This window comes from Pseudomonas sp. LBUM1662 (assembly GCF_059695915.1).
This window is the reverse complement of record NZ_CP166793.1, coordinates 5113417-5574789: the sequence shown is the minus strand read 5'-3', so window position 1 is coordinate 5574789 and position 461373 is coordinate 5113417. Positions and strand designations below refer to the sequence as shown.

The 461373-nt window shown below is 59.0% G+C and carries 417 protein-coding genes, 2 tRNA genes, 11 pseudogenes and 1 riboswitch (1 of these 431 only partly in view); of the genes and pseudogenes, 225 read left to right on the top strand and 205 right to left on the bottom strand.

Annotation, left to right across the window (positions count from 1 at the left end; genetic code table 11):
• Positions 1-962, bottom strand: partial view of an efflux RND transporter periplasmic adaptor subunit gene (locus ACA049_RS25290; RefSeq protein WP_497330741.1) — the 5' portion only. Its footprint begins 199 nt before the window's first position; only the first 962 of its 1161 coding nucleotides appear in the window; its start codon is at positions 960-962; its stop codon lies beyond the left edge, outside the window.
• Between the two features lie 937 nt (positions 963-1899).
• Between ACA049_RS25290 and ACA049_RS25285 the strand changes: the two genes are divergently transcribed.
• Both ACA049_RS25285 and ACA049_RS25280 read left to right on the top strand, forming a co-directional pair.
• On the top strand, positions 1900-2271 hold the full coding sequence (locus ACA049_RS25285; RefSeq protein ID WP_497330739.1) for a DUF6124 family protein: 372 nt from the start codon (positions 1900-1902) through the stop codon (positions 2269-2271).
• A gap of 195 nt (positions 2272-2466) precedes the next feature.
• Entirely contained in the window at positions 2467-2724 is a 258-nt protein-coding gene (locus ACA049_RS25280; protein ID WP_109634687.1) for a hypothetical protein, read from the top strand.
• A 137-nt stretch (positions 2725-2861) separates the two neighbouring features.
• Here ACA049_RS25280 and ACA049_RS25275 read toward each other — a convergent pair whose 3' ends face one another.
• From ACA049_RS25275 to norR, 5 genes are all read right to left on the bottom strand, one after another.
• Positions 2862-3611, bottom strand: a complete 750-nt coding sequence (locus ACA049_RS25275) for a YkgJ family cysteine cluster protein (RefSeq protein WP_497330737.1) — start codon at positions 3609-3611, stop codon at positions 2862-2864.
• Between the two features lie 83 nt (positions 3612-3694).
• Positions 3695-4021: a hypothetical protein gene (locus ACA049_RS25270; RefSeq protein WP_497330735.1), complete on the bottom strand. Its 327-nt coding sequence runs from the start codon at positions 4019-4021 to the stop codon at positions 3695-3697.
• Between the two features lie 152 nt (positions 4022-4173).
• Positions 4174-4632, bottom strand: coding sequence for a GNAT family N-acetyltransferase (locus tag ACA049_RS25265; protein WP_497336972.1), 459 nt, complete (start codon positions 4630-4632; stop codon positions 4174-4176).
• A gap of 27 nt (positions 4633-4659) precedes the next feature.
• Positions 4660-5562: a chemotaxis protein CheV gene (locus ACA049_RS25260; RefSeq protein WP_461955629.1), complete on the bottom strand. Its 903-nt coding sequence runs from the start codon at positions 5560-5562 to the stop codon at positions 4660-4662.
• A 269-nt stretch (positions 5563-5831) separates the two neighbouring features.
• The gene (gene norR, locus ACA049_RS25255) at positions 5832-7385 is read right to left on the bottom strand and encodes a nitric oxide reductase transcriptional regulator NorR (RefSeq protein ID WP_497330733.1); all 1554 of its coding nucleotides are present in this window, start codon (positions 7383-7385) and stop codon (positions 5832-5834) included.
• Positions 7386-7541: 156 nt separating this feature from the next.
• Here norR and hmpA point away from each other — a divergent pair, with 156 nt between their 5' ends.
• The 7 genes from hmpA (at position 7542) to cyoE (ending at position 15162) form a co-directional block, all read left to right on the top strand.
• A complete protein-coding gene (gene hmpA / locus ACA049_RS25250) occupies positions 7542-8723 on the top strand; it encodes an NO-inducible flavohemoprotein (RefSeq protein ID WP_497330731.1) in 1182 nt (393 codons plus the stop codon).
• 269 nt (positions 8724-8992) lie between these two features.
• A complete protein-coding gene (locus ACA049_RS25245) occupies positions 8993-9502 on the top strand; it encodes a disulfide bond formation protein B (RefSeq protein WP_219094452.1) in 510 nt (169 codons plus the stop codon).
• 816 nt (positions 9503-10318) lie between these two features.
• Entirely contained in the window at positions 10319-11263 is a 945-nt protein-coding gene (gene cyoA / locus ACA049_RS25240; RefSeq protein ID WP_497330729.1) for a ubiquinol oxidase subunit II, read from the top strand.
• A gap of 3 nt (positions 11264-11266) precedes the next feature.
• Positions 11267-13297 (top strand): cytochrome o ubiquinol oxidase subunit I, encoded by a 2031-nt coding sequence (cyoB, locus tag ACA049_RS25235; RefSeq protein ID WP_497330727.1) that lies wholly within the window; start codon positions 11267-11269, stop codon positions 13295-13297.
• A gap of 3 nt (positions 13298-13300) precedes the next feature.
• Entirely contained in the window at positions 13301-13927 is a 627-nt protein-coding gene (locus tag ACA049_RS25230) for a cytochrome o ubiquinol oxidase subunit III (RefSeq protein ID WP_497330725.1), read from the top strand.
• The gene (cyoD, locus tag ACA049_RS25225; RefSeq protein ID WP_497330723.1) at positions 13928-14263 is read left to right on the top strand and encodes a cytochrome o ubiquinol oxidase subunit IV; all 336 of its coding nucleotides are present in this window, start codon (positions 13928-13930) and stop codon (positions 14261-14263) included.
• 11 nt (positions 14264-14274) lie between these two features.
• Positions 14275-15162 carry a heme o synthase gene (gene cyoE / locus ACA049_RS25220; RefSeq protein ID WP_438657783.1) on the top strand — a complete coding sequence of 296 codons (888 nt, stop codon included), beginning with the start codon at positions 14275-14277 and terminating at the stop codon, positions 15160-15162.
• Positions 15163-15349: 187 nt separating this feature from the next.
• Here the strand turns inward: cyoE and ACA049_RS25215 are convergent, their stop codons facing one another.
• Positions 15350-16753: an aminotransferase-like domain-containing protein gene (locus ACA049_RS25215; RefSeq protein ID WP_497330721.1), complete on the bottom strand. Its 1404-nt coding sequence runs from the start codon at positions 16751-16753 to the stop codon at positions 15350-15352.
• A gap of 133 nt (positions 16754-16886) precedes the next feature.
• Here ACA049_RS25215 and ACA049_RS25210 point away from each other — a divergent pair, with 133 nt between their 5' ends.
• Positions 16887-17369, top strand: coding sequence for a RidA family protein (locus ACA049_RS25210; protein ID WP_497330719.1), 483 nt, complete (start codon positions 16887-16889; stop codon positions 17367-17369).
• A 58-nt stretch (positions 17370-17427) separates the two neighbouring features.
• Here ACA049_RS25210 and ACA049_RS25205 read toward each other — a convergent pair whose 3' ends face one another.
• The 4 genes from ACA049_RS25205 to ACA049_RS25190 form a co-directional block, all read right to left on the bottom strand.
• Positions 17428-18132 (bottom strand): hypothetical protein, encoded by a 705-nt coding sequence (locus ACA049_RS25205; RefSeq protein WP_497330717.1) that lies wholly within the window; start codon positions 18130-18132, stop codon positions 17428-17430.
• 116 nt (positions 18133-18248) lie between these two features.
• Positions 18249-18992, bottom strand: a complete 744-nt coding sequence (locus ACA049_RS25200; RefSeq protein ID WP_497330715.1) for a DUF72 domain-containing protein — start codon at positions 18990-18992, stop codon at positions 18249-18251.
• A gap of 53 nt (positions 18993-19045) precedes the next feature.
• Positions 19046-20563, bottom strand: a complete 1518-nt coding sequence (locus ACA049_RS25195) for a sensor histidine kinase (RefSeq protein ID WP_497330713.1) — start codon at positions 20561-20563, stop codon at positions 19046-19048.
• On the bottom strand, positions 20560-21276 hold the full coding sequence (locus ACA049_RS25190; protein WP_497330711.1) for a response regulator transcription factor: 717 nt from the start codon (positions 21274-21276) through the stop codon (positions 20560-20562). The genes ACA049_RS25195 and ACA049_RS25190 overlap by 4 nt, the downstream gene beginning before the upstream one ends.
• A 152-nt stretch (positions 21277-21428) precedes the next feature.
• Here ACA049_RS25190 and msrB point away from each other — a divergent pair, with 152 nt between their 5' ends.
• From msrB to msrA, 3 genes are read left to right on the top strand one after another with little or no spacing between them, the layout of a single operon-like run.
• Positions 21429-21947, top strand: a complete 519-nt coding sequence (gene msrB / locus ACA049_RS25185; protein WP_497330709.1) for a peptide-methionine (R)-S-oxide reductase MsrB — start codon at positions 21429-21431, stop codon at positions 21945-21947.
• A gap of 43 nt (positions 21948-21990) precedes the next feature.
• On the top strand, positions 21991-23754 hold the full coding sequence (locus tag ACA049_RS25180) for a cytochrome c biogenesis protein DipZ (protein WP_497330707.1): 1764 nt from the start codon (positions 21991-21993) through the stop codon (positions 23752-23754).
• Between the two features lie 31 nt (positions 23755-23785).
• Entirely contained in the window at positions 23786-24493 is a 708-nt protein-coding gene (gene msrA, locus ACA049_RS25175; RefSeq protein WP_497330705.1) for a peptide-methionine (S)-S-oxide reductase MsrA, read from the top strand.
• A gap of 31 nt (positions 24494-24524) precedes the next feature.
• On the opposite strand, the gene ACA049_RS25170 is transcribed toward msrA, so the two are convergent.
• Together ACA049_RS25170 and ACA049_RS25165 are read right to left on the bottom strand one after the other, a co-directional pair.
• The gene (locus tag ACA049_RS25170) at positions 24525-25538 is read right to left on the bottom strand and encodes a sensor domain-containing diguanylate cyclase (protein ID WP_497330703.1); all 1014 of its coding nucleotides are present in this window, start codon (positions 25536-25538) and stop codon (positions 24525-24527) included.
• Positions 25539-25610: 72 nt separating this feature from the next.
• A complete protein-coding gene (locus tag ACA049_RS25165) occupies positions 25611-26516 on the bottom strand; it encodes a LysR family transcriptional regulator (RefSeq protein ID WP_497330701.1) in 906 nt (301 codons plus the stop codon).
• 102 nt (positions 26517-26618) lie between these two features.
• Between ACA049_RS25165 and ACA049_RS25160 the strand changes: the two genes are divergently transcribed.
• Positions 26619-27794 (top strand): aspartate aminotransferase family protein, encoded by a 1176-nt coding sequence (locus tag ACA049_RS25160; RefSeq protein ID WP_497330699.1) that lies wholly within the window; start codon positions 26619-26621, stop codon positions 27792-27794.
• A gap of 141 nt (positions 27795-27935) precedes the next feature.
• Here ACA049_RS25160 and ACA049_RS25155 read toward each other — a convergent pair whose 3' ends face one another.
• From ACA049_RS25155 to ACA049_RS25140, 4 genes are all read right to left on the bottom strand, one after another.
• Entirely contained in the window at positions 27936-28424 is a 489-nt protein-coding gene (locus tag ACA049_RS25155; RefSeq protein ID WP_497330697.1) for a P-loop NTPase family protein, read from the bottom strand.
• A gap of 14 nt (positions 28425-28438) precedes the next feature.
• Positions 28439-30361 carry an alkaline phosphatase D family protein gene (locus ACA049_RS25150; RefSeq protein ID WP_497330695.1) on the bottom strand — a complete coding sequence of 641 codons (1923 nt, stop codon included), beginning with the start codon at positions 30359-30361 and terminating at the stop codon, positions 28439-28441.
• Positions 30362-30513: 152 nt separating this feature from the next.
• Positions 30514-30777 (bottom strand): hypothetical protein, encoded by a 264-nt coding sequence (locus tag ACA049_RS25145; RefSeq protein WP_497330693.1) that lies wholly within the window; start codon positions 30775-30777, stop codon positions 30514-30516.
• Positions 30767-31558, bottom strand: coding sequence for an MlaA family lipoprotein (locus ACA049_RS25140; RefSeq protein WP_497330691.1), 792 nt, complete (start codon positions 31556-31558; stop codon positions 30767-30769). Before ACA049_RS25140 ends, ACA049_RS25145 begins: the two co-directional genes overlap by 11 nt.
• A gap of 167 nt (positions 31559-31725) precedes the next feature.
• Between ACA049_RS25140 and ACA049_RS25135 the strand changes: the two genes are divergently transcribed.
• From ACA049_RS25135 to ACA049_RS25125, 3 genes are read left to right on the top strand one after another with little or no spacing between them, the layout of a single operon-like run.
• Positions 31726-32436 (top strand): response regulator, encoded by a 711-nt coding sequence (locus ACA049_RS25135; protein ID WP_497330689.1) that lies wholly within the window; start codon positions 31726-31728, stop codon positions 32434-32436.
• Entirely contained in the window at positions 32433-33773 is a 1341-nt protein-coding gene (locus ACA049_RS25130) for an ATP-binding protein (RefSeq protein ID WP_497330687.1), read from the top strand. Before ACA049_RS25135 ends, ACA049_RS25130 begins: the two co-directional genes overlap by 4 nt.
• Positions 33774-33801: 28 nt before the next feature.
• Complete coding sequence (locus ACA049_RS25125) at positions 33802-34170, top strand: PH domain-containing protein (protein WP_497330685.1); 369 nt, start codon at positions 33802-33804, stop codon at positions 34168-34170.
• Between the two features lie 137 nt (positions 34171-34307).
• On the opposite strand, the gene ACA049_RS25120 is transcribed toward ACA049_RS25125, so the two are convergent.
• The 5 genes from ACA049_RS25120 to ACA049_RS25100 form a co-directional block, all read right to left on the bottom strand.
• A complete protein-coding gene (locus ACA049_RS25120) occupies positions 34308-34529 on the bottom strand; it encodes a formate dehydrogenase subunit delta (protein ID WP_497330683.1) in 222 nt (73 codons plus the stop codon).
• On the bottom strand, positions 34526-37408 hold the full coding sequence (gene fdhF / locus ACA049_RS25115) for a formate dehydrogenase subunit alpha (protein ID WP_497330681.1): 2883 nt from the start codon (positions 37406-37408) through the stop codon (positions 34526-34528). Before fdhF ends, ACA049_RS25120 begins: the two co-directional genes overlap by 4 nt.
• Positions 37405-38967: a formate dehydrogenase beta subunit gene (locus ACA049_RS25110; RefSeq protein WP_497330679.1), complete on the bottom strand. Its 1563-nt coding sequence runs from the start codon at positions 38965-38967 to the stop codon at positions 37405-37407. Before ACA049_RS25110 ends, fdhF begins: the two co-directional genes overlap by 4 nt.
• Positions 38964-39440 carry a formate dehydrogenase subunit gamma gene (locus tag ACA049_RS25105; protein WP_497330677.1) on the bottom strand — a complete coding sequence of 159 codons (477 nt, stop codon included), beginning with the start codon at positions 39438-39440 and terminating at the stop codon, positions 38964-38966. Before ACA049_RS25105 ends, ACA049_RS25110 begins: the two co-directional genes overlap by 4 nt.
• Positions 39441-40158: 718 nt before the next feature.
• Entirely contained in the window at positions 40159-40470 is a 312-nt protein-coding gene (locus ACA049_RS25100; RefSeq protein WP_497330675.1) for a DUF3077 domain-containing protein, read from the bottom strand.
• Between the two features lie 160 nt (positions 40471-40630).
• On the opposite strand from ACA049_RS25100, the gene ACA049_RS25095 reads away from it, so the two are divergent.
• Complete coding sequence (locus ACA049_RS25095; protein WP_497330673.1) at positions 40631-41014, top strand: hypothetical protein; 384 nt, start codon at positions 40631-40633, stop codon at positions 41012-41014.
• 85 nt (positions 41015-41099) lie between these two features.
• Here the strand turns inward: ACA049_RS25095 and ACA049_RS25090 are convergent, their stop codons facing one another.
• From ACA049_RS25090 to ACA049_RS25045, 10 genes are all read right to left on the bottom strand, one after another.
• Complete coding sequence (locus tag ACA049_RS25090) at positions 41100-42053, bottom strand: hypothetical protein (RefSeq protein WP_497330671.1); 954 nt, start codon at positions 42051-42053, stop codon at positions 41100-41102.
• A 152-nt stretch (positions 42054-42205) separates the two neighbouring features.
• A complete protein-coding gene (locus ACA049_RS25085) occupies positions 42206-42790 on the bottom strand; it encodes a hypothetical protein (RefSeq protein ID WP_497330669.1) in 585 nt (194 codons plus the stop codon).
• A gap of 47 nt (positions 42791-42837) precedes the next feature.
• A complete protein-coding gene (locus tag ACA049_RS25080; RefSeq protein WP_497330667.1) occupies positions 42838-43080 on the bottom strand; it encodes a hypothetical protein in 243 nt (80 codons plus the stop codon).
• A gap of 41 nt (positions 43081-43121) precedes the next feature.
• Positions 43122-43691, bottom strand: a complete 570-nt coding sequence (locus ACA049_RS25075) for a hypothetical protein (protein ID WP_497330665.1) — start codon at positions 43689-43691, stop codon at positions 43122-43124.
• A gap of 507 nt (positions 43692-44198) precedes the next feature.
• Positions 44199-45602 carry a CD-NTase-associated endodeoxyribonuclease Cap4 gene (gene cap4, locus ACA049_RS25070; protein WP_497330663.1) on the bottom strand — a complete coding sequence of 468 codons (1404 nt, stop codon included), beginning with the start codon at positions 45600-45602 and terminating at the stop codon, positions 44199-44201.
• Complete coding sequence (locus tag ACA049_RS25065) at positions 45583-46068, bottom strand: M67 family metallopeptidase (RefSeq protein ID WP_497330661.1); 486 nt, start codon at positions 46066-46068, stop codon at positions 45583-45585. The genes cap4 and ACA049_RS25065 overlap by 20 nt, the downstream gene beginning before the upstream one ends.
• On the bottom strand, positions 46055-47797 hold the full coding sequence (locus tag ACA049_RS25060; RefSeq protein ID WP_497330659.1) for a ThiF family adenylyltransferase: 1743 nt from the start codon (positions 47795-47797) through the stop codon (positions 46055-46057). Before ACA049_RS25060 ends, ACA049_RS25065 begins: the two co-directional genes overlap by 14 nt.
• The gene (locus ACA049_RS25055) at positions 47797-48801 is read right to left on the bottom strand and encodes an SMODS domain-containing nucleotidyltransferase (RefSeq protein ID WP_497330657.1); all 1005 of its coding nucleotides are present in this window, start codon (positions 48799-48801) and stop codon (positions 47797-47799) included. The genes ACA049_RS25060 and ACA049_RS25055 overlap by 1 nt, the downstream gene beginning before the upstream one ends.
• Before the next feature lie 261 nt (positions 48802-49062).
• Positions 49063-49392, bottom strand: coding sequence for a hypothetical protein (locus ACA049_RS25050; RefSeq protein ID WP_497330655.1), 330 nt, complete (start codon positions 49390-49392; stop codon positions 49063-49065).
• Positions 49393-49541: 149 nt separating this feature from the next.
• Positions 49542-49626, bottom strand: a tRNA-Leu gene (locus ACA049_RS25045).
• Positions 49627-49733: 107 nt separating this feature from the next.
• Here ACA049_RS25045 and queA point away from each other — a divergent pair.
• The 6 genes from queA (at position 49734) to ACA049_RS25015 (ending at position 55820) form a co-directional block, all read left to right on the top strand.
• Positions 49734-50783, top strand: a complete 1050-nt coding sequence (gene queA, locus ACA049_RS25040) for a tRNA preQ1(34) S-adenosylmethionine ribosyltransferase-isomerase QueA (RefSeq protein WP_497313528.1) — start codon at positions 49734-49736, stop codon at positions 50781-50783.
• A 14-nt stretch (positions 50784-50797) separates the two neighbouring features.
• Positions 50798-51913, top strand: coding sequence for a tRNA guanosine(34) transglycosylase Tgt (gene tgt / locus ACA049_RS25035; RefSeq protein WP_162130724.1), 1116 nt, complete (start codon positions 50798-50800; stop codon positions 51911-51913).
• 43 nt (positions 51914-51956) lie between these two features.
• On the top strand, positions 51957-52295 hold the full coding sequence (yajC, locus tag ACA049_RS25030; RefSeq protein WP_007916913.1) for a preprotein translocase subunit YajC: 339 nt from the start codon (positions 51957-51959) through the stop codon (positions 52293-52295).
• A 63-nt stretch (positions 52296-52358) separates the two neighbouring features.
• A complete protein-coding gene (gene secD / locus ACA049_RS25025; RefSeq protein WP_497330653.1) occupies positions 52359-54227 on the top strand; it encodes a protein translocase subunit SecD in 1869 nt (622 codons plus the stop codon).
• Between the two features lie 9 nt (positions 54228-54236).
• Positions 54237-55151 carry a protein translocase subunit SecF gene (gene secF / locus ACA049_RS25020; RefSeq protein WP_253436913.1) on the top strand — a complete coding sequence of 305 codons (915 nt, stop codon included), beginning with the start codon at positions 54237-54239 and terminating at the stop codon, positions 55149-55151.
• Between the two features lie 120 nt (positions 55152-55271).
• On the top strand, positions 55272-55820 hold the full coding sequence (locus ACA049_RS25015) for a glycine zipper 2TM domain-containing protein (protein WP_497330651.1): 549 nt from the start codon (positions 55272-55274) through the stop codon (positions 55818-55820).
• A gap of 254 nt (positions 55821-56074) precedes the next feature.
• Here the strand turns inward: ACA049_RS25015 and suhB are convergent, their stop codons facing one another.
• Positions 56075-56893: a type III secretion system regulator SuhB gene (gene suhB / locus ACA049_RS25010; RefSeq protein ID WP_497330649.1), complete on the bottom strand. Its 819-nt coding sequence runs from the start codon at positions 56891-56893 to the stop codon at positions 56075-56077.
• 146 nt (positions 56894-57039) lie between these two features.
• Between suhB and trmJ the strand changes: the two genes are divergently transcribed.
• From trmJ to ACA049_RS24905, 21 genes are all read left to right on the top strand, one after another.
• Positions 57040-57810 (top strand): tRNA (cytosine(32)/uridine(32)-2'-O)-methyltransferase TrmJ, encoded by a 771-nt coding sequence (gene trmJ, locus ACA049_RS25005; RefSeq protein ID WP_497330647.1) that lies wholly within the window; start codon positions 57040-57042, stop codon positions 57808-57810.
• Positions 57811-57812: 2 nt separating this feature from the next.
• Positions 57813-58589 carry a serine O-acetyltransferase gene (gene cysE / locus ACA049_RS25000; protein WP_008147732.1) on the top strand — a complete coding sequence of 259 codons (777 nt, stop codon included), beginning with the start codon at positions 57813-57815 and terminating at the stop codon, positions 58587-58589.
• Positions 58590-58828: 239 nt separating this feature from the next.
• Positions 58829-59320: a Fe-S cluster assembly transcriptional regulator IscR gene (gene iscR / locus ACA049_RS24995; protein WP_007903581.1), complete on the top strand. Its 492-nt coding sequence runs from the start codon at positions 58829-58831 to the stop codon at positions 59318-59320.
• A 51-nt stretch (positions 59321-59371) separates the two neighbouring features.
• Positions 59372-60586 carry an IscS subfamily cysteine desulfurase gene (locus tag ACA049_RS24990; protein WP_497330645.1) on the top strand — a complete coding sequence of 405 codons (1215 nt, stop codon included), beginning with the start codon at positions 59372-59374 and terminating at the stop codon, positions 60584-60586.
• Positions 60587-60669: 83 nt separating this feature from the next.
• Complete coding sequence (gene iscU / locus ACA049_RS24985; RefSeq protein ID WP_003443374.1) at positions 60670-61056, top strand: Fe-S cluster assembly scaffold IscU; 387 nt, start codon at positions 60670-60672, stop codon at positions 61054-61056.
• Between the two features lie 28 nt (positions 61057-61084).
• Complete coding sequence (gene iscA, locus ACA049_RS24980; RefSeq protein WP_007903589.1) at positions 61085-61408, top strand: iron-sulfur cluster assembly protein IscA; 324 nt, start codon at positions 61085-61087, stop codon at positions 61406-61408.
• A gap of 8 nt (positions 61409-61416) precedes the next feature.
• The gene (hscB, locus tag ACA049_RS24975) at positions 61417-61938 is read left to right on the top strand and encodes a co-chaperone HscB (RefSeq protein WP_497336970.1); all 522 of its coding nucleotides are present in this window, start codon (positions 61417-61419) and stop codon (positions 61936-61938) included.
• Between the two features lie 51 nt (positions 61939-61989).
• Entirely contained in the window at positions 61990-63852 is a 1863-nt protein-coding gene (gene hscA, locus ACA049_RS24970; RefSeq protein ID WP_497330643.1) for a Fe-S protein assembly chaperone HscA, read from the top strand.
• Between the two features lie 2 nt (positions 63853-63854).
• A complete protein-coding gene (fdx, locus tag ACA049_RS24965; RefSeq protein ID WP_131059381.1) occupies positions 63855-64196 on the top strand; it encodes an ISC system 2Fe-2S type ferredoxin in 342 nt (113 codons plus the stop codon).
• A gap of 14 nt (positions 64197-64210) precedes the next feature.
• Positions 64211-64411 (top strand): Fe-S cluster assembly protein IscX, encoded by a 201-nt coding sequence (iscX, locus tag ACA049_RS24960; protein ID WP_008147746.1) that lies wholly within the window; start codon positions 64211-64213, stop codon positions 64409-64411.
• 92 nt (positions 64412-64503) lie between these two features.
• Positions 64504-64929 carry a nucleoside-diphosphate kinase gene (gene ndk, locus ACA049_RS24955; protein ID WP_007916882.1) on the top strand — a complete coding sequence of 142 codons (426 nt, stop codon included), beginning with the start codon at positions 64504-64506 and terminating at the stop codon, positions 64927-64929.
• Positions 64930-64957: 28 nt separating this feature from the next.
• Positions 64958-66100, top strand: coding sequence for a dual-specificity RNA methyltransferase RlmN (gene rlmN / locus ACA049_RS24950; protein WP_007948172.1), 1143 nt, complete (start codon positions 64958-64960; stop codon positions 66098-66100).
• 17 nt (positions 66101-66117) lie between these two features.
• The gene (pilW, locus tag ACA049_RS24945; RefSeq protein WP_403100083.1) at positions 66118-66876 is read left to right on the top strand and encodes a type IV pilus biogenesis/stability protein PilW; all 759 of its coding nucleotides are present in this window, start codon (positions 66118-66120) and stop codon (positions 66874-66876) included.
• Complete coding sequence (locus ACA049_RS24940) at positions 66876-67907, top strand: RodZ domain-containing protein (protein ID WP_497330640.1); 1032 nt, start codon at positions 66876-66878, stop codon at positions 67905-67907. Before pilW ends, ACA049_RS24940 begins: the two co-directional genes overlap by 1 nt.
• 3 nt (positions 67908-67910) lie before the next feature.
• Positions 67911-69020 (top strand): flavodoxin-dependent (E)-4-hydroxy-3-methylbut-2-enyl-diphosphate synthase, encoded by a 1110-nt coding sequence (gene ispG, locus ACA049_RS24935; protein WP_007903603.1) that lies wholly within the window; start codon positions 67911-67913, stop codon positions 69018-69020.
• 37 nt (positions 69021-69057) lie between these two features.
• Positions 69058-70347 (top strand): histidine--tRNA ligase, encoded by a 1290-nt coding sequence (hisS, locus tag ACA049_RS24930; RefSeq protein ID WP_497330638.1) that lies wholly within the window; start codon positions 69058-69060, stop codon positions 70345-70347.
• Between the two features lie 42 nt (positions 70348-70389).
• Positions 70390-71031: a tetratricopeptide repeat protein gene (locus ACA049_RS24925; protein WP_497330636.1), complete on the top strand. Its 642-nt coding sequence runs from the start codon at positions 70390-70392 to the stop codon at positions 71029-71031.
• Complete coding sequence (gene bamB, locus ACA049_RS24920; RefSeq protein ID WP_497330634.1) at positions 71024-72175, top strand: outer membrane protein assembly factor BamB; 1152 nt, start codon at positions 71024-71026, stop codon at positions 72173-72175. The genes ACA049_RS24925 and bamB overlap by 8 nt, the downstream gene beginning before the upstream one ends.
• Before the next feature lie 139 nt (positions 72176-72314).
• The gene (gene der, locus ACA049_RS24915; RefSeq protein WP_008147761.1) at positions 72315-73784 is read left to right on the top strand and encodes a ribosome biogenesis GTPase Der; all 1470 of its coding nucleotides are present in this window, start codon (positions 72315-72317) and stop codon (positions 73782-73784) included.
• Positions 73785-74009: 225 nt separating this feature from the next.
• Positions 74010-75158: a pyridoxal phosphate-dependent aminotransferase gene (locus ACA049_RS24910; RefSeq protein WP_497330632.1), complete on the top strand. Its 1149-nt coding sequence runs from the start codon at positions 74010-74012 to the stop codon at positions 75156-75158.
• Complete coding sequence (locus tag ACA049_RS24905; RefSeq protein WP_403100093.1) at positions 75146-75937, top strand: amidohydrolase; 792 nt, start codon at positions 75146-75148, stop codon at positions 75935-75937. The genes ACA049_RS24910 and ACA049_RS24905 overlap by 13 nt, the downstream gene beginning before the upstream one ends.
• A 176-nt stretch (positions 75938-76113) precedes the next feature.
• Here ACA049_RS24905 and leuA read toward each other — a convergent pair whose 3' ends face one another.
• The 4 genes from leuA to ACA049_RS24885 all read right to left on the bottom strand — a co-directional run bounded on the left by leuA (position 76114) and on the right by ACA049_RS24885 (position 81473).
• Positions 76114-77793, bottom strand: coding sequence for a 2-isopropylmalate synthase (gene leuA, locus ACA049_RS24900; RefSeq protein WP_497330630.1), 1680 nt, complete (start codon positions 77791-77793; stop codon positions 76114-76116).
• 438 nt (positions 77794-78231) lie between these two features.
• Positions 78232-79053 (bottom strand): peptidoglycan DD-metalloendopeptidase family protein, encoded by an 822-nt coding sequence (locus tag ACA049_RS24895; protein WP_497330628.1) that lies wholly within the window; start codon positions 79051-79053, stop codon positions 78232-78234.
• Between the two features lie 3 nt (positions 79054-79056).
• On the bottom strand, positions 79057-80436 hold the full coding sequence (gene xseA / locus ACA049_RS24890; protein ID WP_109634594.1) for an exodeoxyribonuclease VII large subunit: 1380 nt from the start codon (positions 80434-80436) through the stop codon (positions 79057-79059).
• A gap of 89 nt (positions 80437-80525) precedes the next feature.
• On the bottom strand, positions 80526-81473 hold the full coding sequence (locus ACA049_RS24885; protein ID WP_497330626.1) for a LysR family transcriptional regulator: 948 nt from the start codon (positions 81471-81473) through the stop codon (positions 80526-80528).
• Positions 81474-81573: 100 nt separating this feature from the next.
• On the opposite strand from ACA049_RS24885, the gene ACA049_RS24880 reads away from it, so the two are divergent.
• The 4 genes from ACA049_RS24880 (at position 81574) to guaA (ending at position 86446) form a co-directional block, all read left to right on the top strand.
• Positions 81574-82341, top strand: a complete 768-nt coding sequence (locus ACA049_RS24880; RefSeq protein ID WP_497330624.1) for a sulfite exporter TauE/SafE family protein — start codon at positions 81574-81576, stop codon at positions 82339-82341.
• A gap of 186 nt (positions 82342-82527) precedes the next feature.
• Positions 82528-83076 carry a sugar ABC transporter ATPase gene (locus ACA049_RS24875; RefSeq protein WP_074873962.1) on the top strand — a complete coding sequence of 183 codons (549 nt, stop codon included), beginning with the start codon at positions 82528-82530 and terminating at the stop codon, positions 83074-83076.
• A gap of 223 nt (positions 83077-83299) precedes the next feature.
• The gene (gene guaB / locus ACA049_RS24870; protein ID WP_109634587.1) at positions 83300-84769 is read left to right on the top strand and encodes an IMP dehydrogenase; all 1470 of its coding nucleotides are present in this window, start codon (positions 83300-83302) and stop codon (positions 84767-84769) included.
• Positions 84770-84868: 99 nt separating this feature from the next.
• Positions 84869-86446, top strand: a complete 1578-nt coding sequence (guaA, locus tag ACA049_RS24865) for a glutamine-hydrolyzing GMP synthase (protein ID WP_497330622.1) — start codon at positions 84869-84871, stop codon at positions 86444-86446.
• 89 nt (positions 86447-86535) lie between these two features.
• On the opposite strand, the gene ACA049_RS24860 is transcribed toward guaA, so the two are convergent.
• Positions 86536-89583, bottom strand: a complete 3048-nt coding sequence (locus ACA049_RS24860; RefSeq protein ID WP_497330620.1) for a membrane-targeted effector domain-containing toxin — start codon at positions 89581-89583, stop codon at positions 86536-86538.
• Positions 89584-89682: 99 nt separating this feature from the next.
• Positions 89683-90387: a trehalose operon repressor gene (treR, locus tag ACA049_RS24855; protein WP_084320795.1), complete on the bottom strand. Its 705-nt coding sequence runs from the start codon at positions 90385-90387 to the stop codon at positions 89683-89685.
• 236 nt (positions 90388-90623) lie between these two features.
• Here treR and treP point away from each other — a divergent pair, with 236 nt between their 5' ends.
• The 7 genes from treP (at position 90624) to tadA (ending at position 100076) form a co-directional block, all read left to right on the top strand.
• Positions 90624-92066, top strand: a complete 1443-nt coding sequence (gene treP, locus ACA049_RS24850) for a PTS system trehalose-specific EIIBC component (protein ID WP_497330618.1) — start codon at positions 90624-90626, stop codon at positions 92064-92066.
• A gap of 118 nt (positions 92067-92184) precedes the next feature.
• Positions 92185-93831 (top strand): alpha,alpha-phosphotrehalase, encoded by a 1647-nt coding sequence (treC, locus tag ACA049_RS24845; protein WP_497330616.1) that lies wholly within the window; start codon positions 92185-92187, stop codon positions 93829-93831.
• A 107-nt stretch (positions 93832-93938) separates the two neighbouring features.
• A complete protein-coding gene (locus ACA049_RS24840; protein WP_497330614.1) occupies positions 93939-95162 on the top strand; it encodes a maltoporin in 1224 nt (407 codons plus the stop codon).
• 62 nt (positions 95163-95224) lie between these two features.
• Positions 95225-97759 carry a phosphoenolpyruvate--protein phosphotransferase gene (gene ptsP, locus ACA049_RS24835; RefSeq protein WP_497330612.1) on the top strand — a complete coding sequence of 845 codons (2535 nt, stop codon included), beginning with the start codon at positions 95225-95227 and terminating at the stop codon, positions 97757-97759.
• 2 nt (positions 97760-97761) lie between these two features.
• The gene (locus tag ACA049_RS24830) at positions 97762-98049 is read left to right on the top strand and encodes a PTS sugar transporter subunit IIB (protein WP_497330610.1); all 288 of its coding nucleotides are present in this window, start codon (positions 97762-97764) and stop codon (positions 98047-98049) included.
• A gap of 153 nt (positions 98050-98202) precedes the next feature.
• Positions 98203-99579, top strand: a complete 1377-nt coding sequence (locus ACA049_RS24825) for a multicopper oxidase family protein (RefSeq protein ID WP_497330608.1) — start codon at positions 98203-98205, stop codon at positions 99577-99579.
• On the top strand, positions 99579-100076 hold the full coding sequence (gene tadA, locus ACA049_RS24820; RefSeq protein WP_201206415.1) for a tRNA adenosine(34) deaminase TadA: 498 nt from the start codon (positions 99579-99581) through the stop codon (positions 100074-100076). Before ACA049_RS24825 ends, tadA begins: the two co-directional genes overlap by 1 nt.
• Before the next feature lie 131 nt (positions 100077-100207).
• Here the strand turns inward: tadA and cmoB are convergent, their stop codons facing one another.
• From cmoB to ACA049_RS24760, 12 genes and pseudogenes are all read right to left on the bottom strand, one after another.
• Entirely contained in the window at positions 100208-101164 is a 957-nt protein-coding gene (gene cmoB / locus ACA049_RS24815) for a tRNA 5-methoxyuridine(34)/uridine 5-oxyacetic acid(34) synthase CmoB (protein ID WP_497330606.1), read from the bottom strand.
• Positions 101161-101940: a carboxy-S-adenosyl-L-methionine synthase CmoA gene (cmoA, locus tag ACA049_RS24810; RefSeq protein ID WP_497330604.1), complete on the bottom strand. Its 780-nt coding sequence runs from the start codon at positions 101938-101940 to the stop codon at positions 101161-101163. Before cmoA ends, cmoB begins: the two co-directional genes overlap by 4 nt.
• Before the next feature lie 181 nt (positions 101941-102121).
• Positions 102122-102757, bottom strand: coding sequence for a lysoplasmalogenase (locus ACA049_RS24805; protein WP_497330602.1), 636 nt, complete (start codon positions 102755-102757; stop codon positions 102122-102124).
• A 2-nt stretch (positions 102758-102759) separates the two neighbouring features.
• Positions 102760-103152, bottom strand: coding sequence for a protease inhibitor I42 family protein (locus ACA049_RS24800; protein WP_497330600.1), 393 nt, complete (start codon positions 103150-103152; stop codon positions 102760-102762).
• Positions 103153-103297: 145 nt separating this feature from the next.
• Entirely contained in the window at positions 103298-103723 is a 426-nt protein-coding gene (locus ACA049_RS24795; RefSeq protein WP_497330598.1) for a hypothetical protein, read from the bottom strand.
• 309 nt (positions 103724-104032) lie between these two features.
• Positions 104033-104494, bottom strand: coding sequence for a hypothetical protein (locus tag ACA049_RS24790; RefSeq protein ID WP_497330596.1), 462 nt, complete (start codon positions 104492-104494; stop codon positions 104033-104035).
• Between the two features lie 203 nt (positions 104495-104697).
• Complete coding sequence (locus tag ACA049_RS24785) at positions 104698-105102, bottom strand: hypothetical protein (protein WP_497330594.1); 405 nt, start codon at positions 105100-105102, stop codon at positions 104698-104700.
• 164 nt (positions 105103-105266) lie between these two features.
• Positions 105267-107684 carry an endopeptidase La gene (lon, locus tag ACA049_RS24780; protein WP_497330592.1) on the bottom strand — a complete coding sequence of 806 codons (2418 nt, stop codon included), beginning with the start codon at positions 107682-107684 and terminating at the stop codon, positions 105267-105269.
• Positions 107685-107954: 270 nt separating this feature from the next.
• Positions 107955-108332, bottom strand: coding sequence for a DUF6124 family protein (locus tag ACA049_RS24775; protein ID WP_497330590.1), 378 nt, complete (start codon positions 108330-108332; stop codon positions 107955-107957).
• A gap of 469 nt (positions 108333-108801) precedes the next feature.
• Positions 108802-110055: pseudogene (locus ACA049_RS24770) on the bottom strand (IS3 family transposase).
• A 114-nt stretch (positions 110056-110169) separates the two neighbouring features.
• On the bottom strand, positions 110170-112581 hold the full coding sequence (locus ACA049_RS24765; RefSeq protein ID WP_497330588.1) for a glucose/quinate/shikimate family membrane-bound PQQ-dependent dehydrogenase: 2412 nt from the start codon (positions 112579-112581) through the stop codon (positions 110170-110172).
• Positions 112582-112796: 215 nt separating this feature from the next.
• The gene (locus tag ACA049_RS24760) at positions 112797-114179 is read right to left on the bottom strand and encodes a carbohydrate porin (RefSeq protein WP_497330586.1); all 1383 of its coding nucleotides are present in this window, start codon (positions 114177-114179) and stop codon (positions 112797-112799) included.
• A 363-nt stretch (positions 114180-114542) separates the two neighbouring features.
• Here ACA049_RS24760 and ACA049_RS24755 point away from each other — a divergent pair, with 363 nt between their 5' ends.
• Together ACA049_RS24755 and ACA049_RS24750 are read left to right on the top strand one after the other, a co-directional pair.
• Positions 114543-114773 (top strand): VF530 family protein, encoded by a 231-nt coding sequence (locus tag ACA049_RS24755; RefSeq protein ID WP_007903672.1) that lies wholly within the window; start codon positions 114543-114545, stop codon positions 114771-114773.
• A 2-nt stretch (positions 114774-114775) separates the two neighbouring features.
• Positions 114776-115432 carry a Pr6Pr family membrane protein gene (locus tag ACA049_RS24750; RefSeq protein ID WP_497330584.1) on the top strand — a complete coding sequence of 219 codons (657 nt, stop codon included), beginning with the start codon at positions 114776-114778 and terminating at the stop codon, positions 115430-115432.
• Positions 115433-115447: 15 nt separating this feature from the next.
• On the opposite strand, the gene ACA049_RS24745 is transcribed toward ACA049_RS24750, so the two are convergent.
• Positions 115448-116233 (bottom strand): siderophore-interacting protein, encoded by a 786-nt coding sequence (locus tag ACA049_RS24745; protein WP_497330582.1) that lies wholly within the window; start codon positions 116231-116233, stop codon positions 115448-115450.
• A complete protein-coding gene (locus tag ACA049_RS24740; protein ID WP_497330580.1) occupies positions 116230-116808 on the bottom strand; it encodes a PadR family transcriptional regulator in 579 nt (192 codons plus the stop codon). Before ACA049_RS24740 ends, ACA049_RS24745 begins: the two co-directional genes overlap by 4 nt.
• Before the next feature lie 509 nt (positions 116809-117317).
• Between ACA049_RS24740 and ACA049_RS24735 the strand changes: the two genes are divergently transcribed.
• From ACA049_RS24735 to ACA049_RS24710, 6 genes are all read left to right on the top strand, one after another.
• A complete protein-coding gene (locus ACA049_RS24735; protein ID WP_497330578.1) occupies positions 117318-117803 on the top strand; it encodes a CS1 type fimbrial major subunit in 486 nt (161 codons plus the stop codon).
• Positions 117804-117912: 109 nt separating this feature from the next.
• Positions 117913-120435 carry a TcfC E-set like domain-containing protein gene (locus ACA049_RS24730; protein WP_497330576.1) on the top strand — a complete coding sequence of 841 codons (2523 nt, stop codon included), beginning with the start codon at positions 117913-117915 and terminating at the stop codon, positions 120433-120435.
• A 34-nt stretch (positions 120436-120469) separates the two neighbouring features.
• Positions 120470-121726 (top strand): hypothetical protein, encoded by a 1257-nt coding sequence (locus ACA049_RS24725; RefSeq protein ID WP_497330574.1) that lies wholly within the window; start codon positions 120470-120472, stop codon positions 121724-121726.
• A 43-nt stretch (positions 121727-121769) separates the two neighbouring features.
• Positions 121770-122510: a molecular chaperone gene (locus tag ACA049_RS24720; protein ID WP_497330572.1), complete on the top strand. Its 741-nt coding sequence runs from the start codon at positions 121770-121772 to the stop codon at positions 122508-122510.
• Between the two features lie 15 nt (positions 122511-122525).
• Entirely contained in the window at positions 122526-123026 is a 501-nt protein-coding gene (locus ACA049_RS24715) for a CS1 type fimbrial major subunit (RefSeq protein ID WP_497330570.1), read from the top strand.
• 50 nt (positions 123027-123076) lie between these two features.
• The gene (locus tag ACA049_RS24710; protein ID WP_497330568.1) at positions 123077-124294 is read left to right on the top strand and encodes a hypothetical protein; all 1218 of its coding nucleotides are present in this window, start codon (positions 123077-123079) and stop codon (positions 124292-124294) included.
• 49 nt (positions 124295-124343) lie between these two features.
• On the opposite strand, the gene ACA049_RS24705 is transcribed toward ACA049_RS24710, so the two are convergent.
• Positions 124344-129278: an NEL-type E3 ubiquitin ligase domain-containing protein gene (locus ACA049_RS24705; protein ID WP_497336968.1), complete on the bottom strand. Its 4935-nt coding sequence runs from the start codon at positions 129276-129278 to the stop codon at positions 124344-124346.
• 274 nt (positions 129279-129552) lie between these two features.
• Positions 129553-132669, bottom strand: a complete 3117-nt coding sequence (locus tag ACA049_RS24700) for a transglycosylase domain-containing protein (protein WP_497336966.1) — start codon at positions 132667-132669, stop codon at positions 129553-129555.
• 593 nt (positions 132670-133262) lie between these two features.
• Here ACA049_RS24700 and ACA049_RS24695 point away from each other — a divergent pair.
• The gene (locus ACA049_RS24695) at positions 133263-134684 is read left to right on the top strand and encodes an amino acid permease (RefSeq protein WP_497330566.1); all 1422 of its coding nucleotides are present in this window, start codon (positions 133263-133265) and stop codon (positions 134682-134684) included.
• Between the two features lie 1518 nt (positions 134685-136202).
• Here ACA049_RS24695 and ACA049_RS24690 read toward each other — a convergent pair.
• Positions 136203-137327 carry an OpgC family protein gene (locus ACA049_RS24690; RefSeq protein WP_497330564.1) on the bottom strand — a complete coding sequence of 375 codons (1125 nt, stop codon included), beginning with the start codon at positions 137325-137327 and terminating at the stop codon, positions 136203-136205.
• 248 nt (positions 137328-137575) lie between these two features.
• On the opposite strand from ACA049_RS24690, the gene ACA049_RS24685 reads away from it, so the two are divergent.
• From ACA049_RS24685 to ACA049_RS24675, 3 genes are all read left to right on the top strand, one after another.
• A complete protein-coding gene (locus ACA049_RS24685) occupies positions 137576-139081 on the top strand; it encodes a glucosyltransferase domain-containing protein (protein ID WP_497330562.1) in 1506 nt (501 codons plus the stop codon).
• Between the two features lie 119 nt (positions 139082-139200).
• A complete protein-coding gene (locus ACA049_RS24680; RefSeq protein WP_497330560.1) occupies positions 139201-139575 on the top strand; it encodes a GtrA family protein in 375 nt (124 codons plus the stop codon).
• Entirely contained in the window at positions 139572-141083 is a 1512-nt protein-coding gene (locus ACA049_RS24675) for a glucosyltransferase domain-containing protein (RefSeq protein ID WP_497330558.1), read from the top strand. The genes ACA049_RS24680 and ACA049_RS24675 overlap by 4 nt, the downstream gene beginning before the upstream one ends.
• A 24-nt stretch (positions 141084-141107) precedes the next feature.
• Here ACA049_RS24675 and ACA049_RS24670 read toward each other — a convergent pair whose 3' ends face one another.
• Together ACA049_RS24670 and ACA049_RS24665 are read right to left on the bottom strand one after the other, a co-directional pair.
• Positions 141108-142727, bottom strand: a complete 1620-nt coding sequence (locus ACA049_RS24670) for an FMN-binding glutamate synthase family protein (protein WP_497330556.1) — start codon at positions 142725-142727, stop codon at positions 141108-141110.
• 151 nt (positions 142728-142878) lie between these two features.
• Entirely contained in the window at positions 142879-143679 is an 801-nt protein-coding gene (locus ACA049_RS24665) for a helix-turn-helix transcriptional regulator (RefSeq protein WP_497330554.1), read from the bottom strand.
• A 124-nt stretch (positions 143680-143803) separates the two neighbouring features.
• Between ACA049_RS24665 and ACA049_RS24660 the strand changes: the two genes are divergently transcribed.
• Both ACA049_RS24660 and ACA049_RS24655 read left to right on the top strand, forming a co-directional pair.
• Complete coding sequence (locus ACA049_RS24660; protein ID WP_497330552.1) at positions 143804-144625, top strand: carbon-nitrogen hydrolase family protein; 822 nt, start codon at positions 143804-143806, stop codon at positions 144623-144625.
• Positions 144626-144856: 231 nt separating this feature from the next.
• The gene (locus ACA049_RS24655) at positions 144857-146182 is read left to right on the top strand and encodes an APC family permease (RefSeq protein ID WP_077749822.1); all 1326 of its coding nucleotides are present in this window, start codon (positions 144857-144859) and stop codon (positions 146180-146182) included.
• Between the two features lie 159 nt (positions 146183-146341).
• On the opposite strand, the gene ACA049_RS24650 is transcribed toward ACA049_RS24655, so the two are convergent.
• The 5 genes from ACA049_RS24650 to ACA049_RS24630 are packed head-to-tail and all read right to left on the bottom strand — an operon-like array spanning position 146342 to position 154731.
• On the bottom strand, positions 146342-147748 hold the full coding sequence (locus tag ACA049_RS24650) for an ATP-binding protein (protein ID WP_497330550.1): 1407 nt from the start codon (positions 147746-147748) through the stop codon (positions 146342-146344).
• The gene (locus tag ACA049_RS24645; RefSeq protein ID WP_497330548.1) at positions 147745-149556 is read right to left on the bottom strand and encodes a DAHL domain-containing sensor histidine kinase; all 1812 of its coding nucleotides are present in this window, start codon (positions 149554-149556) and stop codon (positions 147745-147747) included. Before ACA049_RS24645 ends, ACA049_RS24650 begins: the two co-directional genes overlap by 4 nt.
• The gene (locus ACA049_RS24640; protein ID WP_497330546.1) at positions 149553-150512 is read right to left on the bottom strand and encodes a cytochrome-c peroxidase; all 960 of its coding nucleotides are present in this window, start codon (positions 150510-150512) and stop codon (positions 149553-149555) included. The genes ACA049_RS24645 and ACA049_RS24640 overlap by 4 nt, the downstream gene beginning before the upstream one ends.
• A 44-nt stretch (positions 150513-150556) precedes the next feature.
• The gene (locus ACA049_RS24635; protein ID WP_497330544.1) at positions 150557-152431 is read right to left on the bottom strand and encodes a putative bifunctional diguanylate cyclase/phosphodiesterase; all 1875 of its coding nucleotides are present in this window, start codon (positions 152429-152431) and stop codon (positions 150557-150559) included.
• Positions 152428-154731, bottom strand: coding sequence for an EAL domain-containing protein (locus ACA049_RS24630; RefSeq protein WP_497330542.1), 2304 nt, complete (start codon positions 154729-154731; stop codon positions 152428-152430). Before ACA049_RS24630 ends, ACA049_RS24635 begins: the two co-directional genes overlap by 4 nt.
• A gap of 257 nt (positions 154732-154988) precedes the next feature.
• Between ACA049_RS24630 and nosR the strand changes: the two genes are divergently transcribed.
• The 5 genes from nosR to ACA049_RS24605 all read left to right on the top strand — a co-directional run bounded on the left by nosR (position 154989) and on the right by ACA049_RS24605 (position 159509).
• A complete protein-coding gene (gene nosR / locus ACA049_RS24625) occupies positions 154989-156347 on the top strand; it encodes a response regulator c-di-GMP phosphodiesterase, NosR family (protein WP_497330540.1) in 1359 nt (452 codons plus the stop codon).
• A gap of 164 nt (positions 156348-156511) precedes the next feature.
• Positions 156512-156946 (top strand): NUDIX hydrolase, encoded by a 435-nt coding sequence (locus ACA049_RS24620; RefSeq protein ID WP_497330538.1) that lies wholly within the window; start codon positions 156512-156514, stop codon positions 156944-156946.
• 408 nt (positions 156947-157354) lie between these two features.
• The gene (locus tag ACA049_RS24615; protein ID WP_497330536.1) at positions 157355-158176 is read left to right on the top strand and encodes a hypothetical protein; all 822 of its coding nucleotides are present in this window, start codon (positions 157355-157357) and stop codon (positions 158174-158176) included.
• A gap of 194 nt (positions 158177-158370) precedes the next feature.
• Positions 158371-159009 carry a LysE family translocator gene (locus ACA049_RS24610; protein WP_497330534.1) on the top strand — a complete coding sequence of 213 codons (639 nt, stop codon included), beginning with the start codon at positions 158371-158373 and terminating at the stop codon, positions 159007-159009.
• A gap of 2 nt (positions 159010-159011) precedes the next feature.
• Positions 159012-159509: a GNAT family N-acetyltransferase gene (locus ACA049_RS24605; RefSeq protein ID WP_497330532.1), complete on the top strand. Its 498-nt coding sequence runs from the start codon at positions 159012-159014 to the stop codon at positions 159507-159509.
• A gap of 120 nt (positions 159510-159629) precedes the next feature.
• On the opposite strand, the gene metR is transcribed toward ACA049_RS24605, so the two are convergent.
• Positions 159630-160547, bottom strand: a complete 918-nt coding sequence (gene metR / locus ACA049_RS24600; RefSeq protein WP_008155262.1) for a transcriptional regulator MetR — start codon at positions 160545-160547, stop codon at positions 159630-159632.
• A 120-nt stretch (positions 160548-160667) separates the two neighbouring features.
• On the opposite strand from metR, the gene metE reads away from it, so the two are divergent.
• A complete protein-coding gene (gene metE, locus ACA049_RS24595) occupies positions 160668-162980 on the top strand; it encodes a 5-methyltetrahydropteroyltriglutamate--homocysteine S-methyltransferase (RefSeq protein WP_497330530.1) in 2313 nt (770 codons plus the stop codon).
• Between the two features lie 245 nt (positions 162981-163225).
• The gene (locus ACA049_RS24590; RefSeq protein ID WP_497330528.1) at positions 163226-164245 is read left to right on the top strand and encodes an alpha/beta fold hydrolase; all 1020 of its coding nucleotides are present in this window, start codon (positions 163226-163228) and stop codon (positions 164243-164245) included.
• A gap of 138 nt (positions 164246-164383) precedes the next feature.
• On the opposite strand, the gene ACA049_RS24585 is transcribed toward ACA049_RS24590, so the two are convergent.
• Positions 164384-164752: a DUF6124 family protein gene (locus ACA049_RS24585; protein WP_497330526.1), complete on the bottom strand. Its 369-nt coding sequence runs from the start codon at positions 164750-164752 to the stop codon at positions 164384-164386.
• Positions 164753-165322: 570 nt separating this feature from the next.
• On the opposite strand from ACA049_RS24585, the gene ACA049_RS24580 reads away from it, so the two are divergent.
• Positions 165323-165991, top strand: coding sequence for a DsbA family oxidoreductase (locus ACA049_RS24580; RefSeq protein ID WP_497330524.1), 669 nt, complete (start codon positions 165323-165325; stop codon positions 165989-165991).
• 165 nt (positions 165992-166156) lie between these two features.
• On the opposite strand, the pseudogene ACA049_RS24575 reads toward ACA049_RS24580, so the two are convergent.
• The 9 genes and pseudogenes from ACA049_RS24575 to ACA049_RS24535 form a co-directional block, all read right to left on the bottom strand.
• Positions 166157-166443 (bottom strand): annotated as a pseudogene (locus ACA049_RS24575) (helix-turn-helix domain-containing protein); the annotation flags it as partial.
• A gap of 75 nt (positions 166444-166518) precedes the next feature.
• Positions 166519-166806 (bottom strand): annotated as a pseudogene (locus tag ACA049_RS24570) (helix-turn-helix domain-containing protein); the annotation flags it as partial.
• A 75-nt stretch (positions 166807-166881) separates the two neighbouring features.
• Positions 166882-167169, bottom strand: a pseudogene (locus ACA049_RS24565) (helix-turn-helix domain-containing protein); the annotation flags it as partial.
• Between the two features lie 75 nt (positions 167170-167244).
• Positions 167245-168633, bottom strand: a complete 1389-nt coding sequence (locus ACA049_RS24560; RefSeq protein WP_497330522.1) for a sigma-54-dependent transcriptional regulator — start codon at positions 168631-168633, stop codon at positions 167245-167247.
• The gene (locus ACA049_RS24555) at positions 168623-170395 is read right to left on the bottom strand and encodes a sensor histidine kinase (protein WP_497330520.1); all 1773 of its coding nucleotides are present in this window, start codon (positions 170393-170395) and stop codon (positions 168623-168625) included. The genes ACA049_RS24560 and ACA049_RS24555 overlap by 11 nt, the downstream gene beginning before the upstream one ends.
• Positions 170392-171519, bottom strand: coding sequence for a GNAT family N-acetyltransferase (locus ACA049_RS24550; protein ID WP_497330518.1), 1128 nt, complete (start codon positions 171517-171519; stop codon positions 170392-170394). The genes ACA049_RS24555 and ACA049_RS24550 overlap by 4 nt, the downstream gene beginning before the upstream one ends.
• 188 nt (positions 171520-171707) lie before the next feature.
• Positions 171708-172586, bottom strand: a complete 879-nt coding sequence (locus ACA049_RS24545; RefSeq protein ID WP_497330516.1) for an alpha/beta hydrolase — start codon at positions 172584-172586, stop codon at positions 171708-171710.
• On the bottom strand, positions 172583-173977 hold the full coding sequence (locus ACA049_RS24540; protein WP_497330514.1) for an aspartate aminotransferase family protein: 1395 nt from the start codon (positions 173975-173977) through the stop codon (positions 172583-172585). Before ACA049_RS24540 ends, ACA049_RS24545 begins: the two co-directional genes overlap by 4 nt.
• Positions 173970-174683 carry an MtnX-like HAD-IB family phosphatase gene (locus ACA049_RS24535; RefSeq protein ID WP_497330512.1) on the bottom strand — a complete coding sequence of 238 codons (714 nt, stop codon included), beginning with the start codon at positions 174681-174683 and terminating at the stop codon, positions 173970-173972. The genes ACA049_RS24540 and ACA049_RS24535 overlap by 8 nt, the downstream gene beginning before the upstream one ends.
• Before the next feature lie 219 nt (positions 174684-174902).
• Between ACA049_RS24535 and ACA049_RS24530 the strand changes: the two genes are divergently transcribed.
• The gene (locus ACA049_RS24530; protein ID WP_497330510.1) at positions 174903-175664 is read left to right on the top strand and encodes a MipA/OmpV family protein; all 762 of its coding nucleotides are present in this window, start codon (positions 174903-174905) and stop codon (positions 175662-175664) included.
• A gap of 160 nt (positions 175665-175824) precedes the next feature.
• Here the strand turns inward: ACA049_RS24530 and ACA049_RS24525 are convergent, their stop codons facing one another.
• From ACA049_RS24525 to ACA049_RS24460, 14 genes are all read right to left on the bottom strand, one after another.
• The gene (locus ACA049_RS24525) at positions 175825-176220 is read right to left on the bottom strand and encodes a DMT family transporter (RefSeq protein ID WP_497336964.1); all 396 of its coding nucleotides are present in this window, start codon (positions 176218-176220) and stop codon (positions 175825-175827) included.
• Positions 176221-176230: 10 nt separating this feature from the next.
• Positions 176231-176605 carry a DMT family transporter gene (locus tag ACA049_RS24520; RefSeq protein WP_497330508.1) on the bottom strand — a complete coding sequence of 125 codons (375 nt, stop codon included), beginning with the start codon at positions 176603-176605 and terminating at the stop codon, positions 176231-176233.
• Positions 176602-177522 (bottom strand): arginase family protein, encoded by a 921-nt coding sequence (locus tag ACA049_RS24515; protein WP_497330506.1) that lies wholly within the window; start codon positions 177520-177522, stop codon positions 176602-176604. The genes ACA049_RS24520 and ACA049_RS24515 overlap by 4 nt, the downstream gene beginning before the upstream one ends.
• A gap of 233 nt (positions 177523-177755) precedes the next feature.
• Positions 177756-178085: a GlpM family protein gene (locus ACA049_RS24510; protein WP_497336962.1), complete on the bottom strand. Its 330-nt coding sequence runs from the start codon at positions 178083-178085 to the stop codon at positions 177756-177758.
• 8 nt (positions 178086-178093) lie between these two features.
• The gene (gene aauR, locus ACA049_RS24505; protein WP_497330504.1) at positions 178094-179422 is read right to left on the bottom strand and encodes a two-component response regulator AauR; all 1329 of its coding nucleotides are present in this window, start codon (positions 179420-179422) and stop codon (positions 178094-178096) included.
• Complete coding sequence (gene aauS / locus ACA049_RS24500) at positions 179419-181320, bottom strand: two-component sensor histidine kinase AauS (protein WP_497330502.1); 1902 nt, start codon at positions 181318-181320, stop codon at positions 179419-179421. Before aauS ends, aauR begins: the two co-directional genes overlap by 4 nt.
• A gap of 164 nt (positions 181321-181484) precedes the next feature.
• A complete protein-coding gene (locus ACA049_RS24495) occupies positions 181485-182219 on the bottom strand; it encodes an amino acid ABC transporter ATP-binding protein (protein WP_497330500.1) in 735 nt (244 codons plus the stop codon).
• Positions 182216-182887: an amino acid ABC transporter permease gene (locus tag ACA049_RS24490; protein WP_497330498.1), complete on the bottom strand. Its 672-nt coding sequence runs from the start codon at positions 182885-182887 to the stop codon at positions 182216-182218. Before ACA049_RS24490 ends, ACA049_RS24495 begins: the two co-directional genes overlap by 4 nt.
• A complete protein-coding gene (locus ACA049_RS24485) occupies positions 182887-183633 on the bottom strand; it encodes an amino acid ABC transporter permease (RefSeq protein ID WP_497330496.1) in 747 nt (248 codons plus the stop codon). The genes ACA049_RS24490 and ACA049_RS24485 overlap by 1 nt, the downstream gene beginning before the upstream one ends.
• A gap of 192 nt (positions 183634-183825) precedes the next feature.
• Positions 183826-184740 (bottom strand): glutamate/aspartate ABC transporter substrate-binding protein, encoded by a 915-nt coding sequence (locus ACA049_RS24480; RefSeq protein WP_497330494.1) that lies wholly within the window; start codon positions 184738-184740, stop codon positions 183826-183828.
• A 447-nt stretch (positions 184741-185187) separates the two neighbouring features.
• The gene (glpD, locus tag ACA049_RS24475) at positions 185188-186726 is read right to left on the bottom strand and encodes a glycerol-3-phosphate dehydrogenase (protein WP_497330492.1); all 1539 of its coding nucleotides are present in this window, start codon (positions 186724-186726) and stop codon (positions 185188-185190) included.
• 276 nt (positions 186727-187002) lie between these two features.
• The gene (locus tag ACA049_RS24470) at positions 187003-187758 is read right to left on the bottom strand and encodes a DeoR/GlpR family transcriptional regulator (protein WP_027922833.1); all 756 of its coding nucleotides are present in this window, start codon (positions 187756-187758) and stop codon (positions 187003-187005) included.
• 83 nt (positions 187759-187841) lie between these two features.
• The gene (glpK, locus tag ACA049_RS24465; protein ID WP_109634455.1) at positions 187842-189347 is read right to left on the bottom strand and encodes a glycerol kinase GlpK; all 1506 of its coding nucleotides are present in this window, start codon (positions 189345-189347) and stop codon (positions 187842-187844) included.
• A gap of 74 nt (positions 189348-189421) precedes the next feature.
• Positions 189422-190273, bottom strand: coding sequence for an MIP/aquaporin family protein (locus ACA049_RS24460; RefSeq protein ID WP_497330490.1), 852 nt, complete (start codon positions 190271-190273; stop codon positions 189422-189424).
• Positions 190274-190644: 371 nt separating this feature from the next.
• Between ACA049_RS24460 and ybaK the strand changes: the two genes are divergently transcribed.
• Together ybaK and ACA049_RS24450 are read left to right on the top strand one after the other, a co-directional pair.
• Positions 190645-191115 carry a Cys-tRNA(Pro) deacylase gene (ybaK, locus tag ACA049_RS24455; protein ID WP_497330488.1) on the top strand — a complete coding sequence of 157 codons (471 nt, stop codon included), beginning with the start codon at positions 190645-190647 and terminating at the stop codon, positions 191113-191115.
• Between the two features lie 15 nt (positions 191116-191130).
• Positions 191131-191913, top strand: coding sequence for a PhzF family phenazine biosynthesis protein (locus ACA049_RS24450; protein WP_497330486.1), 783 nt, complete (start codon positions 191131-191133; stop codon positions 191911-191913).
• A 125-nt stretch (positions 191914-192038) separates the two neighbouring features.
• Here the strand turns inward: ACA049_RS24450 and ACA049_RS24445 are convergent, their stop codons facing one another.
• Together ACA049_RS24445 and argF are read right to left on the bottom strand one after the other, a co-directional pair.
• Positions 192039-193148: an ABC transporter ATP-binding protein gene (locus ACA049_RS24445; RefSeq protein ID WP_497330484.1), complete on the bottom strand. Its 1110-nt coding sequence runs from the start codon at positions 193146-193148 to the stop codon at positions 192039-192041.
• A complete protein-coding gene (gene argF, locus ACA049_RS24440) occupies positions 193145-194065 on the bottom strand; it encodes an ornithine carbamoyltransferase (protein WP_497330482.1) in 921 nt (306 codons plus the stop codon). Before argF ends, ACA049_RS24445 begins: the two co-directional genes overlap by 4 nt.
• Before the next feature lie 493 nt (positions 194066-194558).
• On the opposite strand from argF, the gene ACA049_RS24435 reads away from it, so the two are divergent.
• From ACA049_RS24435 to ACA049_RS24405, 7 genes and pseudogenes are all read left to right on the top strand, one after another.
• Positions 194559-194765, top strand: a complete 207-nt coding sequence (locus ACA049_RS24435) for a hypothetical protein (RefSeq protein ID WP_497330480.1) — start codon at positions 194559-194561, stop codon at positions 194763-194765.
• The gene (locus ACA049_RS24430) at positions 194755-195081 is read left to right on the top strand and encodes a hypothetical protein (protein ID WP_497330478.1); all 327 of its coding nucleotides are present in this window, start codon (positions 194755-194757) and stop codon (positions 195079-195081) included. The genes ACA049_RS24435 and ACA049_RS24430 overlap by 11 nt, the downstream gene beginning before the upstream one ends.
• A 164-nt stretch (positions 195082-195245) precedes the next feature.
• The gene (plzR, locus tag ACA049_RS24425; RefSeq protein WP_497330476.1) at positions 195246-195536 is read left to right on the top strand and encodes a PlzR type 4 pili assembly inhibitor; all 291 of its coding nucleotides are present in this window, start codon (positions 195246-195248) and stop codon (positions 195534-195536) included.
• 134 nt (positions 195537-195670) lie between these two features.
• Entirely contained in the window at positions 195671-197779 is a 2109-nt protein-coding gene (locus tag ACA049_RS24420) for a molybdopterin oxidoreductase family protein (protein WP_497330474.1), read from the top strand.
• Positions 197780-197876: 97 nt separating this feature from the next.
• On the top strand, positions 197877-198215 hold the full coding sequence (gene grxD / locus ACA049_RS24415) for a Grx4 family monothiol glutaredoxin (protein WP_149419066.1): 339 nt from the start codon (positions 197877-197879) through the stop codon (positions 198213-198215).
• Positions 198216-198394: 179 nt separating this feature from the next.
• Positions 198395-198499 (top strand): annotated as a pseudogene (locus ACA049_RS24410) (Grx4 family monothiol glutaredoxin); the annotation flags it as partial.
• 177 nt (positions 198500-198676) lie between these two features.
• Positions 198677-198781, top strand: a pseudogene (locus tag ACA049_RS24405) (Grx4 family monothiol glutaredoxin); the annotation flags it as partial.
• Between the two features lie 181 nt (positions 198782-198962).
• On the opposite strand, the gene bfr reads toward ACA049_RS24405, so the two are convergent.
• Together bfr and ACA049_RS24395 are read right to left on the bottom strand one after the other, a co-directional pair.
• Positions 198963-199439 (bottom strand): bacterioferritin, encoded by a 477-nt coding sequence (bfr, locus tag ACA049_RS24400; RefSeq protein ID WP_461976357.1) that lies wholly within the window; start codon positions 199437-199439, stop codon positions 198963-198965.
• A 199-nt stretch (positions 199440-199638) separates the two neighbouring features.
• On the bottom strand, positions 199639-199857 hold the full coding sequence (locus tag ACA049_RS24395) for a bacterioferritin-associated ferredoxin (protein ID WP_007943567.1): 219 nt from the start codon (positions 199855-199857) through the stop codon (positions 199639-199641).
• A gap of 314 nt (positions 199858-200171) precedes the next feature.
• On the opposite strand from ACA049_RS24395, the gene ACA049_RS24390 reads away from it, so the two are divergent.
• Positions 200172-200774 (top strand): peroxiredoxin, encoded by a 603-nt coding sequence (locus ACA049_RS24390; protein WP_128605461.1) that lies wholly within the window; start codon positions 200172-200174, stop codon positions 200772-200774.
• A 158-nt stretch (positions 200775-200932) separates the two neighbouring features.
• On the opposite strand, the gene rnt is transcribed toward ACA049_RS24390, so the two are convergent.
• Positions 200933-201610, bottom strand: coding sequence for a ribonuclease T (gene rnt / locus ACA049_RS24385; protein ID WP_064679478.1), 678 nt, complete (start codon positions 201608-201610; stop codon positions 200933-200935).
• Positions 201607-202653 carry a dihydroorotase gene (gene pyrC / locus ACA049_RS24380; protein ID WP_497330471.1) on the bottom strand — a complete coding sequence of 349 codons (1047 nt, stop codon included), beginning with the start codon at positions 202651-202653 and terminating at the stop codon, positions 201607-201609. Before pyrC ends, rnt begins: the two co-directional genes overlap by 4 nt.
• 157 nt (positions 202654-202810) lie before the next feature.
• Here pyrC and ACA049_RS24375 point away from each other — a divergent pair, with 157 nt between their 5' ends.
• Both ACA049_RS24375 and ACA049_RS24370 read left to right on the top strand, forming a co-directional pair.
• A complete protein-coding gene (locus ACA049_RS24375; RefSeq protein ID WP_497330469.1) occupies positions 202811-203716 on the top strand; it encodes a flagellar protein MotY in 906 nt (301 codons plus the stop codon).
• A 129-nt stretch (positions 203717-203845) separates the two neighbouring features.
• Positions 203846-205063: an argininosuccinate synthase gene (locus tag ACA049_RS24370; protein WP_007898502.1), complete on the top strand. Its 1218-nt coding sequence runs from the start codon at positions 203846-203848 to the stop codon at positions 205061-205063.
• Positions 205064-205247: 184 nt separating this feature from the next.
• Here the strand turns inward: ACA049_RS24370 and ACA049_RS24365 are convergent, their stop codons facing one another.
• Complete coding sequence (locus tag ACA049_RS24365) at positions 205248-205817, bottom strand: hypothetical protein (RefSeq protein WP_497330467.1); 570 nt, start codon at positions 205815-205817, stop codon at positions 205248-205250.
• 600 nt (positions 205818-206417) lie between these two features.
• Between ACA049_RS24365 and ACA049_RS24360 the strand changes: the two genes are divergently transcribed.
• A complete protein-coding gene (locus tag ACA049_RS24360) occupies positions 206418-207044 on the top strand; it encodes a response regulator transcription factor (RefSeq protein WP_007943575.1) in 627 nt (208 codons plus the stop codon).
• Between the two features lie 91 nt (positions 207045-207135).
• Here the strand turns inward: ACA049_RS24360 and ACA049_RS24355 are convergent, their stop codons facing one another.
• From ACA049_RS24355 to metG, 8 genes and pseudogenes are all read right to left on the bottom strand, one after another.
• Positions 207136-207315: a PA3496 family putative envelope integrity protein gene (locus tag ACA049_RS24355; protein ID WP_007898493.1), complete on the bottom strand. Its 180-nt coding sequence runs from the start codon at positions 207313-207315 to the stop codon at positions 207136-207138.
• Positions 207316-207422: 107 nt separating this feature from the next.
• The gene (gene nth, locus ACA049_RS24350; protein ID WP_497330465.1) at positions 207423-208061 is read right to left on the bottom strand and encodes an endonuclease III; all 639 of its coding nucleotides are present in this window, start codon (positions 208059-208061) and stop codon (positions 207423-207425) included.
• Between the two features lie 25 nt (positions 208062-208086).
• Positions 208087-208596 carry an Rnf-Nqr domain containing protein gene (locus ACA049_RS24345; protein ID WP_497330463.1) on the bottom strand — a complete coding sequence of 170 codons (510 nt, stop codon included), beginning with the start codon at positions 208594-208596 and terminating at the stop codon, positions 208087-208089.
• Positions 208589-209200 (bottom strand): RnfABCDGE type electron transport complex subunit G, encoded by a 612-nt coding sequence (locus ACA049_RS24340; protein WP_497330461.1) that lies wholly within the window; start codon positions 209198-209200, stop codon positions 208589-208591. The genes ACA049_RS24345 and ACA049_RS24340 overlap by 8 nt, the downstream gene beginning before the upstream one ends.
• Positions 209197-210180: an RnfABCDGE type electron transport complex subunit D gene (locus tag ACA049_RS24335; protein WP_497330459.1), complete on the bottom strand. Its 984-nt coding sequence runs from the start codon at positions 210178-210180 to the stop codon at positions 209197-209199. Before ACA049_RS24335 ends, ACA049_RS24340 begins: the two co-directional genes overlap by 4 nt.
• Positions 210181-210784: 604 nt before the next feature.
• Positions 210785-211159: pseudogene (gene rsxB / locus ACA049_RS24330) on the bottom strand (electron transport complex subunit RsxB); the annotation flags it as partial.
• Between the two features lie 17 nt (positions 211160-211176).
• Positions 211177-211746: an Rnf-Nqr domain containing protein gene (locus ACA049_RS24325; RefSeq protein WP_497330457.1), complete on the bottom strand. Its 570-nt coding sequence runs from the start codon at positions 211744-211746 to the stop codon at positions 211177-211179.
• Positions 211747-211995: 249 nt separating this feature from the next.
• A complete protein-coding gene (gene metG / locus ACA049_RS24320; protein WP_497330455.1) occupies positions 211996-214047 on the bottom strand; it encodes a methionine--tRNA ligase in 2052 nt (683 codons plus the stop codon).
• Positions 214048-214378: 331 nt separating this feature from the next.
• On the opposite strand from metG, the gene apbC reads away from it, so the two are divergent.
• Positions 214379-215473, top strand: coding sequence for an iron-sulfur cluster carrier protein ApbC (gene apbC, locus ACA049_RS24315; protein ID WP_497330453.1), 1095 nt, complete (start codon positions 214379-214381; stop codon positions 215471-215473).
• Between the two features lie 122 nt (positions 215474-215595).
• Here apbC and ACA049_RS24310 read toward each other — a convergent pair whose 3' ends face one another.
• Entirely contained in the window at positions 215596-216354 is a 759-nt protein-coding gene (locus tag ACA049_RS24310; protein WP_077749886.1) for an SDR family oxidoreductase, read from the bottom strand.
• 166 nt (positions 216355-216520) lie between these two features.
• Between ACA049_RS24310 and ACA049_RS24305 the strand changes: the two genes are divergently transcribed.
• From ACA049_RS24305 to groL, 4 genes are all read left to right on the top strand, one after another.
• Complete coding sequence (locus tag ACA049_RS24305) at positions 216521-217252, top strand: HugZ family pyridoxamine 5'-phosphate oxidase (RefSeq protein ID WP_497330451.1); 732 nt, start codon at positions 216521-216523, stop codon at positions 217250-217252.
• A gap of 66 nt (positions 217253-217318) precedes the next feature.
• Complete coding sequence (locus tag ACA049_RS24300) at positions 217319-217795, top strand: FxsA family protein (protein ID WP_497330449.1); 477 nt, start codon at positions 217319-217321, stop codon at positions 217793-217795.
• A gap of 247 nt (positions 217796-218042) precedes the next feature.
• Positions 218043-218336, top strand: coding sequence for a co-chaperone GroES (locus ACA049_RS24295; RefSeq protein WP_007948593.1), 294 nt, complete (start codon positions 218043-218045; stop codon positions 218334-218336).
• A 49-nt stretch (positions 218337-218385) separates the two neighbouring features.
• Positions 218386-220029: a chaperonin GroEL gene (groL, locus tag ACA049_RS24290; RefSeq protein ID WP_074874047.1), complete on the top strand. Its 1644-nt coding sequence runs from the start codon at positions 218386-218388 to the stop codon at positions 220027-220029.
• A gap of 173 nt (positions 220030-220202) precedes the next feature.
• Here groL and ACA049_RS24285 read toward each other — a convergent pair whose 3' ends face one another.
• Complete coding sequence (locus ACA049_RS24285; protein WP_497330447.1) at positions 220203-220946, bottom strand: phosphatase PAP2 family protein; 744 nt, start codon at positions 220944-220946, stop codon at positions 220203-220205.
• A gap of 218 nt (positions 220947-221164) precedes the next feature.
• Here ACA049_RS24285 and colR point away from each other — a divergent pair, with 218 nt between their 5' ends.
• The 5 genes from colR to ACA049_RS24260 all read left to right on the top strand — a co-directional run bounded on the left by colR (position 221165) and on the right by ACA049_RS24260 (position 224887).
• On the top strand, positions 221165-221848 hold the full coding sequence (gene colR / locus ACA049_RS24280) for a two-component system response regulator ColR (RefSeq protein ID WP_497330445.1): 684 nt from the start codon (positions 221165-221167) through the stop codon (positions 221846-221848).
• Entirely contained in the window at positions 221838-223112 is a 1275-nt protein-coding gene (locus tag ACA049_RS24275) for a sensor histidine kinase (RefSeq protein ID WP_497330443.1), read from the top strand. Before colR ends, ACA049_RS24275 begins: the two co-directional genes overlap by 11 nt.
• Before the next feature lie 158 nt (positions 223113-223270).
• On the top strand, positions 223271-223939 hold the full coding sequence (locus ACA049_RS24270) for a class I SAM-dependent methyltransferase (RefSeq protein WP_497336960.1): 669 nt from the start codon (positions 223271-223273) through the stop codon (positions 223937-223939).
• 4 nt (positions 223940-223943) lie between these two features.
• Complete coding sequence (locus ACA049_RS24265) at positions 223944-224657, top strand: lipopolysaccharide kinase InaA family protein (protein ID WP_497330441.1); 714 nt, start codon at positions 223944-223946, stop codon at positions 224655-224657.
• Between the two features lie 2 nt (positions 224658-224659).
• A complete protein-coding gene (locus ACA049_RS24260) occupies positions 224660-224887 on the top strand; it encodes a hypothetical protein (RefSeq protein ID WP_461955462.1) in 228 nt (75 codons plus the stop codon).
• A gap of 171 nt (positions 224888-225058) precedes the next feature.
• Here ACA049_RS24260 and ACA049_RS24255 read toward each other — a convergent pair whose 3' ends face one another.
• The 7 genes from ACA049_RS24255 to ACA049_RS24225 form a co-directional block, all read right to left on the bottom strand.
• On the bottom strand, positions 225059-228094 hold the full coding sequence (locus ACA049_RS24255; RefSeq protein ID WP_497330439.1) for a multidrug efflux RND transporter permease subunit: 3036 nt from the start codon (positions 228092-228094) through the stop codon (positions 225059-225061).
• 13 nt (positions 228095-228107) lie between these two features.
• Positions 228108-229256, bottom strand: coding sequence for an efflux RND transporter periplasmic adaptor subunit (locus tag ACA049_RS24250; RefSeq protein WP_497330437.1), 1149 nt, complete (start codon positions 229254-229256; stop codon positions 228108-228110).
• 204 nt (positions 229257-229460) lie between these two features.
• Positions 229461-230558, bottom strand: a complete 1098-nt coding sequence (locus ACA049_RS24245) for a DUF1513 domain-containing protein (RefSeq protein ID WP_497330435.1) — start codon at positions 230556-230558, stop codon at positions 229461-229463.
• Positions 230559-230572: 14 nt separating this feature from the next.
• Positions 230573-231637, bottom strand: coding sequence for an imelysin family protein (locus ACA049_RS24240; protein WP_497330433.1), 1065 nt, complete (start codon positions 231635-231637; stop codon positions 230573-230575).
• Between the two features lie 26 nt (positions 231638-231663).
• Positions 231664-233091: a di-heme oxidoreductase family protein gene (locus tag ACA049_RS24235; RefSeq protein WP_497330431.1), complete on the bottom strand. Its 1428-nt coding sequence runs from the start codon at positions 233089-233091 to the stop codon at positions 231664-231666.
• A 321-nt stretch (positions 233092-233412) separates the two neighbouring features.
• Complete coding sequence (locus ACA049_RS24230) at positions 233413-234762, bottom strand: imelysin family protein (RefSeq protein ID WP_219094608.1); 1350 nt, start codon at positions 234760-234762, stop codon at positions 233413-233415.
• 246 nt (positions 234763-235008) lie between these two features.
• Positions 235009-237060, bottom strand: a complete 2052-nt coding sequence (locus tag ACA049_RS24225) for a putative bifunctional diguanylate cyclase/phosphodiesterase (protein ID WP_497330429.1) — start codon at positions 237058-237060, stop codon at positions 235009-235011.
• 1966 nt (positions 237061-239026) lie between these two features.
• Here ACA049_RS24225 and ACA049_RS24220 point away from each other — a divergent pair.
• Complete coding sequence (locus tag ACA049_RS24220; protein ID WP_497330427.1) at positions 239027-239389, top strand: DUF6124 family protein; 363 nt, start codon at positions 239027-239029, stop codon at positions 239387-239389.
• Between the two features lie 60 nt (positions 239390-239449).
• Here the strand turns inward: ACA049_RS24220 and ACA049_RS24215 are convergent, their stop codons facing one another.
• From ACA049_RS24215 to ACA049_RS24205, 3 genes are all read right to left on the bottom strand, one after another.
• Positions 239450-240046, bottom strand: coding sequence for a superoxide dismutase (locus ACA049_RS24215; RefSeq protein WP_010457614.1), 597 nt, complete (start codon positions 240044-240046; stop codon positions 239450-239452).
• A 176-nt stretch (positions 240047-240222) separates the two neighbouring features.
• On the bottom strand, positions 240223-240825 hold the full coding sequence (locus tag ACA049_RS24210; protein ID WP_109634398.1) for a LysE/ArgO family amino acid transporter: 603 nt from the start codon (positions 240823-240825) through the stop codon (positions 240223-240225).
• A 6-nt stretch (positions 240826-240831) separates the two neighbouring features.
• The gene (locus tag ACA049_RS24205; RefSeq protein ID WP_497330425.1) at positions 240832-241233 is read right to left on the bottom strand and encodes an ACT domain-containing protein; all 402 of its coding nucleotides are present in this window, start codon (positions 241231-241233) and stop codon (positions 240832-240834) included.
• A 96-nt stretch (positions 241234-241329) separates the two neighbouring features.
• On the opposite strand from ACA049_RS24205, the gene ACA049_RS24200 reads away from it, so the two are divergent.
• From ACA049_RS24200 to ACA049_RS24185, 4 genes are all read left to right on the top strand, one after another.
• On the top strand, positions 241330-242223 hold the full coding sequence (locus ACA049_RS24200) for a LysR family transcriptional regulator ArgP (protein ID WP_497330423.1): 894 nt from the start codon (positions 241330-241332) through the stop codon (positions 242221-242223).
• A gap of 54 nt (positions 242224-242277) precedes the next feature.
• Positions 242278-243270, top strand: a complete 993-nt coding sequence (locus ACA049_RS24195) for an NAD-dependent epimerase/dehydratase family protein (RefSeq protein ID WP_497330421.1) — start codon at positions 242278-242280, stop codon at positions 243268-243270.
• A 120-nt stretch (positions 243271-243390) separates the two neighbouring features.
• Positions 243391-244266 carry an ATPase gene (locus ACA049_RS24190; RefSeq protein WP_497330419.1) on the top strand — a complete coding sequence of 292 codons (876 nt, stop codon included), beginning with the start codon at positions 243391-243393 and terminating at the stop codon, positions 244264-244266.
• 242 nt (positions 244267-244508) lie between these two features.
• On the top strand, positions 244509-245357 hold the full coding sequence (locus ACA049_RS24185) for a cache domain-containing protein (protein ID WP_497330417.1): 849 nt from the start codon (positions 244509-244511) through the stop codon (positions 245355-245357).
• Between the two features lie 108 nt (positions 245358-245465).
• Here the strand turns inward: ACA049_RS24185 and ACA049_RS24180 are convergent, their stop codons facing one another.
• Both ACA049_RS24180 and pobA read right to left on the bottom strand, forming a co-directional pair.
• A complete protein-coding gene (locus tag ACA049_RS24180) occupies positions 245466-246983 on the bottom strand; it encodes an MDR family MFS transporter (protein WP_497330415.1) in 1518 nt (505 codons plus the stop codon).
• A 79-nt stretch (positions 246984-247062) separates the two neighbouring features.
• Entirely contained in the window at positions 247063-248247 is a 1185-nt protein-coding gene (gene pobA / locus ACA049_RS24175; RefSeq protein ID WP_497336958.1) for a 4-hydroxybenzoate 3-monooxygenase, read from the bottom strand.
• 188 nt (positions 248248-248435) lie between these two features.
• On the opposite strand from pobA, the gene ACA049_RS24170 reads away from it, so the two are divergent.
• Positions 248436-249332, top strand: coding sequence for a helix-turn-helix domain-containing protein (locus ACA049_RS24170; protein ID WP_497330413.1), 897 nt, complete (start codon positions 248436-248438; stop codon positions 249330-249332).
• Between the two features lie 9 nt (positions 249333-249341).
• Here the strand turns inward: ACA049_RS24170 and ACA049_RS24165 are convergent, their stop codons facing one another.
• Positions 249342-249518 (bottom strand): hypothetical protein, encoded by a 177-nt coding sequence (locus ACA049_RS24165; protein WP_176457761.1) that lies wholly within the window; start codon positions 249516-249518, stop codon positions 249342-249344.
• A 220-nt stretch (positions 249519-249738) separates the two neighbouring features.
• The gene (locus ACA049_RS24160; protein ID WP_497330411.1) at positions 249739-250644 is read right to left on the bottom strand and encodes a LysR family transcriptional regulator; all 906 of its coding nucleotides are present in this window, start codon (positions 250642-250644) and stop codon (positions 249739-249741) included.
• Positions 250645-250889: 245 nt separating this feature from the next.
• On the opposite strand from ACA049_RS24160, the gene ACA049_RS24155 reads away from it, so the two are divergent.
• Complete coding sequence (locus tag ACA049_RS24155) at positions 250890-251771, top strand: MBL fold metallo-hydrolase (protein ID WP_497330409.1); 882 nt, start codon at positions 250890-250892, stop codon at positions 251769-251771.
• 199 nt (positions 251772-251970) lie between these two features.
• Complete coding sequence (locus tag ACA049_RS24150; RefSeq protein ID WP_497330407.1) at positions 251971-252585, top strand: NAD(P)-dependent oxidoreductase; 615 nt, start codon at positions 251971-251973, stop codon at positions 252583-252585.
• A gap of 239 nt (positions 252586-252824) precedes the next feature.
• Here the strand turns inward: ACA049_RS24150 and ACA049_RS24145 are convergent, their stop codons facing one another.
• Positions 252825-253706, bottom strand: coding sequence for a LysR substrate-binding domain-containing protein (locus ACA049_RS24145; protein ID WP_497330405.1), 882 nt, complete (start codon positions 253704-253706; stop codon positions 252825-252827).
• A 159-nt stretch (positions 253707-253865) separates the two neighbouring features.
• Here ACA049_RS24145 and ACA049_RS24140 point away from each other — a divergent pair, with 159 nt between their 5' ends.
• The 6 genes from ACA049_RS24140 (at position 253866) to ACA049_RS24115 (ending at position 261300) form a co-directional block, all read left to right on the top strand.
• Positions 253866-255503 carry a 5-guanidino-2-oxopentanoate decarboxylase gene (locus tag ACA049_RS24140; protein WP_497330403.1) on the top strand — a complete coding sequence of 546 codons (1638 nt, stop codon included), beginning with the start codon at positions 253866-253868 and terminating at the stop codon, positions 255501-255503.
• Positions 255504-255511: 8 nt separating this feature from the next.
• Complete coding sequence (locus tag ACA049_RS24135) at positions 255512-256960, top strand: aldehyde dehydrogenase family protein (protein WP_497330401.1); 1449 nt, start codon at positions 255512-255514, stop codon at positions 256958-256960.
• 217 nt (positions 256961-257177) lie between these two features.
• Positions 257178-258281 (top strand): extracellular solute-binding protein, encoded by a 1104-nt coding sequence (locus ACA049_RS24130; protein ID WP_497330399.1) that lies wholly within the window; start codon positions 257178-257180, stop codon positions 258279-258281.
• Between the two features lie 193 nt (positions 258282-258474).
• Positions 258475-259383, top strand: coding sequence for an ABC transporter permease (locus ACA049_RS24125; protein WP_497330397.1), 909 nt, complete (start codon positions 258475-258477; stop codon positions 259381-259383).
• Positions 259380-260228 (top strand): ABC transporter permease, encoded by an 849-nt coding sequence (locus ACA049_RS24120; protein ID WP_497330395.1) that lies wholly within the window; start codon positions 259380-259382, stop codon positions 260226-260228. Before ACA049_RS24125 ends, ACA049_RS24120 begins: the two co-directional genes overlap by 4 nt.
• 16 nt (positions 260229-260244) lie before the next feature.
• Positions 260245-261300: an ABC transporter ATP-binding protein gene (locus ACA049_RS24115; protein ID WP_497330393.1), complete on the top strand. Its 1056-nt coding sequence runs from the start codon at positions 260245-260247 to the stop codon at positions 261298-261300.
• A 125-nt stretch (positions 261301-261425) separates the two neighbouring features.
• On the opposite strand, the gene ACA049_RS24110 is transcribed toward ACA049_RS24115, so the two are convergent.
• Positions 261426-262355: an AraC family transcriptional regulator gene (locus ACA049_RS24110; RefSeq protein WP_497330391.1), complete on the bottom strand. Its 930-nt coding sequence runs from the start codon at positions 262353-262355 to the stop codon at positions 261426-261428.
• A 335-nt stretch (positions 262356-262690) separates the two neighbouring features.
• Here ACA049_RS24110 and ACA049_RS24105 point away from each other — a divergent pair, with 335 nt between their 5' ends.
• Both ACA049_RS24105 and ACA049_RS24100 read left to right on the top strand, forming a co-directional pair.
• The gene (locus tag ACA049_RS24105) at positions 262691-263044 is read left to right on the top strand and encodes a putative quinol monooxygenase (protein ID WP_497330389.1); all 354 of its coding nucleotides are present in this window, start codon (positions 262691-262693) and stop codon (positions 263042-263044) included.
• A 41-nt stretch (positions 263045-263085) separates the two neighbouring features.
• Positions 263086-263316 carry a hypothetical protein gene (locus ACA049_RS24100; protein WP_109634362.1) on the top strand — a complete coding sequence of 77 codons (231 nt, stop codon included), beginning with the start codon at positions 263086-263088 and terminating at the stop codon, positions 263314-263316.
• On the opposite strand, the gene ACA049_RS24095 is transcribed toward ACA049_RS24100, so the two are convergent.
• The 5 genes from ACA049_RS24095 to ACA049_RS24075 all read right to left on the bottom strand — a co-directional run bounded on the left by ACA049_RS24095 (position 263317) and on the right by ACA049_RS24075 (position 270586).
• Complete coding sequence (locus ACA049_RS24095; RefSeq protein WP_497330387.1) at positions 263317-263946, bottom strand: flavin reductase family protein; 630 nt, start codon at positions 263944-263946, stop codon at positions 263317-263319.
• 241 nt (positions 263947-264187) lie between these two features.
• Positions 264188-265507, bottom strand: coding sequence for an MFS transporter (locus ACA049_RS24090; RefSeq protein WP_497330385.1), 1320 nt, complete (start codon positions 265505-265507; stop codon positions 264188-264190).
• 297 nt (positions 265508-265804) lie between these two features.
• Positions 265805-267139, bottom strand: a complete 1335-nt coding sequence (locus ACA049_RS24085) for a sigma-54-dependent transcriptional regulator (protein WP_497330383.1) — start codon at positions 267137-267139, stop codon at positions 265805-265807.
• A complete protein-coding gene (locus ACA049_RS24080; RefSeq protein WP_497330381.1) occupies positions 267133-268899 on the bottom strand; it encodes a sensor histidine kinase in 1767 nt (588 codons plus the stop codon). Before ACA049_RS24080 ends, ACA049_RS24085 begins: the two co-directional genes overlap by 7 nt.
• 163 nt (positions 268900-269062) lie before the next feature.
• Complete coding sequence (locus ACA049_RS24075; protein WP_131062231.1) at positions 269063-270586, bottom strand: fumarate hydratase; 1524 nt, start codon at positions 270584-270586, stop codon at positions 269063-269065.
• Between the two features lie 472 nt (positions 270587-271058).
• Between ACA049_RS24075 and ACA049_RS24070 the strand changes: the two genes are divergently transcribed.
• Genes ACA049_RS24070 through ACA049_RS24060 form a run of 3 tightly spaced genes read left to right on the top strand, consistent with a single transcriptional unit; the run spans position 271059 to position 273874 of the window.
• Positions 271059-272165, top strand: coding sequence for a GGDEF domain-containing protein (locus tag ACA049_RS24070; protein ID WP_497330379.1), 1107 nt, complete (start codon positions 271059-271061; stop codon positions 272163-272165).
• On the top strand, positions 272158-273093 hold the full coding sequence (locus ACA049_RS24065; RefSeq protein WP_497330377.1) for an iron-sulfur-binding ferredoxin reductase: 936 nt from the start codon (positions 272158-272160) through the stop codon (positions 273091-273093). Before ACA049_RS24070 ends, ACA049_RS24065 begins: the two co-directional genes overlap by 8 nt.
• 31 nt (positions 273094-273124) lie before the next feature.
• Positions 273125-273874, top strand: a complete 750-nt coding sequence (locus tag ACA049_RS24060; protein ID WP_497330375.1) for an enoyl-CoA hydratase-related protein — start codon at positions 273125-273127, stop codon at positions 273872-273874.
• Between the two features lie 193 nt (positions 273875-274067).
• Here the strand turns inward: ACA049_RS24060 and pyk are convergent, their stop codons facing one another.
• Positions 274068-275519: a pyruvate kinase gene (pyk, locus tag ACA049_RS24055; protein ID WP_497330373.1), complete on the bottom strand. Its 1452-nt coding sequence runs from the start codon at positions 275517-275519 to the stop codon at positions 274068-274070.
• A 157-nt stretch (positions 275520-275676) separates the two neighbouring features.
• Between pyk and ACA049_RS24050 the strand changes: the two genes are divergently transcribed.
• On the top strand, positions 275677-276051 hold the full coding sequence (locus ACA049_RS24050; RefSeq protein ID WP_109634345.1) for a tetratricopeptide repeat protein: 375 nt from the start codon (positions 275677-275679) through the stop codon (positions 276049-276051).
• Between the two features lie 237 nt (positions 276052-276288).
• Complete coding sequence (locus tag ACA049_RS24045) at positions 276289-276648, top strand: PilZ domain-containing protein (RefSeq protein ID WP_497330371.1); 360 nt, start codon at positions 276289-276291, stop codon at positions 276646-276648.
• 109 nt (positions 276649-276757) lie between these two features.
• On the opposite strand, the gene ACA049_RS24040 is transcribed toward ACA049_RS24045, so the two are convergent.
• From ACA049_RS24040 to ACA049_RS24005, 8 genes are all read right to left on the bottom strand, one after another.
• Entirely contained in the window at positions 276758-277141 is a 384-nt protein-coding gene (locus ACA049_RS24040) for a DUF6124 family protein (protein WP_497330369.1), read from the bottom strand.
• A gap of 258 nt (positions 277142-277399) precedes the next feature.
• Positions 277400-277618, bottom strand: coding sequence for a hypothetical protein (locus ACA049_RS24035; protein ID WP_497330367.1), 219 nt, complete (start codon positions 277616-277618; stop codon positions 277400-277402).
• Between the two features lie 133 nt (positions 277619-277751).
• The gene (locus tag ACA049_RS24030) at positions 277752-279083 is read right to left on the bottom strand and encodes a DUF58 domain-containing protein (protein WP_497330365.1); all 1332 of its coding nucleotides are present in this window, start codon (positions 279081-279083) and stop codon (positions 277752-277754) included.
• The gene (locus ACA049_RS24025) at positions 279080-280081 is read right to left on the bottom strand and encodes an AAA family ATPase (RefSeq protein WP_497330363.1); all 1002 of its coding nucleotides are present in this window, start codon (positions 280079-280081) and stop codon (positions 279080-279082) included. The genes ACA049_RS24030 and ACA049_RS24025 overlap by 4 nt, the downstream gene beginning before the upstream one ends.
• A complete protein-coding gene (locus tag ACA049_RS24020; protein ID WP_497330361.1) occupies positions 280078-281241 on the bottom strand; it encodes a DUF4350 domain-containing protein in 1164 nt (387 codons plus the stop codon). Before ACA049_RS24020 ends, ACA049_RS24025 begins: the two co-directional genes overlap by 4 nt.
• A complete protein-coding gene (locus ACA049_RS24015) occupies positions 281238-282782 on the bottom strand; it encodes a DUF4129 domain-containing protein (RefSeq protein WP_497330359.1) in 1545 nt (514 codons plus the stop codon). The genes ACA049_RS24020 and ACA049_RS24015 overlap by 4 nt, the downstream gene beginning before the upstream one ends.
• Positions 282769-283746 (bottom strand): stage II sporulation protein M, encoded by a 978-nt coding sequence (locus ACA049_RS24010; RefSeq protein WP_497330357.1) that lies wholly within the window; start codon positions 283744-283746, stop codon positions 282769-282771. Before ACA049_RS24010 ends, ACA049_RS24015 begins: the two co-directional genes overlap by 14 nt.
• Complete coding sequence (locus ACA049_RS24005; RefSeq protein ID WP_497330355.1) at positions 283743-284468, bottom strand: RDD family protein; 726 nt, start codon at positions 284466-284468, stop codon at positions 283743-283745. Before ACA049_RS24005 ends, ACA049_RS24010 begins: the two co-directional genes overlap by 4 nt.
• 182 nt (positions 284469-284650) lie before the next feature.
• Between ACA049_RS24005 and sbcB the strand changes: the two genes are divergently transcribed.
• The gene (sbcB, locus tag ACA049_RS24000; RefSeq protein WP_497330353.1) at positions 284651-286081 is read left to right on the top strand and encodes an exodeoxyribonuclease I; all 1431 of its coding nucleotides are present in this window, start codon (positions 284651-284653) and stop codon (positions 286079-286081) included.
• 99 nt (positions 286082-286180) lie between these two features.
• Here the strand turns inward: sbcB and mvaT are convergent, their stop codons facing one another.
• A complete protein-coding gene (mvaT, locus tag ACA049_RS23995) occupies positions 286181-286558 on the bottom strand; it encodes a histone-like nucleoid-structuring protein MvaT (protein ID WP_007933316.1) in 378 nt (125 codons plus the stop codon).
• A 340-nt stretch (positions 286559-286898) separates the two neighbouring features.
• Here mvaT and purU point away from each other — a divergent pair, with 340 nt between their 5' ends.
• Complete coding sequence (gene purU, locus ACA049_RS23990; protein WP_497330351.1) at positions 286899-287747, top strand: formyltetrahydrofolate deformylase; 849 nt, start codon at positions 286899-286901, stop codon at positions 287745-287747.
• Between the two features lie 86 nt (positions 287748-287833).
• Positions 287834-288010 (top strand): hypothetical protein, encoded by a 177-nt coding sequence (locus ACA049_RS23985; protein WP_497330349.1) that lies wholly within the window; start codon positions 287834-287836, stop codon positions 288008-288010.
• On the opposite strand, the gene gpgF is transcribed toward ACA049_RS23985, so the two are convergent.
• The 5 genes and pseudogenes from gpgF to ACA049_RS23960 form a co-directional block, all read right to left on the bottom strand.
• A complete protein-coding gene (gene gpgF, locus ACA049_RS23980) occupies positions 287997-288992 on the bottom strand; it encodes a glucosaminyl phosphatidylglycerol flippase (protein WP_497330347.1) in 996 nt (331 codons plus the stop codon). The genes ACA049_RS23985 and gpgF overlap by 14 nt on opposite strands.
• Positions 288989-289765 carry an N-acetylglucosaminyl phosphatidylglycerol deacetylase gene (gene gpgD, locus ACA049_RS23975; RefSeq protein WP_497330345.1) on the bottom strand — a complete coding sequence of 259 codons (777 nt, stop codon included), beginning with the start codon at positions 289763-289765 and terminating at the stop codon, positions 288989-288991. Before gpgD ends, gpgF begins: the two co-directional genes overlap by 4 nt.
• The gene (gene gpgS, locus ACA049_RS23970) at positions 289758-290879 is read right to left on the bottom strand and encodes an N-acetylglucosaminyl phosphatidylglycerol synthase (RefSeq protein ID WP_497330343.1); all 1122 of its coding nucleotides are present in this window, start codon (positions 290877-290879) and stop codon (positions 289758-289760) included. The genes gpgD and gpgS overlap by 8 nt, the downstream gene beginning before the upstream one ends.
• A 195-nt stretch (positions 290880-291074) precedes the next feature.
• Positions 291075-291839 (bottom strand): methyl-accepting chemotaxis protein, encoded by a 765-nt coding sequence (locus ACA049_RS23965; RefSeq protein ID WP_427701491.1) that lies wholly within the window; start codon positions 291837-291839, stop codon positions 291075-291077.
• 93 nt (positions 291840-291932) lie between these two features.
• Positions 291933-292964, bottom strand: a pseudogene (locus ACA049_RS23960) (HAMP domain-containing protein); the annotation flags it as partial.
• A gap of 188 nt (positions 292965-293152) precedes the next feature.
• Between ACA049_RS23960 and ACA049_RS23955 the strand changes: the two are divergent.
• Positions 293153-294640 (top strand): helicase HerA-like domain-containing protein, encoded by a 1488-nt coding sequence (locus tag ACA049_RS23955; RefSeq protein ID WP_497330341.1) that lies wholly within the window; start codon positions 293153-293155, stop codon positions 294638-294640.
• 130 nt (positions 294641-294770) lie between these two features.
• Here the strand turns inward: ACA049_RS23955 and ACA049_RS23950 are convergent, their stop codons facing one another.
• Positions 294771-295226, bottom strand: coding sequence for a DUF721 domain-containing protein (locus ACA049_RS23950; protein WP_008147416.1), 456 nt, complete (start codon positions 295224-295226; stop codon positions 294771-294773).
• A 307-nt stretch (positions 295227-295533) separates the two neighbouring features.
• On the opposite strand from ACA049_RS23950, the gene secA reads away from it, so the two are divergent.
• From secA to ACA049_RS23930, 4 genes are all read left to right on the top strand, one after another.
• Positions 295534-298269 carry a preprotein translocase subunit SecA gene (gene secA / locus ACA049_RS23945; RefSeq protein ID WP_497330339.1) on the top strand — a complete coding sequence of 912 codons (2736 nt, stop codon included), beginning with the start codon at positions 295534-295536 and terminating at the stop codon, positions 298267-298269.
• A gap of 122 nt (positions 298270-298391) precedes the next feature.
• Positions 298392-299609 (top strand): bifunctional glutamate N-acetyltransferase/amino-acid acetyltransferase ArgJ, encoded by a 1218-nt coding sequence (gene argJ, locus ACA049_RS23940; protein WP_497330337.1) that lies wholly within the window; start codon positions 298392-298394, stop codon positions 299607-299609.
• Positions 299610-299744: 135 nt separating this feature from the next.
• On the top strand, positions 299745-300377 hold the full coding sequence (locus ACA049_RS23935) for a glutathione S-transferase family protein (protein WP_497330335.1): 633 nt from the start codon (positions 299745-299747) through the stop codon (positions 300375-300377).
• Positions 300374-301324 (top strand): Nudix family hydrolase, encoded by a 951-nt coding sequence (locus ACA049_RS23930; protein ID WP_497330333.1) that lies wholly within the window; start codon positions 300374-300376, stop codon positions 301322-301324. The genes ACA049_RS23935 and ACA049_RS23930 overlap by 4 nt, the downstream gene beginning before the upstream one ends.
• A 96-nt stretch (positions 301325-301420) precedes the next feature.
• On the opposite strand, the gene ACA049_RS23925 is transcribed toward ACA049_RS23930, so the two are convergent.
• The 3 genes from ACA049_RS23925 to ACA049_RS23915 are packed head-to-tail and all read right to left on the bottom strand — an operon-like array spanning position 301421 to position 305005.
• Positions 301421-302002, bottom strand: a complete 582-nt coding sequence (locus tag ACA049_RS23925; RefSeq protein ID WP_497330331.1) for a cob(I)yrinic acid a,c-diamide adenosyltransferase — start codon at positions 302000-302002, stop codon at positions 301421-301423.
• Positions 302003-302005: 3 nt separating this feature from the next.
• The gene (locus tag ACA049_RS23920) at positions 302006-304042 is read right to left on the bottom strand and encodes a sensor histidine kinase (RefSeq protein ID WP_497330329.1); all 2037 of its coding nucleotides are present in this window, start codon (positions 304040-304042) and stop codon (positions 302006-302008) included.
• 45 nt (positions 304043-304087) lie between these two features.
• Positions 304088-305005 carry a putative 2-dehydropantoate 2-reductase gene (locus ACA049_RS23915; RefSeq protein WP_497330327.1) on the bottom strand — a complete coding sequence of 306 codons (918 nt, stop codon included), beginning with the start codon at positions 305003-305005 and terminating at the stop codon, positions 304088-304090.
• Positions 305006-305145: 140 nt separating this feature from the next.
• Here ACA049_RS23915 and ACA049_RS23910 point away from each other — a divergent pair, with 140 nt between their 5' ends.
• Positions 305146-305631: a YajQ family cyclic di-GMP-binding protein gene (locus ACA049_RS23910; protein WP_007906601.1), complete on the top strand. Its 486-nt coding sequence runs from the start codon at positions 305146-305148 to the stop codon at positions 305629-305631.
• A 138-nt stretch (positions 305632-305769) separates the two neighbouring features.
• Entirely contained in the window at positions 305770-306612 is an 843-nt protein-coding gene (locus tag ACA049_RS23905) for a mechanosensitive ion channel family protein (protein ID WP_497330325.1), read from the top strand.
• A 240-nt stretch (positions 306613-306852) separates the two neighbouring features.
• Here the strand turns inward: ACA049_RS23905 and ACA049_RS23900 are convergent, their stop codons facing one another.
• A complete protein-coding gene (locus ACA049_RS23900) occupies positions 306853-308175 on the bottom strand; it encodes an OprD family porin (RefSeq protein ID WP_497330323.1) in 1323 nt (440 codons plus the stop codon).
• Between the two features lie 873 nt (positions 308176-309048).
• Here ACA049_RS23900 and ACA049_RS23895 point away from each other — a divergent pair.
• Together ACA049_RS23895 and ACA049_RS23890 are read left to right on the top strand one after the other, a co-directional pair.
• On the top strand, positions 309049-309474 hold the full coding sequence (locus tag ACA049_RS23895; RefSeq protein ID WP_497330321.1) for an HIT domain-containing protein: 426 nt from the start codon (positions 309049-309051) through the stop codon (positions 309472-309474).
• A 3-nt stretch (positions 309475-309477) separates the two neighbouring features.
• On the top strand, positions 309478-309684 hold the full coding sequence (locus ACA049_RS23890) for a SlyX family protein (protein ID WP_010457497.1): 207 nt from the start codon (positions 309478-309480) through the stop codon (positions 309682-309684).
• A gap of 75 nt (positions 309685-309759) precedes the next feature.
• Here ACA049_RS23890 and ACA049_RS23885 read toward each other — a convergent pair whose 3' ends face one another.
• A complete protein-coding gene (locus ACA049_RS23885; protein WP_074879478.1) occupies positions 309760-310362 on the bottom strand; it encodes a cold-shock protein in 603 nt (200 codons plus the stop codon).
• 307 nt (positions 310363-310669) lie between these two features.
• Between ACA049_RS23885 and ACA049_RS23880 the strand changes: the two genes are divergently transcribed.
• The 19 genes from ACA049_RS23880 (at position 310670) to nadA (ending at position 325807) form a co-directional block, all read left to right on the top strand.
• Positions 310670-311140, top strand: coding sequence for a Dps family protein (locus tag ACA049_RS23880; RefSeq protein WP_094470990.1), 471 nt, complete (start codon positions 310670-310672; stop codon positions 311138-311140).
• A gap of 263 nt (positions 311141-311403) precedes the next feature.
• On the top strand, positions 311404-311742 hold the full coding sequence (locus tag ACA049_RS23875; protein ID WP_497330319.1) for a ribbon-helix-helix domain-containing protein: 339 nt from the start codon (positions 311404-311406) through the stop codon (positions 311740-311742).
• Between the two features lie 134 nt (positions 311743-311876).
• Positions 311877-312098, top strand: a complete 222-nt coding sequence (locus tag ACA049_RS23870) for an FmdB family zinc ribbon protein (protein WP_010457489.1) — start codon at positions 311877-311879, stop codon at positions 312096-312098.
• Between the two features lie 94 nt (positions 312099-312192).
• Positions 312193-313968 carry an aspartate--tRNA ligase gene (aspS, locus tag ACA049_RS23865; RefSeq protein WP_497330317.1) on the top strand — a complete coding sequence of 592 codons (1776 nt, stop codon included), beginning with the start codon at positions 312193-312195 and terminating at the stop codon, positions 313966-313968.
• A gap of 120 nt (positions 313969-314088) precedes the next feature.
• Positions 314089-314835, top strand: a complete 747-nt coding sequence (locus tag ACA049_RS23860) for a YebC/PmpR family DNA-binding transcriptional regulator (protein ID WP_497330315.1) — start codon at positions 314089-314091, stop codon at positions 314833-314835.
• 156 nt (positions 314836-314991) lie between these two features.
• On the top strand, positions 314992-315516 hold the full coding sequence (gene ruvC, locus ACA049_RS23855; protein ID WP_008147379.1) for a crossover junction endodeoxyribonuclease RuvC: 525 nt from the start codon (positions 314992-314994) through the stop codon (positions 315514-315516).
• Positions 315517-315630: 114 nt separating this feature from the next.
• On the top strand, positions 315631-316245 hold the full coding sequence (gene ruvA / locus ACA049_RS23850) for a Holliday junction branch migration protein RuvA (protein WP_064679388.1): 615 nt from the start codon (positions 315631-315633) through the stop codon (positions 316243-316245).
• Complete coding sequence (ruvB, locus tag ACA049_RS23845) at positions 316246-317307, top strand: Holliday junction branch migration DNA helicase RuvB (RefSeq protein ID WP_008147374.1); 1062 nt, start codon at positions 316246-316248, stop codon at positions 317305-317307. It begins immediately after the preceding gene.
• Positions 317308-317434: 127 nt separating this feature from the next.
• Positions 317435-317902: a tol-pal system-associated acyl-CoA thioesterase gene (gene ybgC, locus ACA049_RS23840; protein WP_010457477.1), complete on the top strand. Its 468-nt coding sequence runs from the start codon at positions 317435-317437 to the stop codon at positions 317900-317902.
• Positions 317892-318587 (top strand): protein TolQ, encoded by a 696-nt coding sequence (gene tolQ, locus ACA049_RS23835; protein WP_008147369.1) that lies wholly within the window; start codon positions 317892-317894, stop codon positions 318585-318587. Before ybgC ends, tolQ begins: the two co-directional genes overlap by 11 nt.
• A 23-nt stretch (positions 318588-318610) precedes the next feature.
• Complete coding sequence (gene tolR / locus ACA049_RS23830; protein ID WP_162556275.1) at positions 318611-319063, top strand: protein TolR; 453 nt, start codon at positions 318611-318613, stop codon at positions 319061-319063.
• Entirely contained in the window at positions 319063-320142 is a 1080-nt protein-coding gene (gene tolA / locus ACA049_RS23825; protein ID WP_497330313.1) for a cell envelope integrity protein TolA, read from the top strand. The genes tolR and tolA overlap by 1 nt, the downstream gene beginning before the upstream one ends.
• 29 nt (positions 320143-320171) lie before the next feature.
• Positions 320172-321440, top strand: coding sequence for a Tol-Pal system beta propeller repeat protein TolB (gene tolB / locus ACA049_RS23820; protein ID WP_461976189.1), 1269 nt, complete (start codon positions 320172-320174; stop codon positions 321438-321440).
• A gap of 52 nt (positions 321441-321492) precedes the next feature.
• On the top strand, positions 321493-321990 hold the full coding sequence (gene pal, locus ACA049_RS23815) for a peptidoglycan-associated lipoprotein Pal (protein ID WP_003178634.1): 498 nt from the start codon (positions 321493-321495) through the stop codon (positions 321988-321990).
• A gap of 6 nt (positions 321991-321996) precedes the next feature.
• Complete coding sequence (ybgF, locus tag ACA049_RS23810; protein ID WP_497330311.1) at positions 321997-322830, top strand: tol-pal system protein YbgF; 834 nt, start codon at positions 321997-321999, stop codon at positions 322828-322830.
• 165 nt (positions 322831-322995) lie between these two features.
• On the top strand, positions 322996-323643 hold the full coding sequence (queE, locus tag ACA049_RS23805; protein ID WP_497313233.1) for a 7-carboxy-7-deazaguanine synthase QueE: 648 nt from the start codon (positions 322996-322998) through the stop codon (positions 323641-323643).
• A gap of 1 nt (position 323644) precedes the next feature.
• Positions 323645-324337 carry a 7-cyano-7-deazaguanine synthase QueC gene (queC, locus tag ACA049_RS23800; RefSeq protein WP_497330309.1) on the top strand — a complete coding sequence of 231 codons (693 nt, stop codon included), beginning with the start codon at positions 323645-323647 and terminating at the stop codon, positions 324335-324337.
• Between the two features lie 63 nt (positions 324338-324400).
• Positions 324401-324476, top strand: a tRNA-Lys gene (locus tag ACA049_RS23795).
• A gap of 272 nt (positions 324477-324748) precedes the next feature.
• A complete protein-coding gene (nadA, locus tag ACA049_RS23790; protein WP_077748706.1) occupies positions 324749-325807 on the top strand; it encodes a quinolinate synthase NadA in 1059 nt (352 codons plus the stop codon).
• 125 nt (positions 325808-325932) lie between these two features.
• Here the strand turns inward: nadA and ACA049_RS23785 are convergent, their stop codons facing one another.
• The 12 genes from ACA049_RS23785 to arcD (ACA049_RS23730) all read right to left on the bottom strand — a co-directional run bounded on the left by ACA049_RS23785 (position 325933) and on the right by arcD (ACA049_RS23730) (position 340482).
• On the bottom strand, positions 325933-326421 hold the full coding sequence (locus tag ACA049_RS23785) for an RDD family protein (protein WP_253431151.1): 489 nt from the start codon (positions 326419-326421) through the stop codon (positions 325933-325935).
• 96 nt (positions 326422-326517) lie between these two features.
• Positions 326518-326730 carry a cold-shock protein gene (locus tag ACA049_RS23780; protein WP_003175786.1) on the bottom strand — a complete coding sequence of 71 codons (213 nt, stop codon included), beginning with the start codon at positions 326728-326730 and terminating at the stop codon, positions 326518-326520.
• A gap of 404 nt (positions 326731-327134) precedes the next feature.
• Positions 327135-328259 (bottom strand): glycine cleavage system aminomethyltransferase GcvT, encoded by a 1125-nt coding sequence (gcvT, locus tag ACA049_RS23775; RefSeq protein WP_497330306.1) that lies wholly within the window; start codon positions 328257-328259, stop codon positions 327135-327137.
• Between the two features lie 38 nt (positions 328260-328297).
• Entirely contained in the window at positions 328298-329674 is a 1377-nt protein-coding gene (locus tag ACA049_RS23770; protein ID WP_497330304.1) for an L-serine ammonia-lyase, read from the bottom strand.
• A gap of 163 nt (positions 329675-329837) precedes the next feature.
• On the bottom strand, positions 329838-332690 hold the full coding sequence (gcvP, locus tag ACA049_RS23765) for an aminomethyl-transferring glycine dehydrogenase (protein ID WP_497330302.1): 2853 nt from the start codon (positions 332688-332690) through the stop codon (positions 329838-329840).
• 11 nt (positions 332691-332701) lie between these two features.
• Complete coding sequence (gene gcvH, locus ACA049_RS23760; protein ID WP_008027813.1) at positions 332702-333085, bottom strand: glycine cleavage system protein GcvH; 384 nt, start codon at positions 333083-333085, stop codon at positions 332702-332704.
• Positions 333086-333515: 430 nt separating this feature from the next.
• Positions 333516-335024: a transcriptional regulator GcsR gene (gene gcsR, locus ACA049_RS23755; protein ID WP_497330300.1), complete on the bottom strand. Its 1509-nt coding sequence runs from the start codon at positions 335022-335024 to the stop codon at positions 333516-333518.
• Positions 335025-335208: 184 nt separating this feature from the next.
• The gene (locus ACA049_RS23750) at positions 335209-335571 is read right to left on the bottom strand and encodes a DUF5064 family protein (protein ID WP_497330298.1); all 363 of its coding nucleotides are present in this window, start codon (positions 335569-335571) and stop codon (positions 335209-335211) included.
• Between the two features lie 12 nt (positions 335572-335583).
• Positions 335584-336513 carry a carbamate kinase gene (arcC, locus tag ACA049_RS23745; protein WP_497330296.1) on the bottom strand — a complete coding sequence of 310 codons (930 nt, stop codon included), beginning with the start codon at positions 336511-336513 and terminating at the stop codon, positions 335584-335586.
• A 171-nt stretch (positions 336514-336684) separates the two neighbouring features.
• Complete coding sequence (locus tag ACA049_RS23740; RefSeq protein WP_497330294.1) at positions 336685-337695, bottom strand: ornithine carbamoyltransferase; 1011 nt, start codon at positions 337693-337695, stop codon at positions 336685-336687.
• Between the two features lie 69 nt (positions 337696-337764).
• Positions 337765-339021, bottom strand: a complete 1257-nt coding sequence (arcA, locus tag ACA049_RS23735; RefSeq protein WP_497330292.1) for an arginine deiminase — start codon at positions 339019-339021, stop codon at positions 337765-337767.
• 33 nt (positions 339022-339054) lie between these two features.
• Positions 339055-340482 carry an arginine-ornithine antiporter gene (arcD, locus tag ACA049_RS23730; protein WP_497330290.1) on the bottom strand — a complete coding sequence of 476 codons (1428 nt, stop codon included), beginning with the start codon at positions 340480-340482 and terminating at the stop codon, positions 339055-339057.
• A 447-nt stretch (positions 340483-340929) separates the two neighbouring features.
• Here arcD (ACA049_RS23730) and arcD (ACA049_RS23725) point away from each other — a divergent pair, with 447 nt between their 5' ends.
• Together arcD (ACA049_RS23725) and ACA049_RS23720 are read left to right on the top strand one after the other, a co-directional pair.
• Positions 340930-342357, top strand: coding sequence for an arginine-ornithine antiporter (arcD, locus tag ACA049_RS23725; RefSeq protein WP_497330288.1), 1428 nt, complete (start codon positions 340930-340932; stop codon positions 342355-342357).
• Positions 342354-343217: a DNA-3-methyladenine glycosylase family protein gene (locus ACA049_RS23720; RefSeq protein WP_497330286.1), complete on the top strand. Its 864-nt coding sequence runs from the start codon at positions 342354-342356 to the stop codon at positions 343215-343217. Before arcD (ACA049_RS23725) ends, ACA049_RS23720 begins: the two co-directional genes overlap by 4 nt.
• A gap of 121 nt (positions 343218-343338) precedes the next feature.
• On the opposite strand, the gene ACA049_RS23715 is transcribed toward ACA049_RS23720, so the two are convergent.
• From ACA049_RS23715 to gap, 10 genes and pseudogenes are all read right to left on the bottom strand, one after another.
• The gene (locus ACA049_RS23715; protein ID WP_497330284.1) at positions 343339-344670 is read right to left on the bottom strand and encodes a CoA transferase; all 1332 of its coding nucleotides are present in this window, start codon (positions 344668-344670) and stop codon (positions 343339-343341) included.
• A 164-nt stretch (positions 344671-344834) separates the two neighbouring features.
• Positions 344835-345590, bottom strand: a complete 756-nt coding sequence (locus tag ACA049_RS23710; protein ID WP_438662261.1) for a methyl-accepting chemotaxis protein — start codon at positions 345588-345590, stop codon at positions 344835-344837.
• Between the two features lie 102 nt (positions 345591-345692).
• Positions 345693-346700 (bottom strand): annotated as a pseudogene (locus ACA049_RS23705) (methyl-accepting chemotaxis protein); the annotation flags it as partial.
• 475 nt (positions 346701-347175) lie between these two features.
• The gene (locus ACA049_RS23700) at positions 347176-347571 is read right to left on the bottom strand and encodes a YbaN family protein (RefSeq protein ID WP_497330282.1); all 396 of its coding nucleotides are present in this window, start codon (positions 347569-347571) and stop codon (positions 347176-347178) included.
• 226 nt (positions 347572-347797) lie between these two features.
• Positions 347798-348400, bottom strand: coding sequence for a biliverdin-producing heme oxygenase (locus tag ACA049_RS23695; protein WP_497330280.1), 603 nt, complete (start codon positions 348398-348400; stop codon positions 347798-347800).
• A 114-nt stretch (positions 348401-348514) separates the two neighbouring features.
• Positions 348515-351106, bottom strand: a complete 2592-nt coding sequence (locus tag ACA049_RS23690) for a TonB-dependent receptor (protein ID WP_497330278.1) — start codon at positions 351104-351106, stop codon at positions 348515-348517.
• A 122-nt stretch (positions 351107-351228) separates the two neighbouring features.
• Complete coding sequence (locus tag ACA049_RS23685; RefSeq protein ID WP_497330276.1) at positions 351229-352194, bottom strand: FecR family protein; 966 nt, start codon at positions 352192-352194, stop codon at positions 351229-351231.
• Positions 352195-352317: 123 nt separating this feature from the next.
• Positions 352318-352836: an RNA polymerase sigma factor gene (locus ACA049_RS23680; protein WP_497330274.1), complete on the bottom strand. Its 519-nt coding sequence runs from the start codon at positions 352834-352836 to the stop codon at positions 352318-352320.
• 90 nt (positions 352837-352926) lie between these two features.
• Positions 352927-353391, bottom strand: a complete 465-nt coding sequence (locus ACA049_RS23675; protein ID WP_497330272.1) for a methylglyoxal synthase — start codon at positions 353389-353391, stop codon at positions 352927-352929.
• A 199-nt stretch (positions 353392-353590) separates the two neighbouring features.
• On the bottom strand, positions 353591-354592 hold the full coding sequence (gene gap / locus ACA049_RS23670; RefSeq protein WP_461976146.1) for a type I glyceraldehyde-3-phosphate dehydrogenase: 1002 nt from the start codon (positions 354590-354592) through the stop codon (positions 353591-353593).
• Between the two features lie 220 nt (positions 354593-354812).
• Between gap and edd the strand changes: the two genes are divergently transcribed.
• The 11 genes from edd (at position 354813) to ACA049_RS23615 (ending at position 368407) form a co-directional block, all read left to right on the top strand.
• Entirely contained in the window at positions 354813-356639 is a 1827-nt protein-coding gene (gene edd / locus ACA049_RS23665) for a phosphogluconate dehydratase (protein WP_497330270.1), read from the top strand.
• Positions 356636-357586 carry a glucokinase gene (locus tag ACA049_RS23660; protein WP_497330268.1) on the top strand — a complete coding sequence of 317 codons (951 nt, stop codon included), beginning with the start codon at positions 356636-356638 and terminating at the stop codon, positions 357584-357586. The genes edd and ACA049_RS23660 overlap by 4 nt, the downstream gene beginning before the upstream one ends.
• A gap of 177 nt (positions 357587-357763) precedes the next feature.
• Positions 357764-358495: a response regulator gene (locus ACA049_RS23655; protein ID WP_010457397.1), complete on the top strand. Its 732-nt coding sequence runs from the start codon at positions 357764-357766 to the stop codon at positions 358493-358495.
• Complete coding sequence (locus tag ACA049_RS23650) at positions 358485-359954, top strand: ATP-binding protein (protein WP_497330266.1); 1470 nt, start codon at positions 358485-358487, stop codon at positions 359952-359954. The genes ACA049_RS23655 and ACA049_RS23650 overlap by 11 nt, the downstream gene beginning before the upstream one ends.
• Before the next feature lie 225 nt (positions 359955-360179).
• On the top strand, positions 360180-361439 hold the full coding sequence (locus ACA049_RS23645; protein ID WP_497330264.1) for a D-mannose isomerase: 1260 nt from the start codon (positions 360180-360182) through the stop codon (positions 361437-361439).
• A 116-nt stretch (positions 361440-361555) separates the two neighbouring features.
• Positions 361556-362857, top strand: coding sequence for an ABC transporter substrate-binding protein (locus ACA049_RS23640; protein ID WP_497330262.1), 1302 nt, complete (start codon positions 361556-361558; stop codon positions 362855-362857).
• A 157-nt stretch (positions 362858-363014) separates the two neighbouring features.
• Complete coding sequence (locus tag ACA049_RS23635; RefSeq protein ID WP_010457390.1) at positions 363015-363923, top strand: carbohydrate ABC transporter permease; 909 nt, start codon at positions 363015-363017, stop codon at positions 363921-363923.
• Positions 363916-364761, top strand: a complete 846-nt coding sequence (locus tag ACA049_RS23630) for a carbohydrate ABC transporter permease (protein WP_497330260.1) — start codon at positions 363916-363918, stop codon at positions 364759-364761. The genes ACA049_RS23635 and ACA049_RS23630 overlap by 8 nt, the downstream gene beginning before the upstream one ends.
• Before the next feature lie 2 nt (positions 364762-364763).
• On the top strand, positions 364764-365924 hold the full coding sequence (locus ACA049_RS23625; RefSeq protein ID WP_497330258.1) for an ABC transporter ATP-binding protein: 1161 nt from the start codon (positions 364764-364766) through the stop codon (positions 365922-365924).
• A gap of 174 nt (positions 365925-366098) precedes the next feature.
• Entirely contained in the window at positions 366099-367445 is a 1347-nt protein-coding gene (locus ACA049_RS23620; RefSeq protein ID WP_497330256.1) for a carbohydrate porin, read from the top strand.
• Positions 367446-367552: 107 nt separating this feature from the next.
• Positions 367553-368407 (top strand): D-hexose-6-phosphate mutarotase, encoded by an 855-nt coding sequence (locus tag ACA049_RS23615; RefSeq protein ID WP_497330254.1) that lies wholly within the window; start codon positions 367553-367555, stop codon positions 368405-368407.
• Between the two features lie 129 nt (positions 368408-368536).
• Here ACA049_RS23615 and ACA049_RS23610 read toward each other — a convergent pair whose 3' ends face one another.
• Positions 368537-369397, bottom strand: a complete 861-nt coding sequence (locus ACA049_RS23610) for a MurR/RpiR family transcriptional regulator (protein ID WP_497299316.1) — start codon at positions 369395-369397, stop codon at positions 368537-368539.
• 227 nt (positions 369398-369624) lie between these two features.
• Between ACA049_RS23610 and zwf the strand changes: the two genes are divergently transcribed.
• The 4 genes from zwf (at position 369625) to ACA049_RS23590 (ending at position 373469) form a co-directional block, all read left to right on the top strand.
• A complete protein-coding gene (gene zwf, locus ACA049_RS23605; protein WP_497330252.1) occupies positions 369625-371094 on the top strand; it encodes a glucose-6-phosphate dehydrogenase in 1470 nt (489 codons plus the stop codon).
• Complete coding sequence (gene pgl, locus ACA049_RS23600; RefSeq protein WP_497330250.1) at positions 371081-371794, top strand: 6-phosphogluconolactonase; 714 nt, start codon at positions 371081-371083, stop codon at positions 371792-371794. The genes zwf and pgl overlap by 14 nt, the downstream gene beginning before the upstream one ends.
• Positions 371795-371811: 17 nt before the next feature.
• Positions 371812-372477 (top strand): bifunctional 4-hydroxy-2-oxoglutarate aldolase/2-dehydro-3-deoxy-phosphogluconate aldolase, encoded by a 666-nt coding sequence (locus ACA049_RS23595; RefSeq protein WP_497330248.1) that lies wholly within the window; start codon positions 371812-371814, stop codon positions 372475-372477.
• 266 nt (positions 372478-372743) lie between these two features.
• Complete coding sequence (locus ACA049_RS23590) at positions 372744-373469, top strand: intradiol ring-cleavage dioxygenase (RefSeq protein ID WP_497330246.1); 726 nt, start codon at positions 372744-372746, stop codon at positions 373467-373469.
• A gap of 2 nt (positions 373470-373471) precedes the next feature.
• On the opposite strand, the gene ACA049_RS23585 is transcribed toward ACA049_RS23590, so the two are convergent.
• Both ACA049_RS23585 and ACA049_RS23580 read right to left on the bottom strand, forming a co-directional pair.
• On the bottom strand, positions 373472-374653 hold the full coding sequence (locus tag ACA049_RS23585) for an aminotransferase class V-fold PLP-dependent enzyme (RefSeq protein ID WP_497330244.1): 1182 nt from the start codon (positions 374651-374653) through the stop codon (positions 373472-373474).
• Between the two features lie 24 nt (positions 374654-374677).
• A complete protein-coding gene (locus ACA049_RS23580) occupies positions 374678-374914 on the bottom strand; it encodes a DUF3820 family protein (RefSeq protein WP_010457368.1) in 237 nt (78 codons plus the stop codon).
• Between the two features lie 204 nt (positions 374915-375118).
• On the opposite strand from ACA049_RS23580, the gene ACA049_RS23575 reads away from it, so the two are divergent.
• The 4 genes from ACA049_RS23575 to ACA049_RS23560 all read left to right on the top strand — a co-directional run bounded on the left by ACA049_RS23575 (position 375119) and on the right by ACA049_RS23560 (position 378889).
• Positions 375119-375586 carry a ferritin-like domain-containing protein gene (locus ACA049_RS23575; RefSeq protein ID WP_497330242.1) on the top strand — a complete coding sequence of 156 codons (468 nt, stop codon included), beginning with the start codon at positions 375119-375121 and terminating at the stop codon, positions 375584-375586.
• Between the two features lie 250 nt (positions 375587-375836).
• Positions 375837-377825 (top strand): FUSC family protein, encoded by a 1989-nt coding sequence (locus ACA049_RS23570; protein WP_497330240.1) that lies wholly within the window; start codon positions 375837-375839, stop codon positions 377823-377825.
• On the top strand, positions 377812-378018 hold the full coding sequence (locus ACA049_RS23565) for a DUF1656 domain-containing protein (RefSeq protein ID WP_008151119.1): 207 nt from the start codon (positions 377812-377814) through the stop codon (positions 378016-378018). Before ACA049_RS23570 ends, ACA049_RS23565 begins: the two co-directional genes overlap by 14 nt.
• A gap of 10 nt (positions 378019-378028) precedes the next feature.
• The gene (locus ACA049_RS23560) at positions 378029-378889 is read left to right on the top strand and encodes an efflux RND transporter periplasmic adaptor subunit (RefSeq protein WP_497330238.1); all 861 of its coding nucleotides are present in this window, start codon (positions 378029-378031) and stop codon (positions 378887-378889) included.
• Positions 378890-378993: 104 nt separating this feature from the next.
• Here the strand turns inward: ACA049_RS23560 and ACA049_RS23555 are convergent, their stop codons facing one another.
• Positions 378994-379464 (bottom strand): MaoC family dehydratase, encoded by a 471-nt coding sequence (locus ACA049_RS23555; RefSeq protein ID WP_497330236.1) that lies wholly within the window; start codon positions 379462-379464, stop codon positions 378994-378996.
• A gap of 41 nt (positions 379465-379505) precedes the next feature.
• Positions 379506-380450 (bottom strand): alpha/beta hydrolase, encoded by a 945-nt coding sequence (locus tag ACA049_RS23550; protein WP_497330235.1) that lies wholly within the window; start codon positions 380448-380450, stop codon positions 379506-379508.
• Between the two features lie 236 nt (positions 380451-380686).
• Here ACA049_RS23550 and fadD2 point away from each other — a divergent pair, with 236 nt between their 5' ends.
• Complete coding sequence (fadD2, locus tag ACA049_RS23545) at positions 380687-382375, top strand: long-chain-fatty-acid--CoA ligase FadD2 (protein WP_497330233.1); 1689 nt, start codon at positions 380687-380689, stop codon at positions 382373-382375.
• A 380-nt stretch (positions 382376-382755) separates the two neighbouring features.
• On the top strand, positions 382756-384456 hold the full coding sequence (gene fadD1 / locus ACA049_RS23540; protein ID WP_497330231.1) for a long-chain-fatty-acid--CoA ligase FadD1: 1701 nt from the start codon (positions 382756-382758) through the stop codon (positions 384454-384456).
• Positions 384457-384634: 178 nt separating this feature from the next.
• On the opposite strand, the gene ACA049_RS23535 is transcribed toward fadD1, so the two are convergent.
• Entirely contained in the window at positions 384635-385012 is a 378-nt protein-coding gene (locus tag ACA049_RS23535) for a hypothetical protein (protein ID WP_109634211.1), read from the bottom strand.
• A gap of 200 nt (positions 385013-385212) precedes the next feature.
• On the opposite strand from ACA049_RS23535, the gene ACA049_RS23530 reads away from it, so the two are divergent.
• The 3 genes from ACA049_RS23530 (at position 385213) to def (ending at position 387072) form a co-directional block, all read left to right on the top strand.
• Positions 385213-385404, top strand: a complete 192-nt coding sequence (locus tag ACA049_RS23530; RefSeq protein WP_010457349.1) for a CsbD family protein — start codon at positions 385213-385215, stop codon at positions 385402-385404.
• Between the two features lie 172 nt (positions 385405-385576).
• Complete coding sequence (locus tag ACA049_RS23525) at positions 385577-386536, top strand: YihY/virulence factor BrkB family protein (protein WP_497330229.1); 960 nt, start codon at positions 385577-385579, stop codon at positions 386534-386536.
• Positions 386533-387072, top strand: a complete 540-nt coding sequence (def, locus tag ACA049_RS23520; RefSeq protein ID WP_497313176.1) for a peptide deformylase — start codon at positions 386533-386535, stop codon at positions 387070-387072. The genes ACA049_RS23525 and def overlap by 4 nt, the downstream gene beginning before the upstream one ends.
• Before the next feature lie 23 nt (positions 387073-387095).
• On the opposite strand, the pseudogene ACA049_RS23515 reads toward def, so the two are convergent.
• Both ACA049_RS23515 and ACA049_RS23510 read right to left on the bottom strand, forming a co-directional pair.
• Positions 387096-387182, bottom strand: a pseudogene (locus ACA049_RS23515) (metal ABC transporter ATP-binding protein); the annotation flags it as partial.
• 24 nt (positions 387183-387206) lie between these two features.
• On the bottom strand, positions 387207-387620 hold the full coding sequence (locus ACA049_RS23510) for a GNAT family N-acetyltransferase (protein ID WP_497330227.1): 414 nt from the start codon (positions 387618-387620) through the stop codon (positions 387207-387209).
• Positions 387621-388070: 450 nt separating this feature from the next.
• On the opposite strand from ACA049_RS23510, the gene ACA049_RS23505 reads away from it, so the two are divergent.
• The 4 genes from ACA049_RS23505 to ACA049_RS23490 all read left to right on the top strand — a co-directional run bounded on the left by ACA049_RS23505 (position 388071) and on the right by ACA049_RS23490 (position 391703).
• Positions 388071-389012, top strand: coding sequence for a fatty acid desaturase (locus ACA049_RS23505; protein WP_497330225.1), 942 nt, complete (start codon positions 388071-388073; stop codon positions 389010-389012).
• Positions 389013-389148: 136 nt separating this feature from the next.
• Positions 389149-389940, top strand: a complete 792-nt coding sequence (locus ACA049_RS23500) for a phosphate/phosphite/phosphonate ABC transporter substrate-binding protein (protein WP_497330223.1) — start codon at positions 389149-389151, stop codon at positions 389938-389940.
• 219 nt (positions 389941-390159) lie between these two features.
• Positions 390160-390693, top strand: a complete 534-nt coding sequence (locus tag ACA049_RS23495; protein ID WP_497330221.1) for a sigma-70 family RNA polymerase sigma factor — start codon at positions 390160-390162, stop codon at positions 390691-390693.
• Positions 390690-391703: an ABC transporter substrate-binding protein gene (locus ACA049_RS23490; protein ID WP_497330219.1), complete on the top strand. Its 1014-nt coding sequence runs from the start codon at positions 390690-390692 to the stop codon at positions 391701-391703. Before ACA049_RS23495 ends, ACA049_RS23490 begins: the two co-directional genes overlap by 4 nt.
• A gap of 135 nt (positions 391704-391838) precedes the next feature.
• Here ACA049_RS23490 and gstA read toward each other — a convergent pair whose 3' ends face one another.
• Complete coding sequence (gene gstA, locus ACA049_RS23485) at positions 391839-392444, bottom strand: glutathione transferase GstA (protein ID WP_497330217.1); 606 nt, start codon at positions 392442-392444, stop codon at positions 391839-391841.
• A 99-nt stretch (positions 392445-392543) separates the two neighbouring features.
• Between gstA and ACA049_RS23480 the strand changes: the two genes are divergently transcribed.
• The 3 genes and pseudogenes from ACA049_RS23480 (at position 392544) to ACA049_RS23470 (ending at position 395120) form a co-directional block, all read left to right on the top strand.
• The gene (locus tag ACA049_RS23480; protein ID WP_497330215.1) at positions 392544-393440 is read left to right on the top strand and encodes a LysR family transcriptional regulator; all 897 of its coding nucleotides are present in this window, start codon (positions 392544-392546) and stop codon (positions 393438-393440) included.
• Positions 393441-393800: 360 nt separating this feature from the next.
• A pseudogene (locus ACA049_RS23475) lies at positions 393801-394577 on the top strand (PAS domain-containing protein); the annotation flags it as partial.
• Positions 394551-395120, top strand: coding sequence for a methyl-accepting chemotaxis protein (locus ACA049_RS23470; protein ID WP_497336956.1), 570 nt, complete (start codon positions 394551-394553; stop codon positions 395118-395120). The pseudogene ACA049_RS23475 and the gene ACA049_RS23470, both read left to right, overlap by 27 nt.
• A 138-nt stretch (positions 395121-395258) precedes the next feature.
• On the opposite strand, the gene ACA049_RS23465 is transcribed toward ACA049_RS23470, so the two are convergent.
• The 3 genes from ACA049_RS23465 to ACA049_RS23455 form a co-directional block, all read right to left on the bottom strand.
• Positions 395259-395792: a hypothetical protein gene (locus ACA049_RS23465; RefSeq protein WP_497330213.1), complete on the bottom strand. Its 534-nt coding sequence runs from the start codon at positions 395790-395792 to the stop codon at positions 395259-395261.
• A gap of 161 nt (positions 395793-395953) precedes the next feature.
• Positions 395954-396586, bottom strand: a complete 633-nt coding sequence (locus ACA049_RS23460; protein WP_497330211.1) for a glutathione S-transferase family protein — start codon at positions 396584-396586, stop codon at positions 395954-395956.
• A 56-nt stretch (positions 396587-396642) separates the two neighbouring features.
• Positions 396643-397074, bottom strand: a complete 432-nt coding sequence (locus ACA049_RS23455) for a PACE efflux transporter (RefSeq protein ID WP_497330209.1) — start codon at positions 397072-397074, stop codon at positions 396643-396645.
• Between the two features lie 120 nt (positions 397075-397194).
• Here ACA049_RS23455 and ACA049_RS23450 point away from each other — a divergent pair, with 120 nt between their 5' ends.
• Entirely contained in the window at positions 397195-398067 is an 873-nt protein-coding gene (locus ACA049_RS23450) for a LysR family transcriptional regulator (RefSeq protein ID WP_497330207.1), read from the top strand.
• A 167-nt stretch (positions 398068-398234) separates the two neighbouring features.
• Here the strand turns inward: ACA049_RS23450 and gntR are convergent, their stop codons facing one another.
• Positions 398235-399266 (bottom strand): HTH-type transcriptional regulator GntR, encoded by a 1032-nt coding sequence (gntR, locus tag ACA049_RS23445; protein WP_497330205.1) that lies wholly within the window; start codon positions 399264-399266, stop codon positions 398235-398237.
• A gap of 215 nt (positions 399267-399481) precedes the next feature.
• Here gntR and ACA049_RS23440 point away from each other — a divergent pair, with 215 nt between their 5' ends.
• Complete coding sequence (locus tag ACA049_RS23440; RefSeq protein WP_497330203.1) at positions 399482-400015, top strand: gluconokinase; 534 nt, start codon at positions 399482-399484, stop codon at positions 400013-400015.
• 82 nt (positions 400016-400097) lie between these two features.
• A complete protein-coding gene (locus tag ACA049_RS23435; protein WP_497313162.1) occupies positions 400098-401450 on the top strand; it encodes a GntP family permease in 1353 nt (450 codons plus the stop codon).
• Positions 401451-401525: 75 nt separating this feature from the next.
• Here ACA049_RS23435 and alaC read toward each other — a convergent pair whose 3' ends face one another.
• A complete protein-coding gene (gene alaC / locus ACA049_RS23430; RefSeq protein ID WP_497330201.1) occupies positions 401526-402743 on the bottom strand; it encodes an alanine transaminase in 1218 nt (405 codons plus the stop codon).
• 139 nt (positions 402744-402882) lie between these two features.
• Between alaC and ACA049_RS23425 the strand changes: the two genes are divergently transcribed.
• The 3 genes from ACA049_RS23425 to ACA049_RS23415 all read left to right on the top strand — a co-directional run bounded on the left by ACA049_RS23425 (position 402883) and on the right by ACA049_RS23415 (position 404903).
• Positions 402883-403545 carry a LysE family translocator gene (locus ACA049_RS23425; RefSeq protein WP_497330199.1) on the top strand — a complete coding sequence of 221 codons (663 nt, stop codon included), beginning with the start codon at positions 402883-402885 and terminating at the stop codon, positions 403543-403545.
• 67 nt (positions 403546-403612) lie between these two features.
• A complete protein-coding gene (locus ACA049_RS23420) occupies positions 403613-404101 on the top strand; it encodes a GyrI-like domain-containing protein (RefSeq protein ID WP_497330197.1) in 489 nt (162 codons plus the stop codon).
• A 313-nt stretch (positions 404102-404414) separates the two neighbouring features.
• On the top strand, positions 404415-404903 hold the full coding sequence (locus ACA049_RS23415) for a GNAT family N-acetyltransferase (protein WP_497330195.1): 489 nt from the start codon (positions 404415-404417) through the stop codon (positions 404901-404903).
• A gap of 132 nt (positions 404904-405035) precedes the next feature.
• Here the strand turns inward: ACA049_RS23415 and ACA049_RS23410 are convergent, their stop codons facing one another.
• Positions 405036-405641 (bottom strand): pyridoxamine 5'-phosphate oxidase family protein, encoded by a 606-nt coding sequence (locus ACA049_RS23410; protein ID WP_497330193.1) that lies wholly within the window; start codon positions 405639-405641, stop codon positions 405036-405038.
• Positions 405642-405648: 7 nt separating this feature from the next.
• Positions 405649-406134, bottom strand: a complete 486-nt coding sequence (locus ACA049_RS23405) for a GNAT family N-acetyltransferase (RefSeq protein WP_497330191.1) — start codon at positions 406132-406134, stop codon at positions 405649-405651.
• Between the two features lie 141 nt (positions 406135-406275).
• Between ACA049_RS23405 and ACA049_RS23400 the strand changes: the two genes are divergently transcribed.
• The 4 genes from ACA049_RS23400 (at position 406276) to ACA049_RS23385 (ending at position 408881) form a co-directional block, all read left to right on the top strand.
• Positions 406276-406701 carry a YybH family protein gene (locus ACA049_RS23400; protein ID WP_497330189.1) on the top strand — a complete coding sequence of 142 codons (426 nt, stop codon included), beginning with the start codon at positions 406276-406278 and terminating at the stop codon, positions 406699-406701.
• Positions 406702-406782: 81 nt separating this feature from the next.
• On the top strand, positions 406783-407127 hold the full coding sequence (locus tag ACA049_RS23395; protein WP_497330187.1) for a YciI family protein: 345 nt from the start codon (positions 406783-406785) through the stop codon (positions 407125-407127).
• Between the two features lie 27 nt (positions 407128-407154).
• Entirely contained in the window at positions 407155-407646 is a 492-nt protein-coding gene (locus ACA049_RS23390) for an SRPBCC family protein (protein ID WP_497313145.1), read from the top strand.
• A complete protein-coding gene (locus ACA049_RS23385) occupies positions 407646-408881 on the top strand; it encodes an RNA polymerase sigma factor (protein ID WP_497330185.1) in 1236 nt (411 codons plus the stop codon). Before ACA049_RS23390 ends, ACA049_RS23385 begins: the two co-directional genes overlap by 1 nt.
• A 249-nt stretch (positions 408882-409130) precedes the next feature.
• Here ACA049_RS23385 and ACA049_RS23380 read toward each other — a convergent pair whose 3' ends face one another.
• A complete protein-coding gene (locus ACA049_RS23380; RefSeq protein ID WP_497330183.1) occupies positions 409131-409985 on the bottom strand; it encodes a LysR family transcriptional regulator in 855 nt (284 codons plus the stop codon).
• 90 nt (positions 409986-410075) lie between these two features.
• Here ACA049_RS23380 and ACA049_RS23375 point away from each other — a divergent pair, with 90 nt between their 5' ends.
• A complete protein-coding gene (locus tag ACA049_RS23375; protein WP_497330181.1) occupies positions 410076-410513 on the top strand; it encodes a multidrug/biocide efflux PACE transporter in 438 nt (145 codons plus the stop codon).
• 111 nt (positions 410514-410624) lie between these two features.
• On the opposite strand, the gene ACA049_RS23370 is transcribed toward ACA049_RS23375, so the two are convergent.
• Entirely contained in the window at positions 410625-411383 is a 759-nt protein-coding gene (locus ACA049_RS23370) for an SDR family NAD(P)-dependent oxidoreductase (protein ID WP_497330179.1), read from the bottom strand.
• Positions 411384-411504: 121 nt separating this feature from the next.
• Between ACA049_RS23370 and ACA049_RS23365 the strand changes: the two genes are divergently transcribed.
• Entirely contained in the window at positions 411505-412401 is an 897-nt protein-coding gene (locus tag ACA049_RS23365) for a LysR family transcriptional regulator (RefSeq protein ID WP_497330177.1), read from the top strand.
• 136 nt (positions 412402-412537) lie between these two features.
• Here ACA049_RS23365 and ACA049_RS23360 read toward each other — a convergent pair whose 3' ends face one another.
• The 6 genes from ACA049_RS23360 to ACA049_RS23335 all read right to left on the bottom strand — a co-directional run bounded on the left by ACA049_RS23360 (position 412538) and on the right by ACA049_RS23335 (position 419196).
• A complete protein-coding gene (locus ACA049_RS23360; protein WP_046031989.1) occupies positions 412538-413260 on the bottom strand; it encodes a TylF/MycF/NovP-related O-methyltransferase in 723 nt (240 codons plus the stop codon).
• A complete protein-coding gene (locus tag ACA049_RS23355) occupies positions 413257-414123 on the bottom strand; it encodes a hypothetical protein (protein WP_497330175.1) in 867 nt (288 codons plus the stop codon). Before ACA049_RS23355 ends, ACA049_RS23360 begins: the two co-directional genes overlap by 4 nt.
• A 261-nt stretch (positions 414124-414384) precedes the next feature.
• Positions 414385-416001, bottom strand: a complete 1617-nt coding sequence (locus tag ACA049_RS23350) for an inorganic phosphate transporter (protein WP_497330173.1) — start codon at positions 415999-416001, stop codon at positions 414385-414387.
• Between the two features lie 199 nt (positions 416002-416200).
• The gene (locus ACA049_RS23345; RefSeq protein WP_461976044.1) at positions 416201-417223 is read right to left on the bottom strand and encodes a transporter; all 1023 of its coding nucleotides are present in this window, start codon (positions 417221-417223) and stop codon (positions 416201-416203) included.
• Between the two features lie 321 nt (positions 417224-417544).
• Positions 417545-417850, bottom strand: a complete 306-nt coding sequence (locus tag ACA049_RS23340) for a PepSY domain-containing protein (protein ID WP_010457288.1) — start codon at positions 417848-417850, stop codon at positions 417545-417547.
• Between the two features lie 218 nt (positions 417851-418068).
• A complete protein-coding gene (locus ACA049_RS23335) occupies positions 418069-419196 on the bottom strand; it encodes a glycerophosphodiester phosphodiesterase (RefSeq protein WP_497330171.1) in 1128 nt (375 codons plus the stop codon).
• Positions 419197-419432: 236 nt separating this feature from the next.
• Between ACA049_RS23335 and ACA049_RS23330 the strand changes: the two genes are divergently transcribed.
• Complete coding sequence (locus ACA049_RS23330; protein ID WP_497330169.1) at positions 419433-419759, top strand: DUF2025 family protein; 327 nt, start codon at positions 419433-419435, stop codon at positions 419757-419759.
• Positions 419760-419887: 128 nt separating this feature from the next.
• Here the strand turns inward: ACA049_RS23330 and ACA049_RS23325 are convergent, their stop codons facing one another.
• Both ACA049_RS23325 and ACA049_RS23320 read right to left on the bottom strand, forming a co-directional pair.
• Complete coding sequence (locus ACA049_RS23325; RefSeq protein WP_497330167.1) at positions 419888-420211, bottom strand: antibiotic biosynthesis monooxygenase family protein; 324 nt, start codon at positions 420209-420211, stop codon at positions 419888-419890.
• On the bottom strand, positions 420208-420915 hold the full coding sequence (locus ACA049_RS23320; RefSeq protein ID WP_497330165.1) for a CTP synthase C-terminal region-related (seleno)protein: 708 nt from the start codon (positions 420913-420915) through the stop codon (positions 420208-420210). The genes ACA049_RS23325 and ACA049_RS23320 overlap by 4 nt, the downstream gene beginning before the upstream one ends.
• A gap of 15 nt (positions 420916-420930) precedes the next feature.
• On the opposite strand from ACA049_RS23320, the gene ACA049_RS23315 reads away from it, so the two are divergent.
• Positions 420931-421872, top strand: coding sequence for a LysR family transcriptional regulator (locus ACA049_RS23315; RefSeq protein ID WP_497330163.1), 942 nt, complete (start codon positions 420931-420933; stop codon positions 421870-421872).
• A gap of 6 nt (positions 421873-421878) precedes the next feature.
• Here the strand turns inward: ACA049_RS23315 and ACA049_RS23310 are convergent, their stop codons facing one another.
• Positions 421879-422418: a DUF1003 domain-containing protein gene (locus ACA049_RS23310; protein WP_497330161.1), complete on the bottom strand. Its 540-nt coding sequence runs from the start codon at positions 422416-422418 to the stop codon at positions 421879-421881.
• Between the two features lie 139 nt (positions 422419-422557).
• Positions 422558-423166 carry a TetR/AcrR family transcriptional regulator gene (locus tag ACA049_RS23305; protein WP_497330159.1) on the bottom strand — a complete coding sequence of 203 codons (609 nt, stop codon included), beginning with the start codon at positions 423164-423166 and terminating at the stop codon, positions 422558-422560.
• Positions 423167-423380: 214 nt separating this feature from the next.
• On the opposite strand from ACA049_RS23305, the gene ACA049_RS23300 reads away from it, so the two are divergent.
• Positions 423381-424439 carry an MBL fold metallo-hydrolase gene (locus ACA049_RS23300; protein WP_497330157.1) on the top strand — a complete coding sequence of 353 codons (1059 nt, stop codon included), beginning with the start codon at positions 423381-423383 and terminating at the stop codon, positions 424437-424439.
• Here ACA049_RS23300 and ACA049_RS23295 read toward each other — a convergent pair.
• Positions 424427-424699 (bottom strand): XRE family transcriptional regulator, encoded by a 273-nt coding sequence (locus ACA049_RS23295; protein ID WP_497330155.1) that lies wholly within the window; start codon positions 424697-424699, stop codon positions 424427-424429. The two genes, ACA049_RS23300 and ACA049_RS23295, sit on opposite strands and share 13 nt — an antisense overlap.
• 11 nt (positions 424700-424710) lie before the next feature.
• Positions 424711-425028 carry a helix-turn-helix domain-containing protein gene (locus ACA049_RS23290; RefSeq protein ID WP_497330153.1) on the bottom strand — a complete coding sequence of 106 codons (318 nt, stop codon included), beginning with the start codon at positions 425026-425028 and terminating at the stop codon, positions 424711-424713.
• Between the two features lie 221 nt (positions 425029-425249).
• Here ACA049_RS23290 and ACA049_RS23285 point away from each other — a divergent pair, with 221 nt between their 5' ends.
• On the top strand, positions 425250-425618 hold the full coding sequence (locus tag ACA049_RS23285; RefSeq protein WP_497330151.1) for a hypothetical protein: 369 nt from the start codon (positions 425250-425252) through the stop codon (positions 425616-425618).
• Between the two features lie 29 nt (positions 425619-425647).
• The gene (locus tag ACA049_RS23280; protein ID WP_497330149.1) at positions 425648-426343 is read left to right on the top strand and encodes a DUF6933 domain-containing protein; all 696 of its coding nucleotides are present in this window, start codon (positions 425648-425650) and stop codon (positions 426341-426343) included.
• Positions 426344-426373: 30 nt separating this feature from the next.
• Here the strand turns inward: ACA049_RS23280 and ACA049_RS23275 are convergent, their stop codons facing one another.
• Positions 426374-427360 carry a hypothetical protein gene (locus tag ACA049_RS23275; RefSeq protein ID WP_497330147.1) on the bottom strand — a complete coding sequence of 329 codons (987 nt, stop codon included), beginning with the start codon at positions 427358-427360 and terminating at the stop codon, positions 426374-426376.
• A 254-nt stretch (positions 427361-427614) separates the two neighbouring features.
• Between ACA049_RS23275 and ACA049_RS23270 the strand changes: the two genes are divergently transcribed.
• The gene (locus ACA049_RS23270; protein WP_497330145.1) at positions 427615-428979 is read left to right on the top strand and encodes an McrB family protein; all 1365 of its coding nucleotides are present in this window, start codon (positions 427615-427617) and stop codon (positions 428977-428979) included.
• Positions 428976-430265 (top strand): McrC family protein, encoded by a 1290-nt coding sequence (locus ACA049_RS23265; RefSeq protein ID WP_497330143.1) that lies wholly within the window; start codon positions 428976-428978, stop codon positions 430263-430265. Before ACA049_RS23270 ends, ACA049_RS23265 begins: the two co-directional genes overlap by 4 nt.
• 57 nt (positions 430266-430322) lie before the next feature.
• Here ACA049_RS23265 and ACA049_RS23260 read toward each other — a convergent pair whose 3' ends face one another.
• Both ACA049_RS23260 and ACA049_RS23255 read right to left on the bottom strand, forming a co-directional pair.
• Entirely contained in the window at positions 430323-430829 is a 507-nt protein-coding gene (locus tag ACA049_RS23260; RefSeq protein ID WP_497336954.1) for a BRO-N domain-containing protein, read from the bottom strand.
• Between the two features lie 405 nt (positions 430830-431234).
• Positions 431235-432485, bottom strand: coding sequence for a ribonucleotide-diphosphate reductase subunit beta (locus ACA049_RS23255; protein WP_084322765.1), 1251 nt, complete (start codon positions 432483-432485; stop codon positions 431235-431237).
• Between the two features lie 154 nt (positions 432486-432639).
• Here ACA049_RS23255 and ACA049_RS23250 point away from each other — a divergent pair, with 154 nt between their 5' ends.
• Positions 432640-432990, top strand: a complete 351-nt coding sequence (locus ACA049_RS23250) for a hypothetical protein (RefSeq protein ID WP_497330141.1) — start codon at positions 432640-432642, stop codon at positions 432988-432990.
• A gap of 37 nt (positions 432991-433027) precedes the next feature.
• On the opposite strand, the gene ACA049_RS23245 is transcribed toward ACA049_RS23250, so the two are convergent.
• Positions 433028-433291: a DUF2790 domain-containing protein gene (locus ACA049_RS23245; RefSeq protein ID WP_094471096.1), complete on the bottom strand. Its 264-nt coding sequence runs from the start codon at positions 433289-433291 to the stop codon at positions 433028-433030.
• A gap of 460 nt (positions 433292-433751) precedes the next feature.
• Between ACA049_RS23245 and acs the strand changes: the two genes are divergently transcribed.
• The 7 genes from acs to ACA049_RS23210 all read left to right on the top strand — a co-directional run bounded on the left by acs (position 433752) and on the right by ACA049_RS23210 (position 441788).
• Positions 433752-435707: an acetate--CoA ligase gene (gene acs, locus ACA049_RS23240; RefSeq protein ID WP_497330139.1), complete on the top strand. Its 1956-nt coding sequence runs from the start codon at positions 433752-433754 to the stop codon at positions 435705-435707.
• A 658-nt stretch (positions 435708-436365) separates the two neighbouring features.
• A complete protein-coding gene (locus ACA049_RS23235) occupies positions 436366-437139 on the top strand; it encodes an ABC transporter substrate-binding protein (RefSeq protein WP_219097190.1) in 774 nt (257 codons plus the stop codon).
• A gap of 91 nt (positions 437140-437230) precedes the next feature.
• Positions 437231-437920 carry an ABC transporter permease gene (locus ACA049_RS23230; RefSeq protein ID WP_010457254.1) on the top strand — a complete coding sequence of 230 codons (690 nt, stop codon included), beginning with the start codon at positions 437231-437233 and terminating at the stop codon, positions 437918-437920.
• Positions 437917-438615 carry an ABC transporter permease gene (locus ACA049_RS23225; RefSeq protein WP_438661118.1) on the top strand — a complete coding sequence of 233 codons (699 nt, stop codon included), beginning with the start codon at positions 437917-437919 and terminating at the stop codon, positions 438613-438615. The genes ACA049_RS23230 and ACA049_RS23225 overlap by 4 nt, the downstream gene beginning before the upstream one ends.
• Before the next feature lies 1 nt (position 438616).
• Positions 438617-439729, top strand: a complete 1113-nt coding sequence (locus ACA049_RS23220; RefSeq protein WP_497330137.1) for a M14 family metallopeptidase — start codon at positions 438617-438619, stop codon at positions 439727-439729.
• Between the two features lie 27 nt (positions 439730-439756).
• A complete protein-coding gene (locus ACA049_RS23215; RefSeq protein WP_109634103.1) occupies positions 439757-440521 on the top strand; it encodes an ABC transporter ATP-binding protein in 765 nt (254 codons plus the stop codon).
• Between the two features lie 286 nt (positions 440522-440807).
• Positions 440808-441788, top strand: coding sequence for a GlxA family transcriptional regulator (locus ACA049_RS23210; protein ID WP_010457247.1), 981 nt, complete (start codon positions 440808-440810; stop codon positions 441786-441788).
• A gap of 1 nt (position 441789) precedes the next feature.
• Here the strand turns inward: ACA049_RS23210 and ACA049_RS23205 are convergent, their stop codons facing one another.
• The gene (locus tag ACA049_RS23205) at positions 441790-446655 is read right to left on the bottom strand and encodes a dermonecrotic toxin domain-containing protein (protein ID WP_497330135.1); all 4866 of its coding nucleotides are present in this window, start codon (positions 446653-446655) and stop codon (positions 441790-441792) included.
• A gap of 286 nt (positions 446656-446941) precedes the next feature.
• On the opposite strand from ACA049_RS23205, the gene ACA049_RS23200 reads away from it, so the two are divergent.
• The 7 genes from ACA049_RS23200 (at position 446942) to astE (ending at position 454780) form a co-directional block, all read left to right on the top strand.
• Positions 446942-448162: an aspartate aminotransferase family protein gene (locus ACA049_RS23200; protein WP_497330133.1), complete on the top strand. Its 1221-nt coding sequence runs from the start codon at positions 446942-446944 to the stop codon at positions 448160-448162.
• A gap of 204 nt (positions 448163-448366) precedes the next feature.
• Positions 448367-449386, top strand: coding sequence for an arginine/ornithine succinyltransferase subunit alpha (aruF, locus tag ACA049_RS23195; RefSeq protein WP_403106437.1), 1020 nt, complete (start codon positions 448367-448369; stop codon positions 449384-449386).
• Between the two features lie 59 nt (positions 449387-449445).
• Positions 449446-450471, top strand: coding sequence for an arginine N-succinyltransferase (gene astA, locus ACA049_RS23190; protein WP_497330131.1), 1026 nt, complete (start codon positions 449446-449448; stop codon positions 450469-450471).
• Positions 450468-451937 (top strand): succinylglutamate-semialdehyde dehydrogenase, encoded by a 1470-nt coding sequence (gene astD / locus ACA049_RS23185; RefSeq protein ID WP_497336952.1) that lies wholly within the window; start codon positions 450468-450470, stop codon positions 451935-451937. Before astA ends, astD begins: the two co-directional genes overlap by 4 nt.
• A 165-nt stretch (positions 451938-452102) precedes the next feature.
• On the top strand, positions 452103-453449 hold the full coding sequence (astB, locus tag ACA049_RS23180; RefSeq protein ID WP_497330129.1) for an N-succinylarginine dihydrolase: 1347 nt from the start codon (positions 452103-452105) through the stop codon (positions 453447-453449).
• Positions 453450-453469: 20 nt separating this feature from the next.
• Complete coding sequence (locus tag ACA049_RS23175) at positions 453470-453757, top strand: hypothetical protein (RefSeq protein ID WP_033056735.1); 288 nt, start codon at positions 453470-453472, stop codon at positions 453755-453757.
• Between the two features lie 12 nt (positions 453758-453769).
• Positions 453770-454780, top strand: coding sequence for a succinylglutamate desuccinylase (gene astE, locus ACA049_RS23170; RefSeq protein WP_497330127.1), 1011 nt, complete (start codon positions 453770-453772; stop codon positions 454778-454780).
• Between the two features lie 125 nt (positions 454781-454905).
• On the opposite strand, the gene ACA049_RS23165 is transcribed toward astE, so the two are convergent.
• On the bottom strand, positions 454906-455415 hold the full coding sequence (locus tag ACA049_RS23165; protein WP_497330125.1) for a 6,7-dimethyl-8-ribityllumazine synthase: 510 nt from the start codon (positions 455413-455415) through the stop codon (positions 454906-454908).
• A 102-nt stretch (positions 455416-455517) separates the two neighbouring features.
• Positions 455518-455688, bottom strand: a riboswitch (FMN riboswitch).
• Positions 455689-455883: 195 nt separating this feature from the next.
• Between ACA049_RS23165 and ltaE the strand changes: the two genes are divergently transcribed.
• The 4 genes from ltaE (at position 455884) to csrA (ending at position 461369) form a co-directional block, all read left to right on the top strand.
• A complete protein-coding gene (gene ltaE, locus ACA049_RS23160; RefSeq protein WP_497330123.1) occupies positions 455884-456888 on the top strand; it encodes a low-specificity L-threonine aldolase in 1005 nt (334 codons plus the stop codon).
• Positions 456889-457034: 146 nt separating this feature from the next.
• Positions 457035-459659: an alanine--tRNA ligase gene (gene alaS / locus ACA049_RS23155; RefSeq protein ID WP_497330121.1), complete on the top strand. Its 2625-nt coding sequence runs from the start codon at positions 457035-457037 to the stop codon at positions 459657-459659.
• Between the two features lie 91 nt (positions 459660-459750).
• On the top strand, positions 459751-460992 hold the full coding sequence (locus ACA049_RS23150; protein ID WP_008033100.1) for an aspartate kinase: 1242 nt from the start codon (positions 459751-459753) through the stop codon (positions 460990-460992).
• 188 nt (positions 460993-461180) lie between these two features.
• Complete coding sequence (gene csrA / locus ACA049_RS23145; RefSeq protein WP_003178872.1) at positions 461181-461369, top strand: carbon storage regulator CsrA; 189 nt, start codon at positions 461181-461183, stop codon at positions 461367-461369.
• Positions 461370-461373 lie beyond the last annotated feature (4 nt).

Here is a 461373-nt window from a genome sequence, read left to right as displayed (position 1 = left end):
AAATGTTGATCGAGGCCGCGCTGTACGACGGTAGGCGGGACCACCAGCGCATCTTTATCCAGCGCTGTCTGAATTTTTACCGTCACCAGCAGGCCCGGCCAGAGTTTCTGCCCGGGATTGCTGAATTCGGCCTTGGCGCGGATGGTCCCGGTGTTGGCGTTGATCTGGTTATCGATCAGCGTCAGGTGGCCTTCGCCCAGCAGGTTGCCGGTTTCGCCGTCGGTGTCGGCACCGATGTAGGCCTTCACTTGTGCGCGCTCGGGGTCGCCGATCAGGCCTTGCAGGGTTGGCAGCATTTGCTGCGGCAGGGAGAACTCGACGGCGATCGGGTCGATCTGGGTCACGGTGAACAGGCCCAGGGTGTCGGTCATGCGCAGGAAATTGCCTTCGTCCACCGTGCGAATACCGACGCGGCCGGTGACCGGGGAGCGAATCTGCGTGTAGGACAGCTGCACCTGGGCGGCGTCGATTGACGCTTGATTGCCTTGGGCGGTGGCTTTGAGCTGGTTGACCAGGGCTTGTTGCTGGTCATAGGTCTGTTTCGATACGCCGTCGTCGACGCTCAGCAGTTTGTAGCGCTTGAGGTTGACCAGTGCCACTTGCAGTTGCGCCTGGCTTTCGCCCAATTGGGCCCGGGCCTGGTCGAGGCTGGCGCGGATCGAGCGGTCGTCGATGGTGGCGAGCAGGTCGCCTTGTTTCACCAGTTGGCCTTCCTTGACCAGGATTTTGGTGAGGATACCGTCGATTTGCGGGCGAACCACCACGCTGTGCAGGGACAGCACCGAGCCGATGCCGCTGACGTAGCGGGGGACGTCTTTTTCGGTGACGCTGACCACCCGGACCGGAATCGCCGTGGGCGCGGCGAGTTTGGCGGTGGCGGGTTTGGTGGCGTACCACGCGCCTCCCGCTGCCAGGGCAATCAGCAGACCTGCGATCAAGGCGTTTTTTTTCTGAATTCGCATGCGAGTGGGGCGCCGGGCTGGGTGGTCGGGAGTCGGGTCAGGTTTATACCTTCCTTTATAAACCTGTTCGCCGGTCAGGAAGGTGACTGCTAACTGACGGCGCTGTCAGTTTGGGCTTGGCGGCCTGTGGGCCGACCATGTTGGGGTTGACCGGGTACATATCCATTTCTGCGGTAACGGCCACTTAGGGTTTCGCCCTTACGGCGACTCACTTTTTTTTCAAACGCCAAAAAAAAGTAAGCAAAAAAAGGCTCGCCCCGAACGTCCGGCCCCTCGCTTAGGCTCGGCGTTCCTTCGCTCCGGTATCCATCCGGGGACACTGCCCTACGGTCTGCTTCGCGACGACCTACATGCAGCGTGTTCGACTGCGTCGAACGGCGCTGCGCGCCACTCCCCGGATGAACACCTCCACTCAGCCTCCCGAGGGGGCGGGTGGATCAAGATCAAGAGCTGCAGGCGAGCTAACGCTCGGCCTGTTGAGTGGTGAGGAGCTTCGGGTGTACACCGCCACCCTGTAGGAGCTGTCGAGTGCAACGAGGCTGCGATCTTTTGATCTTGCTCTTGGCGACCTAAAAGCCGACCAACTTCATTCTGCTGCCACCGATTTTTCGTGTTGAACGATGTGTAAAAAACACAGCGTTTTCCCACGCATTTTTCAGGTTGCCGGGTAGGAAGCACTCTCTCTAACCTTTGGCTGTCGCTGCAAATTCAGCGACCGGGCGTGAGATCCCCGGCAACTAGTATGCATCTAGCGCCAATGTCACCATAATTGGCGCCAGCTTATCCGCTGCCTGTAAATGCGTTATGGCGGCTGTGTGCGGGCAGACTTCGGTCTGGCCGGGTGCCTACTACCGGTGATCTCACACTGCACATAGCTGCCACCTTTTCGCCGCGTGAGATCCGGCGAATGGTGGCACCCATTTCAGTAGGAGTTTGCATGGATAAGTTAATCCCCGATCCACCCATCGACACCACCACTTCCAGCGACGAGCCCACCCAGGCCGAAGCGCTCATCAAGGACCGCGAAGCGATAAAACGCGCGCTCGATTACTACCTCGATCCCCCCGACCCATACACCGCTAAACCGCGTCGTCCGAGCACGATGTTCACGGTCGCCCCTGATGTTGATTCTGAAAGTCTGCTGGCCCATGCCTGTGAGTCCTTGGCGTCGGCGAGTGTGATGAGCAGTGATTTTGCGACGAGTTTGGAGGGGCCGCAGCGGCATACGCTGATGGCGATTCAGCAGGTCATCATGCTGGCGGAGTTGGCGGTGAATCGGGTGCTGGACAGGGTTGAGGTTCCGGCGTAGGTAGCGATTGGTCAGGTTGACCGCGTTATCGTTCTTCGCGGGCAAGCCTCGCTCCTACAGGTGCGGGGGTTGCTCGCGAACAAAACCCGACAGACTCACCTGCGGCGTGAAGCTTGCGGCTCTGGACACAGGTATACTGCCGCCTTTCGCGGCTCGCTGACCGGGCCCGACTTTTTGCATCACCCCGGAGCTTTCATGACTTCCCCGACACAACCGCCGGTTGCCGACGCTTTGAGCGACGACCAGGCAGACCTGCCAGACAGCGTCGACTCCAGCGCAGACAGCGAATCCAAAGCCGCGATCCCGGCGTTCAAGTTCCCGTTCAAACCGGGTGATCTGGCCGCCGCAAAGAACGCCAGCCAGCCTTGGTACAAGAATGGCGCGAAGAATGGCCATACCAAGACGCCTGGGGCTGCGCCTCCCGGGACTCGTCGGTCGATGGGTAAGCGCTGAGTTTCTATTTCTGCGGTGCCTGATCTACCGTCTTCGCGAGCAAGCCCGCTCCCACATTTGATCTGTGTACGACACGGACCCAATGTGGGAGCGGGCTTGCTCGCGAAGGGGTCATCAAAGGCAATACACCTTCTGAATCAAGCCGCCCGCAACGAAATAAACGCATAGTTCACCGGCGCTTCAGTCGCCACTTGCGCCCCAGCCGCCTGCACTTGCCCGGCGATGTCCTCCCCCGACACATGGAACAGCCAATCACTGCCAGAGCCCTCTAGCGGCTGTCCGGCAAGCTGATCGATAACCCTGGCAAACGCATTCATATCCGGTAGATACGCCGTGAACCCATCCCCCTTCAACGCTGTAGTCCGAATCCCCAGCAACCCGCAAATCGCATCCTTGGTCTGAACGTCATCGCGATCCGCCTGACGTGAGCGCTGGATCAATCCTGCCAGCTCCTGATCCACCAGCTCACCGCCGATGATCAAGTCCGGCCCCTGTTCCCACGACTCGGGCGGGCATTCCTTGATCGCAGTGTTCAGTGGAATGTGCGGATTGATTTCCATCGGGTAGATGCGGCACACCAGCGGGCGGCGTTCGTAGATGCGGCAGAGGTTGTCTTCGTCAAGATTCCGGCAGGGACCGACGTTGTAGGCGGCAAAGGTGATCGCCACGTACGCCTCGGACGTGCCGCTTCGGACCACCACCGAACGGCGTTCGGCGTGGTCCCGTTGCTGCACGGGCAGGCCCAGGCCGTTGCCCAGGAAACCTTCCACCAACACGATCACCTGACCGCCGTCGGCCGCCCACATGCGGGCTTCGGCCAGGGTCAGGGGCACGTGGTGGTCGTTGCAGCATTTGCCGCAGCCTACGCAGGAAAATCTCGTATTCATTGAACGGCCGGTCGCTTTCGAAGGCATGAAACGGCGCCAGAAAGACACCGCGAAGGTGCGTTTCGAAGCAAGTTATGCGCCAGTCACTGGGCTTTTGCGGCGGGGCGGATGGAGTCCCATTCGGTCACGTAGGCGGTTTTGGTCTTTTTGTTGTAGAGGCACAGCTCGGTACCTTGCTGGCCTTTCATGTGTTTTTGCGGGTATTGGCCTTGCAGCAGAAGTGCGGTGTAGCCGACACGGTCGTCGAACTGCGCGGCGGTGCCGACGGGTTTGGCGTTTTTCAGGCCGCTGGCTTTGGTGCAACTGGCGAGCACGGCTTTGTCGTAGGCGGCCCAGGCGTCGGGGCTGGAGGCGTGGGCCTGGGTGGCGAGGGCGTTGAGGCAGAGGAAGGTCAGTGTTGCGGCTTTCATGGGGCAGGCATCCTTGGGCAGTGAGTGGGCCGAGGGGGGAGTATGCCTGATGGTGTTGGGTTGAATGTGTCGGCCTCATCGCGGGCAAGCCTCGCTCCTACAGGTCATGCGCGATCCGTGTAGGAGCGAGGCTTGCCCGCGATGGCGGTGTATCAGACGGGAACCGGCTCCCGGCGGACCACATACATCCCGGCACTTTCATACAGCCGCTGCGCCCGAAGGTTGTCTTCCAATACCTTCAAATCCACAAACCCTTCCCGGCGATCCTGAAACACCTTGAATGCGTGCAGCAGCAACGCACGACCCAATCCGAGGCCTTGAGCCTGCGGATGCACCACCAGATTCTTGATGTAAGCGCTGGTCCAGCACTGGCAAACGCCGACGATCCGTTCACCATCCAGGGCCACGAAACACAGGCTCGGATCGTATTCCGGATCGGTTTCAAACCGCTGTTGCCAGGCATCCAGTGCCGGCACACGACCGCCACCTTCCTGGAACCCCAGTTCCATCAAACGATGCACGGCCTCAGCCAGTTCGGGGCGATATTCGACGAGGACTATTCCCTGCGGCCAAGTGATCGCGGGCACCACCTCGGCGAGGTTGCGCCGCATCAAGAAGCAGAATTGCTCGGCCAAGACTCAGTGACCTTGTTCGGCGACGGCTTTGGCCGCCTCGATCAGGCATCGGGTCAATTCCGGCGAGGAGAATTTGGTCAGCACCGCGTTGGCCCCGGCCAGGCGCGCTTTTTCGCTGTTCATCGCGCTGTCCAGCGACGTGTGCAGGAGCACGTAAAGGTGCGAAAAATCCGGGGTTTCGCGCAGGGTGCGGGTGAAGGCATAGCCGTCCATCTCCGACATTTCGATGTCCGAGACGATCAGGTTGATCTGCTGCGCCGTGCCTTGCAGGTCCAGCAGGCAGTCGATGGCTTCCTTGGCGCTGCGGGCGGTGTGGCATTGCAGGCCGAGGTTGCGCAGGGTGTGCACCGATTGCTGCAGCGCGACCTGGCTGTCGTCGACCACCAGAATCCGCGCGTTGCCCAGCACTTCAGCGTCTTCCATGCTGAGTTCGGTCGGCGCCGTTTCGATCTGCGCCGGGGCGATGCCGTGGATGACTTTTTCGATGTCCAGCACCTGCACCAGGGTGCCGTCGACCGAGGTCACGCCGGTGATGTACGAACGCACGCCGCCGGAGCCGAAGGGCGGCGGGCGGATGTCGGTGGTCAGGCAATGGACGATCTTGCTCACGGCCTGAACGTGCAGGCCCTGCTTGGAGCGGCTGACGTCAGTGACGATCAGGCAGCCGCCGTTCGGGTCTTCCAGCGGTCGCTCGCCGATGGCGCGGCTGAGGTCGATCACCGACAGCGAGGCGCCGCGCAGGGTGGCGATGCCTTTGACGTGGGGGTGCGACTCCGGCAGCTTGGTCAGCGGCGGGCAGGGGATGATTTCGCTGACTTTCAGCAGGTTGATTGCCATCAGCTTGCCGCTGCGCAAGGTAAACAGCAGAAGCGAAAGTGAGTCTGCGCGGGCTTTGGTGGTGGACATAAAAACCTTCTGTGGAAAAAGGTGATCGGCGAGTAAAAAGTCGCCAAAAGCTATTGATGCCGGGTTATCGACTTGTTAACGGTAGGCTTTAGGGGCATTCCGTCGCCATGTCGGCGAACGCTGTCCTTGTAGCAGCTGCCGAAGGCTGCGTTCAAGGACGCAGTCCTCGCCAATTCATTCACCGCGTTGTATCTGACATACCGAGGATTCTGGGTTTACGACTGCTTCGCAGCCGGACGCAGCCTTCGGCAGCTGCTACAGGAATCGCGTCACTTCATGCCCAACCGCTTGGCCATCCGCCCGAGATTCGCCCGGTCCAGGCCCAGCTCGCGCGCCGCGCTCGCCCAGTTGTCGTGATGCCGTTCCAGACAAGCGCTGATCAATTGTCGCTGATAATTTTCGGTGGCCTCACGCAAATCTCCCGCGACCAAAACAGCGGGGCTGGCCGCCGGTTGCTCGGTGGCGGCGATTTCAACGCTGCCGGAGGGCAAATCCAGATCCGCCGCACTCAAACTCAGAATCTTCGGCCGTTCCTTGCAGTTACCCAGCGCCTTCAACGCGCTGCGACCAATCAAATGCTCCAGCTCCCGCACGTTCCCCGGCCAGCCATACGCCAGCAATGCCGCCTGCGCGTCGCTGGTCAGGCGCAGGCTGTTAAGGCCCATCCGCGAGCGGTTCTGTTCCAGGAAATAACCGCTGAGCAGCAATACATCCCGCCCGCGATCCCGCAGGGCCGGCACCAGCAGCGGGTACACACTCAGGCGATGATAAAAGTCGGCACGGTAACGACCGCTGCGCACTTCTTCGGCCAGGTCGCGGTTGGTTGCCGCGATCAGGCGCACATCCACTTGATGCTCTTTATCCGAACCCAGGCGCTGCAACTGACCGCTTTGCAGCACCCGCAACAGCTTCGCCTGCACAGTCAGCGAAAGTTCGCCCACTTCATCGAGAAACAGCGTGCCGCCATTGGCCAGTTCGAACTTGCCGCGCCGATCGCTCGTGGCGCCGGTGAAGGCGCCGCGCACATGGCCGAACAATTCGCTTTCCACCAGCGTGTCCGGCAGGGCAGCGCAGTTGAGGCTGATGATCGGTTTATCCGCCCGAGGCGAGGCGGCGTGAATCGCCTGCGCCACCAATTCCTTGCCGACCCCGGTTTCGCCGGTGATCAGCACCGTCAGGTCGCTGCCGCCCACCAGGCTGATCTCTTCCACCAGGCGTTTATGCGCCTTGCTCTGGCCGATCATTTCGCGGTTCTGCTGGCCGCTGGCCTGACGGTAGACCTCGGCGCGCTGGTGTTCGTCTTCGGCGCGATTGGCCAGGCGTTCGATGCGCTCGGCAGCGTTGACGGTGGCCGCGGCGAGGCTGGCGAAGGCTTGCAGGGCATCCAGTTCGATGGGTTCGAATTGTTCCGGGTCGAGGGCGTCGAGGGTCAGCAAGCCCCACGGGCGCTCGTCGATAAACAGCGGGCAGCCCATGCAGTCGTGGACTTCCAGATGATCGTCGAGACCCTCGACCAGTCCGTCGTAAGGGTCGGGCAAGTCGCTGTCAGCGGCGAACCGTGTCGGGCCGGGGCTGCTGAGCAACGCTTCGAAACGCGGGTGTTCGCTGACTTTGAAGCGCCGGCCCAAAGTGTCAGTGCTCAACCCGTCGACGGCCAGCGGTACCAGCCATTCGCCATCAAGGCGCAGCAGGGCGGCGGCATCGCAGGGGAGCAGGGCGCGCATGGCTTCGAGCAGGCGTCGATAGCGCTCGCCTTCGGGCAGTTCGCGGGACAGGTCGGAGACCAGCGGCAGCAGGGCGGTGAGCAGAGATTTTGCAGTCATAGTGACTCCGTGTAGTCCGTATGACTATAAGTCAGTCTGTGTCGATATGACTACTGTGTTTATAAGTTGTTGATTTTAAAGGTTTAAATACTTGGCATAGAAAGTGATACGTATTGGGCAATCAGTTAGTAATCAAAGTAGCCCAGGAGTCACTTTATGCTTAGCGTTCAAGACCGTGCCATCGTCAAATCCACCGTGCCGCTGCTGGAAAGCGGTGGCGAAGCGCTGATCACTCACTTCTACCGCATGATGCTCTCCGAATACCCGGAAGTCCGCCCGCTGTTCAACCAGGCCCACCAGGCCAGCGGTGATCAGCCTCGCGCCCTGGCCAACGGCGTATTGATGTACGCGCGCCACATCGACCAACTCGACCAGTTGGGCGACCTCGTTGCCAAGATCATCAACAAGCACGTGGCCCTGCAAATCCTGCCTGAACACTACCCGATTGTCGGCACGTGCCTGCTGCGTGCAATCTCCGAAGTGCTGGGCGATGAAATCGCCACCCCGGAAGTGATGAGTGCCTGGGGCGCGGCCTACGGTCAATTGGCCGAGATCCTGATCGGCGCCGAAACCAGCATCTACGATCAAAAAGAGCAGGCACCCGGCGGCTGGCGCGGGGCGCGTGAATTCATCGTCGCGGCCAAAGTCGAGGAAAGCGCGGAAATCACCTCGTTCTACTTCGAACCTGCTGACAAAGGCGCGATTCTGGCGGCTGAGCCAGGCCAGTACATCGGCATGAAACTGATCCTCGACGGCGAAGAGATCCGTCGTAACTACTCACTGTCGGCCTTGGCCAACAAGGGCCAGTACCGTATCAGCGTCAAGCGTGAAACCGGTGGTCGCGCCTCTAACCACTTGCACGATCAACTGCATGTCGGCTCGAGCATTCAGCTGTTCCCGCCATCGGGCGAGTTCACCCTGACCGCCAGCGACAAACCGCTGGTGCTGATCAGCGGCGGCGTCGGCATCACGCCGACGCTGGCGATGCTGGAAGCGGCGCTGGCGACCGAGCGGCCGGTGCACTTTATCCACTGCGCGCGCAACGGCAGCGTTCACGCGTTCCGCGACTGGATCGATGGCTTGGCCGCGCGTCACCCGCAACTCAAGCGCTTCTATTGCTACGCCGAAGATGACGGCGTCAGCCCGGCGGCGGACAAGGTCGGGCTGTTGAGTCAGGAACAGCTGGGCGAATGGTTGCCTGAGCAGCGTGATGTGGATGCTTACTTCCTGGGGCCGAAAGGGTTTATGGCAGCGATCAAGCGTCACCTCAAGGCCTTGGGTGTGCCGGAGAAGCAGAGCCGTTACGAGTTCTTCGGGCCGGCTTCGGCGTTGGAATAAGCTATGCGGCGACTCGGGGGACCGAGTCGCCTTCTTCGCGGGCAAGCCCGCTCCCACATTGGATTTGCGTACGACGCGGTCAAGTGTGGGAGCGGGCTTGCTCGCGAATGGCCACACCTCGGTCTCGATTTATAAAAATCTCTTAAGGTTAATCCGTTCTTAACCGCTTTATCGTCTATTCCCCGATCACCACCGGAACGCACCAGGCTCTCAAAGGTTGGAGCCTGCGTGTAGACTTCCGGGCAATCGATCTTTACAAGGGAAACGCGATGAGCGAGGAAACGATGCGGTTGGGACGTGAACGGCGCTATCTGGTGTTGCTGGGCATCATCTGCCTGGCGCTGATCGGCGGCGCGCTGTACATGCAAATTGTGCTGGGCGAGGCACCGTGCCCGTTGTGCATCCTGCAACGTTATGCGCTGTTGCTGATTGCGCTGTTTGCCTTCATTGGCGCGGCGATGCGCACCCGGCGCAGCATCACGGTGTTTGAAACCCTGGTGGTGATTTGTGCACTGGCCGGCGTCGCCGTGGCCGGGCATCACGTCTACACCCAGTTCTACCCGGCGGTCAGCTGCGGCATCGATGTGCTGCAACCGATTGTCGATGGCCTGCCGCTGGCGAAGATCTTCCCGCTGGGCTTCCAGGTCGACGGTTTCTGCTCCACGCCGTACCCGCCGATCCTCGGTTTGTCGCTGGCGCAGTGGGCGCTGGTGGCGTTCGTGCTGATCGTGGTGCTGGTGCCGCTGCTCACTTCGCGTAACCGCAAAGCGCTGCGCTGAGGTCATCCGCCACTCGCGCGGCAGTCGACTGAAAACGCCCCGGTCCTCATCAAGAGGACCGGGGCGTTTTGCATTTCAGGGCCTGCGTAAAAAGTTCGTGATGTGCGGCAGCGAAGGGGGCGACCCATGTGCGACATGTTGTCACAGCGAGGCTGTCGCAAGGCATTTCAAGACGCCTGATCGGTGTATGGCAAGGCAACGAAATTGGTCTACTCGGGCGCCTTCCTGTTTATAGGCTATCGCGCGCGAGCAGGCAGTTTTAACAGGGCCTGGCGAATCGCCAGAGCCCTTGTCTCATAGGGGCTAGGGCATCGTCGAAGTGTCTGCGTCAGCACCGATAGCTGTCTGAACTGCGCGCTGTAGACCTACAAATTTTGGTGTTTTTGTTGAGAATGAATTTCGATAAGATGCCGCACTTTTGCAAAAACCGTTAATGATTGTTGCTGGAATGGATAAAAATTATTTCGGGATGAGACATGGTTTATGAATCGTTACATATCTACAATCGCCCGCACTGAATTCCGGCACTGCTCACCTTGAGCAGGAAAACAGGGCGTCGAGGGGCTTGAACGCTTCATGCGACTCCCAGGTGTCGGAGCCTTCCAACTATCCGCACCAAATGGAATTGGTCTGTAACAAGGCCTTTGACCACGAATTCGAATAAGAACTTACCGCTAGCCCAGGATTTGTCGAACAGCGTCTGACGCGCGACGGGCAGCCCTTATTCAATCCAAGAAAAATGCCAACCCTTGGCAGGGTGAAGTGTTGGCGATCAAAACCCAACTGCATTGCGCAAGCTGCTTTAGAGGTCGTGAGATGAGTAAAAACAGGTACCCCAGACTACTAGGCTTATTGCCGCTGCTCGGCACGTTGTTGCTGTCAGGCTGCAACATGACCTTGCTCGATCCCAAGGGCCAGGTTGGCCTGGATGAGCGAAACCTGATCATCACCGCAACGCTGCTGATGCTTCTGGTCGTGGTACCGGTCATCGTCATGACCTTCCTGTTCGCCTGGAAATATCGCGCGTCCAACCAGGACGCCGTCTACACGCCGAAGTGGTCGCACTCCACCAAGATCGAAGTCGCGGTGTGGGCTATTCCAGTGCTGATCATCATTGCCCTGGGTTATGTCACCTACAAGTCGACCCACGCGCTGGATCCTTACAAGCCGCTGGAGTCCGACGTCAAGCCAATCACCATTGAAGTGGTCGCGCTGGACTGGAAGTGGATGTTCATCTATCCGGAGCAAGGCATCGCCACCGTCAACAAGATCGTGTTCCCGGCGCACACGCCGATCAACTTCAAGGTGACTTCGGACTCCGTGATGAACTCGTTCTTCATCCCGGCGCTGGGCGGCCAGATCTACGCGATGGCCGGCATGCAGACCAAACTGCACCTGATCGCCAACCAGAACGCTGAAATGGACGGTATCTCCGCCAACTACAGCGGCGCTGGTTTCACCGGCATGAAATTCAAGGCTATCGCAACTTCCCAGGAAGATTTCGACGCCTGGGTAAGTGAAGTCAAAAAGGCACCTAAACAGCTTGAAGAAGCTGAATACGCAGCCCTTTCCAAGCCGAGCCAGAACAACCCAGTCGAGCTCTACTCCTCGGTCACTCCGAACCTGTTCCAGATCATCGTCGACAAGTACGAAGGCATGAAACCGGGTCCGAAGGTCAAGCACGAGAAGAAAGAGAAAGAAGTGGCCGCTACGCAAGGAATGGACATGAACTCGCATTCAGCTGCCGGGGCAGAGGAGTAAACGATGTTTGGTAAATTAAGTTGGGAAGCGGTCCCGTTCCACGAACCGATCGTGATGATAACCATCGCCATGATCGCGCTCGGTGGTCTGGCGCTGTTCGCTGCAATCACTTATTTCAAGAAGTGGACCTACCTGTGGACCGAGTGGCTGACCTCGGTTGACCACAAGAAAATCGGCGTGATGTACATCATCGTCGCCATGGTCATGCTGCTGCGCGGTTTTGCCGACGCCATCATGATGCGTACCCAGCTGGCCATGGCCACCGAGGGTTCGCCTGGCTACCTGCCGCCTGAACACTATGACCAGATCTTCACCGCTCACGGTGTGATCATGATCATCTTCATGGCGATGCCATTCTTCACCGGCCTGATGAACCTTGCAGTGCCACTGCAGATCGGCGCGCGTGACGTTGCCTATCCGTTCCTGAACTCCCTGAGCTTCTGGCTGCTGGTGTCCGGCGTGGTGCTGATCAACCTGTCCCTGGGCGTCGGCGAATTCGCCAAGACCGGTTGGGTTGCCTATCCGCCGCTGTCGGGCCTGCAATACAGCCCTGGCGTGGGGATGGATTACTACATCTGGGCGCTACAGCTATCCGGGTTAGGTACGACGCTGACGGGGGTCAACTTCCTGGCCACCGTGCTGAAAATGCGTACCCCTGGCATGAAGCTGATGGACATGCCGATCTTCACCTGGACCTGCACCTGGGCCAACGTCCTGATCGTGGCTTCGTTCCCGATCCTGACCGCTACCCTGGCACTGCTGACGCTTGACCGTTACATGGATTTCCACATTTTCACCAATGAACTTGGTGGCAATCCAATGATGTACGTCAACCTGTTCTGGGCCTGGGGTCACCCCGAGGTGTACATCCTGATTCTGCCGGCGTTCGGGATCTTCTCCGAAGTCATCTCGACCTTCACCGGCAAGCGTCTGTTCGGCCACCACTCGATGGTCTACGCATCGGGTGCGATCTCGATCCTGGGCTTCATGGTCTGGCTGCACCACTTCTTCACCATGGGTTCGGGTGCGAGCGTCAACGCCTTCTTCGGTCTGGCGACGATGCTGATTTCGATCCCGACGGGGGTGAAGCTATTCAACTGGCTGTTCACCATTTACCAAGGCCGTCTGCGTTTCACCAGCCAGGTTCTGTGGACCCTGGGCTTCATGGTGACCTTCGCCATCGGCGGCATGACCGGCGTATTGCTGGCCATCCCGGGTGCTGACTTCGTCCTGCACAACAGCCTGTTCGTGATCGCTCACTTCCACAACGTGATCATCGGCGGCGCGGTATTCGGCTACATCGCCGGCTTCGGCTTCTACTTCCCTAAAGCGTTCGGCTTCAAGCTGCACGAAGGTTGGGGCAAGGCAGCGTTCTGGTTCTGGATCTCGGGCTTCTTCGTCGCATTCATGCCGCTCTATGCACTGGGCTTCATGGGCATGACCCGTCGTCTGAACGCCACCACCAACCCTGAGTGGGTGCCGTACCTGTACGTCGCCATGTTCGGTGCGGTGATGATCGCTGTCGGTATCGCTTGCCAGCTGATCCAGCTCTACGTGAGTGTGCGTGATCGCAACAAGCCAGAAAACATGTGCGAACACGGCGACCCGTGGAATGCCCACACGCTGGAATGGTCGACCTCGTCGCCACCACCGTTCTACAACTTCGCTGTGCTGCCAAAAGCCGAAACCATCGACCCGTTCACCGAAGCCAAGGAAAACGGTACCGCGTACCAGGCTCCGGCCAAGTACGAACCGATCCACATGCCAAACAACACCGCGACCGGTGTGGTCATGGGCGCTCTGTTGACCGTGTTCGGTTTCGCGATGATCTGGCACATCTGGTGGCTGGCCATCGTTGGCCTGGTTGGCACCGTGGTCTACTTCGTGATCCACGCTGCACGTGATGACCAAGGCTACATGGTGCCGGTCGAGACAATCGAACGCATCGAAGCCGAGCAGCACAAGCGTCTGGTAGCGGCCGGGAAAGTCCCAGCCACCGCCACCCGTGTTGAAACCTCGTTGGAACAGGCTTAAACCATGTCGAACTTAGTGACCAATGCTGGACACACCCATGTCGATGGACATGGGCACGATGACCATCACCACGACTCGGGCGAGATGACCGTATTCGGTTTCTGGCTCTACCTGATGACCGACTGCATCCTGTTTGCGTCGATCTTCGCGGCCTACGCGGTACTGGTTAACAACGTAGCGGGTGGCCCGTCGGGCCACGACATCTTCGAACTGCCATACGTGCTGGGCGAAACCGCTCTGCTGCTGTTCAGTTCGATCACCTACGGCTTCGCCATGCTGGCGTTGTTCAAGGGCAAGAAGAACCAGGTGCTGGGCTGGCTGGCCCTGACCTTCATGTTCGGTGCCGGCTTCATCGGCATGGAGATCAACGAGTTCCACATGCTGATCTCCGAGGGCTACGGCCCTAGCCGCAGCGGCTTCCTGTCCGGGTTCTTCACCCTGGTCGGCACCCACGGTCTGCACGTGACCAGCGGTCTGATCTGGATGGCGATCATGATGTACCAGGTGCAGAAAAACGGCCTGACGGCGACCAACAAGACGCGTCTGAGCTGCCTGAGCCTGTTCTGGCACTTCCTGGACGTGGTGTGGATCTGCGTATTCACCGTTGTTTATCTGATGGGGACTATGTAAATGGCTAACGCTCATTCCCACGATAGCCACGACGCCGGCCACGGCAGCGTCAAGTCCTACGCTATCGGTTTCATTCTGTCGGTGATCCTGACCGTCATTCCTTTCGGCCTGGTGATGTACCCATCGCTGCCGAAAGCCATGACCCTGTGGATCGTACTGATCTTCGCAGTGATCCAGGTGCTGGTGCACCTGGTGTACTTCCTCCACCTGGACCGTTCGGCTGCGCAGCGTAACAACGTGATTGCGTTTGTTTTCGCCGCCATCGTGATCGTCCTGCTGGTTGGCCTGTCGCTGTGGATCATGTTCAGCATCCACACCAACATGATGGCGCACTGAGGTAAATCCGGATGTCCTTGAAGCACTTTATCCAAATCACCAAACCGGGGATCATTTTCGGTAACGTGCTTTCTGTGGCAGGCGGATTTTTCCTGGCCTCGAAAGGGCATGTCGATCTGGCCATTTTCCTGGCCGCCATGATCGGCACCTCCCTGGTAGTGGCTTCCGGTTGCGTGTTCAACAACTGCATCGACCGCGACATCGACCTGAAGATGGAACGCACCAAGAATCGTGTGCTGGTCCAGGGCCTGATCTCCCTGAAACTGGCGCTGATCTTCGCGACCGTCCTCGGTGTGGCCGGCGTTGCGTTGTTGTACAAGGTGGCGAATCCGTTGGCGGCGTTGTTCGCGGTCATCGGTTTCGTCATCTACGTCGGCTTCTACAGCCTGTACCTCAAGCGCAAGTCGGTTCACGGCACGCTGGTGGGCAGTCTGTCGGGCGCCATGCCGCCGGTGATCGGCTACGTCGCTGTGACCAACAGCTTCGACATGGCCGCACTGACGTTGCTGGTGATGTTCAGCCTGTGGCAGATGCCGCATTCCTACGCCATCGCGATCTTCCGCTTCAACGATTACCTGGCCGCATCGATTCCGGTGTTGCCAGTGAAACGCGGAATCCAGGTCGCCAAGAAGCACATCCTGATCTACATCCTGGCGTTCCTCGTGGCGACCTTGATGCTGACCTTCAGCGGTTACGCCGGCATGAGCTACCTCGCCGTCGCCGCGGCCATGGGCATGTACTGGTTGTACATGGCCTGGACCGGCTACAAGGCAGTGGATGACACGGTCTGGGCACGCAAGCTGTTCGTGTTCTCGATCTTCACCATTACCGCGTTGAGCGTGATGATGTCTTTGGACTTCAAAGTGCCAAGCGAGCTGTTGCTGACGTACGCGCCTTAAGCGTCGGATGCTGTAAAGAAAAGCCCCGCCCTTCGAGAGAAGGGCGGGGCTTTTTGTTGGAACAGCAAAAGATCGCAGCCTCGTTTCACTCGACAGCTCCTACATTGGAATGCGTACCCCCTGTAGGAGCTGTCGAGTGAAACGAGGCTGCGATCTTTTGATCCTGGGCTAATGGCCTCAGTAAACCTCAGCGATCAAGCAGCCGGAAAAACCGCTCGCGCACCTGCGGGCTATCACTGTGCGCCACGTTGAAGCGCAGGAAGCTGCTGGCATCGGCGGCTTTGCTCAACAGTGTGCCGGGCGCGAGGACGAGGTCGTTTTCGAGGCCTTTGCCGGCCAGCGTTTCGGCATGCAATCCTTCGGGCAATCTCGTCCAGATGAACAGCCCTTCACCCGGTATCGATGACACCGAGCATCCAGCCTCTATCAGCCATTTCGTCACGCGACTGCTCGATTCATACAGGCGATCAACCGTGCGCCGCGTGTGTTTGGTATAGCTGCCGTTGCTGAGCATGGTGCAGGTGATCTGCTCCGCCAGTTCCGAAGTCACACCGCCGCAGGCTATCTTCAAGTTGATCAGCCGTGCGGCCAGTTGCGGCGATAACGCGGTATAGCTGACCCGGCTGTTGGCGGTCAGGGTTTTGGAAAAACCGGACACGTAACTGACATTGTCCAGACCGCTCGCGGCCAGGCGCGGGGTGCGTCTTTGCTGGATGTCGCCATACAAGTCATCTTCGAGGATGTGGACGCCATAACGGTGACTGAGCTCCAGCAGGCGATACACCTGGGCGGCGGAGAACGAGTGCCCGGTCGGGTTGTGCAGCGTGCTGTTGGTCATGTACAGCACGGGGCGATGGGCGATCAGCAATTGCTCGAACGCTTCCAGATCCAGACCGTCGCAATCGCGGGCGATGGTGATGACCTTGGCGCCGTGCAACGCCAGGTTGGTGTGCATGTTGAAGTAGCACGGGTCGTCGAGGAGCACGGTGTCGCCGGGTTTTATCAAAAGGCGCATCAGCAGGTCGATGGCCTGCACGGTGTTGGCGGTAGTGATGATCTGCGCCACCGGCACCTCGATGCCGACGGTCGACAGCTTCACGCGCAACGCTTCGCGCAATGGGAGGTAACCACCGACTTCACCGTATTCGCCCATGCGCAGCGCGGTCGCGCGAAGGGTACTGCGCACGGCTTTGAGCAATTCGTCGGCGGGCAGCCACGAGGCCGGCAGAAATCCGCAGCCGGGGCGTAGCGCGCCGTTGTCCAGCAGCAAGGCGCGGCGGACCCGGCTGAGCGTGTCCTGGGGTTGCAGGTCCGGGCCAGTTGCATGTTGGGGTTGAATGCTCGGGCGGTGAATGTAATGCCCCGAACCTTGGCGGGAGACCACCAGCCCCTTGGCCCGCAAGCGGTCGAGGGCGTCGACCACCGTGGATTTGCCGACGTTCATCAACTCGGAGAGTTCGCGAATCGGCGGCAACTTGGCCCCGTGAGGCAGGCCGCCCTGGTTGATGGCCGCAGACAGCTGATCGACGATCTGCTGCACCAGCGGCACTCCTGGCTGGAACTCGATGGCGGCGATGACGGCGCGCTGCATTTTACTGGTCTCCCTGGCAGTAAAGTTTGTTGGATCTTATACGAAGTTGCCCTGATCAAGACACGCATCTCTCTCTACCATCATCTGCGCGTATGCATGATTGATTAAGAGGGTTCGGTTAATGAGTAATCAAATGAGTCGCGACGAACGCTTCCTCGCGATGGCAAAAGAACTCGGCTTTGATATCTACGACGAGAACTCTGCCGGTGGGCATTACTCGCCGCTGATCCGGCACGATGATGAGCTGTATGTCAGCGGCCTGGTGCCGCGAATGAACGGCAAAATCCAGTACCCCGGCCGTGTGGGGCTGGAACTCAACCTGGCCGATGCCCAAGAGGCTGCCGGTATCAGCGCGATACGCGGACTTGCCCTGATCCGTGAGGCCATCGGTTCGCTGGATAACCTCAAGGCGCTGCTGCGCATCACGGTCTATGTGAAATCGACGTTCGACTTTGTGGACCTCAGCGAGGTGGCCAACGGCGCATCGGACGTTTTTACGCATGTGTTGGGTGACGCCGGGAAACATACCCGAACGACCGTCGGTGTTTACCAGTTGCCAAAAAACGCGCCGATAGAAGTGGATATGATCGCGGCGCTGTATTCGTCGGCGCGGTAAATCTTTTGGGCAATAAAAAGCCCCGCTTCAATGGCGGGGCTTTTCAACTCGATCCGGGTTACTGCGCGGCGATGCTGTAGCCGTCGAACGCGGTCTGCTGCTGAAGTGCGGTGATGATGTTCTTGCGGTTGACCGCTTGTTCGGCCCCGGTGTTGTCCAGGAACGACTCGCTTTCAATCTGCGCATCCTCGCCTTCGCCGACGAAGGTGAAACCGAGGAACTCCAACGCTTTGCGATCAACGTTCAGGCTCGAACGTGGCGTGCGCAGCGGCAGCGTGACGCTCACGCCGTCCTTGCTGATGGTGAACACTTCGAGGTCTTTCTTGGCGCGGGCTGCTTTGCTCTTGCCGCTGCTCGGGTTGCTGATGGCCTGGTGAGTCTGGTTCAACACTTTCAAGGCCAGGCCATAAACGATTTCCTGAAACGCCGGGTCGTCCTTGAAGCTGGAGAGAATACGGCTGATCGGGAACTTGCTGCTCAGGTCTTCCAGCGCGGCAATGTCGGACGCTTCAGCGTCTTTCAGTTGTTTGAGTTCGCCCATCAGCTCATAGGCTTTATCGTCGTCGAAGCTGTCGTGCGCCTGGCGAATCGCGGCGCGCAGCTCGCGGATCTGGTCGCTTTCCCGGGTGGATTGAAAAGCGTCCAGGACCATCTCGCTGATGGTCTTGGCCTGTGGCACATGCTGTGAAAGATTGATGGAGTTTTCGTATTCCGCTTTGGACGACAAGGTGACTACGGATTCAGCGGTATTGGAATCGGACATTGAAATTTCACTACTTCTTTTAACTTGGGTTTAGGCGAGAAAGCACAGGGCCTTTTCAGGCCGACTAATCTATTGGACCTGACCTGAGTTGTCACGGATGAACAGGTGGTTGGTCATCATTTTTGGCGCGGGGGTGTTATCCGCTGAAGCTCCAGCGCATTGGCCGTCGCCGCACCACTGGCGGTGTTGTCGAAGATGCACCAGGCGGGAACGCCGTCGGTAGGGGGTTGTAGCTGTTGAGCCAGGTCTTCAAGCCATCGCCTCTCGTAGCTTGAGTAGTAGATTCGCGGTGACCCGTGCAATCGGTAGTAGCGAATGCCCGGCCAGGCTCCGGGCACATCACCATCGGGCAGTGGCGAAGGATCGGCTGCCACTTGGCCGATTCGATGCTCAATCAGCAGCGCTTGCGCCTCAGGTGTTTGCCAGCTGACATGCCTTGGCTCAAGCACTGCAAATCCTTCGTATCGCTCACGGAGTGTGGATAAGAAAGTTTGAGCCGTTTGTCTTTCAAAGGACAACGAAGGGGGGAGCTGGATAAGTAGACAACCAAGCTTCTGACCCAGATGGGAGCATTGCTCGATAAAGTCATCGATCAACTTTTCACAATCCAGCAAGCGAGCTTCGTGGGTGATCTGTTTCGGGACTTTGACTGAAAACCGAAAACCCTCCGGCACACTCTCGGCCCATCGTGCATAGGTTACCGGGCGGTGAGGCCGATAAAACGAGCTGTTGATTTCCACGCACGTCAACTGTGCGGCGTACCGCTGCAGGTGAGTGCCTGTGGTGGGAAATGCCTCCCACTGTTCGCGGGGCAGGCTCCATCCGGCGCAGCCGATATACAGGGGCGTGGTGGCAGTCATCAGCGTTTTTTCGCCTCAGTATCCGGTTCAAAGCTGTGACCGCTGAAACCTGGCTATTTCCCCATCGAATTCAGGTTCATGGACCGTACGGCCCATTTTTCTGCCGTTTGTTCATCCACCGGCAAGGAAAAACGGAAGGTCGCACCACGTCCCTGGACGTCGATCAACTGGATCTCGCGACCGTGCAATTGCAGGATCCGATGCACGATGCGCAGCCCCAGTCCACCATCGCGCCGGGCACCGCCAATGTTGAAAGGACGCAGGAACAAACCTTCACGCAGTTCGGGGGCGATGCCGGGGCCGGTGTCGCTGACCGTGACTTCGATAAAAGGCCCTTGAGGGCGCAGGCTCAGTTCAATTTCGCCACCCTGAGGCGTATCGCGCAGGGCATTGTCGAAAAGGTTGGTCAGCACTCTTTCGATCAGCCCCAGGTCAGCGCAGGCGGCCGAAACGTTGGGCGCGAAGGTGGCCTTGAGTTCGATCTGCCGTGCTTCGGCGGTGAGTTCAAATTTCTGGAAGATGTCCTGCACCAGATCGGTCAGGGAAAAACGCTCCAGCACAGGTTGCACGAAACCGTGTTCCAGTCGCACCAGTTCCAGCAGCGATTGCGCCAGGCCGCCCACCTTGCGGCTTTGATCCAGGGCGATGCCCAGGTAGCGGCGGCGGTCGGCGGGGGACAGCGTGGCATCTTTGAGTGACAGGGTTTCCAGATAACCGTGCAGCGAGGCCAGCGGTGTGCGCAGGTCGTGGGAAATGTTCGCCACCAGTTCGCGGCGCTCTTGATCCTGGCGAGTCAGCGAGCGCCATTGTTCGCTGAGGCGGGTTTGCATCTGGCGGAAGGCGGCATCGAGTACGGCAATCTCGTCATGACTGGAGGTTTTTTCTACCGGGTCCGAGGCGGGTGGGGTAGAGGGGACGCCGTCGATGTCGAACTGGCTGACTCGTTCGGTCAATCGACGCAACGGTCGAGTGATCAGGGCAAATGCCGCGAGGCCGGCGATCAGGCACAACAGCGCCACCAGACCGATGGACAGCAGCGCGGTATTGAGCGCGGCGCTGGTGGCACCGCGTTCGGCGAAGCGGTCGTGTTCTTCGCTGAGCAACACCACATAGAGGTAACCCTCCTGTTTGCCGTTGACCTGCAACGGCGCGGCGCTGAACACCTTGCGTCCGTCGACGCTGCGCGGGTCGTCGCCGAGAATCGGCAGCGCATCGCCTTTGAGCAACCGCTGGATCGGTGCCAGATCGACCCGGTCCCGATGCATCCGGCCTTCGGGAGCGGCGCTGCCGACAATGTGGCCCTCAGTGTTGAGCAGATAGACCTCGACACTGGGATTGACCAGCATGAGTTTGCTGAACAATTCGCGTATGGCGTTCGGCATCAGGCCGTTGGTGTCCATCAACACAGTATCGCGGGCAATGTGTTGGGCAAGATCGCGCGACAGCCCTTGAACCACTTCCAGTTCGTGCATCTTGTTGGAGCGCACTTGCATCCAGGCCGAGGTGCCACAACACACCAGCAACAGAACGGCAAACACCAGGGACAGGCGCTGTGTCAGGGTCAGCCTCATGGCTGCTCCTCCTTGACCGCGAACTTGTAGCCGCGCCCCCATACCGTGAGGATGCGCGCAGGTTGTGCCGGATCGGCCTCGATCTTGGCCCGCAGGCGGTTGATATGGGTGTTGACCGTGTGTTCGTAGCCTTCGTGGCTGTAGCCCCAGACCGAATTCAGCAGGTCCATCCGCGAGAACACCTTGCCAGGCTGGCGGACGAAGAAATACAGCAGGTCGAACTCCCGCGGCGTCAGGTCCAGGCGACGGCCGTCGAGCGAGACGTCGCGGGTGATCGGGTCGATGGACAGGCCATCCGTCATCAGGCTGCCGGCGTCCATTTTCAGGTTGCGGGCCATGGCGTCGACCCGTCGCAGCAGGGCTTTGACCCGGGCGACCAGTTCAAGCATGGAAAAAGGCTTGGCGAGGTAATCGTCGGCACCGAGTTCCAGCCCCAGGATCCGGTGCATTTCACTGGAGCGGGCGCTGGTGATGATGATTGGTGTGTAGCGCGCCATGGCCCGGGCCCGACGGCAGATTTCCAGGCCGTCGACGCCGGGCAACATCAGGTCGAGGATCAGTGCGTCCCAGCTTCCTTGCTGCAGCAGTCGCATGCCTTCATCACCGTCGGCGCAGTGCACCACCTCGAACTGCTCATCGCGCAGATGCAGGCAGATAAGGTCGGCGATGTGCAGGTCGTCCTCGACCACCAGGACACGTTTGGTCTGTTCCATAAAGCTCAATCCTTTGTAGCGCAATGGGCACATTGTGCGGGTTTTCCTCGGGGCGAGTTATCACGAATTGTTTAACTGCCCGTGAGGATTTGGCGATCAACCCAAGCCTAGGCTGTGTTCCCTATCAGGCATCTGGAATTTTGGAGAAGGCCATGTTTTCACGGCGACAGTTTCTTGTAGCGAGCGGCGGGCTGGGCGCTGCAGCCCTGGTGGTCGGTGTGTTGCCAAAATTTGCCGCCCGTACTGCGCTGGTCAGCGACGCCAGTGCGTCGGAGGTGTTCGAGGTCACTCACACCGACAGCGAATGGCGCGCCCTGCTCAGCGCCGAGCAATACGACATCCTGCGGGAAGAGGGCACCGAGCGGGCCTACAGCAGCCCGCTGAACAATGAGCATCGCGAAGGGATTTTTGCCTGTGCCGGTTGTGACTTGCCGCTGTTCTCTTCCGACACCAAGTTCGATAGCCGCACCGGTTGGCCCAGTTTCTGGGCACCGCTGGACAAGGCAGTAGCGACTCGCCAGGACCGGTCCTTCGGCGTGCTGCGCGAAGAAGTCCACTGCCGGCGTTGCGGTGGTCATCTGGGTCATGTCTTCGACGATGGGCCCAAACCCACCGGCCTGCGTTACTGCATGAACGGTCTGGCGATGACTTTCGAGCCCCAGGCGGCGTGACCCATGGGCACTTCCTTTCACTCATTTAATGCAGGTCGATGCTATGTGGCTTCTGGTTCTCGCTTATCTCGGTGGTGTGCTGACGATTGTCAGCCCGTGCATTCTGCCGGTATTGCCCTTTGTCTTCGCTCGCACCGGGCAGCCGTTCATGAAAAGTGGCTTGCCACTGTTGGCGGGGATGGCGCTGACCTTCGCGCTCGTCGCCTCGTTGGCGGCGGTGGGCGGCGGCTGGGTGGTGCAAGTCAATCAGTACGGTCGCTGGCTCGCGTTGCTGTTCGTGGCACTGTTCGGGCTGACGCTGTTGCTGCCTCGACTGGCCGAGCGCCTGACACGTCCACTGGTGGCGGCCGGCAGCCGACTGTCGGAAGCGGCGGGCGCCGATGCGCGTCCGCGTCCCGGCGCTTCGTTCCTGATCGGCGTCGCCACGGGCCTGCTCTGGGCGCCGTGTGCCGGGCCGATTCTCGGCCTGTTGCTGACCGGCGCGGCGCTGCAAGGGGCAAGCATCGCCACCACGTTGCTGCTGCTGGCCTACGCCGCGGGTGCCGCCACTTCCCTCGCCGTGGCGTTGTTGCTGGGCGGTAAAGTCTTTGCGGCGATGAAGCGCTCGATCGGCGCGGGTGAATGGTTACGCCGAGGTTTGGGCGCAGCGATGTTGGCCGGTGTCGCGGCCATTGCCCTCGGGCTGGACACCGGGATTCTGGCGCGGGTTTCGACGGCTTCCACCGGCGGCATCGAGCAGGCCTTGGTGGGGCGGTTGGCCGGTAAGTCACCGAACAACAGCGGGGCGATGATGGCCGCTGGCGGGGCGATGAAAATGGCGGCGAAAGCGCCGGGCGCATTGCCGATTGAAGGCAACCTCCCGCCGCTGGACGGCGCCGTGCAATGGCTCAATTCACCCCCCCTTACTGTGCAGGCGTTGAAGGGCAAAGTCGTGCTGGTGGATTTCTGGACTTACTCCTGCATCAACTGCCTGCGCACCTTGCCGTATGTGAAAGCCTGGGCCGAGAAGTACCGCGATCAGGGCCTGGTGGTGATCGGTGTGCATGCGCCTGAATTCGCGTTCGAGCGTGATGTGGGCAATGTCACCAAAGCCATGAAAGACCTGGGCATCAACTACCCGGTGGCGATCGATAACGACTACAAGATCTGGCGTGCATTCAACAACGAATACTGGCCGGCCCATTATTTTGCTGATGCACAGGGGCGCATTCGTTATCACCACTTTGGTGAAGGCGATTACGCCGAATCGGAACGCGTCATCCAGCAGTTGCTGCGTGAAGCGGGCGCCTCAAAAGTCGCCGATGGGCTGATCAAAGCCGACGCCACCGGGGTTCAACTTGCCCCCGACATGAATGAAGTCCAGTCACCGGAAACCTATGTCGGCTACCAGCGTGCGGAGCACTTCGTACCTGAGACCGGTCTGGTGCCAGACAAGGTGTCGGCGTACAACACGCCACCGCAATTGGCACTCAACGATTGGGGCCTGGACGGGCAATGGAACGTCGGTTCGGAACGCGCGACCTCAAGTGCGCCGGCCAGCCGCATCGTCTACCGCTTCCACGCTCGTGATTTGCACCTCGTACTGGGCCCCGGCACAGACGGCAAACCGGTGCGCTTCAAAGTGCTGATCGACGGAAAAGCCCCTGGCGATGCCCACGGGACCGACGTGGCGCCCGATGGCAGCGGCAGTGTCACCGAGCAACGGTTGTATCAATTGGTGCGCCAGAACGGCGGTGTGACGGACCGGACCTTCAGCATCGAGTTTCTCGATCCGGGTGTGTCGGCGTATGCCTTTACGTTCGGTTGATAGCCCTATCATTTGTTCAGGAGTCAGACTCATGAAGATCCCAGTTACCTGGCGCCGTACCTTGTTGGGTTTGGCCGCTGCCGGTGTCATCGGCCAATGCTCGGCGTTCTCTTTCGGTGCCGCCGAAGAGGCTGTCATCATCCCGCCGCCTGCCCTGGACGAAATCACTCAGGCCCACAGTGAAACCGCGGTCTTTGCTGGCGGTTGCTTCTGGGGCGTCCAAGGGGTGTTCCAGCACGTCAAAGGCGTGAAACAAGCCGTCTCCGGGTACGCTGGCGGTGAAGCGAACACCGCCCGTTATGAGCGCGTCAGCGATGGCGATACCGGTCATGCGGAGTCGGTCGAGGTCACTTTCGATCCGTCGCAGGTCAGTTACGGCACTTTGCTGCAGATCTATTTCTCAGTGGCGCACAACCCCACCGAGTTGAACCGTCAGGGCCCCGACAGCGGCACGCAGTATCGGTCGGCGATTTTCCCGGCGAACACTGAGCAGCAGCGTGTCGCCCAGGCCTACATTGCCCAGCTCGACGCCGCCCATTCGTTCAACAAACCCATTGCGACCAAGGTGGAAACCTACAACGGTTTCTACCCGGCGGAGGAGGAGCATCAGGACTTTCTGACCGAGCACCCGACGTATCCCTACATCGTGATCAACGACCTGCCGAAAGTGGCACAGCTGAAGCAGCTGTACCCGGATCGGTATCAGGAGAAACCGGTGCTGGTGAAGGCGGGGATGTGATCATGTGGAAGACAGCCGTCGGGAGGCACCGTCATCCGGAAATCACATTCTTGCCCGCAATCTTTGACCGATACAGCGCCTGATCGGCCCTGGCGAGAAGACCGGTCTGTTGCTCTTCTTCAAAGCGCTGGACGACGCCAAAACTCATGGTCACCTGAAACTCTCCCACAGGCGGAAGGCTCGACAGGCCATGGCGGATGTTCTCGGCGAAGGACCGGGCGTCGGCCAGCGACGTATTGGGCAGGATCATGATGAACTCGTCGCCGCCCCAGCGCGCCAATAGGTCGCCGTAACGCACGCAGCGTTTCACGCTTTTGACGACCTGCACTAACGCCGCATCGCCCAGGGCATGGCCGTAGTGATCGTTGATGTTCTTGAAGTCGTCGATGTCCATGGCAATGAGTGACAGCGGCTGCCGAAAGCGCTGGGCACGGTCACATTCCTGGGGCAAGGTTTTTTCCAGGCGATAGCGATTGGCGATCGATGTCAGCGCATCGGTTTCCGCCAGTTTGCGGTTTTCTTCCAGTTGAATTTGCAGCTGCTGATTGACCCGCGACAACTCCCGGGTGCGTTCTTCGACGATGGCTTCCAGGGATTGATTGCGCCGTTCCATCTCTTCGAAGAGACGTTTCTTGTCTTCGATACTGCGGTGCGCACCGACCATCCGCGCGACCGATCCGTCGGCATTGCGTGCCAGCACGTAGCCGCGATCTTCGATCCAGATATAACTGCCGTCCTGCTTGCGGCAGCGATACTCGGCTTGGTAGCCCGGTACGCGTTGATTCAGGTAATCATCAAACACCGTCATCACCCGCGGATAGTCATCGGGGTGCATCACGTTTTCCCAGGTAAACACGGTGTTGTCCAGGGAGTGAGGAGCGTAGCCGAGCATTTCGTACCACCCGGGATTGCGGTAGACGAACCCGGTGTTGGCGTTCCAGTCCCAGATGCCGTCACTGACCAGTTCCAGAATGGTGTGCAACATGTCTTCGTTCAAATCCGACACATTGAATTTCAACGGCTCGATATTTGATGCCTCACCCATCACCGCTCTCCCTGCACTGATATCAAAGTGACCCGTCAGTGGGGGAGATTAGTGCATGGCGTAATACTCCGGCTAGTGCTTGGCCCACAACTGCATGGCGAAGTCGACGAAGCGACGTAATTTCGGCAAGCGGTAGCGATCCTGGGCATACACCAAGTGCATCGGCCGACTCGGCAGTTGATAGTTCTGCATCAACGCCACCAGGTTTCCGTTCAGCAAATCCTGCTCGACCAACGCATCGGGCAACATCACGATGCCCATCCCGGTTCGAGCCGCCTGATGCAGCCCGGCCGAACTGTTGATCAGCATCGGGCCTTTGACGGCCACCATGACTTCGCCTTCCGGCCCGCTCAGGCGCCACTGCTTTTCCACGGATTGCCAGTCATCGCCGACCGGATAGGCAAAGGACAAGCAGTCGTGATGTTGCAGGTCTTCGGGTTTTTCCGGTGTGCCCCGGCGTGCCAGATAGTCCTTCGAGGCGCACATGGTCAGCGTGTAATCGATGAGCGGGCGGGCGATCAGGTTGGACGGTTCGATTGCGCCCAGGCGAAACGCCACGTCGAGACCATTTTCCAGAAGGTCGGGTCGCCCGTTGGTGAGCACCACGTCCAGTTTGACTTGCGGGTAACGCAGGGCGAATTCGCTAAGCGCCGGCGCCAGCTTCTCAGTGCCGAAGGTCAGTGGGGCGGTGATGCGCAAGGTCCCGCTCGGCGCGTCCTGGCTCTGTTCGGCCAGCCGCTCGGAATCCTCCACCAACCCCAGCACTTCCAGGCAGCGCTGGTAATAAGCGGAACCGAATTCCGTCAGTCGCTGACGCCGTGTCGTCCGGTTCAACAAACGCACACCCAGACGTTGCTCCAGCGCGCGAAGGTGATTGCCGACCATGGTTGTCGACATTTCGCACTGCTGGGCGGCGGCGGTCATGCTGCCGGCTTCTACAACCCTGACGTAAACCGTCATTGCCTGGAATAAATCCATTATCAAGCTCAGCTTTAAGATGATTGAAGTGTTGCAGCGTTTATCCAGCTCAGGTGGCTAACCATACTGCAAAAACACCGACAATTGATGGAGCTTGATGTCATGACCGCCGCCTGCCTGATGACCACTTACCAACCTCTGGCCCTGAGTTTCAGCAAAGGCTTGGGCACCCGACTGTGGGATCAGGCGGGTCGTGAGTATCTGGACGCGGTGGCAGGTGTGGCGGTGACCAATGTTGGCCACTCTCATCCCAAAATCGTGTCGGCGATCACCGAGCAGGCCGGGCTGCTGTTGCACACTTCCAATCTCTACAGCATCGACTGGCAGCAACGGTTGGCGCAGAAACTGACGAAGCTGTCCGGCATGGAGCGGGCGTTCTTCAACAATTCCGGTGCCGAAGCCAATGAAACCGCGCTGAAACTCGCACGGCTTTACGGCTGGCACAAAGGCATCGAGCAGCCGCTGGTGGTGGTCATGGAAAACGCATTCCATGGCCGGACGCTGGGCACGTTATCCGCCAGCGACGGCCCGGCTGTGCGCCTGGGATTCAATGAGTTGCCTGGCGACTTCATCAAAGTGCCCTTCGGCGACCTCATCGCACTGGAAAAGGTGCAGCAAGCCCACGGCTCGCGCATCGTGGCCATTCTGATGGAACCGATTCAGGGCGAAAGCGGCGTGCAGTTGGCACCACCCGGTTACCTGAAAGCCGTGCGCGAACGGTGCAACCGGCGCGGCTGGCTGATGATGCTCGACGAAATCCAGACCGGTATCGGTCGTACCGGCCAATGGTTCGCCTTCCAGCACGAAGGCATCGTCCCGGACGTCATGACCCTGGCCAAAGGCCTTGGCAACGGCATCCCCATCGGCGTCTGCCTGGCCCGGGGTAAAGCCGCCGAGTTGTTCACCCCCGGCAGCCATGGCAGCACCTTCGGCGGCAATCCGCTGGCGTGCCGCGTCGGCTGCACGGTGTTGGACATCATCGAAGAACAAGGCCTGCTGGAAAACGCCAGGCTTCAGGGCGATCGCCTGCTGACCAGGCTGCGCGCCGAACTGGCAGACGACCCTAACGTCCTGGCGATTCGTGGCCAAGGCCTGATGATCGGCATCGAACTCAAGCAACCGATCCGCGACCTGACCCTGATCGCCGCACGCGACCACGGCTTGCTGATCAACGTGACACGGGGCAAGACCATTCGCCTGCTGCCACCGTTGACGATTGATGAGCGGGAAGTGGAGATGATTGTCAGAGGGGTTTGTCGGGCGCTAACCACCGCCTGAAATGCTTACCCTGTAGGAGCTGTCGAGTGAAACGAGGCTGCGATCTTTTGATCTTGTTTTTTAAGATCAAAGTCAAAAGATCGCAGCCTCGTTTCACTCGACAGCTCCTACACATAGTGTCTGACCCGTCGAGATTGCTGTTCAACAACCGTTGGCGAAGGCCGTGATTTCACTTCTATCCACGAGCTTGATCTTCGAACCGCTGAACCCTTCAAACAGTTGCCGGTGTGCGGAAAACCCACTGGAATCTTCGCGAACACGGTAACTGCCGGCCCATTCCAGCAACGCTATCAGCAACTCGTCGTTGTCCGGTCGGTTTTCTCGCTGGCGAATATTGGCGACGCAGCGTTCGTCGTCAACACACAGCCAGACAAGCGCAGTGGCGCGGTGGATAAGTTCGCTGATGATCCAGCCGTACACCCCTTCAATCACCCACCGTGGTTGATCCGCCGCGATGCGCGCCATGGCGAGGGCTTCGGGGCGAGGGCGGGCGATGCTGCATTCATCTGACACCCAATGAACCTGATCAAGATCGGTCCAAGGCGCATGAAGTTTTTCGGCCAGTCGTTTAGCCAGCCAACTTTTGCCAGAACCAGAGTTGCCGATGATCAGGGTTCGGGTGAGGTCCATGGTGGCTCACATTTTCAGTCTTCGTTGTCAGGCGCAATCATCCGCGTCTTCGGCGCGCCGTTTGAGTTGTGCTGATAGATTTCCTGCGGCTGTCCTTTCTCATTGAAGAACACTTGGCCGATTCCCGCCGAATTCCACAACCGTTCACCTGCTTCCGCATGTTCAGGGACATGCGGGATGATGCGCATGCGGCGGCGTTTGGTCAGCCAGTTGAGCGGCGAACGCGGCGAGTAGAGCCAGCGATTGAGGCGGTCGAACCATTCGAGCAGCGCGGGCGGGAATTCGTTCTTGATGCCGCTGCTGGTGATCTGCCAGATCCTCGGCCCCGCCTTGCGGTGTCGGATCAGCACTTCGTAGACGAAGGAATAATGCACATCGCCCGACAGCACCACGTAGTTACCGGGCGTACGCGAGTGTCGGAAAATGTTCAGGATCACCTGGGCCGCGCCGCGATGAGCCATCCAGTTTTCCGCATCGACCAGCAGCGGATAACCGCACCAGCTGAACACGCGTTGCACGGTTTCGATGAGTTTGACGCCGAAGATCGGCGCCGGCGAAACGATGATCGCCGACGGGTGATCGAGCAGTTCCTGTTGCAGTTCGCTGAGGGCTTCCCAGTCCAGCAGACCCGAAGGTTGCTTGAGGTTCATCTCGCTGCGCCAGCGTCGGGTGCGGGTGTCGATGACCACGAGCGCCGGGCTGGTCGGCAGCACGTAATGCCAGTGTTGAAAATCGAGCAGCTCATCGATCAGAGCGTCCTGGACGTCGCTGTCGAGATAATGGTCGTGCCCGGTGGCACTCAGCAATCGGGCTTTTTCCAGTACACCGGCGAACGCATCCGGATTGTTGCCCCAGCCCTGGCATAGCATGTAGGCGATCAGCGCATTACCGATGATGCGCTTGGAGAACGGGTGGCCGTAGGCCGTCTCCTCCCATTGCGCGGACAGGTTCCAGTCATCGGTAATGTCATGGTCGTCGAAAATCATCAGGCACGGCAGATGCGCCATCGCCCGCGCGACACCGCCCAGCCCAGCCTTGAAATCATCGATGCGGGTTTGTTCAACGGCGTAACGTTTGCGTCTTTCGGGCGTGAGCGCTGGTGGTTGTGGCGCGATCAGCGTCCAGGGTGTCGGCGACCAGACCAGCAGGTACATGGCCATGACTTCGGCGAACGTCACCAGGTGGTTGTCGGCACTGCTGCTGGTGAAAATCGGCTTACGCGCCCCTCCGAAAAATCGCTCGCGCAGGGTTTTGTTGCTCTCAAGCGCCGGTAACAAATCCGCACGATGGTAGTAACTGGCAGGGTGTTCGTAGAGCTTGGCGCTGTCGCTGACCACCGCCCCTTCGAGGTGTTCTTCGAACAGCCCCAATTGCTCGATCAGGGCATGAATCGCCCGCAACATCGGGCCGGCGACATCGTCGGCGTACACTTGGTCGCCGCTCATCATCAGCAGGGCCGGGCGCTCCGTCGCGGCATGTTCCGTCGCCAGAAAACGGTCGACGCACAGTAAACCGTCGGCTGCCGGGTGATGAGGTTTACGGCAGGAACCGTGCATTAACTGATCGATGCGCGAACGCAAAACGAAATTCGGGCAACGGGCTTCGCCGTACAGCAGATGAGGCGCCCAGTCGGCAATGCCTTCCAATGCGTCATCAATCAGCAGGTCATAATCGATCCGGGTGTCGCAGGGCAGGGCGGTTGTCAGCGGGACATCGATCAGGTGAACGAACGCATGCTTGCCAATCGGAATGATCGTGCATTGCCCGGCGTCGAGGCGAATATCGCCGACACCTTGCAGGCGCAAGGTCGCCGACAAGGCCCGGGTTCCCACCAGCCAGAGCACCAGGCGCGTGGGCTCCAGACGCCGCAACAGCGGGCCGGCGAGGACCGGTGGCAGAGAGCGATGGCTGTCGGGGAATGGCGAAGACATGGGCATGCAGGTTCAAGACTCTTGGTGCACAGAGCGCGCGATGATAGCGCAGCCAGCGGCCGGGGTTATCTGATGGCCACTGGCTTGTTGCTGAATCTGTAACAAGTGATGATCGCTTCGGCATCAGCCACACCCATAAAAGGATTGATGGCGATTCATCACGGCAGCGAAAGGCTGTCCCCTCTCATGACACTGGTTTCCCCATTGGCCACCAGCCAACGAAACAGTTCGCTCAGCGACACCGTATGACTGCGCTCGATCCAGCGCACCACCGCCGGGCCGTAGTGTTCGGTGTAGCGGCTGAGCACCAGTTGGCGGCAGTCCGGTGACAGGCGCAGGGTGATTTCCCGGCAGTGCAGATTGGCTGCGTCGTGGCGGGTCACTCGCTGTTGCAGCGTCAGAAGATTGTTTTCAGAAACCATCGGCCGGTGCTCCTTCGCATTGAGGTTTGGTTGCTTGCGCTGAACCTTGTTTGCCATCCGCCACATAAGCGGCTCGATGCTCGGCGACCACGTTGCGCAAGGCGCTGTAGTAATCCGGCAGTTTTTGCAGGCTGTCGGTCAGCGGTAACGCTTCTGCTCGACCATCCACGATGCCGCCGACCGTGTTGATGGTGGACAGCGTGGCGACGGTATCGCTGTTGCTGCCGAACGGATCGACCACAAAACTCAGCACTCGCCCGGCCGCGTCGCGGCTGTTCGAGGTGCCGAACAATGGCAACTCGACAATCGGACCGCCGCCAATGCCCCACACGCCGAACGTCTGACCAAAGTCCGCGTCGTGACGCGGGATGCCGGCCATGCCGGACACATCGATCAAGCCCACCACTCCGACCGTGGTATTGAGCGCGAAACGCCCCAACGTGTTGACCGAGCGCATCGGGTTGCCTTGCATCAGATCATTGATAAAGACCTTGGGCTCACCAAAGTTCGCGACGAAGTTATGCACACCCGCCTGGAAAAAATCCGGCAAGTAGCGATAGCCACGAGCGACTGGCGCCAGGGCATAGTCATCGGCCACCCGATTGAAGGCGAAGACGCCGCGGTTGAACGGCTCGACCGGGTCGTACACCGAATAGCTGATTTCGGCGCAGGTCACGGTGGTGGACGCCGGCGGTTGGCTGCTGCAACCCGCCAGCCCTGCAGCGAACACGGCAATCGAAGTGTTGCGGGCCAGCCAGGGAGCACATTTGAAAGGCAACATGGACGCAAGTCTCGGGAGGAATTCGCCGAGATGCTGAACCCCAAGCCTTGCGCAAAGATGTCTGGTTTATTGCAGCGCCGACGTTTTATTGCAGGATTGAAATATATGACGCGCTGCCGTGAATGGTTTTAGATGGCGGCTCCATTCGGCCCCTTAAGTGACCTTCGGTGAACAGCCTTTTAATTGTGGACGACGACCTTGAAGTCCTCGATCTGCTGAAAAAATTCTTCGTGCAGCACGGCTACAGCGTCGAGGTCGCCACCGACGGCGCGTCGCTGTGGGCGGCTATCGAGCGGCAGCCGCCGGACCTGATCATTCTTGACGTGATGTTGCCGGGGGACAGTGGACTGATCCTGTGCCAGCAACTGCGGATTCGCTACGCCATGCCGGTGATCATGCTCACGGCCATGGGCGAACTCAGTGACCGGGTCGTCGGCCTCGAACTCGGCGCTGATGATTACCTGACCAAACCCTTCGACGCCCGCGAACTGCTGGCCCGAGTGCGCGCCGTGCTGCGTCGCGTGGACGAGCGCCGCCCAGTCGTGCAGGAGCGCCCACGGCCGTTGATCGACTTCGCCGACTGGCACCTCGACGTCACCCGCCGTGAACTGCGCTCGCCGGACAACGTGATGATTCCGCTCTCGGCCGGTGAATTCGATTTGCTGCTGGTCTTCGTCGAACACCCCCAGCGCATCCTCACCCGCGAGCAGTTGCTGGACCTGGCACGCGGGCATTGCCATGACGCGTTCGATCGCAGCATCGATGTGCAAGTCAGTCGCCTGCGACGCAAACTCGAGACCGACACCAAGCGCCCGGCGATGATTCGCACGGTGCGCAATGGCGGTTACCTGTTCACCCCCAGCGTGACGCGGCGATGAGCTGGTTGAAGCGGATTCGCCGGGACACGGTGGCGCGCTGGATCGCCTTGACCATCATTCTGGCGATGCTCATTTCGCTGGCGCTCAACGGGCTGTTTATCCAATTGGCCGGCGTGTGGGCGCGTCCGCCGCTGACCGAAACCGGGCTGCTGGATAAGATGGCCGCCATCACCCGCGTCATTCAGGCCGCCCCGGCGCCATTGCGCAGCCAACTGGCGCAAGCCATCAGCGATGACGGCCTCACCGTCAGCTGGCACCTTGGTCGGCGTGAACTCAATCTGCCGCCGGTGGAGGATCTGGACTCCGAAGTCGGCTCGACCGTCCTGCAGCCGCTGCTTAAATTCGGCGGGCGTATCCAAGTCTATGAGCCGGCTGACTGGGCGGATAACTCGCCGGACGCACATTACGCGCTGCTGATCGAGCTGCCGGACGCCTCCTGGCTGATGTTCGCTGCACATTCGCGCAATTGGGGGCTCGACGACACGCCACGCTACCTGATCGTCATCCTGCTGGTGCTGATCTCCACCACTCTCGTCACACTGATCGCCACCCGCCGCCTCGCCACACCGTTGCAACACTTCGCCGAAGGCGCCCGACGTTTCGGCGTGGACTTCCGCGCCCCCCCGATCGAGCCCCTCGGGCCCCAGGAAATCCGCCAGGCGATCCTCGCCTTCAACGCCATGCAAGCCCAACTGCAACACTTCATCCGCGACCGCACGCAAATGCTCGCCGCGATCTCCCACGACCTGCGCGCGCCCCTGACGCGGATGCGCTTGCGCGGGGAATTCATCGAAGACAGCGAGCAACAGCAGCGGCTGTTTCGTGACGTGGATGAAATGCAGGCGATGATCAATTCGGCGCTGGATTTCTTCCGGGATGATGCGCGGCTTGAACCGGCGACCCAGTTTGATCTGGCTGAACTGCTGCAAACGTTGCTGGATGATTATCGGGACCAGGGTGTTGAGATTGCCTTCAGCGGGCCGCTGCGGCTTGTGTATTTCGGCAGGCCCTTGGGGCTTAAGCGGGTGATGACCAATCTGCTGGATAACGCGATCAAGTATGGAAGCGAGCCGGTGATCGAGCTGATTGCTGATGCCGGGGAAGTGCGGATCAAAGTACTGGATCGTGGGCCGGGGATTCCGGAGGCCAGCCTTGAGCAAGTGTTTGCACCGTTCTTTCGCATGGAAGGATCGCGAAACAAAAGCACTGGCGGTGTGGGGTTGGGATTATCGGCGGCGCGGGCGATAGTGTTGGAGCATGGCGGGGAACTGAAGCTGCGTAATCGGTCGAAGGGCGGGTTGGAGGCGTTGGTGGTGTTGCCGGTGCATCCGGTTTAGAGGTTCATTTGAAAACAGGGAATGACAGATGATTGATTTCAACAACAAAGGCTTCTTCAAACTCAAGCAGAACGACGAATACGCCGAACGCGTCACCGCGCTGCTACTGGACGGGGAGCAGGTCGTCGACTCCTACAAATCCATGCGCGATGGGGTCGTGTTTACCAACAAGCGGATCATCGCGGTCAACGTGCAGGGCCTCACCGGCAGCAAGAAGGACTTCACCTCGTTGCCGTACAAAAACATCGTGGCGTATTCGGTGGAAACGTCAGGGACGTTTGACCTGGATTCCGAGTTGGAGATTTATTTTTCGTCGCTGGGGAAGGTGAAGTTCGAGTTCACCGGGAAGACATCGATGGTGGAAATTTCGAAGCTGATTTCCAAGCATCTACTCTGAACACACACACAATCCATGTGGGAGCGGGCTTGCTCGCGAATGCGGTGCGTCAGTCACTGCAATTTCGCCTGACACTCCGCATTCGCGAGCAAGCCCGCTCCCACAGGTTTTTCGGTCAATCTTGAGTTTGTGTGAACCTAAGCCTCCCACCCCGCGCCACTAACCGCCGCCTGCGCCAGCGGGTGCAAATCTGCCCCTTGATGCTCCGTCTGCCAGGCCAGCAATTCCTTGCGCATACCCGGCGTCCAGTACATCTGCAGATGATTACGCACGCCGAGCACGGCCGTTTGCGGGTCCGGTTCGGTGGCGAAATACAGGGCGATCTGGTTGACCATCTTGATCAGGTTCTCGGTACTCATCGGCGCACCTCTGCTTTAGCGCCACGGGCCTGACGGCGTTCCTTGAGCAAACGGTCCTGTTCGTCGCTGAAGGCCTGATAGCGTTTCTGCCACTCGGAAGGGTGGTAGACGCGGCTGACTTCGACGGCGGTGACTTTGTACTCAGGACAGTTGGTGGCCCAGTCCGAGTTATCAGTGGTGATGACGTTGGCCCCCGATTCCGGGAAGTGGAACGTGGTGTACACCACGCCCGGGGCGACCCGTTCGGTGACCCGCGCACGCAGTACGGTCTGGCCGGCGCGGCTGCCGATACCGACCCAGTCACCTTCGTTGATGCCACGGCTCTCGGCGTCGGTCGGGTGGATTTCCAGACGGTCTTCATCATGCCAGGCGACGTTTTCGGTGCGCCGTGTCTGTGCGCCAACGTTGTACTGGCTGAGGATGCGCCCGGTGGTCAGCAGCAGCGGATAGCGATTGTTGACCTTCTCCTCGGTGGGCACGTAACCGGTGAGCATGAAGCGTCCCTTGCCGCGCACGAATTGCTCGATGTGCATGGTCGGCGTGCCGTCCGGTGCGGCGGCGTTGCACGGCCATTGCAGGCTGCCATGGCTGTCCAGCGCGGCGTAGCTGACGTTGGTGAAGGTCGGCGTCAGGCTGGCGATTTCATCCATGATTTGCGATGGATGCGTGTAGTTCATCGGGTAGCCCAAGGCGTTGGCCAGGGCGACCGTGCCTTCCCAGTCGGCCTTGCCGCCCAGGGGCTCCATGACCTTGCGCACCCGGGAGATGCGGCGCTCGGCGTTGGTGAAGGTGCCGTCCTTTTCCAGGAACGAACTGCCCGGCAGGAACACGTGGGCGAACCGGGCGGTTTCGTTGAGGAAAATGTCCTGCACCACCACGCATTCCATGGCCGACAGGGCCGCAGTGACGTGCTGGGTATTCGGGTCGCTCTGGGCGATGTCTTCGCCTTGGCAATACAAGCCCTTGAAACTGCCGGCCAGCGCAGACTCGAACATGTTGGGAATGCGCAGGCCCGGATCGGGTTGCAAGGTCACGTTCCACGCTTGTTCGAATTGCGCCCGTACCACCTCATTGGAAATGTGCCGGTAACCGGGCAGCTCGTGGGGGAAGGAACCCATGTCGCAGGAGCCCTGAACGTTGTTCTGTCCACGCAGCGGATTCACACCGACGCCTTCACGGCCGATGTTGCCGGTGGCCATGGCGAGGTTGGCGATGCCCATGACCGCGGTGCTGCCCTGGCTGTGTTCGGTGATGCCCAGGCCGTAGTAGATCGCCGCATTGCCGGCGCCCGCGTACAGACGGGCGGCGGCACGGATGTCGGCAGCGTTTACGCCGCAAATGTCGCCCAGCACTTCCGGCGCATTTTCCGCACGGCTGACGAACTCGCTCCAGCGAGCGAAATCGCTGCCCTCGCAACGTTCGTCGATAAAGGCCTGGTTGAGCAGGCCTTCGGTGACGATGGTGTGGGCCAGGGCGTTGAGCATGGCGACGTTGGTGCCCGGACGCAGGGCCAGGTGCAGTTCGGCGCGGGCATGCACAGAGTCCACCAGATCAATGCGCCGTGGGTCGATGACGATCAGCTTCGCGCCTTCCCGCAAGCGGCGTTTGAGCTGCGAGGCGAACACCGGGTGGGCGTCGCTGGGGTTGGCGCCCATCACCAGAATCACGTCGGCTTGCATCACTGAGTCGAAACTCTGAGTGCCGGCAGACTCGCCCAAAGTTTGCTTCAGTCCATAGCCGGTCGGCGAATGGCAAACCCGCGCACAGGTGTCGACGTTGTTATTGCCGAACGCGGCGCGCACCAGTTTTTGCACCAGATAGGTTTCTTCGTTGGTGCAGCGGCTGGAGGTGATGCCACCAATGGAATCGCGGCCGTATTTTTGCTGCAACCGACGGAATTCACTGGCGGCATAAGTCACCGCTTCATCCCAGCTGACTTCCTGCCAAGGGTCGTTGATGTGTTTGCGGATCATCGGCTTGGTGATGCGATCCGGGTGAGTCGCATAACCCCAAGCAAAGCGTCCTTTGACGCAAGAGTGACCGTGGTTGGCCTGACCGTTCTTGTCAGGGACCATGCGCACCAGCTTGTCGCCTTTCATCTCGGCGCGGAACGAGCAGCCCACGCCGCAATAGGCACACGTGGTGATCACGCTGCGTTCCGGCTGACCCAGTTCGACCACGCTTTTTTCCATCAGCGTCGCGGTAGGGCAGGCTTGCACACAGGCGCCGCAGGACACGCATTCCGACTCAAGAAAGTTATCGCCGCCAGCAGCGGCTACCCGGGATTCAAAACCACGCCCGGTAATGGTCAAGGCAAAGGTGCCCTGGGTTTCTTCGCAGGCACGCACGCAGCGGTTGCAGACGATGCACTTGCTCGGGTCGTAGTCGAAATAAGGGTTGGAGGTGTCTTTCACGTCGGCCAGATGGTTGTCGCCTTCGTAGCCGTAACGCACTTCCCGCAGGCCGACCTGACCGGCCACGGTTTGCAGCTCGCAGTTGCCGTTGGCCGAGCAGGTCAGGCAGTCCAGCGGGTGATCGGAGATGTACAACTCCATGACGTTGCGCCGTAGGGTCGCAAGCTTCGGCGTCTGGGTGTGCACGGTCATGCCTTCAGTGACCGGCGTGGTGCAGGACGCCGGGTAGCCACGCATGCCGTCGATCTCCACCAGACACATGCGGCAAGAGCCGAAGGCTTCCAGGCTGTCGGTGGCGCAGAGTTTGGGAATGGTGGTGCCCAGCAGCGCGGCGGCGCGCATCACCGAAGTGCCTTCAGGCACGCTGATGCTGCGACCGTCGATGTTCAGCGTGACGTGCACGTCGCTGTCGCGGGCCGGTGTGCCCAGATCGATATCGGTTTTCGGGTCGAAGAGAGTAATCATTGCTCGGCCTCCGAGGCTTGCAGACCGAAGTCGGCGGGGAAGTGCTTGAGGGCGCTGGCCACAGGAAAGGAGACCATGCCGCCCAACGCACAGAGCGAACCGTATTGCAGAGTGTCGCACAGGTCCTTGAGGACGATTGCCTGCTCATCGCGACCGTTTTGGTCCGGCGCGGCGAGCAGGCGGTCGATCACCTCAACACCCCGGGTCGAGCCGATGCGGCAGGGCGTGCATTTGCCACAGGATTCCTCGGCGCAGAACTGCATGGCGAAACGCGCCATGTGCGCCATGTCCAGGCTGTCGTCAGCCACCACCACACCACCATGACCGAGCATCGCACCGATGGCGGCAAACGCTTCGTAATCCAGCGGCGTGTCGAATTGCGACGGCGGCACCCACGCACCGAGCGGACCGCCCACCTGCGCAGCCTTCAGCGGCCGGCCACTGGCGGTCCCGCCACCGTAGCCGTCCACCAGTTCCCGCAGAGTCAGGCCAAACGCCCGTTCCACCAGGCCGCCGTGACGAATATTGCCCGCCAACTGGAAGGGCATGGTGCCCAGGGAACGGCCCATGCCGTAGTCGCGATAAAACTGCGCACCCTTGGCCAGAATCAGCGGCACCGAGGCCAGGGTCAGCACGTTGTGCACCAGCGTCGGTAGACCGAACAAGCCCTGCAACGCCGGGATCGGCGGCTTGGCGCGGACAATCCCGCGCTTGCCTTCGAGGGAGTCCAGCAGCGCGGTTTCCTCACCGCAGATATAAGCGCCGGCACCGACCCGCACTTCCATATCGAAAGCCTGGCCACTGCCGCCAACATTGGCGCCAAGGTAACCGGCAGCCCGAGCCAGATTCAGCGCCTGACGCAGCGTGGCCACGGCGTCTGGATATTCCGAGCGCACATAGATGTAGCCGTAAGTGGCACCGACGGTGATGCCGGCAATGGCCATGCCTTCGATCAGCAGGAAGGGATCGCCTTCCATCAACATGCGGTCGGCGAAGGTGCCGGAGTCGCCTTCGTCGGCGTTGCACACGATGTATTTCTGCGCCGCCTGGGTGGCGCGCACCGTGCGCCATTTGATCCCGGCCGGAAACGCCGCACCGCCACGGCCACGCAGGCCTGAATCGAACACCTCCGTCGCGGTTTGCTCACCGCCAACGGCCACGGCCCTCGTTAAACCCTCGAAACCACCATGGGCCCGATAATCATCCAGCGACAGCGGTCGGGTAATACCGGCGCGGGCAAACAGCAGACGTTGTTGAGTCTTCAGATAAGGCAGCTCTTCCACCAGGCCCAAGGCCAGTGGATGCGCGGACGGCTCGCCTTGCAGCGCTTCGAGCACGGACGGCACATCCGCAGCGGTCAGCGGACCGAAGCCAATCCGGCCTTGCGGACTGTCCACTTCAAGCAGCGGCTCCAGCCAATAGAGGCCGCGCGAACTGGTGCGCTGCAGCTCCAGAGGCAAATTACGTTCCCGAGCCTGAGTGATAAGGGCCACCGCCACCTCATCGGCCCCCACCGCACGGGCCAGCGAATCACTGGGCAAATAGAGCGACGGCATCATGCGTCCTCCCGGCAAGCGTCGAGCAAGGCATCGAGCCGCTCAGCGCTCAGCCGCGCATGCACCCGACCATCCAGCTCCAGAGCAGGCGAGCAGGCACAGGCGCCGAGGCAATACACCGGCCGCAAACTGATGCTGCCATCGGCGCTGCTGCCGTGATCGTCCAGTTGCAGACGTTCGCGCAACTGCGCCGCAAGCTGCTCGGCACCGCGACTCTTGCACGACTCTGCGCGGCACAAACGCAGAATGTGTCGGGCCGGAGGCGCAGTACGGAAGTCATGGTAAAAGCTGATCACCCCGCGAATCTCGGCCTGACTCTGGTTGAGGGCGTGGGCAATCTCGGGGACGGCGGCATCGGGGATGTAACCGATGCGTTCCTGAATATCATGAAGAATGGGCAACAGTGCACCCGGAGAGCCCTTGTGGCGCTCCAGCAGGCTGTTGACCAAAGGCACGTGCAACGTCTCATCAGGCATTCAGCAATCCTCACGGTCACGGACAAACCAGATGGTCGTCGGTCGTCCGAAAGTGTCGGCTGCGGCACTCACACCACGTCACGGTATCGTGGCAATTTCAGGCCGTTGGCCAGGGCACCCTTGGCGGGCATCTTGTTGTGCCCGACGCGGTCTTCGCCGCACCTCTACTGGGCATAAAGGGCAGCTTGCCACGCCGCTATTGATCGAACTGCACCAAAGCGACGTGTTCGGTTCTGCCTACGACTTTCCATTAAGTCTAGATGAGAGCCGCGCGGGGTGTTTACTCACCGGCCTAATGCCCTGAGGGCTTGTCGATGGGGGATGTATAGCAAGCATTACCGGGAAGAAACAGCATCAGATCCGTGGGCAATTCAGGGTGCAGATGCGTTGATCAATCCCGCTATAAACCGAAACCCATCCACCCCGAGCCAAACAATAAAAAGCCCCGAAATCCCTCGAGGCAAATCCAATATCCCAGCCACCCCACAAAACCCCTGTGGGAGCCAGCCTGCTAGCGATAGCGCCAGCCCAGCCACCATCAATGCGGAAGATGCACCGCAATGACAACCCAGCCGCCTAGTCGGGCAAAACAATGCCCGTCAGCTAACCACAATCCCTGTGGGAGCGGGCTTGCCCGCGAAGGCGTCAGCCCAGCCAACATAAATGCTGAATCAACTACCACCATCACAAGCCACCCACACCCCACAGGCCTCAACCACTAAACGTCAGCCTTCGCCCCCGCCCGCTTAGACGCCAGCTCATTATCCCGATCTCGATTCAGCACCTTCGCCACATCATCAACCACCGCCTTACCCATCGCCGTCAAATAATGCGCAGCCCAGGCGTGGCGGTCGGTATCTGTGGCATACGCAGCATCTTCATTCAGCTTCTTGGCGAGAAACAGAAAGTCAGAAGCCATGGATAACGCATCGCCGAGGGGAACGCCGCGAGTGACGTGGAACAGTGGTTGATCCGCGCAGTAGATGGCGGGTGTCAGGCCAATGGTTTGGAGTTCTGGCTGATCGGTCATTGGCCACCTCCGCTCACGGAGAGGCGGTGGGAGAGGGTGGACAGTGGGGCGATACGCAACTGGGAGTCGCGTGGAGGGGAAAGCCAAATTTTGTACGGATTGATGCTGCGCATTATCAGACTCCTTGATATGTGAAGCTGCCGCATCCGTTTCCACACGAATGGGTGACAGCTGTGCGCAGGGTGGAAAACCGGGAATCAAGGAAACCGGCACGCCCGAAGACGTCCCACGCACAGCCGCCATAACTCACGCCGCAGGCATAAAAAAAGCGCCGGCAGACGTGATGGGGGCGCTGTTGCGCCTTGAATTACACGGGTTTCCACACCCGGTCGCTGAATTGGCAGCGACGGTTGGAGGGTATCGCGCGGATCTCTTTGCTGCAACCTCCGACATACACCTAAGCAAGATCTTTTCGCCTGAAATGACTAACTTGAGCGACAGGAAACTACCAAGTCGACAAGACTCCCTGCAGCAGTTTCAAGGAGATTGTTTTGTAAACTTAGAGCGGGAGCGCAAGTTTTCTTTCATGAAAATTGATCCGTAAACATTTTTTCCTTCCTTTCAAAGTCCGTAGAGGACACAAAGTGTTCTCCGCTTTTTGTCCGGCTCGTCCGATATTGGAAAAGGTGTTAGACGCCTTTCACGAGTTTTCGAACATCGCGGAGAGTATAAAGCCAACTGAAATCCTTCCGTTTTTTTGCCTCTTTGTAAGTGTCTCGAATACCAAAGAATACGCCAAATGGGTTGACACCAGGTATTCCGGGTATGTTTGCAAGTATTGACTCTATGGCAACTTTTTTAAGCTTTGGACGGTAGCGCTCTATAATGTCTTCAGCAGCTTGGTCCTCAAGCTGGGTCAGTTCCGCTTGAGCTGTATATTTATCTATATTAGGTGTGTTGGCGATCTCACTCAGCTTTGATCTTAACTTTTCAAATCGGCCAGATTTTTTGATGTTTATGATCTCAGTCCACGGCACTGATGAAAGGCTCGGGATGCTCGCTTCGAATAAACTAAATGGTTCGACCTGGTTCTGGGGGGTTGAGTTAAATATGCGTGCAGCACTCATTGCCACGCGCTCGTCATAACTCGCCTCCAGCATGCATTGAGCCTCTTGTTGGATGCATTCCCATAGGCCAACAGTGTTGATCGCTGCTCGAGCTCTGCCTTCAGCATGCTCCACGTCTCCGCCACTAAATTCGTCTAACTTCCAATCGCGCTTGATGTGCGCCAATAGAATATTGTGTGCATATTGCTCAGGGTTTTTTGGTTCAGAGTATGTGAAATTCTCATAGTCTTTCCCCCATCGTGGATATCCTGTAGGTCTTGATTCGTTATAGGCTTCCAGTAGATCGCTAGAGACCCGATCTTGCAGTGGAATAAATATATCTGTAAGTAATGAGGCTTGCTCTTTTGTTAATGTTTCGTTTCCTGATATTTGAGTTGCGTAGTTATTTCGTCGGTAATCGTTTGATATGTCTAGCATTACTTCGTCGTGCCACAAAAAACAAATTTTCATGTGGTCATTTCTGAAGTCATCTTTAAGTTCAGCAAAAGAGCTTACAAATGATCTGCTGGTGCCCATTTTATAAGATGTCCTATTCTGTGGCTTTATTGTTGCGAAGGTATGGAGGAAAATTGGCGTATTGGAGAAGTCTCGAAAATATATCCATCCCCCTTTTCTCTCTTCTCTTTTCCCTTTTTTTCGTCCGGAGAGGTTTTAGCTGCCTGACATTGTTAAGATGTTGCACGGATCTCTGCGATATAGTCATCAACTGATTTTGGCAATATTGCGTCATTAATTCGTAACACAGCTCTTAGCAGATACTCCCTTATTCCGGAGCGGACCTTTTTATCTCCCGATTTCTCAACAGACATTTTTACGTCCTGAAGGATATGAGCAATACTCTCGCAATCCTTCGCGTTGAATTTCCTGTCGTAAACTATGTCGTCAATTACCCAGTTTTTGTGAGGCTTGTTTTTTGTGGAACAAGGGCACGTAGAAAGTCTGTGGCCCTGGTATAACTGCTCTCCGACCCATACGAAGTTTTCGTCTCGGTAAGGGATCGAAATCCCATAACGGTTTGTTGTGGGGTAGTCTTCGTGTTTTGGGTTGTCACAATTTGCGTACCTTGTGACGATATATACCCCCAGGCCTCTGGCGAGTTGAATGTGTTTTTCCAGCAGTGAGTTCAAACGGCTTTTGGTAAGCCAATTCGGGCTGGTGTCGTCCCAGCTGTAGTATCCATTGGAGTTTTCAACGCCGGAAATACTCTTCAGTATTTCATCTCTAAGGGCTAGATAGAACTCAATCGTCGTCATTGTGCGCGTACCTTATTGAATTAGCGAGTTGGGATATTTAGCGCTCGCTAGAAGTCAGTAAGAAGACTAATTATGACGTGTTTTTGAGTATAGCCTTCGGTGCCGATTTTTAAAGTGGGGACTCCGTCATCGCCACGATGCTTTTCCCCTTCGAGAATACTGACGCTTTCAATATCGATCAGTCGAAACAAATGGTTCTCAGGGGTAATTGTTTCGTCTTCTGTGTAGCAGAGTATCTCCAGCTCTGGGTCCTGTTTGCCGAGTTCTGCAATGAGTTCTTTAACCTTCATGTTCGCTCCTTGTTCTGATGGTCGCTGTTAGTATTATTGCGTTAGTGCTTTTTGTATTCGCCTATCCGGATTCGCCTGTCAATCTCGCGCTCTACTGCTCCTAGTGCATAAGCTTTATTGCCGCCAGGAATAGAGGTGACGACTGAGTGGCCACAGTTTTCACATATGAAATTTGTTTTCTTTTCTTCGTAGGAAAACCTATGGCAAGAACTATCATCATAAACAAGAGTGGCTTCGCATCGCGGGCAATAGCACCAAGGATCAGATATTCGATTAGAAATCCATTGCCAACGCCATTTTGCCCCGTACATGGTGTCTTCAACATAGGAGTGATGTTCGGATTTTGTTGGTTCGCCTTTAAGCCTGAAAAAAATGCTGGCCACGCCTGTGAGCGCTAATAAAAAAACGATAATCCATATCCAGCCTGGCAAACCATAAGAGGACATGAGCCCGCCCCAACACCATGTCACGCCAGACCACACCCAAGAAAAAAATCTTACGATAGATGTTCTTGCATCTGGTACGACCAACATAGCAACACCAGCAATCACAGAAGCAATCACAGAAGCAATTGTGCCATTCCGAATTGACCTGAAAGAACTTTCGCTCATGTTTCTCCCCGAGCTGGGCGTTAATGATGTCGTGCGACCTCCTTCACCCTGCAAGCACACCTATCTAGCTTGGAAGGCGGCGCAGCAAAATCGGCTAACCTCTGAGGAGCGCAAAATGTGGATGTACGTCTGACGCTACCAATTCGCCATCAACCCGTCCAGTAACGGCTTAGTGTTTTATCCGAGAGGGCATGGTAAGCCCTAAGGGAAAAGAAGGAAAAAGGGGGGGCGGATTTATTATAAGACGTGCTCCAGCGGCAGGCGACTATCAGAGGTTCCAGTAGGTCATCGTTACCGCAGCGGTAACGATGACCTTTTACCCGTCAAACGATAAGGCCAATGCACAGGTGAACCACTGTTCACTAAGCTGTACAACTTCTCAATTTAACTTTTTGAATTAATTAGATAAATTGACGTTACACCTTCTTTTGTGAGGCGTTGCTCCGCGTGTAATAAGGCTGCACGGTGTAACAACGGAGCCTACTGGTTTGGCGTCGCCTATAGGCCTCAGCCTAGGAGGGCGGTTGGTTGATATTCCACATCAACCCAGTCATACAGTTGAACTGGACCAACGCCGTTGAGGCGGTGGCCAAGTCCCATGGCGAACAGGGATGGCGCCTTAATAAATAGGTGGAGTTTGCTGAGCCGATTCCTGCTTCTGAACTCAACGAGCGCTGCTTTTGTTTCACTCACAGCATTGTTGAGTACAGAGAGATCGGATATCGGCCTCTTGCTGGTCAGAAACAGCTTTGGCGAGAGTGACAGACCAAAGCTTTCGCAAGCCGTCAGTACATCTGTCTCGCCTGGTGTCGGGAAGCTGATGCAGATTACGCCTTCGGCCTCATCACCTTTTGTAGGCTGTATTCGCTGATCGAAGAAAACGTTGGCATCACGATTGTGCAACGATGTGTCGAATACCGTTCCGTTGTGTTCCATCTGCAGTACGAAATTTCGAGTGGCTGAGTAGCAATATCCAAGCACGCAGGCGAGGGACATACGCTGCTTAGCGGATAAACGGACTGATCGCCTAACTCGGCTGGCCAAAAGGAATGACCCTAGGTCTTCGGCTTCACTAAGTAGATTTGCCCAGGTACTGATTCCGAGTTGTCCTCGGTCTGGGCCGTTGAAGCGGCCGATATCCAATGCAAGATTGAGGAAGTCAGGAGGTGTGGCTGCTAAGAGCTTTATTTCGGATGGAGCTGCGAGCCACTCGCCAGCTGAGCTTTTCGCAACAGATACCAGGACATCCTCGAGAGCTCTCCGACTTATGTACCCCTTCATTGATGCGGCGACTAGCTGCTTGCACTCTTTCAAAAACGCCTGGGTCTCTGAGTTGCGCAAATCTTTCAGCACCGGCAAGCATTCACTTAGTAGATTTGAAAATCCGCCCTCCATTTGGGAGTCGTCGTATTTGATGAAATCGACGCGCTCCAGCACAAATTGTCCAAATTCTACGCTCTGGCCAAAGCTCGTGATCGTGCTGACGATGTCGGCCTCTGCTGAAGCGCGAATGGCGGAGTCTTCGTTTAGCGACGCTGCGGGGCCTCGAAGACGTTCGAGCTTGCGTAGAAGTGGCTGCAACTCATTGACGAAGTCACCGCAAACCAGCACAAAATGTACGTACTCAGTTGGCGCCTTTACATGCAGCTCGTGAAATCGAGCCACTTCCTGCCACAGATCGGTCTTAGTCAGCTGATTTCGTTTTGCTTCATAAAGCACGCAGTACGTCCCGCCTACTGGTCGGTGATATCGAATTTCGATGTCTCCAAGTACTTCGCTAACCACATGGCTAAATGCGCTCTGTGAGAGTAGCAAGGGCAAGTGCTGAAGGAGGTAGGCATCTTGGTAACCGAAGCCATCGCGGGCGACTACACCACCGGTGGCCTGACGTTCATAAAGTGGAGATGTCATGTTGTTCCTCAAAGACGAGATGGCTCTCGAACACCGTGCCATTGGGCAAGTATGTGTGCGCACTTCCTTCGAGCTGACCATGCCTGGCTTGTCGAAAAATGAGGAGGACGACAAAGTTCGCACCGATATCTGGAGCTGTCGCAATTGCCTTCATCGACTGATGGTCCGTTTGGCTTGGCTGGACAGAAAAACTAGGGTGTGAGTGCCATTCGCCTAAGTAGTTGAAGCGGGCGTAGTCATGGTTCGAGAGCCGGAAATACTCCGTTAACGCTCGGAACGCTGAGCGTGTTCCACGGATAAAGCTGGCAAATGAACCTCCTCCTTGAACTGTGAGGCTTCTAACGATGAAGCTGTTCAGGCCTATATGTTCACCCATTAGCACGCCACCGCACTCGTTGGCTCCAGATTGGCGCAAGGCATTTTGGAGAGTGCGCTGGATGTCAGGTGGGACGCTAACTGTCAGCATTTGTATTTGTACCAAAGGCGGCTAGGAGCTCCTGAAACTCTGCTGCATGGGCGGCGGCATCTTCGGCTTCTGGCGGTTCACTGGGAGCAGAGGGGCACTGAATTGCGCGTGTATCGAACGGCGACTCGAATATCCACGCCCTCTGATAGCCCAAGAGGTAAGCAGCTACCGGAAATCGGCGTCTCTCGTTCGGAATCATGGCGTCGATGGCAAATTGAGTTAATGATGCCGCGAGATGGCTGACTTCTGCGTCGCCCGCAATCAGGACTTGGTCATCGGCTTCGACATCGTAACCTTCAGCCTGTTTATGGGGCGCCTCTGGAAGCGTTTCCAAGAACTCATGGATGGCCGCACGGACTATCAATGGTTCAGCGTCTACCCCAGGAATGCTTCGTGCCATCAGCGCTCCGATGCCACCAGCGAAAACCTCGCCCCAAATTAGGCTGATCTTTCTCCGAGTGCAAATGGCTGCAACTGAAGAGAAAACCTTGCTGTTAGCAGTGGCGTCTATAACAAGGTCGCAAGCAGCGATTTGTTCAAGCGCTGTAGTATTCGATGCGGAGCTTTCTTGACCGGCGAATCTGAATGTACGAGTCCGGATTTCTGCGTCGGGGCAGACCAAGCGAATGGCTCCTCGGACGCCATCGACTTTGTCATAACCGACTGACAGCCAATCGAGTTGATTGCGACTTAGGTTGCTCGGTTGAAGAATATCGTCATCTATCAGCAGAAACTGCTTCACTCCGGACCGCGCGAGCGAAACGGCAATCTTGCTGCCTACTGACCCCACCCCAATGATGGCGACCCGCTTGTCTGATAAGCTCTGGTACTGTTCAGGTTGCCGGTTGGACTCATCGATTGAGCAATCGATGGCTTTGTACTCATAGGCAACATCCCCCTCGACATTACTTAGCGCTATAGGCCGTAAGTGAGCGTTGTCGTCGACAAGGAGTAGAAAACCTGACCTTTGCTCATCATTTTCCCAGGGCCAACAATCTTTTGCCTGAAGGAATGAACGGACGTCGGTTTGAGATGTGACAGGCGAAGTAAGACTCGCCCACTCATCACACCGTACCATCCAGCCCGTCCGGATGAAGACAACGCCAGCACCTGGGTCCTTCAACTCAGATGGAAGTCCTCCTATCGCGACCTCATCGTCATCGCCTAATTTCGTAGCGAGACTTACCAGCATTGATAGGCGGGTATTCGTTGCAACGGTTAGTTGGGCTCTTGGCGCGGAGAAAGCATCCTTCACCGCTTTTGCGAACTCGTGAGTCACGACAAAGCGTAGGCTCGTAGCGCGAAGCTGTTGGCCCAATGTCGTCTTGTGCCGGGATGGAGCGCTGACGCCATAAGTAGGGCCGACTTTTTCAAAGGTCAGCAGTCGATACGTACTGCGAACTAAGTCGGCTCCAGTTACGTCGGGGCGCCAGTTATCTGGCCCCCACTCCAAGCACAAAGTCCACGAGTCAGGATACTGGTGTGTACTCCAGGCTTCATCTGCTTTGCGCGGGCGTACATAGGCAGGTGCTTGTGGAAACAGATTGGGGTAAATGAGAACGGCCTCATAAACCTTTGATTGAACGACAATATCAAATTCGACACACACCTCTGCCTCAGATGTGAGGGTCCAAATTAATCTAGTCAGCCAGTCGGATTCGGCTGCAAGTGCATCCAGCACACGTGTTTCCGAAAGCATGCGGGCAGTTTGTTCGAGTAGTAATCGCATCAAGCAAACCCGGATGGTTTGTTAGGCGGCAGCACCGCGTGCGCCGGAAACGTAAGACCGGCAGTAGAGGCAACTGCAGTCTGAAGCAGATTTCCAGACTTGCTTACGGATTTTCGGAAGCGGTCACCAAAGATACGCTGCCATAAGACGAGCTCCTTATCAGGGTCCTGTTCCTTTTGAGCTCGGCGAGCGATTAAGGCATGCTCGGCTGCCAGGTCGTAAAAACGTTTGAACTCTTCGGGTTTTACCTGCGAGAACACATTGTTGCCGGGTACGCTTGGGTCTTCTAGGTACGGCACCTGTCCCATAGTGGCCTGCCACTGATACTCGGTGGCGATGCTTTCGAGCAGTTTGCAAAACAGTTCTTCGTAGCTGTTTTCGCGATAGTCCAATAACTGAGCGACTATAGTTTCAAGAATGAAGCCTTTAGGCCGTTTCAGGTTAGGAAGGTTCTCGCGGCGCCACCACTTGAGCAGCTTCACCATAGGCTTAAAATTGCCGTTAGCGGCCTTGTTTACTGCGCCGGCCCACGCGTTATGGCCATTGGGATTTGTGCTAAGCCATTGCTCATCGCCTTTATCTGCGATAAGCCAGCTGCCTTCTTTATGCGGGTCATTTATGATGGGGACAACATCCATTTCGACAGACCCTAGCTTTACGCATACTGAACGACGATTGGACTCAATTTCTTCATATCCTGCCCGCGTCAAAGCTTTTCGCAACGTAGCTATGACATCGCTTGGCAGGTCGTCAGGTGTGTAGTTAGTGATCACAATGATGTCGACATCTGGTCGACGCAAAATGCCATCGGAAGTCCGTGGACGGAGCGCAGTGTTCCGGGCGTAGGAACCAGAAAGGTATGTGCTCAAATGGATATCACAGTAAATCACGTCGCTGGCAAGTCTTTCTCTAAGAGTTTGGTGCGCACTCGAGCAAGCTGCCTTTGTGGACTCGCTCGGTTCGACTTCTGACAAAAAGTCGACAAATTGTTGCTGAGTAGCCATTTCATGCACTCCAGAGTGAGAATTGCCACTCCAGTGTGCAGAGGGCTCCAAGCACTGTATTTACGGTTTTTGCTCCCGTCAATGGACCGAAAATACGAGGAAATCTGGAAGTGAATATCGCTCAGAACGACGTCGCTCTGGCGGGGAAAAGGGGACCGGGGAAAAGGGGGGGAAAGGGGACAGAATTATTATTGGTAGACGTGGCTATCAGCGTCGGCCCAGCTACCCAGAGTCCCAGCTTTTGAGGGCTCTCGCATTCATTCACTGAATGTCTTTCAGATAATCCTTGAGCGCGATGATCGGGACATCAAGCTGCGCCATCGTCTGAATACTGGAAAAATCAGCAGCCAATCTCTGCAACTCACCCCCCAGCGGTTTATCCACACCGCCGATGGCTTCCAGTGCTAACCCCACACACTCACTCACTTTCGCCTGAATCCCCTCAACATCCCCCCTCCTTACCAACAACCCAAAAACCTCCCGCTCATAATCACTCATCAGCAGATCATCCCGAAGAATCGGACTCGAATCTTCAGTCTCATAAGCCAGCTTGAGGCAGAACAAAGCAACAGTTTCCAGCAGCAGTTCCATGGGGTGAATCCTTGAGAATTGTCGTACCAGTCGAGAGCGCGAAGATCAAAAGCATCGCCAGCAAGCCGGCTCCTACAGGTCGGCGGGTTGTCCGCCACTTTATCGCAGGCGAAAAAAAAGGCCTTGCTAAGCAAGACCTTTCTTAATTTTGGTGCCCCGAGGGAGACTCGAACTCCCACTCCTTTCGAAAACGGATTTTGAATCCGCCGCGTCTACCAATTCCGCCATCAGGGCTCAATGGCGGCGAAGTATAGAGATGAGATTACCGTCGGTCAATCAGGTACATAGAGAATTTTCACTATTTCGGCTAGACTTCCGGCCCCTGCTAGACGAACCCCATCATGCGCGTTGCTGACTTTACTTTCGAACTCCCTGATTCGCTGATTGCTCGCCACCCTTTGGCCGAGCGTCGCAACAGTCGCCTGTTGACCCTTGATGGGGTCAGCGGCGCCCTGGCGCACCGTCAATTCACTGATTTGCTTGAGCATTTGCGCCCGGGCGATTTGATGGTGTTCAACAATACCCGGGTGATTCCGGCGCGGCTGTTTGGCCAGAAGGCTTCCGGCGGCAAGCTGGAAATCCTGGTCGAGCGCGTACTCGACAGTCATCGCGTGCTGGCCCATGTGCGGTCCAGCAAGTCGCCGAAGCCGGGTTCGAAGATCCTGATCGATGGCGGTGGCGAAGCTGAAATGCTGGCGCGTCACGATGCGTTGTTCGAGCTGGGGTTTGCCGAAGAGGTGTTGCCGCTGCTCGACCGCGTCGGGCACATGCCGTTGCCTCCTTATATAGACCGCCCGGATGAAGGCTCGGACCGCGAGCGTTATCAGACGGTGTACGCCCAGCGCCTGGGCGCGGTGGCGGCGCCGACCGCGGGGCTGCATTTCGATCAGCCGCTGATGGAGGCGATTGCCGCCAAGGGCGTTGAGACGGCGTTCGTGACCTTGCACGTGGGGGCGGGTACGTTCCAGCCGGTGCGTGTCGAGAAGATCGAAGATCACCACATGCACAGCGAATGGCTGGAAGTCGGCCAGGACGTGGTCGATGCCGTGGCGGCTTGCCGCGCTCGCGGTGGTCGGGTGATTGCCGTGGGGACCACCAGCGTGCGTTCCCTGGAAAGCGCCGCGCGCGATGGCGTGCTCAAGCCGTTCAGTGGCGACACTGACATCTTTATCTACCCGGGCCGGCCGTTTCATGTGGTCGATGCCCTGGTCACCAACTTCCATTTGCCCGAATCCACGCTGTTGATGCTGGTTTCGGCGTTCGCCGGTTATCCCGAAGCCATGGCCGCCTATAAAGCCGCCGTGGAGCATGAATACCGCTTTTTCAGCTACGGTGATGCGATGTTTATCACCCGTAACCCCGCACCACGTGGCCCTGAGGACAAAGAATGAGTCGCCAAAGTCGTATGTCGTTTGAGTTGCTTGCTACTGACGGCAAGGCTCGTCGCGGTCGTTTGACCTTCCCGCGCGGTACCGTCGAGACCCCGGCCTTCATGCCGGTGGGCACGTACGGCACCGTGAAGGGCATGCTGCCGCGGGATATCACCGCGACTGGCGCGGAAATCATTCTGGGCAACACCTTCCACTTGTGGCTGCGTCCAGGCACCGAAGTGATCAAGAAGCACGGCGACCTGCACGATTTCATGCAGTGGAAAGGCCCGATTCTGACTGATTCCGGCGGTTTTCAGGTGTTCAGCCTCGGCGCGATGCGCAAGATCAAGGAGGAGGGCGTGACCTTCGCCTCTCCGGTCGACGGCGCCAAAGTGTTCATGGGGCCGGAAGAGTCGATGCAGGTCCAGCGTGACCTGGGCTCGGACATCGTGATGATTTTCGACGAATGCACGCCGTACCCGGCCGACGAAGACGTCGCGCGGATTTCCATGGAGCTGTCGTTGCGTTGGGCCAAGCGTTCGAAAGAAGCCCATGGCGACAACACGGCGGCGCTGTTTGGCATCGTTCAGGGCGGCATGCACCAGGATCTGCGAATGCGCTCCCTGGAAGGCCTCGACAAGATCGGTTTTGATGGTCTGGCCATCGGCGGTCTGTCGGTGGGCGAGCCCAAGCACGAGATGATCAAGGTGCTGGATTACCTGCCAGGCCAGATGCCGGCTGACAAACCTCGTTACCTTATGGGCGTTGGCAAACCGGAAGATCTGGTTGAGGGTGTGCGCCGCGGTGTGGACATGTTCGATTGCGTGATGCCAACCCGTAATGCCCGCAATGGGCATCTGTTCATTGATACCGGCGTGCTGAAGATCCGTAACGCGTTCCATCGCCATGATGATTCGCCGCTCGATCCGACCTGCGATTGCTATACCTGCCAGAACTTCTCCCGCGCTTATCTGCATCACCTGGACAAGTGCGGCGAAATGCTGGGGAGCATGCTCAATACCATCCATAACTTGCGTCATTATCAAGTGCTTATGGCTGGTTTGCGCGAGGCTATTCAACAGGGTACATTGGCCGCCTTTGTCGATGCCTTCTACGCCAAACGCGGGTTACCTGTTCCGCCTTTGGACTGAGTTTTCTGACCCCAAGATTCAACATTTGCAACTGGAGTGCTAAATGAGCTTTTTTATCTCTAATGCCATGGCCGACGCTGCTGCACCGGCAGCTGCAGGCCCAATGGGTGGCGGTTTCGAGTGGATTTTCCTGGTCGGTTTCCTGGTCATCTTCTACCTGATGATCTGGCGTCCACAGGCCAAGCGCGCCAAAGAGCAGAAGAACCTGCTGAGCAGCCTGCAAAAAGGCGACGAAGTTGTGACCACCGGTGGTATCGCCGGCAAGATCACTAAAGTGGCTGATGATTTCGTGGTTCTGGAAGTTTCCGACACCGTCGAAATGAAGTTCCAGAAAGGCGCCATTGCCGCCACGCTGCCAAAAGGCACGCTGAAAGCGATCTAAGTTTCAACTTCTACTCAATCGACGGGGCGCGCAAGGCGCCCCGCGTCATAAGCGGGCGGCGTGATGCTGAACAAATACCCTCTGTGGAAATACATTCTGATCCTGGCGGTGCTGGCGGTCGGTCTGATTTATTCCGCTCCCAATTTATATCCTGATGACCCGGCCATTCAGGTCAGCGGCGCAAGCACTGCGCTGCAAGTCAATCAGGCTGATCTGGACCGTGTGAGCACTGCGCTCAAGGAGTCCGGGATCAACGTCAAGGCGGCCACGCTGGCTGCGAATGGCAAGGGCGGTCTGATTCGTCTGACCAAGGCTGAAGATCAGCTGCCGGCCAAAGACGTCGTGCGCAAGGCACTGGGTGATGACTACGTCGTCGCGCTGAACCTGGCACAAACCACCCCGCAATGGCTGCGCAGCCTGGGCGCGCACCCGATGAAGCTGGGTCTGGACTTGTCCGGTGGTGTGCACTTCCTGCTCGAAGTGGACATGGACAAAGCCCTCGACGCACGCTTGAAAGTGTACGAAGGCGATGTAAAGAGCCTGTTGCGTAAAGAGAAACTGCGCTATCGCAGCCTGCCGCAACTCAACGGTGCCATTCAGCTGGGTTTCAGTGATGAAGCTTCCCGCGAACAGGCCCGTGCACTGATCCGCAAGAACTTCAACGATTTCGACATTGTTCCGGCCGACCTCAATGGTCAGGCGGTACTGCGTCTGGCGATGACCCCGGCCAAGCTGGCGGAAATCCGCGAATACTCCATCAAGCAGAACTTGACCACGGTACGTAACCGCGTCAACGAGCTGGGTGTTGCCGAACCGATCGTTCAGCGTCAAGGCGCCAACCGCATCGTGGTTGAGCTGCCGGGCGTGCAGGACACCGCAGAAGCCAAGCGTATCCTCGGCAAGACGGCCAACCTTGAGTTCCGTCTGGCCGCTGAGCCGGGCGCTTCGAAAGCCACTTCCGAAAGCTTCGAGTTCCGTGAGGGCAATCGTCCGCCGGCACAGATCGAGCGTGGCCTGATCATCACCGGTGACCAGGTAACTGACGCCAAGGCTGGCTTCGGCGAGCACGGCACGCCAGAAGTGAACATCCGTCTGGATGGCCACGGTGGCGAGCTGATGAGTCGTGCGACCCGCAGCAACGTCGGTCGCAGCATGGCGGTAATCTTCATCGAGCAGCGTCCGATCACCACGTACACCAAGCAAATGGTGAACGGTGTCGAGAAAGACGTCGCGGTTCAAACGTTTAAAGAAGAGAAGAAGATCATCAGCCTGGCGACCATCCAGTCGCCGCTGGGTGCTCAATTCCGCATCACTGGCCTGAACGGTCAGGGCGAGTCGTCCGAACTGGCGCTGCTGTTGCGTGCCGGTGGTCTGGCTGCTCCGATGTACTTCGCTGAAGAGCGCACAATTGGCCCGAGCCTGGGTGCGGACAACATCACCAAGGGTATCGATGCATCGCTGTGGGGCATGCTGTTTGTCTCGCTGTTCATCATCGCCATCTACCGCTTCTTCGGCATCATCGCCACCGTCGCGCTGGCGGTGAACATGGTGTTGCTGCTGGCCCTGATGTCGCTGCTGGGTGCAACGCTGACCCTGCCGGGTATCGCCGGTATCGTATTGACCATGGGTATGGCGGTCGACGCCAACGTACTGATCTTCTCGCGGATTCGTGAAGAGATCGCGGCGGGCATGACCGTACAACGGGCAATCAACGAAGGCTTCGGCCGGGCATTTACTGCGATTCTCGACGCCAACCTGACCACATTGCTGGTCGGCGGGATTCTCTTTGCGATGGGCACCGGTCCAGTCAAAGGTTTCGCAGTGACCATGTCCCTCGGGATCTTTACCTCGATGTTCACGGCCATCATGGTGACCCGCGCGATGGTCAACCTGATCTTCGGCGGTCGTGACTTCAAGAAGTTGTGGATTTAAGGGGCTGCCATGTTACGTACAATCAACTTCATGGGCGTTCGCAACTTTGCGTTCGGCGTCACATTGTTCCTTACCGTGCTGGCTTTGTTCAGCGTCGCCACCAAGGGCATGAACTGGGGCCTGGACTTCACCGGCGGTACGCTCATCGAGCTGACCTACGAGCGTCCGGCCGATGTCACCAAGGTGCGTGAGCAACTGGCCACTTCGGGTTATCACGAGGCAATCGTGCAGAGCTTCGGTGCGACTACCGATTTGCTGGTGCGCATGCCGGGTGAAGACCCGCAGCTGGGCCATCAAGTGGCAGAAGCGCTGCTGAAAGTCGGCGGCGACAACCCGGCGACGGTCAAGCGCGTCGAGTTCGTCGGCCCACAGGTGGGTGAAGAGCTGCGCGACCAGGGCGGCCTCGGCATGCTGATGGCGCTGGGCGGCATCCTGATCTACCTGGCGTTCCGCTTTCAGTGGAAGTTCGCGGTCGGTGCCATCGTTTCGCTGATCCACGACGTGATCGTGACCATCGGTATCCTGTCGTTCTTCCAGATCACCTTCGACCTGACGGTGCTGGCGGCGGTATTGGCGATCATTGGTTACTCGCTCAACGATACCATCGTGGTATTCGACCGGGTTCGTGAGAACTTCCGTGTGCTGCGCAAGGCCAGCCTGATCGAGAACATCAACATCTCGACCACGCAAACCCTGCTGCGGACCATGGCGACGTCGATCTCCACCTTGCTGGCGATCGCGGCCCTGTTGTTCTTCGGCGGCGACAACCTGTTCGGCTTCTCCATCGCCCTGTTCATCGGTGTTCTGGCGGGTACTTACTCGTCGATCTACATCGCGAACGTGGTGCTGATCTGGCTGAACCTGAGCAGCGAAGATCTGATTGCTCCTGTGGCCACTGACAAGGAAGTCGACGACCGTCCATAACGGCCATCGCTTTTCCAGCTGTCAGCCGAAAAAGGCGCGAGTTGAACTCGCGCCTTTTTTTATGCTCCAAGGCTGGGAGAAGCGCGGACATGTTCCGCGGGTGATGGTCAGGAGGTTCATGTGAACAAGTCGTTGCTGGTTGGTGCGGTATTGGGTGCTGTCGGTGTGACTGCCGGGGGTGCTGTTGCCACCTACAGCCTGGTTAAAAGCGGCCCTGAGTATGCGCAAGTGCTAGCCGTTGAACCGGTCAAGACACAAATCAAGACGCCACGTGAAGTGTGCAAGGATGTAGCGGTCACCCGGCAAGCGCCGGTGAAAGATCAACACCAGATTCTCGGTACGGCCATCGGTGCCGTAGCGGGTGGTTTGCTGGGTAATCAGATTGGCGGCGGCACGGGCAAGAAGATTGCCACGGTGGCCGGTGCGGTCGGCGGCGGTTATGCCGGCAACAAGGTTCAGGAAGGCATGCAGAACCGTGACACCTACACCACGACGCAGACTCGCTGTAACACAGTGAATGACATCAGCGACAAGGTTGTAGGTTACGACGTTCGTTATTCGCTGGACGGCAAGGAAGGCAAGGTGCGGATGGATCGTGATCCGGGCAACCAGATTCCGGTCGACAAGGAAGGCAAGCTGGTCCTGTCGCAGAACGAACAGGCTCACTAAAAAAGCTGAAATTCAGATTAAAAAAGAAGCACCCGGAAGGGTGCTTTTTTTGTGCCTACAACTTCTGCATCCCCACAGATCCCCTTGTGGGAGCGGGCTTGCTCGCGAAGGCGGCTTCACATTCCACATTAATGGTGGCTGATACACCGCTTTCGCGAGCAAGCCCGCTCCCACCTTTGATCGGTGGTGTTTTTGGGGGCAAATTCCAGGCATAAAAAAAGCACCCCGAAGGGTGCTTTTTTGTGGGCGTTCGCTTAGCGCTTCAGCGAAGCCGGCAGGTGCGGCTGGATCGCCGTCAGCACTGCTTTGAAGCATTTGGTGTTACCGGCAACGATGTGGCCTTTATCAAGGAAATCGTGACCGCCGGTAAAGTCGCTCACCAAACCGCCAGCTTCCTGGATCAGCAGGGCGCCTGCAGCCATGTCCCACTCGGACAGGCCCGATTCCCAGAATGCGTCGAAACGGCCGGCAGCCACGTAGGCCAGGTCCAGGCTCGCCGAACCTGCGCGGCGGATGCCGGCGGTCTGGCCTACCAGGGCGCGGAACATGCCCAGGTAGTTTTCGAGGTTGTCCATCTGGTCGTCACGGAACGGGAAGCCGGTACCCAGCAGGGCGCCGTCCAGGCTGGTGCGACCGCTGACGCGCAGGCGACGACCGTTCAGTTGAGCGCCGCGACCACGGCTGGCGGTGAATTCTTCCTGGCGAACCGGGTCCAGAACAACAGCGTGTTCCAGGCGACCGCGGTATTTGCAGGCGATGCTGACAGCGAAGTGAGGAATGCCGCGCAGGAAGTTGGTGGTGCCGTCCAGCGGATCGATGATCCACAGATATTCTTCGCCTTCGATCCCGGTGCCGGCGTGCATGCCGGTTTCTTCACCCCTGATCGAGTGGTTCGGGTAAGCCTTGCGCAGCGCGTCGATGATTTTCTGTTCAGCGGCGCGATCCACCTCGGATACGTAATCCTTGGCGTCTTTTTCGTCGACCTTGATGGTATCCAGGCGCTCGATGGAGCGGAAGATCAATTCACTGGCGCTGCGGGCGGCGCGCAGCGCGATATTCAGCATGGGCTGCATGGATGTGTCACCTAAGGTTGTTAAAGAAAGCCGAGCATTCTATCAGAACTTTTCTACAGGTGAAGGTTGGTGTTCGCTTTCATAGCTTAACGGTAGGATGAACTGTAAGATTCCGCTCCCCAATTCTGTGTTCGAGAACGCCTCCCGTGCTGCATAACATTCGTGTCGTCCTGGTCAATACCAGCCACCCCGGCAACATCGGCGGGGCTGCGCGTGCCATGAAGAACATGGGCCTGTCGCGGCTGGTGCTGGTCGAACCGCGGCTGTTCCCGCACCACGAGGCCGATGCTCGCGCTTCCGGCGCCGGGGACATCCTTGAAAACGCGCAAGTCGTCGCCACCTTGGAAGATGCCTTGGTCGGCTGCAATCTGGTACTCGGCACCAGCGCCCGTGATCGCCGTATTCCATGGCCGCTGCTCGATCCCCGCGAATGCGGCGTGAAAGTGGTCGAGGAAGCCGCGTCGGGTGCCGAGATTGCCTTGGTCTTTGGTCGTGAAGATTCCGGCCTGACCAATGAAGAGCTGCAGCGATGTCATTATCACGTGCACATCCCATCAGACCCTGAGTTCAGTTCGCTGAACCTTGGGGCAGCGGTGCAGGTGTTGAGCTATGAAGTGCGCATGTCCTGGCTTGCGGCCAAAGGCCAGCCGAGCAAGGTCGAGAAGGATGAAGTGGCGTCCATCAAAAGTGGCGAGCTGGCGACCATGGATGAGCTGGAGCGATTCTATGAACACCTGGAGCAAACCCTGGTGGCCATCGAATTCCTCGACCCGGAAAAACCACGGCACTTGATGGCGCGCCTGCGCCGGTTGTACGGACGCAGCTCGGTCAGCCGGGCGGAAATGAATATATTGCGTGGCATCCTCACGGAAACCCAGAAAGCGGCCCGTGGCGAGCTTCTAAAGCGGAAGGATTAAAAATGTTCGAGCGTTTGCGTGAAGATATCCAGAGTGTTTTCCATCGTGACCCGGCAGCGCGCAACGCCTTTGAAGTTCTGACCTGCTACCCCGGCATGCACGCCATCTGGATCCATCGCCTGTCATCGGCCTTGTGGGGCATGGGCTGGAAGTGGTTGGCGCGGCTGGTCTCGAACTTCGGTCGCTGGTTGACCGGGATCGAGATTCATCCGGGTGCCAAAGTTGGTCGTCGCTTCTTTATTGACCATGGCATGGGCATTGTCATCGGTGAGACCGCCGAGATCGGCAACGATGTGACCCTTTATCAGGGTGTGACACTCGGTGGTACCAGCTGGAACAAGGGCAAGCGTCACCCGACACTGGAAGATGGCGTGGTGGTAGGGGCGGGCGCCAAGGTGCTCGGTCCGTTCACGGTGGGCGCTGGTGCCAAGGTTGGTTCCAACGCTGTCGTCACCAAGGCTGTTCCGCCGGGTGCGACCGTGGTCGGGATCCCGGGGCGGATCATAGTCAAGTCCGACGAAGAGACAGACGCCAAGCGCAAGGCCATGGCCGAGAAGATCGGCTTCGATGCCTACGGTGTCGGCGAAGACATGCCCGACCCGGTGGCTCGAGCCATTAACCAGTTGCTTGATCATCTGCAGGCAGTCGATGGTCGTCTGGAGGGGATGTGCGGGGCGTTGAAGGATCTGGGCAGTAATTACTGTGCGAAAGATCTGCCTGAGCTGCGCGAAGAAGACTTCGCCTGTGTGAAGGACAAGGATCAGAGTCAGGCCAGCTAGACCGCGCGGGCCCCTTCGCGGGCAAGCCTCGCTCCTACAAGGGTTGCGCTAATCCTGTAGGAGCGAGGCTTGCCCGCGAAGAACGATAACGCGCAATTGCTGGCTGTAATCGGCCAGCCTTTGCTATGATGCGCGCGCTCTTTTGCGGGTAATCCTGACTAAAGTACTAGGTCTTATAGTTGACTTAAATACTCGGGAATTGCATACTCGCCCCATTCCGAACTCCGTGGTAATTGTCCATGCGACTGACTACAAAAGGCCGATACGCCGTAACCGCCATGCTTGACCTGGCGTTGCACGCGCAGCACGGGCCGGTGTCCCTGGCCGATATCTCCGAGCGCCAAGGCATCTCCCTGTCCTACCTCGAACAGCTCTTCGCCAAATTGCGCCGCAGCAATCTGGTTTCCAGCGTTCGTGGTCCGGGCGGCGGCTACCAACTGTCCCGCGACATGCAGGGCATCCAGGTCGCCCAGGTGATCGATGCGGTGAACGAATCGGTCGATGCGACCAAATGCCAGGGCCAGGGTGATTGCCATCAAGGCGACACCTGCCTGACCCACCACTTGTGGTGCGATCTGAGCCTGCAGATTCACGAATTTCTGAGCGGTATCAGCTTGGCTGACCTTGTAACTCGCCGTGAGGTGCAAGAAGTAGCCCAGCGTCAGGACCAGCGCCGTTGCAACAGCAAGGCGCCACGCCTGGACAAGATTGAAGCGTCCGCCGTCGAATGACAGCCACAGAGCGAAGCGGTACGCCAGCCAGCCTGATTTAGGAGATAGTCCATGAAATTGCCGATTTACCTTGATTACTCTGCGACCACCCCGGTTGATCCGCGTGTCGCGCAAAAAATGAGTGAATGCCTGCTGGTCGACGGAAACTTCGGTAACCCGGCGTCCCGTTCCCACGTGTTCGGCTGGAAAGCTGAAGAGTCCGTCGAAAACGCTCGTCGTCAGGTCGCAGACCTGGTCAACGCCGATCCGCGTGAAATCGTCTGGACCTCTGGCGCCACCGAGTCCGACAACCTGGCAATCAAGGGTGCGGCGCATTTCTACGCGACCAAAGGCAAACACCTGATCACCACCAAGATTGAGCACAAGGCTGTCCTCGACACCATGCGCCAACTGGAACGTGAAGGTTTCGAAGTAACCTACCTCGAGCCTCAGACTGATGGCCTGGTTACGCCAGCGATGATCGAAGCCGCCCTGCGCGACGACACCATCCTGGTTTCGGTCATGCACGTGAACAACGAAATCGGCACCATCAACGACATCGCAGCCATCGGCGAACTGACCCGCTCCAAGGGCATTCTGTTCCACGTTGACGCTGCTCAGTCCACTGGCAAGGTCGAGATCGACCTGCAGAAGCTGAAAGTCGACCTGATGTCGTTCTCTGCCCACAAAACCTACGGCCCTAAAGGCATCGGCGCACTGTACGTCAGCCGCAAGCCGCGTGTTCGCATCGAAGCGACCATGCACGGCGGCGGTCACGAGCGTGGCATGCGTTCCGGCACCCTGGCGACCCACCAGATCGTCGGTATGGGCGAAGCGTTCCGTGTAGCCAAGGAAGACATGACTGCCGAGAACGTGCGCATCAAAGCCTTGAGCGACCGCTTCTTCAAACAGGTCGAAGGCCTGGAAGAGCTGTACATCAACGGCAGCATGACCGCCCGCGTACCGCACAACCTGAACCTGAGCTTCAACTACGTTGAAGGCGAGTCGCTGATCATGGCGCTCAAGGACCTGGCGGTTTCGTCCGGTTCGGCCTGCACTTCGGCGTCCCTTGAGCCTTCGTACGTACTGCGCGCCCTGGGCCGCAACGACGAACTGGCACACAGCTCGATTCGCTTCACCTTCGGCCGTTTCACCACCGAAGAAGAAATCGACTACGCCGCGCAGAAAGTCTGCGAGGCCGTTACCAAGCTGCGCACCTTGTCGCCGCTGTGGGACATGTACAAAGACGGTGTCGACATTTCGAAAATCGAGTGGGCGGCACACTGATTTCAAGTCGCCGCAAACCGGCCCTGTGAACCCTCGGGTGCAGGGCTCAAGAGCGACTCTCTGATGAGTGAGGATTAAGAACCATGGCTTACAGCGAAAAGGTCATCGACCACTACGAAAACCCGCGCAACGTCGGCAAGATGGACGCGGAAGACCCTGATGTCGGCACCGGCATGGTCGGCGCTCCGGCGTGCGGCGATGTGATGCGCCTGCAGATCAAGGTCAACGAGCAAGGCATCATCGAAGATGCCAAGTTCAAGACCTATGGTTGCGGTTCGGCGATCGCCTCCAGCTCCCTGGCTACCGAGTGGATGAAGGGCAAGACTCTGGATGAAGCAGAGACCATCAAGAACACTCAGCTAGCCGAAGAACTGGCCCTGCCGCCAGTAAAAATTCACTGCTCCGTACTTGCTGAAGACGCTATCAAAGCGGCCGTTCGTGATTACAAGCAGAAGAAAGGCTTGATCTAAGCATTAAGCGACGAGTAAGGAGTCAACGATGGCTATCAGCATGACAGAAGCGGCTGCTCAACACGTGCGACGCTCCCTCAACGGGCGCGGCAAAGGTGAAGGGATTCGTCTGGGTGTTCGCACCACGGGCTGTTCCGGCCTTGCCTACGTGCTGGAGTTTGTCGACGAGGTGGTTGCAGAGGATCAGGTGTTCGAAAGTCACGGCGAGAAAGTGATCATCGACCCGAAAAGCCTGGCCTACCTGGACGGCACCGAACTCGATTTCGTCAAGGAAGGGTTGAACGAAGGCTTCAAGTTCAACAACCCCAACGTACGCGGTGAATGTGGCTGCGGCGAAAGCTTCAATATCTGAGGCTGCTCGTGGGTACTCCTTGTCATTTCGCTTTATTTGAACTGCAGCCGAGCTTCCGTCTGGATCTCGATCAGTTGGCCACGCGCTATCGTGAGTTGGCGCGCAGTGTTCATCCAGACCGCTTTGCAGACGCTTCCGAGCGCGAGCAACGGCTGGCGCTTGAGCAATCCGCGAGCCTCAACGAGGCCTACCAGACGCTCAAAAGTCCCCCGAAGCGCGCGCGATACCTGCTCGCCATGGGCGGGCGCGAGCTGCCGCTGGAGGTCACGGTGCATGATCCGGAGTTCCTTCTGCAGCAGATGGAATTGCGTGAAGAACTCGAAGACCTGCAAGACAGCGCCGACCTGGCGGGTGTTGCAGTGTTCAAGCGTCGCCTGAAGACCGCTCAGGATGAACTGAACGAAAGCTTCGCAGCCTGTTGGGATGATGCAGCGCAACGTGAACAGGCTGAACGCCTGATGCGGCGCATGCAGTTCCTCGACAAGCTCACCTACGAAGTGCGCCAGTTAGAAGAGCGCCTCGACGATTAACCCAGTGCCGCTCCGGTCGCACGCCTGATATACAGATAAGTCCTGATAACGATGGCCCTACTGCAGATCGCCGAACCCGGCCAAAGTCCTCAACCGCACCAGCGTCGTCTGGCTGTGGGGATCGACTTGGGCACTACCAATTCGCTGGTCGCTGCATTGCGCAGTGGTCTTTCCGAGCCTCTGGCTGACGCCGAAGGGCAGGTCATCCTGCCGTCTGCCGTGCGCTACCACGCCGATCGCGTCGAAGTCGGCGAGTCTGCCAAACTGGCGGCCGCTACCGATCCTTTGAACACTGTGCTGTCGGTCAAGCGCTTGATGGGTCGTGGTCTGTCCGACGTCAAGCAATTGGGCGATCAACTGCCGTACCGCTTTGTCGGCGGCGAGTCGCACATGCCGTTCATCGACACGATTCAGGGCCCGAAAAGCCCGGTCGAAGTTTCCGCCGATATCCTGAAAGTGCTGCGTCAGCGCGCTGAAGAGGCATTGGGCGGCGAACTGGTGGGGGCGGTCATCACCGTTCCGGCTTATTTCGACGATGCTCAGCGTCAAGCCACCAAGGATGCGGCCAAGCTGGCCGGTCTGAACGTGCTGCGTTTGCTCAATGAGCCGACCGCTGCCGCTGTGGCTTACGGTCTGGATCAACACGCCGAAGGCCTGGTTGCGATTTACGACCTAGGCGGCGGTACCTTTGATATTTCGATCCTGCGCCTGACCGGCGGTGTCTTTGAAGTGCTCGCTACCGGTGGCGACAGCGCCCTGGGTGGCGATGACTTTGACCACGCCATCGCTGGCTGGATCATTGAGAGCGCCGGTTTGTCGGCTGACCTCGATCCGGGTGCGCAGCGCCATCTGCTGCAAACTGCTTGTGCAGCCAAAGAAGCCCTGACCAGCGCCTCGTCGGTTGAAGTCGCTTACGGTGACTGGAAAGCGCAACTGACTCGCGAAGCCTTTGATGCGCTGATCGAGCCGATGGTTGCTCGCAGCCTGAAAGCCTGCCGCCGTGCGGTGCGTGATTCCGGCATCGAGCTGGACGAAGTGCACGCCGTGGTCATGGTCGGTGGTTCGACTCGCGTGCCTCGCGTTCGCGAAGCCGTCGCTGAAGCCTTCGGTCGCCAACCGCTGACTGAAATCGATCCGGATCAAGTGGTGGCCATTGGTGCTGCGATCCAGGCCGATACATTGGCTGGCAACAAGCGCGATGGCGGCGAATTGCTCTTGCTCGACGTCATTCCGTTGTCTCTGGGGCTGGAAACCATGGGCGGCCTGATGGAGAAGGTGATTCCACGCAACACCACCATCCCCGTCGCCCGCGCCCAGGACTTCACCACTTACAAAGACGGCCAGTCGGCCATGGCGATTCACGTATTGCAGGGCGAGCGTGAGTTGATCAGCGACTGCCGCTCCCTGGCGCGCTTCGAATTGCGCGGCATTCCGGCAATGGTCGCCGGCGCCGCGAAAATCCGCGTGACGTTCCAGGTCGATGCCGACGGTCTGCTCAGTGTCTCCGCTCGCGAGTTGGGTTCGGGCGTCGAGGCCAGCATCCAGGTCAAGCCGTCCTACGGCCTGACCGACGGCGAAATCGCCAAGATGCTCAAGGAATCGTTCCAGCACGCCAACGACGACAAGGTCGCGCGTGTATTGCGTGAGCAGCAGGTCGATGCCCAGCGCCTGATCGAAGCGGTGCAAGCCGCCCTTGATGTCGACGGTGAGCGCTTGCTCGACGCCGAAGAGCGCATGGTCATCGAGTTGCAGATGCAGGAACTGACCGAACTGATGAAAGGCACCGATGGTTTCGCCATCGAGCAGCAGACCAAGCGTCTGTCGCAAGTGACCGATGCCTTTGCTGCCCGCCGCCTGGATTCGACGGTGAAAGCCGCGCTGGCGGGGCGCAACCTGAATGAGATTGAGGAATAACGATGCCGCAGGTCATTTTTCTGCCACACGAAAAGTTTTGCCCGGACGGCATGGTCGTGGAGGCTGAGACTGGTACGTCCATCCTCGAACTGGCGCATGAGCACCATATCGAGATGGAAAGTGCCTGTGGCGGCGTCTGCGCCTGCACCACTTGTCATTGCCTGATTCGCGAGGGCTTTGACTCGCTGGAAGAGGCTGACGAGCTGGAAGAAGACTATCTTGATAAGGCTTGGGGGCTGGAAGCCCAGTCGCGCCTGGCCTGTCAGGCAAAAGTCGGGACTGAAGACCTGACCGTTGAAATTCCGAAATATTCGCTCAACCATGCGGCCGAAGCGCCGCACTGATTCAAGGAAGCGTCATGAGTCTGAAATGGGTTGATGTGCTGGAAATCGCGATCCAACTGGCTGAATCCAAGCCGGATGTGGACCCGCGTTACGTGAACTTCGTCGATCTGCACAAATGGGTGCTGGCATTGCCGGAGTTCAGTGATGATCCGACCCGCGGTGGCGAGAAGGTGCTTGAAGCCATTCAGGCCGCCTGGATCGAAGAAGCAGACTGAGTCTGCGCCGTACGCAGTTAGGCAATACCAAAGAACCCGCGTATAATTCGCGGGTTTAATTTTTCGCAAATTACCGTTTCTGGAGTTACACCATGGCTGTTCAACGTACTTTCTCCATCATCAAGCCTGACGCTGTTGCAAAAAACGTCATCGGCGAGATCACCACTCGTTTCGAAAAAGCAGGCCTGCGCGTTGTAGCTTCGAAACTGAAGCAACTGTCCAAAGCTGAAGCTGAAGGCTTCTACGCTGAGCACAGCGCTCGTGGTTTCTTCGGCGACCTGGTTGCTTTCATGATCTCCGGTCCGGTTGTCGTTCAGGTTCTGGAAGGCGAAAACGCTATCGCTCTGAACCGTGAGCTGATGGGCGCTACCAACCCTAAAGAAGCTGCTGCCGGCACCATCCGCGCTGACTTCGCTGATTCCATCGATGCCAACGCTGTACACGGTTCGGACTCCGAAGCCGCTGCTGCTCGCGAAATCTCGTACTTCTTCGCAGCTACTGAAGTAACCACTCGCTAAGCATTGGCTTATGAGTGAAGGTGAATCCATGACTACATCGACTGTAAAAACTAACCTGCTGGGTCTGACCCAGCAGGAAATGGAAAAATTCTTCGACTCAATCGGGGAGAAGCGTTTCCGTGCCGGTCAGGTAATGAAATGGATTCACCACCTTGGCGTCGATGATTTCGACGCCATGACGAACGTCAGCAAAGCCTTGCGCGACAAGCTCAAGGCTATTGCTGAAGTTCGCGGTCCTGAAGTCGTCAGCGAGGACATTTCCACCGACGGCACCCGTAAGTGGGTGGTGCGCGTGGCGTCCGGCAGCTGCGTCGAGACCGTCTACATTCCCCAGGGCAAGCGCGGCACTCTGTGCGTTTCGTCCCAGGCAGGCTGTGCCCTGGATTGCAGTTTCTGCTCCACCGGCAAGCAAGGTTTCAACAGCAACCTCACCGCCGCCGAAGTCATCGGTCAGGTGTGGATTGCCAATAAATCGTTCGGCAGCATCCCGGCGACCGCCGACCGTGCCATCACCAACGTGGTGATGATGGGCATGGGCGAGCCGCTGCTGAACTTCGACAACGTCGTGGCCGCCATGCATCTGATGATGGATGACCTGGGCTACGGGATCTCCAAGCGCCGCGTGACCCTGTCCACTTCGGGCGTGGTGCCGATGATCGATGAGCTGTCCAAGCACATCGACGTCTCCCTGGCGTTGTCGCTGCACGCACCAAACGACGCATTGCGTAACCAATTGGTGCCGATCAACAAGAAATATCCGCTTAAGATGCTGCTCGAGTCGTGCCAGCGCTACATGTCGTCCCTGGGCGAAAAGCGCGTGCTGACCATCGAGTACACCTTGTTGAAAGATATCAACGACAAGGTCGAGCATGCTGTCGAGATGATCGAGCTGCTCAAGAACATCCCGTGCAAGATCAACCTGATTCCGTTCAACCCGTTCCCGCATTCCGGTTACGAGCGCCCGAGCAACAACGCGATTCGCCGGTTCCAGGATCAGCTTCACCATGCAGGCTTCAATGTCACCGTACGCACCACCCGCGGTGAAGACATCGACGCCGCGTGTGGCCAATTGGTAGGGCAGGTGCTGGATCGCACCCGTCGCAGCGAACGTTATATCGCCGTGCGCGAATTGAGCGCCGAGAACGATATGGCGCAAAACGCCGCGAAATAAATCAAGAGAGGATCTCTATGTCCCTGCGCTTCGCGCTGCTTTTGCTATTGGCCAGCCTCTGTGCTGGCTGCGTTCTGTCGGGCGATTTCAACCCGATGAAGACCAGCAAAGGGCGCGATGAAGCGCGTACGGCCTACGTGCAACTGGGCTTGGGATATTTGCAGCAAGGCATGACCGAACGGGCGAAAGTGCCGTTGAAGAAGGCTTTGGATCTGGATGATTCGGATCCGGACGCCAATGCCGCGCTGGGGCTGGTATTCCAGGCCGAGATGGAACCTGAGCTGGCCGACCAGCACTTTCGCAAGGCGCTGTCTTCCCGTCCCAACGATGCACGAATCCTGAATAACTACGGCAGCTTTCTCTTCGAAGAAAAACGCTACAAAGAAGCCTACGAGCGCTTTGAACAGGCCGCCGCCGATACCCTGTATCCTGAGCGCTCGCGGGTGTTCGAGAACCTGGGCATGACTGCTTCGAAGCTGGGCCAGCGTGATCTGGCGCAGCAGCAACTGGAAAAAGCCCTGCGTTTGAACCGCCAACAACCGCGTGCATTGCTGGAAATGGCTGAGTTGTCCTTCGAAGACAGGCATTATGTGCCCGCGCGTGACTACTACGATCGTTTTAGCCTGCTCACCGAGCAAAATGCACGTAGTCTATTGCTCGGCGTTCGGCTGGCAAAAGTGTTTGAAGATCGCGACAAGGCCGCCAGTTTTGGCCTGCAACTAAAACGACTCTATCCCGGTACGCCGGAATATCAGCAATACCTGTCGGAGCAATGATGAAAGCGGCGCATCCCGAAGTTGTAGCAGCGAATCGCGTTAACCCCGGTGAGACTTTGCGCCAGGCCCGCGAAAGCAATGGCTGGTCGCTGGCCGAAGTGGCCCTCAAGCTCAACCTCACCGTTAATTCCTTGAGCAATCTTGAAGCCGGCGCGTTCGACAAGCTGCCGGGGCACACCTTTGCCCGCGGTTATATTCGCGCGTACGCCAAGTTGCTGGGCATGGACCAGACCGTTCTGGTTCAGCAGTTCGACCAATCCACCGGCACCGACTCCCAGGGCAGCAGCGTCCATAGCCTGGGTCGTATCGAAGAACCGGTTCGGGTTTCCCACACTATTTTGCGCATTGTCAGCCTGCTGTTGCTGATTGCAGTGATTGGTGGTGGTTTTGTCTGGTGGCAGGATCAGACCTCCCTGCGCACCAAGGACCTGATCACCCCGAGTCCGGAGCACGTCGAAGTCGAAGGTGCCGATGGCACCACCCAGATCCATCCGCTGGACGAGCCGGAAGACCAAGCTGTCGCGGAAGGTCAGGCTGAAGGCGCCACTGCGCTTGCGTTGCCGCAAGCCGAGAACTCCACTGAAGCACCGGTCGAGGCTGAAGCTACTGCGCCTGCCGCCGCTCCAACTGCGCCGGTTACCCCGGCGCCTGCTGCACCAGCGCACAGTGCTGCGCCAGTTGTCGCGACTCCCGTAGCGCCGGCTCCGACTGCCCCTGTTGTGTCGACGCCGCCTGCAAGCGCTTCAGTTACTCCGACCATTCCTGCTCCAGCCGCTGCTCCGGTAGCCGGCCAAGGCCAGGTTCAGTTGCAGTTCACCGCTGATTGCTGGACCCAAGTGACCGATGGCGCCGGCAAGGTGCTGTTGAGCGGTCTAAAGCGTAAAGGCGAAAACGTTTCCGTTAGCGGCAAGCCGCCATTTTCCGTGCGTCTGGGCTTCGCCCGTGGCGCGCAGGTCAGCTACAACGGACAGGCGGTCGATGTCGCTCCGTTCACCAGTGGCGAGACTGCTCGCCTGAAGTTGGGTCAATAAGTCATGCACGGCGAATCTCCAATCAAACGTCGCGAATCCCGCAAGATCTGGGTCGGTAACGTGCCCGTTGGCGGCGATGCGCCCATCGCTGTTCAGAGCATGACCAACAGCGACACCAATGACGTGGCCGCCACCGTGGCCCAGATCAATCGTCTGGAAGCGGCGGGCGTCGATATCGTGCGGGTTTCCGTGCCGGATATGGATGCCGCCGAAGCCTTCGGCAAGATCAAGCAATTGGTCAAAGTGCCGTTGGTGGCCGACATCCACTTCGACTACAAGATCGCGCTGCGCGTCGCCGAACTGGGCGTTGACTGTCTGCGGATCAACCCGGGCAACATCGGTCGTGAAGATCGCGTGCGTGCGGTGGTCGATGCCGCCCGTGATCGTGGGATCCCGATCCGCATCGGCGTCAACGCCGGTTCCCTGGAAAAAGACCTGCAAAAGAAATACGGCGAACCGACCCCGGCAGCACTGGTCGAGTCGGCCTTGCGTCATGTCGAGCACCTTGAACGCCTGAATTTCCAGGACTTCAAGGTCAGCGTGAAGGCCTCCGACGTGTTCATGGCCGTCGCCGCCTACCGCCTGCTGGCCAAGGAAATCGTCCAGCCGCTGCACCTGGGCATCACCGAAGCCGGTGGTTTGCGTTCAGGCACAGTGAAATCCGCCGTGGGCCTCGGTATGCTGCTCGCCGAAGGGATTGGCGATACTATTCGCATCTCGTTGGCGGCTGACCCGGTCGAGGAAGTGAAAGTCGGCTACGACATTCTCAAATCCCTGCACCTGCGTTCCCGTGGTATCAACTTCATCGCCTGCCCGAGCTGCTCGCGGCAGAACTTCGATGTGGTCAAGACCATGAACGAGCTGGAAGGGCGCCTCGAAGACCTGCTGGTGCCGCTGGATGTCGCAGTCATCGGTTGCGTGGTCAACGGGCCGGGCGAAGCCAAGGAAGCCCATATCGGCTTGACCGGCGGCACGCCAAACCTGATTTACATCGACGGCAAGCCGTCGCAGAAACTGACGAATGACAATCTGGTGGATGAGCTTGAACGCTTGATCCGCCAGAAAGCGGCCGAAAAAGTCGAAGCCGACGCGGCAGTAATCGCCCGCGGCTGAGCCCGACTGAAGAGCCGAACGAATTTAAGGATTTAAAGTGAGCAAGTCTCTGCAAGCCATACGTGGCATGAACGACATCCTGCCCGAACAGACCCCCCTGTGGCGTCATTTCGAGGGCACCGTCTCGCGTCTGCTGGATAACTACGGTTACAAGCAGATCCGCATGCCGATCGTCGAGTTCACCGAGCTGTTCAAGCGCTCCATCGGTGAAGTGACCGACATCGTCGAAAAAGAGATGTACACCTTCGACGACCGCAACGGCGATTCCCTGACCCTGCGCCCTGAAGGCACGGCGGCCTGCGTGCGTGCGGTGCTCGAACACGGCATCACCGGCGGTGGGCAGGTGCAGAAACTCTGGTACATCGGCCCGATGTTCCGTCACGAACGTCCGCAGAAAGGTCGTTATCGCCAGTTCCACCAGATCGGTGTCGAGGTGTTCAACCTCGACGGTCCGGACATCGACGCCGAGCTGATTATCCTGACGTGGCGCCTGTGGGGCGAGTTGGGCATCCGTGATGCGGTCAAGCTCGAGCTCAACAGCCTGGGCACCAGCGAATCTCGTGGTCGTTACCGCGAAGCGCTGGTCGAGTTCCTGTCTGCTCACCTGGACAAGCTGGACGAAGACAGCCAGCGCCGTCTGAAGACCAACCCGTTGCGCGTGCTTGATACCAAGAACGCCGACACCCAAGCCGTCCTGGTCGACGCGCCGAAAATGGCCGATTACCTGGACGAAGAATCCCGCGTGCACTTCGAGGGCCTGAAGGCTCGTCTGGACGCCGCCGGCATTCCTTACATGATCAACCCGAAGCTGGTTCGCGGGCTGGATTACTACAGCAAGACCGTTTTCGAATGGGTCACCGACAAGTTGGGCGCCCAGGGCACCGTATGTGCTGGCGGTCGTTACGACGGTCTGGTGGAGCAGATGGGCGGCAAGCCGACCCCGGGCGTTGGTTTCGCCATGGGTATCGAGCGCCTGGTGCTGTTGCTTGAAACCCTGGAGCAGATCCCGCAAGAGATCTCCCGTCAGGTCGACGTCTACCTCTGCGCGTTCGGTGAAGCTGCCGAGCTGGCCGGTCTGGCCCTGAGTGAACGTGTTCGTGATCAATTGCCCAACCTGCGCCTGCAAGTCAATGCTGGCGCCGGCAGCTTCAAAAGCCAGTTCAAGAAGGCCGACAAGAGCGGTGCGCTGTATGCGCTGATCCTCGGTGACGACGAAATGGCCCAGCAAGTGGTAGGTTTCAAACCCCTGCGTGGCCAGGGCGAACAACAAAGCATTGCCTGGGATGCGCTTGCTGCACACCTGGCCACCTGCGTCGTGCAGGGTTGAAGCTGTCATAAACAGCCGATTTAGCGATTAAGGAGTATTGGGGTGTCGAGTACCGAAGACGAAAACCTGGCGGATTTGAAGGACTGGTGGACACGCAACGGCAAGCCCCTGGTCACTGGCGGCCTGTTGGCGCTGGTCATCGTGTTCGGCTGGCAGGCCTTTCACAAGTATCAGAGCAATCAGTCGCAAGGCGCCTCGATTCTCTATCAGCAATTGCTCGAAACCACGCTGACGCCTGACGGCAAGCCTGATGCCGCCCGTGTTTCGGACCTGGCCGGCAAGCTCAACAGTGAGTTCGGCGGTAGCGCCTATGCACAGTACGGCAGCCTGTTCGTGGCGAAAGTCGCGGTCGACAGCGGCAAGCTGGACGATGCAGCCAGCGAGCTGAAAGCCATTACCGACAAACCGGCCAACCCGGCGCTGGGCGAAATCGCCCGTCAGCGTCTGGCGCAGGTGCTGGCCGCGCAGAACAAGGTCGATGAAGCCCTGAAACTGCTCGAAGGTGATGCCGACAAGGCATTCCTGGCCACCCGCGAAGAACTCAAGGGTGACCTGCTGGTGCAGCTGGGTCGTACCGACGAAGCAAACGCGGCGTATCAAAAAGCCAAGGCGGCACTGTCGGATGAAGCGGCGGTCGGTGGCCTACAAATCAAGCTGGACGATCTGGCCAAAGGGGATGCGTGACGTGATCCGTTGGAAACATGCAGCATTGCTGGCTCTGGCCATTTTGGCCGCGGGTTGCAGCAGCAACAGCAAAAAAGAATTGCCACCGGCCGAGTTGACCGACTTCAAAGAAGAAGTGGTTCTGCAAAAGCAGTGGAGTCGTTCGATCGGTGACGGTCAGGGCGAAACCTACAACATGCTGGTTCCGGCGATCGAAGGCGATACCATTTATGCCGCCGACGTCACTGGCGTGGTGATGGCGCTGGATCGCAGCAACGGCGACGTCAAATGGAAGAAGGACCTTGAACTGCCTGTTTCCGGCGCCGTTGGCGTGGGTTACGGTCTGGTCATGTTCGGTACCATCAAGGGCGAAATCGTTGCCCTGGACGCGATCAACGGTGAAGAGAAATGGCGCGCTCGCGTGTCCAGCGAAGTCCTCGCACCGCCGGCCAACAACGGTGACGTTGTGGTGGTTCAGACTCAGGACGACCGTCTGATCGGTCTGGATGCCAGCACCGGCAACCAGCGCTGGTTGTATGACAGCACCCCTGCGGTCCTGACTTTGCGCGGTACCAGTGCGCCGATCGTCACCAACCGCCTTGCGGTGGCTGGCCTGTCGACCGGTAAAGTGGTCGCTCTCGATATTTCCAACGGCGTGCCGGTATGGGAACAACGGGTTGCGATTCCACAAGGTCGTTCGGAACTGGAACGCGTGGTCGATATCGACGGCGGCTTGTTGCTGTCCGGCGGTACGCTGTATGTCGCCAGCTACCAGGGTCGCGTTGCGGCGCTGGACCTGGAAAGCGGTCGTCAGCTCTGGCAGCGTGATGCTTCCAGCTATGCTGGCGTCGCCCAGGGTTTCGGCAGCGTATACGTGAGCCTGTCTTCGGGCACCGTTGAAGGCGTCGACGAACGTTCCACCACAGCTTTGTGGAGCAACGATTCGCTGGCCCGTCGTCAACTGTCGGCTCCGGAAGTGTTCTCCAGCTATGTTGCAGTCGGTGATATGGAAGGCTACCTGCACCTGCTGAGCCAGGTGGACGGTCGTTTCGTCGGCCGCGAGCGCATCGACAGCGACGGCCTGCGTGCCCGTCCGCTGGTGGTGGGTGACACGATTTATGTTTATGGCAACAGCGGCAAACTGGAAGCCCTGACCATTAAGTAAAGGTTTGACTATGCTTGGGGTTAACCCCCAGGCAGCCCCGTCTCACGGGGTTCGCAGCGCCCTCAAGCGCTGCCCCGAGCACCAGCCGCTGCCTCGCAGCGGCTTTTGTATTTTCTGAAATAACGAAGTGGAGAGCCGCATGGTTCCCGTAATCGCCCTGGTGGGCCGACCGAACGTCGGCAAGTCCACCTTGTTCAACCGCCTGACCAGGACTCGTGACGCCATCGTCGGCGACTTGTCCGGTCTGACCCGTGATCGCCAATACGGTGAGGCCAAGTGGCAAGGGCGTTCCTACATTCTGGTCGACACCGGCGGTATCTCCGGTGACGAGCACGGTATGGACGAAAAAATGGCCGAGCAGTCGCTGCTGGCCATTGAAGAAGCGGATGTCGTTCTGTTCCTGGTAGATGCCAAGGCCGGTTTCACCGCCGCCGACCAGATGATCGCCGAGCATTTGCGCAAACGTAACAAACGTTCCTACGTGGTTGCCAACAAGGTCGACAACATCGACCCTGAAATGGCCCGCGCCGAATTCGCCCCGTTGGGCATGGGCCACGCGATTCCGATCGCCGGTGCTCATGGTCGTGGCATCACCCAGATGCTGGAAATCGCCCTCAGCGACTTCCCGAAGGACGATGACGAGCTGGAAGAAGGCGAGGAAGAGATCGTTGCCGAAGGCGAGGAAGCCAAGCGCATTCCTGGCCCAAGCGAAAAAGACGGGATCAAGATCGCGATCATCGGCCGCCCGAACGTCGGCAAGTCGACCCTGGTCAACCGCATGCTCGGTGAAGACCGGGTAATCGTCTATGACGAGCCCGGCACCACCCGCGACAGTATCTACATCCCGTTCGAGCGTAACGACGAGAAGTACACGCTGATCGACACCGCCGGTGTGCGCAAGCGCGGCAAGATCCACGAAGAAGTCGAAAAATTCTCCGTGGTCAAAACCCTGCAAGCGATCAAAGACGCCAACGTGGTGATCTTTGTGATGGACGCCCGCGAAGGCGTGGTCGATCACGATCTCAACCTGCTGGGCTTCGCCATTGAGTCGGGTCGTGCGCTGGTGATCGCGATCAACAAGTGGGACGGCATGACGCCGAGCGAGCGCGACTTCGTGAAGGTCGAGCTGCAACGTCGACTGTTCTTCGTCGACTACGCCGACATCCACTTCATCTCGGCCCTGCACGGCACGGGCGTGGGTAACCTCTACGCCTCCGTACAGAACTCGTTCAAGTCTGCGGTCACCCGCTGGCCGACCAACCGCCTGACCACGATTCTGGAAGATGCGGTTGGCGAGCACGCGCCACCGATGGTCAATAACCGTCGGATCAAGCTGCGTTATGCCCACTTGGGTGGTGCTAACCCGCCGATCATCGTGATTCACGGTAACCAGATCGAGAAGGTGCCGAAGTCGTACGTCCGTTATCTGGAAAACACTTACCGTCGTGTCTTGAAGCTGGTCGGTACGCCGATCCGCATCGAGTTCAAGGGCGGCGAGAACCCGTACGAAGGCAACAAGACATCGCTCACCGACCGTCAGGTCAACAAGAAGCGCCGCATGATGTCGCACCACAAAAAGGCCGACAAAAAGCGCCGCGACAAGCGTTGATTGTTGTACACGCGACCCCTCTGGGAGCGTGGCTTGCCCGCGAAGAACGATAACGCGGTGTACCTGATACACCGCGGTGTGGCTTTCGCAGGCAAGCCTCGCTCCCACAAGGACCGGGTTCGAAAAAGGGCGCTTTATGCGCCCTTTTTTTATGGGCGCCGGATGGGCTATCCTCGGGCTCTCCCGCGCCGCCGTTAGAGCCGGGTGTAGAGCAGGGAATCACCGATGATCACCAGTAAGCTGCCGAATGTCGGCATCACTATCTTCACTCAGATGTCTCAGCTCGCGGCGCAAACCGGGGCGATCAACCTGTCCCAGGGTTTTCCCGATTTCGATGCCCCGCAAGCCCTGTGCGATGCGGTCGGCCGGCACATCGCCAATGGCCACAACCAATATTCACCGATGACCGGCCTGCCGGCGCTGCGCCAGCAGATTTCGGCGAAGATCGCCCGCAGCTATGGCGTCAACGTGGATGCCGACCATGAAGTGACGGTCACTCCCGGCGCCACTCAAGCGATCTTCTGCGCGATTCAGGCGGTTATCCACAGCGGCGACGAAGTGATCGTATTCGATCCGTGCTACGACAGTTACGAGCCGTCGGTTGAGCTGGCCGGTGGTCGTTGCGTGCATGTGCAGTTGGGGCTGAACGATTTTGCCATCGACTTTGAAAAACTCGCCGAAGCGATTACCCCTCGCACACGGATGATCGTTCTCAACTCGCCACATAACCCAAGTGGCGCACTGATCAGTCGTGCCGAGCTGGATCAGTTGGCAGCGTTGATTCGCGATCGCGACATCTACATTGTCAGTGACGAAGTCTACGAACACCTGGTCTTCGATGGCGTGCCTCACGTCAGCGTGCTGAATCACGAAGAGCTGTATCAACGCGCCTTCGTGGTCAGTTCCTTCGGCAAGACCTATCACGTCACCGGCTGGAAAACCGGCTACGTGGTCGCTCCGCCAGCGCTTACTGCCGAACTGCGCAAGGTGCACCAGTACGTCAGTTTCTGCGGCGTGACCCCGCTGCAATACGCCTTGGCCGACTTCATGGCCGAACACCCTGAACACGTCGAAGAACTGCCGGCTTTCTACCAGGCCAAGCGCGATCTGTTCTGCGATCTGCTAGCGCCGTCGCGTTTCAGCTTCAAGCGGGTGACCGGCACCTATTTCCAGTTGGTCGATTACTCGCAGATTCGCCCGGACCTCAATGACGTCGAGATGGCGCTGTGGATGACCCGTGAACATGGCGTGGCAAGCATCCCGATTTCTGTGTTCTACCAGACGCCACCCGAGGGCCAGCGTCTGGTGCGCCTGTGCTTCGCCAAACGTGAGGAGACGTTGCGTGAAGCAGCGGCAAAACTATGCGTGATCTGAGTGAACTGCCCAATCTGAACGTCGCGCTGATCCAGACCACCCTGGCCTGGCACGACCGTCAGGCCAATCTCGAGCATTTCGAGCAATTGCTTGAGCAGGCTCGCGGGGCGGATCTGATTATCCTGCCGGAGATGTTTACCACCGGTTTCTCCATGGAGTCGGAAACCCTCGCCGAAGCGGAAAACGGTCCGACCAGCAAATGGCTGCGCGTCCAGGCGGCGAAACTCGACGCGGTGATTACCGGCAGCGTCATCGTTCAGGCCGCCGACGGCAGCCATCGCAATCGTCTGCTGTGGGCGCGGCCGGACGGGGAAGTCTGGCACTACGACAAGCGCCACCTGTTCCGCATGGCCGGCGAGCACAACCACTACACGCCGGGCGAGCGCCAGGTGCAGTTCGAACTCAAGGGCTGGCGAGTGCGGCCACTGATTTGCTACGACCTGCGTTTCCCGGTGTGGAGCCGCGATGCCCAAGACACCGACTTGCTGCTCTACACGGCTAACTGGCCGGGTGCACGCCGCCAGCACTGGAACCGTTTACTGCCGGCGCGGGCGATTGAAAACCTCTGCTACGTGGCGGCGGTGAATCGCATTGGTACCGACGGTAAAGGGTTTGCCTACACCGGAGACAGTCAGGTGCTGGATTTTCAGGGGGAGACGTTGCTCAGTGCAGGGGAGGCTGATGGCGTGTTCCAGGTCGTGTTGAATGCGGCGGATCTGCAAGCCTACCGAACACGCTTCCCGGCCAATCTGGATGCTGACACGTTCGAGTTCACTTGAGATCTCGGTAGCCTGAGCCGGCCCCTTCGCGAGCAAGCCCGCTCCCACATTGAATGCGGTCAAATGTGGGAGCGGGCTTGCTCGCGAAGAGGCCATGACAGGCACCACAAAAATGCCAGGCAAACAAAAAGGCCCCAAGGTTCGCACCTCGGGGCCTTTTGCATTTCAGCGAAGACTTACGCCGCTTTCGCTTCCGGCTGGCTCAGGGAGCGGTTCAGCGCGCTGAACAGGGCCTTGAAGCTCGCGGTGGTGATGTTTTCATCAATGCCGACGCCATGCACCGCACGTTCACCGTTCACACGCAGTTCAATGTAGGCCGCGGCCTTGGCATTGGTGCCCGCGCCGATCGCGTGTTCGTTGTAGTCCATGATCTCCACGGGAATCGGCAGACCGGCCACCAGCGCTTCCAGCGCGCCGTTGCCCTTGCCGCGCCAGTGCAGGTTGGTTTCGCCCTGGCCTTTGCCCGAGACTTCCACTTCTACGGCGCTGTGACCGTTTTCTTCCTGCAAGCGATGGCTGACCAGCGCATACGGGGTGTTGGCCTGCAAATACTCGCTGTGCAGCAAGGCGTGGATCTGTTGAGCGGTCATCTCAAGGCCCAGGCGATCGGTTTCACGCTGCACGACCTGGCTGAACTCGATCTGCATGCGACGCGGCAAGCTGATGCCGTATTCCTGCTCCAGCAAGTAAGCGATACCGCCCTTGCCCGACTGGCTGTTGACGCGGATCACCGCCTCGTAGCTGCGGCCGATGTCGGCCGGGTCGATCGGCAAGTACGGCACTTCCCACAGGGTGTCCGGTTTCTGCTGGGCGAAGCCCTTGCGGATCGCATCCTGGTGAGAGCCGGAGAACGCGGTGTGAACCAGGTCGCCGACGTACGGGTGACGCGGGTGCACCTGGATCTGGTTGCACTCTTCGACGACTTTGCGCACGCCGTCGATGTCGGAGAAGTCCAGCTCAGGGTGAATGCCCTGGGTGTAGAGGTTCAGTGCCACGGTCACGAGGTCGACGTTACCGGTACGCTCGCCGTTGCCGAACAGGCAGCCTTCAACACGGTCCGCACCAGCCATCAGGCCCAGTTCGGTGGCCGCAACGCCTGTGCCACGGTCGTTGTGGGTGTGCAGGCTGATGATCACGCTGTCACGACGGTTGATGTGACGGCCGAACCATTCGATCTGGTCGGCATAAATGTTCGGGGTCGCGCATTCGACGGTGGCCGGCAGGTTGAGGATCACCTTGTGCTCAGGCGTCGGGTTCCAGACTTCGATCACTGCGTCGCAGACTTCCTTGGCGAATTCCAGTTCGGTCGCGCTGAAGGTTTCCGGCGAGTACTCGAAAGTCCACTCGGTGTCTGGCTGCTGGGCGGCGTATTTGACGAACAGCTTGGCCGCGCTCACCGCGATTTCCTTGATTCCGTCCTTGTCCTGGTTGAAGACAATGCGGCGGAAGGAAGGGGAGGTTGCGTTGTACAAGTGAACGATGGCTTTCTTCGCCCCGCGCAGGGATTCGAAGGTGCGCTCGATCAAGTCTTCACGGCCCTGGGTCAGCACCTGAATGGTGGTGTCGTCCGGGATGTGGTTGCCTTCGATCAAGGTACGCACGAAGTCAAAATCGGTTTGCGATGCGGCCGGGAACGAGGCTTCGATTTCTTTAACGCCAACCTGCACCAGGGTTTTCCAGAAACGCAGCTTCTTGACCGCGTCCATTGGCTCGATCAGCGACTGGTTGCCGTCACGAAGGTCGGAGCTGCACCAGATCGGCGCTGCGGTGATGGTCTTCGATGGCCAAGTGCGGTCCGGGATATCGATGGTCGGGAACGCGCGGTATTTCGAAGACGGGTCTTTGAGCATGCTCATCGGGAAATCCTTATTGTGTGGGCCGAAAAAAGGCGGCCTGCCGGTGGATCAATTGTTCTTGGGGAAAGGCATGGGGCGAGGCACCGCGATTCAGCCTGGCAGTCGTGCGCTGACAAGGCACAGGCTGCGGTGCTGGCGAAGCTGAATGAGGGTGTGAGAGGTTTTCATGCCTTCAACCCTAACCTCGGGGGTGGAGGATGGCAAGCAGTCGAAAAAAATTGAGAGGAATACCCGAAAAAGCGATTTCGTCGCGATTTTATTGCTTCGAATGGGTGTGATCGTTTTGATTTTTGCGCGAGGTTTGAGGGATGCGCAATTGGGCAGGATTGGTTGGCGCCGGTGATGTCGCCTTCGCGGGCAAGCCTCGCTCCTACAGAAAATCACGCAACTGTAGGAGCGAGGCTTGCCCGCGAAGAGGCCGGTAGCCTCACCAATACCTTATGGTTGAAACGCCCCGATAAAAATCGCCGGATCCACCCGCGCATCGTTCAGGCTGACATTCCAGTGCATATGCGGCCCGGTCGCCCGGCCGGTGGCACCGACTTTCCCGACCACTCCACCGCGAGCCAGTTGCTGCCCGACCTTCACATCAATCTTCGACATATGGCAGAACATGCTGATAAAGCCCTGCCCATGGTCGACAAACACCGTGTTGCCATTGAAGAAGTAGTTGCCGATCAGGATCACCTTGCCTGCCGCCGGGGTCTTGATCGGTGTGCCGGCGCCCACGGCGAAATCCAGCCCCGAATGCGGATTGCGCTCTTCACCATTAAAGAACCGGCGCACACCGAATTTGCTCGACAGCGGCCCGTTGACCGGTTTGTCCAGCAGCAGGTTGCTCGGGGTGTTCGGACTGAACGTGCGGTAGGCAGTGATTTGCTCGGCCAGTTCGCGCTCGATGCGCTTGAGATTGTCCGGGTCCGGATTGACCTGTTGGGTGTTTTTCAAGGTGATGCGCTGTTCCGGGTACTTCTTGTTGCCAACGGTGAAGCTCAGGTTACGACCGCCGCTGCTGATGGACTGCGCCCCCGGCTTGACGGTCAATGGCACGCCGACAATCGCCAGCCAATTGCTCTGTTCCTTGACCACCAGCACCGGTTTGCCTTGATAGCTGGCTTTCGGCGCCTGGGCAGAAGCGCCCAGATCCACCACGGCCACGCCGCCCGGCACCGGTTTGTTCAACAGGCGGGTGATGTAACTGTCGGCGTGGGCATTGAAGGTCAGGCACAGCAACAGCAGCGGAGCTAAAAAACGCGGCATGGATCAATCCAGTAAAGAAAGGGTGACAGGCGTCAGGTGATTGTCTTCGACCCGGACTTGCAGCTCGCCGTCGCCCAGTTTGGCTTTCAGGCGCTGGCCGGTATGAGTTTGCTCGGCGCTGCGGATTGCGTTGCCGCGTTCATCCAGCAGAATGCTGTAGCCACGGGCGAGGGTGGCCAAAGGGCTGACCACCTGCAACGTCTGCACCTGACTTTGCAATTGCAGTCGACGGGCCTTGAGCCCTTCGCGCATGGCGCGTGGCAGGCGTTCGGCAAAGCTGTCGAGGCGCTGACGAAGCATCGCCAGTTGCCGTCCCGGGTGTTGCCCGGCGAGGCGGGTTTCCAGGCGAATCAGCCGTTCACGACGGGTGTTGAGGCTGCGTTCGAAGGCGCGGCGCATGCGCATGTCCAGGTCATCCAGGCGTTGCGCTTGTTGGCGCAGGCGTTCGCCGGGATGACGCAGACGGCGAGACATGCCTTCCAGGCGCAGCCGATCACGCATCAAGCGGTCGCGGATGCGCATCACCAGGCGTCGATGCAAACTTTCGACCCGGCGCACCAGGTCGCTGGAATCCGGTGCGAGCAGTTCGGCGGCAGCGGATGGCGTAGGGGCGCGAACGTCAGCCACGAAGTCACTGATCGAGACATCGGTTTCATGGCCGACGGCGCTGACAATCGGCGTCACGCAGGCATCCACGGCGCGGGCTACAGCTTCTTCGTTGAAACACCAGAGGTCTTCCAGCGAGCCGCCACCACGGGCGAGGATCAGCGCATCGAAACCGCGAGCGTCTGCCAGCTTCAGCGCGCGGACGATCTGCGCGGTCGCTTCACGGCCCTGCACGGCGGTCGGGATCAGCGTCAGCTGGACCTGCGGCGCGCGACGGCGAAAGACACTGATGATGTCGCGAATCACCGCGCCAGTCGGTGAACTGATAATGCCGATACGCTGCGGATGCGCCGGCAGCGGCACTTTGCGTTCGGCGCTGAACAGGCCTTCGGCACTGAGCTTTTCCTTCAGCGCATCGAAGGCCAGACGCAACGCACCGTCACCGGCTGGCTCGACGGTGTCGAGGATCAGCTGATAGTCGCCACGGCCCTCGAACAGCGAAACCTTGCCGCGCACCTTGACCGCCAGACCGTCTTTCAACGCCTGACGAACCCGCGCCGCGTTCTGCCGAAACAGCGCGCAACGCACTTGGGCGCCACTGTCTTTCAGCGTGAAATACACATGGCCGGACGCCGGACGGGCGAGGTTGGAGATTTCGCCTTCGACCCAGATATTGCTGAACACGTCTTCAAGCAACACCCGCGCGCGGCCGTTGAGCTGGCTGACAGTCAGGACTTCACGGTCCAGGCCGAGTCTTGCAAAGGGATCTTTAATCATGGGGCGCAGTTTAAAGGCATTCGTCGATGAATCTCCATGAGTCAACACAAATCCCTTGTGGGAGCGGGCTTGCTCGCGAAGGCGGTGTGTCAGTCGACATCAATGTTGAATGTTAATCCGCCTTCGCGAGCAAGCCCGCTCCCACAGGGGGTTGCGCAGGTTTTGATGAAGTGTTGAACCAGCGCTATGGGATTCTGCCGGCAGGCGAGGGCGACGGTGCTGTGGCAATCCGGATCGGCCAAGGGCAGAAAGTGGATGTCTTTCGGTGCAATGTCCTGCATCGATTCCGGCAGCAGGGCGATGCCGAATCCGGCCTGAATCAATTGCAGTTGCGTGGTTTTGCGCGACACCACCCGCGCCGCTTTCGGGAAGAATCCCTGGCGCATGCACAACTCGGCAGAGAGATAACTCAACCCGCCACGCTGCGGATGAGGAATGGAGATAAACGCTTCATCCTTCAGCTGCGCCAGGTCGATGCCTTGCGCGGACTTATCCACAGCCAGCCTATGATTGGGCGGCACGGCCAGCAGCAAGCGCTCGTTATATAAAGGAACAATCCGCACGCCTTCACGTTGGCGCAACACCGGCAGACGCAGCAGTCCGACATCCAGTCGATTGTCAGCCAAGGCTTCGAGTTGCGCTTCGGAAGACAGCTTGACGATGTCCATGGACACGCCGACATGCTGATCCAGATAGTCGCTGATGTTTCGCAGCAAGCGGCCACTCATGGGCACGGTGCTGGAATGGCTGAGGCGCAAGGTGCCCAGTTCTCCATTACCAACCTGGGTGGCCATTTCGCTGGCTTTTGTCAGCTCGTTGAGCAGGTTTCTGGCCCGGGGCAAGAAGGCTTCACCCGCTGCCGTCAGCCGGGGCTGGCGGGCGGTGCGTTGGAACAAGGGCGTTTGCAGCCGGGTTTCCATGTCTTTTATTTGCCGACTCAGGGCTGACTGAGCAATGAACAGCCGTTCGGCCGCAGCGCTGAAACTCCCGCTGTCGGCGATTTCCACGAAGTAACGCAATTGGCGGGTTGAAAGCACCAGGCATGCCTTTTTGAGATGGGTGGGTGGCTTTGAAGATATTAGTCGCAAGACTCGGCGCTGGCTAAAGTCATCACAGGTATTCAAGGAAGCCGTGCAGATGAATGTGCTTGAGATGTTGCACCAATGGCCATTCGGCGCCACGGATTGGCTGGTGATCGGGTTGGGCATCGCCCTGGCCTATATCGTGTTCGGTATCGCCGGGTTTGGCACCGCGTTGGTGGCGGGGCCGATTCTGATTCTGTTCATGCCGCTGTCGAAGATTGTGCCGTTGCTGGTGCTGCTGGATTTCGTTGCAGCCTTCGGCAATCTGCTGCCATCGCGGCGGGACGTGGCGAAGCCTGAGTTGCTGCGGCTGCTGCCGTGCATGGCGGTGGGTTGCACGCTGGGGGTGATCTTTCTGCTGAACCTCAAATCCGATGTGTTGTTGCTGCTGATGGGGCTGTTTATCAGCGCCTATGCGATTTACAGCTTGTGGGTCAAAACCCGGCCGACGCAATTGTCCGCCGGTTGGGCTGTGCCGATGGGCACGGTCGGCGGGATGTTCGGGGCTTTGTTTGGCAGTGGCGGCTTTTTATATGCGATCTATTTGAACAGTCGGTTGCCAAAAGAGGCGGCGCGGGCGACCCAGAGTGCGCTGATCAGTTGCAGCACCGTGGTGCGCTTGAGCCTGTTTGCCGTCGCCGGTGTCTATGCCGAGCTACCCTTGTTGGTATTGGCGTTGTGTTTGTTGCCGGCCATGGCGTTGGGGCTGTGGATCGGTCGGCGGTTGACCATGAGGTTGTCCCGCGAGGCGTTCGTGCGGCTGGTGACCTGGTTGGTGCTGGCCAGCGGGATTGCCTTGATCGGGCGTTATTTGAGTACTTGACCGGATTTCGTCAGGGATTAAGCTGCCGGCCGTTTCGACGCCTTCGCGGGCGAGCCTCGCTCCTACAGGATGTATGTCGTTCGTACATTCATCGAACAACACAAATCCTGTAGGAGCGAGGCTTGCCCGCGAAGACGTCAGTACGAACACCGCAGAAACATCCATTTGACGCAGTAGGCTTGCACCATGAATTCGCAAAGCATCATCGTCCCGAAAATCTCCACGCTGCCGGTGCACGAACCCCGGGCACGGGCGGTCGTGCGCTGGCTGGTGCGCAAGAACATCGTCAAAGAAGAACTGACCACTTGCGGTCGCACCGGCAACCGCATGGCCCACGCCATCGCCGACGGTGCCCGTGCCGTGGTGTTGCACCCGGAAGCCCTGCCGTTTGGCGAGCCGATCAATGGCCTGGAAATCATCACCAAGCGCTGCATCTACACGCCGGCCAAGGGTTTCCTGGAAGAGGCGGGTTGCGCTGAGTGCCGCAAGGAAGTCGGCGAAGCGCTGTTCGAAAGCCTGGAGGACTGGATGCCGGGGCGCACCGATAACTTTACTTGCCCGGAATGTGGGCATGAAGACGACATCAACGGTTTTCTTTTCCTGCAGGAATGCGGCTTTTCCAACCTGGGGTTCATCTTCAACAACTGGGCCGAGGCCGGGTTCAAGCAGAGCTTTATTGATGAGTTTGCCGATTGGCTGGATCAGCCCGTCAGTTGGGTGAAGGTCGAGCTGTAAGCAAAACCAAAACCAAAACCAAAACCGTAGGAGCGAGGCTTGCCCGCGAAGCTTTTATCGCCAGTGATGATGCCTTCGCGGGCAAGCCTCGCTCCTACAGGGTTTGTGTGCCAAAACCCCCGTCGATCGACCGTGTCGATAATAGACAGAGTTTTACATTGAACCCGAGGGGGTGTCTGACTATAATGGCGCGCTTCCATTTTCCCGCTCGGGAGCCCCCGCGATGCTGCGTATCAGCCAAGAAGCTCTGACATTCGACGACATTCTCCTAGTGCCTGGTTATTCCGAGGTGCTTCCTAACGAAGTCAGTCTCAAGACCCGCCTAACCCGTGGCATCGAGCTGAATATTCCTCTGGTTTCTGCCGCCATGGACACCGTCACTGAAGCCCGTCTGGCAATTGCCATGGCTCAGGAAGGTGGCATCGGCATCATCCACAAGAACATGACCATCGAGCAGCAAGCTGCCGAAGTTCGCAAGGTCAAGCGTTACGAAGCCGGTGTGGTCAAGGACCCGATCACGATCGAGGCCGACGCCACGGTTCGTGAACTGTTCGAACTGACCCGCCAGCACAACATCTCCGGCGTTCCGGTTTTGCACAATGGCGACCTGGTCGGCATCGTCACTTCCCGTGACGTGCGTTTCGAAAATCGTCTGGAAGCCACTGTCCGCGAAGTGATGACGCCTAAAGAGCGTCTGGTCACGGTCAAGGAAGGCGCCGACAAGAACGACGTTCGCGAGCTGTTGCACAAACACCGCATCGAACGCGTCCTGATCGTCGACGACAAATTTGCCCTCAAAGGCATGATGACCGTCAACGACATCGAAAAAGCCAAGGCTTACCCGCTGGCCAGCAAGGACGATCAAGGTCGTCTGCGCGTTGGCGCTGCCGTCGGCACCGGTAAAGACACCGGTGATCGCGTCGCCGCCCTGGTCAATGCCGGCGTTGACGTTGTGGTGGTCGACACCGCACACGGTCACTCCAAAGGTGTGATCGACCGCGTTCGCTGGGTCAAACAGAATTTCCCTGAAGTGCAGGTCATCGGCGGCAACATCGCCACCGGCGCTGCTGCCAAGGCTCTGGCCGAAGCCGGCGCTGACGCAGTCAAGGTCGGTATCGGCCCTGGCTCGATCTGCACCACCCGTATCGTCGCCGGTGTCGGCGTCCCGCAAATCAGTGCCATCGCCAACGTCGCCGCTGCCCTTGAAGGCACTGGCGTTCCGTTGATCGCCGACGGCGGCATCCGTTTCTCCGGTGACCTGTCCAAGGCCATCGTAGCCGGTGCTTCCTGCGTGATGATGGGCTCGATGTTCGCCGGTACTGAAGAAGCGCCAGGCGAGATCGAACTGTTCCAGGGTCGTTCGTACAAGGCTTACCGCGGCATGGGTTCGCTGGGCGCCATGTCCCAGGCTCAAGGTTCTTCCGACCGTTACTTCCAGGACTCCTCCGCGGGTGCCGAGAAACTGGTTCCGGAAGGCATCGAAGGGCGTGTTCCGTACAAGGGCAGCCTGAGCGCCATCATCCATCAACTGATGGGCGGCCTGCGTTCCTCGATGGGCTACACCGGCAGTGCCGACATCGAAGAAATGCGCACCAAGCCTGAGTTCGTGCGGATCACCGGCGCCGGTATGGCCGAGTCCCACGTCCACGACGTACAGATCACCAAAGAAGCGCCAAACTACCGCGTAGGTTGAGGCTTCCAGCAAAAAGTTAAGTAACCGGGGCTGTTTTATTCAGCCCCGAGTTGTTTCTGAATCACGACTGTTTCTGAATTACTTAGACGAGACTGAATCATGGCCCTCGACATTCACGCTCACCGCATCCTGATCCTCGACTTCGGTTCCCAGTACACCCAGCTGATTGCCCGCCGCGTGCGTGAAATCGGCGTGTACTGCGAACTGCATCCGTTCGATATGGATGAAGACGCGATTCGCGAATTCGCTCCAAAAGGCGTCATTCTCGCCGGCGGCCCCGAGTCCGTGCACGAAGCCAACAGCCCTCGCTGCCCGCAAGCGGTATTTGACCTGGGCGTACCGGTTTTCGGTATCTGCTACGGCATGCAGACCATGGCTGAACAGCTGGGTGGCAAGGTTGAAGGTTCCGAGCTGCGTGAGTTCGGTTACGCCCGTGTTGACGTAGTCGGCAAGAGCCGCCTGCTCGACGGCATCGAAGACCACATCGACGCCGACGGCCTGTTTGGCCTCGACGTGTGGATGAGCCACGGTGACAAAGTCACCAAGATGCCGCAGGAATTCCACATCCTGGCCAGCACCCCGAGCTGCCCGATTGCCGGCATGTTCGACGATGCTCGTGGCTACTACGGCGTGCAGTTCCACCCGGAAGTGACCCACACCAAGCAGGGCGGTCGCATCCTGTCGCGCTTCATCCTCGAGATCTGCGGCTGTGAAGCCCTGTGGACGCCGTCGAAGATCGCGGAAGACGCCATCGCTCAGGTTCGCGCCCAGGTCGGCACCGACAACGTCTTGCTCGGCCTGTCCGGCGGCGTTGACTCCTCGGTGGTTGCCGCGCTGCTGCACAAAGCCATTGGCGACCAGCTGACCTGCGTCTTCGTCGACAACGGTCTGCTGCGTCTGCACGAAGGCGAGCAAGTGATGGCCATGTTCGCCGAGAACATGGGCGTCAAGGTGATCCGCGCCAACGCTGAAGACCAGTTCCTCGACAATCTGGCTGGCGAAAGCGACCCAGAGAAAAAGCGCAAAATCATTGGTCGTACCTTCATCGACGTCTTTGATGCCCAGTCCAACAAACTGGACAACATCAAGTACCTCGCCCAGGGCACCATCTACCCGGACGTGATCGAGTCGGCTGGCGCGAAAAGCGGCAAGGCTCATGTGATCAAGTCGCACCACAACGTGGGTGGCCTGCCGGAAGAAATGAACCTCAAGCTGGTTGAACCCCTGCGCGAGCTGTTCAAGGACGAAGTCCGTCGTCTGGGCCTGGAACTCGGCCTGCCGTACGACATGGTCTACCGTCACCCGTTCCCGGGTCCGGGCCTGGGCGTGCGGATCCTCGGTGAAGTGAAGAAGGAATACGCCGACCTGCTGCGTCGTGCCGACCACATCTTCATCGAAGAACTGCGCAAGGCCGACTGGTACCACAAGGTCAGCCAGGCGTTCGTGGTGTTCCAGCCGGTGAAATCGGTTGGCGTGGTTGGCGATGGCCGTCGTTACGCCTGGGTCGTGGCCCTGCGTGCGGTGGAAACCATCGACTTCATGACCGCGCGTTGGGCACACCTGCCTTACGAACTGCTGGAAACCGTCAGCGGCCGCATCATCAATGAAATCGAAGGCATCTCCCGCGTCACTTACGACGTGTCGAGCAAGCCGCCAGCGACGATCGAGTGGGAGTGATCCCGGTCTGACTGATCGTCCGTGACAACCGAAAGGCCCCGTGAATGTGAGTTCACGGGGCCTTTTGCGTATCGCGGTACGGTGTTTTCCTAAACGGGCAGGCGTCCTTCGAGTTTCATGCCCATGCGGGTGAAAGCGTGCGAGAGGTCGACCAGGCGAGGGTAAGGTTTTTGATGGATATCGGCCCAGGCGGGACGATTGACCAGGTATTGTCCATCGGCCGTTCGTTCAACCAGGGTTTCGGTGATCAGACCGGTTCTGCTGCGATGGATCAGTGTCCAGGTTCCATCCGATTCCTTGAAGGTGAACATTCCCTGACGGAACAGGATGCGATCCATTTCAGCCGGGGTTCGCTGCAGCATGGACATGGGGACCTGCAGGTTGATATCGGCATACAAGGTGTCGAATTCTCCCTCAAAGTTAACGGGTAGCGGGCTGGCATTACGGCCCACCTCTACGCCGTGGTCGATCTCTATTTTCAGGCTGTGTTCGGGAAGTACCTCCTCAATACGCAAACCGATACCGCCATTCATTTCACTGATGCCGGCCATGCCTCTAAAGGTATTGGTGTTTTCCTGGCCTGTCAGCACCACCCATTTACCTGACCTGCCAAGCGCTTCATTGGCACGCATGATCGTAGTGGTGAGGTAGTTTTTAATGGATTGTTCCTGAACGTCAATGAAGGACGATGCTGGATATCGGTAACTTGCGAGACAGTCAGTCGCCTGGATCCGGATACCGTTCTCACGAGCTACCTTGACGACTTCAAGAGGGGTGAACTTCCCGGCAGGATCGCTTTGGAGCTGTTTCAGATACTTTTCGAGCATGCCGTCCATCTGTGCACTTCTGGCGAAAGTATTCAGGTCGATTTGATTGAAGTCGTTGAGCAAGCGATGCATATAGATCGTCTTGACGCCTTGCCGTGCCAATGTCTGCATGTTCTCGATCAGGAACTGCATGCTGGCAATTCGATCCTGGCTTTCACCAATCACTAACCCGGGCGCGGCATCGAATATCTTCTCGATGAGTTCCGACACGGTCATGGATGGCGTGATGACGGGCTGTACCGGACGTGCTGGTAATGAGGAAAAAAAGTTCTTTTTCGAAAGGGCGGTGCGAGTATCCCTCAACAGGGTTGCGCGACGTTCAGCGACGAACTCTTCATACGGAGTCATCCCTTTCAGGCGTCCGTCGGGAAGGTTGATTATTCTTATGTGCGTTTCTCTTTTACCTAACGCCAGGACGTTAAGTGACCGCCCATTGGGGGTGTCGTATTTCGTCGAGGGCGCGCGAAGTTCTTCCGGTGGAAGGACAGGGGCGGGAATTCGGGAAGGTCCCGGAACAGCGACGAGGTCGTCGTTGCCGCCACCCTTTAAACCGGATGTCGGCTTCAGCTCCCACTCGCCCTCGCCATTCAAGCGGACGGGTATCGATCCTGAGGAGGCGTGAGGGTTTGCGGGGTCGATGATGGCCCAGTTGCCGCCACCATTGATGTCAGCTTCGTAGCGCACGTAATAGGCTGCATCGTTCATCATGATGGCAGACGCGGGGTTGGAGTTGAGTGAGTAGATGCCCTGGAACTTGCCATGGGTGGCGAGTGGCGTCTCACTTTCCAGAATCTCGTTACTTTGCCAGTACTCCGGTACTTCAAGGTGCTGTACCGGTGCCGGTTTCAGGGGGATGAACTCTTGAAGTTGAGTGGTTGCACTCTCTGCACCGTCGGATACCTCCGGTTCTTGTGCACCGATCGGCTCAGCAGGGGTGTTGGCCTCTCGCAGCCTGGCCATTTCGGCGGCTTCGGCGGCCTCGGCTGAAGCGCCGACCTCCTCCAGAACGTCCACCTCCTTGAGCAGCGGAAGATTGAACAGGAGGTTGATGCCATCCAGCACGGCGCCTTTGACGCCGGCCTTGCGCTCCGCCACGGTTTTGCCGTTGACGGCCTTGTCGATGTTCAAGCCCATTGAAGCGATGCTGGCGCCAATCACCGGCAGCGCAATCGGCCAACCGAGCAGTGCCAGCGGTCCGAATACGTGCAGCCCGGCAGTCAGGTAGCCGAGCCACATGCCTTTGCGCAGTTGTCCATTGGTGACCAGAGACAGATCCGCTTCTTGCGACATCGCGCTCCGGACATTGCCGCTCAGCCAGGTGAACGCGTCGCCGCCGAGGGTGATGTTTTTCTGATTGATCAAATGGTGGTCGTATTTGCCCCATGTGCCCACCAGCTGGTTCATCAGGGGCGTGATGTTGTCGTGGATCTCTTGACGCACCGACAGCGGGAAATGGGTCATGAATTCGGCATAACGCGCGTCATCGTTCATTTGCAGCAAGATCCACCAGTGCATGTCCGTCAGCGTCGGATGCACATGGAAGGCTTTTGCTGCGCCGGGAACGTAGGTGATTTGCCGGCCACTGCTGTCAACGATGCGCAGAATATCCGTGGCGACATGCCCGGCAACATCCAGGGCGCACACCTGTAGATCCTCAGGCGCCGAGGTCTGTGCCCGCAAGGTTTCCAGAGTGATTGGCCAGGCCTTGTCAGCCGAGACCGCCCTGATGACGGTCTGAAACTCCTCCTCTTGCAGCGTACCGTTTTCCCGGGCTTCGACGGCTTTGCTCAGATAGTTGCATTTGGCCAAGGCCCGATAATCATCGAAATGAACGCTCCAGTAGGCGTTCAGTTTGTTCAGGTAACGGTCGCTGAAGGTCTCGTGCCAGAAGTCCTTGAGCACTTCGCTCGGGTACATCCGGACTTCATTGGTTTCGTTGAAAATGCTGGCGGTGGCGTCAGCGGTGTAAAACCCGCCGTAAGCGTCCAGCTGGTCGGCGTAGTCCTGGTCAGTGACGTAATACCGATGAATGACCAGTTGTGTCAGGGTCATTGATTGACTGGGTTCAGGGCTGTGTTCCCAGCCGAGGAAGGCCTTGGTGCTGCTGGCTGACACATTGTTGAACCGATGCCACCAGACCTTATCCGGGTCCAGGCCGGTAATGCCTTGCTTTGCGAGGATTTCGCCGGCCATCGCACGGGCTTCTTCCTGCAAATCCGGACAGGCCGTGACGATGACGGGCGCGATGACTTTTAGCTGATCCTTGTCGGCGGCATTGGGGGACACTTCAATTTGTTGATCAACAGGCATGCTCTCGCTCCTTGAGAAATGGGCCGTGAGGATTACCCATTTGCTCAAGGCAAGTGCACTACATAGTTATGCCCACATGCATTGCGTGACCGTGTAGGGTCAGCGCCGTGCCACATCCGAAAAGTAGAACTTGTCGAGGGTATGCCGTGATTCGGTGTACTCGAACTGGCGGCCGTCCTGCAGGAAGGTCTGGTTGCTCACCACAATCACATGGCTCTGGCCGTCGAGGTCGAGGTGATGCTGGTCGTCCTTGCTCCGCGGCACCGCTTCGATGGTGCGCTGGGCGTAGGCGATTTGCAGTTGCAGGGTCTGTTCGATGAAGGCGTAGATCGACTGCTCGGCGATGTCGCGGGACAGGCCGGGAATCACATCACTGACGAAATGGTTGATGTCGAGGATCACGCGTTTGCCGTCGATCCGCCGCACGCGCTTGATCCGCGTGATCAGGCTGCCTTCTTCAGCCTTGATGTGTTCGAGCAGCGGGCCTTCGAGGGGGATCTGGGTGAACTCGACCACCTCGGTGCTGACGTCGTTGCCCAGTCGCGGATAAGTCTCCTGGAAGCTGACGATGCCGCCCAGCTGGAATTCGATCGGGTTGGTCGACAGCACAAAGGTGCCTTTACCGTGGACTTTCTGGGCGAAACCACGCTCCTGCAATTGCTCGATGGCCTTGCGCACAGTGCCGCGACTGGCCTGGTAGCTGTCCATCAATTCGGTTTCTGAAGGCAACCGGGCGCCACGTTCCAGACGTTCGGTCGTGATGCTGGCAAGCAGATCGCTGTAGATCTGGTTGTATTTACTCATGGGGATGGCTCTGTGCCGCGATGTGCTCAAGGTTTCGAACCTTAAGGGCAGGGTAGGGGTTTGTCCATGCGGGTTTAGGTTTCATCGTTTCGGAAGGTAGGAATTTTCGCTGGCAGTCGGGTTCCGAATAAACAAAATCAAACTCGTCTGTACGAGTTGTTGCTTTAACTCGTACAGACGAGTACTTTTCGCTTCGGCGTGCTGCCAAAAACAAAAAACTACAGCGGAAGAAAAGCATGAGCCACGACTATCCGAACATCGCCAGCGAGCTGCTGCAAAGCCTCGGGGGCAGCGACAACCTCGAGCAGGCCGCGCACTGCGTCACACGCCTGCGCCTGGCCCTCAAGGACCCGAGCCTGGTCAACAGCGCCACGCTGAACCAGATCGACCTTGTGAAAGGCTCGTTCTTCACCGGCGGCCTGTTCCAGGTGGTCATCGGCCCCGGCGAGGTTGAAAAGGTTTACGCCGAACTGCGCCGTCAAACCGGTCTCGCCGCTTCAACCATCGCCGACGTTAAACAAAAAAGCGCCGACAAGATAAACGCCATGCAGCGTCTGGTGCGGGTGTTTTCCGACGTGTTCATGCCGATCCTGCCGGCGTTGATCATTGCGGGGCTGTTGATGGGCATCAACAACCTGATCGGCGCCAAGGGCATGTTCATCGAGGGCCAGACCCTGCTGGACGCTTACCCGAAACTCGACGGGCTCTGGAGCCTGATCAACCTGATGGCCAACACCTCGTTTGTGTTCCTGCCGGCCCTGGTGGGCTGGTCGGCGGCCAAGCGGTTTGGCGGTAGCGAAATCCTCGGCATCGTGCTCGGTCTGATGCTCGTTCACCCCGATCTGCTCAATGCCTGGAACTATGGAAAGGCTGTTGCGGGTCTCGACGGCCAGAGCCTGCCGTACTTCGACATCCTCGGTTTGTTCCAGATCGAAAAGGTGGGTTACCAAGGGCAGATCCTGCCAATCCTGATGGCGGCCTACGTGATGAGCGTCATCGAGAAATGGCTGCGGGCAAGGGTGCCGAACGCGGTGCAATTGCTGGTGGTGCCGATCACCACCATCGTCGTTACCGGTGTGCTGGCGCTGGCGGTGATTGGTCCGGTGACCCGGCACTTGGGGATTCTCATCACCGAAGGCGTGGTCATGCTGTTCGACCTCGCGCCGATGGTCGGCGGGGCGATCTTCGGGCTGCTCTATGCGCCGCTGGTAATCACCGGCATGCACCACATGTTCCTTGCGGTCGACTTGCAGCTGATCTCCACCCAGGGCGGCACGTTCATCTGGCCGATGATCGTCATGTCCAACCTCGCCCAGGGCAGCGCGGCACTGGCGGTGTTCTACATGACCCGCAATGTGCGCGACAAAAGCATGGCCTCGACCTCGGCGATTTCCGCCTATTTCGGCATCACCGAGCCGGCCATGTTCGGGGTCAACCTGCGCTACAAGTTTCCGTTCTATGCGGCCCTGTGCGGTTCGGCCCTGGGTTGCATTTTCCTGTCGCTGAACAAGGTCCAGGCCTCGGCGATCGGCGTCGGAGGCTTGCCCGGTTTCATCTCGATCATTCCGCAGTTCATTCCGATGTTCGTGATCGGGATGGTCATCGCCATGGTTGTACCGTTTGTTCTGACCTGTGGGTTGAGCATGAAGATTGTCCGGCCGGGGTATCGGGTTGCCTGATAGATCGCATTCGCGGGCAGCCTCGCTCCTACAGGGTTTCGCGTCCAAATGTAGGGGCGAGGCTTGCCCGCGAAGGGGCCCTCAAGGCCAGTACAAAACTTATTGAAGGAATAGCGCCATGCAAGACTGGCAACGTTCGGTGATCTACCAGATCTACCCGAAGAGTTTTCACAGCCACGCCGGCAACCCCACGGGTGATTTGCTCGGCGTCGTGGCCAAGCTCGATTACCTGCACTGGCTGGGTGTCGATTGCCTGTGGATCACGCCGTTCTTGCGCTCGCCCCAGCGCGACAACGGTTACGACATCAGCGACTACTACGCCATCGACCCGAGTTACGGGACCATGGCCGATTGCGAGTTGCTGATCGCCGAGGCCGGCAAGCGCGGGATCAAGCTGATGCTCGATATCGTGGTCAACCACACCTCGATCGAACACACCTGGTTCCAGCAGGCCCGCAGCAGCCTCGACAACCCGTACCGCGATTTCTACATCTGGCGCGATCAGCCAAACAACTGGGAATCCAAGTTCGGCGGTTCGGCCTGGGAATACGAGGCCCAGACCGGTCAGTACTTCCTGCACCTGTTCGATCACACCCAGGCTGACCTGAATTGGGACAACCCGAAAGTACGCGCCGAAGTCTTCAAGATGATGCGTTTCTGGCGCGATAAAGGCGTGGGTGGTTTCCGTCTGGACGTGATCAACCTGATCTCCAAACCGGCGGATTTTCCCGAGGACAACACCGACGGTCGACGCTTCTACACCGACGGCCCGAACGTGCATGAATACTTGCAGCAGATGCACCGCGAAGTCTTCGAAGGTCATGACCTGATCAACGTCGGCGAGATGTCCTCCACCAGTCTGGAACACTGCATTCGCTATTCGAAACCGGACTCGAAAGAACTGTCGATGACCTTCAACTTCCACCACCTCAAGGTTGATTACCCGAACCTGCAGAAGTGGATTCGTGCCGACTTCGACTTCCTCCAGCTCAAGCGCATCCTCTCGGACTGGCAGACCGGCATGCAGGCTGGCGGTGGCTGGAACGCGCTGTTCTGGTGTAACCACGACCAGCCGCGCGTGGTCTCGCGTTTTGGCCATGACGGTGAGCATCGCGTGGTGTCGGCGAAGATGCTCGGCACCGCGCTGCACTTTCTTCAGGGCACGCCATTTGTGTACCAGGGCGAAGAACTGGGCATGACCAATCCGGGGTTCGATCACATCGATCAGTACCGCGACGTCGAGACGCTGAACATCTTTCGGCTCAAGCGCGAAGCCGGTGCGAGCGACGCCGACAACATGGCGGCGATCATGCAGAAATCCCGGGACAACGGCCGTACGCCGATGCACTGGAACGCCGAGCCGAACGCCGGATTCAGCGTTGCCGAACCCTGGATTGGCGTGCCGGCCAACGCGACGCAGATCAACGTTGCGACTCAGCTCGACGACCCGGACTCCGTGCTGCATCACTACCGTCAGTTGATTGCCCTGCGTCGCAGCGAAGCGCTGATCTCCGATGGCGTCTATCGGCAATTGTTGCCGGAACACACGCAAATCTGGGCGTATGTGCGTGAAGGCAATGGCGAACGTTTGCTGGTGCTGAACAACTTCTATGGCGCGCCGTGCGAAGTCGAACTGCCAGAAGACGTGATCAACGAAGCGATGGCTCAGCGTCTGGTCATCAGCAACTACCCGGACTGCCCGCTGCGAAATAGGCAGATTCTTTTAAGGCCCTATGAGTCGTTCGTTTTGCATCTGACCGACTGACCGACCACTAAAACAACACCGATTTAAAAAAACACGCAGAACGCTGCGCGGGGGAGTTTTGCGCGCCGAATTTGCGGAACAACACAATAAAAATAATGGGGTGGTTCTTGAAAACAACACTAAATCGCAGCCTTGCCGTCGCGAGCGTATGCCTGGCGTTGCCATTGTCGGCGCAGGCCCTGGAGTTCGGCGGTTACTTGCGAAGCGGCGTCGGGACATCGGTCAACAGTGGTAAACAGCAGTGTTTCCAACTGCCTGGGGCGCAGACCAAATACCGCTTGGGCAATGAATGTGAGCAATACGCCGAGCTCGAACTGCGTCAGGACCTGTACACCTTGGACGACGGTTCGGTGCTGAGCGTCGACGGTATGGCTTCGCTGTATAACCAGTACGACAAGGACCTGACGTTCAACGGCGATAACGGCTCGGTGCGCCTGCCGCAGCTGTACGCGCAATGGTCGGACATGCCCGGTCTCAACGGCGGCTCGTTGTGGGCCGGTCGGCGTTACTACAAACGGAACGACATCCACATTTCCGATTACTACTACTGGAACCAGAGCGCCACCGGCGGTGGTATCGAGGATGTGCTGATCGGCGATCTGAAATACAGCTACGCCTTCTCGCGCAAGGACAACCTGTACCAGAAGGACTACATCAATCGCCACGATTTCAACGTAGCCGGTTTCAACACCAACCCCGGTGGTGAACTGGAATTCGGCCTGAGTTACATCGACAAACCCGACAGCCGCAACGCACATCACGGTTGGGCAATCACTACACAGCATGTACAAAAAGGTTTTCTGGGCGGCAAGAACAAACTGGCCTTCCAGTACGGTGAAGGCCCCGGCACCGGGTTGGGCTATACCGGTAACGTGAAGCTGGACGACAGCAGCAAAAGCTATCGGGTGGTGGAGTTTTTCGACTGGCAAGTGACACCGCGATTCGGTGGGCAAGTCGAGGCGGTTTACCAGAAAGACATTCGCCCGGACGGTGCCGATCAGAACTGGATTTCCCTGGGGATTCGCCCGGCGTACGCGATCACCGAGCAGTTCAAACTGGTGACCGAATTGGGTCACGATCAGGTCGAAGCCGAGGGCGGTACACGCAAGCTGAGCAAGTTCACTTTCGCCCCGACGTGGTCGCCCAAAGGCCCCGAATTCTGGGCGCGGCCCGAGGTGCGACTGTATTACACCTATGCCAGCTGGAACGAGGCGGCCAAGCGGGCGGCCAATGAACTGGCGGCGGGTTCCGCGTTGTCCGATACCGGCGCCTTCGGCACGGCGCGGCACGGTTCGAATGTCGGATTGCAGGTCGAGTACTGGTGGAAATAAGCGATGCTGTCGGAGCCTCGCGCTCCATCGGCACTTCAAAGAACAAAACAGCAGGTGACGTCATGGCCACACCCCAACAATTGCAACTGCACGCGCCTTTGTCCGGCGTATTGATGCCACTGGACCGCGTGCCCGATCCGGTGTTTTCCAGCCGTGTGATCGGCGATGGCGTGTGCATCGATCCGACTTCAACGACCTTGTGCGCGCCGCTGGCCGGGATTGTCAGCAATGTGCAGGCCAGTGGGCATGCCGTCAGCATCACCGACGAAAATGGCGTGCAGGTGTTGATGCACATCGGCCTCGACACGGTGAACCTGGCAGGCAAGGGGTTCACGCCGTTGGTGGAAGAGGGCCAGCGGGTTGACGTTGGGCAACCGCTGATCGAGTTCGATGTCGATTTTGTTGCATTGAATGCTCGCAGCCTGCTGACGTTGATGTTGGTGGTCAGCGGTGAGCCGTTCACCTGGCTGACCCCGGAAACGGGTCTGGTAGACAGTGGTCAGCCGCTATTGAGTTTGAACCCTGTCGAGCCGTCAACCGATGCATTGGTTCCGGAAGAGGACGAAGCATTGTTTTCCCAGCCGGTGACACTGGCCAACCCGAACGGCTTGCATGCCCGTCCGGCAGCGGTGTTTGCTCAGGCGGCGAAGGGTTTTTCAGCGAGCATTTACCTGCATAAAAGGCAGGAGAGCGCGAACGCGAAATCCCTGGTGGCGATCATGGCGTTGCAGACAGCGCACGGTGATGTCTTGCAAGTCAGCGCCGCCGGCCCGGACGCCGATGTGGCGATCAAGACGCTGACCGAACTGCTGGTGTCTGGTTGCGGTGAAGCGGTGGAGGTCTCGGCGCAGGTCGAGGTGAATGTGATCGAGGCTTCATCGCTGACGGTGTTGCGCGGGGTTTGCGCATCGCCCGGATCGGCGTTTGGCCAAGTGGTGCAGATAGCCGAGCAGAACCTGGACGTGAATGAACTCGGCGCCACACCGCAGGTTGAACGCGATCATCTTTCTCGCGCCTTGGCCGAGGCGCTGGTGGACTTGCAACAGTTGCGTGACAGCGCCATTGGCGACGCGCAGGCAGACATCTTTAAGGCGCATCAGGAACTGCTCGAAGACCCCGGTTTGCTGGAAGTGGCTCATGTGCAGATCAGCGAAGGCAAAAGCGCCGGTTTCGCTTGGCGTACGGCCACCGAGTCGGCTGCCACCTTGTTCAAAAACCTGGGCAATGCCTTGCTCGCGGAGCGGGCGGCGGACCTGGCCGATGTGAGTCAGCGGGTGCTCAAGCTGATCCTCGGTGTACGGGATCAGGCAATGGACCTGCCTGAAGGGGCGATCCTGATCGCCGAACAGCTGACGCCGTCACAGACTGCCGGGCTCCATACCCGAAAGGTGCTGGGTTTCGCCACGGTCGGCGGCGGCGCCACCAGCCACGTCGCGATCCTCGCCAGGGCGTTCGGGTTGCCGGCGATTTGTGGGCTGCCTGTGCAAGTGCTGGCGCTGGTCAACGGCACCCAGGTGCTGCTTGACGCCGACAAGGGCGAACTGCAGCTGGATCCTGATTTGCAGGCCATCGAACAGCTGCAAGCCAGGCGGCAGCTGCAACAGCAACGCCAGCAGCATGAGCTGGCGCACGCAGCACAGGCCGCCTGCACCCGCGACGGTCATCATTTTGAAGTGACGGCCAACATCGCTTCACTGGCTGAAGCCGAGCAGTCCATTGCTCTGGGAGGCGAGGGCGTCGGTTTGTTGCGTTCGGAGTTTCTTTATCTGGATCGCAACCATGCGCCGAGCCATGACGAGCAGGCGACCACCTACAGCGCCATCGCCAAGGCTCTCGGGTCGACGCGCAATCTGGTGGTGCGCACCCTGGATGTTGGCGGCGACAAACCGCTGGCGTATGTGCCGATGGACAGCGAAACCAACCCTTTCCTGGGCATGCGCGGGATTCGTTTGTGCCTGGAACGTCCACAGCTGTTGCGCGATCAGTTCAAGGCCATCCTGAGCAGCGCCGGGCTGGCGAGGCTGCACATCATGTTGCCGATGGTCACGCAGCTTTCCGAGTTGCGCCTGGCCCGGCAACTGCTGGAAGAAGAGGCGCAGGCATTGGGCCTCACGGCATTGCCCAAACTGGGCATCATGATCGAAGTGCCGGCGGCGGCGCTGATGGCTGATCTGTTTGCGCCCGAGGTGGATTTCTTCTCCATCGGCACCAACGACCTTACGCAATACACCCTGGCGATGGATCGCGATCACCCGCGTCTGGCCAGTCAGGCCGACAGCTTTCATCCTGCGGTTCTGCGCTTGATTGCCAGCACCGTGAAGGCTGCGCATGCCCACGGCAAGTGGGTCGGTGTGTGTGGCGCCATGGCCTCCGAGACGCTGGCTGTGCCGCTGCTGCTGGGACTTGGGGTGGATGAACTGTCAGTGAGCGTGCCGTTGATTCCGGCGATCAAGGCAGCGGTTCGCGAAGTTGACCTGGTGGACTGCCAGGCCATCGCCCAACAGGTCCTGGGCCTGGAAAGTGCCGGGCAGGTGCGCGAGGCGTTGCGGCTGTATCACGAGGCAACGGTCGATACTTCACTGGTTCTGGAGAACTGAACATGTTCGAGAAAATGCAGCGGGCGTTCTGGAAAGCGTTGACGCCGGATCTGGTGGTGGACGAGCCGAAGGCGGTTGCTCAACCTGTTTGCGGGCTGGCGCCGGATGTCGTTGCCGCGCTGGGCGGTGTGGATAACCTCAAGTCGCAGCAACCAGTGGCGTTGACTCGGGTGCGGGTGGAATTGCGGGATGTGGCGCGGATGGATCGGCAGGCATTGAATGTGGCTGGGGTGCCGGGCGTGATGGTGCTGGATGACGGCGTGGTGCATCTGATCACTGGCCTCGCATAATGATCGTTCCCACGCAGAGCGTTGGAGCGATCGCAGCTGCTGCGGCTGCGGCCATCCGCCGCCCCACCCTTACTGTTTCTCAACCGCAGGTGTATCGTATTCGCCTTTTACAGGCCCTCGGGCCTGTCGCTGATACGTGAGGTAGTTGAGTTCATGTCCTTTACCCGTCGCCAAATCCTCGGTGGCCTGGCCGGTCTTGTTGTCGTTGGTGTCGGAGCGGGGGGCGCGTCGCGGTACTGGCTGGGCAAGATGGCTGACGCTGACGCCGGCCACGACTATGAGCTGATCGCGGCACCGCTGGACGTCGAACTGGTGGCCGGGCACAAGACCCCCGCCTGGGCCTTCGGTCCGTCGGCGCCGGGCACTGAACTGCGGGTGCGTCAGGGTGAATGGCTGCGGGTGCGCTTCATCAACCATCTGCCGGTGGCGACCACCATTCACTGGCACGGCATCCGCCTGCCTCTGGAAATGGACGGCGTGCCCTACGTATCGCAGCTTCCGGTATTGCCGGGCGAATACTTCGACTACAAATTCCGCGTACCGGACGCCGGCAGCTACTGGTATCACCCGCACGTGAACAGCAGCGAAGAGCTCGGTCGTGGCCTTGTTGGCCCGCTGATTATCGAAGAGCGCGAGCCGACCGGTTTCAAGTACGAAAAAACCCTGAGTCTCAAGAGCTGGCACGTCGATGAAGAGGGCGCTTTCGTAGCGTTCAGCATTCCGCGCGAAGCCGCCCGTGGCGGCACGGCGGGACGCCTGTCGACCATCAACGGTGTCTCGCAAGCGGTGATCGACTTGCCCGCCGGGCAAATCACCCGCGTGCGCTTGCTCAACCTCGATAACACGCTGACTTATCGCCTCAACATTCCTGGCGTCGAAGCGCAGATCTACGCGCTGGACGGCAATCCCGTGGAACCGCGCCCCATGGGCAAGGAATACTGGCTCGGCCCGGGCATGCGCATCTGCCTGGCGATCAAGGCGCCACCCGCCGGTGAGGAATTGTCCCTGCGCAATGGCCCGGTTCGCCTGGGCACGTTGCGCTCGGTAGCGAATACCGATGCACCCACCGAATGGCCGCCCGCGCTGCCCGCCAACCCGGTGGCAGAACCCGACCTGGCCAATGCCGAGAAACTCAACTTCAATTTCGAATGGGTAGGTTCAGTGTCGGTCAACGTCGACAACGGCAAGCCGCCGAGCCTGTGGCAGATCAACGGTAAAGCCTGGGACATCACGGACAAGACCTGCGCCGACCGCCCGATTGCCAAGCTCGAGAAGGGCAAGAGCTACATTTTCGAATTGAAGAACATGACTCAGTATCAGCACCCGATTCACCTGCACGGCATGAGTTTCAAGGTCATCGCCTCGAACCGGCACAAGGTCATCCCGTACTTCACCGACACTTACCTGCTGGGCAAAAACGAGCGTGCGCAAGTCGCGTTGGTGGCGGATAACCCCGGCGTGTGGATGTTCCATTGCCATGTGATCGACCACATGGAAACCGGCCTGATGGCCGCGATCGAGGTGGCCTGATGCGTCAGATTCGTCCCGCCGCGATCATCGACCGCAGCCGCGACCGCGACTTCATGCGCGAAGCCCTGACCCTGGCCGCACAGGGCGCGGCGCTGGGTGAAGTGCCCGTGGGCGCGGTGCTGGTGCAGGACGGCGAGATCATCGGTCGCGGCTTCAACTGCCCGATCAGCGGCAACGACCCGAGCGCCCATGCCGAGATGGTTGCGATCCGCGCCGCGGCGTTGGCCGCCAGCAACTATCGCCTGCCGGGCAGCACGCTGTACGTGACCCTTGAGCCGTGCAGCATGTGCGCCGGGCTGATCGTGCATTCGCGGATTGCGCGGGTGGTGTACGGGGCGCTGGAGCCGAAAGCGGGGATTGTGCAGAGTCAGGGGCAGTTTTTTACCCAGGGCTTCTTGAATCACCGGGTGTTGTTTGAGGGCGGGGTGTTGGCCGAGGAGTGCGGGGCTGTACTCAGCGAATTCTTCAAGGCCCGCCGCGCAAAACCAGCAGACTGAACGCCGACCCCTGTGGGAGCGGGCTTGCTCGCGAATGCGGTGGGTCAGCCGATATTCATGTCGGCTGACACTCCCTCTTCGCGAGCAAGCCCGCTCCCACATTTGATCTGTATTGGCAGGGAGATTGGGTTCTATTTGCGGGCAACGATGACCGCACGCATCGGCGCCGGCAGCCCTTCAATCGTCTTGCTGTGATCTTCCGGGTCAAGGAAATCGCTCAACGACTGATACTTCATCCACTCCGTCCCACGCTGTTCCTCGACCGTGGTCACACTCACATCGACGCAGCGGACATCCGTAAACCCGGCCCGACGCAACCACAATTCCAGCGCCGGCACCGACGGCAGGAACCACACGTTACGCATCTGCGCATACCGGTCTTCCGGCACCAGCACCTGCTGCTGATCGCCTTCGATCACCAGCGTCTCCAGCACCAGTTCACCGCCCTTGACCAGGCAATCCTTCAGCGCCAGCAAATGCTCGATCGGCGAACGACGGTGGTAGAACACGCCCATGGAAAACACCGTGTCGAAGCCTTCCATGTTCGGTGGCAGGTCTTCGAACGGGAATGGCAGGTGCCAGGCATTGGGCTCGGACAGGTAACGCTGCACCGCCTGGAACTGGCAGAAAAACAGCCAGTTCGGGTCTACACCGATCACGCTGTCCGCACCGGCACCGAGCATGCGCCACATGTAGTAACCATTGCCGCAACCCACATCGAGGATGCGTTTGCCCTTCAGGTCCAGGTGCGGTGCTACCCGCGACCACTTCCAGTCCGATCGCCATTCAGTGTCGACGTGCACGCCGAACAGGTCGAACGGCCCCTTGCGCCATGGCGATAAACCCATCAGCGCGGTACGCATTTGCGCACGGGTTTCGTCATCGCAGTCAGTGTCCAGCGTCAGGCCATTGAGCAAGTCGACTTCACTCGGCTGAATCTTCGGCAAGGCATCCAGCGCACTTTGCCAGCGCTCCAGGTCGCCGTGACCCTTTTCCATTTTCTTGTCGAGTTGCGCTTGCAGGGTGTTGGCCCAGTCGGCCAGCGGTGTGCCGGCCAGACGGCGGGCGAGGGGGGACAGATCAATCATGGCAAGGCAATCAACGAGGCAAAGTTAAGACACTGGAACCACGGCACGACTTTCGAGAACCCGGCGGCCAACAGGCGCTCGCGGTGTTCTTCGAGGCTGTCGGGCTTCATGACGTTTTCGATGGCGCTGCGCTTCTGGGCGATTTCCAGCTCGCTGTAGCCGTTGGCGCGTTTGAACGCGACATGCAGGTCGGTGAGCAGAGCATGCTCTTCAGGATCGTTGAAGCGCAGTTTCTCCGACAGAATCAGCGCGCCACCGGGCAGCAGCGATTGGCGGATACGTGTGAGTAACGCAGTGCGCTGGTCCGGGGCGATGAATTGCAGAGTGAAGTTCAGCGCCACCACCGAGGCGGGCTGAAACTCAAGGGCGAGGATGTCGCCCTCGATCACTTCCACGGGCAGCAACTCCTGGAACATCGAGTCCTGACCGTTGAGGTATTCGCGGCAGCGTTCGACCATCGCCGCGGAGTTATCCACAGCGATGACGCGGCAACCGTCGGTGCGCACGTGACGGCGCAACGCCTGAGTCACGGCGCCTAGGGACGAGCCGAGGTCGTAGAGCACGCTGTTGGGCTGGGCGAATTGCGCGGCGAGCACGCCGAGGTTTTCGACGATGGTCGGATAACCCGGCACCGAGCGCTTGATCATGTCCGGGAACACCCGCACCACGTCCTCGTTAAAGGCGAAGTCAGGCACCTGGGCCAAAGGCTGGGCGAAAAGGCGATCGGGGTCTTTGCTCACGGCGGTTCCGGCGGCGTAGGTGGAAAAGGCCGGCATTTTAGCCAAATTGACGGGGGGATGCGCGGGTTGTCTGATAAACCGCCGGCAGGATCCGAGGTCTGCGTGTTCAGTCATACCGCTTTCGCGAGCAAGCCCGCTCCCACAGTGGTTCTGAGTCGGACACAAGAAATGTGTTCAGCCCGGATCAAATGTGGGAGCGGGCTTGCTCGCGAAGGATTCAGCGCGATTTCTGAGCGAACGCCGAAGCGGCAATCCCCCATTGCCCCAGCCAGTAACTGAGGATGATCACGTAAGGCGCCGCATCGAACGGCATGACAAAGCGACTAATGCCAATCACGCTGTCGGAAAACACAAACGCCACCGCACCGGCCGCCGCCAGCAAAGCCGAGCGTTTGGGCACTTCGGTTCCGAGCCGGGCCAGTGCGCGCCAGAGCATCGCACTGATGGCCAAACCGTAGACAATCACCGGGATCAACAACGGGCCCAGGCCATGGGAAATCAAGATCCCCAGCAATATTGCGCCGACGCCCAACGCAATCACCAGCGGCAACAACGCCAACCGGCGGCAATCGCTCAAGTAAGCCTTCAGATACGCCAGGTGGGCGACCAAAAAAGCCCCAAGCCCAAACACAAACAGATCCCCCGGCCACGCCAGCAACACATCGCCAAGCAGCGAGAAAATCAATCCAAGGCTGATCCAGCGTCGATATTCGCTGGGTGGTGCGTCGTGCAACCAACCGAGCAAAGCCAACACCGGCAACGGCTTGACCAGCAGACAGAGCAACGCGGCGTGCACGCTCAAACCATACAGAAAGGTCACCGCGCCCATCAGCGCCAGAATCAGCCAGCCCACGATCAGTTAACCGCGATCGCGCAGTCGAAGGTTTTCACCGCGGGCACTTCCGGTGCCCATGGCTGTGAATAGGTCAGGCGCAAGCGGCCCGTACCGGCGGCGAACGCCTGAAAGCGCCAGGTCGAAAGGCCGGCGCTGCCGACGATCCCGGCGTCTTCCGGGTTGCTGTACACCTCGGGACTGAGTGCATGCAGCACGCCGCCGGCCGAATCCTGGATCGCCCAGCGATAACCCGTGGTCGGGTTGCTTGGCAGGGTCAGGATCAGGTTTTGTCCACTGCGCATTTGCACCGGGCACTCGCTTTGTTTTTCCACCGTCACGTTCTGTTTCGGTTGCGTGGCGCAGGCGGCCAGCAGGGAGAGGGCGAGGGGGACAAGCAGGCGAATGAGGGACATAAGGTCAGAGGCTCCGGCGTTCACGACGAACGGCGAGCATAACTGAAGATGAGACAAAGTGTGACAGTCTTTCTAGAGGGATACTTCTAAGTCGCAAGTTGGCTACAGTAGCCAACTTTTCCGTATTGAATGAAGCAAAGAGAAACTATTTTGCTGTGTTTGTACTACTTTGAGTGAGGTCGAAACTGCCTAAAATGTCGATTTCGCGATTATCCATTATGTTTTTCAGGCATGTGTGGAATGACATTGTGAAGCGCTTTATTTGGTGGTCAAAGTTAACCGTGCATTCGCCACTGATTATTTTTGCCTTGATGCGTGTATGGTCTTTATAGTCGATGAAATACATTTCATGAATGCCGGCAGGGTAAATATGTTTTCCGTTGGTTATACCCGGTTTCATAGTGAAATAGACAGTTCGAGACTCGTCAGGGATATTGGGGTTTTCTATCGCTGAAAAATGATTGAAGCCATTGATGTCTTCAAAGACATGAATATAGTCTGGTTTGGAGAAATCTGGTTCGAGGCTGATTTTTGCGATGAAGTCGCCTTCGGTACTTGTAATTGTAGTCATATCAATTCCTTTGTATTTAGAATTTGCATCGCAGAAAATTTCGTCGATGATCGTTCCAAACAGTATTTGAAGGAGTTGAAGGTGGATACTGTAAGAGTTAACAGATTGTTATATCGTTTGGCTATATGTTCTATTTTCTTATTCTATTTAAGTGGGAGCTGCCGAACGATGCTCGGCAGCTGATTTGGGAGCATCACTGAAGATGAGACAAAGTGTGGCGGTGCCTGCGCGGATGACCTTCAGATAATCCTTTACACGCCTGTCGGCACTTTACCGGTAACAGTGGTGCGCGCAGGCAGGCGCTGGAGCCTAAAGAGCCATCGACTGGTCGGTGATAAAAATATGCCCTCTGCCAGTCAGTTCACGTGTTTCATTGTTATCACTTCTCTTGGCCAGAATTTTGAACTCGATCACGTTGTACCGACGTTTGTCTGGCGTTATTTCCATTGTTTCAATGGTGCCGGTGTAGTTGATGATTTCGAAATCATAGGGGTATTGCTCTGTTTTTGTGGTGAAGGCTTCCGAGTACGCAGTGATACGGGGCTCTCCGTCGGTTGAGAAGATAAAAGTCAGCGTTCTTTCGCTGGAAAGGCCTTTGTCTTTATAAAAACTGATAAGAAAACCTGGCCTGAATTGATCGTGCAAATAACTTATGGCAGTGGTGGTAAAGGTTGTCATCGGTAAGGGGGAGGTTGCGTTTGTAATATCTTTTGTTTCAACGGTTAGTTGACCGTCAACTAAAACCCCGTCAATTGAATTTGTGTTCGCCATAAGTCACTTCCATAGAAAGGTGAAAACCGAAATGGAAGTGTGTTGAGAAAATCATGGAGAGGTAACTGTCAGGAATGACAGTTTTTTAGTCTTTTTTGTTTTATAGGTGGTTCTGCTTATAACTAAATTCGCCCACTGCCCAAGTCGGTCAGGCAGTGGCGAATGTGAGTAATTTAAAAGCAGTCATACGATATGCAGCGAGCTTAACTCATGAGGTATTCGACGTTCCCGGAAATCTCAAAAGGTTCGCCATTTCTTGTTTCTGATACCTTAAATTTCATTTTGAATAGCTTTGTCGTCTCATTGATATCAATGATGAAATCGCCTTTAGAAAAAACTCGTCTTACTGGTTTTCCGTCAACTTTACAATCGAATATAAGGTTGGAAATGATAAAGTAATTCTTGCTATTGTCCCTTTCCAGCATGACTAAAATTCTTCGTCCATTTTCACTTCCGTAATTACCCATAAATGCATCAACATCCAGATAGTTTTGATCGTCTGAAGTGTACAGGACGTGCAGTGAGTCTGCGGTGAAGTCGTCTTGATGCTGGATTTTTGCTGTAAAAAGGTTTGTTGTAGAGTGTTCTTGCGTAAATTGGCTTGTCATTTTTTGCTACCTTAATATGCGTAATGGAGCCTCTATGCTCCAGCACATAACTTAAGGTCGCAACTGTCAGTTCTTACAGGTTTTTATATTGGTTAGAAATAATGTTTAGTGTCTTTTGGCATATCGTGATGGATACATTAGTACCGATCACGATAGGTGAGCTTTCAGAACAATATCTTTGCCACATCCGCAAATCGCTTGGCAAAGTGCACGGTTATCCCTTCCTTCAGATAATCCGGCAGTTCATCAAAGCTCCCACGGTTTGGCTCCGGCAGGATCAATTCAAAGATCTTCTGCCGCCGCGCCGCGATCACTTTCTCGCGCACCCCGCCAATCGGCAGTACATGCCCGGTCAGTGTCAGTTCGCCGGTCATGGCGATGCCTTTTTTCGGCGCCTGGTTGCGGGCGAGAGAGAGCAGGGCGCTGGCCATGGTCACACCGGCGCTTGGGCCGTCTTTCGGGGTGGCGCCTTCCGGGACGTGAAGGTGGACGAAGGCTTCGTCGAAGAACTTCGGATCGCCGCCAAACGACTTCAGGTTTGAACTGACGTAGCTGTAGGCGATTTCCGCCGACTCTTTCATCACGTCGCCCAATTGCCCGGTGAGTTTGAAACCACGGTTCAAGGTGTGAATGCGCGTGGCTTCGATCGGCAAGGTCGCGCCGCCCATGCTGGTCCAGGCCAGGCCTGTGATGACGCCGGTGCCGGACAGCACTTGTTCGTTGCGGAACACCGGATGGCCGAGTGAGGCTTCGAGGTCTTTCGGGCCGATTTTGATCACCGCTTTCGGCTCGTCGATCAATTTCACCACGGCTTTGCGCACCAGTTTGCCCAGTTCTTTTTCCAGGTGACGCACCCCGGCTTCACGGGCATAACCGTCGATCAAGGCTTTCAAGGCGCTGTCGCTGATGCTCAGGCTGCCTTTGGACACGCCAGCCTTCTCAAGTTGCTTGGGCCACAGGTGGCGCTTGGCGATGGCGATTTTTTCTTCGGTGATGTAACCCGACAGGCGAATCACTTCCATCCGGTCCAGCAACGGGCCGGGGATCGAATCCAGGGTGTTGGCGGTGCAGACGAACAGCACTTTCGACAGGTCGAGGCGCAGGTCCAGATAGTGGTCGAGGAATTCGACGTTCTGTTCCGGGTCGAGTGTTTCCAGCAGCGCCGAGGCCGGGTCGCCCTGGTAGCTTTGGCCCATCTTGTCGATTTCGTCGAGCATGATCACCGGGTTCATCACTTCGACGTCTTTCAACGCCTGCACGAGTTTGCCCGGTTGCGCGCCGATGTAGGTGCGGCGGTGGCCCTTGATCTCGGCTTCGTCACGCATGCCGCCGAGGCTGAAGCGGTAGAACGGCCGGCCGAGGGACTCGGCGATGGATTTGCCGACGCTGGTTTTACCCACGCCCGGCGGGCCGACCAGCAAGACGATGGAGCCGCTGATCTCGCCTTTATAGGCACCGACCGCAAGGAATTCGAGGATGCGATCCTTGATGTCGTCGAGGCCGGCGTGGTGCTTGTCCAGCACCTTGCGCGCGTGCTTGAGGTCGAGTTTGTCCTCGCCGTAGACGCCCCACGGCACCGAGGTCGCCCAGTCGAGGTAGTTGCGGGTGACCGCGTACTCCGGCGAACCGGTCTCGAGGATCGACAGCTTGTTCATTTCCTCTTCGATGCGCTTCTGCGCCTGCGCCGACAGGACTTTGCCTTTTAGTCGCTGTTCGAACTGCTCGATGTCGGCGCTGCGGTCGTCTTTGGTCAGCCCCAGCTCTTGCTGAATGACCTTGAGTTGTTCCTTGAGGAAAAACTCGCGCTGATGCTCGCCGATCTTGCGGTTAACTTCGGCGGAAATTTCTTTTTGCAGGCGCGCGACCTCGACTTCCTTGCGCAGCATCGGCAGGACTTTTTCCATGCGCTTGAGCATGGGCACGCAGTCGAGCACTTCTTGCAGCTCGCTGCCGGTGGCCGAAGTCAGTGCGGCGGCGAAGTCGGTCAGCGGCGACGGATCGTTGGGGCTGAAGCGGTTGAGGTAGTTTTTCAGCTCTTCGCTGTACAGCGGGTTGAGCGGCAGCAGTTCTTTGATCGCGTTGATCAACGCCATGCCGTAGGCCTTGACCTCATCGGTCGGCTCGGTGGGCTGGTGCGGGTATTCAACTTCGACCAGGTACGGTGGGCGGTGGTGCTTGAGCCAGGTGCGGATGCGCACGCGGGTCAAGCCTTGGGCGACGAATTGCAGCTTGCCGTTTTCGCGACTGGCGTGGTGCACCTTGACCAGCGTGCCGTACAGCGGCAGGGCCGAGGTATCGAAATGGCGCGGATCTTCCTGGGGCGTGTCCATGTAGAACAGGGCCAGGGAGTGGTGATCGGATTTGCTGACGAGATCGAGGGTTTCGGCCCACGGTTCTTCATTGACGATGACCGGCAGCACTTGGGCCGGGAAGAACGGGCGGTTGTGAATCGGGATGATGTAGACCTTGTCCGGCAGGTTCTGGCCGGGCAGGGCGAGGCCTTTGCCGGTGGAATGGTGTTCGGCGTTCTCTGGGTCGGCGTAGTCGCTCGGGTCTTCGGGGAATTCTTGCTGGTCGCTCATGGGGCACCTGCGCAATGGGGTATGGGTCTTAGATGGGGCAGGTGGGGGGTGGTTTCAATGGGGCGGGATATTTCTGGGTGTGTGTTCAGGGATTTGACAGATTTGATTCGGGGGCCGACGCGATGTCAGAGCCGTGTCGGATCAGTGTAGGAGCTGTCGAGTGAAACGAGGCTGCGATCTTTTGATCTTGATTTTCTGCTTATCAGAAGCGCTGAAGATCAAGATCAAAAGATCGCAGCCTCGTTTCACTCGACAGCTCCTACAGGGGGATTAGCTGTGTGGTTGAGGTTTTGGTATGGCGACGTTATCGAGCATCCGGTTTGCGGCCAGTTCGGCGAGCATGACTATCTGCTGGATCGCCATTGCCTTGTGCCGGTGCGGGCCTTCCAGATAGTCCGCGAAATCACTCGCCATCACACTGGCCTGGGCCAATGACTCGCAGGTGTGGGCCAGCAGGTCTTCGTCTTTGATGTCCGGTGCGATCAAAAACATGGTGCTGGGTTTGCGCATGGCAGGGGATTTGAGGGCGGCGGGGTTGAGGTAGTGATCCAGCGCGCGCTCGGCGGCGTCGTTGAGTTTTTTGGAATCGAGGGATTCGTAGGGGGAAACGTCGTCGGTTTGCGGGGGATTCGGGGTTTCTTTGAACATGGTGAAGCTCCAAGTAAGTAATGGAGCCGCCACTGATCGCCGCGACGCGATGGTAGGTGGCAGCTGTACGCAGGTTCGCGGACCGAGCTACTTGGAAACCCGGCATACCCGAAGGTATCCCGCGCACAGCCACCATAAGACCAAACGACAAGCGCTGAAGGTTGGTCGGTTGAGGCGGGTGATTATGCACCAAGTAAGCTGATTCAGGCCGCGACGCCTGGTCGCTGATATTCAGCGACACCCAAAGCCTATCCTCCCAACTTCCGACACGACAACCGATAGAACCTGTCGGAATCCTCCTCCAGAACCGCGACGGCTGTAGGACGTACGCACAGTTTCTTCAGGCCAACCGAGGTCAAATGTGGGAGCGGGCTTGCTCGCGAAGGCTGTTTAACATTCAACATAGAAGTTGTCTGAAACACCGCTTTCGCGAGCAAGCCCGCTCCCACATTTTTGATTTGCAGCGTGTCTAGTCCTGAAATAGGTTTACACCTATTTCACCCCAACGCCCGATGCACCGCATCGGGCGTTTTGTATTTCAAAGACTGGTGCGGCCGCTCGCGGTTGTAGATCGATATCGACTCACCCACCATCTTTTTCGCCTGCATTAAATCCTGTGGTCGCTGAAGCAGAAGCTCCGTCTTCAAGATCCCGTTGACACGCTCTGCCAAGGCGTTTTGGTAGCAGTCATAGCCGTCCGTCATCGAACACCGGATGCCGTGTTTTGCGTGCAGTTCCTGGTACATACCCGAGCAATACTGACTGCCTCTGTCTGAGTGATGCACCAGCGGCTGCACGGTTTGACGCTGACTCACTGCTCGACGCAGCGCATGCGCTACCGATTCGGTGTGCAGACTTTCATGGACGTGATAGCCCACGATCTTTCGCGAAAAAGCATCTGTCACAAGGCTCAGATAGGCCACACCTTCCTGAGTGGGAAGATAGGTGATGTCAGCTACCCAGACTTGCTCAGGGCCGCTTGGAACAACCTGATCAGGACCCGGTTTGAGCAGGTTTGGATGGCGCCGAAAGCGATGATGGCTGTCAGTCGTCTTGTGATACGCCCGCTTGCGGGCCACCAATAAACGCCTCTCGCGCAGAATTGAAAACAGTCGGTCTCGACCCACTTGCAGCTCATGCTGCGGCTGGCAATGCAGCAAATAATGCAGCTTTCGGGTGCCCAGCCGCGGCTGCCGCTGACGTTTTTGCTGAACAAAATCGGCAACTTTCTGATCCAGAACCAGACGAGCAGCATCGGTGCGATTGCGTTTGTAGTAAGCCTGTCGGCTTATCCCCATGAACTGGCAAGCCCTGCTGATGCTCAGGTTTTGGATTCGTTTTTGCGCGAGGACTTGCCGGGACGCTTTTTTACGACAGAGAGACCGTAGTCATTTTTCAAGACATCGACGACCGCCTCGAAAAACTGCGCTTTCTGATTGGACAGCGCCAACTGTTCTTCAAGCTCTTTGATGCGTTGCTCTGGCGTTAATGGTCGGTTTTTGTCGGGCATAGACCCCATCCTCGGCGAGCCAATGTATGTGCCTGGGCTCCAATCTTGCCGACCATGCTTGCGCAACCACGTCAGAACGGTCGTTTTGCCTTGAATCCCGTAGCGCTCCTGAGCCTCTTTATAACTCAGCTCGCCTTTTTCGACCTGGTCGACGACCGACAATTTAAAAGTCAGCGTGTAGTCTCGCTGACTACGCCTTTTTGCTGATTCCATTACTCCCTCCTGAAAATAGATCAGAAGGTGTAAACCTTATTCAGGACGGGACAGCGATGTAAAAAAAGGCGACCCCCTCGCAGGAGTCGCCTTTCCTTTAACCGCCGCTAAACCTTACTCGGACAGTTTGTACGCAATCACATAGTCACCTTGCTTGGTGCCCAGCGACCCGTGACCGCCAGCTACGACGAGCACGTATTGCTTGCCGTCCTTGCCGGTGTAAGTCATCGGTGTGGTCTGTGCGCCTGCTGGCAGGCGACCTTCCCACAACTGCTTGCCGTTTTTCACGTCGTAGGCGCGCAGGTATTGGTCGAGGGTGCCGCTCAGGAAGCCAACACCACCGGCAGTGGTGAACGTGCCGCCCAGGCTAGGCACGCCCATGCTCAGCGGGATCGGAACCGGCGAGCTGTCGCGCACGGTGCCGTTTTTGTGTTTCCAGATGGTTTTGTGGGTGGTCAGGTCGACTGCAGCCACATAACCCCACGCTGGCGCCTGGCACGGCAGGCCCATTGGCGAGAGCAGCGCTTCGAGGACGACGCCGTACGGCGCGCCTTTGTTCGGCTGCACGCCTTCGGTTTCGCTTTTGCGCGGGCCTTGGGCAGCGATTTCGGCGGCCGGGATCATTTTCGATTTGAACGCCATGTAGCTCGGGTTCACGAAGGCAATCTGACGCACCGGGTCAACCGAGATGCCGCCCCAGTCGAACACACCAAAGTTGCCTGGGTAAACGATCGAACCCTGCAGTGATGGCGGCGTGAACGGGCCGTCGTAGCGCATGGATTTGAAGTCGATCCGGCAGATCAGTTGGTCGAACGGGGTCACGCCCCACATGTCGCGCTCTTGCAGCGGCGGCGGCATCAGGTTGAGGTCGGACTTCGGTTGGGTTGGCGAGGTGTGATCACCTTCGACAGCGCCTTGTGGCACCGGCACTTCGTTGATCGGCACGATCGGCTTGCCGGTGCTGCGGTCCAGCACGTAGATGCTGCCTTGCTTGGTGGATGCGAGTACCGCTGGCTTCACGCCGTCTGCGGTTTTCAGGTCCATCAGGGTTGGCTGGCCACCGACGTCCATGTCCCACAGGTCATGGTGGGTGAACTGCATGTGCCAGCGCACCTGGCCGGTTGCGATGTCGAGGGCGGTCAGGCCGGCGGCGTGCAGTTCCGATTCAGGGGTGCGTTCGCCACCGAACTGGTCCGGGGTCTGGTTGCCCATCGGCAGGTAGAGCATGCCGAGTTTTTCGTCGACCGCGAACATGGACCACATGTTCGGCGAGTTGCGGGTGTAGACCTGGCCTTCGGCAATCGGCGTGGTGTCGTCCGGGTTGCCGCTGTCCCAGTTCCACACCAGTTTGCCGGTGTGCACGTCGAACGCGCGGATCACGCCGCTAGGCTCGTCGGTGGAAACGTTGTCGGTGACGTGACCGCCAATCACCACCAGATCCTTGGTGACCGCTGGAGGCGAGGTGGAATAGTAACCGCCGGCGTTGAAGCCGCCGATGTTGGCGGTGAGGTCGACCTGGCCATTGTTGCCGAAGTCTTCACACATCTTGCCGGTGTCGGCGTCGAGGGCGATCAGGCGGGTGTCGGCAGTCGGCAGGAAGATCCGGCGCGGGCAGACCGTGCTGACCGGCGCAGGGCTGGCGGTGCCGGCCGGGCTTTGCTCGGACGCGTAGGCGGCGTCATCGTGATAGGTCACGCCACGGCAGGTCATGTGCGCCCAACCCTTGAAGTTCGCCGCGTTTTGCGTAGAGAGCTTCGGATCGAAACGCCAGATTTCCTTGCCGGTGTCCGGGTCGAGGGCGATCACCTGGCTGTGCGGCGTGCAGACGTAGAGCATGCCGTTGACTTTCAGCGGGGTGTTTTCGGCCGTTGTTTCACCCGGGTCGTTCGGCCCTGGCAGGTCGCCGGTGCGGTAGGTCCAGGCTGGAACCAGTTTGTTCACGTTCTGCGGAGTGATTTGCGCCAGTGGCGAGTAACGATCGCCGTGGGCGCTGCGGCCGTAGGAATTCCAGTCACCGTCGGGCATGGCCGGGGCGGTGTTGGTCATGCCCGGCACGCTGTCGCGGTCCAGTTCGCCTTTGATTTCACCGGGGTTGGTGAACTGGCTGGCCAGTGCAGTAACGCCCGCCAGCACCACAGCCACGCTCAACGCGCCAGTGCCCATCGGCGCAGGGCCGGTGATCAGCAGCGGACGGCGGAACCACGGCAGCAACATGACGAGGCCCAGCGCAAACAGCATCGCCAGACGCGGCACCAGTTGCCACCAGTCGAGGCCGACTTCCCACAAGGCCCACACGGTACTGGCGAACAGCACCAGTGCGTAAAGGCCCAGCGCAGCGCGGCGAGCCAGGATCAGCAGCACGCCGGTCAGCGTCAGGCCGATACCGGCCAGCAGGTAATACAGCGAGCCGCCGAGCATACTCAGCTTGATCCCGCCGGCCAGCATGGCCAGGCCCATTAGCAGAAGCAGGATGCCGAGCAGGGTCGGCAACAGACGGCTTCGACTCAAAGCACCATCAGTGCTCATAGTGTGGTTCTCCGTGACGTTTCAAGTTGTCCCGCGCAAGTTCACTGTAGATGACGATCCTGTGCGGGCATGGTTCATATAAAAAACGGTTGGACGCCGCATTCCCTTGTAGGAGCGAGGCTTGCCCGCGAAGAGGCCATCACGTTCAACATTGATGGTGGCTGACACGCAGCCTTCGCGGGCAAGCCTCGCTCCTACAGGGTTTTGTGGTGTTGTTAGAACGATGACTGGATTTTTATCCCGCCAATCAACGCGTCATCGACCTTGTCCACGCCACCGGGGTGGCGGATGTATTGCAGGTTCGGGCGCACGGTCAGCCAGTTCGTGACGTGCACGCCGTAATAGAGTTCGGCGCTGTATTCGGTGTCCTGGGGTGGCAGGAACGAGGGATCGTCGTAGTCATAAACGGCGCGGGCCTGGTTGGTCGCTTCGGCGTTCTTGCGATAGGCCGGGTTGACGTGGACGCGGGCGAGGGCAAAGCCGATGTCGTCCTTGGCGCGTGCATCGAACAAGCCTTTGTAGACGACGCCTGCCTGGACATAGTTGTCGATGGCGTTGGTCTTCTTGTCGTGCATCGTGCCGTTGGCAAACACACTCAGGCCGCGGGAGTTATCGCTGGCGCGGCTGGTGATCTGCTGCTGCACGCCCAGCCACACGCCGTGCTTGCTCGACGCGCTGCGATAGGCTTCGCCGCTCAAGGCTGCGGGCTGACCATTGCTGTCCTTGTAGGCATCCGTGGCCTTGGCGTTGCTGTAGTAGTAACCGGCGCGGTATTCGCCCGGCAGGCCGTTGAGCTTGGGCGACCACACAAGCTCGACCGGCAGAATTGCGCCCTGGGTGCCGCTGCCGCTGAGCTTGAAGCCATTGCCGCGATCGAGGTTCGACGGGTTCTGCTCATACGCGCCGACTTGCGCATACAACTCAGGCGTCAGGTGATATTTGACGCGCATCGCCCACTGGCTCACCGGCCAGTTGTACCAGATGCCGCCGACCCAGTTGCCGACTTGCGAGCCGCAAAACGCCAGGTTCTGGAAGTCGCACGGGAAGCTGTTGAAGTCCTCGCCTTCGCCAAAGCGGCCAACCTTGATGTCGAGCTTCTGGTCGAAAAATTTCTGCTGATACCACATCTGTGTCAGGCGCCAGGTTTGCCCACGACCCCAGACTTCCTGTGCCGAAGTGAAACCGCCCACACGCGGGTCATTGATCCGGTCGTTGCTGATGTTGTTGCCGCTGCGCTCGGTGATGGTCAGTTGAAATTCAGCGTCGTCCCAGCCGAGGATTTTCTGCAAATCCAGATGCGTGCCGAAACCAAACTGGTCGCTGTAGCGGGCGGTGCGATCGTGGTCGTAGCCGCCGTGCAGATTGCTGCCCATCTCGCCGGTGTAATCGACTTTGAAGTCGTAGCCTTTTTCCGATAGTTCAGTGCGCGTGCCGTTCCAGTCGCCGAGCATCCAGGGGGATTCGCTATCGAAGGCGGGAGCGGCCTGGGTGCAGGTTGCAAGGCCCAAAGCGGTGAACCCACCGATCAGGTTCAGGGCTTTTCGGCTGGCAATAGCGGTGCAGACAGCGCTGTCTCGCGAAGTTGGGAAATAAGGCATAGAGAAGGAATTCTTGATCTTTTTCTGGGGGATGAACGGAAAGCGGCACTATGTCGCGGGCAGATGAAGCGTTTCAGCTTGACGGGCGCAAGGATAATGTCCGGTTACAAATAGAGAAAGCGCTTTTGCTGACATGGAGCGTTTCGGATTTGGTAACAGTCCGTGGGAAAGATCGCAGCCTCGTTTCACTCGACAGCTCCTACATTGGATCGCGTTCACCTGTAGGAGCTGTCGAGTGAAACGAGGCTGCGATCTTTTACGCTTCACCTACATTTAACTGACAGCACACAGATCGCTTCCCCCCAACGAAGCCCTCGGCTAAGGTGCGCGGCTTCCCATCCTGACATCGCTCGAAGGCCCGGCATGACCGAACAGAACAACAACCCGCTGCACGGCGTGACGCTGGAGCAAATCCTCAACGCCCTGGTTGAGCATTACGAATGGTCGGGGCTGGCCGAGCGCATCGATATCCGCTGCTTTAAAAGTGACCCGAGCATCAAGTCGAGCCTGACCTTCCTGCGCAAAACCCCGTGGGCGCGGGAGAAGGTCGAACGCTTGTACGTGAAGCTGATGCGCACCAAGCGCCCGCTCTGAACATGGTCAACCTGTCGACGCCAGGTTCTGCCGCGAGGCGTCGTTTTGTGGCGGTGGCCGCAGTGCTGGGCTGGGCGGGGCTGGCCATTCAGCTGTACCTGATTCTGTACTCACGCTGGACGCTGGAAGCTAGCTTGATCGGTGGGCTGCTGAGCTTTTTCAGCTACTTCACCGTGCTGACCAATACGCTGGTGGCGACCGTGCTGACCTGTGAATGGACGTCCCGTGAGTCAGCGGCGCGACGCTGGTTCTTGCAGCCGTGGGTCAGCAGCGCGATTGCCGTGAGCATCGTGGTTGTCGGGCTGGCGTACAGCCTGTTGTTGCGCCACTTGTGGCATCCCGAAGGCTGGCAATTGCTGGCCGACGAGTTGATGCACGACGTCATGCCGCTGCTGTTTCTGGCGTATTGGTGGTGGTGCGTGCCCAAAGGCACGTTGCGGCTGCGGCATATCGGGTTGTGGGTGATTTATCCGCTGGTGTACTTCGCCTATTCGCTGCTGCGTGGGCATGAGTTGGCGGTTTATCCCTATCCGTTCATTGATGTCGGCACGTTGGGTTATCCACAGGTGTTTTTGAATGCGGGGGGATTGTTGGCGGGGTTTGTGCTGATGGCCTTGTTGCTGATCGGTATTGATCGCCAGCTTGGGCGGCGCCAATAGCGCCGCCTTCACTTTTCACTCCTCGTCGCTGTCATCCGCCCGCCAGTAACCCACGGCTTTGACGAACTGCTCATTCAATCCGTGTTCATCCAGCAACACCCGGCGGATCTGCCGTGACACCTTGGTCTCGGTCGCCACCCACGCATACAGATTGCCGATGGGCACTTGCAGTTGCTTCACGGTGGTCAGCAACTTGTCTTTGCCACCGTCACGCAACACCCAGACCACATTGACCTGCGCGGCGCTTTCCAGGCGTTGCTGCTCGGCGCCGTTTTCCACTTCCACGATCACCAGCGCACGCCGGTTGGCCGCTAGGCCTTCAAGCCGGCGGGCGATGGCGGGCAGGGCGGTTTCGTCGCCGATCAGCAGGTAACTGTCAAACATGTCCGGCACGATCATCGAGCCGCGCGGCCCGCCGATGTGCAGGAACTGGCCGGGTTGGGCCTGCTCGGCCCAGGTTGAGGCAGGGCCATCGCCGTGCAGCACGAAGTCGATGTCCAGTTCCAGGGTGTCGAGGTCGTAACGACGTGGCGTGTAATCGCGCATCGCCGGCATCGGCCCGTTGTCTTTACCGGCACCGAGCACCAGGGTTTCCAGTGCTGCTTGTTCCGCCGCGTTTTGCGGGAACAGCAGTTTGACGTGATCGTCCGTGCCGAGGCTGACGAAACCGGCCAGCTCCGGGCCACCCAGGGTGATCCGGCGCATCCGCGGCGTCAGATCAACCACGCGCAACACTTGCAGACGACGGCGTTTGATTTCATGCATGACACGGTGAATGGATTGCACGATCACTTCAGTCATTCGGCTTTCTCCTGAACGGGTTGAACGGCAGGGCCGTCGACGATGGCTTTGGCGGTGTTGTTGAGCAGGTCGCGCACCCGCAGGATTTCTTCCGGGCTCCAGCGGCCGTGATGCATCTGCAGGGCGTGACGCAAGTTGTGCACCGCCTCGTGGATCTCGGCCGGGCGATCATGGCCGCGCAATGAGCGCTTGCTGACCTCGATGCGCATTCGCACGCCGTCCAGCGCAATGGCCTGGTCGGTCAATGACAGACGTCCGGCGTCGGTGATGCTGTAGCGTTTTTTGCCGCCCTCGGCATCGCCCAGGATCATTTCGCTTTCTTCAAGGAAGGTCAGGGTCGGGTAGATCACGCCGGGGCTGGGGCAGTAGGCGCCGTCGAACATGCTTTCGATCTGGCGGATCAGGTCATAGCCGTGGCAGGGCTGTTCGGCGATCAACGCCAACAGCAGCAGTTTCAGGTCGCCGGGGGCGAACACCCGGGGGCCACGGCCACCGCGTTCACGGCCGGGGCCCGGGCGTTTCTCGAAGCCGTCGCGGCTGTCGCCGTGGTCTCGATGGGAATGATGGTCTCTCATTTTTGCGTCTTCTCTCGTCGTGTTTAGATACAACTTAAGATATATCTTGTTGGATGAGCAAGCGTTCTGGACCAACGGTCGGCTTCGGCCGTCGCAGGGGGGCAGACGCAATCAGCGACGCGGAATGAGACGGTGGTTGCTCTTTTAGAGTAATTGAACTAATTATGGAAGTTCATCGGTTGGTCATTAGTCCACTACCATGAGACAAGTAGTCTGAGTCTTACGGAAGTTTAATGAGTTCCGGTCTGTGTGCTTTTTCAGTTAAAACTGTGTGTAGTATTTCTCTGAGGGTAAAACAATCCAGTTGGTGATTTTTCAAACTTTTTCCTATTGTTCGAACGCCATTGTTACTACATGTTCTTCGGAAGTTACGTACTTACTTTCTTAAGCGATTGGACGATCATTCTCTGGCGTCGAAAGTTAAGCGAAATCGCCATCACCGCGTGGATGAAGTTCGCTTGTTCAGACTTTTCTCGGCCCAATCCTTTGAAATAGACAGGTACTTAATAATGTTCAAGAAGCTTGCAATCGCCGTTCCGATGACCCTCCTGGCCCTGAGCTCTTCGATGGCGTTCGCTGCGGAACAAGCGCGCTCGTCCATCAACATCAGCGCTAATATCCCCACCGAAGTATTCCACGCCCAACCGGTTAATCCTGACTTCGGTAAAGATGAAAAAATGTCCTACAACGTGATAACCGAGCGCTTGAGCCCGCTGCGTGCCGCTTACGATATCCGCCACACTAACGGTTCGGTCCATGCGTATGTGGAAGGTGGTCCGCAACCCCTGTTCAACGGCACCAATAACATCCCGATGACCTACGTCTTCAACGGCGTAACCTTGGGCGGTCTTCCTAAAGAAGTGGTTGGCGATACCGAATCCAACGCGGGCATGCGGGCTGATCTGGTGATTACTGCCTCCTCGCCTGTCAGCGGTCAGACAGGTCTTTACACGGCCAGTCCAGTCGTGATTTTCGATGCCGTTCCGCGCATCTAAGTCAGCCATGACTTAAGGCTCAGCCTTATTCGTTAGCACTTACCGGTCGATGGGTATTCACTGCCTGTCGATCGGGTTTTAACGCACTTATCTTCAGAGTATCCCGTTCATGTTCCCGATGACTCCCATCGCGACGGCGCTTGCCCTATGTTTTTGTGCAACCGCCCTGGCCGCGCCAGCGGACAACGGCCACACACCTCGAAGTTTGCTTGCGCAAGCCAAGGGTTTGCCGAGCGAGTTCGAAGAACACTTCTTTGATGTGCCGCTGGCGGTGCGCGTGGAACTTGATCAACAGTTTCTCGGTGAGGCGATGGTCGTGTTGACCCGCGACGATCGAATCACCTTAGTTGACTTCAATGATGTCAGCGACAGCACAATCAAACCCAGCGAGCGCGATATCTGGGCCAACCATCTGAAACAAGGCGTGGCGTTGGGCGCCTGCCAGACCAACTGCCCCGAACAACTGTTGGCCGTGCACTACAGCCTCGAAAACTCGCTGGTGTCGATTCTCACGGAGAACGCCGAACGGGACGACCAGGTGCAGCAGTATTACAACCTGCCCGAAGGTGGCAGCACTGGCTTGATCGTGCGCAACCAATTGAACCTCAATGGCGGCCAGAACCAGGACCTCGGTGGTCGTTACGGTCTGGAGGCCAGCAGTAGCCTTGGCAACTGGACCCAAGCGGTCAATATGCAGCTATCGCGCCTGGGCGGTGTCGACAACCAGACTTATCACGCCGTGCATGAGCTTTTTACCCAGCGTGAATTGCAGGGCAACTTTGTGCGCCTGGGTTATTTCACGCCCACCTCCGAAGGCCTGACCCGTCAGCCGCGTACCTTTGGCGCCAGCCCTGATACCGCGTTGGGCGTCATGTATGGCAGCTCCGACAGCCTGGCCATCAACAATCCGAAACCGGCGGTTTATCCGATCTACGTCACGGCCAATCGCCAGGGTTCCGTGGAGATTTACCGCGACGGTTTGCTGATCAACACTCAGGCAGTCCCGGCAGGGTTGCAGACCCTCGATACGCGTCCGCTGCCCGGCGGGATTTATGAAGTGGAAGTGCGCCTGATCGAAGACGGCCAGATCACTTCCAGCACCCTGGAGCTGGTCTACAAGCCCAACAATTGGCGCAATCATGACGAGCGCTGGCGCTACAACCTGTTCGCCGGTCGCGAATCCAAATTGCTCAGTAACTGGGAAGAGCAGGCCGACGGCGACATGACCGCCGGTGCCGCCTTCAACTTCCTCTGGCACCCGCGTGTGATCCTCGGCCTGACAGCGCGGCAGGTGCGCGAGGCGCTGCAATACGGCACGTCGGTTGACTGGGCGATCGTCAACAACGCGAGCCTTTTCGCCAACGTCTACAAGACCGAAGACTACGGCACCGGACTCGATGTGCAGGGGCTTTATTCCTATGGGGGCGGCAGCCTCGTCGCCAGCCATAACCGCAGCTGGCTCGACACCACTCGGCTCTACGACACCCTGCCCGACGGCACGCGAGTGCGGCAGCGCGCCGTATTCATCGGGCAAACCAGTAACTCGTCGTTATCGGTAAACCATCGGCTTACCAGCAAAAGTTCGGTCAATGCCCGGGTGTCCCACAGCGAAGGCAACACCAACGGGACGGGCATGGATCTGGGATGGACCCAACGCACTCGACTGTTCGGCAGCGATGCCAACTGGCGCCTGTCGCTGTTCGACCGTCCGGGCAGTTTCAGCTCGGGCAATGATCGCAATCGCGGCCTCGACCTGAGCGTGAACATCGCGCTGGGCGGCCCGGGAGAGCAGTGGTCCGGCAGCATCGGCACCCGCACCGATCGCGATGGCGGGCGCGATAACAATGCCTCGCTCACCTACCGCAAAGACTTGCAGGATCACCTGCTGCAAAACGTCTCGGCCACGGCGATCACCGACACCTATGGCATCGGTTTGAACGCGATGGCGTCGATGCAATCGGACCTGGCCAACGCTGACGGATTTATTCAACGCTCGTCGTTTAACAACGACCTCACCGGCGGTTTGAACCTGGACAGCACCGTGGCCGTCGGCGGACAAAAGTTGGTCGTGACCAGCCAATACCACCGCAATGGTGCCGGCATGATCATCGATGTCGAATCGGACATCGACGGTATCGCCTTGCGCGCCGACGATTTGAGCGGTGGCAGTGCGGTGCTCAAACCCGGGCGCAATTTTGTGCCGATCACGGCTTACAAAAGCAGCTCGGTCAGTTTCGATTTCGAGGGCACCCACGTTCCCGCCGCGACTATTCAACCGTCCCGATCCAGCTATCACCTGAACAAAGGCGGCGTGGGCTATCGGCAGATTCGCGTGATGCAAACCCTCACCGTACTCGGTCGTCTGATCGACCCTCAGGGCAATCCGCTCAAGGGCCACCACATCATCAACCACGCCAGTCGCGGGGTGAGCGAGGTGGACGGGTTCTTCTCCATGGAAATGAATGCAGGCTCACCGACCCTGGAAGTGCGCTATGGCAATCAGTTGCTGTGCCAGTTCCGGCTGGACCCGAGCCAGGGGCGAACTGAAAACAATGTGTTGATGATCGGGGATTTGCGCTGCACTCCAGACACGTTGGCGGACGTTGGTGATGCCGCGCAGAGCGCCGGTTGATGTGGGTTGCTCAATCTCTGGAGTGCATAAAAAGATGAATGTTTCGACTGCTATCCGATGGCGCACCGTAGGGGCTCTTTTTTTGGGGGCCTGCCTGATTGTGTCGAGCCTGCAGGCCGTCGCGGCCGTCATGGACATCGACGCAATGTTCGAGCCCGACTCGGCTAAGCCGCAGAAAAATGAATTCATCAACCAGACGCCGTCTGAGGGGTTTTGTCGTCAGGTCCCGCAGGCCTGCAAACCCCTTGGGCTTTTTAGTCTGGTCGCGCCGATTCCATTCACCGCCAACTCACCGATTCTGGCCAGACATACGGACCCGCGCCAGGGTGGGATGGCCCGTGTTCCCTCTGAATGGCGAGAGGTGCACGTGACTCACGAATCAGGTGATTCAAAAGTACTTTCCATCAGGATTGGGGGTATTGGCCATGAGGCCTCACTGCCCCTTTCCGTGGTTGAGATAACGAATGGGGGATGGTGGAACGACTTGTGGGAAGGCAGGGGGTGGGCTCATGCGCCTGCACCTTGTTTGGGCGTGAACACATACACGGCTGGCGAACATGGCTACAACAGTTTTTGGCGGGTTCCGGTGGGCGCTGGCGTGTGCAGCAAGAAGGCGCTTTTCGATATTCCGATGTCCTTTAAGTATCAGTTTTTCGTCTTCGCGTATGAGCTACGTACACCTGACCCACTGAACATGTTGACGGGCAAGTACACCGGCTCCATCACCTACACGGTCGGCCCCCATCAGGATTTCGACATGGGCGATGTGATGATTCCAGCCGACAACCAACTGACCCTCAATTTCTCTCTGGATGTGCGGCACACGCTCAAGGTCGAAATCCCCCCCGGTGGCACCCGGGTGGAGCTGGTGCCTGAGGGTGGCTGGCAAGTCTGGCTGACTCGAGGGCGTAAACCGACACGGCTGTTTCGTGATCAGACCTTCACTGTCGCGTCGTCGAGTCGTTTCAAGATGCGCTTGGAGTGCCAGTACACCCAGGACGGCGATAACTGCTCTTTGCGAGAGCCGGTGTCCGGCCATTTCGTGCCACTCGACGTTAGCGTCACCCTGCCCACAGGGTTGACTGACGCGGCGGGGCGGCCAGTGAATCGTCAACCGTTACGACGCAATGGCAGTGGTAGCGAATTGTTTCAACCGGCTTTCTATGTGGAGCGAAAACCAGGGACGCTGCACTTCGAGATTCCTCCCGATGAAGTCGCGGAAATGATAAGGCCCGAGCGACAACGCCAGTACTCCGGGAATGTGACGGTGGTCTGGGATTCAGACATCTAGCGGGCCGTCCTTTGCAGCATTCAATTCAATGAGGTTCAGCACGATGAAACACCTGTTGGCACTGTTTGGTTTTTATCTGTTCGCGCAACTGACTCACGCGGCACCGAGCATCAATATCGGGACCGTCTACGACTATCTGGACGGCGACAAAAGTACCTATTTGAAACGCGTGTTCAATGGCGGCGACAGCACGGCCTTCGTCAAGGTCAACATCCTCGAAATCATCTATGAGAACGACGGCACCTCGCGCGAAGTGCCGCTCAAGACCCAGGCCGACGGCAATGCCCGGGATGGCTTGATGGCGAGTCCGGCGCGGCTGATCGTGCCGGCCAACGGCATGCAGGGCACACGCTTGCTGTATATGGGCGAACGCGACCGGGAGCGGTATTTCCGGGTGCGTTTCGTGCCGGTCGTACCGGAGAAGGAAGATGAATTCGCCGTCTCCAGCGACGAGCGCGAAGAATACAAAAAGTCCTTGTCCGCCGGGGTCACCGTGCTGGCAGGTTACGGCGCGGTGTTTTTCGTGCGGCCCAAGGAAACGCGTTTCGACAGCGCGATCGAGAACGACGCGGGCAACTATCGAATCCGCAACAACGGCAACACGGTGGTGGTGATCGACGAGTTCAAGGATTGCTCGATCAAGAACGAGCAGGACTGCCAGCCGACGACCAAGCATCACATTCTGGCCGGCCGCACGTTTCAGTTCCAGAAGCAGGCCGGTCGCGAGTACCACTTCACCTTGGTCGAAGGTGAGAGCAGCAAAAAAATCGACGTGAAGGGCTGACCCCGGGTGGTGACCATGTTCAAGAAACTGATTGTCATGCCCGTGTTGGCGGCTGCCCTGTTGGCAAGCTCGTGGGCCTATGCGGCCAGAGAAGTGCACACGTTTGACGTGTTCGTGACGATTCCGACCCTGGCGTTCTACGTGATCCCCTCTGACCCTGGCTGGATTCATCGTGAACAACGCCTGCCGTGGAACCTCGCGATGTCGTCACTGGGCAGTCTGCGCAAATACTTCGATGTGAAAAATGAGGCCGGCTCGATTGAAGCAAGGCTGGAGGGCCGGCCTTATCTGTCGAACGGCACCGATGCCCATGATATTGGCTTGCGAGTGCTGTTCAACGGCGTTCTGTTGAATGAACTGGACAACCGCGAAGTGCTGCCGATGAGCGAAGCGGCGCTGGGTAAACGGGTGCCGCTGGAGATCGTGCCTTTTCCACCGGTCGACGGCGTTTACAAACCTGGAAATTACTTTGGCAGCGTCAATCTGATTTTCAATGCGGTGTTGCCGGGGGCGTGATGCGCACTCACCGGCTATGCATGGAAACACCCAAAAGGACTGTATAAATCATGGACAAAATCAGAATAACGAGCCAGTTGAGTGCGCTGGTATTGACGGGGGGATTTGCTGTGTCGGCAGGCGCGGCAACTGTGGATCTGACGGCAGTGTTTCGGCCGGACCCGGCAAGGCCCATGCACAACGAATTCAAAAACACGACCCCGCAAGGGGGTTACTGCAAGGACCATCCGGCTTATTGCGAAAATGGCGTCTTCAGCATCGCTCTACCGGTTCGCTTCAGATCCATCGCGCCTATCCTGCCTGATCACGCCGAACGTCAAGGCCCGATGTTCCGCACGCCCTCCTATTGGAAGGAAGTCACGGTCATCCATGACGACACCGGCAAAGCCGAGACGGTAAAAATGCGCGTCAACGGCATAGGGGCGGCTTACACGATCAAGGAGCCTCTTCCTGGAGGCGTATGGGACGCCTCCTGGGTCAATGCGCCTGCACCGTGCAATTATGGCGGCGTGGGTTACGGGAGCGCGTATTACTACGCGTTTTTCTGGCGAGTGCCGGCCAATGCGGGGAGCTGTGCGAAACGCGCTTACCAACCGATTCCCGAGACGCTTGGATTTGCCTATCAGGATGTCGGTTTTTCATATGAGCTGGTCACACCCGATCCGCTGAAAATGTCGACAGGCACTTACCGGGGTGTCATGAATTACACCGTAGGGCCGCACAAGGATTTCGACATGGGTGATGTGATGTTGCCCGATGACGATTTGATCAACCTCAACTTCACCCTGACGGTCGAACACACCTTGAAAGTGGATATACCTCCTGGCGGTGATCGTGTGGAGCTGGTCCCGGAAGGTGGCTGGCAGTCCTGGCTGGCTCAGGGGCGTAAACCGACCCGGTTGTTTCGTGATCAGACATTCAACATCTCGTCATCGACCCGCTTCAAGATGCATCTGGAGTGTGACATTCCGGGATTGTTCGATTGCATGATTCGTGACCCCGTTTCGAAGCGCGCGGCGGTGGTGCAACTCAGCGTCAGCTTGCCGAACGGCCTGACGGACACCAACGGGCAACCGGTCAAGCGTCGTCCGTTGCATGTCGGGCACGTGAATGCCCAACAATTCAAACCTGGTTTTTACGTGGATCGTGCGCCGGGCATCCTGCATTTCGAGATTGCACCTTATTACGTGAACTACATGTTGACGCCGGGCGTGGCCTCCAAATATTCCGGGAACTTCACCGTGGTTTGGGATTCGGAAATCGGATAAGCGCGTAGCATGCCCTGAAGGCGTTTGTTTGCCTTCAGGGCAAGGGCTGTTACCCGGCGTTGACCAGCGCCTGTCGGGTCAATCGCCTGCTCAGCTGTTTTTCCTCGTAGCCGATGTCATTCAGTAATGCGCCGTAGACCTCGTCGGTCATTTCTTCATCGGTGAGCACACGGTTTTCCTGGACGTTCAGTTGATTGGCAAGGTCCAGCAGCCGCTTCTTGAGCGCCTGTCTTTGCGCAATCACCTGTCCTTTGGAATTCGCCCAGGAACGCTGGGCCTCGCGCAATTCATCCAGGTGATCGGTTCTGGTTTCATACGTCCGGGCATTGCGCCTGAAGTCCGAGGGATACGTGTCATGCAGGTATTTTTCCCAGAACGATTGCTCGATCATGTGATTGATCAGACCGTCGCCGTCTTCCATCGACATCACGGTATCGAAGGCCGTATCGAGCGTTTTGGCGCTCACGCCGGCAATGGGTTGATAGAGCATGGTCTCTGATTGCCAAGGCAAGCCGAGACGCTGGGCAAGGCCGGTCTCGTAGGCGAGGAACACTTCGACTTCATCGGGATTACCTTGTCGGCTGGCGAAATCCGCCCGGGCGATGTCATCCACCCGTTCGAGGCGCGCGGCGCCTTTGGCCAAGGTCACCAGCTTGCTTTCCAGGATCGCAGTCGATGTCGACTGGGCATAGGCCTCGCTGACCAGGACTTTGATCCCCATGTTGTTGAATACCTGGGCGCCCGCGTCAGCGCAGGTTGTCGGCGCGGTCGCCATTTCAAACAACTCTTTGCGCAACGTCGTGTCCAGGTCGATGGCCTCGATCATTCGCCATACGCGGTCACTCAGCTGTTTGCGCCGCTCGCCACCGGCACGGTAGTCGGCCGACTCGGTCTGCTTCTGGATCAAGCTGAAGAACCCTCGGGAGTGTGGCTCGGTCATCAGGTCGTGCCAGGCTTCTACCCTGAAGATGCCCACGCCCGCGGCCTTGTCACTCCACCATCGGGAGTCGTCGGACATGGGCCACTGATCGATCGCATGCTCGGCAATGGCCGAATAAGGGCGATCAGGGCTGATGCCCACTGATCGTCGGTAGTCTTTGTAAACAATCAGATTGGCGTCTGAAAGGTCTGTCGGAAACAGTCGCGTACGGGCCACGAGGCGCGCGGCCTCCGAACCGGGAACGACCACGGGGATGTCGCGCAACGGGTTTTGCATCAGGTCCAGATAAAACCCTCTCGGGCGATGCCTTGCGAACAGTCCGTCAGGCCAAGCGGTTGCGCCGGTGTTGCTCAAACTCAGAATCTTCAGTTTCGGCATGCGTTCGACGTTCGGCAGCAGACCCAACTGCGGGTTGTCATCGAGCCTGAGCGTTTCCATGTGCGTCAAATGCCGCAGTTGCTCGACGGCTGACCGGGTCAACCGGATCCGGTTGTTCATCAAGCGTAGCGTGCGGAGGAAATGCATTTTGCCAATCGTTACCGGCAGCTTTTCCAATCCGCAGCCACGGGCACTCAGTTGCCGAAGATCAGGAAAATCCTTCAACAGCCCTGTGGCGCTGGTGGAAAAGCCGGTGCGGTCCAGATTCAGCGTACTGACCTGGTCGAGGTAGTACTTGAGGTCAGGCAGCTCACTCCACCACAGCTCCAGATCGAGCGTGTTGAACTCCGTTGAAAGGTCCAGCACATACCCGCCTTCGAGTGTGGCGCTGCGCTCGCCAAAAGCCTTCGATTTTCTTTGAAAACAGGCGATGAGCCGCTCGCAAATGTGCCGCCCGCCACCACTCACGAACCCGTCACGATCCGGGCCCCAGGTTTCAGGTTGGCGACGCCGCCATTTGTTGAGTGTGACTTGAAGATCGTAGAGTTCGCGGTCAAGTCTATCGATGGTCTTGCGCGCCTGAGGTTCTTCGCCCAGCGAGCGGACAAAGGTGCTGATTTCGCGCTCGTTCAAGTGTGGGTAAATACCCTGCACCCGTTCCTCCAGAGTGGCCCTCTGAATGGAAAAGCCAGGGCCACGCAACAGCAGCAAGGTGTCCGGGTCGCCGATCGGGCGAATCGGCGGCTCTGCCAGGGCAATCCGGCGCTCGGCCGGGGCTTCGGTTTTGACCAGCACCCATTGTTTGAACGATGCTCCCTGGCCGGGTTGATACCCCAGTTGCAGGCGTTTGCTGACCGGCAGGGCGTTGAGTACCGATTCGTAAAAGTCGTCGGCGTCATGCAGTTTGTGGTTGTCGGCGTCCCACACTTCGTACCGTGTGCCGCTGTCCTTGATCAATACCCGGATGACCGACGCATCTTCTGCTCCTACGCTGCACCGTAGCGGCCCGATGTCGGAGCCCTGGCGGACATCGATGCGCAAATCGCCGAATGCGTCGGTGTGAATCCTGAGCGCATTCAGCACCAGTCGCTCGGTCTCAGGCACCCAGCGCGCATCATCGTTAAAACCTTCATAGGCATGGTTGGCGCGGGTTTCGAAGGCTGCTTCACGCGCCTGGTTTTTCAGGTCCAGTGGCAGGCGGTTGTCCTGTGTCATGCGTTCGAGCTCTGCGTTGCTGGCACTGTTGAGCAGTACGGTTGCCGCTCGGGTCGGTAGCTCGGGAGCCACGTCGCGCAGTTGTCGCACCTGTGGGTTAACGCTCGTTTGTGCGGCTTGATAGCGCTGATTGAAGATATCGGGTCGCAGGCGGTCTGCCTCGTCAGCCAGTTGATTGCGCAGCGCCTGGAGCTGTTCTTCCTGGGCGACACCCGGGCCGAGCAGCGCTTGAAGTTCTTCTTCGCTCAGGAATTCGACGAGTTGTTTCGGCAGGTCACCCTGCATGAGACGCGACAGACTGGTGGCGAGCGTCTGTTCGTCGCTCGCCAGGTCATTACCGTAGGTGCGGAAGCGGCCCGTCAGTTCGGTGTTTTCGTAGACTCTCAGGGCCTTGTCCGAGGGCCAGCCTTCAAGGTAGGTCGCCAGCGGTTCGCACCAGTAAGAAGCGGGGTCTATGGGCCGTCCGCCGCGAATATCCTCAATTGCCTGCTCGGTTTGCTGCTGAATGTCTGCGCGATCAAGGCCGTCGGCAAGCAACGGGGGCGGGGCGGTGTTTTCGACGTACATTTGCCGTAATGCCGCTGCTTCGGTGCCGCTGGCAACGCGAATTTGCTCCAGCTGCACATCGTTGAAACCGTCGACGCGGTGACCGAGACGCCGCATCAGTGTCGGGTGGCCCCAGTCTCGCGGGCTCTGCGCTTCATGTGTCCAGGCGCCGAAACCGTTGTGTTGTAGCTCGGGTAAATAGGCCTCGCTGCGATGGGGGTGTTTGACGCAATAGTTGCCCGTTTTCGGGTCTGTTTGCACGACGTAATGTTTTTGATCCAGGGGCAGAATCTTCAGACCTTCATGGGTGTGCAAACCCAATGCGTCAGGTCTGGAATCAGACGGCAACTCGATGTTCGGCTGCTCATAGGGCTTGAGGTCGGGATGCCACAAGCGCTGCTGGCCGTTGGGCAGTTCCACCGGTTTCATGCCTTCGATCAACGGTGAAAGTTTCAAGCGAGCGACCTCGCCGATCTTCACACCGGCCGCAAACGCCGCCAATTGAATGACATCCGTCACCACGCCGACGATATGCTCGGCGGCTTCTGTCCACAGCCCCAACGTCATGTCGACGATGCCTTCGATGACATCGTTGGCGATCTGATAGGCGGTGTAGACCATCATCAATTCCCCCAACCCCGGCACGAACGGTGTGATGACCATCAGGGCGACATTGAAGATGTCCGAGGCTATTTTCTTGAAGTTCTCCCACCAGGCCCATCGGGCATCGCGATCGGTGTCGGCGGTGGGCACGGCGATGTGTCGGGCGTCATTGAGGATCTTGTTCAGTTTCTGCTCAAAGCGGTGTTCCCAGAACTCGCTGCGGATCGGTGCAGCGCTGAAACGAAGATTGGGTGGGTCGACCGGGACTTCCCGCCAACTGGGGCCGGGATCCAGCGGTTCTTTCTGATGCCATTTCACCTCGAACAGACGCTGTTGCAGCCCGCCGAAAAAATGCCCTCGCTCTGACTGATCGACGAACCGGCTGAAGTATTGGCGATAAGTCATACCGGCGGACGGAATGACTTTGTTGTCACGCAGCTGGCGAGTCAGTTCATTCATGAAGGCGACCGTGGACGAATACTCTTTCAGCGGATGCTCAGGGTCCTGCGGGACATACGCGAATATCGGTACGTCGCCGCGAGTACGCTCCAGGTCCGGTGTAATCAACACGATCCCGGCCAGGCGGATATCCAGAACGGACAGTTCAGCGAAATGCATCACCCGGCCTTTGCGCGTGAGGTTGCGCTGGCCATTGAGCATCTTCAGGATCAGGTCACTCGCGTCGGCATCAATGTCGCCAGTTATCAGCGCGTGATGAGCGGCTGCTTTGAAGGCCGCTTTCTCGCTTTCGATGATGTTGAGTTGCAAAAAACGCTTCGCGACAGCGTCGGCAGGCAGCAAGCGGTCTTTAAGGTAACGGGCATAACGCGCACCGATGTCCAGCTCGCGACACAGGGTCTGGAACTGGGCGACGGACATTTTGCGTTTGACCGGCAGGACGTCGAAGAGACCGCGTTTATCGGGCGTGCTGATGAAGTCGGAATCCGCCTCGCAGGTTTCGGTACGTGCGAAGTTGTGTAAGGCGGCGTTCAGCAGTGAGACGGTTCGGGTGACAACGCCGCGGGAAATGTCGATGGCAAACCAGGGGCGCTCTTTGGGTAAATAAAGATGTAAGCAAGTTGTTCTTACATCGACATCAACGCCGTACTGTTTCTTCAATGCATCGGTGAGCAAGGGTTCGGCAAAGTCATCAACGTTTTGTAACGCTTCAATAAACCGATCCACCTTGTTCTGAGCGGACCAGAGTTGGAGGTTGGCTTCTTGTAACTGTGTGTGATCGAGTGTTTCAGCCGTCTTGATCCATTGTCCGGGCAGCGTTTTCGTGAGGCCCAACTCCCGCACCCTGCGCAATGAGGCGTCCTTGAACGTTGGGTGGATTCGACTGTTGATGAAATCGTAGTGACGGCCCTTAGGGTCGTCTGTCACCGGTTGGCGAACAGCTTTACGTCCTTGTAAATCTGACATTGTTTTTATCAGCCTTGAGCCGTGATAGAAGACAACAGCCTATCTTTCATCGCTCAAAGTAAAAGTCTGAATTACTGCTGTCAGGCCCCTGTGGACAGTGCCGAAAGCATTCGGATTATCCATGCCGAAAATAATTAATTACCACCTGCGATCAGCGCCGGGCGACCTCAACCGGCAGGCATCCGGTGTGACCTCCCGGTTGCAGGTACGGTGTCAGAATCGGCGCCATGCCTTTGAGCACTTGCACCGGCAACGCGGAGGTGAATTTAAAGGCTTCGGCCGTGCGCCCCGGCACGAACGCGGTCAAGGTGCCAAAGTGGTTGTCGCCGATGAAGAACACGAAGGTCGCCGTGCGGTTGATCGACTTCGAACTCAGAATTCGCCCGCCGGAGCCGATGGCTTCGATGCGGTTATCCCCGGTCCCGGTCTTGCCGCCCATGGCCAAGGGTTTGCCATCGGGCGTGATGAAACTGCCGGAAACACGTTTGGCCGTACCGGCATCCACCACTTGCGACAAGGCCTCGCGCATGGCCGCGGCCACTTCGGAAGGCATCACCCGTTTGCCGGCAACCGGGTCATTGATCAGCTTGGTTTCGTAAGGCGTATTCGCCGCGAAATGCAGGGTGTCGATGCGCAATGTCGGCATGCGCACACCGTCGTTGAGGATGGTGCCGATCAACTCGCCCAATGCCGCCGGACGGTCGCCGGAGCTGCCGATGGCGGTGGCCAGCGACGGCACCAGGTGATCGAACGGGTAACCGACTTTCTGCCAGCGCTGATGGATGTCGAGGAAGGCTTCGATCTCCAGCATGGTGCGGATACGGCTGTCACGGGCGCCCTTGTGACGGCTTTTGAACAGCCAACTGTAGACTTCCTGACGCTCGAACTGACTGGCTTTGACGATCTGGCTCCACTTCGCATCCGGGTTGTTCAGCAGGTAGCCCATCAGCCACAGGTCCAGCGGGTGAACCTTGGCAATGAAACCCTGATCCGGCAGGTCATAGGCGCCGGGGCTGTAATTCTCGTAGAGCCGTTGCAGGCGTTCATCGGTGAGTTTTTCGGTGAGCTTCGCGCCTTTGAGGTGCGAGCGCACGAAGGTGTTGAAGCTTTCCTGACTGGCCTGTGGCAGCAAATAACGGTGCACCGCCGCCATGCGAATCGGCGTCGGGCGCATGCTGTCGAGGAAGGTGTCGAGCCGTGCCTGGGTGTCCTTGTTTTTGTATTTCTTCCAGAACTTCAGCAGGAACGAGGTGCCTTCGCGGTCGGCGAAATTGGCCAGGTATTCCTGACGCCGTGGGTCGCGATCGTCCTTGAGCAATTCGGCGCTGTTGTTGGGGCCGGAATACGTGGTGTAGCGCACCAGATCACGCATCAGCCGAATGAACGGCAGGTTGATCGATTCGCGCAGGGCATCACGCAAGGTCGGAATGCGGCCGTTGTCTTCCTTGCGGAAGTTGACGAAGGTGTGCAGCCCGCCGCCAGTAAAAAAGGCTTCGCCGGGACTGGCGGAATACTTGCGGTCCAGGGCGGCGCCCAGCATGGCCGGCAGATTGCGGTCTTTGTTCTGAATCAGGTAATCGACGGCCCAACGGCTCAGGCGATCCTGATCCGGGATGTCGACTTTCTTCAATTCCGGGACCGTCATGTCGGCATATTTATCGTGCAGCTCGGCCATGATTTGCAGGTAGGTGGTCAGCACGCGCATTTTCGCGGTGGAGCCCAGCTCCAGCTTGCTGCCCTCGTTGATATCGAACGGCTGGTCGGTGCTGTCGGTCTGCACCCGTACCCGCGCGCCATCCGGCGTCAGTTCAAACAGCGTGAAGCTGTAACGCACCTGGGTGGTGCTGGTGGGGGTGAGCAAGCGTTCACCCATCAGACCGATTTGTGTCGCAAACACCGGGTCGGCCAGGTGCTTGAGGTATTCGGTGGCCTGGGTCTGCAAATCGCCTTGCAGGGTGCTGGTGGCCGACAGGTCGAGGCGGTCGAGGTCGTACAGCGGACGATTGAGCAGCCCGCCCAGGCGGCTGCGCGCCACGCTGATGCCTTTGTTGGTTTCGATCGGCTGAATGGTCGGCTGGGTCTGCCAGTCACGGTAGGTCACCTGGCTGGCCAGGGCGGCGGCGGCGAAGGGCGCATCGATCACGCCATTGGCTGCCAGCAGGCGGATGTGGCTGTCGGTGAGGTCGGCTAGTTCATCATGACCCTTGGTCAGGTAGTGAGAAGGGCGACGCTGGGCGATCATCAGCGACAGCATCTCACGCAGGGCCAGGCCTTTTTCGGCCATGCTCTTGGGATCTGTGTCGGTGCTGGCCAGCCGTTCGTTGGCCTTGTTGAAATCGGCGCCGTACCAGACGCGCAAGCCCTCGGCCATGCCATGCACTTCACCGTGGCCCGGCACCGCCGACAGCGGCACGCTGTTGAGGTAGTCGCGCACCACATTTTGCCGGGCCTGCAAAGTTTCCGGGCCCGCTTGATAAGCCCGCACCGTGGCGGAAATCATCTGCCGGATCTTTTCCGCGCCCGACACCGTCAGGCCATCGGGCGAGTGCCGATACTTTTCAAGTTGCGTCGCCAGCGTACTGCCACCCGCCGACTGGCCTGGCAGGTGAACAAGCTTGGCAATCTGGGACCAGATCGCCATGCCGAACCGCGGCCAGTCCACGGCGGGGTTGGCCAAGGGTTGCTTGGGGTCGAGCAAAAAGCGGTTCTCGATAAACAACAGACTGCTGACCACCACTGGCGGAATCGACTCAAAGCTCGAATACAGCTGTTGTGGGTATTTGTACTGATAAAGCGGTGCTGCACGGCAATCGGTAATCGACAATCCCGCCTGGATTTTCTCCGCGTAGGGCACGAAAAAGCCGTTGTCGGTGTAGTCCATCAGCTTTGGCGAGAAGCGGGTTTGTGACGCAATGACGTAGTCGCGCTTGAGCAGCCGCGGCAGGAATTCACCCAGCGAGCTGTAACCCAAACGCAAGTCGAACGGGCCTGCGCCCGGATAGCGAATGGCGTCGCTGGGGCCGGGTTGCATCTCGTAACTCAGGGAGGCGGCGAATTTGCTGACCTCGCGAGATTGAAACTTCGAGGTGCGCATTTCCTTGGCAGCGGCAAGCCCCAGGACAATCAGAATAATCACCAGCAACAACCAAAACGCCCCCCAACCGTGCGTCACACGACTGCCAGGAGGTTTTTCAGGTATAGGCGCTTCATCCACACGTTCAGTCGGAACCACAGTTTTACTCGTATCGGTTTGCCATAACGCGCCCATAGTCGACTGATCCATTCACGCAGATTGATCGGACTTGTCTGAAGCTTAGTCGGTGGTTGGCGATGGTGAAAAAATTGTGGACACGGTTGTCGCGAATTTCCGGATCCAGCCCGCGCCCCTGTAGGAGCTGTCGAGTGAAACGAGGCTGCGATCTTTTGATCTTGATCTTTTTAAAAGCAAGATCAAAAGATCGCAGCCTCGTTTCACTCGACAGCTCCTACAGGCGGAAATTGGTCGAAAGGCTTGAGATAGAGCCATCTATAAGCAAATGTTGGTGGGGCAGGGGCATGACGATGCACCAATGCTGTGCAATACTCGCCGCCGTTTCAGCGGTGAATAATCCTACAAAAACCAGGTAATGCCCCTCCGCAAACCGGGCTTTTCCCGAGAGTTCTGGCTGAATGTTGGGGTTTATAGAGTGAAAAACCCTTTACGAAGCTTTTTATACTGCACGCCCCGCTGATCTTGCAGGTTGTGTCCTGCAAGACGGGTTTGCTCACGAAGCAGGCCCGGTTTCTCAGAAGCAATGGCTTACCGGTCAGCGCTTTGTTACTCGGTGGTCATATCCAATAACAAGACGAGGTTGTACCCCTATGCCAGTCGGCAATCACCTGCCCCACGGCGAGACCGCTCAGGGCGGCCCGCTTAAACGCGAACTCGGCGAACGGCATATTCGCTTGATGGCGCTCGGAGCCTGTATCGGCGTCGGTCTGTTCCTCGGTTCGGCCAAGGCCATCGAAATGGCCGGTCCCGCGATCATGCTGTCCTACATCATCGGCGGTCTGGCGATCCTGGTGATCATGCGCGCCCTCGGCGAAATGGCTGTGCACAACCCGGTCGCCGGCTCCTTCAGCCGTTACGCCCAAGACTACCTCGGCCCCTTGGCTGGCTTCCTCACCGGCTGGAATTACTGGTTCCTGTGGCTGGTGACCTGCGTCGCGGAAATCACAGCAGTGGCTGTGTACATGGGTGTCTGGTTCCCCGATGTGCCGCGCTGGATCTGGGCGCTCGCCGCGTTGATCAGCATGGGCTCGATCAACCTGATCGCGGTGAAAGCCTTCGGTGAGTTCGAGTTCTGGTTCGCCCTGATCAAAATCGTCACCATCATTGCGATGGTGGTCGGCGGCATCGGCGTGATCGCGTTCGGCTTCGGCAACGACGGCGTGGCTTTGGGGATTTCCAATCTCTGGGCCCACGGCGGCTTCATGCCCAACGGCGTGCAAGGCGTGTTGATGTCCCTGCAAATGGTGATGTTCGCCTACCTCGGCGTCGAGATGATCGGCCTGACCGCCGGTGAAGCGAAGAACCCGCAGAAGACCATTCCTAACGCAATCGGCTCGGTGTTCTGGCGGATTCTGCTGTTCTACGTCGGCGCGTTGTTCGTGATCCTGTCGATCTACCCGTGGAACGAAATCGGCACCCAGGGCAGTCCGTTCGTGATGACCTTCGAGCGTCTGGGCATCAAGACCGCCGCCGGCATCATCAACTTCGTGGTGATCACCGCAGCGCTGTCGTCCTGCAACGGCGGCATCTTCAGCACCGGGCGCATGCTCTACAGCCTGGCGCAGAATGGCCAGGCCCCGGCCGGTTTTGCCAAGACCTCGAACAATGGCGTACCACGTCGCGCGTTGCTGCTGTCGATCGGCGCGTTGCTGTTGGGCGTGCTGCTCAACTACCTGGTGCCTGAGAAAGTCTTCGTCTGGGTGACGGCGATTGCCACCTTCGGCGCGATCTGGACCTGGGTGATGATCCTGCTGGCCCAGCTCAAGTTCCGCAAAGGCCTGAGTGCCAGCGAACGTGCCGGCCTGAAATACAAGATGTGGCTGTACCCGGTCAGCTCGTACCTGGCGCTGGCGTTTTTGGTGCTGGTGGTCGGCCTGATGGCGTACTTCCCGGACACGCGTGTGGCGCTGTATGTGGGACCTGCATTCCTGGTGCTGCTGACGGTGTTGTTCTACGTGTTCAAGCTGCAACCGACCAATGTGTCGCAAGGTGCGGTGCATTCGGCTTCATAAGTCGTAACGCCTGAAACGCAAAAGCCCCGCGCTCTTTAAAGAGGCGGGGCTTTTTACGTTTTGAAGATCAAAGGATCGCAGCCTCGTTTCACTCGACAGCTCCTACAGGAATCGCGATCGACGAACGTACGCGCAAGACCGACCAACACCTTTCCCTGTAGGAGCTGTCGAGTGAAACGAGGCTGCGATCTTTTGACGTTAAGCAGCCACCACCGATATTCGCGTATTAAAGGTGCGGTGCGTTCGGCTTCATAAGTCGTAACGCCTGAAACGCAAGCGTTTGAAGATCAAAGGATCGCAGCCTCGTTTCACTCGACAGCTCCTACAGGAATCGCGATCGACGAACGTACGCGCAAGACCGACCAACACCTTTCCCTGTAGGAGCTGTCGAGTGAAACGAGGCTGCGATCTTTTGACGTTAAGCAGCCACCACCGACATTCGCGTATTAAGGTGCGGTGCGTTCAGCTTCATAGGTCGTAACGCCTGAAACGCAAACGTTTTGAAGATCAAAGGATCGCAGCCTCGTTTCACTCGACAGCTCCTACAGGAATCGTGATCGATGAACGTACGCGCAAGACCGACCAACACCTTTCCCTGTAGGAGCTGTCGAGTGAAACGAGGCTGCGATCTTTTGACGTTAAGCAGCCACCACCGACATTCGCGTATTAAGGTGCGGTGCGTTCGGCTTCATAGGTCGTAACGCCTGAAACGCAAACGTTTTGAAGATCAAAGGATCGCAGCCTCGTTTCACTCGACAGCTCCTACAGGAATCGTGATCGATGAACGTACGCGCAAGACCGACCAACACCTTTCCCTGTAGGAGCTGTCGAGTGAAACGAGGCTGCGATCTTTTGACGTTAAGCGGCCACCACCGACATTCGCGTATTAAGGTGCGGTGCGTTCGGCTTCATAGGTCGTAACGCCTGAAACGCAAACGTTTTGAAGATCAAAGGATCGCAGCCTCGTTTCACTCGACAGCTCCTACAGGAATCGTGATCGATGAACGTACGCGCAAGACCGACCAACACCTTTCCCTGTAGGAGCTGTCGAGTGAAACGAGGCTGCGATCTTTTGACGTTAAGCGACCACCACCGATATTCGCGTATTAAAGGTGCGGTGCGTTCGGCTTCATAAGTCGTAACGCCTGAAACGCAAACGTTTGAAGATCAAAGGATCGCAGCCTCGTTTCACTCGACAGCTCCTACAGGAATCGTGATCGATGAACGTACGCGCAAGACCGACCAACACCTTTCCCTGTAGGAGCTGTCGAGTAAAACGAGGCTGCGATCTTTTGACGTTAAGCAGCCACCACCGACATTCGCGTATTAAGGTGCGGTGCGTTCAGCTTCATAGGTCGTAACGCCTGAAACGCAAACGTTTTGAAGATCAAAGGATCGCAGCCTCGTTTCACTCGACAGCTCCTACAGGAATCGTGATCGATGAACGTTCGCGCAAGACCGACCAACACCTTTCCCTGTAGGAGCTGTCGAGTGAAACGAGGCTGCGATCTTTTGACGTTAAGCGGCCACCACCGGCATTCGCGTATTCAACCGCTTGTTGAAATCCAGCCACATCCCCAACAACCCCATCAATCCCGCCCCCACCAACGCGGTGAAGATTTGCATGGCAAACGCATCATCGGTCAGGGCATTGACCATGTCCGCCAACGGCGCCAACAACACGCCGAGGCAGAACACTTCCAGCGAATAGCGCCCCATGCGACTGCATTGCTGTGCCAGCCAGTTCTGCGTCCAGCCTGTGTCCGGCAACAGTTTCGCCGTGACATACGCCAGCGCCAGAAAGTGCAGCAGGCGCACCGGCGACAGGTCGGTCTTGCTGATCGGGTACAACAGATTGCTCAGGCTGGTCGGTACCAACGCATCATGCAGTTGCGGCCACCGCCACAAGACGGTCAGTACACCGGCAACTACTGCGTATAACGCCGCACCCACAAACACTGGCTGACGGAGCAACGAGCGTCTGTCGGGCAACCGCGGGCGTTGCCCATGAATCGCAGCGGCACCGCCGAGTACGAACAACAGTTGCCAGGCGACGGGGTTGAAGTACCACACGCCGTCCTTGATGGCGGCCAGATTCCAGCCGAACAACGGCACCGTCAGGTACACCGCAAACGACATCGCCACCACCACCCAGGGTTTGCGCACAAATATCGGCAGCACCAGCGGCAAACCTGCCAGCAGCACGATGTAAAGCGGCAACGGGTCCATCAGGTTCGGTTTGAAGCGCAACAGCAACTCATCGATCAAGGCTTGCTGCGGGTTGCTGATGAAGTGGTGCATGCCCATCTCCTCCACCAGATCTCGGGTCTCCACGTGGCTGTTGGCGAAGAACACGATGCCCATCAGCATCGCCAGCAGGAAGATATGCACCACATACAGCACCCAGGCGCGGCGCAGGATTTTCACGCAGGCAATCAGATAACCGTCGCGCGCAAGGATCTTGCCGTAGGCCAGGACCGCCGCGTAGCCGGCGAGAAAAACGAAGATTTCGGCGGCATCGCTGAAGCCAAAATTACGCAGCGTCATTTGACCCAAAGGGTTGTGGGGCACGTGATCCCAGAAAATGAAGATCAGCGCCAGGCCGCGGAAAAAGTCGATCCGGTGATCGCGTTCAGTCGTCATGGCTGCGGGCTCTTGAACGGGTTTTGAAGTAGGAGCGCCGGCGCCACAAAAGGTTGCGCGCCGCACATTGGCGGCGCGCAGGGTGCAGGGATTCGCCGTCAATTGCAAAGTGTGGATATTACGGAATGTCTCTGCACATCGCTGAGGGGACAACCGCCTGTCTAAAAGCCGCGCAGGTCTGCGATCTCTGGCTGCCGTCGGGTTCAAAGCTTTATCGATGGAAGGCGGAATTCCCAAGAGGCGCCGGCATGAAGATCAGCGAATGGCTCGACAAAGAGCTCACCGGCCGTCAGGTTGGGTCGTTGTTTGTTTTTACGACGCTGATTTACATCCTTCCTCTGATCCTCGCCTATTTTCCCTACATCGATGACAACTGGCGTGCCCTGGCGGCCGGCACCGGTTGGGCGCAGGAGGGCCGGTTGTTCGCGCAGTGGTTCTACAACCTGCTGACCTTCAGCGGTGCCGCGCCGAATATCTTCCCGCTGCCGCTGTTGATTGCCACGCTGGCAATGAGCGCGGCTCTGACCCGGCTGACGTTTCACTACTTCCCCGAACCGACGTTTGCCCATTGCCTGGTAGTGCTGCCACTTTGGTACAACCCGTTTTTCCTGCAAAACCTGTCGTACCAATACGACGGGCCGACCATGGCCCTGAGCCTGGTGGCGGTGATCTACGCGATCACCTTTCAAAGCCCCTCGCGCGTGCGGCAACTGGTGATACCCGCCGCGCTGATTGCATTGGCGATCGGGCTTTATCAGGTCAGCTTCAATGTGTTTCTCGGGCTCTGTTGCCTGGAGCTGCTGCGGGGGGCGAACGACCAATTGCCAAGGTCCGCGTGGTGGCGCTTGATCGGCTGCAAAGTGGTTCAGGTAGGCTTGGCCGGATTGATTTATTACGCCACCGCCTATTCCTTCATGACTCAGAACCGAACCACATTATTGAACCCGTCAGCGGCGCCGTTGCTGCAAATTGAAATCAATGCGGGGCGGGTGCTGGAAAAAATCGTGCTGCTGTTCCATGGCGGCTTTGCCTGGGTATTTGCCGTGCTGTTGCTGTGCGCCATCGTCGGTGCCGTGCGCGTGGGACAGCGCGTGCTGGAGCGTGTGGACACGGGCCTGAACAGAATGGCGATCGGGGTGCTGTGTGTTTTGATCGTGCCCGTCCTGATGGTGCTGGTACCGGGGGCCTCACTGTTTTTCCGCGACTTCAATGAAGGCGCCTGCACCTTGATGGGCTTTGCAGTGGTGTTGGTGCTGCTGTTCTACCTGAGTCATCGGGCACTGGCGCCGGTGCATGAAAAGCTGCCGTTGCTGTTGCTGGTTCCGCTGCTGGCGATGCTCTCGCTGTCCTTTGCGTATGGACGGGTACTGACGTTACAAAAAACCTTCGCGACAAATGCGCTGTATGCCTTGAGCGCTGACATTGCTTCGCGCCCGGCGTTGCGCGACGCCAAGCGCATTTATATGTCGGTGACGTATTCGGATCTCTGGCTGGTGAGCGCCGCCGGGTCGTTCAAGCAGAGGCCGGTATTGCATTACCTGCTGAACATCGACTTCTACATGCTCGCGGAAAACCTGCCCAAGGCAGGCATTACCAATGTGGTCAGGGAAAAGGAACGGCGCAACGCGACGATGGTGGGTTACCAGGGTTATGCACCGCTGGTAGACAGCCTGTTCTATCGCATTTATCTGCTGGGGGATTACGGCTTTATCGTCATGAAAGAACCCGCCCGGATCCCCTCGCTGCAGTGGTGAACACCATGACCACTGGTCTGGAAGACTGCGCTACCTGTTAGTTCTTACAGTAGACGCGCAACTGTCTTCGACTTTAGGTTTGAACCGCACCTGAAACCGGAACAGTTCAAGGAACGGACATGAAAGCCTTATGGAAAGCATTCTCCACGTATGCGGTCGTTGGCGTGGCCAATACGCTCATTCATTGGCAGATCTTTTACGTTCTCACTGTCGCGGCCGAGCTGAGTCAGGCTGCCAGTAATTTTTCGGCGTTTTGTGTCGCGGGGACCTTCTCATTCTATGTGCATGCGCTTTACACGTTTGAGGCCGGGGCGTCTGTACTTCGTTATCTGTTGTATGTGTTCTTCATGGGGATCATGAGTTTTGTGGTCGGACATTACGCCGATGTCTGGAAACTCCACGGGCTGGTGACCGTCGGGTCGTTTTCGTTGTTGAGTATGGTCTGTGGGCTCTTTTTTTCGAGATTTGTCCTGTATGGCGAGCGCGACTCATGACGCCAGTACTGATGCACGGGTGGGACAAGGTACTCGACCGTCGCAAAGTGCTGCTGTTCTTTTTGTTCGCGACCTTTGTCTACATTTACCCATTAATACTTGCTGACTATTCCTACCTCGATGACAACTGGCGATCTTTGGATGCAGGAAATGGTTGGGCTGTAGAGGGAAGATTGTTTGTTGATCTGTTCTATAAAATGCTGACTTTCGGCTCGGCAGCGCCCAACATCTTTCCTTTACCTTTAATGGTCGCCACGCTGGCCATGGCTCTGGGATTGACTGGACTGACCTTCCATTTTTACCCGCAACCGACGATTTCCTGTTGCCTGGTGATGCTGCCGCTTTGGTACAACCCGTTCTTCCTGCAAAACCTTTCTTATCAATACGACGGCCCTGCTATGGCTTTGAGTCAGGTGGTCATGGTCTACGCGATCATCTTTCGTACTGCTTCGCGAACGCTGCAATTAATTGTTCCAGCCTTTCTCATTGCGTTGGGGCTGGGTTTGTACCAGATCAGCGTTAATGTATTTCTCGGACTATGTTGCCTGGAACTGCTCAGAGGTGTGAATCACAAGATTGCGTGGTCGCAGTGGTGCGGCTTGATTGGATGGAAAGTTGCACAAGTGATGCTGGCCTGGGTGATCTACTGGCTCACTGCCTATTCCTTCATGAGTCAGGATCGCGTGGTGTGGTTGAGCGTAGCTTTCGATTCTCTGCTGCAACTTGAAACCAACATCTTCCGAGTGTTGGAAGCCGTTGCACTGCTGGTTCATGGTGGATTTTCCTGGGTATTCGCTGCACTTGCACCGTTCGCCCTTGCGGGAAGTTGGCAAATAGGCGTCAACGTTCTTAAACGTCAGGATACGGCGCTAGCAAAAGCCGTGATCAGTCTGCTGTGCCTGCTTACGGTGCCCGCTGTGGTGTTTCTCGTGTCGGGTGCAGCACTGTTTTTCAAGGATTTCAATGCAGGCCTAAGGCTCTTTATGGGTTTTTCGGTATTGTTAATTCTGCTGTTCTATTTGACCCATCAGGCGTTAGCACCCCGGCATCGATTGTCGACGTTGCTTTTGATCGTTCCACTTCTGGCGATGCTCTCGCTTTCATACGCCTACGGGCGAGTGCTTACGATGCAGAAAACCTTCGAAACCAGCGTGCTTTTTGCGTTGGGGTATGACATCACCTCCAATCGGCAGCTGCGCGATGCCAAACGTATTTACCTGACAAGGACATACTCTGATTATTGGTTGGTAGCCGCTTCAGGCTCGTTTAAACAGATGCCGATATTGCGGCACCTGCTGAGCGTAAATGTTCTCATGCTTGCTGAAAATCTGACGAAGGTGGGTGTCACTAATGTGGTTGCCGAGAGAAAAACGCACCGTCCGATTCTGATTAATGATCAGGGGATTCAACCGCTGATAGAGAGCAAGTTCTACAGCATTTATCTCGTCGGGGATCAAGGCTACATCGTCGTAAAGGCGCCGGCCCCGATCCTGGAACTTCATTGGTGAAGTGTTCCTTGCGGGCTGGTTTTATCAAGCCACCGCCACCTCATTAGGCTCAAAACTGTCCGCCCGCGCCATCTGCCACATCCGCGAGTAAAACTCGCCATTCACCTCACCGGTCAGCAATTCCCCCGGTTTCAAAAACACATGCAACTGCGAGAACAGCTTGATCTCGGTCGCCGACATGCGCCGCACCAGATGCTTGGCCGACAGCTGTGAAGGATGATCGAGGCCGGCGGCTGCGAGCATTTCCGCCAAGGCCTTGAGCGTGTTGCGGTGGAAGTTGAAGACGCGCTGGGCCTTGTCCGGGACCACCAGCGCACGTTGACGCAAGGTGTCTTGAGTGGCGACGCCGGTCGGGCATTTGTTGGTGTGGCAGCTTTGCGACTGGATGCAGCCGATGGCGAACATGAAGCCGCGCGCCGAGTTGGCCCAGTCGGCACCGATGGCCAGGACGCTGGCGATGTCGAAGGCACTGACGATCTTGCCGCTGGCGCCGAGTTTGATTTTGTCCCGCAGGTTCAGGCCCACCAGCGTGTTGTGCACGAACAACAGGCCTTCACGCATCGGCACGCCGATGTGGTCGGTGAACTCCACGGGGGCGGCGCCGGTCCCGCCTTCCTTGCCGTCGACGACGATGAAATCCGGGAGAATGCCGGTTTCCAGCATGGCCTTGGCGATACCCATGAATTCCCACGGGTGACCGAGGCAGAACTTGAAGCCCACCGGTTTGCCGCCAGAGAGTTCACGCAGCTGCTGGATGAAGTGCATCAGTTCGATCGGTGTGGAAAACGCACTGTGCCGTGACGGCGAGATGCAGTCTTCACCCATCAGGATGCCGCGGGTTTCGGCGATTTCCTTGGTGACCTTGTGCTTGGGCAGGATGCCGCCGTGTCCGGGTTTGGCGCCCTGGCTCATCTTGATTTCGATCATCCGCACTTGCGGTGTTTGCGCTTGTGCGGCGAAGCGTTCCGGGTCGAAGCGCCCATCCGGGGTGCGGCAACCGAAGTAGCCGCTGCCCAGTTCCCAGGTCAGGTCGCCGCCGTTTTCCCGGTGATACGCGCTGATGCTGCCTTCGCCCGTGTCGTGGGCGAAGTTGCCGAGTTTGGCGCCCTGGTTCAACGCGCGAATGGCGTTGGCGCTGAGGGAGCCGAAGCTCATGGCCGAGATGTTGAACACCGAGGCCGAGTACGGCTGGGTGCACTGCGGGCCACCGACGATGACCCGGAAACTGTTTGGGTCGCTCAACGGTGCCGGGCGCATTGAGTGGCCGATGAATTCGAAACCCGACTGGTACACATCGATCAGCGTGCCGAAAGGTTTGTCGGCGCTTTCATTCTTGGCCCGCGAATAGACCAGCGAGCGCTGGGCGCGGGAGAAGGGCAGGGCGTCGCTGTCGGATTCGAGCAGGTATTGGCGGATCTCCGGGCGAATACCCTCAACCAGATAACGAATGTTGCCCAGGATCGGGTAGTTGCGGCGCACCGCGTGAGGGCTTTGCAGCAGGTCGAACAGGCCCACGAGGCTCAAGATGCCGGTCACCGCGGTGATCGGCCAGAGCCAGTCGTGTTCGAGGAAGGGCAGGCTGGCGAGGGTGAAGATCACGCAAGCGGCAAAGAAGGCGTAGCGGCTCAGGAGTGACAGGCTCATACGGGTTCCCTGGGTTCGGACTCGGTTAGCAGGTTCACACGGCCCCTGTAGGAGCGAAGCTTGCTCGCGAAAGCAGTGTTTCAGCCAAGATTAATTTTGAATGAAATAGCCTCTTCGCGAGCAAGCTTCGCTCCTACAGGACCGTGTTATGTCAGGCGTTTTGCGCCTGGAGGAATATCGAAAACAGCTCGGACTGGGATTTGATCCCCAGCTTGCTGTACATGTGTTTCTTATGGACTTTCACGGTTTCAACAGAGATTTCCAGCTTACGGGCGATTTCTTTACTGGAGCAACCGCTGAGCATCAAACGCCCGACATCCAGCTCCCGGGCGGTCAATTGCGCGCCCTTGAGTTGTTGCACCGACGCTTCCAGCTGCACCCGCCAGTCGCCTTGGACCTGTGGCGGTGCAAGCGCCACGACTTCGTTGATTTCATAGGGCAGGCGCTGGCGCAACAGGCCGAGCACCCACGGCTGGATCAGCGACAGCAAGGCGATCTGTTGGCCACTGAATCGCTGTTTGCTGCCCAATGACAGGCACAGCGTGCGGTCGCCTTCGAGCTGGCAATTGAACTGGATTTCATCGGCCACCACATTCAGACGAAAGTAGCGTTGGTAATACTCGGTCAGCTCGAAATGCTCCGGCGCCACTTCCGACAGGCGATAGAGCCCGGTGCGCGATTGTTCGCGGCAGGCGATGTAGAACGGGTCGAGCAGATAGAGCCCGCGCAGGTAATCCTGGAACAACTGGTCGGGGCTGCCGTCCTCGCCCGGGCATTCGGCGAACACTTGCGGGTGCTGGTCCGCGCTGAAAAGCAGCGCCACCCAGCTGTCGAAGGTCACGTACTGATCCAGCAGGCGCACCAACTGCGTCCAGAAATTGGGCTTGTCCAGAGCATCGATCAGTTGCCCGACCGAGCGGTGCCAAGCGATATCGTCTAATGAAAGTGTCATGCCTCTACCCCTATCGGGTTACCCCAGCGGCGTGATTCCCCGGCCGGTGGCTTGCTGCGCATACTGGCGCACAGACACAGACCGGGCAATCTTTCTGCTGCCCGGCCCATAACAAGGACTACCCATGAAAGTCGAACTCGCTCAGTTGGCGGGCCGTGACAACGGCACAGCGTACAACCTCGAACGCGCCCTGGCGGCCATCGCTGCCTGCAAGGCTGATACGCAGCTGATCGTCTTCCCGGAAACCCACCTGATGGGCTTTCCGTCCGCCGACACCGTGGCCCAGACCGCCGAACCACTGGATGGGCCGACCGTCAGCGCCATCGTAGCGGCTGCCCGCGAGCGCAACATCGCCGTGGTGATCGGCATGGCCGAGAACGACAACGGCCGCTTCTACAACACCACGCTGCTGATTACCCCTGAAGGCATCGCCCTGAAATACCGCAAGACGCACCTGTGGGCATCGGATCGTGGCGTGTTCGAGGCGGGTGATCGTTACGCCACCTGCGAGTGGAACGGCGTGCGGGTCGGCTTGCTGATTTGCTATGACATCGAGTTCCCGGAAACCGCCCGCGCCCTGGCGCAACTGGGCGCCGAATTGCTGATCGTCACCAACGGCAACATGGACCCTTACGGCCCGACGCACCGCACCGCGATCATGGCTCGGGCCCAGGAAAACCAGGCGTTTGCGCTGATGGTCAACCGCGTGGAAGAGAGCGATGACGGGTTGGTGTTTGCCGGCGGCAGCGCGCTCGTCGATCCGCTGGGCACGTTGATGTTCGAGGCCGGGCGCGAGGAAGGGCAGTTTGCGGTTGAGCTGGATTTCAGCCGATTGGAGGCGGCACGCAAGGACTATCGGTACCTGGATGATCAGCGGTTGAAGCTGCCGGGGGAGATTGTCGAGCGGGCTGCTGGCGTGCGGGAGTTGCTGATTCCTTTGCGCTGATCCGGATTCTGTGTCGTCAGGGCTGACGCCTTCGCGAGCAAGCCCGCTCCCACAGTTTGATCGCGTCTCCTGAAACAACTCGGTCGAATGTGGGAGCGGGCTTGCTCGCGAAGAGGCCCTCCCAGTCAACACACCTGTTTGCTAGTTCATCCAAGAACAACAACGAAACACCCGAAATTTAGCGCCGAACTCGGCTCTGCCATAAATCTAATAAATTCGGAGTAGTCGCTCATGGCTCGTTTGCAACGCACCCTGTCATTGGGTTCGGTGGTGCTGTTCGGCATCGCCTACATGACGCCGATCATTGTGCTCGGCACCTTTGGCATCCTCGCTCAATCCACCGCCGGCATGGTCCCGGCCGCGTATCTCGCGGCGCTGGTGGCGATGTTTTTCACCGCCATGAGCTACGGCCGAATGGCCTCGGCGTTCCCCGTCGCCGGTTCCGCCTACAGCTATGTGCGCAAGGCTATCAGCCCGAAACTCGGCTTCATCGCCGGCTGGGCGGTGCTGCTCGATTACCTGTTCTTGCCGATGGCGATCTGGCTGATCGGCGCCGCCTACCTCAACTCCGCATTCCCGGCCGTGCCGCAGTGGATCTGGGTGCTGGCGTTCATCGGTATCACCAGCGCGATCAACATCGTCGGCCTGAAACTGGCCAACGGCATCAACGCCTTGCTGATGCTCGTGCAGTTTCTGGTACTGATCGCCTTTGTCGCGCTGTGCATCCACTACGTCGGTGGCGATGCGAGCACGCCGTTGTGGTCGATCAAGCCGTTCTTCAACGGCGACATGCAAATGCCGCTGATCATGAGCGGCGCGGCCATCGCCTGCTACTCATTCCTCGGTTTCGACGCGGTCAGCACCCTGACCGAAGAAACCCGCGACCCGCGCCGCACCATCCCGCGGGCGATAATGCTGATTACCCTGATCGGCGGGCTGATCTTCGTCAGCGTCTCGTACTTCGTGCAGATCGCGCATCCCTCGTTCCAGTTCGACAGCGTCGATTCGGCGGCCTATGAAATTGCCCGCAACATCGGTGGCGACCTGTTCGTAACGATCTTCCTGATCGGCCTGATCGTCGGCCAGTTCGCCTCGGGCCTGTCGGCTCAGGCCAGCGGTTCGCGCCTGTTGTTCGCCATGGGCCGCGACGGTGTGCTGCCCAAATCGTTTTTCGGCAGCCTGCACGAACGCTTCGGCACCCCGGTCAACAGCATCCTGTTGTGCGCCGTGGTGGCGTTGCTGGCATTGAAACTCGACGTCACCACCTCGACCTCGTTCATCAACTTCGGCGCGTTCCTGGCGTTCAGCCTGGTGAACCTGTCGGTGATCTTTCATTACTGGATCGGCGGCGAAAAGAAGGGGCTGCGAGAGTTCGTGCTGTTCCTGTTGTTCCCGTTCATTGGCCTGGCGGCCGATTTGTGGCTGATGGTCAGCCTCGATCACCTGGCGATTTACCTGGGCCTGAGCTGGCTGGCGATTGGCGTGGTGTACCTGGCGGTGCTGACCGGTGGTTTCCGCCGCCAGCCACCGGAGATGGATTTCCAGGAGGCCACATAACCCACACCAATCCCTGAACCCTGCTCCCTGTAGGAGCTGTCGAGTGAAACGAGGCTGCGATCTTTTGACTTTGATTTTTTACAAAACAAGATCAAAAGATCGCAGCCTCGTTTCACTCGACAGCTCCTACAGAGAGCGTGTTCGGAGGGGCAAGGGGGTTCAGGCGGTTGAGTGGGTTTGGTGCACAGGCAACTCGACCCGGAACGTGCTGCCCACGCCTATCTCGCTGCGCACCGAAATATCCCCTCGGTGTTTCTTCACGATGCCATAGGACAGGGACAACCCAAGCCCTGTGCCCTGGCCCACCGGTTTGGTGGTGAAGAACGGGTCGAAGATTTTCTGCAGGCTGTCCGGCGCAATGCCGGACCCGGTGTCAGCCACTTCAATCCAAACCCGTTCCCCCTCAACCCCGGTGCGCAGGGTGATGGTGCCTCGTTGCGGGCCCATCGCCTGGGACGCGTTGACGATCAGGTTCATGATCACCTGATTGATTTGCGACGGCAGGCATTCGATGTCGGGCAACGGCTGATACGCCTTCACCACATCGGCCTTGTACTTGAGTTCGTTGGCGACGATGTTCAGGGTCGATTCGATGCCCTGCTGCACATTGGTCCACTGCCATTCCAGGTTGGAGTCCACCCGGGAGAAGTCCTTCAAATCCTTGACGATCTGCCCGACCCGGTTGATGCCCTCCTTGGACTCCTTGATCAGCAACGGAATGTCCTCGCGCAGAAACTCCAGCTCGATCCGTTCACGCAGCTGCCCGAGTCGCTCGATCACCTCACTCGACGCAATCGCCTCTTCGCTCTCGCGATAGGCGTCGAGCATTTCCTGCAATTGCTTGAAATAGCCGTCGAGGCTGCCGAGGTTGGAAGAAATGAAGCCGATGGGGTTGTTGATTTCATGGGCGACACCGGCCGCCAATTGCCCCAGCGAGGCAAGTTTTTCCGATTGCACCAGTTGCGATTCAAGCTGTTTGCGCTCGTCGATTTCGCGCTGCAACGCCTCGCTGGCCTGTTTGAATTCGGTGGTGCGCTGGTCCACCAAATGCTCCAGGTGGCTCATCTGGACAAACGCGCGCTCGGTCATCTCCCATTTGGTCAGCAGGGTGTTGGCCATCTGCTGGACTTCGATGTTGTCGAACGGTTTTTTCAGGATCAGCAAGCGATCGTGGGCGTGTAGCCGGTCCAGCAGTTCATCCCAGGAATAGTCGGAATACGCGGTACACACCACCACTTGCAGGCGCGGGTCTTCCTGCCACAAATGTTCGATGGTCTGCGCGCCGTCCCAGCCCTCAGGCATGCGCATGTCCACGAACGCGAGGGCGTAGGGGCGGTTTTCCTGCAAGGCGTGGGTGAGTTTGCCCAGACCTTCCTGGCCGCTATAGGCCGAATCCAGTTCGAACAGGGTGCTGGCGGGTTTGATTTCACTGCCAAACAGCGTGGCTTCCATCTCGTCCAGTTCGACGTGCTGCAGCGAGTCCGGGGTGAGGATCTTGCGAAAATCGTCATGAATGGACGGCGTGTCGTCGATCAACAGAATGCGCCGGTTCGAAAGCTCTCTCATGCTTCCTCCGTGACAGTTTTCAGCGGGATCTGCAGGGTGAACTGCGCACCCTTGCCAGGCCCGTCGCTGTGGGCGCTGAGATGACCGTTCATCTCGATCGCCGCCAGTGCGCAGCTGTGCAGACCAAAGCCGTGACCTTCCTTGCGAGTGGTAAAGCCGTGGGCAAAGATGCGCGTCATGTTCTCCGGCGCGATGCCTTCGCCATCATCCTTGACGCTGATTTGCAGGGTGGAGTCTTCGACGATTTTCACCCCCAGGGTCATTTGTCGCGGACGATTGCTAAGGTCGGACATGGCGTATTTGGCGTTGCTGATGAGGTTGATCAGGATCAGCAGCAACCGATGCTTGTCGCCCATGACCTGCGGCACCTCGTTGTACTCCTTGACCACCGTGACGTGATGCCGGGTCAGGGCGCCGGAGTTCATGCGCAGGGCGTCTTCCAGCAGTTCACTGATGTGCAGCGGTTCCATCAGATTATTGGCGCCGGCGTAAGACTGCTGGGTGGCGACGATGTCCTTGATGTGGTCGACGCTTTTGGTCAGTTGGGCCAGTTCGTCGGTCATGCTCTGTTGTTCAATCGTAATGGCGTCGACCAGTTGATTCAGGTAGCCGGGCAGCAACTTGCCTTTCTCGTCCCGGGTCAGAAAAGCGCCCAGGTCGCCCTGGTGTTCGTTGATCAGCTGCATCGCCTTGCCCAGTCCCTGGGCCTTGCTGGTGCGCAGTTTGCGGCTGACCAGGTCGGCGGAGATGTTCACGCTGTTGAGCACGTTGCCGACGTTGTGCAACACATTGGTGGCGATTTCGGCCATGCCGGCCTGGCGCGCGGTGTCCATCAATTCGCTCTGGGTATCCTTGAGCTCACGGGTACGTTCTTCGACCCGTTTTTCGAGGTCGTCATTGGCGGTTTTCAGGGCTTTGTTGACGCGACTGATCTCCGTGAAACTGCGCATCAGGTGAATCGCCAGGTACACCAGCAACAACACCAACAGCACGGAAAACACCAGCATGTAGAAGTGATAACGCTGGTCGACCGCATCGGTACGCTGCTGATCGTTGTTCAGCAGATCGGTGATGCCGTCCAGCCGTTCCGCCACGGGAATGGCCTCGATGTTTTCCAGCAAGCGGTTGACCACCGGTTGTTCACGCAGGATCAGCTCAATGTGGTTATTGAGCACATCCAGCGGACTGTGGAATTCCTCCGGCAGACGCAGTTTGTTCACTTTCAGCTTGCTCAACCCCACCAGGATTTCGGCGGCCTTGTCGTCAGAGATGACCATGGCGAACTCCATGGTGCTGAGTACCAGATCGTAGGTGTCGTTGGCGATGTTTTGCAGTTGCAGTTTGTCGCCGTCCTGCAACTGGGCGAGGGGCTCCTGGATGTCGTCTTCGGCGGTCGGCAGAAACGCCAGTGAGTTGCGCAACACGGCATTGTGGGACTTGAACTGTTCCACCAGCCGGATCTTTTCCTCGAAGGCGCTCAGGTAAGCATCATGGCTGGTCAGCCACACAGGCGAGACGTTGCGGCTGTGATTCGACTCCATCGTGTCGAACCGTTCCCACAGCTGCGTCATCTCGGTCAGCGGCGTGACCAGCGGATCGTAGTTGTGGTTGATGGCAATCCGGGCCTTGAGGATTTCCGTTTCCCATTGCGCATTCAACTGTTTCATCCGGGAAATCAGGTCCCGGGACTCGGTGTAGTTCGACGTCTGGTCTGAACTGGACTTGATGTACAGAAACAGCAGTATCGAGGCCAGTATCAGGGCCACGATACCGAGAAGTACCAGGCTGCGTCGGCGGGACATTTTCATAACGGCTTGCCCTCCCATTCACCGGTCAGGGTCTTGAGGAATTTGATGATCAGCGCCTTGTCATCGGCGGAGGGGATGCGCCCCAGCTGGAACGTGAACATTACGTCCACGGCGTCTTCGAGGGTTTTCGCCGAACCGTCGTGAAAATACGGTGCGGTCACCGCGACGTTACGCAGGCTCGGCACCTTGAACACGTTGCGGTCCTCTTCGTCCTTGGTCACCAGATAGCGGCCCAGGTCGGTTTCGGTCGGGTTGCCTCGGGTCTTGAAGTAATCGCCCATCACCCCGAATTTCTGGAACATGTTGCCGCCGATGTTGATCCCCTGATGACAGGTGATGCAGCCATAGTCCTTGAAGCGTTGGTAACCGTACTTCTCTTCGCGGGTAAGAATAGCGGTGTCACCCAGCAGGTATTGGTCGAAACGCGAGTTGGCGCTGATCAGCGTGCGCTCGTAGGTGGCCAGGGCGTTTTGCACATTGATCATGGTCACGCCGTCCGGATAGGCGTTGTCGAACGCGGTTTGATAAGCCGCGTCGGCAGACAGCGTTTGCACCACATGTTCCCAGTTGCTGCCCATTTCACTGGGGCTTTGCACCACGGTGTGGATCTGGGTTTCCAGCGTGTCGGCGCGGCCGTTCCAGAACTGCCGGAAGTTCAGGCTGGCGTTGAACACGCTCGGAGTATTGACCACCACGGGCTCGCCGTTGAAACCGATGGAAAACGCCTTGTTGTCGGCGCCACCGATTTCCAGGCGATGGCAGCTGGCACAGGACAGACTGCCGTTGACCGACAAACGTGGCTCATTGAACAATTGGCGACCGAGTTCAACCCGCAGAGGGTCCTGCTTTGGCACGGCCGGCAGCGGTTTGAGCGGTTCGTCCAATGGCGCGCCGCTGGCTGTCAGGCACAGCCCGAGCAAAGGCATCAAGAGCAAGCGGTAGAGAAATGGCGACATCTTGTAATTCCTTGGCTGATAGCCCGTGTGTCGCTGCATATCGATCATGTGGCTGCAGGGGGAGGGGATCTCACAGAAGTCAGGTATTGCACAAAAGCCTCCGGCGCCACGGGTTTGCTGAAGTAGTAACCCTGGCCTTCCTCGCACTGATGGGCCTTGAGGAAATTCAACTGTTCGAGGGTCTCCACCCCTTCGGCGATGATGGTCAGCTTGAGGCTCTTGCCCAGGCTGATGATGGCGCTGACCAGGGCCGCGTCGTTGATGTCACGGCTCAGGCCGCGAATGAACGACTGGTCGATTTTCAGCACATCGATGGGAAAACGTCGCAGGTAACTCAGGCTGGAATAGCCGGTGCCGAAGTCGTCGATGGCCAGCCGAACCCCCATTGCCTTGATGCGGTTCAGGGCGGTGACGGTGGCATCGACGTTCTGCATCAGCACGCCTTCGGTGATTTCCAGCTCCAGCAATGACGGGTCCAGACCGGTTTGTTTAAGGACCTGTTCAATGCCTTCCACGAAACCGCGCTGGCGGAAATCGATGGCCGACACATTCACCGACATACACAGCCTCGGCAGCCCCGCCGCTTGCCAGGCGCAGGCTTGTCGACAAGCCTGGGCCAGCACCCATTTGCTCAACGGCACGATCAAGCCACTGTCTTCGGCCACACCAATGAAGTCCGACGGGTAAACCCAGCCATGCCCCGGTTTCAGCCAGCGAATCAAGGCCTCTGCACCCACCACTTCACCGGTGCCCAGGTCGAGTTTGGGTTGGTAATGCAGGACAAATTCGTCGCGCTCCAGGGCCAGGCGAATACCCGACTCGATAGTCTGCTGGTCCCGGGCGCGCTGGTTCATTTCTTCAATGAAAAAGCGGAAGTCGTTGGGGCCGCTTTCCTTGACGTTGCGCATCGCGGTCTCGGCTTTCTTGATCAGGGCGATGGCATCGAAGCCGTCATCGGGATAGATGCTGATACCCAGGCTGGCGGTCACGCTCAGGTCATGGCCGGCGATGTGCTGGGTCGCGCCGATGGCGTTCAAGAGTTTTTCGGCAATGCCCTTGGTCTGCTGGGGATGGCGGATATCGGCGAGGATCACCACAAACTCATCGGAGCCGTAGCGAAACACCGAGTCGGACTCGCGCACCGTGGACACCAGGCTTTGCCCGACCCGTTTGAGCATCTCGTCACCGGCCGGATGGCCCAGGGCATTGTTGATGCGCTTGAAGCGGTCAAGGCCCAGAAACATCACCGCCAGCTGCTTGTCATGGCGGCGAGACAACGCCAGGGACTGGTTCAGCCGATCACCGAGCAGCGTGCTGTTGGGCAGTTCGGTCAAGACGTCGTATTGCAACAGGTGAGACACCTTGAGCAGCTCGTGGACCCGCGCCTCGATAGTCTGCTCCAGGCTTTGCACTTTCGACTCCGCGTCCTGGGTCATCTGCCATTTCCAGGTCAGGGCGCTGGCCATCTGGCGGATTTCCAGACTGTCGAAAGGTTTTTTCAACACCAGCAACTGGTCGCCGAACTCCAGCCGTTCAGCCATGTCCTCCCAGCTGTAATCCGAATAGGCGGTGCACAGGGCGATTTGCAGGTGCGGATCGATCTTCCACAGCTGCTCGATGGTTTCCAGCCCGTCCCAACCCGGCGGCATGCGCATGTCGGTGAACGCCACGGCGTACGGACGCCCTTCGGCCTGGGCCTGCTTGACCATTTCCAGCGCATCCTGGCCCTGGTAGGCGGAGTCGAGCTCAAAGGTGAGCCGAGCCGGCTGTTGCGTGCCGAACAGCGCCTCTTCAGTACCGGCGAGGGTCTGCTCATCTTCGGTATCGGGGCCGAGGATCTTGTGGAAGTCCTGATGGATCGAGGGCGTGTCGTCGATGATCAGGATGCGCCGGTTGGTCTGGACAGACGGAGTTTTCATTCCTTGTCCTCCGTGGCGTGCGGGTTGTCCAGGATCGGCCCGGTGGGGTGTTTTGGGGGCACAATGCTGCCGGCCTTGAGCAACTGGGCGGCCTGTTGGCTGCTGACGGCTTTGCTGAAGAAGTACCCCTGTGCGTTCATTGGCGAGCCTGTGGCCATCAGCGAACTACGCTGTTCCTGGGTTTCGACACCTTCAGCGATGATTCCGATCCCTACTTCGCGAGCGAAATTGATAATTGCGCGCAAGGTGTTGGCGCTCGCCGGGTCGCGGGCAGCCGTGTCGATGAAGGCCTGGGCGAGTTTCAGGTGATTGACCTGGTACGTCTTGAGGTAGTCGAACGAGGAATACTCAGTGCCGAAGTCGTCGATGGCGATTTTCACTCCCAGCTCCCGCAAGCGCGGCAGCACGTCGTTGTGGGTCCATTTGGTCTGGGCCAGGGTCGCTTCGGTCACATCGAAGCGCAGGTCCCAGGCGCACAGTTCCCAGCGCGCGGTGGTGCGCAGCACGTCATAAATCAGCTCGGGACCGCTTTTCAGCTGGGCCAGGGACAGCTTGATGGCAATGACCGGCGGCGCCATGCCGTCATCACGCCACTGGCGCATTTGCTGGCAGGCGTGGTCCAGCACCCAGTGACCGAGGGCGATGATGGCGCCGGTTTTTTCCGCGGCCGGCAGGAACGCCGGCGACTCCAGCAAACCGCGCTCAGGGTGGTTCCAGCTGACTTGAGCTTCCATGCCGAGGATCTTGCCGCTGCTCAGGTCAACTTCCGGCCAGTAATTGAGTTCGAGTTCTCCATGTTCGATGGCGGCTTTCAAGTCGCTGGCGATGGTCATGCGCTCGACCACCTCCTGATTGATCTCCTCGGAGTGGAAGTGATACTGGTTGCGGCCCTTTTCCTTGGAGCGATAGAGCGCCATGTCGGCCTGGCTCAACAGTCCGTCGGCGCTGGTGATGAGCGGCGAATAGCTGCTGATGCCGATGCTGACCGAGACGCGCACGTCATTGCCGCCCAGGGAGTAGGGCAGCACCAGGGCATCGCGGACCTTGCCGGCCAATGACGCAGACTGGGTCGGGTCGTTGACGTCCAGTTGCAGGATGGCGAACTCGTCGCCGCCGAGGCGGGCGACCACATCGTTTTCGCGCACGCAGGCTTTGATGCGCCGGGCCACTTCCTGCAGCAGCAGGTCGCCGACCGGATGGCCGAGGGTATCGTTGATTCGTTTGAAGTGATCGAGGTCCAGGTAGAACATCGCAAACGGTGTCGCACCCCGACGTGCAGCGGCAAATGCCTGGTGCAGGCGCTCGATCAAGGTGGCACGGTTGGCCAGCCCCGTCAGCCCGTCGGTGCGGGCCAGCAGGGCGATTTTCTCCTCGGCGACCTTGCGCTCCGTAACGTCGATGATGATGCCTTCGACTTCCAGCAGACGTCCTTCGTCGTCACGCACCGGGATGTAGCGGTTTTCCACCCAGCGCCAGGCACCGTCGCCGGTGCGCATCCGGAACTCGATGGAAGCGCCCGCCGCATGGCGATCCAGCACCCGGGCCATGGCTGTGTCGACTTTCGATTGGTCGTCGGGATGGATCAACTCCTGGGCCCAGTTGGCCGAGGCGACCAGATTCGCCGCAACGTGGCCGTACTTGGTGATGTTGTGGGAGATGTACATCAGCGGAAACGACGGTTCGCCCCGCAGGCGATACAAAATGGTCGGGCTGTTCTGCACGATGATGTTGGCGTCGGACAGCTCCCGGGTGCGTTCTTCGACGGCCTGCTCCAGCAGCGACATCTTCAGTGCCGCATCTTCGGTCATCTGCCATTTGGCGGTCAGTGCGCTGGCCAGCTGACGGATTTCGATGGCATCGAAGGGTTTTTTCAGAATCAGCAGGCGATCGCCCAGCTCCAGGCGTTCATCGATGTCTTCCCAGGAATAGTCGGAATAGGCGGTGCACAGCGCCACTTGCAGCTTGGGATCGACCTGCCACAACCGTTCGATGGTTTGCAGGCCATCCCAGCCCGGCGGCATGCGCATGTCGATGAAGGCCAGCGCGTAGGGCAGGTCGTTGGCCAACGCTCGCTCGACCTTGTCCAGTGCTTCAAGGCCCTGAAACGCCGAATCAAGTATGAAACTTTGCAGTGTGGCCGTCGCTTGCGTCCCGAACAGGGCTTTTTCGGCGCTGATCAGGTCGTCGTCTTCGGTCGAGGGCGGGCTGAGGATCTTGATGAAATCCGCATGAATGGAAGCGGTGTCGTCGACGATAAGTATCCGACGGTTGGTACGCGCCAGCAGCGTATTCATAGGCATACGCCCGGAGCGGTGGCAGTGTGGAACGGTGTGCTCATAGGGGCATCCTTTCCCTGATCACATGGCAACGGTAAAGAAAGTGGATCCGAGTGAACTGAGCATAGTCGCCCGTGCGGCACTTCGCCCGGTCAACCGAGACGAATCATTTCCAGGGGCCTGGCTGGAAATCATCTAGCCTGTAGCTCAGGCAAGGCCAGAAACGGAGCTTTCTGGCTGATGACTGACGCAACAATGCCCGTTTCGCTTGAGGTAATGCCATGGAAGAGCAACTCCCCACGACTGACACCTGGAAACCCACGATTCTGCTGGTCGACGATGAGGAATCGATTCTCAATAGTCTGCGCCGGCTCTTGCGCGGCCAGCCCTACGATGTGTTGCTGGCCACCGGCGGGGCCGAGGCCCTGGACATCATGGCGAAACAACCCGTCGACCTGGTGATGAGCGATGCGCGCATGCCCAACATGGACGGCGCCACGTTGCTGGCGCACATTCATCAGCGCCACCCCGACACGCTGCGCATTCTGCTGACTGGTTATGCCGACCTGACGATGATCGTCAAAGCGATCAACGAGGGGCAGATTGACCGATACATCAGCAAGCCCTGGCACGACGAGGAATTGCTGCTGACCTTGCGCCAATCCCTCGCCTACCAGCATTCCGAGCGCGAACGCTTGCGTCTGGTGCAGGAGACGTGGGACCGCAACGAAGAGTTGAAGCTGCTCAACGCGACCCTGGAAAAACACGTCGCGTCCCGCACCGCCGAGCTGCAGCAGACCGCCGACATGCTCGACCTGGCCTACGAAGAGCTCAAGCACAGCTATGTCACCGGCACCGAGGTGTTTTCGCTGCTGGCCAACCTGCGTTTACCGCCGGCCAAGCAGACGAACCGGCAGATCATCGAACTGGTGCGGGTGTACTGCAAACTCCATGGCCTGGACGAGGGCAGCACCCGTGACCTGACCATGGCCGCGGCGCTCTACAACATCGGCAAGCTGAGCTGGACCGACAGCATGATGACCACGCCTGCCGACCTGCTGCATCACAACGATCAGGACCGCTATCGCGGGTATCCGAAGCAGAGCGAATCGCTGCTGATGACCCTCGATCCGATGAAAGACGCCGCGCGCCTGATCCTTCACCATCAGGAGCGCTGGGACGGCAGCGGTTTCCCCGACCGGCTGAAAGGCGAGGCGATTCCGCTCGGTTCGCGGTGGCTGAAACTGGCGGTGGACTTCATCGAGTTGCAACGCGGGCTGATCCTTGAACGGCAGATGAACAGCGATGAAGCCCTGGTTTATATCCGCCAGTACGCCGGTCGTCTCTACGATCCTGATCTGGTCGAGGACTTCATCAAGGTTTGCGCCGCGTACCTGAGCGATGTGTCGCTGGCCGATCCGACGGTCAAGGTAATGAGCACCCGGGACCTGGCGCCCGGCATGATTCTGGCGCACAACCTCAATGCCGATAACGGCATGCTGCTGCTCAATGCGGGCAAGGTTTTGAGCGGGCCCCTGGTGGAGAAACTTATCGCTTTCGAGGCGATGGAAGGGGCGAAGTATGCCGTTTTTGTGAAAGTGCCGGAGGAAGAGGGGGGGCTCGAGCTGGCGGCTAGCTAGGGGCTTAAGGATCAAAAGATCGCAGCCTCGTTTCACTCGACAGCTCCTACAGGAAATCGCGATCCCGTGTAGGCGCTGTCGAGTGAAACGAGGCTGCGATCTTTTGATCTTATCCCACGCCCATGTGATCCTCTGCGCCCGTCACCCAATTCCAGCGCAGACCCATGACCCTTTCCACCACCACTTCCCCCCGCGTCATCCGCATCGCCGCCGCCCTGCTGATCGGCCCCGACGGTCGCACGCTGCTGGTCCGCAAGCGCGGCACCGAAGCCTTCATGCAGCCCGGCGGCAAAATCGAAGCCCATGAGCAACCGGTTCACGCCCTGGCCCGTGAACTGCAAGAAGAACTCGGGCTGATCATCGACCCCGCGCACGCCACCTATCTGGGGCCCTTCTCGGCACCGGCCGCCAACGAACCGGGTTTTGTCGTACAGGCCGAACTCTTTCAGCTGACCATTGATTCAGATGTATCGCCTGCCGCAGAGATCGAAGAAGTGCGCTGGATCGATCCGGCCACCGACGGCAACCTCACGCTGGCGCCATTGACACGGGACCTGATCCTGCCGTTTTATCGCTGTTCTATCAAAACCTCAGTTTAACTGCTTATGCCTACTCTCCACTTATTAAGGCCGGTGCGCATTGTTATAAGTAAATTTACTTAGTGGACTGTATTCATATTTCAAATTGATTGGTTTTTTGCCTTTCTACTGTCAGATCTGACAGTAGAAAGAGTTCCTCTGTTCAAATCTAATAGCCATGTCTTCATGATGTTGTATCCGGAAAATCATTGAAGTGGGTCGCGGCTGACTAATTGAAAGTTAGCCCTGTTAGTCATTTGCGCGGGCAATAAAATGAAAACTATTTTGGCACTACTATTAAGTGGCATGTTGTTGTCTGGGTGTTTGTCTTCACCGTCTACGTCTACGTCTACGTCTACGTCGTCTGGTGTGCTAAATACGAGTTCAGATAATCTTCGCAATGCGATCGGAGATAGTGTTGCGAGGAATTTGACCAGTCGTTACAACTATGTAACGGCCAGCTGTGTGGGGCCATCGGCCCCAGCGTTTCTTTGTTCCGGTGTGACCTTTCGAATCACTGAGACCAACCCTGCTTTTGATCCATGGACTCACTCCGACTTCTCAAGAACAACCGAGGCTGTTTCTTTCGCGTGGGTGAGGTCGGATGTAAAGTTTATTAAGACAGTCAACTGGGCAGGCAAGAACGGGTTCATTTTTTATCCGGTTCTTGGTACGCCTGCTGGTAAAGAGAAGGTTGAGGTGGTGTGTTACTTTCCGTGGGACGGGGCTACATTTTATAGAAGTACGCCGGGTGGCCTGGGGTGTGGAGAAAGTGTCAATACCTACCCGTATCCGATTGCCAGCAGACCCTGTCGGGATCAGGGGATCACGACAGCCGAACAGTGGTTGGCCCACGTCAGAAATCCGGCTGGTGCTGCTCGACCCCAAGCCTACTCATGTGCATTCATGGTGACGGATAATTTAAATGCTGAGGCCGTCAGGGCCTTCAATGAAGCTGTTCGTGTGCCTGTCCTTGATCCGTTTTACTTTTTCCTGGATCACACGGAAATGAGAATCAAGGCATGGGTAGATTCAGGGCCCACTTTTAGCCTGCAACGCCTGCCTATTGAGGGTTTCTTCTATACAACTAATGGCGCTAATAGCGGACTGCAAAACGCCAGGATTGATCAGAAAAAATATTACGATAAAACCGGTGGGATTTTTGTTCCAATCATTCGTATCGACTTTCCAGTTGATCGGAGCGGGCAATTCGTATTTCAGTATTTTGCGGCGGAGCAAAATGTTTTATAGCGCAGCAAATGTTTAACGATCAATTATGAGTGCATACGGCGCCAAGGATTGAAGCAAGGCGCCGTCTTCACTTATCCACCCACGGCGACGTCACTCCAGTTGACATGGGGCCTGATCCTGTCGTTTTATCGAGCCTTGTAACCGCGATCATCTGATCATTTTCGGAACGCCTGTTTAACGGAATACGACTGCCCATGATCCCGCTACAAGACTTGCTGATATTCGCCGCTGCCGCATTGCTGATGGTGCTGACGCCGGGGCCGAACATGATTTACTTGATCTCCCGTTCGATCTGTCAGGGGCGCAAGGCCGGTGTGACTTCGTTGCTTGGCGTGGTCGCGGGTTTTTTCGTGCATTTGTTCGCCGCCGCGGCCGGTCTGACTGCGGTGTTCCTGGCTGTGCCGATGGCCTACGAAGTGCTGAAATGGGCCGGCGCGCTGTACCTGCTGTGGCTGGCCTGGCAAGCGGTCAAGCCCGGCGCACGGTCACCGTTTGAAGCGCAGCAATTACCGCCGGACTCGTCGCGCAAACTGATCACCATGGGTTTTCTGACCAGTGCCCTGAACCCGAAGATTGCGGTGTTTTACCTGTCGGTGTTTCCGCAATTCATCACACCTGAGCATGGCTCGGTGTTCACCCAAAGTATCGTGCTGGGCCTGACGCAGATCAGCGTCAGTTTCTGCGTCAACCTGCTGATCGCGATATTCGCAGCCGGCATCGCGTCGTGGTTCGTCAACAACCCGACCTGGCTGGCGGTGCAGCGTTATTTCATGGGCTTTGTTCTGTCAGCGCTGGCGGTGCGGCTGATGCTTGAGCAGCGTCGGACGGCTTGACCATGTGGATTGAACGACTGGATGCCAGCCATGCGCTGGACTATCGGGCGCTGATGCTCGAAGCCTACGACCTGCATCCGCAGGCCTTCACCTCGAGTGTGCGCGAGCGTGCGGCGATGCCGTTGAGTTGGTGGGAGTCGCGCCTGACCAGCAAACTGGATGTGGTGTTCGGGGCGTTCGAGGACGGCAAGTTGGCGGGCATCGTCGGCCTGGCCTTAGAACCTCGGGAAAAGGCCCGGCACAAGGCGACGCTGTTTGGCATGTACGTGTCCGGCAAGGTCCGACAGCGCGGGTTGGGTCAGCAACTGGTGCAGGCCGTCCTGGCCGAAGCGCAGAACCATCAAGGCCTGCGCTTGATCCAGCTGACCGTCACCGCCGGCAACGAGCCCGCGTTCAACCTGTACAAACGTTGCGGCTTTGTACAGTACGGCCTTGAACCCATGGCGGTACGCGTCGGCGAAGACTATTTCGACAAAATCCACATGTGGCGAGAACTCTAAACCCACCGCAATCCCTGTAGGAGCGAGGCTTGCCCGCGAAGGCGTCGTGACAGCCGACCTCTACCTGGCTGATACACCGCTTTCGCGGGCAAGCCTCGCTCCTACAAGGGTTGTGGTGTGTCAGCGAACGGCGCTAACCCCGTCGAGTGTCGAGAACGACGTGTCCTTGGCCGTCAGCAAAAAATCGCGCATATACGGCGCATCCAGCATGTCCGCCCGAATCCCCGCATACAACGTCGCAAACAATCCCTTCTCGCCCAGCCGCTTGGCCTTCACATAACCCCGTGAGCTGTATTCATGCAGCGCCCAATGGGGCATGCCGCACACGCCGCGGCCGCTGGCCACCAACTGCATCATCATCACCGTCAGCTCCGAGGTTCGGACCTGCGCTGGTTCGATATCGGCCGGCTCCAGGAAGCGGGTGAAGATGTCCAGCCGGTCGCGTTCCACCGGGTAGGTGATCAGCGTTTCGGTCAGCAGATCTTCCGGAACGATGTACGCCTTGCTCGCCAATCGGTGCTGATTGGCCACCGCGAGCATCGCTTCATAGGTGAACAACGGCACGTAAGTGATCCCGGCCAGTTCCAGCGGATCCGAGGTCACCACCAGATCCAGATCGCCACGGGCCAGGGCCGGCAGCGGGGCGAAGGAGAAGCCCGAGGCCAGGTCCAGTTCGACTTCCGGCCAAGCATCGCGGAACTGGTCGATGGTCGGCATCAGCCACTGAAAGCAACTGTGGCACTCGATCGCCATGTGCAGTCGGCCCGCCGTGCCGCCCGCCAGGCGCGCGATATCACGCTCGGCGCCGCGCAGCAGCGGCAAGGTCGCGTCAGCCAGTTGCAGCAGGCGCAGGCCGGCGCTGGTGAAGCGCACCGGTTTGGTCTTGCGCACGAACAGCGGCATGCCCATGCGCTCCTCCAGTTCCTTGAACTGGTGGGACAGGGCCGACTGCGTCAGGTGCAGACGGTCGGCGGCATCGACCAGGCTGTCGGCTTCGCGCAAGGCGTGCAGGGTCTTCAGGTGACGGATTTCAAGCACCGGGGGGGCTCCATGAGGAAAACTTGTGATCAACACGAAAAGGTTGAGTTTGTCTCATGTTGGGTTGGCTGTCGACAATAGCGCCATGTTTTACAGCCTCTTTTAAAGGAAGAACTCACCATGGCTCTGGCACACACACTTGGTTTTCCACGCATCGGCGCGGACCGCGAACTGAAAAAAGCCCTCGAATCCTACTGGAAGGGCGACCTCGATCAGGACGCGCTGAAAAGCGTCGGCCGCCAGTTGCGCGCCACCCACTGGCAATTGCAGAAGGACGCCGGCATCGACCTGCTGCCCGTCGGCGACTTCGCCTGGTACGACCAAGTGTTGACCCACTCCCTGACCTTCGGTGTGATCCCCGAGCGTTTCGACAGTGCCAAGGACGCACGTGGCCTGCCGACCCTCGACACCCTGTTCGCCATGGCCCGTGGCGCCACCGCAGCCTGCTGCGGCGGTGAACACAGCAAAGCGCAATACGCCCAGGAGCTGACCAAGTGGTTCGACACCAACTACCACTATCTGGTCCCGGAATTCACCGCTGACCAACAATTCAAGCTGAGCTGGGAACAGCTGTTCGACGAAGTCGACGAGGCCAAAGCCCTCGGCCACAACGTCAAACCGGTGATCATCGGCCCGCTGACTTACCTGTGGCTGGGCAAAGCCAAAGGCAACGACTTCGACAAGCTCGACTTGCTGGAACGCCTGCTGCCGATCTACGGCGAAATCCTCGGCCGCCTCGCCGCCCAAGGCGTGGAGTGGGTGCAGATCGACGAACCGATCCTGACCCTCGACCTGCCGCAAGCCTGGAAAAACGCCTTCGAGCGCGCCTACCACATCCTTCAATACTCGCCGCTGAAAAAACTCGTGGCGACTTACTTCAGCGGTCTGGAAGACAACCTCGGCCTGGCAGTCGGTCTGCCGGTGCAAGGCCTGCACATCGACGCGGTGCGCGCGCCGGATCAACTCGGCCAGGTGCTGGATCGCCTGCCGACCTACAAAATTCTGTCGGTCGGCCTGGTCAACGGTCGCAACGTCTGGCGCTGCGAACTGGAGCAAGTGCTGGCGCAACTGCAACCGGCGCAAGAGCGTTTTGGTGACAACCTGTGGGTCAGTAGTTCCTGCTCGCTGCTGCACAGTCCGGTGGATCTGGAGCGTGAAGACAAACTCGACCCGGAACTGAAAAGCTGGCTGGCCTTCGCCGTGCAAAAGTGCGGTGAAATCGCCGTGCTGCGTGATGCCCTCAACGACCCGCAATCGCCCAAGGTGCAGGCTGCCCTCGCCGAAAGTCGAGCGATTCAAACCAGCCGTGCCGAGTCACCGCGTATCCATAAAGCCCAAGTGCAGGCGCGCATCAACGCCATCAGCGCAGCAGACAGCCAACGCCATTCGCCGTTTGCCAAACGCATCGCGCAGCAACAGGCGTGCTTGAAACTGCCGCCATTTCCGACCACCACCATCGGCTCGTTCCCGCAGACCGGTTCGATCCGTCTGGCGCGCCAGGCGTTCAAGCAAGGCAAGCTGTCAGCCAACGATTACACCGACGCCATGCACAGCGAAATCCGCCATGCGGTGCAAGTCCAGGAACGCCTGGGTCTGGACGTGCTGGTGCACGGTGAAGCCGAACGCAACGACATGGTCGAATACTTCGCCGAGCAACTGGACGGCTACCTGTTTACCCGTTTCGGCTGGGTCCAGAGCTACGGTTCGCGCTGTGTCAAACCGGCGATTATCTACGGCGATCTGAGCCGTCCGACCGCCATGACCGTCGACTGGATTACTTATGCACAGAGCCTGACCGACAAGGTCATGAAAGGCATGCTCACCGGTCCCGTGACCATGCTGATGTGGTCGTTCCCGCGCGAAGACGTCTCGCGCAAAATCCAGGCGCAGCAACTGGCGCTGGCCCTGCGTGACGAAGTGGTGGACCTGGAAAACGCCGGCATCAAGATCGTGCAGATCGACGAAGCCGCGTTCCGCGAAGGCCTGCCGCTGCGCCGGGCGCAATGGCAGGAATACCTGGACTGGGCGGTGGAAGCCTTCCGCTTGAGCGCTTCCGGCGTGCGCGATGAAACCCAGATCCACACCCACATGTGCTACAGCGAATTCAACGACGTGATCGAGTCCATCGCGGCGATGGACGCCGACGTGATCACCATCGAAACCTCGCGCTCGGACATGGAATTGCTGGAAGCCTTCGAAGCGTTCGATTACCCGAACGACATCGGCCCGGGCGTCTACGACATCCACTCGCCACGAGTGCCGGACACGGCCGAGATGGTCAAATTGATGAGCAAAGCCGTGAAGCGCATTCCGGCTGAACGGTTGTGGGTGAACCCGGATTGCGGGCTGAAGACCCGGGCGTGGCCGGAGACTGAGGCGGCGTTGGTGAACATGGTGGCGGCGGCGCGGCAGTTGCGGAGTCAGTTGGCTTAAGCCTAGCGGCGCCTGTTCTGACGCCTTCGCGAGCAAGCCCGCTCCCACAGTGGATTTATGTCGATCAAAGAGGTTGTGTACGACATCAATCCTGTGGGAGCGGGCTTGCTCGCGAAGCAGGCGACTCGGTCTTCAATATGACCGCTCGGCAATCTTCATCAAACTGTCACGTAACTGTGGCAGCGCGCTTGAACAAACTTCATCAGACTCGCGCTCTACTGGGGTTCTGCGTTTCGGTGTTTTTCATGCGTGCATTCATTTTTCTGGCCTTGCTGTTGTTTGGCCTGCCGTCCTTGGCGGCGTCTCGTTGCGATATCAATGTTCCCACCCAACATGCCGATCTGGCGCAGGTGAGCCTGGCGTACCAGAGCATCGGCCGTGCGTCCGACCCTGCGTTGTTGCTGGTAATGGGCCTGGGCGGGCAGTTGATTCACTGGCCGGATGAGGTGGTGGTCGCGCTGTGTCAGCAGGGTTTTCGGGTGATTCGTTATGACAATCGCGACGTCGGGCTCTCGACCTGGCGGCAAACGCCCGTCGACGCCAACCTGACGTTTGAAGTGCTGCGCTACAAACTCGGTCTGCCGGTGGCGGCGCCGTACACCCTGACCGACATGGCGGACGATGCCTTTGGCCTGATGGACGCGTTGAAGGTTGAGCAATTCCACGTCTTGGGCGCGAGCATGGGCGGGATGATTGCCCAGCACATGGCGGCGATGGCGCCGCAACGGGTGGAGAGTCTGACGCTGATCATGACCAGTTCCGGGGCCGAAGGCTTGCCGGCGCCGAGTGCGGCGCTGGTGCAGTTGTTGTCGCGGCGCAGCGCGCCGAATCGTGAAGTGGCGCTGGAGCAACAGGCGGATTTACTGGCGGCGCTGGGCAGTCCGTCAGTGAGTGATGATCGGCAGGCGTTGCTGCATCAAGCGGCGCTGTCCTATGACCGGGCGTTCAACCCGGAAGGCGTGAAGCGCCAGATCATGGCGATCCTCGCCGAGCGCAGTCGCGTGGCGTTGCTCAACCAATTGCGCGTACCGACGTTGGTGGTTCACGGCACGGCCGATCCTCTGTTGCCGGTGATGCATGGCGTGCATTTGGCGGCGCATATCCGTGGCAGTCAGTTGAAGCTGATTCCGGGGTTGGCGCATCGGTTCCAGGAAGCGTTCAAGGCGCCGTTGCTGGCGGCGGTGTTGCCGTACTTGCAGGCTCACCGCGAAGACACTTCGCATTGGGCACAGATCGACCCGGTGCCAACCCCCAACCTCCTATAACCCCCAATCCCAATGTGGGAGCGGGCTTGCTCGCGAAGGCGTCGTGTCAGTCGACATCTACTTGACTGATACACCGTATTCGCGAGCAAGCCCGCTCCCACATTCGATCTTTGGTGTTAGTGGAATCTCATCAGACAGTCAGGTCGCGGCGCTGGGTGGAACAAAGTTATCCAGCATCCGGTTCACCGCCAGTTCACCCAGCATGACCGACTGCTGAATGCCCAACACGGTGTTGCGCTGTGGGCCTTCCAGCAAACCGGCGAAATCACTCAGCATCACGCTCGCCGACGCCAGGGATTCGCAGGCGTTGGCCAGCAGGGTTTCGTGATCGATGTCGGGGGCGATGGTGTAAATGGTGCTGGGCCGGCGCGGGGTGTCTTTGGGGATGACCGGTTTGAGGTAGAAATCGAGGGCGCGGTCGGCGGCTTCGTTGAGTTTTTTGGAGTCGGGGGTTTCGTAGGGGGAGACGTCGTCGGTATCCGGCGGGTTTGGAGTCATTTTGAACATAAGTAAATCCTCAGGTTGAGCCGCATTCATCTCGCTACTAAACGAAGAGGGAGGCAGCTGTGCGCAAGTTAGTAGACCGGGAGGATTCAAAACCGGCGCGCCCGAGGGCGCCAAGCGCACAGCCGCCATCGAATGCAGGCGCAAACCTGACTGAATGACACTTGTGCTGCCGTTAGAACCTACCCGGGCTACTAAACCCGATCACTGGAAATCAGTGATGCGAATCAAGTTACCGACAGGCCCCCAGGCGCACAAGCCGGCGGATTCTGACGTGGTTGTAGGCGACGGCGCAAGGCGCTGTAGCTTTCAGGAAGTAACCTTAAACAGAACTAAACACACCCTCCCAAACACCGAAAATCCCTGTGGGAGCGGGCTTGCTCGCGAAGGCGGTGTATCAGATAAGCAGATGGCGACTGACACGACGCCTTCGCGAGCAAGCCCGCTCCCACAGGGGACAGTGGAATGGCTGCTACCTCTGTTCTACAGGGATCAGGGGAATGGCTGCCACCTTGGTCTCGTCAGGTGTATCGTTCAAACTTTCCGGCGCGATCCAGCCCTGCGAGGTGAATGATGAGTACCCCTTTGAAAATCGATTTCGTCAGCGATGTGTCCTGCCCGTGGTGCGTGGTCGGTCTGTATGGCCTGACCCGGGCGCTGGACGTGCTGCGTGACGAGGTCCAGGCCGAGATCCGTTTCCAGCCGTTCGAACTGAACCCGAAAATGGGGCCGGAAGGGCAGAACATCACCGAACACATCACTGAAAAGTACGGCTCGACCCCTGAGCAATCGCAGAAGAACCGCGAGATGATCCGCGCCCGTGGCGCCGAGGTCGGGTTTGCGTTTCGCACCGATGGCAACAGCCGCATCTACAACACCTTTGATGCGCATCGATTGCTGTTTTGGGCGGGGCTGGAAGGGTTGCAGTTCAATCTGAAGGAAGCGCTGTTCAAGGCGTATTTCACCGATGGCGGGAATCCGTCCGATCATGCTCAGTTGGCGCAGATTGCAGAAAGCGTGGGGCTGAACCGGCAACGGGCCGAGGCGATTCTGGCGTCCGATGAGTTTGCCAAAGAGGTGCGAGAAGAAGAACAGTTGTGGCTGTCACGCGGTGTGAGTTCGGTGCCGACGGTGGTGTTTAACGGGCAGTATGCGGTGAGTGGCGGGCAGCCGGTCGAGACGTTTGTCGGGGCGATCCGACAAATCATGAGCGAATCAAAGGGCGGCACCGTCAACAACTGACACCACGTCGGGTGCCCCGTCCATTACTGACACAACCATGCCCTCTGTAGGAGCTGTCGAGTGAAACGAGGCTGCGATCTTTTGATCTTGATCTTTAAAAAAGCAAGATCAAAAGATCGCAGCCTCGTTTCACTCGACAGCTCCTACAGGGGAGCGGCGGTGATTTTAGCGGACGATTTTGTCGACGTGGATGCCCAGTTTTTTAGTCGATACCAGAAGCTGCGTTCGGAGATCCCGATCAATTGCGCCGCCGCAGCCTGCACGCCATTGCTCTGCGCCAGCGCGGCCAGAATGTAGGCCTTTTCAACCTCAGCCAACGCTGCTTCCAGATCCGCCGGCACGCTGCCTTCGGTGACGAGAGCGCCACTGCTGCCGGAACTTGAAGCAAACGACACCACCCCGCCCTCTGTAGGAGCTGTCGAGTGAAACGAGGCTGCGATCTTTTGATCTTGATCTTTCAAAAAGCAAGATCAAAAGATCGCAGCCTCGTTTCACTCGACAGCTCCTACAGGGGAGCGGCGGTGATTTTAGCGGACGATTTTGTCGACGTGGATGCCCAGTTTTTTCAGGCGATACCAGAAGCTGCGCTCGGAGATCCCGATCAATTGCGCCGCCGCAGCCTGCACGCCATTGCTTTGCGCCAGCGCGGCCAGAATGTAGGCCTTTTCAACCTCAGCCAACGCTGCTTCCAGATCCGCCGGCACGCTGCCTTGGGTGACGAGAGCGCCACTGCTGCCGGAACTTGAAGCAAACGACACCACCCCGCCCTCTGTAGGAGCTGTCGAGTGAAACGAGGCTGCGATCTTTTGATCTTGATCTTTAAAAAAGCAAGATCAAAAGATCGCAGCCTCGTTTCACTCGACAGCTCCTACAGGGGAGCGGCGGTGATTTTAGCGGACGATTTTGTCGACGTGGATGCCCAGTTTTTTCAGGCGATACCAGAAGCTGCGTTCAGAGATCCCGATCAATTGCGCCGCCGCAGCCTGCACGCCATTGCTTTGCGCCAGCGCGGCCAGAATGTAGGCCTTTTCAACCTCAGCCAACGCTGCTTCCAGATCCGCCGGCACGCTGCCTTCGGTGACGAGAGCGCCACTGCTGCCGGAACTTGAAGCAAACGACACCACCCCGCCCTCTGTAGGAGCTGTCGAGTGAAACGAGGCTGCGATCTTTTGATCTTGATCTTTAAAAAAGCAAGATCAAAAGATCGCAGCCTCGTTTCACTCGACAGCTCCTACAGGGGAGCGGCGGTGATTTTAACGGACGATTTTGTCGACGTGGATGCCCAGTTTTTTCAGGCGATACCAGAAGCTGCGCTCGGAGATCCCGATCAACTGCGCCGCCGCAGCCTGCACGCCATTGCTTTGCGCCAGCGCGGCCAGAATGTACGCTTTTTCGACATCAGCCAACGCTGCTTCCAGATCCTCCGGCACGTTGCCTTCCGTGATCACGGCACCACTGCTGGCAGAGCTTGAAGCAAACAGATAAGCCGGCAAATCCTCCTCTTCAATCACCGCTCCCGACGCCACGATCGTCGCGCGCTCCACGCAGTTCTGCAGTTCACGAATATTCCCCGGCCACGAATAATTGGCCATGGCCTGCAAGGCTTCCGGGCTGAATCCGGTAAAGCGCTTGCCCGCCGTGGCGCCCAGGGTGTGAGCAAAATGCCGGGCCAGGGGCGCGATGTCTTCAACCCGTTCGCGCAAGGCTGGCAGCGGGATCGGGAACACGTTGAGGCGGTAATAAAGGTCTTCGCGAAACTCCTTGTTGGCCACCGCATCCAGCAGGTTCTTGTTGGTCGCGGCAATCACCCGCACATCGACCTTGCGCTCGCGCGGATCGCCCACCGGCTCGATCACCCGTTCTTGCAAGGCCCGGAGGATTTTCGCCTGCAAGGCCAATGGCATTTCACCGATTTCATCGAGAAACAGCGTGCCCTTGTCCGCCTGCATGAAACGCCCGACGCGATCCGCCACAGCGCCGGTAAACGCGCCTTTGCGGTGGCCGAACATTTCACTTTCCAGCAGCCCTTCGGGGATCGCCGCACAGTTCACCGCCACAAACGGTTTGTCCGCGCGGTTGCCGTGTTTGTGGATCGCCCGGGCGACCATTTCCTTGCCGGTGCCGCTCTCGCCGGTCAGCAGAATCGTCGCGTTGCTTTCACGCACGGAATCGATCGCGTGCAGCACCCGACGGAAGCTCGGGCTGTCACCGATCAGGCTGTCGATCTGCTGATGCTCGTCGAGCTCGGCGCGCATGCGCTGGTTGTCTTTGAGGATGTCGCGAAATTGCAGGGCCTTGCTGACGGTGATGTCCAGCTCGTCAATGTCGAACGGCTTGGCGATGTAGTCGAAGGCGCCGTTGCGCATCGACTGCACGGCGTTTTTCACCGTGCTGTAGGCGGTCATGACGATCACCGGCAGCTGCGGAAAGCGCGTTTTGATTTCCGCCAGCAGTTGCGGGCCGTCCATGCCGGGCATGCGCCAGTCGCTGATCACCAGGTCGATGTCCTCGCACTCCAGCACCTTGAGCGCGTGCAGGCCATTGCCGGCGGTGAACACCTGGATGCCGTTCTGACCCAGGGCCGATGCCAGCAAGTCGCAGAGCTTGGGCTCGTCGTCGACCACCAGTACGTTATGTGTCATCGCTGCCCTCATCGAAATCTTCACCGTTGGCCGGAATGTACAGCGTGAACGTGGTGCCGGCATCTTTTTCACTGACGCATTCGATGCGCCCGTCATGACTTTCCATGATCGAGAAGACCTTGGCCAGACCCAGCCCGGTGCCTGAAGCTTTAGTGGTGACGAACGGCGTGAAGATCCGTTCGAGCATGTCCGGCTCGATGCCCTGGCCGGTGTCGCAGACACTGATCACGGTGTAGTGCTCGTCGCTGCTGATCCCGACCGTGAGCCGCCCGCCGTCAGGCATGGCGTCGATGGCGTTGACGATCAGGTTCAGGCCGGCCTGCTTGAGTTGCCGGGCATCGGCGTGAAGCGTCGCACCGGGTGCCTGATCGTCGATTCGCACGTCGATGTTGTGGCTGGCCAGCTCCGGGGCGCAGAAGCCGATCAACTCGTCCACCAACGGCCGCGCCGCCTGGGTCGAACGCATCGGCGCGCTGGGCTTGGCGAAGTCGAGGAAGTCGGTGATCAGGTCGTTGATGCGGCTGACTTCGCTGACCACGTATTCCAGATGCCGCTTGTCGGTCTCGGGCAAATCGGCGCGCCGGTGCAGCAGTTGCGTGGCGGTCTTGATGATGCCCAGCGGGTTGCGAATTTCATGAGCCAGGCCCATGGCGACTTCGCCCAACGCGTGCAGACGGTCGCGGCGGCGCAGTTGCGATTCCAGGTGCTGCAGCTCGGCGAGGCGTTCGCTCATGTGGTTGAACGTGCTGCTCAGCTCCGCCAGTTCATCACCGCCAGTGACCGCCAAGCGCTGGCGATAGTCCCCGGCAATCACCGCTTGCACGCCTTTGGACAACCCGCGCAACGGCTTGGTCAGGCGTTGCGAGACAATCCAGCCGACCGCCAGGGACGCCGCCGAGCTGAGCAGGAAAATCAGGATGAACAGATTGCTCTGGTTCACCAGCCCGACCAGGCTGGTGTGGCGCAGCAGCCCGCTGAAAATCACCCCTTGCAGCTCACCGTTTTCGTTGAGGATCGGCCGGTAGATGCCGCTGTAGCGATTGGTGAATTGTTCGATCGGCTGTTTGGTATTGCGCAGGATCTGCTCGATTTTCTCTGGCACGGCCGCCGGGTGATCTTCGAAGCGCTGGGTGGAAAAGATCTCGGAAAAATCGTCGGCCTTGGCCAGGTACAGCCGCAGATCGAGTGAATGCACATCGGCGACGCTGGTGAGGAAACTGCTGTCCAGGTACGTGGCGATCACCAGTTTGTAATCGACGCCGTCCTGATCGGTCTCGAAGGTCGAGACCACCGTGCCGGTAGGGACGCCACCGACTTGCAGGGTTTGCAACACCGCTTTGGGCTCGGTGCTGATCTGCCGGACGATGTCATCGGCGACGGTGCTGAACACCACTTTGTGATCGCTGTTGCGCACCAGCGCCACGACGTCGATGCCCATGGAGTCGGCGATGTCGCTGGTCAGTTTGTCGTGTTTGCTCGACAGGCGATCCGTCGGCGGGCGCGTATAGCGCAGGAACAACTGCGCGGCCCGGGCGTTGTCCCGCAGGATCTCGCTGATTTCGTCCTCGACGATCTTGGTCGATTCCTGCAGCCAGATCCGCACGTTGCTGTCGAAAATCTGCGACAGGGTGGTGGCCGCCAGTTCCGCGGCGATCATTGTCGGGATCACGCTGACCAGCCAGAACGCCAGCACCAGTTTGCGCTGCAGGCTCCAGCCGGAGAGGGCGAAAGGTCGGGCGGTGGCGGGGCGGTTTTTGGTCATTGGGTTTCGCTTATCGCAGCAGCCATGGCGGAGTCGGAGCGGTCCGGTCGAATGAACATTTTTACCACGCGCAACAGGCTGTCGAGCACTCGGTTGCGGTGGCGGAAAAACACGGTGTTGCCGCTAAACGAGCAACCCAGGCGCAGCTTACTGGCATAGCCGGCCTGACCGCACGCGTAGATCGGGATGTCGTGTTCAATACAGTAGTCGACATTGGCCAGCCAGCTGCGCACGTACAGGTTGTGATCGCGGGTTCGGGTCAAGTCGTGGGCGAAGAATTTATCGACCAGGCGTTGTTCGTCCAGCAGCACCAGGTTGAAGGCCACCAGCTCTTCGCCGACCCAGTAGAGTACGCACGCGGCGCGGTCATCGAGGTGTTCGAGGACCTGGCGGAAGTAGGCCGGCGGCAGGCGTTCAAACGTCAGGTCGCTGCGCTCAAGGGTGGCTTCGTACAGCGCCATCATTTGCGGCAGCAGGTCTTCAACCGAGCGCCGCCATTCGATACGCGGACCGTGCCCGCGTAACGTGCGACGCAGGTCTTTGCGGGTGGATTTACCGAGTGTACCGAGGTAGGCGTCCACCGAGCCGAAACGGATCGGCAGTTCGGCGCTGGGGAGGCCGGGCATGCTTTGCAGACCGGCCTGCTGGCACACCTGCAACCACTGCGGATCCCGGTGGGACGCGTCCTTGACCGCCAGCAGACCGATCCCGGCCTGATCGGCGTCGTTGCGCGCCAGGGTCAGTAATTGCTCAAGCAGGGCCGGGCGTCGGGCGGGGTCGATCTGGCGTGCGGTCCCGACGTGGCATTGCTCGGCCACCGGCGAACCGAGGGCGTACAGGCGCACGTCCAATAGCCCAGGCCACCAGCGGCGCAATTGTTCGGTGAGGCGTTTGCCCGAACCCTGAACCGTGGTGTCCAGCGAATAAGCGGTTGTGAACGCCACCGCCGCCGCGACCAATACGTCGTCTTCGTACAGCGCCAGATAACGCCAGGCAAAGTTGTCGATGCCCGCCTGCTCGACGGCCCGGTAATAATCCCAGTCCTCCAGTTCGCCGGGGAAACAGTCATTCCAGGCGCAGCGGTCGATGGCTTCGATCGTCGAAAAGGCAAGGGCTGTGATCACATCGTTTCCTTTCGCTTTAACGCCTTCACACGGTCCCTGTAGGAGCTGTGTAGGAGCTGTCGAGTGAAACGAGGCTGCGATCTTTTGACTTTGTTTTTTTACAAGCAAGATCAAAAGATCGCAGCCTCGTTTCACTCGACAGCTCCTACACAGCTCCTACAGGGGTTGTGCGATGTTTGGGATTTCTGTCAGGCCAGTTGCCGGTAGTCCTGGCGGATGGGTTGCGGGGTGGAGACTTGTTGTACGAAACGGTGCTGGATGAAGTCCGCGCTCAGCTCCACCACGCGGCGGTATTGCAGGTCGACGGTGATCATGTGGTAGCAGTCGTCCAGCAGAATCTTCACCACCGGGCCGCCGAGTTTGCGTTCCACATAGTCGGCGTTCCAGCGGCTGGTGATGTCGTCTTCCCGTGAGTGCAACACCAGCGCCTGGGTGGTGATCTGCGGCATGCGTTTTTTCACCGCGGCCACCAATCGATGCAGTTCCCGGACACTCACCCCGGACATGGTCAGCAGCCCGGCGTTGCTGCTTTCACCGGCCTTCATCTGCCGCTCGACAATCGCGCGCAGGCGTTCGTCCTTGATGCCGAATGGCGATTTTTCGTTGAAGCGGCACAGGTGCACGCCATACGGAATCGCCATCAGCAACGGCGTGAGCACGGCGACTTTGGGCATGTTCCAGCCGTCGTAGCGCAGGGTGGTCGAATACAGCAGCAAGCCTTCGATCTGCCCCGGATGCTCGGCGGCCAAGTACATCGCCAGCACCGCGCCCATCGACAAACCGCCGACGAACACGTGCTGGTGTTTGCGCCGCACACCGATGAAGGTGTTGCGCGCGCTCTCGTACCAGTCGCGCCAGCCGGTGGCTTGCAGGTCGGCGTTGTCCCCGCAGTGGCCGGCCAGGGTCGGCACGTACACCGTGCAACCGGCCTTGGCCAGGCCCATGGCGACTCGACGCAACTCGGTCGGCGTGCCGGTGAGGCCGTGGATCAACAACACCGCGACCTCACCGTTGCCGAGAACGAAACCGGCGCTGCCTTCGCCCATGTCGATCTCGTGCGCGTTCATCGTTTCATCGCCCGGTGCAGCAGACGGTCGAGCAACGCGATGCCGAGGTCGATCTCTGGATAGCTGATTTCCAGCGACGGCGCGAGGGTGATCACGTTCTTGTAGTAGCCGCCCACATCGAGGATCAGGCCCAGGCGTTTGCCGTCGATTTCGATGTCGCCTTTCATGCCTTCTTCGACCATGAAATCGAGCGTTGCCTTGTCCGGCGTGAAGCCATCCGGGCCGCAGATTTCACAGCGCAGGGCCAGGCCCAGACCGTCGACGTCGCCGATGATCGGGTAGCGTTTCTGCAAGTCCTTCAAGCCTTCGAGGAAGTATTTGCCCTTGTTCATGACCATCGCGCCGTAGTCGATTTCGTTGGTCATCTTGAACATTTCCAGGCCCACCGCCGTGCCCAACGGGTTGGAGGCGAAGGTCGAGTGGGTCGAACCTGGCGGGAAGATTTTCGGGTTGATCAACTCTTCCTTGGCCCAGATGCCGCCCAGCGGATTGAGGCCGTTGGTCAACGCTTTGCCGAAGACGATGACATCCGGTTTGACGTCGAAGTGTTCGATCGACCACAGCTTGCCGGTGCGGTAGAAGCCCATCTGGATTTCATCGACCACCATCAGGATGCCGTGCTGGTCCAGCACATGCTTGAGTTCGCTGTAGAAGTTCATTGGCGGAATCACGTAGCCGCCGGTGCCCTGGATCGGCTCGACGTAGAAGGCGGCGTATTCGCTCTGACCGACCTTCGGGTCCCAGACGCCGTTGTATTCGGTCTCGAACAGGCGGGCGAATTGCTGCACGCAATGGCTGCCGTACTCCTCCTTGGTCATGCCTTTCGGTCCACGGAAGTGATACGGGAACGGGATGAAGTTGGCGCGCTCGCCGAAGTGGCCGTAGCGGCGGCGATAGCGGTAGCTGGAGGTGATCGACGACGCGCCGAGGGTGCGACCGTGGTAACCGCCCTCGAAGGCGAACATCAGGCTTTTGCCGTTGGTGGCGTTACGCACGACTTTCAGCGAGTCCTCGATGGACTGCGAACCGCCGACGTTGAAGTGCACGCGACCGTCGAGGCCGAACTTCTTCTTGGCGTCCACGGCGATCATTTCCGAGAGCTCGATCTTGCCTTTGTGCAGGTACTGGCTGGCGATCTGCGGCAGGGTGTCGATCTGCTGTTTCAGTGCGTTGTTCAGGCGCGGGTTGGCGTAACCGAAGTTGACCGCCGAGTACCACATTTGCAGGTCGAGGTAGGCCTGGTCTTCGGTGTCCCAGACGTAGGAGCCTTCGCAGCGGCTGAAGATGCGCGGCGGGTCGATGTAGTGAACGGTGTCGCCGTAGGAGCAGTATTTGGCTTCTTTATCCAGAAGGACCTGGTCTTCTGCGGTAGCGATTCGAATATCAGACATGGTGGAAGAGTTCCTGATTTTCTGGGTTGAAAGTTTCTATGTTGAAAGAGGTGGCGTTGGCCGCGCTGGCGCTTGGCAACAGGGCGAGCAACGCGGGCAGTTCGGCGAAGCTGTCGAAGCGGGCGTAGGCGATGCCTTTGCGCTCGCAGTGCTCGGCCAGGCGATCCTTGGCAAACACGAAGTCGGCGGTGGCGGCCACGCACATGTCGGACTGGCCATCGCCGATCACCAGCACCCGCTTGGTGCTGGGGGTGGATTTGCATTTGCAGTTGCCGGAGGCGGCGCGGCAGGCGTCGCTGGTATGGGGGAAGTCGATGCGCCAGCTCTGGTGGTCGAGCTGCCGCAGGCGGTTGGCGAGAATCGGCAAGAGGCTGACGTAGTTGCGCGCCAGGATCCGGGCGATGCCTTGCTCGATGCCGTCGCTGACCACTTCGAGGGTCGCGCCGAGGCCGATCACGTGGTCGACGAAGTCGGGGAAGTCCGGGTCGATCTCGATGGTGTCGAAGAACCCGAGCAGTTCGGTGGACGTCGCCTTGACCAGCGCGAGCTGGCGGCTGAGGCATTCACGGGAACCGATGTCGCCCGCCAGCCACTCCTGTTCGATCGCTTCCCAGCTCGGGTCGGCGAACCGTTGGAGGATGCTGTCGATCACGTCGGTGCGGGTGATGGTCCCGTCGAAATCACACACGATATGCCAGTCAATCATCTGTTTTACCTATCAGGCGAAATGCGCTGTCTGCGCTTGCCATGGGGGTAGAGCAGGGACTGTGCCAACCGGGTTCGGCCCAGCGGGGCTGGGGTTCTGGCGTGTGTTTGTGTCGGCGAAGCTACAATTTTTGTAGGTCGCTACAAACAACATGAGTGCTTGCGCGGGATAGGCGATTCGGGGATTGATGCGCGCACATCCAGTTCAAGGAATTGCCTCATGTCGAGGATTACGGTTGCTCTCTTCGCCGCACTGACGTGCCTTTCGGCCAACGTTTCAGCGGGCGGAATCACTGGTGAAGCAGGGGCTGGCCTCAGCTATCAGCCACACGACCCGACCGGTAGCCGCTATGAAACCCGGCCGGTGCCGTACCTCGATCTCGACTGGGGCAATGTCAGCCTCGGCACGGACGACGGGCTGACCTGGGACGCGTTGAACGCCAAGGGTTTCAGCGCCGGGCCGTTCGTGAATTACCTGCCGGGGCGCACCTCCAACGGCGAACTGCAGGGGTTGCGCGACGTGCCGGACATGGGCGAGGTCGGTGGATTTGTGCAGTACGCGCCCGCTGATTTCTGGCGGGTGTTTGCCTCGGTCGGGCAAGCGGTGGGCGGGCGCGGCGGGCAGGGCGGGGTGTTGGGGCGCGTTGGCGGGGAGGTGGGTTATCCACTGGGTGGCGGGGTGATTGGCAGCTCCAATCTGACCGCGCACTTTGCTGATGCGCGGCAGAGTCAGACGTTTTTTGGGGTGAGTGATGAAGAGTCTCAGGCTTCAGGGATCCGGCCGTATAACGCCAGCGGTGGTTTGCAGAATGTCGCGTTGACTCAGAGTTTCGAGTTCCCGCTGGCGCCGCAATGGTCGTTGTTGACCAGTGCAAGCTGGATTCACCTGACGGGCTCGGCGGCGGATAGCAGCATTGTCAGGGAAGTTGGCGATACCAATCAGGGCGAGGTACAAGCGGCACTCGCCTACAAATTCAACTAACCCACCACAAACCCACCGCAAATCCCTGTAGGAGCTGTCGAGTGAAACGAGGCTGCGATCTTTTGATCTTGATCTTAAAAAATCAAAGTCAAAAGATCGCAGCCTCGTTTCACTCGACAGCTCCTACACAGCTCCTACAAGGGTTTGTGGTGGGTCTGCTTTAGGTTTCGCCTTCGGCCAGCAACGCAATCCCGCCCATAATCACCGCCACCCCCACCCAGTGCAGCACGCTGATCTGCTCGCCCAGCCCCAGCCATGACCCGAGCAACACCCCCACAAACACCAGCGAGCTCAGCGGAAACGCCAACGACAAACTGCTGCGCCGCAAGATCAGCATCCACACGAAAAACGCGCCGATGTAGCAGCCAATCGCAAACCACACCCCCGGATTCACCGCCACGGCCAGCAGCCATTGCAGGTTGAAATCCATCTGCCCCAGCTGATCTCCACCCACTTTGGTGGCGATCTGGCCGGCGCTTTCAAACCCGATCAACAACGCCCACAGCACCACCGTGCCGAGGCGTTCATGCAGCCAGTCGGTCTTGCCTCTGATCATCGCTTGAGCCTCAGACATGAGCGACACACACGAGCATCACGCCCGCCGTAATCACCAGGGTGCCGAGCCAGCGCCGGCGGCTGACGGTCTCGCCGAGAATCAGCTTGCCGGCCAGCACCACGCCGCAATACGCCAGCGCCGCCGCCGGAAACAACAGGCTCAGCGGTGCACGGGACAGGGCTTCGAGCCAGACGAAAAACTCGATCACGTAGGCGCCGATCCCGCACCACAACAGCGGTGCGTTGAACACCTGGCCCCAGAACGCATTCAGGCGAAACCCGCCTTCGAGTTCCGGTAACCGGTCGAGGCCGAGCTTGAAACAGAGCTGGCCGAAGACGTCCAGCACGATGGAAAACGCCACCAGCACAATCACGGTGAAAGTCATGGAAACAGCTCCTCGAACAGATCGATCAACGCCTGGTTGGTCGCCGAGTTGCGCAGCAGATCCGCTTCGCTCCAGCGTTCGGCCGGCGGCTGATCAGACTTGGCTTCCCAGCGTTTGAGGGCGTTGCTGAAGGCCGGCCGGGCGTACTCGCCGCAGATGTCGATGCCGATGATTCGCTTGCTGGCCGCCAACACGCGTATCGCTTGCAGCAGATGACTCAGGCGCATGCTGCCCTGATCCCAGTTGGTCGCGGCGTCTTCGCTGGCCAGCACGTCCTTGTCGATGGTGATCCACACGGCTCGGGTGGGCAGGCTGGCGATCATTTGTTCGAGAAACTCCGGCCAGTCCATCTCAGCCAGATTGCGCCAATACAGCATGTTCTCCTGCTGTTGATGCCCGGCGCCGTCACCGACCCGGCCCCACACTTTCGAAGGCGGACGCTGCCACGGAAACAGCTGCAATACGCCGCGTTTCAGCGCCCGCACATTGCCGCCCTTGAGCTGCGGATTTTGCAGGTCGTCGCTGCACGGGCCGAGGGTGACGATGCGCCGGACGTTCGGCAGCTTCAGCGCCTGATTGACCCACGAACCGCAATGCCGACGCGGGGCGAAGCGGACCCAGTCGGGGTGGTTGTCGAAGTGGATCAGGCTCACCGGTTCCGGCAAATCGGTCAGAAACGCCGGGGTCAAGTGGTGGTAATCACCGGAGCCGACGAAGAAGATTTCCGGCTGTGGGCCGCTGTGTCGGGGCCGTTGCTGCAAGCGTTCGGCGAAGCGGCGCCAGGTTCGTTCGCTGGACCACAGGCGCAATTTCGGGCCAAGGTCGAGCAGGTCGAGGCGTTTGGCACGGCCGCTTTCCAGCAGCCGCGAGATGGGCGCCTGGTCAGTCAGGCTGTGGTCGAGATCTAAAATGTTCAAGGTCGCAATTCACCCTTGGCAGACCCTCCCAGACACCGGCTTCATCCATCATGAAGGCCGGCCGAGGGGGCTTTTGGGGGTAAATGCAAGGGGCGGGCCAGCCACTAATGATCAGGCACCGAAGACCTTGTAGGAGCGAGGCTTGCCCGCGAAGGCGATGTTCCAGCCGCAAGAGATGCAGCGGATGTACCGGCCTCTTCGCGGGCAAGCCTCGCTCCTACAGGGGAGTGGTGCTAGGCGTTTAAGCGGACCCAGACGGTGACCAGGACGGTGGCCGCCATCAACCAAGCCACTGCCGCCACGGCGAGCGACGCTTCCAGCCGCATCCGGTCCACCATCACGTACAACGTCGCCAGGTAAACGAAGTACGGAATGATCGACCACATCCCGAACACGATGGTGGTCTTCAAGTCCTCCAGCGAACGCCCCTTGCCGACGATGTAATGCGCGATCAGCGCAAAGGTCGGAAACAGCGGCACCAGGCCTGCGATGTAATAGTTTTTGGTCTTGGCCAGCGCCGCGAGGATGACGACCACCGCCGCACCGAGGGCCGCTTTCAACAACAGATCCATCAGTGGCTCAACCCATACTTTTTGACTTTATCGAACAGCGTGGTCTTGGCCATCCCCAGTTCCAGACTGGCCTGGGTCAGGTTGCCGCCGCTGCGTTGCAACGCGTCGCCGAGCAAATTGCGTTCGAACGCTTCCACCGCTTCGGCGAAGGCCAGGCCCTGGTTGCTGCCGCTGGCGCCAGACTTCTTGAAGGCCGGCAGGCCGAGGGCAAAACGCTCGGCGACGTTGCGCAATTCGCGGACGTTGCCGGGCCAGTCGTGGCTCATCAGGTTCGACAGGGTCTGGTTGTCCAGCTCCGGCACGGCGCGGTCGAAGCGCAGGGACGACTGCTGCAGGAAGTGTTCGAACAGTTGCAGGATGTCTTCGCGGCGTTCGCGCAGGGGCGGCAGTTCCAGGGTCACCACGTTCAGGCGGTAATACAGGTCGCTGCGAAACTCACCGGCCTTGCTCGACTCGTCGAGGTCGGATTTGGTCGCCGCAATCACCCGGCAATCCACCGCCACGCTCTGGTTCGAACCCAGGCGTTCAAGGGTCCGTTCCTGCAACACCCGCAGCAGTTTGATCTGCAAGGGCAGGGGCATGCTTTCGACTTCGTCGAGAAACAGCGTGCCGCCGTCGGCGTGTTCGATCTTGCCGATCCGCCGTTTGCCGGCGCCGGTGAAGGCGTTGGCTTCATGGCCGAAGATCTCGCTTTCGAACAGGTTCTCCGGCAGGCCACCGCAGTTCAGCGCGACGAACTGCTTGGTGTGGCGGCGACTAAAGTCATGCAGGCAGCGCGCAACCAGTTCCTTGCCGGTGCCGGTTTCGCCTTCGATCAGCACGTTGGCCGACGTATCGGCGACGTTGGCGATCAGTTCGCGCAGGTTCTGCATGGCCGGTGAACGACCGATGATCCGGCCTTCAAGGGAGCTGCGTTCCGCCAGTTGCCGGCGCAACGAAGAAACTTCCCGGGCCAGGCTGCGTTGCTCCAGCGCACGGCGGGCCACATCCACCAGGCGTTCCGGGGAAAACGGTTTTTCCATGAAGTCATAAGCGCCTTTCTGCATGGCGCCGACGGCCATGGAGATGTCGCCATGGCCGGTGATCAGCACCACCGGCAGGCTGCGATCCCGGGCCTTGAGCCGGGTCAGCAGTTCCAGGCCATCGATGCCCGGCAGGCGGATGTCGCTGATGACGATGCCGGCGAAGTTGTCGCCAACCCGCTCCAGCGCTTCTTCGGCGCTGCCCACGCCGACGCAGGGAATGTCTTCCAGGGTCAGCGCCTGCTGGCAGCCGAGCAGCACATGGGGGTCGTCTTCGACGATCAGCACACTAAGGTCGTTGTTCATATTGGCTCGGCGTGAGTGGGGCTTACCAACGGTAAACTGAGGACGAAGGTGGTGCCACCGCTGGCCGGGTGTTCGACACCCAGATGCCCGCCGGTGGCGGCGGCCAGGCTGGCGGACAGGGTCAGGCCGAGGCCCAGGCCTTGTTCGCCGGGTTTGGTGGTGAAAAACGGTTCGAACAAATGCTTGCGCGCTTCGGCGTCGATGCCGTGGCCGTTATCGCGTACGCGCAGGCGATATTTGCCGTCGAATTCCTCGCCTTCCAGCCACAACTCCGGCAACGGTTGCGCCTGCATGGCGTCGAGGGCGTTGCCGATCAGGTTGACCAGGATCTGTTCGAGGCGGGTCTGGTCGATCAGCACCTGCCTGTCATCGAATTCGCGATGAACTGTCAGATGGACGCTTTCGACTCGCCCACCCAGCAGTTGCAACGCGGCGTCCACGGCCTTGCCGAGGCAGGCCTGGCCTTTGTCGTCACCGCGGCGGGCGAAGGAACGCAGGCTGGCGGTGATCCGGCCCATGCGGTCGATCAATTCGTTGATGGTCTTGAGGTTGGTGCTGGCCACGTCCAGTTGACCGCGCTCGAGAAAGCGCACGGTGTTGCCGGACAAGGTGCGCAACGCCGCCAGCGGCTGGTTCAGTTCGTGGGCGATGCTGGTCGACATCTGGCCGATGGCGGCGAGTTTGCCGGCCTGCACCAGTTCATCCTGAGCGCGGCGCAACGTCTCTTCGGCCTGACGCCGTTCGCGGATCTGGCCCTTGAGCCGTTCGTTGCTGGCACGCAGGTCGGTAGTGCGTTCGGTAATCCGACGCTCCAGTTGATTGTTGGCTTCCTGCAGGGCTTCACGGGCGGCGAGGCGGGTGGAGATCACCTTGCGCCGCTCGTTCCAGGCAATCAGCAGGAACGCCACCAGGGCAAACGCCACCGCCACCAGAATCCCCTGATTGATCGCCTCGCGACGCAAATCCTGCAACGGCGTGAGCAGGGTGAAATTCCACGGGGTGTCGCTCAAGGGGCGGGTTTGCGAGAGGTAGCTGATGTCCTCTTCGTCGGACTCCACTTCACTGTTGGCAGGGAAGGTCAGTTTCTCCTCGCCTTCGGCCAGTTGTTCCCGGGCCAGCGGTTGCAGTTCGTTCAGCGGGAACCAGTAGTACTGCAGGCTGCGGGCGAGTTTTTCCTTGGTTTCGTCGCTCAACGGCACAACCGACTTCAGCCGCCGCGCCGGATCGCTGGAGAGAATGATGATGCCGTTTTCGTCGCTGACGAAGGCTTCGAGGCGTGCACGCTGCCAGCGTTCTTCCATGGCTTCGAGGCGGACTTTGACCACCGCGACGCCGATAATCTTGCCGTGTTCTTCCAGGCCATGGGCCAGGTAGTAACCGGGTTCGCCGTTGGTGCTGCCGATGCCGTAGAAGCGCCCGGGCTGGCCGCGCACGGCGTTCTGGAAATAGGCGCGAAAGGACAGGTCTTCACCCAGGTAACTGTCGACATCGCGCCAGTTGCTGGTGGCCATGACGCGGCCAGTGGTGTCCATCACGTAGATGGCCCGACTGCGGCTGCGCCGGTTCAGGCCTTCGAGGTAGTCGTTGACCGTCTGCCGGTGTTCCGGTGAAGGGTCGGCCAGCAGTTTTGAAACACTGGATTCAAGTTCCAGCAGGCTGGGGAGGTAGGTGTACTTGCTGATCTCGCTCTCGACGGCGCGGGCGTGCAGTTCGAGCTGACGCTGGCCGTTCTCGCTGAGGCTGCGAATCCCGTAGTGCTCACTGACCCAGAAGCCGAGGTAACCCAATCCGATCATCAGGGCGATGACCAGCGGCGGCAGGAACAGATGGCGAATCAGACGGGGTTTCACGGCGAGTGATGGCGGCGCGGCGCGATAGAGAGTGGGGTCGCATTTCATCACAGATGCCTTGGGTCAACCACAACACAAATCTCCAAGCCACCACCGATCCAGTGTGGGAGCGGGCTTGCTCGCGAAAGCGGTGGGTCAGCCAACATCATTGCTGAATGTAATGGCCCCTTCGCGAGCAAGCCCGCTCCCACAATTGGGGAGCGGTGTCTTTCTTAGTGCTGCAGAATCTTGTTAAGGAAATGCTGTGTACGCTCGGCGCGGTGGCTGATGTCGCCGAAGAAGTCCTCTTTCTTGCAGTCTTCGATGATTTTGCCGGCGTCCATGAAGATCACGCGATCCGCCACTTTGCGGGCGAAGCCCATTTCGTGGGTCACGCACATCATGGTCATGCCTTCGTGGGCCAGTTGCACCATCACGTCGAGCACTTCGTTGACCATTTCAGGGTCCAGCGCCGAGGTCGGTTCGTCGAACAGCATGACGATCGGGTCCATCGCCAGCGCACGGGCAATCGCCACACGCTGTTGCTGGCCACCGGAGAGTTGACCCGGGTGCTTGTGGGCGTGAGCCGAGAGGCCTACGCGCTCAAGCAGTTGCAGGCCTTTCTTGGTGGCTTCGTCCTTGCTGCGACCCAGCACCTTGATCTGCGCGATGGTCAGGTTTTCGGTGATGGTCAGGTGCGGGAACAGTTCGAAATGCTGGAACACCATGCCCACGCGCGAGCGCAGTTTCGGCAGGTCGGTCTTCGGGTCGGCGATGGACGTGCCATCGACCACCACGTCGCCTTTCTGGAACGGTTCCAGGGCGTTGACGCATTTGATCAGGGTGGATTTGCCGGAACCGGACGGCCCGCACACCACGATCACTTCGCCTTTTTTGACCTCGGTGCTGCAGTCAGTCAGTACCTGGAAGTCGCCATACCACTTGTTGACATTCTTGATAGAGATCATACGGCAAACCTTTTTTGCAGACGCTTGACCAGCAGCGAGGCGGCAAAGCTGATTGTGAAGTACGTGAGACCTGCAAAGATCAGGAACTCATTGGAGCGACCGATGATGTCGCCACTGGCACGCGAGGCATTGAGGAAGTCCACCAGACCGACCGCGTAGACCAGCGAAGTGTCCTGGAACAGGATGATGCTCTGTTGCAGCAACAGTGGGGTCATCTTGCGGAACGCTTGCGGCAGGATGATCAAACGCATCATCTGGCCGTACGTCATGCCCAAAGCCTGGGCAGCGCCCATCTGGCCCTTGGGAATCGACTGCACACCGGCCCGGACGATTTCGCAGAAGTACGCCGCTTCGAACATCATGAAAGCCACGATGCAGGAGGCGAATGCGCCGATCGGGGTGTCTTCGCCGGTGATCCAGCGCAGCACGAACGGCACCGCCAGGTAGAACCAGGTGATGACCAGCAGCAATGGAATCGAACGGAAGTAGTTGACGTAGGCGCCTGCGATGTTCGACAGCAGCTTGCTGTGGGACAGGCGCATCAGGGCCAGGATCGTGCCGAGGATGATCCCGCCGACGACGCCCAACACCATCAGTTGCAGGGTCATGACCATGCCGTTCCAGAGGCCCGGCAGGGACGGGATGATGCCCGAGAAGTCGAATTCCATCATTTACCCCCTACGGAGATCAGGCCCGGTACGGCTACTTTCTTCTCGACGCCGCGCATCAGCAACATCAGGCTCATGTTCAGGGTGAAGTAGATCAGGGTCGCCAAGGTGAAGGCTTCGAACAGGTTGGCGGAGAACTCGGCGGTCTGTTTGGTCTGCGCGAGCAGCTCCATCAGGCCGATCAGCGACGCCACGGAGGAGTTCTTGAACACGTTCAGGAATTCGGAGGTGAGCGGCGGAATGATGATCCGGTAGGCCTGGGGCAGCAGCACATTCCAGTAGATCTGCGGCAGCTTGAAGCCCATGGCACGCGCGGCAGCTTCCTGGCCGCGAGGCAGCGCCTGGATGCCGGTTCGCACTTGTTCGCACACGCGGGCGGCGGTGAACAGGCCCAGGCACACGACAACGCTCAGGTAGGCCGAGGTGGTCGGGTTGAGGTCCTGTTTGTACCAGTCCTGCAGGTTTTGCGGCAGCAGATCGGGCACCAGGAAGTACCAGATGAACAGCTGAACCAGCAGCGGCACATTACGGAAGAGTTCGACGTAGCAGGTCGCGATGCCGGACACGATGCGATTCGGCACGGTGCGCATGACACCCAGAATCGAGCCCAATAGCAGGGCAATGATCCAGGCCACGACGGCGATGGCGATGGTCCAGCCCAAACCGGAGATGTACCAGTCGAGATAAGTCTCGCTGCCAACGCCGGTGGACCTGAAGAATACGCCCCAGTCCCAGTTGTAATTCATTAGGGTCTCCCCTCGGATCGATCAATGTACAAGTGCCCGCCTGGGGAAGCTCCGTTCCCGCCTGAACTTGAAGATCAGGCACACACGAGCGGCTCGACAGCCACCGGTTCGAGTGTTTCCAAAAATGCCAGCAGGGAGTGACAACCTCCTGAAAGGGCGAAGGCCCTCTCAGGAGATAAGGTTAGTCAGAAATCAGGACTTCTTGTCGTCAGCCGCTTTGTCGGTCGGATTGGCGATCAGGGCCTTGAGCTCGTCGCTCATCGGGAAGTTCAGGTTCAAGCCCTTTGGCGGGATTGGCGACATGAACCATTTGTCGTAGATCTTGTTGATCTCGCCCGACTTGTAGGTCGCCACGATCGCGTCGTCCACGGCTTTCTTGAACGGGGCATCGCCCTTGCGAACCATGCAGCCGTAGATTTCGTAGGACTGCGGATCACCGGTCACTTCCCAGTCAGTCGCTTTCTTGGCCTTGGCCGCTTCACCGGCCAGCAGCGCGTCGTCCATCATGAATGCGACGGCACGGCCCGATTCCAGCATCTGGAAGGATTCGCCGTGGTCTTTGGCGGAGATGACGTTCATGCCCATCTGCTTGTCGGCGTTCATCGACTTGAGGATGCGCTCGGACGTGGTGCCTGCGGTGGTCACGACGTTCTTGCCTTTCAGGTCGTCGAAATTCTTGTACGTGGAGTCTTTCTTGGAGAGAAGACGCGTACCGATTTCGAAGATGCCGACAGAGAAGTCAACTTGCTGCTGACGTTCTACGTTGTTGGTGGTGGAGCCGCACTCGACGTCCACGGTGCCGTTTTGCACCAGCGGGATACGGGTTTGCGAGGTCACGAGGTTGTATTTGACCTGGAGGTTGGGCATGTCCAGGTCTTTCTTGATGGCTTCGACGATTTTCAGCTGGATATCGTGGGAGTAGCCGACCGGTTTGCCGGAAGCATCCGCGATATAGGAAAACGGGATGGAAGCGTCACGATGCCCGAGGGTGATCACACCGGACTCTTTGATCTTCTTCAGTGTGCCAGTGAGTTCGGCAGCGAAAACTGGAGTGCTAATCAGAGCGGCAGCAATGGCTGCGCCCAGGATATGGGGAACGATGCGCATCAAATTTTCCTCGACATTGTTTTTTTTATGGAGCCAGTTCATCGGCCCTTTTGTGCTTCGAATGCCTGACGGCTCCTGAAGTGGGGTGCATCAGGCATTCGTCCAAGAGTGTAGAGCATGACTCGTGCCAGGCCAGGCGATATAGATCATCTTATTGATTTATAAGGGGATTAAATATTTATGGCGATAAATTTGACGAAGGATAATCCGGTTAACCGAATCGACCGACAGGTCGCGTTCGGAAAACCGAATGCAATATTGTGAGTTGCGCCTATCTCTGTGGGAGCGGGCTTGCTCGCGAAGACGGACTTGCATCCAACAGATTCGTGACTGACAGACCGCTTTCGCGAGCAAGCCCGCTCCCACAGGGGATTTGCGGGCATTCTCCGGATGCAAAAAGCCCCTGAACCTTTCGATTCAGGGGCTTCGCTCTAACCGGATTGCCGATCAGGCCGCTTCGATCTTGCTGCGGTTCTGCTCGACCTTGCTCAGGTAGTCCGCCAGTTTCTGCTGTTCCGCCGGGGTGGTGAACAAGCCCAGCTTGCTGCGGCGCCACAGAATGTCATGGGCGGTTGTTGCCCATTCTTCGCTGCACAGGTAATCGACTTCGCGGGTGTAGAGACCGCCGCCGATGTGTTCGCCCAGATCGCTCAGGTTCTGCACGCCTTCCAGCATGCGCCAGGTACGGCTGCCATAGGTGGTGGCCCAGCGGCGGGAAATTTCGGTTGGCACCCAGTCGAACTTGTCGCGAATCAGCGAGCTCAACGCCTGCGGGGTGGTCATGTCTTCGCCGCCCGGCAGGGTCGCACTGACGGTCCAGGTTGGCTTGATGTGCGTGAAGTACGGCGCCAGTTGTGCCAGCGCCGACTCGGCCAGTTTGCGGTAGGTGGTCAGCTTGCCGCCGAACACCGACAGCAACGGTGCTTCTTCGCCCGTGCCAGACAGTGCCAGGGTGTAGTCGCGGGTGACGGCCGACGGGTTGTCGGATTCGTCGTTGCACAGCGGACGAACGCCGGAATAGCTGTGCAGGATATCGTCGCGGCTGATCCGCTTCTTGAAGTGGGCGTTAACCACTTTCAGCAGGTAATCGGTTTCGCCTTCGGTGATCGCCACTTTGGCCGGATCGCCGGTGTACTCGCGGTCGGTGGTGCCGATCAGGGTGAAGTGGTTCAAGTACGGAATAGTGAAGACGATGCGCTGATCTTCGTTTTGCAGAATGTGCGCGTGTTCGCCTTCGTACAGTTTCGGCACGATCAGGTGACTGCCCTGGATCAGGCGAATGCCGTACGGCGATTCCATCTTCAGGTCGTCACGGATGAACTTGGCGACCCATGGGCCGGCGGCGTTCACCAGCGCTTTGGCGCGGATCGAAAACAGGCTGCCATCCGCGCGTTCCAGGTGCAGATGCCACAAACCCTTGGTGCGACGGGCGCTGACGCAACGGGTCTGAGTGTGAACGTGGGCGCCTTTCTCGCGGGCCGCCATGGCGTTCAACACCACCAGACGCGCATCGTCGACCCAGCAATCGGAGTATTCGAAGCCTTTGGTGATTTCGCTTTTCAGCGGGCTGTCCGGACCGAACTTCAGGCTTTTCGAGCCTTCGAGTTTTTCCCGCTTGCCGAGGTGGTCATACAGGAACAGGCCGGCGCGGATCATCCAGGCCGGACGCAGGTGCGGACGGTGCGGCAGCACGAAGCGCATTTGCTTGACGATGTGCGGCGCCTTGGCCAGCAGCACTTCGCGTTCGGCGAGGGCTTCGCGCACCAGGCGAAATTCGTAATGTTCGAGGTAGCGCAGGCCGCCGTGGATCAGCTTGCTGCTGGCTGACGACGTGTGGCTGGCCAGGTCATCCTTTTCGCAAAGGAACACCGAGAGGCCGCGACCGGCGGCATCCGCTGCGATCCCCACGCCATTGATCCCACCACCGATGACGGCGATGTCGTAGACCTCAGCGAGAGGGGGCGTAGGCAAGGTAGAAGTGGGCATCGGCTGGCCTCGGGCTCTTTTGATTTTCTGTATTGGAATACGAACATTAATGTTCATTTGCGAAAATAGTAGCCCATTAAACCGCCCACAGCCAGTCAACTTCGATTGAAAATACTGATCGAAGGGCCGGGAAAGGAAAATTTACGAACATTAGACATGCAGAGGAGGGGAAGTGGCGCGTGCTGTTGTAGGAGCCAGGCTTGCCGGCGAAGGCGTATTCAAGGGTGCCTTCGCCGGCAAGCCTGGCTCCTACAGGTTGTTTAACCGTCCTCGCGGTTAAACGACTTCCAGTCGAATCTTGTGCTGACTCAACAACTGCGCCAGCGCCGGCACAGGCTGCTGATCGGTCACCAGGCAATCAATCAAGCTGATCGGCCCCAGACGAATCATGGCGTTGCGCCCGAATTTGCTGGAGTCAGCCGCGAGAATCACCTTCCGGGCATTGGCGATGATCGCCTGCGACACCCGCACTTCCTGGTAATCGAAGTCCAGCAGGCTGCCGTCTTCATCGATACCGCTGATGCCGACCAAGGCAAAGTCGACCTTGAACTGGTTAATAAAGTCGACGCTCGCCTGACCGACCACACCGCCATCGCGCCGCACATTGCCACCGGTCAGCAGAACGTCGAAGTCGTCCTTGGCGCTGAGCATCGAGGCCACGTGCAGGTTGTTGGTGATGATTTTCAGGTGATTGTGATTGAGCAGCGCCCGGGCAATCGATTCGGTGGTGGTGCCGATATTGATGAACAGCGAGGCGTGATCCGGGATCTGCGCCGCAATGGCTTCACCGATACGCTGCTTCTCATCGCGCATCTGGTCGGCACGCATGGCGTAGGCGGTGTTTTCGACACTGGAATCGTAGGCTGCGCCGCCGTGGTAGCGACGCAACAAATTGGCTTCCGCAAGCTGATTGATATCGCGGCGGATGGTTTGCGGTGTAACGACGAACAGCGTAGCCATTTCCTCGATGCTGACATAGCCGCGTTCGCGGACCAGTTCGAGGATTTGCTGCTGACGGGGAGGCAGATTCATGGGGCTTCCTTTGGCTGCCGTGCAAAATTTGCCCATGATGCCGCAGGAATCTGCTCCCGACCAGTTACAACCCTGCTGTTGGCTTATTCAGCGCCTTCATGCGGTTCCCAGTCGCGGGTGCGGCTGACGGCTTTTTTCCAGCCAGCGTAGAGTTTTTCCTTGGCGGTTTCGTCCAGGGTCGGTTCGAATTCGCGTTCGATCACCGCCTTGCCGCGCAACTCATCCAGGCTGCCCCAGAAGCCGCACGCCAGGCCGGCCAGGTACGCGGCGCCCAGTGCAGTGGTTTCGCGCATTTGCGGACGCTCGACCTGAGTGCCGAGGATGTCGGCCTGGAACTGCATCAGGAAGTTGTTGGCGACCGCGCCGCCGTCCACGCGCAGGGATTTCAGGCGTTCGCCGGAATCCTGTTGCATGGCGTCGAGTACGTCGCGGGTCTGGTAGGCAATCGACTCCAGCGCGGCGCGAATGATGTGATCCACGCGCACACCGCGGGTCAGGCCGAACAGGGCACCACGGGCATACGGGTCCCAGTACGGCGCGCCCAGACCAGTAAAGGCCGGCACCAGGTACACACCGTTGCTGTCCTTGACCTTGTTGGCGAAGTATTCGGTGTCGTGGGCGTCGTTGATGATCTTCAGTTCGTCACGCAGCCACTGAACAGTCGAACCACCGTTGAACACGGCGCCTTCCAGTGCGTAAGCCACTTCGCCACGTGGGCCGCAAGCGATGGTGGTGAGCATGCCGTGCTTGGACTTCACGGCTTTGTCGCCGGTGTTCATCAGCAGGAAGCAGCCGGTGCCGTAGGTGTTTTTCGCCTGGCCGGGCTCGACGCACATCTGGCCGAAGAGCGCCGCTTGCTGGTCGCCGGCGATACCGCCGATGGCGATGCCGCTTTTGGTGTGGCCGTAGATTTCCGAAGAGGATTTAACTTCCGGCAGCATCTCGCGCGGAATATCCAGCACCTCCAGCATCTTCGCGTCCCACTCAAGCGTGTGGATGTTGAAGAGCATGGTGCGCGAGGCGTTGGTGTAGTCGGTGACGTGCACCTTGCCGCCGGTAAATTTCCAGATCAGCCAGCTGTCGACGGTGCCGAACAGCAGTTCGCCTTTGCGCGCACGCTCGCGGCTGCCTTCGACGTTGTCGAGGATCCACTTGAGTTTGGTGCCGGAGAAGTACGGGTCGGTGACCAGTCCGGTGGTTTCGCTGATGTATTGCTCGTGGCCATCGCGCTTGAGCTGCTGGCAGATCTCGGTGCTGCGGCGGCACTGCCAGACGATCGCGTTGTAGATCGGGCGGCCGGTGGTCTTGTCCCAGACCACGGTGGTTTCGCGCTGGTTGGTGATGCCGATGGCCGCGACCTGGTCGTGATGCAGGCCGGCTTGCGCCAGGGCCTCGACCATCACGGCGCTTTGGGTGGCGAAGATTTCCATCGGGTCGTGTTCGACCCAACCGGCTTGCGGGTAATGCTGGACGAATTCACGCTGGGCGGTGCAGACCACGTTCGCGTCACGATCGAAAATGATCGCGCGGGAGCTGGTTGTACCCTGATCGAGGGCAATGATGTAGTTCTTATTCTGAATGTCGGTCATGTCGATTGCCTTGGACGAAAAAAGGGGGAAAGGTCCGGCGCGAGATCAAATGGCAGGATCACGCGCCTACGGTATCAAGAAGTTCTTGGTTTGCCGTCAATGGCCGGTGTTGCGTCCTTTGTAACAGGTAGGGCGCTGGGCAGATGACGGGCAATCAGCCCGCGATACGCGGCAGCGCCGAGGCAGGCACCGACAATCGGTGCAAAAATCGGAATCAGGAAATACGGAATATCGCGGCCGCCGGTGAGGGAAATTTCACCCCAGCCTGTGAAGAAAGTCATCAGCTTCGGACCGAAATCACGCGCCGGGTTCATCGCAAAACCGGTGAGCGGGCCCATCGAGCTGCCAATCACGGCGATCAGCAAGCCGATCAGCAGCGGTGCCAGCGGCCCCTTTGGCAGACCATTGTTGTCGTCGGTCAGGGACATGATTACGCCCATCAGGATGGCGGTGATGATCACTTCAACCAGGAACGCCTGAGCGGTGGACAAAGCCGGGTTGGGGAAGGTGGAGAACACCGACGCCAATTCGAGGCTGGCCTGGGTGCCACGAACCATATGGTGGGTTTGTTCGAAATCGAAGAATAAATTGCTGTACAGCGTGTAGACCAAAAATGCCCCGCAGAACGCGCCAGCAATTTGAGAGAGGATATAAAACGGCAGTTTTCGTTTTTCGAAGTCAGCGAAAATGCTCAGGGCAATGCTCACGGCAGGATTGAGGTGGGCCCCGGAAACTCCGGCGGTCAGGTAGATCGCCATGCTCACGCCGACGCCCCAGATGATGCTGATTTCCCACAGGCCAAAGCTGGCACCCGCGACCTTGAGCGCGGCAACACAACCGGTGCCGAAAAAGATAAGCAGTGCAGTGCCCAGAAACTCGGCCATGCATTGGCTTGAGAGCGACGGTTGTTGTAAAGCAGTTGTCATTGAAAACCTCGTTTTTGTTGTTGTCTGGCGCTTCTTTCATCATGGCCAAAGCGCGTTTTCCACCGAGGCAGAATCCCCATCCTGTTCTCGGCCTGCTGCTGGGGTGCTGCGATGACACATTCGTACAGTATTCAGATTCGAAAAAATATAGACAAGAAACGCTGCTGTCAAAGGTCGAAAGTGAACCATCAGTCACAATTCAACTATTAGTCACGTGAATGATCGTATCGTTCACGTAGCGGGCCGGGTGCGGACGAGCGGCAGGTGACGCTGCCAAGCCTTTGAAACAGTGGCGCAATAGAGCCTTTTGCCGATCAATGTCCTAGAATCCAGCGCAGGATTTTTCTACTGCCGCCCAGTCTGGAGCTGCCATGACCCCCGCATTGGATTTGTTGAAAAAAGTTCGAGCCGAACATCGCGTGCACAGTTATGAACATGATCCGAAGGCTGCGTCTTATGGGCTGGAGGCCGCGGAGAAGCTGGGACTGGATCCGGCGCAAGTGTTCAAGACCCTGCTGGCGGCCAGTGAGAAAGGTGAATTGCTGGTAGCCGTGGTGCCGGTCGTCGGAAGTCTGGACTTGAAGCATCTGGCTCACGCGGCGGGGGTGAAAAAAGTCGAAATGGCCGACCCTGCCGCTGCGCAAAGAGCAACGGGTTATCTGTTGGGTGGGATCAGTCCGTTGGGGCAGAAGAAGCGTTTGCGCACCTTCATCGATAATTCCGCTCAGCCCTTTGCGACCATTTTCGTCAGCGCCGGTCGACGCGGTCTGGAAGTGGAATTGGCGCCGGCCGTGCTGGCAGAACACACTCAGGCCAGGTTCGCCGATATCGGCCGCGTCTGAATCAGGGAGAAGGTTATGCAGCTTGAATTTCATCAGGTCGATGCGTTCAGTGATCGCCCGTTCAGTGGCAACCCGGCGATGGTGTATCGGCTCGAAGCCTGGCTCGCCGATGAGTTGATGCAGAAAATCGCCGCCGAGCACAACCTCGCCGAAACAGCCTTCGTGGTGCGCGAAGGGCAGGGCTGGCACATTCGCTGGTTTACCCCGACCACTGAGGTGCCGTTGTGCGGTCATGCGACCTTGGCCAGCGCTTATGTTCTGTTTGAAATCTATAAGGAACCGGTCGAGCGCCTGGACTTCATCTGCAAGTCCGGCCCGTTGAGTGTGAGCCGTGAGGGTGGGCGCTTGTGGCTGGATTTCCCGGCCATCGTGCCCTCTGAAGTGGGCGTGACTCTGGATGTCGAACGCGCCTTGGGCGTCGAAGTGGTCGATGTGCTGGGTTCAAATGAATTGTTCGTGGTGCTGGAATCAGAGCAGGCTGTGCTCGACTGTCAGCCAGACATGGTTGCCCTGGGTAAACTGCCGTGGCCGGGCGCGATCGTCACCGCCAAGGGCAGCAAGCATGATTTTGTGTCGCGTTACTTCGCCCCGGCGATTGGTATCAATGAAGACCCGGTGACGGGTTCGACCCATTGCAGTTTGATTCCGTATTGGTCAAAGCGTTTGGGCAAGTCGAGCCTCACGGCATATCAGTGCTCGAAGCGAGGCGGGGAGTTGTTCTGCAGGCTGGAAGGGGATCGGGTGAAGATTGGCGGGAAGGCGACGCTGGTTGCGAGCGGAACGCTGATGCTCGGATGATTTTCTGATTTTCGGTTGATTTCTGTAGGAGCGAGGCTTGCCTGCGAAGGCGTCAGGCCTGCCAAAGAAGGTTTCGACTGACACGACGCCTTCGCGGGCAAGCCTCGCTCCTACAGGTTTCTGAATCAGCTGGCGGTGGCGTAGCGGCGGACACCGGACTCTACAGTCGGAATCTGCGCGGCCGTGCTGCCTGATGCCTGGAACAATACAAGGTGTTCAGCCGCGACTCGAATACCCACCTCGGCACCCACCAGATGATCAACATGGCTCGGGAAGATCGACTCCAGCTGCGCACCGGTCGGCAGCTGCAAACGATACAACGTCGACGCACCCTGGAAGGACTTGCCGACAATCCGCGCCTTCAAACCGCTGTCGGGCGCATAAACAATGTCGTCCGGGCGCAGCAACACGTCCACCGCGCCGCCCACTGGCCAGGTATAGGCACGATTGCCGCGCAACTCACCCAGTTCGGTCTGCACCGACTCCGGGCTGCTCAACTGGCCGCGGATGAAATAACCCTGGCCAATGAAGCTGGCCACATAAGGCGTCAGCGGTTCGTGATACAGGTTGTAGGGCGTGTCCCATTGTTCCAGCCGGCCTTCCTTGAACACCCCGACGTGATCGCTCACTGCGAAGGCTTCTTCCTGGTCGTGGGTCACCAGAATCGCGCTGGTGCCACGGGCCTTGAGAATGTCGCGCACCTCATGGCTGAGCTTGCGCCGCAGTTCGCCATCGAGGTTGGAGAACGGTTCGTCGAGCAACAGCAATTGCGGTTCCGGCGCCAGTGCGCGGGCCAGTGCGACACGCTGTTGCTGGCCACCGGACAACTCATGCGGGAAGCGCTTGCCAAGGTTTTTCAGATTGACCAGTTCCAGCAGTTCTTCGGTGACGCGATCCTTTTGCGGGTGCTTACGGATCCCGAAGGCGATGTTCTCGGCCACGCTCAAATGCGGAAACAGCGCGTAGTCCTGGAACACCATGCCGATCCGGCGTTTCTCCGGGGCGAGGGTGAAACCGGCGCGGGAAATGGTCTCACCCGCCAAGGTGATTTCGCCTTCGTGCACCGGTTCAAAACCGGCAATCGCCCGCAGGGTCGTCGTCTTGCCACAGCCCGAAGAGCCCAGCAGGCAACCGATATCGCCGGCATTCAAATGCAGGTTGAGGTTCTGCACCACTCGCTGGTCTTGATAGCCGCAGGCGAGGTTGCGCAGGTTAAGCAGTAATGGATGGCTCATGCGTGATGGTACGAAGGCGGGACGAGAAACTCGAGCAGGGCCTTTTGTGCGTGAAGACGGTTTTCCGCTTGATCCCAGGCGACGGAGCGCTTGTCATCGAGTACGTCGAGGCTGATTTCCTCGCCACGGTGGGCCGGCAGGCAGTGCATGAACAGCACATCTTCGGCCGCCAGGTCGAGCAGGGCGCGGGTGACCTGGTACGGCGCGAACAGCTTCAGGCGCTTGGCGGTTTCTTCTTCCTGGCCCATGGAGGTCCAGACGTCGGTGCTCACCAGATGGGCGCCGCGCACAGCCTCCTTCGGATCGCGGACGATGGTCACGCGATCACCGGCCTTGTCCAGGAATTGCGGGTTGGGTTCAAAACCTTCAGGGCAGGCGATGCGCAACTGGAAGTCGAACTGGATCGCCGCTTCTATATAGCTGTTGCACATGTTGTTGCCGTCGCCGATCCAGGCCACGGTCTTGCCCTGGATCGAGCCGCGATGTTCGAGGAAGGTTTGCATGTCGGCCAGCAACTGGCACGGGTGCAGGTCATCGGACAGACCGTTGATCAGCGGGACGCGCGAATTGGCGGCGAATTCAGTCAGCGTGCTGTGGGAAAACGTACGGATCATCACCGCATCGAGCATGCTCGACATGACAATGGCAGCGTCGCCGATCGGCTCGCCACGGCCCAGTTGCGTGTCGCGTGGCGACAGGAAAATGGCCTGGCCACCGAGCTGGATCATGCCGGCTTCGAAGGAGATACGGGTGCGGGTCGAGGATTTCTCGAAAATCATCCCGAGTACGCGGTTTTTCAGAGGCTCGAACAGTACGCCGCGGTTACGCAGGTCCTTGAGCTCAACGCCTCGACGGATCACGCTGACCAGCTCTTCGGGCGTGCAATCCATCAGGGAGAGAAAGTGCCTTGCGCTCATCATTGACTACCTTTTTGCAACAGACCGCAGATACTCAAAGCCTTGTTTAACTGAAAAACGGGCGAGACCTGCGGCGTAAGCCGCACGGGGCGACGAAATAGGGGAAGGCGCGATCTTGACATTAAATGTCGCGTTTTTCCAATAGGTGGCTATTTTTACGGCTTCCAGCATGTTTCAGGCTATACAACCGTTCGACGTATGCGCTGTGGCGCTGATCCATGTTGCGCAGGTCGAGAGCAGCATTTGTACACGGTGCCCAAGCCCGATTGCAATAAATGCCGTGCCTGGCGCGCTATCCGGCAAAGCGTGTCAGGCCCGTTGAACACAGCTCTCTGTCCACAGCGGCGCGGCGTTAATCGCCACTTTTACTGTCGCGACGTTGTTTACTGTTACGTTTTCAGGTGCCGGGTATCGGGTTGCGCTCAGGTAATATCTGCCCCGTTGCGGATTCTCGACTGAGTAAAATCAAACACTCCCAGGGAGGGAGCGCTGAATGGCGATCAATAAAACAGGACACACTGGCCTGACACGTCTTCGTCGTGTTTCACCGGCGTTCGATATGGCAGTGATTTCTACAGTCATGGGCTTCGCGATAATCGCAAGCACGATTTACCCTGGCGTTCCGAGCGCAGTGGTGGGTGCTATCTTCGGCGCTTTTATCGGCGTGAAGAATTTCAAGGATGACGCGATTGCAGATTGATTCGACCCAGTTTTTGGTAATGGGGGGATTGGTTGCAATTGGAATCTATCTGGGGGCTTCGCTACTCGCCCGATCGACGCCCGACCTGAAGCATGGAGCTGCCCTGGTGGTCGCATGGTTCACCGTGGTGAGCGTCATTGATATTGCTTTGCAGGTCTATCAAGCCGAGCCTCATCAACTGGGCATCCTCGCAAACCAGAAAGCTATCATCCTGATCGGGTCCGGCGTCATGCTCTGGCTCGCTGTCGGGGGAATATGGACGGCATTGACCTCACCTCTTAAAAAGAAGGCGTCGAAGATTTCTCAGCCTCAGTGAGATTTCATGGGGTGTGTCCGCCATGTCGGACGCATGTTTTGACAAAGTCGCTCGTGCCTTGTCGGTTATTCACGGTTCCGGCTGTCACTGTCCAGGATGAAACATTTGCTAATGCAAAGTGCTGGGTTATAACTAACTCACGAATGATGCAGGAAGCCTTCGGAATGGAATCGAAAGAACAGCTGTTAATGGATTTACTTGGCCTCACGGCCCGTTCTCTGACCCACCTCACCGCTTCCATGACGTCGATGTCCTTCGAATTGATGCGCAGTGACGACGAAGTGACCAAGGCGGCCGGTCGACGCATGATCGACCGCATGGCAACCATCAGCACCGGGCTCGACGAACACTGGCGACTGATCGGCGAGCTCACCGGCGTACATGTCGCCCAGGAACAGATCGAAACCATACAAGAGATCCAGTTGCACGCTCCGCCCGGGCTGCCGCCGAATTGATCGTGCGCGGTCATCGGCTGGCCTGATGGTCGCCGATTCACAAGACGAACGTCGCTGGCGCCGTAGCGGGTCACGCGCCATAGTTTTGTTCCCGCGGCCGATATTGCCCGCCCAGAACAAAACAGAGACTGGCCATGACCAAGACTCTCCATCACCGTGCTTGCCACCTGTGTGAAGCCATCTGCGGCCTGACCATCGAAACCACCGAGGTCGAAAACAGCGGCGTGCAGATCACCTCAATCAAAGGCGATCCGCTGGATACGTTCAGCCGTGGGCACATCTGCCCCAAGGCGGTTGCCTTGCAGGACATTCAGAACGATCCGGATCGCCTGCGTCAGCCGATGCTGCGCGTGGGCAGCGAATGGCAGCCTATCGAGTGGGACGACGCGTTCAATCTGGTCGCTGAACGTCTGGCGGCCATTCAGGAGCATCACGGGCAGAACGCGGTGGCGGTCTATCAAGGCAACCCCAGCGTGCACAACTATGGGTTGATGACCCACAGCAATTACTTCCTGGGCCTGCTGAAAACCCGCAACCGGTTTTCCGCGACCTCGGTCGATCAATTGCCTCATCACCTGACCAGCCATTTGATGTACGGCCACGGCTTGCTGTTGCCGATCCCGGACATCGATCACACAGATTTCATGCTGATACTCGGCGGCAACCCTCTGGCCTCCAACGGCAGCATCATGACGGTGCCGGACGTGGAGAAGCGCCTGAAGGCAATTCAGGCCCGGGGCGGCAAAGTGGTGGTGGTTGATCCGCGCCGCAGTGAAACGGCTGCGATTGCCGATCAGCATCTGTTCGTGCGCCCCGGTGGCGATGCGGCGTTGTTGTTCGGGTTGCTCAATACGTTGTTCGCTGAGGGCCTGACCCGCGACAGTCATTTGCCAGTGGACGGTCTGGATGAAGTCCGTCAGGCGATCGCTACATTCACCGCCGACACCATGAGCCCTTTGTGTGCGGTACCGGCAGAGCAGATTCGCCAACTGGCCCGGGATTTCGCCGCAGCGCCGACCGCGGTCTGCTATGGCCGGATGGGCGTGTCGACCCAGGCCTTCGGCACGCTGTGCCATTGGCTGGTGCAATTGATCAACCTGGTCACCGGCAACCTCGACCGCGTCGGCGGTGCGTTGTGCACCGAACCGGCGGTGGACCTGGTGGCCTCGACGTCGGGCGGGCATTTCAATCTGTGGCAGAGCCGGGTGTCCGGGCGTCCCGAGTACGGCGGCGAGTTGCCGGTGTCGGCCCTGGCGGAAGAGATGCTGACGGGTGGGGAAGGGCAGGTTCGTGCGCTGATCACCGTGGCCGGAAATCCGGTGCTGTCCACACCCAATGGCCGGCAACTGGAACAAGCGCTGGACGGCCTGGAGTTCATGGTCAGCATTGACCTGTACATCAACGAAACCACGCGCTATGCCGACTTGATCCTGCCGTCGACCTCGGCGCTGGAAAACGATCACTACGACACCACGTTCAATATGTTTGCGGTGCGCAACGTGACCCGTTTCAACCGGGCGATCCTGGGCAAACCCGAAGGCGCGTTGCATGACTGGGAGATCTTTGTCGGCCTGGCCCAGGCCTTTGCGGCGAAGACCGGCAAGGAACTGAAACCGACCATTCCACCGGCGCAGATGATCGATCGTGGTCTGCGGATGGGGCTTTATGGTGATGCCTCTGAACACAAGCTTTCGCTCGCAACGCTGTTCGATCACCCGCATGGCGTCGATCTGGGCGCGCTCAAATCCAATCTGGCCGCGCGTCTGAAAACCGCCAACCAGCGAGTCCAGGCTGCGCCCGCTGTCATCCTTGCCGACCTGGCGCGCTTCGCCGCACTGCAAGCACCGGCCGCCGATGAATTGTTGATGATTGGTCGTCGCCATGTGCGCAGCAACAACTCGTGGATGCACAACTACCACCGCCTGGTGAAGGGCAAGCCGCGCCATCAATTGTTGATGCACCCGGACGACCTGGCCAGCCGGGGGCTCGGCGATGGGCAGCGCGTGCGGGTCAGTTCGCGAGTCGGCGTGATCGAAGTTGAAGTGGTCGCCAGCCTGGAGATGATGAAAGGCGTGGTCAGCCTCCCACACGGTTGGGGCCATGCACGCCCGGGCGTGCAGATGACGATCGCCAGTAGCCAGCCCGGCTCCAGCGCCAATGACCTGACCGATGAATGTCAGCTCGACGAGTTGTCGGGGAACGCGGCGTTGAATGGTGTGCCGGTGACCGTGGCGGCGGCTTGATTGTGTCTGTCGGGGAGACCGAGCATGGCGCTCGGGTTTCCGTTACAATGCGCCACCGTGCCGACCCTTGAGTCGGAAAGTTCAGCCGAGGTGCTCCATGGATATCATCGAAACGATTAAAGAGCAGATTGCTAACAACACCATTCTGCTTTACATGAAAGGTTCGCCGAATGCCCCGCAGTGTGGCTTCTCCGCGAAAGCCGCGCAGGCCGTGATGGCATGTGGTGAAAAGTTTGCGTACGTGGACATCCTGCAGAACCCGGAAATCCGCGCCAACCTGCCAAAGTACGCCAACTGGCCAACCTTCCCGCAACTGTGGGTCGGTGGTGAGCTGGTCGGCGGTAGCGACATCATGACCGAGATGGCTGCTGACGGTTCGTTGCAGACCACGATCAAGGCCGCTGTTGAAGCCGCAGCAGCCAAGACCGAAGCCTAAACCGATTGGCTCCCCTGTAGGAGCTGTCGAGTGCAACGAGGCTGCGATCTTTTGATCTCCAGCAACTAAAAAGCCCCGCCCCTCGAAAGAGGAGTGGGGCTTTTTATTGCGCTTGATAAGTTATGTCGATGTCGCTGCTGCCATCGCCAGGATCGCAGCCTCGTTGCACTCGACAGCTCCTACAGGGCGGTAGCGACATCATGACCGAGATGGCTGCTGACGGTTCGTTGCAGACCACGATCAAGGCAGCTGTTGAAGCCGCAGCTGCCAAGACAGAAGCCTAAACCGATTGGCTCCCCTGTAGGAGCTGTCGAGTGCAACGAGGCTGCGATCTTTTGATCTCCAGCAACTAAAAGCCCCGCCCTCGAAAGAGGAGCGGGGCTTTTTATTGCGCTTGGGAAGTTATGTCGATGTCGCTGCTGCTATCGCCAGGATCGCAGCCTCGTTGCACTCGACAGCTCCTACAGGGCGGTAGCGACATCATGACCGAGATGGCTGCTGACGGTTCGTTGCAGACCACGATCAAGGCCGCTGTTGAAGCCGCAGCAGCCAAGACCGAAGCCTAAACCGGTTTCCTCTGTAGGAGCGAGGCTTGCCCGCGAATAGGGCACCTCGGTCTATCAGGAAATACCGCATCATCGTTCTTCGCGAGCAAGCATCGCTCCTACAAGAGCGGTTAATAAAAAAGCCCCGCCTCCTTAAAAGAGAGCGGGGCTTTTTATTGTCTCGAATTTAGCGGGTGCTAACTTACTCGTCTTCGCCCATCTGCGATTGCAGATAGTTCTCAAGACCGATTTTATCGATCAGGCCCAGTTGGGTTTCCAGCCAGTCGATATGTTCTTCTTCGGATTCAAGAATGTCTTCGAGCAATTCACGGCTACCGAAGTCGCCAACGGTTTCGCAATGAGCGATGGCAACCTTGAGGTCGGCATGACCGGTTTTTTCGATACGCAGGTCGCACTCAAGCATTTCCTGGGTGTGTTCGCCGATCTGCAGCTTGCCCAGGTCCTGGACATTCGGCAGGCCTTCGAGGAACAGGATGCGCTTGATCAGCTTGTCCGCGTGTTTCATCTCATCGATGGATTCGTGGTATTCGTGCTTGCCGAGCTTATTCAGACCCCAATCTTCATACATGCGCGCATGCAGAAAGTATTGATTGATCGCGACCAGCTCATTGGCAAGGATCTTGTTGAGATGCTGGATGACTGTAATGTCGCCTTTCATGATGGGGTCCTGCCCTGTATTAGCTGTCTATAAGGCCGAGTTTGAGCCGCACAACTAAGAGTGTCAAACCTAAGTTATTGAAACTTAAGTGAAAATTAATCGGAATAAGAATGTTTGTGTTCCGCGTCTAGAGCGTAAGCAGTTGATTTTCAGGCATAAAAAAGCCGGACATCAAGTCCGGTTCTTTGGAATAGGGTATTTACGCTGCAGTAAATTCTACAGGGAAAGGGATCGCGGCCTGGGCCGATTGCAATTTGGTCAGGGTTTCACGCACCACTTCCTTGGCAAGGCAGGCGCATTTACCGCATTGGCTGGCTACGCCAGTCGCCTGACGTACTTCCTTGTAGCTGCAGCATCCTTCATAGATTGCATCGCGGATTTGACCGTCGGTGACGCCAGTGCAGAGGCAGACATACATAAGCTAAGAACCGTCGCTGGTGGTGACTCAGTTGCGATGGATCTTAATGTTAACGAGAATGATTGTCAAAGTGCTTTCTGAAAGCTTCGCGTTATAAGCGGGTATGACTGACGAACGGTTTTCATCTAGCGATCTGCCATTACCTGCCGCGGTGGGCTATTTGGGGCGTCGATGAAAAACCGTTGAAGACAGCTCAAATACGCCGTGTATGATGGTCGGTCCTTGCGAAGGGGGTCGTGTCACAGGGCTGTCGCCTGAGGGTGGCAGGCTGACGCGAACCCAGTTCTTCACGTTAATAGACCAGGAGATATTCAATGAGCGTACTCGTAGGCAAGCAAGCCCCTGACTTCACCGTACCGGCCGTACTCGGCAATGGCGAAATCGTAGATAGCTTCACCCTGTCGTCGGCCATCAAAGGCAAATACGGCCTGGTGTTCTTCTACCCGCTGGACTTCACCTTCGTTTGCCCGTCCGAGCTGATCGCTCTGGACAACCGCATGTCTGACTTCAAGGCACGCAACGTTGAAGTGATCGCCGTGTCGATCGATTCGCACTTCACCCACAACGCATGGCGCAACACCCCGGTCAACAATGGCGGTATCGGCGAAGTCCGTTACACCATGGCTGCCGACATCAAGCACGAAATCGCCAAGGCCTACGACGTTGAGTCCGAAGGCGGCGTGGCTTTCCGTGGCGCGTTCCTGATCGACGACAAAGGCGTTGTCCGTTCGCAGATCATCAACGACCTGCCGCTGGGCCGTAACATTGAAGAGCTGGTCCGTCTGGTCGACGCTCTGCAATTCCACGAAGAGCACGGCGAAGTTTGCCCTGCCAACTGGAAAAAAGGCGACAAAGGCATGACCGCTTCGACCGAAGGCGTCGCGGCTTACCTGACCGAGCACGCTGCTGCGCTGTAAGGCACGTTCGAGGCATAAAAAAACCGGCCGCTGAGGCCGGTTTTTTTATGGGCGGAAGAAACGCAGGTCTCTGTAGGAGCCGGCTCGCTGGCGATGAACGATGACGCGATCTTCATGTTAAACCGCGTCGCCTGCATCGCGAGCAGGCTCGCTCCACATCAGTCGTTGAAGTCTTCCCAGCCGCCCATTTGTTTCCAGCGATTGACGATGCCGCAGAACAGCTCGGCCGTTTTCTCGGTGTCGTAGCGAGCCGAGTGAGCCTCGCGACCGTCAAAGTCGATGTCCGCCGCCTGGCAAGCCTTGGCCAGTACGGTTTGACCGTAAGCCAGGCCGGCGAGGGTCGCGGTATCGAAGCTGGAGAACGGATGAAACGGGTTACGTTTCATGTCCAGACGCGCGACAGCAGCGTTGAGGAAGCCCAGGTCGAAGCTGCTGTTGTGCCCGACCAGGATCGCTCGTTTGCAGCCGTTGGCTTTCAGGGCCTTGCGGATGCCACGGAAGATATCGGTCAGGGCCGCTTCTTCGCTCACTGCCATACGCAGCGGATGATCGAGCTTGATTCCGGTGAATTCCAGCGCAGCCGCTTCAATGTTCGCGCCTTCAAAAGGCTCGACGCGGAAGAAATAGGTGTGATCGGGGTACACAAACCCTTTTTCATCCATGGCGATGGTGGTCGCGGCGATTTCCAGCAAGGCGTCAGTGGCAGAGTTGAAACCACCGGTTTCAACGTCGACAACAACTGGCAGGTATCCACGGAAGCGCTCGGCCATCGGGTGGCGCGAACCACCTCCGCCGCCTTGACCGTCCTGTTCGTCGTCGAAATGGTCTTCACTCACGCGTGTTCCTCCAGCAGGCGCCAGCGCAGTTTTTCACCGGCGCGCAGCGGGATTACGGTCAGCTCGCCAAATGGCAGGCTGGTTGGGGCGGTCCACTCATCGCGGACCAGGGTGATGCGATCGGTGTTCGCCGGCAGGCCATAGAAGCGCGGGCCGTTGAGGCTGGCGAAGGCTTCGAGCTTGTCCAGCGCATTGCGTTGTTCGAAGGCTTCGGCGTACATCTCGATTGCCGCATAAGCGGTGTAGCAACCGGCACAACCGCAAGCCGCTTCTTTGGCGTGCTGGGCATGGGGTGCCGAGTCGGTGCCGAGGAAGAACTTGTCGCTGCCGCTGGTGGCGGCATCTAGCAGGGCTTCCTGATGGGTGTTGCGCTTGAGGATCGGCAGGCAATAGAAGTGCGGCCGAATCCCGCCCACCAGCATGTGGTTGCGGTTGTACAGCAGGTGATGCGCGGTGATGGTCGCGCCAACGTTGGCCGAAGCCTCGTTGACGAACTGCACGGCGTCTGCGGTGGTGATGTGTTCGAACACCACTTTGAGCGTCGGGAAACGCTCGACCACACGACGCATGTGCTCATCGATGAAGATTTTTTCGCGGTCGAACACGTCGACGTCGCCACGGGTGACTTCACCGTGAATCAGCAAGGGCATCCCGACGTCGGCCATGGCCTCGAGTGCAGGGAAGATCTTGTCGATACTGGTGACGCCAGAGTCCGAGTTGGTGGTCGCGCCGGCCGGGTACAGCTTGGCGGCGTAGACAAAACCGCTGGCCTTGGCCTCGCGAATTTCGTCGGGCTGGGTGCGGTCGGTCAGGTACAGCACCATCAACGGTTCGAAACGACTGCCGGCCGGGCGTGCAGCGAGAATCCGCTGGCGATAGCCGTCGGCTTCAGCGGCGTTACGCACCGGAGGTACCAGGTTGGGCATGATGATGGCGCGACCAAAGGTGCGCGCGACATCCGCAACGGTATTGGTCAACACAGCACCATCGCGAAGATGAATATGCCAGTCGTCGGGACGCAGCAGGGTCAGGCGGTCGGACATGAGGGGATTCCAGGCGGGTCAAACTCTGGGGAATGCTACCGGAAAAGACTCTCTCAGGCACTCGCTATCAAGTTTTGCAGGAAGCTTCCGATATCCAACAGGTATGCCGTAAATATGTGTATCGGTCTTTTTGTTGTAGAAGCCAGTGGAGCCTCCCGTGCGCCAGCGTTATTTAGCCTTGCTCAGTGTGTTTGCCAGCCTCCCTGCGATGGCGCTCACTTTCCAGACGCGTCTGGAGAGCATCGAGTGGACGGTCGAAGGTGACAAGTTCGAATGCCGCCTGACTCAACCGATCACCGATTTCGGGTCGGGTGAATTCGTGCGCCGCGCCGGCGAGCAGGCGACGTTTCGTCTCAAAGCCTACAACGCGATGATCGGCGGCGGTTCCGCGACCTTGCTGGCGGCCGCTGCGCCGTGGCAACCGGGACGTGGCGACATCAACCTGGGTTCGGTGAGAATCGGCAGCGGCAACGTCTTGTTCAACAGTTCGCAGGTTCAGGCCGGGCGCCTGATCAGCGGGTTGATGGACGGCCGCAGCCCGGTCATCCGGCATTCCTCTGGCGATGGCCGCGTGTCTGAAGTGCGCCTGCTGCCGGTCAAGTTCAGCAAGGCCTTCAACGACTATCAGAGCTGCGTTGCGAAACTGCTGCCGAAGAATTTCGAGCAGGTCAAACAGTCCGAGATAGGCTTCCCGGGTGAAGGCGTGGATCTCGATCCGCAAGCCAAGGCGCAGCTGCAGGTGATGCTGGAGTTCATGAAGGCGGATCCGACGGTCAATCACATCGAACTCGACGGGCACTCAGACAACAGCGGCAATCGCCTGACCAACCGCGAGCTGTCACGCCGCCGGGCGCTGGCGGTCATGGACTATTTCAAGGCCAATGGCATCCAGGAATCGCAGATCACCATGCGTTTCCACGGTGAGCGTTATCCTGTGGCGCCGAACACCAACGCCAGCAACCGTGCGAAAAATCGCCGGGTCGCCGTGCGCCTGGAACGGGTAGCGCCGACCGAGAAAGTCGCGCCTCAAGTCGCTACGGGCAGCACACCGGCTACTTCCTGACTCGCCGGTCATCGTCGCGCGTTCGACAGAATCTGTCGCTTCGTCGTCATAAGCTGTCGCGCCTCTGTAAATTATTCCGTATGACCGGTAGACTTCACGGCTTTCCGTAGAACCCCGTGGAGTGATGGCATGGCGGACGTAAACAAGGTCGTTCTGGCGTATTCCGGCGGCCTGGACACTTCGGTGATCCTCAAGTGGCTGCAGGATACTTATAACTGTGAAGTGGTGACCTTTACCGCTGACCTGGGTCAGGGCGAAGAGGTCGAACCTGCACGCGCCAAGGCTCAGGCCATGGGCGTGAAAGAGATCTACATCGACGATCTGCGCGAAGAATTCGTGCGTGATTTCGTTTTCCCGATGTTCCGCGCCAACACCGTTTACGAAGGCGAGTACCTGCTGGGTACTTCCATCGCTCGTCCGTTGATCGCCAAACGCCTGATCGAAATCGCCAACGAAACCGGCGCTGACGCCATTTCCCACGGCGCCACCGGCAAGGGCAACGATCAGGTTCGTTTCGAACTGGGCGCCTACGCACTCAAGCCAGGCGTGAAAGTGATCGCCCCTTGGCGCGAGTGGGACCTGCTCTCCCGTGAAAAGCTGATGGATTATGCTGAAAAGCACAACATCCCGATCGAGCGTCACGGCAAGAAAAAATCCCCGTACTCGATGGATGCCAACCTGCTGCACATCTCCTATGAAGGCGGCGTGCTGGAAGACACCTGGACCGAGCACGAAGAAGACATGTGGAAATGGACCGTCTCCCCGGAGAAGGCTCCAGACAAGGCGCAGTACCTGGAACTGACCTACCGCAACGGCGACATCGTGGCACTGGACGGCGTCGAAATGACTCCGGCCACCGTGCTGGCGACCCTGAACCGTATCGGTGGCGAACACGGTATCGGCCGTCTCGACATCGTCGAGAACCGTTACGTGGGCATGAAGTCCCGTGGCTGCTACGAAACTCCTGGCGGCACCATCATGCTGCGCGCTCACCGTGCGATCGAATCGATCACCCTGGACCGCGAAGTGGCTCACCTCAAAGACGAGCTGATGCCTAAATACGCCAGCCTGATCTACACCGGTTACTGGTGGAGCCCTGAGCGTCTGATGCTGCAACAGATGATCGATGCGTCCCAGGCACACGTGAACGGCGTTGTGCGCCTGAAGCTGTACAAGGGCAATGTGATCGTCACCGGTCGCAAGTCCGACGAATCGTTGTTCGATGCCAACATCGCGACCTTCGAAGAAGACGGCGGCGCCTACAACCAAGCCGACGCGGCGGGCTTTATCAAGCTCAACGCCTTGCGCATGCGCATTGCTGCAAACAAAGGCCGGAAGCTTTTCTGAGACCTTTGAAGCTGCAACGACGGTAATGGAAATGTGGCCTTGTCGGTGACAAGGCCACATTTCTGAAAGAGGGATTTTTCCTGCCGGGCATCATGTTTCAACTTTCTTGTTGTTGTTCCAAATACGCTTTTGTCTGCTTTTGCCCTCCGATTGCCCTTCGAGAGCTGTCTTCTGCCATGGGCACTCAAGCCATCATCGTCATGCCATGTGAGCTCAAATTGTAGGCAACCCAGAACGCAGTGCTGTTGCGTTTCTTTGTTTGTTTCGAATGCTTGTGTGCGCCTTCCTTCAGCAATGCCTCTGAATCTGTACACGTGAGAAACACGATCACGCGCGCAGGGTTTTCCTGTGGTTGCTGGACCTTTTCCATCAGGGTGTTGAAATCCATTTTGCTGCTCATCCATCGTGCGTCGACGATGTGCAGATCCTTTAGCAGCACCGTTGAGCGTACGTGATGCTCAATCAACGGCTCAGGTGTGCCACCTTGTGGTTGATCGATATCGCTCATGGCCCTTATGAAATGCTTTCCTTTTTCAAAATCAGAGGGCGCGTAAAGCGATCTATAGTTGAAGTTAAGTGTGACGAAGAACAGGAAGAGCAAGTAAAAAGGGAAGCTGATAAGGAACCAGATATAGATCTCTCGTTCCTCATTGCCAAGAAAGGGAAGAGAGACAGCGGCTGAAGTTTCAGACAGGGTCGCAAATATCGCAATGATGGTCATGGGGTTGGTAATTCTTGTTTTGAATTTGTTCATGTTGTTTGCTCATGAAAGATTATCTTTTCTCGATGGGTTGATAGTGAAGTTCCGGGTGTTGGTAATTGAAGGTGTGGCAGGGTAAGTCGGTTGCTGTTTTTGTGGTGTCCTTTTAGTTGTTTTCTTGATGGGTGTCATAGTAGCTGTATTGTTTGTGAGGTGGGTGTTTTTTGTTGTTCTGGTTTTTATAGTTGTAAGGTTGTTGCTGTTTTTGAAGTGTTGCTTGGTGTGAGGGTTGTTGCAGTGGGTTTAGTGGGTAAGTTAAGTGTTTAACTATCTGGTGTGAATGTCGGTTCGACAATATCGGTTACTTTTTAAGCGTAGCTCAATCGGCAGCGCTTGCCGGATCCCTCGGTCAGCTTTCGGTTTCTTTGATTACCTGATGTAAATCGATACAAAAACAGTTTTGAAAACACATCGCTGACGGGGCGGTAAAATTTAAGACACACAGTATTCGTCTGTTTTTTGTAAGACATATCCTTCTTGTTTGTAGGGAATGTCTCTCGGTGCGGGTGGCCGAGGGGGGCGGCATGCCATGGATGAAACGACTAGGCTATTGTGCGGGCTCTAAAAATTCGAACAGCGAAATTGGACTTGCCCATGAATAAAGTGCTGATCGTGGATGATCACCCCGTCATTCGTCTTGCGGTACGTATGCTGATGGAGCGTCATGGCTACGAAGTCATTGCAGAAACAGATAATGGCGTGGATGCGCTACAACTTGCTCGCGAACTTATGCCGGATATTGTCATTCTGGATATTGGAATACCGAAGCTGGACGGGCTTGAAGTCATCGCGCGCCTGACTTCGACGGCAATGCCTCTCAAAGTGCTGATATTGACCTCTCAGGCACCCGGACATTTTTCCATGCGGTGCATGCAATCGGGTGCCGCCGGATATGTCTGCAAACAACAGGATCTCACTGAATTGCTCAGTGCGATAAAAGCCGTACTCTCTGGCTACAGTTACTTTCCGAATCAAGCGCTGCATACCGTTCGCTCCAGTCTCGGGAATGCCAGTGAGGCCGATATGGTGGATCGTCTGTCCGGGCGCGAAATGATGGTGCTGCAGCAGTTGGCCAGGGGAAAGACAAACAAGGAGATCGCCGATGGTATGTTTCTCAGCAATAAAACGGTCAGCACCTACAAGACACGCCTGTTGTTAAAACTCAATGCTCGGTCCTTGGTCGACCTGATTGAGCTGGCTCAACGCAATGGACTGGTCTGAGCGCACTGGCGATTGACGAGGAGCGATGAAAGGGTGAACACCCGGCATTGGCACTTAGTAAAAAGCCTCCGTTTCGGGAGGCTTTTAGGTGTCATAGGTCAAAATCGTAATCGGCCAATTGCTTTTGCAGTCGGCGCTCCTCCAGCAGATTGTCGATGGTGCGGCGTTTGCTCAGGTTGGTCTTCGCCACTTCAACCACCGGTTCAGCGTCATCGGCCTCAACGGGTGTGAAGTCGTCTTCTACGTCCAATTGCTCTTTGCCAGTGCTCATAAGGTTAACTCCAGGCTAAGACTGCCTTTGGCGCTCCTTATATCGACAAACTCCCGGCGGGTAAAAAAGATTTTTTCAATCGATGGATCAATAAATCTAATAGTGCCTCAATCGTCCGAGGTCTTTTGCTTGTATTCGCACAGGTCTTCGATCCGGCAGCTCCCGCAGCGAGGCTTGCGCGCCAGGCAAGTGTAGCGTCCATGCAGGATCAGCCAGTGGTGGGAATCGAGCAGGTATTGCTTGGGGACAAACTTCATCAGCTTCATCTCCACCTCAACCACGTTCTTGCCCGGCGCAATGCCCGTGCGGTTGCTGACCCGGAAAATGTGAGTGTCCACGGCCATGGTCAGTTGCCGAAAAGCGGTATTGAGCACCACGTTGGCAGTCTTGCGACCGACGCCGGGCAGCGCCTCAAGTTCCTCTCGGGTCTGCGGTACTTCGCCGCCATGGCGCTCTACCAGCAAGCGGCAGGTTTCGATCACGTTTTTCGCTTTGCTGTTGAACAGGCCGATGGTCTTGATGTATTCCGACAGCCCTTCAACGCCCAAGGCATAAATCGCCGCCGGCGTATTGGCCACCGGGTAGAGTTTTGCAGTGGCCTTGTTCACGCCGACATCCGTCGACTGGGCGGAAAGAATGACGGCAATCAGCAATTCGAACGGCGAGGAATAGGCCAGTTCGGTCTTCGGCTCCGGGTTGTCTTCGTGAAACCTGCGGAAAATTTCCAGGCGTTTTGCGGCATTCATGGACAGTGCGTTTCCTCGAAATCGGTCAGTGTGAGGGAGTCGGGCGGTGCCAGGCCTGCCAGGCGGCGATCAGCAGTCCCAGGAGAATGAATCCGCCCGGGACCAGCGTGGCCAGGTGCAGGCCGCCGTTGCCGATGACCTCACGCAGCAGGCCGAGGCCTACCATCAGCGCGCCGAACAGGCCGCACAAGCGCAGGCGATCAAGTCGTGGTTCCTGGAAAAAACCGGTGTGTTCCAGCACCAGGCATTGCACGGCGATCAATCCTGCATAGATCCCCATGTGCTGATGCCATTGAAGTGACAAGACCTGGGCGGCAAGTTCCGCGCAACTGGTCAACGTGGCCGCCAGCAGGAGGCTGGCAAGCAAGCGGGTGGACGGGCTCAGCCGTGATCGCAAGGCGGCCATGCTGACGTCATAAGCATTGATCACCACCAAGAACATCAGCCACAGGCCGAGGGCCGTCTGCCAGGCGTCCGTAGCGCCGACCAGAGGCGCAAGCATCAGAGAGTTGCGCAACGTCGATGACTTACTCATGAGCCTCGCTCCCGATCAACTGTTGCGGGTGTTCATCGAAGTAGCGCAACGCGTCATGGACGGCGCTGATCACCGCTCTTGAAGTGATGGTCGCGCCCGCGATCTGATCGAATTGGCCCTGATCTTTTTTCAAGGCCCAGCCCGTGTCACCAGGGTCGTTTCGAGACTTGCCGGTAAATGCCTGAAGCCAGGCATTGGGCCACTCGGCGATCTTGCCGCCCAGCGCAGGCGTTTCCGATTGCTTGAGGGTTTTGACCCCCAGCAACTTACCGTGTGCATCGATGGCGATCAGCAGTTCGATGGCACCCTCGTAGCCCAGGGTCTGGCTGCGCAACAACACCGCGCGAGGTTGGCCGGCCTGGGTCGCCAGATAGCCGCCCAGCAGTGTGCTGTTGGCCAAGGGGATGGTTTCGAGGTCGAGTTTCTGATCCAGCGGTTGATTGTCGTAGCTGTCCGGCGGTAGCAGGTCCAGCAGGTTGCGGCTGTCGATCAAGCGCTGTTGCGCGCTGATGCGTGGTTCGCTGGCGTATTGCACAAAGTACGTCGCGCCAATCCCCAGTCCGGCCAGCAGCACCAGAATCAAAACACTCGTCGCTCGATTCATGGGGCCACCTGTTCCTGCCTTGACGCGACAAACCGCTCAAGCGCTGGGACACAAAGGTTCATCAGCAGCACAGCGAACGCCACGCCGTCCGGATAACCGCCCCAGGTTCGGATCAGGTAGGTGAGTAATCCCACTCCAGCGCCGAACAGCAGTCGGGCGCCGGGGCTTTTCGCGCCGGACACCGGCTCGGTGGCAATAAAGAATGCACCCAGCATGGTCGCGCCTGTGAGCAGATGAAACAGCGGCGAGCCATGGGAGTCGGAGCCCGAACCGTTCCAGCACAGCAGGCTGATGATGAACAGACTGGCGAGCATGCCGACCGGGGCATGCCAAGTGAACACCCGCCGTTGCAGAAGGAACGCGCCACCGGCGAGAAAGGCCAGGTTGACCCATTCCACACCGCGTCCGCCGAAATGGCCAAACGCCGGGTTGCCTGCGAACAGTTCGTCCATGGTCAGGCTTTTATTGATCCGCAGACTGTCCAGCGCCGTGGCCTGGACCCAGGCATCTGGCGCCTGGCCGAAGCCGAAGACCTGCTGCAAGCCATCGAGCAGATTCATGCCGTGCGATGACGGCCAGAGGGTCATCTGCTGGGGAAAGGTCACCATCACCAGGGCAAAACCGAGCATCGCCGGGTTGAACGGATTCTTGCCGACGCCGCCGTAGAGGTGTTTGCCAAGCAGCGCGAACGCCGCCGCACTGACTGTCAGCCACCATGGGCAATAAGGCGGCAAGGCCAGTGCCAGCAATGTCGCGCTGACCAGGGCGCTGCCGTCGCTCAGGGTCGGTTTGATGGATCGCTTGCGCAGTTGCAACACCGCGGATTCAACGGCCAATGCGGTAACGGCTGCCAGAATCAGGTTGATCAACACGCCCCAGCCATACAACCAGAACAGCACCAGCATCCCCGGCACAGTGGCCAGCAACACCAGCTTCATCGCCTGCTGAAGGCGTTCGTCTACCGATTCAAGGGGCGGCATGGGCATCCACCTGGCGCTCGGCTTCTTTCACCGCGAGTTCCAGCGCTGCAATCTGTTCAGCCGCTGCTTCGCTGGTTCGCGCTTTGTTGAGTTCGGCGCGGCGCATGGCCAGCTGGATCTTTGCTCGATTCAGTTCTGCATTTTTCGCTGGAACGACGGGCTTGGTCGGCACCGGCGGCGCGCTGCTTTCCAGTTGCGCCAAGGCTTGCTCCGCCGCTTCGAACTGCTGTTGCAGCACGATCAGTTGCGACTGTTGCTCGAAGGTCGGCGGATGTCCGAAGGCCTTGAGCGACTTGTTCAGTTGCGCGCGACTCATCGCCACATCGATCTTGGCTTTTTTCAGCGCTGCATCGGCGTTCGCCGCTTTCTGCGCACGCACCCGCTCAAGCGCAGCCTGAACCGGGTCGAGCGTCGTCACTTCGGTGTGCGGCACGGCGCGTTGGGCGCGGGCCTGACGTTCGGCGAGTTTCTGTTCTTCTTCGCGACGCAAGCGGGCGTTGCGTTGTTCGAAGCGCCGCCGCGCATGATTGCGTTTGACGGTGCGCGCCCGTTGTTCCTCAAGGCTGAACGCCAAGCCACCGACAATCGGCATTACCGTGGCCAAGGGCAGTGGCCGCATCTCGATGCAGTCCACCGGGCAGGGCGCGACGCACAGGTCGCAACCGGTGCATTCGTCGACGATCACCGTGTGCATCAATTTCGCCGCGCCGACAATCGCATCCACCGGGCAAGCCTGGATGCATTTGGTGCAGCCAATACACTCCGCTTCACGAATATAGGCGATCTGCGCCGGTGCCGAACCGCGACTGATGTCCAGTTCCAGCACCGGCACTTTCAGCAAGTCCGCCAGCGCCGCGATGGTTTCGCTGCCGCCCGGCGGGCACTTGTTGATCGGCTCGCCGCTGGCGATGCCTTCGGCGTACGGTTTGCATCCGGGGTGGCCGCACTTGCCGCATTGGGTCTGCGGCAAGAGGGCGTCGATGCGTTGAATCAGACTCATGTTTTGATCAGCCCGCTGAATCCGAGAAAAGCCACTGCGATCAGTCCGGCGCCGATCAACTCGATCGGCAGGCCACGAAAGGGCAGGGGGACATCGTTATCGAGGGTGCGCTGGCGCAAGTCACTAAACAGGCTCAGCACCAGCCAGAAACCCAGCCCGGCACCAAGGCACAGGGCAGTGGCGTGAAAGAATCCTTTGTCGTCCTGGGCGTTGAGCAATGTCAGCCCCAGCACACCCGCGTTGCCCAGCAGCAAAGGCCAGAGGCCATCGAACGCAAGCTTGGGCAGTAACCGCGACAGCAGCTTCAGCAGTGGGCCAATCAGCAGAACGCTCAAGGGCAGGAACACGAAAAGGCGCAGGGACGTCAGTTCCAGCGGCACCAGCAGCCAGTAATAAGCCGAGTAGCTCAACAGGCCGACAATCAGCATCAGGCACGTCGTCGCAATGCCCAAGGCATGAACCTGATCGCGCTCGCTGCCCAACAGCGGATCGACGCCCAGCGGCCAGTGCAACACGAGGTTGTTGATCAGGGCAGCGCTGATAAGCGTAAGAAGCAGTTCGGTCATGATCTGTCTACCTGATCGTCCGTATCCACAAATCGTTAGGCTGATGTTGACTCTGTAGGAGCTGTCGAGTGAAACGAGGCTGCGATCTTTTGATCTTGATCTTTAAAAAAGCAGGATCAAAAGATCGCAGCCTCGTTTCACTCGACAGCTCCTACAAGGTGAGGCCGGAGTTGAGAGATAGTATGGGCCAGACATGAAAATCCCACAGTCGCGCCAGGCACGACTGTGGGATCGGTTTACCGCACAACCTTACTTGATGCGCTGACCCGGCTTGGCGCCGCTGTCGGGGCTGAGTAGGTAGATTTCTTCACCGCCAGGGCCCGCCGCCATCACCATGCCTTCGGAGATGCCGAACTTCATTTTCCGTGGCTTGAGGTTGGCGATCATCATGGTCAGACGACCATTGAGCCTGGACGGATCCGGATAAGCGCTCTTGATCCCGGAGAAAACGTTGCGTTGCTCGTCACCGATGTCCAGGGTCAGGCGCAGCAGTTTGTCAGCGCCTTCCACGTGTTCGGCCTTGAGGATCAGGGCTACGCGCAGGTCGATAGCGGCGAAGGCGTCGAAGTCGATTTCCGGCGACAGCGGATCCTTGGCCAGTTCGCCGTTGCCGGCAGGAGCAGCGTCACCCGTGTCGGTTGCGCTGGCGGTCAGGTCTTCTTTCGAGGAGTCGCTCATGGCTTGCACTTTTACCGGGTCGATACGGGTCATCAACGGCTTGAACTCATTCAACTGATGGTTGCTGAGCAAGGTCGCGTGATCGTCCCAGGTCAGCGGCGCGACGTTCAGGAACGCCTCGGCGTCGGCGGCCAGCAACGGCAGGACCGGTTTGAGGAAGATCACCAGTTGGCGGAACAGGTTCACGCCCAAAGCGCAGATGGCCTGGACTTCGTCCTGCTTGCCTTCCTGTTTGTTCAGCGACCACGGTGCCTTGTCGGCGATCCAGGCGTTGGCACGGTCGGCCAGGCCCATGATCTCGCGCATGGCACGGGCGAAGTCGCGAGCCTCGTAGGCCTCGGCAATGCTTGGCGCTGCGGCGAGGAAGGCTTCGGTCAGTTCCGGCGCGGCGTTACCGGCCACCAGCACACCGGCGTTGCCTTTGTGGATGAATCCGGCGCAACGGCTGGCGATGTTGACGACTTTGCCGACCAGGTCGGAGTTGACCTTCTGCACGAAGTCTTCGAGGTTCAGGTCCAGGTCATCGACGCCACGGCTCAGCTTGGCCGCGTAGTAGTAGCGCAGGTATTCTGGCGACAGGTGATCCAGGTAAGTCCGCGCCTTGATGAAGGTGCCGCGGGACTTGGACATTTTCTGACCGTTGACGGTCAGGTAGCCGTGCACGTTGATGCCGGTCGGTTTACGGAAACCGGCGCCTTCAAGCATCGCTGGCCAGAACAGGGCGTGGAAGTTGACGATGTCCTTGCCGATGAAATGGTACAGCTCGGCGGTGGAGTCCTTGCCCCAGAACGCGTCGAAATCGAGTTCCGGCGTGCGGTCGCAGAGGTTCTTGAAGCTGGCCATGTAGCCGATCGGTGCGTCCAGCCAGACGTAGAAGTATTTGCCTGGCTCGTCAGGAATTTCGAAACCGAAGTACGGCGCATCGCGGGAGATGTCCCACTGTTGCAGGCCGGCATCCAGCCATTCGGCGATCTTGTTGGCCACGGCGTCTTGCAGGGTGCCGCTGCGGGTCCAGGCCTGCAGCATTTCCTGGAAGTCCGGCAGCTTGAAGAAGAAGTGTTGGGAATCCTTGAGCACCGGGGTGGCGCCAGAGATCGCGGACTTCGGATCCTTCAGGTCAGTCGGCGCGTAGGTCGCACCGCATTTTTCGCAGTTGTCGCCGTACTGGTCTTCGGTGCCGCACTTCGGGCAGGTGCCCTTGATGAAGCGGTCGGCCAGGAACATTTTCTTTTCCGGGTCGAAGTACTGAGTGATCGAGCGCTGGGCGATGTGCCCGGCGTCGCGCAGCTTCAGGTAGATCTGGCTCGACAGCTCACGGTTTTCTTCAGCGTGAGTGGAGTGGAAGTTGTCGAAGTCCACCAGGAACTCGGCAAAGTCGGCGCTGTGTTCAGCCTGGACGTTGGCGATCAGTTGTTCCGGGGTGATGCCTTCCTTTTCCGCGCGCAGCATGATGGCCGAACCGTGAGCGTCGTCGGCGCAGACATAAATGCATTGGTTGCCGCGGTGCTTCTGGAAGCGCACCCACATATCGGTCTGGATATATTCCAGCATGTGGCCAAGATGGATCGAACCATTGGCATAGGGCAGGGCGCTGGTGACGAGGATCTTGCGTGGCTCGGACATGGGGCTCGGCTACTTGATGAAACGGAGGTCGGCCACTATAAAGCGCCGGCGCATATTTTTCACCCCCGCGACTGGCCATCACAGTGCCGTGTAGCAGCTGGCGAAGCCTGCGTTCGGCGGCGAAGCCGTCGTAAAACCAGGCACCGCGGTGTTTCAGGTAGTCCGAGTTTCCCGGATTCACGACGGCTGCGCCGCCGAACGCAGGCTGCGCCAGCTGCTACAGGTCGCATTCGACCATGGGTTATTTGTCACATCCTGAAAGCATGCCGTCCGTGCGAGAGAACAGGTACGATACCCGCCTGATTTTCCAGTCTTGCTATCGGAGTTGCCCATGAGCGTCGTCAATCGCGCAGCGGTGGAAGCCGTCCTTCGCCAATACACCGACCCTTACCTGAACCAGGACCCGGTCAGCGCCGGGTGCGTGCGCAGCATCGACATCCAGGGCGATCGCGTCAGCGTTCAGCTGGAGCTGGGTTACGCCGCCGGTCTGTTCAAAAGTGGCTGGTCGCAGATGCTGCAAATGGCGATCGAAGGCCTCGACGGCGTGACGGGCGCTCGCGTTGATATCACCAGTGTGATCGCCGCGCACAAGGCCCAGGCACAGATTCCGGGCCTGGCCAACGTCAAGAACGTGGTGGCCGTGGCGTCTGGCAAGGGCGGCGTGGGCAAATCCACCACCGCTGCCAACCTCGCATTGGCCCTGGCCCGTGAAGGCGCCAAGGTCGGGATTCTCGATGCGGACATCTATGGTCCTAGTCAGGGCATCATGTTCGGCATTCCCGAAGGCACCCGACCGAAGGTCAAGGATCAGAAATGGTTCGTGCCGATCGAATCCCATGGCGTCGAAGTGATGTCCATGGCCTTCCTGACCGACGACAACACGCCGATGGTCTGGCGCGGGCCGATGGTCTCCGGCGCGTTGTTGCAGCTGGTCACGCAAACCGCTTGGGGCGACCTGGATTACCTGGTCATCGACATGCCGCCAGGCACCGGTGACATCCAGTTGACCCTGGCGCAGAAAGTACCGGTGGCCGGGGCCGTCATCGTTACCACCCCGCAAGACCTGGCGCTGCTCGACGCGCGCAAAGGCGTGGAGATGTTCCGCAAGGTCAACATTCCGGTGCTGGGCGTGGTGGAGAACATGGCCGTGCACATCTGCTCGAACTGCGGGCATGCCGAGCATCTGTTCGGTGAAGGTGGCGGGGTGAAGCTGGCCAATCAATATGGCGTCGAACTGCTGGCGTCGTTGCCGCTGGCAATGGCCATCCGCGAGCAGGCCGATGGCGGCAAGCCAACGGTGATCGCCGAGCCGGACAGCCCGATAGCGCTGATGTACCAGGAACTCGCCCGCCACGTTGGCGCGCGAATTGTGTTGCAGGAAGCGGCGACACCGGCAATGCCGAACATCACCATCAGCGACGATTGATCTGAATCTGCGTCGACTGTTAAAGATCGCAGCCTCGCTTCGCTCGACAGCTCCTACAGGGAAATGCAAAACCCATGTAGGAGCTGTCGAGTGAAACGAGGCTGCGATCTCTTGATCTTGCTTTAGATCCGCAACCCGCCATCCATTTCCAGAATCCGGCCGGTGTAGTAGTCGTTCTCGAAAATGTACGCCGCCGAATGGGCGATCTCTTCCGGTTTACCCATGCGCTTCAGCGGGATCCCGGCCGTCATCTTCTCCAGCGCCTCAGGCTTCATGCCCAACGTCATCTCGGTTTCGATAAAGCCCGGCGCGATGCCTGCCACGCGAATGCCATAACGCGCCAGTTCCTTGGCCCAGGTCACGGTCGCTGCAGCCACGCCAGCCTTGGCGGCGGAGTAGTTGGTCTGGCCGACGTTGCCGGCACGGGAGATCGAGGAGATATTGATGATCGCGCCGCTGTTGTTCAGCTCGACCATTTTTGCCGCGACTTCACGGGTGCACAGGAACACGCCGGTCAGGTTAACGTCGATGACCGCCTGCCATTGGGCCAGGCTCATCTTGGTCATTTCGCCGTCCTTGACCTTCAGCAGCAGGCCGTCGCGCAGGATACCGGCGTTGTTGATCAGGCCATGAATCGCGCCGAAATCTTCGGCCACCTGGGCAACCATATGCGTCACTTGCTCTTCGTTGGCAACGTTGCACAGATAAGCCCGCGCCTCTACGCCCTTGGCTTTGCACGCCGCAACGGTGTCATCGAGCTTTTCCTGGTTCAGGTCCACCAGCGCCAGCTTCGCGCCTTTACCCGCGAAATACTCGGCCATGGAGCGGCCTAAACCCTGGCAACCGCCAGTGATAATGATTACTTTGTCAGTGAGTTGCATTCGCATGCCCCAATAGCAGGTTCAGAGTGGTTTCCTTCCTAGAGGGCCTCTCGATCTGCACCTGATGTGGCCTGGTTGCACATGAGAACTGCCCCGATGGCGTACTGGAACTTATCCCCAGGCGCCTGTCCGTTTTTTCGACGGATTCTATATAAGGAGTCATAAATTGAGCGTTGAAGCGGCCAAGAATGCCCGAGAATTGCTTCTCAAGGAATACCGCGGGGTGCTGTCGACGCACTCCAAGTCGATGCCCGGCTTCCCGTTTGGCTCCGTCGTTCCTTACTGCCTGGACGAGCAAGGGCGGCCGCTGATCCTTATCAGCCGCATCGCCCAGCACACCCATAACCTGCAGAAAGACCCGAAATGCTCGCTGTTTGTGGGCGAGCGTGAGGCTGACGACGTGCAAGCCGTTGGTCGCCTGACTTACCTGGCTGAAGCAGAAAAACTCGAAGACGAGGCCGCGATCGAAGCGGCGGCCGAGCGTTACTACCGCTATTTCCCGGATTCACAGAGCTACCACAAAGCCCACGATTTCGATTTCTGGGTGCTCAAGCCCGTGCGTCACCGCTACATCGGCGGCTTCGGCGCGATTCACTGGGTCGATCATCTGACCCTGGCCAACCCGTTCGCCGGCAAAGCCGAAGTCAGCATGGTCGAGCACATGAATGCCGATCACGCCAAGGCCATCGCCCACTACGTCGAACTGGCAGGCCTGCCGAAAACCGAGCCGGCGCAACTGGCCGGTATCGACAGCGAAGGCATGCACCTGCGCATTGGTCAGGCCCTGTACTGGCTGCCGTTCCAGGCGCCTTGTAATACGCCGACACAAGTGCGCGAAGCCTTGGTTTTCCTGGCTCACGCCGAGCATTGGCCGAAAAATGAAGTGGCTGACGCTTGAATTCACGAAACGGCGACGTCATCTAGGGAAGACTGGCAAGGCATTCTTGCGTTGAGGAACCATTTGATGCGCCCTTTTTTATTGCTCTTTGTACTGTTTCCGGTGTTGGAGCTGTTCGTATTCGTCAAGGTCAGCGGGGCCATCGGGTTTTTCCCGGCCCTGCTGTTGATCATTCTCGGCTCGATGCTCGGCGTGTTCGTGCTGCGTATCGCCGGTCTGGCCACCGCGTTGCGTGCTCGTGAAAGCCTGAACCGCGGCGAGTTGCCGGCCCAGACCATGCTGGAAGGTTTGATGCTGGCCCTGGCCGGCGGTTTGTTGATCCTGCCGGGCTTCGTCACTGACGTGCTGGGCCTGATGATGCTGTTGCCGATCTCCCGTCGACTGCTGGCCAATAAAATGCGCCAGCGCGCCGAAGAGGCGGCGATCCGTCAGCGTGCGTTCGCCGACGATCTTCAGCCCCGTGGCGGTCCTGCTCCGCAGCAGCCGTTGGGCCGCGAGCCCAACGTGATCGAAGGCGAGTTCGAACACCGCGATTCCAAGTAAAGCGTTTCAGCTGCACGGCACCTTCGGGTGCCGTGTTCGTTTTCGGGGCATTGATGCAAAAAATTTCGATCCCCGCCCTTGTAATAAGCTTATGCGCCCTTATGTAACGGTCACCGCAAGGTTTCTGGCGATCACGCCAGACAGACTTCCGCGTCTCGCTGGTCGAGCCGCACCCGGCACCGCCGGATTTGTTAAACCCGCCGGGAATACACCGGCCGATGAAAACCACAATTAGGAGAGATCGACAATGAAGCTTCGTCCTCTGCATGACCGCGTCGTCGTCCGTCGCAGCGAAGAAGAAAAGAAAACCGCTGGCGGTATCGTCCTGCCAGGTTCGGCTGCTGAAAAGCCAAACCAGGGCGAAGTCCTCGCTGTAGGCCCGGGCAAAGTCCTGGACAACGGTGAAGTGCGTGCGCTGTCCGTGAAAGTGGGTGACAAGGTTGTGTTCGGCCCTTACTCCGGCAGCAACACTGTGAAAGTTGACGGCGAAGATCTGCTGGTCATCGGCGAGAGCGAAATCCTCGCTGTTGTCGAAGGCTGATTCCCCGCTCATTTTCCCGCTACTACAAAGTATTTAAGGAATATCGATCATGGCTGCTAAAGAAGTTAAATTCGGCGATTCCGCCCGTAAGAAAATGCTCGCCGGTGTCAACGTCCTGGCTGACGCAGTAAAAGCGACCCTGGGCCCTAAAGGCCGTAACGTGATCATCGAGAAGAGCTTCGGCGCTCCGACCATCACCAAGGACGGCGTGTCCGTCGCCAAAGAAATCGAACTGAAAGACCGTTTCGAAAACATGGGCGCGCAGCTGGTCAAAGACGTTGCCTCCCGTGCCAACGATGACGCAGGCGACGGCACCACCACCGCTACCGTTCTGGCTCAATCGATCGTCAACGAAGGCCTGAAAGCCGTCGCTGCCGGCATGAACCCGATGGACCTGAAACGCGGCATCGACAAAGCGACCATCGCTATCGTCAAAGAGCTGAAAGCCCTGTCCAAGCCTTGCGCTGACACCAAGGCCATCGCTCAGGTCGGCACCATCTCGGCCAACTCCGACAGCTCCATCGGCGACATCATTGCCGAAGCCATGGAAAAAGTCGGTAAAGAAGGCGTGATCACCGTTGAAGAAGGCTCGGGCCTGGAAAACGAACTGTCGGTTGTTGAAGGCATGCAGTTCGACCGTGGCTACCTGTCCCCGTACTTCGTCAACAAGCCAGAGACCATGACTGCCGAGCTGGACGGTCCGCTGATCCTGCTGGTCGACAAAAAGATCTCGAACATCCGCGAAATGCTGCCAGTACTGGAAGCCGTTGCCAAAGCCGGCCGTCCACTGCTGATCGTGGCCGAAGACGTTGAAGGCGAAGCCCTGGCGACTCTGGTTGTGAACAACATGCGTGGCATCGTTAAAGTCGCAGCCGTCAAGGCTCCAGGCTTCGGCGACCGTCGCAAGGCCATGCTGCAGGACATCGCTGTGCTGACTGGCGGTACCGTTATCTCCGAAGAGATCGGTCTGAGCCTGGAAAGCACTACCCTGGAACACCTGGGTAATGCCAAGCGCGTGATCCTGTCCAAAGAAAACACCACCGTGATCGACGGCGCCGGCGTTGAAGCTGATATCCAGGCTCGCGTTCTGCAGATCCGTCAGCAAGTGGCTGACACTTCGTCCGACTACGACCGTGAAAAACTGCAAGAGCGTCTGGCCAAGCTGTCCGGCGGCGTTGCAGTGATCAAGGTTGGCGCTGGTTCCGAAGTAGAAATGAAAGAGAAGAAAGCCCGCGTTGAAGACGCCCTGCACGCTACCCGTGCAGCCGTTGAAGAAGGCGTGGTACCTGGCGGCGGCGTGGCACTGGTTCGCGCTCTGCAGGCGATCTCCGAGCTCAAAGGCGACAACGATGACCAGAACGTTGGCATCCAGTTGCTGCGTCGCGCTGTTGAAGCGCCACTGCGTCAGATCGTTGCCAACTCCGGCGACGAGCCAAGCGTAGTTGTAGACAAGGTCAAGCAGGGTTCGGGTAACTACGGTTACAACGCTGCGACCGGTGAATACGGCGACATGATCGAAATGGGCATCCTGGACCCGGCTAAAGTGACTCGTTCGGCTCTGCAAGCGGCTTCGTCGATTGCCAGCCTGATGATCACCACCGAAGCCATGATCGCCGAGATCAAGGACGACGCTCCAGCTGGCGGCGGTATGCCAGACATGGGCGGTATGGGCGGCATGGGCGGCATGATGTAAGCCAGCCTTACCCCGTACATAAAAACCCCGCCGGCGATGAGCCGGCGGGGTTTTTTATTGCCCGTCGTAAAAAACAGGTTGTTGCTTCGGGCCTCTTTCTTCGCGGGCAAGCCTCGCTCCTACAGGTCCAGCGGAATCCTGTAGGAGCGAGGCTTGCCCGCGAAGGCGTCAGTTCAGGCGCTGACCGGTTGTGCTTCAGACTCTCTCTCAGCTTTGGAAGCCGGTCGATACAGGATGTAGTAGTAAGACCCCAAACAGATCAACCAGCAAAAAATCGCCGTCCACACGTTATGCGAAAAGAAGTGCGCCCCCTGCATCATCCGGCTCACCGAAAACACCGATCCCAGTGCAAACGCAAACACAAACGCCTGGCGCGCGAGGCGCGGACGCCGATCTCGCAGCACAAAAAACAGCGCAAACAGCGTAAACCCGGTGGCCGCATGACCACCCGGCCAGCAACGCCCGGGCTTGTCGGTTTGCGGACGCGGGCTCAGCAGTTCGCTGTAGGTTTCGTGGCCGCCGAATTGCTCCAGACTCCACGGGCATTGCACTGCCGTCACCGCTTTGACCGGTGTCACGAACGAAGTCGCCAGCGCCAGCGACAGCACCAGGCAACCCAATTCGCGTTTGAACGGCTTGAGCCTGTCCATGAAAAAGGCGCCAATGAAGCCGATGATCGCAAACACCGAAAACGCGATGACCACCTGTTTGGCGCGGTCATGCAGAATGTTTTCAAGGAAGTAACTGTGACGTCCGATGAAGTCCCCGGCGACCGGGTCGTAGAACAGTTTGGCCAGGTCCATGTCCAGGGACGTCAGTTCAAGCAGCAGCAGAATGATCGCCGTGATAGCGGGCACACCCAGGCACACCCAGAAGTTGAGGGGCCTGGAAGCGGGGCGGGCAGCGGTCGAAGCCATGGCATTTCCTTGGTCGGTGAAAGGTTCTGAAGAGCGCATCCGCGCGGAGTCTGAGCCCCGCACTGTCGTGGGCGCGTGAATCAAGAGTGAAAAACTTGTTAAGGCCGTCATAGGCTTTCCAGCGGATTGACAACTGCACTCAGTCCTAGCCCTGAGCCACACTTGGCCTTAAGCTGCGCGGGCCATGACGGCCGTTACTGTGTACGGAGGAGGTGCCCATGCGAATTCTATTGGTTGAAGACAACCGCGATATCCTGGCCAATCTGGCCGATTACCTGGGGCTCAAAGGCTACACCGTGGATTGCGCGCAGGACGGTTTGTCGGGTCTGCACCTGGCGGCCACCGAGCACTATGACTTGATCGTGCTCGACATCATGTTGCCTGGCATCGACGGCTACACCCTGTGCAAACGCCTGCGCGAAGACGCCCGCCGCGACACGCCGGTGATTATGCTCACTGCGCGCGATCAGCTCGATGACCGGTTGCAAGGCTTCAAGTCCGGTACCGATGACTACCTGATCAAACCGTTCGCCCTGTCCGAATTGGCGGCGCGTATCGAGGCGGTCATGCGTCGTGCCCAGGGCGGCGGGCGGCGAACCTTGCAGGTCGGCGATCTGAGCTACGACCTCGACACCCTGGAAGTAACCCGCGAAGGACGGCTGCTGAAACTCAACCCGGTCGGCCTGAAGTTGCTGGCCGTGCTGATGCAGAAAAGCCCTCACGTCCTGCGCCGCGAAATACTCGAAGAAGCCCTTTGGGGCGATGACTGCCCGGACAGCGACAGCCTGCGTAGCCACGTCCATCAACTGCGTCAGGTGATCGACAAGCCGTTCGCCAAGCCTTTGCTGCAAACCGTGCACGGTGTGGGTTATCGCTTGGCCGAGGGCCGTGATGGAGTTTAAGCAGAGCCTTGCTCAACGGATCATCATTGCCTTTGCGTTGATGAGCGCGCTGGTGGCGGGTGCCTTCGCCATGGGCATTGTGGCGACCGTGCACCTGGTGGAAGAAAAGCTGATTTCGGCCGGGCTGGGCGGCGATTTGCAACGGCTGTTGCTGATGGACAGCGTTTCGGACTGGAGCCATCGTCCGGAGCCGGACCAGCTGTTCTATTTCAGCGGCGGGCCGGGCGATTTCGAGCTGCCCAAGGATCTGCGGCACCTTGATTCCGGTTTCCACGAGGTCTTTCGCGAACAGCTGTCGTATCACGCGATGGTTGAAGTCGTCGATGGCCGGCGTTACGTCTTGCTTCAAGACCAAAGCGATTTCGAAGAGCGTGAGCGGGTGCTGTTTGCCGTGGTGCTGGTGGGCTTCGTGCTGAGCCTGGCGCTGGCGGTATTTCTCGGCTGGGTCCTGGCGCGCAAAGTGATGGCGCCGGTGGTGCGCCTGGCCCGCCAGGTGCGTCATCGCGATCAATTGCTGGGGCTGGCACCGCCTCTGGCGCCGGATTATGCCGCTGACGAAGTGGGCGAGTTGGCGGTTGCATTCGACGCCACCCTTGGGCGATTGCGCCAGGCGTTGACCCGTGAACGGTTGTTTACCAGTGACGTCAGCCACGAACTGCGCACGCCGTTGATGGTGCTGGCCAGTTCCTGTGAGCTGTTGTTGGAAAACCCCGGTATCGACCAGCGCGGCCGCGCCCAGGTCGAGCGGATAGCCCGCGCGTGCGCAGAGATGCGCGAGTTGGTGCAAACGTTCCTGATGCTGGCCCGGGCCCAGCGCGAAGACGCCAGCATGGCACCGCAGCAGTCGCTGAGCCAGGTCGCTGACGGGTTACTCAATCAGTGGCGCGAACCGATTGAAGCCAAGGGGCTGAACCTGATCTTCGAGCCGGGCAATCCGCTCGGCACCTGCTACAACGCCACCCTCTTGCACGCCGTCATGGGCAATCTGTTGCGTAACGCGCTGCATTACACCGAACTCGGGTTCATCCGCTTGACCCTCACGGCCACGGGTTTCACGGTCGAAGACAGCGGTGTGGGCATTCCCGAGGAAAAACGCGAGGCCATGTTCGAACCTTTTGTGCGCGGCAGCGAAAAACGCGGCGAGGGCCTGGGGCTTGGCCTGTCGCTGGTACAGCGGATTTGCGAGAACCAGGGCTGGAACGTCAGCCTGACCAACATGGAGCCTAATGGCTGTCGTTTTCAGGTGGAGTTGAGCCATCCATAGCAATGCTCAAGAATCGCGGCTCCGATTGAGGAAGGGCATCCTGAAAAACCTTGAAATGATTGCGCGTTTACTTAACAATTTTTTCACAAAGGCATGACCTGACACTGACACTACGCTACCTAAGGTAGGTGTCATCAGCAGTTCAGGAGACCTTAATGATGGATGGCCCGATAAAACTCGATTTTTCCGAAAAATACGACGATCAACACGCGCAACGATACTTGCGCAAGCATAAGGACGGCCTCGGCCGTCGACTGTCCCATTGGCGTGACGAGCAGCTGGCGCGAAAGGCGCTGGCATTGGTCGGTGAGCCTGGGCTGGTCCTTGATTTGCCTTGCGGTGCGGGGCGTTTCTGGCCATTGCTGGCGGAAAAAGCCAATCGCGCGATCATCGGCGCCGACAACTCCGAGTCAATGTTGAAGATTGCCACCCAGGCGCAACCTGCCGACGTGGTAAAACGGGTACAACCCTTGCACACTTCTGCATTCGACATTGCCTTGCCTGATAACGCCGTCGACAGCATTTTTTGCATGCGTTTGCTCCATCACATAGGTGAAGCCGAGCATCGACTGGCCATCCTGCGCGAATTTGAACGAGTCACGCGTGACAGCGTGATCCTTTCGTTGTGGGTGGACGGCAATTTCAAGGCCTGGAAACGCAAGCGCTCAGAGAAACGGCGTGGGCAGGAAGGTTACCAAAACCGATTTGTGTTACCGGCGGCCACGGTAGAGAAGGAGTTCGAACAGGCGGGGTTCCGTATTCAGGAACAACTGGACTTTTTACCGCTCTATGCCATGTGGCGAGTTTACGTATTACGCAAGAGGTAACAGGATGGCAGTGCAATGTGCAGCAGAAACGGACGTCGCTTCTCAGGACCGCTTCGACTATTTCTGGAATCAGCGCGGTGAATGGGTAGAAGAACCCAACGTCCGTCGCGGTGGAGAAAGTGGCGTTCAGCGTGTCATGGGCAGTGATGGACAGCTGCTCTATGCCAAGCGGCAGACCGGGCATATTTATCGCAGCTGGCTGCACCCGTTCGGCCGCCCGACCGTGTTGCGCGAGCGCGATGCGCTCATTGGCCTTCGCGCGCTCGACGTGCGCGTTCCGGAAATCGTTTTCTGCGGCGCACAGCGTGACCCTGTGCATAAATGGCGCGCCTTGCTGGTGACCAAGTCGCTGGATGGCTTCGAGGAAATCGAACACTGGTACGCCGGCGGTGGTCGCGAGCGCCACGGCGAAGTGGTTCATGATCGCGTATTGAAGGATCTGGCCGACAACCTGGCGCGCATGCACAAGGGTCGTTGGCAGCACAGCTGCATCTACATCAAGCACGTATTTGTGCGGGTCACTGGCGAAGACGATTCGGCCAAGGTCGAGGTTGCCTTGATCGATCTGGAGAAATGCCGACAGCGTCTGACCGCCTATCGCGCGGCTGCTCATGACATGAAGCAACTGCGCCGCCACTCGTCGTTCAGCACGGCAGACTGGCGCAAACTCGTCTATTTTTATGAGACGGCGTTTGGCAGCGCTATCAAAGGTTTATAGCAATGAAACTAGAAATTGCACGAGGTGTGTTCTTGATAGGAGCCTTGGCAGTTGCTTCATTGGCGGTGGCGGCGTGGGAGCAGCCCCGCACGCAAGTCCTCAGTTCAGTGAGTGCTGATGCTCACTGTCCGTTGCCCCGGGTAGCCAAGGCATCCGTGGCATCCCAACCCGATCATGATTTATTGCTGTTCATGTTCGGTCTTTCTCAAGGAATGAGGCCGCAGAGTTGAACAGATTGAAGCCAAAATAAAAGGCCTCGCCAATGCGAGGCCTTTTTTTGTGCCCGAACTTCAGCCTGGCACTGTCCATGTGGGAGCGGGCTTGCTCGCGAATGCGGTGTGTCAGTCAATTTATCCATTGAATGACACACCGCATTCGCGAGCAAGCCCGCTCCCACAGGGTTACAGGTGTTCTTTCGTGTCAGGTTTGGCCAGCAGGGTGTAGATGCACGGCAGCACGAACAGCGTAAACAACGTCCCGATCGACATCCCCGTGGCGATCACCGTGCCGATATCGAACCGGCTGACCGCGCCCGCGCCCGTGGCGATGATCAATGGCACCATGCCGAACACCATCGCCGCCGTGGTCATCAACACCGGACGCAATCGAATCGCCGCCGCTTCCTCCACGGCCTCCCGCGGTGTCAGGCCTTTCTCCTTGCGCAACTGGTTGGCGAACTCGACGATCAGGATTCCGTGTTTGCTGATCAACCCGATCAGCGTCACCAGCCCCACCTGGGTATAGATGTTCATGCTCGACCAGCCCAGGAACAGCGGAATCAGCGCGCCGCAGATCGACAGCGGCACGGTCACCAGAATCACCAGAGGATCTCGGAAGCTCTCAAACTGGGCCGCCAGCACCAGGAAAATGATCGCCAGCGCCAAGGCGAAGGTCACCCACAGCGCGCTGCCTTCCTGAACGTATTGCCGCGACGCGCCTGCATAATCCATGGCAAACCCGGCCGGCGCTTCTTCTAGCGTGATCTGGCGCACAGTGTCGATGGCTTCGCCCATGCTGACCAGCGGAACCCCGGACAGGATGGCCGAGTTGAGTTGCTGGAACTGGTTCAACTGCCGTGGACGGGCGCGGTCGGTGACGGTGATCAGGGTCGACAGGGCCAGCAATTCGCCTTGGGTGTTCTTCACGTAATAGTTGTTCAACCAGTCCGGGTTGTCCCGGAAAGGTCGCTCGACCTGAGCGATAACTTTGTAGCTGCGACCCTCAATGGTGAAACGGTTGATCTCCGCTTGCCCCAGTAACGTAGCCAGCGTTCCGCCGAGGTCCTGCATGGACACGCCCATTTGCGCAGCCTTGGCGCGATCGATATCGACGACGACTTCGGGCTTGTCGAAGGCCAGGTCGACGTCGACGAAGGCGAACTTGCCGGACTCCATCGCCCGTTTTTTCACCCGGTCCATCACTTGCAGCAGCGCCTCGTAATCGTTGGCCGTGTTGATGACGAACTGAAACGGCAAGCCTTCACCCGTGCCGGGCAGGGAGGGCAGGTTGAAGCCGAAGATCTGCAAACCCGAGATGCTCTCCAGTTTGCGCTGGACCTCGGGCAGGATTGCCATTTGCGTGCGGTCCCGTTCGTTCCACGGTTTGAGCAGGAAACCGCCAATCCCCGATTGCACGCCGTTGAAGCCATTGATCTGGAACGAGGAGTAGTACTCGGGAAACTCCTTGAAGATCGTGATGAATTCGTCGGTGTAGGTGTTCAGGTAATCGAGGTTGGCCGGTTGCGGGGCGTTGGCCAGCATGAAAATGATGCCCTGATCCTCGTCGGGGGCCAGTTCCGATTTGGTGAACTTGAGCAGAACCGGAATCAGGCACAGCACGATCACCGCGAACACCAGCACCACCGGTCGGGTGTTCAGGGTGCCGTGGAGCATGCTTTGGTATCGACGCTTGAGGCCTTCGAAAATCAGGTCGAGGCGATGGGCCAGGCCGCTGGGGTTTTCATCGTGGCGCAAGAGCAGGGCGCACATCATCGGCGACAGGGTCAGCGCGACCACGCCGGAAATCACCACCGCCCCGGCCAGGGTCAGGGCGAACTCCTTGAACAGCGCCCCCGTGAGCCCCGTCAGGAAACCGATGGGTGCATAGACCGCCGCCAGGGTGATGGTCATCGACACCACCGGCATTGCGATCTCCCGGGCGCCCTCGATAGCTGCGTCCAGCGGCGTCTTGCCTTCCTCGATGTGCCGGTGAATGTTTTCCACCACCACAATGGCATCGTCCACCACCAGCCCGATCGCCAGCACCATCGCCAGCAGGGTCAGCAGGTTGATCGAGTAGCCCATCATCTGCATGAAGAACATCACGCCGATCATCGACAGCGGAATGGTCACCACCGGGATCACCACCGAACGCAGCGCCCCGAGAAACAGAAACACCACCACGATCACAATCAGCACGGCTTCGAAGAGGGTTTTCACCACTTCGTCGATCGAGGCCTGGATGAACAGTGTGGCGTCGTAGGCGATTTCACCCTTGAGGTTCGGCGGCAGCTGGGCTTCCAGCTCCGGCATGATCTTGCGCACTTCCTTGATCACGTCCAGCGGGTTGGCGCCCGGTGTGGCCTTGATGCCGATGTACACCGAAGGCGTGCCGCCGAAAGAACTGATCGAGTCGTAGTTTTCCGCGCCCATCTCGACCCGCGCCACATCGCTGAGCAGCACGCGACTGTCGCCATCGATCTTGAGCGGAATCGCGGCAAACGCTTCGGCGGACTTCAGCTCGGTGTTGGCATTGATGCTGGTGACGACGTACTCGCCTTTCACTTCACCGGCGGCGGAGAGGAAGTTGTATTGGCGCACTGCGTTGGTCACGTCGCTGGCGCTCAGGCCGAAACCGGCCAGTTTCACCGGGTCCAGCCACAGGCGCATGGCGAACACCTGGTTGCCGAGAATCTCGGCTTCGGCCATGCCCGGCAGGGTCGCGAGTTTCGGCTGGATGACCCGGGACAAGTAGTCGGTGATCTGCGGGTTGCTCAGCTCCTTGCTGAAGAAACTGATGTACATGAGTGCCGAGGCGTCAGCCGCTTCCTTGCTCAGCACCGGGTCTTCGGCGTCCTGGGGCAGCTGGTTTTTCACCTCGTTGGCCTTGGCCAGCAGCTCGGTGAACAAACGGTCGCTGTTGGAGCCGATGCGCGCATAGATCGAGATCACCGAGAAGTTCTGGCGACTGACCGAGGTCATGTAGTCGATGCCCTCGGCGCTGGCCAGGCTTTGCTGCATCGGTTGGGTGATGTAACCCTGAATGGTTTCGGCGTTGGCCCCGGGGTAGGCCGTGGTCACCGTGATCAGGGCGTTTTCCATTTGCGGGTATTGGCGCAGCGGCAGCTTGCTCCAGGCCTGGAAGCCCAGGAGCACAATCAACAGGCTGACCACGGTGGCGAGCACCGGGCGGCGGATGAACGGGTCAGTAAAAGCCATGAGGATTCCTTGATCAGTCAGTGCGTGGCTGACTGTTCTTATCGGTCAGGGTCTTGTCGTCGCTGATGGCAATGTGTGCGCCGTTGTCCAGTTTGATCTGACCGGCCGTGACCACTTTTTCGCCGTTCTGCACGCCTTTGGTAATCATCACCAGCCCGTCGCGGCGCTCGCCGGTTTCGATGAAACGCCGTTCGGCGATCAGGATCGGCTGGCCCTTGTCGTCTTTTTCGAGGCTGCCGTCTTCGGCCTTTTTCTGCGCGACGACGTAGAGCGAGTTGCCATACAGCGTGTAAGTAATCGCACTTTCCGGCACGACGATGCGTGGCTGCGGGTCGGGCAGCATCACTTGCAGGCTGGCGAACATGCCCGGCAGCAGTTTGCCGTCAGGATTGGCCAGGGTCGCGCGGACCTGCACGTTGCGGGTGCTGTTTTCGACTTTCGGGTTGATCGCGCTGATGGTGCCGGGGAAGGTCTGTGTCGGGTAGGCCGAGACAATGATCTGCACCGACTGGCCGATGCCGATTTTCGGCACCGACTGCTCGGGTACGAAGAAGTCGACGTAGAGGCTGCTGAGGTCTTGCAGGGTGGCGATCATGGTGCCGCTGGCCACATAGTCGCCGACATCGACCTGACGAATACCGATGGTGCCGCTGAACGGGGCGAGGATGCGCTTTTTCGCCAGCGACGCCTTGAGCTGGTTGACTGTGGCCTGGTCCTTTTTCCTGATCGCCGAGAGTCGGTCGAACTCCCCTTTGGAGATCGCCTGGCTGCCCACCAGTTGGCTGCCACGGTTGTAATTCACTGTCGACAGTCCCAGGTCCGCCATCGCGGTTTCCAGCAACGCCTGTTCCACACCGCTGTCGAGCTGCACGATCGGCTGACCGGCCTTGACCTGCTGCCCGGACTCGAACTGCACATCCATGACGGTGCCGGCGATTTCCAGGCTCAAGTCGACCCCTTGCAGCGCCTTGAGCGTGCCAACGGACGGCAGACGGGCTTGCCACGGGCGTTCGGCGGCCGTGGTCGCGGCGACATTGATCGGCGGTTTTGGCGCGGAAAAGCCTTGGATCATCGTGTAGATGGAGAAGGCTTTGTACCCGGCCAGCACCAGCACGATCAGCAGAACAACACCCAACATGATCAGCATGCGGCGACGCAGCATATTTCCACTTCCTTGGAGAAAATCAGGTGAGACAGTGGGGCACATTACTCCGAGTGCGGCAGTGAATCCAACTGCCACTTATTACAGGAACTCGCAAAACCTGTAGGAGCGAAGCTTGCTCGCGAAAGCGGTGTGTCAGCCAATGAAGATACCGACTGATAGGGCGCCTTAGCGAGCAAGCTTCGCTCCTACAAGAGGGAGAAGTCAGATGAGGTGGAGGTGGTTGTCCCAGAGGCCTGCGGGAAGGTCGAGCGGTTTTGCTACCAGATCTGTCTGGCGGCAATCGTAGTAGCGGCAGCGCCCCTGACCCGAGGTCACGACAAATCCGTCAGCCACGGCACCGACCCCGGCGCAGTCGGGAAGCGGCGCATCCAGGCGCACTTCGCCGCTGTCCATGTCCCAGATAAAAAAGCGGTTACCGCGCGGTGCGGTCAACGCGACCAGTCGCAAATCACTGTGGACCGCAACGCTGGCGGTGTAATGCCCCATCGCCTGCAACTGATGCTCGGGCACCGGGAACGCCACGAACGGTTGGCCCAGACGCTTGATCGCCAGCAACTCTGAAGACTCGTGGGACGGCCCCATGAACTGCTGGCCGGCGACGATGGTGCCGTCGCTGGCGATCCCCAGATGACGCACGCTGTTCATCTGCTGGGCGAGGGTTTCCTTGCTCAGCAGGGTGCCGTCGCGTTGCATCAATACCAGGCTCGGTTCCATCGCGTTGAGGTTCATCTCGACCCGGCTTTCCGCCTCGGTGCGAATGCCGCCGTTGGCCACCACCAAGGTTTCGCCATCCGGCATCCACGACACCTGATGCGGGCCGATGCCATGGGTGGAAATCTCGCCGCTGTGCACCAGCCGCTCACCTTCGAACTTATACACACCCAACAATCCGCGACCCGGATCGGAGGTGTCGTTCTCGGTGGCGTACAGCCAGTCGCCGCTCTTGTGAATCACCGCGTGACCGTAGAAGTGCCGGTTCGGCAGCGAGGCCACGGTTTGCAGCAGCGTGCCATCGCGCAGGTCGATCAGGTAACTCTCGGTGCCCGGACGCCGGGCGACGAACAGCGCGATCGGCAGCGTCGGGTGATTGATGATGTCGTGGCAACGCTGGCCGACCTGGGTGGCGAACACCCGGGTGCCGTCCAGCCGATAACCGACGGCGTAATGCTTGCCGTCGCCATCGTCCCGCGCCGAGAGCAGCAGCGGGCTCTTGTCCTTTTGCTTGAACAGCGTCCAGCCGCCCAGTGTTACTGCTCCCAGCAGCAAACTACCTAAAGTCAGAGCCTGACGTCGCAGCATGGCACTCGCCCTCATCAGTCACCGTCGTTGGCGTTGAAGCCCAGTTGGATGCCCAGCGCCTTGGCCAGTTCGCCTTCGTGCAGGCGATGGACGACGTTGAGGCTGTCGTAGATATCGTTGAGTTGCTGGCGCCCGGCGTCGTCGTTGAGCATGTCGGTCAACGGACGCTGATTGCTGGCGAACAGCTTCAGGGACGCGGCGTAAGCGGCGTCGATCTTGTCGGCCAACGGTTTCTGCTCGCTCGGCAACAGGCCGCGCAGGCCTTTGTTGTCGACGCCTTCCCACACTGTTTTGGCCGCGGCGAGGCTCGCTTCAAGACCGGTCAGGGACGACTGGCTGCGCCAGGCATCGGCCTGGAACGGTTGCGGCACGCCTTTGCTCTGGCGGCCCATCGGCGTGCCGAGTTTTTTCTTCAGGGTGTCGAGGGCGGTGACCTGGACACGCAGCAAATCGGCGATAGCCTCGTGGGAATCGGCGTAGCGCTGGTTCGGGAATTTGCTCATTTGCGCGAGCATGCCGTCGGTGTTGTTCCAGCTGTGCAGAATCTCTTCGGCCAGCAGTTTCTGACGCTCGCCGATGGCCTTCAACAGCGGGCAATACTTGGCTTTCTGTGCGTCGTTGGCCACGTCCGGCTTGCTGTCGAACAGAATGTATTCGTAGGCCGAGAGGCCTTGCACCACGACGCTGGACTTAGCCAGGGCGGCGGCATCGATCTGCGGCTGCGCGGTGACCAGTTGCTCGACCTGACGGCCGACCAGGTTTTTCTTGTCCGGCCAGAACTGCACCTGCCAGGCGCGATTGCCTTCGGCCAGCGGCCCGATCAGCAGCGGCTGCAACTCGGCCCAGGCTTTCTGTGCGTGCAGGAAGTCGGCGCGGGCGGTGTCGAGGTTTTCCTTGCCTTCGCAGTAGGCGAGGGCGCTGACGGCCAATTGGCGGTCGGCTTCAACCCAACGGGTGTAGGTCGGCAGGATCACCGATTTGGCGATGGCGGCCGAGGTGACGGCTTGCGGGTCCTGTGGCGAGCAAGCGCCGAGGGCGAGTGCTGCGAGGCTGGTGAACAACAATTTGGGACGGAACATGTCGGGCTCCCGCTATGGAATACGGTTTAAAGGGAATTCAAAAATGCCAGCAACGCGGCGCGCTGCTCGGCATTGAAAGACAAAACCTGTTGCTGGGCCGCTTTCGCTTCGCCGCCATGCCAGAGCACGGCTTCAAGCAGATTGCGGGCGCGGCCGTCATGCAGGAACTGGGTGTGGCCACTGACCGCTTGCGTCAGGCCGATGCCCCACAACGGCGGGGTGCGCCAGTCGCGGCCACTGGCCTGGAATTCGCTACGGTTGTCGGCCAGACCGTCGCCCATGTCGTGCAGCAGCAGATCGCTGTAAGGGCGAATTACTTGATTGGCCAGTTCAGGTTCGGCGGCGTTGGCGGCGGTGGTGTATTTCGGTGTGTGACAGGACTGGCATCCGGCCTGGAAAAACAGGTTCTTGCCGGCCAGCACTTCAGGCGCGTTGACGTCACGACGGGCCGGCACGGCGAGGTTACGGCTGTAGAACAGCACCAGGCGCAGGATGTTATCGCTGACCTCCGGCTCGCCATTCGGGCCGTTGCCATTGGGTGCCTGTTTGCAGGCGGTTTGCGCATCGGTGCAGTCGTCGAAGGGGCGCAGGCTGGTGGTCAGACCCATGTCGCCGGAAAACGCGTGGACGTTCTGCTGATTGAGGTTCGGTTGCCCGGCTTTCCAGCCGAACCGGCCGAGGACGGTCTTCTGCTGCACGTCGTCCCAGACCCGGTTCGGGCGTCCGGCGATGCCGTTTTTGTCCTTGGCCTGCGCCTCGGCATTGGCGAGGATTGCCTCGTCGGGGATGGCTTCGAGCAAACCCAGGCCAATCATCGGTGGGGCAACGCGGGCCGAGAAGCGGGTGTCGGGGTGCATCGGACCGTAACCCAGCTGGGTGATGTTCAGACTGGGCTTGCGCAGCTCGATTTCGGTGCCGTCCTTGAAACGGACCGGAACGGGGGTGTAATCGACACGCACTTTGCCTTCCGGAGTGACGCCGGGCACGGCCATGTCCTGGAACTGGCCGCCGTAGACCGGCTCCGGGACCACGCCGAGTTGCTCGATGACTTTGGCATACGCCGGCGCGTCCGGGATCGACAGGCGCACCAGCATCGATACCGCGTTCGCCGCATCAGGCGTCGGCGGATGACCGCGACCGTCCTTGATGTGGCAGCCCTGACAGGCGTTGGTATTGAACAGCGGACCGAGGCCGTCCCGGGCGGTGGTGGTCGACGGGGCGATCACCCAAGGGTTGCGGAAGAAACTGTTGCCGACGCTGAAATCCACTCGCCGTGACGGCGACAGGTTGGCGGAGGGCAGGGAGAAGGCGTTCTGATCAGTCTTGCGCACGGTCGCTGCGCCACCGGACCGGGCTTCACCGGGTTCGGCCTCGGTAAAACGCGGGGCGTCATCGCAGGCACTCAGGCCCAGGGCCAGAAACAGTGCGGACAAGCGAAGAAGCAGCGAGGGCATCAGACATCCTGCAAGACGAGCAAAACAAGGGCGCAAAGTCTAACAGGGCAAGGGAGATTGAATAAGAGGAATTATCGTTTGGTTGATGTGGGGCAGTGTTCGGCTGAAGACCGAGGCGCGACCATCGCGAGCAGGCTCGCTCCCACAGGATCTACGCAAGACCCTGTGGGAGCGGGCTTGCTCGCGAAAGCGGTGTTGGACGCACTGAAGATGTTGCAGCAGACGACGCCTTCGCGAGCAAGCCCGCTCCCACATTTGATCTGCGTTTTGGCCAATAAAAAAGGCGACCCGAAGGTCGCCTTTTTATTTAGCCAGCGTTGATCAGAACTCGTGATCAGCGTTGTCCGGGTTCAGGTCGCTGATGCCCAGTTTGCCAGCGGCGGCTTCGATCGAGCCGGTCTGCTTGACCAGGGCGGCGATCGCGTCGCGAACGATCTGGTTGCCAGCGGTGTTGCCGGCGGCGATCAGCTGGTCGTAGTGCTCACCCTTGTTGGCGTGATCGACGATGACCTGCATCTTGGCTTCAGTTGCGGCCAGGTCGGCTTTCAGCGCGGTGTCGGCAGCCGGATCGGCCTTGGCCACCAGCGACGACAGGCTGGCGCCGGTCATTTTGGTGCCGTCGACACGGGTGTATTCGCCCAGGTAGACGTTACGCACACCCTTGGCATCGTAGAACTGCGAGTTGTGGGTGTTGTCGCTGAAGCAATCGTGTTCGTCTTCAGGGGAGTTGGCTTCCAGGGAAACCTTCATGCGCTCGCCCGCCAGTTCGCCCAGGGACAGGCTGCCCATGCCGAACAGCATTTTGCGCAGGCCCGAATCAACCGGTTCGGCTTCCAGGGTGGCGCGGTAGTTGTCGGCCACGTTCGGCTTCCAGTTACCGACCATTTCTTCCAGGTCGCTGACCAGCAGTTGGGTCACAGACTTCAGGTAGGCGCGACGACGATCGTTGTGACCGCCCGTGGCACCTTTGCCTTCCAGGTAGTCGGAGGCGGGACGGTTGCCGGCGCCAGGGCCGGTGCCGTTCAGGTCCTGGCCCCAGAGCAGGAATTCGATGGCGTGGTAGCCGGTGGCGACGTTGGCCTCGGAACCGCCCAGCTCGTTCAGGCTGGCGAGTTTTTCCGGGGTGATGTCTTTGACGTCGATCTTGTCTTCGCCGACCTGAACCTGGGTGTTGGCGATGATGTTGGCGGTGGCGCCCGGGTTACCCAGTGCGTGTTCGTAGGATTTGTCGACGTAGTCGATCAGGCCTTCGTCCAGGGGCCAGGCGTTCACCTGACCTTCCCAGTCGTCGATGATGGTGTTGCCGAAGCGGAACACTTCGCTCTGCAGGTAAGGAACGCGGGCAGCAACCCAGGCAGCCTTGGCGGCTTTCAGGGTGTCGGCGTTCGGCTTGGCGAGGAAGGCGTCAACGGCGGTTTGCAGGGTCTTCGCGGTGGATTCGGCATCGCTGTAAACGGCGAAGACGATGTCGGCGTAATGCGCGACAACGGCTTTGGCGGCGGCTTCGTCGACTTTGCTGGTAGCGGCGGGAGCGGTGGCTGGAGCCGGCGCGGTCGTGCTGGCGGCCGGTGTAGGCGCTGGAGCTGCAGCTTTGTCTTTGCCTTCGCCACAACCGGCGAGGGAAATAGCGATGGCCAACAGACTGGCGGTAGCCAGAGGCATACGAATCATGGCGAACATCCTGCTTCGAGAGGGGGTGGTATGGCGCAGCGAATGCGCAAAACTGCGACATAATGCAAATCTTTCGCATTATGTGTAAAGGGTTGTGCTTGGAAATATTTCTTATTCAGAGGTCGTGTTGCGGTAGATCAAAAGATCGCAGCCTCGTTTCACTCGACAGCTCCTACACGCTCCCACATAAACCGCGTGCTTCTGTAGGAGCTGTCGAGTGAAACGAGGCTGCGATCTTTTGATCTTCTACAAAATAGCCGCGTTACTGCGCTGTGCCTGTTTCAGGTAGGCGCTCAGTTCCCGCGCCGGCAGCGGTTTGCTGTAGTGGTAGCCCTGACCTTCGTGGCAGCCTTCGGAAATGATGTAGGCCTCTTGCTCGGCAGTTTCCACGCCTTCGGCAATCACCTGCATGCCCAGGCTCTTGCCCAGCTGGATGATCGCCCGAACGATGGTGGCATCGTCGTCGTCATCGAGCAGGTCTTGCACGAAGCTCTTGTCGATCTTGATCTTGTCCAGCGGCAGGCTTTTCAGGTAGCTCAAGGATGAGTAACCGGTGCCGAAATCGTCGATCGCAATCAATGCGCCGGAGCGACGCAGGCTCAGCAGATGCTGGGCGGCGGTGCTGATGTCTTCCATCAGGCCGGTTTCGGTGACTTCCAGCTCCAGGCTGCGCGGTGGCAGGCGGTACATCTGCAGCAGGTTATTGACCACCCGCGGCAGCTCGGCGTGGTGGAGTTGCACCGTGGACAGGTTCACCGCCATGCGCAGGTCAATGAAACCCTGGTCATGCCATTCGCGCAGTTGTTTGCAGGCCTGATCCAGCACCCATTCGCCGATGGCGATAATGGTGCCGTTCTGCTCGGCCAACGGGATGAACAGGTCGGGCGGCACCAGGCCATGCTCGGGATGCTGCCAGCGAATCAGTGCCTCGACCCCCACCACGCGGTGATCGCGGTAGCTGATCTGCGGTTGATAGACGAGGTAGAACTGGTCCCGGCGCAGGGCGTCGCGCAGGTCTTTTTCCAGTTCCCGGCGGCGGCGCATCTCGGTGTCGACACTGGCGATGTAGAACTGATAACGGTTGCGCGAGCGGGTTTTCGCCAGCGTCATGGTCTGCTCGGCTTTTTGCAGCAACTTCTCGGTGCTGTCGCCGTCCTCGGGGAACAGGGTGATGCCAATGGTCGCGCGCAGGCGGATTTCCTGATGATCGAGGGCAAACGCCGCTTCCAGGTCATCGAGAATGCTTTGCGCCAGTTCGGCGGCTTCGTAAGGTTGTTCGATATCGGCCTGGACCAGGGCGAACTGGTCACCACCCAGACGGGCGAGGGCGCCGAGGCGACCGCTGTGGGCGCGCAGGCGATCGGCCAGGGCCAGCAGCAATTGGTCGCCGGTCTGATAGCTGAACTGTTCGTTGATACCTTTGAAGTCGTCCAGACCGACAACCAGCACGGCGACCCGGCGTTGCAATTTGCCAGCGTCGACGAGGATTTTGTCCAGTTGCTGTTGTAATTGCTGACGGTTCGGCAGACCGGTAAGGAAGTCGTACTGGGCCATGCGCAGCAGGCTGTTTTCCGCTTCGTGGCGCAGGTGGGTGTTGCGCTCGATGGATTCGAGCAACTGGTTGGCGGTGTTGATCCAGATTCCCAGTTCGTTCTTTTCGTGGCCCTTGAGTTGCGGAATCTTGTGTTCGCTGGGGCGGTCGGGATTGATTTCGGTCAGGTGTTCGATGATGCGCGACAGCGGTTTGGTCAGCAGCCAGTGGTAGACCAGGTACAGCACCAGACCCATGGCCAGGGCGCGTAATACGCCGGAGATGAAGATGATCACCGAGCTGACGATGAAACCCTGCCCGTAGGTCGCGGTGTCGAGGGTGATGCTGAGGTCGCCGTAATACTCGCTGTAGGGGCCGCGACCGACCAGTTGGGTGGTGAAGGTGCGTTCCTTGCCCAGGATCAGGTCGGTGAGCCAGCGGCTGTTGGAACGCTGCAACTCACGGGACTTTTGCGCGAGCATGGCTTCGTTGGGATGGCCGATGGAGGCCTGGCGCACGGCGTCGTCCTGGAACAGGCCTTCGATGACCTGCATGCCCATTTCCCGGTCCAGGCTGTAGACGGCCTGGGTCGAAGGGTCGCGGAACATGTCGAGGATGCGCTCGGCATCGTTGGCCACGGCCTGGCGTGTTTTATAGGCATCGAAGACGATCTGCGCGCAGCTCAAGACTACGCCGACGATCAATGCCGACAGGAGCACGACCCGGAGCAACTTCACCGACAAGCTGTTCTTGAGTTCCAGCTTCAAAGGGTTATTCCTTGTTCCGTGCGGGTAGCATCAAGTTGCCATGAGTATTGGCAATCCCGTGATGGCAGTCAAAGGGACAATCAACCTCAGGGTTTTTTGCCTGCAGCTTGGCCGAAATGCTGTTGTTTTGAGTATTTGCCCTATTCGTACTGTGTCGGTAGTTGGGTCCTTCAACTTGAGGGGGATTGGGACTATTTTTCCTTTTGTTGATGTTAGCCTGCTGTGGCGTGGGGGCAAGGGGCCGAACGCTGGTTTCATTGTCGGAGATTGGCTTGCTTGGCGGCCTTATAGCCGACCATGTTCTTGTTGGTTGTGTACATATCCATTTCTGCGGTAACAGCTGCTTATGGTTTCGCCCTTACGGCGACTCACTTTTTTTTCAAACGCCAAAAAAAAGTAAGCAAAAAAAGGCTCGCCCCAAACGTCCGGCCCCTCGCTAAGGCTCGGCGTTCCTTCGCTCCGGTATCCATCCGGGGACACTGCCCTACGGTTGGCTTCGCTGCACCTACATGCAGCGTGTTCGACTGCGTCGAACGGCGCTGCGCGCCACTCCCCGGATGAACACCTCCACTCAGCCTTCCGAAAGGGGCGGGTGGATCAAGATCAAGAGCTGCAGGCGAGCTAACGCTCGGCCTGTTGAGTGGTGAGGAGCCTCGGGTGTACACCGCCCCCCTGTAGGAGCTGTCGAGTGCAACGAGGCTGCGATCTTTTGATCTTGCCCTTGGCGGCCTAAAAGCCGACCAATCTCCCCCGGATGTACCCGATCCCCTGTAGGAGCTGTCGAGTGCAACGAGGCTGCGATCTTTTGATCTTGCCCCTGGCGGCCTAAAAGCCAACCAATCTCCCCCGGATGTACCCGATCTCCTGTAGGAGCTGTCGAGTGCAACGAGGCTGCGATCTTTTGATCTTGCCCTTGGCGGCCTAAAAGCCGACCTATCTCCCCCGGATGTACCTGATCTCCTGTAGGAGCTGTCGAGTGCAACGAGGCTGCGATCTTTTGATCTTGCCCCTGGCGGCCTAAAAGCCGACCAATCTCCCCGGATGTACCCGATCCCCCTGTAGGAGCTGTCGAGTGCAACGAGGCTGCGATCTTTTGATCTTGCCCTTGGCGGCCTAAAAGCCGACCAATCTCCCCCGGATGTACCCGATCCCCCTGTAGGAGCTGTCGAGTGCAACGAGGCTGCGATCTTTTGATCTTGCCCTTGGCGGCCTAAAAGCCGACCTATCTCCCCCGGATGTACCTGATCTCCTGTAGGAGCTGTCGAGTGCAACGAGGCTGCGATCTTTTGATCTTGATCTTGGCGGCCTAAAAGCCGACCAATCTCCCCCGGATGTACCCGATCCCCCTGTAGGAGCTGTCGAGTGCAACGAGGCTGCGATCTTTTGATCTTGCCCTTGGCGGCCTAAAGCCGACCAATCTCCCCCGGATGTACCTGATCCCCCTGTAGGAGCTGTCGAGTGCAACGAGGCTGCGATCTTTTGATCTTGCCCTTGGCGGCCTAAAAGCCGACCAATCTCCCCCGGATGTACTCGATCTCCTGTAGGAGCTGTCGAGTGCAACGAGGCTGCGATCTTTTGATCTTGATCTAGACGGCCTGCCAGCCGACCAATCACTTCCTGCTGCCCCCCGACTGTTTGTGTTGAACGATGTGTAAAAAACACAGCGTTTTCCCACGCATTTTTCAGGTTGCCGGGTAGGAAGCACTCTCTCTAACCTCTGGCTGTCGCTGAAAACTCAGCGATCGGGTGTGAGAGCCCGTAGAGGTTTTAATACAGCGCCAGTCCCACCATAATTGCCGCCAGCTTATCCGCTGCCTGCAATGTTCAATGGCGGCTGTGTGCGGGCAGACTTCGGTCTGGCCGGGTCTATTCCTCTACCGGTTTCTCACTCCGCACATAGCTGCCACCACTCCGTCGCGTGAGAAACGACTGGTGATGGCTCCAGTTTGATTAGAGGATTTTTAGTTTGGATAAGTTAATTCCCGATCCACCCGTCAACACCGCACCAACCACCGAAGCCAAAGCACTCCTCAAAGACCGCGAAGCCATAAAACGCGCCCTCGACTATTACCTCGATCCGCCGGACCAATACCTCGAAAAACCCCGTCGCCCGAGCACGATGTTCATGATCGCCCCCAACATGGACACCGAGAGTCTCCTGGCCCAAGCCTGCGAGTCCCTGGCCTCGGCGAGTGTCATGGCCAGCGATTTCGCCGCGAACCTGATTGGCCCGCAGCGCAACACGGTGCTGGCAATCCAGCAGATCATCATGCTGGCGGAGTTGGCGGTGAACCGGGCATTGGATAACGTCGATCCGCAAGCGGCCTGACTTTCCCCTGCCCATAAAAAAACCCGGCATAAAAGCCGGGTTTCTTGTCTGGCGTCGAGCTTAAGCCTTGAAGGTTTTGCCTTCAAATTGCTCAGCCACGAATTTCCAGTTGACCAGGTTCCAGAACGCTTCGACGTATTTCGGACGAACGTTGCGGTAGTCGATGTAGTAAGCGTGTTCCCAGACGTCGCAGGTCAGCAGCGGGGTGTCGCCGCTGGTCAGCGGGTTGCCGGCGCCGATGGTGCTGGCCAGGGCCAGGGAACCGTCAGCCTTTTTCACCAGCCAGCCCCAACCGGAACCGAAGGTGCCGATGGAGGTTTTGCTGAATTCTTCTTTGAACTTGTCGAACGAACCGAAGGAAGCGTTGATGGCTTCAGCCAGTGCGCCGGTTGGTTGACCGCCAGCGTTTGGCGCCAGGCAGTTCCAGTAGAAAGTGTGGTTCCAGACCTGAGCGGCGTTGTTGAAGATGCCGCCCGAGGAAGACTTGACGATTTCTTCCAGGGTCTTGCCTTCGAACTCGGTGCCTGGCACCAGGTTGTTCAGGTTCACGACGTAGGTGTTGTGGTGCTTGTCGTGGTGGTATTCCAGAGTTTCCTTGGAAATGTGCGGCTGCAGGGCATCGTGTGCGTAGGGCAGCGGCGGCAATTCGAAAGCCATGATGATTCTCCTAATCAGGTCAGTTGCGGTGAGCGCAAGGCCGATCACGGGCGGCCAGACAAGCGCCGGGGAGTTTGTACTCTTTGCGGCGCATCGGATCGGATCATAGCACCGGGGGTGCGGCATAACCACGCAACAACTGTGTGGAATAGAGGTTCCAGAGCCTTTTGGAATAATCAGGGTGCGACGATTAATTGAAACGCCACCGCAAACATCATCACCGCCACCAGCAGATCAAGAATTCGCCAGGTGCTGGGCCGGGCCAGCCACGGCGCCAACCATGCGGCGCCGAGTGCCAAGGTGAAAAACCACAACAACGACGCACTCGCGGCCCCCACCACATAAGCGCCGGGCTCGGTTTGTTGCGCGCCGAGAGAGCCGATCAGCAACACCGTATCCAGATAGACGTGCGGGTTTAGCAACGTCACGGCCAAGGCGCTGAGCATCACCGCACGCAGCGAGCGCACAGTCTGGTTTTCACCTTGTTGCAGGCTTTGTTTCGAACACGCCCGACGCAGCGCCTGACTGCCATACCAAATCAGAAACACCGCGCCACCCCAACGGGCGACCGCCAGCAGGGTCGGGTTTTGCGCCAGCACCGTCGCCAGGCCGAATACGCCGGCGGCGACCAATAAGGCATCGCAGGTTACGCACAGGGCCGCCACCGGCAGGTGATGTTCACGCCGAAGGCTTTGCGCCAGCACAAAGGCGTTCTGGGTGCCGATCGCCATGATCAGGCCCGCGGCCACCAACAGGCCGTTCACATAGCTTTGCCACATAAGGTTTTACTCCGCGTTGGCTGCCAGGTCCCGCAGCACTTCAAGGGCGCGTTGGGCATCGGCCTGACCGACGAATAAATGGTCGTGGTAGTAACCGGCAATCACGTTGCAACTGATGCCGGCCTGGCCCAACGCCGTGGCGAAGGCGGCGGTGAGGCCGACGGCTTCGAGGGCCGAGTGCACGTTCAAGGTGATCCAGGCCGCGACATAGTCGAAGCTGAAACCGGCCTGTTCCGCGTGGGAACGTTCCAGAATCACTGTCAGGCCTTCTTGCTCGCGGAAACTGCCGACGATCTCGAGACCGGCAGGCAACTGGCCGTCGCGCAGGGTGCAGAACACGTATTCGCCGGCGTTGAGCTGCGGGCTCATGCTGCGCAGTAACGTTGCCAATGAAGTTTCGCCAGCCATGTCGGTGTTCCTTGTTCAAGAGTTCTTGCTGGCCATTCTCCGGTGCAACGTTGTATAAGAAAAACCAATCATGCTGATCGCTCATTAGGAAAACTGATGTTCGACTATAAATTGCTTTCTGCCTTGGCCGCGGTGGTCGAACAGGCGGGATTTGAACGCGCAGCGCAGGTGCTGGGCTTGTCGCAATCGGCGATCTCCCAGCGCATCAAGCTGCTGGAGGCGCGGGTTGGTCAGCCGGTGTTGGTGCGGGTCACGCCGCCAGCCCCGACTGAAATTGGGCGGCGGCTGCTCAACCATGTCCAACAGGTGCGTTTGCTTGAGCGAGATCTACAGACGCTGGTCCCGGCGCTGGACGAAGAAGGTCTGCCGGAACGCCTGCGCATCGCCCTGAACGCCGACAGCCTCGCTACTTGGTGGGCCGCCGCCGTCAGTGATTTCTGCGCCGAGCAACACCTGCTGCTGGATCTGGTCGTCGAAGACCAGACGGTGGGCCTCAAACGCATGCGCGCTGGCGAAGTGGCCGCGTGCATTTGCGCCAGCGAGCGTCCGGTGGCGGGCGCGCGCAGCGTGTTATTGGGCGCCATGCGTTATCGAGCGCTGGCCAGTCCGGCGTTTATCGTCCGTCATTTTCCTGAAGGCGTGCGTGCTGATCTGCTGGCGAAAACTCCGGCGCTGGTGTTTGGTCCGGACGATTTCCTACAGCATCGCTACCTCGCGTCCCTCGGGGTCGACGGCGGTTTCGAACATCATTTGTGCCCATCGTCTGAAGGTTTCATTCGCTTGACCGAGGCCGGACTGGGCTGGGGCCTGGTGCCGGAATTGCAGGTGCGCGAGCAACTGGAGCGGGGTGTATTGCAGGAGCTTTTGCCAGATAAGCCCATCGATGTGCCGCTGTACTGGCATCATTGGCGCAATGGCGGGCAGCTGCTGGGGTTGCTGACCGATCAATTGGTGCGTTCGTCGAAGCAATGGCTGGTGCCGTTGGACTGACGGGCAGCGTCAAGACTCACGCATTACGCAAAACGAAACACATCGGAGCTCTACATGAAAATTCTGGTCACCGGCGCAAGCGGCTTCATTGGCGGACGCTTTGCGCGTTTTGCCCTGGAGCAAGGCCTGGACGTGCGGGTCAATGGTCGCCGGGCCGAAAGCGTCGAACACCTGGTGCGCCGTGGCGCCGAGTTTATCCCGGGCGACCTGAGCGATCCGGAACTGGCGCGCGAGCTGTGTTCCGATGTCGAAGCAGTGGTGCATTGCGCTGGCGCGGTCGGTTTGTGGGGGCGTTATCAGGACTTTCATCAAGGCAACGTGCAGGTCACCGAAAACGTGGTCGAGGCCTGCCTGAAGCAGCGCGTGCGGCGCCTTGTGCATTTGTCGTCACCGTCGATCTACTTCGATGGCCGTGATCATCTGGGGCTGACCGAAGAACAGGTGCCAAAACGTTTCAAGCACCCTTACGCCGCCACCAAGTTTTTGGCCGAACAAAAGGTCTTCGGCGCCCAGGAATTCGGCCTCGAAACCCTCGCCCTACGCCCGCGTTTCGTGACCGGGGCCGGTGACATGAGCATCTTCCCGCGCCTGCTGAACATGCAGCGCAAGGGCCGCCTGGCGATCATCGGCAATGGCCTGAACAAGGTCGATTTCACCAGCGTGCAAAACCTCAATGAAGCGTTGCTGAGCAGTCTGCTGGCCAGTGGTTCGGCCTTGGGCAAGGCCTACAACATCAGTAACGGTACGCCGGTGCCGTTGTGGGATGTGGTCAATTACGTGATGCGCAAGATGGAAGTCCCACAAGTGACGCGCTACCGTTCCTACGGTCTGGCCTACAGCGTTGCGGCGCTCAACGAAGGGGTGTGCAAACTGTGGCCGGGGCGTCCCGAGCCGACGCTGTCGCGGCTGGGCATGCAGGTGATGAACAAAAATTTCACCCTGGACATCAGCCGCGCCCGGCATTATCTGGATTACGATCCGAAAGTCAGTCTCTGGACGGCGCTTGACGAGTTCTGCGGCTGGTGGAAGGCCCAGGACATCCGCTGACTTTGCGGTGACCCGTCTGCCAGTACTGAACCGAGTTTGGCGTTGAGGGTCAATCGGTGCGGCAGTGGGGTTTATACTCGCCGCATACAGCCATCACCGCGTTCCACAAAGGTTGACTCAATGTCCATGCGTAACGATGCCAACGACGACTTCGACGATGTCCCTAGCCTGCGTGCCGACGTCCTCGACGACGATGATTTTCCAACCACGACCCGTACCTCCGTACATTCGCGGACGGCGCCGGTGGTCAAGGTCAAAAGTGCCAGTACCGGCCCTCTGTGGGCCTTGGTCGGCGCCTTGTTCTTTGCGTTCGCTGGCCTTGCCTGGTGGAGCTTTCAGCAGATTTCGCTGATGGAACAGCAACTGGTAGCAACCCAGGAAAGTTTCGCGCGCATCAGTGAGGATGCGGCGGGGCGTTTGCAGGATATTTCCGGCAAGGTGGTCGCCAGCCAGACCAATGTCACCAGCGACAGCGAAGCCCTGAAGCTGCAAATCAAGCAGCTGGAAACCCAGTTGCAGGATCAAAGCAAACAGCAGCAAGGCGTTGTCGGCCAGACCAGTGATCTGGACAAGCGTCTGGCCCAGATGACCGCGCAAACCACCGATCTGGACAAGCGCCTGGCGCAGATAACCGCCCAGAGCACCGAGCATCAGACTGCCAACACGCAATTGCAGGCCCAGGTCAAAGCCTTGAGCACTGAGTTGGCTGCGCTGAAAAGCGCCCCGGACGACTCCAGCAAATTCGACGCCCAGCTCAAAAGCCTCGGCGCCGACATCGTTGCGCTGAAGAAACAAGGCAACCCGAGCGCCGCCATCGAGCGTCTGGAACAAGACATGATCGTACTCAAAAGCGAGCAGGACAACCGCCCGTCTCCTGCGCAAGGCGCCACCAATACCGCCGAGTTTGACGCCTTCCGCGGCCAGACCACCCGCAACATCAACACCCTTCAGGCGCAGATTCAGAATCTGCAGCAACAACTCCGCGCAAGGCAGTAAGCCTTCGGCGGGCTTTTGTGTAGCAGCTGTCGAGCCCCGGCGAGGCTGCGTTCGGCGGCGCAGCCGTCGTGAAATCAGGCGATGTGCTTTTTCAGGTAAACCGCGTTCTCAGGGTTTACGACGGCTTCGCCGCTGAACGCAGCCTCGCCGGGGCTCGACAGCTGCTACGGGGCCTGAATGTTCGTACATATCCCATAGCCGTCTACGCTCTTGAAACACCGACAAGAACGAGGGGATGCGCTATGGGGGTTCTGCACAAGTTGGCCGTGCTGGGGGGGATGCTGTTGCTGTGCCTGGGGCAGGTCCAGGCCGCGACGGTGGAAAAGGACGACAGCCAGGCCGCCAAAGCCTTGCTGGAAAAAGCCTTGGCTTACTACCACGACAATGGCGACAAGGCCTTCGCGGCGTTCAGTCGTCAGGGCGAGTTTGTCGACAAGGATCGTTACGTCTTCGTGGTCGACACCAAGGGCGTGATGCTCGCCAGCGGCGGGCCCTCTTCGGCGCTGATCGGGCGTGATGTGTCCGAAACCCTGGGGCCGGACTTGCAGAAAGCCTTCAAGGACGCCTTGAACGTGCCGGAGGGCAATGGCATCCAGCAGGCCGAATATCGCTGGCAGAACTGGTCCGACGGCAAGGTCGAGCGCAAGCATGTGTTCTATCAGCGCGTTGGCCAGCGGATTCTGGCCGTGGGTTACTACCTGCCACGGGCGTCGGCGGAGCAGGCGATGGCCTTGCTGAACAAAGCGGCGACCGATCTGGCCAAGGACGAGAAGGGCACGCTGACCGCGATCAATTCCCTCAAGGGCGGCTACTTGCAGGATGACCTGTACGTGTTCGTCGTCGACCTCAACACCCAGCGCTACGTGGCTCACGGCACCAACCTGCGGTTGATCAACACCGACTTCGGCAAGATCAAGGACCCGGAAGGCAAACCGGTGGGTGAGCCGATCCTGGCGTTGATTGCCAAACAGGATTACGGCGAATACGAATACCGCTGGAAAAACCCGGTGACCGGCAAGGTGGAAGACAAGCATGCCTACCTGAAGAAGGTCGGGCATTTTCTGGTAGCGGTGGGGTATTACAGCCCTTGATTCTCTGGTGTCTGTGAGGACGCCTTCGCGGGCAAGCCTCGCTCCTACAGGGATTGCGCTGTACCTGTAGGAGCGAGGCTTGCCCGCGAAGGCCGCGACTCGGTCTATCTATCGGACCTTATCCTCCCGCCCCCGCAACACCCTGTTCGGCATCGCGATCGCCGCCGCCAGCCCCAGCAACGACACCGCCGCACTCACCATCAATAAATGCCGAAAGGTCAGCAACAACTCGGCACGCAAGGCGTTCTGCGCCTCCCCCGGTGCAGCGTTCAAACCATCCAGCAACACATTCCCCGAATGGCCCTCGGCAATCACCGACGAACCGGCCAGGTGGGCGAAGCTCGAGTCCTGCAACAGCGCCAGCAGCAGCGCCGACATCAACGCCACACCCACCGCGCCGCCCAGCGAGCGGAACAGGTTGGTGGTGCTGGTGGCCACGCCGATGTCCCGCTGTTCCACCGAGTTCTGCGTGCCGACCAATGAAGTCGGGAATTGCATGCCGCTGGCGATCCCGCTGAGCAGCATAAACAGACTGCTGAGCAAGAATGCCTGGGGCGGACTGAACGCCATGCCGAGAATCGAGATCGGCATGAGCACCGCCCCCGTCAGGATCATCGGTTTATAGCGCCCGGTCACCGAGGTCCGGCGCCCGGCGAAATAAGCCCCGATCGGCAAGCCCATGGCCAGCGGCAACAGGTGCAACGCGGCGCTGTCGGCCCCGGCGCCGGTGACGCTCTGGAAGCGCAGCGGCATCAGCACGATCAGCGAAATGGCCTGGAAACTGGTGAAGAAAATCGTGCACCAGCACAGGATCGCGTTGCGGTTGGCGAACAGGTGCATCGGCAGCAACGGCTCCCGCGCCCGGCGTTCATGCCAGACGAACAGCGCCAGCACCAACACCGCACACCCGAGCAGGCCCAGCACCTCGGCGCTGCGCCACGAATGCCCCTGACCGACTTCGGTGATGCCCAGCAATAAGGCCGTCAAACCGATGATCATCAGCACTGTACCGAGGTAGTCGATGATCGGTTTGCGCTGTGGCACGGGTAAACCCACCAATGTGCGATTGGCCACCAGCCAGGCACCGAGGCCCAGCGGCAGGTTGATCAAAAACACCCAGCGCCACGACAGGTATTCGGTCATGTAGCCGCCGAGCACCGGGCCAGCGACACTGGCCACCGCGTACATGCTGCTGAAATAACCCTGATAACGACCACGTTCCCGAGGTGGGACGATGTCGCCGATGATCGCCTGGCTGACCGAAATCATCCCGCCCGCGCCGATGCCCTGGATGATCCGCGCCAGCACCAGTTGCTCCATGCTCTGGGCCATGCCGCAGAAGAACGAGGCGAGGGTGAACAACCCCATGCCGAACAGCATCAACTTGCGTCGGCCGTACAGATCGCCGAGCTTGCCGTAGATCGGCACCGCCACGGTCATCGCCACCATGTAGCCGGAAATCACCCAGGCCAGCAGGCTGACGTCCTTGAATTGCGCGGAGATGGCCGGCATGGAAACGGCGACGATGGTCTGGTCCAGTGCGCCGAGAAAGATCGCCAGCATCAGGGCGATCAGCACGCTGCGAATGGCCGGTTTGGGCGTTTCAGGCTGGTTGAGATTGGTCACGGGCGGAACCTGCGGGCAGTGATTGACCCGCACGCCGCCAGGCGAACGGGGATGCTCGCCAGTGTAAGTCGGTAGCAGGCTATTCGATAGCCTCATAAGGAAGCCCGACGTAATTTTCTGCAATGGTTTTTCGACCGGCCTCGGAGTCGATGAAATAGTCCAGTTCCGACTCGCTGATGCGCTGGCTGAAGGCGTCATGATCGTCGAAGCGGTGCAGCATCGAGGTCATCCACCAGGAAAACCGTTCGGCTTTCCACACCCGACGCAGGCAGATTTCAGAGTATTTCTCCAGCAAGTCCAGGCGTCCCTCGCTGTAAACCTTCTGCAAAATAGTGAACAAGGTGCTGACGTCGCTGGCCGCCAGGTTCAGGCCTTTGGCGCCAGTGGGCGGGACGATGTGCGCCGCGTCGCCGACCAGGAACATCCGCCCGTACTGCATCGGTTCGACGACAAAACTGCGCAGCGGCGCGATGCTCTTTTCGATGGACGGCCCGGGCACCAGGGAGTCGGCCAACGCAGCAGGTAGACGGGATTTGAGTTCATCCCAGAAACGCTGATCCGGCCAGTCCTCGACCTTCTCGTCCGCTGGCACTTGAAGGTAATAACGCGTGCGGGTCGCCGAACGCATGCTGCACAGGGCAAATCCACGTTCGTGGCGGGCGTAGACCAGCTCTTCGTGAACTGGCGGCGTATCGGCGAGAATCCCCAGCCAGCCAAACGGATAGACGCGCTCGAAAACCTTCAGGCACTCGGCAGGAATCGACTGCCGCGCCACGCCATGGAAGCCGTCGCACCCGGCGATGTAGTCGCAATCGAGGCGATACGTCTCGCCATCCTTTTCAAACGTCACGTACGGTTCTGCGGTTTTCATCCCATGGGGAACGACGTTGCCGGCCTGGTAAATCGTCTGCGCGCCGGCCTCCCGACGAGCGGCCATCAAGTCCCGGGTGACTTCGGTCTGGCCATAGATCATCACGGTTTTGCCACCGGTCAGGGCGTGCAAATCGATGTGCACCCGGCGCCCGTCGAGGGCCAGTTCGAAGCCGCCATGGACCAGCCCTTCGGCGTCCATGCGCTGACCCACCCCGGCTTGGCGCAACAGCTCTACCATGCCTTGTTCGAGGACACCGGCGCGGATTCGGCCGAGCACATAGTCCGGGGTCTGGCGTTCGAGAATCAGGGTGTCGATTCCGGCGTTATGCAGCAACTGGCCGAGCAGTAAACCGGCAGGACCGGCGCCAATGATGGCGATTTGGGTTTTCAGCATTTTCATTGTTGTTATGACTCGCAAGCTTCACGCGACCACGGCCGGTGAATGATTTTTATGGATCGAGTGCTTGCATTTTTCCCTTGCGGGTCTGTCAATTGAAGGTGAAAACTGAGCCGATACCTGTACATTCTGCCAATCGGTGCGATTATCGCCCGTAACCCTTTGAGGCCTGGATTGAAGTGATGAACAAGCCTGACCTGCCTTCGATTCCAGTGTTCAAGCTCTACGGTGAAAGCCTGGACTGGCCGACCCCCGACTTGCTGCACTGTGAAACCATTTCCAAACGCAGCCGCGAACACCAATGGGAAATCAAACCCCACCGTCACGCCGATTTGTGCCAGTTGCTCTTCGTATTCAAAGGTCAGGCAGAGCTTGAAATCGAAGGCAGACACACGCAACTGACAGAACCTGCGATCCTGATCCTGCCGCCGTTATCGGTGCATGGTTACCGGTTTTCCGAGGACGTCGAAGGGTTCGTCGTGACCCTCGCCGCGCCGCTGATTACCCATCTTCAGGCGCAGCTGGGCAACTCGGTGAACGCCCTGGCCCAGGCCGAAAGCTACCCGGCGGGCAAGGAAAGCGACTACCTCAACAGCCTGTTTTCAGCGCTGCAAGACGAATACACCGGTCACCAACCCGCGCGCGAGATGCTCATGCATTCGCTGGTCAGCGTGATCATGGTCTGGGTGAGTCGTCAGGTGATTTCGCGCCGCGCCGCCAGCCAGCGTCCGCAACGGGCCCGGGAATACCTCAACGGTTTTATCCAACTGGTGGAAGAGACTTACCGCCAGCACGTCAAGGTCGAGGACCTGGCGCATCGGCTAGGGATTTCCGTGTCGCACCTCAACGGCACTTGCCGTGAATTGGCGGGACAACCGGCGTTGCAGATCATGCACGAGCGTCAGTTGCTCGAGGCCAAGCGCTTGCTGACCTATACGAGCATGACCATTTACGAAATGTCTGACGTGTTGGGGTTTTCCGATCCAACCAACTTCACACGCCTGTTCCGGCGTCGGGTGGGGATCTCGCCCAAGGCGTTCCGCGACCGCTTGAAGGCCGATCAGGACAACGAGGCCTGACCGCCTTCGTTACCGAAGGGCGTTGAGGGTCGCGTTGTGGGGAATGCAGCGCTCGAAGTTACAACTCGCGTAGTCGCGGGGCAGTTGCCGCAACTGCTCGACACGCCAGGCGGCGGTGCCATACAGCGCCAGCGTTGCCGCGCAGGTGATGAAAATGGCGAGGTATCTTCTTGTTTTGGTGTTCATGGCGTTGACCTCTGAACGAATACCCTTCGGTACTACTTTCAGCATAGGTCAGCGCGGGTGAGTTTCCAGTAACAGGGTCTGCGCATGTAACCCGACATTCAGAACACTGATATCCCCCTGTGGGAGCGGGCTTGCTCGCGAAGGCGGTGGGTCAGTCGCCATCATTGTTGAATGATCGGCCGCCTTCGCGAGCAAGCCCGCTCCCACGGTTTTGATCAGGTTACAGGCCGATATCCCATTCGGGCTCTTCGGGGAATCTCAAGACCAGAAAACCCAGCATGCTGCGCAGCGCCGCCGGCATGTGTTTGCGCGAGGCGTACACCGCATACACGCTCATCTGCCGGGGCTCGGCCTGGGGTAGCAGGCGAATCAGCTCGCCACTGTGGATATGCACGCCCGCCTGATAACTGGGCAGCATCGCCACGCCCGCCCCGGCGAGGGTGGCGCGCAGCAGCGTGCTGGCTTCGTTGGCGCTGATGTTGCCCTGGACCGGCACCGACACCGGCTCGCCATCCTCCTCGAAATGCCACAGGCTTTTGCCGAAATAGGAGTGAGTCAGGCAGTTGTGCTGGCTCAAGTCCTCGACCCGTTGCGGCGTCGGGTGTTCGCTCAGGTAAGCGGGAGAGGCGCAGATCACCGAGCGGCAGACCGTCAGCCGGCGGGCGATCAGGTTCGGGTCCAGGTCGTTGCTGGTGCGGATCGCCAGGTCGATGCGTTCATCCACCAGGTTCACCGTGCGGTCGAGCATCTGCATGTCGATGCTGACGCCGGGATAGCGTTTGACGTACGCGGCCATGGCATCCGCCAGTTGCGCCTGGCCGAACGAGGTGCTGACGCTGATACGCAGCAAGCCGCGGGGCGCCTCGTCCGGCTCGCTGACGGCGGCTTGCATGTCGGTGGACAGGTCGAGCATCTGACGACAGCGGGGCAGGATTTCGCTGCCGGCGGCGGTCAGGCTCAATTTGCGCGTGGTGCGGTGCATCAGGCGTGCGCCGACCCAATCCTCCAGCTCCGCCAGATAACGCGAAACCACCGGCCGTGACAGGTCCAGATGATCGGCGGCGGCCGACTGGCTGCCGAGGTCGACCACCGAGACGAACACCCGCATTGCTTGTAGACGATCCATGATTTGCCCGCTTTCAGAAACAAACTATGTTCAAGCATCGCATTTTTTGTACTGAGTCAGGCAACTAAGCTCTGTCCCCGTAGGACCTGCGTAGGAGCTGTCGAGTGAAACGAGGCTGCGATCTTTTGATCTTGCTTTTAAAAAGATCAAAGTCAAAAGATCGCAGCCTCGTTTCACTCGACAGCTCCTACACAGCTCCTACAGGACCCTCGGCTAAATATGCCATTCGGACAACGGAGCGACAGATGATAGGTTTCACAACGATCAAGCGTATTTTGCTGGCCACTGCCACCCTCGGCTTCGCGGCCCACGCCGCGGCGGCATCGACCCTGACCCTGGACGTGTACAACCCGGGCGACAAGGCAATCTTCCCGGTGACCTCGGTACTGGTCAGCGGCGAGAAAGAAGCGATTCTGGTGGACGCGCAATTCGGCAAGTCACAGGCCGAACAAGTGGTCGAGAAGATCCGCGCCAGCGGCAAGCAACTGACCACCATCTACATCAGCCACGGCGACCCGGATTACTACTTCGGCCTCGACACCCTGACCGCCGCATTCCCGAACGCAAAAGTGCTGGCCTCGCAGCCGACCGTGGATCACATCAAGCACACCGTCGACGGCAAACTGGCGTTCTGGGGCCCGAAAATGGGTGCCGACGTGCCGGCCAAAACCATCGTGCCCAGCGTACTCAAGGGCGACAGCCTGATGCTTGAAGGGCAGAAATTGCAGGTGGTGGGCCTGGACGGCAAGCAGCCGGATCGCACCTTTGTGTGGATTCCGTCGATCAAGGCAGTGATCGGTGGCGTGGTCGTCGCAGAAAACATTCATGTGTGGATGGCTGATACGCAAACCGCGCAATCCCACGCCGATTGGTTGACTACGCTGCATGCCATCGAAACCCTGAAACCGAAAACCATCGTGCCGGGGCATTACCTGGGTGAGAGCGCCCGTTCTTTGGCAGCCGTGCAGTTCACCGCCGATTACATCAAGGCCTTCGACGAAGAAACCGCCAAGGCCAAGGACTCCGCCGCATTGATCGCGGCGATGAAAAAACGCTTCCCGACGCTGGGCGAAGAAAGCTCGCTGGAGCTGAGCGCCAAAGTCGCCAAGGGCGAGATGAAGTGGTAACTCGCCCAAGTCGTATCTAATTCACGTAACCCTGTAGGAGCTGTCGAGTGGAACGAGGCTGCGATCTTTTGATCTTGATCTTAAAGTTTGCGGAGTTAGCCAAAGATCAAAAGATCGCAGCCTCGTTTCACTCGACAGTTCCTACAGGGGGGCGTTCATGAGTCAGTAATGGATACACCCACGCCAACTGGAGAACGACATGAGCAAAATCGCAATCATCGGTGCCACCGGCCGTGCCGGTAGCCAACTGTTGGAAGAAGCCCTGCGTCGTGGTCACAGCGTCACCGCTATCGCCCGCGACACATCGAAGATCGGCCAGCGTGCCGGGGTGGTCACCAGAAACGTTGATGCCCTGGATGCCGAGGCGTTGAAAGCCGCCGTCGAAGGTCATGACGTGGTGATCAGCGCGGCGCACTTCGCGACCCTGCCGGCCAGCGCCGTGGTCGGGCCGGTGAAAAAGGCCGGGGTGAAACGCCTGCTGGTGGTGGGCGGCGCGGGTTCGTTGTTGCTGCCGGATGGCACTCGAGTGATCGACAGCGCGGGCTTTCCTGAGGAGTACAAGGCTGAGGCGAGCGCCGGGGCTGAGTTCCTGGGGAATCTGCGTGAGGAAAAGGATCTGGACTGGACCTTTCTGTCACCGTCGGCGGAGTTCGTCGAAGGTGAACGTACGGGGGCGTTTCGGCTGGGCAAGGATGATTTGCTGGTGAGCAGTGCAGGGCGCAGCTGGATTACGTTCGCTGATTACGCGATTGCACTGATTGATGAAGTCGAAGCGCCGAAGCACTCGCAGCAGCGGTTCACAGTCGGATACTGACACCCGCAACACTGAAACCTCTGTAGGAGCTGTGTAGGAGCTGTCGAGTGAAACGAGGCTGCGATCTTTTGATCCTGATCTTTTTAAAAGCAAGATCAAAAGATCGCAGCCTCGTTTCACTCGACAGCTCCTACAGTCCGCAGTCCACAGTCCGCAGTCCACAGTCCACAGTCCACAGTCCACAGTCCACAGTCCACAGTCCACAGTCCACAGTCCACAGTCCGACAGGGAGGAGCAAATCACCGCGATTGAGCCTGCTCCACCAACCACCCCATCAACTCGCGCAATTTCGGCGAAGGCCCGGGTTTTTCCGGGAACACCAGGTAGTACGCCAACCCCGTCTTCACCTTCAATTCAAACGGCATGACCAGCCGCCCGGCGCTCAGGTCGTCGCCGATCAACGACCAATCCCCGATCGCCACACCGGTTCCCTGGGACGCCATCGACATCGCCAAATCCAGGGTTTCAAAATGCTGGCCCTTGCTGACATTGCTCAAGCGAATCTCCGCGCTGGCCAGCCAGGCTTTCCAGTCGCGTTCGTCGCGGGTCGGGTGCAACAGCATGTGCTGTTCCAGATCTTCCGGCGCCTGCAACGGCACCGACCCTTCGAGATAGGGCCGGGAGCAGACCGGCGTCAGTTGCTCATCGAACAGCCGGTGGGACGCCAGTGACGTCTCCGGCGGTACGCCATAAATCACCGCCGCATCGAACTGCTCGCGATGAAAATCCACGCCGTGTTTCACCGTGGTGGTCAACTCCACCGGCACATCCGGGCGCTCCCTTTGCCACTGCACCAGGCGCGGCAACAACCAGCGCATCACGCAGGTCGGCGCCTTGAGTTGCAGGGTTTCGCGCTTCTCGCCGATCTGCTCCACCGCCTCGTCGATCAAGCCGAAAATCTGCTGCACCCGTGGCAGCCACTCCCGTCCTTCGGCGGTCAAATCGAGCCCGCGGGCCTGGCGGATAAACAGTTCATAACCCAGATGTTCTTCCAGCCCGGCGATCTGCCGACTCACCGCACCTTGGGTGATGTACAGCTGTTCGGCGGCCCGGGTGAAGTTGCAGCACTGCGCGGTGATCAGAAAAGTGTGCAGCGCCGGCAGGGGAGGCAATCGTTTCATTGGGATCCAAGGTATGACGTGAGGACATGGCTAGTATGACTTTTTATCCATTGTTGCGGCTATGTGTCGCCCGTTCCAATGAGGCCATCCCTGGACCTGCCCACGCATCATAAACACTGCGCAGGCCCGGCGTCTCAAACGAACAAAAAGGGCAAAGACATGGCGACGTGCGGCGAAGTATTGGTCAAGTTACTCGAAGATTACGGGGTCGAGCAGGTGTTCGGCATTCCCGGGGTTCATACCGTGGAGCTGTATCGCGGGCTGGCCCGTTCGAGCATCAACCACGTCACGCCGCGCCACGAACAGGGCGCCGGTTTCATGGCCGACGGTTATGCGCGCACCAGCGGCAAGCCGGGTGTGTGCTTCATCATCACCGGCCCTGGCATGACCAACATCACCACCGCGATGGGCCAGGCGTATGCCGACTCGATCCCGATGCTGGTGATCTCCAGCGTGCAATCGCGCAGCCAGTTGGGCGGCGGTCGCGGCAAGCTCCACGAGCTGCCAAACCAGAGCGCTCTGGTCGGTGGCGTCGCGGCGTTCTCCCACACCTTGATGTCGGCAGCGGAATTGCCGGGCGTGCTGGCCCGTGCGTTTGCATTGTTCCAGGCCGGTCGTCCGCGTCCGGTGCACATCGAAATTCCGTTGGACGTTTTGGTTGAAGAAGCTGACGACCTGCTCGCCAGTCTCCCGGTGAACATCGACCGTGCCGGCGCCTCGCCAAGCGCCATCAGCCGCATGACCGCGCTGCTGGCCGGCGCCAAGCGTCCCCTGATTCTGGCCGGTGGCGGTGCCATCGATGCCGCCGCCGAGCTGACCGAGTTGGCCGAGTTGCTGGATGCGCCTGTGGCCCTGACCATCAATGCCAAAGGCATGCTCGAATCCAATCACCCGTTGTTGATCGGTTCGACCCAAAGCCTGGTCGCGACCCGCGCCTTGGTCGCCGAGGCCGACGTGGTATTGGCCATCGGCACCGAACTGGCCGAGACCGATTACGACGTCACCTTCGCCGGCGGCTTCGAGATCCCTGGCGTGCTGCTGCGCGTCGATATCGACCCCGACCAGACCGTACGCAATTACCCGCCGAAAGTTGCCCTGGTCGCTGACTCGCGCAACGCCGCCCAAGCCTTGCTCGGCGAACTGTCCAAACACTCGCTGGCCGAGCGCCGCAACGATTGGGGCCAGGTCCGTGCCGCTCGTCTGCGCGAAGACCTCGCCGCCACCTGGGACGCCCCGACCCTGGCCCAGACCCGCTTCCTCGAAACCGTTTTGCATGAACTGCCGGATGCGGTGTTCGTCGGCGATTCGACCCAACCGGTGTACACCGGCAACCTGACTTTCAACCCGGAACGCCCACGTCGCTGGTTCAACTCGTCCACTGGCTACGGCACCCTCGGTTATGCCTTGCCGGCGGCGATTGGCGCCTGGCTCGGCGGCAGCGTTGAAAGCGGCACGCGTCCTCCGGTTGTTTGTTTGATCGGCGACGGCGGCCTGCAATTCACCCTGCCGGAACTGGCCAGCGCGGTTGAAGCGCGCACCCCGGTGATCGTGCTGCTGTGGAATAACCAGGGCTACGAAGAGATCAAGAAATACATGGTCAACCGTGCCATCGAGCCGGTGGGCGTAGACATCTACACCCCGGACTTCATCGGCGTGGCCAAGGCGCTGGGCTGTGCGGCCGAAGCGGTCAACGGTGTCGAGCAGTTGCGCAGCGCACTGCGTACCGCCGCTGATCGCCAAGGCCCTACCCTGATTGAAATCGATCAGACCCAGTGGATGAAGGCGGTGTCGAAATGAGCTTCCGCATGACTTTCCCAACGGCGCTGGACGGTCTCTACATCAACGGCCAATGGTCGGCGGGCAAGGAACATCTGCGCGTGATCAACCCGGCGACCGAAGCCCTGTTGACCACCGTGAATGGCGGTGATGAAAAAGCCGTCGATCAAGCCGTCACTGCCGCCACCCAGGCGTTCGGCGACTGGTCGAAAACCACCGGCACTGAGCGCGGCGCAATCCTGCGCAGAATCGCCGCTGGCGTGCAGGCCGGGCGTGACCACTTGATGAAATTGCAGTCGAGCAACAACGGCAAGCCGCTGTTCGAAGCCGCCATCGACGTCGATGACGTGATCGCCACATTCGAGTATTACGCCGGTCTGGCCGAACGCCTCGATGCCCAGCAAGACAGCAACGTCGAGCTGCCCACCGACGATTTCAGTGCTCGCGTGCGCCGTGAACCGTGCGGCGTAGTCGGCCTGATCGTGCCGTGGAATTTCCCGATGGTCACCACCGCCTGGAAACTCGCCCCGGCGCTGGCGGCCGGTTGCTGCGTGGTGCTCAAGCCGTCCGAAGTCACGCCGTTGCCGGAGCTGGAACTGGCCGCGATCATCGCTGAAGCCGGCTTGCCTGCCGGTGTGTTCAACCTGGTCTGCGGCACCGGTCTGGCGGTCGGCGCGCCGCTGTCGGCCGACCCGCGTATCGCCAAAATCTCCTTCACCGGCAGCAACGCGGTCGGTGTCCAGGTCATGCAACGTGCGGCGGAAACCGTGAAAGGCGTGAGCCTGGAACTGGGCGGCAAGTCCTCGCTACTGGTTCTCAAGGACGCCGACATCGGGCTGGCCGTGGAAGTGGCGTGTGGCGGCGGTTTCTTCAACGCCGGGCAGATGTGCTCAGCCACCAGCCGCGTGCTGATCGCCGATGAACTGGCGGACGAATTTCTATCGAAGCTGAAAATGCGCGCCGAAGCCATTCGCGTCGCCGACCCGTTCGACCCGAACGTGGAAATGGGCGCGCTGGTCAATCAGGCGCAATACCAGCGTGTGCTCGGTCACATTGATCGTGGCTTGAGCGCTGGCGCCAAGCTGGTTTGCGGCGGCAATCGTCCGGCAGACCTGTCCCGTGGTTATTTTTTGCAGCCAACGATTTTCACTGAAGTGCCCCTCGACAGTGCGTTGTGGTGTGAAGAGATTTTCGGCCCAGTGATCTGCGTACGCAGTTTCGCCTCCGAAGCCGAGGCGATTGCCCTGGCCAACGACAGCCAGTTCGGTCTGGTGGCCAGCGTGGTCACCCGCGACAACGAAGCAGCGGATCGCGTCGCCAACGCCTTGCAGGCGGGGCTGGTGTGGATCAACGCGCCGCAAGTGATCTTCCCGCAGACCGCCTGGGGTGGCTACAAACAGAGCAGCATCGGCCGCGAATTGGGGCCGTGGGGCTTGCAGGCTTTTCAGGAAATCAAACACGTGATTCGCGCCGTCTGAAGGCACGAAAAAGGTGAGCGCATGCCTCTTGGTGAGGCATGCGCTGGTGTCATGGCTTCGATGAGTTTTTATCGATAGTCAGGTGTTTTGCACGACCTCAGGATGAACTCACTGGTTCAGCCAAGCCCCCGAAAATACGAGGGCTAACGCTGGTCCGGCCGCGCGGATGCAACAGTTTCGACCTGCCTTATACCTACAAAAACAAAGGGAGTCCGTAATGGGCGAGCATGATCTAAACAGACGTCAATTCATCAAAACCGTGGGCGTGGCTTCGGTTGCAGCGGCGGCCATGAGCTTGCCCTTCGTCAAGGCCAATGCCAGCGACACACGCTTTCAGGGCAAGACCCTGCGCCTGCTGACCTGGTCCGATGACACCGGCCTGGCTGCATTGCGCAACATCGCGGCCACCTTCGAAGACAAGTACGGTTGCAAGGTCATCGCTGACCGCACCGGCAGCACCTCGGAAATGGTCGCCAAACTCAAGGCCGGCGGTGACCGTCCGCAGTACGACATCATCACCCTGGCCGGCGTCGGCGCCGAAGGTCTGGCCGCCGCCAACCTGCTGGAAAAACCCGACCTCAACCGCATCCCCAACCTGGTGGATGTGCCGGAGAAATACCGCACCGGCGCCAATGGCCACGGGATCGGTTACCTGCTGTGGTGCAACAGCCTCGTCTACAGCACCCGCACCATCAAGGAAGCCCCGGACAGTTACGCCGCCCTGTGGGACGCCGAGCTGTCGCCGAACATCTTCCTGCCGCCGCCGAACTGGACCGAGGCGATGGACCTGATCATCATCGCCGCCAAACTGGCCGGTGGTGACGAGCACAACATCGAGCCGGGCTTCAAGAAACTCGCCGAGCTGAAAGATCGTGTGGTGACCCTGGGCGAAAACCCGAACCAGATCGCCGAGCTGTTCCGCACCGGCTCCCTGGACATGGGCGGCCTGTACGCACCGGCCTTCTTCCCGAAACAGATCCGCGATCCGGCCTACGGCCTGGGCGCCACGTTCGGCATGAAGGAAGGTTTCTACACCGACCTGATGCTCTCGGTCATGCCGAAGAATCGTCCGGGCGATACCGACATGACCTACGCCTTCATCAACCACTCTCTGGACCCGCTGGTGCAGGGCAAGATGGCCGAAGACATCTACAACGGCCCGGTCAACGCCAAGGCGATCATCTCCGCCGAAGCGCGCAAGAGCCCGTACATCCTCACGCCGGAGCAGATTGCCGAGAAAGCGATCATGCACGACAACGCCTTCCTGGCCTCCGTGCATGACCAATGGATTCGTCGTTACACGGAAATCTTTTCTTCCTGATCGAGTGACGAACACAAGCCCTGAGAGCACCACAAATCAAAATGTGGGAGCGGGCTTGCTCGCGAATGCGTCAGCACATCCAACATCAATGTGACTGACACACCGCTTTCGCGAGCAAGCCCGCTCCCACAGGGTTCACGGTGGTTTCACGTCTTGTGTTGGTCAGCTGCTTTCCATTGACGAGACCCTTGCTATGGAACACCAACCTCTGACTCATCCGGTCGCCGCTGCTCCCGCGCGCGCCAACCGGGGTGTTTCGCCGACGACGCGAGCCTGGTTTTTCCTCTCGCCGTCGATGCTGTTTCTGGGCGTGCTGATTGCCGCCAGTCTGCTGGTGCTGCGCATGAGCGTGGGCACCAAAGGCGCGGAATGGACCGGGTTCAGCCTGGCCAGCTACGCCCAATTGCTCGAACCCTACTACCTCAAATCCTTGCTGCTGACCCTGCGCCTGGCACTGATCAGCGCGGTGATCGCGGTGGTGCTGGCGATCCCGGTGGCCTACACCATGTCGCGCCTGACTTCGCCGTTTGTGCGACGGATCTTCCTCGCCGCGGTGCTGCTGCCGTTGCTGGTCAACCTGCTGCTGCAAAGCTACGGCTGGCTGGTGATTCTCGGTCCGGGCGGGATGCTTAATCAGGCGCTGATGGGCCTGGGCCTGATCAAGCGCCCGATCATGCTGCTGTACAACCAGAACGGCGTGCTGATGGGCCTGGTGCAAACCGCGTTCCCGCTGGCCGTGCTGCCGATTGCCAGCGCCATGCGCGGCGTGGCGCGGACTTATGAAGAAGCCGCCGCCACCCTCGGCGCGAGTCGCTTTCAGGTGTTCCGCCAAGTGGTGTTGCCGATGAGCATGCCGGGGATCATCACCGGCGCGACGTTGGTGTTCGCCTACAACGCCAGCAGCTTCGTGGTGCCGTTGCTGCTCGGCGGCCGCCGCGTGCCGATGCTGGCGGTGATGGTGCATGACCAGATCGCCCCGCTGATGAACTGGCCTGCCGCGTCCGCTGCCGGTGTGGTGCTGATCGTCACCACGCTCGCGATCATGACTTTGTCCGAATTCATCACTGGCCGTCGTCGGCGCATGCTGGAGGCTTCCCAATGAGCACGTTGACCAAGAAACGTTATGGCTTGCTGCCCGGCGAGACCGGCAAGTTCGCCGGCATCCTCTCAGGCTTCATCCTGCTGCTGGCGGTGTTGCCGATCCTGACGATGATCGTGATGTCGTTCAGCGGTGCGTCGAACCTCGACTTCCCGCCGAGCAGCTACAGCCTGCAATGGTACAAGGCCGCCTGGCACACCTTCGTCTCGCCGGACGGCAACGACGTGCTGAGCCTGGGCAAAGCCATGACCACCAGCCTGATGGTCGCGTGCCTGACCATGGTCTTCGCGACGATTGTGGCGGTGCCTGCGGCGTACGCGCTGACCCGTTGCGAGTTCCGTGGTAAAGCCGTGGCGTTGCAATTGATGTCGCTGCCGCTGGTGTTTCCGATGGTGGTGTTGGGCCTGGCGTTGCTGCTGGTGTTCGACAGCCTGCCGTTCCAGATGACCACGTCGCGGCTGGTGATTGCCCACGTGATCCTGGCCTTGCCATTCGTGGTGAAGAACTGCACCGCGGCGATGCTCTCCATCGGCAGCGAAGTCGAAGAGGCCGCGCAAATGCTCGGTGCCTCGCCGTTGCGGGCGATTATCGATGTGGTGGTGCCGTTGATGAAGTCGGGGATTCTGGCGGGGATGCTGCTGGCGTTTATCGTCTCGTTCAACGAATTCACCGTGACCTATTTCCTCTACACCATCGACGTCATGACCGTGCCGATCTGGATGTACAGCCGCACCGTGTCATCGCTCGACCCTACCGTTTTCTCGTTTGCCGTGCTGATCGTGCTGATCGACTTCGTCCTGATCTGGGCGCTGGAGAAGCTGGTCGGTGAAGGTGGCGTTTCGTTCTGATTTCTTGAGGTGATTTATGACTGGTCTGATTCTGGAAAACGTCGAGAAACATTACGGCTCGGCCTGCGCGGTAAAGGATGTAAACCTGCATTTGCCGGAAGGCAAACTGGTGTGTTTCCTCGGCCCGTCGGGCTGCGGCAAAACCACCTTGCTGCGGATGATCGCCGGGCTCGAAACCCTCAGCGGCGGCGAGATTCGCCTGGACGGTGAAGACATCGGCCACACCCCGGCGCATCAACGCAATTTCGGCATGGTGTTCCAGTCGCTGGCGCTGTTTCCGCACATGACCGTGGGGGAGAACATCGCCTATCCGCTGAAACTGCGTGGCGTCAGCAAGGCTGATCAGCAGGCGCGGGTGGTGGAGTTGCTGGAACTGATCCAGCTGAGCGAGATGATTGATCGCCCGGTGGCGAAGCTGTCTGGCGGTCAACGCCAGCGCGTGGCGATTGCCCGGGCGATTGCCAACCACCCGAAAATCCTCCTGCTGGATGAGCCGCTGTCGGCGCTCGACGCCAAGCTGCGCGAGTCGATGCAGGTGGAAATCCGTCAGCTGCAACAGCGCCTGAACATCACCACGATCATGGTGACCCACGATCAGCGTGAAGCCATGACCATGGCTGATATCGTGGTGGTGCTGGGTGAGCATCGGGTGCAACAAGTGGGCACGCCGATTGAAATCTACCGACACCCGGCCAACGAATTTGTCGCGGACTTTATTGGCTCGGGCAACATTTTCCCGGCCACGGCGCTGGGCAACGGCAAAGTTGGGTTGCCGGGTGGCGATGCACTTGAAGTGCCGATCTGCAGCAGCATTGTGGTGGGGGAGAAGGTGAAGATGCTGATTCGCCCTGAAGACTTGCAACTGTCGCATCCGCAGGCGACGGCGGGGAACCGGTTGCTCGGCACGGTGACGTTTGTGCGGGATATTGGCGCGACGATTGAAACGACGGTTGAGTGTTCCGGGGTGTCGTTTACGGCGCTGAGTACGCCGTGTCAGGGGTTTGGGCTGAGCATTGGCAATCCGGTGTCGGTGACCTTGCCGCCCGAGGCGTGTCGCGTACTCGGCGCCTGAAAACACCCACCGTACCTGTAGGAGCGAGGCTTGCCCGCGAAGGCCTCAACGCGGTGTATCTGAATGACCGCGTTATCGTTCTTCGCGGGCAAGCCTCGCTCCTACGGATTGTGTGTGAGGCTTGTTCACACACTCAACCGCAACCGCGCCAAATCCCGCAACGGCGGTGCCCCGAACAACCGGCTATATTCCCGGCTGAACTGCGAAGGGCTTTCATACCCCACCCGATACCCCGCCGCCGACGCTTCCAGTCCCTCGGCCAGCATCAACCGCCGCGCTTCCTGCAGGCGCAGCTGCTTCTGATACTGCAATGGACTCATCGCCGTCATCGCCTTGAACCGGTGATGCAACGTCGACACGCTCAGGTTCACTTCCTTCGCCAGATCATCGATGCGCAGCGGTTGCTCATAATTGCCGTTGAGCCATTTGATCGCCTGGCTGATGCGGTGGCTCTGGCTATTGGCGATGGCGATTTCATACAGCCGATGCCCCTGCTGACTGCGCAACAACCGATAAAGAATCTCCCGGCGAATCAGCGGCGCGAGCATGGCGATGTCTTTCGGGGTATCGAGCAAACGCGCCAGACGCAGCACGGCGTCGAGCATCGCCGTATCGATCCGTTCGACATACAAGCCGCGCCCGGTTGGGCGTGTGGGGACGCCGAGTGGGCCGGCGTCGGCAATCAGCGCGGTGATTTCTGCCGGATCAATATCCAGCCGCACCGCGAGAATCGGTTCTTCAGACGTGACATTCACCACTCGTCCGCTCAAGGGCATCGAGACCGACACCACCAGGTAGTTCAGCGGATCGTAATTGAAGTATTCGTCGGCCAGCCTGACCTCTTTACGGCCTTGCGCCATGATGCACAGCGCGGGTTGGGCCAGCACCGGGGCAAAGTCATGGGACTTGCTGTGTTTGGACATGAACAGCGAACCGACGGCAGTCGCATAATTGCCATCGTCCGTGGTGTTGCGACGGATGATAGCGGCCAGTTCTGCGCGCTGTTTCTCCATGTCGGCATCCAGCGGGGCTTGAAAGTGATCGAGCGACGACATGCAAGGCATCCTCGGCGGTGCGTTGGTAATGGAGCGAGCTTAAGTTTGTGCAAGACGATGCGGTAGACACATCCTGCCTCAACCTTGCCTGATTCTGCACGGGGTGAATTAACGGCGCCCCTAAGACAAGCCAGCCCGACGAAAACTTGCTTGAAAGCCGCGTTTCATTGAGAAGAACGTATTTACAGGTTGTTACAGGTTCATCGAAACGCCGCGCAGGATTGTGCAAAAAGCCGGCAGGAATCGACTAACCGCGCTTCCATCGGCGCGCTTAACCTTTGATCCTGTCGCAGCCCGTCCCACGGCTGCCACTCGAGTACCTGGGAGGGTTGAACATGTCTACGCAGATCCCCGTCAGTCACATGGCTTTTGTTCGTGCCCGCGCCGGGCGTTCGGCGGAACTCGGTGCGCGCCTGAGCGCCTTGATCGAGCCGTCCCGCAGCGCACCGGGTTGCCTGAGCTTTTCCCTGCAGCATTCGCAATGCGATCCGGAGTTGTGGCTGGTGTCCGGTTTCTGGACCCACCAGCAAGCGATGACGGCCTACTTCAGCACCCCGGCGATGGAGATTTTCGCCGAGCTGGTGCAGGAACTGGTGGTCAACAGCCTGGATTTTCACACCTTCAAGGACGTGTCGGCCGACCAGGCGCGGCGGCAGTCCCGGTCGTGGGTACACAAAATGGCGGGTTGAGGGTTTAATGGCTCCATTCTCAATCAGCCAGGATCCGCGACATGGCACGTAAAGCCTTTGAAACCTTCGAAGCTGTATCCGCCGTAGTGCCGGCCGAAGGCGGTTATCACGCCGCAATCGCTGTTAAAGCACTGGGTGGCTCAGGTGCACCGCGTTTTCACAAGATTCTCGACGATCAGGTTTTCAAGACCGCCCATGACGCCGATGAGGCCGCTGCGCTGAAGCTGACCAGCCTCAAGAACGTCAGCGACGACGCCGAACTCGTCTGGTAATTACTTGACCGCCCCCGGGCGCCACATCTTGAACAATGCCTCTGGCCCCAGCTGAAAGTAATCCGCTGGCCCGCCGCCGCGCAGAATCGGTTCTGCCGCGGCGGTGTCGTACACCCCATCCTTCAACAGCCACTTGGCGATATGCACGGCGACCACTTCGCCCAGAATCAGCCAGCTCGGCACCACGTTCCCGTCCGCCCGCTGCAACTGAATGATCTGCGTGACCTTGCACTCAAAGGACACCGGGCTTTCGGCCACCCGTGGCACCTGAATGATTTTCGACGCCACCGGAGTCAGGCCGGACAGCTCGAACTCGTTGACCTCGGGCGCGACCATGGCGCAGCTCTGGTTCATCTGTTCGGCCAGCGGTCGCGTGGCGAGGTTCCAGGCGAATTCGCCTGTCTGCTCGATGTTGTTCAGGCTGTCTTTGCGCCCGACGCTGGAGAAACCAATGATCGGCGGAATGTAGTTGAAGGCGTTGAAGAAGCTGTACGGCGCCAGGTTCAAGCGACCTTCGGCATCCTGTGAAGAAATCCAGCCAATAGGGCGCGGGCCGACGATGGCGTTGAACGGGTCATGCGGCAAGCCGTGGCCGTTGGCGGGTTCGTAGAAATGGATGTCGTCGGGCATGAAGGGATTCCTGAGGCATATTCGGAGGTCGCGCCATAGTGCTGGGACGAACAGATAATTTCCAGCGATGCGATCCCTGTAGGAGCGAGGCTTGCCCGCGAAAGCGATTTCCCGGTCAGCATTGATGTTGGCTGACACGACGCCTTCGCGGGCAAGCCTCGCTCCTACAGTGGGCTGTGTCGGCAATTAAAAAGGGGCAGACCCGTTAAGGTCTGCCCCTGTTTTTATTGCGCGAGATGACTCAGTCCGTTTCGATCCGCGAATGCTTGCGGGTGTCTTTCATGGTGATGTACACCAGCAACGACACGGCGATACACGCCGTCACATACCAGTAGTAACCGGTTTCCATGCCGATGCTCTTGAACCACAGCGCGATGTATTCAGCGGTGCCGCCGAAGATCGACACGGTCAGCGCGTACGGCAGGCCGACGCCCAGTGCACGAATCTCGGTCGGGAACAGTTCGGCTTTCACCACGGCGTTGATCGAGGTGTAGCCGCTGACGATGATCAGCGCCGCCATGATCAGGAAGAACGCGCCCCACCAGGATTGAATGGTGTGCAGGGTGGTCAGGATCGGCACGGTGAACAGTGTCCCCAGAACACCGAAGGCAATCAGGATCGGACGACGACCGACCTTGTCCGACAGCCCGCCAATGATCGGTTGCAGGCACATGAACAGGAACAGCGTGGCGGCGGAAATCGTGGTGGAGTCGGAAATGCTCATGCCGACCGTGTTCACCAGGTATTTCTGCATGTACGTGGTGTAGGTGTAGAACGCCAGGGTGCCGCCCATGGTCAGGCCGACCACGGTCATCAGTTCCTTGGGATGGCGCATCAAGGTGCGCATCGCGCTTTCCTTGGCCTTCTCTTTCTTGGTGAACGACTCGGTTTCTTCCATGCCGCGACGCAGGTACAGCGCGACCACGGCACACAGCGCGCCGATGGCGAACGGGATGCGCCAGCCCCAGGCGTACAGCTCTTCGGTAGTCAGGACTTGTTGCAGCACGATCAACACCGCCAACGCGATGAGCTGACCCGAGATCAGGGTCACGTACTGGAAGCTGGAGTAGAAGCCGCGACGTTCCTTGGTCGCCATTTCGCTGAGGTAGGTTGCCGAGGTGCCGTACTCGCCACCGACCGACAGGCCCTGCAGCAGGCGGGCGAAAATCAGCAGGATCGGTGCGCCGATGCCGATGGTTTCATAGCCGGGGCTCAGGGCGATCAGCAGCGAGCCGAAGCACATCAGGTACACCGAAGCCATCAGTGCTTTCTTGCGACCGGCCTTGTCGGCGTACAGGCCCATCAGCCAGCCACCGATCGGGCGCATCAGGAAGCCCACGGCGAAGATCGCGGCGGTGTTCAGCAGTTGGGCGGTGGTGTCGCCTTTGGGGAAAAAGGACTTGGCAAAATACAGGGAGAAGGCAGCGTAGACGTACCAGTCGTACCACTCGACCATGTTGCCGACAGAGCCGCTGAAGATCGACTTGATGCGACTGGCGGTGGTTCTTTCTTTGGCGGGCACGGCAGCCGACCCAAGGGGCAGGGCGTTGGAGTTATCCATTGAAGGATCCTTCGTTTAATTGTTTTTGTGGAGCGCGTTGAAACGCAGCCTGCTGGGGCTATAGCAGGAGGTGTGCCAAGGGAAGGAGGGCCGGTTTAGAGGGGTTTCGAAAGTCGGGTGAGCGGAAATCCGCTTATGTTGGGTTGAGCGTGAGCGGAAAATTGCTTATGGGTCATGAGGTGGGTTGTCTGTGCCGGCCCCTTCGCGAGCAAGCCCGCTCCCACAATGGTCCGGTGTACACAGATCAAATGTGGGAGCGGGCTTGCTCGCGAAGAGGCCAGTTGAGGCGCTACAAGTTCAACTGCTTGAAACGAACATCTCCCGCGTCAGGCCATGCCGCTGCATCTTTTCATTGAAGGTCCGGCGCGGCAGTTGCAGTTCTTCAAGCACCGCTTTCACATCGCCCTTGTGCCGGGTCAACGCTGCGCGCAGGCAATGCGCTTCGAACGCTTCTGCCTGCGCCGCCAGCGATTGTCCGGGATCGATGCCCACCGGCTCCGGCTCACCCAACCCCAATACCTGCCGTTCGGCAACGTTCGCCAATTCGCGCACATTCCCCGGCCAGTCATGGCTCAGCAGATGGCTCAACTGCGGGCCGCTCAACGGTGGAAAAGTCCGACCCAGGCGCTCGGCGGCATTTTGCGCGAACGATTCGAACAGCAACGGAATGTCTTCACGCCGTTCGCGCAACGGCGGCAGGCGCAATTCAGCGACGTTCAACCGATAGGCCAAATCCTCGCGAAAACGACCGGCCCGCGCCTCATCCAGCAGATCGGGCTTGGTCGCGGCGATGATCCGCAAATCCACACGAATGCTCTGATTCGAACCCAGCCGCTCAAGCTTCTGCTCCTGCAACACCCGCAGCAGTTTCACTTGCTGGGCCAGCGGCATGCTTTCGATTTCATCGAGGAAAAGCGTGCCGCCATCGGCGTATTCGAGTTTGCCAATGCGTTTGCCCGAAGCCCCGGTGAACGCGCCGCTCTCGTGACCGAACAATTCAGCCTCGAACAGCTGCTCGGGAATCGCCGCGCAATTAAGCGCCACAAACGGCTTGTCCGCGCGCGGCCCGAAGTCGTGCAGGCAGCGGGCGACCAGCTCTTTGCCGCTGCCGGTCTCACCCCGGATCAATACATTGACCGGCAACGCCGCCAGGTCCAGCACCTGCCGACGCAACGTCTGCAAACCACGGGATACGCCCAGCAGCGTCGCGTCGAGTTTGGCGCGGTTGTCCGCCAGCTCGTGCAGCGCGCGGTTTTCCAGCACCAGCCGGCGTTTGTCCAAGGCGCGGCGCAAACTGCTCATCAGCGTTTCCGGGCTGAAGGGCTTTTCCAGAAAGTCATAGGCGCCGTCACGCATGGCTTCGACCGCCATCGGCACATCGCCGTGGCCGGTCAGCAGAATCACCGGCAAGTCGGCATCGCGGCGCTGAACCTCAGCCAGCAACTCCAGCCCGGTCATGCCGGGCATGCGCACGTCGCTGAGGATCACGCCGGGGAAGTGGCCGGGCAACTGCGCCAGGCACTCATCGGCGCGGCTGAACAGCTGCACTTCGAAACCCGACAGGCTCAGCCATTGTTCGACCGCGCTGCGAATGCTGCTTTCGTCGTCGACCACCATCACGGAATTCAGCATGGGCTGTGAGCCTCCAGGTCGATGGGCAAGGTCACCGTAAATACGGCGCCGTTGGCGTGATTGTCGGCGCTCAGGCGTCCGCCGGATTCATGAACGATGGCAAACGATACCGCCAAGCCAAGGCCCAAACCATCACCCACCGGTTTGGTGGTAAAGAACGGATCGAACACGTTCGGCAGATTCTCTTCGGCGATGCCGCCACCGTTGTCGGTGACGGTCAGGCGCCACAGTTGTTCGTCGGCTTCAAGGCGGATTTCCAGGCGTTTGCAGGGTTTGTCCTGCATCGCATCCAGCGCATTGCGCAGCAGGTTGATCAGCACCTGTTCCAGTCGAATCGCATCACCGCGCACCCAGGCCGGACGCGTCAGGTGCAGCACGGTGCTGACCTGCTCGTCACGCAAACGGGCGTCGAGTAGTTGCAGCGATTGGTCGACCACCGCCGCCAGATCCAGGCGTTCGCGCAAACCACTGGGACTTTTGCGGGCGAAGGTTTTCAGGTGGCCGGTGAGGGCGGCCATGCGGGTGAGCATGTCGTCCACCGGTTTCAACGCCTTGTAGGCGTCGTCGACCCGACCGTGATCGAGCAGCAGCCTCAGCGTCGCAAGCTGCATGCGCTGGGCCGTCAGCGGCTGATTGATTTCATGGGCGAGGGCGGCCGACATCTGTCCGAGGGCCGCCAGTTTGGCCGATTGCACCAGTCCGTCCTGAGCCGTGCGCAGGTCGCGTGTGCGTTCTTCCACCAGTTGTTCGAGTTCTTCACGGCTGCGCTGGCGCATTTTCGCCAGGCGCCAGCGCTGATTGAGAAACAGCAATAGAAACACCAGCGCCAGCCACAACCCGGCAGCGGCGAGCGCGGCGTTACGGCTGTCTTCGAAGGCGACTTGCGGGCGACGCAACAGGTGCAACGTCCAGCCTTCGGTGGCCAGCGGCAGAGATTCCCACAGGTAATCCGCCATCCCGTCAGGACCGACCACCCGCGCCAGATCGCTGTTGTCGTCGAAGCGGCGCAGGGATTGAAACTCAAGTGGCGTCAGCGGTTGTTTGTCGTATTGGCGGGTCGCCTTGAGCGCTGCGTGATCGCTGTCGTTCAACGGTTTCAACAGGCGATAGCGCCAGCCCGGCTGGTTGGCGATGAAGATGATCCCGCGTGCATCGCTGACCAGCAGCGTGTCGCTGCCTTGACGCCATTCGCGTTCCAGTTCCGGAAACTCGAGCTTCACCACCATCGCGCCGAGAAACTCACCGTTGTCGCCGGTGACCGCGCTGGACAGAAAGTACCCCGGAATGCCACTGGTCACGCCAACCGCATAAAAGCGTCCGGCGCCTTGGGTGCGGGTCTCGCTGAAGTACGGGCGAAAGCCATAGTTGTGGCCGACGTAACTGCTGGGTAAACGCCAATTGCTGGCGGCCACGGCGAGTCCGGTGCGGTCGAGCAGTTCGAGGGTCGAGGACTGCGCCGCGCCGTTGATTTTTTCCAGTTTGCGGTTCAGCGCAAGTTGCTGCTCGGAGCTTACGTCACCGTTCAGTGCGCCGCGCAGCTCCGGGTCCAGCGCCAACACGGCGGGAAGGGCGCGGTAGCGATCGATCAGGGTGTGCAGTGAATTGGCATACAACGCCAGTTGCTGATTGGCGCGGGCGGCGTCTTCGACCAGTGCCTGGCGCTCGGCATGGCGCATGGCAAAACCGGCCGCCAGTGCGGCACCCGCGAGGATAAGGAGGGTGTATAGAGTTATGCGCAAAGAGCGAGAAGACTCAAACATGCCGGGGATTACACTAGTGTGCGGAGGGCGCGAACCATATCACGACGGTGTTGAGCATTCCCACGCTGGGATTCACCGCCTTTTTGACATGAATATATAAAACAAATAAAAAAGGCGACAAGAGCAAAGCTCCTGTCGCCTTTTTATATCGTCGACTAAGCGCTTACTGCACTTCAACCGCCAGGCTTTCACTGATCTTTTGCTGCCAGATGGCAGGACCGGTGATGTGAACCGACTCACCCTTGCTGTCTACTGCAACCGTCACAGGCATGTCTTTCACGTCGAACTCGTAGATGGCTTCCATCCCCAGTTCGGCAAAAGCCACCACGCGGGATTTCTTGATCGCTTGCGCCACCAGGTAAGCCGCGCCGCCGACTGCCATCAGGTAAACCGCTTTGTGGTCCTTGATCGCTTCGATGGCGGTCGGGCCGCGCTCGGATTTGCCGATCATGCCCAACAGGCCGGTTTGCTCGAGGATCTGACGGGTGAATTTGTCCATCCGCGTCGCGGTGGTCGGACCGGCAGGCCCAACCACTTCTTCGCGCACCGGATCAACCGGGCCGACGTAGTAGATGAAGCGACCCTTGAGGTCCACCGGCAGGGTTTCACCCTTGTTCAGCATCTCGACCATGCGCTTGTGCGCAGCGTCGCGACCGGTGAGCATCTTGCCGTTGAGCAGGACGGTTTCGCCCGGCTTCCAGCTCTGCACGTCTTCCGGGGTCAGCGTGTCGAGGTTGACGCGACGGGCTGACGGGCCGGCTTCCCAGACGATTTCCGGGTAGGCGTCCAGCGGTGGCGCTTCCAGGGATGCCGGGCCGGAACCGTCGAGCACGAAGTGCGCGTGACGGGTGGCGGCGCAGTTGGGGATCATGCACACCGGCAACGAAGCCGCGTGGGTCGGGTAATCCATGATCTTCACGTCGAGTACGGTGGTCAGGCCACCGAGGCCCTGGGCGCCGATGCCCAGTTGGTTGACCTTCTCGAACAGCTCCAGGCGCATCTCTTCGATACGGTTGGACGGGCCGCGCTTTTTCAGCTCATGAATGTCGATGGATTCCATCAACACTTCCTTGGCCATGACGGCGGCTTTCTCGGCGGTGCCGCCGATGCCGATGCCGAGCATGCCCGGTGGGCACCAGCCGGCGCCCATGGTCGGAACGGTCTTCAGTACCCAGTCGACGATCGAGTCGGACGGGTTGAGCATGGCCATTTTCGACTTGTTCTCGGAACCGCCGCCCTTGGCCGCCACGTCCACTTCCACGGTGTTACCCGGAACGATGGAGTAGTGGATAACGGCCGGGGTGTTGTCCTTGGTGTTTTTACGAGCGCCCGCCGGGTCGGCGAGGATCGAGGCACGCAGGACGTTTTCCGGCAGGTTGTATGCCCGGCGCACGCCTTCGTTGATCATGTCGTCCAGGCCCATGGTGGCGCCATCCCAACGTACGTCCATGCCCACGCGGACGAAGACGGTGACGATGCCGGTGTCCTGGCAGATCGGGCGGTGGCCGGTGGCACACATGCGCGAGTTGATCAGGATTTGCGCCATCGAATCGCGAGCTGCCGGCGATTCTTCGCGCAGGTAGGCCTCGTGCATCGCCTGGATGAAGTCAACGGGGTGGTAATAGGAAATGAACTGCAGGGCGTCGGCAACGCTCTGAATCAGGTCGTCTTGCTTGATCACGGTCATGAGTCGCGCTCCTCTAAAAGACGGGAACATTCAATAAGGTGCTTGCAGCTTGGGTGCATCGGTCGGTTGCAAGCACCTTTCAAGGCACGCCGGGGCTGCTGGCGCGACGCTAAAAAGGCGCGGCAGTATAACGCGCCTCGGTGGCGGGCACACCCGCCGGCAGTCAAACGTTGGTCGCATATGTAAGTCGGCCATGCGAACCCGATCCCTGTAGGAGCTGTCGAGTGAAACGAGGCTGCGATCTTTTGATCTTGCTTTTAAAAAGACCAAAGTCAAAAGATCGCAGCCTCGTTTCACTCGACAGCTCCTACAGGCTCCTGCCTAGTGTTTGCGGGGCAAGGCAGTCATCGTTCTGGCGCCGGTTTTTTGCCCCGAAAATTGAATGGTCATTTATCAGACACCCCACTAAAGTGGCATTCGGTCTGTAGAGTAGGACACTCGATCAGCCTCCTTTCCCACGGTGAGTCAACGATTGACCCATAACGCCATACAACGGCTTTTGCTCAAACGCTTTGCCCTCGCAGCCGGCACGTACGCCCTGGCTCTGGTGTTGCTGTGGCTGGCGTTTTTCACCGGGCATTACGATGAACCGCTGGCCAGCGTGGCCATCGGCAGTGCGCTGGTGGTCATCACTCAGGGGGCGTTGTTCGCGCTGTTTTACAGCGGCTGCAACCTGCGGTTTTCCGACCCGAGCCTGACCGAAGCGCAAGTGTTGATGGGCCTGGGTTGGCAGACGTGGCTGATCGCCAATCTGGATGAGGCACGCGGCGCGTTCCTGGTGTTCTACCTGTTGATCATGTTGTTCGGGCTGTTCCATCTCTCCCGCCGTGCGTTTGTGCGCTGTGCGCTGTTGGTGTTTTTCAGTTTCAGCGCGGTCACGCTGTGGGAGGGTTACCACTTCGAGTTGACCGACCCGGCGCTCGCCGCGTTGCAAGTCTGCGTGCTGTTTATCGTGCTGATCTGGCTGGAACTCTACGCCCGTTATGTTCAGGCTTCGCGCCAGCGCATGCGCCAACGCCGGTTTGCCTTGCAGGCGCACCAGGACACCCTGCGCGGGATGATGCGCCAGCTCGAAGACCTGGTCGCCACCGACGAACTCACCGGGCTGTTCAACCGCCGGCACTTCCTGCGCCTGGCCTCCCGCGAGCTGAACGCGATGGACGCTGGCGTGGTGCATGGCCTGGCGTTGATCGACCTCGACCACTTCAAGCGCATCAATGACGTTCACGGCCACGCCGCGGGCGATCAGGTGCTGCAAGCCTTTGCCGGCGTGGCCACCGCCTGCCTGCGCGAGGGTGATGTGCTGGCCCGTTATGGCGGCGAAGAATTCGTGGTGCTGCTGCCCGACTGCAATGCCGAACGCCTGACCTCTTGCTGTGAGCGGCTGCGCATTGCTTTCACCGATGTCGAACTGATTGGCCTCAACGTCGCCCACCTCAGCTTGTCCGCCGGCATGACCTTGCTGGAGCTGGGCGACGATCTCGACGACGCCTTGCAGCGCGCCGATCAGGCGCTGTACCGCGCCAAGCGCGACGGCCGCAATCGTTGCGCGGCGGCGTGGGAGAACGTCGATGCCTGAATTGCGCGTGGGCGAGCGCCACTGGTCCGTGGCGCCGGGCAGCAACCTGCTCGATGCCCTGAATCAGAACGGCGTGGCCGTGCCCTACAGTTGCCGCGCCGGCAGTTGCCATGCGTGCCTGGTGCAATGTGTTCAAGGTTTGCCCAGCGACAGCCGTCCCGATGCCTTGAGCGCTGAACAGCGTCAGCAAGGCTGGCGACTGGCCTGCCAATGCCAAATCATCGAAGACCTGCAAGTGCACACCTTCGATCCGCAAGTCGACGGTCGCCCGGCACAGGTCGCCGCGGTTGATTGGTTAAGCGCCAGCGTGTTGCGTTTGCGCCTGACCACCGAACGACCGTTGCGCTACAGCGCCGGGCAGCATCTGGTGTTGTGGGCCGGCAACGTGGCACGGCCTTACTCCTTGGCCAGCCTGCCGGAAGAAGATCGCTTTCTGGAATTCCACCTCGATTGTCGCCAACCGGGGGAATTCAGCGACGCGGCCCGGCAACTGAAAATCGGCGACCCGATCCGCCTCGGTGAACTGCGCGGCGGGGCGCTGCACTACGATCCCGACTGGAACACCCGACCGCTGTGGCTGATGGCCGCCGGCACGGGCTTGGGGCCGCTGTTCGGTGTGTTGCGCGAGGCGTTGCGTCAGGATCACCAAGGCGCCATCCGCGTCATTCACCTCGCCCATGACGCCAGCGAGCACTACCTGGCCAAACCCCTGCAAGCCATGTGCGATGTGCGTGAAAACCTCAACGTCGAATGCTGGACCCCGGCCGAGTTGCCGCAGGCATTGGCGCAACTGCGGCTTGTCTCCCGGCAAACCCTGGCCTTAGTCTGCGGAGCCCCCGACAGTGTCGACGCCTTTGCCCGGCGTTTGTACCTGGCCGGACTGCCGCGCAACCAACTGCTGGCGGATGTCTTTGTTCCCCGTGGTTGAGTGCTGACCGTTTAACCACGCGAGACTCGCCATGACCGATGCCATCCAGCTGGAACGCGAACGCGGCCTGCTGACCCTGCGCCTGAATCGCCCCGAAAAGAAAAACGCCCTGACCCGCGCCATGTACAGCCACTTGGCCGAAGCGCTGAAACAGGCCGACACCGACCCCGAAATCAACGCCGTGCTGATCACCGGCAGCGCCGAGTGCTTCACCGCCGGCAACGACATCGCTGACTTCATCCAGCAACCGCCGGGCAATCTCGACAGCCCGGTGTTTCATTTCATGCTCAATTTGCTGGAATGCCGTAAACCGGTGATTGCTGCGGTGGCGGGTGCAGCGGTGGGGATTGGCACGACGATGTTGCTGCATTGCGATCTGGTGTATGTCAGTCGAGACGCTCGGTTGCGCATGCCGTTCGTGAATCTCGGGTTGTGTCCTGAATTTGGTTCCAGTCTGATCCTGCCGCGATTGCTCGGGCATGCCAAAGCGGCGGAGTTGTTGCTGTTGGGCGAAGGGTTCAGCGGTGAACAAGCCGCGCAGTGGGGGATTGCCACCGAAGCCTTGGGCAGTGGCGAATCGGCTTTGGCCAAGGCGCGGGAGATGGCGTTGCGCTTCGAATCATTGCCACCGGAAGCGGTGCGCATCAGCAAGCAATTGATGAAAGCGCCGGACCGGGAACAACTGCGCAAAGTGATCGAAGAAGAGGGCGCGTTGTTCACCCAGCGGTTGCGCTCGCCGGAGGCGATGGCGGCGTTGTCAGCCTTTATCAGCCGGCATTGAAGAATGCGGTGACTGGACTGACGCCTTCGCGGGCAAGCCTCGCTCCTACAGTGGATTTTCGGCGCTCACAAAACCCTGTAGGAGCGAGGCTTGCCCGCGAAGAGGCCCGCCCCGACAACACACCTTCCGGATCAAAAACCAAAAAGCCCCGCCATTCACATGGCAGGGCTTTTCTATTTCAGCAACCAGTCACTCAGACCATCGGGTCGCCAACGTGCAGGATTTTCATCCCGTTGGTGCCGCCGATGGTGTGGTAGCTGTCGCCCTTGGTCAGGATGACCCAGTCGCCTTTCTCCACAACACCGCGTTTCAACAACTCGTCGATCGCGGCCTGGCTGACTTGCTCAGGCGGCAGCGATGCCGGGTCGAACGGGACGGTGTAGACACCACGGAACATGGCGGCGCGGGCCTGGGTTTCGCGGTGCGGGGAGAACGCGTAGATCGGCACCGAAGAACGGATGCGCGACATGATCAACGGCGTGTAGCCACTTTCGGTCAGGGCAATGATCGCTTTCACGCCGGGGAAGTGGTTGGCGGTGTACATGGCCGCCAGCGCAATGCTCTGGTCGCAGCTTTCGAACACTTTGCCGATGCGGTGGCTGGAGGTCTTGCTGGTCGGGTGCTTTTCAGCGCCGACGCAGATGCGCGCCATCGCCTGCACAGCTTCCAGTGGATACAGACCTGCGGCACTTTCCGCCGAGAGCATCACGGCGTCGGTGTAGTCGAGCACGGCGTTGGCCACGTCGGACACTTCAGCGCGAGTCGGCATCGGGTTCTGGATCATCGACTCCATCATTTGGGTCGCCACGATCACGGCCTTGTTGTGGCGGCGTGCGTGCAGAATGATCTTCTTCTGAATGCCCACCAGCTCGGCGTCGCCGATTTCCACACCGAGGTCACCACGGGCAACCATCACCGCGTCGGAGGCCTGGATCAGTGCATCAAGGGTTTCGTCGTCGGCCACGGCTTCGGCGCGTTCGATCTTCGCCACCAGCCAGGCAGTACCGCCGGCCTCGTCGCGCAGTTGACGGGCGTATTCCATGTCGGCGGCGTCACGCGGGAAGGACACGGCGAGGTAGTCGACTTCCATCTCGGCAGCCAGCTTGATGTCGGCCTTGTCTTTTTCGGTCAGGGCTGGAGCCGTCAGGCCACCGCCGCGACGGTTGATGCCTTTATGGTCGGACAGCGGGCCGCCGATCAGCACGGTGCAATTGAGCTCGGTGGCATTGGCGGTATCAACGCGCATGACCACGCGGCCGTCGTCGAGCAGCAGCTCGTCGCCTACGCCGCAGTCCTTGACCAGATCCGGGTAGTCGATACCGACGACGGTCTGGGTGCCTTCGGTCAGAGGATGGCTGGTGGAGAAGGTGAATTGATCACCGATCTTCAGCTCGATCTTCTTGTTGGCGAATTTGGCGATACGGATTTTCGGGCCTTGCAGGTCGCCCAGCAGGGCAACGAAGCGGCCGTGCTTGGCAGCGAGGTCACGCACCAGCTTCGCGCGAGCCTTGTGCTCGTCGGGGGTGCCGTGGGAGAAATTCAGGCGGGCGACGTCCAGGCCAGCCAGAATCAGCTGTTCGAGAACTTCCGGCGAGTTACTGGCCGGGCCAAGGGTAGCGACGATTTTGGTGCGACGGACGGACATGCATAGACTCCTGAGTTCAAGCGCTGAGTGAGGCTACTATGGTCCGAAGTTGTAGTCATTGTTCGTTTGCACTACTTATTCGTTTGTTTCTTTAAACGAACATTCCTGAAGATTTTGAAAAGCGGGTCGATACAGAGCTCAAGACAGGAGATCCCCCATGCGATTCGCGCTCATTGCCGTGCTTGCCCTCAGTGTGACGGGCTGCGCCCGTTGGTCGATGAACCATCATTTGAATAACGCCTACAGCGCTTACGATCGTGGCAATTGCGAGCAAGTCATGCTCGAACTGTCGAAAGTCGAACGCTCCAGCCGTGCGCGGCCTTATGTGTGGCCGGAAGTGTCGATGATGCGCGGCCAGTGCCTGGAACGGCAGAAGCTGTTCATCGATGCGGCCCAAACGTATCAATTCATCATGGCGTCGTACCCGCAAAGCGAATACGCCTACCGCGCTCGTGCCCGTCTGGAAACGTTGCAGAGCCTGGGCCATTACCCGACGCGCAGCGCGGCGGCCGTGCGCCCTACGCGGTTCTGATTGCCGCTGTCATGCAAAGGCTGGCCGCCCGGCGGTGGTGAGCTATAGTCCAAGAGATCGGTTTTAGAGCCTCGCCTCCAGACCGAGGTCATACCTGTGATCGGCAGGAGTATGGGTCAGCGATGTAGGGACTGACGCACCGGGATCGGGGAGAGCGCGCCCAGGCTTATAAAGAAGCCGGCACGTTCCGAAGCATTAGTGCGGCCCTGCTTAAGGGCCTTGCTGGGCCAACTGCGCATGTTTACCGACCGCCGGATCGAGCGGCATCAACTGCCGTATTTTCTGAGAGTGTTCAACAGTGTCACCGACAAACCCATCGGCTTTCTGGGCAACGTCTCCGCAGACGGGCTGATGCTCATCAGCCAGTTGCCGATGATGGTGGGCGTCGACTTTGACCTGCGATTAAAAATCCCCACCAGCGATGGCTGTCAGCAGGTCATCGACCTGACGGCGTGTTGCCTGTGGTGCCATGAAGATGAAACACCCCACCATTACGACGCCGGGTTCAGCCTGCAACGGGCACCGCCGGAGTATGGGCAATTGGTAGAGGCGTTGACGCAGTACTTCAGTTTTCAGCCGTTGCCTGCTTCTGCCTGACAAGCAAAAGATCGCAGCCTCGTTGCACTCGACAACTCCTACAGGATGTATGCGATATCCCTGTAGGAGCTGTCGAGTGCAACGAGGCTGCGATCTTTTGATCTGCGCCTTACGTCACCTTGATCGCCTTCTCGTTATCCAGCGACCGCTCCACCAGCATCAACCCCAACTCACTTATCCGGTAAATCGCCATCGCGAGATGCCGCGGCTTGTCCTCCAGGCTTTCCGCCAGGTCGAGTAGCAAAATGCTGACGGTCGAAAAGGTTTCGTAGGTCTCGATGTTCAACGCTTCGGGGTTGGCATCAGGGACAACGGTGAACATCTTCATGGCGCGTTCCTCGGTAGTGCGTTCGTTAGCAAAGTACGATTTGGTTTTTTTTTGAGCGAGATGGTGGTTCAGCGCTTTTTGGGCGGCGTCATGAAGTTTTTTTGGATCGAAATTGGCATAGGGTGAGCAAATAGGCCCCGAAAGGTCAGGTGTAGCTTTCGACATTGGGTTAACTCCTTGTTGGATCGCTGATGAATAGCGATAGGAGAACCTTAATCGGGGTGACTCTTTCCCGCAGTCAGTCGGGGGCACCGTAGGTTGTAGGCAGAATCGCCTGACTATGTAGCCGTTGTACGGCTTCTTGTATATACGTGTATGACCAGGGTGGGTAAGGCTTTGATCTTGATCATTGGCCACAGCGAAGCGAGTCTCTCAACTTCATCATTCTTTGTTTCGGGCAAAGGGACTACAAAACTGGAATACCTATTCTCCTTTGAAGTCGGTTGACATTGAGAGAAGGGCCAACGAGATAAATTCTTGATTATGATCCAGTGTTTCTAATGCATCTCTTATGTGGCCTGCGACATCGGTCGCACCGCGCTTCTCAACCCAGGCAGAGAGCTCCTCTATAGCCGCACCCAACGCTAGTTGGTTCTGGTTGATCTTGATTAGCACTGACGCGAATAGATGTTTATCGTCCATGATTCATTCCTTGCAGCGATTTTATAATTAGGATTTTCATTGAGAGTATTAACTTCAGCTTTGCTGTATTGCCGAGGCTGGACATCGCCACCTTTTTATCGCTAAGGAATGGCTACTTTTACGAGTATCGCTATTACATTGTGCCTTCCTTCTTCCACCCCAAATAACGCGTCACCAGCTCAGCCCCCAACTCTTGGGGCCGAGCATCCACCACCAGCACTCCATGAGCCTTCAACCGCTCATGGAGCTGCGCACGGTCATTCAAATAGTCCACCGTTCCGCAATAGGCCAGCGCCTCCGGCAAGGTCTGCACCGGCGCGTGCTGTAGATTGTCGAGCAAGTCCTCCCGCAAACTTGCCACCAGCACCCGATGCAGTTTGCTCAGGCGTTTGACGGCGGTCAGCAGTTCTTCATCGTCTTCATCCCGCAGGTTGGTGACCAGCACCACCAGCGCCCGGCGTTTTTGCCGGGCCAGTAGTTGCGTGGCGGCGGCCTGGTAGTCGGCGGGGCGTTGGGTGCTGTCGAGGTCGTAGACGCTGTTGAGCAATATGTTGAGCTGACCGCTGCCTTTGACCGGGGCGAGGTAGTGCGGTCGGTCGCTGGCGAAGGTGCTCAGGCCCACTGCATCGCCTTGGCGCAGGGCGATGTAGCTGAGCAGCAGGCAGGCATTGAGCGCGTGATCGAAATGGGCGAGTTCGCCGTCCTGGCTGCGCATGCGGCGGCCGCAATCGAGCATGAAAATGATCTGCTGGTCGCGCTCGTCCTGATACTCGCGGGCGATGGGTGTGCGTTGGCGGGCGGTGGCTTTCCAGTCGATCTGGCGCAGGCTGTCGCCTTCGCGGAATTCGCGCAGCTGATGAAATTCCAGGCCCAGGCCGCGACGTTGGCGTTGGCGCACGCCGAGTTGGCTGAGCCAGTTATCCACCGCCAGCAGTTCACCGCCGTAGAGGCGGGCGAAGTCGGGGTAGACGCGGGTGCTCTCGGTGACGTTGAGCAGGCGCTTGTCTGACCACAGGGCCATTGGACTCGGCAGGTTGATCTCGCAGTGTTCGAAGGTGAAGTGGCCGCGCTTGAGGGGGCGCAAGCGGTAGCCGAACTGACTTTGATGGCCGGGTTGCAGTTCTACCGAGAGGGGGAGGTTTTCAAAGCTCAGGCCGTCCGGAACATGGTCGAAGATCTGAATGTTCAGGGAATGAGTGAAGTCATGTTCGAGCTCCAGTCGCACCTCGCTCCATCGACCGAGTGCGAGGCTGCCGGGCATTTGTCGCTGGAGGCGCGGTGACGGCAGGCGCTTGAGGCGAACGGCGTCGAGAACGGCCAGTACCAGCAACGCCAGGAGCAATCCCCAGTTGACCGACAGCAGGGTGGAGGGCACGTCGAATTCCAGCGCTCGCAAGGTGCCAAGCACGATGCCGATGCCCAGCAGGATCGCTAGCCAGATCAACAGCAGGCGTGACGGTTTCACAAACGCGGCGCCGGCACTTGATCGAGCAACTGCTTGAGCACCTGATCGACATCCAGCCCTTCAATGTCCAACTCCGGGGCAATGCGCACCCGGTGTCGCAGCACCGCCAGCGCGCAGCCTTTGATGTCATCCGGAATCACGAAGTCGCCACCGCGCAGCAGCGCGCGGGCGCGGGCGCAACGCACCAGCGCAATCGAGGCGCGTGGCCCGGCGCCGAGGGTCAAGCCTGGCCAGGTGCGGGTGGTGCGGGCCAGGCGCACGGCGTAATCGAGGACCTGATCGTCCAGCGGCAGATCGCTGGCAATGCGTTGCAAGGCCAGCACGTCCTTGGCTTGCAACACGGTGCGCAGCGGTTGCACGTCGAGCATGTCGGCGCGGGTCGAGCGGCTGACCTGGCGAACCATGCTCAGCTCTTGCTCGGCGTCGGGGTAATCCATGCGCACCTTGAGCATGAAGCGATCAAGCTCGGCCTCGGGCAGTGGATACGTACCTTCCTGTTCGATGGGGTTTTGCGTGGCGAGCACCATGAACGGTTGCACGATGGGCAGGGCGCGGCCTTCGAGGGTGACTTGCCGTTCCTGCATGGCTTCGAGCAGTGCCGCCTGGGTTTTTGCCGGGGCGCGGTTGATCTCGTCGGCCAGCAGCAGGTTGGTGAACAACGGGCCTTTGCGCAGTTTGAACTGCTCGGTGTTGAGGTCGTAGACCGCGTGCCCGGTGACGTCGCTGGGCATCAGGTCCGGGGTGAACTGGATGCGTGCAAACTCGCCGCCGAAGCAGCGGGCGAGGGCGCGCACCAGCAGGGTTTTGCCCAGCCCCGGCACGCCTTCCAGCAATACATGGCCGCCGGCGATCAGCGCGGTGAGGACGTCATCGATCACGCTGTTCTGACCGATCAAGGCTTTTTGCAATTCTGCTCTGACCGCTTGGGCCAACTGACTGGCACGCTGGCGTTGCTGGGCGGCGTGGGTCGCGCTGCCGGGCTCGATCTGTTGACTCATAGCGTGTTCCTCAAGGTTTGCAGGTGGGCGACCTGACGGCTGAATTCAGCGCTGGACAGCCGCTGCTTCGGTCGCGGGCTCATGGCCTGGCTGATGGCGCGCGTGGGTTGGCCGGTCAGGCGTGCGAGCACCAGCCATTGCTCGGCAACGCCGAGTTGTTCGAAACCGGGATGACGGCGCCGCACACGCCGCAGGATGTCTTGTTGCAAGGCTTGCAGCAGGTGCTGCTGGCCGTTGCGGCGCAGCATGAAATCGGCGCTGGCGCGCAGGTGTTCCTGAAGTTGCCGGCGACCTTTCGCCGCCGGTTCCAGCAGCGGCCCGTGGCGCACTCCAACATGCCAGAGCGCAAGACCGATCAGTGCGATGAGGGCGACCAACGCCTGGGGGAAGTTGCGCAGCAGCAAGGTCAGCAAGCTGTCGTGATCGGTGTTGAACAGGAACGTCACGCTTGTGTCGGCGGTCAGGTACCAGAGCAGCCAGGCGTTATCGTATTGGCCGATGGCCGGGGTTTTCCACAGGTCGGCGTCTGTGACCACGGTGATCGAACCGAGCCCGTGATTGAGCTGCATCATGTGCGTGGCCTTGCCACTGTTGGCCCAGGCTTGCGCGAGGTTTTTCGGGTCTTCGAGATGGAATGCGGTATCGAAACTGGCGTAGGCCGGCGCGTTCTCGTCTTCCAGGTACAACTTGGTCAGTTTCGGGAACGGGTCGTCGAGGATGTCCGGTGGCGGCTCCTTGAGGTCTTTGCTCAACGACTGGTGCAACTGCACGCGATCGAGCAGCAGGTCATTGCTCTGGCCGGTCTTTTCATCCCACAGCGACTGGGCGACAAACAACAGGCGCCCGCCAGCCCGTGTCCAGTTCATCACTTGATCAATCTGACGCGGTGTCATGTTGTAGCGATCGCCGAGCAATAACAGGCTGTGCTGATGCGGATCGAGGGTGGGCAGCACGTCGAGGCTGTTGGCATGGCCGACGGTCAGGCCGTGTTTTTGCAGGAAGCGCTCGGCGGCCAGATACGGATTGGCCTGGGCTTCGGGCGACGGTCCGTGATCGATTTCAACTTGATAAGGCGTGGCCTTCAGGTACAGATAAATACTCAGCACGCCCACCAGCACAGCGATGAATACGCCGACCGAAAGCCACAAGCGCCGGCTCAACGGGCGACTCCCGGGCCGAACAATGTTCGCCAGCCGTCACAGAGTTCCTGTTGCAAATGCGCGGGTGGCAGGCGATGCCCGTAAGCCATGTTCTGCCAGTGCCCGGTCAGGGTTTTGCTGAACGCGAGCAAGGCCGGTTGCTGCAGTTGCTCGACGCGTTGCAGCACCTCGCCTTCAGTGTCGGCGGGCTTCAGCGCCATGTTGTGGTCGTGCAACAAATGGCTGAGCAGCGCGCGATAGAGCAATCCAAGGGCTGCGCGCGGGTTGGTTTGCCAGAGACTTTCGGCGCTGGCGGCAATGTCGGCGGGCAGGGTTTCGCGGCTCAGGTCCAGACCGAACGCTTGCTGCGGTAACGGTCGCGCAGCTCTTCGGTGTAATGCCGGCCGCCGGCTGACGAACGCCTGCAACCAGTCGCGGTAACGCCAGATCAGCAAACCGATGCCCCCCAACACGGCGCCCCACAGCAGCACTTCAATCAGGTTGGCGAGAAAGCCGAAACGCTGGCTGTCGAGAAGACTGGCCAGCGACTTCAGCCATTCAGGTGTTTTTCCGTCGTCCGGGGTTTGGGTGTCGGGTCTGTCTTCGCCAAATCGATAGCGGGTCACCGTTTCCTTGTTCTTGAACGGGGGCTGATCGAGGATCGTTTTGATGCTGTCCCTGGAGGCCTGGCTGGTCAGCGGTTGACCCAGCAAGCGTGGGCTGTCCGGGGTAACGATCGGCTCGTCGGCCCAGACGTTTTGCGTTGTCGGCACCAGCAATATCGCCGCCAGCAGTAAAGCGACCGCCGTGGTGTTGAGGCGTTGGCGCAATCGGCGGAACACCAGTTCGATGTCCCAGGCTTCCAGCACCGTGCGCCGATTCAGATAAAGGCTGAAGCCGCAGGCCACGTAGATCGGTTCCCAGACAACTAGCACCAGCACGTAAAACGCATTGGTCAGGTGTTCCAGCCAGTGCCAGTCCTGAGTGGCGGCGGTGATCAGGGTCTGCCAACCCCAGTCGAGTTCGACCTGTTGTGGCAGGAACATATAGAACAGCACCATCAGGCCAATCCACAGCGCACTTTCCAGATGCACGCCAATGATCGTCAACCATTGCGCGGCGCCGGCATTGCGCTGCAGCAGCACCCGCAAGCGCTGTTGTCGTTCATCACCCGCCAGGCCTTCGAGTTGCACCACTGGCATCAGGAAACTGCGGCTCAGGCTGAGGCGACGCCAGGTCAGGCTGGCCAGCAGTTGCGGCTTGAGCAAGCGCGGCCATTCGCGCAGCGCCTCCTTCAAGGTGGGCGTTTCACCGAACATGGCTTTGGACAGGATGTACAACGGCAATCGCTCGAACGCCGGTTTGAGCCACCAGAAGATGAACACGGCGAGGGAGGGTGATTCCCACAGAAACACGGTGAGCAGGGCGAAGATCGGCAAGGTGATGATGGCCCAGCTGGTCATCAGCAATCGTCGATGGCGCTGGCTCAGCAGCACGCCCAGGTCCATGGCTTCCCAGGAAGTGCGTGGGCGGATCACCACCGTGGCGTCACTCAGGCGCATGGCGGGTTCGTCCGGCAAACAGCAGGTAAGTCGCCACCAATAACCACAGCGCCGCGCCGACCAGGTATTTGGTCATGGGCGCCGGTGCGGTCATCGACGACCAGTAGGCTTCGATAAACGCGGCAATCAGCAGAAACAGCATGACGCCGCAGATCAGCAACACGCTTTTGCGTGCCGCCAGTCGCAACGCTTCGGCGCGTGGCAGTCGTCCTGGGGCAATCAACGCCCAACCCAGTTGCAGCCCGGCGGCACCGGCCAGGGCGATGGCACTCAGTTCGAACGCGCCGTGACCGATCACGAAGGACCAGAAGGTCTGGCCGAAGCCGATGTGCGTCAGGTGCCCGGCCACCGCACCGATCATCAAGCCGTTGAAGAGCAGGAAAAACGCGCTGCCCACACCAAACAGCAAACCGCTGGCGAAGGTCTGAAAGGCGATGCCGATGTTGTGCATGATGTAGTAACCGAACATCACCCAGTCTTCACTGGCGGCGCGTTCCGCCGAGCGGCCCAAATGGCCAGCGACCGGGTCGTACATGCTCTGCATTTCACTGACCTGCTCAGCCGGGATCAGGTTGTAGACCAGGTCCGGGAACAGATACACCAGCAGCGCGAAGCCGATCAGGCTGCCAAAAAATAGCAGGCCGGCGGCGAACACGAAGCGCCATTGTTCGCGCACCAGTCGCGGGAAGCCGGCAAGAATAAAGCTCAGCAGGTTGGCGCCCAGTCGACTGCGATGCCGGTAAAGCTGTTGATGCCCACGCAGCACTTGTTGCTGCAACGAGTCGATCAGGAAACTGCTGTAGCCGCGTTCCTGAGCCAGTGCCAGTTGTTGGCAGAGCCGCCGATAGTCTTTCGGGAAACTGGCGATCCGGGAGGTTTGTTTGCCTCGCTCCAGCTGTTCGAGCATCAGGGAAAACTGCGCCCATTCGGCCTGGTGGCGATTTTCGAAAAGGCTTTGCTTCATGCGGGCCCCAACAAACCACGAGCAATGCCGTTGAGTTCCGCCACGGTGCGTGGCGCGGGCACCTGCAACGGTTGGGCAAGGATGGACGCGAGCTCATGGGTTCGCGCTTCGGAAAGTTCGCCCTGGCGTTCGGCAAACCCGAGGATCGCGCGTTGCTCGGGCAGTGTCAGGGCAAAGGCCGGTCGCCGAGGCGGGACATCGGGCAGTTGCGGCCGGGTCAACGGTTGTTCGCGGTAGATGACCAGCGTGCCGGCAGCCAGGTCGCCGAGGCGTTTGAAGGAGGGGTGTTGCAGGCAACTGATGGCGCCGAGGAAGTAGCCAAAGGGCAACAGGTCGACGAATCGCAACAGGTTGCGCAACAGCGAAGCGGACCAGCCGATCGGGGTGCCGTCGTCGTGCACCACGCGCAACCCCATCCATTGTTTGCCCGGCGAACGGCCTTGATTGAGCACCTCGAACAGCACCATGTACCACCAGCTCACCCCGAACAGCAGGATCGAGCCCAGCCCCGCACCGAGTTTTCCAAGAAACGCCAGCACGATAAATAGCACGCCGAGAATCAGCCCGCGCAGCCCGAGGTCGATGGAGAACGCCAGCGCACGAACCATCAGCCCGGCCGGGCGCAGTGGCAAGTCGATGCCTTCGGGCGTTTCGACTTGATACCGCGTGTCCAGTGGCGGGGACAGCGTCGCTTTCCTTGGCAGTGCTGTGGTCTCGAGCATGGGCAACCTTGATGTGGCCTGTTCGGGATTCGATGTCCGTCCGATGCTAGCAGTCTCTCGGGGGGAAACGACATAACTATGTATTGCACGTTGCGTAAGCAGAGGTGATTGAATGACAAGTTACTGGCCGGGGCAGGATGTGAACGCCTAGACTTTGCCGATCTTCAGTTCAGGAACAGCCCGTGACCTCGATCTTCTGGTACGACTACGAAACCACTGGCATCAATCCCCGATGCGACCGTCCGCTGCAGGTGGCGGGCATTCGCACCGACTTCGATCTCAATGAAATAGACGAGCCGGTCAACCTGTTTTGCCAGCCCAGCGACGACATCCTGCCGCATCCGGCCGCTTGTGCGATCACTGGCATTACGCCGGGCCAACTGGCCGAACACGGTTTGAGCGAAGCCGACTTCATGACCCGGGTGCATGCTCAACTGGCGGCGCCGGGTACCTGCGGGGCGGGTTACAACACCTTGCGTTTCGATGACGAGATGACCCGTTATAGCCTCTACCGAAACTTTTTCGACCCGTATGCCCGCGAGTGGCAGGGCGGCAACAGCCGCTGGGACCTGATCGATGTGGTGCGCGCCGCCTACGCGTTGCGTCCCGATGGCCTCGTCTGGCCAACCGATGATGAAGGGCGGGTAACGCTCAAGCTCGAACGGCTGACCGCCGCCAATGGCATTGACCACGGCAATGCCCACGAGGCGCTGTCGGACGTTCGCGCCACCATCGCCCTCGCACGTCTGATTCGCGAGAAGCAGCCGAAGTTGTATGACTGGCTGTTTAAGTTGCGCAGCAAACAAAAGGTAATGGATCAGATTCGGCTGTTACAGCCGATGGTGCACATTTCCGGGCGATTCTCGGCGGCTCGCAGTTATGTCGGTGTGGTGCTGCCGCTGGCCTGGCATCCGCGCAACAAAAACGCCTTGATCGTCTGTGACCTGCATCTGGACCCCCAAGGGTTGCTCGATCTGGACGCAGACACCTTGCGTCAGCGGCTGTATACCCGCCGCGATGATCTGGCCGACGGCGAATTGCCGGTGCCGCTCAAGCTTATTCACATCAACAAGTGCCCGGTGGTCGCGCCATTGTCGGTACTTCGTCCGGACGATCAGCAACGCCTGGGGCTGGACATGGCGCTTTATCAGGAGCGTGTGCTGCGGCTAAGTGACGCACAACAAGTTTGGCGAGATAAAGTGTTGGCGATTTATGCCAGCGAAGATTTCACCTCGAGCCAAGACCCCGAACAACAGTTATACGATGGATTTATCGGTGATCGCGATCGGCGGCTATGCGAGCAAGTCAGGTCCGCAGACCCTGCCCAATTATCACAACAGCAATGGCCTTTCGATGACGAACGTTTACCTGAACTATTGTTTCGTTATCGCGCACGCAACTTCCCCGACACGTTGAATTTCGAGGAGCAAGAACGCTGGCGAATATTCTGTCAGCAACGTTTGTCGACCCCTGAATGGGGGGCGCCCAATACGCTTGAAAGTTTTGTAGAAGCCGCAGCCCAATTGAATGTTACTGCTACATCGTTTCAGCGAGAGGTGCTGAATGAATGGCAGAATTATGTCGAGGGATTACGCAAACGTTTGAGTCTTTGAAAACGAAAAATGCCCGGACTGTATTCCGGGCATAAAAAAACGCCAGCATCAGCTGGCGTTATTTTTTGTCGCGGATAAGTCTTTGACTACCTGTTGGGCTTAGCCCAGCAGGGTAGCCCAGCCTTCAACCACGTCACCGCCCCACTTGGCTTTCCACTCTTTCAGAGTCTTGTGGTTGCCACCTTTGGTTTCGATGACTTCGCCGTTGTGCGGGTTTTTGTATTGTTTAACTTTGCGAGCACGCTTGGTGCCAGTCGTTTTTACTGCGCCGCCGCGTGGTGCTTTGGTCTTGGACTCTGGATCCAGCAAAGCAATGATGTCACGCAGGGACTTGGAGTATTCGCCCATCAGGGTGCGCAGTTTGCCTTCGAATTCCAGCTCGGTTTGCAGTTTGTCGTCTTGGGACAGGTTCTTCAAACGGGCTTGCAGCTCTTTGATAGCTTCTTCGGTGGCGCGGTATTCGTTGATCAAGGACATGAGTACTACCTTATGTTGGGCGCTGGATGGCAGGGTGACAGTGCCGCAATAATAGTCAGGGTGTTTCATCAAGTAAACATTTAACCGGTGTTTTATTTAAATTAGTTGCGGTGAATAGGACATAAATTGAACGCAGAGTTAAAAGTGTGATGCAGTCATCACAGATATTCACAATTGAACGCTTGAAGATTGACTACAAGAACACCATCGCGCGGGCGGCGAGGTGCTGCGGCAAGCGGTGTCACTGAGCAACGTGCAGGGATACGTGACATCAATACTGCAGTTTTGCTGCGCAATCGCTAGAATGGCGGCCTTTGCGAAGTTCTGGAGTTTCCCCCTCATGCGCACTTTTCGGCTGGTGATTGCTTGCCCGGACCGCGTCGGCATCGTTGCTAAAGTCAGTAACTTTCTGGCGTCACATAACGGCTGGATCACTGAAGCGAGCCATCACTCGGACAATCAGAGTGGCTGGTTCTTCATGCGTCACGAAATTCGTGCCGATTCGCTGCCTTTCGGTATTGAAGCCTTTCGCGAAGCGTTTGCACCCATTGCCGAAGAGTTCTCGATGGACTGGCGCATTACCGACACCGCGCAGAAAAAGCGCGTTGTGTTGATGGCCAGCCGTGAGTCCCACTGCCTGGCCGACTTGCTGCACCGCTGGCACAGTGACGAACTGGATTGCGAAATTTCCTGTGTGATTTCCAACCACGACGACTTGCGCAGCATGGTCGAGTGGCACGGCATTCCTTATTACCATGTGCCGGTCAATCCACAGAACAAAGAGCCGGCTTTCGCTGAAGTCTCGCGTCTGGTCAAACAGCACGATGCCGAAGTGGTGGTACTTGCCCGTTACATGCAAATCCTGCCGCCCGCGTTGTGCAGGGAATATGCGCACAAGGTCATCAACATTCACCACAGCTTCCTGCCGTCGTTCGTCGGCGCGAAGCCGTATCACCAGGCCTCCCTGCGTGGCGTGAAGTTGATCGGCGCGACCTGCCACTACGTGACCGAAGAGCTGGACGCCGGTCCGATCATCGAGCAGGACGTGGTACGCGTCAGCCACAGTGACAGCATTGAAGACATGGTCCGTTTCGGCCGTGACGTCGAGAAAATGGTGCTGGCCCGCGGTCTGCGTTATCACCTGGAAGACCGGGTGCTGGTGCACGGCAACAAGACCGTGGTGTTCTGATAGCCACACAACACGGTTGAAATTCGAAGGGCCTGGGCGTTCAATCGCTTCAGGCCCTTCGCCGTTTCTGCACTGAGGACATGACCATGGCCGATCCACTCGACAAAGCCACTTCCAAGGCACCTGCCACTTTGGGGGAGGGCTGTCTGAGTCGCTACGACCCGGATGACATGAGCGCCGAAGACGGCACAGAGTTTCCCGGTGCCGCCGAGTTGTGGGAACAGTTGCAGCAAGTACCCGAAGACAAGCCTAAGCCTGCTTGAACTTCATCAGCTTCTTGAGCAGTGGCCGCCCCAGCATCAGCAAAAACACCGGGCCGCCGACCACCAGGTAGAAGTAATACGTCACCGCCCGCCAGATCAGAATCGCCGCCGCCGCCGTGGATTTGCCCACCATGGGCGCCAGCAGCGCCGCCGACGTCAACTCTGCCGCGCCGGCACCGCCCGGCAACAGGCTGAATTGCCCGGCACTCAGCGACAGCATCTGAATCAGGAAACACCAGGCCCACTGCAAATCCGCCCCGAGCCCGCGCAGTGCCAGATAAAGCACGCTATACCGCAGGAGCCAATGCACGCAGGTCAGGGCAAACACCTTGATCAATGTCGGAATCGGCAACTTCAACGTGTCAGTAAACGCCGCCAGGAAATGCAGAAGCTTGCGTGCCCAGCGCAGGCGCGTGGTGCCTTTGACATTGAGGCGAACGAGCAATCGCCCGCTCAGGCGAATCAGCAGTCGATGGTAGCGGGCCACCACCACGCAACTGATCAACCCGCCGAACATCGAGACGGCGCTGACGATCAGCAGCCATTCCAGGCGTTCGCTGAGGTGCTGGAACAGTGCGTAAATCAGAATCCCGATCAACGCGCAGAGGAAAAACAGCAGATCGCTGAGTTGGTCCATGGCAAACACTGCGCTGCCCCGTGCCGGGCGCACACCGTTGCGCGCCAGCAGCGCCATGATGGTCAGCGGTCCGCCACTGCCTCCGGGTGTGGCGCAATAGGCAAACTCGGCGGCCATCACCACGCCAAGGCTTTTCACTCGGCCCACCTTGTCGCATTGATCGCCCAGCAACAGGCGCAAGCGCAGGGTGTTCACCACCCAGCACAGCAAGATCATGCCGAACATGACCAGCAGTTCATTCAACGGAAAATTTTGCAGCCGCGACCACGTCTCGTTGCCGCCCAGCAGCAACGGAATCAGCACCGCAACGAGCAAGGCGATAAACAGCAGAATTCCCCGGCTCATGCGGCGCGACCAAGACGGTCACTGTGCAAAGAGAGCCACTGGGCCTTGGTCATCGGCGCTCGCCCTTCATCGAGCAAACGCTTGAGGGTTTGCAGCCAGTAATTGCGCGAGAACCCGTGGCGCATGTCCACCGGATGCAAGCCAAGTCGAATCACCGGCGCTTGCTGCCAGCGCTGTTCACGCTGGTTACTGACGAGTTTCGACAAGCCCCGGCGCCAGGCACTGCGCGCACTCCAGACCAGCCCCGGCGCATCGATGGACGTGAAATCCGGCAGCCGATAGAGATGCTGTGAATCGCTGGTGTAGCTCAGCGGCAATTGGCGTAAGGCCTGACGAGTGCCTTCGCTCATCAGCCAGGCCGGGGCGACGAAGCCTTCCAGCGGCCAGTGATAGCGATGGAACACCTCGATGCCGGCACGCAGGCGGGCGAGGGCGGCAGCTTGCGACAAGCTGTAAAACTCGCCTTCGTGGGTATAGATCCGGCGCATGAACCAGTCTCTGGGATTGTTGGGAGGAGGGGCTTCATCGCAATGAAAGTAGCCGTGCAACGCCATTTCGTCACCTCGGGCGACGCGGCTGGTGAGCAAGCGCCTGAACCCAGGATGCTCATGCAGGTCGTTGTGCTTGTGGAAATTCGGCACCACCAGCCAGGTCATCGGTATGTCGCCCACGGCATCGACGGCTTCGACAAAAGGCTGGTAATCGGCCCAGGTCTGCGGCGCAACGTCATGCAGCACGAGTAACAGGCTCTGCGGGTTCATGGGCTCATCCATTCGCGGTCAGCGGCCATTGGCTGCCAAGCACCGCGTGATAGTGACCCAGCAGGCTGTTGACCACGGTGTCCCAGGCGTAATGCTGTTCAACATGGCTGCGGGCGCGTTTGCCCAGGGCGGCGCTGCCCTGACCGAACAGCTCGCGCACCGCGTTGGCCATCGCCAACGGATTGTTCGGCGCGCAAAGCAAGCCGCATTGATCGGTCACGATTTCCTGAAAGGCCCCGGCAGCCACCGCCACGACCGGAATGCCGCTGGCCATGGCTTCGAGGATCACCAGGCCGAAGGTTTCCTGATCACCGGCATGCAGCAACGCGTCAGCGCTGGCCATCAATCGCGCGACTTGCGAGGCCGGGCAGAATTCATCGACGACGGTGACGTTGTCCGGCACCACGGCGGGCATCGACGAACCGACTAAAAGCAAGTGATAACGAGGCCCCAGACGCTGCATGCAGCCAAGGAGTACCGGCAGGTTTTTCTCCTTGGAACCCCGTCCGGCGAAGATCAGCAGATGGGTGTTTTCATCAATGCCCAGTTCGGCCCGCAGGCCGCTGTCCCTGGCGCCAGGATTGAACGTTTGCAGATCGACACCCAACGGCTGCACGAACACATTCTTCACGCCCAGGCCGATCAACTTGTTGGCCATGACCTGGCTCGGTGCCAGAACCCGGTCGAAGTTGCCATACAGCTTGCTGACATAAGCCTCAACGTTCGGGGTCACCCAGTTACCCATCCTGTTGCTGACCAGCAGCGGCAGGTCGGAGTGATAAAACCCGATCACCGGCACATCCAGTTGCCGGCGCGCATCCAGAGCGGCCCATGCAGTGAGATAAGGGTCGCCGACTTCGATCAGGTCGGGCTGTAAATCCTGCAGGACATTTCGCCAAGGCGAGAGACGGAGGGGGAAACGATAACCCTTGCCGAAGGGCAGGGCCGGGGCTGGAACAGTGTAAACGCCATCCTGTTCACTCAGGTGTGCCCCCGGAATCAGCAAACTGTGGCGAATGCCTGGCTTGATACTCAGGCGTCGGTGCTTGGCATCCAGATACGTGCGCACGCCTCCGCTGGCAGGGGCGTAGAACATGGTTATGTCCGCGATATGCACAATGAGCATCCCTCCGGTCCGTTGTTCTCCCTAGGTTGACCTTTATGAAGGATAGATGTTCGGTTGGGGTTTTGTGGCGCGGGGATCCAGCGAGGTTTTTGCGGTGTGTTACAGACCGCCTTCGCGGGCAAGCCTCGCTCCTACAAGGATTCGTGTGAACCTGTAGGAGCGAGGCTTGCCCGCGAAGAGGCCCTCAATGGCGCATCAAATACGGAAACTGCCTACCAACTGCTTCAGACGCGCCGCCTGCTGCTCCAGGTCCGAACACGCCCGCAACGTCGACTGCAAGTTCTCCACACCTTCCTGGTTCAGCGTATTGATCTCGGTAATGTCGACATTGATCGACTCCACCACCGCCGTCTGTTCCTCGGTCGCCGTCGCCACCGATTGGTTCATCCCGTCAATCTCACCTATGCGCAACGTCACGCTGTTCAAGCGCTCGCCCGCCAGGTTGGCGATTTCCACGCTGTCCTGGCTGTGGCGCTGGCTGTCGCTCATGGTGCTGACGGATTCGCGGGCGCCGACTTGCAGCTCCTCGATCATGGTCTGCACTTGCTGCGCCGATTCCTGGGTGCGATGCGCCAGGTTGCGCACCTCGTCGGCCACCACGGCAAAACCCCGTCCGGCTTCACCGGCACGGGCCGCTTCGATGGCGGCGTTGAGTGCCAGCAGGTTGGTTTGCTGGGAGATGCTGGTGATCACTTCGAGAATCTGCCCGATGTTCACGGTTTTACTGTTGAGCGATTCGATGTTGGTGCTCGAAGCGCTGAGCATGCTCGACAGCTGATTCATCGCTTTGATGCTGCGATCCACCACTTGCTGGCCGTCCTCGGCGAGGCTGCGGGCATCGCTGGCCTGACTGGACGCCTGGGCGGCGTTGCGGGCGATTTCCTGGGCGGCGGCGCCGAGCTGGTTGATTGCAGCGGCGACGCTGCTGGTGCGCGAGGCTTGCTGGTCGGAGTTGAACATCGACGAGTTCGACGCGGCGACCACACGCAAGGCCACTTCGTTGACCTGGCCGGTGGCCGAGGACACTTCACGGATCGAACCGTGAATACGTTCCACAAAACGGTTGAACGCCCTGCCGAGGACGCCGAATTCGTCGTTGTTGACGATGGTCAGACGCTTGGTCAAGTCGCCTTCGCCGTCGGCGATGTCTTCCATGGCGCGGGTCATGACGTGCAGCGGCTGAATCAGGATGCGGATCAGCATGCCCAGCAACGCGATGATGATTGCCACGGCAATGATCGTCGCGACGACCGCCGAGGCGCGGAATTCGCTGAGCATCGAGAAGGCTTTGTCTTTATCGACCGACAGGCCGATGTACCAGTTGACCGACGGCAGGCCTTTGATCGGGGTGAAGGTGACGATACGGGTCTTGCCGTCGACCTCCACTTCACTGAAGTCGCTGCTGATGCGCGGGGTGTTTTTCGGGTACGCCTCGCTCAGGGACTTCATCACCAGGGCTTTGTCCGGGTGCACCAGGATCTTGCCGTCGGCGCTGACCAGGAAGGCATAGCCCATACCGTCGAAGTCGCGGGCGCTGAGGGTCTCGATCAGGGTTTGCAGGCTCAAGTCGCCGCCCACTACGCCGACGCTTTGTCCGGCCTTTTTCGAGGCGGTGGCGATGGAGATGATGGTCTGGCCGGTGGCCGCATCGATGTAAGGTTCGGTCAGGGTCGCCGTGCTGCTGCTTTCGGCGCCTTTGTACCAAGGGCGTACCCGCGGATCGAAACCGGCGGGCATTTTCGCGTCGGGGCGAATCGTGAAGCTGCCGGTGGCATCGCCCAGGTAGGACGCCATGAAGGTCGACGTCAGGGCTTTCTGCTCAAGCAGGCTGGCGACGTTGGCCTGTTCAGGATTGACGGCTATGTTTTGAGCGAGGTTATCAATCAGCAGGATACGACCGGCCAGCCAGGTCTGGATGTTGCTGGCGGTGACGTCTCCCATCTCATTGAGGTAATTGTCCAGGTCTTCGCGAATGGCGTTGCGCTGTAAATAGTCGTTGTACAGTGTGAACGAGGCGAAGGCGGCAATGACGATGAGGGCGGCGGCAAGCAAAATTTTATGGCTGAAGCGCAGGTTTTTGTTCATGGCTTGGGGGTCCGCTAAGGTCTTAATGTCCTGAGCGTGCTTTTATAAAGGCACGCTAAATGGGCAATTTTGAAAAAAAGCTGATATTTCCATCCTCTCCTTAGGGAATTACCGACGCTATTTTCGGATTGGTCTCACAACTATTTGTATCGGCCATGCAGGATCAAAGATTAACCATGGGTGACAAAATGCCTGACTCATCGCAACTCGTTATTGGCGCTGACCTTGCCGGCCAGCCTGTCTCCCAGGCCATGCGCCTGGCGAACCGTCACGGCCTGGTCGCAGGCGCTACCGGGACCGGTAAAACCGTCACGTTGCAGCGTTTGGCCGAAGCCTTCAGCGATGCAGGCGTCGCGGTATTCGCGGCAGACATCAAGGGCGACCTGTGTGGCCTGGGCGCCGCCGGCAACCCTCAAGGCAAAATCGCCGAGCGGATCGCCGGGATGCCGTGGCTGAACCACAAGCCGGCGGCTTATCCGGTGACCTTGTGGGACATTCACGGTCAATCCGGTCATCCATTGCGCACCACCTTGAGCGAAATGGGGCCGTTGCTGATTGGCAGCCTGCTGGAACTGACCGACAGCCAACAGTCGGCGCTGTATGCCGCGTTCAAGGTGGCGGACCGCGAAGGCCTGTTGCTGCTGGACCTCAAGGATTTGAAAGCGCTGCTCAATCACTTGCGCGACAACCCCGAATTGCTGGGGGACGACGCGGCATTGATGACCACCGGTTCCAGTCAGGCGCTGTTGCGGCGTCTGGCGACTCTGGAGCAACAAGGCGCCGAAGCACTGTTCGGCGAACCGGCGTTGCAGCTCGAAGACATTCTGCAACCGACGGCCGATGGTCGTGGGCGCATTCACTTGCTGGATGCCAGTCGTCTGGTTCACGAAGCGCCGAAGGTGTATGCGACGTTCTTGCTATGGCTGTTGGCTGAGTTGTTCGAGCAACTGCCGGAGCGGGGCGATTCGGACAAACCGCTGCTGGCGCTGTTTTTCGACGAAGCGCATTTGTTGTTCGCCGGCACGCCCAAGGCGTTGCAGGACCGCCTGGAGCAGGTGGTGCGGCTGATTCGTTCCAAGGGTGTTGGCGTGTATTTCGTCACGCAATCGCCGGGCGACTTGCCGGATGACGTGCTGGCCCAGCTCGGCCTGCGTATCCAGCATGGTTTGCGCGCCTTCACCGCCAAGGAGCAGAAGTCCCTGCGGGCAGTGGCGGAAGGCTTCCGGCCGAACCCGGCGTTCGATGCCTTGTCGGTGCTGACCGAACTGGGGATCGGCGAGGCGCTGGTCGGCACCTTGCAGGACAAGGGCACGCCGGAGATGGTCCAGCGCGTATTGGTCGCCCCGCCGCAATCGCGGATCGGGCCGTTGACCGAGACCGAACGCACGATGCTGATCGCCGGGTCACCGTTCAAGGGACGGTATGACAAGCCGGTTGACCGGGAGTCGGCGTATGAAATATTGATGGGGCGCAAAGGGTTGGCGCCGGAGGCAGAAGCGGTGACCGGCAAACCGGCGCCAGAGGAGCCGAGCTTCACCGACAAGGCCGGGGAATTCCTCGGCACGGCGGCGGGGCAGGCGCTGAAATCGGCGATGCGCCAGGCGGCCAATCAACTGGGCCGACAACTGGTACGCGGACTGATGGGCTCGCTACTCGGCGGCAGCAAGCGCCGCTGACACCACTGGCCGGCCCCAACCCCTGTAGGAGCGAGGCTTGCCCGCGAAGGCGGTGTATCAGGTGGCGTTGATCTAGCCTGACACACCGCCTTCGCGGGCAAGCCTCGCTCCTACAGGTCAGGTATCAATTTCAGGTTTTGGGTTTGGCGTGCGCCGCAAGGCGCTCCAGCGCCGCTCGCAGATTCGGATCGCTGATCCCATCGGCCGTGGCCTGAATGGTCGCGCCCGCATCGGTCGACAAACTGATGGTATGGCCTGCCGCCCCTTGTTGAACGGTCGGCGGTTGCACTTTGAACAGAATCCGCGTCAGGCTGGCGAATTCGTCGAACATCTGTAACTGGCGTTGCAGACGTTTTTGCTGATAACGCAGGCGGGTGGCCCAATGACCGTCAGTGACGATCAGCAATAAACTGCCTTCGCGCCACGAAGCCACATGGCAATGCTCGCGCGCAGCAGGCTGCAACTGACTTTCCAGCAGACGTTGTAAATGACCCAGGCGTTGAGCGTGGCCGAAAATGGCTTTCAGCGGCTTGGCTTCGCGAAGCAGAACGGCGGGTGCTCTGGCCGTGAGAGGGCGAAATGCCATGATCAGACACCTGAAGTAACAGAGCCGCCATGGTAGCAGAAAGCACCACATGCGCCTGACCCATTGCTTTGCGAGCGCTTTACCCATTAAATCAACAAGTAACTTCTGCCGCGAATGGCTTGAAGTTGCGCAAAAAGCCCTTATTTTAAGTGAGCCCCGTTACAGCGCAGTGCATGCATCGTGGAATAACGCCACTTTCCTCACCATCGTTTCCGGGTAGAATGCTCGTTCGCATGCGGCCATGAGGGCTGCACGGGCGACTCACGGGGCCGCCCTCCATCCCTTTAGTGTGGAAGATCCTGCCGATATGTTTGCGCCTTTGTTAAAGAAACTTTTTGGAAGCAAGAACGAGCGTGAAGTCAAACGCATGCTCAAGACGGTGCAACTCGTCAATGCCTTCGAAGAGCAAATGGTGGCCCTTTCGGACGATCAATTGCGTGCCAAGACAGACGAGTTCAAGGCCCGCATCGCCAAAGGGGAAACCCTCGACAAGCTGTTGCCCGAAGCCTTTGCGGTCGCCCGCGAAGCCGGCAAGCGCGTCATGGGTATGCGCCACTTCGATGTCCAGCTGATCGGCGGCATGACCTTGCATGAAGGCCAGATCGCGGAAATGCGTACCGGTGAAGGCAAGACCCTGGTGGCAACACTGGGCGTTTACCTCAACGCGCTGTCCGGCAAGGGCGTGCACGTTGTGACAGTGAACGACTACCTGGCCCGTCGTGACGCCAACTGGATGCGTCCGCTCTACGAATTCCTCGGCATGACGGTCGGTGTAGTCACCCCGTTCCAGCCGCCGGAAGAGAAACGTCTGGCCTACGCCGCCGACATTACCTACGGCACCAACAACGAATTCGGTTTCGACTACCTGCGCGACAACATGGCGTTCAGCATGGAAGAAAAATTCCAGCGCGAACTCAATTTTGCCGTGATCGACGAAGTCGACTCCATCCTCATCGACGAAGCCCGTACCCCGCTGATCATTTCCGGTCAGGCCGAGGACAGCTCCAAGCTGTACATCGAGATCAACAAACTGATCCCGCAGCTGGAATTGCACGTTGAAGAAGTGGAAGGCGAAGTCACCAAGGCTGGCCATTACACCGTCGACGAGAAGACCCGTCAGGTTGAACTCAACGAAGCCGGTCACCAGTTCATCGAAGACATGCTCACCCGCGTCGGCCTGCTGGCTGAAGGCGAGAGCCTGTATTCGGCGCACAACCTGGGCCTGCTGACCCACGTTTATGCCGGTCTGCGCGCTCACAAGCTGTTCAATCGCAACATCGAATACATCGTGCAGGATGGCCAGGTCGTCCTGGTCGACGAACACACCGGTCGTACCATGCCGGGTCGTCGCCTGTCCGAAGGCCTGCACCAGGCCATCGAAGCCAAGGAAAACCTGAACATCCAGGCCGAAAGCCAGACCCTGGCCTCGACCACGTTCCAGAACTATTTCCGTCTGTACAACAAGCTGTCCGGCATGACCGGTACCGCGGACACCGAAGCGTTCGAATTCCACCAGATCTACGGTCTGTCGGTGATGGTAATCCCGCCGAACAAGCCGTTGGCGCGTAAAGACTACAACGACCTGGTGTTCCTGACCGCCGAAGAGAAATACGCGGCGATCATCAATGACATCAAGGAATGCATGACCCAGGGCCGTCCGGTGCTGGTGGGTACTGCAACCATCGAAACGTCCGAGCACATGTCTGCGCTGCTGCAGAAGGAAGGCATCGAACACAAGGTCCTGAACGCCAAGTTCCACGAAAAAGAAGCCGAGATCATTGCCCAGGCCGGTCGCCCGGGTGCGCTGACCATCGCCACCAACATGGCCGGTCGCGGTACCGACATTCTGTTGGGTGGCAACTGGGAAGTGGAAGTCGCGACCCTGGAAAACCCGACCCCTGAGCAGATTGCCCAGATCAAGGCCGACTGGCAGAAACGTCACCAGCAAGTGCTGGAATCGGGCGGCTTGCAGGTGATCGCTTCCGAGCGCCACGAATCGCGCCGTATCGACAACCAGCTGCGTGGCCGTGCCGGTCGTCAGGGTGACGCCGGTTCCAGCCGTTTCTACCTGTCGCTGGAAGACAGCCTGATGCGCATCTTCGCCTCTGACCGGGTGAAGAACTTCATGAAAGCGTTGGGCATGCAGTCCGGTGAAGCGATCGAGCACCGTATGGTGACCAACGCCATCGAGAAGGCTCAGCGCAAGGTTGAAGGCCGCAACTTCGACATTCGTAAACAACTGCTCGAGTTCGACGACGTCAACAACGAACAACGTAAAGTGATCTATCACATGCGTAACAGTTTGTTGGCCGCCGACAACATCGGCGAAACCATTGCCGATTTCCGTCAGGACGTACTCAACGCGACCGTCAGCGCACACATTCCACCGCAATCGCTGCCTGAGCAGTGGGACGTGGCTGGTCTGGAAGCGGCATTGCAGAGCGACTTCGGTGTGGCGCTGCCGATCCAGAAATGGCTCGACGAAGACGATCACCTGTATGAAGAAACCCTGCGCGAGAAGCTGATGAACGAGCTGCTCGCCGCGTACAACGAGAAAGAAGAGCAGGCGAGCGCCGAAGCGCTGCGTACCTTCGAGAAGCAGATCGTTCTGCGTGTACTCGACGACTTGTGGAAAGACCACCTGTCGACCATGGATCACCTGCGTCACGGCATCCACTTGCGTGGTTATGCGCAGAAGAACCCAAAGCAAGAGTACAAGCGCGAGTCGTACACGCTGTTCTCCGAGCTGCTGGATTCGATCAAGCGCGACTCGATCCGTGTGCTGTCGCACGTTCAGGTTCGCCGCGAAGATCCGGAAGCCGAAGAGCAACGCCTGCGTCAGGAAGCCGAAGCACTGGCCGCCCGCATGCAGTTCGAACACGCCGAAGCTCCTGGGCTTGAGCAACCGGAACTGCTTGGTGAAGAGGTCGATGTAGCCCTCGCTACTGCACCGGTTCGCAACGAACAGAAGCTGGGCCGTAACGAACTGTGCTACTGCGGTTCGGGCAAGAAATTCAAGCATTGCCACGGGCAGATCCAGTAAACCCCGTTTCAATCGCTGAAATACCCGCGCCGCGACCGGCATCAGCCGTCGCGGCGTTTTGCCATTTACACCACCGTTCTTCCTGAGAGCGGTGCTGACATCATTTTTTAAGGAGCGCATTCATGGCTGTTGGTCTTGGTCCTTTGCCAACGTTGCACCCGGTTGCCGGTTTTGAACTCGGTATCGCCTCGGCCGGCATCAAGCGCCCGGGGCGCAAGGATGTCGTGGTCATGCGCTGCGCCGAAGGCTCGACGGTCGCGGGCGTATTCACCCTGAACGCGTTTTGCGCCGCTCCCGTCATTCTCGCCAAGCAACGTGTGCAAGGCCCGGTGCGTTACCTGCTGACCAACACCGGCAATGCCAACGCCGGCACCGGCGAACCTGGCCTGGCCGCTGCCGAACGTACCTGCGCCAAACTGGCTGAACTGACCGGCGTTGATGCAAGCCTGGTGCTGCCGTACTCCACCGGTGTGATCGGTGAGCCGCTGCCGGTCGAGAAGATCGAAGGCGCCTTGCAGGCTGCCCTTGATGATCTGTCGATCAACAACTGGGAAGCGGCCGCCACCGGCATCATGACCACCGACACCTTGCCAAAAGGTGCCAGCCGCCAGTTCCAGCATGACGGCGTGACCATCACCGTCACCGGCATCAGCAAAGGCGCGGGCATGATCCGTCCGAACATGGCGACCATGCTCGGCTACATCGCCACCGACGCCAAAGTCTCCCGCGACGTGCTGCAAAACCTGTTGCTGGACGGCGCGAACAAGTCGTTCAACCGCATCACCATCGACGGCGACACCTCGACCAACGACTGCTGCATGTTGATCGCTACCGGTCGGGCTGCGCTGCCGGAAATCACCTCGGCCAGTGGTGAGCTGTTCGCCAAGCTCAAACAGGCCGTGTTCGAAGTCTGCATGGACGTGGCCCAGGCCATCGTTCGCGACGGCGAAGGCGCGACCAAGTTCGTCACCGTCGAAGTCAACGGCGGCGGCAATCACCAGGAATGCCTGGACGTCGGTTACACCGTGGCGCACTCGCCGCTGATCAAGACCGCACTGTTCGCATCCGACCCGAACTGGGGCCGCATCCTCGCCGCTGTCGGCCGTGCCGGCGTACCGAACCTGGACGTGAGCAAGATCGACGTGTTCCTCGGCGAAGTGTGCATCGCCAGCCGTGGCGCCCGCGCCTCGACGTACACCGAAGCCCAGGGCGCGGCGGTGATGCAGCAGGAAGAGATCACCATCCGTATCGAGCTGGGTCGCGGCGAGTGCAGCGAAACCATCTGGACCACCGATCTGTCCCACGAGTACGTGAAGATCAACGCCGAGTACCGTACGTAAGATAGATCGCTTTCGCGGGCAAGCCTCGCTCCTGCAAGAATGGTGCAATACCTGTAGGAGCGAGGCTCGCCCGCGAAGACGGCCGACCAGACACTGAAAATACTGGCCTGCTTCCCTCATCAAAAGGTCCCGAACATGAGCCTCCACCTGATCATCGGCGACAAACTGCTTTCCTCCTGGTCCCTGCGCGGCGCTCTGGCCCTTGAACTTACCGGTGCCCCTTACACCGAAGAACTGATCAAGCTGAACCAGCCGGATACCCGCGAACGTCTGCTCAAGCACTCGCCGACCGGTAAAGTCCCGCTGCTGAAAACCGGACACGGCACTATCGCCGACTCCCTGGCGATTGCCGAATACCTGGCCGAGCAATTCCCCGACGCCGGCCTCTGGCCCAAAGACCCTGCCGCCCGTGCCCAGGCACGTTCGGCCTGTGCGCAGATGCACGCCGGGTTCTTTGCCATGCGCGGCAATATGCCGTTTGACTTGAGTCGCAATGCACCGCTGTCGCCGACACCTCCTGAGGTGCAGGCGGACATCGAACGCATGCTGGTGTTGTGGGCCGAATGCCGCGCGGCCGCCACTGAAACCGGCCCGTTCCTGTTCGGCGGCGCGACCCTCGCCGATGCTTTCTTCGCACCGATTGCCGTGCGCCTGCGCACGTATCAGGTGAAGTTGCCGGCAGCGGACGAAGCCTACGTCGAAACCGTCTACCAGTGGCCGGCGTTCAAGGCCTGGCAGAAGGCAGGCCTGGAGGAGATTGGGCAGTGAAACGAGTACACGTAGCCGCCGCCGTTATCCGTGACAGCAGCGGCAAGATCCTTATTGCACGCCGTGCCGACACTCAGCATCAGGGCGGTTTGTGGGAATTCCCCGGTGGCAAGGTCGAGGACGACGAATCCGTCGAAACCGCCCTGGCTCGCGAGCTCCATGAAGAACTGGGCATTGTGGTCAGTGCCGCGCGACCGTTGATCAAAGTCCGCCACGATTACCCGGACAAGCAAGTGTTGCTGGACGTTTGGGAAGTCTCGGCTTTTACCGGCGAACCCCATGGCGCCGAAGGCCAGCCTTTGGAATGGGTGGCTCAGCGTGATCTGCTGAACTACGAGTTCCCGGCGGCCAACCAGCCGATCGTTGCGGCTGCACGCTTGCCTGCGCAGTATTTGATTACACCTGAAGACCTGGAAACCCCGGCCTTGCTGCGCGGTATCCAGAAAGCCATCGCTGGCGGTATCAAGTTGATCCAGCTGCGCGCACCCAACGGCTACGATCCGAAGTACCGCGATCTGGCGGTGGATGCGGCGGGGCTGTGTGCGGGCAAGGCGCAGTTGATGATCAAGGGCCCGTTCGAGTGGTTGGGCGACTTCCCGTCCGCCGGCTGGCACATCACGGCCGCGCAATTGCGCAAGTACGCGGCAGCGGGTCGACCGCTACCGGCGTCGCGCTGGTTGGCGGCGTCTTGCCACAACGCTGAAGAACTGGCGCTGGCTGAGCAGATGGGCGTGGATTTTGTGACCTTGTCGCCGGTGCAAAAGACCCAGACTCATCCGGATGCGTTGCCGTTGGGCTGGGAGCAGGCTTCGGCGTTGATCGAAGGTTTCAGCAAGCCGGTTTTCCTGTTGGGCGGTGTTGGCCCGGCGGAACAGCAGAAGGCTTGGGAAGTGGGGGCGCAGGGTGTGGCGGGGATTCGGGCGTTCTGGCCTGATTCTGTGGTGTAGCTACCGGCCTCTTCGCGGGCAAGCCTCGCTCCTACAGAATCATACGAGACCTGTAGGAGCGAGGCTTGCCCGCGAAGGCGTCCTGACAGGCGCCAATTATTCCTGAGGCTTCGCGGCAGCCTGCCAAAGAATCTCGGCAACCCCCTGCCGCTTGGCAATCACCCTAGCCACCACAAACAACACATCCGACAACCGATTGATATACGCCAACCCAACCCCGGCTAACGGTTCAATCGCATTCAACTGCTGACACCGCCGCTCCGCGCTGCGTGCCAGGCTTCTGCAGACGTGGGCCTGGGCAATCAGCGCTGAACCACCCGGCAGAATGAAGTTCTCCAGCGGTCCCAACTCTTCATTCCACAGATCAATCGCCGCTTCCAGCCGTTCGATTTCCGCTGCATTCAACGCCTGATACGCCGGCATCGCCAACTCGCCACCCAGGTCGAACAACCGATGCTGGCAGGGCGTCAAAACCGCAATCACCTCGTTCAACCCCGGATACGCAGCGCTTTCTGCCGCCAATCCAGCCAGCAACACACCCACCTGGCTGTTCAGTGTATCGACTTCGCCAATGGCTTCGATTCGCGGATGGTCCTTGGGCACGCGGCGGCCATCGCCGAGTCCGGTTTCGCCTTTGTCGCCAGTGCGGGTGTAGATCTTCGACAAGCGAAAGCCCATGGGTTACCTCGATAGGTGATTGAGTTCTTGAGAAGTGACGGGGCTACCCGCCAGCGGCAAGCGCAAGGTGAAACAGGTGCCCTGGCCCAATGTCGATTGCACCTCCATCTGCCCCTTGTGGTTATTGGTGATGATGAAATACGAGACCGACAAGCCAAGGCCCGTGCCCTGACCGATTTCCTTGGTGGTGAAGAAAGGCTCGAAGGTGCGTTTGCGCACGTTCTCGCTCATGCCGATGCCGTTGTCCTCGACCTGGATTTCAGCCCATGGCGGATTCAGTCGGGTGCGCAGAATGATCCGACCGGGTTCGCTGTCGTCTTCACGTTGGTGAATGGCCTGGGCGGCGTTTTTCAGCAGGTTGAGCAGCACTTGTTCCAGTTCGTTGGCCGTGCCGGGCACCGGGCCCAGTGCCGGATCGAACTGGCGGATGATCGCCTGACCCTTGAAGTCGAAACCGATGGCCAGGTCGAAGTCGTTACCGGCGATTTCCACTGCTTGATCGATCAGCGCCGGCAAGTCGCACGGGGCCATTTGGCGGGTGCTGCGGCGACTGAAACTGAGCATGTGCGTGACAATCTTCGCTGCCCTGGCGCCTGCCTGTTGAATGCCATCAAGCAACTGCGGTACTTCGCGCAATTGCAGGTATTTGTTGACCGTGTCCAGGGAAATGCCGGCTAGCTCGGCCTGTTCGAGGTTCTTCGGCAAGTCAGGCGACAGGCGTCGTCGAATGTTCTGCACGTTGTGCAGGATCGCGCCCAACGGGTTGTTGATTTCGTGGGCCATGCCGGCGGCAAGGCCACCGACCGAAAGCATTTTTTCCGACTGCACCATCATTTCTTCCAGTGACAGGCGCTGGGTAATGTCATCGATGCGGATCACCACACCGCGCCCGGCACCGCCCATCAGCGGGTAGAAGGTCAATGCGTAATGCTTGGGTTCATCGTCCTTGAACCAGGTGACGCGCTCGATCTTCGCCACCGTGTGCTGCTCGACGGTTTGCTTGAGCTGTGGCAGAAACGGTTTCAACGGCTCGAAGGCGAGGAAGATCGGCTGGTTCAGGGCTTCGTCCAGGCGGGTGCCGGACAGGGCGCTAGCTTCCTGATTCCACTGGGTGACGTAGAGCTGCTCGTCGAGGGCGATCAGTGCTGACGGCATGGAGTCGATGATGCTGTTGAGATAGTTCTGGAAACCGGTGAGTTTCTTCTCGATCTTGCTGCGCACTTGAACTTCGAGTTCCAGTTTGCGGTTGGTGTGACGGGTTTCCTCTGCCAGACCTTGCGCCTGATCGTAAGCGGCCTGGGAATCATCCCGTGCACGTTTGAGCTGCTGCTCCCTGGCTTCAATCCGCGAGAGCATGGTGTTGAAGGCCTCGGCGAGGCTGCCGATTTCGTCGTGGTTGCCTCGGGAGGCGCGCAGGGCGTAGTTCTCTTCGCGGGTCACTTGCCGGGACAACTCTTCGAGCTGATGGATCGGCCGGGTAATCAGGCGTTTGATCTGTCGGGCGATCACCAGCCACAACAGCACACTGAAGATCAGAATGCCCAGGCTGGCGGTCAGGGTCCCGGTGTAGAACGCCACCGGCAATTCGCTGCTGGCCACCAGCAACAGATGCCCCGGCGCCGTGCCGGGGCGGGGCAGGGTGATCACCTGATTGCTGCGAAACTCGGTGGCCTGCCAGGATTCGATGTGCCGATAGCGGTCCGGCAGATGCAACTTGTCGCCATGCTGCAACTGCGCCAGTCGCTCACCCTTGCCGTCATACAGGGCCGCCGCTCGCAGCGGTGAATAGCTGTTGAGTTCGTTGAGCAGGCGTTCGGCGCTTTGCGGCGACTCCAGGGCGTCAGCCACCAGGCTCGGGTTGGACACCAGTCGGCCGATGGTCTGCAAGGCCTGGGGCGCCATGCTTTCTTGGGAAATGTAGTACGCGGCGCTGATAAAGGTCAGGTTGGCGACCAGCAGGATGGTGATCAACAGCACGAGCAGGGCGGCCAGCAGTTTCTGGCCGACGGGGAGGTTTTCGAGACGCTGGCGCAATGGCATCAGGTTCATCGCTGAAAAGGAACAAGTGGCCAGCGTAGCCGCTGCTCAGTCGCTGGGCAATCCAAGGCTTTGAAGACGGGCAATCAACCGCTGCTGTAATTGATTGAGGTGGGGCAGATTCAACTGGTGCCGCGAGGCGACTTTGCAGACATAGCCCAGCAGGTAGCTGATTTCGGTTCGGCGCTGACTCGCGACGTCCTGGTGCATCGAGGAGTAATTGGCTGCTGTGGCATGGATCACCCGTTCGACTTCCTGTTGCAGGTCCTCGGCGGCTGCCGGTTGACCGCAGCGTTCCAGCAAGTCGGTCAGTTCGCCGCAAAGGGTGGCGACTTCGCAATGGTGTTCCTGCAAGCCGCCATTGCGGCAATCGTGCAGCACCGTCAACGGATTGATCGCACAGTTGAGCGCCAGTTTGCGCCACAGCCGGGTCAGGATGTCGGTGCTCCATTCGTGAGGAATACCGGCGGCAGTCAGGTCATCCAGCCAGATCGGCGCCACCGGATGGCCGGCATCCCCCAGCCAGGTGTAGCCGTGACCGGCGAACACCACGCGCCAGTCGCCATCGCGAAACGCGCCTTCGGTGCTCGAAGCGCATACGCAGCGCGCCTGGGGCACCTGCGCGGCGACGGCGTCCTGACTGCCGAGGCCGTTCTGCAACAGCACCAATTCTGCGTTGGGCCCCAGGCGTGGCGCCAGTTGAGCGACGGCTTTTTCGGCATCGTAAGCTTTGCAGGCGACCAGCAGACGGTTGATGGGCTCATGGTTGTCCGGTGTTTCACCCGGTATTTGGTAAGTCTTGGCTTCACCGTGTTCCACCAGCGTCAAACCGCCCGCCGCCTGATACGCCTGCAAGCGCTGTTCATCGCGCACGATCAACCGGACCGGCACCCCGGCCCGCGCCAGGCGGGTGGCCCACAAGGTGCCGAGGCTGCCAGCGCCCAATACATGCCAGGTGGTGGACATCAGCTTTTTGCTCGGTTTGGCGCAGGCATGTGAGGCTCGCAGTATCGGTTGGAAAAGACCCGTTATAATGAGCCCGATTTTAACCGCAAGCCAAGCGCGCGCCATCGCTATCGAGCGCGCCTTTTTATTGGAGAGATTACATGCCGTCGTTCGACGTGGTATCCGAACTGGACAAACACGAAGTCACCAACGCGGTCGAGAACGCCGTCAAGGAACTCGATCGCCGTTATGACCTGAAAGGCAAGGGCACCTTTGAATTCAAGGAAAAGGACCTGACCGTCAACCTGACCGCCGAGGCTGATTTCCAGCTGGAAGCGATGATTGAGATCCTCAAGCTGGCCCTGGTCAAGCGCAAAATCGACGTGCAGTGCCTTGAAGTCAAGGATGCCTACGCATCGGGCAAGCTGATGAAACAGGAAGCCGTCCTCAAGGAAGGCATCGACAAAGAGCTGGCGAAGAAAATCGTCGCTCACGTCAAGGACGCCAAGCTCAAGGTCCAGGCCGCTATTCAAGGCGAGCAAGTGCGCATCACCGGCAAGAAACGCGACGATTTGCAGGAGGCCATCGCAGCCCTGCGCGCCAAGACTTTCGACATGCCGCTGCAGTTCAACAACTTCCGCGACTGACTTATCAATGCGGGAACCCTGTGGAAGCGAGCTTGCTCGCGATGAGGGCGTATCAGTCGACATCACTGTTGAATGGCACACCGCAATCGCGAGCAGGCTCGCTCCCACCCGGATTGTGCTTAACCCAGGAGAAAGTAGATGGATTTGAATACTGAAGTGGACAACCTGGTCAAGGCCTCCCAAGCCTGGATTCCGATGATCATGGAATACGGCAGCCGCGTGTTGCTGGCGGTCATCACCCTGGCCGTCGGCTGGTGGTTGATCAGCAAAGTGGCCCAGAAACTTGGCGGTCTGCTGGCGTTACGTAATGCCGACCTCGCGCTGCAAGGGTTCATCAGCAGTCTGGCGAACATTATTCTCAAGGTTTTGCTGGTCGTCAGCGTGGCTTCAATGATCGGCGTGGAAACCACTTCGTTCGTGGCGGCTATTGGTGCGGCGGGCTTGGCCATCGGTCTGGCGTTGCAGGGCAGCCTGGCGAATTTCGCCGGCGGCGTGCTGATTCTGTTGTTCCGTCCGTTTCGTATCGGTGACTGGATCGAAGCGCAAGGTGTTGCGGGTACTGTCGACAGCATCCAGATTTTTCACACCGTGCTGCGCACCGGTGATAACAAAACAATCATCGTGCCTAACGGCAACCTGTCGAACGGCATCATCACCAACACTAACCGTCAACCGACCCGCAAAGTTGTGTTTGATGTGGGCGTTGATTACGAAGCGGATCTTCAGAAGGCTCGTGAAGTATTGCTGGATCTGGCCAAGGACGAACGTATTCTGACTGAGCCGGCTCCGCAGGCAGTCATTTCTACGCTGGGCGACAGTTCGATCACTGTTTCGCTGCGTGTCTGGGTAAAAACAGCAGATTACTGGGACGTGATGTTCATGTTCAACGAACAGTCCCGTGATCGTTTGAAAACGGCCGGTATCGATATTCCGTTTCCACAGCGGGTGATTCGAGTGGTTCAGGAGGCAGCGGCGCAGTAACAACGTTTTAGTTGGCTGTTTGGTCAAGTTAAACGCAAAAACCCAAGCATCGATAAGACGCTTGGGTTTTTTTGTGGCTGCCTCTAAAGAAAAGTTAGCTGCCTACTGTTGTTCATGTGAACGTTATTAGCCTGCTTACGAATTTAACACCGGGCAGGCATAAAAAAACCGCCCACCTGAGAAGGTGAGCGGTTTTTGATTAGAGCAAAGCTCTACAGTACTACCGGTGTGACACCCCGATTACAGGATGCTCAGCGGGTACTCTATGATGACGCGGGTATCATAGTTGTCGTTCGAGTAGTTCTGGTATGCGCCGTTCGCACGGTAGTTGGCGAAACGCACACGGAACGACAGGTCTTTGACCGGGCCTTCCTGAACTACGTACTTGGACTCAACGTTCCACTCGTTTTCCTTGCCTTCACCCAGACCATTGGTCTTGATGTTGTCACCCATTACGTAACGGGTCATGAAGCTCAGACCAGGAACGCCGTAGCTCGCCATGTTCAGGTCGTAGCGAGCTTGATAGGATTTCTCCTCGCGGCCAACGAAGTCGGAGATCTGAATGGAGTTGGAAACGAAGATGGTGCTGTTGCCGTCAACGCCATAGTAGTAAGCGTTGTCGCCGCTGGACTGCTGGTAAGCAAGGGTGAACTTGTGAGCGCCCAGGCTATAGGCAGCTGCCAAGGACCACAGGTTGTTGTCCACACCCAAGGTGCCGTCGCCGATGGCGTCAACCTGGTCACCACGTTTATCGCCTTTGGTTTTGTAACCGTTAAGGTCGAAGTTCAGGGACTGATTGTCAGCGATTGGCAAGGTGTAGTTCAGGTTGATGTAGTACTTTTTGAAGTACTCTTCAGCATCCGATGCCGCTAAGGCACCGGTGAAGTTGTCGGTGAAGGCATAGCTGGCGCCGAAGATATTGATGCCGTCGCTCAGGCCTTTGGCGTGGTTGCCATCTTCATCTGGCAGGCCGCCGATGCTGTCACGGGCCATACCTGTTTGTTTGCTCAGAGCGGTGAAGCGACCGGCGCTCAGTTCCAGGCCTTTGATCTCTTTGGAAGTGATCAGGGTACCGGTAGCAACTTCTGGCAGCATACGGCTGTCATCGGTAGCGAATACTGGGCTGGCAACAAACTGCTGGCCGTATTTCAGGACAGTGTCGGAAAGACGCAGTTTAACTGCACCGCCAATCTTGCCTTGGGATTTTTCAGGGTTGTTATCGCTATCAACTGCGAACAGACCGGTACCGCGGTGGCCCGTACCGCCGTCAAGTTTGACCGAACCCATTGCCATTGCATCGAGACCGAAGCCTACGGTGCCTTGAGTGAAGCCCGACTCGTAAGTCAGCAATTGGCTGATACCGGACTCCTGACGGTAGCCGGAGTCTGCGTTGTTGCTTGCACCGTTCTTGAAATCGCGGTTCATGTACTCAAAACGGGTTTTGAGTTTCAGGCTTTGGTCGCCAAAGAAACCCTTGGATTCTTCCTGGGAAGAGGCCATTGCGAACTGCGAGGTGCCTGCTGCAACAGCAACTGCGATCATGCTCCACTTCATCACGCGCATCGTGATTTGCTCCTTTGGTTTTTAGAAGAGTACTGCCGTCCCACCTGTTTTATTATCTGGGCGGCTCTTTCTTTTTGTGTCGGCGCAAACTTATATCACGCCGAACATGTTGGCGATACTTGCGTATCTAACCTTTCAGCTTCTTTACGACCCTGTCGCAAACAGCTGGGTAGATGTCGCAAATTTAAAGCCTCGACGCAAGAGGACTGGCAACTTTAATGTTGTTTTCCAAGGCTTGTGCATCGGTAAAAAGAGTCCCTGGTGAAACGTTTGAATCTCCATTGGGCAACCCTGCCGCTGTTTTTATTTGCCTTGGGGCTTCCACTTCCAGCGGAGGCTTCCAGGGCGATGTGGGTGTGAATGCAACAAGCGTGCACAAACCAGAATTCTGTAGCTGTTTTTTTCTGGAAGCCTGCCTGTCACCGTAAAAACCTCATAAAACCGGGGGCTTCAAGCGCGTTTTTCTGCGCTTGACGCCGTGCGTCGCATGGTGTTTCAACCCTGAGACCGATCGCATGACAACGAAAAATGTTACCGGTTCACCCCTTTGGTGAGTAATTCACGGATGCTGACGCACTCAGCGTAGACGCACTGTGCGGTTTTGGTGCAAAAAATCTTAATCGCTGTGCTGAAATCACACAGTGCGGTAACGGATTCATCTGGAACTATTCATTGGTTATCAGTCATTTCGTCATTTTTGGTGTGACCAGCGGTTCTGTAATGGTGCGCCGTGAGCAAAAAAGGCCCATATAGGGGCGCTCTTGCGGCGTGAAGCCAGTGGCGTTCACGGGTATGCTGCCGTCCTGTCGCTTGGTTCGCCGCCGGTTGGGAGGCGCGCTAAGCTGAAAACTGATGAGTGCGGGAGTGCGCGCGGTGTTCGCTTTAGATCCACGACTACAACAAGACACGCTACCGATTGGCGATTTCCCGCTGTGCCGGTTGCTGTTATCCAATGATTCGAACTACCCCTGGTTCATCCTGGTGCCACGCCGCGACGATATCAGTGAGATATTTCAGTTGGGTGTCGCAGATCAACAGTTGTTGTGGCAGGAAACGACTGTGCTGGCGGGGTTGCTCAAAGACTCGTTCGGCGCCGACAAGATGAATGTCGGGGCTCTGGGCAATGTCGTCAGTCAGTTGCACATGCATGTGATTGTGCGCATGCGTGAGGATGCCGCCTGGCCGGCCCCGGTCTGGGGCAAGCACCCGGCCGTGCCTTACAGCGCGGCGCAGGTCGCGACGATTCGCGAGCGGCTGCGTCTGGTGTTAACCGAAGACTTCACGTTTCTGGAGGGTTGAATCATGAGCCTGGAAGATCGCGTTACCGATCTGGAGAGCCAATTGGCGTTTCAGGATGACACCATCCAGTCATTGAGCGATGTGCTGGCGACGCAGCAGCGCGCCGTTGAGCGCCTGCAATTGCAGATGGCCGCATTGCTCAAGCGCCAGGAAGAAATGGCCGGCCAGTTCGAAACCTTCGAAGAAGAAGCACCGCCGCCTCACTACTAACCACCCTGTTACTAATAGTCAGGCAATAAAAAACCGCGAACAGCCAGGCTGTTCGCGGTTTTTTTTAGCCTTGAATCAGCGGCGCGGCAATGCCGCGATCACGTCTTCGGCTTGCAGCCCTTTGTCACGATTCATGACAGAGAACTCCACGCGCTGGCCTTCAACCAGAACACGGTGACCTTCGCCACGAATGGCCCGGAAATGCACGAAAATATCATCGCCGGAATCACGGGAAATAAAGCCGAAGCCTTTGGACGTGTTGAACCACTTGACGGTGCCGGTATCGCGATTGCTCATGTCGTAGCTTGGCGAGGCGGCGGCCGGTGAAGATTTGTAGAAGCTGATAGCCAGGTGCAGCAGAACGGCGATCAGCGCAGCCACCAGGCTGAACAGGACGGCAGGTTGACCGGCGATGACAGGCATTGGTGCGAGCAACGTCAGGGTTTGCAGGACGACAGCCAGGACCAGCAGGGCGCTGACCAGGTTTTGCAGTTGGTGACGTGGGCCTTTGTTCCAGTAAGGGATAACGGGAGCAAGGGTGAGGTTGAGCAGGCCGAAAAAGGCCAGGTACAGCGCGTCGGGTTGTTGCAGGTAAGGGACTGCTTCGGATCGCAGGCTAGGGATGAAGGACAACAGCAAAGCTGCTGCGCCCATTAGCAGGTGGACGATTTTCAACATTTTGATTAACTCACGTTAAGACGGATCACAAGGAAGAGCTGATGGAGCACGGTTCGCTTCAGAACAATAAGAGGCGTTGGACACGTACCCGGTACCAGCCTATGCGCAGCCCCCGGAAAATAGGCGGTCGCGACACACCGTCTATTTAACAGCAAAGCCTGCAGCTACTCAAATCAGGCAGTCCGGCGGTGCTTCGCGGGGCGATTTGTCGCAGGCCATTGTGCAATCCCGGGCTGCGAGGGGGTGGCAGGCTTGCTAGAGTGGTCCTGCACCTGTTGGATGAACTCATCACCTTTAGGAGATAAGCATGGCAATCGATATCGGTATCAGTGAAGAGGACCGCAAGTCCATCGTCGACGGGCTTTCACGTCTGCTGTCGGACACTTATGTGCTGTATTTGAAAACCCATAACTTCCATTGGAATGTCACCGGTCCCATGTTTCGGACCTTGCACCTGATGTTCGAGGAGCAATACAACGAGTTGGCCCTGGCCGTCGATTCGATTGCCGAGCGCATTCGCGCCCTAGGGTTTCCAGCGCCCGGCGCCTATTCGATTTATGCCCGGCTGTCCTCTATTAAGGAAGAAGCCGGCGTGCCGAGCGCCGAAGACATGATCAAGCAGCTTGTTGATGGCCAGGAAGCGGTCACCCGTACGGCGCGCGGGATCTTCCCGCTGCTGGAAAAAGTCAGCGACGAGCCGACAGCCGACCTGCTGACCCAGCGCATGCAAGTCCACGAAAAAACCGCGTGGATGCTGCGGTCTCTGCTGGATCAGTAATATCGCCAATACGCGAATGATGCCCGTCGGGTGTTATTCGCGCTCTTTGACTTCTTCAAATCGCTTTTTCGCGCGTTAAAACTCGTCTGGTTGTGTAGGAAAATGACCGGCCTAGGACGGTCTCCATGATCGCCATTCAGTTGTTGGCTTATCCTACGTCGATGGTCATAAAGTCATCTGGATATACCTTTGCGCCTGCGCTTTTATAAGGCCACGCAGAGTGCTCTTACAGAAGGCAAGGATGACAAAGGAGTGTCAACGATATGGATTATGGAGACAGGCGAAGCGAGGGGAGGGTCGGTCCGGGCAAAGACATAAGGATTGATCCGTTTGTCAGCGAATTTGATATGGGGCTGGCCCAGCCTCTATCCCGGTCGGTGCGGCTGAATGGCTTTGCCACCTGCTTGCGGCTTGAGCAGGTGTACTGGGATATTTTGGGTGATATGGCCAAGGTCAATTGCTGTACGGTCAGTGCGTTGCTGTCCCATGTGGACCGCGAGGTGCACTTGCGTCATGGCGGGGTCAAGAACTTTACCGGGCTGGTGCGGGTTGTCTGCGTCGTGCACAGCCTGAAAGAAGGAGGCTGCGTCGCGATGCCCTAGCCACGGCCGTGGATCGGGCAGAGTCGGTCTGTGCAGTCTTACGGCTGCACAGGCCGCATTTAATGGATATAATCCCGCTCTTTGCCGCAAAACCCTGCGTGTGCGGTAGCAATCTGATCGCCGAGACAACCCCCATGCCGATGTACGACTATCAATGTGCTTCCTGTGGTCATCAGTTGGAAGCCATTCAAAAGATCAGCGCAGCACCGCTGGTCGACTGCCCTGCCTGCCAGGCGCCAGAGCTTAAAAAGATGCTGTCCATGCCGGGCTTCCGCCTGAGCGGCACCGGCTGGTACGAAACCGATTTCAAGACCGGTTCCAAGAAGAATCTGGCCGGCGGCGACAAAGCTGACTAAGGTCTGGAACCTGAGTTGAACGACACGCGCGAGCCCTTGCAACCTCTGCAAGGCCTCCAACCGAATTTCGATTACGAGAAGTGAAACCACTACCATGATGCGCAGCCATTATTGCGGCCAACTGAACGAAGCCCTGGAAGGCCAGGAAATTACCCTTTGCGGATGGGTTCACCGTCGCCGTGACCACGGTGGGGTGATTTTCCTCGATATCCGTGATCGTGACGGTCTGGCCCAGGTAGTGTTCGATCCGGACCGCGCCGAGAGCTTCGCCGCCGCCGATCGCGTGCGCAGCGAGTACGTCGTCAAGATCACCGGCAAGGTTCGCCTGCGTCCGGCCGGTGCCACCAACGCCAACATGGCGTCGGGCATGATCGAAGTCCTGGGCTACGAGCTGGAAGTGCTGAACGAATCGGAAACCCCGCCGTTCCCGCTGAACGAGTTCTCCGACGTCGGTGAAGAAACCCGCCTGCGTTATCGCTTCCTTGATCTGCGTCGCCCGGAAATGGCCGAGAAGCTGCGTCTGCGTTCGCGCATGACCACCAGCATCCGTCGCTACCTGGACGAGAACGGCTTCCTCGACGTCGAGACGCCGATCCTGACCCGCGCTACTCCGGAAGGCGCACGTGACTATCTGGTGCCGAGCCGTACTCACGCCGGTTCGTTCTTCGCCTTGCCGCAATCGCCGCAGCTGTTCAAGCAATTGCTGATGGTGGCCGGCTTCGACCGTTACTACCAGATCGCCAAGTGCTTCCGCGACGAAGACCTGCGTGCCGACCGTCAGCCTGAATTCACCCAGATCGACATCGAAACCAGCTTCCTCGATGAAAAAGACATCATGGGCCTCACCGAAGGCATGATCCGCAACCTGTTCAAGGAAGTGCTGGACCTGGAATTCGGCGAATTCCCGCACATGACCTTCGAAGAAGCCATGCGTCGCTACGGTTCCGACAAGCCAGATTTGCGTAACCCGCTGGAACTGGTGGATGTGGCCGACCAGCTCAAAGAAGTCGATTTCAAGGTCTTCAGCGGTCCAGCCAACGATCCGAAATGCCGCGTTGCCGCCTTGCGCGTACCTGGCGCGGCGAGCATGCCGCGCAAGCAGATCGACGACTACACCAAGTTCGTCGGCATCTACGGTGCCAAGGGCTTGGCGTACATCAAGGTCAACGAGCGCGCCAAAGGCGTTGAAGGTCTGCAATCGCCGATCGTCAAGAACATCCCTGAAGCCAACCTCAACGTGATCCTCGATCGCGTTGGCGCAGTTGACGGCGACATCGTGTTCTTCGGTGCCGACAAGTCGAAGATCGTCAGCGAAGCCCTGGGCGCGCTGCGGATCAAGGTCGGCAACGACCTGGACTTGCTGACCTGCAAGTGGGCGCCAATGTGGGTCGTTGACTTCCCGATGTTCGAAGAGAACGACGACGGCAGCTTCAGCGCCTTGCACCACCCGTTCACCGCGCCGAAGTGCACCCCGGAAGAACTGGAAGCCAACCCGGCGACCGCTCTGTCCCGTGCCTACGACATGGTCCTGAACGGCACCGAGCTGGGTGGCGGTTCGATCCGTATCCACCGCAAGGAAATGCAACAGTCGGTGTTCCGTCTGCTGGGTATCAACGAAGCGGAACAGGAAGAGAAGTTCGGCTTCCTGCTCGACGCCCTGAAATACGGCGCGCCGCCGCACGGTGGCCTGGCCTTCGGTCTGGACCGTCTGGTCATGCTGATGACCGGCGCCCAGTCGATCCGTGAAGTGATTGCCTTCCCGAAAACCCAGAGCGCGGCTGACGTCATGACTCAGGCTCCGGGTGTGGTAGATGCCAAGGCATTGCGCGAACTGCACATTCGTCTGCGCGAAACGCCAAAGGCTGAGTAAGGCTGACTGTAAAGGCGCATCCTTTTGGGATGCGCCTTTTCTTTAGGTCGAGATTTTTTGTTGCTGGCCGACACTCCATGTGTGGCGGGCGATGTTTCAAAGAGAAATTCGGAGCGAGATATGGCGGGTCATTCCAAGTGGGCGAACATCAAGCACCGCAAAGAACGTCAGGATGCCAAGAAGGGCAAGATTTTCACCAAGTGGATTCGTGAGCTGACCGTTGCGGCCCGTCAGGGCGGCGGTGATCCAGGCTCCAACCCGCGCCTGCGTCTGGCGCTGGACAAGGCTCTTGGCGCCAACATGAGCCGCGACATCATTGATCGCGCGGTGGCCCGCGGTGCTGGCGCTGCCGACACCGACGACATGGTCGAGCTGACCTACGAAGGCTACGGCCCGGGTGGCGTGGCGGTGATGGTCGAGTGCATGACCGACAACCGCAATCGCACCGCAGCCGCTGTTCGCCACGCGTTCAGCAAGTGCGGCGGCAACCTCGGTACTGACGGTTCGGTGGCGTATTTGTTCGAGCGCAAGGGGCAGATTTCCTTCGCGCCGGGTGTCGATGAAGACGCGCTGATGGAAGCGGCCATGGAGGCCGACGCCGATGACGTGGTGACCCATGATGACGGCTCGATTGACGTGTTCACCTCGTTCGCCGGCTTCTACGCCGTGCGTAACGCGCTGGAAGCGGCGGGTTTCAAAGGCGATGACGCGGAAATCGTGATGCTGCCGACCACGAGTGCCGAACTGGACCTGGAAGGCGCCGAGAAGGTGCTCAAGCTGATCGACATGCTCGAAGACCTTGATGACGTGCAGAACGTCTATTCGAACGCGGATATTCCGGAATCGGTGGCCGCACAGCTGGGTTGATGCATTGGATAAAGATCGCAGCCTTTGCCTGGCCCCTGTAGGAGCTGGCGAAGCCTGCGATCTTTTGACTTTAAGATCGAAAATCAAAAGATCGCAGCCTTCGGCAGCTCCTACACGGTTATCCTGAGGCCACCGCGTTCTCTTCCTGCAGGCGTTATGACTTTAATTCTTGGTATCGACCCCGGTTCGCGCATCACCGGTTATGGCGTGGTACGTGATACCGGGCGTGGCTGCGTGTACGTGGCGTCGGGTTGCATTCGCACCGGGTCCGGTGAACTGCATGAGCGTCTGCAAATCGTCTATCGCGGTGTGCGTGAAGTCATCCAGACCTACGGCCCGGTGACCATGGGCATTGAAAAAGTCTTTATGGCGCGCAATGCCGACTCTGCCCTCAAGCTCGGTCAGGCTCGGGGTGCTGCGATTGTGGCGGGGGCCGAAGAAAGCCTGGAGATCGCCGAATACACCGCAACCCAGGTCAAGCAAGCGGTGACCGGCACCGGTGCCGCCAATAAAGAGCAGGTGCAGATGATGGTCATGCACATGCTGAAACTGACCAGCAAGCCGCAAATCGATGCTTCGGATGCCTTGGCCATTGCCATTTGTCACGCGCATACCCGTTCCAGCCTGTTGCCCCATGGCCTGGGAACGGCACGCAGTCGTGGCGGGCGCCTGCGTCTCTGATAGCATCAGCAGTCATTTTTAGGGAATGAGGGTTTTGCGCCTGTGTTGTCGGCGCAAACCCTTGTTCTGTCAGTCGCCAGTCGTTGATCTGGCCAACGCTCAAGGATCTGAAACGTGATTGGACGCTTGCGCGGCACACTGGCTGAGAAACAGCCGCCGCACCTGATTCTGGATGTAAACGGTCTGGGGTATGAGCTGGAAGTGCCCATGACCACGCTGTATCGCTTGCCGTCGGTCGGTGAACCGCTGACCTTGCACACCCATTTGGTCGTACGTGAAGACGCGCAGTTACTCTATGGCTTCTTCGGCAAGCGTGAGCGAGACTTTTTTCGCGAGTTGATCCGTCTCAATGGTGTAGGGCCGAAATTGGCTCTGGCGTTGATGTCGAGCCTGGAAGTGGATGAGCTGGTCCGTTGCGTGCAATCCCAGGACACTTCGGCGCTGACCAAGGTGCCGGGCGTGGGCAAGAAGACCGCCGAGCGTTTGCTGGTGGAACTCAAGGACCGCTTCAAGGCGTGGGAAACCGTGCCGGCGATGTTCGCCCTGGTGCCGAACCAACCGGGCGGGCCTGATGCGGCGCCGGTCGCCACCGCCGAAAATGACGCGGTCAGCGCGCTGATTTCCCTGGGTTACAAGCCGCAGGAAGCCAGCAAGGCGATTTCCGCGATCAAGGAGAAAGGTTTGAGCAGTGAAGACATGATTCGTCGTGCCCTGAAGGGAATGATCTAAGTGATTGAAGCTGATCGTCTGATTGCCGCCACGCCCGGCCCTCGCGACCGCGAGGAAGTCCAGGACCGGGCGATTCGTCCTGTCAGCCTGGCCGAATACATTGGCCAGCCGACCGTTCGCGAGCAAATGGAGTTGTTCATCCAGGCCGCACGCGGGCGTAACGAGTCCCTGGACCACACGCTGATTTTTGGCCCGCCGGGTCTGGGCAAGACCACCCTGGCGAACATCATCGCCCAGGAAATGGGCGTGTCGATCAAAAGCACCTCGGGTCCGGTGCTTGAGCGTCCAGGCGATCTGGCAGCGCTGTTGACCAACCTCGAACCTCACGACGTGCTGTTCATCGACGAAATCCATCGGCTGTCGCCGATCGTCGAAGAAGTGCTGTATCCGGCCATGGAAGATTTCCAGCTCGACATCATGATCGGTGAAGGGCCGGCTGCGCGCTCGATCAAGCTGGATCTGCCGCCGTTCACCCTGGTGGGGGCGACGACCCGTGCCGGCATGCTGACCAATCCGTTGCGCGACCGCTTCGGTATCGTCCAGCGCCTGGAGTTCTACAACACCGCCGACCTGGCGACTATTGTCAGCCGTTCGGCGAACATCCTCGGCTTGCCGCTGGACCCGGAAGGCGCCTTTGAGATCGCCCGCCGTGCCCGCGGCACCCCACGGATCGCCAACCGTTTGCTGCGCCGGGTTCGGGATTTCGCCGAAGTTCGTGCCAAGGGCCACATCACCAAACCGATCGCCGACTTGGCCTTGAACCTGCTGGATGTCGACGAGCGTGGCTTCGATCACCAGGACCGGCGTCTGCTGTTGACCATGATCGAGAAGTTCGATGGTGGGCCGGTTGGCGTGGACAGCCTGGCGGCGGCGATCAGCGAAGAGCGCCACACCATTGAAGACGTGCTGGAGCCGTACCTGATCCAGCAGGGCTACATCATGCGCACGCCGCGGGGGCGAGTGGTCACCCGGCACGCGTATCTGCACTTCGGTTTAAACATTCCGTCACGATTGGGCGAGATGCCCGTGGTAGACGAGTTCCTTGATGCCGTAGACGATTAATCACCTTTGCGGGCTGATTTATTCGGAGTTTGTGCGGTCTGAGGACCGTACTTTCACCAGAAAGCCGCGAATCAATGAAAAACAGTTGCCTGGCCGGATTGGCAACCTGAGGAGTAAGCACTAGAGTATGCGCGCGCAAAACGGGCTTGAGCCTTTCGCACTTCGTTGTCGCGTTTATTACGAGGACACCGATGCGGGCGGCATCGTGTATTACGTCAATTACCTCAAGTTTATGGAACGGGCTCGAACCGAGCGGCTCCGGGATCTGGGCTTTGCCCAGTCCCAGCTGGCAGGGGAGGACCTGTTGTTTGTCGTGCATTCCAGCGAAGCGCGTTATCACGCGCCGGCGCGACTGGACGACGAGCTTCTGGTAAGCGCTGAAGTAATCGAATTGAACCGTGTCAGCCTGCGCTTCAAGCAACAGGTCAGGCGAGCCACGGATAATGCGCTGCTCTGCGAAGGGCAGTTTCTGGTGGCCTGTGTGCGCACTGAAAGTTTAAAACCCCGGGCCATTCCCGAAGCTCTACGTGCGGCCTTTGCCGACGTGAGCGGCGCGGGTACACACTCAAAGCAGGAGATAAAGCGTGGAAGCTAACGTCGTCGACCATTCCTCCATGTGGAGCCTGGTCAGCAATGCCAGTATCGTGGTGCAACTGGTAATGCTGATCCTGGTAGCCGCATCGGTGACCTCATGGATCATGATCTTTCAGCGCAGCAACCTGCTGCGCGCCGGTCGACGTGCCCTGGAGAGCTTTGAAGAGCGCTTCTGGTCCGGCATCGACCTGTCCAAACTCTACCGTCAGGCCGGCAGCAACCCTGATCCGGACTCGGGCGTCGAGCAGATCTTCCGTGCCGGTTTCAAGGAATTCTCCCGTCTGCGTCAGCAGCCAGGCGTTGATCCTGAAGCGGTCATGGAAGGCGTGGCCCGTGCCATGCGCGTCGCCATTTCCCGCGAAGAAGAGAAGCTCGAGCAGAGCCTGCCGTTCCTCGCCACCGTCGGTTCCGTCAGCCCGTACATCGGTCTGTTCGGTACGGTCTGGGGGATCATGAACTCCTTCCGTGGCCTGGCCACTGCCCAGCAAGCAACCCTGGCCACTGTGGCTCCGGGTATTGCCGAAGCACTGATCGCCACCGCGATCGGCCTGTTCGCCGCCATCCCGGCCGTTATCGCTTACAACCGTTTTGCTGCTCGCAGCGAAACCCTGCTGGGCCGTTACTACACCTTCGCCGATGAATTCCAGGCGATCCTGCACCGCAAAGTGCACACCAGCGAAGAATAAGCAGGTAATTTCCAATGGCTTTAATCGCTCGAGCTCGCAAAAAGCGCAAGCCGGTTGCCGAGATGAACGTGGTGCCTTACATCGACGTGATGCTGGTGCTGCTGGTCATCTTCATGGTGACCGCTCCGATGCTCAATCAGGGCGTGAAAGTTGATCTGCCCAAGGTTTCCAGCGAAGCCTTGCCGCAGGACAACAACACCCAGGTCCTGACCATTTCGATCAAGTCTGACAAGACCTATTACTGGAACCTTGGCAGCGAAGTCGACACTGAAAAGCAACAGGACAAGGCCATGACCTTGCCGCAGATGACTGACGCGGTGACCAAGATCATCCGCGCCGGTACTGAAGGCGGCAAGCGCACCCAGGTGTTCATTCGCGGCGACAAGACCGTCGATTACGGTTCCGTGATGGGCGCCATGGGCGGGTTGCAGAAAGCCGGGGTCGGTAATGTTGGCTTGATTACCGAGGCACCCTGATGCAGCAAATGCGAGAGCCGTCCGCCTCGGAAAGCTACTTCTGGCCTAGTGTCCTGGCGATTGTCTTGCACGTGCTGGTGTTCGGCATGCTGTTCGTCAGTTTCGCCTTCACGCCGGAGCTGCCGCCGGCCAAGCCGATTGTCCAGGCGACCTTGTACCAGCTGAAATCGAAAAGTCAGGCGACCACCCAGACCAATCAGAAGATTGCGGGTGAGGCGAAGAAATCTGCCGCGCGTCAGACCGAAGTCGAACAGATGGAACAGAAAAAGATCGAACAGGAAGCGATCAAGGCCGCGGAACAAAAGAAGGAAGATGCGGCTCAAAAAGCCGAAGAATCCAAGAAGGCCGACGAGACTAAAAAAGCGGAAGAGGCAAAAAAGGCTGATGAAGCCAAGAAAGCCGATGAAGCCAAGAAGACCGCCGAAGCCAAAAAGGCCGAAGAGAAACAATTGGCTGATATAGCCAAGAAGAAATCTGAAGAAGAAGCCAAGAAAGCGGCTGAAGAAGAGGCCAAGAAAGCGGCCGCTGAAGAAGCCAAGAAAAAGATTGTCGAAGACGCGAAGAAGAAAGCCGCGGAAGACGCCAAGAAGAAATCTGAAGCTGAAGAGGCGAAGAAGAAAGTCGCCGAAGACGCGAAGAAGAAAGCTGCTGCCGATGCTGCGAAGAAGAAATCGCAGGAAGCGGCGCGTAAATCTGTCGATGAGAAGAAGGCTCAGGCCTTGGCAGATTTGCTTTCCGATACGACTGAGCGTCAGCAAGCCTTGGCGGATGAGCAGGGTGATGAAGTCGCGGGTAACTTCGATGATCTGATTCGCTCGCGTGCTTCTGAAGGTTGGGCGCAGCCACCGTCGGCCCGCAAGGGCATGAAGGTGATCCTGCAAATCAACATGCTGCCTGATGGAACAATCTCTGGCGTATCGGTTGCCAAGTCCAGCGGTGATGTACCGTTCGACAGTTCAGCGGTAGCGGCGGTAAAAAATATTGGTCGATTGACCGAAATGCAGGGTCTGAAGCCAGCTGATTTCGCACCCTATCGTTCATTCAAGATGACATTCACACCTGAGGATCTAGCCTTGTGAGAAACCTTCTTCGAGGACTGCTTGTAGTCATGTTCTGCTTTGCAGGACTGGCCACCGCAGATGAAAAAAATATCCTGGTCAGCAGTGGTAGCTCCCAGGCAACTCCAATTGCCGTAGTGCCATTCGGTTTCCAGGGCGGCACCGTGCTGCCGGATGACATGGCCGAAATCATCGGCAACGACCTGCGCAACTCGGGTTACTACGCGCCGATTCCAAAGCAGAACATGATCAGCCAGCCGAGCCAGGCCAGCGAAATCATTTTCCGTGACTGGAAGGCGATCAACGCTCAGTACATTATGGTCGGCAGCATTGTTCCAGCGGGCGGTCGCCTGCAGGTTCAATACGCTCTGTTCAACGTCGCCACCGAGCAGCAAGTGCTGACCGGCAGCGTGTCGGGCAGCGTCGATCAACTGCGCGACATGTCGCACTACATCGCTGACCAGTCGTTCGAAAAACTCACCGGTATCAAAGGTGCGTTCTCGACTCGTCTGCTGTACGTGACGGCCGAACGCTTCTCCGAGAAGAACACGCGCTACACGCTGCAACGCTCGGACTATGACGGTGCCCGCGCCGTGACCCTGCTGCAATCGCGCGAGCCGATCCTGTCGCCGCGTTTCGCACCGGATGGCAAGCGCATCGCTTACGTCTCGTTCGAACAGAAGCGTCCGCGTATCTTCATGCAGAACATCGACACCGGTCGCCGTGAGCAGATCACCAACTTCGAAGGCCTGAATGGCGCACCAGCGTGGTCGCCGGATGGCAATCGCCTGGCATTCGTACTGTCGAAAGACGGTAACCCGGACATCTACGTGATGAACCTGGGTTCGCGTCAGATCACTCGCGTCACCAACGGTCCCGGCATCAACACCGAGCCGTTCTGGGGTAAGGATGGTTCGACCATCTACTTCACCTCCGACCGTGGCGGCAAGCCACAGATCTACAAAACCAGCGTCGGTGGTGGCGGTGCGGAACGTGTGACCTTTATTGGTAACTACAACGCCAACCCTAAATTGTCGGCTGATGAAAAGACCCTGGTGATGATTCACCGCCAGGATGGCTTCACTAATTTCAAGGTGGCGGCCCAGGATTTGCAGCGCGGTAGTGTAAAGATCCTCACTGATAGCACTCTGGACGAGTCGCCTACTGTTGCGCCCAACGGCACCATGGTAATCTACGCCACCCGCCAGCAGGGCCGGGGAGTCTTGATGCTCGTGTCCATTAATGGACGCGTGAGGCTCCCGCTTCCTACCGCACAAGGCGAAGTCAGAGAACCGTCCTGGTCCCCTTACCTGAACTGACGCGGCGCTACACGTTTTACTTAACACACTGGGGTTCATTAGGAGTTTCACGATGGAAATGCTGAAGTTTGGTAAATTTGCTGCGCTGGCTCTGGCCATGGCTGTAGCTGTAGGTTGCTCGTCCAAAGGCGGCGACAACGCCGGTGAAGGCGCTGTTGATCCAAACGCTGGTTACGGCGCTAACACTGGTGCCGTTGATGGCTCCCTGAGCGAAGAAGCTGCTCTGCGCGCAATCACCACCTTCTACTTCGAATACGACAGCTCGGACCTGAAGCCAGAAGCCATGCGCGCTCTGGACGTTCACGCCAAAGACCTGAAAGCAAACGGCGCTCGCGTTGTTCTGGAAGGCAACACCGACGAACGTGGTACTCGTGAGTACAACATGGCACTGGGCGAGCGTCGTGCGAAAGCCGTTCAGCGCTACCTGGTACTGCAAGGTGTTTCCCCAGCTCAGCTGGAACTGGTTTCCTACGGCGAAGAGCGTCCAGTTGCTACCGGCAACGACGAGCAGTCCTGGGCTCAAAACCGTCGCGTCGAACTGCGTAAGTAATTCGTCATGCGAACGTGCCGTCGTGCTGTAACTGTTTTGGCCCTCAGCCTCGCACCGCTTGCGGTGTGGGCTGCGGTTCCTGTGGTCGATAACGACTCCGGCTATAACAATAGCGGGACTAGTAATCCGCCTGCGGGTTACGGTACGAACGGCGCCTATGCCGGGGGAGGGGTTTCGGCCCCTGTCTCGGCACAGGGCGAGCTGTTCAACCAATTGCAATCCATGCAGGAGCAGATCTCACGCCAACAGGGTGTGATCGAAGTTCTGCAAAATGATGTAGCGCGCATGAAGCAGGAGAACCTGGAGCGATATCAGGATCTTGATCGGCGCATAGGAACCGGCGTTGCACCAGCCGCAACTCCTGATAATTCTTCCACCGGTGGCAGTTTGAATGCCCCCGGTGCAGCAGCTGGCGCAGGAGCGGCAGCCGCTCAAGCGCCTGCCGCGGGTAGCGAGCCGGCTGATCCGGCGAAGGAAAAACTGTATTACGATGCAGCCTTCGACCTGATCAAAGCCAAGGATTTCGACAAGGCCAGCCAGGCTTTTGCCGCATTCCTGCGCAAGTACCCGAACAGCCAATACGCGGGCAATGCCCAGTACTGGTTGGGCGAAGTGAATTTGGCCAAAGGCGATCTGCAAGGTGCAGGTCAGGCATTTGCCAAGGTTTCGCAGCTGTATCCCAAGCACCCCAAAGTGCCTGATTCGCTGTACAAGCTGGCTGATGTAGAACGCCGCCTCGGTCACACCGACAAGGTCAAAGGCATTCTGCAACAGGTCGTGTCGCAATACCCGGGCACTTCCGCCGCTCAGCTGGCTCAACGCGATTTGCAGCGCATGTAAGGCTGTTTGACCCGTTTTGAAGAAACCCGCGCCTGTCGCGGGTTTTTTCGTTAGAATTCACCCCCTTTTTTGAAACACGCTTTTTGGGATCTGCGCGATGGCGGGGTTCCTTGAAGTGCCTGACGGAGGCGGACAGCCTGTTTAGCTGTTATGCCCGTGGCGACTATGCAAGACACATTGAGAATCACCGAAGTTTTCTACTCGTTGCAGGGTGAAACGCGGACTGCCGGGCTGCCCACAGTTTTTGTGCGCCTGACCGGTTGCCCATTGCGTTGCCAATATTGCGACAGCGCGTACGCGTTCACTGGCGGCACCATTCGCCCGCTCGATGACATCCTCGAGCAAGTGGCCGGTTTTCGTCCGCGTTACGTCTGTGTTACCGGCGGCGAGCCGCTGGCACAACCCAACGCCATTCCATTGCTCAAGCAGTTGTGTGACGCCGGTTACGAAGTGTCACTGGAAACCAGTGGTGCTCTCGACATCTCGGCGGTAGATTCCCGGGTCAGTCGCGTCGTCGACCTGAAAACGCCGGGTTCGAAAGAAGCTCATCGCAACCGCTACGAGAACATCGAACTGCTCACGCCCAACGATCAGGTGAAGTTTGTCATCTGCTCGCGGGAAGACTACGACTGGGCTGTGTCCAAGCTGATTCAGTACGGTCTGGACAAGCGTGCAGGCGAAGTCCTGTTCTCGCCAAGTCACCATGACCTGAATGCGCGAGACCTGGCTGACTGGGTGGTGGCGGACAACCTGCCAGTGCGCCTGCAATTGCAGCTGCATAAATATCTTTGGAATGACGAGCCGGGGCGCTGAAATGACTGAACAACTGAACACTGCTGAAAAACGTGCGGTCATCCTGCTGTCCGGCGGGCTCGACTCCGCGACGGTCGTGGCCATGGCTCGTGCTGAAGGCTACAGCTGCTACACCATGAGCTTCGATTACGGTCAGCGCTCGCTCGCCGAGCTGCATGCCGCCGAACGTGTCGCCCGTGACCTGGGTGTGGTGGAACACAAGGTGATTGGCCTGAACCTGAACGGCATCGGCGGTTCGGCACTGACCGACAGCAGCATCGATGTGCCAGAAGAAGCGGGCGAAGGTATTCCGGTGACTTACGTGCCGGCGCGCAACACGGTGTTTCTGTCCCTGGCGCTCGGTTGGGCTGAAGTGCTCGGTGCGCGTGACATCTTTATCGGCGTGAATGCGGTGGACTATTCCGGTTACCCGGACTGCCGTCCCGAGTTCATCGAGTCGTTCGAACGCATGGCCAATCTGGCGACGAAGGCCGGTGTAGAGGGCAATGGCTTCCGAATTCAGGCGCCGTTGCAGAACCTGAGCAAGGCGCAGATCGTCCAGGCAGGAGTGAAGCTGGGCGTCGATTATGGGCTCACCGTTTCCTGCTATCAGGCGGACGATAACGGCCGTGCGTGCGGCAAATGCGACAGCTGCCGACTGCGCGCAGAAGGCTTTGCAGCGGCCGGCGTAAGCGACCCTACACCTTATTTTTGATTTATTTCAAATTAGGTGTTGAATAGTCCTTAAAAATCAGTATTATACGCGCCACCACACAGCGGGTCGTTAGCTCAGTTGGTAGAGCAGTTGGCTTTTAACCAATTGGTCGTAGGTTCGAATCCCACACGACCCACCATTTTTGTAGCAGTTTTAAAAGTCTGGAAGGCCCACGCAAGTGAGGATTTCCGGATTTTTTTTTGCCCGCGATTTGAGCTCGGCCCAACGCGGGGCTGCACCGCGTGACGCAGGTCAGAATCATCTTTTGCATCCTCCGGATATTCTGTAGCCTTGCGCATCTTCACCGCTGTCCGTGCCTGATGATACTCACTCTCCCGGCGGTACCCTGAAGGGTCCGGAGCCGGGTGTATACTCGACTTTCGCGCGAAAGCGCCTGCAGGTCTTGCGAACATGACGCAGATTTCCGAACGCCTTCTGGTTCAAGCCCACCTCGATGCCAAGCAGCCCAAGCCGCTGACCGTCGAGGAGGAAGCTTTTTACCGTGCCGCCATCGCTGCCGAGCTAAAGGCTCAGGACGCGGTGCTGGTTGCTCACTTCTATTGCGATCCGGTGATTCAGGCCCTGGCCGAAGAAACCGGTGGTTGCGTCTCCGACTCGCTGGAGATGGCCCGCTTCGGCAGTGCTCACCCGGCCAAGACCGTGCTGGTCGCCGGTGTGAAGTTCATGGGCGAAACCGCCAAAATCCTCAATCCTGAAAAACGCATTCTGATGCCGACCCTGGAAGCGACCTGCTCGCTGGACCTCGGTTGCCCGGTGGATGAGTTCTCGGCGTTTTGCGATCAGCACCCGGAACGCACGGTGGTGGTGTATGCCAACACCTCGGCGGCGGTCAAAGCCCGGGCGGATTGGGTGGTGACGTCCAGCTGTGCGCTGGAGATCGTCGAAAGCCTGATGGATAACGGCGAAACCATCATCTGGGGCCCGGACAAACACCTGGGCACCTACATCCAGCGTCAGACCGGTGCAGACATGCTGCTATGGGACGGTGCCTGCATCGTTCACGAAGAGTTCAAGTCCAAGCAGCTTGAAGACATGAAAGCGCTGTACCCGGACGCCGCGATTCTGGTGCACCCGGAGTCGCCGACCTCGGTGATCGAGCTGGCGGATGCCGTCGGTTCCACCAGTCAGTTGATTGCGGCGGCGCAGAGCCTGCCGAACAAGACACTGATCGTCGCCACCGATCGCGGCATCTTCTACAAGATGCAGCAGCTGTGCCCGGACAAGGTCTTCATAGAGGCACCAACGGCCGGTAACGGCGCAGCGTGCCGCAGTTGCGCACACTGCCCGTGGATGGCGATGAACACCCTTGAGCGCACGCTGAAGTGCTTGAAGGAAGGGACGAACGAGATCTTTGTGGATCCGGCGCTGATTCCGCAGGCGATTCGGCCGTTGAAGCGGATGCTCGACTTCACCCAGGCTGCGCGGATGAAACTGGCCGGTAACGCTTAAGTAGTCGTAAAAACTGTGGGAGCGGGCTTGCTCGCGAAGGCGGAGTGTCAGACAACGTTTATGTCGTCTGACACTCCGCCTTCGCGAGCAAGCCCGCTCCCACAGTGATGTTTGTTTGCCGAAAATTATTTGGTTTTCTTCGGGATGCGCACCAGCTGGGTATTGGAATACATGTCATGCCAGCTGCGTTTCTGTTTATCGAACAGCGACCAGATGAACCCGAGGCCAACGCACAACAGCGACGCGATCGACACCACAAAGCGCAGCAGCGCCTGCCACAGACTGATCGATGAACCATCAGCGTTCTGCACGCGAATGCACCACACCTGCATGCCCAGTGTCTGACCGGACCAGGTCCAGAACTTGGCGAAGAAACCGAACAGCACAAACAGCAACACCGTCGACAGCAACGGATCGCCGTCCAGCGCGCCGGCTTCGGTCAGGGTGCGCATCTTGTCTTCGCCGATGATTGCCATTTGGATCATCTTGTAAATGCCGCTGGTGACGATCAGCAGGGCGGTACACAAGAGGAAGTCATAGAACATCGCTGCCAGGCGACGACCCAGGGTAGCGGCGGGAAAGTCGCCCTGGGGTTTGAGCAGGTGTTTCGACATGGCAGCCTCTGGACGGAAAAAAGAAGCCATTTTACGGATTTACGCGCACAAAAAAGCCCCTGATGTCAGCATCAGGGGCTTTTTCGTTACAGAAGATTAGGCTTCTGCTTGAACTTCGTCAGCCTGCATGCCTTTCTGGCCTTGCACAGCAACGAAAGTCACTTTCTGGCCTTCTTTCAGGCTCTTGAAGCCGTTGCCCTGAATAGCGCGGAAATGCACGAACAGATCCGGACCGCTTTCTGGAGTGATAAAACCAAAACCTTTCTCGTCGTTAAACCACTTGACGGTACCGCTCTGACGTTGGGACATTTCTTATTTCCTTTGACGCAATAATTAATGACAGTCTCCTTCTCATGAAAGAGTACTGGGGCTGGTTGCAGGAGAGTAAGAAGACGTCGAACGGGATGTAGCTAACTTGTAGGCTACTGCCCAGGTCACGATTCCAAGCGACCCATGCAAACACAGTGAACAAACTCTACGCCAACTACGGGAGAAAAAACAAGCCCCGTGAGAGGCCCGGTTTTGCTCGGGCTGATGGCGTTAGTGTGTCCACTAGTGCGGGCTTATTCGATCAGCTTGTTCAATTGTTTTCGAACGTTATAAGCAACGTTCATAAACGAAGCTTATAACCAGAGGTATGCACTGTTTTATGGCGGTTGCGTTACACATTAGTGCACTGTTAACGCAACCGCGTTACTTATAGAAACAGTCAATCAGCCGCGATAGTAGCGTTGTGGAACAAATGGCATTTTGCTTACAAGCAAAGGCACCTTTTTCCCACGAACAATCGCCCATACCGGTGTGTCGATAGCGATATAAGCGCTGTCGAGGTAACCCATGGCCAATGGACCGCCCAGAGTCGGACCGAAACCACCGCTGCAAACAGCACCGATGATGTCGCCTGCTTCGTTGACGATTTCTGCGCCTTCACGCACCGGTGTGCGTTCCTGAGGCAGCAGACCCACGCGCTTACGGCTGACGCCGGCTTGTTGTTGAGCGAACACGGTCTCGGCGCCAGGGAAACCGCCGGCCCGTGCGCCATCAGCGCGACGTGGCTTGGAGATGGCCCACAGCAGGCTCGCTTCGATCGGGGTGGTCTCGGTGTTCATGTCGTGGCCGTAGAGGCACAGGCCGGCTTCCAGGCGCAGCGAGTCGCGAGCGCCAAGGCCGATGGCGGCTACTTCAGGCTCAGCCAGCAGGGCGCGAGCCAGGGCTTCGGCGTTGGCGGCCGGTACGGAGATTTCAAAACCGTCTTCACCGGTGTAGCCCGAACGGCTGACAAAGCATTCGACGCCCAGCAGTTTCACGCGGGTGAACTGCATGAAAGTCATCTTGGCCACTTCAGGCGCCAGGCGTGCGAGCACGGTGACCGCGGCCGGACCTTGCAACGCCAGCAGCGCGCGTTCTTCGAACAGCGGCTCAATGGTGCACTGATCGCCGATGTGTTTGCGCAGGTGCGCGAGGTCTTGATCCTTGCAGGCAGCGTTGACCACCAGGAACAGTTCGTCGTTACCCAGGTTGGCGACCATCAAGTCGTCGAGGATGCCACCGGTTTCGTTGGTGAACATCGCATAGCGCTGCATGCCCACCGGCAGGTCGATGATGTCCACCGGCACCAGGGTTTCCAGGGCCTTGGCGGCATTGGCGCCGGTCAGGCGGATCTGGCCCATGTGCGAGACATCGAACAGCCCGGCCTGATCACGGGTGTGCTGGTGTTCTTTCATCACGCCCAACGGGTATTGCACCGGCATGTCGTAGCCGGCGAACGGCACCATGCGTGCGCCGAGTTCGATGTGCAGGGCGTGCAGCGGGGTTTTCAGCAATTGTTCGGTGGACATATTCAGCTCCTGAAAAAGTGTGCGGATGCGCGTGAGCATCAGCACTCGATAATGTTGACCGCCAAACCGCCACGGGCGGTTTCCTTGTATTTGCTTTTCATGTCGGCGCCGGTCTGACGCATGGTGCGGATGACCTTGTCGAGGGAGACGAAGTGCTGACCGTCGCCGCGCAGGGCCATGCGCACGGCGTTGATGGCTTTCACCGAACCCATGGCGTTGCGCTCGATGCAAGGCACTTGCACCAGCCCGCCAATCGGGTCGCAGGTCAGGCCGAGGTTATGTTCCATGCCGATTTCGGCTGCGTTTTCCACTTGCTGCACGGTGCCGCCGAGTACTTCGCACAAGGCGCCGGCCGCCATGGAGCAGGCCACGCCGACTTCACCCTGACAACCGACTTCGGCGCCAGAGATCGAGGCGTTTTCTTTATAGAGAATGCCGATCGCGGCGGCGGTCAGCAGGAAGCGCACGACGCCGTCTTCGGTGGCGCCGGGGATGAAGCGCATGTAGTAATGCAAAACCGCCGGGACGATGCCCGCCGCACCGTTGGTGGGCGCGGTGACGACGCGTCCGCCGTTGGCGTTTTCTTCGTTGACCGCCAAGGCGTACAGGTTGACCCAGTCCAGCACCGACAGCGGGTCGCGCAATGACGATTCCGGGTTCTTGCACAGTTGCCGATGCAGCGCAGCGGCGCGACGTTTGACCTTCAGGCCGCCCGGCAGGATCCCTTCATTACGGCAACCGGCGGCGACGCAATCCTGCATCACTTGCCAGATATTGAGCAGACCAGCACGGGTTTCCGCTTCCGGGCGCCAGGCACTTTCGTTGGTCAGCATCACCTGGCTGATGGACAAGCCGTAAGTGGTGCAATGTGTGAGCAGGTCCTTGGCGCTTTTGAACGGGAAGGTCAGTGGCGTGGCGTCTTCGACAATGCGGTCGGCACCGGCCGCGTCTTCATCGACCACGAAACCGCCGCCGACCGAGTAATACTCGCGGCTGCGGATCTGTATGCCCGCCGCATCAAAAGCGCGAAAGATCATGCCGTTGGGGTGATAGGCCAGCGGTTTGCGGATCATCGCCAGGTGTTCTTTCTCGTTGAACGCAATGCTGTGTTCGCCGAGCAGGTTCAAGCGACCATTGCCACGAATCTCTTGCAGACGCGCGGCGACGGTTTCGGTGTTCACGGTGTCCGGGTGCTCGCCTTCCAGGCCGAGCAACACAGCCTTGTCGCTGCCGTGGCCTTTGCCGGTGGCGCCGAGTGAGCCGTAGAGCTCGACTTTGACGCAGGCGGTTGCCGCCAGCAGCCCTTCACGGCGCAAACCTTCAGCGAAACGCGCAGCGGCGCGCATCGGGCCGACGGTGTGGGAGCTGGAGGGGCCGATGCCAATCTTGAACAGGTCGAACACGCTTAACGACATGAGTTGTTCTCCGGTTTCTTGTTATGAGGAGCACCACGAACCCGTAGGAGCGAGGCTTGCCCGCGAAGAGGCCATTACGGCCGCTAAAGCTTCGCGGGCAAGCCTCGCTCCTACGGGATCGGTGTGTCCTTGTGGGGGCGAGTGAACCCGCCCCCTTATCCGTTTAAGCGTAGCTTTCGATCGACGGGCAGGCGCAAACCAGGTTGCGATCGCCAAACACGTTGTCGACGCGACCGACCGGCGGCCAGTACTTGCCTTCGATCAGCGACGCAACCGGATACACCGCTTGCTCACGGCTGTACGGGTGCGTCCACTCGCCAACGATTTCCGCTGCAGTGTGCGGAGCGTTTTTCAGCGGGTTGTCTTCCTTATCCAGCGTGCCGTTTTCCACCGCGCGGATTTCTTCGCGGATGCGGATCATGGCGTCGCAGAAGCGGTCCAGTTCTTCCCTGGATTCGCTTTCGGTCGGCTCGATCATCAACGTGCCCGCCACCGGGAACGACATGGTCGGGGCGTGGAAACCGAAATCGATCAGGCGCTTGGCGACGTCATCGACGCTGATGCCGCTGCTGTCTTTCAACGGACGCAGGTCGAGGATGCATTCGTGCGCCACCAGGCCGTTGCTGCCGGTGTAGAGCACTGGGTAATGCTCTTCGAGGCGACGGGAAATGTAGTTGGCATTGAGGATCGCCAGCTGCGAAGCGCGTTTGAGACCCGCGCCGCCCATCATCCGAATGTACATCCAGGTGATCGGCAGAATGCTCGCGCTGCCGAACGGTGCCGCGCAGACCGCGCCTTCCTTGCGTTCCATCTGGGCGTGGCCCGGCAGGAACGGGGTCAGGTGCGATTTCACGCCGATCGGGCCGACGCCCGGGCCGCCACCGCCGTGCGGGATGCAGAAAGTCTTGTGCAGGTTCAGGTGGGACACGTCGCCGCCGAACTTGCCCGGTGCGCAGAGGCCGACCATCGCGTTCATGTTGGCGCCGTCGATGTACACCTGGCCGCCGTTGTCATGAATGATGCCGCAGATTTCGCGGATGCCTTCTTCGAACACGCCGTGGGTCGACGGGTAGGTGATCATCAATGCCGCGAGATGCTCGCGGTGCTCGATGGCCTTGGCGCGCAGGTCTTCGATGTCGACGTTACCGCGTGCATCGCAAGCCGTCACAACCACACGCATGCCGGCCATGTTGGCGGTGGCCGGGTTGGTGCCGTGGGCGGAGGACGGGATCAGGCAGATGTCGCGACGGTCTTCGCCACGGCTCTGGTGATAGGCGCGGATGGCCAAGAGACCTGCGTATTCACCTTGCGAACCGGCGTTCGGTTGCAGCGAAATCGCGTCGTAACCGGTCGCGGCGCAGAGCATCGCTTCCAGTTCGTCGGTCAGTTGCTGGTAGCCGGCGCTTTGCTCGGCCGGGGCGAACGGGTGCAGGGCGCCGAATTCAGCCCAGGTCACCGGGATCATTTCGCTGGCGGCGTTAAGTTTCATGGTGCACGAACCCAGCGGGATCATGGTGCGATCCAGCGCCAAGTCCTTGTCGGCCAGCTTGCGCAGGTAGCGCATCAGCTCGGTTTCCGAGTGGTAACGGTTGAACACCGGGTGGCTGAGGATTGGCGATTGGCGTACCAGCGCGGCTGGAATCGTCGCTTGAACCGAAGCGGCGAGGGCGGCGAAGTCCGGCAGGGTTTTGCCGTCGGCCAGCAGGCTCCACAGGGTTTCAACGTCTGCTTGCGAAGTGGTTTCGTCGAGGGACAGGCCCAGACGTTCGGCATCGACGACGCGCAGGTTGATCTGCTGGGTGCGAGCCTTGTCGTGCAGCTTGGCGGTGTTGGCGCCGGTGTTCAGAGTCAGCGTATCGAAGAAGCTTTCTTGCTCGACGTTCAGGCCGATTGCTTTCAGGCCTTGAGCCAGAATCGCAGTCAGGTGATGCACGCGGTTGGCGATCTGCGTCAGGCCTTTCGGGCCGTGGTACACGGCGTACATGCTGGCGATGTTGGCCAGCAACACTTGGGCGGTGCAGATGTTCGACGTGGCCTTCTCGCGACGGATGTGTTGCTCGCGGGTCTGCATCGCCAGGCGCAGGGCCGGCTTGCCGAAACGGTCCACGGAGACACCGACCAGACGGCCCGGCATGTCGCGCTTGAACGCATCTTTAGTGGAGAAGTAAGCGGCGTGCGGGCCACCGAAACCCAGCGGCACGCCGAAGCGTTGTGCGCTGCCAATGGCCACGTCGGCACCGAACTCGCCCGGCGGAGTCAGCACGGTCAGGGCCAGCAGGTCAGCCGCAACGGCGACCAAAGCGTTGGCGGCGTGGAAGCGTTCAGTCAGTTCGCGGTAATCGAACACATCACCGTTGCTCGCCGGGTATTGCAGCAGCGCGCCGAAGAACGGCGTCACGTCGGTCAGTTCAAGCTCGTCGCCAACCACCACGTCGATGCCCAACGGCTCGGCACGGGTGCGCAGCACGTCGAGGGTTTGCGGGTGGCAATGCACGGAAGCGAAGAAGGCGTGGCTGCCCTTGTTCTTGCTCAGGCGTTTGCAGAAGGTCATCGCTTCGGCGGCGGCGGTGGCTTCATCGAGCAGCGAGGCGTTGGCGATCGGCAGGCCGGTGAGGTCGCTGATCAGGGTCTGGAAGTTCAGCAGCGCTTCGAGACGGCCCTGGGAAATTTCTGGCTGGTACGGGGTGTACGCGGTGTACCAGGCCGGATTTTCCAGCAGGTTGCGCAGGATCGGCGACGGCGTGTGCGTGCCGTAGTAACCCTGGCCGATGAAGGTCTTGAACAGCTGGTTTTTGCCGGCGATGGATTTGATCAAGGCCAGGGCATCGGCTTCACTCAGGCCGTCGTCCATGCCCAGGACGCTGGTGCCCTTGATGCTCTCAGGAATGACGCTGGCGCTCAGGGCTTCCAGCGAGTCGAAACCGAGGCTGTTGAGCATCGCTTGCTCGTCGCCGGCACGCGGACCGATGTGGCGAGCAATGAATTCGTTGGCGGTCGAAAGATTTACTTGGGTCATGTCAGCGCTCCTCAGGCTTCGGCGTTGGCTTTGATCAGACGGTCGTAGGCGTCCTGATCCAGCAGTTTGGCGACAGCCGAAGCGTCGGTTGGCTGGAAGCGGAAGAACCAGCCTTCGCCCAGCGGATCTTCGTTGACCAGTTCAGGGCTGCTGTCGAGTGCCGGGTTCACTTCCAGCACTTCACCGTCGAGTGGCATGTACACGCCGCTGGCGGCTTTTACCGATTCCACGGTGGCGGCTTCGGCGCCTTTGTCGTAGGACTGCAGCTCAGGCAGTTGTACGAAAACCACGTCGCCCAGGGCGTTTTGTGCGAAGGCGGTGATGCCGACCGTGACGCTGCCGTCAGCTTCGGTGCGCAGCCATTCGTGATCTTCAGTAAAACGCAACTCGCTCATGGAAACTCCTAAGGGGGCCAGACTCGTCTGGTGGACGCGATGGAATGCTTGGGCTAAAGCCCTGCTTTATGGCGGGTTACTAAGCAATTTCGCGGCCAATGTTTTTTTATCGTTATAAAACAAGTGCTTAATCGATATTTCTGAGCGCGGGGAATCTATGGCTGTAGCGAAATCGCTACAGCAGGAGGCGAAGAAAAAAGCCTAGGTGGATCAAAGCCTTGCACAGCGGTGATCGGGGGAGGGTGTAGCGATATCGTTCCGCTGTAGCGCTTTCAGTACAGGTGGAGGTCGTTTTTGAACTCGGTCTGAAGGCAACGCCGGCCCATGTGGGAGCGGGCTTGCTCGCGAATGCGGTGGACCAGTCAAATCAATGGCAACTGAGATATCGCATTCGCGAGCAAGCCCGCTCCCACATTTTTACCGAGTAGGCCTATGGCTTATTGGGAATGCCGTACTTGCGTAACCGATGGGCAATCGCCGTGTGGGAGGTTTGCAGTCGGCTGGCCAGCTGCCGGGTCGAGGGGTAGCTGACGTAGAGTTTTTCCAGCAGCGTCTTCTCAAACTCTTCCATCGCCTGCTCCAGGCTGTCGACGTCGCTGTCACTCTGGCGCGCCACCGAGGTGCCGGCGATGTCGAGGTCGCCGATGTCCACCAGGCTGCTTTCGCAAATCGCCGCGGCGCGGAAGATCACGTTCTGCAGTTGCCGCACGTTGCCCGGCCAGCGGTTACCGAGCAGCGCGGGGTAAGTCCCCGGCGCCAGACGACACACCGGGCGCTGGATCTGTGCGCAGGCCTGCTGCATGAAATAGCGCGCCAGCAACAGGATGTCCTGGCCGCGTTCGCGCAGCGGCGGGACTTCAACATTGAGGACGTTGAGGCGATAGAACAAGTCTTCGCGGAACGAACCTTCGCTGACCATTTTTTCCAGATTGCGGTGGGTCGCGCTGAGGATGCGTACGTTGACCTTGACCTCGCGATCACCGCCCACCCGACGGAAGCTGCCATCGTTGAGGAAACGCAGCAACTTCGCCTGCAAGTACGGCGACATCTCGCCGATCTCATCTAGAAACACCGTGCCCTGGTTCGCCAGTTCCATCAGCCCCGGTTTACCGCCCCGTTGCGCGCCGGTGAAGGCGCCGGGGGCGTAGCCGAACAGTTCGCTTTCGGCGAGGTTCTCCGGCAATGCCGCGCAGTTCAACGCCAGGAACGGCGAACTGTGCCGCGCACTGATGGCATGGCAAGCCCGCGCCACCAGTTCTTTGCCGGTGCCGGTTTCGCCCTGGATCAACAACGGCGCATCCAATGCCGCAACCCGCTGGGCGCGCGCCTTGAGGGTTCGGATCGCCGGGGACTCGCCGAGCAACGCGTCGAAACCTTCGGCGTGATCGTGGTGCAGCGCCGAGAGGCGTTCGCCGATGCGGTTCGGTTGATAGAGGGTCAGCAGGGCGCCAGCATCGGTGATCGGGGTGGCGTCCAGCAGCAGGGTCTGGCCATTGACGGTGATCTCGCGCAGCGGCAGGCGGAAGCCGTTTTCGAGCAATACGCCGAGCAGTGCCGGGTCGGCGAACAGGTCGGCGACGCTTTCACCGGCCGGTTCGCGACCATACAAAGCAATCAACGCCGGGTTGGCCAGCAGCACTTTTCCGTCGCTGTCCAGCGCCAGTACCGGGTCGGTCATGGCGGCAAGCAGTGCATCGAGCTGCAAGTGCCGACGCTGGCCGGGCAGGATGTCGACCACCGTCATCGCTTGCACGCCACGCACGCTGAGCAACGCATCGCGCAGCTCTTCGAGCACGTCAGGGCTCAGGGTCGGGGCGTCGATATAAACGTTGGGCGGGACCATTTCCACCGCATCCAGATTGAGATTGCGCCCACCGAGCAGGGCCAGGACTTCCTGGGTGATGCCGACGCGGTCGATGAAGCTGACGTGGATACGCATGGGGCGGTTTTCAATCTGGCGAGCGGAGGGGGGCAAGTATGCCTTGGGGCGGGTCTCAGGTGAAATGCGCGTGTTCAACCTGTAGGAGCGAGGCTTGCCCGCGAAGAGGCCATCAAGACCGCTAAAAGCTTCGCGGGCAAGCCTCGCTCCTACAGGGGTACAGCGTTCATCCTGGGGAATAGGGTTACTCGAATTTCTCGAGGTTTATCGGGTCGCCGGATTTCATGTCCAACTGCTTCCGAATGTCTTCAAACATTAAATCGTAATGCTTGTGAACCGAGCCGATCTGGCTGTGTGTCTTCGGGATTTTGTACTTCTCGGCGATTTTCGTCACGTTGTTGGCGAAGTTGTAAGCCTCCTCCTTGGCCAGAAAGAAGGTCTCCTTCATTTCCTGTCCCTGCATGCTGCCATGCATGGTGAACTGGATGCCTTTATCCCCTTTGTCGTTCTTGCTGACCTCATAGTCGAGATGCACGTTGTAGCTGACATCATCCGGAGTCAGCGCGTGGCGCTCGATGTGCAAGTGACCGGGCTCGAACGTTGCCATTGACGTTTCTCCTTATAAATAAGTAATGCCAGGTTTTGCCGTGCTGATGCGCGTGCCGGCCGTGCCCTGGACGATCGCTTCGATGTCCGAGAGTGAACCGATCACCGCAGTTTTTCCAGTATGGCGCGCGAACTCGCAAGCGGCCTGCACCTTCGGTCCCATGGAGCCGGCGGCGAAGCCGAGTTTTTCCATGTCGTCAGGGTGGGCCTGGGCGATGGCTTTCTGGGTCGGTTTGCCGAAGTCGATGAACGCCGCGCTGACGTCGGTGGCGATCACCAGCAGATCGCTTTCCAGCTGTTCGGCCAGCAGCGCCGAGCACAGGTCCTTGTCGATCACCGCTTCCACGCCTTTGAGTTTGCCGTGGGGGCCGTACATCGTCGGAATGCCGCCGCCGCCGGCGCAGATCACGATGCTGCCTTTTTCCAGCAGCCACTTGATCGGGCGGATTTCGAAGATGCGTTTCGGCCTCGGGCTGGCCACCACGCGACGGTATTTGTCGCCGTCCGGGGCAATCGCCCAGCCTTTCTCGGCGGCGAGTTTTTCCGCTTCGGCCTTGGCGTAGACCGGGCCGATGGGTTTGGTGGGGTTCTGGAAAGCCGGGTCGTCGGCATCGACTTCGACCTGGGTCAGCAGTGTGGCGAAGGGCACTTCGAAGTCGAGCAGGTTGCCCAGTTCCTGTTCAATGATGTAGCCGATCATGCCTTCGGTTTCGGCGCCGAGTACGTCCAGTGGGTAAGGCGACACCGAGGTGTAGGCGGCGGCTTGCAATGACAAAAGGCCGACCTGCGGACCATTGCCGTGAGCAATCACCAGTTCATTGCCGGCATAAATCTTGGCGATCTGTTCGGTGGCGATCCGGATGTTGGCGCGTTGATTGTCCGCGGTCATGGGTTCACCCCGGCGGAGCAGGGCGTTACCGCCCAGAGCAACGACGATACGCATAATGCAGTCCTTCTACAGAGAGCGGGCTAACGACTCGGTCTACTGTGGGAGCGAGCTTGCTCGCGAAGGCGATGTAACAGGCAACATTGATGTCGGCTGACACGCCGCTTTCGCGAGCAAGCCCGCTCCCACAATTTGACCGTGTTTCGTCAGTGGGAGCCGCGTGGGCCGTTATATATCCGCCAACGCCGACACCAGGATCGCCTTGATGGTGTGCATGCGGTTTTCCGCTTGCTCGAAGGCGATGTTGGCCGGCGATTCGAAGACTTCTTCAGTCACCTCGACACCGTTGGCCAGGTGCGGATAGCGCGCGGCGATGTCTTTGCCGACCTTGGTTTCGCTGTTGTGGAACGCCGGCAGGCAGTGCATGAACTTCACGCGAGGATTGCCAGACGCCTTCATCATCGCGGCGTTGACCTGGTACGGCAGCAGTTGCTCGATGCGCTCGTCCCACGCTTCCACCGGTTCACCCATCGACACCCAAATGTCGGTGTGGATGAAGTCCACTCCCTTGACCGCTTCTTTCGGGTCTTCGGTGATGGTGATGCGCGCGCCGCTGTCTTCGGCGAAGGCCTTGCACTGATCGATGAAATCCTGATGCGGCCACAGCGCTTTCGGTGCGGCGATGCGCACGTCCATACCGAGTTTGGCGCCGATCATCAGCAGCGAGTTGCCCATGTTGTAGCGCGCGTCGCCGAGGTAGGCGTAGCTGATGTCGTGCAGCGGCTTGTCGCTGTGCTCACGCATGGTCAGGGTGTCGGCGATCATTTGCGTCGGGTGGAATTCGGCAGTCAGGCCGTTGAACACCGGCACGCCGGCGAACTTGGCCAGCTCCTCGACGATTTCCTGTTCGAAGCCACGGTACTCGATAGCATCGAACATCCGCCCCAGCACGCGGGCGGTGTCTTTCATGCTTTCCTTGTGGCCGATCTGCGACGACACTGGGTCGATGTAGGTGACGTGGGCGCCTTGGTCATGGGCCGCGACTTCGAAGGCGCAACGGGTGCGGGTCGAGGTTTTTTCGAAGATCAGCGCGATGTTCTTGCCTTTCAGGTGCGGACGCTCGGTGCCGGTGTACTTGGCGCGCTTGAGGTCACGGGAAAGGTCCAGCAGGTAATTGAGCTCGCGTGTCGTGTGGTGCATCAGCGAGAGCAGGCTGCGGTTGCGCATGTTGAAAGCCATGATGGATCTCCTTGGGTTTCGGTTATCCGCCTGCTTCACGCTTTATGAGCGTGAAGCAGGGCATGAAAATTAATAGTCGATAGGGTCGCGAATGATCGGGCAGGTCATGCAGTGGCCGCCGCCACGGCCGCGTCCGAGTTCGCCGGCGCTGATGGTGATGACTTCAACGCCTGCCTTGCGCAGCAGGGTGTTGGTGTAGGTGTTGCGGTCATAACCGATCACCACGCCGGGCTCCACGGCGACCACGTTGTTGCCGTCGTCCCATTGCTCGCGTTCGGCGGCGAAGCTGTTGCCGCCGGTTTCCACTACGCGCAGCGCTTTGAGGTTGAGGGCCTTGGCCACGGTGTCGAGGAAGTTGGTTTCTTCGCGGCGAATGTCGATGCCGCCCGGTTTGCTTTCGTCAGGGCGCAGGGTGAAGGCGACGATCTGGTTCACCACTTCCGGGAAGATCGTGACCAGGTCGCGGTCGCAGAAGCTGAACACGGTGTCCAGGTGCATCGCTGCGCGGGACTTCGGCAGGCCGGCGACGATGACTTTCTCCACGGCTTTGTTCTTGAACAGGTTCACCGCCAGTTGGCCGATGGCCTGGCGGGACGAGCGCTCGCCCATGCCAATCAACACCACACCATTGCCGATCGGCATCACGTCGCCGCCTTCAAGGGTGGAGCTGCCGTGTTCCTTGTCCGGGTCGCCGTACCAGATCTCGAAGTCGGCGTTGGTGAACTGTGGGTGGAATTTATAGATGGCGGTGGCCAGCAATGTTTCCTGGCGACGCGCCGGCCAGTACATCGGGTTCAGCGTCACGCCACCGTAGATCCAGCAGGTGGTGTCGCGAGTGAACTGGGTGTTGGGCAGCGGCGGCAGAATGAAGCTGGAGTGGCCGAGGAAGTCGCGGAACATCTGGATGGTCTTGCCGCCGAAGCTGTCCGGCAGGTCATCGGCGGACACGCCGCCAATCAGGAACTCGGCGATATGCCGCGGCTCTAGGCTGCGCAGCCACGAACCGACTTCGTTGATCAGGCCGAGGCCGACCGAGTTGGCGGTGACCTTGCGTTCCAGAATCCAGTCGAGGGCTTCGGGAATGGCGACGATGTCGGTCAGCAGGTTGTGCATTTCCAGCACATCGATGTTGCGTTCACGCATCTTGGTGACGAAATCGAAATGGTCACGCTTGGCCTGAGCCACCCACAGCACATCATCGAAGAGCAGCTCGTCACAGTTGTTCGGGGTCAGCCGCTGGTGGGCCAGGCCGGGGGAGCAAACCATGACTTTGCGCAGTTTGCCGGCTTCGGAATGGACGCCGTACTTAACTTTTTCCGTGGTCATTACAGTGATCCTCCAGGTGACAAAATTGGGGTGTTACAGGGTCAGGAAGCCGTCATACAGCCCGTAAGCCGCCACCAGGGCGCCCACGACGACTGCGGCGAAAATCAGCTTCTCGACGTTGGTGAAAACCGGTTTGTTGACTTCAAGCTTGGCCTTGGCGAACAGGATCGCGCCGGGCGCATAGAGCAGGGCGGAGAGCAGCAGGTATTTGACGCCGCCGGCATAGATCAGCCAGACCGCGTAGATCAAGGCGACGGCGCCGATGAACAGGTCTTTGCTGCGTTCGGACGCGGCGTTTTCATAGCTCTCGCCGCGCACCGCCAGCAGCAGCGCATAGGCCGCCGACCACAGGTACGGCACCAGAATCATCGAGGTGGCGAGGTAGATCAGCGACAGGTAAGTGCTGGCGGAAAACAGAGTGATGATCAGGAACAGCTGCACCATCGCGTTGGTCAGCCACAAGGCGTTGACCGGCACATGGTTGGCGTTTTCCTTGCGCAGGAACGCCGGCATGGTGTGGTCCTTGGCGGCGGCGAACATGATTTCCGCACACAACAGCACCCACGACAGCAACGCACCGAGCAGGGAAATGATCAGGCCGACGCTGATCAGCGCCGCGCCCCAAGGACCGACGATATGTTCCAGTACGGCGGCCATCGACGGGTTCTGCAGTTTGGCCAGTTCCGGTTGAGTCATGATGCCCAGCGACAGCACGTTCACCAGCACCAGGAACAGCAGCACGGTGATGAAACCGATCACGGTGGCCTTGCCGACGTCGCTGCGTTTTTCCGCGCGGGCCGAGAAGATGCTCGCGCCTTCGATGCCGATGAACACCCAGACGGTGACCAGCATCATGTTGCGCACCTGGTTCATCACGCTGCCCAGATCGGGGTTTTTCACGCCCCAGATGTCAGCGGTGAAGATGTCCAGTTTGAAGGCGAAAATCGCGATCAGCACAAACAGCAGCAGCGGCACGACCTTGGCGACGGTGGTCACGAGGTTGATGAACGCCGCTTCCTTGATCCCCCGCAGCACGAGGAAATGCACACCCCAGAGCAGCACCGATGCACCGATCACCGCAGCGACGGTGTTACCTTCGCCGAAGATCGGAAAGAAATAGCCGAGGGTGCTGAACAGCAGAACGAAGTAGCCGACGTTACCCAGCCAGGCACTGATCCAGTAACCCCAGGCGGACGAGAAACCCATGTAGTCGCCAAAACCGGCCTTGGCGTAGGCGTAGACACCGCCGTCCAGATCAGGTTTTCGGTTGGCGAGGGTCTGGAAGACAAACGCGAGGGTCAGCATGCCGACGGCGGTGATGGCCCAGCCGATCAGCACCGCGCCGACGTCGGCACTGGCGGCCATGTTCTGGGGCAAGGAAAAAATCCCGCCACCGATCATAGAGCCGACAACCAGCGCGACGAGTGCGCCGAGTTTCAGTTTTCCGGGGGATTCAGACATTGCATGACTCCAGTGCAGGAGAAGTAGAGACAACAGGTTAATTTCATTCGCTGTTCAATCATCTGACTTAGATCAATGCATGGTCACATTCCATTGTTAATTAGAGACTTATGATTCTTTTGAAGGCATAAGGCTATTGCCGCAAAAGCCTTTTCCAGAGGCCTCGGCCAAGGGTGAAAGAAATAACGCGTATCGATTGAAGTTTAGACGCTAGTTTGTTTTCTGGTTTTGGCAAGTATCGATCACTGATTTTGCGGCAGTATTGATTTATTAGGATTACCGTCCAAACCGCTATTTCCAGGCAAAACCGTTAGAGTGAACAGTTATAAATAATAGAGCGGCATTGGCGTTAATTGATAAACGTTATTACGCTTTATCTATTTAGTTAAAACCAACTATGTGACGGTCTCGCGGCGGTAGGCGCAGCGGGGGAAGGGAGAGCCAGGAATGTCGCAACCGACGCAAAAGCTTCGACTGAGTGCGCTGATCGCCCTGGTGGTGGGATCGATGATTGGTGGCGGGATTTTTTCCTTGCCGCAAAACATGGCGGCGCGTGCCGATGCCGGGGCGATATTGATTGGCTGGGCGATCACTGCCGTGGGCATGCTGACCCTGGCCTTCGTGTTCCAGACCCTGGCCAATCGCAAGCCTGAACTGGACTCCGGGGTGTACGCCTACGCCAAGGCCGGTTTTGGCGATTACATGGGATTCTCGTCCGCCTGGGGTTACTGGATCAGTGCCTGGCTGGGCAACGTCGGTTATTTCGTGTTGCTGTTCAGCACCCTCGGTTATTTCTTTCCGGTGTTCGGCCAGGGCAACACACCGATCGCCATCGGCTGCGCCTCGCTGCTGCTGTGGGCCGTGCATTTCCTGGTGCTGCGCGGAATCAAGGAGGCGACGTTCATCAACCAGCTGACCACCGTGGCCAAGATCGTGCCGCTGATCATGTTCATCATCATCGCCGCCGTGGCCTTCAAGGCCGACATCTTCACCCGCGACATCTGGGGCCGCAGCAACCCGAATTTCGGCGGCGTGATGGACCAGGTGCGCAACATGATGCTGGTCACTGTGTTCGTGTTCATCGGCATTGAAGGCGCCAGCGTGTATTCGGCGAGAGCGGAGAAACGCTCGGACGTCGGCCGGGCGACGGTCATCGGTTTTATTGGCGTGTTGGCGTTGCTGGTGCTGGTGAACGTGTTGTCCCTGGGGATCATGAGCCAGCCTGAATTGGCGACCTTGCAGAACCCGTCGCTGGCGGCGGTGCTGGAACACATTGTCGGCCCTTGGGGCGCGCTGTTGATCAGCATCGGCCTGGCGATTTCACTGCTGGGGGCGTTGTTGTCCTGGGCGCTGCTCTGCGCTGAAATCCTCTTCGCCACGGCCAAAGACAAAACCATGCCGGCTTTCCTGACCAAGGAAAACGCCAACCATGTGCCGGTCAATGCGCTGTGGCTGACCAACGTGATGATCCAGATTTTCCTGCTGATCACGCTGTTTTCCGCTGGCACTTACACCAGCCTGATCTACCTCGCGTCGTCGATGATTCTGGTGCCGTACCTATGGTCGGCGGCGTACGCGGTGCTGTTGAGCGGACGCGGCGAAACCTACGAACACGCGTCGGCCGAACGCACCAAAGACCTGATGATCGGCGGCATCGCCCTCGGTTACGCGGTGTGGTTGTTGTACGCGGGCGGGGTGAAATATTTGCTGCTGTCGGCGCTGTTGTACGCGCCGGGAGTGATCTTGTTTGCCAAGGCCAAGCACGAACAGGGTGAACCGCTTTTCACTCATATCGAGAAAGGGATTTTCACCTGCGTCATCAGCGGCGCAGGGCTGGCAGCGTACGGCTTGTACAGCGGGTTGCTGTCGTTGTGAGATTGCTGCTGGCGTATCAACCGCCGTATGACTGGTCGGCGATGCTGGGTTTTTTGTCGGCGCGGGCGGTGACCGGGATGGAAACGGTGGTCGATGGCGTCTACTCGCGAAGCATCGGGTTGAACGGTGTTCACGGTTGGTTTTCGATCCGGTCAGTGGCGGGCGATGCGCTGGAAGTGACGCTGGATTTTCCTGATCCGGCGGCCGTGCCGCAGATCGTCGCGAGGCTGCGACGGATGTTTGATCTGGATGCGGATTTGCCGGCGATCCATCGGCAATTGGTCGCTGATCCGTTGATGGAACGGTTGATTCTCCAGCGTCCGGGGCTGCGTGTGCCGGGTGCCTGGGATGGGTTGGAGCTGGCGATTCGTGCGGTGCTTGGGCAGCAGATTTCCGTGGGTGCGGCAATCAAGTTGGCGGGGAAACTGGTGGCGCAGTATGGGCAGCCGTTAGTGTCTTGTGTGCCTGGCGTGACTCACGTTTTCCCAGAGGCCAGTGTTTTGGCGGAGGCGGATCTGGCGACGTTGGGCATGCCAAAAAGTCGCGGTCGGACCTTGTCCGGCGTGGCCCAGGCGTTGCTGGATGATCCGTTGCTGTTTGAGCCGGAACGGCAGGGCGGTGTGGCGCGGTTGCTGGCGTTGCACGGGATTGGCGACTGGACGGCGCAGTACATTGCGTTGCGGCAGTTGCGGGAGATGGATGCGTTCCCGAGTGGGGATGTGGGGTTGATCAATGCGCTGGCAGCGCTTGAGGGTGGGACGGTGACGGCGCGGGATTTGTTGCAGCGGGCCGAGGCTTGGCGGCCCTGGCGTGGGTATGCGGCGCAGTTGCTTTGGACATCGTTGAGTCGGGTGGATTGAGCTGATCCAGGAGGTGTGCTGGATGTTCTGGCCCCTTCGCGAGCAAGCCCGCTCCCACAGTGGATCTGCGCCGATCACAAAACCTGTGGGAGCGGGCTTGCTCGCGAAGGCTATCTAAAATTCACCACCACTGCGCGCGATGGGAACCCAGTTCCGAGGCCGGAAGTACCCACTGCAACGGAGTCCCGGTGATCTTGAGCGGCACATGCAGCCGATGCGCCGGCCCCCAAGGCGTTTGCTCAATCAACAACCCTTGATCGTTCTCATCCTCTGCCCGCAACGCCTCATCCGTCCCGGCACCGTTTTCAATCAGCAACTTCGCCGTGCGCGCCAACGACAATCTGGCCGACCCGCCACGCCCCAGCAACGTGATCGCCGCAGCCGCCATCAAATACCCGGTCGCATGGTCAAGCGCCTGAACCGGCAACGGTGTCGGCTTGTTCGCTTTCTTCCAGTGCATACCCGCGTCGGCAATTCCGCTGCTCATCTGCACTAGGCTGTCGAAGCCGCGGCGGTTCTGCCACGGGCCGCTCCAGCCGTAGGCGTTGAGGCACACATCGATCAGGCCCGGCGCCAGTTTTTCACGCTCGGCGACACCGTAACCCAACTTTTCCAGCGCATCGGCGCGGTAGCCGTGGAGGAGGATATCGGCGTCCTTGAGCAGGCTTTCGAACACGGCCCGATCGTCATGGTTGTGCAGGTCCAGCCGTGCGCAGCGTTTGCCCAAGGTGACTTCCGGCACCACGCCCGGTTCGTTCCAGGTCGGTGGGTCGATGCGTAAAACATCGGCGCCGAGGCCGGCGAGGAAACGGCTGGCGACGGGGCCGGCCAACACGCGGGTCAAGTCCAGTACCTTGATGCCGGCCAGCGGTTGCGCGACAGAACCTTTCCAGGGTTTCGCATGTTGACCGCTGTCGGCGCTGAACTGAATCAATGGTTCGGCGTTCACCGCCAAGCCTTGGGGATGCGCCTGCCATTGCGCCCAGCTGCGCATTTCGGCGGCGCAACCACCGGCATCGACCACGGCCTGTTCCAGATCGGTTTTCGCCCACTGCGCCACCTTGCTCGCCATCGCCGCACGGTCGGCACAGACGCCTAGCACGCTTTCGGCGGCGGCGCGGTGATGCGGCGCGTTGGTGTGCAGGCGGATCCAGCCGTCGTTGGTGGCGTAGTCACCGGCCACCGGGTCCCACAACGGTGGAACGCTCCAGCCCACAGGGCGAATCGAAGTGGCGAACCAGAAAGACGCGAGGCGGCGGTCGGTTTCAAGGCTGGGCAAGCGACCGGTGTGTTGCTGCAACAATTCGCTGACTGCCTGACCGGCAGCCGCGATGCTGGCGCAGGCCAGGTCTGTCACGGCAAACGCCGAGGGCAGGGCGCCGCTCGACGTGAAAGGAATCGGCGTGTGCGGCAAGCCGAGTGCGGCTTGAATGGACGTGAGTAAACCAGTCATCGAAGGCCCTCCGGAACGAGAGCCCGAGCATAGATCAAACAGGTGATGAAGCGGATGAAACCTGTAGGAGCGAGGCTTGCCCGCGAAGAACGATGATGCGGTCTATCTGAAAAACCGCAGCGCTCCCTTCGCGGGCAAGCCTCGCTCCTACAGGCCTGTGGCAGTTACACCCGGAACTGATCCATCAGTTTCATCTGGTGGGTGGTCAGGGAGTTGAGCTGGCTGCTGATCTGCGCCGATTCGGTGGCCTGGCCGGTCAGGGTTTCGGTGACGGTGCGGATCGCCGAGACGTTGCGGTTGACCTCTTCGGCCACGGCGCTTTGCTGTTCGGCGGCGCTGGCGATTTGCAGGTTCATGTCGCTGATCACGGTGACCGCGTCGCTGATTTTGCTCAACGCCTGCACCGCTTGCTGGATCTGCCCGGCGTTGCTGTGGGCCTGGGTCTGGCTCGAATGCATGGTGGCGACCACGCCGCGAGTACCGGTCTGGATGCGCTCGATGACGATGCGGATCTCTTCCACCGAATCCTGCGTGCGTTTGGCCAGGTTGCGCACCTCATCGGCGACCACCGCAAAACCACGACCGCTCTCGCCGGCACGGGCCGCTTCGATGGCCGCGTTAAGGGCTAGCAGATTGGTCTGTTCGGCGATGCTGCGGATCACTTCCAGCACCGATCCGATCTGCTCGCTGTTGACCGCCAGCGCCTCGACTTCAGTCACGGCCTTGCTGACTTCGTCGGCCAGTTGATTGATGTCGCGAGTGCTGCGTTCGATGATCTGCATGCCATCGCGCGCCGACTGATCGGCACCTTTGGCCGCATTGGCGGCGTTCGACGCGCTGTTGGCGACGTCATGGGCGGTGGCGCTCATTTCGTTGGACGCGGTGGCGACCTGGTCGATTTCGCGGAACTGCACCTGCATGCCTTCGCTGGTTTGACGGGCGATTTCCGAAGACTGATCGGCGGTGCCACGGGCGTCGGTGATGCTTTGTTTGATCTGCGCGATGGTCGGTTGCAGCTTGTCGAGGAAGCGGTTGAACCAGCTGACCAGTTCGCCCAGTTCATCTTTCTTGCTGTAGTGCAGACGCTGAGTCAGGTCGCCGTCGCCGCTGGCAATCGCCTTGAGCATCTCGGCCACGCTGTTGATCGGCCGGGTCACGCCGGACGCGGTGAGCCAGATCAGCAACAGGCCGACCAGACCGGCCGCGATAGCCACCAGCACGGCTTTGATGGTGCCGCTTTGCTGGGCGTCATCGAGTACCGCTTGCAGCTTCACCGAATCGGCCAGCAGCACTTGTTTCGGCAGGTCGATCACCACGCCCCAGGCCTTGGAGTCGCTGATCGGGCTGACCGGGTACACCGCACGGATCAGATCGCCTTGTTCGAGAATCTTCGGCGAGCCGCCGCTGAGCAGTTGCAGGATGTCCTTGCCGTCCGCACCCAGGGTGGCATCGATGCTTTTGCCGACCTTGGTCGCGTCGACACTGTAACCGGCCAATACACCGCTGCCGGAGACGATCAACATGTGCCCGGCGCTGTTGAACAGGTCACGTTGGGAGTCCACCGCGGCCGCTTGCAGGGCGTCGAGGGCAATGTCCACGCCGACCACGCCGATGGATTTGCCGTCCACCAGCAGCGGCACGGAAATGGTCGTCATCAGCATTTCCTTGCCGCCGACGGTGTCGGCATATGGGTCCAGCAGGCAGGTGCGCTTGCTGTCGCGAGGGCAGGTGTACCAGCTGTTGTAAGGCGTGCCGCTGAGGCTCAAGGTGGTTTTGGTCATGTCGTCTTCGACCATGATCGTGTTGATCCCGGCCCCACCGGCACGGCTCCAGTAACTGGCGAAACGCCCGGCTTCGTTGGACTGGCGCGCCGCATCGTTGGCGAACTCGCTGTCCTTGCCGTCGAGGCCGTTGGGCTCGAACGCCAGCCAGATCCCCAGCACTTTGCTGTTGCGCTCGAACGCGGTTTTCAGGCTCTGGTTCAACTCTTCACGCAGGGCACCGGCCTCCAGCGAACGCTTGGCGGCCATTGTGCGCATGTCCTTGATCTGGTCCGCCAGGGCGGTCACCACCAACAGGCTTTCGCCGAACGTCTTCTGCACCCGCACCGCTTGCTCGGCGGCCTTGGCCTGGAGCAGGTCCTGCACACTGCCGGTGAGCATCTTGCTGCTCGAGGCACTGACCAGTTCATCGTTCTGGTTGGTCTGGTAGAAGTTCATGCCGACGATCAACGCGACCACACCGAGCAGGCACAGACCGGACAGCAAGACGATTTTCAGGCGGATAGAGAGAGAGTCGAACATAGGGCGAACTCGCGAATGGGTGAAGTGTTGGCTGTGGGTCGATGTCGACCCCGGTTCGCCAAATCCATTCAGCGCCATTTAATGCACATCGGCGTGGGGGGAGGTTGCATGATGGTGGCACCGACGAACGGTCATGGTTGAACGTTTGCGCAGAAAAATGTGCCGAAAAGCGGGTTAAAACGGGAGTAAATCGCGGGGTCGATCAGGACGGTTGCGGCAATGATTCCGGTCGCGACCAGATCCATACATTGCCCAGGCTCATGCCCGCAATGGCGAGGTAAACCGGCCAGCCCTGGTCGAGCATCACCAGCATCAACGTGGCGCACAGCAGCATGCTGACGGTGGCGCTGACCTTGGCCCGGCGGGCGATGATTTTGCCGTTGCGCCAGTTGCGCAGGATGGAACCGAACAGCCGATGGTTTTCCAGCCAGGCACTCAGACGCGGCGAACTCCTGGTCGCGGCCCAGGCTGCGAGGAGGATGAACTCGGTGGTCGGCAGGCCCGGGATGACGATGGCGATCAGGCCGATGCCGAGGCTGACATAGGCCAGCAGGCCGAAGAGGATTTGGGTGAGTTTTAAAGAGGTTGGTTGAGGCATGGGCTCAGGTTAGCGCGAGTGAGTCACGATAGGGATCTAGAAGACTGGCTCGGGCCCCTTGTGGGAGCGGGCTTGCTCGCGAAGACGGAGTGTCAGTCGACATGATTGTTGGCTGACACACCGCCTTCGCGAGCAAGCCCGCTCCCACAGTACGGCGCGGTACTTCAGGCAGACCGCGTTATCGTTTTTCGCGGGCAAGCCTCGCTCCTACAGGGAGGATGGTGTGTCAGGCGGGTTCCGGGGTGTAAGCCTGTTCCAGTAGCACGGTGAAGCGGTTGAATGCAGCGACCGCGGCTTGCTCGATTTCAGCTTCTTCCTGAGCGCTGAACTCCAGCGAGTCGAGGGTTCTGACGAAGCTTTTCCAGCCTTCTGCGCGGCCGCCGGCCGGTTCGCCGAGATGACGGGCGCCGAAAGTCTCGCTCAGACCCAGGCCCACGGCGCGCTTGATCAGGAACGCTGCACCGAGCTTCGAACCTTCGGACACAAACAGCCAACCCAGCGCTTCGGCTTTGCCTGGATTTTTCACCGCGCCAGCCACCGGGGCCGGTACTTCGGTGTCCAGATCCGCCAAATCAGCCTTGGCCGCTTCGGCCCGGCAGCGCGCCGGCAGGTCCGGGACGATGGCCGTCAGCTCGGCGTCGTTATACAGCGACACCAGTTCCGACTGGAACAGGTACTGCGCCACCACGAAACGGGCGAAGTTGGCCCGGGTTTCAAACGGTGCGTGGGCTTTGACCAAGGCATCGAGTTTGGTGTGAGGCTCGTGAGTGATCTGATTCAAGCGTTGCGAACGCAAAGCAGGGCGTTGAGCTGTGTCCTGAGTGGTCATGAGAAATCCTTGGGAAAAAGAGGCGCTTGGTAACGAGACGAATGGGGAGGTGCCGGACAGTAAAAAATCCTCACGTCGCGGCTGTTATAAAGCTGCGACGTGAGGTGAGTCGGGTCAGATGTCCCAGACCAGATTGACCGCGAAGTTGCGACCCGGCTGGGTCAGGCGATCCAGGTTGGCCGGGCTCAGCACGGCCGCTTCGCCGACGCTGTCGTAACCGCGCACGTCATCCCACAGCCAGTATTTTTTGTCGGTCAGGTTGTAGACGCCCGCGCTGACGGTCACATCGTCGGTGACTTTGTAGAAACCGCTCAGGTCGAGCATGCCGAAGCCCGGCGACTTGAACTGGCTGCTCACGCCATCCGGCGACTTGAAGTTGCTGTCGTCGACGCGATCCTTGCGCTTGACCAGCGTCCAGCTGAGCAAACCACCATAGTTGTCCTGGTCGTAACCGAGGCCGAACACGCCGGTCAGCGGGTTGACGCTGTTGATCGGTTCGCCGGTGTCGTTGTTGCGGCCGTAGGCGTAGGCCACCGAGCCTTGGGTGTAGAGACCTTGTGGTGCGCCGAACGCGTCGAGGTTCAGACGGCCCTTGATCTCTGCGCCCTTGATGGTCGCGTGCTTGATGTTGTTGCTCTGGAAGGTCAGCTCGCTGTAACCCGGGGTGACCGCGTCTTCGTTGATGAAGTCGCGGTACTTGTTATAGAACACCGCCACATCAAACGAGCCGGACTCGAAGTTGCCGCGCAGGCCGGTTTCGTAGCTTTTGCTTTTTTCCGGTTCCAGGTCCGGGTTCGGCGCCACGCTGTAGCCGGTGGTGGTGTTCTCGAAGCGTCCGTACAACGCCTTGGCGGTTGGCGTGCGGAAACCTTCGGCGTACTGGCCATACCAGGTGTACTGATCGGTCAGGGCGTAGGTCAGGCCGAACTTGGGTGAAACTTTGTGCCAGGTCTTGTTCTCATCGCTCACGGTGCCGCGACCGTCGGCGGCCACGGTGTTGAGGAATTCCTGGGTGATGTGCGGCTTGAGCTGGGTGTAGTCGTAGCGCAGGCCCGGCAGGAAGGTCCACTTGTTCCAGCTGATCTCATCCTGGGCGAACAGGCTGTAGGTATTGATGGTCGGGTCCGGGAAATCGCTGGATTTTCTCAGCACGTCGGCCGCGCTGGTCGCGCCGATGGCCGTGCAGCCACGACCGACCGCCAGGCACTTGCCGTCGCCGCTGCGCGAGCCGGTGACTTTCTGTTGTTTGATAGTGGTGCCGTAGGTCAGCAAGTGCTCGGTGTCGGCGATGCTGAAGGCTTTATCCAGCTGGGCATCGAAGACCCACTGCTTCTCTTGGTAAATCGTGTCGCGGGTGCGCAGCACTCGACGGGTGATCGGGAAATAGAATTCTTCGGTGCTTTGATCGGTTTTCGCGGTCTGGTGGTTCAGGCTCCACTTGACGTTGTCGGCCAGCAGGCTGTCGAGGGCAAAGCTGTGTTCCAGGCCGAAACGCTCACGGGTGATGGTGTCGTTGCCGGTGCGCCACTGGTACATGCCGCCGGGCAGCACGCTGCTCGGAATGGTCGGCTGGCCGTTGAAGAACGGGCCGCCGTAAGCGCTTTTCTGATCGGTGTCGCGATCGTCCTTGTACTTCTCGTAGGTCAGGCCGAGGCGTGAATCTTCGTTGTAGTTCCAGCCGATCTTGGCCAATACGTTGGTGGCGCGCACGTCTTCCGGGTTGGCCGCGGTACGGTCCAGGCCGGTGCCGTTGTTGCTGCCATAAGAATCGGTTTCGTGACCGTCGCGTTGGCTGTAATGCAGCAAGCCATCGAACTGATCGGCACGGCCGGCGACGGTGGCGGATTTCAGCCAGCTCTCGTCAGCGGAGCTGTACCCGGTCTTCAAGCGGGCGCCGACGTCCTGGCCGGGCTTGATGATGTCGTCCGGGTCGAGGGTGAAATAGCTGACGGCGCCGCCGATGGCGTTGCTGCCGTACAGTACCGAGGCCGGGCCGCGCAGAATCTCGACGCGCTTGATGATTTCCGGGTCGACGTAGTTACGCTGGGTTTTGGCGTACGGGCCGTTGAAGAAACCGTTCGGAATTTCGACGCCATCGATCTGGGTCAGGATCCGGTCGCCGTCGATGCCGCGAATGTTGTAGCCGCTGATCCCGCCGCGGGTCCCGGTACCGCCCACCGAAACACCCGGTTCGTAGCGCACCAGATCCTTGATGGTATTGACGTTGCTGCGGTCCAGCTCTTCGCGGGTGTGAACGGTGACGGTACTCGGCACGCTCGCGATGCTTTGTTCCTGGCGAGTGGCGCTGATGGTCACCTGGTCCAGGTTGATCACGCCGCTATTGCTGCGCTTTTCCAGCACGATGTTGTTACTGCCCAGTTTGCGATAGCTCAGGTTGGTCCCCACCAACAGGCGATCGAGGGCTTTTTCCGGTGGCAACGAACCGCGCACACCCGGCGAGGCGACACCGTCCGCCAGTTCGGCCGGCAAGCCGACTTGCCAGCCTGTCACCGCGGTAAAAGCGTTCAGTGCCGAAACCAGCGACTGTTGCGGGATGGCAAACGTGTAATCGCCCATGTTGCGGGTCGGCTGCTCGGCGGCAGTGGCCGCCAGAAGCGGCGCGCTTCCGGCCATCAGGATGGCGGCCGTCAGCAGCGACAGCACGCGGGAAGGTGAAGAGGACTGGCGGGTATGGCGAGAGGACATCGATAGCGCTCCGTGTCGCACGAATCTTTATAGGTGCTGATTGGCATGTCGAGATGCGAATCAATTGCATTGGCTATAACGAGACGAACGAGCTTCGGCTATCGAGTAAAAATAATTCTCATTTAGTTCAAGATCACCAACGCCGGGAATTCCTGCAGGCGTGCGGAGGTGATGTGAGCGAGGGAGCGGACCACGTCCAGCGGTTGGTCGAGACGGTAATTGCCGGTCACGACGACGTCGGCCAACTGCTCGTTGTTGTTGATGATCCAGCCCGGATAATAGCGACGCAGCTCCGCCAGCACCTGGCTCAGCGGGCAGTTCTCGAACACCAGTCGGCCCTGGACCCAGGCCAGGTCGGTGGCGGCATCGAGCTTGGCCGGGCGGTCGAAACCGTTGGGGCCGATGCGCACGCTTTCGCCGGCGGACAAGCGGATTCGCGCGTCGTCGCGGGTCGCTCGCAGGTCGACATCGCCACGCTGCACCTGGACCTGTGCCACGCCGTCCAGGTAACGCACGGCAAATGCGGTGTCGCGCACGCTGGCCGTGACCGGGCCGGCATCGATTTCCAGAGGCTGGCCGCGATTGGCCGGCACCTCGAAAAACGCCTCGCCCTGATACAACCGGGCCACGCGCTGTTGATCGTTGATGGTGCTGGAGAACGCCGAGTTGGTATTGAGCAGGACTTTCGAGCCGTCCTCCAGTTGCAGACGCTGGCGTTCACCGACCACGGTCAAATGATCGGCCTGGAGGCGCATCGGCAAGTTGCTGAAACTGAACAGACCGAGGATCAACACGGCGGCGGTGGCCAGTGGTTTCCAGTGCGGGCGCAGGCGCGACAGCACGGTCACTTTTGGCGGCCGGTCGGCGAGTTTTTGTGCGCATTGCACCACTTGCGGGCCATCCCAGATCGCCTGGGCCTTGGCGAACGCTTCGGCATGCAACGGATCGGCGGCCAGCCAGGCATGAAACTGTCGGGTCTGTTCTTCGCTCGGACTGCCCAGCACGATCAGCCAGTCCAGAGCCTGGTCCATCGCGCTTGCGGGGTCCCGCGCCTGAGGAGGCGCAGAGGAGCGGTGGGTGTCCGTCACGGTGTTTCCTCGGCAGTGTCTGTGCACGGCTGTTTTATGAGTGAAGCTTGAAAGTGGGCAAGGGTAGCAAAGCTCGAAGATCAGCGCAGGCGATCCCGGCAGATGGAGAATAAACCTGCAGACTCAGTCGCCGTTTAACCGTTCAGCGACACCAATGCAGATCGCCATGATCAGCTTCAGTTCTTTCTGCACGGTACTCAATGAGACATCGAGCTTTTCGGCGATCTCCAGATAACTGTGCCCGTGCAGCCGGCTGAGGATGAAAATCTGCTGCTGGCGATGGCTGAGTTCACTGAGGCTCACGTTCAAACGCTCCAGCAATTGTTCGGCATGGGCAGCATCCTCGGCGCTACTCACTGGTGAGGCAACCGCCTGCACCACGTCCAGCGGCACGTCATCGAGCATGGTGCGTGACTGAATGCGCCGCGCACGCAAATGGTCCAGCGCCAGGTTGCGGGCGGTCTGGAACACGAAGGGTTCAAGGTGATCGATGGCCCGTTCACTGAGCGCCCGGGTCACTCGCAGGTAGGTCTCCTGCAAGAGGTCTTCGGCGGTGCTGTGATTGTTGACCATCCGCTCCAGCGTGCGCAGCAGAGAAACTCGCTGGGCGATGAAGACGTGATTGAAGCGAGATTGACTCACGGGAGGACCTGATCCATTTCGAGCGAATGATAATGCTTATCATCCGCTCGAGTGGTCAAGTACTGATTTGTGAAGCTGCTTTTCGAAGGGTCAGGCTCGACCCAGCAGATAGGTCGCGTAATCAGGGATGCGGTGTGCGTGCGCCTGCTCCATCATCGGGCTGCTGAGCAGGTAGTCGGCGCTGCATTCGTTACAGGCGACAGGAATGTTCCAGACCGCAGCAACTCGCAGCAACGCCTTGATGTCCGGGTCGTGTGGCTGCGGTTCGAACGGGTCCCAGAAGAACACCAGCAGGTCGACCCGTTGCTCGGCGATGCGCGCACCGAGTTGCTGGTCGCCGCCCAAGGGGCCGCTGATCATGCTTTCCACCGGCAGATCCAGGCGTTGTTGCAATAACAAACCCGTGGTGCCGGTGGCGACCAGTTCATGTTGCGCGAGCCTGTCTTTCTGCCGCTCGGCCCAGTCCAGCAAAAACACCTTGCAGTGGTCATGGGCGACCAGGGCGATACGCTTGCGCGCCGCCATGGTCTTTTGCGTGAAGCTGATACCGATCATCAATGCTGCTCCAGACGTCATTCGACCTGTAGGCGCTGTGCAGGAGCTGTGTAGGAGCTGTGTAGGAGCTGTCGAGTGAAACGAGGCTGCGATCTTTTGACTTTGATTTTTTAAGAACAAGATCAAAAGATCGCAGCCTCGTTTCACTCGACAGCTCCTACACCGCTCCTACAGACCTCCTACACAGCTACCACAGCGCTTATTCAGCGTTGCACAGCGCCAGGCAGTTATCGAGCATGCGGTTGGAGAAGCCCCATTCGTTGTCGTACCAGGCCAGTACCTTGAGCAGCTTGCCGCTGGACTTGGTGTGGTTGGCGTCGAAGATCGACGACAGCGGGTTGTGGTTGAAGTCGCTGGAAACCAGCGGCAGGGTGTTGTAGCCGAGAATCTTCGAGTGTTGGCTGGCTTCCTTGAGCAGCGCGTTGACTTCGTCGGCCGACGCTTCGCGCTTGAGCTGCACGGTCAGGTCCACCAGCGACACGTTGATCACCGGAACACGCACGGCCATGCCGGTCAGTTTGCCCGCCAGTTCCGGCAGCACCAGGCCAACCGCTTCAGCGGCGCCGGTCTTGCTCGGGATCATGTTCTGGGTGGCCGAACGAGCACGGTACGGGTCGGTGTGGTAGACGTCGGTCAGGTTCTGGTCGTTGGTGTAGGCGTGGATCGTGGTCATCAGACCGCTTTCGATGCCCAGCTCGCGGTGCAGCACTTGGGCCACCGGGGCCAGGCAGTTGGTGGTGCACGACGCGTTGGAAATGATCTGGTGCGATTGGCGCAGGATGTCGTGGTTGACCCCGTACACCACGGTGGCGTCGGCGCCTTTGGCCGGTGCCGAGATGATCACTTTGCGCGCGCCGGCCGTAATATGCGCGGCGGCTTTGGCACGGTCGGTGAACAAACCGGTGCATTCGAACACGACATCAATTTTTTCCGCGGCCCAGGGCAGGTCGGCCGGGTTGCGAATGGCGCTGACGGCAATGCGGTCGCCGTTGACGGTCAGGCTTTCCTGATCGTGCTGGACATCGGCGTCGAACGTGCCGTGAACAGTGTCGTACTTGAGCAGATGAGCGTTCATCGCGCTGTCGCCCAGATCATTGATGGCTACGATCTGCAGGTCTTGGCGATAGCCTTGGGTATACAGTGCGCGGAGGACGTTGCGGCCAATTCGGCCAAAACCATTGATTGCGATTCGAAGAGTCATTTAACAGGGCCGCCGTCGTTTTGTTGTTGGAATTACAAGATTATTCGCATAAAAATAGAAAACAAGCCTTTTTAATGGCAATATTTTGTTCAATCTACAACGAGTGACCTGAATCAACTGGTCCGACCGATCAAGAAAACCGTCTGTCATCCCATCGACACCGGCTCTTGTTCAGCATAGACAATCAGGTCGCCACATCCGTTAGCCTGGAGTTCTACACATGCATCCCCGCGTAATTGAGGTCACCGAACGGCTTATCGCCCGCAGCCGTGCAACCCGTGAGGCTTACCTTGCGCTCATTCGCGATGCAGCCAGCGACGGTCCGATGCGCGGCAAGCTGCAATGCGCCAACTTCGCCCACGGCGTGGCCGGTTGCGGCACCGAAGACAAGCACAGTCTGCGGATGATGAACTCCGCCAACATTGCGATTGTTTCGTCATATAACGACATGCTCTCGGCGCATCAGCCGTACGAAGTCTTTCCTGAACAGATCAAAAAAGCCCTGCGCGAAATCGGCTCCGTCGGCCAGTTCGCCGGCGGCACTCCAGCGATGTGCGATGGCGTGACCCAAGGCGAGCCAGGCATGGAATTGAGCCTGCCGAGCCGCGAAGTGATAGCGCTGTCCACCGCCGTGGCGCTGTCCCACAACATGTTCGATGGCGCGCTGATGCTCGGCATCTGCGACAAGATCGTGCCGGGCCTGATGATGGGCGCGCTGCGTTTCGGTCATCTGCCGACGATCTTCGTCCCGGGCGGGCCGATGGTCTCGGGCATTTCCAACAAGCAGAAAGCCGATGTGCGCCAGCGCTACGCCGAAGGCAAGGCCAGCCGCGAAGAGCTGCTGGAATCGGAAATGAAGTCCTACCACAGCCCCGGCACCTGCACTTTCTACGGCACCGCCAACACCAACCAGTTGCTGATGGAAGTCATGGGCCTGCATTTGCCGGGCGCTTCTTTCGTCAACCCGAACACGCCGTTGCGCGATGCCCTGACCCGCGAAGCCGCGCATCAGGTCACGCGCCTGACCAAGCAGAACGGCGACTTCATGCCGATCGGCGAAATCGTCGACGAGCGCTCGCTGGTCAACTCCATCGTGGCGCTGCACGCCACCGGCGGCTCGACCAACCACACCTTGCACATGCCGGCCATCGCCATGGCGGCGGGCATTCAACTGACCTGGCAGGACATGGCCGACCTCTCCGAAGTCGTGCCGACCCTGAGCCACGTCTACCCGAACGGCAAAGCCGATATCAACCACTTCCAGGCGGCGGGCGGCATGTCGTTCCTGATCCGCGAACTGCTGGAAGCAGGCTTGCTCCACGAAAACGTCAACACGGTGCTGGGCCACGGCTTGAGCCGCTACACCATGGAACCGTTCCTCGAAAACGGCGAACTGGTCTGGCGCGAAGGCCCGATTGAAAGCCTCGACGAAACCATCCTGCGCCCGGTCGCGCGCGCGTTCTCGCCAGAAGGCGGCCTGCGTGTGATGGAAGGCAACCTCGGTCGTGGCGTCATGAAGGTTTCCGCTGTCGCTCTGGAAAACCAGATCGTCGAAGCGCCAGCGATGGTGTTCCAGGATCAGCAGGATTTAGCCGACGCGTTCAAGGCCGGTTTGCTGGAGAAGGATTTTGTCGCGGTGATGCGCTTCCAGGGCCCGCGCTCCAATGGCATGCCTGAGCTGCACAAGATGACGCCGTTCCTCGGCGTGCTGCAGGATCGCGGCTTCAAAGTGGCGTTGGTCACGGACGGGCGCATGTCCGGCGCATCGGGGAAAATCCCGGCGGCGATTCATGTCAGCCCCGAAGCTTATGTCGGCGGCGCTCTTGCGCGAGTGCAAGAGGGCGATATCATCCGCGTCGATGGCGTCAAAGGCACCCTGGAGCTTAAGGTGGACGCCGCCGAATTCGCAGCGCGCACCCCGGCCAAAGGCCTGTTGGGCAATAACATTGGCAGCGGTCGCGAACTGTTTGGTTTCATGCGCATGGCCTTCAGCTCCGCAGAGCAGGGCGCCAGCGCCTTTACTTCTGCCCTGGAGACGCTTAATTGAAACTGGCTTTGGTCGGTGACATCGGTGGGACCAACGCACGTTTCGCGTTGTGGAAAAACCAGCAACTGGAAGCGATCCAGGTGCTGGCGACGGCCGACCACGCCAGCCCGGAAGAGGCGATTGCCCTCTACCTGAGCGGGCTTGGCCTGGCGCCGGGCTCTATCGGCTCGGTGTGCCTGTCGGTAGCCGGCCCGGTGAGCGGTGACGAATTCAAGTTCACCAACAATCACTGGCGGCTCAGTCGCAAAGGTTTTTGCAAGACCTTGCAGGTCGATCAACTGTTGCTGGTCAATGATTTCTCGGCGATGGCGCTGGGCATGACCCGCTTGCAGCCGGACGAGTTTCGCGTTGTTTGCGAAGGCACCCCGGAACCGTTGCGGCCGGCGGTGGTGATCGGTCCCGGTACGGGCCTGGGCGTTGGCACTTTGCTGGACTTGGGCGAAGGCCGTTTCGCCGCGTTGCCGGGGGAGGGCGGTCACGTTGATTTGCCCCTGAGCAGTCCGCGTGAAACTCAACTGTGGCAGCACATCTTCAACGAGATCGGGCATGTCAGCGCTGAAACCGCGTTGAGCGGCAGCGGTTTGCCTCGGGTTTACCGGGCGATTTGTGCGGTCGACGGGCATGAGCCGGTGCTTGATACCCCGGAATCGATCACGGCGGCCGGTTTGGCGGGTGATCCGACTGCCTTGGAAGTGCTGGAGCAGTTCTGCTGCTGGCTCGGCCGTGTGGCCGGCAATAACGTGCTGACCACGGGTGGACGCGGTGGCGTGTACATCGTGGGTGGGGTGATTCCGCGGTTTGCCGATTTCTTCGTCGAGAGCGGTTTTGCCCGGTGCTTTGCTGACAAGGGTTGCATGAGCGATTACTTCAAAGGCATCCCGGTGTGGCTGGTGACGGCGCCGTATTCCGGGTTGATGGGTGCGGGTGTGGCGCTCGATCAGGCGTGAAATGCAATCAAAATGTGGGAGCGGGCTTGCTCGCGAAAGCGGTGTATCAGTCAACGATGATGTTGGATGTGATGGCCCCTTCGCGAGCAAGCCCGCTCCCACATGGGATCTACAGTGTTTGTAAAATCGGTGCTTAAGGCATAATCCGCCCAATTCAAACAACAAGGACGCCGCCCCGTGAGCTCAGTCAACAAGTCGATTTTGTTGGTCGATGACGATCAAGAGATACGCGAGTTGCTGGACACCTACCTGACCCGCGCCGGTTTCCAGGTCCGCACCACACCCGATGGTGCAGGCTTTCGCCAAGCCATGAACGAAGCACCGAGCGATCTGGTGATCCTCGACGTGATGCTGCCGGACGAAGACGGTTTCAGCCTCTGCCGCTGGATCCGCCAGCACCCGCGTCAGGCCCAAGTGCCGATCATCATGCTCACCGCCAGCTCCGATGAAGCCGACCGCGTCATCGGCCTGGAACTGGGCGCTGACGACTACCTCGGCAAACCCTTCAGCCCCCGTGAATTGCAGGCGCGCATCAAGGCCTTGTTGCGCCGCGCCCAGTTCGGTCAGGAGCGTTCCGGCGGGGAAGTGCTGGCGTTCGACGACTGGCGGCTGGACATGGTCAGCCACCGGTTGTTTCACATCGACGGCGAAGAAGTGATTCTCTCCGGCGCCGATTTTGCGCTGCTGAAACTGTTCCTCGATCACCCGCAGGAAATCCTCGACCGCGACACCATCGGCAACGCCACCCGTGGTCGTGACCTGATGCCGCTGGATCGCATCGTCGACATGGCGGTCAGCCGTTTGCGCCAGCGTCTGCGCGATACCGAAAAACCGCCGCGGCTGATCCGTACCGTGCGTGGCAGCGGCTACCAACTGGCTGCCAATGTGGTTGCCAGCAATGGCCACTGAGTTTCTCCGCCAGCTCGCCGCCCGCGTGCCGGTGCCGCGTTCGCTGCTCGGGCGCATGCTGCTGCTGACCCTGTTGGCGGTGCTGTTCGCGCAGGCGTTGTCGAGCGTGATCTGGGTCTCGCAACTGCGCGCCACGCAGCTGGAAGGCCTGGTCACCAGCGCCCGCAGCCTGGCGCATTCGATGACCGCCAGCGTCAGTTATTTCCGCTCGTTGCCGGTCGCGTTCCGGCCATTGGTGCTCGACCAATTGCGCAGCATGGGCGGCACCCGGTTCGTGGTGACTCTCAACGACAAGCCCTTGGGCATGGAGGTGCTGCCGATCACCCCGCGCAAAGAAGCCGTACTCAAGGCAGTGGACCAAGTGTTGCGCGAGTCCCTCGGGCAAGACACGGACATCTCGGTGACCTTCGTCAGCCCCGAAGACCTGCGGATCTTCAACAGCGGGCTGAAACTCGATGAATTGCCGCGCTCCTGGGCGCATTACGCGCTCACGCTGGAACCGGTGAACCCGCCGGTGCTGGTCACGCAAATCCAGATGGCGCCGGGCGAGTGGCTGTACATCGCGTCGCTGTTGCCCGAGCCCTACACCAGTCTTGAAGAGCAAGGCCTGCCGGCGCAACAGGTCTGGTTTATCGTCCTCACCAGCGGCTTCTTGTTGCTGTTCATTGGCTTGCTGGTGCATTGGCAGAGTCGTCCGCTCAAGCGTCTGGCACGGGCGGCGCGGGACATGTCCCTCGGTGCTGAAGTCGAGCCAGTGGCCGAAGGCGGCGGCAGTGAAGTGGTGGAAGTGGGGCGCGCGTTCAATGCGATGCGCGAACGCATCAGCCGTTACCTGACCGAACGCAGTCAGTTGTTCAGCGCGATTTCCCACGATTTGCGCACACCGATTACTCGCTTGCGACTGCGGGTGGAGTTGCTTGAAGACGAGCAGCTGCAAGCCAAGTTCGGCCGCGATCTGGATGAGCTGGAGCTGCTGGTCAAGGGTGCGCTGCAATGTGTGAAAGACACCGACATTCACGAAAACATCGAGCCGGTGGACCTCAACCATGTGCTCGACTGTCTGGTGGAACCGTACCTGGCGCCCAACGGCAATGGCCGCGTGACCCAGCAGGGTCGGGCGCTGGCGGCGTATCCGGGCAAACCGCTGGCGCTCAAGCGCTGCATCGGCAACCTGATCGACAACGCGTTGAAGTATGGGCAGAACGCGCATTTGCATATCGATGACGACGAAAGCGCCTTCATCCTGCACGTCGATGACGAAGGACCGGGCGTGCCGGAGCAACGGATGGAGCAGGTGTTCGAACCGCACTTCCGCCTGGCCGGGCAGCAGCAGGGTTATGGCTTGGGGTTGGGGATTGCGCGCAACATTGCCCATAGCCATGGCGGTGAAGTCAGCCTGCAGAATCTGCGTGAGGGCGGGTTGCGGGTGACGTTGCAATTGCCTCGTAGTGTTGATTAGTCAGGTCGCGTTATCGTTCTTCGCGAGCAAGCCCGCTCCCACATTGGATTTGCGCCGTACACAAATCCAATGTGGGAGCGGGTTTGCTCGCGAAGACGTCAGATCTTTCAACGCATCACTCAGTAAATGTCACAAGCTGGTGACATAACTCGCCCCCTTCGTTACAAGCCCGCCGCCGCCCGTTGTTTAGACTGCCCGCAGTCAAAACAACAAAAAAGGCACCCCATGGACACCTTCCAACCTGCGTTCAGCAGTTGGCTCAACGCACCTGCCCATCAGCAATGGCTCGCTGCCGAAGGCTTGCGTCTGCTCGCATTTGCCAAGGCTTCAAAGCTTGCCGAAGGCTTCGGCAATCTCGATGAAAAGGGCCGGCTCCCAGCCAGCGCCCACGCCGAAACCATGAACACCGCACGCATGACCCACAGCTTCGCCATGGCGCACATCCAGGGCTTGCCGGGGTTTGCCGAGCTTGTCGATCACGGCATCCAGGCACTCAGCGGCCCGTTGCGCGATGCCGAACACGGTGGCTGGTTTGCAGTGGCCCATCATCGCGATGACAACACCGGCAAGGCCGCTTACCTGCATGCCTTCGTTGCGCTGGCCGCCAGTTCCGCCGTGGTCGCGCAGCGTCCCGGCGCACAAGCGTTGCTCGATGACGCGATCAACATCATCGACACGCATTTCTGGAGCGAGGAGGAGGGCGCAATGCGCGAATCCTTCGACCGCGACTGGAGCGCTGAAGAAGCCTACCGCGGCGCCAACAGCAACATGCACGCCACCGAAGCCTTTCTCGCCCTGGCAGATGTCACCGACGACCACCGTTGGCTGGTCCGCGCTCAACGCATTGTCGAGCGGGTGATTCACGGTCACGCCGCCGCCAACGACTACCTGGTGGTCGAGCATTTCGATCGCGACTGGCAACCGCTGCGCGAGTACAACCACGACAATCCGGCCGATGGATTCCGCCCTTACGGCACCACGCCGGGCCACGGTTTCGAATGGGCGCGGCTGTTGCTGCACCTCGAAGCCGCGCGGGTCCAGGCCGGCATGCTCACGCCAGGTTGGCTGGCCACCGACGCGCAAAAACTCTTCGATCACAATTGCCGTCATGGCTGGAATATTGATGGGGCGCCGGGGATTGTCTACACCCTCGATTGGGACAACCGCGCGGTGGTTCGCCATCGTTTGCACTGGACCCATTGCGAAGCCAGCGCCGCCGCCAGTGCGCTGCTGAAACGCACCGGCGATGAACAATACGAAACCTGGTACCGACAGTTCTGGGAATTCTGTGACAGTCATTTCATCGATCGTTGCGATGGCAGTTGGCACCATGAACTCGACCCGCAAAACCGCCCGAGCGCCGATATCTGGGCCGGCAAACCCGATCTGTATCACGCCTGGCAAGCCGTCCTGATTCCGCGCCTGCCGTTGGCGCCGAGCATGGCGACTGCCTTGGGGCAGTTGTCCCAGAGCGCTCCTGTGTAACCATGTGGTGACATTCAAGCGTCCCTTCGTTACCTGCGAAGGGATAACTCCTGTTTAAAATCCGTGCAGCGCAAGCACCAGACTTGCATGCATAACAACAAGAAAGGTAATTCTAGATGAATGCGATTTCTCGCCTCGCTACTGTCATTTCTCTTGCCTCATTGCTCCCTATCTCTGCATTCCCTGTCAGTGCGCTTGCCGCCGATTCCAAAGGTTCGGTAGAAGTCGTTCACTGGTGGACCTCCGGTGGCGAAAAAGCCGCTGTCGATGTCCTCAAGGCCCAAGTCGAAAAAGACGGTTTCACCTGGAAGGACGGCGCAGTCGCCGGTGGTGGCGGTGCTACAGCCATGACCGTACTCAAGAGCCGCGCCGTTGCCGGTAACCCGCCGGGCGTAGCGCAGATAAAGGGTCCGGACATCCAGGAATGGGCGTCTACCGGTCTGCTCGACACCGACGTCTTGAAAGACGCCGCCAAGTCCGAGAAGTGGGACAGCCTGCTCGACAAGAAAGTCTCCGACACCGTGAAGTACGAAGGTGACTACGTGGCCGTGCCGGTGAACATTCACCGCGTCAACTGGCTGTGGATCAACCCGGAAGTCTTCAAGAAGGCTGGCATCGAAAAAGCGCCCACCACCCTTGAAGAGTTCTACGCGGCCGGTGACAAGCTGAAGAAAGCGGGCTTCATCGCCCTTGCCCACGGCGGCCAGCCTTGGCAGGACAGCACCGTGTTCGAAGCGGTGGTCCTTTCGGTCATGGGCGTCGACGGCTACAAGAAAGCCCTGGTCGACCTGGACAACGCCACCCTGACCGGTCCTGAAATGGTCAAGGCGCTGACCGAACTGAAGAAAGTCGCGACCTACATGGACGCCGACGGCAAAGGCCAGGACTGGAACCTGGAAGCGGCCAAAGTCATCAACGGCAAGGCCGGTATGCAGATCATGGGTGACTGGGCCAAGTCCGAATGGACTGCCGCCAAGAAAGTCGCCGGCAAGGACTACGAGTGCGTAGCGTTCCCGGGCACCGACAAGGCCTTCACCTACAACATCGACTCCCTGGCGGTGTTCAAGCAGAAAGACGCGGGCACTGCTGCGGCTCAGCAGGACATTGCCAAGATCGTGCTGGGTGAGAACTTCCAGAAAGTCTTCAGCATCAACAAGGGTTCGATCCCGGTTCGAAACGACATGCTGAGCGACATGGGCAAGTACGGTTTCGACTCCTGCGCCCAGACCGCTGCCAAGGACTTCCTGGCGGACGCCAAGTCCGGCGGCCTGCAGCCGAGCATGGCGCACAACATGGCGACCACGCTGGCGGTACAGGGCGCGTTCTTTGATGTGGTGACCAACTTCATCAACGACCCGAAAGCCGATCCGGCGACTGCCGCCAAACAACTGGGTACCGCGGTTAAAGCTGCCAAGTAACCGTTAGCCGCGCAGCCCCCCTGTGGGAGCGGGCTTGCTCGCGAAAGCGGTGTGTCAGGAAGCAGATGTATCAACTGACACGACGCCTTCGCGAGCAAGCCCGCTCCCACACAAGGGAACGCGCTTGTAATCCTTTTTCTTCGTACGGGATCTTCCCATGAGTTCTGTTGCTGTGTTCAGCAAGGCCTCGCCGTTCGATGCACTGCAGCGCTGGCTCCCGAAACTGGTGCTGGCGCCCAGCATGTTCATCGTCCTGGTGGGCTTCTATGGCTATATCCTGTGGACGTTCATCCTGTCGTTCACCACGTCAACCTTCCTGCCGACTTACAAATGGGCGGGCCTGGCGCAGTATCAGCGGCTGTTCGACAACGACCGTTGGTGGGTAGCGAGCAAGAACCTGGCCGTGTTCGGCGGCATGTTCATCGGCATCACCCTGGTGATCGGTGTGCTGCTGGCGGTGTTTCTTGATCAGCGCATTCGTCGCGAAGGTTTCATCCGCACCATTTACCTGTACCCGATGGCGCTCTCGATGATCGTCACCGGTACGGCCTGGAAATGGCTGCTCAACCCGGGCATGGGCCTGGACAAATTGTTGCGGGACTGGGGCTGGGAAGGCTTTCGCCTGGACTGGCTGATCGACCCGGATCGCGTGGTGTATTGCCTGGTGATCGCTGCCGTATGGCAAGCCTCGGGCTTCATCATGGCGATGTTCCTCGCCGGCCTGCGTGGCGTTGATCAATCGATCATCCGTGCCGCCCAGATCGACGGCGCGAGCATGCCGCGCATTTACCTGAAAGTGGTGTTGCCGAGCCTGCGCCCGGTGTTCTTCAGCGCCGTGATGATCCTGGCTCACATCGCGATCAAGAGTTTCGACCTGGTGGCGGCAATGACGGCCGGTGGCCCGGGTTACTCCTCCGACCTGCCTGCGATGTTCATGTATTCCTTCACCTTCAGCCGCGGCCAGATGGGCATGGGTTCGGCCAGTGCGATTCTGATGCTCGGTGCGATTCTCGCAATCATCGTGCCTTACCTGTACTCCGAGCTGAGGACCAAGCGCCATGACTAGTTTCTCTGCCAAACCCTCCATCAGCCTAAGTCGCATCGCGATCTACGGCGTGCTGATTTTTGCTGTGTTTCTGTACCTGATACCGCTGGTGGTCATGCTGTTGACCAGCTTCAAGACGCCCGAAGACATCAACTCCGGCAACCTGCTGAGCTGGCCGACCGTGGTCAGCGGCATCGGCTGGGTCAAGGCCTGGGGCACGGTGGACGGGTACTTCTGGAACTCGATCAAGATCACCGTTCCGGCGGTGCTGATCTCCACCGCGATTGGGGCGCTGAACGGCTATGTGCTGTCGATGTGGCGCTTCCGTGGCTCGCAGTTGTTCTTCGGTTTGCTGTTGTTCGGTTGCTTCCTGCCGTTCCAGACCGTCCTGCTGCCAGCCTCGTTCACCCTCGGCAAGATGGGCCTGGCGAGCACCACCACGGGCCTGGTGTTCGTGCACGTGGTCTACGGCCTGGCGTTCACCACGCTGTTCTTCCGTAACTACTACGTCAGCGTTCCCGATGCGCTGGTGAAAGCCGCGCGGCTCGATGGCGCAGGTTTCTTCACCATCTTCCGCTTGATCATCCTGCCGATGTCCACCCCGATCATCATGGTCTGCCTGATCTGGCAGTTCACCCAGATCTGGAACGACTTCCTGTTCGGCGTGGTGTTCTCCAGCGGTGACTCGCAACCCATTACGGTGGCGTTGAACAACTTGGTCAACACCAGTACCGGGGCCAAGGAATACAACGTTGATATGGCGGCGGCGATGATCGCCGGGCTGCCGACCCTGCTGGTCTATGTGGTCGCAGGCAAGTATTTCGTGCGCGGGCTGACGGCCGGCGCAGTCAAGGGGTAATCATGGCTACGCTCGAACTTCGCAATGTAAACAAGACTTATGGCCCCGGCCTGCCGGACACCCTCAAGAACATCGAACTGTCGATCAAGGACGGTGAGTTCCTGATCCTCGTCGGACCTTCGGGTTGCGGCAAGTCGACCCTGATGAATTGCATCGCCGGCCTGGAGACCATCACCGGCGGCGCGATCATGATCGGTGACCAGGACGTCAGCGGCATGAGCCCGAAAGACCGCGACATCGCCATGGTGTTCCAGTCCTACGCGCTGTACCCGACCATGAGCGTGCGCGAAAACATCGCCTTCGGCTTGAAGATCCGCAAAATGCCCGCCGCCGATATCGAAGCGGAAGTGGCGCGGGTGGCCAAGCTGCTGCAGATCGAACACCTGCTCAATCGCAAGCCCGGCCAGCTCTCCGGTGGCCAGCAACAGCGCGTGGCGATGGGCCGTGCCCTGGCGCGTCGGCCGAAGATTTACCTGTTCGACGAACCGCTGTCCAACCTCGACGCCAAGCTGCGCGTCGAGATGCGCACCGAAATGAAACTGATGCACCAGCGCCTGAAAACCACCACGGTCTACGTGACCCACGACCAGATCGAAGCGATGACTCTGGGCGACAAGGTGGCGGTGATGAAGGACGGGATCATCCAGCAGTTCGGTACGCCGAAAGACATCTACAACAACCCGGCCAACCTGTTCGTGGCGAGCTTCATCGGTTCGCCGCCGATGAACTTCATTCCGCTGCGTTTGCAACGCAAGGAAGGTCGCCTGCTCGCGCTGCTCGACAGCGGCCAGGCACGTTGCGAATTGCCGTTGGGCATGCAGGACGCTGGTCTGGAAGATCGCGAAGTGATCCTTGGTCTGCGTCCGGAGCAGATCGTGCTGGCGGGCAGCGAGCCGAACGGTTTGCCGACCATTCGCGCCGAAGTCCAGGTCACCGAACCGACCGGTCCCGACACCCTGGTGTTCGTCAATCTCAACGAAACCAAAGTCTGCTGCCGCCTGGCGCCGGACGTTGCGCCGGGCGTGGGCGAAACCCTGACCCTGCAATTCGATCCATCGAAAGTGCTGTTGTTTGACGCCAAGACCGGTGAACGCCTGGGGGTGGCTGGTCAGCCAAAAGCCGAGAGCCACAGCGCCAACGTCGCCCAATTCAAAGGCCGCTGAAGATCAAAAACTGTAGGAGCCAGGCTTGCCGGCGAAGGCGATTTCAGGGACGCCTTCGCCGGCAAGCCTGGCTCCTGCAGGGGGGGATATGCGGTGAGCGGCCTGTCGCTCTCCGCACCTGATGTAACCGCGTTAGATAAAAACAGTTAATAACAATAAAACGAGGATGTAGGGATGAAGAAGAACAACAACGCTCAGCTTATCTGCCAGTTGTCCGCCGTTGCGGCCATGATGCTGGCCGGTAGTGTGCACGCGGCTGACGCGTTCAGCGCCGATTCCGAATGGATGACCGGCGATTGGGGTGGCGAGCGGACCAAGCTGATCGAGCAAGGTATCGACATCAAGATGGACTACGTCGGTGAAGTGGGTGGGAACCTTCACGGCGGCTACAACAACGACAAGACTGCGCGTTACGCCGACCAGTTTGGCCTGGGCGTGGCACTCGACCTGCAAAAATTGTGGGGCTGGGATAACACCCAGGCCAAGGTCCAGTTCACCAACCGTAACGGTGAAAACATCTCCAATGACCGTGTCGGCGATCCGCGTGCCGGCACCTTGAGTTCCTCCCAGGAAGTCTACGGCCGTGGCCACATGGTCCGTCTGACCCAGTTGTGGATCAAGCACCAGTTCCTCGACGGCAAGCTGGACGTCAAGGCCGGTTACTTCGGCGAAGGCGAAGACTTCAACACCTTCCCTTGCGAGTTCCAGAACCTGGCCTTCTGCGGTTCCCAGGTGGGTAACTGGGCGACCAACATCTGGTACAACTGGCCGATCAGCCAGGCCGCGATCCGCGTGAAGTACAACATCTCGCCTGAGTGGTATGCGCAGATCGGTGCGTACAACCAGAACCCGTCGCAACTGGAGCACGGTAACGGCTTCAAGCTCAGCGGCAGTGGTACCAAAGGCACCGTGTTGCCGGTCGAACTGGTCTGGCTGCCTAACCCTGGCAACCTGCCGGGCGAATACCGTGTCGGTTACTACAAAAGCACGGCCAATGCCGATGACGTCCGCGAAGATGCCAACGGCAATGATGCGGCCACCAGCGGCAACGCCTATCGCAGTCACGATAGCAAATCCGGCTACTGGTTCGTGGCGCAACAACAACTCACCAGCCACAACGGTGACAAATCCCGCGGCCTGAACATCGCTGCCAACGCCACCTTCCACGACAAGGACACCAACTTCGTCGACAACTACCAGTCGCTGATGCTGGTGTACAAGGGCCCGTTCGATGCGCGTCCGAAGGATGACTTCGGCATTGGTGCCGCCCGTATCCATGTCAACGATGACGTGAAGAAAAACTCTGAGTTGGTCAACGCCTCCAACAATGTCACTGACTATCAGGACCCGCTGTTCGCGCCGCTGCGTAACACTGAGTACAACTACGAAATCAACTACGGTTTCCACGTCACCAACTGGCTGACCGTGCGTCCCAACCTGCAATACATCACTCACCCGGGCGGTGTGGATGAAGTCGACAACGCGCTGGTGGCCGGCCTGAAAATTCAGTCGGTGTTCTAACGCTGTTGCGATAAGCTCCTCTCTATGTGCGCATTTTTGCGGACAGCCTTGGCTGTCCGCTTTTTTTTGGGGCGGCGCACCCCGAGTGATTTTCAGGACCGTGGCACATGCATGAGCATCCGCTACAACGCTTCTTCAAATCCTTGCGCGAACGTCCGGTGTTTGCGTGGGAGCGCTATCAGAAGCGCGACGTGCTGGTGATCGACCATCCGCTGTGTCAGGCGGTGTTCAGTCGTCAGGGCGCACAGTTGCTGCACTTCCAGCCCACCGGCCAGAAACCCTGGCTCTGGTGCGCGGCGAAGTGGCCGCAGGTCGGTGCGATTCGTGGTGGCGTGCCAGTGTGCTGGCCGTGGTATGGCCGTCATCCGAGCGAAAACGCCTGGCCTTCCCATGGCTGGGCACGGTTGATCGACTGGAAGCTGCTCGACAGCAGCCATGACGACGATGGCGTGCGCCTGCATTGGCAACTTCAGCTCTGCGACTGGCAAGTGGACCTGCACGCACACCTTGGAGAGCGCATGGATCTGCGTCTGAGCACTGAGCATCAAGACAGCCTGCCGTGCCAATTGAGTCAGGCGTTGCATGCCTATTGGCGTATTGGTGATGTCGGCGAGATAGCGCTGTCTGGGCTCGATGGGGCGCAGGGTTACGATCAGTTGAACCGTCAGATTTGTCATCAGGAAGGCGAGTTGAGAGTCGAAGGCGGGTGTCAGCGAGTGTTCCAGCATGACGGAGAATTGCAGCTCAAGGACCACGCCTGGCAGCGGGAATTGTGCATCGACACCGGTGACCATGCGGACACGGTGGTCTGGCATCCGGGCTCGCGGCCGTTGCTGGGGGTGAGCTGGAACGAGATTTCAGAATTTGTGTGTGTTGAAGCGGCGAGTGGCGGGACAGACAGCTTGAGCCTGGCGCCGGGGCAGAAGGCGCATTTGAGTTTGCAGGCAAGGGTTGGGCTTTAGCTCAAGATTTTCTGTGTTGCGGCTGGCGCCTTCGCGAGCAAGCCCGCTCCCACAGGGGAATGCGTTCCAAATGTGGGAGCGGGCTTGCTCGCGAAGGCGACTTACCAGGCGACAAATAACTCAACCTGATTAATTAAACTCATCCCCAACCGGATACCGGCTCGCATTCAAGCTCTCTTTGATCTTGCGCAAATGCGGCTGGAAATCCACGCCCCGGCGCAAGGTCATGCCGGTGGCCAGCACATCCAGCACGGTCAGCTGAATGATCCGCGACGTCATCGGCATATAGATGTCGGTGTCTTCCGGCAGCGGAATGTTCAGGCTCAAGGTACTGGCTTTGGCCAACGGTGAACCTTCGGCCGTCAGGCCCAGCACCGAAGCACCGTTTTCCCGGGCGATGCGCGCCACTTCCACCAGTTCGCGGGTGCGGCCGGTGTAGGAAATGATCACGAACAGCTCGCCGGTGTGCGCCACCGACGCAATCATGCGTTGCATCAGCACGTCGGCATGGGCGGTAACGGCGAGGTTGAAACGGAAGAACTTGTGCTGCGCATCCAGCGCCACCGGGGCCGAGGCACCGAGGCCGAAGAAGTGGATCTGCCGGGCCTGGATCAACAGGTCGACGGCGCGGCTGATCAGATTCGGGTCCAGTGCCTGCAAGGCACTGTCCAGTGACGCGATGGCGCTGCCGAAAATCTTCTTGGTGTACGCCTCGGGATTGTCATCGGCTTCGACCGCACGGCTGACATACGCCGCGCCACTGGCCAGGCTCTGGGCCAACTGAAGCTTGAGTTCCGGGTAGCCGCTGACGCCGAACGAACGGCAGAAACGGTTGACCGTCGGCTCGCTGACCTTTGAAGCCTGGGCGAGGGCGGCGATGCTGAACCGGGTGGCCTGCTGTGGGTTTTGCAGGATCACTTCGGCGACTTTGCGTTCTGCCTTGTTCAGGTCTTCAAGGCGATTCTGGATCTGTTCCAGTAAATTTCGCACGCGGTCCATTTCATGTTCCTTAGGTCAGCAGCGCAAATAAGCGTTCGGCTATGCAAATTGGGCCTTTGATACGGCCCGTAACGGTGGCCTATCCTACTGATGGCTCCGACCGACCACCACTCGGAATCTGTATTTTGCGAAAATGTTGTGGTTATTACTACATTTTCCCTTGAGTGATGCCTTGAAAAAAGGTATTTGTAGCTTAACTTGATAAAAGAACAAACATCATGCCTTCGATTACGGTTGAACCGTGCACCTTTGCCTTGTTCGGCGCCCTCGGCGATCTGGCCTTGCGCAAACTGTTTCCTGCCCTTTATCAACTCGATGGCGCAGGCCTCTTGCACGAGGATACGCGCATTATCGCGCTGGCCCGTGAGCCGGGCAGCGAGCAGGAGCACCTGGCGTTCATCGCTTCAGAGCTGCGCCGTTACGTGGGTGCCAAAGAGCTGGACGAAGCTGTGGTCGAACGCTTCCTGGCCCGTTTGAGCTACCTGCATGTCGACTTCCTCAAGGCTGACGATTACGTCGCCCTGGCCGAAATGGCCGGCAGCGCCCAGCGTGTGATCGCCTACTTCGCCACGCCGGCCGCCGTTTACGGCGCAATCTGCGAGAACCTGTCGAAGGTCGGCCTGACCGAAAACACCCGCGTCGTGCTGGAAAAACCCATCGGTTCGGACCTGGAATCCTCGCGCAAGGTCAACGATGCCGTGGCGCAGTTCTTCCCGGAGAACCGCACCTACCGCATCGACCACTACCTGGGCAAAGAGACCGTCCAGAACCTGATCGCCCTGCGCTTCGCCAACAGCCTGTTCGAAACCCAGTGGAACCAGAATTACATCTCCCACGTGGAAATCACCGTGGCCGAGAAGGTCGGGATCGAAGGTCGCTGGGGTTACTTCGACAAGGCCGGTCAGCTGCGGGACATGATCCAGAATCACCTGCTGCAACTGCTCTGCCTGATCGCCATGGACCCGCCGGCCGACCTGTCCGCCGACAGCATCCGTGACGAGAAAGTCAAAGTGCTCAAAGCCCTGGCGCCGATCAGCCCGGAAGGCCTGACCACGCAAGTGGTGCGCGGCCAGTACATCGCCGGCTACAGCGAAGGCAAACCGGTGCCTGGCTATCTGGAAGAGCCGAATTCGAACACCCAAAGCGACACCGAAACCTTCGTCGCCCTGCGTGCGGACATTCGCAACTGGCGCTGGGCCGGCGTGCCGTTTTACCTGCGCACCGGCAAGCGCATGCCGCAGAAGCTGTCGCAGATCGTCATCCACTTCAAGGAACCGTCGCACTACATCTTCGCCCCCGAGCAGCGCCTGCAGATCAGCAACAAGTTGATCATCCGTCTGCAACCGGACGAAGGCATTTCCTTGCGCGTGATGACCAAAGAACAAGGCCTGGACAAGGGCATGCAGCTGCGCAGCGGTCCGTTGCAGCTGAATTTTTCCGACACCTGGCGTAGCGCACGGATCCCCGATGCCTACGAGCGTTTGTTGCTGGAAGTGATGCGCGGCAATCAGAACCTGTTTGTCCGTAAAGATGAAATCGAAGCCGCGTGGAAGTGGTGTGACCAGTTGATCGCCGGGTGGAAAAAATCCGGTGATGCGCCCAAGCCGTACGCGGCCGGGTCCTGGGGACCGATGAGCTCCATTGCTCTGATCACGCGGGATGGGAGGTCGTGGTATGGCGATATCTGATTTGAAACTGCCTCAGGGCGTCAGCGCCCATGAGTTCAAGAGCCCGGTGCTGTTGGCCGATGGTTTGGCGCTCAACGTGGCCAAGCAACTGAGTGACGCCATCGACGCTCGCGGCAGCGCGACGCTGGTGGTCTCCGGTGGCCGTAGCCCGGTGGCGTTTTTCCAGAACCTGGCGAAGCAGAAACTGGACTGGTCCAAGGTCGTCGTCACCCTCGCCGACGAGCGTTGGGTGCCGGTCGAGCATGCCGACAGCAATGCCGGCCTGCTCAAGCGTTATCTGCTGCAAGGCCCGGCGGCCAAGGCTCAGTTTCTGAGCCTGTACAGCGCCACCGCGAACCTTGAGCTGGCCGCCGAGCAGGCCGACCGCTTGCTCGCCGAGTTGCCGCCGATCGACGTGCTGATTCTCGGCATGGGCGACGACGGCCACACGGCCTCTCTGTTCCCGAACAGCCCGAACCTGGCCGACGCCTTGAAAGCCGACGGCACCCGTCGTTGCTACCCGATGCTGGCACCGACCGTGCCGCATCAGCGCCTGACCATGAGTCGTGCGCTGCTGGCCTCGGCCAAGACCACCGTTCTATCGATTTCCGGTCAGTCCAAGCTGACCACCCTGAGTGCCGCATTGGCCGGTGACGATGTCGCCGCCATGCCGATTCGCGCGTTTCTGCAACCTACGTTAGAGATTTACTGGTGCCCATGAGCCAAGGATCAGCCGCTATGACAATCACATCCCCGACCGTTTCCATGGCGGACAAAGTTGCCCTGATCGACAGCCTCTGCGCCAAGGCGCGGATCCTGCCGGTCATCACCATCGCTCGCGAACAGGACGTCCTGCCGCTGGCCGACGCCCTGGCTGCCGGTGGCCTGACCGCCCTGGAAGTGACCCTGCGTTCGCAGTTCGGTCTCAGGGCAATCCAGATTCTGCGTGAGCAGCGTCCGGAGTTGGTGACCGGTGCCGGTACCGTGCTGGATCGCAACATGCTTGCCGCTGCCGAAGCAGCCGGTTCGCAGTTCATCGTCACGCCGGGTATCACCCGTGACCTGCTCGAAGCCAGTGTCGACAGCCCGATCCCGCTGTTGCCCGGCATCAGCAACGCGTCCGGCATCATGGAAGGCTATGGCCTGGGCTATCGCCGCTTCAAACTGTTCCCGGCGGAAGTCAGCGGTGGCGTTGCGGCCATCAAGGCCCTCGGCGGCCCGTTCGGTGAGGTGAAATTCTGCCCGACTGGCGGCGTCAGCCCGGCCAACATCAAGAGCTACATGGCGTTGAAAAACGTGATGTGCGTGGGCGGTAGCTGGATGCTTGATCCGGAGTGGATCAAGAACGGCGACTGGGCCCGCATTCAGGAATGCACCGCCGAGGCTTTGGCGCTGCTGGACTGATATCGGCTTTACCAAACACTTCGTTGTGTGTTCTACGGCTTTACGGTGCGCTTGGTCGGTGCACCGTTTTTTTTTGCCTGATGAATTCCCCTGTAGGAGCGAGGCTTGCTCGCGAAAGCGTCGGTACAGTCAGCATTGAAGGTGACTGATCTGGCGTCTTCGCGGGCAAGCCTCGCTCCTACAGGGACATCACGCGATACATAGTTACCGCATCTCGTCGTTCAACCAGCGCTAACCTGCGTTCATCTTATGGAAGAGAGAACGTCATGGACGACTACACCTCAGTTGCACCCACACCACCGGTTTACCTGCTGTCTCCCGAGCAAATCGCCGGCCCGTTTTTCCGCAATCCGAAACTGATACGGCGCAACATCAGTGAAAGTGCCGATGGCATTCCCCTGGTGCTACGACTGACAATTGTCGATGCCATGACCGGCCAGCCTGTGACCGGGGCCTTGGTCGATATCTGGCATTGCAACGCGCGAGGTGCCTATTCGGGCTGGAGCAAGATCAATCCGGACAAGGAAGTCGATGACGGTGACATCGGCTCGGTCCCGCGCACCGACGACGACACCTATCTGCGTGGCGGGCAATTCACCGACAAAAAGGGCGTGGTGCGGTTTACCACTATCTATCCGGGGTTCTATGCCGGTCGCGCCTTGCACATCCATGTCGCCGTGCGCATCACGTCCGGCAACAACTTTCTCGACGAGCGACACGTCGCCTGGGTCGGTCAGCTGTACTTTCCCGAACCCGCCTCGCGTTCGGTGCTCAACACCCGGGAGTACGGCGGCCGATCCGCCTCGCCGCTGGCCAACAACGAAGACGTTCATTATCTGCATCAGGGCGGTGAAGCCTCGACATTAACGGTCCACCCCCTCGGTCGAGACTCGAACGAGGACGGCTTTTTCGGGCACACGACCATCGGTATCGACACGTTCGCCGCTTCAACACAAATCAAACCGGAGGACTTCGACAAATACACGGTATGACGTCAGCGCAGCTCGGTCAGCGCCCGGGCCAGCAGATCCATGTCGGCTGCGGTGGTGGTGAGCCCGGGTGTAATGCGAATACACGGCCCACTCGCCGCGCCGCTGCGCATCACGGTGAACAGGTTGTAGTCGCTGAGCAGCCGCTCGACCATCGCCTGTTGATCGGGATGCCGGGTAAAGCGCATCGAGGTAATGCCGCAATACAGTCGCGGATCATCGGGTGTCATGACATCGATTCCCGGTAGCTCGCGAACCGCATTGACCCACCGGTTGCGCAGGTAGTTGAGCCGTGTGCTCTTGGCGGCGACACCGCCCATGGCGAGATGCTCCTCGAACACCAGCGGCAGCGTCAGCAGCGCCGGGATGTTCGGTGTGCTGTACGGCGTGCGCGCGCGAATATCGGTGACCGGGAAATGCATCTCGCCCATGTCCGGGTCGATGTCGGCCAGGCGCTCAGGGGCAATGTAAATGAAGCCCAGTGTCAGAGGCGCGCCGATCCATTTATGCAGGTTGAAACCGGCGAAAGAGATGCCCAGTTCATCCAGATTGAACTCGATCTGGCCCAAGGCATGCGCGCCATCAAGAATCACGTCGATGCCGTGTTCCTTCGCGGCGGCAGCAATGGCCTGCACCGGCATGACCAATCCGGTGCGATGGGTAACGTGGGTCAGGGCCATCAATTTGAGTTTTGGATAACGCACGAAGGCGTCGCGATAGGTGGTTAGCAAACTGTCGAAAGTTGCGGGGTGGGCGTGGTCGATTTCAATCACTTCCACGCCGCGATGCCGGGCCAGCCAACGCATCGCGCCTTTGACCGTGTCGTACTCCAGATCGCAAATCAGCACCTGATCGCCCGGTTGAAGACGATTGTAGTTGCGGATCAGCGATTGCAAACCGTCCGAGGCGTTGCGGGTGAGGGCCACGGCTTCGGCTGGAACATTGATCAGGCTGGCGAGCTGTGCCCTGATCTCGAGGCTTTCGACCTGTTCAAAACGCTGGCGCACATGCACCGAGTTGCTGCGATTGATCAAATCGATGTTGCGCTGATACTCCTCGACCACGGTGCGCGACATTCGCCCGAAATAGCCGTTTTCCAGGTTGATGGGCCCGGGTTCGACCGAGTAGCGGTCGGCAAAGGTCTTCCAGAATTGTTCATCACGGGCGCGACGGGTGTTATCGGGCATGAGCTACTCGGTTCTTGTGCGATTTCAGTGGCGTGGGGCAGGTTTGCCGTGTTTGGCGCGCAGCGGTTCGAGCAGGTCTGACAGACCGTTGTGATCAATCTCCTGCATCAGGGCCAGTAAACCGCCCAATTCGCCATGCGGGAAACCTTCGCGGGCGAACCAGTTCAGGTATTGGCCAGGCAGGTCGGCAATGATCCGGCCCTTGTATTTGCCGAAGGGCATTTCCCGGGTGATCAACAGTTCAAGCTTTTCAGGGTTCATCTATCGGTCGTCTTGATTCATCAGGCTGGAAAAATACAGGCATTCTGCATGCAGGCCAATTGACAGTTCATGCAAAAAAAGCGGATACAGATTTTGGCGTTAAAGTTAAGTAATTGAAATATAAGGAATAAATTATCGGTTCAAAGCTGGCATGCAGGGTGCAATACCTATTGCATCTTTCATCAACCCGCAAGGAATTGAAAAATGACCGACATTAATAAAGAAGCGATCTCTGTACTCAACGACCTGATTGAAACCAGCAAAGACGGTCAGGAAGGGTTCAAGACTTGCGCTGAAGACATCAAACACCCTGAACTCAAAACCCTGTTCGTGCAACGCTCGGCTGATTGCGCGTCGGCGGCTGCCGAACTCCAGAGCGCCGTGCGTTCGATGGGTGGCGATCCGGAAACTTCCACCAGCGTCAGCGGTGACCTGCACCGTCGCTGGGTCGACGTGAAAGCAATGTTCACCGGCAAGGACGAAGAAGCCGTGTTGAACGAAGCCGAACGCGGCGAAGACCATGCGCTGAAGGCTTACAAAGAAGCCATGGAAAAAATCAACAAGCACAACCTGGTGGGCATTCGTGACCTGGTTGAACGTCAGTACCACGGCGTGCAACGCAATCACGATCAGGTAAAAGCTCTGCGTAACCAGGCTCGCGCTCGCTCTTAAGCGTTCGTAGCCTGTCAAAAACGCCAGCCAGTCTGGCGTTTTTTTGTGCCTGGCGTTTATCCATGAACCAACCCCTGTAGGAGCTGTCGAGTGAAACGAGGCTGCGATCTTTTGATCTTGCTTTTAAAAAGATCAAGATCAAAAGATCGCAGCCTCGTTTCATTCGACAGCTCCTACATTGATTGCGATGTTTTGATGGATGGGTGCTGAACCCGACTATCGTTAAATCGTCCTTTCAAGAGTGTTTTTCGTGCCTATCACTTTACAGGCCTTGTTTGCGCCTGACCGCCGTGCACTACAGTTTGCGATCAAGACCCTGATCGGCGGCGGCCTGGCGCTGTGGCTGGCGTTGCGCTGGGGCCTGGAGCAACCCGCCTGGGCGCTGATGACGGCGTTCATCGTCGCTCAGCCGTTGTCCGGAATGGTGGTGCAGAAGGGGTTGGCGCGGCTGCTGGGTACGCTGGTCGGAACGATCATGTCGGTGGTGTTCATGGGGTTGTTCGCCCAGACGCCCTGGCTGTTTCTACTGGCATTGGCGTTGTGGCTCGGGCTGTGTACGGCGAGTTCGACGCTGTTGCGCAGCGCCTGGTCCTATTCATTTGTGCTGGCCGGTTACACGGTGGCGATCATCGCGTTGCCGGCCATCACTCATCCGCTGACGGTGTTCGACCAGGCCGTGGCGCGCTGCACGGAAATCTGTCTGGGCATCCTCTGCGCCACGGCGGCCAGTGCATTGATTTGGCCGATGCGGGTCGAGCGGCAACTGGCGGATCAAGCTCAAGCCGCCTGGAACAGCGGGATGAATGCGGCGCGTGCCACCCTGGCCGGCGATGCTCAGGCGCGTAAAGGCCTGCTGGAAATCCTCGGGCGAATTGTCGCTGTCGATGCCCAGCGCGAACATGCCTGGTTTGAAGGTGGCCTCGGTCGGCAGCGCGCGCGTGCCATCAGCGGTTTGAGTCAGAAGCTCTTGATGCTGCTGCGCATCGCCCGTTCGGTGCGCCGTCAGTGGAAGCAATTGGAACCCCAGGAAGCCAAGCAACTGCAGCCCTGGATGACCGAGGTTCAGGCCGCGCTCAGCGGTGCCGATACCGCGACCCTGCAAGCGTTGCGGCCGAGGTTGCTCGATGCGTCCCACGATCCGCACATCAGCTCCGCGCAGAGTTACTGCCTGGCCCGTTTCACCTTGCTGCTCGATACCGCAATGGCGGCCACTGCGGCGTTGAAAGCGGTGGAGGAGGGCCGCGAAACGGTGGATCCGCCACGCACGCTGACGCCGCACCGTGACCTGTCATTGGCGCTGGTGTTCGGTGCGCGCAGTGCCTTGGCGTTTCTGGTGGTGTCGTGCTTCTGGCTGGCGACGGCCTGGCCCGCCGCGTCGGGCGCCCTGGTGCTGACGTGCGTGGTGTGCAGCCTGTTTGCCAGTCGCGAGAACGGCGCGCAGATCGGTATGAGTTTCATGCGGGGGATTTTTCTGGCGATTCCGACGGCGTTTTTCGTCGGGCAGATTTTGCTGCCGCAATGGAGCGGTTTTGCGTTGCTCTGCATGGGCATGGGCGTGCCGTTGTTTTTCGGTGCGCTGGGCATGGCCAAGCCGCAGATCGGCGCCACAGCCACTTCGTTCTGTCTGCACTTCATCGTGCTGGTGTCGCCGTTGAACGCGATGAAGTTCGACGTCGCCACGTTCTTCAACAGTGCCCAGGCGATGGTGGTCGGTGTCGGCGCGGCGGTGCTGGCGTTTCATTTGCTGATCCTGCGTAACCCGGCGTGGCATGGCCGGCGCTTGCTGGCGGCGACGCTCGACGATCTGGTGCGGCTGACCCGACGCAATCTACGCGGTGCCGAAAGCTGGTTTGGCGGGCGTATGGCCGACCGTTTGCTGCAACTGGCGCGGCACTATCCTGAACTGCCGGAACCGGCGCGCAGTCGCTGGGATGACGGTTTGCTTGGCCTCGATATCGGTGATGAATTGCTGCATCTGCGTTTGAGCCTGGCAGTGGCGCAAGTGCCCGTCAGCGCGCCTCAACGGCGGTATCTCGAACAGTTGGAAAAAGTCCTCGAACAAGGTCCTGCGGGCAACTTCGCCGATGCGTTGAAGCAGCCCAGCGAAGACTTCTTGAAAACCTTGTACGCATTGCCGCCCAGCGATGCCGTAAAACTGGCCCAGGGCGCGGTGCTGCAATTGCAAAGCAGCTGGCGCGCCTGGTGCCGTCAACAGGAGCAAAGCCATGGGCTTGCGTGAGTGGTCGGTGGGCGGCGTGCTGCTCAGTCCGTTTCTGATTTATGTGCTGCTGGCGCTGCTCGTCACCGGAGCTTTGCGCATGCTGTTGCGCCTGACGCCGGTCGGCCGCTGGATCTGGCACGAAGCATTGTTTGATTGCGCCTTGTACGTCTGTGTATTGACCCTGATCACCGTCGTCCTCGGACCTTTATAAGGAGTAAAAAATGCGTACCCCCGTACGTGTCGCGATAACCCTGTGCCTGGTGGCGGTGGCGATTTTTGCCGGTTTCCATTTGTGGCAGTACTACATGCTCACGCCCTGGACCCGGGACGCGCGAATCCGCGCCGACGTGGTGGTGATCGCCCCGGACGTCTCGGGTTGGGTGCGTGAGCTGAAGGCGTTCGATAACCAGCCGGTCAAGGCCGGCGATCTGTTGCTGAGCATCGATCGTGATCGTTTCGAAGCGGCGCTGGAGAAGGCCCAGGCGGTGGTGCAGACCCGCCAGCAACAACTCAATCTGCGTGAACGCGAAGCCAGTCGCCGCGCCAGTCTCGGGCCGCAAGCGATCAGTGCCGAACTGCGCGAGAACGCGCAAATCAACGCCGGCATCGCCCGTGGTGAATTGCGTGAAGCTCAAGCGGAAGCCAAGGTCGCTGAACTCAATCTGGCGCGCAGTCAGGTCCATGCGCCTCGCAGCGGCCACATCACTAACCTGCGCCTGGCCCAAGGCAATTACGTGAATGCCGGGCAGCCGGTGATGGCGTTGATCGATGATTCGACGTTCTATGTGCAGGCGTATTTCGAGGAAACCAAGTTGTCGCGGATTCGGGTGGGCGATCCGGTGAAGGTCTGGTTGATGAGCGCGGGGGAAGCGCTGGACGGGCATGTAGAAAGCATCAGCCGCGGGATTACCGATCGCAATACCACGCCGGACGGGCAGTTATTGGCGGAGGTGGAACCGACGTTCAACTGGGTGAGGCTGGCGCAGCGGATTCCGGTGCGGATCAAGATTGATCAGTTGCCGGAGGGGATGAATTTGAGTTCGGGGATGACGGCGAGTGTGCAGGTGCAGGAGGGGGATTAAGATCAAAAGATCGCAGCCTCGTTTCACTCGACAGCTCCTACAGGTGTACACAAAACCTTGTAGGAGCTGTCGAGTGCAACGAGGCTGCGATCTTTTAAGGGCAATCAGCCGATGCTGATCGCTGGCAGGGTAGTCAACGTCACGGTCTGCTGCTTGCGCGGCGCCAGAATCTCGGCCTCGCCATCCACCACCAATTCATCGCGCTGGTTAAACACGCGAGTGGCAATCCGCACACGAAACTTCGGCAGTTTCTCGAGGATTTCCAGGCGCACGGTCAGGGTGTCGCCAATCTTCACCGGCTTCTGAAAGCTCATCTGCTGACCGATATAAATAGTCCCCGGCCCAGGCAACTCACAGGCAACGGCCGCGCTGATCAGTGCACCGCTGAACATACCGTGGGCGATGCGTTCCTTGAACATGGTGCTCGCGGCGTATTCGGCGTCCAGGTGCACCGGGTTGTGGTCACCGGACATCGCGGCGAACAACTGAATGTCGCGCTCTTCGACCGTCTTGCTGTAGCTGGCGGTCTGGCCGACTTCGAGGGCTTCGTAAGGGGTGTTGGTAACCTGGGTCATCTGTTTCAATTCCTGTGACAAATAAAAAATCCACAAAAAAACTATTCCGATCTGGGTGGCCGGCGGTGGCTCAGCGCCTGGGCGATCCAGTTCAACACGTCATTGATCACTTCATCGCGGTTGCTCTCGTTGAACAGTTCATGCCGTGCCTGCGGGTAAATAGTCAGTTGCAGGTTCTGGCTGCCGGCCGCGCGCAGCGCTTGGGCCAGATCGTTCAGACGCTTGCCTTCGCTCACCGGATCACATTCACCGCCAATCACCAACAGCGGCAGGCCCGGATCGATCTGAGCGAGATTGGACGCTTTGCTGATTTGCTGCAAGCCGCCAAGCAAATCGATCCACAACTGATTGGTGCAACGAAAGCCGCAGAGCGGGTCGTTGGCGTACAGATCGACTTCCGCCGGATCCCGGCTGAGCCAGTCGAATCGCGTGCGCACCGGTTTGAATTTCTTGTTGAACGAGCCGAACGACAGCCACTCGATCAGCGCACTGCGACCCTTGCCGCCCTGGCGCAGACGTTCTAGCCGGGCGATTTGTCGCGCTGCGCGATAAAGCGCGATGGGCTGGAAGTTCGAACCGCTGAGCACCGCGCCATGCAGGCTGGCGCTGTGGTGCAGCAAATAGGCCTGGGCGATGTAGCTGCCCATGCTGTGGCCGAGCAGCACGATCGGCACACCGGGATGTTGCTGGCCGATGTGTTGGTTGAGGCTGGCCAGGTCGCCGACCACTTTGCACCAGCCATCGTCATCGGCGAAATGGCCGAGTGTCCCGTTTTCGGCAGTTTTGCCATGTCCACGCAGGTCCGGCGCGTAGACGCCGTAACCCTGCTCGCAGAATTTCTCCGCCAGACGGGCGTAGCGACCACTGTGTTCAGCCATGCCATGGGCCAGCAGGATCACCGCTTTCAAAGGCGGATCGGGCAGCCACTGGTTGACGTAGAGGCGGCTGCGGTCACTCGCGGTCAGCCAGAAAGTGTCGTGGATCATGGCGATTCCTTTGCATGGATGGGTCACAGGCACGATGCATTGTATAGCGCATCCTTTCGCTCCCGTCTGATCAGGCCACGCCGCTGCAGCAAGATTCACACGGTCAATGACGCCCGTTGGCATATTTGCCTGATTCGCCATAGCTGCTAGTGTCCGTGAAGCTCCGCTTTTTCACTTCTTGTTCTTAACGAAGAGAAAAGTGGCCCGGATAGGCTCAGGTAAAGAGGACAAGAACAATGCAACCTGATTTCTGGAATGACAAACGCCCGGCCGGCGTGCCCCTGGATATTGACCTTGGAGCCTATAAGTCGGTGCTTGAGGTGTTCGAGCGTTCCTGCAAGAAATTCGCTGATCGCCCGGCGTTCAGCAACATGGGCGTGACCCTGACCTACGCCGAACTGGAACGCTACAGCCTGGCGTTCGCCGGTTACCTGCAAGCTCACACCGACCTGGTGCCGGGGGATCGCATTGCGGTGCAGATGCCCAACGTCCTGCATTACCCGATTGCCGTGTTCGGTGCCTTGCGCGCCGGGCTGATCGTGGTCAACACCAACCCGCTGTACACCGCGCGGGAAATGCGTCATCAGTTCAAGGACTCCGGCGCCCGGGCGCTGGTGTACCTGAACGTGTTCGGGCAGAAGGTCCAGGAAGTGCTGCCCGACACCGACATCCAGTACCTGATCGAAGCGAAAATGGGCGACCTGATGCCCAGCGCCAAGGGCTGGCTGGTCAACACCATGGTCAGCAAGGTGAAGAAGATGGTCCCTGCCTATTCCTTGCCCCAGGCGATTTCCTTCAAGAGCGCGCTGCGTCTGGGCCGGGGCCTGGGCATCAAGCCGCTGAAAGTCGGCCTCGACGACATCGCGGTGTTGCAATACACCGGCGGCACCACCGGCCTGGCCAAGGGCGCGATGCTGACCCACGGCAACCTGGTGGCGAACATGCAGCAGGCGCGGGCGTGCCTCGGGCAGTTCGGCAACGACGGTCAGCCACTGCTGCGCGAAGGTCAGGAAGTGATGATCGCGCCGCTGCCGCTGTATCACATCTATGCGTTCACGGCGAACTGCATGTGCATGATGGTGACCGGAAACCACAACGTGCTGATCACTAATCCTCGCGACATCGGCGGCTTCATCAAGGAGCTGAAGAACTGGCGGTTCTCGGCGTTGCTGGGGCTCAATACGCTGTTCGTTGCGCTGATGGATCACCCTGATTTCAAGACCCTGGATTTCTCCAGCCTCAAACTCACCAACTCCGGCGGCACCGCGCTGGTCAAGGCTACCGCGGAGCGTTGGGAGCAGCTCACCGGGTGCCGCATCACCGAAGGTTACGGCCTGACCGAAACGTCGCCGGTGGCTTGCACCAACCCGTACGGCGACAAATCGCGGATCGGCACGGTCGGCCTGCCAGTGCCGGGCACCACGCTGAAAGTGATCAACGATGAAGGCGTCGAGCAGCCCTTGGGCGAACGCGGCGAACTGTGCATCAAGGGCCCGCAGATCATGAAGGGCTACTGGCAGAAACCGGAAGCCACCGCCGAGGTGCTGGATGCCGAGGGCTGGTTTAAGTCCGGCGACATCGCGGTGATCGACCCGGACGGTTTTGTGCGCATCGTCGATCGCAAGAAAGACATGATCATCGTCTCGGGTTTCAACGTGTACCCGAACGAGATCGAAGACATCGTGATGGCTCACCCGAAAGTCGCCAACTGCGCGGTGATCGGCGTGCCGGACGAGCGTTCGGGGGAGGCTGTGAAGTTGTTTGTGGTGGCCCGCGAATCGGGGGTCAGCCTTGAAGAGCTGAAGGCGTACTGCAAGGAAAACTTCACGGCGTACAAAGTGCCCAAGCACATTGTGTTGCGTGAGTCGTTGCCGATGACGCCGGTGGGCAAGATTCTGCGGCGGGAGTTGCGGGATATTGCATAGGCGTTGAATGCCCGCGCTTTGCGCGTTCGCGGGCAAGCCTCGCTCCTACAGGTTTTGTGTTGTTCGCCGGTTTTGGTGAACACCATCGAACCTGTAGGAGCGAGGCTTGCCCGCGATGCTTTTAAGGGAAGTCCCAAAATACGGGGCTTTCAGAGTGCTATAGAATCTTTGCTCTAAAATGACTGCTAGCAATTCTTGAGTCACAATTGTGACCATAGAGGCCGCTTTTGGCTCTAGTCGACCCTTGGCAAAGCTGCTACTCTCGGCGCGCTTTGTGACTTCTCGGGCTTATGAAAGCACTGGATTCACCAACAAACACACACCAATAATAATCGCATCAAATGCGGTGCTGAATTCGCGTTGCTGAGGAGTGGGCTTCCATGAACGAAGACTTTTGGAAGGATAAGTACCCTGCCGGGATTGCTGCCGAGATCAATCCAGACGAGTATCCGAATATTCAGGCAGTGTTGAAACGATCCTGCCAACGCTTCGCCGACAAACCGGCATTCAGCAACCTGGGCAAGACAATCACCTACGGTGAACTGTACGAATTGTCCGGTGCCTTTGCCGCTTACCTGCAACAGCATACCGACTTGCAGCCGGGCGATCGAATCGCCGTGCAACTGCCCAACGTGTTGCAGTACCCGGTAGCCGTATTCGGTGCCATTCGCGCCGGGCTGATCGTGGTCAACACCAACCCGCTGTACACCGCGCGGGAAATGGAACACCAATTCAACGACTCCGGTGCCAAAGCCCTGGTCTGCCTGGCCAACATGGCGCATCTGGCCGAGACCGTGGTGCCGAAAACCGGCGTCAAGCACGTGATCGTCACGGAAGTGGCCGACCTGCTGCCACCGCTCAAGCGCCTGCTGGTCAACAGCGTCATCAAGTACGTGAAGAAGATGGTCCCGGCGTATCACTTGCCCAAGGCCATCAAGTTCAACGACGTGCTGAGCAAGGGCCACGGCCAGCCAGTGGCGGAAGCCAACCCGGCCAGCAGCGACGTTGCCGTGCTGCAATACACCGGCGGCACCACCGGCGTGGCCAAGGGCGCGATGTTGACCCATCGCAACCTCGTCGCCAACATGCTGCAGTGCAAGGCGCTGATGGGTTCCAACCTTAATGAAGGTTGCGAGATCCTGATCACGCCGCTGCCGCTGTACCACATCTATGCCTTCACCTTTCATTGCATGGCGATGATGCTGATCGGCAACCACAACATCCTGATCAGCAACCCGCGCGATTTGACGGCGATGGTCAAGGAACTGTCGAAGTGGAAGTTCAGCGGTTTCGTCGGCCTCAACACTTTGTTTGTGGCGCTGTGCAACAACGAAGCGTTCCGCAAGCTGGATTTCTCCGCATTGAAAGTCACCTTGTCCGGCGGCATGGCCCTGCAACTGGCCGCGGCCGAGCGCTGGAAAGCGGTCACCGGTTGCGCCATCTGCGAAGGTTACGGCATGACCGAAACCAGCCCCGTGGCCACGGTGAACCCGATCCAGCACATCCAGATCGGCACCATCGGTATTCCGGTTCCGTCGACCGTGTGCAAAGTCATCGACGATGCCGGCGTTGAGCAGCCGTTAGGCGAAATCGGCGAATTGTGTGTGAAAGGTCCGCAAGTGATGAAGGGCTACTGGCAGCGTCAGGACGCCACCGATGAAATGCTCGACAGCGAAGGCTGGTTGAAGACCGGTGACATCGCGGTGATCCAGCCTGACGGCTACATGCGTATTGTCGACCGCAAGAAAGACATGATCCTGGTCTCCGGTTTCAACGTTTACCCGAACGAACTGGAAGACGTGCTGGCGACTCTGCCGGGCGTGCTGCAATGCGCGGCCATCGGCGTGCCGGACGAGAAATCGGGCGAGGCGATCAAGATCTTCATCGTCGCCAAACCGGGCGTGACGTTGACCAAGGAGCAGGTGATGGAACACATGCGTGCGAACGTGACCGGCTACAAGGTCCCGCGCTCCGTGGAGTTCCGCGATGCGCTGCCGACCACCAACGTCGGCAAGATCCTGCGTCGTGAGTTGCGCGACGAAGAGCTGAAAAAGATCAACGCCAAGAAAGTCGGCGCGTAACCCACAAAAAGCCCCGCGGAGATGCGGGGCTTTTTTTGCTCATCTGGTAGGTCTTCGTTGCCTGTCAGGTCGCCTTCGCGAGCAAGCCCGCTCCCACATTCGATCGCATTCTGTCTGGAGGAACGCGGTTAAATGTGGGAGCGGGCTTGCTCGCGAAGCGTTTGATTTTGCCTTTGGCTTAGAGGCGAAACGGCGCGAAATTGACGTTGGTGCCCGCCGGGCGCATGTCCTGCAGGTACGAATCCTTGTCCGCGCTCAGCTCCAGGCTCAAAGCGGCTTTGCGCTTGCCTTCGTTGCGCACCACCAGGCCTTCAAGCTTCTCGCGCAGGAACACCGTCGGCACTTTCAGGTGCAGCAGTTCGTCGGTATCCGGCGTGTGCATCAGCAGGTGAACCCATTCGTACTGACCAATGGCCAGGCGCGCCACCGGGATATCGAACCACCAGATGTTGCGGTTGCGGTTCAGTTCGGTGAAATGGCAGTTGTTGACGCCAAGCACAGCACCGCCAAGTTCCTGGTTTCTGCGGGCAATGGCCTGCTTTTTATCGAGTTTCATAACATTCCTACGGGATTGGATCTTCAGCGCCATGGCCTGAATACGTTGCGCATTCTCGGGGGTTGGTCGGCAAACATAAAGCCTGATCTGCACTGAACGATGAAATGTACGGCTGAAAATAAATGAAACTCCGCGCAAACGCCCTCGGTCAATCCTTGTGTAACGACTTTTCTCGTTCAATTGTTCACAGGAGAAACACCATGAGCAGCACTGGCGATAAAGTAAAAGGCATGGCCAACGAAGCCGCCGGCAACGTCAAGCAAGGCGTCGGCAAGGCCACCGGTAACGACAAAATGCGCGCCGAAGGCGTCGTGCAGGAAAGGAAAGGCGAGGCCCAGCAAGCGGTGGGCAAGGCCAAGGACGCGATCAAGAAAGGCGTCGACAAGGCTTGATTTGGCCTTTGATAAGCAACATGAACGGCCATCCACGGATGGCCGTTTTTGTGTCAGCCTGAACTTGCGCACGGAAATTGTTTCAAAGTCGCCAAGTAGGCTACTTTGATGTAGAAAACGGCCCCTGAGTCGCCTCGACTTCAACCCAATCTTGCGGCGAAAGGAGACGCTAATGTTTTTCCCCCACATGAAAGGCTTGCGCCTGCACCGTGTCATGGTGCGCACGGTCACCGAGTTCGTCGACGACGAGATGTCGACCTATGCCTCGGCATTGGCCTATCAAATGCTGTTTTCGCTGTTTCCCTTCATTCTTTTTCTCATCGCGCTGATCGGTTTCCTGCACCTGCCGGACTTCTTCTCCTGGCTGCGCCTGCAATCGGAACTGGTCCTGCCGCCCCAGGCGCTGGAACAAGTGAACCCGGTGATCGACCAGCTCCAGCAGTCCAAGGGTGGCTTGCTGTCGATTGGTATCGTGATTGCCCTGTGGACCGCGTCTGCCGGTGTGCGGCTGATGATGAGCGCGATGAACGCCGCCTACGACGTGGTCGAAGGCCGGCCCGCCTGGAAGCGCTTTCCGCTGTCGATTATCTATACGGTCGGCATCGCCGGCATGCTGCTGATCGCCGCCGCGCTGATGGTGCTCGGGCCGCAGCTGATGGGCTGGATTGCCGCGCAAGTCGGCATGGAAGATTTCATCGTGACCCTGTGGACCATCGTTCGCTGGCCAGTGGTGGTGATTTTGCTGATGGTGGCCGTGGCACTGATTTATTACGTCATGCCCGACGTCAAACAGGAGTTTCGTTTTATCACCCCGGGCTCGGTGCTGGCGGTGGTGGTGTGGATCCTCGCTTCCGTGGGCTTCGGTCTGTACGTCAAGGAGTTCGCCAACTACAACGCCATGTATGGCAGTATCGGCGCGATCATCGTGCTGTTGCTCTATTTCTATATTTCGGCCGCGGTGCTGTTGCTCGGTGCGGAGATGAATGCGGTGATCGAGCACATGTCGTCCGAGGGCAAGAATGATGGCGAAAAAGTCCCCGGCGAACTCGACCACGAAGAACCCAAACAACACGTTTCGGGACTGGGTCGGGATCACTCGATCAAGCCCACCACTGACGAAGTCACCAAATGATCCGTGAAATCCTGAAAATGGGCGATGAACGCCTGCTGCGCATAGCTCCGCCAGTCCCGGCTGAAATGTTCGACAGCCCTGAACTGTGGCAACTGATCGACGACATGTTCCAGACCATGGAAAGCGTCGGCGGTGTTGGCCTGGCTGCGCCGCAGATCGGTGTCGACCTGCAACTGGTGATCTTTGGGTTCGAGCACAGCGAACGCTACCCGGACGCTGAAGCGGTGCCGCAGACCATCCTGATCAATCCGCTGATCACGCCGTTGAGCCCGCTGATGGAAGAGGGCTTTGAAGGGTGCCTGTCAGTGCCCGGCCTGCGTGGTGCGGTGGATCGTTATCAGCAGATTCGCTACGAAGGGTTTGATCCCAAGGGGCAACCGATTGTGCGGATCGCCGAGGGCTTCCATGCGCGGGTGGTGCAGCATGAATGCGATCACCTGATCGGCCGGTTGTACCCGTCGCGGATTACCGACTTCAGCAAGTTCGGGTTCACCGAAGTGATGTTCCCGGATCTCGATCCGAACGCCGACGACTAACCCGAAAACACCACAACCCAATGTGGGAGCGGGCTTGCTCGCGAATGCGGTGTGTCATTCAGCATTGATGCCAGCTGATACACCGCTTTCGCGAGCAAGCCCGCTCCCACAGGGGATCTCCATCAGTCTGACGTCTATTGTTTGGCCAGGCCCATGGCAATCATCGGCTTACTGCGCGCGTAACGGCTCAAGCGTTCGGTCATGGCGTAAGGCATTTGTGGATCGAAGGAAAACCCCTGGCGTTCATAGAAGCCACGCAAGTCGGGATGGCAGAACAGCCACACCGGATCTTCAAGGTCCTTCAGCGCCTCGGCGATCAACGCCGCCGCGATCCCTTGTTCGCGACAGGCCGGATCGACGAACAACCCCGTCAACCAATGCCCGCCCGAGACCGGCCGCAGACACAACGCGCCAATGATCTCATCGCGCCGGGCGACCCACAGCTGAGCCTCGCGGACGGCTTTCATCGACGATTGGTGGGCGCGATAAAACTTGTTCATCAGCGGCCATAACGGCTCGGCGAGCAGGATGTACTGGGTGTCTGGCATGGGTTTGATCTGTCGGTGCGCAAAGCGGGCGATTATAAAAGAACACGCGGCCGGGGATAGGTGTATACCTGATCTCACATCCCGTATGAGTGGAGTACGTATCATGGCCAAAGGCATGGATTCAAAAAAAGCGGCAAAGAAGAAACCGGCGAAAACCGCCGATGAAAAGCGCGCAGACAAGAAGGCCAAGAAGGTGGATGTGTTCGGTCACTAAGGTCCAGGCACCCGTTCTCCCTGTAGGAGCTGTGTAGGAGCTGTCGAGTGAAACGAGGCTGCGATCTTTTGATCTCGATCTTGATCTTTTAAAAGCAAGATCAAAAGATCGCAGCCTCGTTTCACTCGACAGCTCCTACAGGTGCCTACAGGCAATTGTCGAAATAACCAAATAATCTGCAAGATTTCCCTGCGCCATTGCACAGAGGGGGACTGGTCCCCGATCTGAGCAACGCCATGCCCCATTACTTCGATGCCGCCCACCGAGAAGAAATCGAATCCCTGCGCCAACGCCTGACCGCTCGCACCGAGTGGCCGACCTGGCTGTTGCTGATCGGCGTATATGCCGGTTGGTTCAGCATCGTGCTGACGAGTGATCGGTTGGGGCTATGGTGGAGCACGTTGTTGCTGATCCCGCTGGTGGTGCTCTGGTTGTCGGTGCAGCACGAATTGCTCCACGGGCATCCCACTCGCTGGCCGTTGCTGAACAAAGCCCTCGGCTACGCACCGTTTGCCGTCTGGTATCCCTACACCCTGTATCGCGACAGCCATTTGTTGCATCACCGCGATGAAGACCTGACCTTGCCTGATCGCGACCCGGAAAGCCGTTACCTGACCGCCGAGCAGTGGCAGGGCAGTTCGCTCTTCGAGCAAGGCCTGCACTGGCTTAACAAAACCGTGCTCGGGCGCTTCATCCTCGGCGCGCCGCTGGCCCTTCTGGCGCTGGCGAAGGAAGAACTGCAACGGCTCATCAGCGGTGAGCGGCAGGCGTGGTTGATGTGGCTGACTCACGGTGCGCTGACCCTGCTGATGCTGCTGTTCATCGCGCGATACAGCGTGCTGCCGGTCTGGCATTACCTGTTGCTGATCAGCGTGCCGGCGCTGTCGGTTGCAATGATTCGCTCCTACTATGAACACCGTCCGCACGCCGCACCCGAGCAACGCACCGTGCTCAACGAAGCGGCCTGGCCGTGGCGCTGGCTGTTCCTGAACCTCAATTTTCATCTGGTGCATCACGACTTGCCGGGCTTGCCCTGGTACGACTTGCCACGCGCCTACCGCGCGCGCCGCGAGCAATGGGTGGCGCGCAGTGGCGGGTTTCTGGTGCAGGGGTATGGGCAGTTGTGGCGGGAGAATGGCGTGAAGGCCATCGATAGTCCGAGGCATCCGTTTCATTAGTTGCGAATGAGGTCTCCTGTGGGAGCGGGCTTGCTCGCGAAGGGGCCGTGTCAGGCAACATCAGTATTGACTGACACACCGCTTTCGCGAGCAAGCCCGCTCCCACATTTTGATTTTTGTAGTAGGAAAAATCTCGATGACACAACACCTCGCCGAACTCCTGATGTACGTCGCCCCCGAGCCGATCCACGCGGCGAACGAGCGCTGGCTTTCGCGCATCCTCGAACATCTGGGTCATACCCGTTTGAGCGCCGAAGGCCTGTCGCTGTCCGAACTCTGGCTCTCGCCCGATCTGCTGCTGACCCAAACCTGCGGCTACCCGCTGATGACCGCCTTGCGCGGCAAAGTCCGGGTCCTCGGCCGGCCGCGTTATGAACTCCCCGACAGCAACGGCGGCAACCACTGCAGCCTGCTGCTAAGCCGCGCCGATGATCCACGGCGGACCCTGCTTGAGCTGCGCGGCAGCCGCGGGGTAATCAATGGCGAAGACTCCAACAGTGGCATGAATCTGTTGCGGCACCGCCTGGCGCCGCTGCATCGCGACGGACAGTTTTTTTCCAGTGTCGCCATCAGCGGCAGCCATCGCGAAAGCCTGCGCTGGTTGCGTGAAGAGCGTGCAGACCTGGCGGCCATCGACAGTGTGACCTTCGCCTACCTGGCGCGGCATGCCGACAATGAGGTCGCCGGCCTGCGCGTCGTGGCCCGCAGTGCGTTCAGTCCGACCTTGCCGTTCATCACAAGCACCAACATCACAGATGAGCAGGCTGAGCAGCTGCGACGGGTAATGAATCAGACTTTGAAAGAGTTGCCCGACGTCGCCGAGATCCTCGGATTGCGAGACGTGCTGCCTGCCGGTGAGAGCGACTATCAGATTGTTCTCGACTATCAACAGGAAGCCGAGGCATTGGGTTATGGTCGATTGCGGTAGATCAAAAGATCGCAGCCTCGTTGCACTCGACAGCTCCTACAGGTGAACGCATTCCAATGTAGGAGCTGTCGAGTGCAACGAGGCCGCGATCTTTTGATCTTTAATTCCCATAAAGAATATAAAAATGCATTTTAAGTATTATTAAAGAATAAGGCTCCTTGCTAGGATCGCGCCACCGGATCACCGGACATTCAGCGACCCCTAACCCTTGGAGCCTCTATGTCCGGCACCGATGTCTCCCATCGCAACAACGTGGGCGGATTGTTCCGCGCCCATTACCCGTGGCTGTGCGCACACTTGCGCCGACAGCTTGGCGCCCACGCCAGTGTCGAAGACATCGCCGCCGAAACCTTCATGCAACTGCTCGAGTCGCCAGCGCTGACGCCGATCCGCGAGCCTCGCGCCTTGCTCACCACCATCGCCCATCGCCTGGTCTATCAGCTCTGGCGTCGCCGTGATCTGGAGCGCCAACACCTTGAACAACTGCAGCAAACCGACCTCGTCGGTGGGCGTTCGCCTGAGGATTTGCTGCAGTTATCGCAAACCCTGAACAGTCTGGACCGCACCCTTGATCGCTTGCCGGGCAAAGTCCGGGCGACGTTCCTGATGTCCCGCATCGACGGCCTGACCTACCCGCAAATCGCCGCCGAACTGGGCATTTCCCAGCGCTCGGTCAGCGTCTACATGACCCGCACCCACGCCTTGTGCGCCCAGCACAGCGCCAACCAACCCTTGACCCAGAGGTCCGCATGAGATCGATCAAAACCCTGCTCGGCAGTTCGCTGCTGGCCCTGAGCCTGGTGGCCAGCCACGTTCCGGCAGCCGAAAAAACTGCACCGATTCACTTCGGTGACATCACGTGGGAGAGCGGAAGCCTGATCACCGAAATCCTGCGGCTGATCGTCGAGAAGGGTTACGGCTACCCGACCGACACGTTGCCGGGCAGCACCGTCAGCCTCGAAGCGGCGTTGGCCAAGAACGACATTCAGGTGATCGGCGAAGAGTGGGCCGGGCGCAGTCCGGCGTGGGTCAAGGCCTCGGCCGAGGGCAAGGTGTTTGGTTTGGGCGACACGGTCAAAGGCGCCACCGAAGGTTGGTGGGTGCCGGAATACGTGATCAAGGGCGACCCGGAACGCGGCATCAAACCGCTGGCGCCGGAGCTGAAATCCGTCGCCGACCTGGCCCGTTACAAGGACGTGTTCCGCGACCCGGAAGACCCGACTCGCGGACGTTTCCTCAACAGCCCGACCGGCTGGACCTCAGAGATCGTCAACAGCCAGAAACTCAAGGCCTATGACCTGACCGCCAGCTACGTCAACTTCCGCACCGGCTCCGGCGCAGCGCTGGATGCCGAGGTCGCTTCGTCGATCCGTCGAGGCAAACCGGTGCTGTTCTACTACTGGTCGCCGACGCCGCTGCTGGGCCGTTTCAAACTGGTGAAACTCGACGAGCCGCCGTTCGATGCTGAAGCCTGGAAGACACTGGCCGATGCCAATCATCCAAATCCGAAAGGCACGCGCTCGATGCCGGCGAGCCTGGCGATTGGCGTGTCCGCGCCGTTCAAGGCGCAATATCCGGACCTGGTGGCGTTCTTTGAAAAGGTCGATTTTCCGATCGATCTGCTGAACCGGACGCTGGGGCAGATGAGCGAAAAACGCCAGCAACCGCGACAAGTGGCCGAGGCGTTTTTGCGCGATCAGCCGCAGATCTGGAAAGCCTGGGTGCCGGGGGAGGTGGCGACCAGGGTGAGTGCGAGTTTGTAGTTTTTTCCTGATGTTTTTGCGGTGTTTGAGCTACCGCATTCGCGAGCAAGCCCGCTCCCACAGGGGCCTCCTGTGCACACAATATTTGTGAACACCCGAAATTACCTGTGGGAGCGGGCTTGCTCGCGAAGGGCTTCAGACCGATACCGATTCACCTGCCAACGCAGCCTTGACGGCTGGCCTCTGCTCAACCCTGGCCTGAAACCTTACCAACGCCGGCCATTGCCCCAGATCAATCGCAAACTGTGGCGCCCAACGCAGCACCGTAAACAAATACGCATCAGCCACGCTGAAATCACCCATCAAATACGCCTGGCGCTCCAGCGTCTCGCTCAGCACCGTCAAGCGCTTGAACAACTTCGCCTTGATCAGCGCTTTCACCTCATCTGGAAACCCGGCATTAAACAGCCAACCCAGGCCACCATGAATCTCGGTCGAGACAAAGTTCAGCCACTCCTGCAACCGCACCCGCTCGAACGTGCCGATCTGCGGCGCCAGATTTGCCTCGGGGCGCAGGTCCGCCAGGTATTGCAGGATCGCCGGGCCTTCGGTCAGCACCTCTCCGTTCTCAAGTTGTAGGGCGGCGACGTAACCCTTGGGGTTGATCGCCAGGAAGTCATCACCCGCGACAGTGGTCTTGGTGCGGTTATCGACACGAATCAACTCGAACGGCAAATCCAGTTCGCGAAGCACAATGTGCGGCGCCAGGGAGCAGGCGTTCGGGGCGTAATACAACTTCATCGGCAGGGCTCTGGTGAGGGATTTGCGCCAGTGTCATAGTGCGCGGCACCCTCGGTAAAATTAATCTTTCAGAGCGCTGCCATAAGGAAAGCTACTGCCATGATGAATCTGATGCATTGGCGAATGGTGGTGGCGGTGGCGGACACCGGCAACATTACCCGGGCCGCCGAGCGGGTCGGCATGACCCAGTCCGGTGCCAGCCAGGCATTGGCGTTGATCGAGGACACCCTCGGCGTTCAGCTGTTCAGCCGGGATAATCGCCAGACCCTGCCAACGGCCATCGGCCTGCCGGTGATCGAGCAGGCGCGCATGATGCTCGGCGCCCTGGAAACCATTCGCAGCACCGTCGATGCCGCCCGGGACATCCAACGCGGGACTATCCGCCTCGCCAGTTTCCCCATGGTGCTGGCGACTTTTCTCCCGCCGCTGTTGCGCCGGTTTAATCGCCTGTATCCCGGCATCCAGGTGGTGGCGCTGGAGGTTAGCGACGATGAAGTGGAAGCCCTGCTCGCGGCCGGGCTGGTTGATGTCGGCGTGGTGTTGAACCCTGCGCCCGAACGCAATGCCGGCCGATTGGGTCGCGATGCATGGATGGCGGTATTGCCCGGCGGTCATCCGCTGGCCCGCCGTTCGAACGAGGAGGGCGTGACCCTTGCGGAGTTGGCCGGGCAGCCTTTTGTGCTGGCCACGGGCGGCTGTTCAACCAATGCCCGAAGCCTCGCTGCTGATGCCGGTTTGCAGTTGAGTGATGTGCGAGTCGAGGTCCGTGAATGGAGCAGCGCGTTCACCCTGGTGCGCGAAAACATCGGAGTCACCTTGGTGCCGGAGATGACGTTGCCAAGCAATCGCCAGGGCTTGCGCGTGGTGCCCGTGCATCCGCACATCCATCGTGAGTTCGCCCTGGTGGCCGCCCCCGATAAAAAAACCTCGCCAGCGGTGCAGGCATTGCTGGACATGCTCGCTGAACCGATTTTGTCCTCAATACTGGCCGACTAGTGGCCTTGCGTCCCTGAAGTGGCTGACTAAGCTGACTCGTAGCTAATCATGTCGCTCGCCATATGAAGTAGGCGCAGCAAGAGTGCCCAACCCAAGGCACCGACACGGAGCAAATAGGAGCTGGCCGGTAAAGGGAGTTACTTATGAGAACGTTAGGGCTGGCCCGGTCCCGGGCTATCAAGAGAAGGATGTCTTGATAAGAGTGTTGCGGCATGGACTCTCCGATTGAACATCATTAATCACCTGACAATTCCTCCCGTGGAGGAACGCGTGTGCCTGTTCCATAGAACGATGTGGTGGATCGGTTGAAAGACCAAAGAACTTTCATCAATCAAAAAACGCGCTGAAGGTGATACGACCATGTTTAACCTACATCACAAGGCTGACCTGCTGGAAATCCAACGATTCAGCTGTGCACTGACCGAGTCCAACGCCAAGTTGGCGGCGGTGAGTCGATCGATGGCGATGATCGAGTTCACCCCGGAAGGCATCGTGCTTGAGGCCAACGACAATTTTTGCAGTGCCATGGGTTACAGCGCCGACGAAGTGCGCGGTAAACATCACCGAATCTTTTGCGAAGAAACGTTTTTCCGCAGCGAGGCCTACGCGAAGTTGTGGCGCGACCTGGCCCGTGGCGAACCGGTCAGTGGCACTTTTTTGCGGCTGAACAAGAAAGGCAAGGAGATCTGGCTTGAGGCCAGTTACATGCCGGTGTTCGGTCCCGATCGTCAGGTTAAAAGCGTGATCAAAGTCGCCACTGACATCTCTGCGAGGGTGTACAAGGAGCACGAAGAAGAAAGCATGCTTGCCGCGATTGGCCGTTCCATGGCGGTGATCGAATTTACCCCGGAAGGCAAAGTCATCTCGGCCAATGAAAACTTCCTCAAGACCATGCACTACTCGCTCAACGAAGTGGTGGGCCAGCATCACAGCCTGTTTTGCCACCGCGCCGAAGCCGAGTCGCAGGCTTACAAGGCGTTCTGGGCGTCACTCAATCGCGGCGAATATCACTCGCACCGTTTCGAGCGCAAAGACAAACACGGCCATACCGTATTTCTCGAAGCCTCCTACAACCCATTGTTCGACGCCAAGGGCCGGCTGTACAAAGTGGTGAAGTTTGCCAGCGACATCACCCAGCAAGTGACCACCTTGCAAACCGCTGCGGAATCGGCGCACAGCACCTCGGTGCAAAACGATGCCTGTGCGCAGAAAGGTTCTCAGGTGGTGCAGCAAACCGTGCAGATCATTCAGGACATTTCCCGGGATCTGAACGAAGCGGCGCTCAGTATCGATGCGGTCAGCAAACAGTCCGACATCATCGGCACCATTGTGCAGACCATCCGAGGCATCGCCGACCAGACCAACTTGCTGGCGCTCAACGCAGCCATCGAAGCCGCCCGGGCCGGTGAGCACGGGCGCGGTTTTGCGGTGGTGGCCGATGAAGTTCGCAGCCTCGCGGCACGCACGAGCCAGGCGACGCTGGAGATTGTCGACGTGGTGCGCAGGAACCACGATCTGTCATTGAGCGCGGTGTCGAGCATGCAATCGAGCTTGAGCCGAACCGGACTTGGGGTGGAACTGGCGAACGAGGCGGGGGAGGTGATTCTGGAGATTCAGCAGGGCTCGCGGCATGTGGTGGATGCGATCAGCCAGTTCAGCGAGACGTTGCAGATAAACTGATCCACGCAAACAACACGGCCATGTAGGAGCTGTCGAGTGAAACGAGGCTGCGATCTTTTGACCTTGATCTTTTAAAAGCAAGATCAAAAGATCGCAGCCTCGTTTCACTCGACAGCTCCTACACGGGTCGCGATGCTGTTAAAGCGAAGCGAGGAACTTGTCGACCACCTGGCTACTGCCTTTTTCACTGTTGGCGTTGTCTTTCTCCGCCTGCGCCAGTTTGATCTTGTCTTCCATGCGCTCGGCGATCTCTTTAGCGATCGCCTGTTGTTTCTCCGGCGGCATTTGCTCCACTTCTTCTTTCGTCAAACCCATCTCTTCCAGAATCGCGTCATGCAAGCGCTCTTCCGGGGTTTTGCTCATGTATTCCTTGAAGGCGTCCGTGGCCAAATGAACATCGGCCGGTAGTTTGGCCGACGAGGCTTGCAGCCCCACGCGGGTTTTCGCGAAGGCTTCATCCACGTTGTCGCTGATTCTGCTCGCCTCACTGACTTGCTGCGTTGCGTTTTGGGTGGCCGATTGCTGTATCTGCTCGGCTTTCGCCTGAGCGTTGATTTGCAACGTTTGCAGCATCGCACCCTGCAGCCCGGCAGCGGCTTCGGCGGTAGGATCTTCGCCGGGCTTCTTGGGGAGCGGCACCGTTAACGTTTGTTGTTTGGCACTGACCAACATGATGAGTAGACCTTGTAGGTTTTTGTGGTGCAGTGCTTTGAGCAAATAGTATGCCTATAAGGAAAAATCCATATAAGTCAGTCAGTTATCGGGTACTGGCCGAGCGGGCGACGTGGATTTTGCGGTTAACCTTTGCCGTCTGGCGGCAAACAGGGCGGGCATCAAGGCAAGCCGTTGCAGCCGTACTTGAGGAAGCCCGGGCGTTGTGCCAGTCGTTGAAAATACTCGTCGATGGCTGGGTAGTCGGGCCGTTCCATCGGTGTCATCAGCCAGCGGTTGACGGACAGCCCGATGACAATGTCGGCCAGGGTGAAGCGTGGTCCGGCGACGTAAGCTTTGGTCGCCGCGAGCTGATGCTCGAGGATGCCCATTTTCTGGTTCCAGCCACGTACGCCGGCGGCAATATGATGCGGGTCCTGGAACTCCGGATCCTTGCGCACCAAAGCCGTGAACGCGTAGCTCCATGAGGCATTGAGTTCGGTGGCTTGCCAATCCATCCACTGCTCGACCCGAGCGCGCGCCGCCGGTTCGTGGGGGAGCAGGTCAGTGTTCTGGTGTTTGCCGGCCAGGTAACGGCAGATGGTGTTGGACTCCCAGAGCACGCCGGCGTCGTCAATGATCACCGGCACCAGCGCGTTGGGATTGAGCCGCAGAAACTCCGGCGTGTGGGTGGACGCATAACCGCCGCCCCAGTCCTCACGTTCGTAGGTAACGCCCAGTTCCTCACAGGTCCACAGGACCTTTCTGACGTTGATGGATGACGCTTTACCCAGAATCTTCAGTGCATGTTCCATTGAGCTACTCCGTTAGCGATTCGACGCTTCAGGAATCTAACAGACATTGCGCGTTTTCAAACCGGATCCGGCAGCGCCGAGGCCGGCAAACCAAACGTGCGATCGAACAGCCAGTTGAACGCGAACGTGTAGCACGGGATGAAAATGATCAGCGCCAAGTCCAGCAGGAAAGCCTGCACCAGGCTGATGTTCATCCACCAGGCGATCAGCGGGATGAGAAACACTATCAAGGTTAGTTGAAATCCCACGGCATGGGCGATGCGCCGTTTAACGGTGCGGGTACGCGATGGCTGGTGGCTTTCCCAGCGCTCGAACAACGAGGTGTAGATGAAATTCCAGGTCACCGCGATGGTGGTGATGATGACTGCCAAAGGACCGGTGCTGCCCGGTGATGTGCCGGACAACAACGCCAGGCCCAGAGCCGAGAACGTCATGCCGATGACTTCGTACAGCGACACGTAGATCAGTTTGCGTTTAACGCCTTGCATGTAAATTTGCCTCTTTGCCGCGAATTGAAGCCAGGAGCACTGGCGAAGGCGACGAAAGATAGCTTCAATAGGGCTGACAGAAAAAGTCAGCAGCTTTCAGTTTTATTGATAGGACGATGGATGAACTTCAACAGCGACAGCATCGAATTGTTCCTGGCTGTGATCGAGCGCGGCTCGTTTTCCGCGGCGGCACGTGCGCTGGGTAAAGTGCCGTCGGCGGTGAGCATGGGCATTGCCAATCTTGAGGCCGAGCTCGGTTATGCGCTGTTCGATCGCAGCCATCGCGAGCCGGTGCCGACGGCGATGGCCAGTGCGTTGGTGCCGCACGCACGGTTGATCGCCGAGCAGCTCAAGCAGCTGCAAGTGCATGCGATCGAGCTGTCGCTGGGGCTGGAAAGCAAGTTGTCGATCGGCGTTGTGGCGGACCTCGACAAGCGCCGTTTGCTGGCTGCGATCAAGGTCATCGCCGAGCGTCATCCGCTACTGGAAATAGAAGTGCTCAGCGCGCCACAGGACGATGTGCTGGCGATGCTCCACAGCGGTCGCGTCAGCGTTTGCCTGGCGTTCGCCGGGTTGAGCATGAACGTGCTGGAGCGTTTTCAGTTCGTCGGCACTGAACGGATGATTGCCACGCTGGCGGCGGACAATCCGCTGTTTCAGGGCAAGGATCTGTTTCTGGAGGATCTGGTTCACGTACGGCAAATCATCGTTGCCAGTCGCGACCTGCCGATCAGTGAAACCCGGCCCTTGGTGGGCGAATCCTATTGGCGCACCGACACCCTGGCCATGGCGCTGGAAATGGTCGAAGCCGGGTTGGGCTGGGGGAATTTCCCGTTGTCGGTGGTGCAGCCGTTGCTCGATGCGGGAAGACTCAAGCGTCTGAGTTTCCGCAACATCGAGAACGGTCTGGTGCTGCCGGTGCACGCGGTGTGGCTCAAGAGCCAGCCACTTCAGAAAGGCGCGTTGGCGTTTGTCGAATTGATGGCGCGCTGATCACGCCGAAAATCTAATGTGGGAGCGGGCTTGCTCGCGAATAGGCCGGCGCATTCAACATTGATGTCGCCAGTAGAGCCGCTTTCGCGAGCAAGCCCGCTCCCACACTTGATTGTTGTTTGACACGGATTCTTTTTTCGCTGAAGAACAAATGTGTGCGGGCAGTATCAGGTGCTCTCGCGCACCTTCAACTCAAACCCCATGTCCTGCACCGGTTTGGCCACCGAATTCCCCGCCAGCAACGTCAGCATCAACTCCGCCGACCGCCGTCCAATCGCCTCGCGCGGGGTGCTGATGCTGCTCAGTCGCGGCACCATGTGCGCCGAGGCGGGCAGGTCGTTGAAACCGAGGATAGCCACACGTTCGGGGATTTTGATCCCGCAACGCATGGCTTCAAGCAGTGCGCCCTGGGCCAGGTCGTCGTTGCCGAAGAAGATCGCATCCACGTCAGGATGGCTGGCCATCAGTTGCAGAAACAGTTCGCCGCCCAGGCCGACGGAAGAGGCGCGTGGCGTCAGCACTTCCAGGTCCGGGTCATACAAACCGGCCTTTTGCAGGGCTTTGCGGAAACCTTCGCCACGCAGCAAAGTGCGTTGATCCAGTTGCGCGCCGATGTAGGCCAAGCGTTTACGGCCACGGGACAGCAAATGTTGCGCCGCCGTTTCACCCGCGGCGAGTTGCGAAAAACCCACGCAATTGAGCCCGGCCGCGCTGTCCAGTTCCATCATGTACACGCACGGAATATTGCTCGCCTCGATCATTCGGCGCGAACTTTCCGTGCGGTCGAAACCGGTGAGCAGCAAGCCACGGGGCTGATACGCCATGTAATTGCGCAGCAGGTTTTCTTCTTCGTCGCGTGAGTAATGGAAGTTGCCGATGAGCACTTCGAAGCCCTTGGGGCGCAAAACCTGATGAATGGCTTCCAGCGTATCGATGAACAGCAGGTTGGACAGCGAAGGCACCAGAACCACCACAGAATGGCTCTGGGCCGAGGCTAACGCGCGGGCGGCAGGGTTGACCACGTAGTTCAGTTCAGCGGCCGCTTTCTGCACTTTTTCCACCAGTTCGGTGGCCACTGTGCTGACGCCGCGCAAGGCGCGGGAGGCGGTGATCGGGCTGACACCGGCCAGGCGTGCCACTTCGTTCAGGGTAGGTCGGCCAGTGGTGCGCGTATTTTTATCGTTTTTAGGGGAGATCATCGGACGGCTTGCCAAACAAAATTCGAGGCACTAAGGTAGCGCTGTCTCGATGCAGCTGCAAATGCGTGAGCGGGGTTTGCCTGATCCCCGCTTTTTGGCATTGGGAACGAACATGCTGCAACCCACAAAAATGACAAGAAGGCGTCGGCAACTTCTGCTTTTGTCCTGGTGTCACAACTGGCAAAGGTAGCGCTGTCTGCGCGCTGAGGTGTTACATGAATCAATCCATCACCGCCCTGGTCATCATGGGCGTTGCCGGTTGCGGCAAGACTTGCGTCAGCGAGGCCTTGTGCCAACTCAGCGGCGCGACCGCCATTGAAGGCGACACTTTCCACCCTGCCGCCAATATCGAAAAGATGAGCGCGGGGATCCCCCTGAACGACGACGACCGTGCCGGCTGGCTCGACAGCCTGTGCGATGAACTGCGCCGCGTTGATGCCCAAGGCCAACGCCCGGTGCTGACCTGCTCGGCCCTCAAACATATTTACCGCGAACGTCTGCGCAGCGCCTTGCCGGGCCTGGGCTTCGTGTTCCTTGAGCTGACCCCTGAAGTCGCCGCCGACCGTGTCTCCCACCGGCCGGGCCACTTCATGCCTTCGACCCTGATCGACAGCCAGTTCGCCACGCTTGAATCGCCCGTTGGCGAGCCCTTGACCCTGGCTCTGGACGCGTCGAACCACAGCGTCGAGCAACTGGCGAAGCAGGCTCACGTCTGGTGGCAGGAACATGGCTTGAAACGCGCGTCATGAGTTTGGCCCGAAGAGATAGCGCTGTCCTTATGGCTTGCGAATTACCCGCTTTAATAACAACAACAACCAGGAGACACCCCTAATGTTTGGCATGTCCCACGAGACGTTCCTGCTGCTCGATGCAGTGGTCACGGTGATCGGGCTTATCGTCCTGATCACCAAGTTCAAGTTCCACCCCTTCATTGCCCTGATCATCGCCGCAGCCTTTCTCGGGCTCACCTCCGGCATGCCGATCGGCACTATCATCAAGGCGTTCCAGGATGGCTTCGGCGGGGTGCTCGGTTTCGTCGGGATCATCCTCGCGCTGGGCACCATGCTCGGCAAAATGATGGCCGAGTCGGGCGGGGCGGATCAGATTGCCCAGACGCTGATTCGTGCGTTCGGCAAGGACAAGGTGCAGTGGGCGATGATGTTCGCCGCGTTCCTGGTCGGCATTCCGCTGTTCTTCGAAATCGGTTTTGTGCTGCTGATCCCGCTGGTGTTCATCGTCGCCCGGCGTACCGGCGTGTCGATCATCAAGATCGGTATCCCGCTGCTGGCCGGTCTGTCCGCCGTGCACGGTCTGGTTCCGCCGCACCCGGGTCCGTTGCTGGCCATTGGCGTGTTTGGTGCCGACATCGGTAAAACCATTCTCTACGGTCTGATCGTTGCGCTGCCGACGGCGATCATTGCTGGTCCGATCTACGGCACGTTCATTGCCAAATACATTCCCGGTCATCCTAACCAGGAGCTGGTGGATCAACTGGCACGCGAGCCTGAATCGGCCGATCTGCCAAGCTTCAGCATCACCCTGATCACCGTGCTGCTGCCGGTGTTCCTGATGTTGCTCAAGACCTTTGCCGACGTGGTGCTGCCGGAAGGCAACTTCGCGCGCTCCTTCATGGACCTGGTCGGTCACCCGATCTCGGCGCTGTTGCTCGCCTTGCTGCTGTCGCTGTACACCTTTGGTCATCGTCAGGGCATGGGTTCGAACAAGATTCTGAAATTGCTCGACGCCAGCCTTGCGCCGACCGCCGCGATCATTCTGATCATCGGTGCCGGTGGTGGCTTCAAGCAGATGCTGGTGACCAGCGGTGTGGGTGACGTGATCGGCCACATGGCGGTGAACGCACAGATCTCGCCGATCCTGCTGGCCTGGCTGGTAGCGGCGGTGATTCGCGTGGCCACCGGTTCGGCGACCGTGGCGACCATTACTGGCGCGGGCATCGTGGTGCCTGTGGTGGGGATGATTCCGGGTGTGAACCGTGAGCTGCTGGTGCTGGCCACCGGTGCCGGTTCGTTGATCCTGTCTCATGTGAATGACGCGGGTTTCTGGCTGGTGAAGCAGTACTTCAACATGACGGTGGCTGAAACCTTCAAGACCTGGACCGCGATGGAAACCATCCTGTCCATCGTTGCGCTGGGCTTTATCCTGCTGCTGTCGATGTTCGTTTAACGCGATCGCCAAACACAAAAAAACCGCAGCAATGCGGTTTTTTTGTGCCCGAAACGAACCCCTGTAGGAGCTGTGTCAGGCGTTGGTTTTGGTGACTAATCCATCCGCGCGGAACATCCCGCGAATCCCGCGCACGGCCTGACGAATCCGGTCCTGGTTTTCGATCAGCGCGAAGCGCACGTGATCGTCCCCATACTCACCAAACCCGACACCCGGCGAGACGCAGACCTTGGCCTCGGCGAGCATTTTCTTGGCGAACTCCAGCGAGCCCAGGTGCGCATACGCTTCGGGAATCTTCGCCCACACGTACATCGCCGCTTTCGGATTTTCGACCATCCAGCCCAGTTCATGCAGGCCTTTGACCAGCACGTTGCGACGCTGCCGGTACTGCTCGGCGATGTCTTTGACGCACTGCTGATCGCCTTCCAGCGCCGCAATGGCCGCGACCTGCAGCGGGGTGAACGTGCCGTAGTCGTGATAACTCTTGATCCGCGCCAGGGCGTTGACCAGTTCGGCGTTGCCGACCATGAAACCGATGCGCCAGCCCGCCATGTTGTAGCTCTTGGACAGGGTGAAAAACTCCACCGCTATGTCCTTGGCGCCCGGCACCTGCATGATCGACGGGGCTTTCCAGCCGTCGTAGACGATGTCGGCGTAGGCCAGATCGTGCACTACCAAAACGTCGTACTGCTTGGCGAGGGCGATCACCCGCTCGAAGAAATCCAGTTCCACGCATTGAGCCGTAGGATTGGACGGGAAACCGAGAATCATCATTTTCGGTTTCGGGATCGAGCCGCGAATCGCACTTTCCAGCTCGGCGAAGAAGTCCACGCCCGGGATCAGCGGCACTGAACGCACCTGGGCGCCGGCAATCACGGCACCGTAGATGTGAATCGGGTAGCTGGGGTTCGGCACCAGCACGGTGTCGCCCTGATCGAGGGTGGCCAGCATCAAATGCGCCAGGCCTTCCTTTGAGCCGATGGTGACAATGGCTTCGGTTTCCGGGTCGATGTCGACCTCGTAGCGATCCTTGTACCAGTTGGAAATCGCCCGGCGCAGACGCGGAATGCCTTTGGACGTCGAATAACCGTGGGTGTCTTCGCGCTGGGCGACGGTCACCAGTTTTTCGACGATGTGCGGCGGGGTAGGGCCATCAGGGTTGCCCATGCTGAAGTCGATGATGTCTTCGCCACGACGTCGGGCGGCCATCTTCAGCTCGGCAGTGATGTTGAATACGTAAGGGGGGAGTCGATCTATGCGCGCAAAGCGGCGCGGCGAACCTGGGTTAGCCATTGTTGCCTCGGGTAACGTGAGCGCCCGGAACCGTCCGAGCGACGCTGGCCACTGCGGTGGCCTGTTGCGGAAGATAAGGGCTGGTATGGCACACTGTCCAGCGACCATGTAAACAAATTTGTCCGAAGGAACCCGGTTGATGGAATTTACCAGCGGCTTTCTGCTGAGCCTTTCGCTGTGCCTGGATATCGGCGTGGCCAATATCGCGATGATCACGTTGGCCATGCAACGCGGCTATTTTCAAGGCTTTGCCCTGGGCTTGGGAACCTGTGTCGGTGACCTGATTTACGCGGTGCTGGCGCTGGCGGGCATGACCGTTTTGCTGCAATACGAAACCGTGCGCTGGGTGCTGTGGATTGGCGGTTCAGCCTTGCTGGTGTATTTCGCGGCGAAGATGATCTATTCGGCGATTCACCATGAAGCGGTGCTGGCGCAGTCCGCCGAGGTGGGTCAGAACTCTCACCGCAAGGAGTTTTTCCGCGGGATCTTTCTTGCCATGTCGTCACCCAGCGCCATTCTCTGGTTCGCGGCGGTGGGCGGCACATTGATCGCTCGATCCAGCGGCGGTGGCGCCCTCAGTTCGGCGCTGTTTCTCGGCGGATTTCTCTGCGCCGGGGTGCTCTGGTGCGTCGCTTTGTGCTTCGCCGCGAGTCACGGCGGCAAGTTGCTGGGTGACAAACTGCTGCGTTACTCCTATCTAGCATCGGCGGCGATCTTCTGCTATTTCGCGGTCTACGTGATCCTATCGGGTTATAACGAGTTCGTCGGCGCAGGTGCCGTCGAGCAGTTGCACGCACTGTAACTGGGCGAATCGGGTTTGAGTTCTATACTCCCAGCCGAACCCACTTTTTTGTTCCAGGAGTTGAGTCATGGATGAGCAAACAGGCGTCGAAACCGCCAAGCCACGCTTCGAGCACGGGCACTTCCTGCTCATTGCAGGACTTGGCGGACGATTTACCACGGATACGACCAGCGGCATCCCCGCTCTCTGGGAGAAATTCATTCCCGAGATTGGCAAAATTCCCGGTCAAAAAAGCGAAGTGACCTACGGCATCTGTTGCAATCCGGATGGCAAGGGCGGCTTCGAATACATTGCCGGCGTCGAAATCGACAAACTCGACGACCTGCCGGATAAGTACCGTTGGGTCGAGGTCCAGCCTCAGCACTACGCCGTGTTCGAGCACAAGGGCTCTCTGGATATGTTGCCTCAGACGTTTCAGTACATCTGGAAAACCTGGCTGCCGCAGTCCGGTTATCAGGCGGCAGACGCCCCTGAATTCGAACGCTACAGCGAAGACTTCAACCCGAAGCTCAACACCGGAAAGCTGGAAATCTGGCTGCCGCTCAAAGAACAATGACTGCATCAAGAGGCGGACCGTCGTCCGCCTCTTGAACGTCACTTGCCTTGCTTCATCCGTCGCGACCGCAACACGTCAATCGATAACGTCACAAAGCCAAACGTGCTGATGCCCAACAGCAAGAGAAGTCCGATCTGAACGCTGCTCATGGTGTGTTCCCCCTATTGATGGCCAGAGACAGGCAACACCAATAATCCGAACCGATCCGCAATGAAAGCGCCTATACAAAGGCTTTACGGCGTTCGCGGTGATCGATATGAACACCTTATTAATTTATGATCGCAAGCCTTTCCCTCGCTGATTCCGAGTCGCCATGAACACCGTCATCCGCCACGTCACGCCCGCTGACCTGGACCGCTGCTTCGCCATCGAAACCGTTGCCTACGAAGGCGACGAAGCCGCCACCCGCGAAAAAATCGCCACCCGCATCGCCACCTGGTCCGAGGGTTTCATCGTCGCCGAAGTGGACGGCGTTGTAGCCGGTTTCATCAATTCCGGTGCGGCGTTTGAAGTGGAGATGTCAGACGAAGCGTTCAAGGAACTGATCGGCCACGACCCGGCCGGACCGCACGTGGTGATTATGTCGGTGGTGGTGCACCCGGATTATCAGGGGCAGGGGTTGGCGAAGCGTTTGATGGGCGAATTCATCGAGCGGATGCGGGCGATGGGCAAGACCACCCTCCACCTGATGTGCAAGGAGCGGCATGTTCCGCTGTATGCCGGATTCGGGTTTGCCTACATCAAGCCTTCAGCTTCGGACCACGGCGGCATGGCGTGGCATGAGATGGTGTTGACGCTCTGATTGATGCGGTGTGGCGTGAATGGCCTTCGCGGGCAAGCCTCGCTCCTACACGATTGAGTCGAACACAACATTTCACATCGACGCGAACCTGTAGGAGCGAGGCTTGCCCGCGAAGGCAATCCTGATCAATTTCTAATAGAGGCTGTCACGCACTCTCGCCGGCGCTTCCCGGTCGTACGTTTCGGCATCAAACTGCCCGTCATTCAGGCGTTTGTGAAACGCCCCGGCCGTGGGCAGGGCCGAGCGGTCCAGATGCTTTTCGGGGTTCCACACATCCGAACGCACCATCGCTTTGGAACAATGGAAGTACGCCGCTTCCACCGTCACCAGCATCACCGTGCGCGCCGGTTTGCCGTTCACCGCAAAACTCTCCAGCAGCGCCGGCTCAGCGCTGATCTGCGCCGTGCCGTTGACCCGCAACGTCTCGCCGATCCCGGGAATGATGAACAGCAGCGACACCCGTGAATCGAGTACCACATTGCGCAGCGTGTCGATGCGGTTGTTGCCCGGCCGATCCGGGATCGCCAATGTCTTCGAATCAATGATCCGCACAAACCCCGGCGTGTCACCCCGGGGTGAACCGTCCAGGCCATCGGGGCCGACCGAGCTGATGATCACCAGCGGCGAGGCGCGGACCATCGCCTGATAGTCCTCGTTCAAAAAGGCAATCTGCTTCTTCACGGCGCGGTCGTGGGGTTGGCCGTAGATCGCTTCCAGTGCTTCGATGCTGTCGAGCATAACCACCTCAGAAAATCAGACTCATGCGCCGTTCATAACCGATCCGGCCCCTGTACGCCTCGCCGCTGTCGACCCAGCCGAATTTTGCATAGAGCGCGATGGCGGCTTCGTTGTCTGCATCCACCGACAATTCCAGCGCCTTGATCTCAGGAAAAGCCTGTCGAGCTACTTCGGGTAGGGCTTGCAGACAGGCCTTCCCATAACCTTTGCCCTGAGCGCGGTGATCGACTTGCAATGCATGCAAAGTCGCACTGTGCTCATCGGCCCATGCCGGCAACACGGGCGGGCGTTTGAGCAGCAGGAAGGCCACGGGAATCTCATCAGCCAGCAGCGCAAATCCTTTGACGCCGGGGCCGGGCTTGGACAGCAAGGTGTGCAACGCACCGTGGATGTCGCCGGAGAATTTGATCTGTTCTTTATGAACTTCGATGGCCTCGACCTGCTGGCGCTGGCGCGCGTTCAGGCTTTCGTAAGGCACGAGTCGGGTTGTCACTGGAGTGTCCTTTTTCCAACGTAAATGTGTTTCGGATTCTAGCGAGTTTGCGTGGATGGATTATTTTTATTTCGACTGTCGATCTGGCGGTGCGCCAGACGACTAAGGGTGTCTTCACAACAAAAACCACGGAGAACCACCATGAATGCTACCCACGAAATCCAGGCCCTGATCGACACCTATCGCGAGGCGGTCATCGCCAAGAACGTCGAGAAACTCATGCCCTTGTATGCCGACGACATCGTCTCCTACGACGCGGTCAAGGCCCTGCAATTTCGCGGCAAAGCGGCTTACCGCGCGCATTGGGAGGAATGCATGGAAATGTGCCAGGGCGCGCACAAATTCGACTTCGACCACATGAACATCGTCGCGGACGAGCACATCGCCTTTGCCCACTGGCTGGCCCATTGCGGCGGCACCAACGAACAAGGTGAAACCCAGGCCTGCTGGATGCGCGTCACCGCCTGCTATCGGCGCGACGACGGACATTGGCGCATCGTCCACGAACACTGGTCGGCCCCGTTCGACATGACGAGCGGCACGGCGCTGTTCAATCTGGAACCCTGATCGTCCGGTTGTTTATCGGGAAGCAGCGCCAAAACGCCAATCAGCAGCCATAGTTGATCAGTTCGATCCGGGAGAGCCCACATGAAGTACCTATGCCTGGTCTACAGCAACGAACAGCAATTGCACTCGCTGCCGGACAGTCCCCATGACGCCGAGTGCATGGCCTACGCCGAGGCGATCGAGGGCAGCGGCCGGATGATCGCGGCCGAGGCGCTGGAGTCGGTGCAGACCGCGACCACCGTGCGCATGCGCAACGGCAAGCTGTCGATCACCGACGGCCCGTTTGCCGAAACCAAGGAGCAGTTGGCCGGCTTCTATCTGATCGATGCCAAGGACCTCAATGAAGCGATCCAGGTCGCCGGCAACATCCCGGCGGCCCGGGTCGGCAGTGTCGAGGTGCGTCCCGTTCGCCAGTTGAATCCCTGAATAACAATCACAAGACAGGAGATCCCCATGAGTCCACAACCCTACAAGCATCAGCCTGCCGAATTCGAGTTATCCATCAGCCGGCTGATCGACGCGCCGCGCCGCAAGATCTTCCGCGCATGGACCGAGCCGGCCTTGCTTGCTCAATGGTGGGGGCCGCATGGCATGACCACACCCGAGTGCGAAATGGACCTGTGGGTCGGCGGCCAGTTTCGCACGCTGATGCGCGCGCCGGACGGAACGGAATACCCGACCATGGGCGTGTTTCTGGAGATCGTCGCGCCTGAGCGCCTGGTGTTCACCGACGCGTTCATTCCTGGCTGGATTCCTTCCGGCAAACCGTTCATGTCGGCCGAAGTGACGCTCGAAGACAAGGATGGCAAGACCCTCTACACCGCCCGGGCCATGCACTGGTCCGCAGAAGACCGCCAGGCGCACGAGGCCATGGGGTTTCACGAGGGCTGGGGACAAAGCCTCGATCGCTTGGTGACGCTGGTGACTGAAGGCATGCCGGACTGATGACTGACGCTGCGGTCACGGCTCGGGTCGAGCAGGTCTACCGCGAGGACTCGCGGCGGATTCTGGCGACGCTGATCCGCTTGCTTGGCGATTTCGACCTGGCCGAAGAGGCCTTGCACGAGGCGTTTTTCGTCGCGGTCGAGCGTTGGCAGCGTGACGGCGTGCCGGACAACCCGCGCACCTGGCTGGTGTCCACCGGGCGCTTCAAGGCCATTGATGTGTTGCGTCGGCGCGCACGTTTTGCCGCGTCCCGGCCCCTGTTGATCGCTCAACTGGAGGCGCTGGAGCAGGCCGACTGGAGTGATGAAGACGTGGAAGATGATCGCTTGCGGCTGATCTTCACTTGTTGTCACCCGGCCCTCGCGTCGGATGCCCAGGTGCCGTTGACCCTGCGCGAAGTGTGCGACCTGACCACGGAGGAAATTGCCCGTGCGTTTCTCTCGGCACCGGCGACCATCGCCCAGCGCATCGTGCGCGCCAAGGCGAAAATCCGTGACGCGAAAATCCCTTATCAAGTGCCGACACTGGCGGAACTGCCCGAACGTCTCGACAGTGTGCTGAGGGTGATTTACCTGGTGTTCAACGAAGGTTACTCGGCCTCTGTCGGCGCCGAACTGACCCGCGAAGACTTGACGCGCGAGGCGATTCGGCTCGGGCGGTTGTTGATGGAATTGCTGCCGGAATCGGAGGTGATGGGGCTGTTGGCGTTGATGCTGTTGCATGAATCACGACGCCTGGCCCGAACGTCGTCGAGCGGCGAGTTGATTGTGCTGGATGAGCAGGATCGCTCGTTGTGGAACGCCGAAATGATTGCCGAGGGTTGTGCGCTGGTGGAAGCGGCGCTGACCACCGGACGGTTCGGGCCGTATTGCCTGCAAGCGGCGATTGCGGCGGTGCATGCTGAAGCGCCCACGGCGGGGGAGACCGACTGGCAGCAGATTGTGGGTTTGTATGACGTGCTGTTGGCGGCGGTGCCTTCGCCGGTGATCGAGTTGAACCGAGCGGCGGCGATCTCCAGGCGGGACGGGCCGCTGGCGGGATTGGTGTTGGTGGAGGGGATTCTGGACCGGGGGGATTTGCTGGATTACCACTTGGCGCATTCGGCGCGGGCGGATTTTTGTCGGCAGTTGGGGCGGGTAGAGGAGGCTCGGGCGGCGTATGAGCGGGCGCTGGAATTGACGCAGCAGGTGCCGGAGCGACGGTTTATCGAGGCCAGGATCAAGGCTTTGAAATGACAAGATCAAAAGATCGCAGCCTCGTTTCACTCGACAGCTCCTACAGGGAATCGCATTTCAATGTAGGAGCTGTCGAGTAAAACGAGGCTGCGATCTTTTGATCTTATTCCAACATCTTGCCGAGCAACCAACTCCCCGCCGGCCAAGGCATCGACAAACACCGGTTTCGGCCAGCCGCGCACGTCCAGTTCCTGCATCGCATTTCAATGTAGGAGCTGTCGAGTAAAACGAGGCTGCGATCTTTTGATCTTATTCCAGCATCTTGCCGAGCAACCAACTCCCCGCCGGCCCCGGCGGATGCAGCCGTGACCACAAGGCATCGACAAACACCGGTTTCGGCCAGCCGCGCACGTCCAGTTCCTGCAAGGTCCCCGGGCCAAACCGTTCCACCAGCCAACGCGGCAGCGGTGCCCAGCCAAACCCGCCCTGGGCCATTTCCAGCAGCATCAAATAACTCGGCGCCGACCAGACGCGTCCCTTCGCACGGCTTTCGTACGGATTGACGATCGTCGCCAGCCGCAACTCCCGATGCTGCTGCAACACGTCTTGATCGACGAGGCTCAGTGCCGCCAAAGGATGTTCACGGGATACAAACAGAGCAATTTCCGTCCGTTCCTCCACGGTCGAACTGACCAGGTCCGGCGGGTAACTGTCTTGGCTTTCGGCGAAGGCGACATGCGCCCGACCGCTTTGCACCAATGCCACCAGGTCATCGCATTCAGCAATCAGGCATTCGAGTTCAAGGTCTGGATAACGCTGCTCGAACGCACTCAACGCCGCTTCGAAACGGTCGGATTGGTAGGTGTCGGAAATCGCCACCGTTAGCTTCGGCTCAACCCCTTGAGACAGTTGGCTGGCGGTCATTTCCAGGCGGCTGGTGGCGGCCAGAATCTCCTCGGCCCGTTGCAGCATCACGTGCCCGGCCGGGGTCAGGCTTGGTTTACGGCTGCTGCGATCGAACAGGGTCAGGTTCAGATCAATCTCCAGACTGGCCACCGCGGCACTGATGGTCGACTGACTGCGTCCGAGTTTGCGCGCCGCAGCGGAAAACGAACCTTGCGTCGCCGCCTGCACAAACGCCTGAAGAACTTCCTGAGAAGCCATGAACTATCGCCTTGATCGATGGTTATTGGTTATGAAGTATCGGCGCGACGCGGGATCATGGCAACCACAGTCACTCAGGGAGTCCTGATCATGAGCGTCAACAAATCCATCACTGAACGTATTTTCCAGGCCATCGGTTTCGAAGTGCTGGCCATTCTGATCTGTACGCCGCTACTGGCGTGGATCATGGACAAGCCGATGATTGAAATGGGCGCTGTCACCGTTGTGATTGCGGCCCTGGCCCTGGGTTGGAACGTGGTATTCAACGGCCTGTTCGACCGTTTGCTCAAACGCTACGGCATCGTGCACAACGCCTGGGTGCGGGTTGTCCACGCGTTGCTGTTCGAAGGCGGGCTGGTTGCGATGGGTGTGCCGCTGATTGCCTGGTGGCTGAACGTCAGCCTGTGGCAGGCGTTCCTGCTGGACATCGGTGTGTTGCTGTTTTTCCTGCCGTACACCTACGTTTATCACTGGGCGTATGACGTGGTGCGGCAGCGGGTGGTGATGCGCCACGCTGTCGAAGGTTAAAAGCAAAAGATCGCAGCCTCGTTTCACTCGACAGCTCCTACAGGGGAATGCAAAACCCTTGTAGGAGCTGTCGAGTGAAACGAGGCTGCGATCTCTTGATCTTGATAGCGGTTACAAAAACATCCCACCCGACGCTTCCACGCGCTGGCCATTGATCCACTGGCTACCCGGCGCGAGGAGCAAAGCAATCGCAGCGCCAATGTCATCCGGCTGACCCACCCGACCCAGCGCAGTATTGCCGGCAATGTAGCTGTTCACATCACTGTTATCGCGCACGGTGCCGCCGCCGAAATCGGTTTCAATGGCGCCCGGCGCCAGGGTGTTCACGGAAATACCGCGGGCACCGAGTTCTTTAGCCTGATAGCGGGTCAGCACTTCCATCGCACCCTTCATCGCCGCGTAAGCGCCGTAACCCGGCAGGCTGAAACGGGTCAGTCCACTGGACACGTTGAGGATGCGCCCACCGTCTGCCATCAGCGGCAGCAGGTTCTGGGTCAGGAAGAACGGCCCTTTCAGGTGGATATTCATCAGCAAGTCGAACTGGGCGACGGTGGTGTCGACGAAGCTCGCCGTCAGGCCGATGCCGGCGTTGTTGAGCAAGAAGTCAAAGTGCTGGCGATCAAAATGGCTGCGCAATACGTCGGCGACCTGGGTGGCGAAGTCTTCGAAGCGCTCGCTTTGGCTCACGTCGAGTTGCAGCATCACTGCCCGAGCGCCGAGGTTTTCGATCTCAGCGATCAGTGCCTGGGCTTCGTCGGCCTTGCTGTTGTAAGTGCCGATGATGTCGACGCCTTGGGCGGCCAGATGCAGCGCTGCGTTTTTGCCGAGGCCGCGGCTGGCGCCAGTGATCAATGCGATTTTACGGTTCATGGGACTTCCTCAAGGGTGGTGGGTAACGGTGTGGAGGAAGTTTATTTATCCGCCCTGAAGTGATAAACAGAGTGAAATCGGAATCACTGGTCGGTTAATCCGAACAATAAAAGGGCGGCCCATGAACAAGCTGGAACTGCTGCGCACCTTCGTTCGCGTCAGCGAGATGTCGAGTTTTACCTTGGCGGGGGAGAGCCTGGGCCTGCCCCGGTCCACAGTGTCGGAGCACATTCAAGCGCTGGAAGCGCTGCTGGGCACGCGTTTGTTGCAACGCACCACACGCCGGGTTCAGGCGACTCAGGACGGCCTGGTGTTGTACGAGCGCAGCAGGGACATGTTGTCGCACATGGATGAAATCGAAGGGCTGTTTCGTCAGGATGCGGGGTCGCTCACCGGGCGGATTCGCTTTGACATGCCGAACTTTTTGGGCCGCCAGATGGTGCTGCCGCGCTTGCCGGAATTCATGGCGCTGCACCCCAACCTGGAACTGGAAATCAGCACCACTGATCGCCGAGTCGATTTGCAGCGGGAAGGCTTTGATTGCGTCGTGAGGGTCGGCGCGCAACCGGATCAGTCGGTGGTCGCTCGGCGCGTGTGTGATTTTGCGATGGTCAATTGCGCGAGCCCGGCGTATCTGCAGCGCTACGGGGTGCCCGAAACGCTCGAAGATCTGGCGCAGCACCGCATGGTCCATTACGTCGGCGTATTGGGTTCGCGGTCGGACGGGTTTTTGTACGAGGTGGACGGTAAGCCGCAGCAACTGCCGATGGCGGGCAGCGTCACGGTGAACAGCACCGATGCTTATGAGCTGGCGTGTCTGGGGGGATTTGGTCTGATTCAGGCACCGGTCAAGGGCATGCAGTCGCACCTGAATAGCGGTGATCTGGTGGCGGTGTTACCGCAGTTCAGCGCACCGTCGATGGAGGTCTCGCTGCTCTACGCCCGGCAACGGCATTTGCCGCTGCGGGTGCGAGCGTTCATGGACTGGCTGGCCAATGTCATCCAGTCCACAACCTGAAAACCGACACGGTCAAATGTGGGAGCGGGCTTGCTCGCGAATGCAGTGTGTCAGTCAACATACATGCTGAATGACACACTGCATTCGCGAGCAAGCCCGCTCCCACAGGGTTTTGCGTCAATTTTCAGGTTTTGTGTCAGACGTGGAAGTAGCCCACGCACGAATCAAACGGCAGGCGCTTGAGTTCGATCTTGTTCAGGTCCAGCACTTCGCGCAGGGCTTTGGTTTCGCCCGGGAAGTTGCGGTAGGCCACTTCGTCCAATACCACGATTGCGCCCTTCGGCATGTACGGCAGGAAGGTTTCCAGCGCGACTTTGGTCGATTCGTACAGGTCGGTGTCGAGGATCAGCATGGCCACGACCAGGTCCGGACGGGTCTTGACCCACTCAGGCACGGTCTTGACGATGTCGCCCTTGACCAGCTCGCAACGCGGGATGCGGTTGACCGGACGCAGCAGGTCGTTGGCGTCGATCATGTCCTGGATCAGCGACTGGTCGGTGTCGGAGAACATGGTCTCGTTGACGTCGGCCGGGTCTTCTTTCTTGTCGATGCTCTGGAAGCCTTCGAAGGTGTCGAAGCCCACGATCGAACGGTTGATCGCGTACGGCTCGAGAATCATCGACAAGTGCATGTACAGCATCAGCGAGTTGCCCTTGTACACGCCGCACTCGATGATCGCGCCCGGTACTTCAGCGACTTTCTTGAACAGTTCCATGCGCGACAGTGCGGCGGTGACGCCGATGCGGTTGGCGAAGACGAACGGCGCGTCGGCCACGTACTCGGCATCGACCCGTTTCAGAACGTTGGCACGGGTTTCGTTGTACTGGGCCTCGGCAGGCGTGATGCGACGCTTGGTCATTGCTGTATTCCTTGGAAATTCGAGAAGTCGTGGGCGTGGAAATAGTCTTTGAAACCGGCGCCGACGTCAGGGCAGGCGCTGTCGACGTTGATCGCGCCGCGCTTGTGCTTGAGGTCGTCGAGGTGCATCAGGCGGAAGTCCACGCTGAAGCGGGTTTGATCGGTGTGGTTGGCGACCGTGCCGTGCAGGTGCGAGCCGGAGAAGATCAGCATCTCACCGGTGTTGCCGGCAATGCGTACTTCAGATGCGGTGTTGATCGCTTCCATCGGCACCGGGTGCACGCGGACTTCCTCCTTGAGGTTGTCCTTGGCCTTGTGCCGCTGGTTGCTGATCCAGTCGTTGAGGCTCCATTCGCTGGAGGTGTTCTTCACCGGCACGTCGAAGTAACCGGCGTTGATCATCATGGTCTGGTCGGGGCTGATGGTATGCACCGGCATCCAGGTGTTGATCTGGCAATCGACGCTGCCGTACCACGTGTCGCGATGCGGTTTGTAGGCATAGCTGACACCGGCGTGCAGGTAGTCATAGTTCGGCACCACGCGAATGCGCGGTACGTCGAAGATGTATTCGCGCGGGTCGACGCCGATCTCGTCGATAAACGACAGGATCAGGTCCTTGGCGCGCTGGCTGTTGGTGAACTGGCCCTTGAGGCGCGTCACCAGTACCACGAATTCTTCCACCGGCATCAGCGTGTGCAGCGCCTGGTGGCGGGTCTCGCCGTCGAAGGCGGCGGTGATGCTTTCCTGGGCGAACGCACACAGCTCTTTGGCCGCGCGCAGCTGAGTGTTCAGGAAGATGTCGCCGGCGTAGATGGCTTCTTTGAAGTCAGCTTTCTGTTGAAGCTGATTGATGTACAGATTCACGATTCCACTCCTGAATGCATCGAGTCTCTTAAGAGTCGGCCACACGTTAGCAAACTGAAGTGCAATCCGGCGGGTGGTGGATCAATAAAAAGGCAATCGCCTGAATTTGCGACGAAATGACCCGGAAATCGGCACTGCCCCCTGTAGGAGCTGTCGAGTGAAACGAGGCTGCGATCTTTTGATCTTGATCTTTTAAACAGCAAGATCAAAAGATCGCAGCCTCGTTTCACTCGACAGCTCCTACAGGGTTGGGTGTTGAGGCTAGAACAACTTCGTGAACAGCCAGTACAGGCTGCCCGACAGCAAAATCGCCGCCGGCAAGGTCAGCACCCAGGCCATCAGCAGGTTGCGGATGGTCCGCATCTGCAAGCCGCCGCCGTTGGCGACCATGCTCCCGGCCACGCCCGAGGACAACACGTGAGTGGTCGACACCGGCAAGCCGAACATGTCGGCCGCGCCGATGGTCAGCATCGCCACGGTTTCCGCCGAGGCGCCCTGGGCGTAGGTCAGGTGGGTCTTGCCGATCTTCTCGCCGACTGTCACCACGATGCGCTTCCAGCCGACCATGGTGCCCAGCCCGAGCGCAATCGCCACGGCGATCTTCACCCACAGCGGAATGAAGCGCGTCGAACTGTCGATCTGTTGCTTGAACAGTTGCAGCTTGCCGCTGGTGTCGGCGTCGAAGTTGCCGACTTTGTTCTTGTCCATCAAGCGAATGGTTTCGCTGGTCAGGTACATGTCGTTACGCACGTTGCCCACGGCCTCGGCCGGCACTTTGGACAGCGAGCCGTAACCCTTGACCTCTGCGCCGATGCTGCCAGTCAGGGCGGCGAGCGCCGGGACCAGTTGCGGCGTGGCTTCCTTGCTGCGCACGTATTCGGAGAGCACCGGGCGCGGATCGGCCGGGGCCGGCATCGGTGCGCTTTTCACCAGCGCTTGCTGGGTGACTTCGGCGACGGCGGCGAACTGCTGCGCCTGGTCGGCCGGCATGGTGCGGTTTAGCGCATAGGCCATCGGCAACGTGCCGACCAGAATCAACATGATCAAGCCCATGCCTTTCTGGCCGTCGTTGGAACCGTGGGCGAACGAGACGCCGGTGCAGGTCACAATCAACATGCCGCGAATCCACCACGGCGGTGGCGTGTTGCCCACCGGTGCCTTGTACAGCGCACGATTCTTGACGAACGCACGCAAGGCCAGCAGCAACAACGCGGCAAAGCCGAAGCCGACCAGCGGCGACAACAGCAACGCATAACCGATCTTGGTCGCCTGCGCCCAGTCCACGCCGCTGGTGCCGTCGTGGCCGTGCATCAGGGCATTGGCCACGCCGACGCCGATGATCGAACCGATCAAGGTATGCGACGACGAGGCCGGCAAGCCCAGCCACCAGGTGCCGAGGTTCCACAGGATCGCCGCGATCAACAGGGCGAAGATCATCGCGAAACCGGCCGAGGAGCCGACTTGCAGAATCAGCTCCACCGGCAGCAGGGCGATGATGCCGAACGCCACTGCGCCACTCGACAGCAGCACGCCGAGGAAGTTGAAGAACCCGGACCAGGCCACGGCGAAGTTCGGCGGCATCGAGTTGGTGTAAATCACCGTCGCCACAGCGTTGGCGGTGTCGTGGAACCCGTTGACGAACTCAAAGCCCAGGGCGATCAGCAGTGCGACGCCCAACAGCAGAAACGGCGTCCAGGTGGTGACCACCGTGCCGAGTTCGTTCATGTCGTGCATCAGGCTGTAGGCGGTGAACAACAGCCCGCTGGCCAGCACCCCGAAAAACACCACAAGGGTGAACAGGCTGGGTTTTTTATCGAGTTGCGGTTTGGCGCTACTGGCGGGAGCCTGGGTTTCGGCGGTGTAGGAAGGCGTAGCCATGACGGACAATCCTGAGGAGGGAAGGAGTGTTCGTCATGATCGTTGCCAAATGTTACAGAGAGACTGCCCTGGGTCAGGGTTTGGGTTTTTAAGGGCAGAATCAAAAGATCGCAGCCTCGTTTCACTCGACAGCTCCTACAGGGTTACGCATTCCAAATGTAGGAGCTGTCGAGTGAAACGAGGCTGCGATCTTTTGATCCTAATAATCCTGCCGCTTACGAAACGCCCAACGCCCCGCAATCACGGTAAACGTCGCGACCAGCGCCACCAGTATCCAGAACCCCTCCGGATCCCCCGAAAGCGGCACGCCACCCACGTTCATGCCAAAGAAACCGGCAATGATGTTGATCGGCAGTGCCAGCACTGTCACCACGGTCAGGGTGAACAGCGTGCGGTTGCTCTGCTCATTCAGGTTGGCCGCAATCTCTTCCTGCAACAGCTTGATCCGCTCGCCGAGCGCCGTGAGGTCGTTGATAATCAGCGCAAACTCCTCGGTGGACTTGCGCAGTTCCTTCACGTCCTCTTTCTGCAACCATTGCGGCGGCCGATTCAGCAGTCGCAGCAACGACCCCGGCTCCAGCGCCAACAACCGTTGCAGGCGCACCAGCACCCGGCGATTGGCACCGAGCTCGGCACGGTTGGTCGACAGTCGCGAAGACAGCAACTCATCTTCGATCTGATCGACACTGAGGCTGGTCTTGCGCACGATCTGGGTCAGCACTTCGCCCTGATCGCGCAACAGATGCACCAGCAGTTCCAGCGGTGAACGAAAGCACTCGCCGGCCTTCACCGAGGACCGCAACTTGTCCACCGAGTGCAGCGGTTGCAGGCGCGCGCTGATGATCAGCCGACTGCGAGCGCAGACCCACAAGGTCGACACATCCGACGAGACCATGCTGCTGAGGTTGAACACCACATCGTTCACCACCGCCAGCAACGCCGAATCCACATGCTCGATGCGCGTGGATCGCGAACCTTCGTGCAAGGCCTCGAAAAACTCGTCCGGCAATTCCAGATGACTTTTCATCCAGCGCTCGCACGCGGCATGCGCGAGGTTCAGGTGCAGCCACAGAAATTCGTCACTCTCGTCCGGCTGTTGCAGGCATTGCAACGCCTTGGCCGAATCAATCTCCCGACCACGTTCGCCGGGGCGAAAACTGAAACCGTAGAGCAGACCGAAAAGGTCCGGATCGCGATGGCTTTGGTCGATGCTGTGATTCATGAGGGCTCGCAAGGGGGGCAATCGCTCTACGTAGCAGCTGTCGAGCCCCGGCGAGGCTGCGTTCGGCTGCGCAGCAGTCGTGAAATCAGACGATGCGGTGTCCCGGGAAGACCGCGCACTCAGGTTTTACGACTGCTGCGCAGTCGAACGCAGCCTCGCGCTGCTCGGCAGCTGCTACAGGTCAGGGTTACGGCTGGGTTCACTTGAGCCGCATCATCGCAAGGGGATTTGACGTTTTTGTGACGGCTGAATCTTGGGCGAATCCGACATGCAAAAAAGCCGCACGATCCGAAGATCGTGCGGCTTTGTTTTATACGCGTATCAGGTGTCTTGCTTGTCACTCAGGACTTTGCCGGTGGTGGCATCGAAGTCCACGTCGAATTCTTTGCCGTCAGCGGTCTTCAGTTCCACTTCGTACTCGTAGTTGTTGAAGTGGTTGTCCAGATCCGTGTCGGTGATGGTCGCACCCGGGTGCAGTTTCAGAGCCGCCTGGTTCATTTCTTCCAGTGGCTTGATCTTGCCGCTCTTGACCAGCTCAGGGATCTGGTCGACGCGAACGTCAGCCTGAGCCAGGCCAGCAGTGAGGGTCAGGGCAGCAGCGGTGAACAGGGCAGTCAGGGTTTTCATGGGTTCATTCCTTGGGGTGATCTGTTTAAGTGAGTCCAGAGTAACTGTGGCAACTTAATTCACCCTTAATTCCAATGACCGTGTCGTTTGGAAGACTTCGCGGGCAAGCCTCGCTCCTACAGGTTCCGGGTTTGCCACAAAAATGGCAGCATCCAAAAAATCTGTGGGAGCGAGGCATGCCCGCGAAGAAGTCGACGCGGTGTCGTGCCAGCGACCGATCAGTAACCGTTGTTCTGCAGCAATTGCCCAACGGTGCCCGCAGCCGGACGTTTGTAGAATTTCAGCAATTCGCTGGCGCGGTTGGTGAAGACGCCATCGACGCCGGCGTCCATGACTTTCTGGTAATCCACCGCATCGTCGATGGTGTAGACGTGCACCAGCAGACCTTGATCGTGGGTGTACTGGTTCATCCACGGTTTAACCAGGTCCGAATAGCTCTGATCGCCACCCTTGGTCAACGCGGCCGAAGGACCGGTGCCGATCGCACCCTGGGCCTTGGCGTACTCGACCCATTGCTGGAATTCGGCTTTGTCTTTCGGTTCTTGCTTGGCGTAGTAAGTGGCTTTGTCCTTGTCGCCGGATTCGGCAAACGTCACCTTGGACTTCGGCTCGATGCTGCCTTCGCCGACCCACAGCAGCAGGATCTTCGGCACTTGCGGCATTTCCTTCTCAAGCAGTTCGAGGCTGCTCTTCTCGAAGGTTTGCAGCACGACTTTGCCTTTGCCCTGGCCGACCGCCAGATTGCTTTTCGCCAGTTTGGAACCCGCCGGGCTAAGCCAGCCGCGATCCTGCAATTTGTCCTTGAGGTCACTTTCGATACCGGGGAATTGCTTCGGCTCTTTGGTTTCGATGTACAGGCCGGGCTTGTGCAGCGGATTGCCCTGGGCGATGTCGATGATTTCGTCGAGGGTCAGAATCTTCAGGCCGACGAAGGACGGACGCGCGCGATCCGGGTATGCGGTGTTGAACCAGCTGCCGGCATCCAGGGTTTTCAGTTCGGCGATGGTGAAGGCGTTGGCCGGGCTGTCCTTGCGATCAGGGAATTTGGTGGCGACGTCGGTGGTGCGTTGCAGGTTGTTGTCGTGCAGGGCGAACAGCACGCCGTCCTTGCTGCGTTGCAGGTCCATTTCCAGGTAGTCGGCGCCCAGGTCGCGGGCCAGTTTGTAGGCGGCGGCGGTGGATTCCGGTGCATCGAAGGATGCGCCACGGTGGGCGATCACGGCCGGATGCGGGATGCCCAAACGGGACGCCAGAGCAGTCGGGCTGGGCTCGTTGGCGGCCTGTGCCTGGCCGAGGCCAAGCAGCATGCTCAGCAGCAGGGCGCTTTTGGTGAAGGTAACAGGCATGGTCGAGGTCCTTTCGCGTTGAGTTTTCAAAGACGTTCCTTTTAACAACTGAGCGCCCCGAGCGCTATCGCCAGACCGACATAAACGTGTTTAAAGCAGATTTTTTCAGCGCTTTTGTGCAGTTCTTTGCAGTACTCTCGGCCCAGGCGTTTCCCCGGCAGAGGGAAATCCGACTCCCCAGCCTTGCGTGTAAACCATCGATCACCGGTCGTTAACGACCTTTTTGTGAGGTTTATATGCGCATCACTTCCGAGCTTATCTGCCAGGCCGCCGACCAACTCAAAGGCTTCGTCGGCCTCAATCGCAAGACCGGCCACTACATTGTGCGTTTCAGCGAAGACTCGTTTGGCATGGACGTGGCTGATGACGGGATTATTCCCACGAGTGAATTTGTCTGGGCGCCGGGGCCGGAGCAGGCGATGACGCTCAAGCGTGAGTTGATTCAGTTGTTGCTGGATCAAAATATCGATGACCGGATCAATGTGACCGAGCCGTTGCGGGTTTATATGAATCGGCGGGAAGTGCCGGAGATATCGGCGGTGCGGAGTCTTGTTCAGGGCTGAGGTTTTTGCAGTGTTTTTGCTGGCCTCTTCGCGAGCAAGCCCGCTCCCACATTGGATTTGTGAACGACACATATCCAATGTGGGAGCGGGCTTGCTCGCGAAGGCGGCCTAAAAATCACCACAGCAACTCACTGCTTGAACGCATACGCCCGCTCAACCTTGCACACCCGCGTATGACACGCCGAATACCACGTCGACCGCCCCCGCTCGCGAATCTTACTGTGCTCAGGATGATGCTTCCAAGCCAGAATCGCCGCCTCGCTGGCCCAGTAAGACACCGTAATCCCCAACCCATCCTCGCCCCGAGCCGATTCCACCCCGAGAAACCCCGGTTGCTCACGGGCCAGTTCCACCATGCGCTCGGCAGCCTCGGCGTAACCTTGGTCACCGTCGGTACGCAGGGACGTAAAAATCACCGCGTAGTAGGGCGTTGCTGGTGTCTGGGCGCTCATGATTTTGGCCTCGCGCAGGCTGCGGCGAAGGCGTGGACAAGCGGCGGTAGCGTGCCCTTGAGTGCGGCGCGTTCAGGTTGGAACAGTGTGGCGACGAAGAATGGATGGCCTTTGAGCTCCACCGCCCGCAAGTCGCCGGTTGAATCATGGCCAACGGCGCACAGCTGTTGGGTCAATAACTCACGCTCAAACGCCGGATTCACGCCGTAGCGGCAGCGATATCCTTCGACAATCTCGGCGCTTTCGTACGCCTTGGCGATCAACGAGCCTTCAAGCAGGTGAATGCTGTCCGTTGCTTCCACCAATGAACAGGCCAGCGGCGTGAGTAACGCTCGCGCTGCATCAGGGTGTGTTTCACCGTGTTCGGCATCTTCCCAATCCAACACGTTTCGAGCGAATTCCAGTACCGCGTGTTGAAAACCGCCGCAGGTGCCGAGGAACGGTCGCTGCTGTTCACGGGCAAAACGGATCGCCCGCAACGCGCCGTCCATGTCGCGGTAAGGGCTGGCGGGCACGCACCAGAAACCGTCGAAGTGTTGTAAAGGAGTGGCGGCGTTGATGTCATCAGTGGCCAGCCACTGAAATTGCACATCCAGCTTCAGCTGTTCGGCCGCCATGCCGAGGGCAATGGGAATGGCTTGATGGGCGGTGACCTGTGGGTCGTAGTCACCGATCAGGGCGATGCGGATTGCGGTGGTTTCCATGAGTAATCTCGACGCTTGTTGATTCCTGGTACCCACTATAGATTGGCGTTCACGCATTCAATATTGGCGTTATCCCAAGTGATCAATGCAGCAACGCACTATCGGCTCGACTACCCAGACTTGGCGCTGATCCTCGCCTTGGTGCGCGGCGGCTCTCTGGCCCGGGCCTCGGCGTTGTTGAAGGTCGACGTCTCGACGGTGTTTCGCGCCGTTCGCCGACTGGAAGCCGCGCTGGGCCAGCAATTGTTCGAAAAAAGCCGCGCCGGTTATTTGCCGACCACGCTTGCCCAGACTTTGGCCGAGCAAGCCGAGCGGGCAGAACAAGCGCTCGAAGCGGCGCGCATTGGCGTGGAGCAGGGCGGTGAAGTCGTCAGCGGCACTGTGCGGCTGACGTGTACGGATTCTGTTCTGCAAGGGTTGCTGCTGCCGGCGCTGGCGCAGTTCATGCCGTCCTACCCGGCGCTGACTCTCGAATTGAGCACTTCCAACGACTTTGCCAACCTCAGCCGTCGCGATGCCGACATCGCCTTGCGCCTCACTCGCACACCGCCGGAACACTTGGTCGGTCGACGTCTGGCGGATATTTCCTATCGGGTCTGCGCCAGCGCGGCGTACCTGAAATCGGTCAATACCGAAGACTTGGCCTCTCTGACCTGGATCGCGCCGGATGACTTTCTTCCCGACCATCCAACGGTTGCGTGGCGGCGCCAGCAGTTGCCCGGCGTGACGCCCGGTTATCGCTGCAACAGCATGTTGTCGGTCACCGAATTGGTGCGGGCCGGGCTGGGCGTTGCGGCGTTGCCGGACTTTTTGATCGGCGATTCACTGCAACCGCTGACCGGCCCTTTGCACGGCTACGACACCGCGCTCTGGTTGCTCACTCGCCCGGACTGTCGAGCGTTGCGCTCGGTGGTGACGTTGTTCGATGAGCTGGGCCGAGCATTGAAATTGCCCTGAAGCAGCTCAGGCTTTCGGCGGCTCTTTGCGCACGAAGTGCTGATGCATTTCCGACGTCAGGCTTTCGATGCGTTCAGTCAGGGCCTTGGTCATTTCCGTCAGCCGAGTGTTCTGCTCGAGCAGCTCCAGCAGTTGCGCGGTGTTCTGCGCCGCTTGGGCCTGGCGTTCGCTATTGGCCACGGCGATGGATTCGCGGTGCAGGGCGTCGGCATCGGACTGGGCTTTGTCCCGCGCTGCCTGACGGGTCTGGGCCAGCAGAATCAGGGGCGCGGCATACGCCGCCTGCAGGCTGAAGGCCAGGTTGAGCAGAATGAACGGATAAACGTCGAACTGGGTCACGCCAGAGACGTTTAGGCATATCCAGACCGCTACGATCAGCGTCTGGGCACCCAAGAAGGTCGGCGTGCCGAAGAACCGCGCAAAGGCCTCGGCGCGCAGGGCGAACTTGTCGTTGCCGAACGTCGGCGCCAAGTGAGCGTGGGGGCGGTGAAAGCGCAGGTGATCGACGGGAGCGGTAGGTTTGGTTTCGTGGGTCGGGGTGGTCATGATGCTCTCTGCATGGCGCTGGGACTGACGCTCACTATAGCCCCCGAGCCAGTTTCATTCTGAAACACATTGCCGTGTTTTATTCAGAGTGGCCCGCGATCGATCAATCGGCAGAGCGTGTCATTTTTTGCAGCTCGATTCAGCGCTGATAACAGGCCAGGAACATGTCCAGCGCCGACTCCACCACAGTGCTTTGCATTTCGGCTGACAACGCCGGAAGCCCCATGGAAATCTGCGGCCAGAACGCAAAGGATTTGAGCATTCCCTGGATCTGTTGCGCGGCAAATTCGGGGTCGACCGGTTTCAACCGACCGTCCGCCTGGGAAGCGCGGATCCACACGGTCAGGCCTTCCTCACGCTCGCCCATGCGGGCCACCATGTTCTGCGCGCGCTCGGGAGAGTGAATGGTGGCGGCAATCGCCACCCGCGCCAGATCAAGAAAATTGTCATCGCCCAGCATCTGCATTTTTGCCTGCAACATCAGGCGCATTTGATCGCGCAGCGGCAGGTCAGGGCGGTAGGGCGTTTCCTGTTCGGCCGTCACCCGCGCCCACAGTTGATTGAGGATTTCGGCGAACAATTCTTCCTTGCTGGGGAAGTGGTTGTACACCGTGCGCTTCGACACGCCAGCGGTGGCGGCGATCTTGTCCATGCTGGTGATGTCGAAACCGTTGGCACGGAATTCGGCAATCGCTGCCTGGATGATGGCTTCGCGTTTTCGGTCGGTGAGGCGCTGTGGAGCTGTCATAAGTACGCTTCGGCAGGAAGATAAAGAGAATTACACTCAGCAGTTTACTTGTGATCGGGTTTGATGCAACCTTGAAACTACACTGTGCAGTGTAATGTTTTGTTAATCCTGCACAGGGAAAAATAGAATCTCCGGCTGATGCGTGCGTGCTTTGGCCCTTAATCGTCCCACCGTGAAATTCCGCTCTGTGCGGTTTTTCAGGAGTTACTCAGACATGGCCAACTCAATTTCCCCTACGGACAACACCTCCACACCTGAAGCGTCCCGTCAGGCAGAAGGGCATTTCCGCAATCATGCGCCTGTGCAACGTGAAGGCTTTCGCAAAATGGTGCGCATCATGTGGAACATGATCTTCCACAAGCCGCGCAACACCCGCCCGACAGCGCCCGTGCCGGTGCAAGCCCTGACCCAGGCCGCGCTGATCGCTGCCCCCAACCACAGCGTTTATCGCCTCGGTCACTCCACCGTCCTGCTGAAACTGCGGGACAAATTCTGGATCACCGACCCGGTCTTCGCCGAACGCGCCTCACCGGTGCAGTGGGCCGGTCCCAAGCGCTTCCACCAGCCGCCAATCAGCCTCGAAGAATTGCCGCCGATTGAAGCGGTGATTCTGTCGCACGACCACTACGACCACCTCGATTACCAAGCCGTGCTCAAACTGGCGGACAAGGCCAAGTACTTCCTGACGCCACTGGGCGTGGGCGACACCCTGATCAAGTGGGGCGTCGATGCCAGCAAAGTGCGCCAACTCGATTGGTGGCAGGGTACGGAAGTCGATGGCATGCAATTCATCGCCACCCCGTCGCAGCACTTTTCCGGTCGCGGCCTGTTCGATGGCAACAGCACGCTCTGGGCTTCGTGGGTAATGATCGACGGCGACACGCGCATCTTCTTCAGCGGCGACAGCGGTTATTTCGATGGCTTCAAACGCATCGGCGAACAGCACGGCCCGTTCGACCTGACCCTCATGGAAACCGGCGCCTACAACGTCGAGTGGCCACACGTTCACATGCAGCCAGAAGAAACCCTGCAAGCGCACATCGACCTCAAAGGCCGCTGGTTACTGCCGATTCACAACGGCACTTTTGATTTGTCGATGCACGCCTGGTTCGAGCCCTTCGACCGGATCCTCGCATTGGCCTGGGAACGTAATGTGTCGATCACCACCCCGCAAATGGGCGAGGCGTTCAACGTCATGTATCCGCAGCGAGGAGACACCTGGTGGTCCGGACTGGAAGATGAAAGCGATCAGGTCGCCACTCAGAACGCTTGATCCTCTACCGTCGGGCCGCTCGCCATGGAGCGGCCCACGATCTTCGCCACCGTCAGGTCGCGAACGTTCCCATCGAGAATTTCATCCAGCTCACCCGCTGACAGCCCCAGCCTTTGCGCCGCTTCCGCCTTGCCCAACTGCCCGGTGTCGAGCAGCATGCCGATCTTCATGAGGTATTCGGCCTTGGCCCTCATCTGCCCCGCATCGGCAGCACCCAAAGAGGGATTACCGCGCCTGTCGCATTCATTGATTCCATTCATCTGCTGACACCTCACTCAACCATTGCGTAGTCCGCCCGACCCACCGGATCCGGCGTCGACCCTCTCACATTCATCCCTCGACCCGGCGCAAACCCCGGGAAGAACACCAAACCCTCAGATTCAAACCGATACGCCAACGCCAGCCGGGTGACATCCAGCACATCGCGCTCGGCCTCGAATCGCGTAATGGCGTCCACAGAGACCCCGGATTCCTCCGAGAGCTCTTCCACACTCCAACCCAGCATCGCTCGGGCCTGGGCACAGTGGGCCGGGGTGAATTGGAAAAGGGCGATACGTTCCAGGGTGATTTTCATCGCAAGAGAGGCCATGGTGTTCTCCGGGCTCGAGAGTGCTAATCCAAAAAGTACTGTTGTTTTGTACAGTTGTTTTGCGCCCGGATCAAACTCATTTTTTGGTTTTTGCTATGTCGCTCCCTCCATCCAGACGGACGGTAGGGAGGCGATCACCCATCGATTTCGAGGTTGGTGTTGAGTGGATTTTTCGCAAGAATAGGGTCCTGAACCTTTTGAGATTTTTTAGGAGGCTGCCTGTGTCGATTCTTGAAAGCGACTGGAAGAAGTTCAAGGAACTGCGCAAGATTGCGCTCGATCGTTTCTGCCAAGGGGTTCTCGCCGATGCCAAGGCGATCACCCAGCACGGCGCGCTCTCGGCCCATGCACGATATGGAATGCTCTACGGTTTGATCCATGATCGAAACAAGGACATGGCCCGAGCGTTTGACCATAACAGCCAATCCCGTTCCAGTGCTCTCACCGCTTTGAGGTTGTTTGTCATGCATGATTTGCTTACCGACGCAGAGTTATCGGTTCTCAGCAAAGATGCGCTGGATTACATCTCGGATGTAGTGCGCCAACCTTATGAGCTTGAATGGGTCGACGAAATAGTGCGACAGGACTGAGACCCGTACAGACTATTCAAGGACCAAGGATGCTGATCTTCAACTGCACCGAAGCGGCCAGCAACTTCTTCAGCCGCGTGAACAAAGGTAAAAAAATCACACCTTTGGAAAAACCGCCATCACCCGTTATCGAGGACGATGAGCCCGTCGAATCCGCTGAACAGTGGCTGGTCCACGCCATCACCGTCCAACGCAAACACGTGGTGTTCGTCATCCATGTGCAAACACGTTATTGCATGATTTTCGCGGACGCGAAAAAAGCGGATATCGAAGGTTTTGTTAACCGGTTTGCCGAGCGTTGGATAAACGGCCTGATGCGCGATGCTGGGCATCACGACATCCTTCGCTGGATCGATGACGAGCCGATGATCGAGCGTTTCCTGAAGAGTTGCGGGGAGTACGTGTTTTACAAACGCGGTCATCGTGGTGCGCAAAAACACCTCAATGAAATCGCCTGGGTGTTTGAAGACTGTGCCGCCGAATGGGGTACGTTGCCGTCGGACGAGTTCTCGGCTGCGCGCTTCGATGGCGATATGAACGACACGCTGAGAGGTAGTAAAGGGCACAAGGACTGTTACTTCCCTGATGAGGAAATGATCGTTCATTGGTTGCGCCGTTATGGCGGCTTGGATGAGTCTGCGGTTCAGGCAGCCCGAGAGCGGCGCCAGGAAGTGAGGCGTGAGATACGGGAGTTCGAAAGGCAGCTTAATCTCGAAGCGCAATGAGCTGTAGTGATAACGCCGTCGCCCGGTCTTCTAACCCTTGAGCCCCGGCGCCTCCCGAATAATAAAGTGATCCAGGTTCTCGATATTCGCACTGAACACCCCAAACGTCTGCTCGGGGTTTTTCTTGCTCGGCACCTGCTTCAACTCCGGCGTCACGCCATAAAAGAAGCAATACAACTGCGCCTCACTGTCGATGACATGCTTGATCTCTTCCAGAAACGCTTTGCGCTTGCGGTAGTTCTCGATCAACTTCTTGCTCAGATAAACGTTGACTGAATACGGCTTCTTCTTCGCCTCGTCCGCCTGCTTGAACCAGACCTTCTGCTCGAAGTCGATGCGAAAGCTCTGGGTGTAATCCTTGATCTCCTTGATCTTGCCCCAGTAAATCAGCCCCTTGTTGTCCGTCAGGTATTCGATCTTCTTGAAGAACGACCCATAAGGCGCCGTGTGCTCGCCAATCTTCAGTGGCATGCGCTTGAGCAGCTCCTTGTCCTCGAAGTTCGACACAAAACACTCCACCGGATGGGCGAAGACACTGGTCTTGTCCGGTGCCGATTCACGGCTCGGGTGTTCTGTGTTGCTAGCCGCATTGGTTGGCTTCGGATCGTCCCGCGCTACATCCGCCGCCACCGCAGGGTTCGACGGCTTACGCACATACTCACGCCGAGTCAGCAACAACTCCGACGGGAAATGCTCCTCACGGCTGTCATCCGTTTCCGCACCGTCCGCATCCACTCCAGACGCCGACGCTTTGAGACTGGCATAAGGACAATCCGCCGCATGCCGGGTGCTGGGCGTGTTCTTGAAGTGTGGCGTGCGAACGTAATTCACGTTCTTGGCGTTGAACGTCGTCAGCACATTTGCCGCATCGAAGGCCGAGCGGCATGCGTCATTGGGGCATTGGAAGTGTTCTTTGGCGGAATCGAACTCCATGGTTTCGTCGAAATTCAAATCGCGCACGTCATAGATCGACAGCTTGTCGTCGAGGCTGAGGCAGTAGGCGAGGTCGAATTTCATTGGTGTCGGGCTCTTCAATGGGTTCGCTTTTATAGTCGTTAAGCTCTCGTGCTGCATGGTTTTTTATGTAATTCGACCTACTTATCTGTGCGGCTTTACCAGTGATAGCAATGTGGTTACCGTTGTAGGATAAGTTTCCTGCGGTTGTGCGCTGTTTCCTACGTTGAGTTTCGGTTCCTACGAGCCGTAGTGACTGAGGCCGAGGCACAACCCGGCAATGCCCATTTTGCTCATGTAGCAAGGATAGCGACTCGATGACCTCGCCCGCACTTAACCAAATCTTGTTTGGCCCGCCTGGAACCGGTAAGACGTACGCGACTATCGAGGCTGCGCTGGAAATTCTTGCTCCTGACTTTCTTCATGCCAACAAAGACGATCGGGCAGCGTTGAAGAGGCGCTTTGATGAACTCGCGGCAGATGGGTACGTAGAGTTCGTCACGTTTCATCAAAGCTTCAGCTACGAGGACTTTGTCGAAGGTCTGCGTGCGGAAAGCAGAGAGGATGGGCAGCTGCACTATGCCGTCGTGGATGGCGTATTCAAAAGACTGTGTATCCCTGCCATAGCCAAGGTAAAGAGCCCAAGTGTTCTATTTCAAAAGGGGGAGTCATTTGGCTCGGGATACATCGTCACGAGTGCATCCATTGAGTTGCTAAGCTTGGTTAAACCCAATGGTAAAGAGCTACCGATTGGGATGAGTATTCTTAGCGCGCTCGCTGAGTACGTGCGCGCTGGGCGGTTAACCGTCGCAGATATTCGCAACAAGCTAGTTTTTGACAAAGTGTCAGAAACTAAGCTTGAACCGTATCTCATCAATGGCTACAACAATATTTTGCCGGTTTTGGTCCAGCGCATTTTGGATGCCTCATCCGAAGGCTCAGAGGTCAAGGATGCAACTCAATCCAGCAGCGCAATCGTACTCATCATCGATGAAATAAATCGCGGCAATATCTCTCGGATCTTCGGTGAGCTGATTACGCTCATCGAGCCGTCCAAGCGCGCGGGAGCTGATGAGGCGTTGAAGGTGACGCTGCCGTATTCGAAGGATCATTTCAGCATACCGAATAATGTATATCTCATTGGCACCATGAACACTGCGGATCGTTCATTGGCAGGCCTAGATATCGCACTGCGTCGCCGTTTTACTTTCCGTGAAATGCCGCCTAAACCGGAACTGTTGAGTGACATCAGCGTGGAGGGGCTCAACCTTGCCCAACTCTTGATAGCGATGAATCAACGGATCGAGATGCTGTTAGACCGAGATCATTGCTTAGGGCATGCGTATTTCATGCCGCTAGAAGGTGAGCCAACGCTGAAGCGATTGGGGCAAATCTTTCGCGAGCAAGTGATCCCATTACTGCAAGAGTATTTTTTCGAAGATTGGCAGCGAATTCAGTGGGTCCTTAACGATCATCGCAAGGCTCCTGAAAACTGCTTTATCAAACAGCCACCGTTCAATCCGGGATCATTGTTCGGTGATCAAGTGGTGCTCAGTAACCAAAATAACCAATGGCTTATCAACGAAGACGCCTTCGAACGGATTGAGTCTTTTTGCGGCGTCGTTGATCACGAAGCGATCTCGTTGAACGCTATCGAAGCTGAGAAAGGCGTGACGGTGTGAAACCCGTCATCACGGTCCGCGAGTACGCGAGGCTGACGACAGATAAAATCACTGAGCCGACGTTGGATCTTGCTCAGGTATCGGTTTCTGCCTTTGACTGGCTATGCAAACTCAACGCTTCTTTCAGTAATGCTGGAGCTGCGCTGGTTCAACTTGAGAACCGCCGTTTACTGAAGCTCGACAATTATGTCGGCGTACTGGAAACACCCTGCGGTACGCGTCTTGAAATTCTTCCCAAGCATTTTGAGCAAGAAGACTGTATCAAGCAGAGCAGAGCATTGTTGCGGCGCATGATCCAAGCTTCTCTAAATTTACCTACCCGAGAAGCCGGCGCAGCGGATCTACAAAACTTCGATGCGCCGTTGGGCGAATGGGTCATGGGCCGATTCTTGCTGGCTCTGGATCATTTGATTAAGCGAGGTCTACGCTTTGACTACCAACGCGTAGAGGAGGAGCAGCGATTCCTGCGTGGTCAATTGGATGTGGTTAAGCAGATGCGCCAACCCCCTGGTCGTCAGCACCATTTTCAGATTCGACACGACATCTATCTGCCCGACCGACCAGAAAATCGGTTGCTCAAATTAGCGTTAGATCAAGTCTGCAAAACGACTAATGATGCCGGTAATTGGCGACTGGCTCATGAGCTAAGAAGTGTCTTGTTAGAGGTGCCAACAAGCCGTGACGTGCAACAGGATTTTAAACAATGGAGCAACGAGCGACTGATGGCGCACTACGTTCCGGTTAAACCCTGGTGCGAACTGATCCTCAAGCAACTGATGCCTTTGGCGGTTGCTGGAGATTGGCATGGCATGAGCTTGTTATTCCCGATGGAACGGCTGTTTGAGCGCTATGTAGCTGCGAGTCTTGGCAAGGATTTGCAGGGCGATGCCCAACTGCAAACTCAGTCCCATAGTGAGTATTTGTGTCAGCACAAAGGTAAAAATTTCTTCCAGCTACGGCCGGACCTGATGGTTCACCATCAACAAAAGAGTTGGGTGCTGGACACAAAATGGAAGCGGTTGAGTTCATCTGCTGAAGATAAAAGCTACGGTTTGAAGCAGTCCGATTTTTATCAGTTATTTGCTTATGGCCACAAATACCTCGCGGGCGAGGGGGGGTTGGTTCTGATTTACCCCAGGCGATCTGAATTTGACGCGCCGTTGCAGGTATTCGAGTTCGCTCCGAAGCTCGCACTTTGGGTACTGCCGTTTGATATGGAGCGTGGCGTATTGTTAGGGGTTCCTGAAGGGTTCCCGCTTCACTCTCAGCAACAGCAATCGGCGTGACACTCAACGTTCCCAATCAAACGGGCGCAGAAAGCTGCACCCATCTTTTACGGCTTTCTAAAATTGAAATAGCCGTGAAGCTTTCCTCCACCAGGAGGTTTGCTGTTGGGTCGGCAGGATGCAAGGCATGTCCCGCATCCTAATCCATGGTTCATTCTGCCAATGCAGCAAACTCAGTTGCATCTGTGGCCAATCCAAAACGCTCAAGGTCGGCCGCTCAGCTGCCGCTGATAGTCTTGCGTCACGCAGTGCAGCTACAACCTGATGCGTCAGCCATTCGCGTAGTGAGCGATATTCAGGGCAATAGTGATAAACCAATAATGCATACACCCCCGATTCGCTGAGCATCAGTCGTTCCTCTGCTACTCCGTGAGCGTGCACCAACAACATCCGTCGCTGATCAGTATCGAGTTTTCGGGACATTCGCTCATCCAAATACTTGCCCATCAGCCGCCCTATATCACGCGCGCAAAACCAGGCTTGGTTTTCGAAGAGTAGGGCGTGGAGATGAATGTCGTGACGAGTGAATAGGGTGGATGCGCGAGGCTCCCACTCGTCGTTCATTGGTGTGGGTAAACTTCTGGATGCGAGTTGAGTAGACATAATCCGTGACCTCTACGTATTAAGGGGGCAGGGCTAGACCCAACGTAGAGTGGACTTAAGAAATCCCAACGAGCAAAGCCATTACACATCGAAACGAAAAATCACCTAAAGGTGATTGCGGATCTGAGTGATTGGCCAAGCTTTCTACGTTGGGCGTTTCTTAGGCACCTGCGATAGAGCTTATAGGTGCTAGTGGCAGGCTTCAATTCAGAAGCGGCTGTAAGTGCTGTAGGAGGTTTAGCGTTGTAGCGTAGGGACAGAAAAGGACTTCCCATCGCCCATAAAAAAGCCCCGATCAGATCGGGGCTTTTAATTTTCGACTTGTCGATTCAGGCAGCAATCGTCAAATCGTGGTGTGCGAGACTATTAGTCCCAGCTCAACGCACCACCAGTCTGATACTCAATAACCCGAGTCTCAAAGAAATTCTTCTCTTTCTTCAAGTCCATAATCTCGCTCATCCAAGGGAACGGATTCGTAGTCCCCGGATACTCTTCCTTCAACCCAATCTGCGAAAGACGACGGTTAGCGATGAACTTCAGATAGTCCTCCATCATCGCCGCGTTCATGCCCAACACACCGCGAGGCATGGTGTCACGCGCATATTCGATCTCGAGCTGAGTGCCTTGCAGAATCATCTGCGAAGCCTCTTCCTTCATCTCAGCATCCCACAAGTGCGGGTTTTCGATTTTGATCTGGTTGATCACGTCGATGCCGAAGTTCAGGTGCATGGATTCGTCGCGCAGGATGTACTGGAACTGCTCGGCGACGCCGGTCATTTTGTTGCGGCGGCCCATGGAGAGGATCTGGGTGAAGCCGCAGTAGAAGAAGATGCCTTCCAGGACGCAGTAGTAGGCGATCAGGTTGCGCAGCAACTCTTTGTCGGTTTCGACGGTGCCGGTTTCGAACTTCGGATCGGAGATCGAACGGGTGTATTTGAGGCCCCAGGTGGCTTTTTTCGCGACCGATGGGATCTCGTGGTACATGTTGAAGATCTCGCCTTCATCCATGGCCAACGATTCGATGCAGTACTGGTAGGCGTGGGTGTGGATCGCTTCCTCGAAAGCCTGGCGCAGGATGTACTGGCGGCATTCCGGGTTGGTGATCAGGCGGTACACGGCCAGGACCAGGTTGTTGGCAACCAGGGAGTCGGCGGTGGAGAAGAAGCCGAGGTTGCGCATTACGATGCGGCGCTCGTCGTCGGTCAGGCCTTCCGGGTCTTTCCAGAGGGCGATGTCGGCGGTCATGTTGACTTCTTGCGGCATCCAGTGGTTTGCGCAGCCGTCCAGGTATTTCTGCCAGGCCCAGTCGTACTTGAAAGGTACGAGTTGGTTGAGGTCGGCGCGGCAGTTGATCATGCGCTTTTCGTCGACGGCGACACGGGCGGAGGCGCCTTCGAGTTCGGCGAGGCCTTCGGCGATGTCGAGGTTGTCCAGGGCTGCTTTGGCACGGGCGATAGCGGCAGAGTCGGTCGCGGTAACGGCGCGAGCTTCTTGAGCGGCGACACCACCAGCGGTGTCGAGTCGGTCCATGTTGGCTTCAGTCGCGTGGCCGGCGTTTGCGCCTTTTACCACGGTCTCGCCGCTGTCTTCTTTGTCGAATTCGTCCCAGCTCAGCATGACGTGTCGTCTCCTGCGTGAGGGCCAGATGCCCGTGTGAAAACTGATTGGTTGGTTTTTCACACGACCGTACTGGCCGCGTTGGATAGCGTTTTTTGCAGCGGTACACGCAGGCAAATAAACATAATTTTGTACGGGGTTCCGAGAGCCTCTGATGGGCGCAGAAATCGGTGAAGACTTCGGCGTGGGCTTCAGACTGGCTTTTCGTCCCTGTAAGGGAATATTGCAGGCCCGTTTAAGGCGGCATTATAGGGAAATTTTTGCCGGCGTGGTGCGGCGAATCGGCTCATGGAGGGGCCGGAAGGGACAGTTTTTGGAGCAAACCGAGGTATTACAGGGCTTTGACCGCTGTAGATTTTTTTTTGTGATTTTTGACGCTGAATCGAATTTGTTCAAAAAACAGCCAAAAACCGCGTTTTTCACTACATCTTGTGTTTTGCAAGGAGTTTCACCGCTTCAAAACACAACTGAGCCCGACCGAAGCCGGGCTGGAATCGACCGTTAGCGATCAGCTGACAGGGTCCGATTCGGTGCAGTCTGGATCAGCCGTTGGTGCAACCGTTACCCATGATGCTGTAGCGCAGGATGTGGCGTTGACCTTGGGAGTCGTCGTATTCCATTTTCACCGGAACAACTTCGCACACATTGGGGACTTCACTCATGGAGATAACTTTGGCGACGTCCAGGTGAGTCGAGTAAGTGTATTCCTCGATGGCTGGTTTCTGCTGTGCGACATCAGTCGGGACCTCGTCTGCCATGGCGGTTGCGCACAGGCTGGAGAGGGCCAGAACTAATAAAGCTTTCATTTCAGATTTACCTTTTAGAGGTCGAATGGGGTCACGCAACCTTTTTGGGGTTGCGTGTGGAGCTTGATTAAAAGTTTTGGATTAACGGCCTTCGTGGGGGCTGTAACTTGGTTAATCACGTTGCCTTGTTGGCGAGGCGGATTTTAGGCGCGGGGGGTGCATTCATATAGGTGGGGTTTTGATAAACACCTTTGACAGATCCTGTAACAATCCTCGAATAAGGTTGTGTTAACCGGTCGATTGCGATTTTGGTGATGTGGTTTTTCAGGTGGGCCGCGTTATCGTTTTTCGCGGGCAAGCCTCGCTCCTACAGGGGGTGCGGTGTTTTGGGGAGGTGTGTTTCGGGCTTATCACGGTAATTTGTAGGGGCTTGTTACTACCATCGTCGAATGGTTCTATAGGCCCGGCCCGGCTACAACTGGGGGCATACAAAAACAACTATTCCACCGAGGTAAGAAAGATGAGTGCGGCTTCTCTGTATCCCGTTCGTCCCGAGGTTCTGGCCAATACGTTGACTGACGAGGCAACCTACAAAGCCATGTACCAGCAGTCCGTCGTCAACCCGGACGGCTTCTGGCGCGAGCAAGCCAAGCGCCTCGACTGGATCAAGCCTTTCACCACGGTGAAGCAAACCTCCTTCGACGATCACCATGTCGACATCAAATGGTTCGCCGACGGCACCCTCAACGTTTCCTACAACTGCCTCGACCGTCATCTGGCCGAGCGCGGCGATCAAGTCGCGATCATTTGGGAAGGGGATGACCCGGCCGAAAGCCGCAACATCACCTACCGCGAGCTGCATGAACAAGTCTGCAAATTCGCCAACGCCTTGCGCGGCCAGGATGTGCACCGCGGCGACGTGGTGACTATCTATATGCCGATGATCCCCGAAGCCGTGGTCGCCATGCTGGCCTGCACCCGGATCGGCGCGATTCACTCGGTGGTGTTCGGTGGTTTCTCGCCGGAAGCCCTGGCCGGTCGCATCATCGACTGCAAATCCAAAGTGGTGATCACTGCGGACGAAGGCGTTCGTGCCGGCAAGAAGATCCCGCTCAAGACCAACGTCGACGACGCGCTGACCAACCCGGAAACCAGCAGCATCCAGAAAGTCATCGTGTGCAAGCGCACCGGTGGCAACATCAAGTGGAACCAGCATCGCGACATCTGGTACGAAGACCTGATGAAAGTGGCGGGCAGTGTTTGCGCGCCGAAAGAAATGGGCGCTGAAGAAGCGCTGTTCATCCTTTACACCTCCGGTTCCACCGGCAAGCCTAAAGGCGTGCAGCACACCACCGGCGGTTACCTGCTGTACGCCGCCATGACCCACGAGCGCGTGTTCGACTACCGCCCGGGCGAAGTCTACTGGTGCACCGCCGACGTCGGCTGGGTCACCGGCCACACTTACATCGTCTACGGCCCACTGGCCAACGGCGCGACCACCGTGCTGTTCGAAGGCGTGCCGAACTACCCGGACATCACCCGTGTGGCGAAGATCGTCGACAAGCACAAGGTCAACATCCTCTACACCGCACCGACCGCGATCCGCGCGATGATGGCGTCGGGCAAAGCCGCTGTTGAAGGCGCCGATGGCAGCAGCCTGCGTCTGTTGGGTTCGGTCGGTGAGCCGATCAACCCGGAAGCGTGGGACTGGTACTACAAGAACGTCGGCCAGTCCCGCTGCCCGATCGTCGATACCTGGTGGCAGACCGAAACGGGCGGCAACATGATGAGCCCGTTGCCAGGCGCTCATGGCCTCAAGCCGGGTTCGGCGGCACGTCCGTTCTTCGGCGTGGTGCCGGCGCTGGTGGACAACCTGGGCAACATCATCGAAGGCGTGGCCGAGGGTAACCTGGTGATTCTCGATTCGTGGCCAGGTCAGGCGCGCACGCTGTACGGCGACCATGACCGTTTCGTCGATACCTACTTCAAGACTTTCCGTGGCATGTACTTCACCGGCGACGGCGCCCGTCGCGACGAAGACGGCTACTACTGGATCACCGGGCGTGTGGACGACGTGCTCAACGTCTCCGGCCACCGCATGGGCACCGCGGAGATCGAAAGCGCGATGGTTGCTCACCCGAAAGTCGCCGAGGCTGCCGTGGTCGGCGTGCCGCACGACATCAAGGGGCAGGGCATTTATGTCTACGTCACGTTGATCGGTGGCGAAGAGCCGAGCGAGCAACTGCGTCTGGAACTGAAAAACTGGGTGCGCAAGGAGATCGGTCCGATCGCTTCGCCGGACGTGATTCAGTGGGCACCAGGGCTGCCGAAAACCCGTTCGGGCAAGATCATGCGCCGGATTCTGCGCAAGATTGCGACGGCGGAATACGATGGGTTGGGGGATATCTCCACCCTGGCGGATCCGGGTGTGGTGCAGCATTTGATTGATGAACACAAGGTCATGAACGTCGCTTAACCTGCCGTTCCTGAGTCATCGAAGCCCTGCCAGGTGTTGAGCCTGGTGGGGCTTTTTGTTGGGAGATCAAAAGATCGCAGCCTCGTTTTACTCGACAGTTCCTACAGGGACGATGCGATCGGTGTAGGAGCTGTCGAGTAAAACGAGGCTGCGATCTTTTGACGTTGATCTCCAACCAATATTTATCGGCTCACCCGTAAGCCCCTTCCCACTGTTACCCGCGCCCATTCAAGTAACTGAATGTGTAACCCCGCGCACGAAGGCGGGGCATTGGGAAACGCAACGCCCCACCCCCGGGCCTCTCCAGCCCCCATAAAAAATAAGACATAACGCTGCGCTTGCCGGATTAGAAGGGTTTGCCAATAATAGGCCCGCAATTTGCAGCAGTGATCGGTTCACTGTCTTTTGCTCTTGCATGAATTTGCAGGGCTGTCAACGCGCTCAAACGGCTTTCTCGGTGCTTCTGTAATTAGTTGTCGCATTGAAGAAATATCGGCTTCGGGCCTGTCGTTAGAATGCCGATCACTCGCTCGTTGTGGCTCGCGTTGAAAAAAGCGCGCGATTCCTACAACGCAGCAGCGCTTTCCGGTTCCACTCACTCGCATATTGGGCTGTCGCTCACTCTGCCGTTTTAGCCCTTTACCGATGGAGTCCCAAGATGAAGAAACTCGTGCTGCTTGGCGCCCTGGCACTGTCCGTGCTGTCCCTGCCGACTTTCGCTGATGAAAAACCTCTGAAAATCGGTATCGAAGCGGCTTACCCTCCGTTCGCTTCCAAAGCACCGGACGGCAGCATCGTTGGTTTCGACTACGACATCGGCAACGCCCTGTGCGAAGAGATGAAGGTCAAGTGCGTGTGGGTCGAGCAAGAGTTCGACGGCCTGATCCCGGCGCTTAAAGTGCGCAAGATCGACGCGATCCTGTCGTCCATGTCGATCACTGAAGACCGCAAGAAATCCGTGGACTTCACCAACAAGTACTACAACACCCCGGCGCGCCTGGTCATGAAGGCCGGCACTCAAGTCAGCGAAGGCCTGACTGAGCTGAAGGGCAAGAACATCGGCGTACAACGTGGTTCGATCCACGAGCGTTTCGCCCGCGAAGTCCTGGCCCCGCTGGGTGCCGAGATCAAGCCTTACGGTTCGCAGAACGAAATCTACCTCGACGTGGCTGCTGGCCGCCTCGACGGCACCGTGGCAGACGCTACGCTGCTGGATGACGGTTTCCTGAAAACCGACGCCGGCAAAGGTTTCGCCTTCGTTGGCCCGGCCTTCACCGACGTCAAATACTTCGGCGACGGCGTGGGTATCGCTGTTCGCAAGGGCGACGCGCTGAAAGACAAGATCAACACCGCGATCGCGGCCATTCGCGAGAACGGCAAGTACAAGCAAATCCAGGACAAATACTTCGCCTTCGATATCTACGGCAAGTAATACTTCCCGGCGACAAGTCCGAAATGGCGCAAGCAACAGGATCACTGAGGTTTGCGCCATTTTTTCATCCCAACATTCGAGGACCTGAATCATGTTGAAAGGCTACGGGGCTGTCATCCTCGATGGCGCATGGCTGACGCTTCAGCTCGCCTTGTCCTCCATGGTCCTGGCCATCTTTCTGGGTCTGATCGGCGTTGCATTGCGTCTGTCGCCGGTTCGCTGGCTGGCCTGGCTGGGCGACCTGTATTCCACGGTGATCCGCGGTATTCCCGACCTGGTACTGATCCTGCTGATTTTCTACGGCGGTCAGGACCTGCTCAACCGCGTGGCGCCGATGCTCGGCTTTGACGACTACATCGACCTGAACCCACTGGCCGCCGGTATCGGCACCCTGGGCTTCATCTTCGGTGCGTACCTGTCGGAAACCTTCCGCGGCGCCTTCATGGCGATCCCCAAAGGTCAGGCCGAAGCCGGCATGGCGTACGGCATGAGCAGTTTTCAGGTGTTTTTCCGGGTGTTGGTGCCGCAGATGATTCGCCTGGCGATTCCGGGCTTCACCAACAACTGGCTGGTACTGACCAAGGCCACCGCGCTGATTTCGGTGGTGGGTCTGCAAGACATGATGTTCAAGGCCAAGCAGGCGGCAGATGCCACCCGCGAGCCTTTCACCTTCTTCCTCGCAGTGGCGGCGATGTACCTGGTGATCACCAGTGTCTCGTTGCTGGCATTGCGTCACCTTGAGAAGCGCTACTCGGTAGGCGTAAGGGCGGCTGATCTATGATCTTCGACTACAACGTCATTTGGGAGGCCCTGCCGCTGTACTTCGGCGGCTTGGTGACCACCCTCAAATTGCTCGCGCTGTCGCTGTTTTTCGGCCTGCTGTGCGCCTTGCCGCTGGGCTTGATGCGCGTCTCCAAGAACGCCGTCGTCAACATGACCGCCTGGCTCTACACCTACGTGATCCGCGGCACGCCGATGCTGGTGCAGCTGTTCTTGATCTACTACGGTCTGGCGCAATTCGAAGCCGTGCGTGAAAGCTTCTTGTGGCCGTGGCTGTCCAGCGCGACGTTCTGTGCGTGCCTGGCCTTCGCGATCAACACCAGCGCCTACACCGCTGAAATCATCGCCGGCAGCCTGCGCGCCACGCCGAACGGTGAGATCGAAGCGGCCAAGGCCATGGGCATGTCGCGCTACAAAATGTACAAGCGCATTCTGTTGCCGTCGGCCTTGCGCCGGGCGCTGCCGCAGTACAGCAACGAAGTGATCATGATGCTGCAGACCACCAGTCTGGCGTCCATCGTGACCCTGATCGACATCACTGGCGCCGCGCGCACGGTCAACGCTCAGTTCTACTTGCCGTTCGAAGCGTACATCACCGCTGGTGTGTTCTACCTGTGCCTGACCTTCATCCTGGTGAAGCTGTTCAAACTGGCCGAGCGCCGCTGGCTGGGCTATCTGGCCCCGCGGAAGCACTGATATGGAACGCATCGATCATGCATTGCCGTGGAACCACCTGGGCAGCGAACGCCAGATTTCGGTGTTCCGCTTCGGCAGTGGCGAGCGCAAGGCCTACATCCAGGCCAGCCTCCACGCCGATGAACTGCCGGGGATGCGCACGGCCTGGGTGCTGAAAAAGCGCCTGGCCGAACTCGAAGCCCAAGGCTTGCTCAACGGCGTGATCGAGTTGGTGCCGGTGGCCAATCCACTGGGCCTGGGTCAATTGCTGCAGGGCAGCCATCAAGGGCGTTTCGAGGCGGGCAGCGGCAAGAACTTCAACCGCGATTTCGTCGAGCTGAGCGCGCCAGTGGCCGCCGAGCTGGAAGGGCGCCTGGGTGATGATCCGCACGCCAATATTCAACTGATCCGTCAAGCCATGAGCGATCACCTGGCAGCGTTGCCAGAGGCGAGCAGTCAGTTGCAAGGCATGCAGCGCATCTTGCTCAGCCACGCTTGCACCGCTGATGTCGTGCTGGATTTGCACTGTGATGCCGAAGCCGCGCTGCACATGTACGCCTTGCCGCAACACTGGCCGCAATGGCGTTCGCTCGCCGCGCACCTGAACGTGAAGGTGGGGTTGCTGGCGGAAGATTCCGGCGGCAGTTCCTTTGACGAGGCTTGCTCGCTGCCGTGGCTGCGTCTGTCGCGTCAGTTTCCGGATGCGCAGATTCCACTGGCCTGCCTGGCGACTACCATTGAACTGGGTGGTCAGGCCGATACCGGTCGCGCGGACGCCGAGGCTTACGCCGAAGGCATTCTGGCGTTCCTCGCCGAGCAAGGCTTGATCAGCGGCGAATGGCCAAAACCTGCGCAGGACGCTTGCGAAGGCATGCCGTTCGAAGGCACTGAATTGCTCTTCGCGCCGCACCCTGGCGTGATCAGCTTTTTGCGTAAACCCGGTGAGTGGATCGAAGCCGGCGACGAGATTTTCGAAGTGATCGATCCGTTATCGGATCGGGTCAGCACGGTGTGTGCTGGTACGTCCGGGGTGCTGTTTGCCATTGAACGGCTGCGTTATGCCCAACCCGGTTTCTGGCTGGCCAAGGTGGCGGGGCGCGAAGCGCTGCGTCACGGGCGCTTGCTCAACGACTGACTGACTGTTTTTGTGAGAACCGACCGCATGTACAAACTTGAAGTCCAAGACCTGCATAAACGCTATGGCAGTCACGAAGTGCTCAAGGGCGTGTCCCTGAAAGCGGCGGCTGGCGATGTGATCAGCATCATCGGCTCCAGTGGCTCCGGCAAAAGTACTTTCCTGCGCTGCATCAACCTGCTCGAGCAGCCGCACGCGGGCCGTATTCTGCTCAACAACGAAGAGCTGAAACTGGTGGCGAACAAGGACGGCGCGATGAAAGCGGCCGACCCGAAACAGCTGCAACGCATGCGTTCGCGCCTGTCGATGGTGTTCCAGCATTTCAACCTGTGGTCGCACATGACCGCGCTGGAAAACATCATGGAAGCGCCGGTTCACGTGCTGGGCATGTCCAAGGCCGAAGCCCGCGAGAAAGCCGAGCACTACCTGAACAAGGTAGGCGTGGCGCATCGCAAGGACGCTTACCCGGGCCACATGTCCGGCGGCGAGCAGCAGCGCGTGGCGATTGCCCGTGCGCTGGCGATGGAACCTGAGGTGATGCTGTTTGACGAACCGACGTCGGCCCTCGACCCGGAACTGGTCGGCGACGTACTGAAAGTGATGCAGGCCCTGGCGCTGGAAGGCCGGACCATGGTCGTGGTAACGCACGAAATGGGCTTCGCCCGTGAAGTGTCGAACCAGCTGGTGTTCCTGCACAAAGGTGTTGTCGAAGAAAGCGGCAACCCGCGTGAAGTGCTGGTCAATCCACAGTCCGAACGTCTGCAACAATTCCTCTCGGGCAGCCTGAAGTAAACCGAACTCCCGTTGCGCACCGGGATAGTGCATGCTTCGCAACCTAAAGGCCTGCCCCTATCCCCTGTAGGAGCTGTCGAGTGAAACGAGGCTGCGATCTTTTGATCTTGTTTTTTTAAAGTCAAAGTCAAAAGATCGCAGCCTCGTTTCACTCGACAGCTCCTACAGGGGAGGGCGGCAAGCCAGTTCCCACATTTAGATCGCTATTGGTTTTGAGATTTGCGTTCATTTACGGGCTAGCATTGGCCCATGCCTTCATTACTGTTTTCGTTTCGGATTGCCCGCCATGACTGCCCATCGAATTGGTTTCCTGATTTGGCCCAGCACTAAAGCACTGACGCTTGCGCTGGCTGAGGAGGCCTTGCGTGTTGCCCAGCGTGTGCATCCGGACGTTGTCTACGAATTGTCGTTCTTGCAGGCCGAACCGCCGACTGAAGGTGCCTGGCAATTGCCGGGTGAGCCGTGGGCCGGCAAGCTCGAAAACTTCCAGAAACTGTTTCTGCTCGCCGATGAGCCGCCGACCACCCTCGCGCCGGCGCTCAGCAGTTCGCTCAAACAATTAGTGCGCGCCGGTTGCGTGATCGGCGGTTTGTCCGCCGGTGTGTATCCGTTGGCGCAGCTCGGTTTGCTCGACGGTTATCGTGCTGCCGTGCATTGGCGCTGGCAGGACGATTTCGCCGAACGTTTCCCCAAAGTCATCGCCACCAGCCACCTGTTCGATTGGGATCGCGATCGACTGACCGCGTGTGGCGGCTTGTCGGTACTCGATCTGTTGCTGGCGGTGCTGGCCCGTGATCACGGTGCCGAACTGGCCGGCGCTGTGTCGGAAGAGCTGGTGGTCGAGCGCATCCGCGAGGGCGGCGAACGCCAGCGCATTCCGCTGCAAAACCGTTTGGGCTCCAGCCATCCGAAGCTCACCCAGGCGGTGTTGCTGATGGAAGCCAACATCGAAGAACCCCTGACTACCGACGAAATCGCCCAGCACGTGTGCGTGTCGCGTCGACAGCTGGAGCGGATCTTCAAGCAATACCTCAACCGCGTGCCGAGCCAGTATTACCTGGAACTGCGCCTGAACAAGGCCCGGCAGATGTTGATGCAAACCAGCAAGTCGATCATCCAGATCGGTCTGTCGTGTGGCTTCTCCTCGGGGCCGCATTTCTCCAGCGCCTACCGCAACTTCTTCGGCGCCACGCCGCGGGAAGATCGCAACCAGCGGCGCAGCAGCAGCCCATTCGAATTGTCGTCGGTGCCGTCCGAGCGCGGCTGATCTACTCGTCGATCTCGGAAACCTCTGAGGTGGAAACCTGCATTTCACCTCGGTTGATGACCTCTTCCACGCCAAAGTCTGTGCCTGAGTGTTCGAAGTATCTGATCAGCTGTAACAGGCTTTCCTCAGGAAACGGGTTGCCTCTCAACGTAATGTTCTCCGCAGTTTCAACGGGCAACTCCATCAGGTCGCTGGGCACTTCGGTAATTGCGTTCATGCTCAGGTCTACCCAGTCCAGATCCTTCAGTTGAAGCAGGCCATTGGGTATTTCCGTGATGCCAGTGTCATTGAGCAACACGGTCGCCAGTTCTGGCATTTGACTGAGATCAGGCGTATGCCCCAGCGGGTTGAAACCAAGGTCGAGGTAATCAAGCAATTCCATTCCCGCCAATGCATTGGCCGTTTCTGCTGACAGGCTGACTCGGCAATGGGGAAGCGACAGTGAGCGCAGGCGCCCCATCTTGAATACCGCGTCGGGAATGTTGCCCAGTTCACACTCGCGCAGCCTGAGGCTTTTGAGGTTAGGGAAGACGTCCAGGAAACGCCCGATGCGCGTCACGCCATCGGTACTCTGTATCTCCAATGCGGAGACATGACTGAAGTCTGCGCTCAGGGTTGGCAATTCCCCATTGATGATCGGGCGGATGTTGAGCTCGTAAGTGGGCTCCAGCGCATCGTTGAAATCATCCAGTTCGGATTCACGCTGCCAGCAGCGCTCCAGTGCCTGCTTGAATTCGTCGCGGTTGGTGTGTTCGACAAGCAGTTGGAAGGCGTTGAAGGGTTCGCCCGTCAGAGGGTGTCGGTCTGGCAGGTTGCTCGTCCAGGTCGACAAATCATTTCTCAATCGGGTGAGCTCTTCCTCCAGGTGTGTCAGCGCGATCCGGCCCTCCTCAAACGTTCCCGGCAACTCGTACACGAACTCGCTCGCCTGTTCGACTTCCATGCTCGGGTACAGCGCCCTGACGCGATCAATGTCCGGCTCTGGGGCATAAACGCCCATGTCGTAGGCGCTATCAAAATGGTGACGCTTGACCAGATCGCGTGCCTTGTTTGAAAGCGGATTGTGCGTGAGGTGTATGCCCCGTTTGTCGTGCAGCGATGCCCCGAATAACCCGGCAGGTAACTCGCTGATTTGATTGTTCATCAGCAAGAGGGTGTCGAGCTTCGGATGTTGCAGGGCGCCGGGCGGGATTTCGGTCAGGTGAGTGTCGCTCAGGTCCAGGTGCGTCAGTTCACTCATGGTGTCGATGCGGGGCAGGGTTTCAAACGGGTTTTTGTACAGATCCAGCGTGGTCAGTTGGTTCAATGGCGTCAGTTTCGACCAGGTGGCCGCGTCGAACCGGATACCGCAATCGCTTAGCACCAAGGCCTGAAGGTCGGGCATCCGGGTAATGGCGTCGGGGAGGGTGGCGAGGGAGAACCGGCGCAGTTCCAGACGGCGCAGCCCGCTGAAGCCCTGTAGAAACGCTGGAACACCCTGCACGCTGTGGGTGCCTTCAAGGGACAGCAGTGACACATGACTGAAATCGGCATCGAGCGGCGGCAAGTCACCGATGATCGGCTCTGCAAACCTGAGCACATATTGGCTAACCCCGTCCGGTGTGTCGAAGTCCCGGTCGGACTGTCGCCGCCAACTGCGCTGGATTTCCTGAGCCAGCAACAGGCGATTTTGTCGCTCGCCTTGCAGTTCCCGCTCGTTGAGCGGGAGCCGGGTTTCAGGATGAACAGTCGGCAGGTCGTTGATCCAGACGCGCAGATCCTGATGCAGTCGGGCCAGCTCCCTGCTCAAGCGTGAAAGTTCTACACGAGCGCCATCGGGATGACGTTGCAAGGCCTGAACAACGGACTGCATTTCTCCCTCTGGCAGGTCGGGGTAAACCTCTCGAACGCGGTCGTTGAGCGTGGGGGTTTCACGGTTGAGTCGGCTGTAGCCTTGCGTTCCACCTGGCAGGCGCATGATGGTGGGGTCATAGAGCGGTTTTCGATTGGGATTTTTGGCAAACAGCGAGCGTAATCCCGGTTGCTCCAGCGCGTGTTCGGCGATGCGTTGTTTAAGTGTCCCGGCGTCTGCAATCGACGGGTTCAGCTTGTTGCGCTGTGCGTCCGGCAACGCCTGGAACAGGGCGTGATAAAAATCACCAGGCGTCGAATCATTGTCCGGGTGAACCTGGTAAGTCCCGTCTTCAGCGCGAACCAGTGTTTTTACAATCGGCGCATCAGCCTCGCCAACGCTGTCGCGTACGCTCCCCTCAGCAGAATAATCCCGCACTTCGATACGCAGCTCAGTTGGCAAATCGGGCAGCGAGTTCAGGCTTTGCAAGGCCAGTCGGTGGGTGTCGGTGGTGTCCAGCGCTTCCGAGTAAAGGCCTTCACAGGCTCGGGTCGCGCGGACCGCTTCCATGGCTTTGAGCGCGGCGTCCTTGAGTCGCTGGGGCGTGCGGCCGTTGTGCAGCTGTTTCAATTCGGAGCCGGAGGCATTGCTTACCAGTTCCTGGGCGATATCGGTGGGTAACCCCTGCACGTCGTCGATCAGCCGCTGGACGCGTGGCTCATCGGTTACTTCCAGTGCGCGATAGCGCGCATCGAACAGTGATTTGTGGTGCTTGCGGGCGAGTTCGGCACTCTGTTGCCTGAAGGCTGGCGTCTGGTCTTGCGGTGTCATCATTGGCGTGTCGACGGGCCAGCCGTCGTAGCCACTCAGCAGTTGATGTTGCAGGATCACATCGGCGTTCCGGTAGCGTTCGGGTTGATCGCTGCCGATCTGCTCGATGAAGGTTTCAATGTCCCGATTGATCCTGAAGCGCTTGATCGTGTCGGTCAGCAGCGACGGTGGGCGGTACTGCTCGACATGCATTTCGCGCACGGCATTGTCGTGGAAACCGCTGACCCGCAGGATCTGTTCGCGCTCGGTACTGCTGAACGACTCGACGCTTTGGCCGAGACGACGCATGACCGTTTCCCGATCCCAGTTCAGTGGTTGCTCCAGCTCGGTGTGCCAGGCCCCGTGGTTGTTATGCAGCAGTGACGGCTGATAGGCATCCGCCCGGGTCGGATGCTCAATCTGAAAGGCGCCCGAAGTGCCATCGGGTTTCACGCAATACAGTTTCCCCTCCAAAGGCAGCAGCTTCTTGCCCTCGAGGTGATAAAGGCCAAACTGATCGGATTTTGCGCCTGCGGGCAGCGTCTGTGCTTGCTCGTACGCGGTCAGGTCCGGCTTCCAGTAACGGGTTTTTCCTTGCATCGTTGCGACGGGTTTGAGCGGATCGACCAGCGCGACAGCTTCACGCGAGAGCAGACGGCTGAAGGTGCCGGCAGCGATTGCGCCACCTACCGCGAATGTGCCCACCTCAACCACGGTCTCGACGACGCTGATCAGATGCCCGAACGCTTCTGTTTTCAACCCTTCTGCCAGATCTACGATGCCCTCGAAGGTTTCGTCGAGTAACTGGTAGGCCATGTAACCCAGCATCAATTCGCCGAGAAACGGGACGAACGGCAATGCCACGAATGTCGCGATTTCAATGAGCGTCGAAGCCACTTTGCTGAACGCATCCCACAATGCCCATCGCGCGTTTCGGTCGGCAGAGGCGGTCGAGACAGCAAGCGTGCTGGCATCGTTGAGGATCTTGTTCAGTTGTCGCTGATAGAGGTGATTCCACAGGTTCGCGCTGAACGGCGTCACCGAAAACCGCAGATTGGGCCTGTCGATGGGCGTTTCGCGCCAGCTCGGCAGTGGGTTGCCACGTTTGTGCTGATGCCAGGTGACGTGCTGGAGACGACGGTTGAGATCCGCGAAAAAATGGCCCCGTTCCTTGTGCTCGACGAAACGGCTGAAGAAGGTCTGGTAAGCCGGGGCGCGCAGCTTGCGGGTGAGTTCGGTCATGAATGCCAGGGTGTTCGGGTATTCCTTGAGCGGTTGCTCCGGATCGTCAGGAATGTAGGCAATGATCCGTGTTCCCTTGCGTGCACGCTCCAGGCTCGCGGCAAAAATGACAATCCCGGTCAGAGAGGAGGACATTAGGTTCAGGTCATGACCGTACAGCGGTAGGCCACCCAGCTGCGCCCCCGAACGCCCTTCCAGAAGGCGCAGGATCGAGAGATAGGCATCCTCTGGAATATCCTTGCGGATATGAGCCATTTGCAGCGCGGCTTTGAGTGCCGCTTTGTGCGAGCCGATCACCTTCGATTTCAGCACCGCGCCGGCCACCGGGTTGGTCAGCCCCAGATTGTCTTTGAGATACGTGTTGTACCGGGCACCGATATCCAGTTCCCGGCACAGTCGCGCAAAGGCCGCGACGCCAAGTGTCTGCTTGACCGCCGGCAGCGTGTCGAACTGCCCGCTGGGCGAAGGCTTGGTAATGAACATCGAGGCGGGCTCGTAAGCATCCGCCTCCGTTTCCGATTCCTGAAAGTTATGCAGGGCGGCGTCGAGCAGCGACACCGTCCAGGTACGCGCGGCGCCGGTACTGATCCCGAACCAGGGCACGGTTTGCGGGATGTACAGGCGCAGGAACGTGGCTTTGACGTCCAGTTCCAGATCAAATCGGGTTTTCAGGGCCGCGCTTAGAATGGGTTCGGCAAAGGCTTGTGCGCTTTGCAGCTTCGACAGCATTGAGTCCAGTCGATTTCGATGGGTCCAGTGGTCCTGACTGAGCGCTTTGAGTGACTGGTGTTGGAGTGGCGTCGCCGTGCCATGCCAGTCCGGCACCGCGAGGGTGGCGTTTTTGAGGGCGTTGCGTGTGCCGGACGAGGCTTCTAATGCCCAGGTCGGCAGATTGTTGAACAGGTGATGGTAGTGATCGTCCGGCTGCGTGACGTATTCACTGGCAGCGGAATCAGAAGGGCGATCGTTTTCGTGTCGACTCATGCGCTATTCCCTTAGCGTTTGGATGAGCCGCCAGCAAAACAGACGACGATTCGTTTGGTGCGGTACATATTTACCGCACTGCTCGACAAGCCTGCCTATAACCTGTGCCGGCGGTTTAAACTGCGCCTTTGCGACCCTATATGTCGCATTGCCGTAAACCCGGGAAAAACCGGGGTTTGCGCTATAAGAAGTTGTCGCTTGGCGGCAAGGCCGGGCTGAAAACTGTCCTTACAATCCCCCCATCGCTCGCCAGTTTCCGGCGAGTGTTCCTCTTCAGGAGACTCCGATGTCCGTTGAGCACGCTGCGGTAGAACGCGCCGATTTCGACCAGGTAATGGTTCCCAACTACGCGCCTGCCGCATTCATTCCTGTGCGTGGTGCCGGTTCCCGTGTCTGGGACCAGTCTGGCCGCGAGCTGATCGACTTCGCCGGCGGGATTGCCGTTAACGTATTGGGCCATGCGCACCCGGCGCTGGTCGGTGCCTTGACCGAGCAGGCGAACAAGCTGTGGCACGTGTCCAACGTGTTCACCAATGAGCCGGCCCTGCGCCTGGCCCATAAGCTGATCAACGCCACCTTTGCCGAGCGCGCGTTCTTCTGCAACTCCGGCGCCGAAGCCAACGAGGCCGCCTTCAAGCTGGCCCGTCGCGTCGGTTTTGATCGGTTCGGCAGCGAGAAGTACGAAATCATCGCCGCGCTCAACAGCTTCCACGGCCGTACCCTGTTCACCGTTAACGTCGGTGGCCAGTCGAAGTACTCCGACGGTTTCGGTCCGAAAATCACCGGCATTACCCACGTGCCGTACAACGATCTGGCCGCTTTGAAAGCCGCCATTTCCGACAAGACCTGCGCTGTGGTCCTGGAACCGATCCAGGGTGAAAGCGGTGTCATCCCGGCTGAACTTGAATACCTGCAAGGCGCCCGCGATCTGTGCACCGCGCATGACGCACTGCTGATTTTCGACGAAGTGCAGACCGGCATGGGTCGCACCGGCCATCTGTTCGCCTACCAGCATTACGGCGTGGTTCCGGACATCCTGACCAGCGCCAAGAGCCTGGGCGGCGGTTTCCCGATCGCGGCGATGCTGACCACCGAAGACTTGGCCAAACACCTGGTCGTCGGCACTCACGGCACCACTTACGGCGGCAACCCGCTGGCGTGCGCTGTCGCTGAAGCCGTGATCGACGTGATCAACACCCCTGAAGTGCTGGCCGGCGTCAACGCCAAGCACGACAAGTTCAAGGCGCGCCTGGAGCAGATCGGCGAGAAATACGCGATCTTCACCAAGGTCCGCGGTATGGGCCTGTTGATCGGTTGTGTGCTGAGCGACGCCTGGAAAGGCAAGGCCAAAGACATCTTCAACGCCGCCGAGCGTGAAGGCCTGATGATTCTGCAAGCTGGCCCGGACGTGGTGCGTTTCGCGCCAAGCCTGGTGGTTGAAGACACAGACATCGATCAAGGCCTGGATCGCTTCGAACGCGCCGTGGCCAAGCTGACGCAAGCCTGATAGACCCTTCGACGCCTGACATTTCAGGCGTCGATCCAAATTTTTATGCCGGTCCCGTTCTTCTGTAGGAGCGAGGCTTGCCCGCGAAGGCGGCGTGTCAGCCACCATCATCATCGGCTGACACGCCGCCTTCGCGGGCAAGCCTCGCTCCTACAAGGGGCCGGCTTATTTCCCCCAAAAGAGTTACGAGAAAGGAGTGACACCATGCTGGTGATGCGCCCCGCGCAAATGGCTGATCTGGGCGAGGTACAGCGTCTGGCTGCGGACAGCCCGATTGGTGTCACTTCCTTGCCGGATGACGTTGAACGCCTGAGCGACAAGATCGCTGCAAGCGAAGCCTCGTTTTCCGCGGAAGTCAGCTTCAACGGTGAAGAGAGCTACTTCTTCGTCCTTGAAGACTCGGCCACCGGCAAACTGGTCGGTTGTTCGGCCATCGTTGCCTCTGCCGGTTATTCGGAGCCGTTCTACAGCTTCCGTAATGAAACCTTCGTGCACGCCTCCCGCGAGCTGAAGATTCATAACAAGATTCACGTGCTTTCGCAGTGCCACGACCTGACCGGCAACAGCTTGCTGACCAGTTTCTACGTGCAGCGTGAGCTGGTGGGTTCGCCTTGGGCAGAACTCAACTCCCGTGGCCGCTTGCTGTTCGTCGCCAGCCATCCGGAGCGTTTTGCCGATTCGGTGGTGACCGAGATCGTCGGTTACAGCGACGAAAATGGCGATTCGCCGTTCTGGGACGCGATCGGTCGCAACTTCTTCGACCTCAACTACGCCGCAGCCGAGCGTCTGTGCGGGCTGAAGAGCCGGACGTTCCTCGCCGAACTGATGCCGCATTACCCGATCTACGTGCCGCTGCTGCCGGACACCGCGCAAGAAGCGATGGGCCAGGTGCATCCACGGGCGCAGATCACCTTCGACATCCTGATGCGCGAAGGCTTCGAGACCGATCACTACATCGACATTTTCGACGGTGGTCCGACCTTGCATGCCCGCGTCTCGGGGATCCGTTCGATCGCCCAGAGCCGCGTGGTGCCGGTGAAAATCGGCGAAGCGGTCAAAGGTGCCGGTCGTCAATACCTGGTGGCCAATGCGCAGTTGCAGGATTACCGCGCCGTGTTGCTTGAGCTCGATTACGCGCCGGGCAAACCCGTGACCCTGGATCTGGAAGCGGCCGAAGCCCTGGGCGTCGGTGAAGGTGCCAGCGTGCGCCTGGTAGCGGTTTGATTGCCTAGAAAGCAGCGAAGTTTCGCGGGTGGCGTTGGCGGCCCGTTTGAGGAGATAGCATGATCGTTCGTCCCGTACGCAGCAGCGATTTACCCGCTCTGATCGACCTGGCCCGCAGCACCGGCACCGGCCTGACCACTTTGCCGGCCAACGAAGAACGTCTGGCCCATCGGGTTGGCTGGGCCGAGAAGACCTTTCGCGGCGAAGCCGGGCGGGGCGATGCGGACTACCTGTTCGTGCTCGAAGACGATGACGGCCGCGTGGTCGGCATTTCCGCCATCGCTGGCGCTGTCGGCTTGCGTGAGCCTTGGTACAACTTCCGGGTTGGCCTGACCGTCAGCGCCTCGCAAGAGCTGAACATTTACCGTGAGATTCCGACGCTGTTCCTTGCCAACGACCTGACCGGCAACTCTGAGTTGTGCTCGCTGTTCCTCCATGCCGATTACCGCACGGGTCTCAACGGCCGCATGCTGGCCAAGGCGCGGATGCTGTTCATCGCCGAGTTCTCGCAGCTGTTCGGCAACAAGATCATTGCCGAGATGCGCGGCGTGTCCGACGACGCAGGACGCTCGCCATTCTGGGAAAGCCTGGGCCGTCACTTCTTCAAGATGGAATTCAGCCAGGCCGACTATCTGACGGGCGTGGGCAACAAGGCGTTCATCGCCGAACTGATGCCGAAATTCCCGTTGTACACCTGCTTCCTGTCGCCAGACGCGCGCAACGTCATCGGCCAGGTTCACCCGGACACCGAGCCGGCGCTGGCCATGCTCAAGAGCGAAGGTTTCAGCTACCAAGGCTACGTCGACATCTTCGATGCCGGCCCTGCGGTCGAGTGCGAAACCGGCAAGATCCGCGCCGTGCGCGACAGCCAGGCGCTGGTGTTGGCCATCGGCACACCGGGTGACGACGCTACCCCGTTCCTGATTCACAACCGCAAGCGCGAAGACTGCCGGATCACTGCCGCACCGGCACGCTTCGCTGCCGGCACGCTGGTCGTCGATCCGCTGACCGCCAAACGTCTTCAACTCAACGCCGGCGATCAAGTGCGCGCCGTTCCGTTGTCTGCTGCCAGGGAGTCGAAATAATGAATTCGCTATACATCGCAGGTGAATGGCTGGCCGGTCAGGGCGAAGCGTTCCAGTCGCTGAACCCGGTCACCCAACAAGTGCTGTGGACCGGTGAAGGCGCCACCGTTGCTCAGGTCGAGTCGGCCGTGCAGGCCGCGCGTCAGGCGTTCCCGGGCTGGGCCCGTCGCACCCTGGACGAGCGCATTGCTGTGCTTGATGCCTTTGCCGCCGCGCTGAAGAACCACGCTGACGAACTGGCCCGCACCATTGGTGAGGAAACCGGTAAACCGTTGTGGGAAGCGGCGACCGAAGTGACCAGCATGGTCAACAAGATTGCGATCTCGGTGCAGAGCTACCGCGAGCGTACCGGCGAGAAGAGCGGCCCGCTGGGCGACGCCACTGCCGTGTTGCGCCACAAGCCACATGGCGTGGTGGCGGTGTTCGGGCCTTACAACTTCCCGGGTCACTTGCCGAACGGGCACATCGTACCGGCGCTGCTGGCCGGTAACAGCGTGCTGTTCAAGCCCAGCGAATTGACCCCGAAAGTCGCCGAGCTGACGGTTAAATGCTGGATCGAAGCCGGCCTGCCGGCGGGCGTGTTGAACCTGCTGCAAGGCGCTCGAGAAACCGGTATCGCCCTGGCGGCGAACCCGGGCATCGACGGCTTGTTCTTCACCGGTTCGAGCCGCACCGGCAATCACCTGCACCAGCAATTCGCCGGCCGCCCGGACAAGATCCTCGCGCTGGAGATGGGTGGTAACAACCCGCTGGTGGTTGATCAGGTCGCGGACCTCGATGCTGCCGTTTACACCATTATCCAGTCGGCCTTCATTTCCGCTGGCCAACGTTGCACCTGTGCGCGGCGCTTGCTGGTGCCGCAAGGCGCCTGGGGCGATACGTTGCTGGAACGTCTGGTGGAGGTCAGTTCGACCATTGAAGTCGGAGCCTTCGATAAGCAACCGGCGCCATTCATGGGCTCGGTGATTTCCTTGGGTGCTGCCAAAGCCCTGATGGATGCGCAGGAACAGTTGATGGCCAATGGCGCCGTGGCGCTGCTGGAAATGACTCAGCCTCAGGCGCAAGCCGCGTTGCTGACGCCGGGCATCCTGGACGTGACGGCCGTGGTCGATCGTCCTGATGAAGAGCTGTTCGGTCCGCTGCTACAAGTGATCCGCTACGCTGATTTTGAAGCGGCGATCGCTGAAGCCAATGACACCCAATATGGCCTGGCGGCCGGTTTGCTGTCGGATTCCGAAGCGCGTTATCAGCAGTTCTGGCTGGAAAGCCGTGCCGGCATCGTCAACTGGAATAAACAACTGACCGGCGCCGCGAGCAGCGCGCCATTCGGCGGCGTCGGCGCCTCGGGCAACCACCGCGCCAGCGCCTACTACGCCGCAGATTACTGCGCGTACCCGGTGGCGTCGCTGGAAACGCCAAGCCTGGTGTTGCCAGCCGCTTTGACGCCCGGCGTGAAGATGGCGTGATGCCCATTCGCGAGCAAGCCCGCTCCCACAGGATTTGCGTCGGTCACAACATATGTGGACAACACCGAACCTGTAGGAGCGAGGCTTGCCCGCGAAGGCCGCAACTCGGTCTTACTGAATTGTTACTTGATGCCTATAACAACAGATTCTCGTGGAGCCTCGCTGATGAAATCCTATGAAGTCAATTTTGACGGTCTAGTGGGGCCGACCCATAACTACGGCGGTTTGTCCTACGGCAACGTCGCCTCCCAGAGCAACAGCCAGCAGTCTTCGAACCCGAAGGAAGCCGCGCTGCAAGGCCTGGCGAAAATGAAAGCACTTATGGAAATGGGCTTTCAGCAAGGCGTTCTGGCACCACAGGAACGTCCTGACGTTGCAGCCTTGCGCCGCTTGGGTTTCAGCGGCACCGATGCGCAAGTGATCGAGCAAGCCGCGAAAGACGCGATGCCGTTGCTGGTCGCCAGTTGCTCGGCGTCGAGCATGTGGGTGGCCAACGCCGCCACGGTCAGCCCGAGTGCCGACACCGCCGACGGCCGCGTGCATTTCACCGCCGCCAACCTCAACTGCAAATACCACCGCAGCATCGAACACCCGACCACCAGCCGCGTGCTGGGGGCGATGTTCGCTGACCAGAAGCACTTCGCGCATCACGCCGCTTTGCCGGCCGTGGCGCAGTTCGGCGACGAAGGCGCCGCCAACCACACCCGCTTCTGCCGTGAGTACGGTGAAGCCGGCGTCGAGTTCTTCGTGTTCGGTCGCAGTGCGTTCGACACCCGCTACCCGGCGCCCCAGAAGTACCCGGCTCGGCAGACGCTTGAAGCCTCGCAAGCCGTTGCTCGCCTGCATGGCTTGAGCGATGACGGCGTGGTCTATGCCCAGCAGAACCCTTCGGTGATCGATCAGGGCGTGTTCCACAACGACGTGATCGCGGTGGGTAATGGCGAGGTGCTGTTCTATCACGAGGACGCGTTCCTCGACACCGAGCAGATGCTCGCTGAGCTGCAGGGCAAACTCGCAAAATTCGGTGGGAAATTTCAGTCAATCTGCGTACCGCGTTCGGCCGTCACCGTCGAAGACGCCGTTCGTTCCTACCTGTTCAATAGCCAGTTGCTGACGCGTCCCGACGGTTCGATGCTGTTGATCGTGCCGGAAGAATGCCGTGGCAACGAGCGCGTCTGGCAATACCTGCAAGGTTTGACCAGCTCTGGTGGCCTGATCCGTGAAGTGAAGGTTTTCGACCTGAAACAAAGTATGCAAAACGGCGGTGGCCCGGCTTGCCTGCGCTTGCGTGTCGCCTTGAATGAAACCGAACTGGCGGCGGTCAACCCAGGGGTTATCATGACGGCACCGTTGTACGGCACGCTGACCGAATGGGTCGACAAGCACTACCGCGACCGCATGACCGAAAACGATCTGGCGGACCCGCAATTGCTGCTTGAGTGCCGGACGGCACTGGATGAACTGACGCAAATCCTTAAACTGGGCGCGGTTTATCCATTCCAGATCAATTGAACGTCGAGAGCGTAAAAAACATGAGCGATACCCTGCAGCTGATCCTTGAAGACACCGACGGCACGCAACTGGAAACTTCCTGCACCCGCGTCGCGGTCATGTGGCAAGGCAAAGAGCTGTGGATCCAGCAGGACGGCCGCGGCCAGCTGCTGATCGGCGTGGACGTCGAAGAAGGTGACGCTGAATACGCAAACCTGCTGCTGCGCCCATTGGCGACTAATCTGGTAAGTCTGCAACTGGAAATGGAACCGGCTGAAGTCGGCGACGAAGACCACGTGCACGGCCCGGATTGCGCACACGACCACTAAGGAAACCGCTCTATGCTCGCCCTCGGCAAACTGCTTGAACTGACCCTCGCCGGCCGCGAACCGGCGGAGAAGACTCAACTGACTGTCGAAGGCGTGCGCATGCGCTGGTTGAGCGAAGGTGCGCTGGAAGTCCGGCCACCTGAAGCTCGCGATAATGGCCTGGACCTGCTGCTGTCTGCCGGCATCCACGGCAATGAAACAGCGCCGATCGAGCTACTCGATCGCCTGTTGCATGACATCGCCCGCGGCGACTTGAAGCCGCGCGCACGTATTCTGTTCCTGTTCGGCAACCCGGAAGCGATTCGCAAGGGCGAGCGTTTCGTCGAGCAGGACGTCAACCGACTGTTCAATGGCCGTCACGAACAAAGCAGCGGCTCCGAAGCCCTGCGCGCCTGTGAACTCGAACGGTTGGCCGCAAGTTTCTTCAGCCTGCCGGACCGCAGCCGTCTGCACTACGACCTGCACACCGCGATTCGTGGCTCGAAGATCGAGCAGTTCGCGTTGTATCCCTGGAAAGAAGGGCGCCAGCATTCACGTCTGGAACTGGCCCGCTTGCGTGCAGCCGGCATGGAGGCGGTGCTGTTGCAGAACAAACCGTCGATCGTGTTCAGCTCCTACACCTACGACAAGCTGGGCGCCGAGTCTTTCACCCTTGAACTGGGCAAGGCGCGGCCGTTCGGGCAGAACGACGGGGTGAACGTCTCGCTGCTTGAAACCCGCCTCAAACAGATCATTGAAGGCAACGAGCCGGCAGTGGCCGACGAAGGCCTGGATGGTTTGCAGTTGTTCAGCGTGGCGCGGGAAATCATCAAGCACAGCGACAGCTTCCGCCTGAACCTGCCAGCGGACATCGAGAACTTTTCAGAGTTGGACGTGGGTTACGTGCTGGCCGAAGACATCGCCCAGACCCGCTGGATCATCGAAGAGAAGGGCGCCCGGATCATCTTCCCGAACCCCAAGGTCAAGAACGGCCTGCGCGCCGGCATCCTGATCGTGCCAACCACCGACGAAAACCTCGCATAACAGATACAGCGGTCCCCTGTAGGAGCGAGGCTTGCCCGCGAAGGCGATTTTAAATTCAACATCACTGTTGTTTATGAAATCGCCTTCGCGGGCAAGCCTCGCTCCTACAGGGGCTGGTTCGGTGTTTAGACGGCTACGGCACGCGGCTCGCTACGACGCAACGCACGCATCTTGTGCAGCGTATCCGCACACGTCTTCGCCGCTTCCTGACCTTTATGCACGAAGTGCTCGAAGAAGAACTTCTGGTGCTCTTCACCGGCATGGAAGTGGTGCGGGGTCAGGGATACCGAGAACACTGGCACTTCGGTTTCCAGTTGCACCTGCATCAGCCCACTGACGACCGACTGGGCGACGAATTCGTGACGGTAGATGCCGCCGTCAACCACCAGGGCTGCCGCGACGATGCCGGAATAACGGCCGGACTTGGCCAGCAGCTTGGCGTGCAACGGAATTTCAAAGGCGCCGCCGACTTCGAAGAAATCGATGTCGGATTCCTGATAACCCTGGGCAATCATTTCGGCAACGAAGCCCTTACGGCTCTGGTCGACGATTTCCTTGTGCCAGCAGGCCTGGATGAACGCAACGCGCTCGCCCTGATGGTTTTTGCTTTTGCTATCGATTGCGGTGGGTTGCATGTTCTGACTCCTGTTTATGTAAAAAACAGGGCATATGAATCGAATGGGATTTAAGAGTACGCACGCTCGCACGAATGCCCGCGGACGGCCCTTTGGCGCCAATCCCGTTCTCTCTTCATCCGGACTATGACCGTCGGCCCCGGGATCACACCGGGTCTGCTGACCTTGCCGCCATCACAGCCATTGCCGTGCCTGTCGCCAAGCGCTCGCGGGCTATGCGCATTGCGCGCAATTACCGCCGGTGGGGAGTTGCACCCCGCCCTGAGAACGTTTTGCCGCCAGATTGTCTGGCGGCGAAGCGTTTTTAACACATATTTGTGAGCCGTGCATCGCTGCTATCTGATGATTGCTATCGACTTTTTCGTCGGTTCAGTAAGCCTTTTCCTGCCCAAGGGTTGATTATTCGTCGTCATGACCGCAGTAATTCCTACCTAAAGGGATTTTCCCCTGCTTACCGAGGCCAGATTCATGAGCGTTATCGATCTTCGCAGCGACACCGTTACCCAACCGACCGCCGGGATGCTCGACGCAATGGCCAGTGCGGCCACCGGTGACGACGTCTATGGCGAGGACCCGACGGTCAATCGTCTGGAGGCCGAGCTGGCAAAACGGCTGGGTTTTGCCGCTGCATTGTTCGTACCGACAGGCACCATGAGCAACCTGCTGGGGTTGATGGCCCATTGTGAGCGGGGTGACGAATACATCGTCGGACAGCAGGCGCACACCTATAAATACGAAGGTGGCGGTGCGGCGGTCCTCGGTTCGATCCAGCCGCAGCCGCTGGAAGTGCAGGCCGATGGTTCGCTGGACCTGGCGCACGTCGCCGCTGCGATCAAACCGGACGACTTCCATTTCGCCCGTACGCGGTTGCTGGCGCTGGAAAACACCATGCAGGGCAAAGTCCTGCCGCTGGAATATCTCGCTCGTGCGCGCCGCTTTACTCGTGAACATGGGTTGCAGCTGCACCTGGACGGCGCGCGGCTGTACAACGCGGCGGTCAAATTGGGTGTCGATGCCCGCGAGATCACTCAGCATTTCGACTCGGTCTCGGTCTGCCTGTCCAAAGGCCTGGGCGCGCCGATCGGTTCGGTGTTGTGCGGCTCGTCCGAGTTGATTGCCAAGGCACGCCGTCTGCGCAAGATGGTCGGCGGCGGAATGCGCCAAGCCGGTCTTCTGGCAGCGGCGGGGCTGTATGCGTTGGATAACAACGTTCAGCGTCTGGCCGAAGATCACGCCAATGCGCAATTTCTGGCCGATGAGCTGAAAAAGGCCGGTTACGAGGTCGAGCCGGTGCAGACCAACATGGTTTACGTGCAAATGGGCGACAAGGCTGAGGCGATCAAGGCCTTTGCGGCCGAACGCGGCGTTAAGCTGAGTGCTGCCGGACGCCTGAGAATGGTCACGCACATGGACGTCAGCCGCGCGCAAATCGAGCAAGTCGTGGCGACATTCGTCGACTTTTCTCGCAACTGATCGCCTTGGCGGTCCAATTGACCGTTTCTATCGTATAAACACGCTGTACCCCGCGCGCTGGGCCGATATAATGCGGCCCTTTGCCGTCGCTTCGTCTGTTGACGTTTCGTACAGGCCTTTGGCCGCAGCCTCCGTGGAAGAACCTAATGAAAAGCGCAGAAATCCGTGAAGCCTTCCTTCGCTTCTTCGAAGAGCAAGGCCACACCCGTGTAGCCTCCAGCTCTTTGATTCCGGGCAACGACCCAACCCTGCTGTTCACTAACGCGGGGATGAACCAGTTCAAGGACTGCTTCCTGGGCCAGGAAAAGCGCGCGTACACCCGCGCCGTCTCCAGCCAGAAATGCGTGCGCGCCGGCGGCAAGCACAACGACCTGGAAAACGTCGGTTATACCGCCCGTCACCACACGTTCTTCGAAATGCTGGGTAACTTCAGCTTTGGTGATTACTTCAAGCGCGACGCGATCACCTACGCCTGGAACTTCCTGACCTCCGAGCAGTGGTTGAACCTGCCGAAGGAAAAACTCTGGGTCACCGTCTACGCCAGCGATGACGAGGCCTATGACATCTGGACCAAGGAAATCGGGGTTCCGGCCGAGCGCATGGTCCGTATCGGCGACAACAAAGGCGCGCCGTACGCCTCCGACAACTTCTGGACCATGGGCGATACCGGCCCGTGCGGTCCTTGCACCGAGATCTTCTACGATCACGGCGCCGACATCTGGGGCGGCCCGCCGGGCTCGCCGGAAGAGGACGGCGACCGTTACATCGAGATCTGGAACAACGTGTTCATGCAGTTCAACCGCACCGCCGATGGCGTGTTGCACCCGCTGCCAGCGCCGTCGGTCGACACCGGCATGGGCCTGGAGCGGATCAGTGCCGTGCTGCAGCACGTTCACTCGAACTATGAAATCGACCTGTTCCAGAGTCTGCTGACCGCATCGGCCAAGGCCATCGGCTGCACCAACGACGCTCAGGCCTCCCTGAAAGTCGTGGCTGACCACATTCGTTCGTGCGGCTTCCTGATTGCCGACGGCGTGCTGCCGTCCAATGAAGGTCGCGGCTATGTGCTGCGCCGGATCATCCGTCGCGCTTGCCGTCACGGCAACAAACTGGGCGCCAAGGGCAGCTTCTTCTACCAGATCGTTGCGGCCCTGGTTGCCGAGATGGGCGAAGCCTTCCCTGAGCTGAAATCCCAGCAGGCGCACATCGAGCGCGTCCTGAAGGCCGAAGAAGAGCAGTTCGCCAAGACCCTGGAGCAGGGCCTGAAAATCCTCGAGCAGGATCTGGCCGAACTCAAAGGCGACGTGGTGCCGGGCGACGTGGTGTTCAAGCTCTACGATACCTACGGTTTCCCGATGGACCTGACCGGCGACATCGCTCGCGAGCGCAGCCTGACCATCGACGAAGAAGGCTTCGAGCGCGAAATGGAAGCCCAGCGCGTCCGTGCCCGTTCCGCCAGCTCCTTCGGCATGGACTACAACAGCCTGGTCAAGGTTGATGTGGCCACCGAATTCACCGGTTACAAAGCCACCAGCGGTTCGGCGAAAGTCGTTGGCCTCTATAAAGAAGGCCAGGCGGTCGACGTACTCAGCGAAGGCGAAGAGGGCGTGGTCGTTCTCGATCAGACGCCGTTCTACGCTGAATCCGGCGGCCAGATCGGCGATTGTGGTTATCTGCAGGGCAGCAATGGCCGTTTCGACGTGCGCGACACCACCAAGACCGGCGGCGCGTTCCTGCACCACGGCGTATTGGCGTCGGGTAGCCTGACCATCGGTTCGCCGGTTGAAACCCACGTCGAAGCCGACGTGCGTCACGCCACCTCGCTGAACCACTCGGCCACTCACTTGCTGCACGCTGCGTTGCGTCAGGTGCTGGGCGATCACGTTCAGCAGAAAGGCTCGTTGGTCGACAGTCAGCGTCTGCGCTTTGACTTCAGCCACTTCGAAGCCATCAAGCCTGAACAGTTGAAGGCTCTGGAAGACATCGTCAACGCCGAGATCCGCAAGAACTCTGCCGTTGAAACCGAAGAAACCGACATCGAAACCGCCAAGCAAAAAGGCGCCATGGCGCTGTTTGGCGAGAAGTACGGCGACAACGTGCGCGTGCTGAGCATGGGCGGTGATTTCTCCGTCGAGCTGTGCGGTGGCATCCACGCCAACCGTACCGGCGACATCGGCCTGCTGAAAATCATCAGCGAAGGCGGTGTGGCTTCGGGTGTGCGTCGTATCGAGGCAGTCACCGGTGCTGCGGCACTGGCTTACTTGAACGCTGCAGAAGAACAACTCAAGGAAGCGGCCAACCTGGTCAAGGGCAGCCGCGACAATCTGATCGACAAGCTGTCGGCTGTGCTGGAGCGCAACCGTCTGCTGGAGAAGCAACTCGAGCAGTTGCAGGCCAAGGCGGCCAGCGCGGCAGGCGACGATCTGTCGGCCTCCGCCCTGGACGTCAAAGGCGTGAAAGTGCTGGCCGTGCGTCTGGACGGTCAGGACGGCAAAGCGCTGCTGGCGCTGGTCGATCAGCTGAAAAACAAACTCGGCCGCGCAGTGATCCTGCTCGGCAGTGTCCATGAGGAAAAGGTCGTTCTGGTTGCAGGCGTAACCAAAGACCTGACTGGCCAACTCAAAGCCGGTGATTTGATGAAGCAAGCCGCTGCGGCAGTGGGCGGGAAGGGCGGTGGTCGTCCAGACATGGCGCAAGGCGGTGGTACTGACGCTGGCGCACTGGATGCGGCACTGGCCCTGACTGTTCCATTTGTAGAGCAGGGTTTATAAGGCAGGGTGTCCGGCTCGTCGTCTAGTGGCGGGCCAGAACGCTGTTTGAGTGATTATTTGGGCGCCCTTCATGGGCAGAGGCGGCTTTGAAATGGCTTTGATCGTACAGAAATTTGGAGGCACCTCAGTCGGCACTGTCGAGAGAATCGAGCAGGTCGCCGACAAGGTTAAGAAATTCCGCGATGCCGGCGATGACCTGGTGGTTGTCCTGTCGGCCATGAGCGGCGAAACCAACCGTCTGATCGATCTGGCCAAGCAAATCAGTGGCGACGGCCAACCGGTTCCGCGTGAGCTGGATGTGATCGTTTCCACGGGCGAGCAGGTGACGATTGCACTGTTGGCCATGGCGCTGATCAAGCGCGGCGTGCCTGCGGTGTCTTACACCGGCAACCAGGTGCGGATTCTGACGGACAGCGCGCACAATAAAGCGCGTATCTTGCAGATTGATGACCAGAAGATTCGCGGTGATCTGAAAGCAGGTCGTGTCGTTGTTGTCGCCGGTTTCCAGGGCGTCGACGAACACGGCAACATCACCACTCTCGGTCGTGGCGGTTCCGACACCACCGGCGTGGCGCTGGCAGCAGCCTTGAAGGCTGATGAATGCCAGATCTACACCGATGTCGACGGCGTCTACACCACTGACCCGCGTGTGGTGTCCGTGGCCCAGCGCCTGGACAAGATCACCTTCGAAGAGATGCTGGAAATGGCCAGCCTCGGTTCCAAGGTGTTGCAGATCCGTGCGGTGGAATTCGCCGGCAAGTACAACGTACCGCTGCGCGTACTGCACAGCTTCAAGGAGGGTCCGGGCACCCTCATTACTATTGATGAAGAGGAAACCATGGAACAGCCGATCATTTCCGGCATCGCTTTCAATCGCGATGAAGCCAAGCTGACCATCCGTGGCGTGCCAGACACCCCGGGCGTTGCATTCAAGATTCTCGGCCCGATCAGTGCCGCGAACATCGAAGTCGATATGATCGTGCAGAACGTTGCGCACGATAACACCACGGACTTCACCTTCACCGTGCACCGCAATGACTTCCAGGCCGCACAAACCGTGCTGGAAAACACCGCTCGCGAGATCGGTGCCCGTGAAGTCGTGGGTGACATCAAGATCGCGAAGGTCTCGATCGTCGGCGTCGGCATGCGTTCCCACGCAGGCGTGGCCAGCCGCATGTTCGAATCCCTGGCCAAAGAAAGCATCAACATCCAGATGATCTCGACGTCGGAAATCAAAGTCTCCGTTGTGATCGAAGAGAAGTACCTGGAACTGGCTGTGCGCGCTCTGCACACAGCTTTCGAACTGGACGCACCGGCCCGAACGGGCGAGTGATGCGTTTACCAAAGGGCGCGGTCTGACCGCGCCCTTTGTCTTTTTTGAATAGCGCGACCCAGGAACTGTTCTTTTGCTCGCGCTGGTCAATACTCAGGCATGTAGGGCTGCGATCGTTCCGGTTGTAGGTCGAGTGCCTTTTTTTTGCAGACTGTTGTCCCTGAAATGAAATGCGTGAGGAGAAAGGTATGCTGATTCTGACTCGTCGGTGCGCAGAAAGCCTGATTATTGGTGATGGCGAAATCACCGTGACCGTGCTCGGCGTTAAAGGAAATCAAGTGCGTATTGGCGTTAACGCACCTAAAGAGGTTGCGGTTCACCGTGAGGAAATCTACTTGCGGATCAAGAAAGAGAAGGACGACGAACCAAGCCATTAATTTT

Coding starts and splice junctions, on each gene's coding strand:
- ACA049_RS25090 (WP_497330671.1), bottom strand. CDS start 42,053: ATGGGCACCAGCAGATCATTTGTAAGCTCTTTTGCTGAACTTAAAGAT.
- ACA049_RS25120 (WP_497330683.1), bottom strand. CDS start 34,529: ATGAGTACCGAGAACCTGATCAAGATGGTCAACCAGATCGCCCTGTAT.
- ACA049_RS24990 (WP_497330645.1), top strand. CDS start 59,372: ATGAAATTGCCGATTTACCTTGATTACTCTGCGACCACCCCGGTTGAT.
- ACA049_RS23375 (WP_497330181.1), top strand. CDS start 410,076: ATGAGCGTCAACAAATCCATCACTGAACGTATTTTCCAGGCCATCGGT.
- ACA049_RS24630 (WP_497330542.1), bottom strand. CDS start 154,731: ATGCCTATGAATACGCTGCTGGCGCGTACCAACCGTCGGATACTTATC.
- ACA049_RS24585 (WP_497330526.1), bottom strand. CDS start 164,752: ATGTTCAAAATGACTCCAAACCCGCCGGATACCGACGACGTCTCCCCC.
- ACA049_RS23435 (WP_497313162.1), top strand. CDS start 400,098: ATGTTTGGCATGTCCCACGAGACGTTCCTGCTGCTCGATGCAGTGGTC.
- ACA049_RS24590 (WP_497330528.1), top strand. CDS start 163,226: ATGCGTGCATTCATTTTTCTGGCCTTGCTGTTGTTTGGCCTGCCGTCC.
- ACA049_RS25285 (WP_497330739.1), top strand. CDS start 1,900: ATGGATAAGTTAATCCCCGATCCACCCATCGACACCACCACTTCCAGC.
- pgl (WP_497330250.1), top strand. CDS start 371,081: ATGGCGATATCTGATTTGAAACTGCCTCAGGGCGTCAGCGCCCATGAG.
- ACA049_RS25260 (WP_461955629.1), bottom strand. CDS start 5,562: ATGTCCACCACCAAAGCCCGCGCAGACTCACTTTCGCTTCTGCTGTTT.
- ACA049_RS24530 (WP_497330510.1), top strand. CDS start 174,903: ATGTCGAGGATTACGGTTGCTCTCTTCGCCGCACTGACGTGCCTTTCG.
- ACA049_RS23750 (WP_497330298.1), bottom strand. CDS start 335,571: ATGGCAACGTTCGAGCCCGGTCACTTGCACATCGAGCGCCACGCGCTG.
- ACA049_RS23555 (WP_497330236.1), bottom strand. CDS start 379,464: ATGACCCAGGTTACCAACACCCCTTACGAAGCCCTCGAAGTCGGCCAG.
- ACA049_RS23335 (WP_497330171.1), bottom strand. CDS start 419,196: ATGCCTGTTACCTTCACCAAAAGCGCCCTGCTGCTGAGCATGCTGCTT.
- msrA (WP_497330705.1), top strand. CDS start 23,786: ATGAAGATCCCAGTTACCTGGCGCCGTACCTTGTTGGGTTTGGCCGCT.
- queA (WP_497313528.1), top strand. CDS start 49,734: ATGCGCGTTGCTGACTTTACTTTCGAACTCCCTGATTCGCTGATTGCT.
- aauS (WP_497330502.1), bottom strand. CDS start 181,320: ATGAAATGCGACCCCACTCTCTATCGCGCCGCGCCGCCATCACTCGCC.
- ACA049_RS25280 (WP_109634687.1), top strand. CDS start 2,467: ATGACTTCCCCGACACAACCGCCGGTTGCCGACGCTTTGAGCGACGAC.
- ACA049_RS24080 (WP_497330381.1), bottom strand. CDS start 268,899: ATGTTTGAGTCTTCTCGCTCTTTGCGCATAACTCTATACACCCTCCTT.
- argJ (WP_497330337.1), top strand. CDS start 298,392: ATGGCTGTTGGTCTTGGTCCTTTGCCAACGTTGCACCCGGTTGCCGGT.
- norR (WP_497330733.1), bottom strand. CDS start 7,385: ATGACTGCAAAATCTCTGCTCACCGCCCTGCTGCCGCTGGTCTCCGAC.
- gstA (WP_497330217.1), bottom strand. CDS start 392,444: ATGAAGTTGTATTACGCCCCGAACGCCTGCTCCCTGGCGCCGCACATT.
- ACA049_RS24230 (WP_219094608.1), bottom strand. CDS start 234,762: ATGATTCGTATGCCTCTGGCTACCGCCAGTCTGTTGGCCATCGCTATT.
- pyk (WP_497330373.1), bottom strand. CDS start 275,519: ATGTCCGTCCGTCGCACCAAAATCGTCGCTACCCTTGGCCCGGCCAGT.
- ACA049_RS23230 (WP_010457254.1), top strand. CDS start 437,231: ATGTTGAAAGGCTACGGGGCTGTCATCCTCGATGGCGCATGGCTGACG.
- ltaE (WP_497330123.1), top strand. CDS start 455,884: ATGAGCGTTATCGATCTTCGCAGCGACACCGTTACCCAACCGACCGCC.
- ACA049_RS24910 (WP_497330632.1), top strand. CDS start 74,010: ATGATCACCAGTAAGCTGCCGAATGTCGGCATCACTATCTTCACTCAG.
- ACA049_RS24830 (WP_497330610.1), top strand. CDS start 97,762: ATGTTCGAGAAAATGCAGCGGGCGTTCTGGAAAGCGTTGACGCCGGAT.
- ACA049_RS25180 (WP_497330707.1), top strand. CDS start 21,991: ATGTGGCTTCTGGTTCTCGCTTATCTCGGTGGTGTGCTGACGATTGTC.
- ACA049_RS24695 (WP_497330566.1), top strand. CDS start 133,263: ATGCCAGTCGGCAATCACCTGCCCCACGGCGAGACCGCTCAGGGCGGC.
- metE (WP_497330530.1), top strand. CDS start 160,668: ATGGCTCTGGCACACACACTTGGTTTTCCACGCATCGGCGCGGACCGC.
- ACA049_RS24025 (WP_497330363.1), bottom strand. CDS start 280,081: ATGAGTCAACAGATCGAGCCCGGCAGCGCGACCCACGCCGCCCAGCAA.
- mvaT (WP_007933316.1), bottom strand. CDS start 286,558: ATGTCCTTGATCAACGAATACCGCGCCACCGAAGAAGCTATCAAAGAG.
- ACA049_RS24725 (WP_497330574.1), top strand. CDS start 120,470: ATGAATGTTTCGACTGCTATCCGATGGCGCACCGTAGGGGCTCTTTTT.
- ACA049_RS23985 (WP_497330349.1), top strand. CDS start 287,834: ATGGCCGATCCACTCGACAAAGCCACTTCCAAGGCACCTGCCACTTTG.
- ybgC (WP_010457477.1), top strand. CDS start 317,435: ATGCGCGCGCAAAACGGGCTTGAGCCTTTCGCACTTCGTTGTCGCGTT.
- hmpA (WP_497330731.1), top strand. CDS start 7,542: ATGCTTAGCGTTCAAGACCGTGCCATCGTCAAATCCACCGTGCCGCTG.
- msrB (WP_497330709.1), top strand. CDS start 21,429: ATGTTTTCACGGCGACAGTTTCTTGTAGCGAGCGGCGGGCTGGGCGCT.
- ACA049_RS23320 (WP_497330165.1), bottom strand. CDS start 420,915: ATGGAAACCACCGCAATCCGCATCGCCCTGATCGGTGACTACGACCCA.
- ACA049_RS24155 (WP_497330409.1), top strand. CDS start 250,890: ATGATAGGTTTCACAACGATCAAGCGTATTTTGCTGGCCACTGCCACC.
- ACA049_RS25145 (WP_497330693.1), bottom strand. CDS start 30,777: ATGGTTTCTGAAAACAATCTTCTGACGCTGCAACAGCGAGTGACCCGC.
- ACA049_RS23235 (WP_219097190.1), top strand. CDS start 436,366: ATGAAGAAACTCGTGCTGCTTGGCGCCCTGGCACTGTCCGTGCTGTCC.
- ACA049_RS25190 (WP_497330711.1), bottom strand. CDS start 21,276: ATGGAACAGACCAAACGTGTCCTGGTGGTCGAGGACGACCTGCACATC.
- ACA049_RS23205 (WP_497330135.1), bottom strand. CDS start 446,655: ATGAGTCGACACGAAAACGATCGCCCTTCTGATTCCGCTGCCAGTGAA.
- ACA049_RS24260 (WP_461955462.1), top strand. CDS start 224,660: ATGAAACTAGAAATTGCACGAGGTGTGTTCTTGATAGGAGCCTTGGCA.
- ACA049_RS24035 (WP_497330367.1), bottom strand. CDS start 277,618: ATGGACGATAAACATCTATTCGCGTCAGTGCTAATCAAGATCAACCAG.
- ACA049_RS24525 (WP_497336964.1), bottom strand. CDS start 176,220: ATGATCAGAGGCAAGACCGACTGGCTGCATGAACGCCTCGGCACGGTG.
- ACA049_RS24720 (WP_497330572.1), top strand. CDS start 121,770: ATGAAACACCTGTTGGCACTGTTTGGTTTTTATCTGTTCGCGCAACTG.
- ACA049_RS23575 (WP_497330242.1), top strand. CDS start 375,119: ATGACCGACATTAATAAAGAAGCGATCTCTGTACTCAACGACCTGATT.
- ACA049_RS24130 (WP_497330399.1), top strand. CDS start 257,178: ATGGGCGAGCATGATCTAAACAGACGTCAATTCATCAAAACCGTGGGC.
- ACA049_RS24300 (WP_497330449.1), top strand. CDS start 217,319: ATGCGCCCTTTTTTATTGCTCTTTGTACTGTTTCCGGTGTTGGAGCTG.
- ACA049_RS23590 (WP_497330246.1), top strand. CDS start 372,744: ATGGACGACTACACCTCAGTTGCACCCACACCACCGGTTTACCTGCTG.
- ACA049_RS24860 (WP_497330620.1), bottom strand. CDS start 89,583: ATGCCTGTTGATCAACAAATTGAAGTGTCCCCCAATGCCGCCGACAAG.
- ACA049_RS24295 (WP_007948593.1), top strand. CDS start 218,043: ATGAAGCTTCGTCCTCTGCATGACCGCGTCGTCGTCCGTCGCAGCGAA.
- rlmN (WP_007948172.1), top strand. CDS start 64,958: ATGACTACATCGACTGTAAAAACTAACCTGCTGGGTCTGACCCAGCAG.
- guaB (WP_109634587.1), top strand. CDS start 83,300: ATGCTGCGTATCAGCCAAGAAGCTCTGACATTCGACGACATTCTCCTA.
- cap4 (WP_497330663.1), bottom strand. CDS start 45,602: ATGACATCTCCACTTTATGAACGTCAGGCCACCGGTGGTGTAGTCGCC.
- edd (WP_497330270.1), top strand. CDS start 354,813: ATGCATCCCCGCGTAATTGAGGTCACCGAACGGCTTATCGCCCGCAGC.
- ACA049_RS23495 (WP_497330221.1), top strand. CDS start 390,160: ATGTCCGGCACCGATGTCTCCCATCGCAACAACGTGGGCGGATTGTTC.
- ACA049_RS23630 (WP_497330260.1), top strand. CDS start 363,916: ATGACTAGTTTCTCTGCCAAACCCTCCATCAGCCTAAGTCGCATCGCG.
- ACA049_RS23890 (WP_010457497.1), top strand. CDS start 309,478: ATGAGCCTGGAAGATCGCGTTACCGATCTGGAGAGCCAATTGGCGTTT.
- pilW (WP_403100083.1), top strand. CDS start 66,118: ATGTCCCTGCGCTTCGCGCTGCTTTTGCTATTGGCCAGCCTCTGTGCT.
- ACA049_RS24470 (WP_027922833.1), bottom strand. CDS start 187,758: ATGAATCTGCCTCCCCGTCAGCAGCAAATCCTCGAACTGGTCCGCGAA.
- apbC (WP_497330453.1), top strand. CDS start 214,379: ATGAGCGTCGTCAATCGCGCAGCGGTGGAAGCCGTCCTTCGCCAATAC.
- ACA049_RS23165 (WP_497330125.1), bottom strand. CDS start 455,415: ATGCAACCCACCGCAATCGATAGCAAAAGCAAAAACCATCAGGGCGAG.
- ACA049_RS24270 (WP_497336960.1), top strand. CDS start 223,271: ATGGATGGCCCGATAAAACTCGATTTTTCCGAAAAATACGACGATCAA.
- ACA049_RS23175 (WP_033056735.1), top strand. CDS start 453,470: ATGAGCGATACCCTGCAGCTGATCCTTGAAGACACCGACGGCACGCAA.
- ACA049_RS23695 (WP_497330280.1), bottom strand. CDS start 348,400: ATGACCACTCAGGACACAGCTCAACGCCCTGCTTTGCGTTCGCAACGC.
- ACA049_RS24005 (WP_497330355.1), bottom strand. CDS start 284,468: ATGCTCGAGACCACAGCACTGCCAAGGAAAGCGACGCTGTCCCCGCCA.
- cysE (WP_008147732.1), top strand. CDS start 57,813: ATGTTCGAGCGTTTGCGTGAAGATATCCAGAGTGTTTTCCATCGTGAC.
- ACA049_RS25230 (WP_497330725.1), top strand. CDS start 13,301: ATGTCGAACTTAGTGACCAATGCTGGACACACCCATGTCGATGGACAT.
- ACA049_RS25210 (WP_497330719.1), top strand. CDS start 16,887: ATGAGTCGCGACGAACGCTTCCTCGCGATGGCAAAAGAACTCGGCTTT.
- iscX (WP_008147746.1), top strand. CDS start 64,211: ATGAGTCTGAAATGGGTTGATGTGCTGGAAATCGCGATCCAACTGGCT.
- ACA049_RS23270 (WP_497330145.1), top strand. CDS start 427,615: ATGACCTCGCCCGCACTTAACCAAATCTTGTTTGGCCCGCCTGGAACC.
- ACA049_RS25105 (WP_497330677.1), bottom strand. CDS start 39,440: ATGCCTGATGAGACGTTGCACGTGCCTTTGGTCAACAGCCTGCTGGAG.
- ACA049_RS23645 (WP_497330264.1), top strand. CDS start 360,180: ATGGACACCTTCCAACCTGCGTTCAGCAGTTGGCTCAACGCACCTGCC.
- astA (WP_497330131.1), top strand. CDS start 449,446: ATGATCGTTCGTCCCGTACGCAGCAGCGATTTACCCGCTCTGATCGAC.
- ACA049_RS25095 (WP_497330673.1), top strand. CDS start 40,631: ATGGGTGACAGCTGTGCGCAGGGTGGAAAACCGGGAATCAAGGAAACC.
- ACA049_RS24235 (WP_497330431.1), bottom strand. CDS start 233,091: ATGCCCTCGCTGCTTCTTCGCTTGTCCGCACTGTTTCTGGCCCTGGGC.
- ACA049_RS24740 (WP_497330580.1), bottom strand. CDS start 116,808: ATGAGAGACCATCATTCCCATCGAGACCACGGCGACAGCCGCGACGGC.
- ACA049_RS24245 (WP_497330435.1), bottom strand. CDS start 230,558: ATGCTGCGACGTCAGGCTCTGACTTTAGGTAGTTTGCTGCTGGGAGCA.
- ACA049_RS24040 (WP_497330369.1), bottom strand. CDS start 277,141: ATGTCGAAAGCTACACCTGACCTTTCGGGGCCTATTTGCTCACCCTAT.
- gcsR (WP_497330300.1), bottom strand. CDS start 335,024: ATGCGTATCCACGTCAGCTTCATCGACCGCGTCGGCATCACCCAGGAA.
- ACA049_RS23550 (WP_497330235.1), bottom strand. CDS start 380,450: ATGATCCACGACACTTTCTGGCTGACCGCGAGTGACCGCAGCCGCCTC.
- tgt (WP_162130724.1), top strand. CDS start 50,798: ATGTCGTTTGAGTTGCTTGCTACTGACGGCAAGGCTCGTCGCGGTCGT.
- ACA049_RS23410 (WP_497330193.1), bottom strand. CDS start 405,641: ATGCTCGACAGCATCGAAGCACTGGAAGCGATCTACGGCCAACCCCAC.
- ACA049_RS23625 (WP_497330258.1), top strand. CDS start 364,764: ATGGCTACGCTCGAACTTCGCAATGTAAACAAGACTTATGGCCCCGGC.
- ACA049_RS24165 (WP_176457761.1), bottom strand. CDS start 249,518: ATGAACACCAAAACAAGAAGATACCTCGCCATTTTCATCACCTGCGCG.
- ACA049_RS23370 (WP_497330179.1), bottom strand. CDS start 411,383: ATGAACCGTAAAATCGCATTGATCACTGGCGCCAGCCGCGGCCTCGGC.
- ACA049_RS23615 (WP_497330254.1), top strand. CDS start 367,553: ATGCATGAGCATCCGCTACAACGCTTCTTCAAATCCTTGCGCGAACGT.
- tolB (WP_461976189.1), top strand. CDS start 320,172: ATGTTCTGCTTTGCAGGACTGGCCACCGCAGATGAAAAAAATATCCTG.
- ACA049_RS24015 (WP_497330359.1), bottom strand. CDS start 282,782: ATGCGCCTGAGTGACGCCACGGTGGTGATCCGCCCACGCACTTCCTGG.
- pyrC (WP_497330471.1), bottom strand. CDS start 202,653: ATGTCCGACCGCCTGACCCTGCTGCGTCCCGACGACTGGCATATTCAT.
- ACA049_RS24735 (WP_497330578.1), top strand. CDS start 117,318: ATGTTCAAGAAGCTTGCAATCGCCGTTCCGATGACCCTCCTGGCCCTG.
- astE (WP_497330127.1), top strand. CDS start 453,770: ATGCTCGCCCTCGGCAAACTGCTTGAACTGACCCTCGCCGGCCGCGAA.
- ACA049_RS24660 (WP_497330552.1), top strand. CDS start 143,804: ATGAAAGTCGAACTCGCTCAGTTGGCGGGCCGTGACAACGGCACAGCG.
- ACA049_RS24690 (WP_497330564.1), bottom strand. CDS start 137,327: ATGACGACTGAACGCGATCACCGGATCGACTTTTTCCGCGGCCTGGCG.
- bfr (WP_461976357.1), bottom strand. CDS start 199,439: ATGAAAGGCGACATTACAGTCATCCAGCATCTCAACAAGATCCTTGCC.
- ACA049_RS23690 (WP_497330278.1), bottom strand. CDS start 351,106: ATGTCCTCTCGCCATACCCGCCAGTCCTCTTCACCTTCCCGCGTGCTG.
- ACA049_RS23350 (WP_497330173.1), bottom strand. CDS start 416,001: ATGGCTACGCCTTCCTACACCGCCGAAACCCAGGCTCCCGCCAGTAGC.
- ACA049_RS24145 (WP_497330405.1), bottom strand. CDS start 253,706: ATGAAACGATTGCCTCCCCTGCCGGCGCTGCACACTTTTCTGATCACC.
- ACA049_RS24730 (WP_497330576.1), top strand. CDS start 117,913: ATGTTCCCGATGACTCCCATCGCGACGGCGCTTGCCCTATGTTTTTGT.
- glpD (WP_497330492.1), bottom strand. CDS start 186,726: ATGCCCACTTCTACCTTGCCTACGCCCCCTCTCGCTGAGGTCTACGAC.
- ACA049_RS23915 (WP_497330327.1), bottom strand. CDS start 305,005: ATGTCCACCACCTGGCATGTATTGGGCGCTGGCAGCCTCGGCACCTTG.
- ACA049_RS23450 (WP_497330207.1), top strand. CDS start 397,195: ATGAACTTCAACAGCGACAGCATCGAATTGTTCCTGGCTGTGATCGAG.
- hscA (WP_497330643.1), top strand. CDS start 61,990: ATGGCCCTACTGCAGATCGCCGAACCCGGCCAAAGTCCTCAACCGCAC.
- ACA049_RS23310 (WP_497330161.1), bottom strand. CDS start 422,418: ATGACCACCCCGACCCACGAAACCAAACCTACCGCTCCCGTCGATCAC.
- ACA049_RS23150 (WP_008033100.1), top strand. CDS start 459,751: ATGGCTTTGATCGTACAGAAATTTGGAGGCACCTCAGTCGGCACTGTC.
- ACA049_RS24490 (WP_497330498.1), bottom strand. CDS start 182,887: ATGGAATTCGACTTCTCGGGCATCATCCCGTCCCTGCCGGGCCTCTGG.
- ruvC (WP_008147379.1), top strand. CDS start 314,992: ATGACTTTAATTCTTGGTATCGACCCCGGTTCGCGCATCACCGGTTAT.
- guaA (WP_497330622.1), top strand. CDS start 84,869: ATGGCCCTCGACATTCACGCTCACCGCATCCTGATCCTCGACTTCGGT.
- ndk (WP_007916882.1), top strand. CDS start 64,504: ATGGCTGTTCAACGTACTTTCTCCATCATCAAGCCTGACGCTGTTGCA.
- cyoE (WP_438657783.1), top strand. CDS start 14,275: ATGTCCTTGAAGCACTTTATCCAAATCACCAAACCGGGGATCATTTTC.
- ACA049_RS23500 (WP_497330223.1), top strand. CDS start 389,149: ATGACACAACACCTCGCCGAACTCCTGATGTACGTCGCCCCCGAGCCG.
- ACA049_RS24395 (WP_007943567.1), bottom strand. CDS start 199,857: ATGTATGTCTGCCTCTGCACTGGCGTCACCGACGGTCAAATCCGCGAT.
- ACA049_RS24065 (WP_497330377.1), top strand. CDS start 272,158: ATGCCTGAATTGCGCGTGGGCGAGCGCCACTGGTCCGTGGCGCCGGGC.
- arcC (WP_497330296.1), bottom strand. CDS start 336,513: ATGCGTATCGTCGTTGCTCTGGGCGGTAACGCCCTGCTCCGCCGGGGT.
- ACA049_RS25170 (WP_497330703.1), bottom strand. CDS start 25,538: ATGGGTGAGGCATCAAATATCGAGCCGTTGAAATTCAATGTGTCGGAT.
- ACA049_RS24045 (WP_497330371.1), top strand. CDS start 276,289: ATGTTTACCGACCGCCGGATCGAGCGGCATCAACTGCCGTATTTTCTG.
- ACA049_RS23740 (WP_497330294.1), bottom strand. CDS start 337,695: ATGGCTTTCAACATGCGCAACCGCAGCCTGCTCTCGCTGATGCACCAC.
- fdhF (WP_497330681.1), bottom strand. CDS start 37,408: ATGATTACTCTCTTCGACCCGAAAACCGATATCGATCTGGGCACACCG.
- ACA049_RS23330 (WP_497330169.1), top strand. CDS start 419,433: ATGCGCATCACTTCCGAGCTTATCTGCCAGGCCGCCGACCAACTCAAA.
- der (WP_008147761.1), top strand. CDS start 72,315: ATGGTTCCCGTAATCGCCCTGGTGGGCCGACCGAACGTCGGCAAGTCC.
- ACA049_RS24905 (WP_403100093.1), top strand. CDS start 75,146: ATGCGTGATCTGAGTGAACTGCCCAATCTGAACGTCGCGCTGATCCAG.
- ACA049_RS24255 (WP_497330439.1), bottom strand. CDS start 228,094: ATGGCTTTTACTGACCCGTTCATCCGCCGCCCGGTGCTCGCCACCGTG.
- gap (WP_461976146.1), bottom strand. CDS start 354,592: ATGACTCTTCGAATCGCAATCAATGGTTTTGGCCGAATTGGCCGCAAC.
- ACA049_RS25215 (WP_497330721.1), bottom strand. CDS start 16,753: ATGCAGCGCGCCGTCATCGCCGCCATCGAGTTCCAGCCAGGAGTGCCG.
- ACA049_RS24050 (WP_109634345.1), top strand. CDS start 275,677: ATGCGATTCGCGCTCATTGCCGTGCTTGCCCTCAGTGTGACGGGCTGC.
- ACA049_RS24250 (WP_497330437.1), bottom strand. CDS start 229,256: ATGCTGCGTCGCCGCATGCTGATCATGTTGGGTGTTGTTCTGCTGATC.
- ACA049_RS23885 (WP_074879478.1), bottom strand. CDS start 310,362: ATGTTGAAAATCGTCCACCTGCTAATGGGCGCAGCAGCTTTGCTGTTG.
- queE (WP_497313233.1), top strand. CDS start 322,996: ATGCAAGACACATTGAGAATCACCGAAGTTTTCTACTCGTTGCAGGGT.
- ACA049_RS23490 (WP_497330219.1), top strand. CDS start 390,690: ATGAGATCGATCAAAACCCTGCTCGGCAGTTCGCTGCTGGCCCTGAGC.
- ACA049_RS24710 (WP_497330568.1), top strand. CDS start 123,077: ATGGACAAAATCAGAATAACGAGCCAGTTGAGTGCGCTGGTATTGACG.
- cmoB (WP_497330606.1), bottom strand. CDS start 101,164: ATGATTGATCTGTCCCCCCTCGCCCGCCGTCTGGCCGGCACACCGCTG.
- purU (WP_497330351.1), top strand. CDS start 286,899: ATGCGCACTTTTCGGCTGGTGATTGCTTGCCCGGACCGCGTCGGCATC.
- pal (WP_003178634.1), top strand. CDS start 321,493: ATGGAAATGCTGAAGTTTGGTAAATTTGCTGCGCTGGCTCTGGCCATG.
- ACA049_RS23415 (WP_497330195.1), top strand. CDS start 404,415: ATGAACACCGTCATCCGCCACGTCACGCCCGCTGACCTGGACCGCTGC.
- lon (WP_497330592.1), bottom strand. CDS start 107,684: ATGAGCGACCAGCAAGAATTCCCCGAAGACCCGAGCGACTACGCCGAC.
- glpK (WP_109634455.1), bottom strand. CDS start 189,347: ATGACCGACATTCAGAATAAGAACTACATCATTGCCCTCGATCAGGGT.
- ACA049_RS24335 (WP_497330459.1), bottom strand. CDS start 210,180: ATGCCGCCCCTTGAATCGGTAGACGAACGCCTTCAGCAGGCGATGAAG.
- treR (WP_084320795.1), bottom strand. CDS start 90,387: ATGAGTAAATACAACCAGATCTACAGCGATCTGCTTGCCAGCATCACG.
- ACA049_RS24110 (WP_497330391.1), bottom strand. CDS start 262,355: ATGTCGTCGCTCGATCACTTTCAAGCCCCGCTGGATGCCGACATGGAG.
- fadD1 (WP_497330231.1), top strand. CDS start 382,756: ATGAACGAAGACTTTTGGAAGGATAAGTACCCTGCCGGGATTGCTGCC.
- ACA049_RS24160 (WP_497330411.1), bottom strand. CDS start 250,644: ATGGATCGTCTACAAGCAATGCGGGTGTTCGTCTCGGTGGTCGACCTC.
- ACA049_RS24645 (WP_497330548.1), bottom strand. CDS start 149,556: ATGAAAATGTCCCGCCGACGCAGCCTGGTACTTCTCGGTATCGTGGCC.
- ACA049_RS24240 (WP_497330433.1), bottom strand. CDS start 231,637: ATGTTCCGTCCCAAATTGTTGTTCACCAGCCTCGCAGCACTCGCCCTC.
- ACA049_RS23780 (WP_003175786.1), bottom strand. CDS start 326,730: ATGTCCCAACGTCAGAGCGGTACCGTCAAGTGGTTTAACGACGAGAAA.
- bamB (WP_497330634.1), top strand. CDS start 71,024: ATGCGTGACGTGATCCGTTGGAAACATGCAGCATTGCTGGCTCTGGCC.
- argF (WP_497330482.1), bottom strand. CDS start 194,065: ATGAGCGCAAGGCACTTTCTCTCCCTGATGGATTGCACGCCCGAAGAG.
- ACA049_RS25080 (WP_497330667.1), bottom strand. CDS start 43,080: ATGAAGGTTAAAGAACTCATTGCAGAACTCGGCAAACAGGACCCAGAG.
- ACA049_RS24875 (WP_074873962.1), top strand. CDS start 82,528: ATGAATTCGCAAAGCATCATCGTCCCGAAAATCTCCACGCTGCCGGTG.
- ACA049_RS25155 (WP_497330697.1), bottom strand. CDS start 28,424: ATGGACCTCACCCGAACCCTGATCATCGGCAACTCTGGTTCTGGCAAA.
- cyoD (WP_497330723.1), top strand. CDS start 13,928: ATGGCTAACGCTCATTCCCACGATAGCCACGACGCCGGCCACGGCAGC.
- aauR (WP_497330504.1), bottom strand. CDS start 179,422: ATGAACAACGACCTTAGTGTGCTGATCGTCGAAGACGACCCCCATGTG.
- ACA049_RS23290 (WP_497330153.1), bottom strand. CDS start 425,028: ATGGCCTCTCTTGCGATGAAAATCACCCTGGAACGTATCGCCCTTTTC.
- ACA049_RS25085 (WP_497330669.1), bottom strand. CDS start 42,790: ATGACGACGATTGAGTTCTATCTAGCCCTTAGAGATGAAATACTGAAG.
- ACA049_RS23260 (WP_497336954.1), bottom strand. CDS start 430,829: ATGAACGACGAGTGGGAGCCTCGCGCATCCACCCTATTCACTCGTCAC.
- ACA049_RS23400 (WP_497330189.1), top strand. CDS start 406,276: ATGAATGCTACCCACGAAATCCAGGCCCTGATCGACACCTATCGCGAG.
- ACA049_RS24605 (WP_497330532.1), top strand. CDS start 159,012: ATGTGGATTGAACGACTGGATGCCAGCCATGCGCTGGACTATCGGGCG.
- ACA049_RS25075 (WP_497330665.1), bottom strand. CDS start 43,691: ATGAGCGAAAGTTCTTTCAGGTCAATTCGGAATGGCACAATTGCTTCT.
- ACA049_RS24060 (WP_497330375.1), top strand. CDS start 273,125: ATGACCGATGCCATCCAGCTGGAACGCGAACGCGGCCTGCTGACCCTG.
- ACA049_RS24190 (WP_497330419.1), top strand. CDS start 243,391: ATGTCCATGCGTAACGATGCCAACGACGACTTCGACGATGTCCCTAGC.
- ACA049_RS24480 (WP_497330494.1), bottom strand. CDS start 184,740: ATGCGCATCGTTCCCCATATCCTGGGCGCAGCCATTGCTGCCGCTCTG.
- ACA049_RS25205 (WP_497330717.1), bottom strand. CDS start 18,132: ATGTCCGATTCCAATACCGCTGAATCCGTAGTCACCTTGTCGTCCAAA.
- ACA049_RS24360 (WP_007943575.1), top strand. CDS start 206,418: ATGAATAAAGTGCTGATCGTGGATGATCACCCCGTCATTCGTCTTGCG.
- ACA049_RS24275 (WP_497330443.1), top strand. CDS start 221,838: ATGGAGTTTAAGCAGAGCCTTGCTCAACGGATCATCATTGCCTTTGCG.
- ACA049_RS25060 (WP_497330659.1), bottom strand. CDS start 47,797: ATGCGATTACTACTCGAACAAACTGCCCGCATGCTTTCGGAAACACGT.
- ACA049_RS24535 (WP_497330512.1), bottom strand. CDS start 174,683: ATGATTGACTGGCATATCGTGTGTGATTTCGACGGGACCATCACCCGC.
- ACA049_RS25050 (WP_497330655.1), bottom strand. CDS start 49,392: ATGGAACTGCTGCTGGAAACTGTTGCTTTGTTCTGCCTCAAGCTGGCT.
- fdx (WP_131059381.1), top strand. CDS start 63,855: ATGCCGCAGGTCATTTTTCTGCCACACGAAAAGTTTTGCCCGGACGGC.
- ACA049_RS25245 (WP_219094452.1), top strand. CDS start 8,993: ATGAGCGAGGAAACGATGCGGTTGGGACGTGAACGGCGCTATCTGGTG.
- ACA049_RS23910 (WP_007906601.1), top strand. CDS start 305,146: ATGCCGTCGTTCGACGTGGTATCCGAACTGGACAAACACGAAGTCACC.
- ACA049_RS24085 (WP_497330383.1), bottom strand. CDS start 267,139: ATGCTGAATTCCGTGATGGTGGTCGACGACGAAAGCAGCATTCGCAGC.
- ACA049_RS23905 (WP_497330325.1), top strand. CDS start 305,770: ATGGATTTGAATACTGAAGTGGACAACCTGGTCAAGGCCTCCCAAGCC.
- ACA049_RS25065 (WP_497330661.1), bottom strand. CDS start 46,068: ATGCTGACAGTTAGCGTCCCACCTGACATCCAGCGCACTCTCCAAAAT.
- ACA049_RS23300 (WP_497330157.1), top strand. CDS start 423,381: ATGGCCAACTCAATTTCCCCTACGGACAACACCTCCACACCTGAAGCG.
- ACA049_RS23480 (WP_497330215.1), top strand. CDS start 392,544: ATGATGAATCTGATGCATTGGCGAATGGTGGTGGCGGTGGCGGACACC.
- ACA049_RS23620 (WP_497330256.1), top strand. CDS start 366,099: ATGAAGAAGAACAACAACGCTCAGCTTATCTGCCAGTTGTCCGCCGTT.
- ACA049_RS24635 (WP_497330544.1), bottom strand. CDS start 152,431: ATGAAAACTCCGTCTGTCCAGACCAACCGGCGCATCCTGATCATCGAC.
- ACA049_RS24105 (WP_497330389.1), top strand. CDS start 262,691: ATGTCTACGCAGATCCCCGTCAGTCACATGGCTTTTGTTCGTGCCCGC.
- secD (WP_497330653.1), top strand. CDS start 52,359: ATGCTGAACAAATACCCTCTGTGGAAATACATTCTGATCCTGGCGGTG.
- ACA049_RS24120 (WP_497330395.1), top strand. CDS start 259,380: ATGAGCACGTTGACCAAGAAACGTTATGGCTTGCTGCCCGGCGAGACC.
- ACA049_RS23595 (WP_497330248.1), top strand. CDS start 371,812: ATGACAATCACATCCCCGACCGTTTCCATGGCGGACAAAGTTGCCCTG.
- treC (WP_497330616.1), top strand. CDS start 92,185: ATGCAAGACTGGCAACGTTCGGTGATCTACCAGATCTACCCGAAGAGT.
- ptsP (WP_497330612.1), top strand. CDS start 95,225: ATGGCCACACCCCAACAATTGCAACTGCACGCGCCTTTGTCCGGCGTA.
- ACA049_RS24200 (WP_497330423.1), top strand. CDS start 241,330: ATGTTCGACTATAAATTGCTTTCTGCCTTGGCCGCGGTGGTCGAACAG.
- ACA049_RS24685 (WP_497330562.1), top strand. CDS start 137,576: ATGAAGATCAGCGAATGGCTCGACAAAGAGCTCACCGGCCGTCAGGTT.
- ACA049_RS23580 (WP_010457368.1), bottom strand. CDS start 374,914: ATGAACCCTGAAAAGCTTGAACTGTTGATCACCCGGGAAATGCCCTTC.
- ACA049_RS23920 (WP_497330329.1), bottom strand. CDS start 304,042: ATGCCATTGCGCCAGCGTCTCGAAAACCTCCCCGTCGGCCAGAAACTG.
- ACA049_RS23380 (WP_497330183.1), bottom strand. CDS start 409,985: ATGGCTTCTCAGGAAGTTCTTCAGGCGTTTGTGCAGGCGGCGACGCAA.
- ACA049_RS24760 (WP_497330586.1), bottom strand. CDS start 114,179: ATGCCTTATTTCCCAACTTCGCGAGACAGCGCTGTCTGCACCGCTATT.
- gpgF (WP_497330347.1), bottom strand. CDS start 288,992: ATGAGCCGGGGAATTCTGCTGTTTATCGCCTTGCTCGTTGCGGTGCTG.
- acs (WP_497330139.1), top strand. CDS start 433,752: ATGAGTGCGGCTTCTCTGTATCCCGTTCGTCCCGAGGTTCTGGCCAAT.
- ACA049_RS24010 (WP_497330357.1), bottom strand. CDS start 283,746: ATGAAGCAAAGCCTTTTCGAAAATCGCCACCAGGCCGAATGGGCGCAG.
- ACA049_RS23635 (WP_010457390.1), top strand. CDS start 363,015: ATGAGTTCTGTTGCTGTGTTCAGCAAGGCCTCGCCGTTCGATGCACTG.
- ACA049_RS23420 (WP_497330197.1), top strand. CDS start 403,613: ATGGATGAGCAAACAGGCGTCGAAACCGCCAAGCCACGCTTCGAGCAC.
- ACA049_RS24755 (WP_007903672.1), top strand. CDS start 114,543: ATGACCGAACAGAACAACAACCCGCTGCACGGCGTGACGCTGGAGCAA.
- ACA049_RS24620 (WP_497330538.1), top strand. CDS start 156,512: ATGACCCTTTCCACCACCACTTCCCCCCGCGTCATCCGCATCGCCGCC.
- ACA049_RS24095 (WP_497330387.1), bottom strand. CDS start 263,946: ATGCCCGACGACATCCATTTCTACGAACCCGCCAACGGCCACGGCTTG.
- gcvP (WP_497330302.1), bottom strand. CDS start 332,690: ATGACCCAAGTAAATCTTTCGACCGCCAACGAATTCATTGCTCGCCAC.
- ACA049_RS25265 (WP_497336972.1), bottom strand. CDS start 4,632: ATGCGGCGCAACCTCGCCGAGGTGGTGCCCGCGATCACTTGGCCGCAG.
- ACA049_RS23455 (WP_497330209.1), bottom strand. CDS start 397,074: ATGCAAGGCGTTAAACGCAAACTGATCTACGTGTCGCTGTACGAAGTC.
- ACA049_RS23530 (WP_010457349.1), top strand. CDS start 385,213: ATGAGCAGCACTGGCGATAAAGTAAAAGGCATGGCCAACGAAGCCGCC.
- ACA049_RS24325 (WP_497330457.1), bottom strand. CDS start 211,746: ATGACCGAACTGCTTCTTACGCTTATCAGCGCTGCCCTGATCAACAAC.
- ACA049_RS23250 (WP_497330141.1), top strand. CDS start 432,640: ATGGGCGCAGAAATCGGTGAAGACTTCGGCGTGGGCTTCAGACTGGCT.
- ACA049_RS24775 (WP_497330590.1), bottom strand. CDS start 108,332: ATGTTCAAAGAAACCCCGAATCCCCCGCAAACCGACGACGTTTCCCCC.
- ACA049_RS23925 (WP_497330331.1), bottom strand. CDS start 302,002: ATGGGCTTTCGCTTGTCGAAGATCTACACCCGCACTGGCGACAAAGGC.
- ACA049_RS23325 (WP_497330167.1), bottom strand. CDS start 420,211: ATGAGCGCCCAGACACCAGCAACGCCCTACTACGCGGTGATTTTTACG.
- plzR (WP_497330476.1), top strand. CDS start 195,246: ATGGAATCGAAAGAACAGCTGTTAATGGATTTACTTGGCCTCACGGCC.
- ACA049_RS23785 (WP_253431151.1), bottom strand. CDS start 326,421: ATGTCGAAACACCTGCTCAAACCCCAGGGCGACTTTCCCGCCGCTACC.
- arcA (WP_497330292.1), bottom strand. CDS start 339,021: ATGACCACGGAAAAAGTTAAGTACGGCGTCCATTCCGAAGCCGGCAAA.
- ACA049_RS24460 (WP_497330490.1), bottom strand. CDS start 190,273: ATGACAACTGCTTTACAACAACCGTCGCTCTCAAGCCAATGCATGGCC.
- ACA049_RS23965 (WP_427701491.1), bottom strand. CDS start 291,839: ATGTTCAACTCCGACCAGCAAGCCTCGCGCACCAGCAGCGTCGCCGCT.
- ACA049_RS23525 (WP_497330229.1), top strand. CDS start 385,577: ATGTTTTTCCCCCACATGAAAGGCTTGCGCCTGCACCGTGTCATGGTG.
- ACA049_RS25160 (WP_497330699.1), top strand. CDS start 26,619: ATGACCGCCGCCTGCCTGATGACCACTTACCAACCTCTGGCCCTGAGT.
- leuA (WP_497330630.1), bottom strand. CDS start 77,793: ATGAGCATGCTCAAAGACCCGTCTTCGAAATACCGCGCGTTCCCGACC.
- gpgD (WP_497330345.1), bottom strand. CDS start 289,765: ATGGATGAGCCCATGAACCCGCAGAGCCTGTTACTCGTGCTGCATGAC.
- ACA049_RS23560 (WP_497330238.1), top strand. CDS start 378,029: ATGCGTACCCCCGTACGTGTCGCGATAACCCTGTGCCTGGTGGCGGTG.
- csrA (WP_003178872.1), top strand. CDS start 461,181: ATGCTGATTCTGACTCGTCGGTGCGCAGAAAGCCTGATTATTGGTGAT.
- ACA049_RS25165 (WP_497330701.1), bottom strand. CDS start 26,516: ATGGATTTATTCCAGGCAATGACGGTTTACGTCAGGGTTGTAGAAGCC.
- def (WP_497313176.1), top strand. CDS start 386,533: ATGATCCGTGAAATCCTGAAAATGGGCGATGAACGCCTGCTGCGCATA.
- alaC (WP_497330201.1), bottom strand. CDS start 402,743: ATGGCTAACCCAGGTTCGCCGCGCCGCTTTGCGCGCATAGATCGACTC.
- ACA049_RS24445 (WP_497330484.1), bottom strand. CDS start 193,148: ATGAGCCATCCATTACTGCTTAACCTGCGCAACCTCGCCTGCGGCTAT.
- ACA049_RS24215 (WP_010457614.1), bottom strand. CDS start 240,046: ATGGCTTTCGAATTGCCGCCGCTGCCCTACGCACACGATGCCCTGCAG.
- gntR (WP_497330205.1), bottom strand. CDS start 399,266: ATGATCTCCCCTAAAAACGATAAAAATACGCGCACCACTGGCCGACCT.
- ACA049_RS24825 (WP_497330608.1), top strand. CDS start 98,203: ATGTCCTTTACCCGTCGCCAAATCCTCGGTGGCCTGGCCGGTCTTGTT.
- ACA049_RS23280 (WP_497330149.1), top strand. CDS start 425,648: ATGCTGATCTTCAACTGCACCGAAGCGGCCAGCAACTTCTTCAGCCGC.
- tolA (WP_497330313.1), top strand. CDS start 319,063: ATGCAGCAAATGCGAGAGCCGTCCGCCTCGGAAAGCTACTTCTGGCCT.
- ACA049_RS24185 (WP_497330417.1), top strand. CDS start 244,509: ATGGGGGTTCTGCACAAGTTGGCCGTGCTGGGGGGGATGCTGTTGCTG.
- queC (WP_497330309.1), top strand. CDS start 323,645: ATGACTGAACAACTGAACACTGCTGAAAAACGTGCGGTCATCCTGCTG.
- ACA049_RS23860 (WP_497330315.1), top strand. CDS start 314,089: ATGGCGGGTCATTCCAAGTGGGCGAACATCAAGCACCGCAAAGAACGT.
- ACA049_RS25110 (WP_497330679.1), bottom strand. CDS start 38,967: ATGATGCCGTCGCTCTATTTGCCCAGTGATTCGCTGGCCCGTGCGGTG.
- ACA049_RS25275 (WP_497330737.1), bottom strand. CDS start 3,611: ATGAATACGAGATTTTCCTGCGTAGGCTGCGGCAAATGCTGCAACGAC.
- ACA049_RS25270 (WP_497330735.1), bottom strand. CDS start 4,021: ATGAAAGCCGCAACACTGACCTTCCTCTGCCTCAACGCCCTCGCCACC.
- nosR (WP_497330540.1), top strand. CDS start 154,989: ATGGAAGAGCAACTCCCCACGACTGACACCTGGAAACCCACGATTCTG.
- ybgF (WP_497330311.1), top strand. CDS start 321,997: ATGCGAACGTGCCGTCGTGCTGTAACTGTTTTGGCCCTCAGCCTCGCA.
- ACA049_RS24555 (WP_497330520.1), bottom strand. CDS start 170,395: ATGACCAAAAACCGCCCCGCCACCGCCCGACCTTTCGCCCTCTCCGGC.
- ACA049_RS23950 (WP_008147416.1), bottom strand. CDS start 295,226: ATGGCATTTCGCCCTCTCACGGCCAGAGCACCCGCCGTTCTGCTTCGC.
- cyoB (WP_497330727.1), top strand. CDS start 11,267: ATGTTTGGTAAATTAAGTTGGGAAGCGGTCCCGTTCCACGAACCGATC.
- ACA049_RS25055 (WP_497330657.1), bottom strand. CDS start 48,801: ATGGCTACTCAGCAACAATTTGTCGACTTTTTGTCAGAAGTCGAACCG.
- treP (WP_497330618.1), top strand. CDS start 90,624: ATGAGCCACGACTATCCGAACATCGCCAGCGAGCTGCTGCAAAGCCTC.
- cyoA (WP_497330729.1), top strand. CDS start 10,319: ATGAGTAAAAACAGGTACCCCAGACTACTAGGCTTATTGCCGCTGCTC.
- nadA (WP_077748706.1), top strand. CDS start 324,749: ATGACGCAGATTTCCGAACGCCTTCTGGTTCAAGCCCACCTCGATGCC.
- ACA049_RS24670 (WP_497330556.1), bottom strand. CDS start 142,727: ATGAGCCTGTCACTCCTGAGCCGCTACGCCTTCTTTGCCGCTTGCGTG.
- ACA049_RS24785 (WP_497330594.1), bottom strand. CDS start 105,102: ATGACAAGCCAATTTACGCAAGAACACTCTACAACAAACCTTTTTACA.
- ACA049_RS24665 (WP_497330554.1), bottom strand. CDS start 143,679: ATGACACTTTCATTAGACGATATCGCTTGGCACCGCTCGGTCGGGCAA.
- ACA049_RS23440 (WP_497330203.1), top strand. CDS start 399,482: ATGAATCAATCCATCACCGCCCTGGTCATCATGGGCGTTGCCGGTTGC.
- ACA049_RS23345 (WP_461976044.1), bottom strand. CDS start 417,223: ATGAATCACAGCATCGACCAAAGCCATCGCGATCCGGACCTTTTCGGT.
- arcD (WP_497330290.1), bottom strand. CDS start 340,482: ATGTCTGAATCCCCCGGAAAACTGAAACTCGGCGCACTCGTCGCGCTG.
- ACA049_RS23700 (WP_497330282.1), bottom strand. CDS start 347,571: ATGCCTCAACCAACCTCTTTAAAACTCACCCAAATCCTCTTCGGCCTG.
- ACA049_RS24750 (WP_497330584.1), top strand. CDS start 114,776: ATGGTCAACCTGTCGACGCCAGGTTCTGCCGCGAGGCGTCGTTTTGTG.
- ACA049_RS24610 (WP_497330534.1), top strand. CDS start 158,371: ATGATCCCGCTACAAGACTTGCTGATATTCGCCGCTGCCGCATTGCTG.
- astB (WP_497330129.1), top strand. CDS start 452,103: ATGAAATCCTATGAAGTCAATTTTGACGGTCTAGTGGGGCCGACCCAT.
- ACA049_RS23220 (WP_497330137.1), top strand. CDS start 438,617: ATGGAACGCATCGATCATGCATTGCCGTGGAACCACCTGGGCAGCGAA.
- ACA049_RS23505 (WP_497330225.1), top strand. CDS start 388,071: ATGCCCCATTACTTCGATGCCGCCCACCGAGAAGAAATCGAATCCCTG.
- ACA049_RS24715 (WP_497330570.1), top strand. CDS start 122,526: ATGTTCAAGAAACTGATTGTCATGCCCGTGTTGGCGGCTGCCCTGTTG.
- ACA049_RS25140 (WP_497330691.1), bottom strand. CDS start 31,558: ATGTTGCCTTTCAAATGTGCTCCCTGGCTGGCCCGCAACACTTCGATT.
- alaS (WP_497330121.1), top strand. CDS start 457,035: ATGAAAAGCGCAGAAATCCGTGAAGCCTTCCTTCGCTTCTTCGAAGAG.
- ACA049_RS23955 (WP_497330341.1), top strand. CDS start 293,153: ATGCCTGACTCATCGCAACTCGTTATTGGCGCTGACCTTGCCGGCCAG.
- ACA049_RS23510 (WP_497330227.1), bottom strand. CDS start 387,620: ATGCCAGACACCCAGTACATCCTGCTCGCCGAGCCGTTATGGCCGCTG.
- gpgS (WP_497330343.1), bottom strand. CDS start 290,879: ATGCTCATTGTGCATATCGCGGACATAACCATGTTCTACGCCCCTGCC.
- ACA049_RS24700 (WP_497336966.1), bottom strand. CDS start 132,669: ATGGGCGCGTTATGGCAAACCGATACGAGTAAAACTGTGGTTCCGACT.
- ACA049_RS24210 (WP_109634398.1), bottom strand. CDS start 240,825: ATGTGGCAAAGCTATGTGAACGGCCTGTTGGTGGCCGCGGGCCTGATC.
- ACA049_RS24370 (WP_007898502.1), top strand. CDS start 203,846: ATGGCGGACGTAAACAAGGTCGTTCTGGCGTATTCCGGCGGCCTGGAC.
- ACA049_RS24745 (WP_497330582.1), bottom strand. CDS start 116,233: ATGACTGAAGTGATCGTGCAATCCATTCACCGTGTCATGCATGAAATC.
- ACA049_RS23535 (WP_109634211.1), bottom strand. CDS start 385,012: ATGAAACTCGATAAAAAGCAGGCCATTGCCCGCAGAAACCAGGAACTT.
- ACA049_RS23460 (WP_497330211.1), bottom strand. CDS start 396,586: ATGGAACATGCACTGAAGATTCTGGGTAAAGCGTCATCCATCAACGTC.
- ybaK (WP_497330488.1), top strand. CDS start 190,645: ATGACCCCCGCATTGGATTTGTTGAAAAAAGTTCGAGCCGAACATCGC.
- ACA049_RS24640 (WP_497330546.1), bottom strand. CDS start 150,512: ATGTCGCCATTTCTCTACCGCTTGCTCTTGATGCCTTTGCTCGGGCTG.
- secA (WP_497330339.1), top strand. CDS start 295,534: ATGTTTGCGCCTTTGTTAAAGAAACTTTTTGGAAGCAAGAACGAGCGT.
- ACA049_RS23215 (WP_109634103.1), top strand. CDS start 439,757: ATGTACAAACTTGAAGTCCAAGACCTGCATAAACGCTATGGCAGTCAC.
- ACA049_RS25150 (WP_497330695.1), bottom strand. CDS start 30,361: ATGCCCATGTCTTCGCCATTCCCCGACAGCCATCGCTCTCTGCCACCG.
- ACA049_RS24205 (WP_497330425.1), bottom strand. CDS start 241,233: ATGGCTGGCGAAACTTCATTGGCAACGTTACTGCGCAGCATGAGCCCG.
- ACA049_RS23870 (WP_010457489.1), top strand. CDS start 311,877: ATGCCGATGTACGACTATCAATGTGCTTCCTGTGGTCATCAGTTGGAA.
- ACA049_RS24115 (WP_497330393.1), top strand. CDS start 260,245: ATGACTGGTCTGATTCTGGAAAACGTCGAGAAACATTACGGCTCGGCC.
- ACA049_RS23650 (WP_497330266.1), top strand. CDS start 358,485: ATGGCCACTGAGTTTCTCCGCCAGCTCGCCGCCCGCGTGCCGGTGCCG.
- ACA049_RS23675 (WP_497330272.1), bottom strand. CDS start 353,391: ATGATCGGTATCAGCTTCACGCAAAAGACCATGGCGGCGCGCAAGCGT.
- ACA049_RS23770 (WP_497330304.1), bottom strand. CDS start 329,674: ATGTCGTTAAGCGTGTTCGACCTGTTCAAGATTGGCATCGGCCCCTCC.
- ACA049_RS24355 (WP_007898493.1), bottom strand. CDS start 207,315: ATGAGCACTGGCAAAGAGCAATTGGACGTAGAAGACGACTTCACACCC.
- ACA049_RS24765 (WP_497330588.1), bottom strand. CDS start 112,581: ATGAGCACTGATGGTGCTTTGAGTCGAAGCCGTCTGTTGCCGACCCTG.
- ACA049_RS24075 (WP_131062231.1), bottom strand. CDS start 270,586: ATGACCGTGATCAAGCAAGACGACCTGATTCAGAGCGTTGCCGACGCC.
- fadD2 (WP_497330233.1), top strand. CDS start 380,687: ATGCAACCTGATTTCTGGAATGACAAACGCCCGGCCGGCGTGCCCCTG.
- arcD (WP_497330288.1), top strand. CDS start 340,930: ATGTCGCAACCGACGCAAAAGCTTCGACTGAGTGCGCTGATCGCCCTG.
- ispG (WP_007903603.1), top strand. CDS start 67,911: ATGCACGGCGAATCTCCAATCAAACGTCGCGAATCCCGCAAGATCTGG.
- metG (WP_497330455.1), bottom strand. CDS start 214,047: ATGTCCGAGCCACGCAAGATCCTCGTCACCAGCGCCCTGCCCTATGCC.
- ACA049_RS25100 (WP_497330675.1), bottom strand. CDS start 40,470: ATGACCGATCAGCCAGAACTCCAAACCATTGGCCTGACACCCGCCATC.
- suhB (WP_497330649.1), bottom strand. CDS start 56,893: ATGCAGCCCATGCTGAATATCGCGCTGCGCGCCGCCCGCAGCGCCAGT.
- gcvT (WP_497330306.1), bottom strand. CDS start 328,259: ATGTCCACCGAACAATTGCTGAAAACCCCGCTGCACGCCCTGCACATC.
- ACA049_RS24795 (WP_497330598.1), bottom strand. CDS start 103,723: ATGACTACAATTACAAGTACCGAAGGCGACTTCATCGCAAAAATCAGC.
- ACA049_RS24520 (WP_497330508.1), bottom strand. CDS start 176,605: ATGACTTTCACCGTGATTGTGCTGGTGGCGTTTTCCATCGTGCTGGAC.
- ACA049_RS24485 (WP_497330496.1), bottom strand. CDS start 183,633: ATGAATTACAACTGGGACTGGGGCGTATTCTTCAGGTCCACCGGCGTT.
- ACA049_RS24790 (WP_497330596.1), bottom strand. CDS start 104,494: ATGGCGAACACAAATTCAATTGACGGGGTTTTAGTTGACGGTCAACTA.
- ACA049_RS24135 (WP_497330401.1), top strand. CDS start 255,512: ATGACTTTCCCAACGGCGCTGGACGGTCTCTACATCAACGGCCAATGG.
- ACA049_RS24435 (WP_497330480.1), top strand. CDS start 194,559: ATGGCGATCAATAAAACAGGACACACTGGCCTGACACGTCTTCGTCGT.
- ACA049_RS24675 (WP_497330558.1), top strand. CDS start 139,572: ATGACGCCAGTACTGATGCACGGGTGGGACAAGGTACTCGACCGTCGC.
- iscA (WP_007903589.1), top strand. CDS start 61,085: ATGGCTATCAGCATGACAGAAGCGGCTGCTCAACACGTGCGACGCTCC.
- ACA049_RS23210 (WP_010457247.1), top strand. CDS start 440,808: ATGACTGCCCATCGAATTGGTTTCCTGATTTGGCCCAGCACTAAAGCA.
- ACA049_RS23200 (WP_497330133.1), top strand. CDS start 446,942: ATGTCCGTTGAGCACGCTGCGGTAGAACGCGCCGATTTCGACCAGGTA.
- ACA049_RS23465 (WP_497330213.1), bottom strand. CDS start 395,792: ATGTTGGTCAGTGCCAAACAACAAACGTTAACGGTGCCGCTCCCCAAG.
- ACA049_RS23255 (WP_084322765.1), bottom strand. CDS start 432,485: ATGCTGAGCTGGGACGAATTCGACAAAGAAGACAGCGGCGAGACCGTG.
- ACA049_RS24100 (WP_109634362.1), top strand. CDS start 263,086: ATGGCACGTAAAGCCTTTGAAACCTTCGAAGCTGTATCCGCCGTAGTG.
- ACA049_RS23385 (WP_497330185.1), top strand. CDS start 407,646: ATGACTGACGCTGCGGTCACGGCTCGGGTCGAGCAGGTCTACCGCGAG.
- ACA049_RS24340 (WP_497330461.1), bottom strand. CDS start 209,200: ATGAATCGAGCGACGAGTGTTTTGATTCTGGTGCTGCTGGCCGGACTG.
- tadA (WP_201206415.1), top strand. CDS start 99,579: ATGCGTCAGATTCGTCCCGCCGCGATCATCGACCGCAGCCGCGACCGC.
- ACA049_RS24450 (WP_497330486.1), top strand. CDS start 191,131: ATGCAGCTTGAATTTCATCAGGTCGATGCGTTCAGTGATCGCCCGTTC.
- ACA049_RS24090 (WP_497330385.1), bottom strand. CDS start 265,507: ATGGATAACTCCAACGCCCTGCCCCTTGGGTCGGCTGCCGTGCCCGCC.
- ACA049_RS24310 (WP_077749886.1), bottom strand. CDS start 216,354: ATGCAACTCACTGACAAAGTAATCATTATCACTGGCGGTTGCCAGGGT.
- ACA049_RS24940 (WP_497330640.1), top strand. CDS start 66,876: ATGAAAGCGGCGCATCCCGAAGTTGTAGCAGCGAATCGCGTTAACCCC.
- aruF (WP_403106437.1), top strand. CDS start 448,367: ATGCTGGTGATGCGCCCCGCGCAAATGGCTGATCTGGGCGAGGTACAG.
- ACA049_RS23565 (WP_008151119.1), top strand. CDS start 377,812: ATGGGCTTGCGTGAGTGGTCGGTGGGCGGCGTGCTGCTCAGTCCGTTT.
- ACA049_RS24895 (WP_497330628.1), bottom strand. CDS start 79,053: ATGCCGCGTTTTTTAGCTCCGCTGCTGTTGCTGTGCCTGACCTTCAAT.
- ACA049_RS23245 (WP_094471096.1), bottom strand. CDS start 433,291: ATGAAAGCTTTATTAGTTCTGGCCCTCTCCAGCCTGTGCGCAACCGCC.
- ACA049_RS23295 (WP_497330155.1), bottom strand. CDS start 424,699: ATGAATGGAATCAATGAATGCGACAGGCGCGGTAATCCCTCTTTGGGT.
- ACA049_RS24390 (WP_128605461.1), top strand. CDS start 200,172: ATGAGCGTACTCGTAGGCAAGCAAGCCCCTGACTTCACCGTACCGGCC.
- ACA049_RS25130 (WP_497330687.1), top strand. CDS start 32,433: ATGAGCTGGTTGAAGCGGATTCGCCGGGACACGGTGGCGCGCTGGATC.
- ACA049_RS23390 (WP_497313145.1), top strand. CDS start 407,155: ATGAGTCCACAACCCTACAAGCATCAGCCTGCCGAATTCGAGTTATCC.
- nth (WP_497330465.1), bottom strand. CDS start 208,061: ATGAATGCCGCAAAACGCCTGGAAATTTTCCGCAGGTTTCACGAAGAC.
- ACA049_RS24140 (WP_497330403.1), top strand. CDS start 253,866: ATGGCGACGTGCGGCGAAGTATTGGTCAAGTTACTCGAAGATTACGGG.
- ACA049_RS23360 (WP_046031989.1), bottom strand. CDS start 413,260: ATGACCAAGCGTCGCATCACGCCTGCCGAGGCCCAGTACAACGAAACC.
- gcvH (WP_008027813.1), bottom strand. CDS start 333,085: ATGAGCGAGTTGCGTTTTACTGAAGATCACGAATGGCTGCGCACCGAA.
- colR (WP_497330445.1), top strand. CDS start 221,165: ATGCGAATTCTATTGGTTGAAGACAACCGCGATATCCTGGCCAATCTG.
- ACA049_RS25195 (WP_497330713.1), bottom strand. CDS start 20,563: ATGAGGCTGACCCTGACACAGCGCCTGTCCCTGGTGTTTGCCGTTCTG.
- ACA049_RS24170 (WP_497330413.1), top strand. CDS start 248,436: ATGAACAAGCCTGACCTGCCTTCGATTCCAGTGTTCAAGCTCTACGGT.
- ACA049_RS24580 (WP_497330524.1), top strand. CDS start 165,323: ATGAGTACCCCTTTGAAAATCGATTTCGTCAGCGATGTGTCCTGCCCG.
- ACA049_RS23365 (WP_497330177.1), top strand. CDS start 411,505: ATGAACAAGCTGGAACTGCTGCGCACCTTCGTTCGCGTCAGCGAGATG.
- iscR (WP_007903581.1), top strand. CDS start 58,829: ATGCGACTGACTACAAAAGGCCGATACGCCGTAACCGCCATGCTTGAC.
- ACA049_RS24195 (WP_497330421.1), top strand. CDS start 242,278: ATGAAAATTCTGGTCACCGGCGCAAGCGGCTTCATTGGCGGACGCTTT.
- ACA049_RS24650 (WP_497330550.1), bottom strand. CDS start 147,748: ATGAGAGAGCTTTCGAACCGGCGCATTCTGTTGATCGACGACACGCCG.
- ACA049_RS24150 (WP_497330407.1), top strand. CDS start 251,971: ATGAGCAAAATCGCAATCATCGGTGCCACCGGCCGTGCCGGTAGCCAA.
- ACA049_RS23935 (WP_497330335.1), top strand. CDS start 299,745: ATGAGCCTCCACCTGATCATCGGCGACAAACTGCTTTCCTCCTGGTCC.
- ACA049_RS24655 (WP_077749822.1), top strand. CDS start 144,857: ATGGCTCGTTTGCAACGCACCCTGTCATTGGGTTCGGTGGTGCTGTTC.
- ACA049_RS23640 (WP_497330262.1), top strand. CDS start 361,556: ATGAATGCGATTTCTCGCCTCGCTACTGTCATTTCTCTTGCCTCATTG.
- ACA049_RS24800 (WP_497330600.1), bottom strand. CDS start 103,152: ATGTCCCTCATTCGCCTGCTTGTCCCCCTCGCCCTCTCCCTGCTGGCC.
- ACA049_RS23880 (WP_094470990.1), top strand. CDS start 310,670: ATGGCAATCGATATCGGTATCAGTGAAGAGGACCGCAAGTCCATCGTC.
- yajC (WP_007916913.1), top strand. CDS start 51,957: ATGAGCTTTTTTATCTCTAATGCCATGGCCGACGCTGCTGCACCGGCA.
- zwf (WP_497330252.1), top strand. CDS start 369,625: ATGCCTTCGATTACGGTTGAACCGTGCACCTTTGCCTTGTTCGGCGCC.
- ACA049_RS24560 (WP_497330522.1), bottom strand. CDS start 168,633: ATGACACATAACGTACTGGTGGTCGACGACGAGCCCAAGCTCTGCGAC.
- ACA049_RS23715 (WP_497330284.1), bottom strand. CDS start 344,670: ATGACTGGTTTACTCACGTCCATTCAAGCCGCACTCGGCTTGCCGCAC.
- groL (WP_074874047.1), top strand. CDS start 218,386: ATGGCTGCTAAAGAAGTTAAATTCGGCGATTCCGCCCGTAAGAAAATG.
- ACA049_RS25200 (WP_497330715.1), bottom strand. CDS start 18,992: ATGACTGCCACCACGCCCCTGTATATCGGCTGCGCCGGATGGAGCCTG.
- ACA049_RS24495 (WP_497330500.1), bottom strand. CDS start 182,219: ATGATCTCTATCAAGAATGTCAACAAGTGGTATGGCGACTTCCAGGTA.
- ACA049_RS23585 (WP_497330244.1), bottom strand. CDS start 374,653: ATGCCCGATAACACCCGTCGCGCCCGTGATGAACAATTCTGGAAGACC.
- ACA049_RS23275 (WP_497330147.1), bottom strand. CDS start 427,360: ATGAAATTCGACCTCGCCTACTGCCTCAGCCTCGACGACAAGCTGTCG.
- ACA049_RS24285 (WP_497330447.1), bottom strand. CDS start 220,946: ATGGCTTCGACCGCTGCCCGCCCCGCTTCCAGGCCCCTCAACTTCTGG.
- ACA049_RS23305 (WP_497330159.1), bottom strand. CDS start 423,166: ATGACAGCTCCACAGCGCCTCACCGACCGAAAACGCGAAGCCATCATC.
- grxD (WP_149419066.1), top strand. CDS start 197,877: ATGGATATCATCGAAACGATTAAAGAGCAGATTGCTAACAACACCATT.
- ACA049_RS24540 (WP_497330514.1), bottom strand. CDS start 173,977: ATGTCTGATATTCGAATCGCTACCGCAGAAGACCAGGTCCTTCTGGAT.
- ACA049_RS24265 (WP_497330441.1), top strand. CDS start 223,944: ATGGCAGTGCAATGTGCAGCAGAAACGGACGTCGCTTCTCAGGACCGC.
- ACA049_RS24545 (WP_497330516.1), bottom strand. CDS start 172,586: ATGAACGCGCACGAGATCGACATGGGCGAAGGCAGCGCCGGTTTCGTT.
- iscU (WP_003443374.1), top strand. CDS start 60,670: ATGGCTTACAGCGAAAAGGTCATCGACCACTACGAAAACCCGCGCAAC.
- ACA049_RS23875 (WP_497330319.1), top strand. CDS start 311,404: ATGGATTATGGAGACAGGCGAAGCGAGGGGAGGGTCGGTCCGGGCAAA.
- ACA049_RS24345 (WP_497330463.1), bottom strand. CDS start 208,596: ATGAGTAAGTCATCGACGTTGCGCAACTCTCTGATGCTTGCGCCTCTG.
- ACA049_RS24420 (WP_497330474.1), top strand. CDS start 195,671: ATGACCAAGACTCTCCATCACCGTGCTTGCCACCTGTGTGAAGCCATC.
- aspS (WP_497330317.1), top strand. CDS start 312,193: ATGATGCGCAGCCATTATTGCGGCCAACTGAACGAAGCCCTGGAAGGC.
- xseA (WP_109634594.1), bottom strand. CDS start 80,436: ATGATTAAAGATCCCTTTGCAAGACTCGGCCTGGACCGTGAAGTCCTG.
- ACA049_RS23395 (WP_497330187.1), top strand. CDS start 406,783: ATGAAGTACCTATGCCTGGTCTACAGCAACGAACAGCAATTGCACTCG.
- ACA049_RS23340 (WP_010457288.1), bottom strand. CDS start 417,850: ATGAAAACCCTGACTGCCCTGTTCACCGCTGCTGCCCTGACCCTCACT.
- ACA049_RS24680 (WP_497330560.1), top strand. CDS start 139,201: ATGAAAGCCTTATGGAAAGCATTCTCCACGTATGCGGTCGTTGGCGTG.
- ACA049_RS23425 (WP_497330199.1), top strand. CDS start 402,883: ATGGAATTTACCAGCGGCTTTCTGCTGAGCCTTTCGCTGTGCCTGGAT.
- ACA049_RS23710 (WP_438662261.1), bottom strand. CDS start 345,590: ATGCAGGTGCAGTTCCGCGAAATCGACCAGGTCGCCACCGCGTCCAAC.
- ACA049_RS23900 (WP_497330323.1), bottom strand. CDS start 308,175: ATGCGCGTGATGAAGTGGAGCATGATCGCAGTTGCTGTTGCAGCAGGC.
- ACA049_RS24125 (WP_497330397.1), top strand. CDS start 258,475: ATGGAACACCAACCTCTGACTCATCCGGTCGCCGCTGCTCCCGCGCGC.
- ACA049_RS24365 (WP_497330467.1), bottom strand. CDS start 205,817: ATGAACAAATTCAAAACAAGAATTACCAACCCCATGACCATCATTGCG.
- cmoA (WP_497330604.1), bottom strand. CDS start 101,940: ATGCCGGCCTTTTCCACCTACGCCGCCGGAACCGCCGTGAGCAAAGAC.
- secF (WP_253436913.1), top strand. CDS start 54,237: ATGTTACGTACAATCAACTTCATGGGCGTTCGCAACTTTGCGTTCGGC.
- ACA049_RS25125 (WP_497330685.1), top strand. CDS start 33,802: ATGATTGATTTCAACAACAAAGGCTTCTTCAAACTCAAGCAGAACGAC.
- ACA049_RS23225 (WP_438661118.1), top strand. CDS start 437,917: ATGATCTTCGACTACAACGTCATTTGGGAGGCCCTGCCGCTGTACTTC.
- ACA049_RS24880 (WP_497330624.1), top strand. CDS start 81,574: ATGAATGTGCTTGAGATGTTGCACCAATGGCCATTCGGCGCCACGGAT.